Annotated in this window: 365 protein-coding genes and 3 pseudogenes (2 of these 368 cut by a window edge); 183 read left to right on the top strand and 185 right to left on the bottom strand. The window is 67.0% G+C overall.

Annotated elements, in window-relative coordinates; all coding sequences use genetic code 11:
* Together LZC94_07395 and LZC94_07400 are read left to right on the top strand one after the other, a co-directional pair.
* Positions 1-717, top strand: the 3' end of a protein-coding gene (locus tag LZC94_07395; GenBank protein WXB17091.1) for a M14 family metallopeptidase. The gene continues 798 nt to the left of window position 1, outside the view; the window shows 717 of its 1,515 coding nt (coding positions 799-1,515); the start codon falls outside the window, past its left edge; its stop codon occupies positions 715-717.
* Between the two features lie 116 nt (positions 718-833).
* Positions 834-2,336: a hypothetical protein gene (locus LZC94_07400; protein WXB17092.1), complete on the top strand. Its 1,503-nt coding sequence runs from the start codon at positions 834-836 to the stop codon at positions 2,334-2,336.
* Positions 2,337-2,350: 14 nt separating this feature from the next.
* On the opposite strand, the gene LZC94_07405 is transcribed toward LZC94_07400, so the two are convergent.
* Positions 2,351-4,582: a PQQ-like beta-propeller repeat protein gene (locus tag LZC94_07405; GenBank protein ID WXB17093.1), complete on the bottom strand. Its 2,232-nt coding sequence runs from the start codon at positions 4,580-4,582 to the stop codon at positions 2,351-2,353.
* Between the two features lie 243 nt (positions 4,583-4,825).
* Here LZC94_07405 and LZC94_07410 point away from each other — a divergent pair, with 243 nt between their 5' ends.
* The 4 genes from LZC94_07410 (at position 4,826) to LZC94_07425 (ending at position 8,374) form a co-directional block, all read left to right on the top strand.
* Entirely contained in the window at positions 4,826-6,367 is a 1,542-nt protein-coding gene (locus LZC94_07410; protein ID WXB17094.1) for a hypothetical protein, read from the top strand.
* Between the two features lie 113 nt (positions 6,368-6,480).
* A complete protein-coding gene (locus LZC94_07415; protein WXB17095.1) occupies positions 6,481-7,074 on the top strand; it encodes a glutathione S-transferase family protein in 594 nt (197 codons plus the stop codon).
* Positions 7,075-7,278: 204 nt separating this feature from the next.
* The gene (locus LZC94_07420; GenBank protein ID WXB17096.1) at positions 7,279-7,770 is read left to right on the top strand and encodes a helix-turn-helix domain-containing protein; all 492 of its coding nucleotides are present in this window, start codon (positions 7,279-7,281) and stop codon (positions 7,768-7,770) included.
* Positions 7,771-8,026: 256 nt separating this feature from the next.
* Positions 8,027-8,374, top strand: coding sequence for a hypothetical protein (locus LZC94_07425; GenBank protein WXB17097.1), 348 nt, complete (start codon positions 8,027-8,029; stop codon positions 8,372-8,374).
* A gap of 63 nt (positions 8,375-8,437) precedes the next feature.
* Here LZC94_07425 and pnp read toward each other — a convergent pair whose 3' ends face one another.
* A complete protein-coding gene (gene pnp, locus LZC94_07430; GenBank protein WXB17098.1) occupies positions 8,438-10,705 on the bottom strand; it encodes a polyribonucleotide nucleotidyltransferase in 2,268 nt (755 codons plus the stop codon).
* Positions 10,706-11,035: 330 nt separating this feature from the next.
* Positions 11,036-11,305: a 30S ribosomal protein S15 gene (gene rpsO, locus LZC94_07435; GenBank protein ID WXB17099.1), complete on the bottom strand. Its 270-nt coding sequence runs from the start codon at positions 11,303-11,305 to the stop codon at positions 11,036-11,038.
* Positions 11,306-11,563: 258 nt separating this feature from the next.
* Between rpsO and LZC94_07440 the strand changes: the two genes are divergently transcribed.
* Complete coding sequence (locus tag LZC94_07440) at positions 11,564-13,288, top strand: serine/threonine protein kinase (GenBank protein ID WXB17100.1); 1,725 nt, start codon at positions 11,564-11,566, stop codon at positions 13,286-13,288.
* 15 nt (positions 13,289-13,303) lie between these two features.
* Here LZC94_07440 and LZC94_07445 read toward each other — a convergent pair whose 3' ends face one another.
* Positions 13,304-13,960 (bottom strand): HTH domain-containing protein, encoded by a 657-nt coding sequence (locus LZC94_07445; GenBank protein WXB17101.1) that lies wholly within the window; start codon positions 13,958-13,960, stop codon positions 13,304-13,306.
* Positions 13,961-14,044: 84 nt separating this feature from the next.
* On the opposite strand from LZC94_07445, the gene LZC94_07450 reads away from it, so the two are divergent.
* Positions 14,045-14,896, top strand: a complete 852-nt coding sequence (locus LZC94_07450) for an extensin family protein (protein WXB17102.1) — start codon at positions 14,045-14,047, stop codon at positions 14,894-14,896.
* A gap of 76 nt (positions 14,897-14,972) precedes the next feature.
* Positions 14,973-15,743, top strand: coding sequence for a DUF2214 family protein (locus tag LZC94_07455; GenBank protein WXB17103.1), 771 nt, complete (start codon positions 14,973-14,975; stop codon positions 15,741-15,743).
* A 179-nt stretch (positions 15,744-15,922) separates the two neighbouring features.
* On the opposite strand, the gene LZC94_07460 is transcribed toward LZC94_07455, so the two are convergent.
* The 4 genes from LZC94_07460 to LZC94_07475 all read right to left on the bottom strand — a co-directional run bounded on the left by LZC94_07460 (position 15,923) and on the right by LZC94_07475 (position 20,677).
* Positions 15,923-18,259 carry a hypothetical protein gene (locus LZC94_07460; GenBank protein ID WXB17104.1) on the bottom strand — a complete coding sequence of 779 codons (2,337 nt, stop codon included), beginning with the start codon at positions 18,257-18,259 and terminating at the stop codon, positions 15,923-15,925.
* 103 nt (positions 18,260-18,362) lie between these two features.
* Entirely contained in the window at positions 18,363-18,842 is a 480-nt protein-coding gene (locus LZC94_07465; GenBank protein ID WXB17105.1) for a VOC family protein, read from the bottom strand.
* 128 nt (positions 18,843-18,970) lie between these two features.
* Positions 18,971-19,447 carry a hypothetical protein gene (locus tag LZC94_07470; GenBank protein WXB17106.1) on the bottom strand — a complete coding sequence of 159 codons (477 nt, stop codon included), beginning with the start codon at positions 19,445-19,447 and terminating at the stop codon, positions 18,971-18,973.
* A gap of 192 nt (positions 19,448-19,639) precedes the next feature.
* Complete coding sequence (locus tag LZC94_07475) at positions 19,640-20,677, bottom strand: nitrilase family protein (protein ID WXB17107.1); 1,038 nt, start codon at positions 20,675-20,677, stop codon at positions 19,640-19,642.
* 171 nt (positions 20,678-20,848) lie between these two features.
* Here LZC94_07475 and nudC point away from each other — a divergent pair, with 171 nt between their 5' ends.
* Entirely contained in the window at positions 20,849-21,694 is an 846-nt protein-coding gene (gene nudC / locus LZC94_07480) for an NAD(+) diphosphatase (GenBank protein ID WXB17108.1), read from the top strand.
* Positions 21,695-21,781: 87 nt separating this feature from the next.
* Here the strand turns inward: nudC and LZC94_07485 are convergent, their stop codons facing one another.
* Positions 21,782-21,997, bottom strand: coding sequence for a hypothetical protein (locus LZC94_07485; GenBank protein WXB17109.1), 216 nt, complete (start codon positions 21,995-21,997; stop codon positions 21,782-21,784).
* 233 nt (positions 21,998-22,230) lie between these two features.
* Positions 22,231-22,737 carry a hypothetical protein gene (locus LZC94_07490; protein WXB17110.1) on the bottom strand — a complete coding sequence of 169 codons (507 nt, stop codon included), beginning with the start codon at positions 22,735-22,737 and terminating at the stop codon, positions 22,231-22,233.
* Here LZC94_07490 and LZC94_07495 point away from each other — a divergent pair.
* Positions 22,697-24,253 carry a M28 family peptidase gene (locus LZC94_07495; protein WXB17111.1) on the top strand — a complete coding sequence of 519 codons (1,557 nt, stop codon included), beginning with the start codon at positions 22,697-22,699 and terminating at the stop codon, positions 24,251-24,253. The genes LZC94_07490 and LZC94_07495 overlap by 41 nt on opposite strands.
* A gap of 18 nt (positions 24,254-24,271) precedes the next feature.
* Here the strand turns inward: LZC94_07495 and LZC94_07500 are convergent, their stop codons facing one another.
* Positions 24,272-25,564, bottom strand: coding sequence for a citrate synthase family protein (locus LZC94_07500; protein WXB17112.1), 1,293 nt, complete (start codon positions 25,562-25,564; stop codon positions 24,272-24,274).
* A 38-nt stretch (positions 25,565-25,602) separates the two neighbouring features.
* Between LZC94_07500 and LZC94_07505 the strand changes: the two genes are divergently transcribed.
* Entirely contained in the window at positions 25,603-26,736 is a 1,134-nt protein-coding gene (locus LZC94_07505) for a citrate synthase (protein ID WXB17113.1), read from the top strand.
* Positions 26,737-26,787: 51 nt separating this feature from the next.
* On the opposite strand, the gene LZC94_07510 is transcribed toward LZC94_07505, so the two are convergent.
* The 5 genes from LZC94_07510 to LZC94_07530 form a co-directional block, all read right to left on the bottom strand.
* The gene (locus LZC94_07510) at positions 26,788-27,594 is read right to left on the bottom strand and encodes a ricin-type beta-trefoil lectin domain protein (protein WXB17114.1); all 807 of its coding nucleotides are present in this window, start codon (positions 27,592-27,594) and stop codon (positions 26,788-26,790) included.
* Between the two features lie 273 nt (positions 27,595-27,867).
* Positions 27,868-30,648: a carbohydate-binding domain-containing protein gene (locus LZC94_07515; protein ID WXB17115.1), complete on the bottom strand. Its 2,781-nt coding sequence runs from the start codon at positions 30,646-30,648 to the stop codon at positions 27,868-27,870.
* A 242-nt stretch (positions 30,649-30,890) separates the two neighbouring features.
* Positions 30,891-32,459, bottom strand: a complete 1,569-nt coding sequence (locus tag LZC94_07520) for a BMP family ABC transporter substrate-binding protein (protein WXB17116.1) — start codon at positions 32,457-32,459, stop codon at positions 30,891-30,893.
* Positions 32,459-33,457: a PEGA domain-containing protein gene (locus LZC94_07525; GenBank protein WXB17117.1), complete on the bottom strand. Its 999-nt coding sequence runs from the start codon at positions 33,455-33,457 to the stop codon at positions 32,459-32,461. Before LZC94_07525 ends, LZC94_07520 begins: the two co-directional genes overlap by 1 nt.
* A 60-nt stretch (positions 33,458-33,517) precedes the next feature.
* Positions 33,518-35,239, bottom strand: a complete 1,722-nt coding sequence (locus LZC94_07530; protein ID WXB17118.1) for a serine/threonine protein kinase — start codon at positions 35,237-35,239, stop codon at positions 33,518-33,520.
* Between the two features lie 524 nt (positions 35,240-35,763).
* On the opposite strand from LZC94_07530, the gene LZC94_07535 reads away from it, so the two are divergent.
* Genes LZC94_07535 through LZC94_07555 form a run of 5 tightly spaced genes read left to right on the top strand, consistent with a single transcriptional unit; the run spans position 35,764 to position 41,751 of the window.
* A complete protein-coding gene (locus tag LZC94_07535) occupies positions 35,764-37,023 on the top strand; it encodes a BMP family ABC transporter substrate-binding protein (protein ID WXB17119.1) in 1,260 nt (419 codons plus the stop codon).
* 51 nt (positions 37,024-37,074) lie between these two features.
* Positions 37,075-38,580 carry an ATP-binding cassette domain-containing protein gene (locus LZC94_07540; GenBank protein ID WXB17120.1) on the top strand — a complete coding sequence of 502 codons (1,506 nt, stop codon included), beginning with the start codon at positions 37,075-37,077 and terminating at the stop codon, positions 38,578-38,580.
* Positions 38,577-39,629 carry an ABC transporter permease gene (locus LZC94_07545; GenBank protein WXB17121.1) on the top strand — a complete coding sequence of 351 codons (1,053 nt, stop codon included), beginning with the start codon at positions 38,577-38,579 and terminating at the stop codon, positions 39,627-39,629. Before LZC94_07540 ends, LZC94_07545 begins: the two co-directional genes overlap by 4 nt.
* A 6-nt stretch (positions 39,630-39,635) precedes the next feature.
* Positions 39,636-40,514: an ABC transporter permease gene (locus LZC94_07550; protein WXB17122.1), complete on the top strand. Its 879-nt coding sequence runs from the start codon at positions 39,636-39,638 to the stop codon at positions 40,512-40,514.
* Positions 40,515-40,521: 7 nt separating this feature from the next.
* On the top strand, positions 40,522-41,751 hold the full coding sequence (locus LZC94_07555; GenBank protein WXB17123.1) for a hypothetical protein: 1,230 nt from the start codon (positions 40,522-40,524) through the stop codon (positions 41,749-41,751).
* Between the two features lie 61 nt (positions 41,752-41,812).
* On the opposite strand, the gene LZC94_07560 is transcribed toward LZC94_07555, so the two are convergent.
* From LZC94_07560 to LZC94_07615, 12 genes are all read right to left on the bottom strand, one after another.
* Positions 41,813-42,682 (bottom strand): hypothetical protein, encoded by an 870-nt coding sequence (locus LZC94_07560; GenBank protein ID WXB17124.1) that lies wholly within the window; start codon positions 42,680-42,682, stop codon positions 41,813-41,815.
* A 322-nt stretch (positions 42,683-43,004) separates the two neighbouring features.
* On the bottom strand, positions 43,005-44,357 hold the full coding sequence (locus tag LZC94_07565) for an HTTM domain-containing protein (protein WXB17125.1): 1,353 nt from the start codon (positions 44,355-44,357) through the stop codon (positions 43,005-43,007).
* Between the two features lie 81 nt (positions 44,358-44,438).
* On the bottom strand, positions 44,439-46,679 hold the full coding sequence (locus LZC94_07570; protein ID WXB17126.1) for a TonB-dependent receptor: 2,241 nt from the start codon (positions 46,677-46,679) through the stop codon (positions 44,439-44,441).
* Positions 46,669-47,820, bottom strand: coding sequence for an imelysin family protein (locus LZC94_07575; protein WXB17127.1), 1,152 nt, complete (start codon positions 47,818-47,820; stop codon positions 46,669-46,671). The genes LZC94_07570 and LZC94_07575 overlap by 11 nt, the downstream gene beginning before the upstream one ends.
* Before the next feature lie 13 nt (positions 47,821-47,833).
* Positions 47,834-49,258: a c-type cytochrome gene (locus LZC94_07580; protein ID WXB17128.1), complete on the bottom strand. Its 1,425-nt coding sequence runs from the start codon at positions 49,256-49,258 to the stop codon at positions 47,834-47,836.
* 68 nt (positions 49,259-49,326) lie between these two features.
* Positions 49,327-50,526: an iron-regulated protein gene (locus LZC94_07585; protein ID WXB17129.1), complete on the bottom strand. Its 1,200-nt coding sequence runs from the start codon at positions 50,524-50,526 to the stop codon at positions 49,327-49,329.
* A gap of 164 nt (positions 50,527-50,690) precedes the next feature.
* Positions 50,691-51,800: a galactose mutarotase gene (locus tag LZC94_07590; protein WXB17130.1), complete on the bottom strand. Its 1,110-nt coding sequence runs from the start codon at positions 51,798-51,800 to the stop codon at positions 50,691-50,693.
* Between the two features lie 59 nt (positions 51,801-51,859).
* Positions 51,860-52,828 carry an ABC transporter substrate-binding protein gene (locus LZC94_07595; protein WXB17131.1) on the bottom strand — a complete coding sequence of 323 codons (969 nt, stop codon included), beginning with the start codon at positions 52,826-52,828 and terminating at the stop codon, positions 51,860-51,862.
* Positions 52,829-52,837: 9 nt separating this feature from the next.
* Positions 52,838-53,722 carry an S-methyl-5'-thioadenosine phosphorylase gene (locus LZC94_07600; GenBank protein ID WXB17132.1) on the bottom strand — a complete coding sequence of 295 codons (885 nt, stop codon included), beginning with the start codon at positions 53,720-53,722 and terminating at the stop codon, positions 52,838-52,840.
* A gap of 23 nt (positions 53,723-53,745) precedes the next feature.
* On the bottom strand, positions 53,746-54,432 hold the full coding sequence (locus tag LZC94_07605; GenBank protein ID WXB17133.1) for an HAD-IA family hydrolase: 687 nt from the start codon (positions 54,430-54,432) through the stop codon (positions 53,746-53,748).
* 56 nt (positions 54,433-54,488) lie between these two features.
* Entirely contained in the window at positions 54,489-55,682 is a 1,194-nt protein-coding gene (locus LZC94_07610; protein ID WXB17134.1) for an MFS transporter, read from the bottom strand.
* Between the two features lie 6 nt (positions 55,683-55,688).
* Positions 55,689-56,846, bottom strand: a complete 1,158-nt coding sequence (locus LZC94_07615; protein ID WXB17135.1) for a fatty acid desaturase — start codon at positions 56,844-56,846, stop codon at positions 55,689-55,691.
* Positions 56,847-57,771: 925 nt separating this feature from the next.
* Between LZC94_07615 and LZC94_07620 the strand changes: the two genes are divergently transcribed.
* The 19 genes from LZC94_07620 (at position 57,772) to LZC94_07710 (ending at position 75,529) form a co-directional block, all read left to right on the top strand.
* Complete coding sequence (locus LZC94_07620) at positions 57,772-58,806, top strand: Gfo/Idh/MocA family oxidoreductase (protein WXB17136.1); 1,035 nt, start codon at positions 57,772-57,774, stop codon at positions 58,804-58,806.
* Positions 58,799-59,893: an aminotransferase class I/II-fold pyridoxal phosphate-dependent enzyme gene (locus LZC94_07625; GenBank protein WXB17137.1), complete on the top strand. Its 1,095-nt coding sequence runs from the start codon at positions 58,799-58,801 to the stop codon at positions 59,891-59,893. Before LZC94_07620 ends, LZC94_07625 begins: the two co-directional genes overlap by 8 nt.
* 4 nt (positions 59,894-59,897) lie before the next feature.
* Positions 59,898-60,437, top strand: a complete 540-nt coding sequence (locus LZC94_07630; GenBank protein ID WXB17138.1) for an NUDIX domain-containing protein — start codon at positions 59,898-59,900, stop codon at positions 60,435-60,437.
* A 45-nt stretch (positions 60,438-60,482) separates the two neighbouring features.
* Entirely contained in the window at positions 60,483-61,592 is a 1,110-nt protein-coding gene (locus tag LZC94_07635; GenBank protein ID WXB17139.1) for a DegT/DnrJ/EryC1/StrS family aminotransferase, read from the top strand.
* Complete coding sequence (locus tag LZC94_07640; protein WXB17140.1) at positions 61,589-63,010, top strand: FAD-dependent oxidoreductase; 1,422 nt, start codon at positions 61,589-61,591, stop codon at positions 63,008-63,010. Before LZC94_07635 ends, LZC94_07640 begins: the two co-directional genes overlap by 4 nt.
* Positions 63,000-63,686: an HAD family hydrolase gene (locus LZC94_07645; protein ID WXB17141.1), complete on the top strand. Its 687-nt coding sequence runs from the start codon at positions 63,000-63,002 to the stop codon at positions 63,684-63,686. The genes LZC94_07640 and LZC94_07645 overlap by 11 nt, the downstream gene beginning before the upstream one ends.
* The gene (gene nudK / locus LZC94_07650; protein WXB17142.1) at positions 63,683-64,273 is read left to right on the top strand and encodes a GDP-mannose pyrophosphatase NudK; all 591 of its coding nucleotides are present in this window, start codon (positions 63,683-63,685) and stop codon (positions 64,271-64,273) included. Before LZC94_07645 ends, nudK begins: the two co-directional genes overlap by 4 nt.
* A 527-nt stretch (positions 64,274-64,800) precedes the next feature.
* Entirely contained in the window at positions 64,801-65,946 is a 1,146-nt protein-coding gene (locus LZC94_07655) for a sugar ABC transporter substrate-binding protein (protein ID WXB17143.1), read from the top strand.
* A gap of 86 nt (positions 65,947-66,032) precedes the next feature.
* On the top strand, positions 66,033-66,842 hold the full coding sequence (locus LZC94_07660; protein WXB17144.1) for an ATP-binding cassette domain-containing protein: 810 nt from the start codon (positions 66,033-66,035) through the stop codon (positions 66,840-66,842).
* A gap of 5 nt (positions 66,843-66,847) precedes the next feature.
* A complete protein-coding gene (locus LZC94_07665; GenBank protein ID WXB17145.1) occupies positions 66,848-68,098 on the top strand; it encodes a sugar ABC transporter permease in 1,251 nt (416 codons plus the stop codon).
* A 234-nt stretch (positions 68,099-68,332) separates the two neighbouring features.
* A complete protein-coding gene (locus tag LZC94_07670) occupies positions 68,333-69,631 on the top strand; it encodes an ABC transporter substrate-binding protein (protein ID WXB17146.1) in 1,299 nt (432 codons plus the stop codon).
* A 167-nt stretch (positions 69,632-69,798) separates the two neighbouring features.
* Positions 69,799-70,635 (top strand): sugar ABC transporter permease, encoded by an 837-nt coding sequence (locus tag LZC94_07675; protein ID WXB20359.1) that lies wholly within the window; start codon positions 69,799-69,801, stop codon positions 70,633-70,635.
* Entirely contained in the window at positions 70,632-71,438 is an 807-nt protein-coding gene (locus LZC94_07680; GenBank protein ID WXB17147.1) for a carbohydrate ABC transporter permease, read from the top strand. The genes LZC94_07675 and LZC94_07680 overlap by 4 nt, the downstream gene beginning before the upstream one ends.
* A 3-nt stretch (positions 71,439-71,441) precedes the next feature.
* Positions 71,442-72,491, top strand: coding sequence for an ABC transporter ATP-binding protein (locus LZC94_07685; GenBank protein ID WXB17148.1), 1,050 nt, complete (start codon positions 71,442-71,444; stop codon positions 72,489-72,491).
* 254 nt (positions 72,492-72,745) lie between these two features.
* Positions 72,746-72,997 carry a hypothetical protein gene (locus LZC94_07690; protein ID WXB17149.1) on the top strand — a complete coding sequence of 84 codons (252 nt, stop codon included), beginning with the start codon at positions 72,746-72,748 and terminating at the stop codon, positions 72,995-72,997.
* 126 nt (positions 72,998-73,123) lie between these two features.
* Positions 73,124-73,309, top strand: coding sequence for a hypothetical protein (locus tag LZC94_07695; protein ID WXB17150.1), 186 nt, complete (start codon positions 73,124-73,126; stop codon positions 73,307-73,309).
* 205 nt (positions 73,310-73,514) lie between these two features.
* Positions 73,515-74,519: a DUF5996 family protein gene (locus LZC94_07700; protein WXB17151.1), complete on the top strand. Its 1,005-nt coding sequence runs from the start codon at positions 73,515-73,517 to the stop codon at positions 74,517-74,519.
* 23 nt (positions 74,520-74,542) lie between these two features.
* Positions 74,543-74,698 carry a hypothetical protein gene (locus tag LZC94_07705; GenBank protein WXB17152.1) on the top strand — a complete coding sequence of 52 codons (156 nt, stop codon included), beginning with the start codon at positions 74,543-74,545 and terminating at the stop codon, positions 74,696-74,698.
* A gap of 216 nt (positions 74,699-74,914) precedes the next feature.
* The gene (locus tag LZC94_07710) at positions 74,915-75,529 is read left to right on the top strand and encodes a LysE family transporter (GenBank protein ID WXB17153.1); all 615 of its coding nucleotides are present in this window, start codon (positions 74,915-74,917) and stop codon (positions 75,527-75,529) included.
* A gap of 6 nt (positions 75,530-75,535) precedes the next feature.
* On the opposite strand, the gene LZC94_07715 is transcribed toward LZC94_07710, so the two are convergent.
* The 3 genes from LZC94_07715 to LZC94_07725 all read right to left on the bottom strand — a co-directional run bounded on the left by LZC94_07715 (position 75,536) and on the right by LZC94_07725 (position 77,970).
* The gene (locus tag LZC94_07715) at positions 75,536-77,158 is read right to left on the bottom strand and encodes an ATP-binding cassette domain-containing protein (protein ID WXB17154.1); all 1,623 of its coding nucleotides are present in this window, start codon (positions 77,156-77,158) and stop codon (positions 75,536-75,538) included.
* A gap of 57 nt (positions 77,159-77,215) precedes the next feature.
* Positions 77,216-77,482, bottom strand: a complete 267-nt coding sequence (locus tag LZC94_07720; protein ID WXB17155.1) for a hypothetical protein — start codon at positions 77,480-77,482, stop codon at positions 77,216-77,218.
* 95 nt (positions 77,483-77,577) lie between these two features.
* Entirely contained in the window at positions 77,578-77,970 is a 393-nt protein-coding gene (locus tag LZC94_07725; protein WXB17156.1) for an RNA-binding protein, read from the bottom strand.
* A 511-nt stretch (positions 77,971-78,481) separates the two neighbouring features.
* On the opposite strand from LZC94_07725, the gene LZC94_07730 reads away from it, so the two are divergent.
* The 3 genes and pseudogenes from LZC94_07730 (at position 78,482) to LZC94_07740 (ending at position 81,529) form a co-directional block, all read left to right on the top strand.
* Entirely contained in the window at positions 78,482-79,312 is an 831-nt protein-coding gene (locus tag LZC94_07730; protein WXB17157.1) for a metallophosphoesterase, read from the top strand.
* A gap of 111 nt (positions 79,313-79,423) precedes the next feature.
* Positions 79,424-80,944: a helix-turn-helix domain-containing protein gene (locus LZC94_07735; GenBank protein ID WXB17158.1), complete on the top strand. Its 1,521-nt coding sequence runs from the start codon at positions 79,424-79,426 to the stop codon at positions 80,942-80,944.
* Positions 80,945-81,151: 207 nt separating this feature from the next.
* Positions 81,152-81,529: pseudogene (locus LZC94_07740) on the top strand (methylated-DNA--[protein]-cysteine S-methyltransferase).
* A gap of 2 nt (positions 81,530-81,531) precedes the next feature.
* Here the strand turns inward: LZC94_07740 and LZC94_07745 are convergent.
* Entirely contained in the window at positions 81,532-83,556 is a 2,025-nt protein-coding gene (locus LZC94_07745; protein WXB17159.1) for a DUF885 domain-containing protein, read from the bottom strand.
* 255 nt (positions 83,557-83,811) lie between these two features.
* Here LZC94_07745 and LZC94_07750 point away from each other — a divergent pair, with 255 nt between their 5' ends.
* Genes LZC94_07750 through LZC94_07770 form a run of 5 tightly spaced genes read left to right on the top strand, consistent with a single transcriptional unit; the run spans position 83,812 to position 89,090 of the window.
* Positions 83,812-85,005, top strand: coding sequence for a histidine kinase (locus tag LZC94_07750; GenBank protein WXB17160.1), 1,194 nt, complete (start codon positions 83,812-83,814; stop codon positions 85,003-85,005).
* Positions 85,006-85,019: 14 nt separating this feature from the next.
* The gene (locus LZC94_07755) at positions 85,020-85,808 is read left to right on the top strand and encodes a LytTR family DNA-binding domain-containing protein (protein ID WXB17161.1); all 789 of its coding nucleotides are present in this window, start codon (positions 85,020-85,022) and stop codon (positions 85,806-85,808) included.
* Between the two features lie 38 nt (positions 85,809-85,846).
* Positions 85,847-87,118 (top strand): efflux RND transporter periplasmic adaptor subunit, encoded by a 1,272-nt coding sequence (locus LZC94_07760; GenBank protein ID WXB17162.1) that lies wholly within the window; start codon positions 85,847-85,849, stop codon positions 87,116-87,118.
* Positions 87,118-87,864 carry an ABC transporter ATP-binding protein gene (locus tag LZC94_07765; protein WXB17163.1) on the top strand — a complete coding sequence of 249 codons (747 nt, stop codon included), beginning with the start codon at positions 87,118-87,120 and terminating at the stop codon, positions 87,862-87,864. The genes LZC94_07760 and LZC94_07765 overlap by 1 nt, the downstream gene beginning before the upstream one ends.
* Positions 87,861-89,090 carry an ABC transporter permease gene (locus tag LZC94_07770; protein WXB17164.1) on the top strand — a complete coding sequence of 410 codons (1,230 nt, stop codon included), beginning with the start codon at positions 87,861-87,863 and terminating at the stop codon, positions 89,088-89,090. The genes LZC94_07765 and LZC94_07770 overlap by 4 nt, the downstream gene beginning before the upstream one ends.
* A 122-nt stretch (positions 89,091-89,212) precedes the next feature.
* Here the strand turns inward: LZC94_07770 and LZC94_07775 are convergent, their stop codons facing one another.
* From LZC94_07775 to LZC94_07845, 15 genes are all read right to left on the bottom strand, one after another.
* Positions 89,213-92,251: a tetratricopeptide repeat protein gene (locus LZC94_07775; GenBank protein WXB17165.1), complete on the bottom strand. Its 3,039-nt coding sequence runs from the start codon at positions 92,249-92,251 to the stop codon at positions 89,213-89,215.
* Between the two features lie 108 nt (positions 92,252-92,359).
* On the bottom strand, positions 92,360-93,637 hold the full coding sequence (locus tag LZC94_07780) for a hypothetical protein (protein ID WXB17166.1): 1,278 nt from the start codon (positions 93,635-93,637) through the stop codon (positions 92,360-92,362).
* Positions 93,638-93,653: 16 nt separating this feature from the next.
* On the bottom strand, positions 93,654-94,484 hold the full coding sequence (locus LZC94_07785; GenBank protein WXB17167.1) for a hypothetical protein: 831 nt from the start codon (positions 94,482-94,484) through the stop codon (positions 93,654-93,656).
* Complete coding sequence (locus tag LZC94_07790) at positions 94,484-97,039, bottom strand: TonB family protein (protein ID WXB17168.1); 2,556 nt, start codon at positions 97,037-97,039, stop codon at positions 94,484-94,486. The genes LZC94_07785 and LZC94_07790 overlap by 1 nt, the downstream gene beginning before the upstream one ends.
* A 568-nt stretch (positions 97,040-97,607) precedes the next feature.
* Positions 97,608-98,489 carry a hypothetical protein gene (locus LZC94_07795; GenBank protein ID WXB17169.1) on the bottom strand — a complete coding sequence of 294 codons (882 nt, stop codon included), beginning with the start codon at positions 98,487-98,489 and terminating at the stop codon, positions 97,608-97,610.
* Between the two features lie 6 nt (positions 98,490-98,495).
* A complete protein-coding gene (locus LZC94_07800) occupies positions 98,496-100,382 on the bottom strand; it encodes a BatD family protein (GenBank protein WXB17170.1) in 1,887 nt (628 codons plus the stop codon).
* Positions 100,379-101,341, bottom strand: coding sequence for a tetratricopeptide repeat protein (locus LZC94_07805; protein ID WXB17171.1), 963 nt, complete (start codon positions 101,339-101,341; stop codon positions 100,379-100,381). The genes LZC94_07800 and LZC94_07805 overlap by 4 nt, the downstream gene beginning before the upstream one ends.
* Complete coding sequence (locus LZC94_07810; protein WXB17172.1) at positions 101,328-102,482, bottom strand: VWA domain-containing protein; 1,155 nt, start codon at positions 102,480-102,482, stop codon at positions 101,328-101,330. The genes LZC94_07805 and LZC94_07810 overlap by 14 nt, the downstream gene beginning before the upstream one ends.
* Positions 102,479-103,639 carry a VWA domain-containing protein gene (locus tag LZC94_07815; protein ID WXB17173.1) on the bottom strand — a complete coding sequence of 387 codons (1,161 nt, stop codon included), beginning with the start codon at positions 103,637-103,639 and terminating at the stop codon, positions 102,479-102,481. Before LZC94_07815 ends, LZC94_07810 begins: the two co-directional genes overlap by 4 nt.
* Positions 103,636-104,745: a hypothetical protein gene (locus tag LZC94_07820; GenBank protein ID WXB17174.1), complete on the bottom strand. Its 1,110-nt coding sequence runs from the start codon at positions 104,743-104,745 to the stop codon at positions 103,636-103,638. The genes LZC94_07815 and LZC94_07820 overlap by 4 nt, the downstream gene beginning before the upstream one ends.
* Positions 104,742-105,671: a DUF58 domain-containing protein gene (locus LZC94_07825; protein ID WXB17175.1), complete on the bottom strand. Its 930-nt coding sequence runs from the start codon at positions 105,669-105,671 to the stop codon at positions 104,742-104,744. Before LZC94_07825 ends, LZC94_07820 begins: the two co-directional genes overlap by 4 nt.
* Positions 105,672-105,693: 22 nt before the next feature.
* Positions 105,694-106,680, bottom strand: a complete 987-nt coding sequence (locus LZC94_07830; protein ID WXB17176.1) for a MoxR family ATPase — start codon at positions 106,678-106,680, stop codon at positions 105,694-105,696.
* 56 nt (positions 106,681-106,736) lie between these two features.
* Positions 106,737-106,922 carry a hypothetical protein gene (locus tag LZC94_07835; protein ID WXB17177.1) on the bottom strand — a complete coding sequence of 62 codons (186 nt, stop codon included), beginning with the start codon at positions 106,920-106,922 and terminating at the stop codon, positions 106,737-106,739.
* A 71-nt stretch (positions 106,923-106,993) separates the two neighbouring features.
* Positions 106,994-108,208, bottom strand: coding sequence for a YncE family protein (locus LZC94_07840; GenBank protein WXB17178.1), 1,215 nt, complete (start codon positions 108,206-108,208; stop codon positions 106,994-106,996).
* An 88-nt stretch (positions 108,209-108,296) separates the two neighbouring features.
* Positions 108,297-109,337: a zinc-binding dehydrogenase gene (locus LZC94_07845; GenBank protein WXB17179.1), complete on the bottom strand. Its 1,041-nt coding sequence runs from the start codon at positions 109,335-109,337 to the stop codon at positions 108,297-108,299.
* Positions 109,338-109,405: 68 nt separating this feature from the next.
* Between LZC94_07845 and LZC94_07850 the strand changes: the two genes are divergently transcribed.
* The 3 genes from LZC94_07850 to LZC94_07860 all read left to right on the top strand — a co-directional run bounded on the left by LZC94_07850 (position 109,406) and on the right by LZC94_07860 (position 112,631).
* A complete protein-coding gene (locus LZC94_07850; protein WXB17180.1) occupies positions 109,406-110,083 on the top strand; it encodes an energy transducer TonB in 678 nt (225 codons plus the stop codon).
* Positions 110,080-110,802, top strand: coding sequence for an energy transducer TonB (locus LZC94_07855; GenBank protein WXB17181.1), 723 nt, complete (start codon positions 110,080-110,082; stop codon positions 110,800-110,802). Before LZC94_07850 ends, LZC94_07855 begins: the two co-directional genes overlap by 4 nt.
* 401 nt (positions 110,803-111,203) lie before the next feature.
* On the top strand, positions 111,204-112,631 hold the full coding sequence (locus LZC94_07860) for a hypothetical protein (protein WXB17182.1): 1,428 nt from the start codon (positions 111,204-111,206) through the stop codon (positions 112,629-112,631).
* Positions 112,632-112,667: 36 nt separating this feature from the next.
* Here LZC94_07860 and LZC94_07865 read toward each other — a convergent pair whose 3' ends face one another.
* Positions 112,668-115,175: a hypothetical protein gene (locus LZC94_07865; GenBank protein ID WXB17183.1), complete on the bottom strand. Its 2,508-nt coding sequence runs from the start codon at positions 115,173-115,175 to the stop codon at positions 112,668-112,670.
* Between the two features lie 118 nt (positions 115,176-115,293).
* Between LZC94_07865 and LZC94_07870 the strand changes: the two genes are divergently transcribed.
* Together LZC94_07870 and LZC94_07875 are read left to right on the top strand one after the other, a co-directional pair.
* Positions 115,294-116,163, top strand: a complete 870-nt coding sequence (locus tag LZC94_07870; GenBank protein WXB17184.1) for a hypothetical protein — start codon at positions 115,294-115,296, stop codon at positions 116,161-116,163.
* 312 nt (positions 116,164-116,475) lie between these two features.
* The gene (locus tag LZC94_07875; protein WXB17185.1) at positions 116,476-119,076 is read left to right on the top strand and encodes a chitobiase/beta-hexosaminidase C-terminal domain-containing protein; all 2,601 of its coding nucleotides are present in this window, start codon (positions 116,476-116,478) and stop codon (positions 119,074-119,076) included.
* A gap of 87 nt (positions 119,077-119,163) precedes the next feature.
* On the opposite strand, the gene LZC94_07880 is transcribed toward LZC94_07875, so the two are convergent.
* From LZC94_07880 to LZC94_07895, 4 genes are read right to left on the bottom strand one after another with little or no spacing between them, the layout of a single operon-like run.
* The gene (locus LZC94_07880; protein WXB17186.1) at positions 119,164-120,204 is read right to left on the bottom strand and encodes an ABC transporter substrate-binding protein; all 1,041 of its coding nucleotides are present in this window, start codon (positions 120,202-120,204) and stop codon (positions 119,164-119,166) included.
* Positions 120,205-120,237: 33 nt separating this feature from the next.
* Positions 120,238-121,041: an ABC transporter permease gene (locus LZC94_07885; protein ID WXB17187.1), complete on the bottom strand. Its 804-nt coding sequence runs from the start codon at positions 121,039-121,041 to the stop codon at positions 120,238-120,240.
* Complete coding sequence (locus LZC94_07890; protein ID WXB17188.1) at positions 121,028-121,852, bottom strand: ABC transporter ATP-binding protein; 825 nt, start codon at positions 121,850-121,852, stop codon at positions 121,028-121,030. The genes LZC94_07885 and LZC94_07890 overlap by 14 nt, the downstream gene beginning before the upstream one ends.
* Positions 121,849-122,709, bottom strand: coding sequence for an ABC transporter permease (locus LZC94_07895; protein WXB17189.1), 861 nt, complete (start codon positions 122,707-122,709; stop codon positions 121,849-121,851). The genes LZC94_07890 and LZC94_07895 overlap by 4 nt, the downstream gene beginning before the upstream one ends.
* A 231-nt stretch (positions 122,710-122,940) precedes the next feature.
* On the opposite strand from LZC94_07895, the gene LZC94_07900 reads away from it, so the two are divergent.
* The 3 genes from LZC94_07900 (at position 122,941) to LZC94_07910 (ending at position 126,490) form a co-directional block, all read left to right on the top strand.
* The gene (locus tag LZC94_07900; GenBank protein WXB17190.1) at positions 122,941-124,377 is read left to right on the top strand and encodes a BMP family ABC transporter substrate-binding protein; all 1,437 of its coding nucleotides are present in this window, start codon (positions 122,941-122,943) and stop codon (positions 124,375-124,377) included.
* 35 nt (positions 124,378-124,412) lie between these two features.
* Complete coding sequence (locus tag LZC94_07905) at positions 124,413-124,799, top strand: RidA family protein (GenBank protein ID WXB17191.1); 387 nt, start codon at positions 124,413-124,415, stop codon at positions 124,797-124,799.
* A 761-nt stretch (positions 124,800-125,560) separates the two neighbouring features.
* Positions 125,561-126,490: a Gfo/Idh/MocA family oxidoreductase gene (locus LZC94_07910; GenBank protein WXB17192.1), complete on the top strand. Its 930-nt coding sequence runs from the start codon at positions 125,561-125,563 to the stop codon at positions 126,488-126,490.
* A gap of 30 nt (positions 126,491-126,520) precedes the next feature.
* Here LZC94_07910 and LZC94_07915 read toward each other — a convergent pair whose 3' ends face one another.
* Both LZC94_07915 and LZC94_07920 read right to left on the bottom strand, forming a co-directional pair.
* Positions 126,521-130,861 carry a hypothetical protein gene (locus tag LZC94_07915; protein ID WXB17193.1) on the bottom strand — a complete coding sequence of 1,447 codons (4,341 nt, stop codon included), beginning with the start codon at positions 130,859-130,861 and terminating at the stop codon, positions 126,521-126,523.
* A gap of 173 nt (positions 130,862-131,034) precedes the next feature.
* Entirely contained in the window at positions 131,035-131,562 is a 528-nt protein-coding gene (locus tag LZC94_07920) for a histidine phosphatase family protein (GenBank protein WXB17194.1), read from the bottom strand.
* 177 nt (positions 131,563-131,739) lie between these two features.
* Between LZC94_07920 and LZC94_07925 the strand changes: the two genes are divergently transcribed.
* Entirely contained in the window at positions 131,740-132,189 is a 450-nt protein-coding gene (locus LZC94_07925; protein WXB17195.1) for a hypothetical protein, read from the top strand.
* Positions 132,190-132,392: 203 nt separating this feature from the next.
* Here the strand turns inward: LZC94_07925 and LZC94_07930 are convergent, their stop codons facing one another.
* Together LZC94_07930 and LZC94_07935 are read right to left on the bottom strand one after the other, a co-directional pair.
* Positions 132,393-132,959 (bottom strand): hypothetical protein, encoded by a 567-nt coding sequence (locus LZC94_07930; protein ID WXB17196.1) that lies wholly within the window; start codon positions 132,957-132,959, stop codon positions 132,393-132,395.
* A gap of 99 nt (positions 132,960-133,058) precedes the next feature.
* Positions 133,059-133,658, bottom strand: a complete 600-nt coding sequence (locus tag LZC94_07935; protein WXB17197.1) for a hypothetical protein — start codon at positions 133,656-133,658, stop codon at positions 133,059-133,061.
* 456 nt (positions 133,659-134,114) lie between these two features.
* Between LZC94_07935 and LZC94_07940 the strand changes: the two genes are divergently transcribed.
* The 11 genes from LZC94_07940 (at position 134,115) to LZC94_07990 (ending at position 150,536) form a co-directional block, all read left to right on the top strand.
* Positions 134,115-134,357: a hypothetical protein gene (locus LZC94_07940; protein WXB17198.1), complete on the top strand. Its 243-nt coding sequence runs from the start codon at positions 134,115-134,117 to the stop codon at positions 134,355-134,357.
* A gap of 515 nt (positions 134,358-134,872) precedes the next feature.
* Complete coding sequence (locus LZC94_07945) at positions 134,873-135,151, top strand: hypothetical protein (GenBank protein WXB17199.1); 279 nt, start codon at positions 134,873-134,875, stop codon at positions 135,149-135,151.
* Positions 135,152-135,378: 227 nt separating this feature from the next.
* The gene (locus LZC94_07950; protein WXB17200.1) at positions 135,379-135,996 is read left to right on the top strand and encodes a hypothetical protein; all 618 of its coding nucleotides are present in this window, start codon (positions 135,379-135,381) and stop codon (positions 135,994-135,996) included.
* Between the two features lie 1,114 nt (positions 135,997-137,110).
* Entirely contained in the window at positions 137,111-137,872 is a 762-nt protein-coding gene (gene larB / locus LZC94_07955; GenBank protein WXB17201.1) for a nickel pincer cofactor biosynthesis protein LarB, read from the top strand.
* The gene (larC, locus tag LZC94_07960; protein ID WXB17202.1) at positions 137,872-139,647 is read left to right on the top strand and encodes a nickel pincer cofactor biosynthesis protein LarC; all 1,776 of its coding nucleotides are present in this window, start codon (positions 137,872-137,874) and stop codon (positions 139,645-139,647) included. The genes larB and larC overlap by 1 nt, the downstream gene beginning before the upstream one ends.
* A 242-nt stretch (positions 139,648-139,889) precedes the next feature.
* A complete protein-coding gene (locus LZC94_07965; protein ID WXB17203.1) occupies positions 139,890-140,975 on the top strand; it encodes an FHA domain-containing protein in 1,086 nt (361 codons plus the stop codon).
* Between the two features lie 28 nt (positions 140,976-141,003).
* A complete protein-coding gene (locus LZC94_07970; protein ID WXB17204.1) occupies positions 141,004-143,697 on the top strand; it encodes an FHA domain-containing protein in 2,694 nt (897 codons plus the stop codon).
* Positions 143,694-144,965, top strand: coding sequence for a protein phosphatase 2C domain-containing protein (locus LZC94_07975; protein ID WXB17205.1), 1,272 nt, complete (start codon positions 143,694-143,696; stop codon positions 144,963-144,965). Before LZC94_07970 ends, LZC94_07975 begins: the two co-directional genes overlap by 4 nt.
* 175 nt (positions 144,966-145,140) lie before the next feature.
* Positions 145,141-146,463, top strand: coding sequence for a hypothetical protein (locus tag LZC94_07980; GenBank protein ID WXB17206.1), 1,323 nt, complete (start codon positions 145,141-145,143; stop codon positions 146,461-146,463).
* 75 nt (positions 146,464-146,538) lie between these two features.
* Positions 146,539-149,544, top strand: coding sequence for an FHA domain-containing protein (locus LZC94_07985; protein ID WXB17207.1), 3,006 nt, complete (start codon positions 146,539-146,541; stop codon positions 149,542-149,544).
* An 89-nt stretch (positions 149,545-149,633) separates the two neighbouring features.
* Positions 149,634-150,536, top strand: coding sequence for a ferritin-like domain-containing protein (locus LZC94_07990; protein WXB17208.1), 903 nt, complete (start codon positions 149,634-149,636; stop codon positions 150,534-150,536).
* Positions 150,537-150,609: 73 nt separating this feature from the next.
* Here the strand turns inward: LZC94_07990 and LZC94_07995 are convergent, their stop codons facing one another.
* Entirely contained in the window at positions 150,610-151,425 is an 816-nt protein-coding gene (locus tag LZC94_07995) for an OmpA family protein (protein WXB17209.1), read from the bottom strand.
* A gap of 83 nt (positions 151,426-151,508) precedes the next feature.
* Between LZC94_07995 and LZC94_08000 the strand changes: the two genes are divergently transcribed.
* The 5 genes from LZC94_08000 to LZC94_08020 all read left to right on the top strand — a co-directional run bounded on the left by LZC94_08000 (position 151,509) and on the right by LZC94_08020 (position 159,658).
* On the top strand, positions 151,509-151,898 hold the full coding sequence (locus LZC94_08000; GenBank protein WXB17210.1) for a hypothetical protein: 390 nt from the start codon (positions 151,509-151,511) through the stop codon (positions 151,896-151,898).
* Between the two features lie 23 nt (positions 151,899-151,921).
* Positions 151,922-152,899 carry a hypothetical protein gene (locus tag LZC94_08005; protein WXB17211.1) on the top strand — a complete coding sequence of 326 codons (978 nt, stop codon included), beginning with the start codon at positions 151,922-151,924 and terminating at the stop codon, positions 152,897-152,899.
* A gap of 391 nt (positions 152,900-153,290) precedes the next feature.
* Complete coding sequence (locus LZC94_08010) at positions 153,291-157,487, top strand: hypothetical protein (protein WXB17212.1); 4,197 nt, start codon at positions 153,291-153,293, stop codon at positions 157,485-157,487.
* A gap of 889 nt (positions 157,488-158,376) precedes the next feature.
* Positions 158,377-158,877 (top strand): hypothetical protein, encoded by a 501-nt coding sequence (locus LZC94_08015; GenBank protein WXB17213.1) that lies wholly within the window; start codon positions 158,377-158,379, stop codon positions 158,875-158,877.
* A 403-nt stretch (positions 158,878-159,280) separates the two neighbouring features.
* Positions 159,281-159,658, top strand: a complete 378-nt coding sequence (locus tag LZC94_08020; GenBank protein ID WXB17214.1) for a hypothetical protein — start codon at positions 159,281-159,283, stop codon at positions 159,656-159,658.
* Between the two features lie 562 nt (positions 159,659-160,220).
* Here LZC94_08020 and LZC94_08025 read toward each other — a convergent pair.
* Positions 160,221-161,327: a hypothetical protein gene (locus LZC94_08025; GenBank protein WXB17215.1), complete on the bottom strand. Its 1,107-nt coding sequence runs from the start codon at positions 161,325-161,327 to the stop codon at positions 160,221-160,223.
* Positions 161,328-161,369: 42 nt separating this feature from the next.
* Here LZC94_08025 and LZC94_08030 point away from each other — a divergent pair, with 42 nt between their 5' ends.
* Positions 161,370-163,022: a protein kinase gene (locus LZC94_08030; protein ID WXB17216.1), complete on the top strand. Its 1,653-nt coding sequence runs from the start codon at positions 161,370-161,372 to the stop codon at positions 163,020-163,022.
* Positions 163,023-163,066: 44 nt separating this feature from the next.
* On the opposite strand, the gene LZC94_08035 is transcribed toward LZC94_08030, so the two are convergent.
* The 4 genes from LZC94_08035 to LZC94_08050 form a co-directional block, all read right to left on the bottom strand.
* Positions 163,067-163,534 carry an FHA domain-containing protein gene (locus LZC94_08035; protein WXB17217.1) on the bottom strand — a complete coding sequence of 156 codons (468 nt, stop codon included), beginning with the start codon at positions 163,532-163,534 and terminating at the stop codon, positions 163,067-163,069.
* 160 nt (positions 163,535-163,694) lie between these two features.
* Positions 163,695-164,348 (bottom strand): 2-hydroxychromene-2-carboxylate isomerase, encoded by a 654-nt coding sequence (locus tag LZC94_08040; GenBank protein WXB17218.1) that lies wholly within the window; start codon positions 164,346-164,348, stop codon positions 163,695-163,697.
* A gap of 78 nt (positions 164,349-164,426) precedes the next feature.
* Positions 164,427-165,251 (bottom strand): SDR family NAD(P)-dependent oxidoreductase, encoded by an 825-nt coding sequence (locus LZC94_08045; protein ID WXB17219.1) that lies wholly within the window; start codon positions 165,249-165,251, stop codon positions 164,427-164,429.
* Between the two features lie 196 nt (positions 165,252-165,447).
* Positions 165,448-166,431 (bottom strand): rhomboid family intramembrane serine protease, encoded by a 984-nt coding sequence (locus tag LZC94_08050; GenBank protein ID WXB17220.1) that lies wholly within the window; start codon positions 166,429-166,431, stop codon positions 165,448-165,450.
* A gap of 126 nt (positions 166,432-166,557) precedes the next feature.
* On the opposite strand from LZC94_08050, the gene LZC94_08055 reads away from it, so the two are divergent.
* The 3 genes from LZC94_08055 to LZC94_08065 all read left to right on the top strand — a co-directional run bounded on the left by LZC94_08055 (position 166,558) and on the right by LZC94_08065 (position 169,764).
* A complete protein-coding gene (locus LZC94_08055; GenBank protein ID WXB17221.1) occupies positions 166,558-167,091 on the top strand; it encodes a hypothetical protein in 534 nt (177 codons plus the stop codon).
* A gap of 17 nt (positions 167,092-167,108) precedes the next feature.
* Positions 167,109-169,343: a sensor domain-containing diguanylate cyclase gene (locus LZC94_08060; protein WXB17222.1), complete on the top strand. Its 2,235-nt coding sequence runs from the start codon at positions 167,109-167,111 to the stop codon at positions 169,341-169,343.
* A gap of 70 nt (positions 169,344-169,413) precedes the next feature.
* Positions 169,414-169,764, top strand: a complete 351-nt coding sequence (locus LZC94_08065; protein WXB17223.1) for a hypothetical protein — start codon at positions 169,414-169,416, stop codon at positions 169,762-169,764.
* Positions 169,765-169,919: 155 nt separating this feature from the next.
* Here the strand turns inward: LZC94_08065 and LZC94_08070 are convergent, their stop codons facing one another.
* On the bottom strand, positions 169,920-170,735 hold the full coding sequence (locus LZC94_08070) for a hypothetical protein (GenBank protein WXB17224.1): 816 nt from the start codon (positions 170,733-170,735) through the stop codon (positions 169,920-169,922).
* A gap of 464 nt (positions 170,736-171,199) precedes the next feature.
* Between LZC94_08070 and LZC94_08075 the strand changes: the two genes are divergently transcribed.
* Together LZC94_08075 and LZC94_08080 are read left to right on the top strand one after the other, a co-directional pair.
* Positions 171,200-171,886 (top strand): S1 family peptidase, encoded by a 687-nt coding sequence (locus tag LZC94_08075; GenBank protein WXB17225.1) that lies wholly within the window; start codon positions 171,200-171,202, stop codon positions 171,884-171,886.
* A 27-nt stretch (positions 171,887-171,913) separates the two neighbouring features.
* A complete protein-coding gene (locus tag LZC94_08080; GenBank protein WXB17226.1) occupies positions 171,914-173,554 on the top strand; it encodes a thiamine pyrophosphate-binding protein in 1,641 nt (546 codons plus the stop codon).
* 52 nt (positions 173,555-173,606) lie between these two features.
* Here LZC94_08080 and LZC94_08085 read toward each other — a convergent pair whose 3' ends face one another.
* The 5 genes from LZC94_08085 to LZC94_08105 are packed head-to-tail and all read right to left on the bottom strand — an operon-like array spanning position 173,607 to position 177,800.
* On the bottom strand, positions 173,607-174,530 hold the full coding sequence (locus LZC94_08085) for a uracil-DNA glycosylase (GenBank protein ID WXB17227.1): 924 nt from the start codon (positions 174,528-174,530) through the stop codon (positions 173,607-173,609).
* Between the two features lie 26 nt (positions 174,531-174,556).
* Positions 174,557-175,444 (bottom strand): hypothetical protein, encoded by an 888-nt coding sequence (locus tag LZC94_08090; GenBank protein ID WXB17228.1) that lies wholly within the window; start codon positions 175,442-175,444, stop codon positions 174,557-174,559.
* A 13-nt stretch (positions 175,445-175,457) separates the two neighbouring features.
* Positions 175,458-175,901, bottom strand: coding sequence for a biopolymer transporter ExbD (locus LZC94_08095; protein WXB17229.1), 444 nt, complete (start codon positions 175,899-175,901; stop codon positions 175,458-175,460).
* A gap of 2 nt (positions 175,902-175,903) precedes the next feature.
* Positions 175,904-176,734 (bottom strand): MotA/TolQ/ExbB proton channel family protein, encoded by an 831-nt coding sequence (locus tag LZC94_08100; GenBank protein ID WXB17230.1) that lies wholly within the window; start codon positions 176,732-176,734, stop codon positions 175,904-175,906.
* On the bottom strand, positions 176,712-177,800 hold the full coding sequence (locus LZC94_08105; protein WXB17231.1) for a tRNA pseudouridine(13) synthase TruD: 1,089 nt from the start codon (positions 177,798-177,800) through the stop codon (positions 176,712-176,714). Before LZC94_08105 ends, LZC94_08100 begins: the two co-directional genes overlap by 23 nt.
* A gap of 200 nt (positions 177,801-178,000) precedes the next feature.
* Between LZC94_08105 and LZC94_08110 the strand changes: the two genes are divergently transcribed.
* Together LZC94_08110 and LZC94_08115 are read left to right on the top strand one after the other, a co-directional pair.
* The gene (locus LZC94_08110; protein ID WXB17232.1) at positions 178,001-178,576 is read left to right on the top strand and encodes a DUF2846 domain-containing protein; all 576 of its coding nucleotides are present in this window, start codon (positions 178,001-178,003) and stop codon (positions 178,574-178,576) included.
* Between the two features lie 258 nt (positions 178,577-178,834).
* Complete coding sequence (locus LZC94_08115; GenBank protein WXB17233.1) at positions 178,835-182,377, top strand: M36 family metallopeptidase; 3,543 nt, start codon at positions 178,835-178,837, stop codon at positions 182,375-182,377.
* Positions 182,378-182,537: 160 nt separating this feature from the next.
* Here LZC94_08115 and LZC94_08120 read toward each other — a convergent pair whose 3' ends face one another.
* From LZC94_08120 to mxcH, 3 genes are read right to left on the bottom strand one after another with little or no spacing between them, the layout of a single operon-like run.
* Positions 182,538-183,806, bottom strand: coding sequence for a hypothetical protein (locus LZC94_08120; GenBank protein WXB17234.1), 1,269 nt, complete (start codon positions 183,804-183,806; stop codon positions 182,538-182,540).
* The gene (locus LZC94_08125) at positions 183,803-185,356 is read right to left on the bottom strand and encodes a PepSY domain-containing protein (protein WXB17235.1); all 1,554 of its coding nucleotides are present in this window, start codon (positions 185,354-185,356) and stop codon (positions 183,803-183,805) included. Before LZC94_08125 ends, LZC94_08120 begins: the two co-directional genes overlap by 4 nt.
* Positions 185,357-185,361: 5 nt before the next feature.
* Positions 185,362-187,482 carry a TonB-dependent siderophore myxochelin receptor MxcH gene (gene mxcH, locus LZC94_08130; protein ID WXB17236.1) on the bottom strand — a complete coding sequence of 707 codons (2,121 nt, stop codon included), beginning with the start codon at positions 187,480-187,482 and terminating at the stop codon, positions 185,362-185,364.
* Between the two features lie 419 nt (positions 187,483-187,901).
* On the opposite strand from mxcH, the gene LZC94_08135 reads away from it, so the two are divergent.
* Both LZC94_08135 and LZC94_08140 read left to right on the top strand, forming a co-directional pair.
* The gene (locus tag LZC94_08135) at positions 187,902-189,371 is read left to right on the top strand and encodes a sigma 54-interacting transcriptional regulator (protein WXB17237.1); all 1,470 of its coding nucleotides are present in this window, start codon (positions 187,902-187,904) and stop codon (positions 189,369-189,371) included.
* 207 nt (positions 189,372-189,578) lie between these two features.
* Positions 189,579-190,571 carry a hypothetical protein gene (locus LZC94_08140; protein WXB17238.1) on the top strand — a complete coding sequence of 331 codons (993 nt, stop codon included), beginning with the start codon at positions 189,579-189,581 and terminating at the stop codon, positions 190,569-190,571.
* Between the two features lie 101 nt (positions 190,572-190,672).
* Here LZC94_08140 and LZC94_08145 read toward each other — a convergent pair whose 3' ends face one another.
* On the bottom strand, positions 190,673-191,185 hold the full coding sequence (locus LZC94_08145) for a hotdog fold thioesterase (protein ID WXB17239.1): 513 nt from the start codon (positions 191,183-191,185) through the stop codon (positions 190,673-190,675).
* 281 nt (positions 191,186-191,466) lie between these two features.
* On the opposite strand from LZC94_08145, the gene LZC94_08150 reads away from it, so the two are divergent.
* Entirely contained in the window at positions 191,467-194,859 is a 3,393-nt protein-coding gene (locus LZC94_08150) for a protein kinase (protein WXB17240.1), read from the top strand.
* Positions 194,860-195,044: 185 nt separating this feature from the next.
* On the top strand, positions 195,045-198,092 hold the full coding sequence (locus LZC94_08155) for a protein kinase (protein ID WXB17241.1): 3,048 nt from the start codon (positions 195,045-195,047) through the stop codon (positions 198,090-198,092).
* Here the strand turns inward: LZC94_08155 and LZC94_08160 are convergent.
* From LZC94_08160 to LZC94_08185, 6 genes are all read right to left on the bottom strand, one after another.
* On the bottom strand, positions 197,998-199,413 hold the full coding sequence (locus LZC94_08160; protein ID WXB17242.1) for a sigma-54-dependent Fis family transcriptional regulator: 1,416 nt from the start codon (positions 199,411-199,413) through the stop codon (positions 197,998-198,000). The two genes, LZC94_08155 and LZC94_08160, sit on opposite strands and share 95 nt — an antisense overlap.
* 20 nt (positions 199,414-199,433) lie before the next feature.
* Positions 199,434-200,096 carry a formylglycine-generating enzyme family protein gene (locus LZC94_08165; GenBank protein ID WXB17243.1) on the bottom strand — a complete coding sequence of 221 codons (663 nt, stop codon included), beginning with the start codon at positions 200,094-200,096 and terminating at the stop codon, positions 199,434-199,436.
* A gap of 187 nt (positions 200,097-200,283) precedes the next feature.
* Positions 200,284-201,279, bottom strand: coding sequence for a hypothetical protein (locus LZC94_08170; protein WXB17244.1), 996 nt, complete (start codon positions 201,277-201,279; stop codon positions 200,284-200,286).
* Entirely contained in the window at positions 201,269-202,738 is a 1,470-nt protein-coding gene (locus tag LZC94_08175) for a serine/threonine protein kinase (GenBank protein WXB17245.1), read from the bottom strand. The genes LZC94_08170 and LZC94_08175 overlap by 11 nt, the downstream gene beginning before the upstream one ends.
* Before the next feature lie 25 nt (positions 202,739-202,763).
* A complete protein-coding gene (locus LZC94_08180; GenBank protein ID WXB17246.1) occupies positions 202,764-204,455 on the bottom strand; it encodes an HAD-IG family 5'-nucleotidase in 1,692 nt (563 codons plus the stop codon).
* Between the two features lie 25 nt (positions 204,456-204,480).
* A complete protein-coding gene (locus tag LZC94_08185; GenBank protein ID WXB17247.1) occupies positions 204,481-205,809 on the bottom strand; it encodes a radical SAM protein in 1,329 nt (442 codons plus the stop codon).
* Positions 205,810-206,028: 219 nt separating this feature from the next.
* Between LZC94_08185 and LZC94_08190 the strand changes: the two genes are divergently transcribed.
* From LZC94_08190 to LZC94_08220, 7 genes are all read left to right on the top strand, one after another.
* The gene (locus LZC94_08190) at positions 206,029-206,754 is read left to right on the top strand and encodes a glutamine amidotransferase (GenBank protein ID WXB17248.1); all 726 of its coding nucleotides are present in this window, start codon (positions 206,029-206,031) and stop codon (positions 206,752-206,754) included.
* Positions 206,755-207,301: 547 nt separating this feature from the next.
* Complete coding sequence (locus tag LZC94_08195) at positions 207,302-208,441, top strand: hypothetical protein (protein ID WXB17249.1); 1,140 nt, start codon at positions 207,302-207,304, stop codon at positions 208,439-208,441.
* The gene (locus LZC94_08200) at positions 208,441-209,625 is read left to right on the top strand and encodes a hypothetical protein (protein ID WXB17250.1); all 1,185 of its coding nucleotides are present in this window, start codon (positions 208,441-208,443) and stop codon (positions 209,623-209,625) included. Before LZC94_08195 ends, LZC94_08200 begins: the two co-directional genes overlap by 1 nt.
* 136 nt (positions 209,626-209,761) lie before the next feature.
* Positions 209,762-211,480, top strand: coding sequence for a protein kinase (locus LZC94_08205; GenBank protein ID WXB17251.1), 1,719 nt, complete (start codon positions 209,762-209,764; stop codon positions 211,478-211,480).
* Positions 211,481-211,572: 92 nt separating this feature from the next.
* A complete protein-coding gene (locus LZC94_08210) occupies positions 211,573-212,436 on the top strand; it encodes a hypothetical protein (protein WXB17252.1) in 864 nt (287 codons plus the stop codon).
* Positions 212,437-212,471: 35 nt separating this feature from the next.
* Positions 212,472-212,942 carry an OsmC family protein gene (locus LZC94_08215; protein WXB17253.1) on the top strand — a complete coding sequence of 157 codons (471 nt, stop codon included), beginning with the start codon at positions 212,472-212,474 and terminating at the stop codon, positions 212,940-212,942.
* Between the two features lie 321 nt (positions 212,943-213,263).
* Complete coding sequence (locus tag LZC94_08220; protein ID WXB17254.1) at positions 213,264-213,857, top strand: hypothetical protein; 594 nt, start codon at positions 213,264-213,266, stop codon at positions 213,855-213,857.
* A gap of 46 nt (positions 213,858-213,903) precedes the next feature.
* Here LZC94_08220 and LZC94_08225 read toward each other — a convergent pair whose 3' ends face one another.
* From LZC94_08225 to LZC94_08275, 11 genes are all read right to left on the bottom strand, one after another.
* Positions 213,904-214,239, bottom strand: a complete 336-nt coding sequence (locus tag LZC94_08225) for a hypothetical protein (protein ID WXB17255.1) — start codon at positions 214,237-214,239, stop codon at positions 213,904-213,906.
* Positions 214,236-214,604 carry a hypothetical protein gene (locus LZC94_08230; GenBank protein ID WXB17256.1) on the bottom strand — a complete coding sequence of 123 codons (369 nt, stop codon included), beginning with the start codon at positions 214,602-214,604 and terminating at the stop codon, positions 214,236-214,238. The genes LZC94_08225 and LZC94_08230 overlap by 4 nt, the downstream gene beginning before the upstream one ends.
* A 230-nt stretch (positions 214,605-214,834) precedes the next feature.
* Complete coding sequence (locus tag LZC94_08235; GenBank protein WXB17257.1) at positions 214,835-217,021, bottom strand: hypothetical protein; 2,187 nt, start codon at positions 217,019-217,021, stop codon at positions 214,835-214,837.
* Positions 217,022-217,063: 42 nt separating this feature from the next.
* Positions 217,064-218,236: a hypothetical protein gene (locus tag LZC94_08240; protein WXB17258.1), complete on the bottom strand. Its 1,173-nt coding sequence runs from the start codon at positions 218,234-218,236 to the stop codon at positions 217,064-217,066.
* Positions 218,237-218,259: 23 nt separating this feature from the next.
* Positions 218,260-219,429 carry a FecR family protein gene (locus LZC94_08245; GenBank protein ID WXB17259.1) on the bottom strand — a complete coding sequence of 390 codons (1,170 nt, stop codon included), beginning with the start codon at positions 219,427-219,429 and terminating at the stop codon, positions 218,260-218,262.
* Positions 219,426-220,067, bottom strand: a complete 642-nt coding sequence (locus LZC94_08250) for a sigma-70 family RNA polymerase sigma factor (GenBank protein WXB17260.1) — start codon at positions 220,065-220,067, stop codon at positions 219,426-219,428. The genes LZC94_08245 and LZC94_08250 overlap by 4 nt, the downstream gene beginning before the upstream one ends.
* A gap of 1,496 nt (positions 220,068-221,563) precedes the next feature.
* Positions 221,564-223,801 (bottom strand): S8 family serine peptidase, encoded by a 2,238-nt coding sequence (locus tag LZC94_08255; protein WXB17261.1) that lies wholly within the window; start codon positions 223,799-223,801, stop codon positions 221,564-221,566.
* Between the two features lie 98 nt (positions 223,802-223,899).
* Entirely contained in the window at positions 223,900-227,496 is a 3,597-nt protein-coding gene (locus LZC94_08260; GenBank protein WXB17262.1) for an efflux RND transporter permease subunit, read from the bottom strand.
* Positions 227,497-227,511: 15 nt separating this feature from the next.
* Complete coding sequence (locus tag LZC94_08265) at positions 227,512-228,693, bottom strand: efflux RND transporter periplasmic adaptor subunit (GenBank protein WXB17263.1); 1,182 nt, start codon at positions 228,691-228,693, stop codon at positions 227,512-227,514.
* 119 nt (positions 228,694-228,812) lie between these two features.
* On the bottom strand, positions 228,813-229,430 hold the full coding sequence (locus LZC94_08270) for a TetR/AcrR family transcriptional regulator (GenBank protein WXB17264.1): 618 nt from the start codon (positions 229,428-229,430) through the stop codon (positions 228,813-228,815).
* 18 nt (positions 229,431-229,448) lie between these two features.
* Complete coding sequence (locus tag LZC94_08275) at positions 229,449-230,666, bottom strand: HupE/UreJ family protein (protein ID WXB17265.1); 1,218 nt, start codon at positions 230,664-230,666, stop codon at positions 229,449-229,451.
* Between the two features lie 102 nt (positions 230,667-230,768).
* On the opposite strand from LZC94_08275, the gene LZC94_08280 reads away from it, so the two are divergent.
* The 4 genes from LZC94_08280 (at position 230,769) to LZC94_08295 (ending at position 234,941) form a co-directional block, all read left to right on the top strand.
* Positions 230,769-233,513, top strand: coding sequence for a fibronectin type III domain-containing protein (locus tag LZC94_08280; GenBank protein WXB17266.1), 2,745 nt, complete (start codon positions 230,769-230,771; stop codon positions 233,511-233,513).
* 122 nt (positions 233,514-233,635) lie between these two features.
* Positions 233,636-234,238, top strand: coding sequence for a hypothetical protein (locus LZC94_08285; GenBank protein ID WXB17267.1), 603 nt, complete (start codon positions 233,636-233,638; stop codon positions 234,236-234,238).
* Positions 234,239-234,276: 38 nt separating this feature from the next.
* Positions 234,277-234,489: a hypothetical protein gene (locus tag LZC94_08290; GenBank protein ID WXB17268.1), complete on the top strand. Its 213-nt coding sequence runs from the start codon at positions 234,277-234,279 to the stop codon at positions 234,487-234,489.
* Complete coding sequence (locus tag LZC94_08295) at positions 234,480-234,941, top strand: PIN domain-containing protein (GenBank protein ID WXB17269.1); 462 nt, start codon at positions 234,480-234,482, stop codon at positions 234,939-234,941. Before LZC94_08290 ends, LZC94_08295 begins: the two co-directional genes overlap by 10 nt.
* Before the next feature lie 8 nt (positions 234,942-234,949).
* Here LZC94_08295 and LZC94_08300 read toward each other — a convergent pair whose 3' ends face one another.
* Positions 234,950-235,594 carry a hypothetical protein gene (locus LZC94_08300; GenBank protein ID WXB17270.1) on the bottom strand — a complete coding sequence of 215 codons (645 nt, stop codon included), beginning with the start codon at positions 235,592-235,594 and terminating at the stop codon, positions 234,950-234,952.
* A gap of 552 nt (positions 235,595-236,146) precedes the next feature.
* Here LZC94_08300 and LZC94_08305 point away from each other — a divergent pair.
* Together LZC94_08305 and LZC94_08310 are read left to right on the top strand one after the other, a co-directional pair.
* The gene (locus tag LZC94_08305; GenBank protein WXB17271.1) at positions 236,147-239,842 is read left to right on the top strand and encodes an acyl-CoA dehydratase activase-related protein; all 3,696 of its coding nucleotides are present in this window, start codon (positions 236,147-236,149) and stop codon (positions 239,840-239,842) included.
* A gap of 6 nt (positions 239,843-239,848) precedes the next feature.
* Complete coding sequence (locus tag LZC94_08310) at positions 239,849-241,705, top strand: 2-hydroxyglutaryl-CoA dehydratase (GenBank protein ID WXB17272.1); 1,857 nt, start codon at positions 239,849-239,851, stop codon at positions 241,703-241,705.
* A gap of 375 nt (positions 241,706-242,080) precedes the next feature.
* Here LZC94_08310 and LZC94_08315 read toward each other — a convergent pair whose 3' ends face one another.
* A complete protein-coding gene (locus LZC94_08315) occupies positions 242,081-243,277 on the bottom strand; it encodes an acyl-CoA/acyl-ACP dehydrogenase (protein WXB17273.1) in 1,197 nt (398 codons plus the stop codon).
* Between the two features lie 34 nt (positions 243,278-243,311).
* Between LZC94_08315 and LZC94_08320 the strand changes: the two genes are divergently transcribed.
* Both LZC94_08320 and LZC94_08325 read left to right on the top strand, forming a co-directional pair.
* Positions 243,312-244,664: an HD domain-containing protein gene (locus LZC94_08320; GenBank protein ID WXB17274.1), complete on the top strand. Its 1,353-nt coding sequence runs from the start codon at positions 243,312-243,314 to the stop codon at positions 244,662-244,664.
* A gap of 86 nt (positions 244,665-244,750) precedes the next feature.
* Positions 244,751-246,145, top strand: coding sequence for an alginate export family protein (locus tag LZC94_08325; GenBank protein WXB17275.1), 1,395 nt, complete (start codon positions 244,751-244,753; stop codon positions 246,143-246,145).
* A 55-nt stretch (positions 246,146-246,200) separates the two neighbouring features.
* Here the strand turns inward: LZC94_08325 and LZC94_08330 are convergent, their stop codons facing one another.
* Positions 246,201-246,812 (bottom strand): DUF882 domain-containing protein, encoded by a 612-nt coding sequence (locus LZC94_08330; GenBank protein ID WXB17276.1) that lies wholly within the window; start codon positions 246,810-246,812, stop codon positions 246,201-246,203.
* 87 nt (positions 246,813-246,899) lie between these two features.
* Between LZC94_08330 and LZC94_08335 the strand changes: the two genes are divergently transcribed.
* Entirely contained in the window at positions 246,900-247,745 is an 846-nt protein-coding gene (locus tag LZC94_08335) for a lysophospholipase (protein WXB17277.1), read from the top strand.
* Positions 247,746-247,800: 55 nt separating this feature from the next.
* On the opposite strand, the gene LZC94_08340 is transcribed toward LZC94_08335, so the two are convergent.
* The 10 genes from LZC94_08340 to LZC94_08385 all read right to left on the bottom strand — a co-directional run bounded on the left by LZC94_08340 (position 247,801) and on the right by LZC94_08385 (position 262,573).
* Positions 247,801-248,496: a hypothetical protein gene (locus LZC94_08340; GenBank protein WXB17278.1), complete on the bottom strand. Its 696-nt coding sequence runs from the start codon at positions 248,494-248,496 to the stop codon at positions 247,801-247,803.
* Between the two features lie 87 nt (positions 248,497-248,583).
* Complete coding sequence (locus tag LZC94_08345; protein ID WXB17279.1) at positions 248,584-249,612, bottom strand: phosphatase PAP2 family protein; 1,029 nt, start codon at positions 249,610-249,612, stop codon at positions 248,584-248,586.
* Between the two features lie 538 nt (positions 249,613-250,150).
* Positions 250,151-250,468 (bottom strand): (2Fe-2S)-binding protein, encoded by a 318-nt coding sequence (locus tag LZC94_08350; protein WXB17280.1) that lies wholly within the window; start codon positions 250,466-250,468, stop codon positions 250,151-250,153.
* A gap of 17 nt (positions 250,469-250,485) precedes the next feature.
* On the bottom strand, positions 250,486-251,727 hold the full coding sequence (locus LZC94_08355; GenBank protein ID WXB17281.1) for a site-specific DNA-methyltransferase: 1,242 nt from the start codon (positions 251,725-251,727) through the stop codon (positions 250,486-250,488).
* Positions 251,681-252,439 (bottom strand): hypothetical protein, encoded by a 759-nt coding sequence (locus tag LZC94_08360; protein WXB17282.1) that lies wholly within the window; start codon positions 252,437-252,439, stop codon positions 251,681-251,683. The genes LZC94_08355 and LZC94_08360 overlap by 47 nt, the downstream gene beginning before the upstream one ends.
* A 72-nt stretch (positions 252,440-252,511) precedes the next feature.
* Positions 252,512-253,240, bottom strand: coding sequence for an outer membrane lipoprotein carrier protein LolA (locus LZC94_08365; GenBank protein ID WXB17283.1), 729 nt, complete (start codon positions 253,238-253,240; stop codon positions 252,512-252,514).
* A 52-nt stretch (positions 253,241-253,292) separates the two neighbouring features.
* Positions 253,293-253,976: a crossover junction endodeoxyribonuclease RuvC gene (gene ruvC / locus LZC94_08370; protein ID WXB17284.1), complete on the bottom strand. Its 684-nt coding sequence runs from the start codon at positions 253,974-253,976 to the stop codon at positions 253,293-253,295.
* A gap of 20 nt (positions 253,977-253,996) precedes the next feature.
* Positions 253,997-254,749, bottom strand: coding sequence for a YebC/PmpR family DNA-binding transcriptional regulator (locus tag LZC94_08375; GenBank protein WXB17285.1), 753 nt, complete (start codon positions 254,747-254,749; stop codon positions 253,997-253,999).
* Positions 254,750-254,789: 40 nt separating this feature from the next.
* On the bottom strand, positions 254,790-258,647 hold the full coding sequence (locus LZC94_08380) for a hypothetical protein (GenBank protein WXB17286.1): 3,858 nt from the start codon (positions 258,645-258,647) through the stop codon (positions 254,790-254,792).
* Positions 258,644-262,573, bottom strand: coding sequence for a hypothetical protein (locus LZC94_08385; GenBank protein WXB17287.1), 3,930 nt, complete (start codon positions 262,571-262,573; stop codon positions 258,644-258,646). The genes LZC94_08380 and LZC94_08385 overlap by 4 nt, the downstream gene beginning before the upstream one ends.
* A 269-nt stretch (positions 262,574-262,842) precedes the next feature.
* On the opposite strand from LZC94_08385, the gene icd reads away from it, so the two are divergent.
* The 5 genes from icd (at position 262,843) to LZC94_08410 (ending at position 268,208) form a co-directional block, all read left to right on the top strand.
* Positions 262,843-264,096, top strand: coding sequence for an NADP-dependent isocitrate dehydrogenase (gene icd / locus LZC94_08390; protein ID WXB17288.1), 1,254 nt, complete (start codon positions 262,843-262,845; stop codon positions 264,094-264,096).
* A gap of 67 nt (positions 264,097-264,163) precedes the next feature.
* A complete protein-coding gene (gene mdh / locus LZC94_08395; GenBank protein WXB17289.1) occupies positions 264,164-265,105 on the top strand; it encodes a malate dehydrogenase in 942 nt (313 codons plus the stop codon).
* A gap of 106 nt (positions 265,106-265,211) precedes the next feature.
* Positions 265,212-266,447 (top strand): ADP-forming succinate--CoA ligase subunit beta, encoded by a 1,236-nt coding sequence (gene sucC / locus LZC94_08400; protein WXB17290.1) that lies wholly within the window; start codon positions 265,212-265,214, stop codon positions 266,445-266,447.
* A gap of 43 nt (positions 266,448-266,490) precedes the next feature.
* Complete coding sequence (sucD, locus tag LZC94_08405) at positions 266,491-267,417, top strand: succinate--CoA ligase subunit alpha (protein ID WXB17291.1); 927 nt, start codon at positions 266,491-266,493, stop codon at positions 267,415-267,417.
* A gap of 167 nt (positions 267,418-267,584) precedes the next feature.
* Positions 267,585-268,208 (top strand): hypothetical protein, encoded by a 624-nt coding sequence (locus LZC94_08410; protein WXB17292.1) that lies wholly within the window; start codon positions 267,585-267,587, stop codon positions 268,206-268,208.
* A gap of 16 nt (positions 268,209-268,224) precedes the next feature.
* On the opposite strand, the gene LZC94_08415 is transcribed toward LZC94_08410, so the two are convergent.
* Positions 268,225-269,145: a diguanylate cyclase gene (locus tag LZC94_08415; GenBank protein ID WXB17293.1), complete on the bottom strand. Its 921-nt coding sequence runs from the start codon at positions 269,143-269,145 to the stop codon at positions 268,225-268,227.
* Positions 269,146-269,222: 77 nt separating this feature from the next.
* Positions 269,223-270,776 carry an NAD(P)/FAD-dependent oxidoreductase gene (locus tag LZC94_08420; protein WXB17294.1) on the bottom strand — a complete coding sequence of 518 codons (1,554 nt, stop codon included), beginning with the start codon at positions 270,774-270,776 and terminating at the stop codon, positions 269,223-269,225.
* A gap of 75 nt (positions 270,777-270,851) precedes the next feature.
* On the opposite strand from LZC94_08420, the gene ndk reads away from it, so the two are divergent.
* The 9 genes from ndk (at position 270,852) to LZC94_08465 (ending at position 279,753) form a co-directional block, all read left to right on the top strand.
* Entirely contained in the window at positions 270,852-271,280 is a 429-nt protein-coding gene (gene ndk / locus LZC94_08425; GenBank protein ID WXB17295.1) for a nucleoside-diphosphate kinase, read from the top strand.
* Between the two features lie 59 nt (positions 271,281-271,339).
* A complete protein-coding gene (locus LZC94_08430; protein WXB17296.1) occupies positions 271,340-272,170 on the top strand; it encodes a 2,3,4,5-tetrahydropyridine-2,6-dicarboxylate N-succinyltransferase in 831 nt (276 codons plus the stop codon).
* Positions 272,148-273,284 (top strand): succinyl-diaminopimelate desuccinylase, encoded by a 1,137-nt coding sequence (gene dapE / locus LZC94_08435; GenBank protein ID WXB17297.1) that lies wholly within the window; start codon positions 272,148-272,150, stop codon positions 273,282-273,284. The genes LZC94_08430 and dapE overlap by 23 nt, the downstream gene beginning before the upstream one ends.
* 144 nt (positions 273,285-273,428) lie before the next feature.
* Entirely contained in the window at positions 273,429-273,980 is a 552-nt protein-coding gene (locus tag LZC94_08440; protein WXB17298.1) for a TlpA family protein disulfide reductase, read from the top strand.
* A 90-nt stretch (positions 273,981-274,070) separates the two neighbouring features.
* Positions 274,071-274,961 (top strand): HEAT repeat domain-containing protein, encoded by an 891-nt coding sequence (locus tag LZC94_08445; GenBank protein ID WXB17299.1) that lies wholly within the window; start codon positions 274,071-274,073, stop codon positions 274,959-274,961.
* Positions 274,962-275,010: 49 nt separating this feature from the next.
* Entirely contained in the window at positions 275,011-276,129 is a 1,119-nt protein-coding gene (locus LZC94_08450; GenBank protein WXB17300.1) for a glycosyltransferase family 4 protein, read from the top strand.
* Between the two features lie 72 nt (positions 276,130-276,201).
* The gene (alaS, locus tag LZC94_08455) at positions 276,202-278,919 is read left to right on the top strand and encodes an alanine--tRNA ligase (protein WXB17301.1); all 2,718 of its coding nucleotides are present in this window, start codon (positions 276,202-276,204) and stop codon (positions 278,917-278,919) included.
* Positions 278,920-279,055: 136 nt separating this feature from the next.
* The gene (locus tag LZC94_08460) at positions 279,056-279,511 is read left to right on the top strand and encodes a hypothetical protein (GenBank protein ID WXB17302.1); all 456 of its coding nucleotides are present in this window, start codon (positions 279,056-279,058) and stop codon (positions 279,509-279,511) included.
* Positions 279,512-279,522: 11 nt separating this feature from the next.
* Positions 279,523-279,753, top strand: a complete 231-nt coding sequence (locus tag LZC94_08465) for a hypothetical protein (protein WXB17303.1) — start codon at positions 279,523-279,525, stop codon at positions 279,751-279,753.
* Positions 279,754-279,782: 29 nt separating this feature from the next.
* Here the strand turns inward: LZC94_08465 and LZC94_08470 are convergent, their stop codons facing one another.
* Positions 279,783-280,061, bottom strand: coding sequence for a hypothetical protein (locus LZC94_08470; protein ID WXB17304.1), 279 nt, complete (start codon positions 280,059-280,061; stop codon positions 279,783-279,785).
* Between the two features lie 274 nt (positions 280,062-280,335).
* Here LZC94_08470 and LZC94_08475 point away from each other — a divergent pair, with 274 nt between their 5' ends.
* From LZC94_08475 to purF, 3 genes are all read left to right on the top strand, one after another.
* Complete coding sequence (locus tag LZC94_08475) at positions 280,336-282,054, top strand: protein kinase (GenBank protein WXB17305.1); 1,719 nt, start codon at positions 280,336-280,338, stop codon at positions 282,052-282,054.
* Positions 282,054-282,704 (top strand): hypothetical protein, encoded by a 651-nt coding sequence (locus LZC94_08480; protein ID WXB17306.1) that lies wholly within the window; start codon positions 282,054-282,056, stop codon positions 282,702-282,704. The genes LZC94_08475 and LZC94_08480 overlap by 1 nt, the downstream gene beginning before the upstream one ends.
* Before the next feature lie 133 nt (positions 282,705-282,837).
* Positions 282,838-284,322, top strand: a complete 1,485-nt coding sequence (gene purF, locus LZC94_08485) for an amidophosphoribosyltransferase (GenBank protein ID WXB20360.1) — start codon at positions 282,838-282,840, stop codon at positions 284,320-284,322.
* 20 nt (positions 284,323-284,342) lie between these two features.
* Here purF and LZC94_08490 read toward each other — a convergent pair whose 3' ends face one another.
* From LZC94_08490 to LZC94_08505, 4 genes are all read right to left on the bottom strand, one after another.
* The gene (locus LZC94_08490; protein WXB17307.1) at positions 284,343-285,200 is read right to left on the bottom strand and encodes an NAD(P)-dependent oxidoreductase; all 858 of its coding nucleotides are present in this window, start codon (positions 285,198-285,200) and stop codon (positions 284,343-284,345) included.
* Between the two features lie 18 nt (positions 285,201-285,218).
* Positions 285,219-286,736: a hypothetical protein gene (locus tag LZC94_08495; protein ID WXB17308.1), complete on the bottom strand. Its 1,518-nt coding sequence runs from the start codon at positions 286,734-286,736 to the stop codon at positions 285,219-285,221.
* A gap of 280 nt (positions 286,737-287,016) precedes the next feature.
* On the bottom strand, positions 287,017-287,658 hold the full coding sequence (locus tag LZC94_08500; GenBank protein WXB17309.1) for a hypothetical protein: 642 nt from the start codon (positions 287,656-287,658) through the stop codon (positions 287,017-287,019).
* A gap of 31 nt (positions 287,659-287,689) precedes the next feature.
* Positions 287,690-288,589, bottom strand: coding sequence for a hypothetical protein (locus LZC94_08505; GenBank protein WXB17310.1), 900 nt, complete (start codon positions 288,587-288,589; stop codon positions 287,690-287,692).
* 131 nt (positions 288,590-288,720) lie between these two features.
* Here LZC94_08505 and LZC94_08510 point away from each other — a divergent pair, with 131 nt between their 5' ends.
* The gene (locus LZC94_08510) at positions 288,721-288,951 is read left to right on the top strand and encodes a hypothetical protein (protein ID WXB17311.1); all 231 of its coding nucleotides are present in this window, start codon (positions 288,721-288,723) and stop codon (positions 288,949-288,951) included.
* Positions 288,952-289,082: 131 nt separating this feature from the next.
* Entirely contained in the window at positions 289,083-290,003 is a 921-nt protein-coding gene (locus tag LZC94_08515; protein WXB17312.1) for a hydroxymethylglutaryl-CoA lyase, read from the top strand.
* A 304-nt stretch (positions 290,004-290,307) separates the two neighbouring features.
* On the opposite strand, the gene LZC94_08520 is transcribed toward LZC94_08515, so the two are convergent.
* Positions 290,308-290,487, bottom strand: a complete 180-nt coding sequence (locus LZC94_08520; GenBank protein ID WXB17313.1) for a hypothetical protein — start codon at positions 290,485-290,487, stop codon at positions 290,308-290,310.
* Between the two features lie 88 nt (positions 290,488-290,575).
* On the opposite strand from LZC94_08520, the gene LZC94_08525 reads away from it, so the two are divergent.
* Together LZC94_08525 and LZC94_08530 are read left to right on the top strand one after the other, a co-directional pair.
* A complete protein-coding gene (locus LZC94_08525) occupies positions 290,576-291,019 on the top strand; it encodes a DUF192 domain-containing protein (GenBank protein ID WXB17314.1) in 444 nt (147 codons plus the stop codon).
* A 70-nt stretch (positions 291,020-291,089) separates the two neighbouring features.
* Complete coding sequence (locus LZC94_08530; GenBank protein WXB17315.1) at positions 291,090-291,926, top strand: peptidylprolyl isomerase; 837 nt, start codon at positions 291,090-291,092, stop codon at positions 291,924-291,926.
* Between the two features lie 73 nt (positions 291,927-291,999).
* On the opposite strand, the gene LZC94_08535 is transcribed toward LZC94_08530, so the two are convergent.
* Positions 292,000-292,578 (bottom strand): YbhB/YbcL family Raf kinase inhibitor-like protein, encoded by a 579-nt coding sequence (locus LZC94_08535; protein ID WXB17316.1) that lies wholly within the window; start codon positions 292,576-292,578, stop codon positions 292,000-292,002.
* 167 nt (positions 292,579-292,745) lie between these two features.
* On the opposite strand from LZC94_08535, the gene LZC94_08540 reads away from it, so the two are divergent.
* Together LZC94_08540 and LZC94_08545 are read left to right on the top strand one after the other, a co-directional pair.
* A complete protein-coding gene (locus tag LZC94_08540) occupies positions 292,746-293,660 on the top strand; it encodes a matrixin family metalloprotease (GenBank protein ID WXB17317.1) in 915 nt (304 codons plus the stop codon).
* Positions 293,661-293,802: 142 nt separating this feature from the next.
* On the top strand, positions 293,803-294,732 hold the full coding sequence (locus LZC94_08545) for an NmrA family NAD(P)-binding protein (protein WXB17318.1): 930 nt from the start codon (positions 293,803-293,805) through the stop codon (positions 294,730-294,732).
* Between the two features lie 15 nt (positions 294,733-294,747).
* Here the strand turns inward: LZC94_08545 and LZC94_08550 are convergent, their stop codons facing one another.
* Complete coding sequence (locus tag LZC94_08550) at positions 294,748-296,214, bottom strand: hypothetical protein (protein ID WXB17319.1); 1,467 nt, start codon at positions 296,212-296,214, stop codon at positions 294,748-294,750.
* A gap of 260 nt (positions 296,215-296,474) precedes the next feature.
* Between LZC94_08550 and LZC94_08555 the strand changes: the two genes are divergently transcribed.
* The 3 genes from LZC94_08555 to LZC94_08565 all read left to right on the top strand — a co-directional run bounded on the left by LZC94_08555 (position 296,475) and on the right by LZC94_08565 (position 299,802).
* Positions 296,475-296,660 carry a hypothetical protein gene (locus LZC94_08555; protein ID WXB17320.1) on the top strand — a complete coding sequence of 62 codons (186 nt, stop codon included), beginning with the start codon at positions 296,475-296,477 and terminating at the stop codon, positions 296,658-296,660.
* 188 nt (positions 296,661-296,848) lie between these two features.
* Positions 296,849-299,197 carry a Flp pilus assembly complex ATPase component TadA gene (gene tadA, locus LZC94_08560; GenBank protein ID WXB17321.1) on the top strand — a complete coding sequence of 783 codons (2,349 nt, stop codon included), beginning with the start codon at positions 296,849-296,851 and terminating at the stop codon, positions 299,195-299,197.
* Between the two features lie 35 nt (positions 299,198-299,232).
* Entirely contained in the window at positions 299,233-299,802 is a 570-nt protein-coding gene (locus tag LZC94_08565; protein ID WXB17322.1) for a hypothetical protein, read from the top strand.
* A gap of 5 nt (positions 299,803-299,807) precedes the next feature.
* On the opposite strand, the gene LZC94_08570 is transcribed toward LZC94_08565, so the two are convergent.
* The 3 genes from LZC94_08570 to LZC94_08580 form a co-directional block, all read right to left on the bottom strand.
* Entirely contained in the window at positions 299,808-300,488 is a 681-nt protein-coding gene (locus LZC94_08570) for an alkylmercury lyase family protein (GenBank protein WXB17323.1), read from the bottom strand.
* Positions 300,489-300,678: 190 nt separating this feature from the next.
* Positions 300,679-302,616 (bottom strand): ATP-binding cassette domain-containing protein, encoded by a 1,938-nt coding sequence (locus LZC94_08575; protein ID WXB17324.1) that lies wholly within the window; start codon positions 302,614-302,616, stop codon positions 300,679-300,681.
* A gap of 22 nt (positions 302,617-302,638) precedes the next feature.
* Positions 302,639-304,846: a lipase maturation factor family protein gene (locus LZC94_08580; protein ID WXB17325.1), complete on the bottom strand. Its 2,208-nt coding sequence runs from the start codon at positions 304,844-304,846 to the stop codon at positions 302,639-302,641.
* 44 nt (positions 304,847-304,890) lie between these two features.
* Between LZC94_08580 and LZC94_08585 the strand changes: the two genes are divergently transcribed.
* The 3 genes from LZC94_08585 (at position 304,891) to LZC94_08595 (ending at position 308,406) form a co-directional block, all read left to right on the top strand.
* Positions 304,891-306,861 carry a hypothetical protein gene (locus LZC94_08585; GenBank protein WXB17326.1) on the top strand — a complete coding sequence of 657 codons (1,971 nt, stop codon included), beginning with the start codon at positions 304,891-304,893 and terminating at the stop codon, positions 306,859-306,861.
* Positions 306,858-307,880 (top strand): M28 family peptidase, encoded by a 1,023-nt coding sequence (locus LZC94_08590; protein WXB17327.1) that lies wholly within the window; start codon positions 306,858-306,860, stop codon positions 307,878-307,880. Before LZC94_08585 ends, LZC94_08590 begins: the two co-directional genes overlap by 4 nt.
* A gap of 187 nt (positions 307,881-308,067) precedes the next feature.
* Positions 308,068-308,406 (top strand): Uma2 family endonuclease, encoded by a 339-nt coding sequence (locus tag LZC94_08595; GenBank protein ID WXB20361.1) that lies wholly within the window; start codon positions 308,068-308,070, stop codon positions 308,404-308,406.
* Between the two features lie 149 nt (positions 308,407-308,555).
* Here LZC94_08595 and LZC94_08600 read toward each other — a convergent pair whose 3' ends face one another.
* From LZC94_08600 to LZC94_08660, 13 genes are all read right to left on the bottom strand, one after another.
* Positions 308,556-309,401: a DUF4388 domain-containing protein gene (locus LZC94_08600; protein ID WXB17328.1), complete on the bottom strand. Its 846-nt coding sequence runs from the start codon at positions 309,399-309,401 to the stop codon at positions 308,556-308,558.
* Between the two features lie 641 nt (positions 309,402-310,042).
* Positions 310,043-310,567 carry a peptide deformylase gene (gene def, locus LZC94_08605; GenBank protein WXB17329.1) on the bottom strand — a complete coding sequence of 175 codons (525 nt, stop codon included), beginning with the start codon at positions 310,565-310,567 and terminating at the stop codon, positions 310,043-310,045.
* Between the two features lie 131 nt (positions 310,568-310,698).
* Entirely contained in the window at positions 310,699-311,856 is a 1,158-nt protein-coding gene (gene ribD, locus LZC94_08610; protein ID WXB17330.1) for a bifunctional diaminohydroxyphosphoribosylaminopyrimidine deaminase/5-amino-6-(5-phosphoribosylamino)uracil reductase RibD, read from the bottom strand.
* The gene (gene nrdR / locus LZC94_08615) at positions 311,856-312,326 is read right to left on the bottom strand and encodes a transcriptional regulator NrdR (protein WXB17331.1); all 471 of its coding nucleotides are present in this window, start codon (positions 312,324-312,326) and stop codon (positions 311,856-311,858) included. Before nrdR ends, ribD begins: the two co-directional genes overlap by 1 nt.
* Entirely contained in the window at positions 312,323-312,763 is a 441-nt protein-coding gene (rpiB, locus tag LZC94_08620; GenBank protein WXB17332.1) for a ribose 5-phosphate isomerase B, read from the bottom strand. Before rpiB ends, nrdR begins: the two co-directional genes overlap by 4 nt.
* An 18-nt stretch (positions 312,764-312,781) precedes the next feature.
* Positions 312,782-314,026: a beta-ketoacyl-ACP synthase II gene (gene fabF, locus LZC94_08625; GenBank protein ID WXB17333.1), complete on the bottom strand. Its 1,245-nt coding sequence runs from the start codon at positions 314,024-314,026 to the stop codon at positions 312,782-312,784.
* A gap of 384 nt (positions 314,027-314,410) precedes the next feature.
* Positions 314,411-314,653 carry an acyl carrier protein gene (gene acpP / locus LZC94_08630; protein WXB17334.1) on the bottom strand — a complete coding sequence of 81 codons (243 nt, stop codon included), beginning with the start codon at positions 314,651-314,653 and terminating at the stop codon, positions 314,411-314,413.
* A gap of 110 nt (positions 314,654-314,763) precedes the next feature.
* Entirely contained in the window at positions 314,764-315,510 is a 747-nt protein-coding gene (gene fabG, locus LZC94_08635) for a 3-oxoacyl-ACP reductase FabG (GenBank protein WXB17335.1), read from the bottom strand.
* A gap of 123 nt (positions 315,511-315,633) precedes the next feature.
* Positions 315,634-316,554, bottom strand: a complete 921-nt coding sequence (gene fabD, locus LZC94_08640) for an ACP S-malonyltransferase (GenBank protein WXB17336.1) — start codon at positions 316,552-316,554, stop codon at positions 315,634-315,636.
* Between the two features lie 103 nt (positions 316,555-316,657).
* Positions 316,658-316,849: a 50S ribosomal protein L32 gene (gene rpmF, locus LZC94_08645; GenBank protein ID WXB17337.1), complete on the bottom strand. Its 192-nt coding sequence runs from the start codon at positions 316,847-316,849 to the stop codon at positions 316,658-316,660.
* Between the two features lie 5 nt (positions 316,850-316,854).
* Positions 316,855-317,376 carry a DUF177 domain-containing protein gene (locus LZC94_08650; GenBank protein WXB17338.1) on the bottom strand — a complete coding sequence of 174 codons (522 nt, stop codon included), beginning with the start codon at positions 317,374-317,376 and terminating at the stop codon, positions 316,855-316,857.
* Positions 317,377-317,510: 134 nt separating this feature from the next.
* A complete protein-coding gene (locus LZC94_08655) occupies positions 317,511-318,503 on the bottom strand; it encodes a hypothetical protein (protein ID WXB17339.1) in 993 nt (330 codons plus the stop codon).
* Complete coding sequence (locus LZC94_08660; GenBank protein ID WXB17340.1) at positions 318,494-320,044, bottom strand: serine/threonine protein kinase; 1,551 nt, start codon at positions 320,042-320,044, stop codon at positions 318,494-318,496. The genes LZC94_08655 and LZC94_08660 overlap by 10 nt, the downstream gene beginning before the upstream one ends.
* A 338-nt stretch (positions 320,045-320,382) precedes the next feature.
* Between LZC94_08660 and LZC94_08665 the strand changes: the two genes are divergently transcribed.
* A complete protein-coding gene (locus LZC94_08665) occupies positions 320,383-320,913 on the top strand; it encodes a MarR family transcriptional regulator (GenBank protein WXB17341.1) in 531 nt (176 codons plus the stop codon).
* Positions 320,910-321,839 carry a 3-keto-5-aminohexanoate cleavage protein gene (locus LZC94_08670; GenBank protein WXB17342.1) on the top strand — a complete coding sequence of 310 codons (930 nt, stop codon included), beginning with the start codon at positions 320,910-320,912 and terminating at the stop codon, positions 321,837-321,839. The genes LZC94_08665 and LZC94_08670 overlap by 4 nt, the downstream gene beginning before the upstream one ends.
* Before the next feature lie 24 nt (positions 321,840-321,863).
* Here LZC94_08670 and LZC94_08675 read toward each other — a convergent pair whose 3' ends face one another.
* The 3 genes from LZC94_08675 to LZC94_08685 form a co-directional block, all read right to left on the bottom strand.
* Positions 321,864-323,483, bottom strand: a complete 1,620-nt coding sequence (locus LZC94_08675; GenBank protein WXB17343.1) for a beta-ketoacyl synthase — start codon at positions 323,481-323,483, stop codon at positions 321,864-321,866.
* Between the two features lie 227 nt (positions 323,484-323,710).
* Entirely contained in the window at positions 323,711-325,381 is a 1,671-nt protein-coding gene (locus LZC94_08680; GenBank protein ID WXB17344.1) for a hypothetical protein, read from the bottom strand.
* Entirely contained in the window at positions 325,378-326,751 is a 1,374-nt protein-coding gene (locus tag LZC94_08685) for a hypothetical protein (protein WXB17345.1), read from the bottom strand. The genes LZC94_08680 and LZC94_08685 overlap by 4 nt, the downstream gene beginning before the upstream one ends.
* Positions 326,752-326,999: 248 nt before the next feature.
* Between LZC94_08685 and LZC94_08690 the strand changes: the two genes are divergently transcribed.
* The gene (locus tag LZC94_08690; protein ID WXB17346.1) at positions 327,000-327,737 is read left to right on the top strand and encodes an enoyl-CoA hydratase-related protein; all 738 of its coding nucleotides are present in this window, start codon (positions 327,000-327,002) and stop codon (positions 327,735-327,737) included.
* A gap of 32 nt (positions 327,738-327,769) precedes the next feature.
* Here the strand turns inward: LZC94_08690 and LZC94_08695 are convergent, their stop codons facing one another.
* The 3 genes from LZC94_08695 to LZC94_08705 all read right to left on the bottom strand — a co-directional run bounded on the left by LZC94_08695 (position 327,770) and on the right by LZC94_08705 (position 332,353).
* The gene (locus LZC94_08695) at positions 327,770-329,152 is read right to left on the bottom strand and encodes a hypothetical protein (GenBank protein WXB17347.1); all 1,383 of its coding nucleotides are present in this window, start codon (positions 329,150-329,152) and stop codon (positions 327,770-327,772) included.
* Positions 329,153-329,342: 190 nt separating this feature from the next.
* Entirely contained in the window at positions 329,343-330,626 is a 1,284-nt protein-coding gene (locus LZC94_08700) for a hypothetical protein (GenBank protein WXB17348.1), read from the bottom strand.
* Entirely contained in the window at positions 330,626-332,353 is a 1,728-nt protein-coding gene (locus tag LZC94_08705; protein ID WXB17349.1) for an HTH domain-containing protein, read from the bottom strand. The genes LZC94_08700 and LZC94_08705 overlap by 1 nt, the downstream gene beginning before the upstream one ends.
* A 375-nt stretch (positions 332,354-332,728) precedes the next feature.
* Between LZC94_08705 and LZC94_08710 the strand changes: the two genes are divergently transcribed.
* The 4 genes from LZC94_08710 to LZC94_08725 all read left to right on the top strand — a co-directional run bounded on the left by LZC94_08710 (position 332,729) and on the right by LZC94_08725 (position 340,093).
* Positions 332,729-333,433 (top strand): CPBP family intramembrane metalloprotease, encoded by a 705-nt coding sequence (locus LZC94_08710; protein WXB17350.1) that lies wholly within the window; start codon positions 332,729-332,731, stop codon positions 333,431-333,433.
* Positions 333,415-336,300: a bifunctional [glutamate--ammonia ligase]-adenylyl-L-tyrosine phosphorylase/[glutamate--ammonia-ligase] adenylyltransferase gene (gene glnE, locus LZC94_08715; GenBank protein WXB17351.1), complete on the top strand. Its 2,886-nt coding sequence runs from the start codon at positions 333,415-333,417 to the stop codon at positions 336,298-336,300. Before LZC94_08710 ends, glnE begins: the two co-directional genes overlap by 19 nt.
* 224 nt (positions 336,301-336,524) lie before the next feature.
* Complete coding sequence (locus LZC94_08720) at positions 336,525-338,348, top strand: hypothetical protein (protein ID WXB17352.1); 1,824 nt, start codon at positions 336,525-336,527, stop codon at positions 338,346-338,348.
* Positions 338,345-340,093, top strand: a complete 1,749-nt coding sequence (locus LZC94_08725) for a prolipoprotein diacylglyceryl transferase (GenBank protein WXB17353.1) — start codon at positions 338,345-338,347, stop codon at positions 340,091-340,093. Before LZC94_08720 ends, LZC94_08725 begins: the two co-directional genes overlap by 4 nt.
* On the opposite strand, the gene LZC94_08730 is transcribed toward LZC94_08725, so the two are convergent.
* Positions 340,090-340,356, bottom strand: a complete 267-nt coding sequence (locus tag LZC94_08730; GenBank protein WXB20362.1) for a CD225/dispanin family protein — start codon at positions 340,354-340,356, stop codon at positions 340,090-340,092. The genes LZC94_08725 and LZC94_08730 overlap by 4 nt on opposite strands.
* 753 nt (positions 340,357-341,109) lie before the next feature.
* On the opposite strand from LZC94_08730, the gene LZC94_08735 reads away from it, so the two are divergent.
* Together LZC94_08735 and LZC94_08740 are read left to right on the top strand one after the other, a co-directional pair.
* Positions 341,110-342,948 (top strand): serine/threonine protein kinase, encoded by a 1,839-nt coding sequence (locus LZC94_08735; protein WXB17354.1) that lies wholly within the window; start codon positions 341,110-341,112, stop codon positions 342,946-342,948.
* A 318-nt stretch (positions 342,949-343,266) separates the two neighbouring features.
* A complete protein-coding gene (locus LZC94_08740; GenBank protein WXB17355.1) occupies positions 343,267-343,755 on the top strand; it encodes a hypothetical protein in 489 nt (162 codons plus the stop codon).
* A gap of 63 nt (positions 343,756-343,818) precedes the next feature.
* Here the strand turns inward: LZC94_08740 and LZC94_08745 are convergent, their stop codons facing one another.
* On the bottom strand, positions 343,819-344,406 hold the full coding sequence (locus tag LZC94_08745; GenBank protein ID WXB17356.1) for a CPBP family intramembrane metalloprotease: 588 nt from the start codon (positions 344,404-344,406) through the stop codon (positions 343,819-343,821).
* Between the two features lie 53 nt (positions 344,407-344,459).
* On the opposite strand from LZC94_08745, the gene LZC94_08750 reads away from it, so the two are divergent.
* The 4 genes from LZC94_08750 (at position 344,460) to lipB (ending at position 350,261) form a co-directional block, all read left to right on the top strand.
* Positions 344,460-345,962 carry a response regulator gene (locus LZC94_08750; GenBank protein ID WXB17357.1) on the top strand — a complete coding sequence of 501 codons (1,503 nt, stop codon included), beginning with the start codon at positions 344,460-344,462 and terminating at the stop codon, positions 345,960-345,962.
* A 95-nt stretch (positions 345,963-346,057) separates the two neighbouring features.
* Positions 346,058-347,509, top strand: a complete 1,452-nt coding sequence (gene guaB, locus LZC94_08755; protein WXB17358.1) for an IMP dehydrogenase — start codon at positions 346,058-346,060, stop codon at positions 347,507-347,509.
* Positions 347,510-347,651: 142 nt separating this feature from the next.
* Positions 347,652-349,391: an ABC transporter ATP-binding protein/permease gene (locus LZC94_08760; protein WXB17359.1), complete on the top strand. Its 1,740-nt coding sequence runs from the start codon at positions 347,652-347,654 to the stop codon at positions 349,389-349,391.
* A 51-nt stretch (positions 349,392-349,442) separates the two neighbouring features.
* Positions 349,443-350,261 (top strand): lipoyl(octanoyl) transferase LipB, encoded by an 819-nt coding sequence (gene lipB, locus LZC94_08765; GenBank protein ID WXB17360.1) that lies wholly within the window; start codon positions 349,443-349,445, stop codon positions 350,259-350,261.
* Here lipB and LZC94_08770 read toward each other — a convergent pair.
* Positions 350,200-351,345 carry a DUF2062 domain-containing protein gene (locus LZC94_08770; protein ID WXB17361.1) on the bottom strand — a complete coding sequence of 382 codons (1,146 nt, stop codon included), beginning with the start codon at positions 351,343-351,345 and terminating at the stop codon, positions 350,200-350,202. The two genes, lipB and LZC94_08770, sit on opposite strands and share 62 nt — an antisense overlap.
* Positions 351,342-352,094: a tetratricopeptide repeat protein gene (locus LZC94_08775; GenBank protein ID WXB17362.1), complete on the bottom strand. Its 753-nt coding sequence runs from the start codon at positions 352,092-352,094 to the stop codon at positions 351,342-351,344. Before LZC94_08775 ends, LZC94_08770 begins: the two co-directional genes overlap by 4 nt.
* Before the next feature lie 113 nt (positions 352,095-352,207).
* Here LZC94_08775 and LZC94_08780 point away from each other — a divergent pair, with 113 nt between their 5' ends.
* The 3 genes from LZC94_08780 (at position 352,208) to LZC94_08790 (ending at position 356,204) form a co-directional block, all read left to right on the top strand.
* Positions 352,208-354,073 (top strand): peptidoglycan DD-metalloendopeptidase family protein, encoded by a 1,866-nt coding sequence (locus tag LZC94_08780; protein WXB17363.1) that lies wholly within the window; start codon positions 352,208-352,210, stop codon positions 354,071-354,073.
* 134 nt (positions 354,074-354,207) lie between these two features.
* Complete coding sequence (locus tag LZC94_08785; protein WXB17364.1) at positions 354,208-354,603, top strand: hypothetical protein; 396 nt, start codon at positions 354,208-354,210, stop codon at positions 354,601-354,603.
* 128 nt (positions 354,604-354,731) lie between these two features.
* The gene (locus LZC94_08790; protein WXB17365.1) at positions 354,732-356,204 is read left to right on the top strand and encodes an MlaD family protein; all 1,473 of its coding nucleotides are present in this window, start codon (positions 354,732-354,734) and stop codon (positions 356,202-356,204) included.
* A 21-nt stretch (positions 356,205-356,225) separates the two neighbouring features.
* Here the strand turns inward: LZC94_08790 and LZC94_08795 are convergent, their stop codons facing one another.
* Positions 356,226-358,676, bottom strand: a complete 2,451-nt coding sequence (locus LZC94_08795; protein ID WXB17366.1) for a protein kinase — start codon at positions 358,674-358,676, stop codon at positions 356,226-356,228.
* A gap of 497 nt (positions 358,677-359,173) precedes the next feature.
* On the opposite strand from LZC94_08795, the gene LZC94_08800 reads away from it, so the two are divergent.
* Positions 359,174-360,472 carry a hypothetical protein gene (locus tag LZC94_08800; GenBank protein ID WXB17367.1) on the top strand — a complete coding sequence of 433 codons (1,299 nt, stop codon included), beginning with the start codon at positions 359,174-359,176 and terminating at the stop codon, positions 360,470-360,472.
* A gap of 108 nt (positions 360,473-360,580) precedes the next feature.
* Here LZC94_08800 and LZC94_08805 read toward each other — a convergent pair whose 3' ends face one another.
* From LZC94_08805 to LZC94_08815, 3 genes are all read right to left on the bottom strand, one after another.
* Positions 360,581-360,871, bottom strand: a complete 291-nt coding sequence (locus tag LZC94_08805) for a hypothetical protein (protein ID WXB17368.1) — start codon at positions 360,869-360,871, stop codon at positions 360,581-360,583.
* 65 nt (positions 360,872-360,936) lie between these two features.
* Positions 360,937-361,683 carry an NAD-dependent deacylase gene (locus tag LZC94_08810; GenBank protein WXB17369.1) on the bottom strand — a complete coding sequence of 249 codons (747 nt, stop codon included), beginning with the start codon at positions 361,681-361,683 and terminating at the stop codon, positions 360,937-360,939.
* Between the two features lie 13 nt (positions 361,684-361,696).
* On the bottom strand, positions 361,697-363,142 hold the full coding sequence (locus LZC94_08815; GenBank protein ID WXB17370.1) for an MATE family efflux transporter: 1,446 nt from the start codon (positions 363,140-363,142) through the stop codon (positions 361,697-361,699).
* Between the two features lie 164 nt (positions 363,143-363,306).
* Between LZC94_08815 and LZC94_08820 the strand changes: the two genes are divergently transcribed.
* The 5 genes from LZC94_08820 to hemG are packed head-to-tail and all read left to right on the top strand — an operon-like array spanning position 363,307 to position 369,972.
* Positions 363,307-364,401: a DUF362 domain-containing protein gene (locus tag LZC94_08820; GenBank protein ID WXB17371.1), complete on the top strand. Its 1,095-nt coding sequence runs from the start codon at positions 363,307-363,309 to the stop codon at positions 364,399-364,401.
* Between the two features lie 4 nt (positions 364,402-364,405).
* Positions 364,406-366,415 carry a 4Fe-4S binding protein gene (locus tag LZC94_08825; GenBank protein ID WXB17372.1) on the top strand — a complete coding sequence of 670 codons (2,010 nt, stop codon included), beginning with the start codon at positions 364,406-364,408 and terminating at the stop codon, positions 366,413-366,415.
* A 49-nt stretch (positions 366,416-366,464) separates the two neighbouring features.
* A complete protein-coding gene (gene hemE, locus LZC94_08830; protein WXB17373.1) occupies positions 366,465-367,499 on the top strand; it encodes a uroporphyrinogen decarboxylase in 1,035 nt (344 codons plus the stop codon).
* Complete coding sequence (gene hemH / locus LZC94_08835) at positions 367,496-368,509, top strand: ferrochelatase (GenBank protein WXB17374.1); 1,014 nt, start codon at positions 367,496-367,498, stop codon at positions 368,507-368,509. Before hemE ends, hemH begins: the two co-directional genes overlap by 4 nt.
* The gene (gene hemG, locus LZC94_08840) at positions 368,506-369,972 is read left to right on the top strand and encodes a protoporphyrinogen oxidase (GenBank protein WXB17375.1); all 1,467 of its coding nucleotides are present in this window, start codon (positions 368,506-368,508) and stop codon (positions 369,970-369,972) included. Before hemH ends, hemG begins: the two co-directional genes overlap by 4 nt.
* A 47-nt stretch (positions 369,973-370,019) precedes the next feature.
* Here hemG and LZC94_08845 read toward each other — a convergent pair whose 3' ends face one another.
* The 4 genes from LZC94_08845 to frr all read right to left on the bottom strand — a co-directional run bounded on the left by LZC94_08845 (position 370,020) and on the right by frr (position 373,406).
* The gene (locus LZC94_08845) at positions 370,020-370,820 is read right to left on the bottom strand and encodes a Uma2 family endonuclease (protein ID WXB17376.1); all 801 of its coding nucleotides are present in this window, start codon (positions 370,818-370,820) and stop codon (positions 370,020-370,022) included.
* A gap of 111 nt (positions 370,821-370,931) precedes the next feature.
* Complete coding sequence (locus tag LZC94_08850; protein ID WXB17377.1) at positions 370,932-371,636, bottom strand: DedA family protein; 705 nt, start codon at positions 371,634-371,636, stop codon at positions 370,932-370,934.
* Positions 371,637-371,708: 72 nt separating this feature from the next.
* Complete coding sequence (locus LZC94_08855; GenBank protein WXB17378.1) at positions 371,709-372,713, bottom strand: Stp1/IreP family PP2C-type Ser/Thr phosphatase; 1,005 nt, start codon at positions 372,711-372,713, stop codon at positions 371,709-371,711.
* Positions 372,714-372,848: 135 nt separating this feature from the next.
* Positions 372,849-373,406: a ribosome recycling factor gene (frr, locus tag LZC94_08860; GenBank protein ID WXB17379.1), complete on the bottom strand. Its 558-nt coding sequence runs from the start codon at positions 373,404-373,406 to the stop codon at positions 372,849-372,851.
* A 134-nt stretch (positions 373,407-373,540) separates the two neighbouring features.
* Between frr and LZC94_08865 the strand changes: the two genes are divergently transcribed.
* The 4 genes from LZC94_08865 to LZC94_08880 all read left to right on the top strand — a co-directional run bounded on the left by LZC94_08865 (position 373,541) and on the right by LZC94_08880 (position 378,483).
* Positions 373,541-375,391 carry a hypothetical protein gene (locus LZC94_08865; protein WXB17380.1) on the top strand — a complete coding sequence of 617 codons (1,851 nt, stop codon included), beginning with the start codon at positions 373,541-373,543 and terminating at the stop codon, positions 375,389-375,391.
* Between the two features lie 27 nt (positions 375,392-375,418).
* The gene (locus LZC94_08870; protein WXB17381.1) at positions 375,419-376,540 is read left to right on the top strand and encodes an SDR family oxidoreductase; all 1,122 of its coding nucleotides are present in this window, start codon (positions 375,419-375,421) and stop codon (positions 376,538-376,540) included.
* On the top strand, positions 376,537-376,851 hold the full coding sequence (locus LZC94_08875; protein ID WXB17382.1) for a DUF4911 domain-containing protein: 315 nt from the start codon (positions 376,537-376,539) through the stop codon (positions 376,849-376,851). The genes LZC94_08870 and LZC94_08875 overlap by 4 nt, the downstream gene beginning before the upstream one ends.
* Before the next feature lie 81 nt (positions 376,852-376,932).
* Complete coding sequence (locus LZC94_08880) at positions 376,933-378,483, top strand: aldehyde dehydrogenase family protein (protein WXB17383.1); 1,551 nt, start codon at positions 376,933-376,935, stop codon at positions 378,481-378,483.
* Positions 378,484-378,616: 133 nt separating this feature from the next.
* On the opposite strand, the gene LZC94_08885 is transcribed toward LZC94_08880, so the two are convergent.
* Positions 378,617-380,794, bottom strand: coding sequence for a pseudouridine synthase (locus LZC94_08885; protein ID WXB17384.1), 2,178 nt, complete (start codon positions 380,792-380,794; stop codon positions 378,617-378,619).
* Positions 380,795-381,150: 356 nt separating this feature from the next.
* Between LZC94_08885 and LZC94_08890 the strand changes: the two genes are divergently transcribed.
* The 4 genes from LZC94_08890 to LZC94_08905 all read left to right on the top strand — a co-directional run bounded on the left by LZC94_08890 (position 381,151) and on the right by LZC94_08905 (position 386,337).
* Complete coding sequence (locus LZC94_08890) at positions 381,151-381,756, top strand: RNA polymerase sigma factor (protein WXB17385.1); 606 nt, start codon at positions 381,151-381,153, stop codon at positions 381,754-381,756.
* A complete protein-coding gene (locus tag LZC94_08895; GenBank protein ID WXB17386.1) occupies positions 381,753-382,424 on the top strand; it encodes a DUF1109 domain-containing protein in 672 nt (223 codons plus the stop codon). Before LZC94_08890 ends, LZC94_08895 begins: the two co-directional genes overlap by 4 nt.
* Positions 382,425-382,739: 315 nt before the next feature.
* Entirely contained in the window at positions 382,740-384,275 is a 1,536-nt protein-coding gene (locus tag LZC94_08900; GenBank protein ID WXB17387.1) for a M4 family metallopeptidase, read from the top strand.
* 220 nt (positions 384,276-384,495) lie between these two features.
* A complete protein-coding gene (locus LZC94_08905) occupies positions 384,496-386,337 on the top strand; it encodes a radical SAM protein (GenBank protein ID WXB17388.1) in 1,842 nt (613 codons plus the stop codon).
* 13 nt (positions 386,338-386,350) lie between these two features.
* Here the strand turns inward: LZC94_08905 and LZC94_08910 are convergent, their stop codons facing one another.
* Positions 386,351-387,835, bottom strand: a complete 1,485-nt coding sequence (locus LZC94_08910) for a Do family serine endopeptidase (protein WXB17389.1) — start codon at positions 387,833-387,835, stop codon at positions 386,351-386,353.
* Between the two features lie 236 nt (positions 387,836-388,071).
* On the opposite strand from LZC94_08910, the gene LZC94_08915 reads away from it, so the two are divergent.
* From LZC94_08915 to LZC94_08950, 8 genes and pseudogenes are all read left to right on the top strand, one after another.
* A complete protein-coding gene (locus LZC94_08915; protein ID WXB17390.1) occupies positions 388,072-388,881 on the top strand; it encodes a hypothetical protein in 810 nt (269 codons plus the stop codon).
* A gap of 120 nt (positions 388,882-389,001) precedes the next feature.
* Positions 389,002-390,129 carry a 50S ribosomal protein L11 methyltransferase gene (locus LZC94_08920; protein ID WXB17391.1) on the top strand — a complete coding sequence of 376 codons (1,128 nt, stop codon included), beginning with the start codon at positions 389,002-389,004 and terminating at the stop codon, positions 390,127-390,129.
* 512 nt (positions 390,130-390,641) lie between these two features.
* Positions 390,642-392,096, top strand: coding sequence for an asparagine synthase C-terminal domain-containing protein (locus tag LZC94_08925; GenBank protein WXB17392.1), 1,455 nt, complete (start codon positions 390,642-390,644; stop codon positions 392,094-392,096).
* 16 nt (positions 392,097-392,112) lie between these two features.
* A complete protein-coding gene (locus LZC94_08930; protein WXB17393.1) occupies positions 392,113-392,958 on the top strand; it encodes a hypothetical protein in 846 nt (281 codons plus the stop codon).
* Entirely contained in the window at positions 392,958-393,248 is a 291-nt protein-coding gene (locus LZC94_08935) for a PqqD family protein (protein WXB17394.1), read from the top strand. The genes LZC94_08930 and LZC94_08935 overlap by 1 nt, the downstream gene beginning before the upstream one ends.
* Positions 393,249-393,635: 387 nt before the next feature.
* Positions 393,636-394,547, top strand: a complete 912-nt coding sequence (locus LZC94_08940; protein ID WXB17395.1) for a hypothetical protein — start codon at positions 393,636-393,638, stop codon at positions 394,545-394,547.
* Between the two features lie 14 nt (positions 394,548-394,561).
* Positions 394,562-396,166: an ATP-binding cassette domain-containing protein gene (locus LZC94_08945; protein ID WXB17396.1), complete on the top strand. Its 1,605-nt coding sequence runs from the start codon at positions 394,562-394,564 to the stop codon at positions 396,164-396,166.
* Between the two features lie 251 nt (positions 396,167-396,417).
* A pseudogene (locus LZC94_08950) lies at positions 396,418-396,543 on the top strand (energy transducer TonB).
* 1,236 nt (positions 396,544-397,779) lie between these two features.
* Here LZC94_08950 and LZC94_08955 read toward each other — a convergent pair.
* The 16 genes from LZC94_08955 to LZC94_09030 all read right to left on the bottom strand — a co-directional run bounded on the left by LZC94_08955 (position 397,780) and on the right by LZC94_09030 (position 416,608).
* Positions 397,780-398,367: a hypothetical protein gene (locus LZC94_08955; GenBank protein WXB17397.1), complete on the bottom strand. Its 588-nt coding sequence runs from the start codon at positions 398,365-398,367 to the stop codon at positions 397,780-397,782.
* Positions 398,368-398,402: 35 nt separating this feature from the next.
* A complete protein-coding gene (locus tag LZC94_08960; GenBank protein ID WXB17398.1) occupies positions 398,403-400,049 on the bottom strand; it encodes a hypothetical protein in 1,647 nt (548 codons plus the stop codon).
* Positions 400,050-400,059: 10 nt separating this feature from the next.
* A complete protein-coding gene (gene secG, locus LZC94_08965; protein WXB17399.1) occupies positions 400,060-400,479 on the bottom strand; it encodes a preprotein translocase subunit SecG in 420 nt (139 codons plus the stop codon).
* A gap of 46 nt (positions 400,480-400,525) precedes the next feature.
* On the bottom strand, positions 400,526-401,305 hold the full coding sequence (gene tpiA, locus LZC94_08970; protein WXB17400.1) for a triose-phosphate isomerase: 780 nt from the start codon (positions 401,303-401,305) through the stop codon (positions 400,526-400,528).
* Positions 401,302-402,525 (bottom strand): phosphoglycerate kinase, encoded by a 1,224-nt coding sequence (locus tag LZC94_08975; protein WXB17401.1) that lies wholly within the window; start codon positions 402,523-402,525, stop codon positions 401,302-401,304. Before LZC94_08975 ends, tpiA begins: the two co-directional genes overlap by 4 nt.
* Positions 402,526-402,537: 12 nt before the next feature.
* Positions 402,538-403,554 carry a type I glyceraldehyde-3-phosphate dehydrogenase gene (gap, locus tag LZC94_08980; GenBank protein WXB17402.1) on the bottom strand — a complete coding sequence of 339 codons (1,017 nt, stop codon included), beginning with the start codon at positions 403,552-403,554 and terminating at the stop codon, positions 402,538-402,540.
* A 241-nt stretch (positions 403,555-403,795) separates the two neighbouring features.
* Positions 403,796-405,739 carry an ATP-dependent zinc metalloprotease FtsH gene (gene ftsH / locus LZC94_08985; protein WXB17403.1) on the bottom strand — a complete coding sequence of 648 codons (1,944 nt, stop codon included), beginning with the start codon at positions 405,737-405,739 and terminating at the stop codon, positions 403,796-403,798.
* A 103-nt stretch (positions 405,740-405,842) separates the two neighbouring features.
* Entirely contained in the window at positions 405,843-406,763 is a 921-nt protein-coding gene (tilS, locus tag LZC94_08990; GenBank protein WXB17404.1) for a tRNA lysidine(34) synthetase TilS, read from the bottom strand.
* Complete coding sequence (locus LZC94_08995; GenBank protein WXB17405.1) at positions 406,760-406,978, bottom strand: hypothetical protein; 219 nt, start codon at positions 406,976-406,978, stop codon at positions 406,760-406,762. The genes tilS and LZC94_08995 overlap by 4 nt, the downstream gene beginning before the upstream one ends.
* Positions 406,975-408,315: a methyltransferase gene (locus LZC94_09000; protein ID WXB17406.1), complete on the bottom strand. Its 1,341-nt coding sequence runs from the start codon at positions 408,313-408,315 to the stop codon at positions 406,975-406,977. The genes LZC94_08995 and LZC94_09000 overlap by 4 nt, the downstream gene beginning before the upstream one ends.
* A gap of 54 nt (positions 408,316-408,369) precedes the next feature.
* The gene (locus LZC94_09005; GenBank protein WXB17407.1) at positions 408,370-410,058 is read right to left on the bottom strand and encodes a hypothetical protein; all 1,689 of its coding nucleotides are present in this window, start codon (positions 410,056-410,058) and stop codon (positions 408,370-408,372) included.
* Positions 410,055-412,505, bottom strand: a complete 2,451-nt coding sequence (locus LZC94_09010) for a protein kinase (protein WXB17408.1) — start codon at positions 412,503-412,505, stop codon at positions 410,055-410,057. The genes LZC94_09005 and LZC94_09010 overlap by 4 nt, the downstream gene beginning before the upstream one ends.
* Positions 412,506-412,520: 15 nt before the next feature.
* A complete protein-coding gene (locus tag LZC94_09015) occupies positions 412,521-413,537 on the bottom strand; it encodes a hypothetical protein (protein WXB17409.1) in 1,017 nt (338 codons plus the stop codon).
* Positions 413,538-413,782: 245 nt separating this feature from the next.
* On the bottom strand, positions 413,783-414,640 hold the full coding sequence (locus LZC94_09020; protein ID WXB17410.1) for a hypothetical protein: 858 nt from the start codon (positions 414,638-414,640) through the stop codon (positions 413,783-413,785).
* A 136-nt stretch (positions 414,641-414,776) separates the two neighbouring features.
* Positions 414,777-415,919 (bottom strand): tRNA 2-thiouridine(34) synthase MnmA, encoded by a 1,143-nt coding sequence (mnmA, locus tag LZC94_09025; GenBank protein WXB17411.1) that lies wholly within the window; start codon positions 415,917-415,919, stop codon positions 414,777-414,779.
* A gap of 35 nt (positions 415,920-415,954) precedes the next feature.
* Positions 415,955-416,608: a sigma-70 family RNA polymerase sigma factor gene (locus LZC94_09030; GenBank protein WXB17412.1), complete on the bottom strand. Its 654-nt coding sequence runs from the start codon at positions 416,606-416,608 to the stop codon at positions 415,955-415,957.
* A gap of 314 nt (positions 416,609-416,922) precedes the next feature.
* Here LZC94_09030 and LZC94_09035 point away from each other — a divergent pair, with 314 nt between their 5' ends.
* The 5 genes from LZC94_09035 to LZC94_09055 all read left to right on the top strand — a co-directional run bounded on the left by LZC94_09035 (position 416,923) and on the right by LZC94_09055 (position 420,011).
* A complete protein-coding gene (locus LZC94_09035) occupies positions 416,923-417,501 on the top strand; it encodes a hypothetical protein (protein WXB17413.1) in 579 nt (192 codons plus the stop codon).
* 90 nt (positions 417,502-417,591) lie between these two features.
* Positions 417,592-418,305 carry a hypothetical protein gene (locus tag LZC94_09040; protein WXB17414.1) on the top strand — a complete coding sequence of 238 codons (714 nt, stop codon included), beginning with the start codon at positions 417,592-417,594 and terminating at the stop codon, positions 418,303-418,305.
* On the top strand, positions 418,305-418,841 hold the full coding sequence (locus LZC94_09045) for a TlpA family protein disulfide reductase (protein ID WXB17415.1): 537 nt from the start codon (positions 418,305-418,307) through the stop codon (positions 418,839-418,841). The genes LZC94_09040 and LZC94_09045 overlap by 1 nt, the downstream gene beginning before the upstream one ends.
* A 91-nt stretch (positions 418,842-418,932) precedes the next feature.
* On the top strand, positions 418,933-419,388 hold the full coding sequence (locus tag LZC94_09050) for an Lrp/AsnC family transcriptional regulator (GenBank protein ID WXB17416.1): 456 nt from the start codon (positions 418,933-418,935) through the stop codon (positions 419,386-419,388).
* Between the two features lie 5 nt (positions 419,389-419,393).
* Positions 419,394-420,011: a LysE family translocator gene (locus tag LZC94_09055; GenBank protein WXB17417.1), complete on the top strand. Its 618-nt coding sequence runs from the start codon at positions 419,394-419,396 to the stop codon at positions 420,009-420,011.
* Between the two features lie 6 nt (positions 420,012-420,017).
* Here LZC94_09055 and LZC94_09060 read toward each other — a convergent pair whose 3' ends face one another.
* Complete coding sequence (locus LZC94_09060; protein WXB17418.1) at positions 420,018-421,556, bottom strand: acyl-CoA synthetase; 1,539 nt, start codon at positions 421,554-421,556, stop codon at positions 420,018-420,020.
* A gap of 737 nt (positions 421,557-422,293) precedes the next feature.
* Between LZC94_09060 and LZC94_09065 the strand changes: the two genes are divergently transcribed.
* Complete coding sequence (locus tag LZC94_09065; protein ID WXB17419.1) at positions 422,294-423,433, top strand: saccharopine dehydrogenase NADP-binding domain-containing protein; 1,140 nt, start codon at positions 422,294-422,296, stop codon at positions 423,431-423,433.
* Positions 423,434-423,469: 36 nt separating this feature from the next.
* On the opposite strand, the gene LZC94_09070 is transcribed toward LZC94_09065, so the two are convergent.
* Entirely contained in the window at positions 423,470-424,021 is a 552-nt protein-coding gene (locus tag LZC94_09070; GenBank protein WXB20363.1) for an XRE family transcriptional regulator, read from the bottom strand.
* Positions 424,022-424,111: 90 nt separating this feature from the next.
* Between LZC94_09070 and LZC94_09075 the strand changes: the two genes are divergently transcribed.
* The 3 genes from LZC94_09075 to LZC94_09085 are packed head-to-tail and all read left to right on the top strand — an operon-like array spanning position 424,112 to position 426,202.
* Entirely contained in the window at positions 424,112-424,903 is a 792-nt protein-coding gene (locus LZC94_09075; protein ID WXB17420.1) for an SDR family oxidoreductase, read from the top strand.
* A complete protein-coding gene (locus LZC94_09080; protein ID WXB20364.1) occupies positions 424,903-425,967 on the top strand; it encodes an S-adenosylmethionine:tRNA ribosyltransferase-isomerase in 1,065 nt (354 codons plus the stop codon). The genes LZC94_09075 and LZC94_09080 overlap by 1 nt, the downstream gene beginning before the upstream one ends.
* 52 nt (positions 425,968-426,019) lie before the next feature.
* The gene (locus LZC94_09085) at positions 426,020-426,202 is read left to right on the top strand and encodes a hypothetical protein (GenBank protein WXB17421.1); all 183 of its coding nucleotides are present in this window, start codon (positions 426,020-426,022) and stop codon (positions 426,200-426,202) included.
* Positions 426,203-426,258: 56 nt separating this feature from the next.
* On the opposite strand, the gene LZC94_09090 is transcribed toward LZC94_09085, so the two are convergent.
* From LZC94_09090 to LZC94_09100, 3 genes are read right to left on the bottom strand one after another with little or no spacing between them, the layout of a single operon-like run.
* Positions 426,259-427,320 carry a hypothetical protein gene (locus LZC94_09090; protein ID WXB17422.1) on the bottom strand — a complete coding sequence of 354 codons (1,062 nt, stop codon included), beginning with the start codon at positions 427,318-427,320 and terminating at the stop codon, positions 426,259-426,261.
* Entirely contained in the window at positions 427,317-428,291 is a 975-nt protein-coding gene (locus tag LZC94_09095) for an alpha/beta hydrolase (GenBank protein WXB17423.1), read from the bottom strand. The genes LZC94_09090 and LZC94_09095 overlap by 4 nt, the downstream gene beginning before the upstream one ends.
* A gap of 30 nt (positions 428,292-428,321) precedes the next feature.
* Positions 428,322-428,567, bottom strand: a complete 246-nt coding sequence (locus LZC94_09100) for a TIGR04563 family protein (protein ID WXB17424.1) — start codon at positions 428,565-428,567, stop codon at positions 428,322-428,324.
* 288 nt (positions 428,568-428,855) lie between these two features.
* Here LZC94_09100 and LZC94_09105 point away from each other — a divergent pair, with 288 nt between their 5' ends.
* Positions 428,856-430,226, top strand: a complete 1,371-nt coding sequence (locus LZC94_09105; protein ID WXB17425.1) for a S41 family peptidase — start codon at positions 428,856-428,858, stop codon at positions 430,224-430,226.
* A gap of 121 nt (positions 430,227-430,347) precedes the next feature.
* Here LZC94_09105 and LZC94_09110 read toward each other — a convergent pair whose 3' ends face one another.
* Positions 430,348-431,667 carry a hypothetical protein gene (locus tag LZC94_09110; protein ID WXB17426.1) on the bottom strand — a complete coding sequence of 440 codons (1,320 nt, stop codon included), beginning with the start codon at positions 431,665-431,667 and terminating at the stop codon, positions 430,348-430,350.
* An 88-nt stretch (positions 431,668-431,755) separates the two neighbouring features.
* On the opposite strand from LZC94_09110, the gene LZC94_09115 reads away from it, so the two are divergent.
* The gene (locus LZC94_09115) at positions 431,756-433,057 is read left to right on the top strand and encodes a hypothetical protein (GenBank protein WXB17427.1); all 1,302 of its coding nucleotides are present in this window, start codon (positions 431,756-431,758) and stop codon (positions 433,055-433,057) included.
* 110 nt (positions 433,058-433,167) lie between these two features.
* On the top strand, positions 433,168-434,091 hold the full coding sequence (locus LZC94_09120) for a hypothetical protein (protein WXB17428.1): 924 nt from the start codon (positions 433,168-433,170) through the stop codon (positions 434,089-434,091).
* 445 nt (positions 434,092-434,536) lie between these two features.
* Here LZC94_09120 and greB read toward each other — a convergent pair whose 3' ends face one another.
* Both greB and LZC94_09130 read right to left on the bottom strand, forming a co-directional pair.
* Complete coding sequence (gene greB / locus LZC94_09125) at positions 434,537-435,004, bottom strand: transcription elongation factor GreB (protein WXB17429.1); 468 nt, start codon at positions 435,002-435,004, stop codon at positions 434,537-434,539.
* 25 nt (positions 435,005-435,029) lie between these two features.
* The gene (locus LZC94_09130) at positions 435,030-437,495 is read right to left on the bottom strand and encodes a hypothetical protein (GenBank protein WXB17430.1); all 2,466 of its coding nucleotides are present in this window, start codon (positions 437,493-437,495) and stop codon (positions 435,030-435,032) included.
* A gap of 78 nt (positions 437,496-437,573) precedes the next feature.
* On the opposite strand from LZC94_09130, the gene LZC94_09135 reads away from it, so the two are divergent.
* Positions 437,574-438,161 carry a group 1 truncated hemoglobin gene (locus LZC94_09135; GenBank protein ID WXB17431.1) on the top strand — a complete coding sequence of 196 codons (588 nt, stop codon included), beginning with the start codon at positions 437,574-437,576 and terminating at the stop codon, positions 438,159-438,161.
* Between the two features lie 84 nt (positions 438,162-438,245).
* Positions 438,246-438,911 carry an O-methyltransferase gene (locus LZC94_09140; GenBank protein WXB17432.1) on the top strand — a complete coding sequence of 222 codons (666 nt, stop codon included), beginning with the start codon at positions 438,246-438,248 and terminating at the stop codon, positions 438,909-438,911.
* A 43-nt stretch (positions 438,912-438,954) separates the two neighbouring features.
* Here LZC94_09140 and LZC94_09145 read toward each other — a convergent pair whose 3' ends face one another.
* Entirely contained in the window at positions 438,955-439,839 is an 885-nt protein-coding gene (locus LZC94_09145; GenBank protein ID WXB17433.1) for a LysR family transcriptional regulator, read from the bottom strand.
* Positions 439,840-439,910: 71 nt separating this feature from the next.
* Here LZC94_09145 and LZC94_09150 point away from each other — a divergent pair, with 71 nt between their 5' ends.
* Positions 439,911-440,804 carry a cyclase family protein gene (locus LZC94_09150; protein ID WXB17434.1) on the top strand — a complete coding sequence of 298 codons (894 nt, stop codon included), beginning with the start codon at positions 439,911-439,913 and terminating at the stop codon, positions 440,802-440,804.
* Entirely contained in the window at positions 440,801-441,106 is a 306-nt protein-coding gene (locus LZC94_09155) for a hypothetical protein (protein WXB17435.1), read from the top strand. The genes LZC94_09150 and LZC94_09155 overlap by 4 nt, the downstream gene beginning before the upstream one ends.
* On the opposite strand, the gene LZC94_09160 is transcribed toward LZC94_09155, so the two are convergent.
* Positions 441,027-442,073, bottom strand: a complete 1,047-nt coding sequence (locus LZC94_09160; protein ID WXB17436.1) for an AraC family transcriptional regulator — start codon at positions 442,071-442,073, stop codon at positions 441,027-441,029. The two genes, LZC94_09155 and LZC94_09160, sit on opposite strands and share 80 nt — an antisense overlap.
* Before the next feature lie 235 nt (positions 442,074-442,308).
* Between LZC94_09160 and LZC94_09165 the strand changes: the two genes are divergently transcribed.
* The 3 genes from LZC94_09165 (at position 442,309) to LZC94_09175 (ending at position 446,462) form a co-directional block, all read left to right on the top strand.
* Complete coding sequence (locus LZC94_09165) at positions 442,309-443,997, top strand: carboxylesterase family protein (protein ID WXB17437.1); 1,689 nt, start codon at positions 442,309-442,311, stop codon at positions 443,995-443,997.
* 121 nt (positions 443,998-444,118) lie between these two features.
* On the top strand, positions 444,119-446,095 hold the full coding sequence (locus LZC94_09170; GenBank protein WXB17438.1) for a long-chain fatty acid--CoA ligase: 1,977 nt from the start codon (positions 444,119-444,121) through the stop codon (positions 446,093-446,095).
* A gap of 13 nt (positions 446,096-446,108) precedes the next feature.
* Positions 446,109-446,462, top strand: a complete 354-nt coding sequence (locus LZC94_09175; GenBank protein ID WXB17439.1) for a hypothetical protein — start codon at positions 446,109-446,111, stop codon at positions 446,460-446,462.
* Positions 446,463-446,663: 201 nt separating this feature from the next.
* Here the strand turns inward: LZC94_09175 and LZC94_09180 are convergent, their stop codons facing one another.
* From LZC94_09180 to LZC94_09230, 11 genes and pseudogenes are all read right to left on the bottom strand, one after another.
* Positions 446,664-448,445 (bottom strand): GYF domain-containing protein, encoded by a 1,782-nt coding sequence (locus LZC94_09180; GenBank protein WXB17440.1) that lies wholly within the window; start codon positions 448,443-448,445, stop codon positions 446,664-446,666.
* Positions 448,446-448,662: 217 nt separating this feature from the next.
* Positions 448,663-450,432, bottom strand: a complete 1,770-nt coding sequence (locus LZC94_09185; GenBank protein ID WXB17441.1) for a response regulator — start codon at positions 450,430-450,432, stop codon at positions 448,663-448,665.
* 74 nt (positions 450,433-450,506) lie between these two features.
* Positions 450,507-451,607 (bottom strand): tRNA guanosine(34) transglycosylase Tgt, encoded by a 1,101-nt coding sequence (gene tgt / locus LZC94_09190; protein ID WXB17442.1) that lies wholly within the window; start codon positions 451,605-451,607, stop codon positions 450,507-450,509.
* Positions 451,608-451,636: 29 nt separating this feature from the next.
* Positions 451,637-452,749 carry a tRNA preQ1(34) S-adenosylmethionine ribosyltransferase-isomerase QueA gene (gene queA, locus LZC94_09195; protein WXB17443.1) on the bottom strand — a complete coding sequence of 371 codons (1,113 nt, stop codon included), beginning with the start codon at positions 452,747-452,749 and terminating at the stop codon, positions 451,637-451,639.
* A gap of 40 nt (positions 452,750-452,789) precedes the next feature.
* Positions 452,790-453,194: a response regulator gene (locus tag LZC94_09200; GenBank protein WXB17444.1), complete on the bottom strand. Its 405-nt coding sequence runs from the start codon at positions 453,192-453,194 to the stop codon at positions 452,790-452,792.
* Positions 453,195-453,483: 289 nt separating this feature from the next.
* A complete protein-coding gene (locus LZC94_09205) occupies positions 453,484-454,845 on the bottom strand; it encodes a sigma-54 dependent transcriptional regulator (GenBank protein WXB17445.1) in 1,362 nt (453 codons plus the stop codon).
* Positions 454,846-455,054: 209 nt separating this feature from the next.
* Entirely contained in the window at positions 455,055-457,034 is a 1,980-nt protein-coding gene (locus tag LZC94_09210; protein WXB17446.1) for a TIGR04551 family protein, read from the bottom strand.
* A 125-nt stretch (positions 457,035-457,159) separates the two neighbouring features.
* Entirely contained in the window at positions 457,160-457,723 is a 564-nt protein-coding gene (locus tag LZC94_09215) for a MerR family transcriptional regulator (GenBank protein WXB17447.1), read from the bottom strand.
* 288 nt (positions 457,724-458,011) lie between these two features.
* Positions 458,012-458,296, bottom strand: a pseudogene (locus tag LZC94_09220) (integration host factor subunit alpha).
* A gap of 148 nt (positions 458,297-458,444) precedes the next feature.
* Positions 458,445-460,019, bottom strand: a complete 1,575-nt coding sequence (locus tag LZC94_09225; protein WXB17448.1) for a glycosyltransferase — start codon at positions 460,017-460,019, stop codon at positions 458,445-458,447.
* Between the two features lie 98 nt (positions 460,020-460,117).
* Positions 460,118-461,373 carry the 3' portion of a hypothetical protein gene (locus LZC94_09230; GenBank protein WXB17449.1) on the bottom strand. The gene runs 106 nt beyond the window's last position, so 1,256 of the gene's 1,362 nt are visible here — the last part of the coding sequence; its start codon lies off the right edge, out of view — the gene reads right to left on this strand; it ends in the stop codon at positions 460,118-460,120.

A 461,373-nucleotide genomic window follows, 5' to 3' on the forward strand; every position in this document is an offset into this window, starting at 1 on the left:
GAGGGGTGGATGACGTATCCGCACCATCCGCGCTTTGGAGGCAATTACCGCGGGCTGACCAATCGCCTCGATCTGCTGCTCGAGTGCTATTCGTACCTTACGTTCGAGGAGCGGGTGCGCACGACCTACGCGTGGCTGATCGAGACGCTTCGCGCCGCCGCGGGCAAGGCCGATGCGATTCGCGATTTGATTGAGGCGAGCCGGATGCCCCCGGCCCGCGTCGCCGTGGGCTACGGTCTCGAGGCCATGCCCGAGCCCGTGAAGGTTCTCACACGCCGGCCGCGCACGCGCGAGGGCGAGCCGCACGAGGTGGACATTCCGTTCCTGGCCCGCTTCGTCGGCACCAACGTGGTCGACCGTCCCCGCGCTTATGTGCTGCCCGCGCACCTCGGTCCGTTCTTGCGCGGCCATGGATTGCGGGTGGAGGAAGCGCCGGCCCAGGCGCTCGTGGAGATCCCGCGCTTCGAGGGGTTCTCCGCCAAGAGCGCGCGCGCCATCCTCGAGGCGTCCACCGTTGGCCAGTGCGACGTGTCGTGGACGCGCGAGGCACGTTCAATCCCGCCCGGCTCCTTGCTGCTGCCGACCGAGCAGCCCTTGGGCGCGGTGGCCGTGTATTTGAGCGAGCCCGAAAGCGACGATGGTGTGGTGACGAATGGCTTGCTCCCGGTGCCGAAGGTGGGCGAGGAGTTCGCCGTTTTGCGCGTCGTGGACGGGTAAACGAGGCGACTCGGGTGCACGAAGGTGTGCACCTTCGAGGCACCCGGCGAAATGCGGGTAGCGCAGGGAGGGCGGAAGCGGCAATGTCCGTGGGGCGTTCGTTCGCGACGGTCCCCATGAGACGGCAAAGCGCTTTCGGCTTTTTTCTGGTGTCGCTTTTTGCGTGTAGGGCGCATGAGCACCCGCCGGCCGCGCACGATCGCGTTGCGGCCGCACCGGTGGCGCGCCCGGCGGCCGCCGTTGGCGGCGCCGTCGAAGCACCTGCGCCGCGAAGGACGGCCGGTGCCGTGGGGCCGGTCGGCCTCCGCGATTTGGGGCTCCCATCGCCCGCTGCGCTCGCGGAGAACGATGCCGCGGTGAAACGTCTCGCGCGGGGCGACGTCGGGCCGGCCGTCGCGGGGCTCGAGAAGGCGCTCCAGTCTGCACCGGGGTTCGTCCTCGCGCGTTACAACCTGGCGTGTGCGCGCGCCCGAGCGGGCGACATGGAGGGCGCGGAGCGCGAGCTCACCCAAGTATTCGAGGCGGATTTCATTGGCTTGCGCGCGCAAGCGTCGCGCGACCCCGATCTGGTGGATTTTCGGGCCAGCGATCCGGGCAAACGCCTCTTTGCAAAGGTTTTCGAGCTCGAAGCGCGGTATCGCGCATCGCTCTCGAGTGAGCGCGGGCTGCGCGCGATGCTATGGCAGGCGCGGACGGAGCGCGCGACCGATCCCGAAAATCTTCGCGTGGGCGTTTGGGATTCGTCCACGTCGCGCTTCGTGGCCGTGAGCGAGCGCGAACGGGGGCCCTTGTCTGCATACGTGGCCAGCGATTTGCCGTTTGCCATTCTCACGACCGGCTCGAGACCGACGATGTTGGCTGGTGACCTCGCCGATCACTTCTACCTCCACCAAGTTTTGCTCTGGCCGTACACCACGGACGGCGCCCCGCTCGCGCGCATTCCCGTGGACAAGGGTGGTTTCTCCGGACAGGTGCACATCGTAGAGGACGCGGTCACTGTGCTTCTGAGCTCGGGGATCGGCTACGAAAAGGGCGAGCCCCTCGGACGACTCACCGGAGCGCGTATTTCCTTTTCACCGGAGCGGGGCGCCGGCAAGTTGGAATTCGCCACCTCGGCGTTCAAAGCGCCCAAAGTCGATCACGGCAAGGCGGGGGGAACGCTCGGGATGCCCTTCCACAACGGTTCCGAGACTTGGTCTTCGAGCGCGGGCTATTCGTGGAAGTGGCTCGAGCTGAAGCTCCCGGATGGTCGCGTCGTGAAGGTGCCAAAGAATATCGCCTTCGGCGGCGATCGACCGCCCTCCATCGTGGCCTCGCCCCGCGGTGACCGCGTCGCGCTCGTTTGGGACACGCACGTGTGCGAATGCGGGACCTTCGTCGGCTCCCATCGTATCGTGCTGGTGGACACCGCCACGATGAGCGCGACCACGATCGCCGCCGGCACCGGCGTGGGCGCCGTGCGCTTCGATCCGGGTGGGACCCTGTTCGTGCAGCGGGATCGCCAGACCTTCGAGGTCGCGGACCCACGGGCAGCCTCCACATGGAGAGCGCTCCCGCCCGGGGTTCTCCTCGTTCCGCCGGTCGCTCCCGAGGCGGACATCGCGTGTTGCGGTTTCTGACCTTACGAACCGCGTCAGCCTTTGACCAATGTCAGGCGGGGTCCGACGGCGAAGGAGGCGAGGTGGCCGCTCTCCTCGGCGACGTACACGTTGCATTGCTCGTCGACCCGCAGAAGATCGGGGATGGCATCGCAGGGGCCGATGGTGGCGATTTCGGTGCCATCGTGTGGACGGAAGACGTGCACGTCGGTGTGAGGAACGAAGAGGGCGCCGGAGCGCAAGACGGGCTCGAGGCGGCGGGGGACATCGGCGTCGATCATGCGACCGAGCACGTGGCGGTAGCGCAAGGCGCCGGTTTCGGCTTCGACGGCGACCAGCTCACCGGTGGGGCAATTGCCGATGAAGAGCCCGTCGACGGAGAGCCACGAGGTGCCCACGGGGGCGACGGAGCCTTCGCTCTTCCACAGCTCACGCCCCGTTTCGCGGCAGAAGGCGACCAGGCGCAGGCCATGGCGCATGCGCACGGCGCAGGCGACGACCCGGCCGGCGATGAGCGGTCCGCCTTCGACGGTGGCGGCCGACGGCGCGATGGGGCACTGAAAGCGCACCTGCCCGGAGTACGGATCGATGCCCAGGAGCTCGGCGGCGGAGTTGGCGCCGCCGGCGACGGCCATGAGCACGTCGTGATCGAGGGTGGGGCTGGCCCGGAAGCGCAGGCGGTTGCGCACCCGCCATACGACGGCCCCCGACTGCACGTCGACCGCCGTGAGGGCGCTGTCGCCGCTCGCCACATAGAGCAGGCGCCCGGCGCGCCGCATGCGAAGCGCTCCGCCGCGGCCCCAGGCGAAGCGCCATCGGGGCTCGCCGTTGGTGAGATCGATGGCGGACAGATGGCGCTCGCCCTCGGTGACGATGAGCAGGCGCGGGAGGCCCGCCAAGCTGACCACGGCGCCCGCCGGCGGCGCGCCGAGGCGCGGGCCGATTTGGGTGCGCATCGTGATCTCGCCGTTGCCGAAATCGTGCACACAGATTTCGCCGTCGCCGGAGATGCGGGCCAGGCCGCCGGGGGTGACCACGTTGGTCGCGCGCGTGGTAGGCACGCGCCACATGACCTGCCCGGTGGTGCGCTCGAGGCAATACGTCTCGGCGGCGGCGCCGACGATCAGGCGATCGCCGCAGAGGAAGGTCGCGCGCAGATCGATGCCGGGGACGAGGGCGCGCCATCGCTCGGTGTAGCGCAGCCGGGTGGGCGCGGCGCTGGGGCCGGTGACCGAGGGGGTGTGCGCGGGGCGCGACGCGGCCACGAAGGCGCGGTAGGGCTCGGGGGTGGGGTTGGTCTTGGCGTCGTCGCGGCAGACATCGCGCAGGGCGTCGGCGGTCTCGCGCAGCTGGCGGCGGAAGGCGCTGAGCCGCAGATTGGTGCATTGTGCACGATCGCGGCGCAGGACGGCGCGCGCGAGGGCGCGGCCAAAGGCGAGCGAGGCCTCGACCAAATCCGAGACGGAGAGGGCGGGGAAGGTGAAGTTCTGCTCCAGGTGGGCGCGCGCGGCGGAGCCCAAGGTGAGGGCGGCATCGCCGTCGGCCGAGAGGCGGATGGCGATGAGGACGCCGCCCGCTTCGGCGCGCACGTACTGGGGCTGGCCGTGCTCCCACGCTTGCAGCGCGCGGGTCGACATGGCGAGCAAGCGCTCGGCGAAGAGGAAGGGGTGGCCCTCCCCGAGATCGACGGCGCGCCCGCGCACCTCGGCGCGGATGCGTCCGCGGAAGAGCAGCGCGTGGAGATCGGCGCGCTCCACCGGGGCGGCGTGATCGTCCAAGTCGGCGAATTTTCGCAAGACGAACTCGGTGCCGAGGGCCACGGGGAAGTCCCGCTCCACCTCGACGCTCACGGGCTCCAGGGCCGACAAGGGCTCGTCCTCGAGGGCGAGATCGGCCTCGCTCACGGTCTCGAGCGCGGCCTCGGCGGCGCGGAGCTCGACGGCCACCGCGGCGGGGGCGGAGCCGCGCTCGATGGCCTTCTTCACGGCGTCGTGCACGCGCGCGTGGATCTCCGCGAAGCTGGCGCGTTCGTCGTAGGCGACCACGAAGGGATCGGTGCCCGTGCGGTAGACGCTGAGGGCGGCGATCTTGCCCATGCGCTCGACGCAGAGCTCCCACGGATCGTCGTAGAAGCGAACCAGGATCTTTCCGCGGCGTTGGCGGGCGAGCCGGGCGAGCGAGAGGCCGAGATCGCGCAGCACGGCTGGCGCCTGCCGGTCGGCCACGCGGGCGGTGACGTTGACGCCGCCGATGAAAATGTCGAGCACTTCCCGGGCACCCCGCCGCGGGACGCGGCGCGGAGAAGGAGAAGCCGAATCGGGATCGAAGGGGGGCGCGAATTCGTCGCTTGCGACGAGAATCTCGAACGAGCGCATCATGTTTTGCGTGGGGGCAGGGGAGAGCCTGCCTGGAGACGCATGGTAAAAAGCTCGCGCCCATCGGCGTAGTTTTCAGCACACTATGGAAGAGATTGGACAAGACTTTCGGGCACTGCTACCGGCGGCGATCCCGTGACACGCGCGCTCCGATGGCGTGACTCGAAATGGGCCATCGCAGGCCTGCTCAGCGCGCTGCTTCCTTGCCTTTTCATGTGGGGCTTCACCGTCGATGACGCCCTGATTTCCGTGCGTTACGCGCGGCATCTCGCGGCTGGGCTGGGCTACCGCTTCAATGACGGAGGCGCCGTCACCGATGGCGTCACGCCGTTGCCGTGGGCGTTCGTGTTGGCACCTCTGGCGGGGGCTCCCGCGTCGGCGCTCGACGTGTTGATGCGTGCAAAGTGCATGGGGTTGGTGGCTTGGTCGGCGGTCGCCGTGGCGTTTGGGGTGGCGGTAGGGCGTGCGCCGGGGATGGGGGCGTCGGGGATGGGCGCGCCGGGGATGGGTGCGCCGGGGGTCGGCCTCGCGCATGAGCCCGGGGTGGGGTCGCGATGGGCGAGGCCGGCGAAATGGGCGAAGGTGGCCGCGCTGGTCACGAACGCCGTGTCGCTGCCGGTGGCTGCGCATGCCGTGAGCGGGATGGAAACGGGCCTGGCGATGGCCTTGGCCGCCGGGGGCGCACTGGCGGTGGGCGCGCGCTCATATACGTGCGCCGTGCTCGCGGGGTGCGCGGCCGCGCTGCGGCCCGAGATGGCTCCATGGGCGGCGGTGTTGGCGTTTGGTGCCGGGTGGGGTTCGATGGCGCGGCGGCGCTCCATGGGTCGTGCGGTGCTTCACGCTGCGATCGCGCTGGTGCCGTTCGCATCGTGCGCGGCGGTGCGCGTGGCCGTATTTGGACGCCCTGCGCCGCTGGCGGTGCTCGCGAAGCCGAGCGACGTGACCTACGGTGCGCTGTACGCTGCGGTGGCGTTGATGGTGGCGGCGAGCCCCGTCTTGGTGCTCTCGCCAAGGGCGCTCGCGCGCGCTCCGCGGGCGGCGCGCGTGGTGGTGGCGGCGGCCATGGTGCACGTGGTGGCGATCGTCGCGGTCGGAGGCGATTGGATGCCGTATGCGCGACTCTTCGCCCCCGTGGCGCCGTCCTTGGCGTGGGCGTACGTCCTTGCGTTGCCGCACGCGCACCGGATCGCAACGGCGCTGCGCGCGGGCGTGGCCATCGCGGCGGGCGCCGTCAACTTCGTGCACGCGGCGCCGCTCGGGCGTGCGGTGATGGACGACCGGCGGGCGCTCGTGGAGCGCGCGCGCCCGTACCTGGACGGCGTTGGCTCGGTGGCCGCCGTCGACATCGGATGGATCTCCGCGGCGACCGAGGGCCGCATCGTGGACTTGGCGGGGGTGACGGATCCGGACATCGCCGTGCTGCCCGGCGGGCATACGTCGAAACGGGTCGACCCTGCGCTCCTGCTCTCGAAAAATCCCGATGCGCTGCTCTTCTATATCCGCGGCGCCGCCCCGGACCTCTCGGCATGGCCGAACGCACCGTACGGCTACCTGGTCGAAGCGCGGCTGGCCCATGCGGAGCTCCTCGGCGCCCACTTCGCGCCGCGCGCCTTTCTCCCGCTGGGCCATCGCGGCGCGGGCTATTTCCTCCTCACTCGCCGGCGAAAAAACGAGTGAACGCCGGGTCCGCACTATCCTGACAATATGCTGTCATTGCGCCCGCCTATCGTGTTGGGTGTCGCAAGGGCCAAGACTTCCCAACCCGAGACCCAAGTCAAGCGAGAACGATCATGACCATCGAGTACTATTACGCCCCGTACAGCAGCGCCTCCCGCGTCACGTGGGCCATCGAGGAGCTCGCGGTGCCGTGCACCAAGATCCGCAAGGATCTCAAGGCCGGCGAGACCCACACCGCCGACTACCTGACGCTCAACCCCAACGGCAAAGTCCCGCTGCTCGTGGTCGACGGCCGCCCATTGTTCGAGTCGCTGGCCATCCTGATCTACCTGGGCGAACGCTTCGGCGTCGACAAGAAGCTCTGGCCCGCGCCGAGCGATCCCACCCGCGAAGCGGCGCTCTCGTGGCTCGTCTGGGGAACCGTGGAGCTCGGGTCCGCCATCGCCCGCTTCGTCTACGCCATCTCCCCCGAGGACAAAAAAGCCGCCAACGACCGCGTCAACGCGAGCTTGCAAATCCTCGAGGCCCACCTCGCGAGCCGCCCCTACCAACTCGGCGAAAGCTTCTCCCTCGTGGACCTCGCCAACTCCGCCGCGCTCGCGTGGGGCCGCATGGTCGGAATCGATCTGACCTCCTTCCCCAACGTCGCCACCTGGGTCGACCGCTGTCACGATCGCCCTGCGTTGCGCGCCTCCATGGCGCTCTAGGCCAATCTCCGAAGCCTCGAAGCTCCGCAGCGAACGACGCTGCCGCGATGCCCAACCGAAACGGAACCCATCGCGGCGGCGGTCCGAGCACGAGCTCGGCACGGCGAGCTCCTGGAGTTACATAATCTTCAATATTTACCGTTATATAGAGCCGGTGCCCGTTGGTTGCGTTTGGGTCGAATTGTAGCTACAGTTACGAAAGCCATGGCAACCGTATTTGAGCCGCCCGCCGGAAAACGGATCCATGGGGTGAGCCCTATTTCTGCGCCTCCCGAACAGCACGCCATGTTCGTCGAGCTGCTGAAGCAGCTGCGCCTCATCCAAGCGAAGCCCCATCGGAAGCCCTGTTTGCTGCTGGGGCCAAAGGGGGAGCACATCGAGCTACCCGAGGCGGTTTTCTACGCGCTGGAGCGGGTCGTCGATGTTCTGGCGCGCGGTGATGCCATTACGGTCGTGCCGGTTGGAAAAGAGCTCACAACCCAGCACGCCGCCAACTTGCTCAACGTCTCGCGCCAGTACCTCGTGCGTCTGCTCGAGGAGGGAAAGATCCCGTACACGAAGACGGGCAAACATCGTCGCCTTCGGATCGAAGATGTCTTGGCCTACAAACGGCAGAGAGCCAAGGAACGCCGCGCGAAGCTCAAGGAGCTTACGGCGCTCACCGAAGAGTTAGGCGGCTATCCCGAGTTGGAATAGCATTCTTGCTCGATGCTCCCAGCACCTTTCCGCGTCGTTCTCGACGCCAATGTGCTGTTTCCATCGACCCTTCGCGACACGCTATTACGCGCGGCCGAAGTTGGTGTGTACCAACTTTATTGGTCCGAGACGATCCTCGACGAGATGCGCCGCAACCTCGTGCGCAAGAGCGTGATGAGTGAGATGAAGGCTCGCCGCCTCGTCGCGACCATGCGCGTTCTTCCCCGAGGCTCTCGTCACGGGTCACGAGGTGCTCGTGGACTCCATGCCGAACGATCCGAAGGATCGCCATGTCGTGGCTGCCGCGGTGATGAGCGGAGCGCAGGTGATCGTAACCGCCAACCTCAAAGACTTCCGGCCTCCACTCCCGGGGGGCATCGAGGCTCAGTCGCCGGATGAATTCCTATGCAACGTCTTCGATTTCGATCCGGCGACGACGATCGAAAGGTTGGAGCAGCAGGCCGAGGACCTGACCAATGTCCCCCTCCCGAAGTTGCTCGACGCGCTCGCGAAGCTCGTGCCGGACTTCGTCGCCGCGGTGAGAGAGGCCTTGCCGGAGTACGCCGCGGGCGAGCCGTCCGCGCCCTCGACAAAAGCAACGTAGCGTGTCGCCAGGACCTCGGCAGACACGCTACGTACGGCTTCCGCTCGGAATTTTGCGTTTATGTCAACGGCGGCCGCCGCGATCGCCGCCGGAGCGGGGGCCATCGCGACGCGGTCCGCGGTCGCCGCCGCCGCCACCACCGCCGCTGCGGCGCGGGGGCGCTCCGCCGCTTTCGCGGGCGGCGAGCATCCGCTCCTTGGCGCGCTCGCCCTCTTCGCCCTCGGGGAGCGGAAGGAGCTCGCGGCGCGAGAGGCGGATTTTCCCGTCGCGGTCGATGGAGAGGACTTTGACCTCGACCACGTCGCCTTCTTTCATCACGTCGGTGACGCGCTCGACCCGCGTGTGCGCCATTTCGGAGATGTGGAGGAGACCGTCGGTGCCGGGGAGGAGCTCCACGAAGGCGCCGAAGTCGGTCACGCGCTGAACGGCGCCCTTGTAGACGGCCCCCACTTCGGGTTCGGCGGTGAGGCCCTTGATGATGTCGAGCGCCTTCTTCACGGCGTCGGAGTCGCTGGAGGCGACGTTGACGGTGCCGTCGTCTTCCACGTCGATGGCGACGCCGGTTTGGTCGATGATGCCCTTGATGGTCTTGCCGCCGGGGCCGATGATCAATCGGATCTGGTCCGGCTTGACCTTCACCGTGGTGATGCGCGGCGCATACTTCGAGAGCTCGCCGCGCGGCACGTTGAGCGACTCGAGCATCTTGCCCAGGATGAATAGACGCCCGGCGCGCGCTTGCTCCAGCGCCTTGCTCATGATCTGGCGCGACAGGCCCGCGATCTTGATGTCCATCTGGATGGCCGTGATGCCGCGCGAGGTGCCGCACACCTTGAAGTCCATGTCCCCGAGGTGGTCCTCGTCGCCGAGGATGTCGCTCAGGATGGCCGTGCGCTGATTGGGGCCCGGGGTGGGATCGGCGATGAGGCCCATCGCGATGCCCGCCACCGGCGCCTTGATGGGGACGCCCGCGTCCATGAGCGAGAGCGTGCCGCCGCAGACCGCGGCCATCGACGACGAGCCGTTCGACTCGAGCGTCTCGGAGACCACGCGGATGGTGTACGGGAACTTCTCCTGCTCCGGGATCATGCGGGAGAGCGCGCGCTCCGCCAGCGCGCCGTGACCGACCTCGCGACGGCCGGGGCCGCGCAGGGGCTTGGTCTCGCCGGTGGAGAAGGGCGGGAAGTTGTAGTGGAGCATGAAGCGCTTCCACCGCTCGCCCGTGAGCGCGTCGATCTTCTGCTCGTCGGCGCTGGTGCCGAGCGTGCTCGTGACCATCGCCTGCGTCTCGCCGCGCTGAAAGAGCGCCGAGCCGTGCACCCGCGGCAAAAGCCCCACCTCGGTCGAGATGGGACGGATCACGTCCATCGCGCGCCCGTCGATGCGCTTGTTCTGGCTGAGGACGTACTCGCGCACGACGTGGTACTTGCGCTCCTCGAACTCTTCCTTGATGAGCTTCTCGTTGGCCGCGTACACCTCGGCCCCGAGCTCCGCGAGGAGCGCCTCGCCAAGCTTCGTCTTGATGGCCTTGTACGAGTCGTAGCGGACCTTCTTCTCCTTGATGAGCGCCGCCTCGATGATGCCTGTGTCGGAGAGGGCCTTGACCCGCGCGGCGATCTTCTCGTCGAGCTTCACCGCCTCGAAGGGGCGCTTCTCCTTGCCCACCGCGGCGCGCATGCGCTCGATGAGCTCCAGGATGGGCTGCGCGGCCTGATGCGCGAACCACAGAGCGTCGATGACGTCCGTCTCGTTGGCCTCGGCGGCGCCGCCTTCGACCATGACGATGGCGTCCTTCGAGCACGCGACCACCATGTCGATGTCGGACTGCGCTTGCTGCTCGAAGGTCGGGAACACGATGAACTCACCGTTCACGCGCGCCACGCGGATGCCGGCCAGGGGACCGCCCCAGGGGATGTCCGAGATGTGCAGCGCGGCGCTGGCGCCGGTGAGCGCCAAGACGTCGGTGGGGTTGATCTTGTCCGAGCTGAGGACGGTGGCGATGATCTGCGTGTCCTTCTTGAAGCCCTCCGGGAAAAGCGGGCGGCAAGGACGGTCGATCAGGCGGCTCGTGAGGATCTCCTCGTCACGCTGCCGGCCCTCGCGCTTGAAGAAGCCGCCCGGGATCTTGCCGGCCGCAAACGTCTTCTCCACGTACTCGCAGGTGAGGGGGAAAAAATCCAACCCGGGACGCTCGTCGCCCGACACGGCGGTGACGAGAACGACGCTCTCGCCGTAGGTCAGAAGGACCGAGCCGTGCGCCTGCTTGGCGAGACGGCCGGTCTCGATGGTGAGTGGACGGCCGTTGACGATGACCGATTCACGAACAAAGGACATGATGGTGATGCGCTCCTTAGCGCGTGGCCGCTTCGTGCGGCCGAAACGCCGAGCTTCCTCACCTCGGATGTCCGCCGTGGGCGGCGGACTCCCTGTGACCAGGAGACGCCTTCGTTCCTCGGTCGCTGCGCTCGAAGCACCAGCGGCTGTGTTTCAGCCGGGTGGCGCTTCGCGGGCAGGGATCGAAGAGCAAGGCGAGATGAGGCAAAGGCAGACTCGGTCAAACGATTTAAATACTACAAACCCCACCTTGGATGGCGGGAGACGAATCATACGCCGCCTCCCGCCTTTCCGGGGCCGCCTTTTGCTTCTACCGCTTAAAGGGTGGCGCTACTTGCGGAGGTTGAGCGCGCTGACCGTCTTGCGGTAGCGCTCGAGGCTCGACTTTTTCAGGTAGTTCAGCAAGCGACGGCGCTTGGAGACCATCCGAAGAAGACCGCGGCGCGAGTGGTGATCCTTCACGTGCGTCTTGAAGTGCTCGGTCAGATAACCGATGCGCTCGGTCAGGAGGGCGATCTGCACCTCCGGCGAGCCGGTGTCCGTCTCGTGGGTGCGGAATTTATCGATGAGCTCGGACTTTTTTTCCGTATGAAGCGGCATTGAAACGATACCTCGTACAAGATCGTTCGCACTGGATTGTGCGACCGGCCGATGGTCCAGCCTTGAATTTGCCGCCTCGCAGCGCGCGAGGACGTCAAAAGGCCAGCCAAGGCGGCGGGCAGTATAGGCAGAAGTAGTCTGCCGTCAACGACTGGTCCCTGGGTCGAAGCACGGTGCCGTATGCGGGTGACCTCCTACCCGAGCCGCGCTCGAAAGGTCGAGACTTCGGCGTTTCGAGCCGTGTTACGATGCTGGCACATGTCGACTTCGGGCCCCCGCGCTGTGACCAAGGCCGTCATTGCGGTTCCGCCCGCCCCCAGCGAGATGACCAATCCAGCGGAGCAGGCGGAAGCTTTCGTGCAGCTCGTTGCAGCGGGCGGCCCCAAGCGATGCCCCGCGTGCGGCACCCACTATCCGGTCGACTTCCTCGTCTGCCCCCGGGACGGAGCGTCCCTTCAGTCCGACGGCCCGGCCGACGTCGACGCCCTGCTCGGCATGGTGCTCGGCGACACGTACAAGATCCACCGCATGGTCGGCGAAGGCGGCATGGCGCGCGTCTACGAGGCGCGGCACCTGCGGCTGCCCGAGCGTCGCATCGCGGTGAAGATCCTGCACCCCGAGTTTGCGCGCGACACCGAGGTGGTCCAGCGCTTTCAGCGCGAGGCCGAGAGCTCCAGCGCCATCAACCACCCCAATGTGATTGACGTCTTCGACGTCTCCCGGAGCGCGGACGGCCGCCCGTATCTGGTGGGCGAGTTCCTCGAGGGGGAAGAGCTCGGGGAGCACCTCAAGAAGGTGGGCCGGCTGGACGTGGCCACCGCCGTGGCCATCACGCGCCAGATCTGCCGCGCCCTCAACGCGGCCCATGGCCGGGGCATCGTCCACCGCGACATGAAGCCCGAGAACGTCTTCGTCGTCTCGCGCGATGGGATGCCGCACATCAAGGTGCTCGACTTCGGGATCAGCAAGGTGGGGCATCGCAACACGCACCTCACCCGCACCGGCATGATCATGGGCACGCCCTCGTTCATGGCCCCCGAGCAGGCCCGCGGCGAAAAGGTCGACTCGCGCGCCGACATCTACGCGGTCGGGGCCCTGCTCTACACCTTGGTCACGGGGCATCGCCCGTTCGACAACGAGGATCCCACCGCCACCCTGTCGCAAGTCCTCACCGAGGAGCCGATCCGCCCGCGCCAGATCGAGCCCAGCATCCCGCCCGCGCTCGAGCTGGTGGTGCAGCGCGCGATGCAAAAGGATCCGCGCGAGCGCTACCAAACGATGATCGAGCTCGATGTGGCGCTCGCGCCCTTCGACGTGGGCGCGCCGTTCTCCTCGCCGGAGATGCAGACCATCCTGCGCAAGGGCGAGGGCACGGTCATCGCCACCGGCAAGTCGCACGATCCCTCCGCGCGCACCATGCGGGCGGCCATCGGCTCGCTCCCGGGCAGCCCGGCGGCCGGCACCGGATCGCTGCCCGCCATCTCCAGCGAGGCCCTCGAGGCGATGGAGGCGACCTCCAACGCGGCCCGGTACGCGCGGCCCACCATCGTGAGCATGAGCAGCGCGCTCGTGGTGTGGTTCGTCTTCGGCGTCTCCGGCGCCATCTCGGGCACCATTCGCTATTTCCGCCCGGGCGATATCACCAGCACCGAGTCGGTGCTCCTCATCGTGGGCACCGCGCTCCTCGCCATCACCCCGACGGCGCTCTTTGCGCTGCACGTGCGGCGATCGGTGTGGCCCAACAGCGTGCGCGCCGTGGAGCTGGCGTCGGACTTGCGGCGTACGGCGGCCGCGGCGCTGGTGTTCTATGGGCTCGGCAGCTTGCTGGTGCGTGTATTGTACACGGTGTTCTTGCGCAGCAGCAGCGAGCTCGGGAACGGCGTGTGGGACGCGGGGTTCTTCATTTTGAGCTTCCTCGGGGCGCTGATCGCGGGCGGGGTGGGGCCGGTCGCGCGCTTCTTCCGGCGCAAGGCGAACGGGTAAGCGCCTGCGCGGGTCTTAGTCGTTGGCGGGGCCGGGCTGGATGCGCAGGACCTCGGCGTGCTCGATGCGGTCGAGCCGGAAGTGGCGGCGCTCGCCCGCGTGGAGATCGGTGGCGTCGATGCGGGTCTCGTGGCGGTCCATGATGACGGACTCGATGCGGACGTCGCGCGTGGTCTCGATGAAATTGCCGTCGACATAGGTCATACGGATGGGTTGCTGCTCGAACCAGGCGCGCTCGATGGCGGCGCGCACCGCTTTTTTGCTCGGCAGCCCCGGCACGCCTTGAAAGGTGAGCTCCTTCAGCCGCGTGAGCAGCTCGCGCTGGGCCGACGTGGAGAGCGCGGCCCGCACCTTGTCCAGCCCCGAGTCGAGGGTGTCGGTGAACGGGAGCAGGCGCATCTCGATGGCAAAGCGCCCCAGCGCCACGATGAGCGCCGCCTCGCGGGCCGTGAAGTTGACCGGGGGGAGGCTGTAGCTCCGGTCGAGCGCATAGCCGCCCCCGCGCCCGCGCTCGGCCGAGAGCGGCATCGAGGCATCGCGCAAGGTGTCGAGGTCCCGGTAAATCGTGCGCACCGTGACATTGAAGCGCTCGGCGAGGGCCTCCGCCGTGACGCCCGTGCGGCGGCCGCGCAGGTACTCGGCCAGGGCAAAGAGGCGCTCGGTGCGTCGCATGGGGCGGACAACTGACATAAGGGTGACACGAGCCGGCTTCAAGCGGACGACAAAACTTTCCGGCGAGCCCTGCGTCCAAAGGGAATGTGGAAGATCCTCGCGGTCAGCGCCGCGTTGCTGCCGCTCGTCTTCGGCGCCGTCGCGGTCAGCGCTCCCGTCGTGGTCCGCGCCCCCGCGGCGGTCGGAGCTCCCGCCGCAGCTCCCGTGACCTCTCTTGCATCTGCCGCGTCCGCCGTGTCCCCCGTAGCTCCGGCGCCCCTGGCATCCGTCGCGTCTCCGGCGACCCCCGCGTCTCCGGCGCCGGCGGCACCGATGGCATTTGCGAACGACGATCCTGCGGACGACGGCATCGTCGGTCCGCCCGCGCCGCGTGACGATTGCGAGGCGCTGCTCAAGGCGGAGGGCGTTCGCTATTCGACCGCGCGGATCGCGGTGCAGCGGCACAAGGCCATCGTATGCGGCGCCGAGCAGGTGGTCGTCTACCGCCGCGGTCGGGCGGGCATCGCGTACGATCCGCCGGCCCTCGTCACGTGCTCGATGGCCCTGGCGCTCGCGCGCTTCGACGCGATGGCGCAAGAAGAGGCGGTGCGCGCGTTCGGCAAGCGCATCACGCGCATCCACCACCTCGGCACGTACTCCTGCCGCGAGATGAAGGCGTACCCCGGCTGGGTGAGCGAGCACTCGTACGCCAACGCCATCGATCTGGAGACATTTGCGCTGGAGAACGGAAAGAGCATTTCCGTGCTCCGCCACTTCGATCAAGGGGCCGCGCCGGCAAAAGCCGAGGGCCGCTTTCTCCGAGCCATCTCGAACCGCGCATACGACGAGAGCGTCTTCTCCAACGTGTTGACACCGTTCTTCGACGCGCTCCATCGAAACCACTTCCACGTCGATTTGGCGCGCTACCGCAACGACGGCACGCGCCCGGCGGGATAGGTCGCAGCCGCCGCTCCGAGGCGCTACGAAGGGATAGGTGTTGGGTCCACCGGGGCGTTCGGCGTAGATAGGGACGATGTCGAGTATCCTCGCCGCACTTCATCTCCTCGCGTTCGGTATCGGCCTTGGCGCCGTCTGGGTGCGCGGGCGCCAAATGCGCACGCCCCTCGACGAGCGACGTTTGCACGCCCTCTTTGCCGCCGACTCCGCCTGGGGAATTGCGGCGGCCATTTGGCTCGGCACGGGACTGTGGCGTTTGCTCGGCGGCATCGAGAAGCCCACCAGCTGGTACCTGCACAACCCCGTCTTTCACACCAAAATGGGGCTCTTCATCCTGGTGCTGCTCCTGGAGCTCTGGCCCATGGTGACCCTCATCAAGTGGCGTCTTCGCGTCAAAAAGAACGAGCCCATCGACCCATCCCCGCTCGCCGCCCTGCGCGTCATCAACACCGTGGAGATGGTCATCGTCCTCGTCATGGTGTTCGTCGCCACCGCCCTGGCGCGCGGCCAGGGGCAGCGCGTCGACGCCGCGGCCAGCGTCGCCTGCCAGGTGAAAACGTCGTTCGAGGGCGCGTGCCTCCAATGCCACTCGGCCGCCACGCGCCAAGCCTCCCTCGATCTCCAATCCGATCCGCACCTCGCGCTCGTCGGCGTTCCAAGCTCCCAGTGGCCCTCGGAGACCCGCGTCAAAGCCGGCGACCCCGAAGGCTCCCTCCTCTACGCAAAGCTAACCGGCCGCCAAGGAACCCACGGAACACCGATGCCCCAAACCGGCAAAGCCTCACCCGAAATGGTCGCGCTCGTGGAGCGATGGATCCGCGACGGCGCTTCCCGCTGCGAGCATTGAACCGCCAGGACGCCAAGAGCGCCAACTCCGCCGTGAATCCTTGGGTCTTCCTCTCTGGGACCCAAGCTCTCCAAATTGTGAATCACTAAGCCCTCTCTGGAGCCAAGCTCTCCAATCAGCTATCGAATTCTCGACTCTCTCTCCTAGCGCACGTGGCGCCCTGGCGGTTGATCCTCCCGCTAAAACGTCGTTCCTACGTTGCCGATGGAGATGCTGGGCCCAAAAATGATCGCCCGCGGATTGGCACCTTCGTCGCCGGTGCTGGTGATGCGCTGCTCGACCCACGCATGCAAATTGATCGACGCTTGCGTGGGCGACGCCGCGTTGGCGATGGGGATGGCGAGCCCCAACCCGAGCACGGCGCCCACCTCGGTGAGGCTCTTGCCGCTGGGCCCCGTGCTGCCGGTGAGGCCAAAGGCCATGATGCCGCCCTCCAAGCCCAAAAGGCCCTCTTTGCCGTCGCTGTCGAGCCACGTGAATCGGGAAATGATTCCAAAGTTGAGCGACATGACGCCGCTGTGATCGGAGTCGGAGAAGCGATAAAGGCCCGTTGGAATGGCGGTGGTCGCGTAGAGACGGACGCGCCCTTTGCCGAGGATGATCGACCATTGAACCGAGGGCGCGCCCAGGATCTCGAGCGCGCCCAGATAATGCGTTTCATCGGGGACGTGGGAGATGCGCACGCTGATTCGGTCGTAGGGCGCCGCCACCCCCTTGATCCAGGCGATGCGCGGCTGGTTTCCCGCGCGCAAAATCACCGTTTGCGACACCTTGGCCTCGGGGCGAACGGAGCCGTCGAGCTTTCGAACATCGATATCGACTTGGAGCTTCTGGGTGCCGTATTCGGCCGAGAGGCGCTCGCGGTGAAAGACCACGCGGCAGCTGTCGCTCGAGTCGTAGCTCAGATGCTCGATGACCCCGGGCCTCGCCAGAAACGGACGCCCGTCCTCGTAGCAGACGAGCTCCACCAGCGGCTGATTGGTGTGCACCGAGGTCCCGATGGGCGCCGGCAGCGCCGCTTCTTTCACCATGCGCTGCAGCGGATCGGTGAGCACCGCCAAGTCGACCCGGTCGAGCGGCGCCGGCAAGGTCGGGTTGCGGTAGCCAAAACGCAGCGCCACGTACCCCGCCGCGTTGATCTCGCCTTGCACGGTGGAGACGCCGCCCTCGTTGCCGGCCGTGTAGACGTCCTGCACCGGCAAGAGCGCCAGCGCGGCGTCGTTGAGGCTCGGGTGGTGCACCTGGGCGGAGCGGTTGTTGGGGATGAAATCGATGGGCGGATACCCGGGGATCACGAGCACCGAGCGCACCAGCGGCGAGGGCTTGGTGTCGGTGCGGGCGATGGCCACCACCGAGCCCTCTCCGTCGCCGCGCGCGGCCGTGATGGAGAGCTGCGGCGCGTCCACGTTGCCGATGGCCAGCACCGCGTAGCTGGCCTCGTTGATGGTCTCCGTTTGCACCACGTCGGTCCGGCGCGAGCCCACCGCAAAGTGCAGCTGCGCAATGTCGTGCGAGCATTGCCCCTCGAGCCGCACGATGACCCGCGCGCCCTCGATGCCGCGCAGCGCGGGCCCGGAGACCACCGTCATGGGGCAGCGCAGGATCGACAGCTTCACCACCGGCTGCGGATCTTGCGTTCCTTTTTTCGTATAGGTGACGTGGGGCGCCAGACGGAACTTGATGTCGAGCGTGGTCACCGACGCCGGCGGCGCTTGCACCGCCAGGCGGCTCGCCTCCACGCTGCAGCGCAGGTTTCCGCACTCCACCGCGCTGATGATCTCCGGGTGAAGCAGCGGGACGATGCCGGTGCCCGATGAGACGTCGACCGCCGCATCGACGGGGACGATTTGTGTGACCTGAACGCGGCTGGGGGCGATGGTGAAGAGCGCCGGATCGGCGCGCTTGCCCTCGAGATCGAAGAGGACCGCGTCGGGGCTCACGTCGGCCCCCGCCGGGCGCCAGCGAAGGGCGCCCGCGCCGGGATCGGCCGAGACCGTCTTTGGCACGCGCCAGGTGCAGATCTCCGCGCCGCCCTCCACCTGCGGCTCGCGGCATGTGTCGAACACGGGTTGCTCCGGCGCGGCCGGGAAGGTGACCACCGTGCCCTTCAAGTCGCGCCCGCGCCCCTCGAGCCTCCCTTCGTCGATCGATAAGCTGAAGCTTGCGCGATCCAACCGCGGCCAGCGGCCCGTGGTCACCAGCTTCACGGCGTCGGTCGAGCGGGCGCACGCTTCCATGCTGCTGGCGACTTTGAGCTCCACCACCTGGCCGACCGAGGACGCGGAGGCCGGCGGACGAACCGCGCGCCCCATCGACTCGACGATCCACCCGCCGGGCATGGCCCCGCACGCGATCCGCTGCGATCCCAGCGCGATCGCCCTTCCGCCATACGGCGCTTGCAACGTCTCGGCGTGCGCCTCGCGCTCGAAACCGACGAGCACGACGAGCGCGATCAACCCGAACGCGAGGGTGGCGACGATGGTTACGGCGATGGAAGCGAATCGACCAAGGCGCACCCAACGACGATTAGTCGCGGATCGCGTGCAAACGCAAACCGTCTCTTACCTTCTGGCCGCGAGAGGCGGCCTCGTCCCTGCGCTCCTCAGCCCGCGCGCATCGCTATTTCACGGGGTCGACGGAGGCACCGATGGCGATGAGCTTCGCCGTGTTGCCCTCCACGAAGCGGCGTTTTTCTGCGCGCTGCGTGATCTCGTGAAGGATGCCGTCCTCGCTCACGGTGGTGAACACCTGTTTGAGCCCGTCGGCCTCGACGATAGAGCCCACGCTCTCCCCGCCGCCCTGCACCACGTTTTGGAGCGATTGCTCCAATAAATCCACGCGGTGCGCGAGGTGGTGCACGCCGGGGCCTCGCGTCTCCACCCATTGCGTGATGGGGTGCGATGGACCGTCGCCCTCGCAGAGCACCAAGTGAAAGCGATCGCCGTGCTCCATCATGACGGAGAGATGGGCGGTGCCTTCGTTGCACGGGAGGCGCATCTCCTGCACCCGCGTGTGCCCGAGCAGCTCGCTCACGGTCTTCTCGGCTGCTTGGCGGTCGGCCACATGGATGGCCAAGTGATCGAGGGGGTTCAAGATCATGGGTTCACCGCTGTGCGCATATCGTCGAGGAGGGGAGCTTCGATCGCGACGATGAGCATCGTCTCACTGGCGGTGTCCGTTCGTAAACATTTCATCGCATTCCAATGCTCGGGAGCGAGAGATAGAATTTAGCCGTAGTGCGCGTCGCAGCCGAGCGAGCGCAGCAAAGGCATGAGCCAGTGCTCCGTGCCCGGCTTTTCCACCAAATCGACGATGACGCCCAGCTCGGAGAGCGGCGCAGAGACGCGGCGCAGCGAGCTTTGGTCGGCGAGCGTGACCAACCCGTCGCGACCGAGGTTGCGCCCGCGGAGCCACGCCAGGTCACGGTCATATTCGGCCGTGAGGTAGACGAGTCGATGCAAACCGACACCGCGCTCCGCCACGATGCGCGCCGCGATGCTCTCTTTACCCTGACCGGAAAATATCACTACCCACGGCGGTTCGTCCGAGCCGGCCATGATGATGCACTCGGAGGTGGCGCTCTCCGTGCGTATGAAATGCTCGGCGATCCGCCGCATGGATAGGCGTTCTTCGTAATCGCGGGCGGTCGCGACCGCGTCCTCTACGTAGACGCCGAGGAGAACGAGCGTCTTGTTCGCACTCACGCCCGGACCGTATCACATATGTTGTTGCAACGAATGCTCACTTCGAGTGAGAAGTTGCAAAACTTACGATTCGTGCGCGTACACGCAACTCCTCGTGTCGCCCCGACGACACGTTCCATCCCTTTTTGAAGGTGGAAGCGGTCGTTTTGACATCGGCTTGGCTTTCCTGAAGGGCCCTCCTGATTGGGCTCCCTATCGGTTGCTTTCGCGGTCGTTCTTGCTCTCGTTCCCATTCTTGCTCTCGTCCTCGAGCCCCGCATCGACCGAGGGCTCGTCCATCCACGCCACGCGGTGGCGTCCAACGTGGGGTTGCCCGAGGATGGTGCCAAAGAGCTCGGGGCGGCGGGCGTTTCGGTAACGGTAGCCGCCGGCCTTTTCCAGCTTGTCGTGGGTGCACGTGGCCACCGCGATGTCATCGCCCAAGGTGCGACACTCCGCGAGCACATCGCCGAAGGGGTCGACGATCATGGAGCAGCCGTTCTTCAACTGATCGTCGTCCATGCCAATGGCGTTCGAGAAGACGGCGTAAATGCCATTGTCGTACGCGCGCGCGGGCAGCCACTTCATGAGCCACCCGCGGCCCTTCATCCCGTCGAACTCGAGCCGCAACGACGTGGGATCGGCCTCGCGGTTCGTCCACAGCGCCGGATCGACGAAGCCGGCCCCGGGGCGGGTGGACGGCGTGCACATGGTGACGTGCGGCATGAAGATGATCTCGGCCCCCAACAAAGCCGTCGCGCGCACGTTCTCGATGACGTTGTTGTCGTAGCAAATCAAAATTCCACACTTCCAGCCGAATAGGTCGAATACGACGTACTCGGTCCCTGGCAGGAGATCGGGGTGGATGAAGGGGTGGAGCTTTCGGAACTTGGCAATGAGACCGCGCTCGGGCTCGATGCAGACGTGCGCCTTGTGGAGGCGGCCGTCCCGATCCTTTTCGAAGAAGCCCGCGAGCAACGCGATATCGTGCGCGCGGGCGATGGCCGTGAGCTTTCGAACGCTGGGACCTTCGCTGTCGACGATCTCCGCCAGGTCCAGCATCTGCGCCCTCGAGAGGTGGCGCGCGAAGGTGTAGCCGCTCACCGAGCACTCGTGAAACGCGACCACGTCGGCCCCCGCTTGCTTGGCCCGCGCCGCGAGGCGGTCGATGGTGGCCAGGTTGTAGGCTTTGTCACCGCTTCGGTTCTCGAACTGGGCGGTCGCGATTTTCAGAGGGCGCGGGGTCGTCATGATGCGGAGCCAACGATTCCTAGGACGCAAGGTGCATTTGGGCCAGCGTTTATGGCCTTCATTTAAAGGTCTCCGAAGGCCCATCGAAAGGTCGGAGGCACATCGTGGATGGGGTCGATTCGATGCGCCGCTCTTGCCCGAAAGGGGCAGAGGTCCCACCATCGGCGCCGAATGAGCAACGTTCGCCCCACTCGCCCCGCCGATGTTTCGCAGCGCACGTGGCTGCTCGTGCACCCCAAGGGGATCGTGGTGCGGCGCGAAGGGGACGCCGTCGCATTTCCCACGGATGAAGACGTGGCCCAGCTCGCCATCGATGTGAGCGGCGCCCACCATTTGGGGCGGCTCGAGGGCAGCGAGGTCGACGCCTTTGCGGTCGCCTGCAACGCGGACGTCGAGCTGCCCGCGCCCTTGGTCGTCTCCAACCTTCGCGAGCTCTTCATTCCCCTGGGCGACGCGCAATTCTGGCTGGCCGGGCGCGCCGCGCAAGTGGTCGATTGGGCATCTACGCACCGCTTCTGCGGCCGCTGCGCCACGGCGACGGAGCGGGTCGAGAACGAGCGCTGCTTGCGCTGCCCCGCTTGCGGTCTTCTGTCGTATCCGCGTATCTCGCCCGCCATCATCGTGCTGGTCCGGCGCGACGACCGCGTGCTGCTCGCCCGCAACGCGCGCTCCACCTACGGCTTTTACAGCGTGCTCGCCGGCTTCTCGGAGATCGGCGAGTCGCTCGAGGAGACCATCGTTCGCGAGGTGCGCGAAGAAGTGGGCGTCGAGGTGACGAACGCGCGTTATTTCGGCAGCCAGCCATGGCCGTTTCCCCACTCGCTCATGATTGGGTTCACGGCCGACTGGAGGTCGGGCGAAATTCGCGTGGACGGCGAGGAGATCGCGCACGCCGACTGGTTCCCTGCCGATGCGCTCCCGCCGATCCCCCCGCGCCTGAGCATCGCGCGCAGCTTGATCGACGCATGGGTCGCCGATATCCATGCCACGCGGGCCGCCGCCGAGGTCGGTAAGTAAGCGCTGAGTTTCGAGCGGGCCGCTGGGGGTCGATCCCAGGATGGTAAGTGAGCGCTGAGTGTCGCTTGGGAGGCGAACGCGATTCGCCTACGGATACCGCCGGCGCACGAGCCTCGGCCGGCGCGTTTCAATCCAGTGAACGACCAAGGCCGCGGCAGCGCAAGCGACCGAAATGACGAGCAAAGGCAGCGAGAGGGGCGCAGTGCTGACGATGCTCCCCGCGATGCCGCAGACCACGCTGGTGGCGAGCAACATGACGGTCCATCGCGCTCTGCCGCCGCGATGACCGATCGGCATATTCATGTAACGCGATCGTAACCGCTCCGAATTGGGTGCACTGCTTTGCATCGTGGCTCCTGGCCCCCCAGGATTTTCAACTGCAGATCCGACTCACTCTCCAGTGATCATCTGCGACGTACGCCCCGAAGAAGTCGTACCTTCCCGATATTTTGCCCGTGTCCTCGGAAGCTTGGAAACTCGGAAGAAACGAAGGAACGCAGAGACGCGAAACTCGGGCGCACCGTGAGTGGCCCTCTCTAGGGGCGACTGTCGACCAAGGAAAGAGTCTTTTCGACGGGCGAAGAGCCCATCGACCCAGGGGGTTCTTCCTCATCATGCGCGTCGATGCAAGCGCGAAGCGCGATCGGGGAATTTCGCCACGGTATACCGTTGTTCGGGGTGAAAATGGCTACGAGTAACGGCTCTGCTTCGTTGACGCCCTCGCTTGCCACCACTACGTCTGTTTCGACCATGCGTTCATCGCGTTTAACTCGTTCACCGCGCTCTCGGTCGATCATCGTCCGCCGCTTCTCAACGTTGCGTACTTTAACCGATTCTCTCGGCTTATCTTCCCGTTCGGCGATGGTGGTGGCATGCGCGGGCGTGATGTCCGCGGCATGTGCCGGCGCATCGGCGACCTCGGCGGGGCATCCCGCGAGCCACGATGCGGCGGTCGCGGTCGCGGTCGCCCCCGCCTCCGAATTTTCCACCGAGGAACGGCGGGTGGCGGGGTTGATCACGCCCGACGCGATCGCCGCACCCACGCGCTATCTCTCGGACGACAAGCTGGAAGGGCGGTTGCCGGGCTCGCGCGGGAGCAAGCTCGCGCTCGAGTACCTGGCCGGCGAATTCCAACGGATCGGACTGAAGCCGGGGGGCGATGGCGGCACCTATTTCCAGCGGGTTCCGCTGGTGGGGCTCGCGGCGCAAATCAAGGGCGGCCCGAGCTTTTCGAGCGGATCGCACGGCTCCGTCTCCGTTTCGGTGCCAAACGATTTGGTGGTGATGTCGGGCGTGCAGGATCCCCACGTGAGCCTCGCCAAGGCGGAGTTGGTCTTCGTCGGCTACGGCATCGTGGCGCCCGAGTACCAATGGGACGACTACAAGGACGTCGACGTCCGCGGGAAAGTGGTGGTCGTGATGAACAACGATCCCTCGAGCGATCCTGCGCTCTTCGAGGGAAAGCGGCGGCTCTGGTACGGGCGGTGGGATTACAAATACGTGCAGGCTGCAAAGAAAGGCGCGGCGGGCGCCATCATCATTCACACCACCGAGTCGGCCGGTTATCCGTGGCAGGTGGTGGTGACGTCGAACTCCTCCGATAAGTTCGAGCTCCCCGCCCGCGGCGAGCCGCGGCTGAAAGCAAAAATGTGGGCCACCGAGGAGGCGACCCGCCGCGTGGTCGCGCTCGGGGGCGAGAACCTCGATACCTTGCGCCAATCGGCCGAGCGCCGGGATTTCAAGCCGCGCGCGCTCGGCGTGGCGCTCGATTTGGCGTTCGCGAACAAGCGATTCGATCTCGAGAGCGCCAACGTGTTGGGCGTGCTCCCGGGCTCCGATCCCGAGCTTTCGCGCGAGGCCGTCGTGCTCACCGCGCACCACGATCACTTGGGGGTCGGCGTGCCGCGAAATGGTGATTCGATTTACAACGGCGCGGTGGACAATGCGTCCGGCAACGGCGGCCTCTTGGCCATCGCCGCCGCGGCGGCGCGCGCCGAGCCCCGGCCGCGCAGGTCCATGGTCTTCGCGGCGGTGACGGCGGAGGAGCAGGGGCTGCTCGGCTCCCAGTGGTATTGCGAGCACCCCACCTTCGCGCCCGGGCGCATCGCCGCCAACCTCAATATGGATTCGCTCAACGTATTCGGCCCCACCCACGACGTGGGCTTCGTGGGCCTCGGCAAATCGTCGCTCGACGACGTGGTCTCGGCCGTGGTGCGCGCCCAAGGCCGCAGCCTGCACGGCGACGCCTCCCCCGAGCGCGGCGCCTTTTACCGCTCCGACCAATTCAGCTTCGCAAAAATCGGCGTTCCCTCCGTCTATGTGGGCGGCGGGCCAAACTACGTGGGCCGCCCGGAGGGCTGGGGCGAGCAGCAGCTCGATGCGTTCCGCAAAACGCACTACCACCAGCCGTCGGACGAGTTCAATCCAAATTGGGATTTGCGCGGCGCCGTGCAGGATATGCAATTGCTCTTGGTGGTCGGGATGCGGGTGGCGAACGCACCGGAGCTCCCGGCTTGGAAAAAGGGCGACGAATTCTCGACCATCGCCCGCCCGCGCTGATCGAAATCGGCGATGGGGTCACCCCGCGCCGCGCTCCACGTAGCGGGCGCGGGGCCGGATGAGGGCGCCCGATTCGCACTGTTCGAGGGCGTGGGCGACCCACCCGGCCGCGCGGCCGAGGGCAAAGAGGGTGGCGGCGGTGCCGCGGGGGGCGCCGAGGGCGCACGCGACCGCCACCAGGCCGAGGTCCAAGTTGGGATGTTGATCGAGCTTTTGTTCGGCGGCTTGGACGAGGGCCGCGAGGGTGCGAAGGTTTGGATCGTCCGGCGCGAGGGCGGCGGCGCGCGCGAGGAGCTCGCGGCCGCGCGGATCGCCGCCTCGGTAGAAGCGATGGCCGAAGCCGGGGAGCGCTTCGTTGCGGCGGGCGTAGGCGTCGACGATGCGGCGCGCGCGTCGCGGGGACGCGGCGTCCCGGACGAGGGCCTCGATGTCGTCGCTCACCGTGCCATGGCGCGGGCCGGAGAACGCGCCGGCGGCGGCCGAGAGGACGGCGTGCAAGTCGGCGCCCGAGGAGGCGACGACCCGGGCGGTGAACGAGGAGACGTTGAGCTCGTGATCGGCGCTGAGGATCAAGGTCGCATCGATCAGGCGCACGCGGTCCGGGTGGGGCGGGCGCTTCAAGAGGATGCAAATGCGCTCGGCCAAGGTCGACGCGCGTGACGAAGCTTCTGCCCAGCGGCGCGGCCGGAGGATCCATGGCAAGGCGGCGAGCAGGGGGCGCGCTGACGTTCGGATCGATTCGGGGGTGGGCGTGCGCCGGTGCGAGGACGCGGTGGGTGCGGGGGCGAGGGGCGCGGTGATGGCCCAGGTGGCGAGGAGCAACGGGAGGCGCATGTACGGCCGCTGCGCCAGGCGCGCGGTGCGCATGTCGTCTTCGGGGATGGCGGCGGGGGTCCAATGGGGGACGAGGTCGGGGAGCACGCCGGTCCAGAGCAGCTCGGCGACTTGCTCGAAGCGCGCGCCGCGGACGACGAGATCGAGCGCCAGGTGTCCCCGGTAGCGGGGGCCATCGGCCGTGATCTCCGTGATGCTCGAGTCGAGCACCGGCTCGCCCCAGCGGAGCGCGCCCGCGGCGACGGCGCCGTGTCCCGAGCGGGCATCGTGGCGCGCCTTGAGGCGCAGCACGTCCTCGCGGAGGTACCTTCGGCCGCGTCCTTTTCCCGCAGCGGGAAAGCTTCGAACGAGGCCGCGGCTCACGTACGCATAGAGCGTCTCCCGGCGGATGCCGAGCCATGCGCACGCCTCGCGCGAGGAGATGAACGAGGCGCCCGATTCGGTCGTATGGATTGTCGAATCAACATTGATCAACATGATGCTCCGCCCCAAAGATTTTCGTGAAGGGAGCGAACATGGCAAGCGAAACGAGGCCCTTGGGGCTGGACGGCGTCGTGGCGGTCGAAACGGCATTGAGCGAGGTCGACGGCGCCCTCGGGCGGCTGAACATCGCAGGACGGGATTTGGAGGGCTGGGCGCCCAACGCCTCGTTCGAGGAGGCGTGTGCCCTCTTGTGGAGCGCGGCCGACCCGCCGTTGCGCAGCGCGGCCGACGCGCCGTTGCGCAGCGCCGGCGTAATCCGAAGATCGCTCGGCGAGCATCGCGTAAAGGCATTTGCGCGCCTCTCGGAGCTGGGAAATGCGCTCTTGCTCCCGAGCGGCATGGACGCGCTGCGCGCCGCCATGGGGCATTTGCACCTCGCGGAAATGTCGGACGGAAGCGCCGCCGATGCGAGCGCCCATGTCACCGCGGCCATGTCGGTGTTCGCGGCGGCATGGGGCCGAACCCGCCTGGGGAAAACACCGATCGCCCCCGATCCCGCGGCGGGTCATGTGGAGGACCATTTGCGCATGCTCGAGGGCCAGCCCGCCTCCGCCGCCCAGGTGCGCGCGCTCTCCACGTATCTCCTCACCGTGTCCGACCATGGGATGAACGCATCGACCTTTGCCGCGCGCGTCGTCGCCTCCACGCAGTCCGACATGGTCTCGTCCATCGTCGCCGCCATCGGTGCGCTCAAAGGGCCGCTGCACGGCGGCGCACCGGGCCCCGTCCTCGATATGCTCGACGCGATCGGCGACGCTGCCCGCGCGGAGAGCTTCATCGCCTCGGAGCTCGCGGCCGGGCGCCGCATCATGGGCATGGGCCACCGCATTTATCGGGTGCGCGATCCCCGCGCGGCGGTCCTCGAACGCGCGACCCTGGCGCTGGTCGATTCGGGGCTGCGCACCGAGCGCCTCGCGCTGGCCCGCGCCGTCGAGCGGATCGCCACCGGCGCCCTCGCGGCCAAATACCCCGATCGCAAGCTGGAGACGAACGTCGAATTTTATACGGCCATCCTATTGGACGCCATCGGCCTACCGCGCGAAGCGTTCTCGCCGACATTTGCCGTTGGGAGGGTCATCGGGTGGAGCGCCCATGTGATGGAACAGCGCGCGAAGGGGCGGCTGATCCGCCCCGAATCGCGCTACATCGGCGCGCCCGCGTCCTAGCCGCGCGCCCGCGTCCTAGCCGCGCGCCCGCGTCCTAGCCGCGCACCGCCATCAAGGAAGAACCCAGCGCTGGCTCGGGGCCGCGCTGCACGTATGGATCACGAGCCTGGTGCGCTCCGAGGAGCCGCCGCCGCGGGTATCGACGCAGAGCCCCGATGCGATATTGACGATGGCGCCCGTGGTATCGACCCGCCAGCGCTGGGCGTCCGTATCGTTGCAGTCGTAGAGCTGAATGGGCTGCCCCGGCGTAAAGCTCCCATTCGTCACGTCGAAGCATTTGCCCAGCGCGCGCAGCGACCCGTCGTCGGCGACGATCCATCGCTGCGCGCCCGTTCCATTGCACGCATAGAGCTGCACGGCGGTGCCGTTGGCCGTCTGCGCGCCGTCCACGTCGATGCATTGCTCCGCGATGCCTCGAATGGCCCCGGCGCGCGGGCCTGCCGCGGTCACGAACGCCGTACCCGAAAGTCGGATATCCCGCGACGACGCTCCGACCTTGATCGAATGAGCGCCGCCCGGCACGATCCACGATTGCGAGGACGTATCCCAGGTCGAGAAGGTCCGCCGCTCGAGAATGACGGAGACGCGCTTCTTCTGGTCCGGCGCCAAGGTGACCTTCTCGAACCCCGCGAGCTGCCTCGGCGGCTCCCCGGCGGCGCTCGGAAATCCGACATAGATCTGCGGCACCTCCTCGCCCGTGCGGCTGCCGGTGTTCGTCACGTCGAAGGCGACCGTGACGGTGCTGCCGCCGATGGGCCCGCTCAGGACCAAGCTCGAATAGGCAAAGGTCGTATACGAAAATGCCGAGCCGCGGCACCCCCGCCACGTACCCGACGGCGTGCTCCCCCGAGGGCGCATCGATGCCCTGCAAAAGGGTCGCCTTTTCCTCCAACGTCATTTGCGCGAGCAACTGCTCGACGGGATCGTCCGCCTCCGCGCGGCCTTCGCTCATCGCAGCGGAAGCGGACGTCGTCACCGTTTCAGTCTCTGCGCCATCACCCCGTTCGCCGCCGCACGCACCTGCTACGAGCACGATGGTGGCTGCTGCACCGACGGATGTTCCCCATTTCGTCCGGATCGTCGTCGCTGTCGTCGTGGTTTCGAGCATCCCCCCCTATGGCCACGATGCGATCAATTCACCTTGGCCGTACGGCCGACGTGCCCGTTCAGCGCCTTCGCCCGAACCAGCACGGTCCCCGACACCCCGGTCGGCCCCGTGTAGGGCACGAAGGTGGCGCCGTTGTTCGTGGAATATTCGATGTTGAAACCGGGATAGCGCACATTGGCCAAGAGCTGGCCATTGACGACTTTCGCGCCCGGGAGCGGAATGCGGTAATTGATCCCGGTGCTCCGCGGAAGCTCGCGCCGCACATCCACGGGACGATAGAAGTCCAAGCGCGGAAGCGCCGCCTGGCCCAAGGTGTTCACGAACTGCTTCCACGCCGCGGGCAGATCGGCAGCCGTCGGCGTGTGGGTGTTCCACGCGCGCTCGGCCACGCCGAGGATCTTGGGGAACGCGAAGTACTCGACCAGCTCGGGGCTCTTGACGTTCTCGGCAAAGAGCAACCCGTGCATGCCGAGCACATTGGCGCGACCGGCCGCGGTCAAGCGGACCTTGTTGTCCCATTCGCTGGGGGCGATGGGATGTCCCATTCGGTTGTGGGTGGCGATGGCGAAGACGTCGAACGGGAGGTAATTGAACGTCTTGCTGTCGTCGACGAAGTTTGCCCAGTAGTACCCCGGCTCATCGGGATCTTTGTTGTACGCCAGGTCCATATACAAATTGGTGGCGTGCGACAGAATCACGGATCGGCCTTCGTTGGCATACTTGTAGGCGTCGTCCTCGCGACCCCACTGCCAGACGTTGCTCCAGGGCATCGGGACGAAGCCTTCGAGCTGCAGCCCGTTGTGGATGATGTCGTCCCATCCCGTCATGCGCGCGCCGGTGGCCGTGATGATCGGGTGAAACTTCTTGAAGAAGTGGTCCTTGAGCTGCTCGTCGCCCAAGTCCTTCGTCTCCGGGTTGGCCTTGCATAGCGGCGAGCCCTGCCACCAAACGTTGTTGCTGAGCGAGGGCAGCTCGTCGCCGCCGCCGTGGATCAAGGTGAGCTTCGCGCCGGGGACCGCGTCGTAGCGCGCCTTGATCTCGCGCACCACCTTGGCGAGGAAGGCGTACGAGGAGCTCAAACAAGGATTCACGAAGTTGTCGGTGTATCCCTGGACGCTGGTGTGCTTCGACGTATCGTTCGGATCGGCCAAACGGTATTGCGACGCCTTCACCGGATCGGTGGCCGCGTACTTCGCATACCGGTGCTCCATGGACCGGACGGCGGCGCGCGCATGGCCCGGCACATCGATCTCCGGGATGACATCGATGTGGCGCTCGGTCGCGTAGGCCAGGATCTCCTCGAACTCCTTGGTCGTGTAGAAGCCGGAGCCTTTGCCCACGTAGTTGAGGGTGGCCTGCTCAAAGCCCTGGTAGGTGGGCTCCTTGCCGCCGTTGGCCTCGGTCTCGTTGCGCGCCTTGCCCTGGATGTTGTCGCCGCCACCCAGATCGTTCGCCGAGGCAAAGCCCTGGTGAAGCTGCTGTTTCTCGTCCGGATCGTAGCCGCGACGCGCGCCAAAGGTCGTCAGCTCGGGGATGCCCGGGATTTCGAGGCGCCAGCCCTCGTCTTCCGTCAGGCGGAAATGGAACTTGTTGATCTTGTGGAAGGCCAGCACGTCGAGCAACTTCTTGACGGTCTGCTTGGACTGGAAGTGGCGCCCGACATCGAGCATCATGCCGCGATACGAAAAGAGCGGCGTGTCGGAGATGTCGATCTCCGGGAGCTGCACCGACGTCTTCTTCCCGCCGGGGCGGGTCGCGGCCTGGTAAGCGTCGACGGGGACGAGCTGGCGAAGCGTCTGGATGCCGTAAAAGACGCCCGCGGAGTCCGCGCCGCGGATCTCGATGCCCTTCTCGGGATCGATGCTCAAGGAGTACCCCTCCGCCCCGAAGCTGCCCTGCGGATCGAGCACCAGCCGGATCTCCGAGCCACACCGGCTGCGCTCGTGCGTCTCCACCGAGCCCGCGAGAACGTCGCCCAGGGCAGACTTCAAGTAGTTGGCCTCTTTGGCGAGGCCGCGCTGGTAGTCGATCCCGATTTTCCCGCCGAGCCGGTATTGCCCGGACCCGGTGGTCACCGATTTCGGCCTCGGGATCAAGCTGCTGGCCGGATCGAGATCGACCCGATCGAGCGGCGCGTTCTCCTCGTAGCGCAGGGCGGGCGTCTGCGTGGGGACGACGTCGCCCGGGAAGCGCTTGGTCTGCTTGGGATCCGAGGCATCCCACACGGTGGACGCTTTGAGCGCCCAGGCCTGGGTGCTCGGCGGAAAGACGATGTGAAAGCCCCCCGGCGCGTCGGTCTTCACGATCGCCCAGTTCTCCGCGAGAAACGGGATGACGCGCTTTCCACCGGGCGGGATGGGGACGAAGTTGGCGAGCGGCTCGAGCACGAAGTACTCGCCGCTCCGGGCCGCGCCGCCCTTTTGGACTTTGAGCCCCTGGGCGGCCAAATTCTGTTTGTAGGTGGCGTTGCCTTCGCCATCGTTCAAAATACGACGGACGAAGCTGAAATAGATTTGCCAGCCGCTGGCATCGAGGCGAATTCCGCTCCGGTTCTCGATGGTCAGCTCACCGCGGAAGAACGAACCGTCATCCGCCGCCGTATTGTCCACCGGCCGGAACGTAATGGCGATATCGGGCCCGCTCGCGCGTGTCTGCAGGCTCGATTCGCGCGATTCGCCCGATTCGCTGGCGCCGAGATCGCCGGGCTCCGTCTCCGGTTGCGAGACCACCCCAGCGTCCCCCTGGCACCCTGCAATCCACGCGGAAGCTACGATGGTCGAAATACCTAGCAGGGACCTTGTCATCGTTTACCTCACTTTAGAGTTTAATGCGGTACGGTATCAGCCTGACGACTGGTCATCAAATTGGAAATGAGGTTGATGATTAAATCGCATGATCGATTGGATCATCCCTGATCGATTCGATCGTGCTCAAGTGTTTATGTTCTCTGCACACCATCCGGAAACGCATGGCGTGAGACGCACGAAAGGCGGAGGGGCGCTCGCGCGCCACGCTCCGCCTCTCGGAGGGTCTACGGGGACCTTAACTATTTATTCAGCGTGCAGTCGGCCACCGCGGACGCGGGGACTTCGGGCGGGCCCTCGAGATCGTTGATGAACGACGGATCGGTCTGGATACGCTGCGCGTCGGGGACGCGGGCCTGGACCAGGCTGTAGCCAGGATCGCCGGCGCCCTTGGTGGGATCTTTTCGTTCATACACGCCCTGCGGGAACCAGCACATGGACTTGTACTCGTCCTCGCTCATCTGCTCGCCGGCGTCGAAGGACTGCTTGTCCTTGGAGTCGACCACGCCGTCCACGTTGGAGTCGCGCTGGCCGTTGGTGGGGTAGGGGCCGTTGAACACGAACTGCCAGCCGCGGGTCGAGATTTCGTTCACGTATTTACGCACCACGCTATCGTCGATGCCCTGCGCCGTGGGATTGAGGTTGAAGCCCGGGACGCTCTGCGCCGGATCGTTGGTCATCGGGTCGTTCCGGTTCACGGGTTGCCAGGTCCCCCGGTGGATCTCCGAGAACATCGAGACGTACATGGGCGTCCAGTTCCAGAACGGGCTCCCCAGGCACGTCTGCAGCGGCGCGCCGTTGGGCAGGCCGTTGGCGTCCAGCTCTTTGTAGGCGTTTCGATTGTCGTTGCTGACCGAATAGACCCTGGGCTGCCCGTTGGCGTCCTTGAGCCTGCCGCTCTTGTACAAGGTCTCGATCAGGCGCACGCTCCTCTGGTTGTCGGCGCCGTGCGCGATGACCTCTGCGCCGTCGTCGATGAGCCGATAGGTGAGGAGCTCCTCGCGGTAGACGCTGTCGCCGCCCGACTTGTTGAGCGCCAGCGGTCCATTGTAATTGTACGTCCTGGTCGGTTTCCAATCGGACCAGAATCCAATCCACGCCACTTCGAGCGTGATCTGCGGCTTCACCGAGCGCGCCCCGAGGAGGAATGCGCTGATGTGGCGGACGACCTCGGGGGTGATGAACGAGCCGATGTACCCGATCTTGTTCTGGGCGCGCTGCGCCGCCACGACCCCCGCGACCCACCACGCTTGCTCCTCGTGCGCGGCGTAGGCGGCCACGTTCGGCTTTTGGGCTTGATAGCCCTGGCAGTTGAGGAACTTGACCTTCTCGTGCTTCTTGGCCAGCTCGAGCATCTTGGCGCGTTGGCTGTACGAATTGAGCAGGATGACGTCGGCCTTCTCTTCGTTTACGGCTTTCTCGACGGCATTGGTGATATCCAAGTCCGATATGACCGACTCTTGGAACTTGTAATTGATGTACGGGAGCCTCTCCTTGGCCGCCGTCACGCCTTCTTGATGGGTCAAGGTCCAGCCCTCGCCGCCGGAGACGACGCCGACCCAGAGGGCCGAGACGTTGAGCGGCTTTTGGCATTTGCCGGCAAAGCACTTGGTCGACGCCGGGCAATCGCCGTTGCCGTCGCAGGACGCCACGCAAACACCGTCGTCGCAGCTCCCCACGTGGCATTCGCTGCTGGTGTTGCACTGGACCCCGAGGCCCTTCCCTTTGACGTCTTTCTCGACGATGACGGAGCAACCGAAGGTGAGGACCGACAGTCCCATGAACCACGAAAGCAAAGGTCTACGCAGCATCAGAAGCTACCTCCAACGGATACGCGGCCCGGAGCAATTCCAAATTCGAGCCGCTGCCAAGCGCTCTTTTTCGCCTCGTCTTTCTTCTCGGCCGCCTCGGCCTTCGGATCGCGGATGAAGGTCAAGATCAGGGTGGTGCCGAGGGTGACGACGGCCGCGCCGAGGAAGACGTCCGTCAGGAGCGAGAGCGTCTTCACCTTCGACTGCTGATCCTTCGTGGGGTCGTCGGGGCTCTCGCCGACGAACTTCTGATCCTTCAAATCGCTCGACGCCTTGAGCGCCAGGATCCCGGTGGTGGCCCCGATCACCGCCAGGCCGCCGGCCGCCACCACACCCACCGTGGACAAGGTCGTCCACTTCGACGGGCCGCCGTCCGAGGTGACCGTCACCACGTTGCTCACCAAGTCGAGCTCCACCCGCGTCGATTCGGTGCCCGCCACCTCGACCACGCGCGTGAGCGGGGCGCGCCCCTCCTTGGCGGCCGTGATCTTGCGCCGGCCCGCGCCCACCGGGATCGGACCATCGAGGGGCGTCTTGCCGATGTAGGTCTCGTCGACCGTGATGTCGACGCCCGCCACGTTGGTGACGATCTCGATGCGGCCGATGCGCGTCTGGAGCTTGGCGATGTCGCGTTCGACCTCCGCGCGCCGATCGTTCGACACGTTGGAGCCGCCCTCTTTCAGGTACTTCTCGAAGTTGCGGAGCGCGCAGGCGTACTCGGTGAGCTGAAAGCACACCTGGCCCAGGTTGTAGAGGATCTTGTACGTGGGCTGCAGCTCGTAGGCGCGCCGGAACTCGATGAGCGCGTTGGGGAAGTCCTGCTCTTCGTAGAGCTCGAGCCCGCGCTTGAAGCGCATTTGCGCTTCGTCGGCGCCCCCGTTCCCCTGCGCGAGCGCGCCGCTCGAGATCGACAGGACCGCGGCGCAGAGCAGCGCGGCGATGGAGCGGAGAAGAGTTGTTCGTTGGGAAGGCAGGAAACGAATAAAGGATCGCGTCATGGGCAACGTCTCCGTCGTGCCAGTCGGGTAATCTATTTTCATACTTCGCTAGTCGCTATTTCATTTGGCCCAGGGATCATTGGAATCGATCGGGCGAGCCTGTTTCTTGTTCGCTTTGGGATCCGCCTCCGGCTTCGCCGCGGAGGGCGCGCTGGAGTTCGCGGCCGGCGGCTGCGGGGGCGGCGGCGCCGGTGCGACCGCGGCCACCGCCGGCTCCTTCGCGGCGCGCGAGGGCCCGCGCGACGGGCGGGTGTACGTCGTCGGGGCCTGGGGCTCTTTCTCGAGCCGGAGCACGATGTCGCTGTCCGCGTGCATCATCACCGTCGTGGACTTCGAGAGGTAGCCTTTGGCCTCTGCACGCACCACGTGCGTGGACGTCGTATCCTTCGGCCCTCGTTGAATGGAGGGATTGCCCGTGAGCGGCGTGTCGTCCCAATAGAGCTTTGCGTCGCTCGGCTCCGCGCGCAGCACCGCGACCACTGACGTGCTGGGCGTGTTCGATCCGGTCATGCTGGTGCCGGTCGACCGTGTGGTGTCGTTCGTGTTCGGTGAAGACGCTTGCGCCGAGGGATCGGGCCCGCTCTCGCTCTTGAGCGACTTTCCGACGACGACGGCCCCGCCGAGCAGCGCGAGCGCGCCCACGATCGCCAGCACCGTGATCGCACCAGAGCGCTTGGGCGGGGCCGCGATGGAGATGGCGGCGTTGCTGGGGATCGTTCGGCCCGTGAGGGAGCCGGTCAGGGAGCCCGGGAGCGAGCCCGCGGTGAGCGAATCGATCGAGCGCGCGCCCGAAGGCGTGGTCGAGCCGCTGGGCACGCCCGACGACGCCAAGTTGGCCAGCGACCGCGGGAGCTCCATTTGATCGAGCGCCCGGTACTCGCCCGTGGGGAGCGAGGCCACCTTGGCGAGCTGGCTCTCGATGATGCGCTGCCGCTCCTCGCGCAGCTGCGCGAAGACGGTCGTCATGTACGTGGCGAGATCGCGCGACGTGTACTTCTCCGGAAGCTTCCCCAAGAACGCTTCGACGTCGGCTTGGAGCTCGAGGCAGTTGGCGTAGCGATCCTTCGGATCGTGCGCCATCGCTTTGCGGACGATGGCGTCGAGCTCGTCGGGCACGCTGGCGTGGATGCTCTTGGGGCTGGGGACCTCGTCGCCGACCACGGCGCTGATCACCTCCACGTCGGTCCGGCCCTTCCACATGCCTTCACCGACGGCGGCGTCCCAAAGGATCGCACCGAGGGCGAAGATGTCGGCGCGCCGATCGATCTTGTTGCCCATCAACTGTTCGGGAGGCATGTAGCGAATCCTCCCTTTGAACGTGCCGATCTGCGTCTCGTGCAGCGACGTGACGGCTTTGGCGATCCCGAAGTCGAGCACCTTCACGCCGCCATCGAAGGTGATGAAAATATTCGGTGGCGACACATCGCGGTGGACGAGCTCGAGGGCCTTGCCGTCGTAGTCCTTCGCCTCGTGCGCGTAGTGCAGGCCGGTCAGCACCTCGCTAATGAGGCGAAGGTGCATGCCGAGCGGGAGTGGATTTCCCGTTTTTCGTCCCCGTGCGAGCACCTTGTGGAGCGGTTGCCCGTCCAGATACTCCATGACCGTGATGTCGCGACCCTCTTCGTGAATGACCTCGTAGGTTTGCACGACGTTCGCGTGATTGAGCCGCGCCGCGAGGCGGGCCTCCTCATGAAACATCGACAGCAAATTCGGATCCGACGCGACCGTGTCGCGCGGGACCTTGAGCACCACGAGCTTGTTGAAGCCGTGAGGCCCCCGCATCACTGCGAGATAAACATGCGCCATTCCCCCCGTGCCGAGTTCCGCAACAAGGCGATACTTCCCGACCATGACAGGGAGCGACGGACCAACTTCTGACGTTTCGTTGCGTTCGGCACCCATCCACCAGCATGATCGTCGGATTCCAACGCAAATGCCATGCAGAAAGATGCAGCACTGCAACGCCGACCGTTAGTTCATCTCACATCGCATGAAAGATGGTCGTTGCATATCGCACCTGGCTGCATCGAGCTCAGGTAGGAAATGGCGCAACTTCGGCTCACAATGGCCGCTGACTCGTCACGCTTGCACAGGGCAGCTGGCGCGCGCGCAAACGTTTGACGGGCCCGATGCTTCCGGGGCACCATCGGCCGAGGAAAGTCGGGGGACCGCGCATGGCGCACATCCACGCGGGTTCTGGCGCGTCTCGCGCCTCGAAAATCCTGGTCGCACTGAAAACTTGCAGGGCTAATCGAACGAGAGGGCTTATGAAACTGGACAAGTGGGGTGTTTACGGGTGCATGGCTTTGGCGTCGCTCGCGCCCTTCGCCAGCGCGTTGGTCGGTTGCAAGGGAAACTCCGAAACGCAAGGAAAAGCGACTCCCGCAGCGTCGAGCGCCAGCTCCGCGGCCAATGCGGCCAATGCGGCCAATCCGGCCAATGCGGCCAATTCTCCTTACGTGGTGGGTATGGTGCTCGTGGGGCCCTGGAACGACCACGGCTGGAATCAGTCGCATTTCGAGGGAATCAAGGCCGCGATCGACAAAATCCCCAATGTCAAGTTCGAATTCGTGGACAAGGTCAATCCGGCCGACCGGCCCAATGTCAAGGGTTCTCAGGTCGCCGACGACTTGATTGCCCGGGGCGCCAAGTTCATTGTTTTCAATTCCGATGACTACAAGGACGACGCCCTGGACATCGCCAAGAAGTACCCGGACGTGACCGTCGTCCACATCTCCGGCGACTACGCCTGGAAAGATGGAAAGAACTACAAGAATCAAAAAAATCTCGGCAATATCATGGGCGATATCGAGTCGGCCCAGGGCATCGGAGGCTGCGCGGCCGCCCTCGGCACGGAGACGGGCAAAATCGGCTACCTCGGCCCGCTGGTGAACGACGAGACCCGGCGGCTGGTGTCCTCGGCCTACCTGGGCGCCAAATACTGCTGGGAGAAATACCGAAAGAAGCCCGTCAAGGATTTGACGTTCAAGGTCACCTGGATCGGTTTCTGGTTCAATATCCCCGGTGTCACACTCGATCCGACAAAGGTCTCGGACGACTACTACAATGGCGGATACGACGTGGTCATGACGGGTCTGGACACGCCCGAGGCCGCTGTTCAGGCCAAAAAGGCGGTCGAGGCGGGCAAGAGGGTCCGTTACCTCCATTACGACTTCAAGAAGGGGTGCGACGTAGCGCCCGACGCCTGCCTGGGCGTCGTTTATTATAACTGGACTCCGTCCTACCTGGACGCAATTCAGAAGGCGAAAGAAGGAAAGTTCGTCGGCGACTTCGTCCGCCCGGCGCCCGATTACGCCAACATGAACGGCGAGAGCTCGTCCATCGGCTTCGAGTTCGGCAAGGCGCTCGGCGACAAGAAGGCGCAGCTCGAGGAGCTGATCAAGGGCCTGGGAGACAAGAGCGTCAACTTCTTTACCGGGCCCCAGAAGTTCCAGGACGGCAGCGACTTCCTCCAGCCGGGCGAGGTGGCGACGGTGCAGAAGATTTGGTACATGCCGCAGCTCCTGCAGGGAATTACGGGCACCAGCGGGACGACCAAGAAATAGTCGTTACCTCTACTGCCGTCCGGACCTCCTGCAGTAGTGTTCCGTCCCCGAATGCGTGTCGAGCTTCGCCAGATCTCCAAACGCTTCGGGGCCGTGCAGGCGAACGATGGCATCTCGCTCACCCTCCAGCCGGGCTCGATCCACGGCCTTTTGGGCGAGAACGGGGCGGGCAAGAGCACCTTGGCCGGCATCCTGAGCGGGCTCGTTCGCCGGGATACGGGCACCATCGAGCTCGATGGCCGCCCCGCCATCCTCGACACGCCGGCCCGGGCCCTCGCCGCCGGCATCGGCATGCTCCACCAGGAGCCCCACGATTTCCCCGAGCTCACGGTCCTCGAGAACTTCGTGGCCGCGCGCCCGGGGCCTTTTCTTTTTGCCGGTAAGCGAAAACGGGAGTCGCGCGACAAGCTCCTGGAGCTGATGCGCAGCTTTGGCTTTTCGCTCGACCCCGACGAGCGCGCAGGCCGGCTCACCATGGGGGAGCGGCAGCAATTGGAGCTCCTGGGGCTCTTATCCCTGGGCGTACGCACCTTGATTTTGGACGAGCCGACCACCGGTATCTCCAGCCAACAAAAGGAGTCGCTCTTCACCGCGCTCCAGCAGCTCGCCGCGGACGGCTGCTCGGTGCTGCTGGTGTCGCACAAGCTGCCGGACGTCCAGGCACTGTGCCACCGGGTGAGCATTTTGCGGCGGGGCAAGCTGGTGGGGGAGGCGGAGCTGCCCATCACCTCGGAGCGCTTGGTCGAAATGATGTTCGGCTCCGCGGCCGCCGCCCGACCGCGCAAGCCCGCCACCGCGGTCTCCGAGGCCGAGGCGGTTCGCCTCGAGCGCCCCCAGGCCGTCCGCGGGCGCCTGCGGCTCCAGATGAAACGGTTCGTCGCCCGCAAGGGCGAAATCGTAGGCCTTTGTGGTCTGGAGGGCAGCGGGCAGTCGCTCCTGCTCGAGCTCTGCGCGGGGCTCTTGCCCATGCGCGAAGGGCGGCTTCGGGTCGGCGACGTCGATCTGACGGGCCGCCCGTACCGCGCCTTTCTTCGCGCGGGGGTCGCGTACGTCCCGGCGGATCGGGTGCGCGAGGGGCTCATCGGCGGATTTTCCATCGAGGAGCACGTGGCCTTGCGTTCGCCCGCGCGCGGGTTTTTTCTTCGCACCAAGGAGATGACCCGCGCCGCCGAAAAAGCCATCGAGACCTTTCGCATCCGCGGCACCCCGCAGTCCCGCGCGGAGCAGCTCTCGGGCGGCAACCAACAGCGCACGCAGCTGGCGCTCCTGCCGCCGGAGCTCTCGCTTCTGCTGATGGAGCACCCCACGCGCGGCCTCGACATCGAGTCGACCCAGTGGGTGTGGCAGCAGCTGATCGCGCGCTGCCAGAGCGGCACCGCCATCGTGTTCGCGTCCTCCGATCTGGACGAGGTCATGACGTACAGCGATCGGATCATCGCCTTCAGCGGAGGGCACGCGTCGCGGCCCATCGCGGCCTCGGAGCTGACCTTGGATCGCCTCGGGCGCATGATCGGCGGCCAGCTCGGCGACGACGAGGACGAGGCGGCCCGATCGTGAAGCCCGCGCTGGTGAAGCCCGCGTTCGTGAAACCCGCCCTGCTCCGCGCGGCCGCCCTGGTGGTTTCGCTGGTGTTCGTGGGCGCGGTGTGCCTCTTGATGGGCGCTTCGCCCGCCGCCGTGGCCGTCGCGTTCTGGGACGGTGCGTTCGGCACGGTGGATCAAGCCGCGCGCGTCCTCGGCACCCTCTCGCCGCTGCTCCTTTGTGCGAGCGGGTTGCTCTTTACGTTTCGCGCGGGCCTCTACAATTTGGGCGTGGAAGGGCAGCTGGTGGTGGGGGCCATCGCGGCCACGGGCGCGGCGAGCGCCACCGAGAGCGTCCTTCCCGCGTGGGCGGTCATCGCGGTGGCGCTCGTGGCGGGCATGCTCGCGGGCGCTTCGTGGGGCGTGCTCACTGGGGTGCTGCACGTGTTCGGTCGGGTCAGCGAGATCTTCGCGGGCCTGGGGATGAACTTCATGGCGCAAGGCGCCGCGCTTTATCTCATTTTCGGCCCGTGGAAGCGTGAAGGGGTGGCCTCGATGGCCGGCACCGAGCCGATGGATCGCTCGCTCTGGATGTCCACCTTCGGCACCACCGATGCAAGTCCAACCGCGTTGCTTTTGGCCATCGCCGCCGCCGTGTTCACCGCGGTGCTCATCCAGCGGACGCACTTTGGCCTGAAGGTGCGCGCGGTGGGGCAGAACCTGCGCTCGGCGCACGTGCTGGGCGTCCCGGCCGTGCAGCAGCTGCTCATCGTGTTCGCGGCGTGCGGCGTCTTTTCGGGGCTCGCCGGCGCCCTTCAAGTCATGGCCGTCTTTCACCGCCTGATCCCCAACGTCTCGAGCAACTTGGGCTACTTGGCGCTCTTGGTGGTCATGCTGGCCAGCTTCGACATGCGCCTGGTGGTCCCCATCGCGGTGCTCTTCAGTGTGCTCAATGTGGGGAGCCTTCGCCTGCCGCTCGCGCTCGGCCTCGAGTCCTCGCTCTCGGGCGTCCTGCAAGGGGCGCTGGCCCTCGTCTTCTTGCTTTTGCCGCGCGGCGATTCGGGCGCCCGCCGGGAAGGTACCTGAGCACCGATGGACGTCGTTCCCATCTTCGCCACCGCCATCGCGACCTCGACGCCCATGGTCTTTGCCGCCATCGGCGAGACGTTCTCCGAGCGCGCGGGGGTGATCAACCTCTCGGCGGAGGGGACGATCATGCTCTCGGCCATGACCGGCTTCGCCTTGGCCGAGAGCACCGGGAGCCTCCTCTGCGGCTTCGCCGGCGCGGCCATCACGGGGATGCTCGTCGCGCTGATCGTCGCCTTCGGCAGCATCACCTTGCAGAAGTCGCAGATTGCCATCGGCTTCGTCCTGGCGCTTTTGTGCGCGGACCTCTCGTCGGTGCTGGGCAATCCGTTCGTGCGCATCCCGGGGCCCACCGTTCCGGAGATGTCGATCCCGGTGCTGCGCGACATTCCCATCTTGGGCCCGCTCCTCTTTCGAAGCGATGCGCTGGTGTACGCGAGCTACCTGCTCATCCTCGGCGCCACCGCGTACTTTTATGGGACGCGCGCCGGGCTCCTCCTGCGCGCCACCGGCGAAAAGCCCACGTCCGCGTATGTGCGCGGAGCGCATGTGATCCGGCTTCGCTATGCGTATACCCTCTTCGGGGGCGCCTTGATGGGCATTGCGGGCGCGGCCTTTTCGCTCGACTTCAAGGCGGGCTGGAGCCATCGCCACACGGCCGGCTACGGCTGGATCGCGCTGGCCATCGTGATCTTCGGCGGCCTGCACCCGACCAAGGTGGCGCTCGGCGCCTATGTCTTCGGCGTTCTGCAGTCGGTGGCCACATTGGCGCAAAGCTCGATTCCGGACGTTCCAACTCAAGTGTTCGGCGTGGCGCCCTTTGCGCTCATGATTGGTGTTTTGGTGATCTCGTCCCGCCGGCGCGGCGGCACCCAGATGGTATGACGTCATCGTGGGGAAGACGATGGCGCCCATTTCGCGAGTAAGCCTCTTCGTGGCGCTCGTCGCCGCAGGCACGCTGCTTCCTCTGGCGTGCAGCGACTTCAAGAACGCCGCGACATCGAGCGGCCCGGACGGATCCCAAGGCGCCGCGGACGTGGGGAGCGGAGCGGATGTCCCCGGTTCAATCGGAGATCCCGACGCGAACGCCGACGTCCCCGGCATCCCGGTGTGCACGGAGGCGCGGTGCTCACGGCTCGACCTGGTGCGCGAGCTCCACTACCCCGAGGGCCTCGGCGTCGACGGAGCCTACGTGTATTGGATTGAAACGGGCAACGGCTACGACGAATACGGCGAGCTCGCGCGGATCCCGAAGACCACCCCATGCCTGTCGGCCGACGCCGGATGCCGCGGGGTGCTCGATCCGCACGTCGGCGGATTTCTCGTGAACAACACGAGCATGAAGCTCGGCGCAAACGACATTTGCTACACGGAGACCAGCGCCCCGTCGCAGCACACGCTGTACTGCATGGCCCTTGGAACCACGGAGAGGAAGGTCATCTTCAACGGGCCGGGCGCCGCGAGGGGCATGTCCTTTGGCACCCCGGGGTCCGGCGCCGATGGCATTTACTGGGCCGGTTTCGGCACCCGGGCGTCCGCGTCCAATGGTTCCATCTTGGCGGCATCACCCCGCGAGCCCATGGACGCTTCGGTGCGCACCGTCGTACCGGGCCGACCCGGGCCCGAGGGCGTCGCCATCGACAAGAACGACGTCTTTTGGAGCGAGCTCGGGCCGGTCGACGGAGGAGGCGCCATTTACAAGGCCCGCGGCGATGGCGGCGCGCTCGTGCAGCTCGCCCCCGGGCAGCCCGATCCTCGGACGATCGTCGTCCATGGCGGGTTCCTTTACTGGATCAACACCGGCGATGGCTCGATTCGAAGGACCACGTGCGATGGCACCTGGCCCATCGAGCTGCTGGCGAGCGGGCAGACCCACCCCATCGCGCTGGCCGTCGATGCGAGCGGCATCTATTGGCTCGACGCCGGAAAGAGCCCCGAGTTTCTCGAGGGCGCGCTCCTGCACCGCCCTCTCGGGGGTGGCCCCATCGCGCGCATGATGACGCGCATCGTCGGAGCTGCAGCCCTCGCGCTCGACGAGGGCTTCGTGTACGTGGCCACCCATGGATCGCGCGCGGAGAACTACATCGACGGAAAAATCATACGTTTTCCCAAGACGTATTGAATCAAACTCCGCGCCTGACCGCCTCGCCGCCTGACCAGCCGCGGGCGAGCTCCGAAATGGGTCAAAAACGCCAGACGACCAAGGTCTGCGGGTGCGCCTCGTTCACGTCTTTGAAGCCGTATTTGTGGAGCCAGTACTGAAATTCCGTTCCGACATAGAGCTTGTCGGGCGCATTGAAGAAATTTCCGATGTCGAACCGGAGTTGGGGCTGCGCGAGGACTTGGACCTCGCATTGGCCGTGCGCACCAATGATGTCCACGAACCCTTGGAACGAGAACCGCGCAGGGCCGAGCGCAAACGGAAGATCCCAAGCGGGGGTGATCTGGAACGTGGTCTGGGTGCACCCCTGCGCGTACTGGGAGCCGCCCAATCGGCCTTGATCGATATAGAGAAGGGTATCGACGTGGAAGAAGGCGAAACCGGGCAACTTCCAATCGGTCGTTATACCGGGAAGATAGATGAGCGGCCCGGAGCTATTCGTCTTGGCGCCCACGTTGACGCCCATGGTGAGGTTGATGTCCTGAAAAATGGCGGCTTCCAGCGAAGTGCCGAAGACTTTGCTGGCGGTGAGCGACGCGTAGGCCTCGCCATAAACCTCGTTCGCATGTCCATCCGCGCCATGCGACTTGAGGAAGTCGAAAAAGAAGAAATTCCGCCCCAGCGCCCACTCCCCGTAGTGCTGAAAGGTGAAAACCTCCTTCTGAATCTCGTGGTCGGGGTTGAACGGCTCCCGGTAGAAGAAACCGTGCAGATACTCGGCCTCCGTAAACTGGAAATAACTGGGGGCCGCCGATTTGGGCGCTGCGGGCTCGGGGGCAGGCGCAGGTGCAGCCGCCGGCGCCGGCGCGGGCGCTGCGGGCTCGCTCGGGGCCGGATTGTCCGCGGCGGGCGCGGCCGGTGGCGGCGAATTGGCTGGCTCGCTTTGAGCCAAATTGGATCGCGAGGCGTCTTTGGCGTCTTGGCCGGCTTGACCAACTTGGGAATTCGACGTTGCCGGGGGAGTATTTTGCGCTTGAGCCGCACCCGAAGCTGTAACGACGAGTGATATCGTGTATGCAACGATGGACGGGCGCATCAAGGAGGCTAGGTTCATACGTGTCCTCGTGATCCGGTGAAGGAGCGATGGTTTTTCTCCATTACCCGATATGCCGGTCATTCGGACACGAGAATCGGTCGAGTCCGCGCTTGGCCAAGAGCCAAGAAGGATGGATAAACGGCGGCCCAGGGGAATTTCCGAGCTCGTCACCCCGTATTTACATTTCGGGTGGCGTATCTCGGAACGGAAGGATCCAAGCCTTCGGCCCGAGGCCGTCCTCCTCCCGCACGAGATCGGCGCGCGGGTCGATGAGCGGCTGCGGGCGGCGCGCGTTCAGGGCGACGGTCGCCTCCACGTGCGCTTCGATGGCGGGGTGTCCTTTGCGCGCGAAGTCCTCGGCCACGATGTGGGCGAACTCCAGGATCATGTCCGGCTGCGTCGACATCATCTTCGTTTGGTAACGCGTCAAATGGTCGAGCGGCGAAACCGTCCAGCGCTTCCCGGTCGAGGGCTCCACGACCGTGAGCTCGACGGCGCCGTTCTTCTCCATGAGCATCACGTTCCACGCAAAGCGAAATCCCTGTTCGGTCCACAGCACATTGCCCGGATAGATCATGTGCCGGAGTGGCGCGAGAATGTGCCATCCGATGTACAGGGCTCCGAGCACGCGCCCCCACTTCGGCATACTCGGTGGGGACCAAGGGACCTCGGAGGCGGGGCGCAAAAGTCGCGCGCGCTCCATCCACCGGCGCGGCCAGCTCGGGTCGAAAAAGACCAACGCGGCGCCCATCATGATCCATGGGAACATCCCCAGCTGAAAGAGGCGCGCGGTGATCAGATGGAATGCCACCGCCGCGGCATAGGCAAAGGGGCGGCTCCTTCGCCAGAGAAGGAAGGGGACCACGGTGAGATCGAACAGCGCACCCGCCCAGCTGAACCCCACGGCGAACTCTTTGTACGGAAACCACCGACCGATCACGGGAAAGTCGGTGTTGGCCCCCAGCCAAATGGTGAGCGGCTGGCCGTAAATCAGCCAATCCTTCTTCAACTTGGCAATCCCGCCGAAGACGTAAACGAGGCCGACTTGAAAGCGCACCAGCCCGAGCGCCCACCCCGGCGCCCGATCCCACGCCTCCTCCGGCCTGCGCCACACGCGAAACGAGGCCGCGCGGTCGAGGGGGAGAAAAATCATCAGCAGCGCGAGGCAGCTGACGAGATAATAATGATTGAGGTAATTCGTCTTGTCGATGAAGTGCGCGTAGGTGAAGAGGGCACAAAAGACGACGGCGCTGGCCCGGTAGGCGATGCCGAGCGCGATGCCCAGCGCGGCCAGCCCCATGAGTGCATAGTGCACGTGCATGAACGGGTAGGGCCACGGCCGCACCCACGCGAAGCCGTAATAGTGAAAGAAGTGCTTTGGAACGTAGTAATATTCGGCGATCCAGCCGTGCCAGAAGAACCGCCCGACGGCGAAGGCCATCGACAGCCCGAACACGATCCGAAATGCGGCCAGCGACGCGATATCGATCGCGGTCGTCGAGCGTGAACGGGGTGCCGGCGCGGGAGACACGGGAAGGAGCCCTCCACCCCTAGCGCCCCTGGCGCCCCGGCGGTCGACCCCGGACCCTGCGCGTCGCCGGGCCGGTGCGCCTCAAGGCCCCGACCATTTCAATGTCACGAACACCTGCCGGAAGCCGGAGGTGAAAATGCCATTGGGCAAGCGGCCCGAGAGGTAAACGTCGTCGAAGGCGTTCTTGACCGTCAGAATGGCCGAGAGGCCCGTCTTGGCGTGCCGGTAGCGCGCGCCCAGATCGACCACGTTGTACGAGGGGATTTCGCCGGCGCGGCCCGAGATGTCGGCCTCCACGGTGTTCGTCTCGTCGGCGAACTGGGAGCCCACGTGCGTGAAGGTCGCCTGCGCGCCCAAGCCGCTTCGCGCATGGTCCACGTCCAAGGTGGCGGTCACCAGGTGCCTCGGCGCGTAGGGGACGAAGTTGCCATCGTAGCGACCGCCGACGAAGGTCGAGCGCGATAACGTGTATTGTGCAGCCAAATCGACGTCCACCGGCAGCCGCAGCCCGCGCCCGAGCTGCATGAGGGCCGTGAGCTCCGCGCCGAGGTGGCGCGTGCGTCCGCCGTTTTTGAACTCGGCGGCGCTCCCGCTCAAGGTGTTGTTCGAAATGAGCTGATTGTCGAAGCTGGTGAGGAACCCCGAGACCTCGAGCCTCGCCCACGGGTGCGGGCGGACGCGCGCGCCGAGCTCCCAATTGGTGCTCCGCTCGGCCGACAGCCCCACGTCCTGCCCCGTGGGGGTGATCGATTGGCTGATGCGCGGCGGCGAATACCCACTATGGAGCCCGCCGAAGACGTTGAAGTGCGGTTTGCCGACGATCATGCCGATGCCGGGCATCAGCCCGGTGGCCGTGGAGCTCCCCTCGAGCGACACGTCGCGGACGGCGCCCTCTTCGTACGTCCGTTTGGAGTAGCGCCGGCTGATCGCGTGTTCCACCCGAAACCCGGGGGTGACCAGCACGTCGTCGCGAAAGGCGATGCGGTCCTCGGCGTACGCCGAGAAGCCCAGGATGTTCGTGGTGTCGTCGGTGAGCAAATCGCCGGTGTCCGCGTTGGGGGACGAGGCCGCGAAGCCGCGCCGCCGCGCGGAGTCGAACATCGCGCGCCCGCCGACGATGAATTTGTGCGCGATGGGGCCGGTGAAGAGGCGGTGTTCCAGCTTTGGCTCGACCCCCACGACATTGTAATTGCGATCGCGGATCTGCGACGTCGTACGAAAATACAGCCCCGCGCCGGGGATCCCTTGCGGCCCCAGGATCCGCTCGTAGGTGGTGCCGGAGACATTGCCGCGGTCGAAGTCCTGCTGCCGCAGGCCCATGTTCATGGTGTACGCGAACACGTGGGTGTCGAGCTTGGTGCGATCGCCGAAGCGCTGCTCGTGGCGGAGCGACGCTTCGTAGCGGCGGATGCCGAATCGATCGTGGGGCGCCACCGTGTCTTGGCGCGGATCGTTTTGGTACATCGGCTCGGTGAGGCCGACATAGGTGGTGTGCGAGAGCTCGTCGTAGGCCACGAGCTTGAGGGTCGCTTCGCCGTTCGGGCCGGTGGCGAAGACGACCTTTCCCATGACGTCGGTCACCTCGAACGGCATGTTGCGAAAGCCGTCGCCCTGCTTGCGAAAGGCTTGCACCACATAGCGCACGTCGCCGCCGGCCGCGGTGTTGCCGTAGCGGGCGAGCGCCTTGGCGAAGCCTCGCTCGCCCCACGTCCCTTCGACATTCCACTCTTCGCGGGTGGGGGGCGTCCAGGTGTGGAACTGCACCACGCCGCCCACCGTTTGCGGGCCGTAGAGCAGCACCTCGTGCCCTTTGATGACGTCGATGTTCTGAATGCGCTCGACGGGCGTAGAGTAATAGAGTTCCGGCTCGCCGTACGGGCTCACCACCACCGGCACGCCGTCTTCCTCGACGAGCACCAGCCGCCCGCGGGTGGGGCTCAATCCGCGCACCCCCAAGTTGAGGCGCAGGCCCATCGGATCTTCCTGCCGGACCACCAGCCCCGGCACCCGCCGCAACATCTCACCGGCGCTCTGGGGCTGCGCGCGCCGCAGCTCGGTCTCCGAGACGCGCGATCCGGATCCCGACGCGCGCTCCAAGTTGTCCGCCGCGTTGCCGTGCACCCGCACCTCGTCCACGGCGTGCGCCGCCGGTGCGACTTGCGCCGTCTGCGCGCTCGACGCCGTTTGCGCAGGCTGCGCCGTTTGCGCGCTCGCCGCCGTTTGCGCAGCCGGATCCGCGGCTTGCGCGCCTACGGAGCTCGACCAAGCCATGCTCGCCGCCACGCCGATTCCGGCGAGGGCGCTGCGTCTGTCAATCGCCATCGTTGTCGTTGAACTTCAACGTGGTCCCGAGCACGCTCGCCACCTCGGTGGCGAAGGTGTTCTTCATCGCGCGCACCGATTCATATGCCGCGTCGACGGGGGCCGGCTTTTCGCTCAAGGCGGTGCGGAACGGGGGAGGGATGGCCGCGACCTTGGCGCGCGCATCGCTCAAGGCGGCGAGCACGCGGTCGTCGAGGCTCGCGTTCTTGCCCCGCACCAGATCGCCGATGCCCTTTGGCTCGGCGCCGCCGGGCGCCCCATCGTAAACGGCTTGCACGCCCTCGAGGGTCGCCAGCATATCGGCCAGCGAGTTGTCGCTGCGCGGGGCCTCTTCTTGGCCCGGCTGCACCACGCCGCCGTTTCGCTTCCCGAAGGGCCGCGCGATCTTGTTGCCGGCCACCACGTCGCCCGCGTACGTCGCCGAGTTCACCAGCTGGTCGACCGCCGATTTTCCGGAGGGGAAGGTCTGGCTCCCGCTCCCCGCGTTCGTGAGCTGCGCGGCGAAGTTCTCACCCGCCGGATCCCACGACCGAAGGAGCTCCGCCGTCTTCGCCTTCAGGTTCGCGGCCGCGATGGCCACGTAAAGGCGGCGCCTCTCGGCTGCACCGGTGCCCGTGAGCTTCGCGAGGACGGCCGCATCGCCGCCGCCCGGGTTGTCGAAGAGCAGGTGCTCGAGCGCCATGAACCCTTTGAGGTTCGCCCCCAGCTTCTCGAACGAGTCGGCCGTGATGGGCTCGGATCCCGCGAGCAACTGGTCCAGCTTCTCCCCGTTGGCCGGCCATGCATCGATGACGTCGGCGATGCCCTTGCTGTCCACGGGGCCAAAGCGGAACGCGTCCGCCTTTCGCCAGGTCTTTCGCGCCGCCCGCCACGCCGCCTGCGCGCGCGCCAGCGAATCGGCGCTTGGAGCGCTCCGCAGCGCCTCGGCCGCATCGCGCAAGGTGCCGGCCTCGGTGTCGAGCGTACGGTACGTGGGCAGGATCACGTCGTTCGTCAGGGCCTGGAGCACCGGCTTGGCGTCCACCGACGATGCACCCGAGCTCGAGCTGCTGCATCCGGCAATCCAGGAGGTGGTGCCGAAGGCGCCGGCGAGCGACAAGCCGAGGATCAAGGCGAGGGTCGGAGAAAACCGTCTTTTCATGACAAGATGCTCTTTACAGCGATTCGAGGAACTTGATGAGGGCTTCTCGCTCGTCTTTCGACATGGCACGAAATGCCTCGCGCGAGGCGCTGGCTTCCCCGCCGTGCCAAAGAATGGCCTCGGCAAAGCCCCGGGCGCGCCCATCGTGCAGCAGGAACTGGTGCTTGCTCACCGTCTTCATCAGACCGACGCCCCAGAGGGGAGGGGTGCGCCACTCGGTGCCGGTGGCCTCGAAGTCGGGCCGGCCATCGGCGAGATCGGGCCCCATATCGTGCAAGAGCAGATCGGTGAAGGGGCGAATGGTCTGATGGGAGAGGGCCGGATAGCCCTCCAGGTTCCCCGTTTGAAGCTTGGGCACATGGCACGAGGTGCACTTGGCCGCCGCAAACGCCTCCTCCCCACGAAGGACCGCCGGATCCGTCCAGCTTCGCCGCGCCGGAACGGCGACGGTCATGCCGTAGCGGGTGACGGCCGTGAGCTTGGCGTCGGTGAGCTCGGGCTGGTTGGGCGTGCCGCCCGAGGGCGCCGCCCGGCAAGCCGTTTGCGAAGGCGGACAATTTTCCGTTCGGAACAGCGACGTGGTGATGCCGATATCGCCTTGGAACGCGCCCGCCGATTGCTGCTCCACCGTGGGCTGGTTCGCCTTCCAACCAAAGCGCCCCAGGGTGGCTTTCCCCGCCCGCAGGTTCCAGACCCGGTTGGGCCGGCCCGAGATTCCATCGCCGTCGCGATCCTGTTCGTCGGCGAGCCCGAGGAGCGTCTCCTCGGAGATGGCCTCCAAGAGCCCGAGCCCGATCATCGGCGGCGCCACGCGCGGTGACATCATGGTGCCCGGCGCGAGCGGGCCAAAGGCGAGATCCGTGAGCTCGTACGTGGGGCGGCGCAAGCTGTACGCTTCGCCATCGACATACGTCCCCGGTGCTTCGTCGTAGCGAACGCGCGACGTGCCCTCGCCCGGCACCCCCAGGATGCCGCGGTGATTGAACTGCCCGCCGTAGTTCGGCTCCTCGAGCGGCGCGCCCTGAGCGTCCTTGCCCGGTACGCTCAGGCGGATCAAAAGGCCGACGAACTCCTCCTTGCCGGCCGGAGGTTTTCCGCGGCCGTCCTTGAAGTGGCACGAGGAGCAGGAGATGGCGTTGAAGGTCGGCCCCAGCCCGTCGTTGCCCGAGGTGGAGGCGGGGGCGGTCACCCAATTGCGTCCGAAAAAGTGGTCGCCTTCCGCGAACACCTCGCGCCCCTCGCTATCCAAATTGCGCGCCGCGAACGTGTACGCATTGGGCGTATCGTCGAAGATGGTCGTCCCGCCGCCGAGGAGCTCGACCCCGGCCTCCACCCCCGGCGGCTGCGGACCGGACGAGTCGGACGAACCACACGCCCACCCCGCCGCCACGGCCGAGAGGACGCCAAGACCTACGAATGCGCGCACCAACTCGGCCATCGACCTACTCACTCTACCGTCGTTCGTCCCACCCGGGGAGGCTCAAAACCGCGAGCTCCCAAAGAGCATTACTCCAAGTTAATCTTGAGCCCGAGCGCCTCGGCCACCTTGACCACCGACGCCGTGAGATCCTTCAGCGCATCGACGGCGGCCTTGATCTTGGGGCGCTGGTCGTCGTTCAGGATCGCCTGGTCGAAGGGGGCTGGAATGGCCGCCACCGCGGCCTTGGCGGCGGCGAGCTTTTGCTTCACCTCCGCATCGAGGGCGGGGTTCTTCGCCTTGACGAGATCCTCGATCCCGGGCCCATCGAAGTGGCCAACCTGCGGGAACTTCGTGTCGTAACGGCCAAGGTACGCATTTTCGAGCGACAGCATATTTGCGACCAAGTCCTGGTTGGTCGTGTCGCTGAAGCAGGAGTGCTCCTCCTCTTGATCCTTGTTGTTGTAGGCCGTGTTCATGCGCTCGTTGGCAAGCTCGGCCCCGCCCAAGCTGCCAATCCCCTTGATGATCTTGGTGAGCGACTCATCGGCCGGTGCGGCCACGAACTTGGAGCCGTAGCTGTCGGGCTTCGACAGGTCCCACTGCGCGGCGACCGACTCGATGTCCTCGACCAAGAGCTCGGTCACCGCCGACAGGTACGCGCGGCGCCGGTCTTGATTCTTGTGCGTGCCTTCCGCGCCCGTGACGTAATCGGTATAGGGGCGCGCGCCCGGGCCGGTGGTGCTCAGGTCTTGCCCCCAGAGCAAAAATTCGATGGCGTGCCACCCGGTGGAGACGCTCGTCTCTTCTGCGCCGGGTTGGTTCTTCTCGGCGAGGAACGCCTTGGTGATCGGCGCCGTATCGTTGACGATTCCGTTCTCGAGGATCGTGTCCTTGTCGCCTTCTTTGCCCACGACATAGTCGATGTACGCTTCGTCCAGCGGCCAGCTGTTGATGCGCCCTTCGAGGCCGCCCTCGCCGTCGATCGGCCCACCGTAAAACCGATACACCTCGGTCTGCCCGTAGCTCAGACGCGCTCGGGTCCACGACACGCGCGCCGCGACGAGCGTGGATTGCGAGGGCGTCGCCACGAAGTCGGCGACCGCCTTCTTCAACACGCGCGCCTCCGCGAGCGACTCCGCATAGTTCGCCGCCACGAGCTGCGCGTAAGCCTTGGTGACCTCTTTCGCGTCGACCCCCGGCGGCGGATTCGATCCCTTGTCGTCATCACTGCACGCGAGGAGCGACGCTGCCACCGCGAAGCCAATCGACCAAAGACGCTTCTTCATGAGCGCGTTGTAACGCAAGTGATAATCACTCTCAAGAGGCCGCTGGACAAACTCATCCGTTTCGACGAGCTTTCGCCCGCCGAGAGAACCTCTCCCTTCCTCCTCCTCCCGTATTTCCCGCATTGCGGGGGATCGAGGGCGGCTCCGATGCGAACGAGCTGGGGTCAGCTCGTACGGAATTGGTAGATGGTTCGACTTTCGAGCGGCGCGCCCGGTCGCAGGACGCACGAGGGGAAGTTCGGGCGGTTCGGTGTATCGGGAAACTTCTGCGTCTCCAGGCAGACGCCATCGGATTGTCGGTACGTCGATCCGCTGTGGCCCACGTGGGCGCCGGTGAGAACGTTGCCGGTGTGAAGTTGCACCCCCGGTTCGGTCGTGTAGGTGTCCATGACGATGCCGGTCTTCGGGCTGCGAAGGCGGGCCGCATGCACCGGTTGTTCGGCCGCAGCACCGGACGGCTTGTTCAACACATAGTTGTGATCGTAGCCTTTTCCGCGCACGAGCTGCTCGTGGCCCTGCCGGATGCGTGCGCCGATGGGCGTTGCGATTCGGAAATCGAAGGGGGTGCCCGTTACGTCGTGGATCTCGCCCGTGGGGAGCAAGTCGTGGCCGACGGGCGTAAACGAATCGGCGAAGATGACGAGCTCGTGATCGAAAATATTGCCCGAGCCTTCGCCCGACAGGTTGAAGTACGCGTGGTTGGTGAGATTGAGCACGGTGGGCTCGTCGGTGGTGGCGAAATAATCGATGCAAAGCTCGCTCGCGGGGGTCACCGTGTACATGACGCGGACGGTGACCGTTCCGGGGAAGCCCTCTTCTCCCTTCGGGCTTCGGTGCTCGAGCACCACGCGCGATCCCTCGGGGCCATGACCGAGCTCCACCTCGCGCCACGTCCATCGGTCGAAGCCTCGGTTGCCGCCGTGGATCGTGTTTTTTCCCTCGTTGACCGTCAGATGGTATTCGCGTCCGTCGAGCTCGAAGCGCGCGCCGCCAATTCGATTCCCATAACGGCCCATGATGGCGCCCAAGCGGGGGTGCGGCGCGAGGTAATCCGCCAACTTCGGAAAGCCCAGGACCACGCTGCGCGGGACACCCTCGCCGTCGGGCACCACGACTTGGTTGATGCTCGCGCCATAGCCCATGATCGCGACCGCCATGCCGGCCGCGTTCGATAAATGGTACCGATACACCGTTTCGCCGTCCCGGCCCGTGCCGAACGATTCGCGCGCCGGCGGTTGGATCGCGCTGCCTTGCCCCTGGCTCTCTCGTGTCATCGATATCTCCTGGTTCGTCGGTTCACACGGTTCACGCGGTTCACCGGTTCGTCGTCACGTCATCGACGGGACGCAATCTCGTGGGTCCACCGCTCGACGAATGCTTTTCGCCCTTCGCAGGCCGCCTTCACGTCGATGGGCCGGGCAACGATGCCCGAAGTGTCCTTCTCGCCGTCTCGAACCAAAATGATCTTCCGATAGCGACGGTAAATGGGTATTGCCGCGCTCGACGTCATCCACTCCAAGACCCGCCGCCCCGCCGCCTTCTCCTTCGAGCCGCGCATCGATGCGAAGACTTCGGGCTCGAATCCCGCCCCGTCCGTGGGGATGACCAGCGACATCGGGTCACCTCGATCCATGGACTTCACCACGGCGATCGCCACCGAGAGGGCCACGGACGACGTGCCCTTCGCCACCGTCTCCACGGGAAGCCAGGCCGACGGTGGGTAGTGCGACACCTGTCGATCGAGCGCCCGCAAGAACGCCCAACCGGCCTCCGATCCCATCCCTTGGAGGATGGCGGTCGCCACCAGGTAACCTGCCCCGGACACCCGCGGATCGGGCATCACGATTTCCCCGCGCAGCTCCTCGCGCAAGAGAGCGGACCAGGTGTTTGGCGCCGCGCCCGCGCCGAGCTGCGAAAGGCGGGGGCCGTTGACTCCGAAGGCGGTGACGAACCCCGTGGGGGAAAACCATCGCCCCTCCGGGTCGCGGCACCCCGCGGGCAAGGCATCGCTCTCGGCGATGGCGCCCGGCTCGAGCAGCTCCAAGATCTTCGGCTCGAGCATGGCCGTGGCGGCCCAGCCCAAAACGATGTCGTTCTTGGGGTCGCCCGCTTCTTCGAGGAGACGAAGGTTCAAGGTGGCGGTGGCCATGCGCTCGATTTCGACTCGGATGCCGGGCAGATCGCGCGCCATTCCGGCCAGATAATCGGCTAGCTCGTACTCCTCGAATGCGCTGTAGGCGCGCACCGTCGCCTCGCTCCCGTCGCCGGTCACGAGGCCCTTCAGGTGTTTGCTCTCCGCCATGGTGTTCGCCTAGCCCTTTCGTGCGTCGAAGAACCGGCTGCATACGGCGTCGAGCTTACGAACCAAGCTCGGATCGTACGCTTCGGGGGCGGTCATGACGGCGCCCTCCAAAGCCGTGTGGCAGCCGCGCTCGCAGAGCGTCCGGTGCTCGCCGAGCCGCGGCACCACGTCGCGGATCAAGCTCCGGGCGCGGGTGACGTTCTCCGTCATCACCTCCGCGACCCGTTGCGCCGTCACCGCCTCGTGGCCCACGTGCCAACAATCGTAGTCGGTCACCATGGCGATGGTGACGAAGCACATTTCGGCTTCGCGCGCGAGCTTCGCTTCCGGCATGGCCGTCATACCGATGATGGAGGCACCCCAGGATCGATACAGCTCCGACTCCGCCCGGGTCGAGAATTGCGGACCCTCCATCACGACGTACGTTCCGCCGCGATGGTTCGGGATGGAGAGCTTGCGCGCCGACTCCGTGACGAGATCGCCCAGCCGGCCACAGACCGGATCCGCCATGGAGACGTGCGCCGTAAAGCCCGGGCCGAAGAACGTCTTCGTTCGAGCGAACGTGCGATCGATGTACTGGTCAATCACGGTGAACGTCCCCGGTGGGAGCTCTTCGCGAAGGCTGCCCACCGCCGTAAAGGACAGGATCTGCGTGCAACCCGCGCGCTTCAGCACGTCGATGTTCGCGCGAACGTTCAAATCCGTGGGGGGAACGCGGTGACCTCGACCATGGCGCGGAAGGAACGCAACCTCTTGCCCGCCGAGACGGCCGCAGAGCAGCGCGTCCGACGGGGCGCCGAACGGAGAATCGATCTGCTCCCAATGCGCATCGGTGAGCTCGTCCATCTGGTAAAGACCGCTTCCACCGATGATTCCAACCCGCGCTGCCGTCATTGTGCCGTCCTCTCCGTGGTTCTTCACGGTGTAAGTTTTCCGTTGGTCGGATTCGCCTCGTCCATGTGCCGACGAAGCTCCGACCAAAGCGCCGTATCCCGAAAATCCTCGATCGTGTGCGACGCGCCCGCCTTGCGCAGCGCCTCCTCGGACAACGAGGAGCGCACGCCAACCGTATAAATCCCCGCTCCGGACGCCGAGCGCACCCCCGACAGCGAGTCCTCGAACGCGATGGCCGCATGCGCTTTGCCTGCGAGCCTCTCGAGGCCCGTGAGGTACGGCATCGGATGAGGCTTGCCGTGCGTGAGCTCCTCACCGAATACGATCGTCTCGAAGCGCTCGCCGAGTCGGAGCGCGCCGAGCATCAACATGGCATTCTCGCGCGGGGCGTTGGTGACCACGCCGCAACGCAACTTTCGATCCTTGGCCCAATCGAGCAGATCGAGCAGACCCACCTTGGGCTCCAAGTCGCGCACCAGATTGCGGAACAAGCTCTCTTTGCGCTCGGCCAGCGCCGTGTACACGGTTTGCTCCGGAAACAGCATGGAAAAGATCTCGAGGTGACCGAACCCCATGATGCGCGTCTTGTAAAACTCGAAATCGATGGCCGGCTTGTCGTATTCCTTCAACAAGGTCGAAAAGGCTTCGAAGTGAAGAGGGTCCGTATCGACCAACGTACCATCGAGGTCGAAGAGCAACGTGAGCGGCATGAAATCTCCCGATTCGTGAGGACGGCTGAGGGCCTTGTTCGAAGTCGTTCGAAGACCTATTTGCGACGCGTGGTGGCGAGGAGCACGGCCATCAAAAGAGGAAATGCCGTGAGCGCGCCGACGGCATTCACGAGCCCGATTCGTTCGCTCAAGAGACCGAGCGCCATCGGGGCGGTGAGCAACGCGACCCCCACCGCCTGCGCGCAGCCCGCGCTCACGGAAGCGGCTTGGTCCGGTGCGGCGCGCAGGGCGACCCCTAGGATCAGAGGATAGAAATTCCCAAGGCAGAAGCCGGCGACCACCAACGCGATCGCCGCCGCCGCCATCGCGGGAACGGCCCAAAGCAGAAGCACGGCCCCGCCGCCGGCGGCAATGGAAATAGCGAGCAAGGGCGCGCTCGAAAGGTGCCGCAAAAGACGGCTATTGAAGGTTCGCCCGACGATCGTGCCGCCGAAAAAGAGGCTCATCATGGTTACCGCCGATGCGGGCGCCATGGACAGCTGCTGCTCGAGGAACTGCGCACCCCAGAACGCCGTGCCCCATTCGGTCGAAATACCGAGAAGGACCAGCGCCCAGCACACGTAGACGGTGGCCGGCAGCGGGCCGCCCTGCGCTCGAGCCTCCGCGACCTCGTGTCCACCGCCCCGCCCGACCGCGCCACGAAAGCCGAGCGCGAGGATCGCCAAACCAACGAGCGGCACCACCAGCGCCCAGCGCCAGTCGAGTCCCACTTGGGGCGTCCGGCCGATGATGAGCGGACACAGAAAGACGCCGACCGCGGCCACGATGTAGGCTTCCGTCACCGCAACATCGCGGCGCTCGCCATGGTGCACGGCCAAGTCAGCCTGAATGGTCGTTTGCGCCACGCCCCCGGTGAGGCCTACGAGAAAGGCGTTCGCGAGCGTGGTGACGACATTCGCGCCGGCTGCGAAGAGCAGCACCGCGACGGCCACGGATGCGATGCTCGCCCATGCGAGCACCAAACGATCCACCCGATGCAACAACCAGCGGCTCGGAAACCCCGAAAGAAAGATGCCCACGGCGTAAACGCTGAAATGCCAGCTTACGGCTTTGGTGTTCAGCGCCAGCTCGTCGCGCAGGAACGGCATGACCGACGGAAGAACACCTTGCGAGAACCCGAAGAGCGCGAGCAGCAGGTACATCAACCATGTACGCGCATCGCGAACGAAGGCCGTCGGCATGCCCTCCGCGACGGAGCCGGCCAGCGGTTGTGTTTGCATCTGACTCATGGACACCTACCCGGTAAACGATCTGGAAGGTTTCGGCTGCCGTGCATATTGTGCGCTCCACGGTGCGCGATCCCAATCGCGCGCACCCGTGAGCCGCTCACGAAGCTCGGAGAGGGCAGCAGGCATTCCTTCGCGCCCGAACAGGAAGCCCTCGCTACGGTAGCGCGCGTAGAGTTCATCTCGTTCTTTAAGAGCACGATCGATGGCGGGAAGATAGTTCCAACGAACGAAGGGATAGAGCGAGTGGGCCAGGTGGTACTGATCCGAAAGGGGATACACCAGCTGACGGATCACCCAGCCACCAACGCCCGGAAAATCGATGGGCCGGCAGTTCGTGCACTCCATCGTTCGGCGGTCCGCACCCGGATCGGACGCAACGAACCAGCGATGTTCACTCAACAACGAAAGCCACGTGTAGAGCGGATACGAGACGAACAACGGAACGACGTAGCCGAGAACGAGCCCCTTCCAGCCCGCCAGCGCGATGAACCCTCCAACGAAGCCGGCCACCGTCGCGATCCTGAGAAAGAGTGTCCCGATATTCCGATTGTAGAGCGTGCTGTGTTGCGCCATCGTTCGCAATCCCACCCAGAATCCGAGCGGGGTCAGCGGATACAATAAATTGAAGTAGAACCGTCCTTCCGAGATGTTGGGGACCATACCACCGGCGATTATCCGCATCAGATTGGGGTCCTTGATTGGCTGATTCGGATTCTTGTGGTGCTCCTTCACGTGCGTGACGAACCGGGCGTGCATGTCCCGTTTGAATGTCGGAAACTGAAAGAAGATGTCCGACAAAAACCATTGCCAATCGCGGGAGCGACAAAGAGCGCCATGGACGGCATTGTGCCCAATTTCCTGCAGTGCTCGAAACCGACCACCGACGAACACGACGAGAAGCACATAGCCAATCACGTGATCCCAGGCCGTCGCCAAGAGCGTGGCGCTGTAGATGTCAAACCAACACCAGGCGAACGGCAACACACAGAAGTAGCCGTCGAAGCGCCCATAATACGAAATGCGCTCGGAGGACTTCTCGTCGTCCGTGAGGCGGAGAAATCGCAAAATCCTCCCTTCGTTCTTGACGTAGTGGAGGTCGAATACCAATCGAAGCGCAACCGCTACGGCGGCCATCAACGCGCCCAAGAGTGCACTGCGGCCCATCGTTTCTTCTCCCGTTCTTTGTCGTGGCCGGCGTCGAAGCTTTACGTGACGATGTGGCCCCGAGCGAAGGACGCGTGCTCGCAGTCCTCTCCGCAGTTTGCATCATCACGCTGCCTGAGACCTATAAAAGCAACGATCGCCCGCGTCCAGGGTATTCAACGTGGCCGGCTTCTATTCCGCGGGGCGGTTAAAAAATTTAGGCGCAAGTTGTCGATTTCATGGATGTCTAAATTTGGACATCATCGAACTTCGATGACCGCGGACGCTCTCGACCGTCGACTACTTGATTGGATGGATGTTGATTTGATGTCGACTCGATGTCGACTCGCCAGGCAAACCAGACAAGGACAAGTCGGCCAAGTCCCACGAAGCAAGCAGGCCAGACAAAAAGCCAGACAAAAGCGAGACAAAAGATGGACGTTGGTTCGGTGTTGATGTCCAAATTTGGCCAGTCGTCCTTTTAAAAGGTGTCCAGGGTCGGCTAATCTCAAATTAAGTTGCGTAACTTTCTTCGGGGAATAACTTCTCGGCGAAAACCGATGTAGTCCGTAGGGGTGTAGGTCGGTGCACGCGCGTGACGAATCTGTTTTGTTCTTGTACGCGCACCAAGAACATTTCTTCCATTGACCGTTTGTACCTCATTTTGAGGTTCAGCTAAACATCGTCGCTTGACTTCAAACATACGAAGACCATAGATAAGCTGCTGCTTGCGACTTTCCAAGTCGTTAATCGATTGGTTCCGGCAAGGCGGGCTTTTCGACACGCTCATCCCAAGAAAGCTCGAGCTCGAGAAATTCGGGCCCGAGCAGGGAATGCATGTTCGGGAGAGTCCGTTCGACGTGGGAACCCCGACACGGAAATCCAGGCTGCCGCGGCCTGTCCTGTATTCGAGGTCAAGCTTCCTCCCAAATAAAAAGGGCAACTCATGACGATACTTCGAGTAGGTTTCATCGGAGCCGGCGAGCAGGGAATCAACAATCTCTTGCCGGCCATGTTGCAGGTGTCTGGGGCACGGGTGGCCGCCATTTGTGACCAAGATGCGTCACGTGGAGAGATCGCCGCAGCGCGCGCGGGCGGGGTTCCGTATTACGAAGATCCCAAGAAGATGATCGAGTCCGGCAAGTTGGACGCGGTGGTGATGGCCGCGCCGCCGAACGTTCATCGGGACATCGGGCACTTCGCCATCGAGCACGGCCTTCACACGTTCGTCGAGAAGCCGCCGTGCATGACCACGCGTGAGCTCCTCGATCTCATCGCTGCGTCACGTAAGCACGGTGTTACGACCGGGGTCGGTCTCAACTACCGATTTGCCTCGGCCGTGCAACGTTTTCATGAAGTCTCGAAAAATCCGTTGTTCGGCGAGCTGGTGCACCTCGGCATCATGCACGCCGCGAACAAGCCCCGCGCACCCATGTGGGGAACGAACACGACGCGGGCCTTCATGCTCGCGCAAGCCATTCACTCCGTCGACTTGGCCATCTCCTTCGGCGGCGAGCTCGATAAAGTCGACGTTTCGGTTCGCGAGAAGGGTAAGAGCTCGATCATCCAGATCGATCTGTCCTTCGAGAGCGGCGCCACGGGCTCGCTCCTCACGGGCAGCGCGTTCCCGGTTTTCGCGTACGAAATGCTGGCGGTAGGGAGCGGCGGTCATATGATGCGCCTCGAGAATTTCTGGGATCTCACGCTCTTGAGCGAGGGCCGCCAGGGGCCGCTCATCGGCGACGGCAAACGCTGGCGCGAGGCTTGGCATCCGAGCCCGCTCGAATCGGGCTACGCGCGCAGCGGCTACTTTGGCGAGCTGCAGGCGTTCACGGACGCCATTCAGCAGAAAAAGCGCTTCGTGGCGGACTACGAGGCCATGCTACCCACGTACAAAGTCATCGACGCGGTGGTGGATGCGGCTAGCTCCACGCACACGACGAGCCGCGCAGCAGCCTCGCCGGAGGTGGCCCATGTCTGAGAAAGTGGTGCCCATTTCCGACAAGTTCCATTACATCGGACCGACCGACGGCGATGCGCTGGTCCAGGCGCTTTCGAAGGCGCTCTCGGGCTCGAGCGACACGGTCGTCGAATACGAGAAGGCGCTGGCCGGCTACTTCGAGAGCCGCCATGCGATTGGGATCTCGTCGGGTGGCGCCGCCCTCAGCGTCGCCCTCTACGCAGCCGGTGTTCGACCGGGCGACGAGGTCGTTCTCACTCCGACTTCGCCGTTGTGCACCGTTTATCCGGTGCTCGCACACCAAGCCGTCCCCGTCTTCGTCGATACCCGTCCGGACAACTTCGGGATCGATCTGGCGGATTTGGAGCGGGCGGTCACCTCGCGCACGAAGGCCATCATCGACATCCCCATGTGGGGATATCCGACCCCGGCCATCGAGCTTCGAAATGCCGCCAAAGCACGTGGCATTCCCTTGATTTTCGACTTGGCCCACTCGCACGGGACCAAGCTGGATGGCAAGCATCTTTCGGCCTACGCGGACCTCTCGTGCTTCAGCACGCACGACCGAAAGATCCTCGCCACCGGGGAAGGTGGCTTCATCCTCACCGACGACGATCGCTTGGCCGAGGTCGTCCAAAGCTACCGCCAATTCGGAAACCTCAATGGGAAGGACCTGGGGCTCAACTACAAGTTGGGTGCGCTCCAAGCCGCCATCGGCAAGAGCCGCCTCGGGCTCCTCGATGGCCACCTGCAGAGTCGTCGCAACAACGCCGAGCGCATCGCCGCGGACATTCGAAATCCGCGGGTCAAGGAGTTCACGGTTCTACCCGGCAGCCGTCCCAGCTACTATTTCATGCTCTTGAGCTTGGGTTTCAAAGACAACCGCGCATTCATCGACCACTTGGACGCGCACGGCATTCCTTCGGATATCAAGCGGTACGGTTGCAAGACCCTCTACAAGTCGCCGCTGCTGAAGCCGTGGACGCGAAATTGCCCGAACGCCGAGGCGTTGTTGGATTCGATCACGACCATTCCGGTTCATCCGAACATCAAGGCGGAGCAGGTCAACCGCATCGTCTCCGCGATCAATTCATACGAAGGTGTTTGACCCGATGGGAGCCGATACGCGCGATGGCGCTGCAAGCACTGGAAGACTGATTCGACAATGGACCGCATCGGCGCTGGTGTTGCGCGAAGATCGTCGCGTTCTGCTCCTGTATCATCGCAAGCTCGGTGTGTGGCTTTATCCGGGGGGGCACATCGAGCCTTGGGAGACGCCCGACGAGGCGGTGGTGCGGGAGGTCGAGGAGGAGACGGGCCTCTTGGTGCGCCACCTGGGCGCGCAGGATCTTTCGCTCGGAGATGCGGCCGCGCAAGTCTCGGTCCTGAGAACGCCGTATGCCGTCCTTTGCGAGCGAATCCATGCCAAGGACGATCCGCATGACCATCTCGATCTGATATACCTTTGCACCCCCGAGACGGGCGAGATGGGTGAGCGCGGCCGGAGCCTGGCCCTCGCCGAGGCGCCGGAGGCTCGGTTCTTCGCGTGGGACGAGTTGGCCGAGCTGAAAATGTTCCCCAACTTTCGCTCCCTCCTGCGGCGGTTGTACGCCGACGAAGAAGCGTGGCGTCTCGTTCGGCTCGCACCATGAGCGTGGCACGACGGACAGCAGGGAAAACGCCGAAATGAGGCCTAAATGAGCTTGGTATTTCGATCCATACCGGACACGTACCGCTATTCCTCCACGGCGCGGGAAGCGGAGCTCTTGACCGGGATCCTCGGCAAGCCGCTCTCCGGAAATAGTGAGCCCGTCGAGGCCTACGAGAGCGAGCTGGCTCGCTACTTCGGGGCGAAGCACGCCGTGGCGGTGTCGTCTGGATCGGCCGCCGTCATGGCGGGGGCGGCGGCGCTCGATCTCCGTCCAGGGGACGAGGTCGTGCTGACCCCGACCTGCCCGTTGTGCACCGTGTATCCGCTGCAATCCATGGGGCTCGTGCCCGTCTTCGCGGACACGCAGCCCACCAACTTTTCGATCGATCTCGACGATCTGGCGCGGGTGGTCGGTCCGAAGACCCGCGCCATCATCGACATTCCCATGTGGGGATATCCGGTTCCGGTGAAGGCCCTGCGCGCGGCGGCCGACGCGTACGGCCTGCCGCTCTTGCTCGATCTGGCGCATGGCCACGGCGTGACGGTCGACGGCAAGCCGCTATGGACCTATGGCGACGTGGCGACCTTCAGCACGCACGACAGCAAAATTTTGTCGACCGGCGAAGGGGGCTTCGTCCTCACCGATCGGGCCGACTGCGCCGAGCGCGCGCGCGGCTTTACCCGCTTTGGCAACCTCGATGGTGTCCACCTCGGGATCAACCTCAAGCTCAGCGGGCTGCAGGCCGAGCTGGGCCGGCATCGGCTGTCGATGTTCGACGCTTCCCTCGAGAAACGCCTGGCGAACGCGAGGCGCGTGCTCGATGGGATCGCGCACCCCGTGGTGTCCGAGCTTTCCGTGGTGCCGGGCGGCAAGCCGAATTACTTTACCCTGCTGCTCCAGCTTCCATCGACGGAGACGAGCGAGCGTTTCATCTCCCATCTGGCCCAGTGGGGCATACCGTCGGACATCGCGAAGTACGGCTGCCGGCCTTTGTACGAGTTTCCGTTGCTCCGGAGCTTCGCGCGCGATTGCTCGAACGCGAAGCGCCTTCTCGGTACGATCACCACCATCCCCATCCACCCCAGCCTCTCGGAAGACGATCTGGATCACATCGTCCGTGTGATCAACGTCTTTGGAACGGGTTCGTCGCGATGACAGCCGAAGGACGAGACCATGCCGTCGTGATCGGGGCCAGCATCGCGGGATGCCTGGCCGCGCGCGTTTTGGCCGATCGCTTCGCCAAGGTGACCATTCTGGAACGTCACCCCATCCCGCAAGGCACCGACAGCCGAAAGGGCGTGCCGCAGGAGAACCACGTTCATCTGCTCTTGCGGCGCGGGAAGCTGCTCCTCGACGATTTGTTCCCCGGCTTTCTGAGGGAGCTCGAGGAGCGCGGCGCGGTCGTCGCCGACCTGTCGCGCGACGTCAAGTTCCTCCACTATGAAATGTGGAAACGTCGCTTTGCGACGGGGATCGAGGCTCACTATTGCAGCCGCGCGCTGATCGACGATGTCATTCGCGGGCGGCTGCGGCGCATGCCGACCGTCGAAATGGTGGACGAAGCCTTGGTGCAGGAGCCGCTCGCAGACGATACGAAGCGGCGCATCCAAGGCGTTCGGTACGTTCGAAAAGGCGAAACGCGGGTGCTCCCGGCCGCCTTGGTGGTCGACGCCAGCGGGCGAGGCTCCAAGGCTGGCGCTTGGCTTCAGGAGCTCGGCTACCCGCTGGTCGAACGAGCGGCGGTGGAGACGGACCTGGGGTACACCACGCGCCTCTACCAACGGCGTCCCGAGTACGCGGATCAGTGGAAGGTCCTCTTGATCCTTCCGCGCCCGCCGGGCTCTCGGCGGATGGGCGTCATCAGCCCCATCGAGGGCGACCGCTGGATGGTGACCACCGGCGGATGGTTCGGAGAGTACCCTGCCCCCAACGAGGGGGCCTACCTCGAGTTCTTGCGCAGCTTGTCCGTGCCGGACATCTACCATGTCATCAAGGACGCCAAGCCGCTCTCGGACATTTTCACGTATCGCATGAAGGGCGGGCTCCGGCGGCACTACGAGCGCATGGATCGGTTCCCCGAAGGCTTTCTGGTGATGGGCGACGCGCTTTGCTGCTTCAATCCGCTGTATAGTCAGGGTATGAGTGTCTGCGCGATGGAAGCCGAAGCCCTGCGCCGGGTCATCGCGCCTTTGCCGGATGGCGAGAGCGTCGCTCGCTCGGTGCGCTCGGCGCAGCGGGCGATCGCCGAAGCGGTCGAGCCGTCCTGGGGCATGGCGCGCAGCGAGGATTTGCGATTCCCGGAGACCGAGGGCGAACGCTCGTCGCTCTTGTGGCTGCAGCACTGGTACGGGGCGCAGCTGGTCCGCGCGTCCGCCCGCGATCGCCGGGTCGTGACCACCTTGTTGAAGGTCGTCAACCTCATGGAGGAGGGATCGCAGCTGCAGCGTCCCGAGATCGTTCTGCGCGTCCTTCGCGCGTGGATGCGCAACCTGATCACCAAGCCATTCAACGTCCTCTCTGGTTCTGGCTCTGGCTCTGGCTTCTCTGGCTCTGGAGCATCCGATGTCGTCTAGCGCTGCTGGTTCCCGTTTCGCGCACGTTATCTTCGATTGGAATGGCACCCTCCTCGACGATTTTCCTCTGGCGCTTCGCTCGGTCAATCACGTGCTCGCGAAGCACAGCCGAAGCCCCATCGATGCGGACCGCTACCGCGAGTTTTTCGGCTTCCCCATCCGAGGCTTCTACGAGCGAATCGGCTTCAACTTCAACGTCTCCTCGATCGCGTTCGAGGACGTGATGCGCGACTACCTCGGCGTCTTCGATCCCGCCCTGCGCGATTGCCCGCTGCACGATGGCGTCCTCGACTTGCTCGACCACCTCGACGCATGCGCCATCCCCGCATCCATCCTGACCGCGTCGCATCAAGATACCCTCGACGCCACCTTGCATCACTTCGGCCTCGCGCATCGCTTCGTGCACCGCATTGGGTTGCCCGATTCGAACGCGCACTCCAAGTTGGAGCTCGCGCGCGATCTGCAGCGCCGGTTGGAGGAGCGCGAGGGCATCACGTGCGAGCGCATCCTTTACGTGGGCGATACCACCCACGATGGCGAGATCGCGCGTGCGATGGGGTGGGGGTGCGTGGCGATCCCCCGAGGCCACCAGCCTCGTTCGACGCTGCTCGCGGACGGGCTCCAGTTGGTCGAAAGGCTCCACGAGCTCCAGCTGTTGGTGGGAGGAACGCGATGAGCACCGGCAACCCGCGCGTCCGCATCCAGAAGGTCGAGGTTCTCTCGAACGACTGGTACGTCCTCAAGAAAACGACGTTCGATTACCTGCGCGCCGATGGTACGTGGCAAACGCAGAGCCGCGAAACGTACGACCGCGGCAATGGCTCGGTCATCCTCCTCTACAACCGCGACAAGAAGACCGTGGTGCTGACGCGCCAGTTTCGCTTTCCAGCGTTCGTCAACGGATTGGCCGACGGGATGCTGATCGAGGCATGCGCGGGGCTGCTCGACAACGACGATCCGGAGACGTGCATCCGGCGCGAGGCCGAAGAAGAAACCGGCTATCGGGTCACCAACGTCCGGAAGATCTTCGAAGTCTACATGAGCCCAGGCTCCGTCACGGAGAAGCTCTATTTCTTCGTCGCCGAGTACTCCGCCGGCGACAAGGTCTCGGACGGCGGAGGCGAAGCGAACCATGGCGAGGACATCGAGGTCCTCGAGCTGCCGCTGGAGAAAGCGCTTCACATGATCGAGACGGGCGCGATCGCCGACGGCAAGACGATCATGCTGTTGCAGTACGCAAAATTGCACCGCCTCGTCGATTGAAGCGAGCGTCCGACCTAACGTTTGGGCCTGGCAAGGCTAGGCAAGACAAAGCGAGACAAGCGAGACGAAAAAGGCGAGGCGAAGCAAGCGCGCACGGACGGCCAACGCGAGCTCAAGCGGCGAGTGACACCATGCGCATGCTTCTCGATGGACGTGCCCCCGGCGCGGATCGATGGACCGCGGCAACTTCGTTTTGCCGCCCGTCGGTTTGGAGCGCGGATCGGGCACGAATCACCCTTGATGCGCGTCCTTTTGCAAGCGCGCGAGGAACGCAAGGAAGATGAGAGAGCACCGCAAGGCGGGCATTGGCGATCCTTTTGACGGGTGACACGTCGCGTCATTAAAACGGTGTCAAGTATCGATTAATGATGATGATGAACCAAATTCGTCAGCTCGAAGGGTTGGATTGCACATCGGCTGATGGACACGGAGCCTTGGTCGTTTATCGTACCGTGGCATTTTGGTGAACCTCGCGCGTGATAACCGTCCGCTGACGGACATACCCCGCGATCACCAAGGAGGGTTCCGTGAAAACGATCGTAAGCCGCACATCTCTCGCCCGCCTCGTCGGCTCTGCTTTGGTGATCGCCCCCGCGCTCCTTGCTTGCAACAAGGATCAAGGGAGCTCCGCGTCGACGAACTCGTCTGCTGCAGCTACGGCCCCGGCGCCCGCCAAGCCGGAAGCCGATACCATCAAAATTGGCCTCCTTTTGCCCGAGACGAAGACGGCACGGTACGAGGCGGCCGATCGCCCGTTCTTCGTGGCCCGCCTCAAGGAGATCTGTCCAAAGTGTGAAGTTCTCTATCAGAACGCCGACCAGAAGACCGACAAGCAGCAGGCGCAGGCCGAGTCGTTGTTGATCAACGGCATCAAGGTGCTGGTCATCGATCCCGTCGACGCCAAGGCCGTCGCGGGTGTGATCGCCAAGGCAAAGGCGCAGAACGTCGCCGTCCTCGCCTACGAGCGCCTCGCACAAGGTCCCGCCGATTACCACGTTTCGTTCGACAACGAGCAAGTGGGCCGGCTGCAGGCTCAGGCGCTGCTCGATGCGCTGAAAAAGGGTGGCGATCCCAAGCGCGGCAAGATCGTGATGATCAACGGCTCGCCGACCGATCCGAACGCGGGATCGTACAAGAAGGGCGCGCACGCCGTGCTCGATGGCCAGGTGAACATCGGTATGGAGTACGACACCCCCGATTGGAGCCCGGACAAGGCGCAAGACGAGATGCAGCAGGCCATCACGGCCATCGGCAAGAAGAACATCATTGGCGTGTATTGCGCCAACGACGGTACCGCCAGCGGCGCCATCGCGGCCATGAAGGGCGCGGGCTTCGCCGACCTTCCGCCGGTCACCGGACAAGATGCCGAGCTCGCGGCCGTTCAACGCATCGTGGCCGGGCAGCAGTACATGACCGTGTACAAGGCAATCAAGAAGGAGGCGATCGTGGCGGCCGACATGGCCTACGCGATGGCGCAAGGAAAGCCGTATACGGAGCAGAAGACCGTGATGATCAACAACGGCACCAAGGACATCCCGTCGGTGCTGCTCGCGGCCGACGTGGTGACCAAGGAGAACGTCAAGGACACCGTCATCAAGGACGGCTTCCATGCGGCGCCGAAGGTCTGCGAGGGCACCTTCGCGGCCGCGTGCAAGACCGCGGGGATCCTGTAGCCCACGGCGCGCAGAGCGTCCGGGCGAATTCGTTCTCGATTGTGTGCGTGTAACTGGTGATTTCAGATGCTGGAATGGGTGTTCAAGTGACGAACGTTCTCGAGCTTCGCGGGATATCCAAACGCTTCGGCGCAGTGCAAGCGCTCACGGACGTGAACCTCGACGTCGCCGCCGGTGAGGTGGTGGCGCTCGTGGGGGACAATGGGGCGGGCAAGTCCACGCTCATCAAGGTGATCAGCGGCGTCATCACCCCGGACGCCGGCACGATCACTTGGGAGGGGAAGGTCACGAACATCACGCGGCCGCACGATGCGCAGGCCCTGGGCATCGCGACCGTGTTCCAGGATCTGGCGCTCTGCGACAACCTCGACGTGGTCGGCAATCTGTTCCTCGGGCGCGAGCTCGGCACGGGCGGGGTGCTCGACGAGATCGAAATGGAGAAGCGTTCGCGCGAGCTCCTGCACACGCTCTCCGTGAAGATCCCCAGCGTGCGCATCGCCATCGCGTCGCTCTCGGGGGGACAGCGGCAATCGGTGGCCATCGCGCGGGCTTTGCTCGGGCAGACCAAGGTGGTCCTGCTCGACGAGCCCACGGCGGCCCTCGGCGTGGAGCAGACCGCGCAGGTGCTCGACTTGATCGAGCGGCTCCGCGAGCAAGGGCTCGGCGTGATCCTCATCAGCCACAATCTGGCGGACGTTCGCGCGGTCGCCGATCGCGTGGTGGTCCTGCGCCTCGGCAAAAATGGCGGCACGTTCCGGATCGACGAGGTGACGCACGAGCAGATCGTCGCCGCCATCACCGGTGCACAGGACAACGTTGTCGCACGAAGAAAAGCACGCACCGAGGGGCGTCCGCAGGAGCGTGCGGGTGGCACGGTCGGGGAGGCGAAGGTATGAGTTCGATGGTGGAAGGCAAAGGCAACAAGCTCGAAGGCGCGGCAGCCGTCGACCCCCGCTTGCTCGTGCGCGAGAGCGGGATCCGTGGATACCTCGAAGACTTTCGCCGCCGGCTTCGCGGGGGCGATCTCGGCGCCCTGCCGGTGGCGATCGGCCTGGTGGTCATCTGGGTGACGTTCTACAGCCTGAACGAGAACTTCCTCGCGCCGCAGAACCTCTCCAACTTGTCGCTGCAAATCGCCGCCACGGGGACCATCTCGGTGGGCATCGTGCTCGTCCTGCTCCTGGGCGAGATCGATCTGTCCGTGGGCTCGGTGAGCGGCCTGACCAGCGCCATTTTGGCGGTGCTCAACGTGAACCAAGGCATGTCCGCGACCGCCTCCATTTTGGCGGCGCTCGCGGCCGGCGCCGTGGTGGGGGCCGTTCACGGCTTCTTCTTCTCCCGCGTGGGCGTCCCGTCCTTCGTCGTGACCTTGGCGGGCCTCATCGGCTGGCAGGGGCTCCAGCTCTATGTGCTGGGCAAAGAGGGGACGATCAACCTCCCGTACGAAGGCGGGGTCGCCAGCCTGACGCACACTTTCTTTCCCCCGGTCGTGGGCTACGCCATCGGCGCCGCCATCGTGGCCGCGTATGCGCTGCTCGACGTCAGCGCGTCCCGGCGCCGCGCCAAAGCGGGGCTCCCCACCCGGCCTCTGTCCGATACGGCCATTCGCGCCGGGTTGGTGGCGGTGGCGATCTTCGCCTCCGTGTATGTGCTCAATCAGGCGGAGGGGTTGCCGCTGGCGCTCCTCATCTTCGTCGGCTTCGTCGCCATCTTCGACTGGATCCTGCGCCGCACCCGCTACGGGCGCATGATCTTCGCCGTGGGCGGCAACGCGGAGGCCGCGCGGCGCGCCGGCATCGATGTGCGGCTCGTGCGCCTCTCGGTCTACGTTCTCTCCTCGACCATGGGCGCGGCGGGCGGCGTCCTCGCGGCCTCGCGTCTGTTCGCGGTCAATCAGAGCTCGGGCGGCAACAACGAGCTACTCAACGCGATCGCCGCCGCCGTCATTGGCGGAACGAGCCTCTTCGGAGGCCGCGGCAACACCTATTCGGCGCTCCTCGGCATGTTGGTGATCGGATCGATTTCCAACGGTATGTATCTTTTGCAGCTCGACTCGTCTGTGCAATTCATGATCACAGGTGGCGTGCTTTTGGCGGCGGTGGTGATCGATTCGCTCTCCCGCCGCGGGCGCCAATCCAGTGGCCGCGCATAAATACGAGATCGAGCCCGGTGACTACGCATTAGTCCAGGTCCGATGACGCGTTAGGTCAATCGAACTTAATTCGAACCTCCGCCATTTGTTGTCCTCGCCACCGACTGAACTGCAGTACGGTGGCGAGTAGATGACAGAACGATGGCGTCGGCACACCGGCCTAACGGCCGACGTGGATCCCCTTCGGGAGATTCGCCACTTGCGGTGGCCGACTTTTGACGCAGGGGTCCTGATATGAGCCAAAGCGTGATCCGGCTTCTCACGCTCGCGCTTCTAGTATGCATATCGGTGTCGTGTCGCAGCGGCAGCAGCGCGAGCGGGCAAAACACTCCAGAGCCGGCGAAACCGCCGGGAAAAATAAGGGTGGTCTTCAAGTACCAGCCGCTGGGATCGGAGCCCGAGCCCCTCCGCGATCTGCTCGCGGACTTCGAGCGCGCCAATCCCGATATCGAGGTCATGACGGAGGTGCTCCCCAACGCATCCGACGTCGTGCACCAATACTTCCTCACGTCGCTCGAAGGAAAGAGCCGTGAGTTCGACGTCTTCATCGCCGACGTCGTGTGGATACCCGAGTTTGCGCGCGCGGGGTGGATCTCGGACATCTCCGACGCGCTCCCGCCCGAAGTGATCAAACGCGATTTCCTCCCCGGCGCCGCCGAAGCGGTCATCGTGCAAGGAAAGACCTATGGCGCCCCGTGGTACGTGGACGCGGGATTGCTCTACTACCGGACCGATCTCGTTCCGCGCGCCCCCAAGACGTACGAAGAGCTGATCGAGTTCGCAAAGGCCGCGCGCGCCAAGGATCCCTCGCTCTACGGCTACGTGTGGCAAGGGCGCCAGTACGAAGGGCTCGTCTGCAATGCCTACGAGGCGCTCTGGGGCCACGGCGGCAAGACCATGGATAACACCCGCGTTCTGGTCGACACGAAGGAGGGGCGCGCCGCCATGTCGTACATGCGTCGGCTCTTCACCGAGGGCATTTCGCCGCCTTCGGTCACCTCCGCCGGCGAGGAGGATGCGCGCCATGTCTTTCAGCAGGGCCGCGCCGTCTTCATGCGCAATTGGCCGTACTGTTGGGGCGAGGCGCAGAAAGATGGCTCACCCATCAAGGGGAAGGTTGGAATCACCACCTTGCCCACGGTGGACGGCTCTCCTGGACACGGCGCCTTGGGCGGCTGGCAGCTCGCGCTCAATGCCAATACGCCGAGCTGGCGGCGCGAGGCGGCGCTGAAGCTCATGACGTATTTGACCTCGCTCCAATCCGGGGTGAAGCTGGCCATCGCCTACGGCCGCAACCCCTCGCGCAAGGCCGCGTACCAAGACGCGGATTTGCGCAAGTCGGCGCCGTTCGTCGCGGATCTGCTGCCGGTGCTGGAGAACGCCAAACCGCGGCCGGTGACCCCCTACTACGGCATGCTCTCCGACGTGCTGCAGAGCGAGTTCTCCGCCGTCGTCTCGGGCATCCGCACGCCGGAGGCATCGCTCGATCGCGCGCAAAAGCTCCTCGACCACGTCACGCAAGGTGGATCATGACAGCCGAACAAGCGGGTCGAAGCAAGGAAGGCGCAGCGCTCGAGCCGCACCTGGGGCAGCCGAAGCTGACCCCCGAGCACTCGGGTCTCCGGCGCAGCGGTGACGAGCCCGGCGCCGGGAAGAAGCGGAAGAGCACGGGGGCCTCCGATCGGCGGCAGGCCACGTTGATGGTGGCGCCGGCGGTGGTGATCCTGCTGGTCGTCGCGTTCTATCCGATCGTGGCCACCATGTGGCTCAGTCTCCACCGCATGATCCTCGTCTTTCACGAGGAGCAGTTCATCGGTTTGGGCAACTACGCCTTTTTGCTCTCCGATCCACGCTTTTGGTCCGCGCTGCGCAACACTGCGTATTTCGCGGCCGTGGCCGTCGCCATCGAGCTCGTTCTGGGGCTCGGCTTTGCCCTGCTGCTCAACGCCGCGTTCCCCGGGCGCTCGCTCTTGCGCGCATCCATCCTGATCCCGTGGGCCATCCCCACCGTCGTCTCGGCGAAGCTCTGGGCGTGGCTCTTCAATCCCGAATACGGATTGCTCACCCGGATGCTCCCCGGCCAGGACGTCAATTGGCTCGGCATGCCGGGGTATGCGATGCACGCGGCCATTTTGGTCGACGTGTGGAAGACCACGCCGTTCGTCGCGCTGCTGCTGCTCGCGGGCCTGCAGACCATTCCGCAGGACATCTACAAGGCCGCGCAGGTCGACGGCGCCGGCACCCTCCGGCAGTTCTTCTCGATCACCCTGCCGCTGCTGCGCAACACCATCGTGGTCACCTTGATCTTCCGCACCCTCGACGCCTCGCGCGTGTTCGACGCGGTGTACGTTCTGACCGAGGGTGGCCCGGCCAACACCACGGAGACCCTCTCCATTTACGCGTACAAGACGCTGATGCGCGTGGGTGACTTCGGTTATGGCTCGACCTTGTCGGTGGTCACGTTCCTCTGCGTGATGGGCATCAGCCTCGGCTACTTGAAAGTGCTCGGCGTGGAGCGAGGAAAGGGGCGCGCATGAAACGCATCTCGCTTTGGTTCGGCCTGGTCGCCGCCGTCACCTTTTGCGCCGGTCCCTTCGTGTGGCAGATGATCACGTCGCTCCGGCCCGAGAGCGATCTGCTCAACCTCGGTCTGCCGAGCACCCTCACCCTCGAGAGCTACGTAGGGGCCTTTCACGGGCGGCCGTTCGGTCATGTCATCGTCAACAGCGTCATCGTGGCGGTGGTGACCACGCTCTTTTGCTTGGCGGTGGGCGCCTCGGCCGCGTTCGCGCTGGCGAAGCTCGATTTCCGCGGCCGCAAGGCGCTGCTCTTCGGGTCGCTCGCCGTATCCATGTTTCCGCCCATCGCCACCGTGAGCCCGCTCTACCTCATCATCCGCTCGGTGGGTCTGCTCGATCATCTGACGGGGCTCATCATCCCGGACACCACCTTTGCGTTGCCGCTCACGCTCTGGATCCTCACCGGCTTCTTCGAGGACATCCCGGACGAGCTCTATCGGGCCGCGCGCGTCGATGGCTGTACACCGTTCCAAGCGTTCTGGAAGGTGCTCTTGCCGCTGGCCGCGCCGGGCCTGGCCACCACGGCCATCCTCGTATTCATCTTTTCGTGGAACGAGTTCCTCTACGCGCTCACCTTCATCTCCACCCCGGAGAAACGAACCATCCCGGTGGCGATCAGCCTCTTTACGGGGGAGCACAAGGAGCCCTGGGGCGAGATCGCGGCCGCCTCCGTGATCGCGACCTTACCGCTGCTCATCGTCACCATGTTCTTTCAACGCAAGATTGTCGCTGGTCTCACCGCTGGCGCGGTAAAGGGGTAATCCGTGGCATCCGTAACCTTGGAAAATCTCAAGAAGACCTATCCCGGCGGCGTGGAGGTCGTGAAGGGCATCGACGTCGACATCGCCGATGGAGAGTTCGTGACCTTGGTCGGGCCCTCGGGCTGTGGAAAGTCCACCACGATGAACCTCATCGCCGGCTTGGAGGAGCCCACCTCGGGCACCATCCGCATCGATGGCCAAGTGGTGAACGACTGGTCGCCGAAGGACCGCGACGTGGCCATGGTCTTTCAGAGCTACGCGCTCTACCCGCACATGGACGTGCGGAAGAACATGGCGTTCCCGTTGGAGGTGGCCAAGCTGCCCGCCAAGGAGATCGAGTCGCGCGTGCGCGAGACGGCCGAGCGCCTCGGCATCGAGGCTCTGCTGAATCGAAAGCCGAAGGAGCTCTCGGGCGGCCAGCGTCAGCGCGTGGCGCTCGGGCGCGCGCTGGTGCGGCGCCCCAAGCTGTGCTTGTTCGACGAGCCGCTCAGCAACCTCGATGCAGCGCTCCGCAATCAAATGCGCGCCGAGTTGAAGAAGCTGCACGAGGATCTGAAGGCCACATTCATCTACGTGACACACGATCAGGCCGAGGCGATGACCCTCTCCGATCGCGTGGTGGTCCTGCACAAAGGCGTGGTGCAGCAGCTGGCCCCGCCCAAGGAAATCTACGCCAAGCCGGCCAATGTGTTCGTGGCCAACTTCCTGGGCTCGCCCAAGATCAACATGGTGAAGGCGCGCACCTTGGGCTGTGAGGAGGCCGTGCGCAAGCTCTCGGGCGGGCGCGACGTGCTGGTGGGCATTCGGCCCGAGGACATCACCGTGGGCGCGGGCGAGCCTCCGGTGGGTGCGCCGATGGGTCGCGTGTACGTCGTCGAACCCATGGGTGCCGAGACGTGGGTCATGGTCGAAATCCAAGGCGAACGTGTGACGGCCCGCGGGGGCGCGGCCTACGCCGGGCACTCCGGCGACACCGCCTGGCTCCAATTCGACGCGAGCCGCCTGACGTTGTTCGATGCGAAGACCGAAAAACGGATCGAGCACGCGATCTAAGTAAACGACCAGATACCTGCACCTACAGCTCTTGGTGTGCGGGCATTGGCACGAGTTGTTCGATCGACGTCGCGCGATGGGCGCTGCCTATCGTGCAGTGCGTCGGAATCGTGATCGTGAATTTTGCCCGTGTGACATTCCATGATACCGACGATGCGAAACGAGAGCGCTCGCGCGTGCATCGGTTAGACGTTTCACGCGTTTTGATCTGACGTTGTAACGAATCCGCGACTCGCGACTCGTCCAGGAGCGGCATGCAACTCGGCAGGCAAACCGGAACGCTGTTCGAAGCCGTGGTCTCCGCCAGCGGATTGGCTCCGCTGATCGCGCCCGAGGTCATTCGCCGCGCGTGCACCCGTGCCGGGGTGTCCACCACCATTCCCACCACCGACGATCTGGTGCGGGCTCTGCCTGCCATTCGCCAAGCTCTGGGTGTGTACATGTCTCCAGAAGAGGTCCAGCGGCACATGCGTGCCATTGAAAAAATTGCGGGGCTCAAGCACTAAATTCCCGAGCGCGGCGGCGTCGCGTCGGAATCCATCGCGGGGGACGGTTGCGGACGGCAGCAGATCTGCACACATTCCGTTTGGGCGCGTCTCTTCACCCTCCGCGCCCGATCGACGAGGTGGTCCATGCTCGGCATTGCTATCTCCGCGACCGTCGTTGCGCTCGTGTCCCTTGGAGTGGGTCTCAGCTCGGCCGGTCTAACCTCCCAAATGGCGATCATCGTGGCGCTCGCAATCGGCGCCATGGCCGTCGCATCGTTCATTGCGACCTGGCAGCAGGCGCAAGAACGGGCGCATCGGCTGAACAAGTAGATTCGTTCAATCGATACCGGATACGGCAGAGACGCCAGCGCGCGTCGATTTCGGCGCGATCGATGCGCGTCGACCTCGACGTAACCCATGCGCGCCGACCTCGACGCGATCGATGCGCGCCGACCTCGACGCGACCCACGAGACCGACGAGACCGACGAGACACGAGGCTCGCGATCACCAAAGCCACCCGGCGAGAGGTGCCCTATGGCTGCCATGAACCCTTACTTCGAGCGGCAAAGGCCGTTTACCCCCATCGGTCGCCGGGCGCTGCCGCGAGGTGGCGCTGCATGGCCTGCGCTTCCCCTCGAGCGCTGGCGCGACACGTATCGAACCCTGCATCTGTACGCGCAAATCGTGGGGAAGATCCGATTGGCGCTCACGCCCAAAACGAATCAATGGTGGAACGTCCCGTTCTACCTCGGGCCGCGCGGGTTTCGAACGTCGCCCATGACGTATCCGTCGGGCAGTGTTGCGGGCTGCCGCACCTTCGAAATTGCGTTCGACTTCGTGAGGCACGAGCTCGAGGTCTCCGACAGCGACGGGCGCGTGCGAACCTTGGCGTTCGTGCCCGCGCTGTCGGTCGCCGAGTTCCACCGCGAGCTGCATCGCATTCTGGCCGGCCTCGGGATCGAAGTGCGTATTCGCCCGAGGCCGTGCGAGCTCCCGGTGCGCACGCCGTTTGCCCACGACACGAGCCACCGCACGTACGTCGCTTCGGACGCCGAGGCGTTCTTTCACGTGCTGCGCCGGGTCTATCCCGTGTTCGAGACCTTCCGCGCGGGCTTCCGTGGAAAGTGCAGCCCGGTACATTTCTTTTGGGGTCAATTCGATCTGGCGGTCACCCGTTACAACGGCTGGCGCATGCCCACCCCGCCGGGTTCCGAGGCCCTGCGCGATCGGCACGACGAGGAGCACATCTCGCTCGGCTTCTGGCCCGGCGACGCCTGGAGCGATCTGCGCGACGAGCGCAGCACCTTGGGCGCGATGTTCTATTCGTCGACCGTCCCCGAGCCCGCGGGCATCGCCAAGCACGCGGTGGAGCCAGAGGGCGCCTACTACCTCGAGGAGCGAAAGCAGTTCGTTCTCCCCTACGAGCACGTGCGGAGCGCGCCCGATCCGGCGCAGGCCATCCTGAGCTTCGCCCAGTCGACGTACGAGGCGGGGGCCGCGCTCGCGGGCTGGAATCCGGAGGCGCTGGCGTATCCGTAGAAAGGGCTCGACGTCGTATGCGCATGAAGGCGTACACCACCGTGTCGAAAGAACGATGGCTCATTCCCGTCGCCGGCCCTTCGCGCTCCGGCACCCACGACGATCCGGCCAAGCTGGCCGCCAACGCCAAGGCCAATGCCATGTACGGTCGCGCGCTATTTCGCTTCGCAAAGAGGTAATTCCAACACCCTCGTGGATGAGCGGACGACGTTGTTTTGCGAACAACGAGTCCATGGGGATGCCGTCGCGCGCTCTTCGAGCTTTGATTTCGTCTGGACCACGCGCTGCCCACGCTACATTCGACGAGTCATGCACATCGAGAATGAGCGCCGCACCTACGCCGCCTTCGACGGGGACGTCCTCTGCCGCGCCTGGCAGGCGGATCGGGCTTCGACGTGAGCGCGATCCTCGAAGGATTCGCCCTCGGCCTTGCGTACGCGGCGCCGATTGGGGCTCAGAACGTGTACGTCATTCAGTCGGCCGCCGGCGCACCGCTGCGGCTGTCTCTGCGTACGGCGCTGGTGGTGACGGTGATGGACATCTCGCTCGCCTTGGCCTGCCTCTACGGAGTGGGGGCGGTCTTGGGGCTCCTGCCATGGCTCCGCGTCGCCATGACCATCGTGGGGGCGCTCTTCCTGCTCGTCACCGGGATCAACCTCGCGCGTCGGCGCGGGGAGAGCGTCGACGTCGAGGGCGCGATGGGTTCGTATGCCTGGAGCCGGATCGTGGTGACGGCCTTCGTGCTCACCTGGCTCAATCCGCAGGCCCTCCTCGACGGCACCTTGCTCCTCGGCGGCTTTCGCGCGCAGCTCGGCGACGCGGATGTACCGTTCTTCGTCCTCGGTATGGCATCCGCATCGACGGTGTGGTTCCACACCGTGACCCTGCTGGTGGGGACCTTCCGGGCGCGGTTCAGCGTCCGGATCATGACGTGGATCAATCGATGTTGCGGCGTCGCGCTATGTGCGCTGGGCATTAGCCTCGCCCGCAGCGTCGTGCGGGGATGGTAGCGCGCGTCACTCCCGCATCCCCGGCGCCTCGCGCCCCGTTTGCTCCACGTATTCGGTGTAGCCGCCGCCGTATTTGTGGATGCCCTCCGGGGTCAGCTCGAGCACGCGGTTCGAGATGGCCCGCAGCACGTGGCGATCGTGCGACACGAAGAGCATCGTGCCTTGGTACTCGGAGAGCGCTTCGATGAGCATCTCCTTGGTGCCGAGATCGAGGTGGTTCGTCGGCTCGTCCAGAACCAAGAAGTTCGGCGGATCGTAGAGCATTTGCGCCAGCACCAGGCGCGCCTTTTCGCCGCCGGAGAGGATGCGGCACGGCTTCTCCACGTCGTCGCCGGAGAAGCCGAACACGCCGGCCAAGGTGCGCAAGGAGCCGATGGAGGCGTGGGGGAAGCGGCTGACCAAGGACTCCCAGACGGTGTCGGTGGCGTTCAAGAGCTCCATGGCGTGCTGGGCGAAGTAGCCCATCTTGACGCTGGGCGGGATGTTCACCCGGCCCTCGTCGGCGGTGGTTGCCCCGGCAACGAGCTTGAGCAAGGTGGATTTGCCCGCGCCGTTGGCGCCCATCACGCACCATCGCTCCCCGCGGCGAACCAGGAGATCGAGGCCGTTGTAGATGGTCTTGCTGCCGTACGACTTTTTGATGCCCTCGAGGTTGGCCACGTCGTCGCCGGAGCGGGTGGTGGCCGCGAAGTTGAAGGTCAGCTTCTTTCGCTTCCGCGGCGGCTCGATCTTCTCGATCTTCTCCAGCTTCTTCACGCGCGACTGCACCTGCGCGGCGTGGCTCGCGCGCGCCTTGAAGCGGGCGATGAAGGCCTCTTCCTTGGCGAGCATCGCCTTTTGGCGCTCGAACTGGCTCTCCGCTTGGGCGTCGAGGACCGCGCGCTGCTTGACGTAAAACTCGTAGTCGCCGGAGAACATGGTGAGCTCGCCGCCGTCGATCTCGGCGATCTTCGTGACGATGCGGTTCATGAACTCGCGATCGTGCGACGTGAGCATCAGCGCGCCGTCGTAGTTCTTCAAGAACTGCTCGAGCCAGAGGATCGACTCGATGTCGAGGTGGTTGGTCGGCTCGTCGAGCAGCATGGCGTCGGGGCGCATCAAGAGGATGCGCGCGAGCGCGACCCGCATCTTCCAGCCGCCCGAGAGGGTGCCCACGTCGGCGTCCATCACCTCTTGGGCGAAGCCGAGGCCCGCCAGGATCTCGCGGGCGCGCGCGTCGAGGGCGTAGCCGCCCAGCTCTTCGAAGCGGGCTTGCACCTCGCCGAATTCTTCGATGAGGCGCTCCATATCGTCGGCGTGCGCGGGATCGCCCAGTTTGTGCTCGAGATCGCGCAGCTTGGAGGCGACCTCCGAGATGGGGCCGGCGCCGTCGAGGGTGGCCCCGACCACCGTGGTGCCCTTCATCTCGCCGACGTCTTGGCCGAAGTGGCCAATCGTGATGTTCCGCTCGACGGCCACCTGGCCCGAGTCCGGATCTTCCTGCTTCAGGATCAGCCGGAAAATCGTGGATTTTCCGCATCCATTGGGGCCGATGAGGCCGACTTTGTCGCCGCGGAAGAGGGCGAAGGAGGCGTCGACGAACAGAATTTGTCCGGCGTATTGTTTCGAAATGGAATCGAGGCGGATCACGCGCCTCTCTCTAGCCTAAGCACGAGAAAGGAGCACGCGCCGCCTCGAATAGGACGCTCACAAATCGCGCGCGGCGATGTCGGAATCGGGATCGGGCTCCGCCTGGGAGGACCATTCATCGCGCGCGCACGCGTACGTGGCCCGCGCGACCTGCTCGAACTCCGCCTGGCTTAGCCCCTCGAGCGAGTGGCGCCGCAGCTCCGCGGAGATGTGTGCACGCGCCCGTGCACGCGCTTCGGTGAGGGTTCCGGGCCAACCTCCGACCACACGGCGACCGTCGGCGCGCAAGGTTTCGCGCCAGGTTCGCACCCACTGCTTCCCCACGGCTGCCGTGCCTTCCTCGATGACACGACGGCGAGCGTCGGTCCCGACGTCCTGGGGTTCGGATCCTTCTTGAGCCTGCTGCCGTTGAAGCGCGCTCACCAGCGGTTGCGCCGGTCGGAGCCACCGCCGTTGCGCCCACCGCGGTCGCCACGATCACCGCCACGGCCACCACCACCACCGCCGTAGCCGCCACCGCCACCACCACCACCATAACCGCCGCCCCCGCCACCACTGCGGGCCGGACGCTCCTCTGCCTCGTTCACGCGAAGCGCGCGGCCTTCGACGTTGCGGCCGTTGACAGCCTTGATGGCCTTGTCGGCCTCGGCAGCCGAACCCATGGTGACGAAACCAAACCCTCGTGACTGCCCTGTCACTCGATCCGTAACGATGTGAACATCCGTCACCTCACCGATCTCGGCGAAAATCGCCCGCACAGAGTCGGCGGTCGAGTGAAACGACAGATTCCCAACGTAGAGACGATTCCCCATGATCCTTCTTCTCGCTTACGGCTCGTGTACCAGGGGCGCCCTAAAGAAAGAGGCGCATTCGAAGTGACCTACCATCCAATTGAGCCGCAGAGTCGGAAGGAGAGGGCGCGGCGGGTCTCGCCACCTCCGATCGTCTGACGTCACGAATCCCTCGAGAAAAATGCGAAGAGAGCGTGGTGCCGGGCGTCGTGAGTTACGGAGAGGTTACCTGAAAGCCCAGACGATGCAAGCTTGCACAATCTTTGCGTGCGCTACAGTTATCTTTTCTTGGGGTTGTGTGTCCAAATGGGCGACCAGGCCACTTCGAGTCCACCTGGCGTGAATGGCGCCGAGGTCGAACCGAAAGAGCGGGTTGGGCCGCGTGCGTAATCTGTAACCTGCACGTTTCCCAAAAGGGCCGATGATGGCGCGAAGACGTTTCGCGCGCGCCGCGGCGGGGACACTTGGCACCGCCAAATTCTCCGGCAACGAGCGCCCAGGAGGTGCTCGCCGAAGGAAGCTGGAGGCAGCCATGTCGGTGAAGACGACCCGCATTGCTCATTTGTCGGACTTGCACTTGCTCGAACCGAACCCGGACGGGAGCCGGAGCTACGGATTCGACGTGCGCTTCGTGAGCCTCGGACGAAAACTCGACGCGCGCGAGCGCATGCGCAAGGTGACGCGTGCCCTCGAAGCGGCGCAGCGCGCGGGGGTCGACCATGTCGTGGTCTCCGGCGATCTGACGGAGACGGGCACCGCGCGGCAGTTCGAAGCCGTGGCCGAAGTGTTCCACGACTCGCGCATCCCGCCGTCGCAGGTGACGATGGTGCCCGGCAACCACGATGCGTACACGGCCCCCCGCGCTTGGCGGGAGGCGCTCGACGGTCCGCTCCGCGCATACGCCGAAACGTCGGCCCACGGGCCGGGGGCTGTGGTCGAGCGCCCGGGGTTTTGCATTCTGCCCATCGACGTGGCCTGTCATCAGCCGGTGACTCGCTCGTCGGGCGAGCTCTCGATGCTCGAGGCCGACGCGCTCGAGCGGCGGCTCCGCGATCCCGCGTTCTCGCGCAAGGCGGTGGTGGTGGTGCAGCATCATCCGCCGAACCCGCACCGGGTGCCGGCGTGGCAGTGGATCGATGGGCTGCGCGGCTGGGCGCGCATGATGAAGCTGCTCGAGCAGAACCCCGAGGTGCAGGTGCTCCACGGGCATTTGCACTACGCCGTGAACCGGATGGTGGTGAACGGTCGGGACCGCATTTTTGGTGCGCCGGCGGTCGTTTCGGACAAGGATGATGCGGTTCGTGTGCGCCTGTACGAGGTGCGCGATGGGGTGCTGGAGAGCGCGGGGTTGATCGCGGCTTAGGCTCTTCGGCCGTGCCGGGTGCGAGGGGCGCGCAGCCGCCATTTTCGGCAATTCGTGATGAGGTCCGAAAATGGCCAGACTTGGTGGTGCGGTGGCGCTACGTAGAGGGGCGTGGATGCGGAGACATTTTATCGGGCGCTGAGCGCGCGGGACGCGCGGTTCGACGGTTCGTTCTTCGTCGGCGTGACGACGACGGGGATTTATTGCCGGCCCATCTGCCCGGCGAGGACGCCGGCGCGTGAGCGGTGCGTCTTTTTTCAGCGGGCCACCGAGGCCGAGCGCGACGGGTTTCGCGCGTGCTTTCGCTGCAGGCCCGAGCTCGCGCCGGGCGGCGCGCACGTGGACGCGCTGCCGTCGCTGGTGAAGGCGGCGCTCGCGCGCATCGATCGGGGTTACCTCAACGAGCACTCGGTGGACGAGCTGGCGTCGGAGCTGGGGGTGACCACCCGGCATTTGCGGCGCGCCACCGAGGCGGAGCTCGGTGTCTCGCCGGTGGAGCTCGCGCAGTCGCGGCGCCTCTCGCTCGCCAAGCAGCTCCTTCAAGATACGCAGCTGTCGCTCACCGACATCGCTTTTGCGAGCGGGTTCTCCAGCGTGCGCCGCTACAACGCGCTCTTCTCCGCGCGGTTCGGGCGACCGCCTTCGGCCATCCGGCGCGGGCATGGAGCGCCTTCCAGCGCGCGCGCATCGGCCCGCGCTGCGCGCCAGCAAGGCGGTGGGGACGGTGCGAACGGCGGCGGCGAGGGGAGCGAGGGCGCGACCATCCCGCTCCGGCTCGATTATCGGCCGCCGTTCGATTGGGCCACCTTGCTGAAATTTCTCGGCGATCGCGCGATCCCAGGGGTCGAATCGGTGACCGACGGCGTCTACCGCCGCACCGTGCGCATCGGCGAGAGCTCCGGCGTCGTCTCGGTCGAGCACGATCCGCATCGCGGTGCGCTCTGGGCGCACGCTTCGGTGTCGCTCTCGGGGGTGCTCATGCCGCTCCGCGCGCGGCTGCGCGATCTCTTCGATCTGGACGCGCACCCGCGCGCCATCGTGGAGCACTTGGGGAGCGATCCCTTGCTCGGCCCCTTGGTCGCGGCGCGGCCGGGGCTTCGCGTGCCGGGGGCCTTCGACCGGTTCGAGACGGGCGTGCGCGCGATCGCCGGGCAGATGGTCTCCGTTCGCGCGGCCACCACCTTGGCCGGTCGCATCGCGCGCGCCTTCGGCGATCCGCTGGGCGAGCGCGAGGGCGAAGGCGACCGCCTCTTTCCCACGGCGGGCGTTCTGGCCGCTGCCTCCATCGACCAAGTGGCCTCCCTGGGCTTTCCCCGGGCGCGCGCGCTGGCGCTCATCGGCCTGGCGCGCGCGGTGGCCGACGGCGCGCTGGTGCTCGACGACGACGCGGGCACCTACGAGTCGAAGATCGAGGCGTTCAAAGCGCTGCCCGGCTTTGGCGAGTGGACGGCGCAATACATGGCGATGCGCGTCCTCGGGTGGCCCGACGCGTTCCCCGCCTCGGATCTGGGCGTGCGCAAGGCGCTGGGCATGGCGCCGGCCAGCGCGGTGCTGACCATGGCCGAACCCTGGCGCCCGTGGCGGGCGTACGCGGCCATGCATTTGTGGACGTCGCTGGCGCAAGGCGGCTGAGAGCGAGAACGAACCATGGGCACGCGATACCATCGAGATTTGAAGGCGCCGTTCGGCACCATCCGCATCGTCGCCGAGAGCGGGGCCATCGTGGCCCTCCACTTCGAGGACAACTGGCACCTTTGTAAATCGGAGCCTCTCGGCAAATCGGAGCGCACCGGCAAATCGGAGTCCACGGGAGCGCAGGGGCTCATCGACCGCGCCATCGTGCAGCTCGAGGAGTACTTCGTGGGGGCGCGCCAGGAGTTCGATATCCCCGTTCGCCCCAGCGGCACCGATTTCCAACGCGCCGTTTACCGCGCCTTGCTCGATATCCGATTTGGCGAGACGCGCTCGTACTCCGATGTGGCGCGCGCGGTGGGCCGGCCCGACGCGGTTCGCGCGGTGGGCGCGGCCAACGGGCAAAACCCCATTTCCATCATCGTCCCGTGCCACCGCGTCATCGGCAAAAATGGGAGCCTGACCGGCTACGGCGGCGGCATCGAGACCAAGCGGTGGTTGCTCGATCTCGAAAAGCCGCAGCTGTTCCCAATGGCAGGCCGGGCCGCGTCTTCCGTGACACGACCCGCCATGACGCGGGGCTGACGTCAGCGCGCCTGCCGCACCTCGCGGAGGAGCTCCTCGCGGAAGAACGTGGACGGCACGAACCCCTGGCGCATGAACGCCGCGTGGAAGCGGTGGAGATCGGCGGGGGTCTTCACCCCGGCCTCCTGGCGCATGGCCAGGATGATGTCCTTGCCCACGCGGTACGTGATGGCTTGCGTCGGATCGCGCGCGTAGCGGAGCGCGCCGTGCTCGGCGCGCGTGCAGCTCGAACGCTTGTCGGCGTTGGTCCGGGCCTTGGCGTCGCGGCAGGAGCCCGGGAGGAAGTCGGGCACGCTCGAGAGCAGATCGACCACCGCATCGAACGACAGGCGGCCGATGTGCATGCCCGTATCGACCCTCACGCGCAGATCGCGGTAGTAGCCCGCGCGCAGCGCGTAGAGGTGCTCCTCCGGCGTGAACAGGCCGTGGGGCGAGTCGGCCGTGGGCTCCGCGACCAGGTACTCGGAGTAGAGCCCCCAGCCCTCGGCCGCCAGCGAATCGAGCCACATCGAGGATGAGTCTTCGACCGCGCCCGGCGTGAGCCAGCGCACCAGGCCGACTTCGGCTTTGTTGGCCGCCACCGATTTGAAGTGCCAATCGTGGCCGGGAAAGGCTTCGTGCGCGCACAAATCGGCCAGCTGGTGCACGTTGGGGCCCTTGGAGCCCGGCTCGATGGGCGACACGTAGAAGCGCCCGGTCCCCGTCTTCTTGAACGGCGGCGCCGGATAGTACGCGGCCCCCGTGATGGTGCCTCGAAGGGGCTCGGGGGTCTCCATGATATCGATGCGGTAATCGGCGGGGACGTCGAAGAGCCCATTCTTCCGCGCGCCGTCGATCATCCGGAAGCACGTCTCGCGGTAGCCTTTGAGCATGGCCTCGTTCGAGGTGATCGTCTCCTTGGAGAGGTGATCGAAGACCGTGCGCACGGCGGTGTCGTCGTCTTTGGGGAGCGCGAGGCCGCGGCGGCCCCCGATTTCGCGCGCGAGCTTGACGATCTTCTCGCGGGTGGCGAGGAGGATGGGCCACGACTCGTCGAAGAGGCGCGCCGCGTTGGTGTTCAGGCGCAGGTTGTTCTTGAGCGCCCAATCGTACTCGACCGCGCCCATGGCGAACTTGTCCCCCGCGAAGCGCGCCTTGATCCCCTTTGCGCCCTTCTTCGGATCGTCGAAGAACGTGGCGGCGAGGTACCGATGAAAGTCGCGGTAGGCGGCGGCGGCGGCCCGCGATCCTTCGCGCACCTCGGCGAGGAGCTGGTCGCGCTCTTGGCCTTGGCCGGCGATCTGGGTGCTCGCGAGGGCCGGCAGCTGGCGCTCGAAATACTCCGCGTTGGCCTCCGAGGACGCCAAGCCGTTGACCGCGAGGACCCGCGCATCCGCGGTGCGCCCGGAGGCCACGCCGAGATCGAGGTTGGCCTGCGCCGTCTTGAAATAGGGCCCGACGCTGCGAAGGCGCGCGATCAAGCGGCGCCACTCGTCGGGGGTGCCGGTGCTCTTCGGGCCGGTCGACGTCATGCCCTGGAGGTAAAAATCCACGGCGCGAAAGGGCTCGTCCACGTACGTGTCGATCGACTGCTCTTGGTAGCGGCGCACCTGGTGCTGGTGCACGAGGAACCGAACCTGCGCGAGCGCCACGTCGCGATCGATCTGCAGGGCCGGCGATTGGAGCTGGGAGCTCGCCTCGAGCTCCTTCTCCATCGACGCGAGCCACTGGTCCTCCTCTTGGAGCGCGCGCGCCCCGTGATCGCGCAGCCGCCCGTCCGCCTCGGCGAGCGAGGGATCGAGCCCGGCGCCGCCGAGGTAGGTGTTCACCGTGGGATTGCGGCGCAAGAACTCCACGACATAGCGGCGCTCGAGGGCGCGGAACGACTCGTCGGGGCTGCTGGCCCCGGCGGCTGCGGAGCCGGGCTTCGCCGGGGTTGCGGCGACGGCGGGCTCCGCCGATTTGGCACCCTCGGTCGCGGGTGGCGACGCAGCGCAGTGCGCCAGGGTTGCAAGAAGGGGGACGAGGAAGGGAACGGCAGCTTTCACGTTGCTCCCTTAGGGGCGCAATGGTTCGGCTTCAATGCCGGACTCGGGGGCCATCTTCGAAATCCAATCCACGAGCGCGCCGTCGCGGCGATCCCGCCGACCGTGCGCGGCGTGCAGGGCGTGCGGGACATGCAGGGCATGCGGGGCGTGCGCGGCGTGCAGGGATGCGCTCGAGATCGCTCCGATCCGACGAAAGGGGGCCCGGTGCGGACCGGCCGTGGGGACATGGCGCGTGGCCATGGGTACGATCGGAACATGGCAGCAGAGAGCAATCTGGGGATGGTGCCCCAGACGACCCAGGCTACCCAAGCGAGCCGCCGGGCGGAGCTCGTGGCCGCCGAGGGCGCGGGTGCCATGGAGCCTCCGGCGGAGCGCACCTCCCGCCGCAACCGGGTGCTCTTTGGCAGCGCGGTGGTCTTGGCGGCGGTGCTCCTGCAAGCCGGCACGCAGTTCTTCGTCATCCAGGATCGCGCCCGCGCCCTCATCCAATTCATTCACCTGGCCATCGAGGTGCCGATCCTCATGGTGGCCCTCTCGAAGACGCACGCCTGGGCGCTGCGCCGCCAAGCGTCGCCCGTTCGCGCGCTGATCGCGGGCTCGCTGGTGGCGGCGGCCATCGGGATGGTGTGCACGACCATCCTCTGGTTCGTGACGGAGCAATTGGGGCTCCGTCCCCATACATTCAAATTTTACAAAGTCGTGCTGTTTGGATTCTCCTTCTCGCAGCTCTATTTCGGTCTCTGGGCGCTCGCCTTCGTCTACCCCTTCGCGGCGGAGGACGCGCGAATCCGCGCCCTGGAGGCGGAGAAGCTCCGCAGCATGGCCGATCTCTCGCGCCTGCGCGCGCACCTGGAGCCGCATTTTCTGCTCAATACGTTGAACGCGATCGCCGGCTTGGTGACCGAAGATCCGCGCGAGGCGCGGCGCCTCATCGCCTGCCTGGGCGATCTCTTGCGCGACGCGCTCCGCGACGAGCACGAGCTTCAAACGCTCGACGAGGAGGTCGCGTGGTTGAAGCGCTATGCCGCCATTTTGGAGGCGCGGCACCGGGGCGAGCTCGTTTTCCAATGGCAAATCGAGTCCGGGCTTTCGAATGTCCTGCTGCCGCGGCTCTTGCTCCAGCCGCTGGTGGAGAACGCCGTCAAACACGGCGCGCTCCGCCGCAAGGGCGGCAAGGGCCAGGTGACCGTGCGCGCCCTCGAGGACGAGGCGGCGCGGGTGATCTTCACCATCGAGGACAACGGCCCGGGGCTCTCGGATCGCCAGCGCGATGGGACCTTCGGGCTCCAATCGGTGCAGAAGCGCCTGAGGCTCCGGTATCCGGGGGCCGAGCTTCGGTTGACCTCTTCGTCCGCGGGGACCGTGTCCACCGTTGAAATTCCGCGCGATGCGCTGGCCTTGGCGCCCGCGCAAACGGCGCGCAAGGCGAGCAAAGCAGGTGCATCGTGAGGGGGGAGGAGTCCGTGCGGCTTCGTGCGTTGGTGGTGGAGGACGAGTGGCCCGCGCGCAACTATTTGGTCGAGCTCCTTCACGGCTCGGGGGTGGCGGAGGTGGTGGGCGCGGTCGGCGACATCGAATCGGCGCGTGAGGCGCTGCGGGTGGCGACGCCGAACTTCGGGCTCGACGTGGTCTTCGTCGACGTGCAGTTCGCGAACGACGGCGACGAAGCGGGGCTCGATTTGATCCGCTCGATGAACCCCGGCCCGCGCTCGCCGGCGGTGGTGCTGGCCACGGCGTTCGAGCAGCACGCGCTGGAGGCGTTCGATCTGGGCGTGGTCGATTACCTCCTCAAGCCGTTCACCGAGGAGCGCGTCCTGCAGTGCCTCTTGCGGGTGCGCGACCGGCGGACGTCGCTCGCCCCGCCCAGCGGTTTGTCCCCCGAGGGCCCCTCGCGCATCGTGGCCCGGCGCAAGAACCGCCTGGTCTTCCTCGACGCGCACGAGATTTGGGCCTTCGAGGCGGCCGATCGCCTCACGTTCGTGCACACCGTGCACGGCACCTTCGACATCGATTTATCGCTCTCGGCCATCGAGGCGTCGTTCGGTCACGCGTTCGCGCGGGTGCACCGCAATTGGCTGGTGAACGCGTCCTCCGTCAAAGAGCTCGAGCGCGACGGCAACGAGACGCACTTGTTCGTCGGGCTGGGACTGCGCGACGAGGGGAATGGAGTGCGCGTGCCGGTCGCGCGCGATCGCGCGCAGGCCATACGCGAAATGTTGCTGACGAATACGGCGGGCATCCGCCGCGTATAGCCCTCCGCCCCGCGCGGATGGGCGGCGAATGGAACGAGATGAAACAGCTCAAAAAGATCGTCTATGGGGTGGTGGTGCTCCTTTTGGTGAGCAGCGCGGCCATCGCCGGATGGCGCTACCGCGCGTCGCACCAAGAGCCGCCCATCGTGTACAAAACGGCCAAGGCCGAGAAGCGCCACATCGTGGGGAAGGTGACGGCCAGCGGCACGTTGGCGGCCACGGTGACCGTGCAGGTGGGCACCCAGGTGTCGGGCCGCATCAAAGAGCTCTTCGCCGATTTCAATTCACCGGTGAAAAGAGGCCAGCTGGTCGCCAAGATCGATCCGCTCCTGTTCGAGGCGGCGGTGGAGCAGGCGAATGCCAATTATCTCTCGGCCCAAGCCGATTTGAACCGGTCGAAGGCCAGCGCCCTCGACGCCGAGCGCCAGCTGGCCCGCACCAAGGCGCTGCGCGACTCGGAGCTGGCGTCGCAGAAGGATCTGGAGACGGCGGAGACGACGGCGGCGGTGGCGCGCGCGTCGGTGGGGGTGTCGGAGGCGGGGCTCGCCCAGGCGCGCGCGCAGCTGAATCAGGCCAAGGTGAACCTGTCGTACACGAACATCGTCTCGCCCATCGATGGAACGGTGATCTCGCGCAATGTCGACGTGGGGCAGACGGTGGCCGCGTCGCTGCAAGCCCCGGTGATCTTCACCATCGCCGAGGATCTCCGGAAGATGAAGGTCGACACCAATGTGGCCGAGAGCGACGTGGGCGGCCTCTCGCCGAACATGGATGTGTACTTCACGGTCGACGCCTATCCGGGCCAGCGGTTCAAGGGGAAGATCGGCCAAATCCGCAACGCCGCCCAAACGGTGCAGAACGTGGTCACGTACGACGCGGTGATCGAGGTGGACAACACCGATCTGAAGCTGCGCCCCGGGATGACGGCCAATACGACCATCGTCTATGCCCAGCGCCACGATGCGCTCGCCGTCTCCAACGCGGCCCTTCGGTTTCGCCCGCCCGCTCCGCCGGGCGCACCCGCCGAGACGACCGCGTCCGGCCCCCGCGGCCCGCGCGGGCGAGGCGCCAAATCGGAGGGCGCGCAAGGGCAGGGCGCGCAAGGGGAGAAGACGGTGTGGGTGCTGCGAAATGGAAACGCCACGTCGTTGCAAGTGCAAGTCGGTTTGAGCGACGGTTCGTACACGGAGGTGACGGGCGGCGAGCTCGCGTCGGGCGACGAGGCCATCGTGGACGCCACGCTCACGGAGAAGGCCGCGGCCAGCCCGCCGGCCGCGAGCGGCCTTCCGCGCGGGGGGCGCCTGTTCTGATGACCGCCGCGCCGAGCCGAGACCAGGCGGACGAAGGGCTCATCGAGCTGACGAACGTGAGCAAGGTGTACCAAACGGGCGGCGACGTGGAGGTGCGCGCGCTCGACGGCGTATCGCTGAGCATCGCGCCCGGCGAGTTCGTGGCGGTGATGGGGTCGTCCGGATCGGGGAAGTCGACCTTGATGAACATCCTGGGGTGCCTGGATCGCCCCACCGCGGGCACGTACCGGCTGGCGGCGCGCGAGGTGTCGAAGATGAGCAAGGTGGAGCTGGCCGAGGTTCGGAGCCATGTGCTCGGCTTCGTCTTTCAGAACTTCAACTTGCTGGCGCGCACCAGCGCGCTCGAGAACGTGGAGCTGCCGCTCCTCTACCAGCGCGTTCGCTCGGCCGATCGCCATCGCCGGGCCAAGCGGGCGCTCGAGCGGGTGGGGCTCGGCGCGCGGCTCGACCATCACCCCAATCAGCTCTCGGGCGGGCAGCAGCAGCGGGTGGCCATCGCGCGCGCGTTGGTGGCGGAGCCCAAGGTGATTTTGGCCGACGAGCCCACCGGGAACTTGGATTCGCGGACCAGCGTGGAGGTGATGGCGCTCTTTCAGGAGCTCGGGCGCTCGGGGATCACGATCGCGCTGGTCACGCACGAGCCGGACATCGCGGAGTACGCGTCGCGCGTGGTGGTGGTGCGCGATGGCCATATCCTCTCCGATACGCGGCAGGCGCCGAAGATGGCGGTGGGAGGCGAAGGGTGACCCTCTTTCAGACCTTGCGGGTGGCGCTGCGCGCCATCTGGCGCAATCGCATGCGGAGCTTCTTGACCACGCTCGGCATCATCATCGGCGTGGGCGCGGTCATCGCGATGATGGCCATCGGCGCCGGCGCCAAATCGCAGATCGAGCGCGCCTTCGCCGCCATGGGCACGAACCTCCTCATCGTCATGCCGGGAACGTCGGTGACGGGAGGCTCGCGCGGTGGGTTCGGGTCGATGCCGACCCTCACCTGGGACGATCTGGAGGCGATCCGGACGGAGGCACCCAGCGTGAAGCGCGCGGCCGCGGCCTTGCGGTCGACCCAATCCTTGGTGGGCGGCGAGCAAAACTGGACGACCAGCGTGACGGGGACGAGCCCCGAGTACTTCGACATCCGAAACTGGCCGATGGCGAGCGGAGTCGGCATCACGGCCAGCGACGTCGATGGCGGAACGAAGGTCGTCGTCTTGGGGCAGACGGTGGCGGAGAAGCTGTACGGCCCGAACGCCGATCCGGTGGGGCAGACGCTGCGCGTGGGCAATACGCCCTTCACCGTGGTGGGGGTGGCGGCTCGAAAAGGGCAATCGGCGAGCGGCCAGGACTACGACGACGCGGCGTTCATTCCGTATTCGACGTTCGCGCGCAAGATCCAAGGTGGTCTCGGCAAGTACCTCCAAGGGACCATCTTCATCGAGGCCATCTCCGGCCCCGCGACCAGCCGCGCGCAGACCGAGGTGACGGCGCTCCTCCGCGATCGGCACCACCTGGGCGAGGGGAGCGACGACGACTTTTCCATCCGCAACTTGGCCGAGATCGCCGGCGCGCAGCAGCAGGGGACCGATACGATGACCACGCTGCTCGCGAGCGTGGCGGCCGTCTCCTTGCTGGTCGGGGGGATCGGCATCATGAACATCATGCTGGTGAGCGTGACCGAGCGGACCCGCGAAATTGGCGTGCGCATGGCGCTCGGCGCCAAGCCGGGGGACATTTTGCTCCAGTTCCTGGTGGAGGCGCTCTCCTTGGCGATGGCCGGAGGCATCCTCGGCGTGGGCATCGGGGTCGGTGCGGCCACGTGGCTCGGCGCCAAGTTTGGTTGGCCGATGCTCGTGGAGCCGGAAGTGATCCTGTTGTCGGCGGCCTTCAGCGCGGCGGTGGGGATCGTGTTTGGCTCGTACCCGGCGCGAAGGGCGTCGCAGCTCGATCCGATCGATGCGCTTCGCTACGAGTGATTGGCGGCCGTCTTGGAGCGCTCGGGCGGCGCCTCGGGCGTAGCCGGCGGCGCGCCTCGGAAGCTCGGGCGGCGCCTTGCGCGTCGCCGGCGGCGCCTCGGAAGCTCGGGCGGCGCCTTACGCTACTTGCGCCAGACTTGCGGCGGCCGCATTCCGAGCGGCGCGCCTGCGGCGGTCGTATCGGGATCCACGACTCCGAGATCGTAGAGGGCCTTGATGTACGCGTACCCGCGCCGGGCGTCCTTCATGGTGCCCAGCGCCAATGCGGCGGCGATGCGGCTCGGGAGCGGCGCGAGCTCCGGCGGCGGATCGAGCGAGGCGGTTCGGCCGCGCGCATCGTCGAGCTTGTTCGCGGAGGCCACGGCGTAGGCGCTGAGCCAGGTGGCCATCGGGCCGAGGATCTGCCCCTGCTTGGCGAGCAGCGGACCCACCTCGCTCGCCTTGCCGCGCGCGACCAAGACGAGCACGCGCTCGAAGAGGCCGCGCGCCGTGGTGGTGCCCCCGGCGAGGGCCGTGCGGCTCGCCTCGTCGGCCTCGTCGAGGCGGCCGTCGTAGCGCGCGAGGCGCGAGAGCCGCACGGCGCGGGCGTGCACCGGGGGCTTCTCGGCGGTCTTCCACGGGGCGGAAATTTTCTTGGCCGTCTCGAGGTCGCCGTGGTCGAGTGCGAGATCCATCGCCACCAGATCGGACCAAGGCGTGTCGGCTCCGGCCAGCTCCAGGAGCTTCTTGTCGTTCAGGCGCGCGCGCCCGGCCAGGGCCTCCTGCGCGGTGACCATCGGCAGCAGCGAGGCGGATTTGCGGGCCGCCTCCGGCAACGCCAGGAGCGCGCGATCCAAGCCGTCGGTGTCGAGCTTCTCGTAAGCGGCGGCCGCGTGAACGAGCGCCACCTCGGGCGAGGGCTCCAAGCCTTCGGTCGCCTTCTGCGCCTCGTCCAGCCGATCGCCGAGCAGCGCCACGCGCGCGGCGAGCACGCGCGCGGGCGGGTAGAAGGCCGAGAACGAGACGGCGACCAGCGCGGCTTTGCGCGCGAGCTGTTCGTCGCCCAAGGAGATGGCCATATTTCCGAGCCACACGGCCACGCCGGGCGAGTCCACCGCCTTGAGCCCGTTTTCGATCTCGGTCTTCGCCTCCACCGGCGCCCGCGCATCGAGCGCACCGAGCGCCTTGATGGCGCGCGGCACGACCTGCAAGGGTAGGGGCAAGTCCGCCCCGTTCGCGAGGACGGCCATGGCCTCGTTCACCTCCGGCGGCGGCTTCTCGCTGCGCGCAGGATCGCGCGCCCACGTGAGGGCCACGAGCGCCGCGCCCTCCGCGCGATCCGGGTACTTTGCACGGAACTCCTTGGCCAGCGCGGCGGCCTTCGCCGCGTCGCCCGAGAGCGCCAGGAGGCGCACCAGCGCGACGTGCGCCGCCACGAGCTCCGGATCGAGCCGGGTGGCGGCCATGTACCGCTCGACCGCGTGCTCGCTGCCGGCCCGCTCGAGGGTGGCGCCGGCGAAAAGCTGGTAATATGCATCTTTCTCCGCCGGACCATCGAAGCGCGGCAGGAGCGCGGCGGCGCCGCTCGTGTCCCCTTGGAAGAGCGACGAGGCGAGGTGGGCGAACGCGTACGAGGACTCCGGGAGCTTCACCTCGCGGGCGCGCTGGATCGCGTCCTCGAAGGCGATTTCGCTCCCGCCCTTGAGCAAGCCGACCAGCGCGCGTTCCTGCAACCACGCGAGCGCGGCCCGCGGCGAGCGCGACTCGAGATCGAAGACCTGCCCGAACGTCTTCTCGACCTCCGGAAAGGCCGACGTCTTTCCCGCGTGCAGCTGCGACTCGATCTGCGCGAGCATCCGCTCGGCCGTGTCGTGCGCCAGCATGCGCTTCGCGCGAACCTGGTGGAAGGTCCCGTAAACGCCCCCTCCGAACGCGAGCATCATGAACACCAAAAAGAGCGCGCTCTTCCAGCGCAGCCGCCGTTTCGGCTTGTCCCATTGCAGCGGCGTATGCGCCGCCGCTTCCGGCTCGAACACACCGACGAGGGCCAGCGCGTCGAGCAGCTCGGCCGCCGTTGGAGGCGTGGCGGACGGATTCGCCGGCGCCGCGACCCGATAGGCTCCAGGTGCAGCAGGCTCCGGCGCCGTATGGGGAGCGGGCGCGGAGAGGCCGTGCCCATTGAAGAGCGAGAGCTCGACGTCGATGGGGATCTCGGCGCTGGCGTTGGGGTGCGGTATGCCGCGCGCATCCACGAACATGGGCGCGGGCACGCTGGAGTCCGGGCTGGGGAGGCGCGGAAGGCGCGCGAGATCCATCGCCACCCCGCGCGGCGAGGCCGGCGCTGCGGGGGCAACGGGGCCGAGCCCCATGGGCGTGGGGTTGTCCCAGGTTTGCGCGGCGCTCACGTCGCGCGGTGAAAAGCCGCGCGAGGGCGGCGCCACCGAGGTGGCCTCGTTCGCGTCGCCGAACCCCGAGATGAGCGGGAGCTCCGGTAGCCGCGCGGCGCCGGCGTGCGCGGGGGCGGCGTGCGCTGGGGCGGCGTGCGCGGCGCCGGCGTGTGCGGGGGCGCGGGTTGGCGCGTAGGTGGGGACGACGTTGCGTACGGGTTGTGCTGGTACCAACCCGATCGGGCCGAACTCGCCGCGGGGGCGGGTGGGATCCTCGCGCAGACCGCTGTCGGTCTCGTTGAACGAGTCGTACTCGGAGTAGGCCTCTTGGGCCGCTGCGGGCGCCGTGCGCTCCACCTCCGCGGCGACCGCGCGCGTCCCGGCGTTGGCGTGCATCGGTTTGAAGACGCGCGAACGCTCGAGCCACAGGCGGGTCTCGGAGTCGTTGATGCCAAAGGCGACCGCGCGCTCGAACACCTTTTCCGCCCGCTCGGCGTCGCCCCGCCGAAGCAGGACCTCTCCGAGCACGCGGTAGATGACACCTTCGCGCGGCGCCAGCTTTCCCGCGCGCACGAGGAGGCTCTGGGCCTCCGCCAAGCGCAAGGTCCGCATGTACATGCGCGCCGCGGACACCAAACAGGGCACGCTCGCCGCGAGCTTGTCGCGCGTGTATGTCCCGACTTCTAGAATGAGATCCGCGTGCTCGGCCCGAACGGCATCGCACAGGGCGATCGTCGTGGGTTCATCCGGGTTGCGCCTCCACTGACGCGCGAGCTCGTCCACGTGACTCGGCATACGACCGCCAAAGTATCACAGGACGAGGCCGTTCCGGCCCCGCTGGAATGGTCGTTTGGGGCCGTGCAGACGAAAAGATCTGCCAACAGCGGATGGCTTCGCCATTTCTTACTTCGCGGGCGAGGGGTGCTGGCGATCGACGAAGCAAAGGCCCTGTGAGTTCAGGTGCCCCTGGGTCGCCTGCGTGTAGCGGATGTAATCGTAGTAGTCGCGCAGCGCCTTCGAGGCATCGCTGGCCGCCGGATCGACGGGGACCGAGAGAGGATCGAGGAACATCTGGCCCTTGCCCGGCGGCGCGTAGTTGGTGCCCGCGCAGTTTCGCCAGGGGAGCGGCTTGCCCGCCTTGTCGGTCAACGCCTGGAAATTCACCTTCCGCAGATCCTCGATGTGCGCCTCGGGGGTGCCCGTCACCCCCGCGAACTGCGCGGCGATCGGGTCGAAGTGAAGCCGCGAGTCCTCGGCGAAGCTCTCCCAGAAGGGGTGATCCATGTGCAACGTCACCTGCGCTTGCACGGAGCCGCTGGCCTTCACTTGCACGCCGCGCGGGTGCTCCTCGCCGCCGATGCCTTCGCCTTGGAGATCGGTGCCGTTCTGGCAATTCACGTAGTTGGTGGGCGTGCTGAACCCGAGCTTGAAGCGAATGGTCTTTGGCCAGTTGGAATAGTCGTAGGTGCCGCCGCCTGCGGTGGTGGTGCTCGTGCAGTTCGCGCCCTTGAACGTGGCGGTCCCGATGTAGAGGATGCTGTAGCCGTTTTGGGCCATGTAGTCGTAATCCGCCAATTGGGATTCATCGAGGTTCACGTTGTAGACCGTCGCGCGGGTGGAGGGCGCGGCCACGGTGCTGAACCCAAAGGCGTAGGTGGCGCTCGGATCGAAGGACGAGCCGTCGTCTTTCTTGGTGATGGATACGACGGAGACGGCCCGCTCGGGCTCGCCCGCCTTTCCAATCAGGTCGCCGTTCTTGTGAAGGTCGACCACCCACGGCCCGTCGACGTGCGCGATGCGGCCGCCGTGTTGCGATTGATCCTGCGGCGATTGATTGGGATTGTCCCAGAGGGTGACGTGATCGAACACCGCCAGGTAGCTATCGAGCTTCAGCTCCCAGCCATCGACCATGTACGTGTCGTTGGCGAAGTCGTTGGGCGGAAATGCAAATCCGCTTTGCGCGTATTGCTCGCCGGACGCGCCGAAGAGGATGCCGCGCGCGCCCGGGTCTTGCGGCGCCGAAAAGGCTTTGAAGCCGCCCACGCTGATCCCGCCGCCGCCGTCCGTCCCGGGCCCCGGTTTGGGGGTGGGGTTCGGGTTCACGCCATCGTCCGAGCACGCAAAGAGGGCGCACGTCGCCCCCATCATCATTCCCGCGAGAACGATTCGTAACTTCATCATCTGTTCAATCCTTCCGTTATTCGAATGTAATCGCGTACGCGCTCGCACCCGAGGGCAGCACTCCCGTGCGTATCCCGGTGAACAAGCCGCGCCCCGCCGCTTCTCCGGCGGTTCCCGAGCTGTCCGAATCTGGAATCACCCAACCCGAAGGATCCCTCGGATCGGGGTCGAGCTTGGAAAAGTCGACATTGTTGAACCAACCCCGCGGGTCGATTCGCAAATACAAAGCGCCGCCCTCGAAGATGCGGACATTCACGGGGACACCCGAGACGATCCGCTGGCGGCAAATGGGGTTGAGGCCCGGCAAAGCCGTGTTCGATACGGGCTTCAGCCGATTGGCGCCGATGGTGACGGTGGCCCGAAAGGGATACGCGTTCCCGCCGCGGCTGGCGGTGCCCGCCAGGGTCACGATGATGGGGCTATCCGAGACGCTGTTGATGTCTCGGCCCGAGAGCCACAGCTCGGCGCTGCGGGCGACATCGGCGGTGCCGTTTCCATCCACGGAGAAGCGCTGCGGCGTGTCCGTGAGGAGGTTGACGTCGACCGCGCCGTTTGCCTGGGCCACGTATTGGCCGGGGTTGACGCAGCTGGTGCTCTGCGAGCCCGTGCTCGGCGGCGCCGTGTTCACGTACAGCGCACCGAGGTGCATGGTGGCGACATTGAGCCGCACGTCGAAGCCGCTGGAGACGCGGAAGCTCTGGGTCGGGTCGACGTCTTTGGGCCCGGACGCATAGGCGGGGAACGACACGAGCCCTCCGCCGGTGGTCCCGATGCATGCCCCGGTGGTCGCCGCCGCCGCCACCAGCAGCGCAAAAGCCATGGCGTTTCCGAGCGGGGCGCTTCGCATCAGGGGCCTCCAAAGGTCGCCGAGAGCGAGAGAAAGACTTGGCGCGGCGCCCCCGCGCTGAAATGGCGGCCGGGCACGAGCGAGGGCTGCGTCCCCTCGTTGATGGGCGCAAAATTGGACGTGTAGTTGTATTCGCCGAGCCGGTAGCGGGAGCCGAACAGGTTGGTGGCGGCCAGGCTGACCTCGAAGTCGCGCCATTGAAGGGCGACGGAGGCGTCGGAGACGAAGATGGCATCGCTCCGCACGTCGTACGGGAGCGGGCGGGGCCCTACATAGCTAAGCCCGTATCCGAGCACGCCTTTGATGGGCTTGTCGCCCAGCTTCCAAGGGAGCTCGTGAAACAGCGCGGTGTCGGAGCGCACCACCAGATCCGGCACATAGGGGACGAGCAGGTGGGTATCGTCGAAGGTGGCACGCACGGCGGTTACCGTCGCAGCTTGGTCGAAGAAGGGGCCGGTGACGCGCACCGAGCCTGCCCAGCCGGTGCGGGTGGCGCCGTTGGAGAGCGTATTGCGACCCTCGGTTTGATTGAAGATCAGGTCGCGGTCAACGTGCGTTCGAAAGAAAACGGATCGCGCCGAGAGCGAGACGTTCTCGAAGGAGCGCGCGTACGTGACCCCCGCCTCGTACGCTTGGATGCTGACGAACGGGGTGGAAAAGTCCTGCGACACATACGCGGGATCGACGGACCGCACGCCCTTGCCGTAGCTGGCCGTGAATTGAAAATTCTGAATGGGCCCGACCAGCAGGGTGCCCTTGGGCATGAGGGCGCCGCTGCCGGTGGACGACCGCTGAAAGGGCTCGCGGTGGGCGCTGTTCGCCTGTTGGTCGAGGCACGATTTGTCGCCCGGCGGATTGGAGCGCGAGGGGTTGTCCACCGTGTTTTGAACTGCACAATTGTTCAAAACATTGAATGAGAACATGTCGGCGCGAATGCCGCCCCGCAGCCCGAGCCACTTGAGGATGCGGATGTTGGCGTCCGCGTAGACACCGATGTCGCCCAAGGTGGCCTCGATGTCGTCGTTGACTTTGTACGGCGCGTCGTTGGCGGCTTGGATGCGGTTCTGCGTGGAGTGGGTGCGATCGCCGCGCGCGTAATAGCCAATCTCGATCTCCTGCGGCAGCCCCAGCTCCTTGGCGTGGAAGCGCGCCGAGCCGCGCGCGCCGAACGTGAGGCCGCTGAAGCTCAGGTCGATGAGATCGCCGCGCTGGCCGTGGAGCTGTTGAATCGGCAGCTGCACGTCGAGCAGGAAGCCCGTGAAGTTGTCGCGCAGCCGCATGCCGCGGTCGATGAGGAAGACCTGCTGGGCAAAGTCCGTTTTGCCGGCCTTGGTCTCGTAGGCCAGGGCGAGCGAATAGCGGCTGGAGGTGTTTCCGTTTTGATTGGGATCTTCGGTGTCGAAGAACCCCTTTTTGCCGCTGTCGTACGACTCCTGGCGAAGCACGCCCGCGCTATTGTAAACCGTGTGATAAGCCTGCGCCGTGACCCGAAAGAGGCCGCGCTCGCCCACCCGCGTCTCGTATTGGCCAATGGCCGAGCCGCGCTTCGCTTGCCGGTTCTGGCCGAAGCCGTCGGTGGTGTAATACTCGGCGCCGCCGAAGGTGTGCGAGCCCATCTCGGACGGGCCCCAGGTGAGCAAGAGCCTATGGGTGTCGTACGAGCCGACCGTGTATTTGCCGGTCAAGCCTCTTCGCGCGAGGCCGAGCGTGAAATCGGCGCTGCCGGCCACGGCGAAATTGCCTTGCTGCGGCGCGAAGGGGCCCTCGATGACGCGCAGCGATTCGACGAGCTCGGGGATGATGAAATGGCTGTCGGCCAGGCCGTTGCCGTGGAGGTTCCCCGCGTCGTTGATGGGGACTCCATCGACGGTGAACTCGAGATCCTGGCCTTCGCGCGCGTCGAAGCCGCGCAAGAAGACTTGCTCGGCGTGGCCTTCGCCGCCCTCGTTGGTGAGGAGGATGCCGGGGGCGAGCTTGAGGAGATCCGCGGCGTTTTTGCGCGGGACCACCGCCAGGGCGCCCACATCGATGTGGTAGTCGGAGGCGCCGTGCTCGGCGGTGCGGGCGCGGCCGGCGACCGTGACCTCGTCGGTGTGCGCGGCTTCTTCGTCGGCTTGCGCGGGCTTGGCGGCGCCGGGTGCGGGCGGCGGGGTGGTGATTTGGGTCGGGAGCTCGTTGGGCTTTTGCGTTTCGACCACCTCGGGCGGGGGCGCCGGCGGGGCGAAGTGAAACGGGACGCGGATGCGGCTCGCGACGGGTTTGCCGTTGCGCATGGCGGGGACGAAGGTCCACTGGCGCACGGCGACGGTGGCGGCCTCGTCGAGATCGGGGCCATCGGACGCCAAAACGTCGACCTTCGAGACGTGGCCGTCCACGTCCACCGTGACCGCCAGGGTTACGTCACCGTGCTTCCGCTCCTTCAGCGCCGACGCCGGGTAGACGGCATCCACGTGCGTGACGACGGTGGGGGGCGTCGTTTGCGCGGCGGGGGCGGCGGGGGCGCCGGGTGTTGCGGGGGCGGCGGGTGCTGTGGGGGCCGCAGGTTGCGCGAGCACCGTGAGCGGAGCGAGCAGCGCCGCGCTCCCGGACGCGAGGGCAGCCCAGGACCGTCCCTTTGCCCTCAGGGTTGCGAAGCGGAGAGCGGTGTGAAGAAGCGCGGAATGGCACATCGAAAGTAAAACGAAGTACGACTTGGGACCGCGTTGTAGCGCAAGTGGGCTTCAGGGCCAAAGGATTCTTTCGAGGGTGGGCGAAGGGTGTACGGGCGCGCGGACCCGCGTCCAACGCGCGCAGGCGCGGCGACGCAGCGCGTTTTCGAGGCTGCGCGCTGCGTGCATTTTCGTGATACCGGTGGCCTTGCGGCGAATTGCGGGGGTGCGGCGCGTCTGCCGTGCGGCGAATCGCGGGGTGCGGCGCGTCTGCCGTGCGGCGAATCGCGGGGTGCGGCGCGTCGGCCGTGCGGCGAATCGCGGGGGGCGGCGCGTCTGCCGTGCGGCGAATCGCGGGGTGCGGCGCGTCGGCCGTGCGGCGAATCGCGGGGTGCGGCGCGTCGGTCGTGCGGCGAATCGCGGGGTGCGGCGTGTCTGCCGTGCGGTTCGTTGCGTCGTGCGTGAATCGGTGGGGCTATTCGCGGCGGGCGAGGGGACGGACGGCGGGGGTCGGGATCCACGCGTGGAGGGTGCCCCACTGAATCTCGGTCGACCCCGAGCTCGAGCTCAAGGTGCGCACGCGCGCGCCCTCGGGGAGCGGATTGGCGTTGGGGAGCGCGATGCCGCGGGCGTCGAGGGGGCGCGCGTTGGGGTTGACCACCACCGCCTCGCGCAAGGTGAGACGGTCGTCGCGCGCGGACCAGGCGAGCAGCGCGAACGCGACGCAGAGCGGTGCCGACACGGCAAACGCCGTGGAGCCGCTGATTTTGACGCGGCGACGTTTGGCTTGGGCGCGAACGAAGAGGGCGATGCCCGCGATGAGCGACATCACGCCGGCGGCGCCGGCCCACACGTCCTCCGACGTGAGGTGGACGATGGTCTCCAGCACGGAGGGGTTGGGCTCGACCTCCGCGCGCGTGCCGCTGTGGGCGCGCCGGCGCGCCACCTCGGTGCGGATGGAGCCGAGCGCGAAGGTCGCGTCCCGCTCCAAGGTTTTGTTGTGCGTGAGCGCGCGCGCCTCCTCGAAGCCGTGCGCCGCGCGGCCCAGATCGCCCGGCTGCTCGGCGCCCATGCGCACCCGTTCGGCGTAGGCGAGGCCCCGGTCGAAGCTGACGTTTTCGTCCACGACGCCGCGATCGGCGAGCGACTCGAACAGCGCGATCGCATCGCCCGCGCGCCCGCCGACCAGCGCGTCGACGGCGATCGCGAAATCGGCGGCCGCGCTGCCTTCGGCCGTCGGCGTCGGCGTCGCGGGCGCTTGGGCCCCGGCCGGTGCTTGGGCCGGCGCGGTGCCGGTGAGCGCGAGGAGCAAAGCAGTGGAGACCAGGCAGGTCCGGAGGGCCCGGATGGTGCGCATGGTTCGCTACCCTTTCCTCAGATCCGACATGCAGTCCTTGGCGCGCCTCCAGCGCTCGCGCGAAACGGCGATTTCGCCTTCGCTCGGCGCGAACCGGGCCGACTCGCACTCGGCGAGCAAATCCTCGATCGCGCGCGCCAGGGGCTCCGCCACTTTGTGCTCCACCAGCGCCGCCGCGATCTGACGCGTGGCGATGGCTCGCACGTTGAGCTGCGCGTGCACGATGGTCGCTTGCTCCAGCGCCCGCGCGATGGCCGCATCGGCCGCGCGCGGATCGCCGCCGGCGCACGCCGTGTCGGCCTCCTGAACCCGTTGCTTGAGCAACGTATCGGGCGAGGCGCTGCGCGTCCGCACGCGATCGCGCAAGCGCCGCGCGGCCGCGCGCGAGCTGGCGAAGAGCACGAACGAGAGCGACGGGGCGGCCAGCGCGAACCAGAACGCGCGCGTGTCGGTGAGGTGCGCGTGCGACGCGACCGGCGGGCCAAGGGATCGCCGCAGCTCGGGGAGGTTCGGCAGCGGCGCGGAGGGACCTCCCGCGTTGCCGGCGGCGGCGCCGCCGGGCTTGACGGTGATGGAGCCGAGGGCCGCGCGCGCCACGTCGTAGGCGCGCGCATCGGGATCGTAGAATGGAATGGCGATCTCGCCGAGGTCGATGGGCCCTTCGCGCGTGAGGCGCACCACGTAGTTGAAGGTTCGCTTGCCCCCGTAGCGATCGTTCTTCTCCGCGCCCATCTTCTCTTTGATCTCGGGCTGCAGCCACTCGACCCCCTGGCGCGCGGGCGGCACGATGGACGACGGCAGGTTCCCCGTCCCCGAGAGCTCCAGCGATACGCTGGCGATCCCGCCGTGCGCCACCTCGCGCGGGTCGACGGTCGCGGACAGCTCGAAGCGGCCCACGTCGCCGATGGAATAGCCGGGCGGGCGGCCCGCGATGGGGGGCTCGGTCACGTGCACGGTGAGGGTCTCGCTCTCGCGCTTGTCGCTGGTCGCGCCCGAGGGGCCCACCACCGCCAAGGTCATGGGACCGATCTTGAGCTCGCCCGTTTTGATGGGAAAGAGCGCCATCTTGCGCAGGAGCCGCACCGCCCAAATGCCGTTACCGATGCGCGTGTGCCCGATGATCTTCGGGTTCTGCGTCTCCTCCAGGAGCTGCCTGCGAACGAACTCGCTCGCGCTGGCGTCGTGCACGTCGTTGAAGTCGGGCTCGCGCGCGAGGCCCACGTCGATGTACTCGTAGATCGACAGGGTGACTTGCTCCCCGATGACGGCGTTGGTCTTGTCCACGCCCGCGTGCAGAAAGACGCCGCGCGCGCGCGGGGCCGGCAGCGCATAACGCGGATCGGTCGGAACGTCGAGCAGGCCGCGCGAGGATGGCTGGTCCTCGTCCGGATCGCCGAAGGGATTTCCAAAGAGGCCGCGGAGGCCGCCGAACGGATCGGGCAAGTTGCCGAAGGGATCGCGGGGCTGGCGGCGCGGTGGGGCTTGGCCCGCGGCCACGATGCGGATGGGGACCGTGTTGGCCGCATAGGTGGTGCCGCCGATGGAAAGGGTCGGCTTCAAGACGGCGGCGCCCACCTTGGTCGCGCTGAGCCGGAAGGTGACGTTGACCCCTTGTTTCTGAACGAGCACGCCGTTTCGAAGGTTCATTTCGCTGAAGGTGCCGACGGTCGGGCGCCCGAGCTTGGCGACGTGCGGATCGGGCGCGATCTCGACCCCCGAGATTTGCCCGGTGACCGTCGCCTTCAAATGCAGCTCGAACTCGTCGCCCACGCCCACGACGTCGGAGTCGACGGACGCCCGCATCTCCGGCGCGCCTGCCGCGCGGGCCCGCACGACGAAGAGGAGCACGGCGAGAAAGGTGTAGAATACACCAAATGTGCGGGCGAGCTTCATTTGTCCGCCATCCCCCGGACGGGCCGCCGAACCTTCTTCGCGAACTCCTGCTGAACGGTGGGCGCCTTCTCGAGCTGGTCGAGGATCTTCTCGTCCTGATCCGAGTTGCTCGGGGGCGGCGGTGGCGGGGGGCCCGCGTCGGGCTGCGGCGGTGGCGGGCTCGGTGAAGCGTCTTTGCCGCCGTCGTCGCCGCTCCCGCTGTCGCGGTTGTCGTTCTTGTTGCCGGCGTCGCCGCCGCCGTCTTTGCCGCTATCGCCGCCGCCATCCGGAGGGGCCGAGTCGCCCCCCGAGTCGGAGGAGCCATCGTTGCCCGCGTCGTTGCCGGCGTCCTTTTTGTCCTCGATGCGGCGGAGGGCGATGGCGCGGTTCCATGCCGCGTCGCGGCCCACCGGATCGCCCGCGTCGACCTGGCCGGGGGCGATGGTGATCGCTTGGTTGTAGGCGGTGACCGCCTCTTGGTAGCGCCCGGCCAAGAAGAGCAGGTTGCCCTCGAGGTAGTGCGCGCGCGCGCGAAGATCGAGCGGCGAAGACTCGTCCTCGGCGATGGTGCGCACCACGCGCAGCGCGCAGTCGATCTGCGCCGAGCGCGCGGGGGAGGGCTCGCCGCCGTCGAGCTCCTCGTCGCCGAAGCGGCCGCCGAACGACTCTCCGATGGCAAACAGGGAGAGCCCGAGGTCGAACGAGCCGTTGGGCCGCTGCTTCAAGAACGGCGGGGTGCCGATGTTCCCCGACTCGCACTCGCCGGTGGAGAGGTACTCCTGGAGCGTTCGGGCCGCGGCCGCCGCGTCGCCCGCGTCGAGCGCGGAGATGGCCTCGCGGACCGCGGGCGCCTCGCGCTCGAAGGGGCGCGTGGGATCCCACGAGCACGCCACCGCCAAGCACGCGCCCATGGCCGAAAGGAGGATCGCCCGATGCGCCCGCACGCTCCGATGCGCCCGCACGTTCTTATGCGCCCGCACGTCCCGCCTCCTCTCCGGCCGCCGCCGCTTTGCGCGCGCCTCGCGGCTTTCTTCGCCGGCCGCCGCTCGGCAGGGCGGGACCGGCCGCCGCCGGCAACAGCGGCTTCTGGCGCGGCGCCTCGGGGATGAGCGCCTCCGCGATCAAGAGGAGCAGCGCGATGGAGAGCGGCCACGCGTACTGCTCCTCGCCCACGATTTGGATCTTCTCCGAGAGCTCCTCTTTCATCATGCGGGCCAGGCCGGCGGCGATTTTGTCGATGCCCGTCTCGCCGCGATCGGAGCGCACGATGTTGCCGTTGGTCTCCTTGGCGATGCCGGCCAGCTGCGCTTCGCCCTCGGCGGAGAGCTCGGTGGTCAGCGGCTTGCCCGCGTCGTCGCGGCGGATGCCGGTGGTCTTGCCGTCGGGGCCCACCTCCGGGATCACCTCGGGCGCGCGCCCGCCGATTTGCACCACGTCGATGCGGGTGCCCTCTTGCGCGGCGGCGCGCGCGACCGCCAGCGGATCGCCCTCCAGATCTTCGCCGTCGGTGATGAGCACGATGACCCGCACGTGGTCCTTGGACTTCGGATCGCGCGCGAACGTCTCGCGCGCCTTTTGGAGCGCGCGCGCGATGGCCGTGCCGCCGATGGGCATGTCGTTCGGCTCCAGCTGCCGGAAGAACTGCGCGATGGCCGCGCCGTCGCTGGTGAGGGGAAAATTCATGGGCTCGCCCGCGAAGGCCACCGCGCCGAAGCGCGCGCCTTTGAGCTTTCGTATCAGCTCGCTCACCTCGGCCTTGGCGCGCGCGATGCGGCTCGGCAGGATGTCGCGCGCGTACATGCTCTTCGAGTAGTCGAGCACGACCACCACGTCGAGGTTGGTGGCCGGGAGCACCCGCTGCCCCGCCGATTGCGGTCGCGAGAGCGCTCCGAAGGCCAGCAAGAGCCCGAGCACGAGCAGCACGCCTTTGGCGGCGCGCCGGCCGGCGGCGTCGAAGGTGGCGAGCTTGGCCACCAGGCTCGGATCGCCGAAGCGCTTCTCGGCCCGCACCCGCGCCAGCGACGCGAGGAGCAGCGAGGCCGCGAAGGCCACGACGAACAGCACGCACCCGATGGCGATGAGGAGCCCCGGGAAATGGAGCAGGTCGTAGGCGAATTTCACGGGAACCTCCGCACGACGAGCAGACGCACCAGCGCTTCGAGCGCGATGAGCCCCACCGCCGGGAAGAGGAGGAACGGAAAGAGGTCCTCCATGGTGGCCGAGAGCGACTCGAACCGGGTCTTCTCCAGGCGATCGAGGATGGCGTGCATGCTGCGCTCCAGCGCCACCTTGTCGTTCGCCACGAAGGACTCGCCGCCCGTGTCGCCCGCGATCTTCTTGAGCAGCTCGGGGTTCACCGGGAAGTGCGCGCGGACGTAGTGCGGCTGGCCGAACAGGTCGGTGCCCTCCTGCACCTCGACCTCGTCGCCGTTGCCGATCTGCACCGTGTAAATCTTGACCCCTTGCGTCTGCGCCAGGTGGGCCGCGTACTCGGGGGCGATGGCGCCCGCGTTGGAGTCGCCGTCGGTGAGCAGGATGATGGCCTTGGAGCGCGCGTTGCTCTGGCGCAGCCGCGCCACCCCGGTCCCCACCGCGTCGCCGATGGCGGTGCCGTTGCCGCTGATGATCTCGAGCTCCATCTTCTGCACCAAGGTGGTGAGGAGCGGATAGTCGAGGGTGGGCGGCGAGAGCACGTAGGCCGAGGGCCCGAAGACGACCACGCCGATGCGGTCGGTCTTGCGCTTGCCGATGAAGTCCATGATGACTTCCTTGGCCACGTCGAGGCGGGTCTGGCGGCGGCTCCGATCGGTGGGGCGCCCGCCCTGACCTTGCGGCCCTTGCGCGAGCGGCTGGTCCATGACCGCCTTCATCGAGCCCGAGAGATCCAGCACGATGACGATGTCGATCCCCAGCTCCTCGGCGCTCTCGCCGCGGAGCACGTTCTGCGGCCGCGCCAGCGCGAGGACGCCGAGCACCAGCGCGGCGCCGCGGAGGATGCCGGGCCAATCGCGCAGGCGGGTGCGCACGCCGCGCGGGCCCAGCGCCAAGGGCGCGATGGTGGGGATGGTGAGCCGCGGCATGCGTTGATCGGCGCCGAGGGTCATGCGCCACACCACGACGGGCACCACGAGGAGCCCGAGGAGCCACCACTTGGAGGTCCACTGCGCGCTCCGCCACGCTTCACCGCGCGCGAGGGCGGGGTAGACCAAGCCGATGGCGATGGCCGAAAGCACGCCGGCGAGCACGAGGACGGTGCGCGCCACGCGGTTGGTGCTCATGGTGCCTCCGTGCGGGGTGCGTTACCCGGTGGCGGCAGCGCGTGGGGCGTGGTGGCGCGCACGATGCGCTCGCCCGCGTCGAGGGCGCGCGCGCACTCGGCCGGCGTCGGCACCACGTTGGCGAACTTGACCAGGTCGCACTCGCGCAAAAACTCGGCGATGTCGGAGTACGAAACGCCTTGCAGCGGGGTGTTCGAGAGCTTGCCGAGCGTCTCGTCGGTGGTCGACTCCAGGCCGTCGAAGCCGTAGCGCGATCCCAAATACGATCGGATCACGTCGTTGACCCGGTCGAAGTACTCGCCGAAGCGACCCACCTCGAGCAATCCGGCGTGCCGCACCTCATCGAGCTTCTCGATGGCGACCTCCCAGGCGGGGCGCGGTGGCGGCGGCGGCGGAACGGGCTTGGGCCGGTTGATGTACCGCCAAATCAGGTACGCGAGGAGCGCGCCGGCCACGATGCCGATGGCGGCGTACGAGAGCCCGCGCTTGAGCGCCGTCCACTCCTCCCGCTGCACGCGCGGGGGCGGGTTGGGGGCAGGTTTGGCCTCGGGGGTCGACGCGATGGGATCGTCGACCACGATGGTGTGCGGCGCCGTGCACACCGTGGCGATCTCCCCGCTGGCGCGCGACACGGCGATGGGGAGCGGCGGCAAGGTCAAGGTGTGGCGGCCGGGCTCCTGGGGCAGCATGATCAAGGGGAGCTCCAAGGTGGTCTTCGCGCGATCGGGCGCGGCCGGATCGGTCGTCGCCGCCGAGAGCACCGCCGCCGCCCCGCCATCTTGATTCGGCAGGGTGAACCCGGCGCCCTTGAGGATCTTCGCGCTCTCGCTGGTGCTCTGCAGCTCGAGCCCGCGCGCCAGCACCGTCTCGCCCTTTCCATGCTCCACGGTGACCGCCAACGTCGCGGCGTAGCCGCTCAACCCCCGCGCCGGAAATGTCTCGGTGAGCACGGGCTTCTTGCCGCCGCCCGGCAACGTCTCGGTGCACCCGCCAATCTGCGCAGGCGCAAACGCATCCGGCGCACCCGCGTCATCGTCGGCGCGGGCGTCGGTCGCGTGCAGCGCGACGAGCAACGCCAAAAGCGGAACCGCGCATCGGCCCATCATCGCGTCCGCATCCTCCGTGCGCGGCGCGCGAACAAGTCGCGCAGCGGTTTGACGAACGAGCCGCCGGTTCGGATCTCCACCGTGTCGACCCCCAGCTTCAGGAACGCCTGATTGCGCGCCAGGGCCAGCTTTTTCATCGAATCGGCGTAGGACGCGCGCACGTGCGGATCGGAGGTGTCGACGAGCACGGCCTCGCCGCTCTCCAGATCTTCGAACGTGGCCAAGCCCACGTCGGGGAGCTCCATGTCGCGCGGATCCACCAGCACCACCGGGATCACGTCGTGCTTGCGCGCGGCCACCGCCAGCGCACGCTCGTAGCCTTGCGCGAAGAAGTCGCTCACCACGAAGGCGATGCTCCGCCTGCGCGCCACGCCCACCAGCGCCTCCAGCGCCGTCTTCAGATCCGTCTGCGCGCCCAGCGGGGGCGGCGCGTCGGGCGCGCGCGGGGCCACGTGGGCCGAGCGCGGCTCGAAGCCGAGGATCTCGCGCACCACGCGCATCACGTGCTTTTCGCCTTTTTTCGGGGGCACGATGCGCTCGATTTGGCTGGTCGAGAGGATCATGCCCACGCGGTCGTTGTTGCGGATGGCGCTGAAGGCCAGGAGCGCCGCGACCTCGGAGGCCACGCGCGTCTTGGGCGCTCGCTGCGTTCCGAAGCGCTCGCTCGGCGAGAGATCGACCACCAGCATCACGGTCATCTCGCGCTCTTCGACGAACACCTTGACGAAGGCGTCGTTCATGCGCGCCGACACGTTCCAGTCGATGGAGCGCACGTCGTCGCCCATTTGGTACGGGCGCACCTCGCGGAAGGCGAGGCCCTGGCCTTTGAAGCTCGAGGTGTACGTACCCGACAGGTTCTCGTTGGCCAGCCGCGCCGTGTGAATCTCGATGGTCCGCAGCGCGGCGAGGAGCTCTTTGGGGATCATGGCAAGCGTACCTCCCCGGCGATCAGGGGACTTCCACCACCTCGAACACCCGGCGCACGATCTGCTCGGCCGTCACCTCTTCGGCGTCGGCCTCGTAGGTGAGCACCAGGCGGTGCCGCAGCACGTCGGGCCCCACCGCCTTGACGTCCTCCGGCGTGACATAGCCGCGGTGGCGCAAGAACGCGTGCGCCCGCGCCGCCAAGTTCAGCGCGATGGACGCGCGGGGCGACGCGCCGAACTCGATGAGCGGCGCCAGATCCTTGAGCCCGTGGCGCGCGGGCTCGCGGGTCGCGAACACCACCTCCACGATGTAGTCCTTCACCTTCTCGTCGACATACACCTGGCCGATGATCTGCTTGGCGTTCATCAAGTCGGTCGGCAAAATGATGGCCTCCGCCTTGACCGGCTCCAGCGCCGTCATGCGATCCATGATCTTTCGCTCGTCCTCGCGCGAAGGGTAGCCGACCTTGATCATCAGCATGAAGCGGTCGACCTGCGCCTCGGGCAGCGGGTACGTTCCCTCTTGCTCGATGGGGTTCTGCGTGGCCATGACGATGAACGGCTGCGGGAGCGGGTACGTCTTGTCGCCGATGGTCACCTGCCGCTCTTGCATGGCCTCGAGCAGGGCGCTCTGCACCTTGGCGGGCGCGCGGTTGATCTCGTCGGCCAGCACCAGGTTGGCGAAGACGGGGCCGAGCTTCTGCGTGAAGTCGCCCTTTTGCTGGTTGTAGATGACGGTGCCGATCACGTCGGCCGGGAGCAGGTCCGGCGTGAACTGAATGCGGGCAAACTTGGCGGAGATGGCGTCGCACAGCGTGCGAACGGTGAGCGTCTTGGCGAGCCCCGGTACACCCTCCAAAAGCACGTGCCCCCCGGTGAGGAGGCCGATGAGGATGCGCTCGATCATGTAGGACTGGCCGACGATGACCTTTCCGACCTCCGACGTGAGGCGATCGACAAATGCGCTTTCTTTGGCAACGAGCTCGTTTAGCGCGCGTACATCGTGCATGGCGCTAGTGACTACCACAAATTCGTGGGCGCCCAACGCCGACTAGCCCGTCCCCGCTAGTAGCCCCGCGACAGCCGCACCACCCCTTTGATCGCATACCAGAGCCCGATCGGGATGGCGCCCCACCAGACCACGACCACATTGCCAATCTGAATGCCGCCGTGCTCCGTGTAGAGCGCAACGGCGACGCAACCTGCGAGCAACGCAAGTCCAAAGAGAAACATTCCGAGGCCCGGACGCATGGCCTGCAGTTTAACCAAAATCCGCGCTCGAGCGCTCGGTCACCCCCGCGGGGTTCCGCTCTTTTTCCGCATCACCTGCCCCCGTCGCCCCCCGGGAGGCCGGGGCCATTTTTGTCTTTCGGTCGGAAGAGCACCCAGTTGGGATTTCCACCCACATTGAGGCGGAGTCGCACGATTCTTCCGGCCACGTTGATGACGGACACCGTGTTGGCGATGGAATTCGCCACGTAGGCGGTCTTCTTGTCGTCCGAGAACGCGATGCCGTAGGCACCCGCGCCGGTGGGGATCTCCCACGTCTTCACCCCGGTCGCGGAAAAGAGCACGACCCGGCCGCCCTTTGGATCGGTCACCCAGATGGTGTTGTCCGCCCCGTACCCCACCGCGCCGGCCACGAAGCCCAGCTTGAAGGTGCGCCGCACTTCGAGGGTGCGCGTGTCGATGGCCGTAATGGTGGTGTCGCCGGCGTTTTCGACATAGGCCAGATCGTCGGGCCCCTGCCAGGCACCGATGGGCCCGTTTCCAACCGCGATGGTGCCATTCTTGGGCACGATCTTGGTCGCCGTATCGATGGCGGTCACCGAGTTGGAGGCGGTGTTGGCCACGAAGGCATACCGCTCGTTCTGGGCGATCGAAATGCGCCCGGGCTGATCGCCCACCTTGATGCTGGCCTTGTTCACCAGGGTGGTGGTGAGCATGACGAGCACGTTGCCCGGGGTGGTGGACTCGGCGGCCCAGACCTCGTCTTCATTTGCGCCGAAGACGGCGCTCTGGACCGCGCCATCCGTAAAGCGCCCTTTGATGGTGGTGCCGGTGGCGGCGTTCAAGACGAGCACGGCGCCGATGCCATGGCCCTGGCCCTCCGCGTGCTCGCCCTCGTGCAGCGCATCCACGCCATCGTTTCTCACCTCGGGGGCTGGGGCGCTCGCTGCTGTCAAGGTGGCCCCGGCTTCGTTCCCCGCGTCCCCCGCGTCGGCGGCGCCGTCGGTCCCCCCATCGGTGCCTCCGTCGCCCGATGGAGAACCCACGGCGCCGGCGGTGACCAGCAGCTTCGAGCGGTCGTTGCTGAGGGACAGGTAGTGCGGGAACGTGGTGTTCTTCAGGAAAATTTTGGAGGGATTGACGAAATCCTTCTCGGCGTCGATGACCGTGATCGCGTTGCCCGTCCCATTGACGACGTACACGGCGTCGTAGGTGATGGGCTGGGGCAGCCCCAGGGTTATCGGGAGGTTGGCCGCGTTGCGCTCTTTGGACTTGTCCGAGCACCCGGCTGCACCGGCCGTTGCCACGACCACCACCGCCGTCAAACCGCACCAGCATCCTAGCCGACCTAGCCGAGCCCTTCGCATCGCCTACTTCATACGCTGACGGGCCCGCTCAATCCACCTCCAAGACGACTTTGCCGAACGCCTTTCGCTCCTCGAGCACGCGGTGGGCCTCGGCCGCGCTCCACAGGGGCAGCACCCGGTCGACCACCGGGCGCAGCTTCCCCTGCGAAAAGAGCGGGATCATGCGGTGCAGATCCCCTTTGGAGCCCATCGTCGAGCCCAGCACCCGAACCTGCCGGAAGAAAATATGGCGCAAATCGATGGTGGGCGCGAAGCCGGCGGTGGCCCCGCAGGTCACCACGCATCCCCCCCAGCGCGTGGCCAGAATGCTCTTGACGAACACATCGCCACCCACGTGCTCGATGACCGCATCCACGCCCTTCTTGCTGCCGGTGAGCTTCTTCACCTCCGCCACGAAGTCCGCGGTCGTGTAGTTGATGCCCTCGTCGAGCCCGAGCTCCTTCGCGCGCGCGAGCTTCTCGTCGCTCCCCGCGGTCCCAATCACGCGGGCGCCATGGAGCTTGGCGATCTGAATCGCCGCCGTCGACACCCCGCTGCCGACAGCCTGCACGAGCACCGTGTCCCCCGGTTTGACCTGGGCGCGCGCGACGACCATCTGCCACGCCGTGAGGTAGACCAGCGGAAGGGCGGCCGCCTGCGTAAAGGGAAGCTCGCCGGGGTAGGGCAAAATGTTCGCATCGGGCACCACGATGTGCCGCGCGTACCCGCCCTGCGTGGTTTCACCGAACATGCGATACTGCGGGCAAAGGTTGTCCTCGCCCGACAGGCAGCGCGCGCAAACCCCACACGAAACCGCCGGCGCGAGGAGCACCTTCTGCCCCACCGTGCAACCCCGCGCACCGGGTCCCAGCGCCTCGATTTCGCCCGCAATATCCGCGCCGAGTCGGTGCGGGAAGTCGTACTTGACGTGGGGCAAACCGCGCCGCATCCAGATGTCGACATGGTTGAGCGCGACGGCGCGGATGCGCACGAGCACCTCGCGAGGGCCAGGCTCGGGGATCTCGATGGTCTCGCGGGTCAGCACCTCGGGGCCACCGGTTTGGCGGATGACCATGGCTTCGGTTTTCATGGCGGCGAGACTACCGCATCGGCACCTTCGCGGTACGCTTGCGGTGGGGCGATGACATGGCGCGCGCGATGAACGTGGGAAGGGCGCTCCTCGGGGGTGCAGTCGTTTTCGGGGTGGTGGGCGTGGGCCTTTGCCTCGTGCAATGCAGTCCGAACGCCGAGCTCGTCGAACCTGCTGCGCCTCGCGGTGCCGATTCGATGCGTTCCATGGACGCGGAGCCCGATGTGTCGATGCCGTCGGACGGCGGTTTCGCCGTGCAGGATGCGGGGGGCGCAACATTGCCATTGGCGCGCGAGGGCTCGGCGGCGGCGCCGTCTGCGCGCGAGGGCTCGGCGGCGGCGCCGTTGGCGCGTGAAGACTCGGGAACGGCGCCGTCGGCCCGCGCGCCTAGGTGCGGCGAACCTGGGCAGCCCGTGTGTGCGAAGCGCAAGTTGCTCGCGGGGTGGACGCCTCCCCGATTTTTATCCGGCGAGCAGCACCTCGAGGCCACACCCGAGGCGAAGCGCGCAGGCGTCGAAGGTTTGATCCTCGCCAAGTGCATGATCACAGAGGAGGGTGCGGTCACGAATTGTGCAATCATCAGGGGCCTGCCCTACATGGACGAAGCCACGATTGTGCATCTCCAAGCTCGCCGCTTCACGCCTGCCACGGCTCAGGGACTGCCGGTCTCCGTGTACTACACGTTTACATTGCGCATTAATGGGAATGGGCTGCCTTCTGCCGACGGAGGCTCGGGCCCACCATGATCCATCGCCCGACGTCCGATCGCGCCATCGCCGGGTGGCGTCGAAACATCGTGGAGGCGCTCCTCGCAGGCGCATTTGTTTTTGGCATGGTGGGCATGGCCATGTTCGTGTCGTGCTACCGCCTCGGCACCGCGCCCATTCGGCCGAGCCCTTACGACGATCCGAACCTGGTGGTGATGTTCGGGCCAAAGACCGCATCGACGGCGCCGCTCGATCCCTTGTTCACGAAGCCCCTCGACGAGGTCCCGCGGATCCTGCCGCCCTATCGCTATTGTGGAGGCTCGCGCCAACCTGCTTGTTGCGGCGCTCCGGGCGAGCCCGCGTGCAAGCCCACGGCTTCCCCCGTGTGCGGCGATCCCGGACAGCCACCGTGCCGTACGCCGCCAAGGGGCTGGCATAGCAGCCCCGGGATGAACCGCCCGCAGCTTTTGTCCGGCGACGAACACCTCGAGGCCACGGCCGCGGCAAAGCGCGAAGGCGCTGCGGGGTTGATCCTCGCAAAGTGCACCATCACCGATGCCGGGGATGTCACGAACTGCCGAATCCTCAAGGGGCTGCCTCATATGGACGAAGCAACCGTCGCCAATCTCGAGGTGCGCCGGTACACCCCCGTTGTCTTTCGGGGAAAGCCCGTCCCCGTGGATTATACGTTTACGTTCCGCATCGAGGCCGATCCATCGGCGATCGCGGGGCCGCGGCAGCCGGGACCCATGATGTGAACGATTGGCGATCGCGGGGCGGCAGCACGGACCCGTGATGTGAGCTATCTGCGATCGCGAGCCGCGGCAGCCGGGACCCGTGACGTGAGCTATCTGCGATCGCGGGGCGGCAGCCGAGACCCGTGGTGTGAACCATTGGCAATCGCGATGCTGCGGCAGCCGGGCATGATGTGAACGATTGGCGATCGCGGGGCGGCCGCCGGGATTCATGATGTGAACCCTGCGGCACCGCGGGCCGCCGCGCGGAAACCCATGGAGTGAACGATCGACGATCGCGGGCGGCAGCGGCGCGGGTCACGGTGGGGACCCTTCGTTATCTCGAAAATTGCAGAAGCTTTGAATCCTTCGCCGGGTGCGAACTAGAGTGCTTCCTTCGCATCGCATACGGGTATCGTGCAACCATGCCCGAATCCTTTTTTCGCTCTCGAAGTGAATGGACCTGGTGCGCGCGAAGCGCAGGTTGGTTTGGCCTCGTTGCCCTTACGACATTTTTGGCGTGCAGCACGTCCGACTCGGCGGGCCCCGGATCGAAGGAGCCTCCTTCGAACGACGGTGGCGCGCCCTCCGGCGATGGCGGCACCCGGCCCGGGGATCTCTTCGATGGCGGCGCCCCCGAGATGAAAGCGAGCGTCTCGCAGTTTGGTATTACCTGGACCTTCGACCGCCCGCACCTCGTAGGCCAGTTCGTGAACGGCGATTTTTGGGTCGTCGGCCCCGTCACTCTTCGCACCGTGTCTCCTGCGCCGAGTGCGGGACGAAATGGTTCGGTGGTCGACCCCGCCATCCGCAAAGGCCAGGGCTACGATGACCGCGGCCTCGATTACGATCCCGCGCCGCGCGCCACGTTCCCATTGACGCTCTCACCGGTGTCGTCGTTGGTGTCGAGCATCAGCCATGGCAACGGGCAATGCCCCTTGGGCAGCGGCGGTCAAGGGTATTTGACGTACAATGGTGTTTGCCAGGGTGGCCCGGTAAAGACGCAGGCGGTCCTCACCGTGGTGGCGGCACCGCCCCCGGCGGGCGCGTTTCGACCTCCTTATGCGGGCAGCGCCTTCAAGCCTTTTTACTCGGCCGCCAACATCGATTGGGCCCGGCTCCCCAAGCTCCCGAAGCCCGCGTCGGCCCCCACCGATGTCGAGGCCTTGCGCCATGTCGAGCGCCCGTGGATCGATCATATGCTCACGTGGACCCTCCAGCACGCGTGCGCGACGGAGAATATGTTCTGCTATGGCCGTGAAATCGGAGATGTCGTCTCCGATGTGGCCCAATACGTCCTCCTCGACACACCCGTGCAAAAGACCTTGGCCGTGCGCCTCGCTCAATTGGGCATCGACAATTATGGAATCGTGAAAAATGGAGACAGCTGGGGCGGCGACGGTGGGCATATGAACGGCCGCAAATTTCCCATCGTCTTTGCCGGCACGCTCCTGAACGACGCGGGGATGAAGCGCCCGGGTGTGCTCTCCGGCGAGGACGTCCAAACGTACCGCGGCACCGATGGAAAGGCGCATTGGGGTGCGCCGTGCACAGCGTGTTATCTGGCCAATGGATGCGCCTACAGCGGGAGCTGCACCAACGGCTCCAAGGATTGCCGCGATCCCGCGGGCAAGATCGACGGGTGCATCGATTATCGAAATTGTTGTACGTCGCTCGTGTGGCCAGGGCAAGCGCTGGCCGCGCTCGCCTTGCACGCCAAAGCGGATTGGAACCACGATCCGTTCTTCGATTACGTCGATCGCTGGATGTCCGGCGACGTGGTGGGCGGCGGAGATACGAGCTCGGCGTTCGTCAAGGACATGTGGACGAAATACCGCAACAACCTCCCGTAAATCCGCCGCGCCGAGCCGGCCTGGTCGATCCTGGAGCTACCAGGCTGCCTCCAAAACGCCGCCCGCCCCCACTCGGAAGGGCACCCAGCCGAGCGCCACCCGCTCGACGGCGATATCCGCTTTGCGGGGCGTGATGCGAACCTCGCCGAGCTTGCGCGCTGCGACGTCGATCTCCTGTTGGATGCGCTGAAAGGCGGCATTCGCCTCGGCCTGCAGGACGGCGCGTTTTTCGCGAAGCGCGCCGAGCGCGTCCTCGGCGCGGGCGACATCGCCTTTTTCCTTCGTGGTGCGCTGCGCTTGCCGCGCGACGGCGGTGGCGCGGTTCACATTGGCCCCCGTGAAGACGCCCGCGCCGAAGACGGCGCCCAGCAAGCTGCTGCCGAAGGTCACCGCCGTGCTCGCCGTCTGACCGCGAACGTCGGCCTGCTCCTTTTGCAGCTTCGCCTCCGCGGTGCGGATCTTCTCGTCGAGCGCCGCGAACTTGGGCGCGTATTTCTTGTCGAGATCCGCCAGCCGCGCGTCGCGCTCTTCGCGGATGCCGTGCACGAGCCTGGCCTGGAACTCGGCCTCGGGCTCCCCCGGGCGCGAGAGCACGGAGGCCTCGGCGCACTCGTAGAGCACCAGCGGGCGCGTTTGGTAGGCGTGCGCGGCCAACGCCTTTTGCCACGCTTTGAGCTTGGTCGCCGATACGGCAGGCGGCAGCTCGAAGCGCGCATCGGCCGAGGGCTCGCGGCGGACGGCGGACGCGAAGGCCGGAGCCATCGGGGTGGCGTTGGCCCAATCCGCCTCCGCACCGCCCGCCCCGAACGGCGCGATCAAGGCGGCGTGCTCCCAGTGGTCGACCCCCTTCTTCGCCTGCACGTAATGGAGCTTGAGGGTCGCAAACACGCCGGGCCGGTACACGAGGCCCGGACCCTCCACGCGGGGAGGGAAGAACACTTCGTCGACATCGCCCGGCACGGCGGGACGCGCGCTTCCCTCCGCAGACCCGGGCTTGCCCTCCGCGGCCTTGCCCTTACCCACCGCGCCCGCGGCCGGTCCCCCCGCTGCCAAAGCACTCGACGCCAAAGCGCTCGACGCCGACCCGCCCGCCGCCGAAACGCCACCGCGCGCCGCCGAGAGCGACGCAATTTGCTCACGGGTGAGCGGCCCCCGCAAATACGACAGCGTATGGCGCGACTGAAAGAGGACCGGACCGCCCGCGTGCACGTCGTTGCAAAGAAAGACGCGCCCTCCGAGCCCCGAGAGCCATCGATCCACGGTGGCGCGATCGAACCCATGCCCGGCCGCCGCCTGCGCCCCCTCGAGCCCATCGAGCACGCGCAGCTTGTCGCGCTCCGCCTGCAGCCGCCCGAGGAACCATGTACCGCAGTTGGCGAGCCCCTTGTAATCGAGGTCGACGGGGTTCTGCGTGGCGAGCACGATGCCCAAGCCAAAGGCGCGCGCCTGCTTCAACAAGGTGAGCATCGGCCGCTTCGAGGGCGGCGACGACACCGGCGGGAAGTAGCCGAAGATCTCATCCATGAGCAGCAGCGCGCGCAAGCTCGACGTCCCCGACTGCCGCCGCATCCAGCCGATCACCGCGTCGAGCAGGCGGGTCACGAAGAACATCCGCTGCGCATCCGACAGGTGCGCGAGGGACAACACCGCAATGCGCGGCTTGCCCTCCGGGGTGCGAAGCAGCCGCGCCACGTCGAGCGACTCCCCGCGCGCCCAAGCCGCCGCCGACGGCGACGCCAACAGCGTATTGACCGCGAGCGCCAGCGCCGCCCGCTCTTTGGCGGGAAAGAACGTCTCCAGATCGAGCGCCCCGATGCGGTCGAAGCCCGGCTTTTGAATGCTCTGAACCAGCGCCGCCAGATCGAGCGAGCGCCCCTCGCTCCACGCCGACGCAAAGAGCTGCGCCACCAGCACGTGCTCGCGCGAGCGCGGCTCGGCCTCCACCCCCGCCAGCGCCAAGAGCCCCGAGGCTGCGCCCTCCACCATGCCGCCGAAGGCCTCCGCATCTTCCAGCACCGCGGCGCTCGGCGCCTCGAACGATCCCAGGAGCGACAGCGGCACGCCCGCCGTGCTGGCCGGCGTGTACACGGTCACCTCGCACGCATCGCGAAAGCGCTGGATGCGCGCGCCATCCTGCCCGGACGCGGCCAACCCCTCCCGCCAGAACGCCGCGACATCGGCGGCCACCGCGTCCGTCGTCTTCCCCTTTTGCGCCGCCTCGTCGGGGTCGATGAAGGGGTGGAACTCCTCGGCCCGGAGCCCCGGAAACGTGAGGAGCAGGTTGGCGAGATCCCCCTTGGGATCGACCACGATGGCCGGGATGGAGTCGATGGCCGCCTCTTCGAGCAGCCCGATCAAGAGCCCCGTCTTGCCGCTGCCCGTCATCCCCACGCAGAGCGCATGGGTGAGCAGGTGCTTCGACTCATAGAGGAAGAGCGACTCCTTGGGCGTTCGCGCCTCCAGATCGTAGCCGCGGCCAAGATAGAAGACGCCAAGCTTCTCGAACTCCTCGGGACGGGGGACGGGTAGGGATGCCTGAACCATGACGCGGCATGGTAGCGACTACGTTGTCCAAACGGCACATGCATCCGGTCCTGTTTGCGAGGCTGGCGGCAAACGGACCGGAGGGAGATTTCGGGCGACCTCATCGTAGGACATCGCCATGCTGACACTGCAAAATCTCAAACTGACGCGACGTGGTTCGTTTGCCTCCCTCGTGGCGCTTGGGTTCATGTTGGGCGCCGCGTCCTGTTCGTCGAACGACGACAACGCGGGCGGCGGTCCTCCGGCGGGTGGCGACGGCGCAGCCTGTTACCCCAATGGGACGTGCATGGCGGGCCTGCGATGCGTGAACGCCAAGTGCATGGTCGACAACTTGACGCAAAGCGATGGCGGCGGCGTGGGGCCCGGCCAAACGCAGCCCGGCGGTCCGAGGTTCTTGGCATTCGCGAGCAACGTCAAGACGATTGGCACCGGCGAATCGGTGACCCTCACGGCGGTTCTCACCGATCCCGATGGGGTGGACGATGTCATCGGTGGCACCCTCAAGGAGGGCGATGCCACCTATGGCGCGTTCGTGACCAGCGGGCAAGAGGGCGCTTACCAAATGGCGATTTCATGGGCCGACATCAACAAGGTCAAGCCCATCGCGTTCGCGATGCGAACGGACGGCACGCGCACCCTCACGGCCGAGTTCTATGACACGGCCGGCCACGTCGCGAAGGCGGATTTCACGTTGGCCCTGACGTGCAAGGGGCTGGCGGCCTGCAATGGCTCCTGCACCGATACGGATTCCACGGAAGGAAACTGCGTCGCCCTCGAAAACTGCATGAAGACGTCTGCGGCGTCTCCGACGACGTGCAATGCCATCTGCGCGGCCAAAGGCAAAAAGTGCTATCCGGGGAGCGTCGGCAGTTACTACAGCACCTGCCCCTCGAGCCCGGCCTATTCCGTCGACTGCACGATCGCCCTGCCCGGGGGCACCGGCGGCTCCAACCCGTTCAAGACCGTATCGTGCATGTGCTCCCAGTGAGCGGTCGTCATTCCCAACGATGTCCCGCTGGGAATTGCGACGTCACGATCGGGCACCGATAGCCCAATACCGTCCGCCGTCCGGGCGCTTGTCTTTTTTTAAATTCGACACAACTCGATACGAGAACGGTCGACGCCAAAAAATCTTACTTGGATCGATCTTGACGATGGAAATCGGAGCAGCATCCCAAGTAGGAGAAGTCACCTTCTTCTGCGTTCGGGGAAGAAGGAAACGTTCGTTCCAGTAAGAGGGGATCGCCCCTGCGCGGGTGCGCGGGGTCTTCAGCTTGTATTTCAGGGGAAAGGCAAATAAATGACTTGGCATCGATCGATTCGAAGAACGCGCGCGCTGACGGGGGGCCTCCTCGCCGCCGCCACCTTGGTTGCGTTGGGGTCGGCCGCGGGCATCGCCGGATGCAGCGACGACGTGACCAGGGTCGCCCCGCAGAACGACGGCGGGAATCCCCCGAAGCCGGACGCGGGGAAAGATCCGCCGAAGGACGCGGGGACCGACGCCAACGTGCCGGACGGCGATGCGGGTCAGACCGAAACGGTCGCGACGCCGACATTTACGCCGGCGGCGGGGACGTACGACAAGGCGCAAAACGTCACGATCAAGACGACGACCGCGGGCGCGACCATCCGATATACGTTGAACGGCGACACGCCTACGGCGACGTCGACCGAATACAGCTCGGCCATCAGCATCGCGAGCACGAAGACCCTCAAGGCCGTCGCCTTCAAGGCTGGCTTCAAAGACTCCGCGGTCGCAACGGCCGAATACAAGATTGAAATCCCGGTCGACGACGTCAAGCCCGCCGAGTTCTCGCCCAACGCGGGGACGTTCCCGAATGCGGTCACCGTCACGCTCTCGAGCCAGACCCCGGGCGCGACCATCTGTTATGCCGAAATCGAGCAGCCGACGTGCGATGTCACGGGCACAGCGCCCGTGTGCACGACGGGAACGGCCGCTCCCGCCGACGGCAAGATTCAGGTCACCGCGCCGGCCAAAGCGGTTCACGCCGTGGCGTGCAAGAAGGGGATGAACACGGCCACGACGTCCACCGCGGCCTATCACTTCAAGGCCGCCGCGGCCCAATTCGATCCCGCATCGGGAACCGCGAACCCGTCGAAGCCCGTAACGGCCACCAGCATCACCGAGGGCGCCGTCGTCCACTACACGACGGGCAGCGACGCGCCGACGTGCGCGAGCCCGGTGCTGACGGGTGAGACCATCACCGCCGACACCGTCATCCAGGCGATCGTGTGCAAGGACGGCTACACGGCCAGCGACGTGGTGACGGCGAAGTACTACGTGAGCCCCGCGGCGCCGGCCGTCGCACCGGCGGAGGGCACGTACCACCTCGATACGGACGTGACGATCACGGCGCCCACGGGCACGTTCGCGTGCGTCACCCACGGCGCCGAGCCTGCGGATCCGGCCTGCGGCGCGGAGGCATGCGCCACGGGCGAGAGCGTTCCGAGCGTCAAAGTCACCAAGTCGAAGACCATCGTCAAGGCGATCACCTGCAAGGCCGGCAGCCCCGCCGCGTCGACGCAGGTGAAGGCCACGTACACCCTCACGCCCGGGAAGCCGGCCTTCGATCCGCCGAGCGGCGAGATCCCCAGCGGCGGGCGCGAAGTCACCATCACCTCCGCCGGCGCCACCCAAATTCGCTACACGACCAACGGCGAGGCCCCGACGTGCACCACGGGAATGGAGCTCCCGGCCAGCGGAAAGGTGACCCTCAACGCCTCGGCGACCTTGAAGGCCGTCGGCTGCAGAGCCGATTACGATGCGAGCGAGCTGCAAGAGGGCGTCTACACGAAGCTCGATGACGTCGCCGCCGTCACCATCGACCCCGTATCGGGCGACGTTTCGAACACCGTCTCGGCCACCCTCGCGACCACGACCGCGGGCGCCTTCATCTGCTCCACGATCGGCAGCGCGGTGCCGGCTTGCGACGCGGCGGCCGGCACGTGCACCACGGGCCAGCTCGTCGCGGGCCCGGTCGACGTGAAGGCCCCGGACACGACGATTCATGCCATCGCGTGCAAGCAGGGCATGAACGCATCCTCCGTCAATACGGCCACCTATACGTTCAAGGTCGCCGCCCCCACGTTCGACCCCCCCTCGGGAACGGAGAACGCCCCGGCCGTGAAGGTCGCCAGCGCGACGGCCGATTCGCTCGTCCACTACACGCTCGACGGCAGCGAGCCGTCCTGCGGCAGCACGACCACCCTCCCGGGCGGCACGTTCCCCAACGCGTTCACCGAGGACACGACCGTCAAGGTGATCGTCTGCAAAGAGCACTACGCCGCGACCGCCGTCGTCACCGCGACGTACCTCGTTACCCCGGCCGCGCCGGCCATCGCCCCGGCCGGCGGCACCTACCACGACACGCAGACGGCGAAGCTCACGGCCGCCGCCGGCGCCACCGTTTGCTTCACCAAGGGCGAAGGCGCCGAGCCCGCCGATCCGGTGTGCAGCGCGGAGTGCGCGGCCAGCCCCGTCGACGTGGCGGTCACCAAGACGAACACGACGATCAAGGCCATCGCCTGCAAGGAAGGCCACACCACGTCGTCCACGGTGGCCAAGGCCACGTACGTGCTCACGCCCGGTGATCTGGTGTTCGATCCGCCGAGCGGGACGAAGATCCCCGTGGAGGGCACGCGCCAAGTGGCGATCACCTCCTCCGGCGCCGAGCACATTTACTACAGGAAGGAAGGCCCGGCCCCGAAGTGCGGCGAAGGAACCGAGCTCCCCGCCGGCGAAAAGGTGACCGTCGGTCCCGACACGGTCCTCAAGGTCATCGCCTGCAAGGCCGACTACACGGGCAGCGAGGGTTCCGCCTCGTACCCCAAGGACCTCCCGGACGCGCCGGCCGCCCGTTCGCGTCGGGCGCAGAAGTAAATCGCGTCTCTCACGCACCCCTCTCTCCACTCCCTTCCGCCCTCGGCTGGGTGGATCGGAGTGGAGTCGTTTTGTACGGCGCCGCCGCTACTTCTTCTTCGACGCCTCCCAAACCGCCGTCGTAAACGCCGCATTTTCCGCCGGCTTCTTGAGCACCTTGAACTTCAGCGCGATGTCCGCCGTGCGCCGGAACGCCGCCTTATCCATCAACCCCGGCTCGGCGGTGGGCGACGGCGGTCCCCAAACCAGCTTATTGACCTCCGACATCATCCAAGCCTGGTGCTCCTTGCCCAAGGTCGGACTTTGCTTGACCACGATGTCGACGCACTCGCCCGCGTTGTCGCGGCACGCCGCCCACCCCCGCAAGGATGCGCGCAAGAAGCGCGCGGCCACGTCCTTGTGTTTGTCGTCTTTGAGCCAGTCCTCGCGGGCGAAGATGCCGTCTTCGAGCATCGCGGTGCCCTCCTGGTTGAAGTCGATGATCACCAGATCGTCGGCCTTCACGCCGGGGGAGTCCAGCACCTGTTTGTACTCGTTGTAGGTCATGGCGGATGCGGCATCGACCTGCTTCGTCAGCAGCAAGTTCATATCGAACGGTTGCTGCACCAAGGTGACGTCCTTGTTGCGGTCGACGCCGTGCTTGTCCAAGGTGGCCAGCAGCTCGAACTCATTTCCGCCAAACCACACCGCCACCTTGCGGCCGCGCAGATCGGCGGCGCTCTTGATGCCCGATGTCTTGAACGCCACCTGGCGCATGCCGCTGTGCTGAAACACCTGCGCGATATTGATCAGCGGTGTGCCCTGTTCGCGCGCGGACAAGAGACTTGGGAGCCAGTCGATTCCAAACTCGGCGCCGCCCCCCGCGACCACCTGCTCCGGTACGATATCGGGACCGCCCGGCAGGATGGTCACGTCCAGCTTTTCATCGGTGTAAAAGCCTTTGGCCTTGGCCGCGTAGTAACCCGCAAATTGAGCCTGGGTCATCCACTTCAGCTGCAGGCGAACCTTGCCCGACTCCTCTCCGCCTTGGGACGATGGCCCTTTGCAGCCAAAGGATCCCAACGAGGAGCCGAGAGCCGGCAGAGCGATGGTGAACAGTGCACCCAGCAACATGGACCGTCGATTCATGGCGCCTCCCTCACGGATTTTCGTGATTCGATGTCAGCTTCGCCGAAACGTGACATGCCAGGGCACGACGCATCGCTCGACCAAGGCGACGGCCAAGTAAAACGCAATCCCCAGCAAACATGCCATCAAGATGGCCGCCCACGCTTCCCGCGTGTGAAAAAGGCTGGCTTGGCTCTTGATGTAAACGCCCAACGAGGCCGCCCGACCGCCGAAATACTCGCCGACCACCGCGCCAATCATCGACGAGGTGGTGCACACCTTGAACGCGGTGAACATATACGGAAGGCTCGCCGGCAAACGTAGCTTGATGAAGATTTGCGTGTCGCTCGCGGCATAACTCCGCATCAGCTCTACGGCCGAAGGCGGCGGGCTCAAAAGTCCACGCAGGGTGGAGATGAACGTTGGAAAGAACGTCATCAATCCCACGATGGCAATTTTCGATGCTCGATCCACGCCGAACCACACGATGGCCAGCGGCGCCAGGGCGATGATGGGCACCGAGCTGGTGGCCACCGCATACGGAAGTACGATTTCGGACGCGTCCGGCCAGCGGCTGGCGGCGGCGGCTGCCAGGACACCCAATCCGCATCCCAGCGCAAATCCCATCAGCGCCTCCTGAAATGTAAACAGCGCGGCCTGAAGGAGCAGCTCGTGGTGTTCCTTCAAGGTGGTCACGATGACATGCGGGGCGGGCAGCAGATAAAATTGAATGTGCAGCGCCCACACCACCATCTCCCATGCGGCGATGGCGAGCACGAACACACCGATAGCGGGGAGGTGCTCGCGTGTCCAGCGCCCGCGCGTTCCCCGAGCTTCGCGCGATTCATGAGGCGCCATGGGCGGTCTCCCTCCTCGAATGGGCTGAAGCGCCATCGTCCTCGCGCAAGGCCTGCCGCACGGTCGCTACGAGCTCGAGAAAGCGCGGCGCCCATCGCATCTCCGCGGTGCGAGGGCGGGGAAGATCGATATCGACGATCCGCTCGATGCGTCCCGGGCGCGGGGACATCACCACCACGCGGCTGCTGAGGAACACCGCCTCGTGAATGCTGTGGGTGACGAACAGCACCGTCGATTTTCGTGGTGCGGCCTGTTTCTGCCAAAGATTCAAAAGTTCGTTGTTGAGCCTCTCGCGGGTGAGCTCGTCCAAAGCTCCAAAAGGCTCATCCATCATCAAAATAGGCGGTTGGAAGACGAGCGCTCGGGCGATGGCCACCCGCTGTTGCATACCGCCCGAGAGCTGCCACGGATGGTGATTCTCGAACCTCGACAGGCCGACCAATCGGAGCATGGCCGACGCGCGATCGCGGGCTTCGTCCGCCCGCACGCCCATGACCTCCAGCGGGAGCAGCACATTTCGAAGCACCGTGCGCCACTCGTAGAGGACGGGGGATTGAAAGACCATTCCAAACTCCCGATCCAGCCTGGCCTGGTGGGGTGATTTGCCATGGATGCGAATCGCGCCATGGGTCGGTGTGGCCAAATCGGCTATGAGCCGTAGCAAGGTGGATTTCCCGCAGCCCGATGGTCCAATGAGGGAGACGAACTCCCCCGGTGCGATATGCAAATGCGCATCGACCAGGGCGCGGACCTGCTCCTGGCCGCTGCCGTACGACTTGCTGACGCCTTCGACCTCGATCGCGTGGGTCATGGGGTTGCTCCGCGCTCGGATTGCGGTTTCCAGGTGACGATGAGGCGCTCCAGAACGGCGACGAGCGCATAAAAGCCAATGCCCATGAGGGCGGATACCAAAATGGCGGCCCACAAAGCGGCGGGGCGCCAGTTGTAATATTGCGCGGCGTTGATGAGCACCACGCCCATGCCGAATTGGCTGCCAACGGGCAGCTCGCCCACCACCGCGCCCACGACGCTCGCGGTGGCCGAGATGCGCAAGGCGGTGAACAAATAGGGTAACGACGCGGGCAGCCGCAATTTAAAGAAGATTTGCGTGGGGGTGGCCGCATACGATTCGAGCAGGGCCACCGCGTCCCGCTCCACGGAGCGAAGGCCGCGCAGCACATGAATGGTCACGGGGAAGAAGGTGAGGTAGGTCGCGATCACCGCTTTGCTCACCCAGGTCGTTCCCAGCCAGACCACGATCATGGGCGCAATCGCCAGGATGGGCACGGTCTGCGAGGCGATGACGTAGGGCAAAAGACCGCGTTCCATCAAGGTGGAGCGGGAGAATCCGACCGCCAAGAGAAAGCCCAGTAGGCCGCCGAATACGAAGCCCACGGCCGCCTCGCCCGCGGTCACGAAGGCATTTTCGAGCAAGGTCGTGAGCATCCATTGCCCATCGCCGCTCTCGCGCACGAGCTCCGCGAAAATCTGATGAATGTGCGGGAGCTTGTAAATGGGGAGATCGAACAGCGCTTTCGCGCCCTCCCACAAGACCGCTATCGCGCCCACCACCACCGTGGAAACGAGCACGCGCCGGGCTCCCCGCCGGGTCGGTGTGCCTTCCAATTGGATGTGAGGCACGTCCGTCGCGTTACCGATGTTGCTCATATGGATGTCAACTTATCGCGTGGATCGGTATTTGGGGATGGGTATTCGTGCGCGCATCGCAAAGTCACGATGTTCGTGACACTCGTGACGCTTGCAACGCTTGCGATACCCGATGACATCGAGGCGATATCGTTGGATGGATGCGCACCGGGAGATGACATTTTATGTGTTCCGTGAAAAGATTATCGGACTTGGTACATTAAATTTGGCCCGAGGCAGGGGGATATGGCGATGCGGTCATCTTGGCACCCCGTGAGGGTGATCCTGATTTTCATCCTGGGCACCGTGTTGTTCAGCTCCGAAGGGTGCTCGTTCGTCGTCGAGAAGGACGTAAAAGGGAAGGGCATCGCCGCGTCGTGCACGACGAACAGCGATTGCCATGCGGGCGTCTGCGTGGGTGAGCTCTGCACCTCGAAGTGTGGAAACGACGCCGACTGCCCGACGGGAACGAAATGCCAACGCGACGGCTTTTGTGCGCAGCCGCTTCGCGCGGGTTTCCTCTACATCGGTGTGCTCGCCGACCAAGGTTGGAGTTACATGCACGACCAAGGGCGTCGCGCGGCCGAGGAAGCGCTGCCGTGGCTGACGACCGAATTTGCTCCCAATGTGATCACCGACGCGGACGTCACCCGACACGCGACGGCGATGATCGAGAAAGGAGCCAATGTCATCATACAATCGTCACAGGGCGGTACGGCGCCGATGGCTGCACTGGCGGAGAAATACAAGAAAGATGGCGTGACGTTTCTTCAGCTTTACAATCGCACCGTCACGAACCCCAATTTGGGCTCGTACTGGGTGAAGATTCAGCAATCGTGGTACCTCGCCGGCTACATCGCCGCAAAAAAGGCGAAGAAGCACCGCATCGCATGGATTGGCGGTTACGTGTCGCCGCAGGGGATCGTGCGGGCCAACGGCTTCGTTCGCGGCGCGCGAAGGGCCGATCCGAACGTCCAGGTGGAGGTGCGATGGGTGGGCTTTTGGTTCGATCCTGGAAATCCGGTCAGCGGCAAATACCGAGAGACGTTGCTGGCGGAGCAGGTCATCGAAGCCGGGGCCGAAGTGGTCATGTCGAATACGGACAACGAGCGCGTCTACGACGCAGTCGAAGCAGCCCGAGTGGCCGGAAAGGAGGTTTGGTCCATCGAGACCAACAACCCCGCCTCGTGCGCGAAATATCCGCGATCGTGCCTCGGTGTCGCGTGGCTCAACTGGGCGCCCATTTACATTCAGCAGCTGAGCGCCATTCACAAGCACAAGTGGAAACCCGAGTACATTCATCGAGGGATCTCGGTCGATCCGAGTCAGAGCCCCGTCGGTTTTCAGCTCTCGACGGAGCCCGGGATGAACGACACCGATACGCGCCTCGAGCTCGAGAACCTGCAGGCGGCGATCGCCAACGACAACGATCTTCCTCTGCGCGGTCCCTACGCGACCACGGGGAATCGGAGCGCTGTGGCGGATGGCGAGGTGATCTCGGACGACGAGCTGCTCAAAATGTGTTGGTTCCCCGAGGGCATGGTGGAAAAGGTGAACCCCGACGATCCGAAGTCGGGCGACCGGCCCGCGCTGGTGCCGCACGGCGAGCGAACGTTCTTGAAGCGGGAAAATATGACCAAGGGGAACGAGAGCCTCGCCGATCCGCCGGATTGCGCGAAGAACCAATAGGAAGCAAGCCTCGGCTGGGCTAAAAAAGCCTTACCATGAGGACCATCGCGCACAGCCCCACCGTCGGAGTTTACCCTGCAACCTCGGACTACGTGCACGCCATGGAGGTTCGAGAGCCCCAGCGCTTGCTGTTCATCTCCGGCACGATGGGGCTCGACGAAAAGGGCGTCGCAGGCCAAACATTGGAGGAGCAGCTGGAGCTGATCTGGTCGAACCTCCGCACCATCCTCGCCAGCGCCGGGATGACCGTCGACAACATCGTGCGGCTCACGAGCTATTTGCGCGATCCGGCCTACGCCGACGCCAACGCCGCCGCACGCGTTCGTGCCCTCGGTGCTCGGCGTGTGCCGACCACCGCCATCGTCGTGCAAACGTTGGTGCCGGAGTGGCTCGTCGAGCTCGAGGTGATTGCGGCGGCATGACGTTTTCGCGCTGCGCGCGAGCTTGGTGACCGGCGTTCGTGCTGGGTGCGGGGTCGGCGAGGACGTTGTGCTGCGTGTGAGTTCGGCGAGAACGTTGCGCTGCGTGCGAGCTCGGCGGCGGACGTTGTGGTGTGCGCGAGGCTGGGTGACCGATGTTCGTGTTGGGCGTGAGCCTGGTGATCGACGGTTCGTGCTGCGCGGGGCTCGGCGCCGGACGTTGTGCTGCGTGTGAGTTCGGCGGCGGACGTTGCGCTGCGTGCGAGCTCGGCGGCGGACGTTGTGGTGTGCGCGAGCCTGGGTGACCGATGTTCGTGCTGGGCGTGAGCCTGGTGACCGATGTTCGTGCTGGGCGTGAGCCTGGTGATCGACGGTTCGTGCTGGTGCGAGCCTGGTGACTGACGTTTCGTGGGCGCGTGCGAGCTGGTGACCGACGTTTCGTGCTGCGCGCGGGGATGGCGACGGACGTTGCGCTGGGTGCGGGGTCGGCGGCGGACGTTGTACTGGGCGCGAGGCTGGTGACCGATGTTCGTGCTGGGCGTGAGCCTGGTGACCGACGTTTCGTGCTGCGTGCGAGCTCGGCGGCGGACGTTGTGGTGTGCGCGAGGCTGGTGACCGACGTTTCGTGGTGCGTGCGAGGCTGGTGACCGACGTTTCGTGGTGCGTGCGAGGCTGGTGACCGACGCTTTGCGGTGCTGCCGCGGTCGGGGAGCGTGGGCGGTAATGCACGAAGGGGGATCGGGGAATGCGGGTATAAGCAGGGCATGGCGAAGCCCCTCGATCCGTCTGTTTCTGCGCTCCCGGTTGCCATGATCGGCCTCGGCGACATTGCTCAAAAGGCGTATTTACCCGTGCTCACGGCGGAGCCCGGTCTCGACTTGCGGTTCATGACCCGCGATCGCGAAAAGCTCGATCGGCTCGGGGATATGTACCGCATCCCGCGGCGCTACACCGATTTGGATGCGCTGCTCGCCGATGGCATCCGCGCCGCGTTCGTGCACGCGCCGACGGAGCAGCATGTGCCCATCACGGAGCAGCTTTTGCGCGCGGGGGTCGACGTGTATGTCGATAAGCCGCTGGCGTACGAGCTCGAAGGAGCGCGCCGGATTGTCGAGCTGGCGGAGGTTATGGGGCGCTCGCTCATGGTCGGTTTCAACCGACGCTATGCGCCCGTGTACGTGGCCGCGCGGGAGCGTCCGCGCGATCTGGTGATCCTGCAGAAGAACCGGACGGGGCTCCCCGAGGCGACGCGCAGCGCTGTGTTCGACGATTTCGTCCATGTGGTGGATACGTTGCGCTTCCTGGTGCCGGGCGAGGTGGAGCACCTCGATGTGCGCGGGCGCGTGCAGGACGGCAAAATGGAGCACGTGGTGCTGACCCTCGCGGGCCAAGGCTTCACGGCATTGGGGATCATGAACCGGTCCAGTGGCTCCTCCGAAGAGGTGCTCGAGATTGCAGGCGCCAATACGAAGCGGCAGATCATCAATGTCTCCGATGTGATCGAGCACCGCGGGCAACCCGCGTTGCAGCGGCGCGGCGATTGGGTGCCGGTGGCGCGGCAGCGCGGGCTCGAGGCTATCTGTCGGAGGTTTCTGTCGGCCGTGCGCGCCGGCGAGGTGCTCTCGGCGCGCGACGCGCTGCGGACGCACGAGCTGTGTGAGGCGATCGTGCAAAAGCTCGAGGCGCGCCTTTGAGCTGAGCGCTGAGCGCGGTGCGATGTTCCGCTAGAGCGCCGCTTGCTTCGCGTTCGCCTCGAGCGCGGCCGTCTTCGTGGTGACGCGGAACGATGTTCCGTCCCATGTGAGCACGATCAGGCGGAAGGGGACCTTGCGGGCGAGGATCTCGCTCTTGTAGCGGATCGCGTGCGGCGCGCGCTCCCAGCTTCCAGGGGCGCCGAGCACGGCGAAGAGGCCGACGGCGCCTGCGTCGGTGGCCTCGCCGGCGAGCGTCTCCTTTTTCTCGTCGGCGGCGCCGAGCACCAGCTGCGCGTCCAGATCCTCCCAGGTGACCAGGGTCAAGGTGCCGGGGCCGGCGTTGAAGAGCGACAGCTCTTTCAGCTTGCGCGACACGGCCTCGGGGGTCACGCCGGCCGCGGGATCGGGCTTGTCGAGCAAGCTGCCGAGGCGCGCGGCCGATAGCAGGCGCGCAAACATGCGCGGATCGTTCGGACCGGGGGTTCCTTCGCCGCTCTGCACCTCGCGCTCGATGCGGAGCGCCTCGTCGATGCGGCCCGAGCCCGCGGCGGCGTTGGCGAGGCGCAGCCAGGTCAGGGGGTTCTTCGGATCGAGATCGGCCAAGGTTTTGTACTGCCGGTATGCGGCCGGGTACCAGCCCTGGCGAAGGAAAATGTCGCCCAGGACCCTGCGCGAGAGCGGGTTCTGACCGTCGAACTCCACGATCTCCGAGTACGTCCGCAGCGCCTCGTCGCGCTCGCCGGACTCGGCGAGGACGTCGCCCAGCTGCTGCGCGAGGGTCGGGGTGAGAAAGCCGCGATCGCGCAGGTGACGGCCGTGCGCGAGCGCTTCCCTCTGCTGCCCCGAGCGGGCGAGCAGCTTCACCAGCCGAACGTCGCCCGCGGGATCGCCGGGCGCCACCAGCATGGCCGCCTTCAAGCGCGCGATCTGCTTGTCGGTGCTCCCTAGATCCATGAGCTCGCGATCCACCTTGGGCCAGTCGATCCCGCCGTAGAGCGCGCGCGATACCGCGGCCGCGATGCGCACGTCGACCGTGCGCCGCAAAATGTTCTTCGCCAGGAAGCGCTGATCGTCGGGGTAGCCGGCGAAGTGCGCGAGGAGGATCTCGGCGCCCTGCTCGGTGTCGATGCGCTGCTGCAGGATGTCGAGCAGCGCGGCCTCGTCGCGCCAGTCGGGCAGCTCGCACGCGGCGATGGCTTGGTTGAAGAGGTACGGCAATGCCTCGGCGCGACCCGCCTTCTTGGCGCGCTTTTGCCAGACGACCATGCGCTCGGCGAGCGGGCGGGCGGCCACGTCGCTGCAGCGGCCGAGCGTGCGGGCGAACTTGTGCTGGGGCGGCGCCGCTTTGGGGGCCGCGAACCCGGCGAAACTAGGGGCCGAACTGTTCCGCCGTGCGTTGCGGGGGTCGGTCGCCCCTGCCGCGATGCTTTCCGGCGGCATCGGGCTCCCCCGCATAGGCCGGGTGTGAGCGCCCGCCGCCGGGCCGCTGCCTTCCGCTCCCCCTCTCGCTTTCTGCAGCGCATCGCTGAGATCGGCCGGGCCCCTCTCGTTCGAGGCCTTATCGTTCAGCGCGCCCGAAGCACTCGGTGCGGGCGCCTGCGCTGCCAAGGCGACCCCTGGTGCCTGCTCGACGACCGCCTCATTGGCCACCGCGCCCGTCGAATTCCCCCCAGACGGCGGCGCGGCCCTCAACGCCGTCTCCGTCGACGACTGCCGCGCAGCCGGGGGTTCGAGGTTGTTGTTGCACCCCATCATGCTCCGTGTGGCCAGGATGCCCGCGCCGCGCAACATCTCCTCTTCCCCGAGCTCGCCGCGCGCGCCGACGTCGGAGGTGCCGAGCGCCGAGAGGCGCACGCCCCGCACGCGCGAGCGCCTGCGCACGATACCCTGGTGCGCGTAGGCGCTCTCGCTCTCGAGCGCGAGGGAGCTCGTATACGGTGTGACGAGCCCGTACTCGATGCCAATCTGCAGCACCTGCGCGCGGTTGTCGTCTTGCGCGGACGCCGAGCCAATCAGACGCCGCGCGTACTCCGACGCCCACAAGCGCGGGACCAGCGACGCGGTGACCGAGCCGGTATCGACCCGCAGCGGATACGTCTCGGCGAAGTCTTTGCCCGACACACGGCCGTGCACCGTCACCGTATCGGGTAGCGGATGGTGCGTGCGCGCCAGGAGGACGAGCTCCTCGCCACGCGCGAGCTTGCCCGTCGCCGAGTACAGAGGCTGATCGAGCCCTGCGCCGAGGTCCAGGGTCACGTCGGTGATGGTGGCCGTCTTGATGGCGCTCGCCAGCCGGAGCGCATGATCCGTCGTTTGCCCGGGCTCGTCGATGCGCACGTACTGGCCGCCTCCGGCGCGCGCGAGCTGCACCAGCAGCTCGTGTTGCGTTTCGGGGCCGGTGCCAATGGCGAAGAAGCGCGCGCGCGAGCCGGTGAGCGAGCGCCGCAAGCGCTCGAGCAGGGCCTCCGCTCCGGTCTCCCCCGAGGTGGGGGTGCCGTCGCCCACATAGACGAGGGCCGCCTGCTCCTTGCCGTGCAGCCGGGCGAGCGCAGGCTCGAACATGGCGCCGAGATCGGTGGCGCCGCCGATGGCGTGATCGGAGAGCTTCTCGAGCGCCTTGGTGATGTCGCCCTCGGTGGCCGGCGCGAGGCCGTCCTTCGGATAGACCACCGAGGGCGTGACATCCAGCGCCACCAGCGCAAAGTGATCGTGCTCCGAGAGCGCCCGGAGCGCCGCTTCGGCGGCCGCGATGCGAAGCTGGCGGGCCGTATCGTCGCCGCCCGCGGACGTGTCGACCACGAACACCGCGTCCACGTTAGCCGGCGGCTCCTTGGTGAAATCCTGCCCCGGAACATAGCGGAGCATCACGTAGTCGGCTTGATCGGACTCCGCGGAGAACCGCCACGCCGACACCGGCGAACGCTTCGTTTTGTTGGTGAGCTCCAGCTGAAAATCCGCGCGCGGCGTGTAGCCGCTGCGGCGCATGCCGATCACGCTGCCGCCCTCCTCGACCCGCGCGTCGAGCGACGAGGCCACCTCGACCTCGCTCGCGGCGCGGCCGATGTCGACCGACAGCGCAAACTCGTCGAAGCGCACCGGATCGTCGGAGCGGAGCGGGTACACGTACCGGGTCTTGCCCTCGATGGAGGGGAGCATCTCGACATAGCGCAGAACGATGCGCCGCGTACCGCTCGCCGGGATGGGGTAGATGCGGGCGCGGTACGTGCGGCCGTCGACCCACTCGAGCAGCGCGGGATCGACCTTCCGGACCAACGCGGCCTCGTAACGCGCGGCCGCCTCGCTGCGCTCGATGACCTCACCCTCCACGAGCTGCCCATCGTTCTCGAGCGCAAAGCCGCTGACGGTGGCGGTGGTGGGGATGGTGAACCAGTACCACCCCTCGATGGGCGTGCCGCTGGGGTTCGAGAAGGTTTGGTCGACCTCCGTCTCCGCGATTCCATCGCGGATGACCGCGCGGACCACCTGCTTGGCGATGCCGAGCTTGCGCGCCGCCGCACCTGGGGGCGCCATGTGATCGACGCCATACACCCGACCCGTGCCGCTGGCGATGAAGCGCGAGGCGCGCTGATCGCCCATGCCGCCCGTCCAATCCTGCCAAAACGCCATGGGCGCGACGTCGGCCTTGCCCTCACCACGAACGATCCCTTGCTCGCCCGCGTTGATCTCGACCCGTCCGCCGGGCGACGTGACCACGGCGAGACCGCGCGCGACATACACGGTGACGTCTTTGGCGTCGCGCTTGATGCTCACCCCCGCGTCGGTGGCCGAAATCGAGATCGCGCCGACCTTCACCTCGAGCGCGTCCCCTTCGACCCTGGGCGCGTCGAGCCAGATCTCGCCGGAGTCCACGGACGCGCCGCGCTCCAGGAGCTTCAAGGTCGTTTCGCCTCGAAGAAAAATGGCGGCGCCTTCCCCCGTGCGAACGAGGGCCCGCGCCCCCTTGGCCGTCTTCACCGTGGCATCGGCCGCGAGCGGCGTGCCGGAGATGGCCTTGCCTTCGCCGCCCGCATGAACCACGCTGACATCACCCGCCGCCAAATCGAGCCGCGCGCCCAAACGTTGGGCCTTTTTGGGGGCGCCCACCCGAAAGATCAGCACCGCGAGCATCGCCAACACGGCGAGCACCGCAAAGGCGCCCGCGAGCAGGGCGTGAAGCGACACCGAGGGTCGCGGCGCGGCCGGGGGCTCCGGGGCGCTCCGATATGGCGTTTCGGGCGGCGCAGGAGAAGCATGAGGAGCAGGAGAAGCAGGAGAAGGCGGTGCCCAAGCCGGAGGCACATCCGGAGGAGGGGGAGGTGACGCGGGCAGGGATGGAAACGGCACCTCGGGCGGCGCGCTGGGATCGGACATGGGCTCCTCCGACGTAAGACGGGCGTGGCCAAGGAACCTTTGCAATGGCCGATTGAAAGATACGCTGATGAGAAATGAAAGTTCTCGACCGTCCTGCAAATTCGTCGTCGGAGCGTGTCGTCACTTAGGCCACGTCGTCACTTAGGCACGTCGCCACGTGGGTCAAGTGTCACTTAGGCCACCAAGAGCAACGACTTGGCCAGCTCCCCTGGCCGAAGGCACCACGCGGGATGCCGATCGCGAATGGCCGAGATCTGCGCGTGCAGAAGGGGCGGAAAGGTGGGGCGGCCAATGAGGAACGCACCCAGCTCGGACAGCTGGGGCTCGTCGGCGACGACCACGATCGAGGCACGCCCGGTGCTCAGCGTGCCCGCCGCGCCCGCGGTGCTCGATGCGCCTCGCGCCAAAAGAAGTGGTGCGGCGACGGCCGGCGGGACGCTCGATCCGAGCGCGGGCAAGACCTCGATGATGCCCACATAGTCGACCCGATCGGCGAAGAGCTCCGCCGTCTGCACGGCGGCCGGGTAGGGGCTGGTGATGATCCGGTCGAAAGTGGGCTCCTCGAGGTTCCGTAGCTTGCTTCCGAGCGCGCGGATCCGTTGCCGGCCCTCCATCGAGAGAAACCGGTGCGCATCCGGGACCTCGGGCGCGGAGAGGGCGTCGTTTTCGGTGAGCGAGGTGCGAAGAAGAAGGATATCCACGGCCGTGAGTCTATCCGAGACCGCGCGATCCCGAGGTGGCAGGGATCGCGCGAAGCGCACATTCCCGAGGCGCGCGTCCGGCCCTAGGGGATGGTACCGAGCCCGCCATTGAATTTTCGGCTCACCGCTTGAACGTTTCTTCGTTTCGGTCCACTCATCGAACGAACGGAGGTTGTCATGGAGTCGTCGTGGTCCCAGGACGTGCAGCAGATCGAGACCATCGTGAAGGCCGTGTATGCGTGCATTTCGGCCCCCGCGGGGGTGCCTCGCGATTGGGCCCGTTTTCGCTACCTGCATCACCCGCGCGCCCTGAGCCTCCGCACGGTGGTCGACGCCGAGGGCCATGTGGAGGCTCAAATTTTCAGCGTGGAGGAGTACATCGCCAATGTCGAGGTGCTCCTCACCAACATGGACTTCCACGAAATCGAAGTGGCGCGCCGCGTCGAGCGCTTCGGCGAGATCGCCCACGTGTGGAGCGTCTACGAGGCGCGGGCCACGCCCGAGTCACCCACCTTGATCAAGCGTGGCGCAAACAGCATCCAGCTCTCGTACGACGGCACGCGGTGGTGGGTGGTGAGCACCACGTGGGTCGACGAGCGACCCGGGCTCGTGTTCGATCTTTTTTGACGCCTCGCTGCGCGACATCGATTCGCTGCGCGGCAAGGCGATGCGATTCGTTGCGCGGTAGCGATTTGCTCCTGGGGAAGGCGATTCGCTGGCGGGAAGGCGATGCGATTCGCTGCGCGGCGGCGATGCGATTCGCTGGGCGGTAGCCGTTCGTTGCGCGGCAGCGATGCGATTCGCTGGGCGGCAAGCGAGCGGCTGGGGCGCTAGGCGAGGAGCTCGGGGCCGAGGGTGTTCGAGTCGTTGGATTTGACGGCGTGCGAGAGTGCCAAGGTGAGCACCAGCATGGCGCGGTAGACGAGGTGCACGTCATCGACGTCGACATTGCGCTCGGCTGGCTCGGCGTCGCCCTCGAGTGCGGCCTCGAGGTGCTCGTGGACGAAGTCGACGATGGCGGGCTGCTGCTGCTCGATGATGTCTTCGAGCTCGATGGGATCGCTGTCGCGGCCCGCGCGCAGCTCCTCTTCGAGGCTGAAGGCCGCTTCGCTCGCGCGCAGCGCATCTTCCGAGACCTCCATCAGCCGTTTGCCGAAGGTGCGCTCGAAGGCGAGCCAGATGGTGACGCTCAAAAAGCACCCGAGGGCAATGGCGGCTTGGTCGAGCGGCCGATCGAGCACGTCGGTCACCCTTCGGGCGAGCGCGGGCTGCGTTTGCTCGAAGCGCGTAAAGAGCGCCTCGAGGTCGATGGGATCGGGCGCGCGCGTGCGAAGAGAGGGCGTGGCATCGTGCGCGAGCTCACGCTCGATGCGCTCGAGTACCGTGCCGTGAATCACGGCAAAACCTGGTACCGGTCGGATGGCTGCACCCCGTACCCACACATTCACACGTTAACACTCGACCACGCTCTGGCAAAACCGGAAGAAATACCGTCGTCAGCTTTTTCTTCTCGCTCCCCGTTTGGACGAAGGTGGGCCGGCGTGCGCATGGCGCGTAAAGGTCGAGCGGCGCCTGCGGCTCATGCTTCGCATTTGAAGGCCGCACCATACAATCCCCGCCAGGCCGAGAAAATCCATCAAAAGCACGCCCCGACCGAGCAGGCTGCTCGTGATGGGCTCGGTACCAAAGTCACCATGAAAGTGGGCAAAGGTCGCGCTGGTCGCGAGTCGCTTCTGCCAAACCATGGCCAGCGCAAGCGCCACCGCCAGCGGAATGGCCCCTATGATCGCCACCGGCCCGAGCCTCTCGATGCGCGCCCACCGCGCAGCCGCCAAAAACCCCAGCGGAACGCTCGCCCCACTGACGAGCACCAACGTCAAGTCCACCGCCGACGCCAAGCTGCGAACGCTGATCCAATAAAGGTACGCCCAGTCCCCATGAAACGCGATGAAGTAACCCGCAATGGGCGCATAAACGAACAGCGCAAACAGCGAAACCACCGCAAACCCATGCGAAGCGACGGCCCCCGCGTCGTTGCGCGCGAGCTCACCGCGCGCGAGCCACGCAAAAAAAGCTCCGAGAGCGACTCCTATCAACGGCGCAAAGAGGATCGGCACGGCAGCGGCCGCGCATGATGCGCGTTTGCGTCCGGAAAATCCACCCCGGACCGGTGGTGAGGAGCGCGGACGAATCCGCTCAACACGTCCACCGGGTCGGGCGTCTCGTTGGATGAAGAGCTTCGACACGTCCTTATGCGCACGATGCCACGCCGCCCTCGAACGAGCCGCAACCGTCGCAGCTCAAGTGCCAGACCCGCGCGACGGCTCTTCGGGGTCGATGCGCCGCTGCGGGTGCACGCCGAGCAGGAGCTGCCTTCGTCGCCGAAGTCACCCTCGCGCCCGCGACCGTGCGCGTGCTGACCGCCCCGATCGGCGAATCTTCCGTGCGGAGCCGCCCCGCGAATGGTCCACCGGCGCCGAGCTCACGCTCGGCCCTCTCGACCCCCTCGCCACCGCGGCATCGCACCGCCTCGCCGTTGGTTCGCGCGGTCCGTGAATTGGGGAACCGTGCGCCGCAACGATGCCGATAGGGGCGCCGTCGCCGGCTATCCCACGAGCGCGGCGTATGGCGGCGGCGCTCCCATCGGAGGGCGCTCCGCGCTGTCGCGGCACGTTCATGCGGACGCGGGTCTACGCGCGCTCGCCATGTTCGCAAAGACGGATCGAGGCACCGAAGCCCGCATCCTCGGCGTCGCATGGCTCGCGTTGGACACCGCGTTCGAGTTGGGACCGTAGCGCTCGATTTCTCTCGAGCGGGGGGCGACTCCTCGGATACGAGCCGTGTCACGCGTGTGCGCAGCCGCGGGGCAGAGTGGCCGGAGCTGAGTCCGCACCACGTACAAAGAAGGATAGCGCAACGTCGATGGATTTAGAGCGACTCCTCGGATACGAGCCGTGTCACGCGTGTGCGCAGCCGCGGGGCAGAGTGGCCGGAGCTGAGTTCGCACCACGTACAAAGAAGGATAGCGCAACGTCGATGGATTTAGAGCGAAATGCGCGAAAACTCGGATATCGGCAAAAGGCACGTGCGATGCACTGGGCAACATTGGAGATGAAATTTCATGTATTTCGCCAAGTCGAGCCTCGCTGCAATGGCATGCAGCGTCGCCATGCTCGGAATCGCGGGCCTCGCTCACGCGGGTTCCGACTGGAAACCGCCGCCATCGCACGCGACTTCCTTGTCCATCGGATCGAACGATGACGCACCGTCGAACCGCTTCGCCGAGCGCGAGCTACGGAGCGCCGAGCGCATGACCGCACTGACGGAAGCACTCCGCGCTCTGGACGGACGAACGAAGACCATGCGCGCCCTCGTCGAAAGCACCAAACCGCGGTACCGCGAAAATTCATTGCGCATCGTGAGCGCGGTCGAGCATCAAAGAAAATCGTTGCTTATCCGACTCGAAATGCTTCAGGCAGCGAGCGCAGACGAGCGATCGGCGGACGAGGCGCTCCGAGAAATGGAGGCGACCTATGGCAAGGCCGACAAAAAGCTGGCCCTGCTGGAGGGCTGGTACCGTCCACAGTAAAGCGACTTCGCGGCTTTCCTTCTCGCTGCGAGTCACCGCCGAGAGCCCGTGCGGGTGGTCGGCATTGCACTTCGAGGATCGATCGTCGAGCGCGCTCGCCCGAATACGAACCTCGAACAGGCCCTCACCGGCGAAGATGCGCACCAATCCCCCGTCGCGGCGGTGCCAGATGAGCCGGATCCAGCCTCGGGGAAGCCCTTCTCGCCGCGAGTCACCGCCGAGAGCCCGTGCGGGTGGTCGGCATTGCACTTCGAGGATCGATCGTCGAGCGCGCCCGCCCGAATACGAACCTCGAACAGGCCCTCACCGGCGAAGATGCGCACCCATCCCCCGTCGCGGCGGTGCCAGATGAGCCGGATCCAGCCTCGAGGAAGCGCGAAGATGGATCCATGATCGTCGAGCGGCCGGGCATATTGGGAGCGCGCGCGCCGGGATCGACTGCGCCCCGCGAGGTTGGTGCCCGCCCCATTTACGCCGTCGAGCTTTGCCCCGCGAAAGTCGGCATCGGTGAAGTCGCGAGTGCGCCGTGCCGGCATGGCTACGACGTGACGTTCGCGCGAGCTGACGGAACCCTCTGCCGTCTTCGTCAAAGCCGCTTCGACGACTCGCGGGATGCCGAAATGATTGCGCTCACGACGGTCGATTCGGGTCTGCAATTCGACGCGATCCAAGGCTCATCGTCAGCGGATACGGTGACCGCCCCGTCGCATCGTACGCGTTGTTCGAGATCTCCGATCCTGCGCGCGCCCGCGCTTGGATCGGGCGCACGCTGCCGAGCATTCAGTTCAGCAGGTACCGAAGCACGCCGCGGTATCTGTTCGATTCGTGAATTGTTGGAATATTAAATCGAACTTCGATTCTTGTACGTAACTTAGGCAGAAAGCTTTCCGCGCTTCAGAGGACACGCCGCCTCGACGTCGACCAAAATTCGGTGAGTCTCCGGACATCTCGGGGCAAGGGCGCCAGAGTCTTGTCGTCGAGCATCTTCTCGTGAACGTGTGGTGCCCGCTTCGGCAAAGTCCGTGAGTCCCGGACATCTCGGGGGCGAGGGCACCAGACTGTCTTGTCGTCGAGCATCTTCTCGTGAACGTGTGGTACCCGCTTCCGCAAAGCCCGTGAGCCTCCGGACACCTCGGGGCGAGGGCGCCCGAGTCTTGTCGTCGAGCATCTTCTCGTGAACGTGTGGTGCCCGCTTCGGCAAAGTCCGTGAGTCTCCGGACATCTCGGGGCAAGGGCGCCCGAGTCTTGTCGTCGAGCATCTTCTCGTGAACGTGTGGTGCCCGCTTCGGCAAAGTCCGTGAGTCTCCGGACATCTGGGGGCAAGGGCGCCAGAGTCTCGTCGTCGAGCATCTTCTCGTGAAGGTGAGGTGCCCGCTTCCGCTTTACAGGTTCCGCATCTTTCGCGTCCCCGCCGCGGTTTCGTCGTGCACAGGCGCCGTTGTGGTCACTTTGCACGGTTTCCGGCGTGTCTCGGCGCGCGCTGACGGAGTCGTTACGGAGCACGTCCGACGAAGACCGTCGTGACAGCCGAGCGTGTCCCGATGACGTAGCCTCCGTCCAGGCGCCGGGAGAAGCTCGTCGATGGCGCTGGCCGGGTGGTCCTGCACGTCTGCCATGACGGATGCAGGACATCGACTCGTGGATCGGAGCATCGGCCGAATAGGTCCGGCGATGACATGGACCAGGTGGGACGGGGCTGGCGCTTTGCGACGGAGCGCCCGAACGAGCATGTCGACCTCGCGCCCATCTCATCCACTTGCTCGTCGAGCCCAATATGCCGGCCTCGAAGGCGCCCGCGTAACGCGACGGCACGTTCCATTTTCGTGAAAACGAGCTTTTTGGCCGCATCTTCGCCGCATCCCGGCGACCTTCGGGTGACCGATTCTCTGGGGAGAGGTGCCGAAAGCTCAGTTGGGTCTCGCATCGCGCCAAGTGGTGCTATGAGCAACACGGTACGCGATGAATCCCGCCAAGATCCGTGAGCTTCTCGAACAGGTCCAAAGTGGCAGCACCACGGTGGAGGATGCGCTCGGTACGCTCAAGGATCTGCCCTTTGCGGATTTGGGGTACGCGGTGGTCGACCATCATCGGGCGCTTCGGCTGGGGGTGCCGGAGGTCATCCTGGGGGAGGCGAAGACGGCCGCGCAGATCGTGGGCATCGCGGGGGAGCTCGTGCGCACGGGGCAGAATGTGCTCGTTACGCGGCTCGATGCGGCGAAGGCCGAGGAGGTGTGCGCCGCCGTTCCGGCGTTTCGGTACCATGCGATGGCGCGGGTGGCCACCTTCGAGCAGACGCCGATTCCCCAGCTCGGGACGAGGGCGGTGGCGGTGGTGAGCGCGGGGACCAGCGACTTGCCGGTGGCCGAGGAGTGCGGGGAGACCTTGCGCATGCTCGGCGCCAAGGTGGAGCGGATTTACGATGTGGGGGTCGCCGGCATCCACCGCCTCTTGCATCGGCGGCAGGTGCTCGATGCCATGGGCGTGATCATCGTGGTCGCCGGCATGGAAGGGGCGCTGGCGAGCGTGGTCGGAGGGCTCGTCGAGTCCCCCGTCATCGCGGTGCCGACCTCGGTTGGATATGGAGCGGCCCTCGGGGGAATCGCCGCGTTGCTCGGCATGCTGACGAGCTGCGCTTCGGGAATCACAGTGGTGAACATCGACAACGGGTTCGGCGCAGCCTTTGCCGCTGCTCGAATCCTGCGCGCAGGAGCGCGAACCTGATGGCACACGACGGACACGATCACGACAGCCGACCCCCGCACCGAACCGAGCACCACCACGGCCACGTGCACGCGCACCATCACGGCCACGACGCCCACGGCCATCCGCCGCACCCGCACGACGCCCACGCGCACCCGCACCGCCACGACGATCACGCCCACGCGCCGCACGCGCACTCGCACGCCCATCACGGCCACGCGCCGCACGCGCACGACGATCACGCGCACGCGCACGACGATCACACCCACGCGCCGCACGCGCACGACGATCACGCGCACGCGCCGCACGCGCACGCGCACGACGATCACGGCCACGCGCCGCACGCGCACGACGCCCACGCGCCGCACGCGCACGACGATCACGGCCACGCGCCGCACGCGCACGACGCCCACGCCCACGCGCCGCACGCGCACGCGCACGACGATCACGCCCACGCGCCGCACGCGCACGACGATCACACCCACGCGCACCCGCACCGCCACGACGATCACGGCCACGCGCCGCACGCGCACGACGATCACTCCCACCCGCACCCCCCCGACCACGACCACCCCCCCCGCTCCCGCCGGGCAGCCCCGAGGCCCGAGCTCCCGCGCGGCGCGGGCCATGGAAAAATCCTCTTCCTCGACGCGCCCAGCGGCCTCGCCGGCGACATGATCATCGCCGCCCTCATCGACCTGGGGGTGCCCGAGGTCGTCGTCGCCAATGCCGTGGCGAAGCTGCCTATCTCGGGGTTCGACTTGCACTTTGGAACGCGCGTGCGAAGCGGCATCGTCGCCACGTCGTTCGACGTGCACCTGGAGGCGGCGCAGCCCGAGCGCACGTATGCGGCTATTCGTGGCATCTTGAGCGAGTCGGGGCTCGAAAAGTCCGTGCTCGCCATGGCGCAGGCCACCTTCGAACGGCTCGCGCACGCCGAGGCCAAGGTCCACAAGAGCGTGCTCGACGAGGTGCACTTTCACGAGGTCGGCGCCATCGATGCCATCGTCGATGTCGTAGGAAGTGCTGCGGCGCTCGAGTACCTCGGCGCCGAGGTGATCGTGTCGCCGCTGCCGATGGGACGTGGTTTCGTACCGGCGCGGCATGGGATCTTGCCGCTGCCGGCGCCCGCCACCGTCGAGTGCTTGCGCGGCTTGGTGACGGTGGACGGAGGGATCGACTTCGAGTTCGTGACGCCCACGGGGGCCGCCATCGTTGGCGCGCATGCACGGGGATCGTCGCGGTGGCCTTCGATGGTGCCCGAGGCGGTGGGGTGGGGCGCGGGCACGGCGCAGCTGGCGGATCGGCCCAATGTGCTGCGCGCCGTGTTGGGGAAAGCGACCGAACCGACCAGCTTGTCTCATACGGTGCTCGAGACCAATGTCGACGATGCGACCGGAGAGCTCGTGGCCAGCGCCATCGAGAGCCTGCTCGCCGCCGGCGCGCTCGACGTATGGGCCACCGCCATCACCATGAAGAAGGGCCGCCCGGCGCTGACCCTCAGCGCCTTGGTCGAGACGCCGAAGGCGGAGATCGTGGGCGCGTTGATGCTCCGTGAGACCACCAGCCTCGGGGTGCGGCGCTACGATGTGTCGCGGCTCGAGAGGCCGCGGCGACAGGTCCAGGTGGAGACACCCTTCGGCATCATTCCCGTGAAGGTCGCGGAGGGACCGTACGGGCCGCCTCAAGTCAAACCGGAGTTCGACGCGTGCGCGGCCGCCGCGAGGGAGCATCGTGTTCCCGTGCGCGAAGTGATCCGCGCGGCGCTGCTCGCGGCCGGCACCTCGCTCCCGTGAGCCCGCCCCCGCGAGGCGACGGTCTCCGGGCTTCCGCGAGCCCGCCCCCGCAAGCGACGGCCTCGGGGCATTCGTGAGCCGGCCGCCCCGAGCGGCGACCTCGGGGCAGGAGCGAGTCGGACGACGCAAGCGGCAGCCGCCAGGCTTGCGCTGGGGCGGAAAGCTCGTCTGCCGTCGCTTTTTTTCCGTTATGCTGCCCGCGTGCGCGAAGGACTCCGCGCGCGGAAAGCCACGGTTCGACGATGAGCGCCTGCCCGAAGTGCGGCTCGCCCACCCAGCCCAGCGACAAGTTTTGCAACTCGTGTGGCTTCGCCCTCGCGGGCGCGGCGCCTTCGCCGTCACCCTTTGGTGTACCCCCGCCCGCACCATTTGGCGCGCCAGGTGCACCGCAGGCCCCCTCGGGCAGCGGAAGCGCATACGGTCCCCCGCCAGGTGCACCCCCGCCGCCTCCGCCGCCTCCTCCACCTATGGGCTACGGCGCCCCCGGCGCGCCCGCAGGACCCGCGCGGTGCGCGCAAGGGCATGAGATCCCCGCTGGGCAAAGTTATTGCCGGGAGGGACATCCGCTTGCGCTGGACGCGATGAGCTTCGGCAGCGACGCCTACGGGAACCCCTCGGGTCAAGGTGGTTACGGCGCCCAGCCCCCACTCCCGCCGTCACCCTTCGGCGGACCTTCCCCGTACGGCGTGCCGCAGCCTCCGCCCGCGTATGGCGCGCCCCCCGCGTCGCCGTTCGTGGGGCAGCCGCCGGGGTTTGGCATGCCGCCGCCCCCGCCGCCCGGACCGCCCGCGCAACAAGGCTACGGCTATCCTCCGCCCGGCGGACAGCCCTTTGGCGATGTGCCGCCGCCCCCGCCGCCCGGCCAGGCTTTTGGCGGCGCACCGGGTGGCTATCCGCCCCCGCCGCCCCCGCCGGGTTACGGTCCGCCGCAGCATGGTGCCCCGTTCGGCGCGCCGCCGCCGCCCAACCGGGGGGCGTACGCCACGGGCTTGCCGGCGAACGCGCTGCGCGGATTCCTCGTCTCGTTTCAGTCGAATGCGCAGGGGGACTTTTGGCCGCTCCACGGCGGGCGTCTGCTGCTCGGACGCGCGAACGCCGCCGAGGGGCTCGACATCCCCTTGGCCGATGCCACCATTTCGTCGCGCCACGCGTCGCTGACCATCGACGTTGCCTCCGGATCCATCGTGGTCGAGGACAACGGGTCGACCAACGGCACGTACGTCAACGACGAGCACATCGGCCAAAACGGCCGTCGCGAGCTTCGCGATGGCGATCGACTCCGCCTCGGTGGGTACACGACCATCGTCAAGATCCTCGGCCCCATCTGACTTCGTCCTCGAAACCACGCGAGCTCTCATGTTCCGATCGATCCGCTCCCTCGTTGCAGCGCTGGCAGCTTCCAAGGCCGGAGCAGCCGGCCCCCGCCAGGCTTTGGCCATCGTCACCGCGGTGTTGGCGGTCGTGTGGCTGTGGCCGCTCGCGGCCTTCGCCGCACCCGAGGCTCATATCCTTCGCATCGACCCGCGCGCGGGCATGCAGAACGGCTCGCCGCTGCTCACCACGGTGGTCGAGACCATTCAGGCCAACTCCACCTCCGACCTGATGCTCCCCTGCGCGCAGCTTCGCGGCAACGCGGCGCTCGATTGCGTGAGCGAGCAAATGGAGAAGCCGAACGCCATCTGGACCGCGTTCCAGTTCCCCAAGGATCAAGCGCGCTTGCTGGTGAAGGTCGCCGGCGCTGACACGTTGGCCACCCTCGACGGCAATGTCCAGCGCTGGGGCGACTCCAAGGAGAAAGGCGTGGGCACCGCGTGGCTCCTGGCGGTCGACGCCTCGGCCGGCATGGGCTCGCGCTACCAAGAGGCGAAGGCCATCGCGCATCAGTTCATCCAGACGATGGGCCCGAACGATCTGATGGCGCTCCAGATCTTCGACGATCGCGGGGTCATCCAGAACTCCAAGTGGAAGACGTTCAAGCAGCGCAACGATCTGGTGGGCGTGCTCAACGCGCAAGCGGGGACGGCGGCCTCGCATGGCTCGTCGAAGCCGCTGTTCAACATCCTCAAGGGCATCACCACCGACGCCTTCGGCAGCCTGGGAAATATGCAGGGACCGCAGGAGATCCCGCTCCACCAGGCCATGGTCGTGCTCTCCAACGGCGCGGGTCGCGAGGACACGGGCAGCGCCTCGCAGAGCGCGACCCTCTTCAGCCAATTCGTGACCAAGGGGCGCTTTCCCGAGGACAACACCGCGGCCCCCAAGACCCCGCTCCCCGTCATCTCCATCTGGCTGCCCACGGCGAGTGGTCTGGTCAACGATGCGCTCCGCAACAACGACCAACAGTTCATGCGCGAGCTCTCGAACCCGCAGATCGGCGGCTTCTTCGACATCGTGCGCGAGGGGCAGGGTGACGCGAAGGGCAAGACCATCATCAACCTGGTCCGGCAGCGCTTCAACTCGATGTACCTCGTGCGCTGGCGCGTCTCCTGTTTGAACCCCACCGTCGAGCAGACCTTCGACCTCGAGTTCCAGGGCGGCAAGACCCCCATCAAGGGCGATGCGTCGTTCAAGGACGTGCCCATCGGCGCGGATCCGTCGCAGTGGCCGCTCGACATCGATCTGGGGCACACCAAGGCCGAGGCCGACGCCAACCCCGTGTACCCGGGCGGCACCTTGAAGGTGTACGGGAACTTCTGCTGGGGCGGCGAGTCGAAGCGCGCGGAGTCGTACTTCATTCCGGCGGGGACCAAGCCCGATCCCAGCTTCAGCAGCACCGATCTGGCGGCCCTGCAGCGCGCGCAGAAGAACTTGATCAGCCAGAACCTGCGCGGCGCGGCCAAGGACGCGAACGACTCCTTCGTGGTGTTCGACGTGCCCGAGGAGGAGAAGATGCTCGACGGCACCGGCGACAACCAAGTCGTGCGCGTGCTGATTTACGACAACGTGGCCCGGCGCGCGAGCGGTCACGACGAGCAGACCATCCTCACGTTGAAGGCGACCAAGAAGCCCTTCAACCTGCTGCTCATCCTCGGCATCGCCGGCGGGGTCATCGTCATTTTGCTGCTGGTGATCGTCCTGCTCCGCGGCGGCGGCGGCAAAGGCGCCAAAAAGTCGCGCGGTACCACGCCGCCGGCGCCGGTGGTCGCGGGCGGCTATGGTGGGCCTCCGCCGCAAGGAGGCGGCTACGGCGCGCCCCCGGGAGGCGGCTATGGCGGACCGCCGCCCGGAGGCGGTTACGGTGGTCCACCCCCGCAAGGAGGTGGCTACGGCGGTCCACCGCCCCAAGGAGGCGGCTATACGCCGCCGCAAGGGCCGCAAGGCGGAGGAGGTTACGGCGCGTCCGCGCAGCCGCCGTACGCCGCGGCCCCGGCATATGCGCCGCCGCCGCAGCCGCAACAAGGCTTTGGCCCGGCCCCGGCATATGCGCCGCCGCCGCAGCCGCAACAAGGATTTGCACCGCCGGCCGGCGCGCCGCAAGCCGCGGGCGGGGTGGTGCAAGTTCGTTGTCCAGCGTGCCAGTCGATGACGATGGCCACGCCGGGGCAGCCGTCGGTGTGCTTCTCATGTGGCCAGCCGCTTCCGGCCGATCTCGCGGGAGGAGGTGGGGGCGGTAACGCCCCGGCGTTTCCATTGACGGGAGCCCTGTCCGCGCAGCCGCTCGCCCCGCCGCCGAGCCCTTATGGCAGCGGCGCGCTGTCCGGACCCCTCGGCGCCGGCGGACCGGCCGCCTTCAGCGCCGGCGGACCGTCGACCGCCGCGGTTCTTTCGGGGACCGCCGGTCAATACACGATCCGCGCGGGCACGGAGATCCGCGTGGGGCGCGATCCCGCGCAGTGCCCCGTTACTCTGTCGGAGCCGCGCGTGAGCGGCGTGCACTCGACCCTCAAGCTGGAGGGCTCGCAGCTCTGGGTGCGTGACGAGACCTCGAACAACGGCACCTACGTGGCGGGCTCGCGCATCGCGCCCGGGACGTGGGTGCCGGTGCCGGCCGGCTCGCAGCTTCGCTTTGGCCCCGTGGAGTTCACCGTTCGCTTGAACGAGGGAGCGTGACGATTCCTTGGCCAGGCCCCGACGAGCGAAAGCTCCCCGTCATCGAGTTCGCCGAGCGAACGCACCCGGGGCGTGATCCCAGCAAGCAAATCAACGAAGACGCCTGCGGCTACCGCGAGACCACGCTCGGGCACCTCGCGGTGGTGTGCGATGGCATGGGGGGGCACGAGGGCGGTCGCGAGGCCTCGCAGCTCGCGCTGAAGACCATCTTCGAGGTCTTCGAGCGGCGCCCGGCCGGACCGCCCTCACCCGGCGAGCCTTCGCGCGTGCTGCGCGAGGCCATCGAGGAGGCCAACCGCCAGGTGTACGCCATCCCCACCGGCGATGTCTCGGGCTCGGCTCGCCCCGGTGCCACGGTGGTGGCCGTGCTTCACCACGGCGGCGGGACCGAGATCGCGCACGCGGGCGATAGCCGCTGCTACTTGATTCATGGCGCCGACATCGTCCAGCTCACCAAGGATCACTCCATGGTGCAGCAGATGGTCGACGCGCAGCTCCTCACGCCGGAGCAGGCGGCCAATCACCCCGACGCCAACCGCATCTCGCGCGCGCTCGGCATGAAGCCGGAGGTGGAGGTGGAGCTGCGCCCGCAGCCCGTGCCCCACGTGGTGGGCGACGTGTTCGTCCTCTGCTCCGATGGCCTGAGCGATCTGGTGGAGCCGGCCGAAATTCTGCGCATCGCCGCGAGCCCCGCCGCCCAAGCCGCGGGCCAGCTGGTCGATCTCGCGAACGCACGCGGAGGGCACGACAACATCTCCGTGCAGGTGCTGCGCGCCCGCGAGAGCGCCCTCGCGACCCCGCAAGTCCTTGCGCCGACCCTGGTGCAGACGGCGCCGCCGCCCCCGCTCGGGCCCACGAACACCGTGGTCATTCCGTCCGTGCCGGCGGCCCCCGCCGTGCCGTCGTCGACCGGGCCCATGGCGGCGCGCATCTCGCGTCCCGTGGCCCCCACGACCACCGACGAAGATCACGCCGAAGGCGAGGGCGGGGCACGCCCGAAGCGCTCGCCCATCGTGATCCTCGGCGTTCTGCTGGGCCTCGCGGGGATTGCCGTCGCCGGCATCGCCATCTACATCGCGCTCGATTTCGGCTCCAAAAAGCGCCACCCCGTCTACATCGACGGCCCCGACGCCGGCGCCCCCTCGCATCCCGCGGCCGAACATGCGCCACCGGCGATCGTCAACGAACCACCCTCCGACGCGGAGCCCGCGCCCCCGATTCCCTCGCTGATTCACCCCACGCGCCCCCGCTTGAAGCGCGATCACTGATCGCGCCGGCACGCCCATCCGAACGAGCCCGAGCGGAACGATTCGTTCCATCCGCCGGAACCATTTCTTCCGCGCGGAACCCATCGTTCCGCACCGGCCCGCGGTTTCCCCCGCACCGCAAATGCGGTAACCGCCCCATCCGCGATGGTGCGCCCTTTGCGTTGAGCCCGCTAATATGGGGGCAAAATTCGCTTCGGGATCCTGGCGCGGCCGGCTTCGCGTCACGGCGGTGCTCTTGCTGGTGGCGGGCGCGTGGAGCGGCTGCTCCGACGGCGGCGAAGACCCTTCGGAGACGCAGTCCGAGCTCGCCATGTTGGACGCATCGCCCATGGACGTGTTCGCGCCCGACGCGCGCACCGCGGACGTATCCATCCCGGACGCGCCCATCGTCGACGCGCACACCGCGGACGCGCGCATCGTCGACGCATCCGTTCCCGACCTCCCCGACGGAGACACCTCGGACGCCTCCACGTGTGAAGACGAGTCATCCAGCTGCGGCCTGGAGCTCGGCACCTGCACCCTCGAAGAGTGCCCCTGCGAAGCGTCCGAGTCGGACGTCGAAACGGATCTCGCTCCGGGCGCCGCCGACGCTGCATCCGCCGACGCCGCATCCACCGACGCGGCGTCGACCGACGCGGGGCCTCCCCACACGTGCCTGCCGAAGCGCAAACCGCTCGACGGACCGTTCAAGTGTCCCGCCAAGGATATGCCCTACAACCACGGACCCAAAGGATGGTGCCCCTCCTGCCAGGGCGACCAGAGCAAGAACCCGCTCCACTTCGACTGCGACGATTACGCGATGGTCTGCGCCAACTGGGGCATCCGCAACGGCTACAACGTCTGCCAGATGACCTTCGAGGGCACGACCATCGACCCGAAGCAAAAGCAGTGTGAGAACGGCCGCTGCCGCAAATTCTTTGGCGGCGAAGGCGGCTGGGCCCATGTCATCAACATCGCCGAGTTCACGGGCGCCAACTGCAAGAACGTGGAAGGGGACGCGAGCGCCGGCTGCTTCTGCATGGTCGAGCCGCAGAACAACTCCCAGGAGTGCTGCTGGCCCACCACCGGGACCACCATCGACGCCGATCCCCCCAAGGCGTGCTGGGACAAACTCTGCGCGGGGTGGAAGTCGAAGGACTGCAAGAAGCGCAAAATCTGGTGCACCGACGAGCACTCCCCCAACCCCGGCGAGCTGCCTTTCTACGTGCACGAGGACGCCTGCAAGCTCCTCTCGGACAAGTGCAAGTACTCCTGGAAGAAAGTGCAAGGCTGCAAGGCGTGCCAAGGTGGCGGAGGCGGAAGCGGGGGCGTCGACGCCGGCGGCTCGTGCGTCGGCCTCAACTCCCCGTGCACCTCCAACGACCAATGCTCCTCCGGCACCTGCCTCGATGGCCGCTGCAACACGAAATGCACGGCGAACAGCGACTGCCAGCCCCCTGCCAGTGGTAAGTGCGACAAGGTGTACTACCCGGGGCCCTACAAGATGTGCAGCTTCTGACGACCCTCCTGCGCCGGAGCACGCGCTTCCCCGAAAGCTTCCACGAAATGAAGCGTCGGCATACAGTGCACCGGCATGATTCCCGGGCTCGGAAAAGAAGCGATCACCGTAGGCAGCGCACCCGATAGCGACATCGTGCTCGCGGGACCGGGGGTCGTTCCCCAGCATGCGCGCATCGTTCGGCAGAATGGCCAGCTCTTCTTCGTCGACCTCGGGGCCGCTGCGAGCTTCGCCAACGGCGCACCCGTCCCGCCGCAGCAGCCGATCCCCTACGACTTTCGCGTTCAGTTCGCCGTGGGCCAGGTGCCCGTTCCGCTCGCGCACCCGGCCATCGTGCTCATGCTGCTCTCGCCCGGCAGCGCCCAGCCGCCCCGAGGCCATGTCGTCATCGGCCGCGATCCGGCCCGCGCCTCGTTGGTGGTGGCCCACGCCTCGGTGAGCTCGCACCACGCCACCGTCATGCTCGACCGCATGATGGTCGTCGACCATGGCTCGACCAGCGGCACCTACCTGCAAGGGCGCCCCATCCCGCAGAATCAGCCCGTACCGCTCGATCCGAACGGCATCGTCGCCTTTGGCGCCGTTCCCATCTCGGTCTCGCTGCTCGCGCAGTACGCGCAAGACTCCGCCCACCCGGGCCAGCACCTCGGCGCGCAGCAAGCGCCGCCGCCGCAAGGGGCACCGCCGCCGCAAGGAGCACCTCCGGCGCACAACAACGGCGACGGCGGAAGCGGCGCACCGCGCAAGCACCGCACCGTCATCGGAGAGCTCTCCCTGGCGGAGCTTCAGACCAATGTCATCAGCATCGGCCGAACGCCGGAGAACAAAATCGTGGTGGCGCACGCCCAGGTGTCGTCGCGCCACGCGCAGATCGTCAAACAAGGCGAGCAGCTCTTCCTCGAAGATTTGCGGTCGGCCAACGGCACCTTCGTGCGCGGCCAGCGCCTCACGCCCGGCCAGCGTGTCCCGGTGCAGAGCGGGGAGAAGGTCTTCATCGGACCGATGCCGCTGCTCATTCATATCGCGGGGCAGCAGGTCAATGTCGTCGTCGAGGACCAGCAAGCCTCCTGGGCCGGCAAGCCCCTCTACGAGATCGAAGCGTGGGATCTCTTCCTCGAGGTGCCCGATCGCGACAACAAGGCCGCGATGAAGACCCTGCTCGACCATGTCTCCTTCAAGGCCTTGCCGGGCGACATGATCGCGCTGATGGGCCCCTCGGGCGCGGGCAAGACCACCCTGCTCCTCACCCTCAACGGCTACATGCCGCCGACCAGCGGCCAAGTGCGCATCAACGGCGAGGACCTCTATACGATTTACGACGCCCTGCGCGGATCCATCGGATACGTGCCGCAGGACGATATCGTGCACCCGGAGCTCACGGTCTTCGAGGCCATCAAATACTCCGCCCGCTTCCGGCTCCCCAATGACTATTCCGAGGACGAGATCGATCGCCGGGTCGACGAGACCTTGCGCGATCTGGGCCTCGAGGGCGTGAAGAACCTCCAGATCGGAAAACCGGAGAAGAAGGTGCTCTCCGGCGGACAGCGAAAGCGCGTGAACATCGCGCTGGAGCTGGTCACCGATCCGGTCATTCTGTTCCTCGACGAGCCCACCAGCGGCCTGGCGGCCGACGACACCACGGCGCTCATCAACCTGCTCTCCGACCTCACGCGCAAGACCGGCAAGACGATCATCATGACGATCCACCAGCCGGCCAAAGACGAATTCGAGAAATTCAATCTTTGTTTCATCATGGGCTACGGCGGTATCCCCACCTACTTCGGCCCCACCGGCGACGCGTCGTACCGCTTCTTCGGCTCCATCCTCGAGCGCCAGCCGAACATCGGCACCAAGAGCACCCCGCGCCGCATCGACAACCCGCGCGACATGTTCGATATGCTCAATGTGCGCGAGCGCGCGGTGCACGAGGACATGAAGCGCCGCGATCCCAACGTGCCGCGCAACCCCGCGCGGCTCGAGGCCGCGCGCGCCTGGCGGGGGGAGTTCTTCCAGAACTCGAACCCCATTTACCAGCGCATGTACTCGGGCCACCGCGCCGTGGGGACCGAGGCCGCCGCCCGGGGCACCCCGCACCGCGCGGGGGTGGCGCTGTTTCATCAGCTCCAATTGCTCATGTCGCGCTATTGGAAGGTCAAGGTACGCGATAGGGCAGGCGCGGCCATCATGTTCCTGCAGGCGCCCATCATCGGCATCATGCTGGCGGGCGTCTTCGCGGGGCAAAAGGCGGCCATTCCATTTTGGTGTTTGGGCGCCATTCAAGATTTGGCCAATCGCAAATCGGACGCCGCCTCCAACACGGTCGACTTCTTGAAGAACATGAAGCCGACCGACGACCACACGGCCGCCATGTTCTTCTTGGTCGTGAGCTGCGTGTGGTTCGGCACCAGCAACTCCGCGCGCGAGATCGTCACCGAGCGGGCGATCTACCTGCGCGAGCGCATGGTGAATCTCAATTTGTTCAACTACGTGATGAGCAAATACATCATCTTGAGCTTCGTCTGTTTTCTGCAGTGCGCGATGCTCCTGGCCATCGTCTTTCCCGTGCTCGGGTTCGAGGGCGGCTTTACCGCCTTCATCATGGAGCTCCTGGTGCTCTTCGCGGTCTCCATGAACGCGACCGCGCTGGGCCTCTTGGTCTCGACCTTGGTCACATCGGCCGAGGCCGCGATGGCGCTCACCCCCATCGCCCTCATTCCGCAGGTCGTGCTCGGCGGGCTGATGGTGCCCATGACCACGAACCCCATGCTCAAGCCGCTCATGTACATCATGCCGGCGCGGTGGGGCTTTCAGGGGACCATCGCCGAAGAGCGCGCCGCCCTGGCCAACGCGCCGGCGTGGGTGGTCGATCTCGGCAAGCCCACCTTGAACAGCGCGCCCGACTTCGTCCACGCGGGGCAATTTCACTGCGCCATCGCCCAAATCGAGAGCGACACCATCGCGGGCGCTTGGGGTTTCGTGGAGTGGGCGATGCCGTGGGTGCCCTTCGTGGTGCTCTACGGGATGACGATTTTCATGCTGGGCATGCTCTTCATCCTGTTGAAGCGCCGCGATCCGGTTTAGCTGATTTCCGCACACGCGCCTTGGCCGATCCCGGCCGTTCGAGCCCGAAGGAGCAGGACGCCGGGACGGTCTTGCGCTAGAAAAATGACGTGGACGATCTCACGCCCGGCTACGACTTCGGCCAAGACCGATTCGATCTCGCGAACGACGAGGACCGCGAGATCGTGAGGTTCGTCCTCTCGCAAGCGCTCTACGGCGAGGCCACCGGGGTCTTTTGCGGAAAGTCGCTCTATGCCGCAGGCACGCTCGAGGCCGCCAAATTCTATGTGCGGCAGGCGAAGCAAGAGCTCGCGCATTTGCAGCTCTTCGCCGATATTTTTCGCCTCCTCGGGCTGCAGCCGACCCCTGCGCACTGGGTCATTCGCCTCCTGGCCGCGCACAACAACTACTACCCCTTGAAGGTGTTCATGGAGCACGCCATCGGCGAAGGCATGGTGCTCGACATCTTCAAGGATCTGCTCCTCCAAACGCTCCCCGACGAGGATTCGCGCATCCCGCTCATCAAGAAGAAGCTGCGGGTGGTCTGCAAAGAGGAAATCGAGCACGTCTCCTGGGGCGAGAAGGAAACGCGGCGCCTTCTGGGCGAGCGGCCTTGGCTCAAGACTCCGTATTACGGTCTGTTCGAGCTGCAAATGGCGGTGCTCCCCTTGGTGGTGCGCGCCTTCGAAAAGCGCGCCGCGAACCACCGCGTGCTCCGCCACCTGGGCCGATTTCTCGACTACGTGCGCGATCGTGTGCGGCGCCAAGGTCAGGAGCTGGGGTTCGTGCCCCATGTGCGCCCCGGTTTCCTCTATCGCATCTGGGCGATGTTGTTTGGCATCGCCTTGTTCCTACGCAGCCAATTTGCGCGCAGCCGCTCCACCCTCGACAAAACGTACCTCGACGAGCTGGGCTTTGGCGCGCGAGGCGGCGGATCGTCGGCCGCCGCCCTCATGGGACCGGGGGGCGGCGGGGTCGGTGCAGGCGAAGGCGAGCAACACTCCGCTGAGTAGGACGAATATTACCTACGAGTAGAAGAAGAAAAGAAGAGGAGGAGGAGCGACCGCGCGGAGCGGGACACTCCGATCAGCGATGTCCCGTTGCAGCTTGCGCCGCCGCGTCCGGTGCGCCGGCGTCTTCTTGACCTGGCAGCATCGGCATCTCGGCGATGTTCGGAAGGAGCACGATCTCGATGCGCCGGTTCTCCTGGCGCCCTGCCTCGGTGTGGTTCTCACGCACGGGCTCGTACTCCCCGTAGCCGGCGGCGACGAGGCGCGCGGGGCTCATTCCCGCCTTCACCAGCTGCTGCGTGACATTGAGCGCACGGGTCGTCGACAGCGCGAAGTTGTTCTTGAAGGGCGAGGGCGGCCCGATCGGCACGTTGTCTGTATGACCCGCGACCATGAACCGTCGATCCGGGAATTGCCGAAGCACGTGGGCCACGTCGTTGATGGCTTCTTGCCCGTCCTTCGACAGATCGGCGCTGCCGGACGGAAAGAGAATGCCGGCCGGCAGCTTGACAATCATGCGTCCATGGCGAACGGTCACGGCCAGTTTGCCGCTGTCGATCATTTTTCGAAACTTCTCGGTGATGGACTTGAACGCCGTCAGCCGCTTCTCGGCCTCGGCGTGCTCGGCGCGCAGCTCCTCGAGCTCCGAGCGGGACGCTTCGAGGTTCGACTGCGTCTCGGCCGCGGCGCGTTCGGTACCTTCGCGCGAGGTCCGCTCTTGATCCCGCCCCTTGGTTGCCTCGTCGAGCCGCTGCTCGAGATTCGCGGAACGCGTGCGCTCAGAGGTCAAATCCTGGTCGTAGCGCTGTTTTCGCAGCAGGCCGTAGCCACCCAGTCCGACGACGATGACCAGGAGCGCGGCGATGGCGATGGTGCTGAGAGACTTGAGCATGACGCGAAGTCTTGCACGAGCGGGGCCTCACCGTGGCATGGCGATTGTTCGCGATTCCTTGTCATACCAAGTAGACTGCGACCGTGGACCAACAGCAGGGCGAGAAAATCGAACCGATGCTCGAAGGGCAACCCCCTGCGGCGACGGATGCTGGCTTGTCTGTCTCGTCGGTCTTGTCTGTCTCGTTCGGGGCGGAAAATTACACGGTGCCATCGTTCGCGCGCGCTTTTCCACGCGATGAGGCGCTCGACACCTTGGTCCGAGCTTTCGTTTCAGGTAACTACAACCTTGTTCGCGTCCAAGCGCCCGAGCTTGCCTTGCACGCAACGGACCCTGCCGTGAGGGATGCGGCGCGAATGCTCCACCACCGGATCAAAGCCGATCCGCTGTTGAAAATAATTCTGGTCGCAGCCGTCATGTTGCTTGCCGTCATGGCGGCATGGTGGATAACCCACGATGGCGGAGTTAGCTAGTCGGCAAAGGCTTTGGTAGACTCGTGAGCATCGAGATGAACAAGAGGGAAGAGGACGAGCAACAAATCGACACCGTCCCTCCACCGCCGGGAGAGGAAGACGCGTACAGTGCGGAGACGCGCATCGGCAAAATCCCCTCGGACTTGCTTCAGGCCATGAAGCGCGCGCACGCGAGCGAGGCCACCTCGTCGCGCGTGCCCGAGGAGAGTGGAAAGGTCGACCGGCCGCCCATGTCCGCGGTGGCCGCCGCCGTTTCCGCCGCACTGAAAACGCCCCCATCGCACCTCGGGTCGCTCCAAGATCGCCCGACGGTGCCGCGCGTCACCCCGACCATCCCTCCGCCCGCGGAGCTCCTGCCGTCACCTTCGGTCGTACCCCTCAACGAGCCTCCGCGCGCGAGCGACTTCCCCATGGCGGACGGCGTCGAACGGGACAGCGAGGACGCCGACTACGTCCGCACCATGTTGATGTTCCAAGGGAGCCCGCTCCCCGGCACGACCGCCTCCGGCCTACCCGTTCCGACGTCGGCACCTTTCTACCTGCCGAAGGTCGATGTGAATCTAACACCGGAACTGGCCGCGCTCGCATCGCCAGGTTCGGCCTCTTCGTCAAGTTCGAGTCCTTCAAGCTCTTCAAGTTCATCATCTGGCTCGTCGGGATCGTCGCCAGCGCTGACCCCGGCCGTTTCGGTCGCGCCGGTCCTTGCAGCTGCACCGATTTCGTCGGTCGCGTCGGGCTATGATTCTGCGGGCTATGATTCCGCGGGGCACGATTCCGCGGGAGCGTCTTCGTCGAGTCGGACCAGCGCGTCGGGTTCGACGGGTCATCCCGTCCCGCCGCCCGAGGTGTTGGAGATGGTCGACCAGGCCAAGGTCGACGAAGGTCGCATGTCGTTCGCGCCCTTCATGACCCAAGAGTCGCGGCGGCTGAATATCCTTCTTGGTGTTGGGATCGGGTTTTTTCTGATTTTGATGATCATCGTGCTCGCCTCGGCAAAGTGAGCGCGCTTTATATGTAGAGTGCACGTAATGTGCGGGAAGGCGCCTCTCGGGCGCCTTTCGCGTTTTGTGCACGTCGCACCGAGGTGTGTGCGCGACGTACCGTGTCTGCGCACGCCCCGCAACCTACTCCGCAGACCGAATAGTCGTTCGAGTATCGCGTGAACACTTCGGGATTGTCGGTCGTAATCCAATAACGGGACAATGCAGCTCATCGCGATGCGTTAGGGCTACGCGACGCGTCAATCGTCGAAATCGCGTCATTTTGAGTGCATAAGATTCGTGTGCGCAAGAATCGACCGCCGGGTATCGAATCGAGGCTCCATTCCAGTTTGCCGAAGGTACATTCGAACAACAAGCAGGGTTACGCCGGCCCATCTTGGGGAGTTGTTCCATGCGTACGATCTCCACGAACTTTGGTATGCGACACTGGTTTTCCGGTGTCATCCCGCTGATCATCCTGGGTGCGACGGGGGCTGCCTGCACGGATTTCAATACGAGCCGCACGGCGCCTCCGCGCGGCACGGTGGGGGAGGACCTTTATGGAATCCTTTGCGATCGTGTGGCTGCGCAAGCCCTTCGCGAGGATCTGAATGGCTCCTCCTTCTCCGCCATCTGCCATAAGCCGGAGGGCGGCCAATATGCGAACGAGGTGGACTCCAACCGCCTGCCGCCCCTCAGCGCCGATTTGAAGGACGTGAACGGACAACCCGTTCCCCTCGAGACGCAACAAAACATGCGCGATCACGCCTTGTCGCGCATCAAGGCGCTGGTCCGCCGCCGCGACCAATTGATTGCCGCCTTCGACGCGACCTTCCCCGATATCCGCATTCCCGTCGTCGACGAGCGAAACGGCGATCCGGCGCAGACCTGTAAGGTCGTCGACGACACCACGGCCGGGGAGCGCGGCCGCTTGACCCAACAGCTGAGCGACATGCTCGGCAAGCTCCAAGCCCTCTACAACGACGGCACCATCCCCCGCACCACGCAAGCCGTAGCCCGCTTGATGGACGACATCCGAGCGACCGAGGCTCAAACCACGCGCGAGGGCCTGGCGCGCTTCGAAGCCCGTCGCGGATACAAGCCGGAGGTGGTGGAGCAGGGCTCGATGCGCCCCATCGTCGGTTATCCCAAGCTGCGCGACCTCTCGAACGCAGCGCTCCGTCTTCTGTCGGCCGACTCGGATCCGTATGCGGAGAACGCACCGATCGACGCCAGCGGCCGTCGAATCCCGGTCGCCGGCCCTGCGCACCCCCAATTCGCGAAATTGCTGGAGGTGGCGCACGAGGAGCTCCGCACATTCAAGCCCGATCCCTGGTCGCCCGCGCCCACGGGGGTCTCGGGCGACCTCGCGCAAAGGCCGCTCCTCACGCGCGATCGCACCACCTTGGAGGTCGTCGACTACCTGATGAAGATGCAGGACCCCGCCTACGCCCAAGGCGACGCGCCGCTGTATCTCTCGATGCGCGATTCGCGCGGCTACGCGGCGGTGCCGCTGGTGGGGGGCGCCGTCCCAGCTCCATTCACCGATCCCTTGAAGATCGGCCTGCCCGCGCTCGACAACGTCGGACAGTTCATCACCTCCGACGGAAAACCCGCCCCATCGCCCTTCCCCGCGCCGGGCGGAGGAGCGGCCGCAGCCCGCGATGCCTTTGGCCGCGCCCTGGTCAAGCCGGGCGGCGAGCCGCTCTACAGTGTGATCGATACGTCGCAGACTTTTGCCAATGCGTTGCTCAAGAACCTTCCGCCGCTCATCGATCCCGATCCGGCGAAGAAGCACGAAACGCTGTTCGACCTGATCGCGGGTCTCGAGGTGCTGGCCGGCACGCGCGACGGCGGCTACAAATCCAAACGCGAATACGCCCCCGATCCGAAGCGGGTGGATGATTGGAAATTGACGCACCCGCCCGAGGAGCCTCCCCCCGCGGACCTGGGCACGAAAAAGGTCGTGGTGGACTACGATGCCTACCAGCGCAATGGCGCGCCGCTGCTCGATTTGATTTGGGCGGCGGGCGCGGTGTTGGGCGATCCCATGGGGGACGACGTCCTGGCGCTGGTGCAGAAGCTCTTGAAGGAGAAGCTCGGCACCGTCGCGCGGCTGACGGGGACGGGGCTCGAGCTAAAGGGCATCGCGGACAAACATCCGGAGGCGAAGATCCCGGTCAAGTCGGCGCTGTGGGACGAGGTCCTCGATATTCTGACGGAGATCGCCAAAGAGCCAACGGGGTTGCTCGAGGAGATGCTGACCGCGTTGACCGATGAAAGGGTCGCGCAGCTCGGGCCCGTATTCGGCGGTCAGATGAAGTTCAAAGATCGCATTTCATACGATCGAAAGAACATCAGCGGACTGCCGGCGAACGGCAATCCACCGTGGCTCCTGCCCTACAATCAAACGACGAAAACGAACGAGGAGCCAAAGACGCCGGTCGACCGCTCGCTGCCGGACAGCGCGGGCAATCGCCCCGAGGAGGACAACCGGAGCATCTTCCAGCGGTTCGCGCAGCTGGTGGCCCACTCGCACGGGGTCACGGTTTGCAACTCCGACGATGCCGTCGTTCACGCGCGCGGCGTGCCCCTTTTGGGCGAGATCGATATGCCCGTGAACATCCCGATCGTCCACCCCAACGGGAAGCCCCTCAAAGAGTGCAGCTTTCAAAAGGTGGATGACGCGGCCACCTTCTTCCTCGACTCCATCGTCCACAAAGCGCAGCTCTATCTCCGATACGACGAGGCGCGCGACGGCATCGACATCATCGGGCTCAAGCTCCTGCCGGCGACGGTCGACCTCTTCGAACAGTCGAGCGCGATGCGTGGATTCTGGCAAAGCAGCGACGCCACCCAACCCAACAGCGATCTATTGATTCAGCCGAAGGGATCGGGCAGCCGGACCTTCATCCCCACACCGCGGTGGCTCGCGCGATTGCTGTTCTTCGATCACAAGACCGACACCGAGAACGCCATCACCGGGAACTTCATCAAGGATCTTTTCGGGCGCATGGACAAGGGGAAGCGGCAAATTCCGCACACCGGCTCGTCCGTCTGCAAGGAGCGCTCGATCCCCGATCCGTGCAAGGGGCAAGCGGGGCGGGACAACGGCTGTACGGCGGAGTCGGGCGCGCCGGACGTGATCCACAATTTGCGCGATTGCGAGCCGGGTCAATGGCTCGACGAGACCGACGACTACACCCTCTTCATCACTGAAAACTTCGGCTTCTTCGATCGCATCAAGCCGCTGCTCCTTCCGCTCACCAAGCGCAACCGCGAGGACCTCTTCATTCGATTGATGGAGGCCTTCAACCGCCATTGGCAGAGCGACAAGGTGCAGGCGAAGGAGTGCCCGAGCCCGTTCTTCTGCACGCGCGACGGAGCGTCTTCGTACGAGCCGCTCCTGAGCGAGCAGTTCATGACGGATCTCCTGCCCACCCTCCGTGACACCTTGCTCGTCCTGAAGAACGAGGTGAAGATCGATCGCTGTACGGCCGTGACCAACGGCAAGTGCACGGCCACGAAGGCGGGGGTCGACGGCCTCACCATCCTCGCCGACGGCACCCGCGCCCTTTTGAACCCCGACATCGCCAAGGCCCGCAAGGTCACCAACCGCGACGGCAGCGTGGAGGGCCTGCGCAACGACGGCACCAAGAACCCGCAGGTCACCCCGATGTACCTGGTGCTGCAGGCGCTGAACAAGTTCGACGCGGCCTTCGTCGACTGGAAAGCGAAGCACCCCGACGACGACCGCCTCGTCTTGTGGCGGCGCGCGCGCTCGCAGCTGGTCGATCAGTTCCTCACCGTGAACGGCAAGGGCACGAGCGCTACATTCGCCAACCCGGTCACCCCGCCGCTGCTCCCGCAGCTGGTGAAGCTCCTGCGCGAGCAGCTCCTCGCCCACTGCGCCGACACCTTCGTGACCGGCAACAACGCCACCTGCAAGTGGGCCCGCGAAGAGCTCGCGACCAAGCTGGGCGACGTCACCTCCGGCCCGCTGTTCTCGTCCGCGCTCGACGTCGTCGAAGCCATCCGCAAAGACTCGTCCGCCCGAAGCGAAATCGCGAAGCTTTTGCTCTACACCACCGATCCCAAGTCGGTCAACGAAGCCCGCAAGACCATGCTCACCACCTTGGTCGACTTCCCGCAGCTCCTCGCCGACGACAGCCTCACCCCGCTCATCCACACCCTGGCCGAAGGCGCCGCCGCATCCCTGGTCGACACCCAAGGCAACGTCGTTCGCACCGGCGTCGTCGACGCGGTCACCGCGCTCCTCGCCCGCCTGAGCGGTCGCGCCTACACCGCCGACGGCGTCGAGCACTGCGGCCGCGAGCTCGACCCGAACCAAGTGCTCACCATCGCCCTGCAAAACATCGTCAAGCCGATGCCCGCCACCGGCGGCACCACACCCCAATCGCCGCTCGAAATCATCATCGACACCATCGCCGACGTCAACCGCGTGAACCCCGACGATGCGTCCAAGCTGCAAGCCCCCGACTACGGCACCATGACCCAGAACGTGAGCGAGTTCTTGTCCGATAAGGAGCGAGGGCTCGAGCAATTCTACGAGATTGTTCGCCAGGGGACGCGGGGGCAGGGGAACTGACGGCTCGAACAGGTTCGTAAACGACGAAAACCGAAGCCGGCGCCATCCCCGATCCGGGTGGCGCCGGTTCGTTTTTAGGTATCTGTTCACCAGACCCCGTCGCAGAAAGAGCTGCGGAGCGGTCCGAAGCGAGGGCGCTCGAAATCGGCTTTGATTGCCGAGCGCAAAAGGCGTTTGCCCGCACGCGTCGGAACGATGGGCGACTCCGGAGCGGGCTTGCCCAACCGGCGGCGCGTGGACTCGAGCCGCCGTCGGAACGTGTCACGATAGCTCACGAGTCGCGGGACCGCGAGCGTGCCGGCGCGCCAATCGACCTGTATCCGCTGGCTCGAGCTTGGCGTGCTTCGGCACACGCCCTGCGCGACGAAGCGCGACGCGCCGATGACGCAGCGACGGCCGGACTTGGTGCACCGTTGTCGAGCACGGAGGAGAGGATCGGCATCGAGGAAGGTGACGCCGAACGAAATGGTCGACGCGTGCTTCGTCCACCTGCTTTGCCGAGCGACGGGTCCGGCGCAGCCACCCATCGAAGCTCGAAAGGCGCACCTGGGCCGGGGTGCTGTTGTACGTTTTGGAAATGTCGCGCCACGTCGCCGTGTGCCGAACCGACGAGGTAACAGCCATCACCGATTGGGACCGGACCGCAATGTGCGACGTCATTTGACGTCACGAAAGATTCGATTCCAATCGTGACCTGGCGATTGGCATTCGAGGTACGTCCATTGTCCTGTTTTGAGCTCGTCCAGGCCTTTGGCGAGGCGGCCCCTCCTCGTTCATCACGGCCAAACGCGTGCCAGCGACATCGTGACCACGAGCTCGCGGTCGCGTTCGCGCCACATGTGAATTTAAAATAAACAAAATTTCACAAAATCACTGGACGTTCCTATGAATGGATATACACATCATAATGGCTTGGGGCTGTCACGAGACGAGGCCGACGTGCAATCGGTCCTTCGTCGAGGACATCCATTCTCGAGAGGAGAGCAGTATGATCTTATTCGAAAAAGTGTCCGCATTGCGCGGGGTCATCGCGCTGGGATTCGTGCAGGCGATTTTCATCTCTGCATGTGCACACGACGTCGACGATGCGCCGGATTTGAAAGGTCTCAACGCCGAGACCACGGACGATGGCGCGATTCAGAGCGTCAGCAAACCAGAAGGAACCAATCGAGCGGCGCTCAACGCCGAGGGGACCGCGCCCAATTCGTCCGATCAGGTGTTGATCGGCTGCGTGCATATTCGTTGGTGCAATGCCCCAGGGCCAGACGAAGTCGTGTGCGATACCGACGATCGTCCGTGCACGCGGCAACAGCGTCTCGATGAATGTATCGCGGACGCCAACTACGGGTGTGGCAATTGGACGTATATGAGATTCGATCCGCCCATTTGAGCTTCGTCCATCCGCCACGCAATCCAGGCTCTCGCAAAGTGACCATTCTGAAGTAAACGTCACCTGCGGAGGCCACCACCGGCACACGAGGCCACGCTTTCCGTGCGGGGAGCCGACAACCGCGGCATTGTGCGGCCGCCAATGCCGCGGTGTGCCATTCGCTACCGCGCACGAGTACGCTCCGTACGACCCGCGTTGCCGACGAGGAGCCGCTGTTGGCGCAGACTCGGAGCGTGGATATTCGCTTAATTGGGGCCGCAGCACCCTGAGCCTCTCGCGCGAAACCGGCGCTTCACAAAGTGCTCTGTCTAGGTGGCTCGGCGCGGCAAGAGGCGCGAAAATCCTCCGCATGGGCCCGGTGGACGCCTATTTTCCCCTCGCGTAGAATGGCGCCTGGACCCCCATGCCCAGACTCGAAATCGACTTTGCCGATATCCGCGAATACGACGAGCAGGAACGCGCCCTGCTCGAAACGAGCGACGAGCGATTCGATCGGCTCGCTTTTGCGCAGCGGGCGCTCGATCTGGTGAATCCGTTGCGGACGCGCATCGCCATTTGCGTGGAGCCCGCCAGGGGAGCGCGAGCGGGGCGGCTCGAACGGGTGCGGGTGGAGAGCGGTCGCGCGTGGGGGCGGGGGCCGGGCGCGCGGTGGGCGGTGCTCTCCATTCCGGCCCAGGCTTCTCGGCGAGCCATTGCAACGGCCGTATCGGAGCTGTCCGGTGAGCCTGCACCTTACGCGCTCGCCATTTTGCACGAGCTCGCAGCGTCGTCCGTGGCTTGAGCGTCGTTTCGGCGGAGGACGTTCCCACGATCGCACCGGGTCGAGGGAGGGCATCGTCGAATGCTGCACGGAGCGCGATCCGCCTTTTCGGCCGGTACGTCGGTGCAAAACGGCGCAGGTGACGGATATGGTGAACCGTGAAAAACATGGGTGAAAAGATTCACCTTCGCGCTGCACGCGAGATGTCACGGCTATGTCGTGCGAAAATCGTTGAACGCGACCCCGGGGCATGCGAAAAGGGCGCGAGCGCCCGACACCCAAGAGGATTTCTGGCGAGACCTATCTGTGAAAGATAGGAGTATCGTGGAGTGCGGCCGAGGGGGCTTTTATATGTCTTGTGCATTTTGGTGTACGTGAGAAATAGCGGACCTCTCGGTTTCAGATAGTCGTTATCGCGTCTTTCTTCTTCGACGTTGACGAACGTTGATTAACTTCCTTAGTCGTTCTTTCGACATCTCCGCTTTTGGAGCGGGATCGTGGGGATCCTAGGGAACGAGGCCGCGCGAACGAGAGAAGGCGGAACGAGGAAGTGTACGTACCTACTGCTGCGATGGCGAAGCCTTTAGGCGCGGAGCTCCTCGGTATGGCGGGTGGTGCGGGGCTCGGGTTTGGTGATTTGCCCGCTCACCAGCTCACCGTGGACCAGGGTGGGGGTGAGGCCGGGGGCGAGCAGGCTGGGGGTCACCTCGCTCGAGGGGAACATTTGCACGAAGGCCGGGGCGCGCTTGACCCGATCGACGAGGGTGCGCTCGAGGATCATCGACGTGTATTGATCGCCTGCGCACTCGGGGGTGTTCGAGTTGAGGATGACGTCGAGATCGTGTTTGCGGCAGGTGTTTGCCAGGCCCTTGATTTTGCTCTCGATAGGCGACCAGTTGTCGGCCGAGGTGCCGTTTTCGCTGATGCCCCATACGCCGTTTTCGGTGTTGAGGAAGAGCGTTTGATTGCCCGAGGTGTGGCCCGGTGTTCGAAGGAGCATGACGCCGTCGCCCAGCAGGAGATCGTCTTCGACGAAGGCGACGCGGTCGTCGCGGATGCCGTCTTTGCCCTCGCGGACGAAGAATGCAATCTGCAAAGGATGCAGATCGTCCCAATCGTCCCATTCCCGCTTGGGCGCGAGCAGGACGGCGTTGGGGTAGAGGGGGGCGCGGAGCTTGTCGCGGGTGCCGAGTAGGCCGCGGAGATCTTGCGTGTGGAAGTGATCGAAGGCGATGTAGTCGATGTCTTCGGGGATGAGGCCGAATGTCTTCAAGGTCTCGGGCACGGGGTCGAAGCGCTTCGATAAGAGCGGTTCGATGCGGTGGAATTGTTCCAGCAGGCGGGCGAAGTAGGGCGCGCGGCGTGCGGCGACGACGTCGGTGGGGTTGAACAGGAGATTTTTGACCGACCCCTTCTGCATGAACTGCACGAGCACGCAGCGGTGGGTGAGCGTGACGTACGGGACCGGGGAAAATGCCGCCGAATAGAAGGCGTACTTGGTCGGGTAGGGGAGCGTCGTTTGGGGGATGGTGCGCACGGACAGGACGCGCGGGCCCGCCGCGAATCGATCACGGACGCGCTCGGCTGCCGTGCGTACGGCGCGATGGCGGCGGCCTTGGAGCGGTTCCTTCCACGGCAGATCCAAGTCGTGGATGAGCGTCACGTCTTTGAGGAGAGAGGAGGTGATCATGGGTGGCTCCGTGTATTAGTATCGCGCGCAATGGTCGGGGCGATGGTCACGCGAGGAGCGATCCTCGGCCGGAAGTATACGCTCGAGGAGACGGTGGGCGAGGGCCCCACCGGGCTCATTTTTGCGGCTGAGGAGCGTTTTCGTCCGCGGCGCGTGGCCATCAAGGTGGTGCGCTTGCCGCCCTCGATCAAACGTCGTTCGTTCGTGCGCGACGCGGATGCGCTGCAGTCGGTGCGCTCCGAAAACGTCATCTACGTGCAGGACGCGGGCACCCTCGACGAGGCGGCCGAGACCGATACGGACCGCGACACGCTCTACGTGGTCATGGAGCTGCTCGAAGGTCGAACCTTGGCGGAGCTCATCGCCGAATCGGGGCCTCTCCCCCTGGCCGAGGCGATGGCCTATGTCCTTCAAGCGTGCAAAGGGCTCGACGAGCTGCACGCCGCGCGCATCGTTCACCGGCACGTCAAGCCGTCGAATCTTTTCCTCACGCGAGGGGCCGACGGGCAGCCGCTCATCAAGCTCTTGGACGTCGGGCTCTCGAGCATCGAGCTCGCGGTCTCCGCCGGCGACGATCCCGCGCTCGATGCGCGCCTCCTCGACGCGCTCAACTTCGCGCCGCCGGAGCGATTGGCGAGCCCGCCCTCCGCCGGCGCGCCCGCCACCGCCGATGCACGGACCGATGTGTGGTCGCTGGCGGTCACGCTCTATGTGCTCGTCACAGGCAAGCACCCGTTCCCGGGGGCGAGCGCCGCGGAGGTGCGCGATGCCATCGCGCATGCGCCGCACGCGAAGCTTTCGAGCCTCGTTCCCGATGCGCCGGAGGAGCTCGACCTCGTGTTCGATCGCGCGCTCGCCAAAAACGTCGCGTTTCGAACGGCGTCGATGGCCGACTTCGCGAGGGAGCTCGAGGCGTGTCGTTCGTCCGCGGGCGCCGCTGCGCCATCCGCGAGCGCCGCTGCGCCATCTGCGAGCGCCGCTGCGTTGTCCGCGAGCGCCGCTGCGCCGTCTGCGAGCGCCGCTGCGTTGTCCGCGAGCGCCGCGCCGTCTGCGAGCGCCGCTGCGCCGTCTGCGAGCGCCGAGCCGTCTGCGAGCGCCGAGGCGGCGGTGTCCGAAAGCGCCGATGCGCGCGCAATTGGCGCGTCGAGCGCGCCAATTGCGGGGAACGCGATCACGCAGGTGGACGCGCCGCCCGTGCCCGTGGCGCCGATCGTTGCCCTTGCATCGAACGATGCGCCTTCGGGCGACGTTATGGCGCCGGAGCAAACGTCTGCGGACTTGGAATTGGAAAAGCGTTCGCCGGAGCAAGCGCCCGCCGAAGCCGAATTGGAACGCAGCGCCGCAGCGAAAAGCGTCGCGCCGCCGCGCAGCGCGCCAACGCCAAAGCCGACACCCGCACAACCCGATTCGGAAAAGGTTGCACCCCGGGCTCCCACATTGGCGGGCCGCCCGCAACTATGGCTCGCCCTCGTCGCGGCCGTGATTCTCCTCCTCGCGGCCTTCGCCTGGTTCCGTTCGACGCCGCGCTCCCAAACCAACACCGAGCGCACCGAACCGCAATCCCCATCGCCGGTTCCGCCCCCCATTGCCCCGTCGCCATCGCCATCGCCATCGACATCACGGGAGCACGAAGACGCCGCCACGTCGTCCGCCGTTCCCGCCGTCGCAACACCGCACCGCCCCCGAAGACACTAAACGAGCGAGCCGCTGGCGCGCGCGGTTCTTCTTCCGTTACGCCATCACGGATGCTCTTTGCGAACCGTCACCGTCGGATCGTTCGGAGATTCGGTGCTGGCCGGTTTTTCGACGGAGGGCGATGTGAAGAGCTCCGCCTCTTGCAAGGTGAGGAGCGTTCCGCCGATTTCGACGACGTCGCCAAAGGTGACGGGGGAGCGTGTGCCCGGTGGAACGGCCTCGCCCTGCACCCATGTGCCGTTGGTGCTCCCGAGATCTTCGATGCAGAAGCCACCGCGGATGGCGTGCAGCTTTGCGTGAACGCGTGAGACGGAACGATGAGCGATGTACAAATCACACGTGGGGTCGCGGCCGATGGTGACGGCCCCCTCGGTGGGCGCCGCCGCGTGAGCTTCGCCGCCCTCCCAAAGAACGACCAGACGGGGGCACTTTGGTATCAGCCCTCGCGATACCGCGTCGTGCAGGGCTTGGTCGTCCCTGCTTGCGTGCTTTTTCCCGCTTCCTCGCACCACGTCGAGGTCCATAGCATAGCCCATCTCCGGTGGGCATAGCCCCAGCGGCTTATGCTTTTCCGACGAGCCGTCCCGCAATCGTGAAACCACCGTTCTCACCCGACTCACCCGAGGCATATGCGTTGCAGTTCTGACCGCGATGGCACGACGATTGGGCACTTTATGCTCGTTGTGCGGTTGACCCAAGCGTGCGCCAGCGTTCGCAAAATTCAGCGGAGACGGGATTGGTGCCGCCTAGAAACGTGTCCAGGTGAGGAAGGGAATCGCACCCCCAGAACATTTCTCCGTCCACCAGCATGGTTGGAACACCAAAGACGCCAAGCTCAATCGCCTCATCGGTTTGGGTTCGCAGGCGCGCCTTCGTTTCGTCGCTGGAGGCTTCCGCGATCACCGCCGGATCGAGCCCCACGGTGGCGCCGATTTCCTCGATGACCTGGGGATCTTCCACGTTGCGACCGAGCCTCCACACCGCGGAGAAGATCGCGTCGACGAGGGCGATGCGCGGGGTCGGGTGCGGGATCGGGATCGACGCCGTGCGCAGAGCGCGCAGCGGGTTGAAGGGGTGCGCGGGCGGAAGATCGATGGGCACGCCGAAGCGATGGGCGATCCGCTGAATGTCCTTCACCACGTAGTCGCGGCGCGCGGGCACTTCGGCGGGGCCGCGCGTTCCGTGTGCGCGCAAGAGTCCCGCGAAGAGGACGGGCACCGGATCGATCGAGCGACCGTGGCGCTCGGCGATGGCGGGGAGTTGGGTCCACGCCAGATAGGCATATGGAGAAACCACATCGAACAGAAAACGGATGGGCGCTGCCATGGGGACCGGAATATCAGAGTTCGCCGCCCGTGCGCGAGCGCGCCAAACGCCAAATCGGCATTGCTGCGCCGTAAGCGTTTACATCCAACTCGATTTGGCTGTGCCGCCCCCGTGGGGCGCTCCGCGTGGCGTCGTACGCTGCGCTGTGAGGGTGGCGCAGAGATCCCACGCGCGCTCCTGATCTTCGAGATCCAGGGTGCGCATGGTGGTGTGCGCGCGCTTGGTGGGATCTTCGAAGTACGAGCCGGTGACGTGGGCCGGGTCATCCGAGGACGCGAGGAAGACGGAGGTCTTCGAGGCGGCGTGCCAGGTCAGATCGGAGTCGGCTGCGTTGACCATCACCCCGCGCGGCTCGAGCTTTCGCGCGAGCGCAAATGTCCAGAGGACGCGGAGCATCTTGGAGCGCGCCGAGACCTCGTGCCCGTCGTAGTGGCGCTTGGCGTGGATGTCGTCGAACGGATCGCGCATGATGGTGCCGAACGCGCCCGATGTGACATTGATGATGCGCGAGGGCGCGCTCTGTTCGAGGAGCGGGAGGAGCGCCAAGGTGAGCGCGTGCGGGCCGAGGAGGTTCATCGCCAAGGTGGCCTCGTGGCCGTCCTCCGTTTCCCACCTTTGCCCGTACGAAACTTCGACGTGGTTGATCAGCACATCGAGCCTGGGAAAGCGTTTGGCCACCGTCTCGGCCAGCTCGCGATGGTGGGCGAGGGTCACCCCCTCGCAGCACACGAAGTGGACGCGATCATGCCGCGCAAAGCTCCGGAGCTCCACCGCTGCCCGATCGCCGCGCCGCCCATCGCGGCCGGTGATGATGACCCGCGCGCCGAGCGATGCGAGCTCGCGTGCCGTGAGCAAACCGATGCCGGACGTTGCGCCGGTGATGAGAACGGTCTTTTCGGTCATGCGCGCTCCCGGCTGCTTTGCCCCAGTGCAAAAGCAGCTCCAGAACACACCATATTCCCCAACTGTTTACGAGGAGCCAGCGGATCGTTAAGAAGTGTGACTGAGCGCGCCTCGCGGCAACGACCGTCCGGCCAAGTGCGCCAAGTCCAAGGGATCCCGTGGCGCGGAAGGAATGGCTCGTTTATCGGGAGACGCCTTATCGGGAGGCGCCGCCCGAGTCGGGTGGTGGAGGTGTATGAGGGTCGCTCCCGCAGAGGGCGCGCACCCGCTGCACGGTCTGGAGCACGTCCTCCGCGCGAGGGGCCAGGCGGCGAGCGGCCCGGGCGGCGCCCCACGCTTCCTGGCAGTTGCCGAAAAGCACGGCGCGCATCGCGTATTTTTGCCTCTGGGGTACGGGCATGGTCGCAAACGGCCGGGTGAGGTCGTAGTAGAGGACGAGCACCCCGGCCAGGGCGACGCAGGCCAGGGCCGCGGCGGTCGACACATTGCGGTGCATGGGCGATTCGGCTCCGCGCCGCCAGAGAAGCGCGATCAGCCCGCCGGCCACGGCGCCGCCCATGTGGGCTGCGTTGTCGAATCCCCCTTGTTTTCCCAGGGCCAAGGTGACGGTGAGCCAGAGGGCCATGACCAGGGTCAAGGGGCTGCGCCACCCGCCCTCGGTTCGAAACCCGACCACCAAGGTTGCACCGATGAGCCCGCAAACGACCCCCGACGCGCCCGCGCCAACGTTTTGTCCTTCCAGGTGCCAGCCGTACCAGATGGCGCTCACCATGTTGCTGACCACACCGGCGCCCAGGTAGAGCACGCTCGTTCGTCCGGTGCCCACCTCGCGCTCGAGGGCGGAGCCGACCACCCGCAGGGCAAACAGGTTGAAGAGGATGTGCAGGGCCCCGAAGTGCACGAAGCACGAGGACAGCAAGGTGTCGATGCGGCCTTCGTAGAGGGTGGCGGTCGCGTAGTTGGCCCCGAACTGCATGGCCACGTCCTCGGGGATCGCGAAGAGCACGTTGGCGAGCTCCGCCCATGCGAACCCGAGGTTGGACCAGGTGACCCCCATCTCCCCGAGAAACACGAGCGCGATGACGACCGTCAAAAACAGCGTAAACGGCGCGCCGCTGTAGGCGCGCGTGGCTTCGGCGGGTGCCGCGAGGTCGGCGTTGTCCTCCTGGGCGTTTGACACCCGCCGATTCTAATGCCCATCGTACGGATCGGCCGATACCAAACTTTTCGGATGATGCTCGTGTTCGTCCTTTCGACCCCCGCGCGCCCCGCTCGAGGCTGCGAACTTTCAATGTGAGGTTGTGCCGTGGAGACTCGGGAGCACCTCGAATTCTATCGGGTGGATCAGTCGGGGCCGACCAAGCGCATTTTGATCCCGGCCATCGCGCTCCTCACCGTCGGCCCGCCCATGGTGATTTTCTCGGCTGCCGCGAAAAAGTTCCCCAGCAGTGGGACCGTCGGGGCCTTCGGGGCCGCGCTGATGATCGCGGGCCTGGTCACCGGGTTTCTGGGCATCGCGCTGCTCATGCTCGACGACCGTTACGTCGCGGTCGTTGCCGGGGGCATCCTGGTGCACCTCGACAAGGAGGAGACGTTCTTTCCCTGGGAAGCGCTGCAGGGCATCCGCTGCGAGGGCGCGATCCTCCTCTTGATCCTGCGCGAGGCGGAGCCTGCGGCTTCGGCGGCCGCCGGGGCTCCCGTCGGGGCCGCGGCCTCGGGGCAAAGCGTGCGGGAGCTGCGGCTCCCCTTCTCCAAGGCGCGGGTGCCGCAAATTGCCGCGCGCCTCGAGGAGTGGCGGAGGCGCGACGCCTGGAACTTGGCCCCGCTGCCGCCGTCCTGATATCGGACCCGTACTTCATGGATCCGCTCGTCCGAGGGTCGCTGCTCGTCCGGCGTATCATCCGACGCGGACATGGTCTCGCGCTCGGATGTGCGCTGGGGGCCTATGTGATCGCGGGCGGGGCGACCGGGCCTCTGGACGTAGGCAGCATCGCGGCGGCCGCGCTCTTCTTCGCGCTGCTGGTACCGCGGCTGCGCGCGCGCTGGTCGCACGATCGAACGCGTTCGCCGCGCTCGCCGGATCGGGTGAGCGAGGTACCGATTCTCCTGGACGTGGAGCTGGGGGTGCTCCTCACCATCGGCCTATCCGCTGCGCTCCTGCGCTTCGAGGGGACGCTCGACGGGGTGTTCTCCCCGGTCATGTATGTGCTCGTAGCGCTGGTCGCCGCGCTGGCGCGGCCGGTGGCGGCGGTGCTGGTGCTGGGCTCCGTGATCGGCTTCGAGGCGCTCATCCGGCAGTACCTTCTGCTGGAGCCGAACTTCGACAAGCTGATGCCGCACGCGGTGTTCGCGGTGACCTTCGCCATCCTGAACCTCGCCTTTCTGCGGGTCGAGGTGGCGCGCACCCGCGCGGCGGCGCGCGCTCGGGTGGAGGCCGAGCTCCGGCGACTCAAGGACGACGCGCGCAGCTACCGGCTGCTCGGCGCAGGCGAGGGGAGCGCAGACGCCCACGCCGAGCAGAGCGCGGAGCGGCTGGCGCGATCGAGCGTCGAAGAGATCCATCAATCCGTGCATTATGCACTCGAATTGCTGCGCCGCACCTTGGGGCTGCACACGGCGGTGCTGCTCTGGCTCAACGACGCGGAGACGCACTTCAAGATCAGCGAGCTGTCGACCGAGTCCGACGACATCCACGACGCGCCCATCGCCGTCGGCGACGGTGTGCTCGGCGCCGTGGTCGCAAAACGCGAGCGGGTCACCTTATCGGGGCTCAAGCCCTCGTACAAAGTGCCTTATTACGCGGGGGCCTGTCCGGTGAGCGTGCTGGCCGCCATCCCGGTGCTCGAGGGCCTCGAGGCGTTGCGCGGCATTTTGGTCATCGACCGCACGGAGAACCGTCCGTTCTCCACCCAAGAAGAGGAGCTGGCGGCGCAAGCGGCGCGGTATTGCTTGCGGGCCATCCAGAACGAGCGCGTGTTCGTGCAACTCGAGCGCGCCAAGGTGGAGCAGGGAAAGCTCTATCGCGCCGCGCAAGCGCTGGGCGCCGCCACCAGCGAGAAGGACGTGCTCGAAGCCGGCGTGCGGGCCGCGCGCGAGATCGCCAGCTTCGATCTGGCCGCGGTGACCATCTTCGACGAGACCACGCGCACGCACGAGGTGTGCGCCGCCAAGAGCGCGAATGGCCAAATCGACGATTTGGTCGGGGTGCGCTTTGCCCACAATACGGGGCTGGTCTCCATGGTGGTGCAAAACCGCTTTCCGCTCCCGTACAAAGGCCAATACGATCCGACGCACCAAACCGTGCTCACGCGGCGGCACCCGTGGCCCAAGCTCCCGTCGCTGTTGGTGCTGCCGCTTCTGCAGCACGAAAAGCCGCTGGGCACCTTGATCCTCGGCGCCCGCCGCCGCAACGCTTTTGGCGAGTCGGTGCGGCCGACTTTGGAGGTGCTGGCCAGCCACCTGGCGGTGAGCCTCTCCAACGCGCGCATGGTTCACAAGCTCGAAATGATGGCGACGACCGATGGGCTCACGGGGCTCCTCAACAAGCGCGCCATGCTCGAAGCGGCGACGCAGAAGGTCGCGGCGGCGGCGCGCTTCGGTCGGAAGCTCTCGGTGCTGGTGACCGACATCGACTTCTTCAAGAAGGTGAACGACACCTACGGCCACGATGTGGGCGATGTGGTGATCAAAGGCCTGGGCGACATCCTGCAGCGCCAGCGCCGCGCCACCGACTTGGTCGCCCGTTTCGGCGGCGAAGAGTTCGTGGTGCTCTGCGAGGAGACGAACGAAGAGGGGGCGATGCTCCTCGCCGAGCGCATCCGGCAGGAGCTGGGCAAAACCGTATTCCACACGCCCAACGGCAAGCTCCAGGTCACGTGCTCCATCGGCATCGCCACCTTCTCCCCCGGCCATGTGCGCGGCGTCGCGTCCTCGGCGAGCGCTAGCAACAAAGGCGCCGACTCGAACAAGTCCGAGGGCTGGGACGCCCTCTTCAAAGCCGCCGACGAAGCCCTCTACGTCTCCAAGCGCACCGGCCGAAACCGCTGCACCGCGGCGGCCCCCACCCGCACCACGAAGACGCGCGCGAGCTGAGCGCGGCGGGTGCGAAGAACGCGCGGACCTGACGCGCGTGCGCTCGACAGCCCCCGGGGAAATGCGCATCATGAAGCGCATGCCGAACGAGCAGAAGAAACCTGATCCGATCGAGGACATCCGCGCCGGGCTGGGGCTGCTGTTTCGGGCGGCCAAAACGGCGGTGGACGAGTTTCCGACGGAGAAGATCGAAGAGGTCGTGAAGGAAGGGGCGCGGGAGGTGACCCGCGCGCTCGAAACGGTGAGCGACGTGATCGACGAGAAGGTGCTCGGCAAAAAGCCGAAGCATCCTCCGCCCCCGTCGCCGTCCTCCGCACAGGCCTCGGCCGCACCGGATGCAGCGCCGCCTGCGCCCACGGCCACCGCGAATCCGCCTGTCGATCCGCCGAAGGATCCCGCCGAACGCAAAGACGACGGCTGAAACTCCGACTCCTCGACGATCGGCGCCACCGCCAGGGCGCGAGGGTCGCACGAGAGAGCTCACACCAACCGCGGGAACCGAGCGGAGCTCACATCCAACCCTCGCGATCCGAGCGTCCTTGCGGTTGAATTCTCGTACCGCGTACCGCGACAGACCTACTCGCGCGCAGGCGGGATGGTGCTGCGGTTGCTTACGTAGCGGACACCGCCGTGGTCGCTCGTGAGAAATTCGGATTCGGTGCGGATGATGCGCACGAGGCGTTGGTCGCGGTCGCGCGGGCCGATGGGGGTTACGAGAACGCCCCCGATGGGGAGCGCGTGAAGCCAAGCGTCCGGGACCGGATCGACGGCAAAGGTGGCGACGACCTTGGTGAAGGAACCCCAAACGGGGGCCGACTCGGTCGCATCCAAATGAAAGACTTGGACATTGGATCGCTCGAGCAAGAGCCGCGTGGCGCGGCTCGCGAGGCGCTCGTCGATCTCGAAGGTGCGCACGGAGCCTTCGTCGCCCACGATGTCGGAGGCGAGGGCCGCGCCGTAGCCGGAGCCCGTGCCGAGCTCGATGAGCGCGTCGCCTTCGCGCAGATCGAGCACCCGGAACGAGAGCAGGTACGCGTGCGGCGCGCTGATGGTCGAGAGGCCTTCGTCGTCGAGCGGAAGAGGGACGTCCTCGTAGGATCGCGGCAGATCCTGCAGCCGCACGAAGCGCTCGCGCGGAGCCTCCAGCAGCGCCTGGAGCTGGCGCGCTTCGAACGGACCCAAATCGCCCTCGATTTTGGCCACGAGCCGTGAGCGCTCACGGTGCGCGGCCTCCTTGAATCGCGGATCGGACGCGAGCCGCCTGACGATCTCTTCCTCGTCATCCCTCGCGTCGCCCTCCCGCAAATTCTCGCGCGGATTATCCCGCGAATGAGCCGCGGCGCGCGTTACCGCCGCGCGCGCGATCGATGCGAAGTCGGAGTGGAAAAACATGAGGGCGCGGATCTCGGTTTCGCTCGAACGAAACCCTGCCCGAGTCGCGAGCGAGGGCCTGCTCCCGCGCGATGCGGGAGCCCGAACGATACCAGAGACCGCGCGATCCAAGCGAGCAACCGGCCGCCATCATCCGACATCCAGCGACGCCGTTGAAGCTTTCGAGCGATGGGTGCGCATTTTACGGCGCATGTCGGTGTCGCACGGCATCGCGTGCGCGCGCGCAAAGATTCGTCGTTTCCTAACTTCGACCGCAAGCGCCCTCGAACGCCGTCATCCAAGATGAGAGAGGCATTAAGCGTATGACTCACGGTGGCGTAGTGTCAGCCATCCTCGCAGGATCGTTGGCGTTAATAGGCAGCGGTTGTGTGCGGGGACCGGATATCCGACTTCAGCGGACAATCGATCACGCCAGCGCGGGTGTATTGGCGGTTGCCACATCGCACGATGGGAACCCGACCAGTGTGACCTTGTGCAGCGGCGCGCTGGTTGCTCCCAACCTGGTGTTGACCGCGCGCCATTGCGTGGCGAAGGCCATCACCACCATGCCGTCGTGCGACGCCGATGGACGATCGCACAACGGTGCGCACATCGGCGAGGACGCCGACCCTTCCGCCATCGTGGTCTACGTGGGCGATCGGGTGCAAGTCGACCGCGACGTTCCGCGCGCCCGCGCCGTGCGCACGCTCCACCCCACGGGGCACGTGCTCTGCGACGCCGACGTGGCCTACGTGATCCTGGATCGCCCCATCACCGGCGTAACCATTCTGCCCTTGCGGCTCCACGATTCCGTACAGTCGGGCGATGAAGTGGTCCCTGTCGGTTTCGGCGGGGGCGCCGCCAATGTCATCGGCCAGCGCCGCCCGCGCGAGCGAAGCACCGTGCTCGCCGTGGGGCCCGCTGCCAACCAAGACACCGGCGCCGTGCTCGGGCCGCGCGAGTTCGAGGTCGACGCGGCCACCTGCCGCGGTGACTCCGGCGGGCCGGCCATCGACGTCCACACCGGCGAGATCGTCGGCGTGGTCTCGCGCGGCGGCAGCTGTTCCGCGCACGGCAACCACGTGTACACGCGGGTCGATGCGTATGCGCGGCTCGCACGCGTCGCCTTCGGCGCCGCGGAGCGCGAAGCGGCGGACGTGGCGCAGCGATGACCCACGGCGCGTGATACCTTTCGAGGTATGACGCGTATCGTCTCCGCGATCGCACGCGCGCTGTCGATGCATTCGGATCGTGCCTTCGGGGTCGTGGGCAGCGGCAACTTCCACCTCGTCAACGCGCTGCGCGCGGCGGGTATGGATTTCGTGGCCGCGCGGCACGAGGGCGGCGCGGCCACCATGGCCGATGCCTATGCGCGCATCGGGCGGCGCGGCGGGGTGCTCACCGTGCACCAAGGGCCTGGCCTCACCAACGCGCTGACCGGGATCGCGGAGGCGGCCAAGAGCCGCACGCCGCTCTTGGTGTTGGTGCCGGAGGTCTCCTCGCCGCGCTCGAACTTCCACCTCGATCTGCCGGCGCTGGCCAAGGGCATCGGCGCCGGGTTCGTGCGCGCCCGCGGCGCCGCCGACATCCCCGCGCCGCGCGAGCTCTCCGCGCAGGGAACGGTGATGGTCGCGCTCCCCGTCGACGTCCTCGCCGCGGACTCCGGCGAGGCGAACGAGCGTGAAACTCCCTCGGTGGTGGTCTCGGAGCCGGGCGGGGAAGAGCGCTTCCCGCTCTCCGACGCCGAGCCGCTGCTCGAGCGAATCGCTTCGGCGCGGCGTCCGGTGTTCATCGCGGGGCATGGCGCGGTGATGTCGGGCGCGGGGCCGGCGCTCGCCGAGCTCGCGGAGCGGTGCGGCGCGCTGCTCGCCGTATCGGCGCGCGCCAAGGGGCTCTTCGTGGGCAACCCATGGTACCTCGATGTGTCGGGCGGCTTTGCGTCGCCGCTGGCCGCGGAGCTGATTCGAGGCGCCGATCTGGTGGTGGCCTGGGGCGCGTCGCTCACCATGTGGACCACGCGCCACGGCCGCATCTTCGACCCCGACGCCACGGTGGCGCAGGTGGCGCTGCACCCCGGCGATCTGGGGAGCCACACCCGCGTGGACTGCGGCGTGGTGGGCGACGCGCGCAAGGTCGCCGAGTGCATCGGCGCGGCGCTCGTGCAGCGCGGGTTCACGAGCAAAGGCTACCGATCCGACGCGCTGCGCGAGCGCATCGCGAGCGCCGTCCGATGGCGCGACGTGCCCTACGAGGACGACTCCGACGGCGAGCGGCTCGATCCGCGCACCTTGACGATCGCGCTCGACGACATGCTGCCGGAGGCGCGCACGGTGGCCGTCGACTCGGGCAACTTCGTGGGCTACCCCGCCATGTACCTGCGGGTGCCCGATGAGCGGGCCTTTTGCTTTACGCAGGCGTTTCAATCCATCGGCCTGGGCCTGCCGACGGCCATCGGCGCGGCGCTGGCGCGGCCGGATCGTCTGACGGTGGCCGCGGTGGGCGACGGCGGTTTCCTCATGAGCATCGCCGAGCTGGAGACGGTCACGCGGCTCGGGCTGCCCATGCTCATCGTCGTCTACGACGACGCGGCCTACGGCGCGGAGGTCCATCATTTCGCGCCCGGGGGCCACCCGCTCGACACCGTGCAGTTCCCCGATCGCGATCTGGCCGCCATGGCGCGCGGCTTCGGCTGCGAGGCGCTCACGGTGCGCACGCGCGCCGATCTCGAGCCGCTGCTCTCGTGGCTGGCGAGCCCGCGCGAGAGCGCACTCTTGATCGACGCCAAGGTCACGTCGAAGCGCGGCGCGTGGTGGCTCGAGGAGGCCTTCGTCGGGCACTGAGCGCCGCTCGGTGTTCCCGGGGCCTCGTCTCTCGTCCTCGGCGAGGCGGCGGCTACTTCTTCTTCGGCAGCTCGAGCCCCAGCTCTTTCATCACCAGCTGCAAATCGTCCCACGCCTCGCGCTTGGCTTGCTGCAACGTGGCGCTGGGGCGGAGCAAATACGACGGGTGGTACGTGGGCATCACCAAGGTGGCGCCGCGATAGAGCTTCCACTGCCCGCGGATCTTGGTGATCCCCATGGTCGTCTGCAGGAGCGAGGCGACCGCCGTGTTCCCGAGCGCCACGATCACGCGCGGCCGCACGATGGCGAGCTGCTCGTGCAAGTACGGGATGCAGGTGCTCGACTCTTCGGGGGTGGGGCGTCGATTGCCGGGCGGGCGGCACTTGATGATGTTGCAGACATAGACGTCGTTGTCCGGCGAGAGCCCCATCGCCGCGATCATCTTGTCGAGCAGCTGCCCCGCGCGGCCGACGAACGGGAGCCCTTGCGCATCTTCATCGGCCCCCGGCGCTTCGCCCACGAAGCAAAGCTTCGACTGCGGGTTGCCGCGCGAAAATACCGTGTTCGTGCGCGTCGCCGCGAGCCCGCACTTGGTGCAACCCGCCACCTCGTGCCGCATCTGCTCGAGGCGCGCGAGCCCTTGCGGCCCGTTTCCATGGGTCGCAGCTTGCGGCGTCTCGTGAACAACGGGGAGAACCACCGGCGCCGCGCCCCGTGACTCCGAAGCTACGGGCCTAGGCTCGGACGCCGCAACGCGCGGTTGCTGCGTTTCGTACGAAGCCGGCGCTCGCGCGGCCGGCTCCTTCGGAGGCTCGGCATACGCCGGCGCCCGCGCTGCGGCTTCGGACGCGGCGGGGGCGGGCACCCGGGCGCCGCGTGGGATGCCGCTCGCGCCCGACTCTTGCTGCCACTCGAGATACGCCCGCAGCGAGGCCGCGATCTGGGCAAGCTCGGCGCGGGGATCGTCCGGCGTCATGCCGAACACCTATAGCATCTGTAGCGTCATCTCTCGAAGTGGATGCGGAACGGCTTCGTCTTGCCCGGGATGGCATTTCCGTTGACATCCAGCTCGGTGGCGAACGGCTTCTGCATCGCGCACTGCCGCGCCACCCGCGCAAAGCCATGCCCCGGATCTTTGACGATGGTCACCCCTTGCGCCCGGCCGTTCACCCCGACCTGGACCTCGATGGTCACCCATGTCTCGTTGATGTCCTCCGAGTCGGCCTCGGGGGGGAAGGGGCAGTCGTTCCAGTTGGTGTCGCCCAAGAGCCCCGCGGCCCGCGCCTTGCTCGGCCCGGGCGGTGCGGTAGCGGCTCCCGTTCCACCCGGGGTGCCGGTCGCACGCGCAGCGGCGTTGTAGACGGGCTTGGTCGAGGTGCCGCCGGATTGCGTGGTGCCACCCGCGTAGCTCGTACCGGGCCCGGTGACGAAGGTGTTCGTCAGATCGACGGGCTCGTTCGGATCGGGTGCCTTGTCGATGATCGCACCCGCCGCGGCGGCCGCGGGGGGCGGCGCCACGGCTTCTTTGGGCGCCTTCGGGGGAGGCGGCGCCTTCACCGGCTCCGGCTCGGGCTCCGGCGGCGGAGGAGGCTCGGGCTCCTTCGGCTTGGTCACCTCGATCTCGTACGTCTCGGTGAGCTGCTGCTGCACGTACGCTTGCACCGTGCGCGTGAAGCGCGCCAGCTCCAGCGACGTGAGCGCCGCGCGGGCAGCTGCGGCGCCGTGCACCGCCGACGCGACGAGCAACGCCACGGCAATGGTCGCCCCGGCCCGGTTTCCCAGCTCGAACACGCGCCCCAGGGGCTCGCGCTCCATCAGCGCGGAAGCGCGGGCAATACCGGGTGCGCCAGGGTGAATGCCGTTGGTTTGCGCGTGCGAGGCGTCGATCATCCGATCACTTGGCTCACTTGGGTTTTGGAACGGGAACCACGGGGGGCGCAGGCGTGACGCCGAATGCAATTTTGGAGACGTGCGCCTGCTTCAGCAAGTCCAGCACGTGGATCACGCGCCCGTGCGGCACGGCGCTGTCGGCCTTGATGACCGCGCGCAGCTGGGGATCCTTGGTGTGGGCCTCGTTGGCCAGGGTCAGGATGGCGTCGTCGTTCGGCACCGGGCGCTGATCGACCTGGGTCTCTCCGCCCGCGCCCAGCGCGATGGATAGAACGGTCTGCACCTCGCTGGTGCCGGTCGCGGCGCTCGGGAGGTCGAGCGGGATCGACTCGGACTTCACGATGAGCTTTGCCGTCACCATGAAGATGATCAGGAGAACGAGCGTGATGTCGACCAGCGGCGTGACGTTGATGCCTGTGATCGCGTCATCCGCGTCGTCGGCTGCACCTCCGGCCATGGTCAGTTCGCCCCTTCATCGTCTTCGCGCGGGTTTTGCGGGTTCTGCGAGACGCGGCGCGTGGGCGCGGGCGAGCTCGACCCGGCTCCCGCGGCTGCGGGCCGCAAGAGACCCTTCTCCGTCGACTTCAAGTACGCGAGGAGCACGTGCCCGAGCGCGTCCGTGTTCGACAGGGTCGTCTTCACGATGCGCTGGAACATGTTGAACGCCGCGACCGCCGGGATGGCGACGACCAGACCGACCGCCGTGGCCACCAGCGCTTCGGCGATGTTGCTCATGACCGCAGCCGACGCGATCTGCGCGCCTGCGTTCGCCGCCGAAGCCGCGGCCGCGGCCGCGTTTGCCGCCGCCGCCGCACCGGCCTGCGCGACCGGCTTGGCGTTCGCCTTTCCGAGCTCTTCGAACGCGCCGACGATACCGATGACGGTGCCCAGCAGCCCGATGAAGGGCGCGTTGTTGCCCAGGGTGCCGAGGTACGCCAAGCGCTTCTCCAGCTTCGTCTTCTGCAGGGCGCTCGCCCCGGCCATCGCCTCCGCCGCGGCATCGGCGCCGTAGCTTGCCTCGACCACGCCAGCCAACACGACCGCCGCCTCCGCGCTCGGCGACGCCTCGAGGCGCTTGCGCGCTCCCTCGAGATCGCCCGCGCGCAGCAGCTTGCCGAGCTCCCGCATCAAGGTGCCGACGTCGTCACGGAGCGAGAAGTAAAGCCAGGCTCGCTCGAGCATGATCGCCAGCGAGACGACGCTCAGAATCAACATCAACCAGAGGACCCACGCGGCCCCCGCCCCCACCATTGCATTTTTGACCCGCTCAATGATCTCGTTGTTGCCCATCGGGTTCGATCGCTCCGTCCTCGCAGGTATAAGCCTCGCCGTTGGTGGAGAGGTGATCCGTGCCTTTGCCGGCCTCTGCATCGAGAGAGATTGCGGCAGAAATCACGGTGGTGGCATAGGCGCCTTTCGGTAGCACAAAGTAAACCCGGATGCTGGAACCTTCTTCCCTCTCTTCTCTTTCGATCCGAAGGTCGGACACCCACAGGCGCAGGGGCCTGCGGGTCCCCTCGCCGAGTGGCACCAGCTTGGTGAGGTCGATGTCGTCACCCAGGAACTCGCGCACCACTTCTCGCTCCAGGTCGCGCGGGGTCCCCTCGGGCTCACGCATTTTGGCCCCGGGAAGTGGCCCGGTGGCCGATATTTCCCCCCGCTCGGCGCGCGCGCGATCCTCCTGAACATCGGTGCAGAGAAAGAGGCCACCGGAGTCGTGCCGTTTGGCCAAGTCGCCTTCCAGGCAGGTGTTCCAGGTTCCATCGCCCACGCGCCGCCGGAGCACCTCGTTGTAAACGGCGGATTGAAGGGCGGAGAACAGCAGGCGTTTCAAGCGCGGATCGCGCGGCGCCGGGGCTTTGCCGGTGAGCCACGCTCGGGTTCGCTCGGCATTGTCGCCCTCGCGGCCAAATCGTTGTGCGCCGAAGGCGTTGGGCACCCCTTCGCGGCCGATGCGCTCGAAGGCGCAGATGGCGCCGTCCACGTCGGCCACGTCGCGGATGCGGATGGCAAATCGGTTGGCCCGCAGATGGCCCGTGCGGAGCTTGTTCGTATGGCGCTTCGTATCGAGCACGTTGATACGCTCGTGCACCAGCGCCATCGCCTTGGTGTCGCGATCGGGCGCGAACGGCACCGAGACCGTCTGCGTGGTGATGGCCATGCGATCCTTCATCCCGGCCACCCCGACGTCCCGTGCGCGAACGCCGACCGTTCGCGCGATGACATCGACGGCGGCGTCGGTGGTCATCTCCCGCTTGGTGAAGCGAATGTAGAGGTGCTCTCCGGTTCCGCAGGGTTCGTAGAGCGGAATCTCATCGACGACGAAATCTTCTGGAAGGACTTTTATGCGTGCCATGGGTGCGTCGGGTGTGGGTGCCGCCAAGTAACCGGTTCGTTCAAAGAAAATGATGGCCACGGTCGGCCATCCCTACAGGCAGAGCCGGTGCGTCGCAAATCATGCGCCAGGCATGGCCTCGTTCCTGCCTCGAAGATCAATCCGAGGACACCGGACGAAAATTTTTCCTGCGCCAGTCGGTCGCGGTGAGCGTCTTCGAAATGATGAACGTAGCGCGGAGTCGGTCGGCACGATCCATTGCGTCTTGGGGTGGCTTTGCGGTTCTCGTCTTTTACGTGGCCGGCTGCACCAGCTGGAAGCTCTCCGAGCCGGAGACGGCCACCGTGCACCCGTTTTTGCCGCAGCCCGCGCACCTCGCCAAGGTGTGCGTGATCCGAACGTCCGTTCTCGAAAAGGGCGTGACCTTCGTTTCACGCGACAACGGCGTGCTCGTGGGGGCCACGCGCGGGGCCAGCTATTTTTGCTATTACGCCGAGCCCGGCGATCACGATCTCGCCATCGAGGCGGAGGTCGAGTCGAGCGCCAAGCTCCGCGCGCGCCCGGGCGAGTCGTACTACTTGAAAGAGGAGGTCGCCGTTCTGCGCGGGAAGGTGCAGGGCCGCGGGGTTTGGGTCGACGAGGCCGTCGCGCGCAACATGGTCGACGATTCGAGCTATGTGCTCCTCGTCGGGGCACCGGGCCGCGAGCGCGTCCCCGGCGACTTACCGTTCGCGCCGGCCAAGCGGCAGCTGGAGCAGCTGGAGCAGCTAGGTGGATCGTCCGCGAACGATGGATGACGCGATCCAGCGCGCCGCCCATGAACGCGATGCGGGCGAGCGGGATGCGAGTGCGAATGACAACTTGCAGAACCGAAGCCCGTCCGTGCGAGGGCGGGGGCCAATGAGTGCGATTGGTCACACGAAATTATCTTTTTAAGTTCGGGTCACGGACGTTTTTGGAGTTCGTTTCTTTTCTCACTTTCGCAAGTGAGAAATCTCTTCTCGCATGCCCTGAAACGCGGGAAATTGCAGCCCCAACCATAGAAGGGGGCAGCGATGAGAAAAGGTGTTTCTCGCCTTGGTTTGCTTGCGGCCACCGGCGCGTTGCTGGTGGGTCTTCCGATGTGCGCCCGGGACAGCGGCGCACCGCCCGGCTCCAATCCCGGTGATCGATCCGGGGAGGAGACGGCGCCCGACGATACCGACGTGCGCGCAGCGCTCGCGTCGACACCTCTTGGCCAAGTCGTATCGCGCGATGAGCGCGGCGCGGCGCGATTCATCGTCGGCGCGGTGGAGGACTCGCCGGCGACCCTCAACGCGAGCTCCGAAACCGCGGCGCGCGTTCATCTCTCGCGGCACGCGGAGCTGCTCGGGGTGAGCGAGTCGGCCATCCGCACGATGACCCAAATCGATACGCAAAAGCTCGAGGGCGGGGCGAGCGTGGTGCGCTTCGAGCAGCGCGTCAATGGCATCGAGATCTTCCGCGCGCGCGCCAGCGTGGTCCTCGATCCGTCGAAGAACCTGGTCTCCATCGGCGCGAACCTGCACCCGCGCGCCGCGGCCACCCACGCGGCCAAGGCCATGCCCTTCCGCAAGACCGCCGAATCGGTGGTGGCGGACGTGTATGCGGGGCACTTCGGCTACGCCCTGCCCGAAAAATCCGTGAACGACACGGGCGCGCGCGGCGGCGATTTCCGCGGCTACGATCTGGCCACCCCCCAGGGCGCGCCCGCGGTGCTCGACGCAGCGGCCAAGAAGGTCTTCTTCCCCCAGGGCGACGGCTTGGTGGCCGCCTATTACGTGGAGATGGCGGCGCGCGCCTCGGGCTCCAACGAGAACGAATCGTACTCGTACGTCATCGCCGCCGACGACGGGCGGGTACTGTACGAGGCTTCGCTCACCGCGAGCGACAGCTTCAAGTACCGCGTCTGGGCCGATCCCTCGGGCGTCCCGGCCGACGGCCCCTACGTCGACTACTCGCCGCACCCCACGGGCTTCCCCAACGGCGTGCTGCCGGGCTACGCGCAGCCGATCCTGATTTCGCAGGAGGGCTTCAACAAGAACCCGAATGGCCAGGCCGATCCCTGGCTCCCGCCGAACGCCACCACCACCTTCGGCAACAACGTGCGCGCGTACGGCGACCGCAACGACAACCACGCGGGCAGCGGCGACGGCTTCGATCCGGGCGATGTGGTGCCCGATGTGACCGCGCCCAAGACGTTCGACCGGATCTACGACGTAAACAAGGAGCCCAACGCGAGCCCGGACCAGATCAAGGCGGCCGCGACGCAGCTCTTTTACGTGAACAACTGGCTGCACGACTACTTCTACGACTCGGGCTTCAACGAGGCCGCCGGCGTCGCGCAGCTCTCGAACTTCGGCCGCGGCGGCGCCGAAGGCGATCCGCTCCGCGCGGAGGCGCAGGACGGCGCCGACTCCGGGTTCTCCAACAACGCCAACATGAGCACCCCCAGCGACGGCATCTCGCCGCGCATGCAGATGTTCGTGTGGTCCGGCGTGCCCAACCGCTCCTTCCAGACCACGCCGGCCGGCGCGTACACCGATCCCTTCGGCGCGGCCGCCTTCGGCCCGCAGCAGTTCGAGATCACCGGCGACTTGGTCGTCTCCTCGCCGGCGGACGCCTGCGCCGTGCCCACCAACGTGGCGGGCAAGATCGCCGTGATCGATCGCGGCACCTGCCCCTTCACCGACAAGGGCAAGAACGCGCAGGCCGCGGGGGCCATCGGCATCGTGCTGGTCAACAACGCCGCCGGCCACTCGGCGCCCAACCCGGGCTTGCCGGATGCGTCGATCACCATCCCGCTCATCGGTCTCAGCCTCGAGGACGGGGCCATCGTCAAGAGCGCGCTCGCGCGAGGGCCGGTCTCCGCCCGGTTGAAGCGCGGCGCCGAGACCTTGCACGATGGGACCATCGACAACACGGTGATCGCCCACGAGTGGGGTCACTACATCCATCATCGCCTGGTCTCGTGTGGCTCGGCCTCGTGCAGCGGCATGAGCGAGGGCTGGGGCGACTTCGTGAGCTTGTTCATGGTCGTTCGCGAGAGCGATCTCGATAACGAGCTCTTTGGCGCCGCCTTCCCCATGGCGCAGTACGCGGCGGCGGGCATCACCAACAGCGCGGCCTACTTCGGTATCCGCCGCGCGCCGTACTCGGCGAACCGGGCGAAGAACCCCTTCACGTTCCGCCACATCCGTCGCAGCTCGCCGCTGCCCACCGGCGCGCCGCTCTCGCCGGCCTCCCCCGACAACGCCGAGGTGCACAACGTCGGCGAGATCTGGACGCAGACGCTGTTCGAAGGGTACGTCAACGTCTTGCACGCGGGGCAAGTCGCCGGGCGCAGCTTCGATCAGAGCAAGCGGCGGATGGCCGACTACATCGTCGCGGGCATGAAGGCCGCGCCGCCGGAGCCGACCTTCACCGAGCAGCGCGACGCGATCCTCTCCACCGTGTGGGCCATGGGGCAGAAGGACGACTTCTTCGCGCTGGCGCGCGGCTTCGCCAAGCGCGGCCTCGGCTCGGGGGCCATCGCGCCGCCCACCAGCTCCACGAGCTTCGACGAGGCGGTGGAGAACTTCGACATGCGCGGCAAGCTGACCATCGTCGACGCCAAGCTCGATGACTCCATCTCGTCCTGCGACGACGACGGCGTCCTCGACGCGGGCGAGACCGGCAAGCTCACCGTGCGCGTGCGCAACCTCGGGTGGCAGAACCTCCGCTCGTCCAAGCTGAATGTCAGCACCACCGATCCGAGCGTGACCTTCACCAACAATGGCCAGGCGACCATCCGATCCATCGATCCCTACGGCATCGCCACCGTGACGGTGACCGTGGCGGCCGATCAAATCCCGCTGTCGCGCGCGGAGCTGCCGATCACCATCGAGCTGCGCAACGACGAGGCCGTTCCTGCCGTCACCAGCACGGTGGTGAACACGCTCTTCAACTACGACGACGTGCCCAACTCGTCGCCCATCGACAACGTGGAGAGCGCGCGTCCGGCCTGGACCATCGATCACGGTAGCCCGCGTCCGGCCAACGTGTGGCTGCGCCAGGGCGATGCTTCGAACCACGTATGGCACGCGCACGATCTGGGCGTCACCAGCGACGAGCGCCTGGTCTCCCCGAACTTGGTCGTCGGAAATGGCGACTTCAAGATCACCTTCAAGCACCGTTACCAGTTCGAGACGACCCCGGGCGCCCCCGCCACTTACTGGGACGGCGGCGTGCTCGAGATCACGACCGACAACGGCGCCACCTGGAACGACATCGCGACCTACAAAGATCCGGGCTACCCGCAGACCCTCATCGCAGGCGGCGAGAACCCGCTCCAAGGCCGCAAGGCGTGGGCCGGCGACTCGCCCGGCTACCCCGCCTACACCACCGTTTCGGTGAACCTCGGCAAGCAGCTGCAAGGCAAGACCATCAAGGTCCGCTTCCGCGCCGGCGCCGACGAATCCGGCGGCCACACGGGCTGGGACATCGACAACTTGATCTTCAGCGGCCTGACGAACCTGCCCTTCCCGTCCATCGTCGACGATCGCACCACCTGCGAAGCGGAGCTGGCCAAGGCGAAGTAACGAGCGCCTCCCAGCCCCCACGCCGTTCACTCACCCCGTACACGTTCCCGAGAAGAGAACGGGAACGTGTACGGGAGCAAGCGAGTGAACGGCATCGCCTCCGGCGCCCCCAGCCCCAATGCCGTTTACGGGGAGACGTCGTCTGGGGGCGAAGCGCAGCTCACCGAAGCCGATACAGATCCCTCAAAAACCCATCCATCTGAAACCGCAACGACGCCGTATTCGTCTTTGGATCGAACTCGCAGAACGACGACGTCGCGCCGTCCGCCGATTCGGCTGCATAGTACTTGCCATCGAGCACGGCGCCGCCGAACGCGATCATGGAGAACCCAATCTCCGGCACCTCCGCGGCCTTCACGGTGTCACCGAGCTCGAACCGCCAATACTTGAACGCCTTTTGCTTCCAGATGGCGGATCCTTTCAAATCCGCCCCGCGCGCCATCTGATCGGGGTAATGAACCTTGGCGTAGCCGACCCCGTTGCCCACGTGGAAGAATTGGCTGGCAGCATTTCGCCCCCCGGTGAGCGACGGGATTTCGACCATGTAGTTCGGATCGAAGCTCGTCTCCCCCGGCTTGACGCGCAGGATGCACGTCTTGGGGACGGGCTGCTGCGTGAGCATGGCCTCGACCTGCGCCAAGTAGCTGCGCCCGTCGGCGAGCACATAGATGGTCCCGTCGTCCAAGATGGCCGGCTGCCCGGCGGCGGCGCAGCGCTCGTCGTGCATCACGCGGACGACGCTGTTTTGGCTCGCGTCGAGCACGAGCATGTTGGCGTCGCGCCCGATCTTGTACAAATTCGTATTCTTGTAATCGACATAGCGGAGCGGCACGTACACCTTGTCGCCTTTGACGGTGGCGACCCAGAGCTCCGCGTCGAAGCCCTCTTTCTTCACCTGCGAGAGATCGATCTCACCGGTGATCTCCATGGTGGTCGGGTTCCAGACGATGACTTTGTACTGCGCCTCCGCGAACAGGTACGCCTTGGTGGCGCTGATGAACGCGTTCCCGAAGGGGATCGACTTCAGCCCGTATCGGCCGAAGTTGACATTCGGCTGGCTCGATTTCACCAGCTTGCCCTCGCTGTTGGGCTCGAACTTGCCAATCTCCGGCTTCTCGGCATAACCGACATAGGTGAACCCGCCGTACGCCATATGCCGCGAGTTTCCGGAGATCTCCGTGGCGGGTCCGGTGGAGACGTACTGGTCGAGCGACGTGACGGACTGGATGTAGAGCGTTCGCGCGCTGGGACCTTGAATCACCGTCCCGATCGAATAGAGCCCGTTCGGATCGCGGGGGCCGGCATCGCCTCCTGCGCCCGCGGGGCGGACCGCGCAGAGGGCCGCTTGCGGCGTGGGTTTGTCGTCCGAAGAGCTGCACGCGGTGAGCGCAGCCACCAAGCCGAACGAAAGCAGGCGAGTCGTATTCATCGTTTTGCTCCAACGAAAAAGGTGCGAGAGGTGCGAAGGGATGGCGATACCGCGCGGGCCGCGCCCAAGAGCGCCGCGCCCAGCACGAACAGCGAGAGATCGATCGCCGCCACCGCCCCCACGCGATGGCGACCGACATTGAAGAGGTGCACGTCCGTGGTGAGCGCATTCAGCACGGGCACGAGCGCAAACAGCGCGCCCGAGGCCGCGAGCAGCGCCGTCCACGACACCTTGGCGTCGCGCACGACCAGGCACCCGACCAAGGCGAGCGCCCACGCGCCAAAGAAGGCCACCGACTCCCACGTCAGGCGGGAAGCGACCGTCATGGGGATGCATCGATTGGCCCAAAAGAGCACCGCGGTGGCGAGACCGATGCCCGCGCCCGCGCCCGCGGTGAGCCGCGCCAAGAGGCGGTCGCTGGCGCGCTTCTCCCGGCCCTCGCGGCGCAAGAGCCAAATGCAATTGCCGCTCAGGATGGTGACGCAGGCGGCGAGCGCGCAAAGCGCGTAGAAGATCTTGACGGCCCACCCGCCGAAGCGCGCAAAGTGCAGACTCCGAAACACCTGCTCGATGCTCTGCGCCGCCCCCATGCTGCCCGCGGTCTCCACGTTCACCACCGCACCGTCGCGCAAACGAAGGCGCACCGTGCTCGTCCCCAGCGGTGCCGCCAAGAGCTTCCCTTGGACGGCCACCGTGCCGTCGGCATCCCCGTAGTTGGCGATCCGCAGCACCGCGGGCGAGAGCCCCGGGAGCCGCTCCGTCGCGCGCGCCACCAGCTCCTCCAGGGGCAACGCCTTTGCAGCTTGGCCGCGCGGCGGGGGCCCGCTCAAATCCCCGTACAGCGCGCTCTGGGCCGCCTTGGCATCGCCATGAAAGAGCGGCCCCGCGAACGAGCGCAGCAAGAGCGGCCCAAAGCAAATCATCGCCCCCGTGAACGCCGCCATGGCTTGAAATGGAAAGCCATATACGGCCAACGTTTTGTGCGCATCGGCCCAGGCGGTGCTCGCGCGCCCGCGCGGGCGGAACCGATGGAGCTGGCGCGCGATATTTCGATAATGGATCAAGAGGCCGGTCACCAGCCCCAGCACCATGGCCGTGCCGAACACGCCCGCGACATAGATGCCCGAGGGAAACCAGCGGTCGTGGTAGAGGAAGTGAACATTAAAGAGGATGCTCGCCAGCCGCGAACGCTCGGGGACGATCTCCCCGGTGCGCGGGTGCACGTGCACCATTTCGCGGACGCCGCCCGAGGCGGGCACATACCGAATGTCGACGGTGCTGCGATCGTCGCCCGGAAGATGAACGTCGATGCGCTTGCGCGCGACCCAGCTCGCATCGAGCACCGGTGAGACGATCTGCGAGAGCGGCGCGACCTCTCCGTGCGGCACGCGGAGCGCGGGATCTTGCCAGACCCCGAGCTCCTCGTAGAACACGCAAAAGGCGCCGGTAAAACAAATGACGTGCAGCACCAGCCCCGCGGCGATGCCGACCCACGCGTGCACGTCCCAGATGGCCAGGAACGCGTGCTTGGTCAGCTTCGGGAGCCTCATCGCGCTCACCACGCGTCCCAGTCGCGCTCGAACGTGCCCTTGAAGAAGAACGCGCGCCCCGGCCTCTGAACGCCGAAGTTGTCGTAGGCGCGCGCGTCCGTCAGGTTCTGGGCTTCGAGGGTGGCGCTGAGGGTGGCCGGGCTTCGAAGCAGGTACGTGAGGGCGACGGAGTGAAGGAGCTGCGAGGCGAGATGGTCCTTGCTCGCCTTTTCGCCTTGGCCCTCCCAGGAGCGGTAAAAGTCGTGGAGGTAGCGCGTGGTCCACGCGAGCGAGACCTCGTCCCTGCGGGTCACCACGTCGGGGACCCGCGCCCGCGCGCTCAGGCTCCCAAAGAGCCACGGGAGGTTGGGGATGCGGTCGCCCTCCATTTTGAAGAAGGCGCCCTCGTTGGAGGTGTTTCGGAAATCTTGAAGGGTCAAGCTCCCGTCGAGGGAGAAATAGTCGCCGGGCGATCGATAGCCCACCAGCCCTTCGCCCCCCGCCGAGCGCGCGCTGTAGACGTTCTGGTAGTCGTAGCTGGTGTTGTTGATGATGGTCGTAATGAGGTGGTCCGCGTAGCGCAAGAACCCGTTGACCTCGGCGGTCAGGGCGCCCGCGCGGGTGGGGCCCGTCTCGATCAGGAACCCGACATTGACGTTGTCGCTCGTCTCGGGGACGAGCGCGATGTTCCCTTCGACCAAGGTGCCATCGCCGAACAACTCGGTGGGGCTCGGCAAGCGGGTGGCGTGCTCGTACGAGGCCTTCCCATAGAGCCAAGGCAGAAAACGGAAGCGCAACGCGTCGCCGCCGCCAAAGCTCGAGTCGGTGCGATCGGTGGAACGAAATTGCGTATCGGTCACCAGCTCGTCGGCCTGCGAGCTCATGTAGTAGTGTTTGACGAAGGCGATGTTCTGGAGGCGCCGATCGAAGAGGTGAACGTCCGCCTCCAGGCCGTTGGTCCACGTCAGGAGCTTGCGCCCTCCGGAGAGCGGGTCGGCCTTTCCCGGCTCCAGCGGGAGCTTTTGCTCGCCCGCGCGCGATACCCATGTGGGGGCCATTTGGGCGCGAAGGACGAGGTCGGGGGAGACGACCCAATCGAGGCCGAGGCGCTCGAAGACGGCGTGCTCGCGGAGGACTTGATCCGTCTTGAACCCACCGGTCTCGCCTTGCCGGCTTCCGGTGGGGACGGTGCGGCGGCCGAACCAGTCGTAGTTCCACTCCGCGCGGTCGACGAACGCGATGCTTCGATGGTCGTAGCCGGTGATGGTCGAGACCGAGAGCTTCGTGGATCCCACGGGCACGAAGGGCGATTGGTAGCGCGCGGTGGCGCCGAGCGAGTCCACGCCAGCGCGCACCTCGCCGTAAGGGTTCGCCATGATCAAATTGTTTTGAATGTCTTTGTCGAACGCCGTTCCATACACGCGAAGGGAGAGCCGGCGGGCCCACCCGCGGTCGAGCACACCGGCCTCGAGCCCCGCGCCGTACGCGCGGTATGCGTCGTGAAATCGATGAACCGTGGCCCGCTCGGTGCGGCTGCCCGCGCCGGGGACGTCCACGTCGACGGAGTAGTCGTTCTTGGCGCGGTCGTAGAAGGCGTTGGCGCGCGCGAAGAAGCCCGTCTGGGGATCGAAGTAGTGGCCGGCGACGGTGGCGCGGTAGGTGCCAAATGAGCCAACTTGATACGAGGCGCTGGTGCGCGTGCCCCGCTTTGGCTCGGTGACCAGGTTGATGGCGCCGCCGAGCGCGTCGGCGCCAAAGCGGATGGGAACGACGCCGCGGTACACCTCGACCCGCTCGACGAAGTCGATGGGGACGTTGGCGACGCCGAAGGTCATGCCGGTGTAGGCGAGGGGAACGCCGTCCACGAAGAAGCGCACCTGCTCGTCCTGAAATCCGTTCAGCGAAACGCGCGCGGTGGACCCGAGCCCGCCTTCGCGGCGGACGATGATCCCGGGGCTTCGGGCCAAAACTTCGCCCATATCGGCGCTCGCTCGATGGGCGTGCGCGCGCTTCATGTCGATGACGCTCACCGCCTCCGCGCTCCGCGAAAGGCGCGATCCCGACGCTTCGCCGCGGACGGAGACCTCCGGGAGCTTCGCGTCTTGGGGTGGGGCGGGTTTGGCGCTATCGGCCGGGCCGGGGGGCAATGCGGGAGGTGTGGGCTCCGTGGCACGCGCGGGAGGCGCCGGCTCTTCGGCGCGTGCGGGTGGCGTCAGGGTGAGCGCGATGGCTACGAACGGAACGAGACGGCGCGACGTTCGCCGCGTCGAACGCGTGGAACGAGGTGGACGGCACACGTCAAAAGGTCCGGGGACGCGACGATCCCATGGCAAGGGCGAGCATAATGAATGTGACTTTCACTATCGCTGCCAGTTACCCGTGACCGGAACCAGGCGTCAACGAGAAACGGTGACTGCTTTTGCGGAGTCCAATCCGGCTCCAACGTTCCGTCGTTTCCGCGCGCGCGTGGAGTTACATGGTCTCGAAGCCTCGCGCCAGTGGGCTTTGGCCGATCGCATCCACGTTCGGGCGCGCTCCCGCTCTATGGTAATTTGGTCCCCATCGAATGGGGCAGCGGACCAAAGATCCCTCGAGCGAGGGGCCGACGGACTTGGTGGAGGCGCCGCCCCACGTCGATGGCTTTCGCTTGCTGGTGCTCTTGCCGGCCGCAGGCGGCGCGGGTTCCGGCGCGGGCGCAGGCACGAACGAAGGAGCCGGCGGCGCCTTCGAGGTGGCCTTGCCCGAAACGGGCACCTTGCTCGTCGGCCGCGGTGAGGAGTGCGCGGTTCAAATCGCCGATGCGTCCGTATCGCGAAGGCACGCCGAGCTCACCTGCGCCGCCGGCTCGTTTCGGATCCGCGATTGCGAGAGCCGGAACGGTATTTTCGTGCGCGGCCGCCGCCTCGATCCCGCCGCGTCGGTGGAGATAGGTCCCGGCGAGGCCATCGAGCTCGGGCGGATCACCGTGCTCCTTCAGCGCCGCTCGGCGCAGGCGTCGCAGCGCTCGCCCAAGGTGACGCTCCCGCCGGATGACGCGGGCCCCCAAAGCGCCGTCCTCGGCGGGGCGTACGTGGTGTGCGATCCGGCCATGGTGCGCCTTCACGAGCTGGTGAAGCGCATCGCCGTACGCGACATCAACGTGCTGCTCCTCGGGGAGACCGGCGTCGGCAAAGAGATCGTCGCCGAGGCCGTTCATCGCGCCTCCCGCCGGGCGGACGGACCTTTGGTGCGGGTCAATTGCGCGCAGTACAATCCGCAGCTCCTCGAGAGCGAGCTCTTTGGGCACGAGCAAGGTGCCTTTACGGGGGCCACCAAGTCCAAGCCCGGCGTGTTCGAGGCCGCGCAAGGAGGGACGCTCTTCCTCGACGAGATCGGCGAGCTGCCATTGAGCGCCCAGGTCAAGCTCCTGCGGGTCATCGAGGAGAGGCGCATCCGCCGGGTGGGGGGCACCGAGAGCCGCGAGCTCGATATCCGCTTGGTGACCGCCACCCACCGCGATTTGAAGGCCGAAAGCCAGAGCGCACAGTTCCGCCGCGATCTGTATTTTCGTTTGAGCGGCGTGACCATTCCCATTCCACCTTTGCGCGAGCGAATCACCGAAATCGTGCCCTTGGCCAAGCTCTTTGCCAGCCGCTTTTCGGCCCCCGATCCCGCGCCGGAGCTCTCGGACGAGGCCCGCGATGCGCTCGTGCGCCACCCGTGGCCCGGCAATGTGCGCGAGCTCCGCAATGTGGTGGAGCAAGCGGTGGCCTTGTCCGACGGCATCATCCACCTCGAGCACCTCCGGCTCGAGGCCCCGGGCGATCCCATGCCCCTGTCCGCGCCGCTGCCCGTTCACGCGCCCGGCGTGGCCGGGGCCGGGACCCCGCTCCGCGGGCAGATGCAGTCCCTCGAGCGGCAGCGGATCGTCGATGCGCTCGAGCGCGCCCATGGCAATCAATCGCGTGCGGCCGAGTCGCTCGGGATGCCGCGGCGAACGTTGGTGGACAAGCTGCGAAGGTACAATATTCCGCGTCCGCGCAGCGGCGGGGATTGAGCAGGACTTGCTCGAACGAGGCGATGGATTGAGCGAGGATTGCTCGCCACTCGCACGTCGAAGCGGTTTTTTGCGATGTTTCGATGTCCGCGATGGGCGGCGCTCGTCTTGCACCGCTGCCGCACCATGAACGCTATCGATGACACGCGATATTCCGCCCCCTCGCGACGCGGGGGAGGCGCGTGCGCACTCTTGGTCCTCTTTTCCATGGCCGTTGGCTGCGCCAGCGAAGCCCCTGCGCCCTCCGACGGACCCGAATCCAATCCGCTCACCGCCGAGGGTCGCGCCGCCGATCCGGCCCGCAAACCCCTCGTGCTCGGAATGTACAACAACACCTCCCTCGCGCCCGCCGCCGAAGGCCCGACGGCGAGCAATTACCGGCAAGTCGCCAATCGCCATTTCGTGGGCGAGAAGATGAAGGTCCACCGGGTGTTCAATAGCTACGACCGCTTTCCCGAGTGTTACGCGGGTTGCTCGTCCAAGAGCGCGGGGGCCGAGGATCCCGCGAACGGCAATGTCTCGTTCTTGAGCGTAAAGCCCTCGAACGACGACGTCCAAGGCGTGATCGCCGGCACCTACGACGGCGCCATTCGAAGGCTCGCGGCCAGCATGCCCGATGGCTCTTATTTGACGATGTACCACGAGCCGGAGGACGATATGGACGGCGCGACCTTCGTCCGCATGTTCCGCCGCTTCTACTCGGTGGCCAAGCAGGCGAACCCCCGCGTGTGGATTGGCTATGTGGCCATGGATTACCAATGGCGGGACGGCGCCCCCAAGACCAAGAACCCCGACGACTGGTGGATCGGCGACGCCTACACGGACTTTCTCGGCATCGACGCCTATATCCGCGATTGGAAGCCCAAGGTGGCCCTCTCGGAGCAGGCCGACTTCCAGCGCTGGTACCGGTGGGCCCTGCCCAAGGGAAAGCCCATCGTCATTGCCGAGTACAGCATCGTGCTCTCCTCGCAAATACCGGATTCACTGCGCGCCAGCTTGATCCGAAAAAGCCTCGATTACGTGTGGTCGCAGCCGCAGATCCGCATGGTGCTCTGGTGGAACCAAGTCGGTAATTCGGAGGGAGCCTTTCAGCTCAGCCCGACCCCCTCGGCGCCCGCGGGCTCGCCGCGCGCGCTCGAGGCGTGGAATGAAAAGGTCACGCAGTATGGCTCCACCCACACCAGCATGTTCGACTGGTGATCGAACCGAGCGCGCTCGGCCGGCGAGCCTCGCCAGAGAGGGCCGCGCGCGCTCGGCCGACCGAGCCTCGCCGCGTTGGCGCGCGCGGCGCCGTATGCCACTTACAGGCTGACGTCGGGGATCCGCTCGCTCAGGACACACGTGAATCGCGCGGTGCAGATTCGGTTGCCGTCGTGGTCCGAAACCACGATTTCGTAGCTGGCCGTGTTGCGGCCCGTGTGCAGCGGTTTGCAGACGCCCGTGACCCACCCGTCGACGGCCGCGCGGTGGTGCGTGCAGGAGAGCTCCAGCCCGAGCACCACCCGATTCGGCGCGGCATACAAGGTGGCGGCGATGGTGCCGAGCGTCTCCGCGAGCACCGCGTTGGCGCCGCCATGAAGGAGCCCGTGCGGCTGCCGATTCCCGTTGACGGGCATCTTGGCGACGATCCGATTGGGATCCCATTCGACGATCTTCACCCCAATCTTTTCCATGAGCTGCTCATCGGCGTACTCCGGGGCCGCGCCCGCACGGTCCGCAAAATCGTGAAGCGTACGAATCGGTTGGTCGAGTGTGTAGCTTGGCGTCATACGCGGAACCCGCATCAAATCCGGTGCCAGATGATGATTCATCATCGAGGAGCATCCTCTTGCGCGTGGGTGTCCTGATCGCATGTGTGCAGAGGCCTGATGGCATGTGTGCGGGAGGCCTGATCGCATGTGTGCAGGTGCGCTAACGGGGTTTTGCGTATGGTCATAAACGGCCGATGTTGTATCTGCGACACCCAAAAAGCGCGGTACACTTGGTACAGCGGGCCGGTACGGCGGTTGGTACGGTACGATCGGCGCCTGAAGCACGAATCGGACTGGAATTGCGGCCTAGTGCTGTCATGGTCCAACGTGCACGGTCTTGGGTCATGAGCAGGCGCGACGAACAACAGCGACATCGCCCCCACGGGGGTCCCGAGCTGCTCGAATCTCCGGCCCTACCCAGCGGGCCCGCCGCGCACACGGACACCGAACGCGTGCAGCCCGAACGCGCCCAGCTTCGCTCGCAGGTTCGCGCGGCCGAGCGCATTTTTCGCGGTGAGAGCACCTTCTCGGCCGACGATTTGGTGGCCTTTCGATACCGGATCATCCGCCTGATCGCCAAAGGGGGAATGGGCGAGGTCTACGAGGCCGAAGATCTCGAGCTGGGCGAGCGCATCGCCCTCAAGATGGTGCGCCGCGAGCGGGCCGAGAAGCTGCACGTGTTCGAGCAGTTGAAACGGGAAATTTACGTGGCCCGCAAGGTGACGCACCCCAACGTGTGCCGCATCTTCGACGTGGGCTTTCACCTGGTGGCGCGCGGGTGGGACGGGCGCGAGAAGCGAACGCCGTTCTTCACCATGGAGCTTTTGCAAGGCGAGACCTTGGCCGCCCGCTTGAAGCGCACGGGGCCGCTCGATCCCGCGGAGGCGATCCCGTACATCCACCAGATGATCGGCGCGCTCGGCGCCGCCCATGCCGCGGGGATCGTGCACCGCGATTTCAAGAGCGCGAACGTGTTCCTCGAGAGCTACCCGGCGCCCGTGGGAACGAGCGCGGGGCAGGGGATCCGCTCGCGCGTGGTGGTGACCGATTTCGGGCTGGCCAAGCTCACCGTGCGAAGCAACAGCCCCGAGTTTCTGCGAAGTGGAACGGGCCGCCTGCAGGGCACACCCGCGTACATGGCGCCGGAGCAGATCGAAGGAGGCCCCGTCTCGCCCGCCACCGACATCTATGCGCTGGGCGTGGTGATGTACGAGATGCTCACGGGCAAGCGCCCGTTCCCGGGCGACGCCTCGCTGGGCGCCGCGATCTTGCGCATCGGTCAAACCCCGCCCCGTCCGCGCTCCCTCCGTCCGGAGCTCGATCGCGCCTTGGAGGCGGCCGTCTTGCGCTGTCTCTCGCGCGATCCGGCGGGCCGGTTCGCGAGCGTGCAGGAGCTCGCGCTCGCCTTGCCGGGGCGCGAGCGCGATCGACGCAGGTGGCGGCAGCTCGCGGGGCCCGTGCTCGCCGGCACGACCATCGCGCTCTTGGCCGTGAATGGATTTCTCGGACAGGACGTGCTGCGCCTGCACGCGCCGTCCGAGGTGAAAGAGCAGGCCCCGAGCCCGAGCGACGTGCCGCGGCGGCGATCGATCGCCATCCTCGGCTTCACCAACTTGTCGAAGCGGCCGGAGTCGAACTGGGTCGCGACGGCGCTCTCCGAGGTGCTGGCCACGGAGCTCGCCGCGGGGGCGGCCGGCGAGAGCCTGCGCGTGAGCCCGCCTGGCGCCGTGGCGCGCATGAAGACGGATCTGGCGCTGGACGGCCCCGAGACGGCGGGCATCGATGCGCTCGGTCGCGTTCGCAAGTACCTGGGGTGCGATCTGGTGGTCACCGGCTCGTACGTGGCGGCCACCGAGAACGGGGCGAGCTGGCGCGTTCAAGCGCGCGTGCAGGTGGCGAGCACCGGGCAGGTGGTGGCCTCGGCGACGGAGAGCGGTCGCGCCGATCAAATGTCGGAGCTGTTCGCCGGCGTCGGGCGCCAGCTGCGCGCGCACCTCGGGGTGGACCCCGTGGCCATGGCCGACGAGGGGCGCGTGCGGCGCTCGCTCCCGCGCAAGCCGGAGGCCGCGCGCCGCTACGCCGAAGGGCTCTCCGAGCTGCGCAACCTGAACGCGGTGGTCGCGCGCGAGCGGTTCGAGCAGGCGATCGCCCTCGAGCCCGATCATGCGCTCTCGCACGCGCAGCTGGCCGAGGCCTTTCGGCAGCTGGGATATGGAAGGCGCGCGATGGAGGAGGCGAAGAAGGCGTACGAGCTCTCCGACCACCTCCCGCGCGAGGAGACGTTGCTGGTCGAGGGGCGCTACCGCGACGCGGCGTTCGAGTGGGACAAATCGGTGGAGGTTTACCGCACCCTGTTCGAGTTCTTCCCGAACAATGTCGAATACGGGCTGGCGCTGGCGCGCGCGCAGCAAAACTCCGGCAGGCCCGAAGATGCGTTTGCCACCATTGCCAAGTTGCGCGAGCTGGCCAATCCAAATGGCGCCGATCTGGGCATCGACGAAGCGGAGGCCGCGATGGCCACCAGCGTCTCCGATTTTCCGCGCGCGGAGGCCGCCATGGCGCGGGCGGCCATGGTGGCGGAGATGCGGGGCGCCTGGTACAGCGCCGCCGGGAACAAGCAAACCCTGGCCGACATCTTCGCCGCCCAGGGCAAGAGCGAGCGCGCCCGCGAGGCCCGTCGCGACGCCATCGCCCTCTACGAGCGCGCCGGCGATCGCGTGAGCCGCGCCGACGCCGTGTTCGCGTCCGCCCGCGAGCGCGAGGACGACGGCGACTTCGACGCGGCGCTCCGCATCTACCGCGAGGTGAGGGACGAGCAGCGCGGCTCGGGCGATACGCGCACCCAGGCGCTGGCCGCCTTCTTCGAGTTTCGCGTCCTCTGGAAGCAAGGCCGGCTCCGCGAGGCGCGCCGCGCGGCCGAGCAGTACGTCTCCATCGCGCGCGATACGGGGGCGCCCGATCTGGCCCAGCGGCTCGTGTACGTGGCCGACGCTCTGGTCAAATCGGGCGATCTCGACGGCGCGTCCGCGCAGGTGGAGATGGCGCTCGAGGCCGCGCGCGCGGTGCACAATCAGGAGGTGGCCGCGCTCGTCCTCGACATTCGCGCGGACATCCTGCGCGAGCGCGGCGATCCGGCGGCCGCGATGCAGGTGCGAAAAAGCGCGCTGGAGCTCGCGCGCCGGGTGGGCAGCCGCCGCGCCATCCGCTGGCTCGAGTTTACGACGGCGGCGCTCGTCTTCGATATGGGCACCCCGGAGGCCGCCGAGCGCGCAGCCTCGGAGCAGATCGCGAGCGCCATGCGCACGAACAGCAGCTTGCTGCTCGCCCGCGCGCAGTACCTGAGGGCCAACGCGCTGTTCGAGCTCGGGGATCGGGAGCGCGCCAAGGAGGCGGTCGACCGCGCCAAGGACGTGACCGCCGGCGACCAGCGCATGGATCTGACCTTGAGAGCGCGCATCCTCGACGCGCGTTTGCGCACCGCCCTATCACCCTGCGACGCGCGCGCCGCGATCGAGCGGCTGGAGGCGATCGCCGCCCAGGCCCAGAGCTTGGGGTACTTCACGATGGAGCTCGAGGCGCGGCTGGCGGCCGGGGAGATCGAATTGCAGTTCGGCGGTACGGCGGAAGCGCGCGCGCGGCTGCTGGCGCTCGAACGCGACGCGCATGCCAAGGGCTATGCGTTCCTGGCGCGGCGCGCGGCCAACGCTCGAAAGAAAGGCCGGATCGAGGGGATGTGAGGGCGGTCCCCACGGGACGGGATCCGGGTGGTCGGTGCCGGCGGTTGGCGCGATCGGTCGCATCGTTGGCGCGGGTTGTCGGGGAAGTACACCGGCCGCGGTTATCTTCTTCATGACTGCAATGGCGCCATCCTGGTAGCATTCGCGTCGCGTGGCTCTTTCCGAGGGTCGTGGGATTGACTGACATGAGGGAGTGCATCGAGCACGACGAATGTCCGTTGGATGCGACCGCCGATGTGTCGCGCGCCGATTCCGCCTCGTCGTTCGATTCGAGCGGTCCGAAGCCTTCGGGCAGCTCGAGCAACTCGTCCAATTCGAGCAACTCGACGTTTTCGACCGACGAGCTCATCGCGTTCCGATATCGCATTATCCGGCTCATCGCCAAAGGCGGAATGGGGGAGGTCTACGAGGCCGAAGATCTGGAGCTGCGCGAGAGCATCGCCCTCAAGGTGGTACGCCGCGAGCGCGCGGAGGACGGGCGCGCGTTCGAGCACCTGAAGCGGGAAATCTTCCTTGCGCGCAAGGTGACCCACCCCAACGTCTGCCGCATCTTCGACGTGGGGTTCCACGTGAAGCGGCGCGCCCGTCGCTTTCGTGGGCTGGCCCCGGCGCGGATCCCCTTCATCACCATGGAGCTGCTCGAGGGCGAGACCCTGGCCGAACGACTGCGGCGCACGGGGCCGATGGAGCCCGACGAAGCGCTCCCCTACATCCGCCAGATGATCGACGCGCTCAGCGCGGCGCACGCGGTGGGGATCGTGCACCGCGATTTCAAGAGCGCCAACGTGTTCCTCGAGGAGGGGCCCGCGCGGCTCGACGATCCGAGCGTGTGCCGCGCGCGCGCCGGTGTGCGCGCGGTGGTGACCGACTTCGGCCTGGCCAAGCGCGCCCCCGATCCGGACAGCGCCTTTCAGCCGACGGGCACCGATCGCCTGATGGGCACCCCGGGCTACATGGCCCCGGAGCAAATCCAGGGGCACCCCATCTCGCCGGCCACGGACATCTACGCGCTGGGCGTGGTGATGTACGAAATGCTGGCCGGCGCGCGCCCCTTCGCCAAGGATGCCTCGCTCGGCGCCGCCCTGGCGCGCATCGAGCGGCCGCCGCCCCGCCTCCGCGACGTGCGGCCGCTCCTCGACCCGTATATCGAAGGGATCGTGGCGCGCTGCATGGCGCGCGCGCCCTCGGATCGCTTCCCGAGCGCGCTGGCGCTGCACGCGGCCCTCTTCGGCCACCGGCGCGAGACGCTCGGCGGCCGCGCGCCGGGCCCGCGGCAAAGGCGGGTGCTCGCGTTCTCGGCCGTGGCCTTGGTGGCCGGGAGCACGGTGTTCGCGCACCATCTCACGAGCGCGCCCTCTCCGCTTCTTTCGGCCGCCCGGGTGGCGGCCGCATCGAAGTCGAACGCGGCCGACGTCCGCGCCGCGCTTTTGCCGCGCACGGCCAAGGTGGATCCGCCCGAGACCCTGGGGGAGCCTGCGATCCCCGCGAAGCGGCGCGGATCCACGTGGCTCGTGACGGCGCTCACGGAGCTGCGCGCGCGCTTGGGGCTCGAGTCGTCCTCCAGCCGCGACGAAGCGCGCGCGCTCCCGCTCGAAGAGGGAAAAAAGGCCTACGAGCTCTCCAAGGAGCTGCCGCTCTCGCGCGAGGAGAGGCTCCTCTCCGAAGGGTTGTACCGCGAAGTGTTGGGCGAGTGGGATCGGGCGACCGAGGTGTACCGCACCTTGTTCGAGTTCTTTCCCAGCCGGGTCGAGTACGGCCTCGCGCTGGCGCGCGCGCAGATGAACGCGGGCGAACGCGACGAGGTGTTCGCCACCATGGCCAAGCTGCGCGAGGCGCCGAACCTCTCCGGCGCCAACTTGGACATGGACGAGGTGGAGGCGGAGCTCGCGCTCGACGCGGGCGACTATCCCAGGGCGGAGATGATGGCCTCCCGAGCGGCCTCGCTCGCCGAGGCACGCGGGGCATGGCAGCGCGCCGCCGAGGACAGGCGCACCGAGTGGAGGGCGCTGCTCGAGCAAGGCAAGAGCGAGCCCGCGCGCGATCGATGGCGCGATGCCATCGTGCTCTTCGAACGCGCCGGCGACCGAGCCAGCCGCGCCGCTGCGCGATGTCTGATGGCCAAGGATCGGCTCGACCAGGGCGACTTCGACACGGCGGTGCGCCTCATCGAGGAGACGGAGCGCGATTACCACGAGCTCGGCGACAAGCGCTCCGAGGCGCAAACGGCCATGTACCGCGCCCAGGCGCGCTGGCGCGAAGGGCGCTTTCGCGACGCCGCCGTCCTGCTCGAGCACTGGACGGATCTCGTGCGCGCCATGGGCGGCCCCGGCCACCGGGAGACGCGCGAGATGCGCCAGGCCCGCGAGCGAGGCTCCATCGCCATGGCCGGCGCGCTGATTCGCTCCGGCGATCGGGCCGGCGCCCACGCGCGGCTCTCGGCCGTGATGGACGCGGGTCGCACCTTGGATCCGGACCTGGCCGCCGAGGCCATGGGCGAGCGCGCCGCCTTGCTCCGCGCCCAAGGCGATGGCGAGGGCGCGGCGCGATGGGTGAACACCGCGCTGGACTCCGTCCGAAGGGCGGCGGCTCCCGCTGCGTCGTGGGCCTCCTCGGCCGCGTCCGCGTCGGCCTCCTCGGTGCTCTTTGGTTTGCGCCTGCGGGCGGCCGAGCTCTTGCTCGACCAGGGCCAGGCGGCCGAGGCCGAGCGCGCGGTATCGGATCTGCTCGCCGCGTCTCCGCATCTGCCGGAGGGAGGCTCCGCGCGCGCCCATGTCCTGCGGGCGCGCGCGCTGGTGGACTCGGGCGACACCGTGCGCGCCCGCGCGGCGCTGGAGCGCTCGTACGACGTCCCGGGCGCCCATGTCGAGGCCGATACCGTGCTCGCCCAGCGGATCGTGTCCGCGCGCTTGCTCGCGGCCGAAACGCCGCGCGCGGTGGATCGCGCGCTCCAGGCGCTCGATGGCGTCACGGCGACGGCGCGCGGCCTGAGCTTCGTGACGATGGAGCTCGACGCGCGCCTCGTCGCCGGGGAGCTCGCGCTGGCCGCGGGGCGCACGGCCGATGGCGCCGCGCGGCTCCGCGAGCTCGCGCGCGACGCCCGCGGCCTGGGCTACGAGCTGTGGGCCAAGCGCGCCGCCGCTAGCGCCGGAATTTCTCGGGCTGGATCCCGTAGCGCTCCAGCAAGCGGTGCACTTGCGCGCGGGACGTCGCGAGGGCCTCGGCCACGCGGCTGATGTTCCCTTTGTGCTCGCCCAAGAGCGTGATGAGCTCCTCGCGCTTCTCGTCCTTGGCGGGATCGAAGGGCGCGGAAGGTGACGCGTTGAGCTCCTTCGAGACCACCAGCTCCGCGCGAAGCGCCTCCGGCAGGTGCTCCGGCTCGATGCGCTCGTGCGCCAGCGCGGCGGCGGTGGTCACGCAGCGTTCGAGCTCGCGAATGTTGTGCGGCCATCGATACGTGAAGAATGCACGCACCACGTCGGGGCTCAGCTTCATGCGCGAGCCCTCGGGGAGCGAGCGGCGCAGGAGCGACGGCAGCACCAGCCCGATGTCCTCGCGGCGCGCCCGCAGCGGCGGAACGCGCAAGTGGAAGCCGGCGAGCCGGGCGTAAAGGTCCTCGCGAAAGGCGCCTCTCTCCGCCAGCTCGGCCAAGTTGCCGTGGGTGGCCGAGACCAAGCGAAAGTCGACGGCCACCGGGCGGGTCGAGCCCACCGGCACCACCTCGCGCTCCTGGAGCACGCGCAAGAACGCCGTCTGCGAGGCCAGCGGCAGCTCCGCGATCTCGTCCAAAAAAAGCGTGCCCCCGTGCGCGCTCCGCACATGGCCCGCGCGATCCTCGGTGGCCCCCGAGAACGCGCCCTTGCGGTGACCGAACAACTCCGCCTCGAGGAGCGTCCGCGGCAGCGCGCCGCAGTTGACGGCGACGAGCGGCCCCGCGCGGCCCGACAAATGATGGTAGCCGCGCGCGATCAGCTCCTTGCCGGTGCCGGTCTCGCCCTCGAGCAGCACCGGCACGGGCGTGCGCGCCACCTTGGCCAGCTTGCCGAGCTCGCGCTCGAACGATGGCAGCAACGTGGAGAGACCCTCGGGCGGCGCGATGGCGGGGGCGCTCGGCAGCTCGCCCGGGTGCGCCTCGTCCTCGGTCTGCGCGATCTCCTCGCGGTAAAAGAAGAACGTGTGTCCGATCTCGAACAAATCGCCGTCGTTCAGCCATGCGCGGCGCGCGGCCGCACCATTGACGAGCACGCCGTTCTTGGAGTTTTCGTCTTCGAGCACCCAGCGCTCGCCGGCGCGGAGCATCCGCGCGTGCTCGCGGGAGACCTGCCCATCCGGGACGCGCACCGCCAAGGTGCGCCGGCCCTCGGTGAGCTCGCGATCCGCGGCAAAGGCAACGCCGCGGCCGATCAGCACCTCATCCAAATCATCGAGCCGAAAACGGTAGGCTCCATCGAACGGCCGATCGCATTGAACGGCCAGCACCAGGTAAAACCCCTTGGGAGGAATGCCGAGCGCGATGGCTTCGGGACGTCGCGACAGGGTCTCATCGTACGAAGACATTCGTCTTCCATCCTAAATCATTAAGGCGAACAACACCGGATTCCTACGCCCTCCGCCGATGCAGTTCGTTTGCGTCGTCCGTTCTTGTTGCATGCGAGCGCGGCAGGCTCGGGCGACTTGAACCACCCGCCGCGCGTCAAACAATCCGAATCAACAGCAGAGCTTTCGCATGAGTCTTCCCACTCGAGAACATTGCCGGTCATGTCGTAGAGCGACGCAAAGGGCGAGGCGGGCGGGTGGCAGCGCGTGGACTGGGCCACATTGACCACGCTGGCATCCGCCCTGCCGGTGCCATCGCCGTTGCATGCCTTCTCGTCGAAGCCCGCGCCGTAGGTGTATGCATAACGTCCGTTCGACGAACACGCGAAGTACCACTGATCGGTAGGTTGGGCAAAGTTGGAATAAGGCGAGGAACCACCGCCCACCGCCCCGCAAAGTCGCTTATTTGCCCATCGGCAAAATGCGTACGCATCGCACCAATCGACCCCTCGAACGGGATCGTTGGGATCGCCGTCGGCGGGCTTGGGGTAGCCGGATGCGACCTGAAAGTCGGTATTCCAGCTGCAAACATCGGCCGGCTGCTCGGCCATCCGCGGGTTCGCGGTCACGGCTTGCAGAAAAGGGACGTATTGCGCGTTGGTGACCTCTGTGGTGTCAATGCAAAAATCGCCTACGCGCGCCATGATCGGGCCCCGCCCCGCAGGGCATGCGCCGGCGTCATGGTTCGGGGGTGCGCCGTCTGCGCTCGCGTCGCTGCACGTTAGGCAATCGACCATTGTGACATCGTCCAGGCCAATCAGCTTGGAGCAGGCTGCGCTCGCGAGGAGCGCGACGCATGCGATGCACGGGACCCACGCGGTGAATCGTCGTTTAGAAGGAGCCAAAAACACCGGCATGATCGTGGGCAACGAAGGGACGCACCGCGGCGGTCGCACGCGGGCTCGGGGCGCGGCCCTTTTCGATGAAGTAGAAGATACCCGAGACGAGCGCGAGGGCGCCGCCGGTGATGAAGGTGGCCGTGGAGATGGTGGCGAAGGTTCGTGAGCTATCGAGCGCGTCTTTCGCGGCCGGAAGGCATCGATCGCCCTCGCAGTGCGAGGAGGCCTCCGACTTGCGGGCGATGGCGAGGCCGCCCGTGATGCCCCCGGCCACCATGTATGCCCCCGCGCCAATGAACCCCACCCAAACGAGCGAGCTCACCCGGTGGGGCGGCGCGGGGTCGTTGTGCGGTTGCGCTGGGGGTGGAGCCAAGCTCCCGGGCGCGCGCGCGTCGATGGCGATGGGGACATCCTTCGTCTCGTTCTCGGCGACGCTGACGCGCAGCTCCACGCGGCGTCCATCGCGTTGCGCCGTGACCACGTGCTCGCCGGGATCGACTTTGGTGGCGACGCCGATGAGCGCGGGGGAGAGCTCCGTGCCGTCGATGGCAACGGTGTAACCGGCGCCGCGCGGCAAGATGCGCAAGGAGGCGAGCCGGGGGGCGAGCGACTCGGTGAGCTCTCGCGCATCGTCGCGCGCGGCGCGGTAAACGGGGGGATCATCGGGCGATTCTTTCATGCGCGCCACCCGCCAGAGGACATCGCGCGCTTCGACGATCTTTCCAAGGGCAACCAAGGTGCGGCCGACCTCGAGGCCGGTGGTGGGCACGTTCATGATGGCATGCGCGCGACGAAATGCGTCGAGCGCGCCCGTGGTATCGCCCTTGGCTTGCAAGGCGTAGCCGTCGTGCATCAGCTGGCGAGCCGTCTCCCGTTCCATAGGGGACTGCGCCAGGGCAGGGGTGGTCGCGAGGAGCGAAGCAACGAGACCGAGACGGCATGCAAGCGCGCGCGCCGCGCGGGTTCCACCACGTTGCCTAAAAGCCAAGGTCCCGCTCCCGCTCCTTGTCGTTCTTCGTGGCGCTCTTCTTCTCGGAGCTCGCCGTGTTCGCGTGGTTCGCCGTGTTCGAGTGGCTCGCCGTGTTCGCGTGGCTCGCCGTGTTCGCGTGGTTCGCCGTGTTCGCGTGGTTCGCCGTGTTCGCGTGGTTCGCCGTGGTCGGCTTTTTCGTCGGGATGGGCTTTTTGTCCGCGCCATCTTCGTGCGCCAAGACGCCGGCAGGCGAAGCCTCCGGCGGCGATCCGTGCGCCGCGGTATCGGATGAAACCACCGTCTGCGGTTCGCTCGCGCGCAGGGCCGCCGCGGACGAAACCGCCACGGACGAAACCGCCGTTCGCGGCGGCCGAAGGATCATCGCCGCCGCCGCGCCCCCCGCGAGCAAGGTCGCGGCAAGCGCCGCCGCCATGTGCCTTCCTCGAAGCGAGCCGCGATCCGCGCGCCGCTCTGCATCGGAGTCCGAGGGCGCCAACGCCTCCGCCAGCCGGTCGCGCCGCTCGCCAGCGAGCTCTGGGAGCTCCGACGCCAAAAACGCCGCCACATCGGCCTCGCTCGCGATCTCCGAGGCGCCATCTCGCCCGAGGACCGCCTCGATGGCCCGCTGCATCTCCTCGGCGGTGGCAAACCGGTCCTCCGGATAGGGCGCCAGCGATCGGCATAGAATCTCGTCGATGCCCGCATCGCCCTCGAACGATGGCGGCGCCGTGGCCGACAGGATCTTGGCGAGGATCGCCTCCGAATCGTGGCCCGTAAACGGCAGCTCCCCGACGAGCAGCTCGTAGAGACAGACCCCCGCACCCCAGATGTCGCATCGCCGATCGAGCGGGGTGCGGCGGTGAATCTGCTCGGGCGCCAGGTAGTTCGTCTTTCCACGAATGAACCCCAAGGTCGTCGTCTCGGGGCTCGTTCGATCGCGTGCGGTGGCGATCCCGAAGTCGATCAGCTTCACCGCCCCGCTCGACGTCACGAGCACGTTGTTCGGCGATACGTCGCGGTGCACCACGTGGAGATCCTCGCCGTGCTCGTCGGTGAGCTCGTGCGCCGCGTGCAGGCCCTTGCACATATCGGCCACGATGCGGAGGGCGATGGGCGCCGGAAGCGGCTCGCCCGTGGCGCGTTGGTAGGCCCGGCGCACCCGCCCCAGCGCATCGCCGTCGATCCACTCCATCACCAGAAAGAGCGTGCCGTCCTCCTCGCCCAGGTCCAGGGTCGCCGCCACGTTGGAGTGGAAGATCCGCTGCGCGATGCGCGCCTCGTCCAGAAACCACCGCTCGAACAGGGCATCGTCCGCCAGCGACGCCTTGATCGTCTTCAGCGCGACCAGCTTCCCGGTGCCCCGCGATCCGTGCGCGCGCGCCAGCCACACCGACGCCATGCCTCCTTCGCCGACGGGCGCCAAGAGCTCGTAGCGCCCGAGCCGCCTTCCACGCCGGAGAACGCGAGAGCGCGCCAAACGCGACGGCGTAGGCGGCATGGCATTACGCGCCCTGCTCGTGCGCCATCACGTCGCGCGCGCCGCGGTAGTGCTGTTGCGGCGAGTAGGCCAAGAGGTTCGACACGCGCGAGGTGTACACGCACGCGTACTCTTCGACCTGCGCCCCGAAGCTGGACTCTTCGCTCGCCTCCTTCAGCAGCGAGCCCCAGAAGGGATGAAAGCGCGAGTCGATCCTTCGCTCGAGCGCCAAGAGCTCCGCCTCCACCGTCCGGAGCCGCCCGCGCACCCGCTCCACCGAGCGCTTCACCCTCCCGCGCTCCGCCTCCAGCTCGGCCACCCGCGCGCCGTTGGTCTTGGCGTCGCCGTTCTTGCCCTCGCCGTGCTCGATGGCGCGCGCCAGCTCTTTGTAGCGCGCCTGGTAGAAGCGCAGATCGTCCTCTAGGTGCTCGCGCGCGTCCTCCAGGTTCATGGATTGATCGAAGTCGTCGGCGCACGCTTGGTGCGCGGCCACCTCGGTCTCGAGCTCCTGGATGATCATCGCCGTGCGCCACACGCTCTCCTTCTTGGAGCGGAGGATGTCGCCGTAGATGTGATCGCCCACGTACAGCACTTGATCGCCGCTCACCCCCAGCGCGCGCTCGAAGTCGTGCAGGTTGCCGCCCTCGTAGACCTTGCCGCGCTCGAGCGGAAAGGTGGCGGGGCGCACGTGGCCCTCGCCGTCGGAGAAGACGCGCTCGAGCAACGGCCGCCGCTCCTGGAAGAACGCCGGCTTGGTGGCGGCCACCACCACGATATCGAAATAGTTCCTCCACGAGGGATACTCGAGCATCGCGCCGCCGAGCAGGTACGTCATCATCTTCTCGGTGTACGACCAGCGCGAGTTGGTCAGCAAAAAGAGCTTCTTGCCGGCGCTCCGCAGCTTGTGCAGGGTGAGCGCCAGATCGGGATCGCGCCGCACGAAGCGCGGGAGATCGCTCACCACCGCGTCGAGGATCGTTCCATCGCGGTGCGCCTCGTCGATGCACTCGCGGATATCGGTGAACAGCTTGGCGTAGTCCACCGCCTGCCCGCGCTTCTCCAGCGCATCGACCAGGGCCGCGTAGAGCGACACCTCGCTCAGCGCATAGAGCGTATCGATCCAGTGGTAGCGCGGGGTGGCCGGGCGGAGCTTCTTGGCGTGGTAGAGGGCCCGCAGCTCGTCCTTCGTGAGCTGGCGGAAGCCGTGGTAGCCCTTCGACACGTGCTTGTAGCGGTCCATCTTGAGGATGTGCCCGAAGCGCTTGTCGATCAAAAGACCGCGCACCGCGAAGTCGACCTCCTGCGGCGCGTCCACGATGAAGTGCGGGTAGCCGCGGCGGACCAGCTTGTCGACGGTGGCGTCGATCGAGAGCCGATCCATCTGCGGCTGATCGTAGATCGCCAGGGTGTAGTCCATATCGAACCCCACCCAGGTGATGCCGCTCATGCGCAGATCGCGGTTGGCGAAGACGCGCCGCGTGCGGGCGATGCCGGGGGACGAGGGGCGCGCGAGAAAATCGTCCAGCGGGAGCACGAGCTGCTCCGCCAAGTTTTCGGGGGTGCTCGTTCGCGCCGTGCGCGCCAAGCTGCTGCCCGCGGGGTCCGATTTGTCTGCGGGAGGTACCCCGCTCGCGGCGGCCGACTTGGTTGCCGAAGGCGCGCCGCCCGCGGCGCCCGAGATAACAGGGATGCTTGTGGAAAGACGCGCTTCAGTCACGCTGTTTTTCTCTCACGGTCCCGTCTCAAGAGATGGTGCCCCACGCCGAAGGATTCTTCTTCAAAAAATGCCACGTTTTCAGGTTTGCGACGAGGTACGCCGCGTGTTCCCGGCGGTTTCTGCGCGGCAGGGCCAGCATGCGCTTGGCGATGGCCGGCAGTCCGTAGAAGTGTTTGTAGGTGCGGTCGAAACCGCTTCGCAGGGTGGCCGCGTCCATCCCCGTGGGCTGGACCAGCAGCGAGCCATAGTCGTAGCGCCCCCAGTCCTCGTTCAGGATGCGTCCTGCCTGGCGCATCTCTTCATGATACGCCGTGCCGGGGTAAGGCGCCGGCGTGAAGAATTTCACGAGCGAGACTTTCTGATCGACCAGGAATTTCAGGGTTTCGTCGAATACACCCGCCCGCTGTCCATCCATTCCGAACATCATCAGAGCGATGACCTGGATGCCGTGCTCCCGCAGGGCGGCCAGATCCTCCGCATAACGCGGCGCGCGGTTGAAGCGCTTTTTGAGCGAGTCGAGCACCGGCTCTTCGTTCGATTCGAGCCCGATGGAGAGCGCCACGCAGCCCGAGCGCGCCGCCAGATCGAGCAGCTCGCGGTCGCGCGCGATCTCGATGGTGCACTGGCTGGTCCACTTGATCTTCTCCGGGATGAGCCGCGCAAAGAGCTCCTTGGCGGCGTCGACGTCGGCGATGGGGTTGTCGTCGAGAAAGAGCAGGTTCCGCCCGCCCAGCGCCTTGATGTGCCGCACGTTGTCGATGACCGCATCGATGTTTCGCGTGCGGTAGCTGCGCTTGTAGAACGCTTGCACAGCGCAGTAGTTGCAAGGGTGCGGGCAGCCTCGGCTGAAGACCAGCGGCCAGTGGAAGTACAGGCGGTAAAAGGGGCTGGTCTTCCACTTGTCCCAGCGAATGAGCTGGAGATCGCGGTAGTCGATGTTCTGGTAAATGTCGGGGTGCGGGGCCTCGGCGATGGTGCGGTCGTCGTGCTTGGGGCGCGCGAGCGTCTTGCCCATGCGCACGAACTCCCCCGCGCGGTAGACCCCTGCGCTCCTGCCGGCCGCCAGATCCGCGAGCGCGCGCGCGAACACGGTCTCCGCTTCACCCACCACGATGGCATCGGCGTGGGCCAAGGAGCGCTCGTGCGGCGCCAGCGAAACCCAGGGGCCGCCGAGCACGACTTTTTTGCCGCGCGCTCGAAACGCGTCCGCCAAGTCGTAGGCGCGGGCAATCTGGGGCCCCATGGCCCCGATAGCGACCACATCCGCAGGATGGTCCAGGTCGACGTCGGCCATCAGCTCATCGACGATGTCGACCTTCCAATCCCGCGGCGCGAGGGCCTTGAGCGTGGGCATGGTGAGACCGCTCGTCCAGTAACGCGTGGTCTTGACCAGCCTCCCGTCAGCCAAATAGTGCGAAGGTGAAACCAAATAAAGGTGTGGCATAAAACGGGCGATCTCAGGAAAGCTTGAACGAGACGAGCGAGACAGAGTCAAATCGGCGGAGCGGCACCGAAGAGACCCGCATATTTGCACTGGACCGCAAAGGTAGTCAGACTCTAAACGACTTCCACCGTGTCCAGCGCGAGAATCATCGTCCTTCGAACCGGCGACGCCATTCCATCCGTCGCCGAAAAATGCGGTCAGTTCTTCGACTACATCACCAGGACCGTAGGTGATACGTGGTCTTACGGGTGGGAGTTGGTCGACGTTCGCCTGCCCGATGTGGATCTGCCGGACCCCAGAAGCGCCACCGGTTTCATCATCACCGGCTCGCCCAGCAGCGTCACCGAGCGCGCTCCGTGGATGCTTCGCACGGAAGAATACGTGCGCCGCATCGCGGCCGCCGAGGTTCCGCTGCTCGGCATTTGCTTCGGACATCAGCTCATAGGGCAAGCGCTGGGCGGCGAGGTGGCAAAGAACCCGCGCGGCCGCGAGATTGGGACCGTTCGCCTCGAGGTGAGCGAGGGCGATCCAATCCTCGAAGGCCAGCCGCGCGTGTTCGACGTTCAAGCGACGCACTCCGATTCGGTGGTGCGCTTGCCGCCCGGCGCGCGTGTGCTTGCATCGACCGAGCTGGAGCCGAACACCATTTTTTCGGTCGGTCCATATGTGCGCGGGGTTCAGCATCACCCCGAAATGGACGACGTCGTGATCCGTGGATACGTGGAAGCGCGCTACGCGATCATCGAGAGCGAAGGCCTCGACGCAGGTGCCATCTTGCGCAACGTACGGCCTACACCCGAGAACGGTCGCACGCTCCGAAACTTCGTTCGGAACTTCTGCGTCGCGCGCGTATAGCGGGTGCGCGCGGCCGAGCGGGAGAGAACGAAGGCGTGCGGTCGGTTGCGTCGCGCGCGTGGAGCGGGCGTGCGGGGGCGAGCGGGAGAGAACGAAGGCGTGCGGTCGGTTGCGTCGCGCGCGTGAGAGCGGGCGTGCGGGGGCGAGCGGGAGAGAACGAAGGCGTGCGGTCGGTTGCGTCGTGCGCGTGCGGGGGCGAGTGGGAGAGAACGAAGGCGTGCGGTCGGTCTGCGTCGCGCGCGTGGAGCGGGCGTGCGGGGGCGAGCGGGAGAGAACGAAGGCGTGCGGTCGGTTGCGTCGCGGGCGTGCGGGGGCGAGTGGGAGAGAATGAAGGCGTGCGGTCGGTTGCGTCGTGCGCGTGGAGCGGGGGCGTGTGCGGTCGGGCGCCGCGAGGTGACGTATAAGGAATGATCGCGCCGCTTCTGGCGCTGTTTGACGGACACGTTTTGGGGCTCGTTTGGACGAGTGGGATGCTATGGTCCCGCGCATGTTTACGTCGGCTGTGGGTCAGCGGACGTCACGACGCGCCACGGTTACACGTAGCATCGTGGCGGGTTGCTCCCTGGTGCTCTCGATTTTGGCGGCCTGTTCGCTCTCCGTTTCCCCGGGTGAGTACGCGCAAGGCGATAGCGATGCTTCGTCCCGCGTTCCACCCCCGTCCGTGCCGCCGGGCGGCGCGCGGGTTCTGCTTCTCGGCGGGCAACGCGATCCGTACTTTGCCGAGGAGAGCGGCTCGTACCTCTTCGTTCGGGAGACGGTGCAAGGCCTGGTGCAGGCGGACGGGACGATCAATGGCTTCTACGCCGACCGCGCCCCGCCGCTCTCCGTGAACCGCTATGCGCAGCTGCTGCTCCAGGACGGCAAGATCATGACGTCTGGCAACAGCCCGGTCGAAGGGTTGAAGGTCGCCTTTGCGCCCATCGACCCCTCGAGCGGCGCGCTCACCGCGGATTGGTCGGTGCTCAAGCCCGATGGATCGGTCCCCGAGTCCTCGTCGAACCTGCTCGTGCGCCCCTCGCTGCTCGTATCCATGGGCGGAACGGAGTCGGTCGCCCTGGAGGACGGCGGCAAGACGCCGGTGTGGACCGGCAAGGTCTTCACCACGCCCGTCGACATGAACGGCCGCACCATCGGCCGCCCGGCGGTGCGCGACGGCATCACCTTGTCGAAGGCGCGCGGGCAGTCGCAGTTGTTCGTTCACAAAGATTTTCTCCTGGCCGTCGGCGGACGCGACGACACCGGCTACCTGGGCGATGTCGACGTCTTCCGCATCGGCGAAGGCGGCACCTTGGGCCCCTCGAAGGCGGCCAGCGCCCTGCCCATCGCCCCCCGCGTTCCCGAGGTCGCGATCGGCTCGGGCAGGATCTTCGTTCTGGGCGGCGTGCTCGACGATCACCCCACCGAGAAAGTGCACTTCGCCACCTTCGGCGACGACGGCACCATCGGCCCGTGGACCGAGGGACCGGCGCTGCCCAGGAAGCTCGCGCTCGGGGCCGGGCTCTTCTACAAGGACAAGATTTATTACTTCGGCGGCATCCAGGAGACCTCCGGGGAAGGCGGCGCGCGCCTTCAGACCGTCGACACCATCTTTGCGCTGGACGTCCCTGCGGGCGGGCCCTCGGGCACATGGCGTGAGGTCGGCAAGCTTCCAAGCCCGCGCGGCGGACTCGCGGCGGTGATTTTCTGATGGCGCACACGAAAGCTCTCCGGTTCAAGCTCCCCCTCGGTCTGTCGGCGCTGGCCAGCGCGATCGGGCTCGCGGCGTTCACCGCCCACTGCTCGCTCACCGCCTCGCCGGGCGACTACACGAGCGGCCTTCGCGCGCCCCCCGAGGTGCCGGCGGGCCAAGCTCGCCGCGTGGTGGTCATCGCGGGCGAGCGCGACAGGCTCGATCCGGGCGAGCTCACGACCATCGCCACCTCGGACGTTTGGGTGGCAAACCTCGACGGCTACGGCTCCATCACCGGTTGGACGGCCGCGCCTTCGGCCCCCTTCACCGGGTACGCGCGTCAGGCGGTGGTTCAGGGCGGCAACGTGTACGTGATCGCCAAGCCGCAGGTGGTGGGCGAGATCGACAACAAGCCCCGGCTGCAGCAGCGCGGCGTCGCGTGGATCGCCGCCACGGATCAAGGCCTGGGGCCCGCGTGGACGGGCACGGCGGTCGACATCCCCACGTACCGCGATCAAGGCCTCGTGCTCTTGCCGGGCGGGCTGCTCACCCTCGGCGGAACGAACCTCTTCGTCGCCGATGCATCGTTCGTCAGCTCGTATTACCCCGACGTGGGGTTCATGCCCTTCGACGAGTCCGCGAAGACCTTCGGCAAACGCGCCACGGTGCAGAAGCTCCCGAAGGGGCGCTCCGGCATCGTACCCGTCGTGTACAAAAAGTTCCTCTACGCCGTGGGCGGCGTGTCCGACGACGCGCTCTCGGGCAGCCCCTCCGTGGAGGTCGCGACCATCGGCAATGGCCTCGAGCCCTTCGCGGCCACCACGGCCATGCAGGATCCGGCCACGCAAAAGCCGCGCAACGTCAAAGACTTCACGGCATGCGCAGGCGAGGGGACGCTCTACGTCATCGGCGGTGAGAGCATCGGCACGTCGGATGCGGTCATGACGGCGCGCATCGATGAGAACAACGGCCAGCTCTCCAATTGGCAAGGCACCGCAACCCTGCCGGGCGGGCGCGCGGACGCGGGTTGCTTCATCGCCCGGGGACGTCTCTATGTCCTGGGTGGACGTGGGAAAACGGGCCGTCTTGCCGAGGTTCTCTCCGCGAAGATTTTGCCGGATGGAACGCTCGAGCCCTGGGATTCCAAGCCCCACGAGCCGCTTCCTGCACCCCGTTCCCAGATTGCAGTAGCAACGTACTAGGGCGCACCCGACCACGGTGTGCGTGAGGGTCCGCGTCGAGGTGCGCTCGCACGCGCCGGCAGGTGCAGCGGCGTGGCGGGTCAAGCATTGCTGAGATACCTTCGACGCGGATGGAATTCTGCTAATTTGGTCGACAGTGCAAAATCCCGTCCCGCAGCGTGGGCCCCAGCGGCTGGGCCGCTACACCGTTTTCGCGGAGATCGCCAGCGGCGGGATGGCGTCCGTGCATCTCGGGCGCCTGATTGGATCGGCGGGGTTTGCACGCACGGTGGCCATCAAGCGGCTCCATCCGCACCTCGCACGCAATCCCGACTTCGTGGCGATGTTCCTCGACGAGGCGCGCCTCGTTTCACGCATCCGTCACCCCAACGTGGTGCACACGTTGGACGTCGTCTCGGACGAGAACGAGCTGCTCATCGTCATGGAGTACATCCAAGGCGAGTCGCTCGCGCGCATCATCCGCTCCGCGAGCACGCAGGGGATGCGCCTTCCGCCGACCATCGCGTCGGCCATCATGGTGGGCGTGCTCGATGGGCTGCACGCGGCGCACGAAGCGACCAGCGAGCGCGGTCAGCCGCTCGGCATCGTGCACCGCGACGTCTCGCCGCAGAACGTCATCGTGGGACGCGACGGCGTGGCGCGGGTGCTCGACTTCGGCGTGGCCAAGGCGGCAGGCCGCGTTCACGAGACCAAAGACGGCTCGGTCAAAGGTAAATTCGCCTACATGGCGCCGGAGCAGCTCGGGCGCGCCGACGTCGATCGCCGCACCGACATCTTCGCCGCGTCCATCGTGCTCTGGGAGACGCTCGTCGGCGCGCGCCTCTTCGACGGCGACAACCTGGCCGAGATCGTGAGCGCCGTCGTCAACCGCGACGTGCCCCCGCCCAGCGCGCGCGCCCCCGAGGTCCCGCGCGAGCTCGACGCCGTGGTGCTCAAGGGCCTCGATCGCGACGCCGATCGCCGCTTCGCCACCGCGCACGATATGGCGGTGGCGCTCGAGCGCGTGTGCCGTCCGGCATCGGCGCGCGAGGTCGGTGAGTGGGTCGAGTTCTTCGCAGGCCCGGCGCTGCGCGCCAGCCGCGCGCTGGTCGAGCGCATCGAGAGCGAGACGTCGCAGCCCTCGGACTTCGAGGCCATCGCGCCGACCGAGGTCGCGAGCGAGGTCACCGCGAGCCCGCGCCCGCGCCACGACTCGAGCACCGGCAGTGGATCGCGCGACCCTTCGAGCGCGTCCGGCGCCGCCCCGCCGATGGGCCCGATGCGCGATCGGGAGGCGTCGTTCAACTCGGAGAGCCATTCGCGCTCGATCGCGGCGAGCAGCTTCACCACGTCGTCGGGCGGCGGCACGCGGCCGCGGGCGGCGGCGTTCTTCCAGCCGTTCCAGGAGTCCATCGTTCCCTGGTGGAAGGCGCTCGGCGTGCTGACGCTCCTGACCATCGTCACCCTCGGCGTCATCTACGTGATGGTCACCTTCTTCAAATCGCCGAAAGCTCACACGGGCCCCGATCCCGCGTCCCCCGCGTCGAGCAGCGCCGCGACGGCGCCGCCCAAGATGGACCAAGCGCAGCCCGCGCCATCGTCCACCGAAGCGCCCGCGGCATCGGCCGCTACGCCGCCCAGCAACGAGACGCCCGCGCCCACCGACTCATCGGCTGCCGCGCCCGCGAACAGCGCGGGCGCGGGCAACGCGGGCGGCGGCGCCGGCAACACCAGCAACACGGGATCGCGCCCGCGGCATCGCGCGTCGCATGGTGGCGCGCCGACGGGACCCACGCCCATCGATTGCGAGAACCCGTTCATCATCGATGAATCGGGCATCAAGCGCCCCAAGCCGCAGTGCTTCGGGAACAAGTAGCGCCGACGACACATGCGTCAATTGGCGCCACAAAACGCACACAGTTGTAGTGGCTCTATGCGTGTGGCGCGACTAACATCCGCGCCGTCGCAATGCTTTCATCGTTCACGTTCCCCCGTCTCCATGTCCTCACCTTGGGCGCTGCCGCGCTCGTGTCCTGGCCTGCTGCGTCCTTCGCAGCCGACACCAACGCGTGCGTCAGCAGCTACGAACAAAGCCAGAGCCTTCGCCGCGCCGGCAAGCTTCGCGAGGCGCGTCAGCGCGCCCTCGAGTGCGCGCGCGACGTGTGCCCTGCGGTGCTCTCGCGCGATTGCCAGCGCTGGGTGACCGAGCTCGATACGAGCATCCCCACCGTGATCTTCGACGTGCGCGGCCTCACCGGCGAGGAGCTCACGCAGGTCACCGTCTTCATCGACGAGAAGAAGCTGCTCGATCGCCTCGACGGCAAGGCCATCGAGGTGGAGCCGGGCACCCACAAATTCCGCTTCGAGCCCAAGGAGCCGAAGGGCGCCACGCGCGAGGTGTCGGCCACCATCCGCGAAGGCGAGAAGTACCGAAAGATTTCGGCCAGCTTCGAGGACAAGGCGGCGGTCCAGGCCAGCATCTCGCGCCCCATCCCCACCGCCGTTTGGGTCTTTGGCGGCGTGGGGGTCGCGGGGCTCGCGGCCGGCACCTTCTTCGGTCTGCGCGGCCTTTCGCAGAAGAACGATCTCGACTCGTGCAAGCCGAACTGCAACCCGAGCGACGTCGACTCCATGTCGCGCAGCTACGCCATCGCAGACATCGCGCTCGGCGTGGGCGTCGTCTCCGGCGTGGCCGCGCTCTATCTGTTCCTCACGCGACCCACCCTGACCGCCCCGCGCGATGCGGGCGCGACCACCGCCCTCGGCGGCTCGTCGTTCTCGGTGGCGCCGACGCAAGGCGGAGCGCGCGCCAGCTGGGGCCTGCGCTTTTAGGGCGGCTCGCCCGGGGCTGCGCTACGATCGCGGCCATGGCCCACGAACATCTTTTTGCCTGCAAGCTCGTTTGGACCGGCGCCGCGCACGGGTCCACCAAGGACTACGCGAGCTACTCGCGCGAATACTCCGTCGAGATGGAGGGCAAGCCGCTGCTTCGAGGAACGGCTGCCCCCGTCTTCCGCGGCGATCCTTCGCTGCACAACCCCGAGGACCTTTTGGTCGCCTCCTTGGCGGGCTGTCACTGCCTCTCGTACCTCGCCCTTGCGGTGCGCTCCGGCATCGAGGTGCTCGCGTACGAAGATGCGGCGCGCGGACGCATGGCCATGCACGAGGGCAAGCTGCGCTTCGTCGAGGTCGTGCTCGCCCCCAAAGTGACCATCGCCAAAGGCTCCGATCCGGACAAGGCGCGCGCCCTGCACGAAAAGGCGCACTCCGAGTGCTTCATCGCCAACTCCGTCAATTTCCCGGTGAAGAACGAGCCGGAAATCATCGTGGCCGACTAGCTCGCCGTCGTTCGCGTCATCGGGCGTTCGGGTTATCGGGCGTTCGGGTTATCGGGCGTTCGGGTTATCGGACGTTCGGGTTATCGGACGTTCGGGTTATCGGACGTTCGGGTTATCGGGACGCTGTCCCGCGTGTCCGGTCGTGAATGGTCCAATGCATGGGCCGGCCGTAACTGGGCATTGGGTCGGTGTTGTATTCACAACGTGGTTGGGCCGAAGAGCATGTCTGCGGTGGAAAACCGCCTTGTCAGCACGACCTCGATGTTCGTATAGAAAGTGAAGCGTGGCGTTACCGGGGGGATCGGCTGCTCCTTCCTTCGAATGGACCCTGTGGAACCTGGACTCGAAGTCAATGGGTACGACGCCGTTGCCAACGTCATCTCGGCGTTTCGGCTGATTCCGGAAATTGCGTTTCGGATCTTTTGCAAGCATGGCCTGGGCCGCATGGATCGCGATGGCAAATTCGTCCCCGATCCGCGCCCGTGGTGGCCGATGGAAAACTACCTCGCTGCTCTCTTCGACATCAGCGAGGCCGTGGGGCCCTCGAAGACCTTGGCCATCGGAAAACGCATCCCCGAAAACGCCGCCCTCCCGGCGAACATGCACGGGATTCACAGCCTCTTCGAGGCCATCGATGTCGCGTACCACCTCAATCATCGCAAAAACGGCAAGCTGATGTTCGATGTAGCCACCGGTCGCATGACCGAGGGCATTGGCCACTACATCTACGAGCCGCACCCCGACGAAAACCGCATCACCATCGTCTGCGAAAACCCATATCCCTGCGACGTCGACCGCGGCATCCTTTTGGGATTCGCATTACGCTTCGAGCCGCACGCCTTCGTCGAGCACGTGCGCCCCGCATCGTGCCGGAAAAAGGGTGCGGCGAAGTGTGTTTACAGCATTACCTGGTAGCCGTCGTCTCCATGACCACGAGAGGTGGCCATGGGTTCCCAAACGGCTAAAAGGGGCGCCCGGTGGCGGTCACCTCGATGTCGCCTCGGTTGATCGCGGGAAGCAAGGTGTGAAGGATTCGTTCGCACTGCGGTCGCGACATCTGCGGGAGCAGCCGCCGCAATTCGCGCGCGTCCTTCTCGGTCCATCGGCGGGCGGCCAACCCCGCGTTCACGAGCCGCTCGGCTGCGCCGTATGCCGCGTCGCCGTCCGAAACGGGGGTGGGGGGCGGTGCAATCGGTGACGCGCTCCGTGGGGCTCCAGCGAAGCTGAGCGAGGCCGCGAAGGAGAGCGCGGCGAGCGCGGCGACGGCGGCGCTCGCGAGGACGGCGCGCGTCTTCAAGGCGTCTTCGGCGCGGTGGCCGACTCGACGAGTACCGAGAGGTACGTGCACTCGCCGGCCTCGTTCCAATAGAACACGATGGTGCTTTCCGACTGGATCGTGGCAGCTGCCTGCACCAGCGCGGGGCGCGAGCTAAAACAGGTCACCGATTTTTGGGCGGCGTTTTGCCCCCAGCAGAACATCGATATGTTATCGAAGGTCGCCGTAATCCCGCATTCGATGCGCGCCACGGTATCGGCCGTATTGCGCACCCCGCTCACCATCCCCGACGCATAGTGACCCTCCGAATCGATGTAAAAATCGGAATTATTGAATCGCGCACCGGCGTGGGCCGCCGGGGTCAGAGTGAGGCCGAGCATGGCCATGGCCGAGACATGAAATACGGTCTTCTTCATAGGTCGAGGTGCTCCAAAGCTCGCCCATACCGCCTCTGCGGCGAAGTAGGGACGACCGGTTGAAATGCCCACCTGCCCCCTGCGGGGAAGGTGGACGATGGGGGTTGAAAACGAACGACTCTTTTGGAATTGAACGGTGATTTTCGGCCTCTCGGATGCGCGCGCGAGGTCGCGGGCGAACGTCTCGAAGATCCTGAAATTCAGGGCACGGCGAAGACCATCGTGCCGCCGCGGCCCACGGCCCAGATGCGACCATCGGGCCCCGTGGCCATGGCCGTGATCATGCGCCCGATGGCCGGGTCGACCTTGGTCGTCAGCGCGTGACCATCCCAGCGCATGAACGCCGAGCGCTCCTGGAGCGTCTCGCCGGCCGACGGGCGCATGCCGCGAAACCCTCCGAACCAAACGTCCCCGCCGTTTCGAACGGCCATGGCCCGAATGCCGATCCCCGTCGACTCCACATTGGGAACGGTGACGGCGCGCCATCGTCCGTCGACGAAGTGGTAGGGAATGGAACCCCAGGAACCGCCTGGCGCCAGCGCCCAAGCTTCCTCGGCGCTCACGGGAACGAGCGCCTCGATGCTCCGATCGGGCGGAAACCCCTCGCTTCGATCCAGCATCGAGGCGCCGTTCCATCGCGTTATGCGGTTGACTCCACCGACCTTGTCCCGTGAGCTCGCGAACCAAACGTTGTTCGATGCGCTCCCGCCCATGGCCCGATGGACCCCGTCGAACGTCTCCGCGACCGTCCAGGTCTTGCCGTCGAAGTGCACGATGACCGCCGCCGCCGTCTGCAGCGCGCGCGTCGTGGACACGGTCGCCCAAATGTCGTCGGGCGCGGCGCCCCAGATGGATCCGACCGTGCCTTCGGTCACACTGCTCGGAAGGGCGATCTCGGACCACGAGGCGCCGTCGAAATGGGAGAGCACCGGAGCGACCTTGCTGCCCCCGCGATCGCCGCCGATCCACACGTTGCGCCGGTCGAAGGCGAAGAGGGTGCTCGGCACGAGCGAGATGGGCGTGGCGAAGGCGCCCGAGCCATCGAGGCGAACGACTTCGTTTTGGGTGCCGCCACGGTAGCTGAAAGACCAAACGACGCCGTCGCGTCCGACCGACACGCCCGATAAGTCCGAATGGGGTGCGCGGGCGCCCGAGTTGGGCGATCGCCAAGACGTGGGCCCCAGGCCCTCGGGCAGATATACGTGACGGAATCCAATGGATCCGCCCGGGCCTCCGACCCATAAATCCCAAAGCGGTGAGCCGCTCGAGGTCGACAGGGTGTCTTGGGCCTTTGCAGCCGCCAGAACGCCGAATGGCGCGACATCCTGCTCGTTCGCGCCGTAGCGGCGATTGCCGAATCCCAGCGAGCACGTGCCTCCCTCGGCAAAGAAGAGCGCGCCCCGATCGTCGTGAACGACGCGCTTTCCGCGCCCGGGGCGAGATGTGTTTGCGGGTTTGCACGCACTGCGAACTTCCCCGTCGAGGTCCCAGCCGCCGCCGTTCCCATTCCCAGAACGCCCGTAGCTCGCGATGTTCGTATTGACCGCCAAGGTGCCTGTCTCCAGCCCCAGGTGCACGGTATCCGCGCCATCGACCCAGAGGGCCGCCGTGTGGACCGCATCGTCGACCCTCACCAAGGGTACGAAGGTGGCGGCACCTCCATCGGTCTTTCCGTCCCATACCGAGGCGTAGCCGTATCGATCGGCCGCATAAACGGCCCCCGCGCGATTGCCCGTGACGGTGACGACGGGGCTGGGGAGTGAGCTGGAGCGGGTGAAGAGCCTCCGTGCCGACGAGCCATCGAGCGCCTCGACGGTTCGCGAGGTTCCTTTCCATAGCTTGCGATCGGGCGCCATCCAGAGCGCCGTCGTAGGCTCGTCGGGATCGGGATGAACGCGCCACGTCGATCCATCCCAATGGATGACCCCTCCGGGGCCGAGCTTGCCGTGGCTTCGCTCGATGGTATCCAAATCTTTTCCGAGGTAGCTGCCGTAACCAACCCAGATGTTCGAATCGTCGGTGCCGACGATGGAGGTGGCCACGATGTCGGCGGACGGCTCGTACACCGTTTCCCAACTGGAAATCACGCCGGAGCGGGTGGTCGCGCGAACGATGGTCCCCGTTTCATCCACCGCCCATAGCGATTGGCTTCGATCGGCGGCGTAGAGCCCCACGATGTCCTGCCCCGTAGGGTACGGGCTCGCCCAGCACCATTTGCCCTGCGCGCACGCCGGCGCAAATTCGATGGCGATGGAACCTGGAGCTCGCCCGTCGGTGCCGGCATCGGAGGGACCGCCGACGATGGGATCGGCCGATAGTCCGCTGCACGCGGCGGCCAGGAGCAGCGGCGACAGCAGCGGTGACGCGAGCACGAGCGAGGAGCGCATGCTACGTAGATGGCCGGAGGTCATCCCGATGGCTCACGCAATTCAAAGCGGTGTGCGCTCGGCCGCGCGGATCGTGAGCCCAAGCTGCAAACCGATCATCGGACTTGCCCATGCGCCAACGGTGTCGTTCGCAAAGCGCACATCCACCTTGGGAACCGAAGCGCCGACGATCCCCGCGCCATGGATCACGAGCGCATCGCCCAAGGTGTGCCCGAGGTCGATGGTGGCGAGCGGCATCGCGCCCCAAACATTCGACGAACGCCCTTCATAAGGCGCCCGCGTCTCTCCATCGGTGCGCACCCATTGCAGCGCGACCCCGGCGCCAACGCCCATACGAAAGCCGGGCCCGCGTTCGTCGAGGAGGGCCACTCGCACGGTACCTCCGAGAAAATAAGGCGACACGCGCGCCGATCCCACCTCCGTTCGAATCGAGGAAGACGCGATCGGGAAGCCCGCAAAGCCGCCGATCGCGACGCGCGGATGCGCGTACACGCGAAATCCAATGTTGGCGCCCAACGAAGACGAGAACCCCGCTCCCGGATGCATCCACGTCACCTCCGCAAACGCATCGAACCGGGCGGCCGCGCCGGAGCGAGCCCCTCGCGCCTTGGCTCCGGGAGGCTCGGCCTGGGACGCAGGGGCGGGGTTCGAAGACGCTCGTCTGCCGTCGGCGCCGTCTTGTCGCGCGGCGGTGCTCGATGTGCCGGCGCTCGGCGAATCGACGTTGCCCAGCGGGCTGACGTTGCCGGGCGCATCGACGTTGCCCGGCGGGCTGACGTTGCTCGGCGCATCGACGCTGCGAGCCGCGTCAGCGCCGCGTGCGGCGTCGCCGTTGCGAGGCGAATCGCCCGCGCCCGCGTAGGTGCGCGCGACCTCGGCAACGCGAATGGCGCCAGTTGCGGGCGCATCATGAAGCGCCACCCGCGAAAGCAGACGCGCCTCGCGCGCATCGTCCACTGCCCAAATGGCAACGCCGGCGCCTCCCCCTTCGACCACGAGCACGAGCCCATTCACCCCCTCGGCGGGGTGCGCAGGGTCGAAGTGCTCGCCGCGCACCACCCCGAACCCTCGCGCCCCGAGCTCCAGCCGCACGCGCTCACTCAATGGGTCGCCGCGCGGTGCGATCAGCAGCACACGCGGCGCACGAAGCGCCTCCGGCGGAGCCGCTTCGGCGCGCAGCGCGACGAACGGCGCGCACGCCAGCAGCAGGTACATCGAAATCCGAATCGCGCTTCTCATCATTGCGCGAGCACGGAGCGCGCCATATCGGCGCGCGGGCCATCGGGGAATCGTTCCAGATAGCCCGCGGCCGTATCATGCGCATCGAGCGCCGCGCGTTGCTCGCACTCGAGCTGCCGACCCAACGCTTCGCGCGCCAGAGAGCCGTCGGGACGCTCGGCCAAGTACGCTTGAAACCAGCGCCGCGCAACGAGCACGTCACCCTGCACGTCGAAGGCCACTTGGCCACGATGAAAGGCGGCCATCGCGGCCGCGTCCGTGCCGGCGAAGCGCGCGCGAACGGCATCGTACGCGGCGATGGCCTCGTCCGCGCGCCCCGACAACCGCGCGCGATCCCCCTGCGCGAGGGCCTCGTCCGCGCTCGCATACCATGGCTCACCCGCGTCGCGTCCCGCATGGACGGGCGCAGATGGCGCGCTGGAACGGGGCGCCGCCATGGCCGGTACATCCGCCGTCGTGCCATCGCTCGATGCCGCCGATGGCACCTCCTTGGCCACCGTCGCGGTCGCGGATGAAAGGGCGCTCGGGTGCGAACAGAAGAGGGTCAACGACTCGTTGGCCACCGCCTGCCGCGGCGCGGGCAGGCAAGCGCCGCTTACGACGACGACGCCTTCGTGCATGGTCAAGTCAAACGCCTCGGCCACGGGATCCCAGCTCACATCGAACTTGGTGCCTTTGACGCGCACATCGAACGGTCCGACGGTCACGAGCCAGTCGCCGCCGGGCCGAGGGACGACCGCCGCCCGCAACGTCCCCCGCTCCAGCGCAATCTCCGCCCCCGAGGGACCGATCGCGCGCACCCTGGCGCGCGTCTCGGGCGCGAGCGCCATCGTCGTTCCGTCTGAAAAAACGAGCGGAACGGGCTTCGTACCCTCGGCCACCACCCACGCCCCCACGGCGCCGCGCACGGCCGCGGGGCCGACGGCAAAGTCCAACGCCCGTCGGTCCCGCCGAAACCACACCGCGAAAATCGCCGCCGCCACCGCGGCCGCCGCCACCAGGCCGATCCAACGCCCGCGCCGCGTCCGCGCCCTTTGCCATCGCTGCCGTCGAATGCGCGCGGCCATTTCGGCGGCCGGGGGCAACCTTTGCGCTTCGAGCTCCTGCTCTTGCGCCTTGCGCAGGTTGCTCACGAGCTCCCTGGGGATTCGTGTCACGCGCAAGCTCATGACGGCCCCCCGCGCGTCCAACCGCGCAAAGCTTCATGCCGGCTCGCCCGGGCGAAGAAGATCTCCGCCGCATCATGGATGCGCCGTTTCGCGGTGGCGACCGAAATACCGCACGCCTTGGCGACCTCCGCCAACGGAAGATCTTCGAAGTAGCGCAGCACGAACGCGGCGCGCGCATCCGGGGTGAGCGAGTCGAGAATTTCGTACGCCGCCTGCAGCGCATCGTGAATCTCGGCCTGCCGATCGGGTGTCGGATCGACCGCACACGCATCGGGGAGATCGGCCGGCGCCCAGAACGACAGCCATCCCCGTCGGGAGCGCGCACGAATGGCCTCACGCGCCACATTGACCGCAAATTGCGTCAGCCAAGCTCGTGTGCCCTCCGCGTCCTCCAGAGCGTCGATGCGCTCGAACGCGCGAAGAAACACCTCTTGGCACAAATCATCGAGACCATCGCGCCGGCCCGAAATCCGAAAGAGCACCCGCGCCACATGCGGGAGATATTGCGCGATGAACTCCACCTCGGCGGCAGCTTCGCCTGCGCGCACGCGCGCGACCAAGCCCTCGGCGCGCTCCGCCGCTTCAATCGCGTCGGGGCCCGAATCGTCATGCACGATGCGCAGTGCAGCTCGCAACATCCAGTGACGGATCTATGGCCTGGTCCGTCACCAACGGCTCACGAATCGTACGATCCGTGCGGAGGTGAATCCTACATGGGAATAACTGTTTCCCTGGGATGGGCGCGTGCCGTCACGCATCAACGTCGTGCACGCCGTGGCGCGATCATCCAACCGCCAGGGCGCCAGGGTCGCAAACGTTGGAACGCCTTCTTTTTTTATGGGGGTTGGCCCGACCGGGCACGGAGCATTCAGAATTTGTGTGCGCCAGGGACGCGATCATCCAACCGCCAGGGCGCCAGGGTCGCAAACGTTGGAACGCCTTCTATTTTTATGGGGGTTGGCCCGACTGGGCACGGAGCATTCAGAATTTGTGTGCGCCGTGGCGCGATCATCCAACCGCCAGGGCGCCAGGGTCGCAAACGTTGGAACGCCTTCTTTTTTATGGGGTTGGCCCGACTGGGCACGGAGCATTCAGAATTTGTGTGCGCCGGGGACGCGATCATCCAACCGCCAGGGCGCCAGGGTCGCAAACGTTGGAACGCCTTCTTTTTTTATGGGGGGGTGAACCGACCGGGCACGGAGCATTCAGAATTTGTGTGCGCCAGGGACGCGATCATCCAACCGCCAGGGCGCCAGGGTCGCAAACGTTGGAACGCCTTCTTTTTTTATGGGGGTTGAACCGACCGGGCACGGAGCATTCAGAATTTGTGTGCGCCAGGGACGCGATCATCCAACCGCCAGGGCGCCAGGGTCGCAAACGTTGGAACGCCTTCTTTTTTTATGGGAGTTGGCCCGACTGGGCACGGAGCATTCAGAATTTGTGTGCGCCAGGTCGCGATGAATCGACCGCCGGGGCGCAAACGTTGGAGCGCCTTCTTTTTTACGGGGGTTGACTCGACCGGGCACGGAGCATTCAGAATTTGTGTGCGCCAGGTCGCGATGAATCGACCGCCTGGGCGCAAACGTTGGAGCGCCTTCTATTTTTATGGGGGTTGACTCGACCGGGCACGGAGCATTCAAAAAAAATAAACCCGTTTCCGTGTTGGCGGCCCTAGCGCCCTGGCGGTTAATCCATCGTTTCCCTGCTGATGCTCCGGCGGTTGGACCCCCCGTTGTCCGTGTTGGCGGCCCTAGCGCCCTGGCGGTAAAACCCCGTTCCGTGTTAGGGCCTGGCGGTTATCCCTCGTTTCCGAGCTGGTGCCCTGACGGTAGAACCCCCGTTCCGTGTTTGCGCCGCCGGCGGCCAACCGCCATTTCCGTATTGGCGCCCTGGCGGTAGAAACCCCCCCTGTGTCCCTGTTTGCGCCCCTAGCGCCCTGGCGGTTATCCCTCGTTTCCGAGCTGGTGCCCTGACGGTAGAACCCCCGTTCCGTGTTTGCGCCGCCGGCGGTCAACCGCCATTTCCGTATTGGCGCCCTGGCAGTTGAACCCGCGTTCCGTGTTAGGGCCTGGTGGTTGAACCCCGGTTCCGTATTGGCACCCCCGGCGGTTCAACCCCCGAGCATCATCGCTTCTTACTCGGCGTTGCCGCCGCGGTGGCTTACGACCAGTGCATAGTCCACGTCGACCTCCGGTGTTTCGAGGTGGTTGTCGGCGACGACTTCGTCGGCGATGACCTCGACCGTCCAGGTGCCTGCCGCGGGGGACGGAATCCAAACGTTCTCCACGGTGTCCAACGTGTTGTGCGTGCCGCCTGCCGTGGACGTATTTCCGGCGCGGAGGCCGTTGTTGCCCCAATAGATGGTGCCGTTGGGGGCCGTGACCTTGAGGTCCAAATTGTTTACGCGGTGGATCTTCGCGGGCACCGCGGCCTCTTTGTCGGAGTAGACGAGGGTCGCGCGGAAGTCGGTGGCGCCGGCCGGCACCGTCTTCGTGTACGACTTGGTTTGTAGGTTCTTCAGCACGTCTGTCTCGTTGACCACGAGCACGTTGCCGCGCCGTTCGTATAGGTTCCTTACGTCGGGGAAGCCCCAGCCCTGGTGCGTGCGCGTGAGATCCGAGGTCTCGCCCGTGAACGGGTAGGGGGCGGCCGAGTGGATCAAGAGCGCCTTGGTGGTCGAGAAATGCGGGCGGTTCTTGAAGCGGAAGGATGCCAGATCCTCGTTGGTGCCCTTCGGGATGATCGGGTTGCCGAACACGCCATTGGTCCAGAGCTCGAGGGCGAGCCCCACATAGCCGGCCACCATCGGCGTCGCCCCCGATGTGCCGCCGAAGCTCGCGTAGCCTCCATTGACGGCCGCGGTGGTCGTCTGGTCGTAGTAGGCGCACAAATCGGGCTTGGTGCTTCCGTCGGCCGCCGGACCCGTGCTCCCGCCGCCGTTCCATTTATCGTCTTTGGGATCGACGGTGCCTTGGTGGTAGACCGCCCCCACCGAGATGATGTTCTTGGCCCACGCCTGAGGCCGCGAGTCCTGATTGCCCGCGTTGCTCTGGCTCTGCGTGAGGGGAATATCGTTTTGGAAGATCAGCGAATCCATCTCCGCGGAGATGGCCCCGTAGACCCGGGTGCGCGCGTTGCCCCACGAGGCCGTCTGGAACACGATCTTGTGATCGGCAATCAGCTTTTTCACCAAGGTCGCCCGGGCGCCTGGATGATCGATGATGTTCGGGCTGTAGTTGGTGAAGTAACCCTGACCATTCGGCAGAATGCCGCGCGCCACCGGATTGCCCGCGCCCGACCCAAACACGATGCCGAACGTCTGGTGCCCGTGCGAGTCGGCCGCCGTATCTTGGACACCGACCGGCTTGACCCGATGATCGTTGGCCGCGAAATCGGGGTGGTTCGGGTTGATACCCTCCATGATGTGTCCGCGAATACCCACCCCTGTATAGTTGGGAATGTTTGGAATGGTCGGGGGGAGTGCGGCCAGGTAATTCGCGCCGCCTTGAACGCGCGCATTTTCGAAGTCGTATTCGATCGGTGTGCTCGGTTCGACCCAGAGCACCTGGTCGAGCTGCGTGAGCGCGTCCACCTGGCGTCGATCGAGCTCCACCTCGATCAAAAGACTATCCGTGGCGCTCATGGCGATTTTGCCGCCGAGTGCGCGAATGTGGTCTTCGAGCAGGGGACGATCCTCCTTGGGATCGACCAGCACGACGTTCAATTTGACCGGCCCCAGGGCCAGGCCGCGCGTCGCGTCCAAGGTCTCCTCCACCTTGTCGTGCGCGACCATGGGGGTGACGGCGCGAACGAACGGAAGGGCCGAGATGCGCTCGATGGCGGCGTAGTTGGCGCGGACGAGCTGCGCGTTGCCATGCAAATAGTGGTGAACCTGCCCGCCGGCCGCGACGATGGCGCGCCGGTACTCTTCGAGCGGCTGCGAAATGTATTGAACGACGTGGAGATGGGACGTCGCGCTCGGGAGCTCCTTCGATTGCACCTCGCGAAGCGGATCGATGCGGCGGGCGCGCAGTGGTACTTGGTACGATGTCGTCTTTGCCTCGTGCCACACGCTGCCATCGTGAATGGCGTAGTAGGGAGTCGTCTCCCCGTTCGAAAGCGCTTCGTTCCACGTAAGTACTTGGGATTTCTCCGTCCCATCGACTTTGACGAGTGCCGCATTCGATACTTTGGCATGCGTGGTCCGCACGATGTCGGTACCTACACGCATGGTGGACTGCCCTGCATTTTCTTCGACTTTCACGTCGGTCGAACCGGCCTGTCCCGCCTCGCTCGGTCCAGATTGGCTGGAGCACGCCGCCGTGAGAAGGCCCAATCCGTAAAGCCAAGGATACCGCTTGAGATATGCCATCGACATTCCTCCTTCGTGAGGTAAAACGGCCTCGTGGGCGCGGCGCGCGTGCCCGTTAATCGCGCCTCTGTCGATAGCTTTAATGGTCGCTCGTGCTTTTAATCGTGCTTGCCTTCCCACTTCACGATCTTCAAATCCAGTACGAAGATCGAATACAGAACAGGTACGATGAGGAGCGTCACGAAGGTGGCAATGGTCAGCCCCCCGATTTGCGCGTAGCAAAGTGGCTCCCAGAGCGGGCCGCCCTCCACCGCCAGAGGAAAGAGCGCAAAGACCGTGGCCGCCACGGTGATGAGCACCGGCCTCACGCGCAAAATACCCGCGTCGATCAGCGCATCGCGCAGCGAATCGCCCTCCAGGTGCCGCTCCTCGATGAAGTCGAAGAGCACGATCACGTGGCTCACGATCACGCCGATCAAGCTGATGATGCCGAGAAAGGCCATGAACCCAAATGGCGCACCCATCAGGGTCAAGGACACCAAGGCGCCTGCCACGCCATAGGGGATGGCCGCAAAAAGGACCATCGGCTTGGTGGCGCTCTTGAATTGGATCACCAGCGCCAAAAAGATGCAGGCGATGGATATCGCGAGCACGACCACCAGGTTCTTGAACCCTTTGACCTGCTCCTCCTCTTCTCCCGCGATTTCCATGGTGAAGCCCGGAGGGAGCTCCTCGCCGAGCTTGCCGAGCGCCCCGCGCACCTCGGTCATGACCTCGGAGGGGAGCGTTCCCCGCTCGGGAAATGCGGAGATGGTGATGGTTCGAAAGTGATTCCGCCGCTTGATCTTTTCGGTCACCATACCGTAGGTCACATTGGATACACTGCGCAGTGGGATGCGCTGGTTGCCGATGCTCCCTTGTACGTACAGATTCTCGACATCGGAGAGCGCCGCCCGTTCGGCAGCCCGAAGTCGGAGCACGATGGGGATGAGGTGATCGCGCTCACGCAAATTGCCAATGCGAAGACCGTCGAGCGCCCCAGCCGATGATCGGGCCACATCGAGGTTGGTCACACCTGCCAGGTTGGCGCGATCGGCGTTGACCTCCAACTTCACCTGAAAGCTCTCCTCGCCCCAATCGTCGCGCACCCGCTCGGTCCGGGACGCCGCGCGGAAGATGCCTTTGGCCTTCTCGGCGAAGGTGCGCAATGTCCCCATGTCCTCGCCGGAAATGCGAATGGCCACCGGTATGCCGACCGGTTTTCCATTTTCGAGCTCGCGAACGTCGACCCGCGCGCCCGGCACGTCGCGCGAGAGCGCCCGCTGCAGCGGCCCCACGATTTCGGCCGTGGTGTGCTTGTCGTAGACCTCCAGGACGACCTGCGCGTAGTTCACCTGCTGCTGCTCGGGCACCACGGAGAACCAGAACCGCGGTCCGCCGCCGCCCACGAAGGTGGTCATCGATTTGAGGACCTTCTGCGGCTTTCCATCCTCGCCGGCGTGGGTCTTTTCGAAGTCGTCGAGGGTGGTGCGCACCACCTCGTCCACCTTGCGCACCGTCTCGTTGGTGGCCGCGATGGGCGCGTCCTCGGGCAGCCATACATCGATGTAGGACAAATACGAAAGATCGTGGGGGAAGAACGCGTTCTTGAGGTGCTTGGCATAGGCGAACGCGATCACCAGCACGATCACCGAGCCGCCCAATACCCACCAGCGCCGGTCGATGGCGCTGCCCACCACCCGCTCGTAGAAGCGGCCGAAGCCGCGCTGCCGCCGCTCCTGCATCGTGGGCTCGAGCTCCTTCGGCGGCCGGAGCAAGTAATACGCGAGCACCGGGGTGAAGGTGTACGAGACGATGAGCGACGCGATGAGCGAGGTGGTGAGCACCACCGGCAGGGTGAAAATGAAGTTCCCCACGTCGCCCGGCAGGCTGAGAAAGGGCAGATAGGCCACGATGTTGGTGATGGTCGCGAAGATGATGGCCATGGCCAGCTTGGTCGGCCCCAGCCAGGTGGCGATGGTGCGGGGATGGCCGGCGCCCAGGTTTTGTTTGATGGAGTCGCACGCCACCACCGGATTGTCGACCAAGAGCCCCAGCGCGATGATCAGGGACGCGATGCTGATCTGCTGCACGTCGATCCGGAGCAAGTGCATGATCCCGAACGTCAAGGTGAGGGTGATGGGGATGCACAAGGCCAGCATGAACGCCGAGCGCCACTCGAAGAAGCCAATCAGCGCCACGATCACCACCAGGCCGACCGCCTCGAAGAGGCTGCGCATGAACAAATCGACGTTCTCCACCACCTGCCGCGGCTGATCGCTCGTCCGCGCGATGATCAAATCCTCGGGCAAGGAGCGGCCGACGTCGGCGAGCGCCTGGTCGACCTGATCGCCGAAGTCGCCAATCTGGGAGCCGGAGCGCATGAACACGGCCATGGTGACCGCGCGCGTGCGCTCCCATTGCCCGTCCTTTCCGCGCCGCGTGAATCGATTCAAATACGAGGGCGGGCTCTCGTAGCCGCGGCTCACGTCGACGACGTCGCGCAGGTACACGGGCTGTCCGCCGGTGGAGGTGCTGATGAGCAGGTTCTTCAGATCGCCTTCGCCCCGGAGCTCGCCCGAGGCGTCGATGCCCACCGACTTGCCGCCGATGTCCAGGACGCCGCCGGGCGTGGTGATGTTGCGCGCCGCCAGCGCGTTGCTCAGCTGCTCGGCGTTGATGCCGTAGCTGGCCAGCTTCTCCTGCGAAAAGTCGAGGAAGACCCGCTCGGGCAGCACGCCGCTGCGGGTGACTTTGGAGACGATGGGGACCCCCAAGAGCCGCTTTTGGAGGCTGTCCGTGAAGTCGTCGAGCTCCCGGTACGAGTATTTGGCCTCGGCCACGTCGCGCAGGCGCGCCTCCGTTTCGGCCGGATCGAAGACGATGGCTGCGCGCCATACATCAGGGTGTATCTCCGATGTGCGCATCCGCTCCTGCAAGAAGGCGAGCGACAGATTGCGAATCACCTCTTCTTTGGCGTCGGTCCGCGCGTCGAGCCCGATGAAGCCGGCGCCGTCGAAGAAGCGAACGTCGTGGGCCACGTCGTCGTGCGCGCGCGCATAGTCCCCCATGGCTTGCACGGTGCGCCGCAGCTCCTTCGGATCGAGGGTGGCCGGGAAGGCGTAAATGAGGCTCGCGCGCTTGGCCTGCATCTCGGGCGGCGCGCCGGCCCGCGTCTCGCGCACGGCGCGCTCGATGGGGCGGGCGCGCAGCTGGATTTCGATGTCGCTCACGCGCGGGCTCGAGACGGTGAGCATCAAGTTGGTGGTGTCGCCGAAGTCGCGCAGGAACTGAATGGGCGACGCCCCTTGCGGGAGGCGCCCGTTCAGAGGCGCCAGCCGCAGCGCCAGATCGTCGAACTCTTTGCTGACGTCGGCGACACCCTCGACCAAGGTGATGGTGAGCACCGCCACCCCCTGGCGCGTGCTGGTCTCGATCTTTTCGATCTTCTGGTTCTCGGCGATGGTGTCTTCCAGCTTGCGGACGATCAAATCTTCGATCTTCTCCGCGGTGGCGCCGGGCCAGGCCACGATGGCGGCGGCCACCCGCACCTGCACCTCGGGATCTTTGCGCTTGGGCATCGCCATGTAGCTGAAGACGCCCCAGAGGATGGTGCCCACCAGGAGCACCCAGGCGACCGAGCGCGTCTCGACGAAATAGCGGGCGATGTTCTTGGTGGTGGCGATGCGTTCTTCGTCGCTCTTTCCGTGTGCCATGCCTTTGCCCTCGGATCAGGGAAGAATGCGGATGCGGCTGCCATCGACGAGCAAGGTCGCGCCCATGGAGACGACCTGCTCGCCGCGTTTGAGGCCCGAGGTGACCTGCACGCCATTGCCCAGCACATCGCCCAGCCCCACGTCGCGCACCTTGGCCACGTCGTGATCGCCGTCTTTGGCCACCACGTAAACGGCGAAGCCGCGCGGATCGGCGGGCGAGCGCACGATGGCGGTGAGCGGCAAGCTCAGCGCGGTCTCGGCGATCGCGCCGTCCGGCACCTTGAGCGAGGCGACCATGCCGACGCGCAGCGCGTCCTTTGGATTGGGGATGGTGATCTCGACCTCGAACACCCGGCTCTTCGGATCGGCGGAGGGGGCGATCCGGGTGATGGTCCCTTCGAAGTCGGCTTGGGTGGCGTCGACGTGGATCCCGAGGTTGGACCCGATCTTCAGCTTTTCAATCAAGGTGTCGGGCGCGCCGAAGACGAACTTCACCTTCTTGGTGTCCGCCAGCACGAACCCCACGGTGCCCGGCGCCACGAAGGTGCCGGCTTCGACGCCGCGCTTCAGGATCACGCCATCGATGGGCGCGCGCAGGGTGGTGTCGCCCAGCACCAGCTGCGCATTGCCGACCTGCGCTTGTGCCCCTTGCACCATGGCCTTGGCGGTCGCCAGCTTGGCCGTCATGGCGTCGAGCTCCGCCGGCGCGATGGCGTTGCTCGCCACCAGCTTTTGCACGCGGTCGAAGTCGAGCTGCGCTTGTTTTTGATTCGCCTGCGCTTGCGCCAATTGCGCGTTGGTCTGGGCGAGCTGCTGCTGGTAATCGCTCTCGCGCACGGAGGCGAGCACCGTTCCGGCGCGCACGAAGTCGCCCTCTTGCACCTTGCGCAGCTTTCCATCGCTGTCCTTCACCTGCAAAAGGTCGCGAATGTAGCCGCCCACCTTGAACGCCAGATCGACGCGCGTCGCCGGCTCGATGCTCCCCGAATAGCGCGCGCCGCGCACCTCGGCGGCCACGTCTACCGATCGCACCTTCACGGGGATGATCCCTTTTGCGCCGTCCGCGCCCTCCTCCTTGCGGTGGCACGCGGCGCACGCGAGGCCGATCAGGCAGACGGCGCAAAGGATACGAAGGACGCGACCGGCGAAGACCCAACGAGACGACGCGACGATGCGCGCGAGCGCAAGAGGACGCATGGAGACCCCCCTTCATCCATGGACGACGACGAACGAGAAATATCAGCCGGCCGCGCGATACGGCAACACGGCAAACCAGCAAATGCGAGTAGTCGGAGTTGCCGGAGCCGTTCGATGCACTAGCGGCGCTTGGCGGTGCGCGTTTTGGTCGGCTCGACCCGAAGGTAGCCGCGTCGGAGAAAGGTAAAGATCTCCTCGACGATGGTCTCCTCCGGATGATCCCAGCCGCGCAGGATCACCTGGTAGAGCAGCTCCTTCACGACGCCGAGTGTCATGATCGCGTACATGGCGGCATCGCCGATTTCGACGATGCCCAGCTCTTGTCCATCGCGCAGGCTTTGCTCGAGCAGCTTGCCCACCTCGTCGTAGAACGAGTGGAGCCGCCGGTCGAACGCGGGATCGACGCCGAGGGCGTCGGCCAGCAGGATCTTGGTGGTGGCGCGGTCCTCGAGCAAAATCGAGACGATGCGGCGGATGTTCTCGGAGACTTGGTCGGCGACGCTCCGCGCCTGATCGTTCAGGTCGACCCGCACGATGTTCATCGCGAGCTTGGCGATGAACCGGTCGACGATCTCCTCGAAGATGGCGCGCTTGTCCGCGAAGTAGAGGTAGAAGGTGCCGCGCGCGACCCCGGCGGCGGTGACGATGTCCTCGACCTTGGCGGCGTGGTATCCGCGCTTGGCGAAGACGTCGCGCGCATGAACGAGTAGTTTTTGCCGGCGTTCGGACTTTTCCAAAGGGGGACGGAGACTAGCTTATCCGAATGAAAAGATTCGGACATCTGCGCATCGCTCGGTCAGCCAGACCAGCGCAAGCGCGGCCACGACTCCACTTGTGCTCAGGACGATGCGGCGCTTGGCCTCGAGCGGTCTCGAGAACCACTTAATGAACCACCCGAGCGCAAAAAAGAGCGGTAGCACGACCATGAGCTGGCCGATCTCCACGCCGAGGTTGAAGGCCACCAAGGTCTTGACGAGCCCGTGGGAGCGCAAACCAAGCTCACGAAGCTGGTTGCTGAAGCCGAAGCCGTGCACGAGCCCGAAGCCAAATGTCATGGCCGGGCGCCACCGCAGCGACGGCGCGACGGGGGTGATGCCCGCCGACGACCCGGGCGGCGCGATCCGCGCGGTCCCACGGCGCGCGAGGACGGCATTTTCGAGCGCGACGAACAAGATGGTGACGCAAATGGTGGCCTCGATCAGGCGCGCCGGCGGCGACACGAGGTCCAGCGCGCCCAGCGCCAAGGTGATGCTATGCGCCAGTGTGAACGAGGTGATCACCAGCCCCAGCTCGCGAAGGCCCGTCACCACCAGCACGAGCGAAATGACGAACGCCAGGTGGTCGTAGCCGGTGAGGATATGCTCGATACCTTGCGCGACGAGGCTCCCAAATCCGGAAGGGGCGGGCCTATCGCTCTCCGGGTGCCCATCGCCCTCGGAGCGCCCATCGCTCGACGGACGTCGAGCGAGCGCGATTTCCGCGGTGGTGGGACGAAACACGTGACCGGTGGTCGTTTGGTCCACGTGAAATGTGCCGAGAAACGTGTGCCCGCCCGCGTCCTCCTGGAATGCCTCATTGACGACGCGCAATCGATTCCACGCCGCGGGGCATGTGCGCGATCGCGCCAGGTGAAGGCGTTCGCCTTCGACCGCATAGGCGGTCATTGATTGTAGGATGCATGTGCCTCGATCCGTTTCGATACGCAGTTTGGGTTCGAGGTAGGTGAGCAGCGCACGTCGTCCGGCCTCGGCCTCGGTGCTCTCGAGCAGCCCATTGCCATTTTGATCGAGGTGCAGAAGGGTGGCCAAGGTCGCGCCGTCGAGCAGGAGATCTTCGACCAGGGCGTCGCCTTGGGTTTGCAACGTCAGGCTGCTGATCGACCAGGCGTGCGCTCCCGCCGTGCGCGGGGCGAGGATGATGAATGCGACGATGATGCCGATGATCGCGGCACATGTTTGGAACAACCGACGCATAGGTCGGGGCGATCGCCGACGCATAGGTTGGCGCGAACGCTAATGATAAAATGTGTCTACGTCGCCACCGAGACGTGACAGTCGCGTGCGAAGGCTCCGCCCATGAATCGACGCGTGTTGGGCGGGGTGGCCGCGGGCATCCTTCTTCTGCATTTCCATTGTTCCGACACGTCGGTTCCCGGTGCTTCGCCGGGACCGAGCAATCCTACCGGTGATTCGGACGCTGGTATTCCCACCGGCGAACAAGGCCGCGATCCCGTTCCCGGATCCCGCTCCGACGGCGGCGGTCCGCCGGACGCGGGGCCCGCGGTGGAGTTGCCTCCCGTGTACGACGGGCCTTGTGTGGCGAATACGCCGGCGGCGAATGCCCGCGCCGCGACGGACTCCGCGGATGCGGGATCGGGGGTGACGGGTGGCGGCATCATACCGGTCGAGGACGAGCCGGGGCCGCGGCCCTATTTGCAAACTCCGACCGACCACTCGATGTGGGTTTCCTGGTGGACGAACACGGGGACCGAATCGAAAGTGGAATTCGGAACCGGCGAAGCGTCCTTGAATCGCACGGCCTCCGGCACCACCACCGAGCTCGCGAGCGACGCATCGTACCACTTGGTCAAGCTCGATGGGCTCACCGCCGACACCCGTTACTGGTACCGCGTGACCACGGGGACCAGCGTTTCGCGCGTATACCGCTTTCGCACCTTGCCGGCGCCGGGCACCAAGCCGGATCATTTTCGATTCCTCATCATCGGCGATCATCAAATCATCGATCAACCGCGCCACACCAAGATGGTGGCGGCGGCCCGCGACGAGGTGGTCGAGAAATTCGGCGGCTACATCGAAGACGCCATTCGCTTGAACGTCAACGTAGGCGACCAAGTCGACGTGGGGAACGTCGATCATTGGCGCAACCTCCACTTCAAGCAATCGGCGCTGCTCACGCCTTATATTCCGACCACGACCATCGTGGGTAATCACGAGACGTATTACGATACGGATCTCGCGCTCTACAAGCAGCTCTTCGCCTACGAGGGCTTGGACTACGCGGGCATCGCGCCCCGCGCCGAGGACAGCGAGAAATACTATGCGCTGCGCGCGGCCAACCTGCTCTTCATCATGACCGACACCGAGCACACCACGGGGACGGCGGGCACGGAGCAGGCGAGCTATGTCGAGCGTCTGGTGACCAAGGCGTCGGGCGACGCGGCGGTCGATTGGATCATCACCCTCGGCCACCGCCCGTATCAGGCGGAGCAATACGTCGGAGACATCTCGACCTGGATCCGAAATACGGTGGCGCCCATCCTCACGCGCACCCCCAAGTCGATCGCGGTGGTGGGCGCGCACCATCACCTCTACGCGCGCGGCCAGCTCCGCAACGATCCGCTCTACAACCTGATTTCGGGCGGCACGGCGTGGGATCAATATTGGGGGCAATCGAACGAGACCGACTTCGACGACGTTCAAAAGACCATCGACTTTTGGCCCTATCAAATCGTCGATGCGGATCGAACCAAGGACGACGTCTCCGCCGAGACATACGCCATGGGGAGCCCCAAGCTCGGTTACTTCCCCAATACGCTCATCGACTGCTTCCATCGCCGCAAGAACCAATCCGCGCCCAAGAAGCCGGCCCTGAAGGAGGCGCCGAAGCAGCCGATCACGCTCCCGTTCACGTTCCACAGCACGGCTTACGCGAGCGCGCCGAACGAGCCGTACAACAGCACGCAGTTCCAAGTTGCGCCGTCGAGCGCATTCGCGACCCTCGAGATCGATCTGTACCGCGATTACGAAGATCTCTTCGGAACGACGGGCCCGAACGGGACCCCGAAATATTGGTGGGCCGACAAGAACAAAGGCGTCGACATCTTCGCGCTGCCGCTGGGGCAGGGGAGGCTCCCCAATGGCGCGCACGTCGTTCGCGTCCGGCATCGCGATCGAAACCTGGAGTGGTCGGCCTGGTCGGATCCCGTGGCGTTCACGGTGACGGGCAGCACCTCGGGCGCCCCCACGGTGAGCATGCAAAAGAGCCGTTACCCCAAAGGCTCGCCGGTGGATGTCCAATGGGCCAATGGCCCGGCGAACGCCAAGGACTGGGTCGGCATTTACGTCGAGGGGCAAACGCCGGGCGGGCCTGGCGCGACGGCGTGGACGTACACGCCCGCGGCGTCGGGGAGCACGACCTTCAACCTGACGAACAGCGACCTTTACTGGGTCAACCTGTTCGAGAACGACGGCTACAAGGAGCTCGCGAAGCGCGTCCCGTTCTATTATGGCGATATTCCGGTCTTGCAGACTGACCGCGCGAAATACGATGTCGGGCAAACGGTGACGGTCAAGCTCACGAATGGTCCGGCGCTGGCCAGAGATTGGGTCGGCATTTACAAAGCGGGGCAGACGCCGGGGGCCGAATCGTCGACCGCGTGGCTCTCCGCGACGGGGGCCACCGGGAGCTTCGACTTTGCGAGCTTGAAGAAGGGCTTCTACTTCGCGGGCTACTTCCTCAAGAACGAATATTTCGAGCCGGGGAGCCGTGTGGCCTTCCAGGTGGGCGATCAAATCGCCGCGCTGTCCGTGTCGAGCGCGTCGTTTCCCGCGAGCTCGCCGGTGACGTTCCACTTTTCGGACGGCCCCGCGACGGCCAAGGACTACGTCGGTATCTTCCGCGAGGGCGCGACCCCGGGGGTCGACAAGCTGGTGTCGTACCTTTATGTGGACGGCAAGGCCGCGGGCTCCGTCACCTTTGCCGCCGGCGCGCTGGCGGCCGGGAAGTACTTTGCGGCGCTCTACACGAACGACAGCTACACGGAGGTGTCGAACCGGGTCGTCTTTGCGGTGACTCCATGAGCGGCGCCGGCTCGGATCGTTCGCTTCGTCCCTGGGGTTCCCGATTAACGATCGTAGCCTGCAGCGTACTCGCTGCACTCACGTGGACCCATTCGGCCGCGGCGCACGGGGCCGACGTGGTCATGATGGAAGCGCGCCTCGATGGAGACGACGTGGAGGCCATCGCCTACCTCGGCCAGAAGCCCACGATGCGCATGCTGGTCGGCCGCGACGATCGACCGGTCAACCTCGAAACGATCGCCGGACACGAGGAGGCCATCCTCGCGCACCTCCGGTCCACCATGGGCTTCCGCACGGAAGTGGGCACCTGCGAGGCGGGCGCCGTTCTGCGTCTGGACAAAGACCCCGACGGTGAAGCGGTGCGCGTGGTGCGCCGCTACCATTGCCGCGGCGCGAGCAAATCGGGCATCGAAGCCACCTTCCGCCCGTTCCTCGCCGACCAGCCCTTCAAGATCTTCCTGCTCGGCATCTTCTTCGCGAACGGAAAGACGCAAGCCCACACCTTTACGGGAAGCCCCATCTGGCTCCACCCCGAAACCTTCGGCGAGCCCGCCCGCGCCGATCGGCTCGCCCTTTTTCCCGCGCTCTTCCCCCCACTCGAAAGGCCGTCCGCCCCGCAAATCCTCCGCGGCGGCCTCACCGCCCTCTTCGCCACCGCCGGCCTCGTCGTCCTCGCGCTCATCGGCCTCGGCGCCCGCCGCATCCACCGTCAACCGAGCGGATAGGGTCGACGGCGCCCCGGGGTCGGAGCATGCTTTGCACCATGGCGATGACAATCGACCACATCTTGGCCGAAGCGCTGGCACTTCCCGAAGGCGACCGCGCCAAGCTCGTCTCCAAGCTGCTCGCAAGCCTGCCTGCCAGCCCTTCCGCCGCTCCGCCGCGCCGGCTTTCGGACTTGGCCGGCCGCGGGGCGGGCATCTGGGGCGACGATTCCACAGCCACGCTCGACCAACAGCGTGACGAATGGCGCTAGCCGCACCGCTGGCGAGCGCACGCCTCATCGCGCTCGATACTTCGACGTTCATCTACCTCATCGAAAAGCATCCGGCGTTCTTCGGCACCGTCGAACCCATTTTTACGGAGGTGGATGCCGGTACCGTGAAAGCTGTCACGTCCGTCCTCACGTTGCTCGAGGTGCTCGTCAAACCGATCGAGACGGGGGCTACGGCGCTCGCGGATGACTTCCGCGCCACCGTGACGGTGTCGGCCAATCTTCGGGTCGTCGACGTCGACCGCGCGATCGCGGAACGCGCGGCCGAGATCCGAGCTGGGTATGGATTCCGAACGCCCGATGCCATTCACCTGGCGACCGCACAGATGGCAGGAGCGGACGCCTTCATTACGAATGACGAGAGGTTACGACGCTTTCCCGAAGTCGCCGTCGTGACCTTGGGGATGCTGCTCGGATCTTCGTCGGGTATGTGAGCTCGCCGCTAGCTCGCGAGCGACTCCAAAATGTCGTTCGCGTCCAGCTCCTCCACCTCGTCATCGACGTCGATGCACACAGTCTGCGGAACGCCCCCCGCCAATTCGCGCCCGCCCTCGAAGGTGAAGACGCCGCTTTGCGGGTGCCGGCACTCTTTTTCGAACGACACGGCGTGGCAGTGATCGCAGACGGTGAGCTTGCGGCGGTAGTCTTGGGGCCGCATCAAGTAGTCGGCGGCGAAGAGCGACAGCACGCGGTCGGCCAGGCGGAGCGCGGTGTGGTTCATCGCGATGTACAGAACGCGCCCGCTGCCCAGCTTCAAGGTGGCCACCGAGCCGGAGCGGACGGCGGCTTCGGCGAAGCTTGGGTCGCCCGTGAGGACGTGATCGAGCGTGTCCAGCACTTCCTCGCGGACCTTGTCCACGAGATCGACCACCGTTTCTTTGGCGACGGTGCCCGGATTTCGCGGGCCGACGCCGCCGCCGTTGCCGCGTAGGGTCGCGAATTGGTACGAGCCCACGAGCCAATCGGCGAGATCGCGCTTGCTCCAGCGCCGTGTCTCGAGGAAGGACACGCCGGCTTCACGGCATGCGCCCGCAACCTCCGCCGGGTCCAGCGAAATACGGTCGAGTTGAGACGGTAGCCGTTGCATGGTCACCTTATAAGCAAGGCACGTGCTACTCGAATTGTCCCTGCGCGCATTCGCAGGAGACCCCGTGAGCCAATGCCCGAGCATACCAAGTTTGCTCGCCCGTGTACCCCCTTGCGAAGTCCTCCGCACAACTTTCCTGGGCAAGTCTTAACGTGAGCTGAGGCCTTTGGGGGCCTCCACCCGGGGTCCCTCGGTCGCATCCCCTGGTCTGCACCACCGTCACCGCCCCCAGACAGCAGGCGTGATGACGCGAAACCTCAAGGAGTCCCGAGCGACTTCTCCATGAGAAGCCCAAGCTCACCACCCCGCACCGGGGCCGCGCGCGCCATGGTCCCGCAGCCAATTCCGCCGCGTTCGGGACACCTCGCGGCGGTGGCGCCCGCTGACACGCGTGTCAGTTGAAGCCGAAGCATCTGACTTTGGACTTTGCTTGCGAGGAGAAAGCGGGTACCACCTTGGAACTGACACGCGTGTCCAGAAGAACACCGATCGCACTTCACGACGAGACGGGAGAAGGCAATGGCGGGAGCAGGTAGGCAGCTTGTCATTGGTATGGACGTGGGGTCGACGACGGTAAAAGCGGTCGTGGTCGATCCCGCGACGAAGCAGATCCTCTGGAGCGACTACCAGCGTCACCACACGAAGCAGCCGGAGTACGTGCTGGCGATGCTCGAGACGATCCTGGCGGCCTTCCCAGAGAAGGAGACCGGCGGCGCACCTTGGAAGATGTTCCTCACCGGTTCGGGTGCGGGCCCTCTTTGCGCGCCAACCGGTGGGAAATTCGTCCAGGAGGTGAACGCGGTTTCGCTCTCCGTGGAGCACCTCCATCCCGACTGCGGCTCGGTCATCGAGCTGGGTGGTCAGGATGCAAAAATCATCATGTTCAAGTCGGGCGGGAAGGACGAGGGCGAGAAGACCGCCACCGCCTCCATGAACGACAAGTGCGCCTCCGGCACCGGCGCCACCATCGATAAGTGCTTCCTCAAGGTGAACGCACCCCCCGAGCTGGTCACCTCCCTGCGCTTCGACGACTCGAAGCTGCACCACGTGGCCGCCAAATGTGGCGTGTTCGCCGAGACCGACATCGTCAATCTGATCAAGAACGGCATCCCCGCCACCGAGGTCCTCTGCTCCTTGGCCGACGCCATCGTCTTGCAGAACCTCAGCGTGCTCACGCGCGGCGGCACCCTCAAGCACAAGGTGTGTCTGCTCGGAGGACCCAACACCTACCTGCCGTTCCTGCAGGATTGCTGGCGCTTGCGCATCCCCCAAACCTGGGAGGAGCGCGGCTACGACTACCCCAAGGACATCCCGATCGAAGAGCTCATCTTCGTTCCGCAGAACTCGCAGTACTACGCGGCCCTCGGCGCGGTGCTCTATGGTCTGCACGAAGACGCGGCCGTGGGCGTGCTCGATGCCACGCTCCAGGGCCTGCGCGATTACATGACCACCGGCCGCAAAGCGCGCCTGGGTGAGTCGGCGGGCCCGCCGCTCTCCAAGAACGAGGACGAGCTCTCGCAGTTCCGGCAGGTCTACTCGATCGCCAAGTTCCAGCCCATGAAGCTCGAGCCGGGCAGCGAGGTGAAGGCGGTCATCGGGCTCGACGGAGGGAGCACCTCCAGCAAGGCCGTATTGGTCGATTACGATACGGGAAATATCATCTGCAAAGGGTATCAGCTCTCCAAGGGCAACCCCATCGTCGATACCAAAGATCTCCTGCAGCAGCTCCGCGACTACGTGGAAAAAGACCAGGGCGCGAAGCTCACGGTCATGGGCTTCGGCGCCACCGGATATGCGGCCGACGTGCTCCAGGAGTGCGTCAATTCCGACGTGAACGTGGTCGAGACGGTGGCGCACATGATGAGCGCCGTCCACTTCTTCGGCGACGTGGACGTGATCTGCGACATCGGCGGGCAGGACATCAAAGTTCTATTCATGAAGAACGGCGATATCGCCAATTTCCGATTGTCGAATAGCTGCTCGGCCGGCAATGGCATGTTGCTCCAGGCCACCAGCGACTCGTTCGGCGTGCCGGTCACCCAATACGCCGACGTGGCCTTCAAGGCGGAGCTCGCGCCCAAGTTCTCGTACGGCTGCGCGGTGTTCCTCGACACCGACCGCGTGAACTTCCAGAAGGAGGGCTTCTCCAAGGAGGAGATGCTCGCCGGCCTCGCCCAGGTGCTCCCCAAGAACGTGTGGCAGTACGTGGTGCAGATCCCGCGCCTCGCCGCGCTGGGGCGGCGGTTCGTTCTGCAGGGCGGCACGCAGTACAACTTGGCGGCCGTCAAGGCGCAGGTCGACTACATCAAGGAGCGCGTGCCCGACGCGGAGGTGTTCGTGCACCCCCACACGGGCGAGGCGGGCGCCATCGGCGCGGCCATGGAGACCCTGCGCGTGGTGAAGCGCAAAGGGAGCTCGACCTTCATCGGCGTCGAGGCCACCTTGTCGCTCGAGTACACCACCAAGAACGACGAGGAGACCGTCTGCCATTTCTGCGAGAACGAGTGCAAGCGCACCTTCATCGACACGCGCCGCCCCGACGGCACGACCAGCCGCTACATCGCCGGCTTCTCGTGCGAGAAGGGCACCGTCGAGTCCAAGGAGGCGATGCTCGAGCTGGTGGCGGAGCGCAAGAAGATCGCGCAGCAGTTCCCCAACATGGTCGACTACGAGTCGAAGCGCGCCTTCATGCACTTCTACAAAGGCGTGCCCATGCCGGAGGACAAATCGCCGGTCCGCACCGTGGACGTGCGCAAGGGCTTCTTCGGCACCCGCCGGGTGGAGGTCATTCGCCCGTTCAACCGCGCGAGCGCCGAGGTGTGGGAGAAGCGCCGCAGCGTGCGCATCGGCGTCCCGCGCGTGCTCAACGTGTACTCCACCGCGCCGTGGATCCGCGCGTACTTCGAGGCGATCGGCATCCAGCGCCAGAACATCGTCTTCAGCGACGCGACCACCGAGGAGATGTGGGTCGAGGGCGGGAAATACGGCTCGATCGACCCGTGCTACCCGTCGAAGGTGGCGCAGGCGCACATTCACCACCTCTTGTTCCATCAGCACATGCCGGAGAAGAAGAAGCCGCTCAAGTACATCTTCTTCCCCATCCTGACCCACGTGCAGTCGTTCGTGGCCGACACCATGGACAACGCGTGCTGCCCCATCGTGGCCGGCGCGCCCGACGTCATGAAGGCGGCGTTCACCAAGGAGATCGACTTCTTCGCGCAGCGCGGGATCGAGTACCTCGATCCGGCGCTCTCCTTCGCCGAGCCCACCCTCATGGCGCGCCGCATGCTCGAGACCTGGGGGCCGCGCCTCGGGGTGACCGAGGACGAGAACGATCACGCGTGCCGCGAGGCGTGGAAGGCGCTCACCCAGTTCGAGGCCGACGTGGAGGAGAAGGGCCGCGCCATCCTGGAGACGGTGGAGCACGAGGACCGGGTCGCCATCTTGATGATCGGCCGCCCGTACCACTCGGATCCGGGGCTCAATCACGGCATCCCGGAGGAGTTCCAGGTGCTCGGCTACCCGATCCTCTCGATCCGGTCGATCCCCAAGAGCCGCGAGTACCTCGATCGCTACTACAAAGAGGAGCTCGACAAGGGGACCATCAAGTCGCCCCTCGAGCTCAATCACGTGTGGCCCGAGAACTACTCGGCCAACAGCGCGCAGAAGGTCTGGGCGGCGAGCTTCGCGGCGCACCACCCGAACGTGGTCGTGCTCGATCTCTCGTCCTTCAAGTGCGGCCACGACGCGCCCACGTACGGCCTCATCGACTCCATCATCGAGACGAGCAAGACGCCCTACGCCGCGCTGCATGACATCGACGCCAACAAGCCGGGCGGCTCCATCAAGATCCGCGTGAAGACGTACGCGCACGCGCTGAGGCTGCACGAAGAACGCTTGCAGGATGCATCGAGCCGGCGCGCCGAGCTGATGCACGAGCTCGACAAGAAGAAGCTCATGTTGCTCGAGCTCCGCAGCGAGCAGCTCGCGGCGCGCCAGCGCCACACCGGCGATCCGGCGCTCCTGGCCGAGATCGAGGCGCTGCGGGCCAAGGTCCGCGCGTACGAAGCTCCGGTCACCGAGGCGCCGCCCGAGGTGGCCAAGGGGGTCGTGCAGCTCGGACGAAAGACTGCAAACGGGGTGGTGCGCATCCCGAACGCCGCCAATTCCAACGCGAAGACCCGCGCTGCAGCACCTCGGGTGGACGTGGAAGCCGAATCTTTTCTGATGGCCCAAGAAGGGGAGTGACGAATCATGACGACGAACTACGAAGTGCGAGCGAAAGCCAAGCTCCCGGTCATCGACGTCGAAGCGGAGCTCCGCCGTTTCGAGGAAGAAGAGCGCAAGCGCCTGGGGCTCGATCAAGAGACGAACCAGTGGCTCGAGCAGATGGCCGGGCTGACCTTCACCAAGTCCGAGCGATCGAACATCACCTTGCTCATCGGCGGACTGACGTTGGCGCACGACTTCCTCATCGAGGGCGGCCTCAAGGGCGTCGGCTACAACGTGCAGATGCTCGACGCGCCGAACAACGCGGCGCTGCAGTTCGGCAAGGAGTTCGGCAACCGCGGTCAGTGCAACCCCACGTACTTCACGGTGGGTAACCTGATTCAGTACCTGTCGATCTTGCGCGACAAGCACGGCATGTCGTCCGAAGAAATCGTCAAGAAGTTCGTCTTTTTGACGGCCGGCGCCTGCGGCCCTTGCCGCTTCGGCATGTACGTGACCGAGTACCGCAAGGCGCTGCGCGACGCCGGGTTCGATGGCTTCCGCGTCATGCTGTTCCAGCAGACGGGCGGCCTCAAGCAGGCGACCGGCGAAGAGAGCGGCCTGGAGATGAACCCCACGTTCTTCTGGGCGATCATCAAGGGCATCGTCACCGGCGACGTGCTCAACGCCATCGGCTACCGCCTGCGCCCCTACGAGCGCAACCCGGGCGACACCGACCGCGCCCTCGAGCAGGCGAAGAAGGTCTGCTACGCGGCGATGGAGAAGAAGACGAACATCCTGGCCGCGCTCTGGAAGTGCAAGCCGCTGTTCGAGGCGGTGGCCATCGACCGCACATTGCCCAAGCCGAAGGTGAGCATCATCGGCGAGTTCTGGGCGATGACCACCGAAGGCGACGGCAACTACCAGCTGCAGCGCTTCCTCGAGTCCGAGGGCGCGGAGGCCGACATCCAGCTGGTCACGGCGTGGATCCTCTACACGATCTGGGAGGCGCGCCGCGACACCCTGGTGCGCAAGGATCTCAAGGCGCAGGACACGGCCAAGTTCGGGCTCGGCGGCCTCGGTACCTTCGGCGCGATGAAGAAGGTGCTCGCGGTGACGGCGGCCGACAAGCTGGTGCGCGTGCTCTTCCACACGTTCGCCTATACGGGCGGCCTATACGGCTACCACCTGCCGGACATGGACGCGATCGCCGAGATCAGCCACGAGTACTACAACAACGATCTGCGCGGCGGCGAAGGCCACATGGAGGTCGGTAAGCTGATCATGAACGTCGTTCACGCGAAGGCGCACATGACCTTGAGCGTGAAGCCCTTCGGCTGCATGCCCAGCGCGGGCGTCTCCGACGGCGTGCAGTCGGCCATCACCGAGAAGTACCCCGGGACGATCTTCTGCCCGGTGGAGACCAGCGGCGACGGCCGGGTGAACTTCTATTCACGCGTGCAGATGTACCTCTTCAAGGCCAAGCAAGCGGCCCTGAGCGAGTACGAGCGCGTGCTCGAGGAGCACGGGGTGACCCGCGAGCAGGTGCAAGCGTTCCTGGACGCGAACCCGCGCTTTGCGAGCCCGCTGCACAAGGCCCCGCACCGCCACGCCGGCAACGCCGCCGACCTGGTGGCGGAGGTCGCGCCGCACATCACGCAATCGCGCTGGGAGCGCCTGCGCAATCGCCTTACGGCCACCGTGCAGAAGAGCCAGGAAATCGCTCAAAAGTCACCGCACATGGTGATCAAGCTGGTGAAGGCCGCCGCGGAGAACGCACCGGCCGTCACCGAGCGCGTGAAGCAGGATCTGGTCGCCTTTGCCGAGGAGCAAAAGGCCAGCCGTCGCGCGCGCTCGGCCAAGAAGAACTCCGGTCCGGTGGAAGCTCACGCGACGAATTAACCCTCCCGCGGCAAATCCACGACGGCGCCGGACGCCCTCGCAAGAGGTACCGGCGCCGTTCGTCTTTTTACGCTTCGACGGCAAAAGGGGCCGGCGCGTCGGTCGACCTTTTGCGATTCGAGTTAAACCGCCAGGGCGCCCGATGCACCAAAAGGGGTAACCGCCAGGGCGCCAGGTGCGCCAAAAGGGGTTAACCGCCAGGGCGCCAGGTGCGCCAAAAGATTAAACCGCAGGGGCGCCAGGTGCGCCAAAAGGGGCGAGGGAGGTTGGGTTTTGGAGAGAAGCGGGGGATGGGTCAGAAAGATCTCACCCCAAACCCCAATTCCCCTGGAGCCCCTGGCGCCCTGGCGGTTGAAAATCTCGTTCGCTGCGCCCTCAGCCTTCCTCCAAGAGCTCACGCGCGATGCGCAAAATTTGAATCTCGTCGGTGCCGCCGCCAATCTGAAAGAGCTTGGCATCACGCGCCATCATTTCGACGACGCTGCCGGTCATGTAGCCGGAGCCGCCGAAGATTTGCACCGCCTCGAGCGCACACTCGGTGGCCGCACGCGCCGCGTACAGCTTCGATGCGCTGGCCTCGCGCGCGGGCAAATGCACGCCCGTTCGCTCGGCCTCGATTTGCCGCATCCAGAGCGAGTGCATGATCATGCGCGCCGTATAGATCTTGGCGAGCTTCTCCTGCACGAGCTGGAACTCCGCGATCGACTTGCCCCATTGCTCGCGTGACTTGGCGAAGCGGACCGACTCTTCGAGGCATCGATCGACCATCCCGAAGAGCATCGGGATCATGCTGGAGCGCTCTTGCTGCAGCGAGCTGCGCGCCGCTTGGCGGGCGTCGCTCGCGTTGTCGCCGCCGATGACCCGCTCGCTCGGAACGAAGACGTCGTCGAGGAAGACCTCGCCGGTGGGCGACGCGTGCATGCCCATCTTCTTCATGGCCGGGCCGGTGGTGAGGCCCTCGTCCGAGCGCTCCACGATGAAGGAGCGGACCACGTCCTCGGTGCGCGCGTAGATGACGAAGCAGTCGGCGAAGGGGGCGTTGGTGATGAACGTTTTGCTCCCCGACAGGCGGTAGCCGCCCTCGACTTTGTGCGCGCGTGTCTTCATCGAACCGAACGCGTCGCTCCCGGCGCCCGGTTCGGTAAGGCCCCAGGCGCCGATCTTCTCCAAGGTGAACGCGGGCAGGGCCCAGCGCTGCTTTTGCTCGGGGGTGCCGCGCGCAAGCACGGCGCCGCCGAAGAGGCCGAGCGATGCGCCGAACGCGAGCGCAAATCCGGGACAGACGCGGGCCAGCTCCGATACGAGGATGGACATGAGGGCGCTATCGGGCATGCGGGATTTGCGGCCGCCCGGCTCGGCTTTTCTATCTGCGGCCCCGCCCTCGGCAGCCCCGCTGCCGACCAGCGAGCGCGCCATGTCGGCGAGCCCGAACGCCTTCGCCATATCGCGCATGACGGGGTAAATGCTCTCCGTACCCGCCTCCATCCCGAGCACCTTGGGCTCGATCATTTGCGCGCAGTAGCTGCGAATTGCGCTTTGGATCGTTCGTTCTTCTTCGGAAAAGTCGAGCATCGCCACGTCCACCTTTTTGGTAAAGAAGTATCCTATGTCGATGTTGGATCGCATCCCCAAGGAAGTCGAAGGGCTTGCGCGGCGCCTCGAGGAGCGCGGTAAGCGCGCGTGGATCGTCGGCGGCTGTGTGCGCGATCTCCTGCTCGGTCGCGAAGTGTCCGATTGGGATTTGTGCACCGATGCGCTCCCAGCAGAGCTGATGAAGATTTTTCCGCGAGCCATCCCCACCGGCATCGCCCACGGGACAGTCACCGTGATGGTCTCGGGCAAGGGCTACGAGATAACCACCTTGCGCGGCGAGACCACGTACTCCGATGGTCGCCGTCCCGATGCCGTCCACTTTACGGACGATATCGTCGCCGATCTGGCGCGCCGCGATTTTACCATCAACGCCATCGCCCTCGATCCCAAGAGCGGTGTGCTCATCGACCCTTTCGACGGCCAGCGCGATCTCGCCGCGCGCACCTTGCGCGCGGTGGGCGATCCGCGCGAGCGCTTCTCCGAGGACGGGCTGCGCGTGCTGCGCGCCGCGCGCTTCGTGGCGACCTTGGAGGTGGAGCTCGAGCCCCAGACGCGCGCGGCCATCGCCCCCACCCTCGATACGTACCGCAAGGTGAGCATGGAGCGGGTGCGCGACGAGTGGCTCAAGGCGATGAAGGCGAAGAGGCCGTCGCGCGCCTTCGACGTGATGCGCGAGACCGGCATCCTCGGGATCACCTGCCCGGAGCTCCTCGAGGGCTACGGCATGGAGCAAAATCGCTGGCACGCCTACGACGTGTGGCGCCATGGCATGGAGTGCATGGACGCGTGCACCGGCGATCCGGTGCTGCGCGTGGCCGCGCTCCTCCACGACGTGGGCAAGCCGCGCAGCCGCGCGTTCAGCGAGAAGACGCAGGACTACACGTTCTACGATCACGAGCGCATCGGCGCAGAAATTGCGGATCCCATCGCGGCGCGGCTCAAGTTCTCGAACGACGAGCGCGCGCGCATCGTGGACCTCGTGAAGCACCACTTGTTTCACTACACGGACGAGTGGAGCGATGCCGCCGTTCGCCGCTGGATCCGGCGGGTGGGGCCGAACCGGGTGGAGGACTTGTACCTCCTCAACGAGGCCGACGTCCGGGGCAAGGGAAGGGACTTCACCGCCGATTTGCAAGCGCTCGAGGCGCTCAAGGCGCACGTGAAGAAGGTGCGGGAGGCGGGGGATGCGCTGAGTGTGCGCGAGCTCAAGATCAACGGGCACGATCTCATGCGCGACGCGGGGGTGCCTGCGGGGCCCGCGATCGGGCGCGTCCTGAACCAGCTGCTCGAAGAGGTGCTGGCCGACCCTTCGCTCAACGAACGCGAGCGCCTCCTTTCGCGTGCACGCGAACTCGCCTCGAGCTGAGCATTCGTCTACACTGCCGGCCGTCCTTCGTTTAGCCCATCTTTTCGGCCTCCCCGTGCTTCCGGCGCGGGGAGGGGCGACGGTCCATGAATCGAAAACGAATCGCGATCTGCACGCTGGGGGCTGCGCTCTCGTTCGAGGGGCTCGCATGGGCCCAAGCGGCGCCGCCGGCGCCCGAGACGTTCGCCATCGGCGATTGGACCTTTGCCCCCAGCCTGCAGCTTCGCACGCGCGGCGAGTACCGCCACGAGCCGGTCGACATGGGCGGGCGAAACGCCAACGGAACGGTGTCGCGCGTGGAGGACGCGGGCATCGTCTTCGAGCGCTCGCGCCTGGGCCTCGCCGCCGATCGCGGGGCGCTGCACGCGCAGGTGACGCTTCAGGACTCGCACGCCTGGGGGGCGAGCCAATATGGCTTCTTTGCGCCGTTCGAGGCCTACGCCGAGGCGCGCACGGGGAGCTCGCGCGCGGCGTTTCTTCGGGTGGGGCGGCAGGCGGTCGAATGGGGCGATGGGCGGCTGCTCGGTGTCTCCGATTGGCACCCGGTGGCGCGCTCGCTCGACGCCGTGCGCGGACACGTGGCATCGGGCACCTTCGACGTCGACGCGCTGGCCGCGATGCTCGATCAGCCGCAGCCCGCGAGCCCCTCGTTCGGGCAAACCGGCTTCCCCGGCAACGCCACCGGCACGCAGCTCTACGGGCTGCAAATCGCCTGGGCGCTCGATCCGCTCTTTCGGGTGGAGCTCTCGGGGCTCGCCCGCGTCGCGCGCACCATCGCGCAAGGGTCGCGCTTTTATCTGGCGCGCATGCACGGCGAGACGTACACGGGCGATCTTCGCGTCTCCGGCGAAGGGCGCGGGTTCAAATACGCCATCGAGGGCGCGTACCAGCTGGGCACCGCGCGCACCTTGGGGGTCGATCGCAGCGCGTATGCCGTCGCGGCCTACGTGGGGCGCACCTTCGACACCATCGCGCTCACGCCCACCTTGCGCGTCGGCGGTTCGTACGCGTCGGGCGACGATGGACGTGGAAACTACAAGCAATTCGATCCCATTCTGCCCGACATCCACGTGCACCACGGCGGGATGGATATCTTCTCCTGGTCCAACACGGCCGATGTCTCCGCGCGGCTCGCGTTGGTGCCGTGGACCGATGGCGTGCTCGGGTTCGAGTACCGCTATGCGCGTCTGGCCGAGGCCTCGGGCGAGTGGCTCAATGCGACCTTGACCAGCATCGGAAGCAGCGCCGTCGGCGGCGCGACGGAGCTCGGGCACGAGGCGGATGTCTTCGTCTCCTGGCTGCCGTGGCCGTCGCTCGAGCTGCGCGGCGGCTACTCGGCGTTTTTCCTGGGCGATGGGGCGCGCGCCATCGGAGCGGCCCAGGCGCGCGGCGCATCGGGCGGGGTCGCGCCCGACATCGTGTACACGCCGGAGGACATGGCCCACTTCGCCTACCTGCAGGCGAACCTCACGATTCCGTAGGTCGGCTCCGTCGCGGGCTTCGTTGCGTCTGCGCGCCCACGTCGCGTCCGCGCGCTCACTTGCTGACCCAGCGGCGGTTGGGCCCCACGTCGGCGTGGACGAACCAGTCCTTTTGCGTGGGGTAGATGCCCACGCCGCCCTCCCAGCCTGCGGCTCGGATCTGGCGTTCCACGAAGGAGGGCGCGAGCGGACGCACGGCGCCGTCGGGGACGATGCGAAAATCGCAGGCGTGCCCCAGCGAGTGCTGGCTGTGCGAGGCCACGTGGTGCCCTTTTTTTCGCAGCATCTCGTTCAACTTGGGGCTGCGAAAGCCGCTGACGAGCTCGATGCGTGCGCCGGGGTAGCGCGCGACCAAGGTCCGTAGAAGCTCGAGCAGCCGCGGATCGAGGGGCGTGCTGGAGCCGGTGACCCGGTCGGCCAGCAGCCGCGAGAAGCGCTCGATCGAGGGCGAGCGCGCGTCGAACGCGACCCGCTCGCCCGTGTGGACCTGGACGAAGGTGGCGAGCAAGGGCGAATCGTCGGGCGGGGAGCGGCCGTCGGCGAGGTACTCGGCCCCTTTTTTCTTCGTGAGGCCCAGCGCATGGTGCACCGACGCATCCGCCTCGAGCGGCGCCGTGACCGCGCTCGAAACGATGCCTGCGAGAAACCCCAGCCAAAGCCCCTTCACGATTGCTTCTTCAGTCTACGATGAATCCGCCCTTGACGAGGAGCCCCCTCATCGGGCGACGATTTGCAGGGAAAGGGAGACGCCACCATGACCATCGCGCGCGACGAAGGGCCAATCACGCATCGGAGGCCTGCTGGGCCCGATCTCTACTTCGTCTCCGCGATGCCCAAAAAAGCTCGCGCGGTGGTGGGCATCCTCCCCGGCTATGCCGACCACGCCGCCCGTTACACCCATGTGATGGATGCCTGGGCCGAGCGCGGCATCGGCAGCGTCGCGCTCGACATGCGCGGTCACGGGCGCGCGCACGGGACCCGCGGCCACTGCGTGCGCTTCGACGAGTTTCTCGACGACGCGGGCGAGGTGGCGCGTCTTTTGGGCGAGCGCGCCAAAGGCGTTCCGGCGTTCCTGATGGGCCATAGCTTCGGCGGCCTGGTCGCGACCCATAGCGTGCTGGAGTCGGCGCGATCGTGGCGGGGGCTCTTGCTCACGGGGCCCTATTTCGGTCTCGCGCTTCAGGTCCCGCGCGCCAAGCTGGCGCTGGGTCGTATCGCATCGCGCATCGTGCCGAAGCTGGGGCTCCCCACGGGCATCGCCGGAAAAGATCTGACCCACGATCCGGTGCGCGCCCGCGGCTACGAGGAAGATCCGCTGGTCTTTCCGCTCGCCCGCGCCCGGTGGTTTCGCGAGACCGTCAAAGCGCAAGAGCGCCTCTTTCAGCGCACCTCGGAGATCGCGCTGCCGCTGTACATCGCCTTCGGCGGCGCCGATCCGGTCGCCAAGCTCGAAGCCGGCAAGCAGTGGTTCGACGCCGTTCGCTCGCCCGATAAGACGTGGGATCCGCGCGAGGGGCTGCTGCACGAGGTGCTCAATGAGCTCTCGTGGCGCGACATCGCCGATACGATGGCGACTTGGATGCTCGATCGGGCGAAGTAAAGGCGCGGGCGCGAGATGCGGGCGCGCTGCGGCGCGAATGGGGGCCGGCGATGTGCTAGCGCAGGCACACGCCGATGGTCTTGCCCTTCGTGCTGACCGGCGCGCAAACGCCCGCCTCGCACTCCGGGTTGGTGCCGCACACGATGGCGCCTGCGTCGCGGACGGCCACGCCGCACGCGGGCTCGGCGCTGCAATACGTTCGCCGGATGCCGGAGATGAAGCCGTTGAGAGGGCACGTTGCGCTCGTCACGGGGACGCCGTCGAGGCAGCACGTGGGCCTGCTCGGATCGGTGCAGTCCGACGACTCGTCGCACTCGAAGTCGGCGCCGCCCGCGTCGACGGGCGCCTCGCAGGCAACGCCGGCGGGGTTGCACGTCGAATCGAGCCGCGCGTTGGTGGGGTACACGCAGCAGTGCTCGCCAAGCGCGCAGCTCCGCCGGCCTCCATCCGCCATGAAGGTGCAGTAGGTGCCCGCCGCGGGCGAGGGGCGCAAGACGAGCGGCGCGCCGCAATCGACGGGGGCGTCGAGGCCCGCGTCGTCCTCCGAGCCGGCGTCGTCGCCGCCCCCATCACCGAAGCGCGCATCGGCGCGCGAGGCGTCGTGTCTGGTGGGGAAGCCCGTTCCACCCTCGGAGCACGCCGCGAGCTCGATGCCCGCCGCCGCCAACGCGACCGCCCCGCCCGCGAACCAACGCCACCGCCCCGCCCTCATCCGGACATAGCACCCGGCCTCGCGGCCCGAGTCAATCACGCGGCATCGCCGTCAGCAGCAGGCGCGCGGCCTGCGGCAGGCGTCGCGGTCAGCGGGCGGCGTCGCGGCCTGCGGGAGGCGTCGCGGTCAGCGGGCGGAACGCCCCTCGAGCCAGCGCGGTAGCCGAACTTGGAGCGGCGTAAACACGGGGTCGACCCCCAGGCGCTTGCGGCGCTCCGCTTCCCACCTCGGGACCTTGGCCGCCACGATGTTCGCGAAGGTCGCCAAGGTGATGCCGGCGAAAATATCGATCAGGTAGTGCCAGCGCAGGAACATGGTCGCGATGATGATCTGCCCTGCGAAGAAGCCGACGACCGGCCACGAGTACTTGAACGGCAGATGCTTGCGGTGCCGGTACGAGAAGATCGCCAGGAACGTTGGCGCGGCCGTGTGGAGGCTCGGGAAGATATCTTTTTGGGCGCCGCCAGCTTCCACGGCTTCGCGGACCAGACCCCAGAAGAGACCGCCGGAGAGCTGATTCTTGAACTGCCCCGCCAGGTGCGCGTACGGCCCATAGCCAGGCACCACCATGTAGAGCGTGTGGGCCGTGCAGAACACCACGCACACCCCCAAGCCGAACTGCGTGAGCAGCTTCTCGTTCCGCACCGCCAAGAGGAACGGAATGACGTGCGCGATCAGGATCGCAAAGTAACTGAAGTAGAAGAACGCGAACCACTCGGTGGTGGCGGGGGTCACGTACTTGTCCCAGGCGAGGGAAGGCTCGAAGCCGAAGACCTTCAAATCGAAGGCGAGGATGTTCGCGTCGAGCGAGTACGGGCTGGCAGCCGGCAAAATGTCGCGCAGCTGAAAGTACGTGAGGAACACCGCGCCGAACATCGTAAAGCGGTACACCACCGAGCTGGCGAGGCTGCCGCGCGGGAGCAACCCTCCGCGCGTGAGGGCGAGGCCCAACCCTACGAGCCCCACGTCGACCAGCACATGCTCGATGCACCGCACGCGACCGGGCCCATGGCCGAAAAACAACGCCAGCAGGATCACCGTGAAGTAGCTCATGACGAGCCAGTCCTGCGCCGCCAGACTCCACCAGAAGCGCGAGGCAAACGTCAGACGCGTGCCGTCCGAAAGCTCGGAGGCATCGGCGTGCGACGGGCTCATCGATTTATCGAGGTACTGCGGGGTCATAGCGAGTCGGTTGGGCTCCGCGGACGGCACACCCCGGCTTTACCGGAGCACCGTCGAATCGGGAAGGTGTCGTCGAGGTGACGATGCGGATGCAGGTTTCTGACCATGGTCCGTCGGCACGCCGCACACAACCGTGGAACGTACTTTGCCCGATCCTTACGTGAATTATGGCCGGTGTCCGTGAGGCTTCAACGGCTGCTGTAGGCCGAAGTGCCGCGAATTTATCTTCGCAGTGCGAATGATGGGTAACAGACCGCGCCCTGCAGGCAGGTCACATGGTCGTTGGCGACCGCTCAGACGCAAGGGAACGTCGTTCATCGGTGACCGCTCAGACGCAAGGGCGAACGTCATTCGTCGGTGCCGGCTCGACGCAAGGGCGAACGTCACTCGTCGGTGCCGGCTCGAACGCCGTCATTCGTCGGTGCCGGCTCGGACGCAAGAGCGAACGTCATTCGTCGGTGCCGGCTCGGACGCCGTCATTCGTCGTCGGCTCGGACGCCGAGTCGAAACGTCATTCGTTGTCGGCGACGGCGCGGACGCGGAGGAGACCGGCTCCGCTTCGCATCTGTGCTTGGCAAGCGAGGCGCTGGGCAGGCGGAGCCACCGCGAACACGTCGAGCACGTCGAGCTCTTCGTCCTCGGCATCGAGGAGAAGCTCGTGCCCCTCGAGCACGTGAATGCGGCACGTTCCGCAGTTGGCGCTACGGCACGAGAAGGGGACGGGGGCGTCGATCAAATCGCACAAATCGGCGAGGGCGCCGCCGTTCGGAGCTTCGGTGCGAACGGGGGCGCTGCTGTTGTCGGGGGACTCGAAAATGACGGTAGGCATGGCAGGAGGGCGGAAGCTTACGCTTTTTGCAGCATGAGCGCATGTTCGCCGCGCGGACGCTCCGAAAATGCCCGCGCCGTCGGCCCATGAAAATGCGGCCTTCGCTGGGTGGCGCGCGCGAGCGGCACCAGTTTCGTGTGCTCGGCGGCGCGCGCGACCAAGTCGTCCGCGCGCAGCGCGTGTGCGCCCACCGCGGAGTCCGCGATGAGCATCACCAGCGGCGCGCGCGCCTTGAGCACCCTCCCCGCCGCGCGAAGGAACGTGACCAGCTCGCCGATCCACGCTTGCTCGGCCGCCTCCGGGCGCATCTTCGCGTAGCGCCTGCGCGCCCCGAGCTCGCCCTGCTCGAGGCTGCGCGCATCGAGCCCGAGCCACCGCAGACGCACCGCATGGTGCGCCAGGTAATCGTATGTGGCGGCGTAGGGCGGTGAGGTGATGATGGCATCGATGCTCGCGCCCTCCACCGTGGTGAGCTTGGTCGCGTCGTCGATTGCGATGTGCGCGCGCAAAAGGCGGCCCCGCGGGAGGCGTTCGCCGTAGTCGCCGAGGCGGGCCACCAGCTCCTCCGTCTTGCGGAAAAAGAGCTTCGACGTGTAGCCGGCGGCGATCCGGCGCGGGGCGGCGTCCTCCGAGGTGTCGCTCTTCTTGAGGCTCACCTTGACGAACAGGGACGAGAGCACGAGGTATAGCGCGTCTTTCACGGTGGCGTCCGAGACGGCCTCGATCCCGCTGCGCAGGCTGTCCAGCTCGAGCAGCACGTGCGGCGGAAACATCGCCACGTCCTGATCCGAGAGCCTGCGCGTGGCCCCCGCGCGCGCGAGCCGCCGCTCGTCGGCTCGGGCCCTGACGTTCTTGGCCGCTTCGAGGATCCGCTCCGCGTCGCCCGCGCCGAGCGGCGTGATCTTGCGCCGGGCGAGCTTCACGGCCAGCGGGTTCAAATCGGTGCCGGCCGCCTCGCGCCCCAGAAGCCGCGCCTCGACGAGCACCGTCCCCGATCCGCAGAAGGGATCGAGCACCCGCCCGCCAGGCGGAACGAGCTTCTGCACCAGGCGCGAGGCCGTGATCGGGTGCATCCGCGCCGGGTACGCGTGAAAGCCGTGCACGTGCAGGCGCGAAGGATCGTCGGTGCCCTCGAGCTTGCCCTCGTGGCTCGGCACGTCGAGCGCGGCGGCGAGCAGCGCAGAGGCTTCGCGATCGCCGCCCGTCTCGATGTTACCGCCGACGTGCGTCAGTGCCCGGCGGATGCGCGGCATCGGCATCGGCTTCCTCGCTTTCTAGAATGGCGCGTTCCATGGCTTCTTCCTGGGGATCACCTTCGATGCGCGTCCCGGAGACCTCCTCGGCGGCCGGAGGCTGCGATGTCATGTCCCCCGACGTGTACACGAGCTCGGCGTCCTTCACCACGATGCGCGCGCGGTTGTCGACGGCGAGAAACGACATCATCCGCTCGACGTCCTCCACGCTGGTGTGCATGGCGCGCGCGATCTGCTCCCCCGTCACCTCGCCTTGGTCGGTGCCGGCGCGCGCCCGCAGGAGCCCCTCGGCCACCGTCTCCCAAGCCTCGAAGACGGCCTCCTTGGCCTCGGTGTCGCGGCGCTTGGCGCTGCGCACATAGGTGATGCCGAAGACCAGCGCCACCACCGCCGCCAGCACCATGAACAAGGCCACCGCCCCCGCCACCGTGGCCAGCGCGGCGCCGAGGGCCGCGAGCATGGTCCCCGTGAGCGAGAGCCCGATGCCGAAGGCGCGGTGCGCGAACGCCATTTTCTTGGCGTGTCCGGCGCGAAGCAGCTGCTCGCGTTCACGCTCGGAGTGGGCGGCCGCGTCCTCCACCGGTACGCGCGGCCCGCCGCACACGGCGCAGACCCAACGCAGCACCACGTCCGACTCCATCCGCGCCTGCGCCCCGCAATGGGGGCAGGGGACGTGCTTCATGATTTCTGCCGTCGCCTGGGCGCCTACGTCGACCATCGGCGCCAACGTAGCAGGATGTCGCGCCGAAGGTCCGCCGCTCGCGCCGACGGGCCGCGCATTGCGACCGGATCAAGGATGCACAATCGTGGTGCCGTGAGGCGGGACGAACTTGAACTGCTCGGCGGTGACGGGCTCGTTCACCCGCGGATTTTCGAAATCGAACTTGTTTCGATTCCCTTGGCCATCGAGCACCATGACCCGGCGAACTTGGGACGTGGCCGCGTCGACATAGAAAAATACCTTGGTGTACGCGGCCTGCGGCTGCTTCGGGACGCCGATCAGGACGTACCCTCCGGGGAACGCCATTTTCTCGCCGCCGGCGATCTCGAAGTTGAAATGATCGGTCAGCTTGCCCTGGCCCGTCAAAAACGAGAGCGCGGCGGAGTACTGCGCCTTGTCCACCGGCTGCTCGTACATCTGCTTGTTGGCCCCCTCGTAGACGCGGAGGATGCTGCCGTCGGAGACGATCCGCTGGTCCTTCGGCTCGTCGTACACCCAGTCCATCTTGCCGGGCTTCGCAAAGGTGACCTTGCCGCGCGAGCTCTTACGCTGGTTGTACGCCTTGACGAAGTACTCCTGGTTGAAGTTCGCCTTGAACGACGTGGTCTTCTCGTAGAAGCCCTGCACCTTGCCCACCGCTTGGTCCACCGACGGAACGGCGGCCGCGGGCGGCGTGGGCTGCGCGGCGGCGGCCACGGGCTGGGCCGGCTGGCCCGCGGGTTGCGCGTGGCTCACGGCGGTGAAGCCGGAAAGAGCTGCGAGGATCGTGGCGAGCGCGAGGTGGTGAAGGTGACGCATTCGAGGACGAGCTCCGATTTCAGCGGTTGGACGGCGCAACATGGTAGTCGATTCACCTGCGCAAGGTGAGGCCCGCGGCGGCAGCGGTCGCCAGCGGCGTGTTCTGCAGGTGCGTGACGGCCAGGGCCAGCGCATCGGCTGCGTCGCTCGGCGGCGCCTCCGGGAGCGATAAAATGGCTCGGATCATCTGGGCGACTTGCACCTTGTCGGCCGCGCCGCGCCCGGTGACCGTCCGCTTGACGCGCGCAGGCGCATACTCCGCGATGTCGAGCCCTGCGCGCGCGCACACGAGCAGCGCCACCCCGCGCGCATGACCGAGCTTGGCGGCGGCCTGCGCGTCCTTGTGAAAGAAGAGCGACTCGACGCTCGCCTGGCCCACGGCTTGGTTCTGCACGATGCGATCGAGCTCGCGCTCGATCGTCACCAGCCGCTCCGCCAGCGGCACGTCGTCGCCTGCCGCGATCACCCCGTGCGCCACGTGCACGAGCCGCGAGCCTTTGCGCGAAACGATGCCCCAGCCCATCCGGCGCGTGCCGGGATCGATACCGAGCACCGTCTGCGCATGGCGCGCCACGATGGCGGTGGGCTGGCGCTCTCGAATTTCATCGGCGCCCGCGGCGGGTGACCTCGGTGCTGCCAGCCGCGACGCGGCCGCCGTGGCCCTCGGCATCGCTGTGCCGGCCGAGGTGCGCGATCGCGCCGTGGCTGCGGGGACGGCGGGATCGCGCTTGGTCATGGAACGAGGAAGGCCGCCGCTCACGCGTTGGCGATGCGCGCCATCTCCTCGTCGGAGACGTCGAAATCGGCGTAGACGTTCTGCACGTCGTCGTGGTCGTCGAGCGCCTCGGCGAGGTTGATCGCCACCTCGGCGTCGCGGCCCTCGATGGGCTTCTTCGTCTTGGGCACGTACGCGATCGACGAGCCTTTGACGGTGATCTTCGCCTTTTCGAGCGTCTCGAGGATGCCGTGCAGACCGTCGGGGGCCGTGGTCACCTGCCACTCTTCGCCTTGGTCCGCGTAGTCTTCGGCGCCGGCGCCGATGGCGACGTCCATCAGCTGGTCCTCGTTGGCGTCCGGCTTGGCGATTTGAATCACGCCCTTGCGATCGAACGCCCAGCCCGCGGTGCCTCCGCCCCCGAGAACGCCGTTGTTCTTCTCGAAGATTTTGCGGATTTCGGCCACCGTTCGGTTGCGGTTGTCCGTCATGCCCTCGACGAGGAACAAGGTGCCGCCGGGGCCCGTTCCCTCGTAGAGCACCTCTTCGTAGGCCGCGCCCTCGATCTCACCCGTGCCGCGCTTGACCGCGCGGTTGATGGTGTCGTTGGGCATCGACTGACCTTTTGCGTCGGCGATGGCTTTTCGCAGGCGGGGATTGCCCCCGGGATCACCGCCGCCCATTCGGGCCGCGACGGTGAGCTCCTTAATGAGCTTCGTGAAAAGCTTGCCACGCTTGGCGTCGAGTGCGCCCTTCTTGTGCTTGATGGTGGCCCACTTGGAATGGCCGCTCATGATGTCCTCTTTCTTTGCACCACCCTACAAGACCAGGGCGCTAAGGCGCAATCCGCGTGCTCGTGAGAAACGCGTCGTCCGTGCGGTGGGCATTGTTCACGAACGCGGCGTATTGGCTTTTGGAAATGGTCGAGGTCGCGATGGAAAGGACGAAATCGTCGTCCAGAACCTGATCGGCAACTTCCACGCGACGCTGCGCGTCGAGGGGGCCCGTCTTTAGCGCAAATGGGGCCGGTTTGGACACCACTTTGGCTCCTTTCGGCAGCTCGATGCGGACGTGCGCGTGGTACTGAATCGCCCGGTTGATGGCCAGTGCGTCCTCCCGCGCGCCCACGCTGGCATAAGCCGAACCGAGCGTGGTGACGAACGCGCGCGGAAAAACCACGTGAATCGGCGCGATGCCCGGCAGCACCCATGTGCGCGGGCGGCTGCCTTCGAGCTGCGCATAGCCGCCCACGGTGATGTCCGCGCGGAGCGCGACCTGCCAGCTGCCCTCCGTCGACGCCAGCGCGACCTCTTCGACATTGGCAAACGGCACCCACGCCAGCACCACGTTGCGCAAGGCGCGCTGCCGCTCGACGCCGACCACGCGCACCAGCGCCTCCGCGAGATCTTGCGCGGCGCGCCCGCGAAGGGTGGCTTGGAAGGTCCCTTTGGCGTTGCCTTTGTCGTCGAGCGCCAGCCGGAGATCGACCTCGTCGCGCTCTCCGTCGCCCGAGGTGACCTCGGCCGCGATGGGCGCGATCTTCCCGTCCTCGTCGAGGAGCATGCGGCCGCGCAGCTCGGGGGAGATGCGGCCGGCGGGCAGGGGAGGGCCGGGGACGTCGGCGTCGATCCAGATGGACTCGAAGCCTCCTTTTCCATCGGGCACGCGCGCGACGGCCAGCGGGTGCGTGAAGCGCCCGAACTCCGGGGGGAAGTTGGGATCGGTGCTGTACGGCTCCTCCTCGGCGATGGCCACGCGCGCCGTAACGCCGAGCTCGCGCAGGGCGCGCACGATGAGCCATGTGCGGCTCCCTTCGTGCTCGGTGAGGATGGTGCGCGCGGTGTTCGATTGCGCGCCTTGCGTGCCGCCGATGCCGAGATCACTGAGCACGCCTTGCGACGCCTCGCGCACCGTGGTCCCCGCGGCGGAGACCACCGCCTCCACCAGCGCGCGCGACGGGGGCTTTCCCTTGGACGCCTCGCGCGCCCACGCGGCCACCTCCGGATCGTGCTCGTCGAACGAGGCGAGCGTTTCGCGCAGCGCGCGGGCGACCTCGCCCCACGAGGTGGTCGAGAGGCTGATGCCCACGCTCCGATCCATCTTCGGCGTGCCGTCCTCCAGGCGCCGCACGCTGCGGTCTTTCATCGTCCAGCGCAGGACCTTGGTGTCCTTGGGGGCCTTCTCGTCGCCCGGGTTCTTTTTGCCTTCGGCGCTCTCTTTCGGCTTCCCCAGGAGCGGATGGCTCCAAAGGGCCACCTTGAGCGCCTTGGGCAGGCGGATCTCGATGGAGGCGTTGGCCACCGCGGTGCGGTCGGGGAGCAAGTCCGGCGTGTCGATGCCGATGTCGCCCGTCTCGCCCGGCAGCGCCCAGCCTTCGTAGATGGCCTCCACCGCGTCGCCCTGCTCGAGCTGCGCCAGATCGGCGTGGCTTTGTGCGGCGTTGGGGGTGCGGTCGGGCTCGAGGATGCGGCCGTCCTTCTTGAAGATGCGCCGGCGCAAGATGCGGCCCGCGATTTTGCCTTGGATGGCCGCGGCGGTGGCTTGGGCGTTCGACTCCACGTCGGTGGTGCCGCTCACCCGGCGAACGTCGAGCATGCGGTAGTGCACCAGGCCGCCGGCGTCGACGTCGTAGCGCTCGTCGTGCGCGAGGATCACGGTGGCCGCGTTGGCCATGATGGGCTGCGCGCGATCGGCGGCCGTGACCCGCTCCGCCACGCCGGCAAAGGGCGCGAAGGGATCCTCGCCGGCCGCGAGCAGGAGCGCCGCGACGCCGTAGGGAGCGTCGCGGGCCTCGGGCGCCGCCGCGAGCAGCTCGCGCACCAAGGTGCGATCGAGCGCCAAGGTGGGGATCGGCCACGAGCCGGTGCGGAAGGAGCCCTCGAGGGCCTTGGTGCTCGCCAGCGCGGTGAGCGTGCGCTCGCCCGGGAGCATGGCGCGGTAGGCGGCGACGGCGGCGCCGCGGTCCCCGGCGATGAGCGCATCATGCAAGGAAAGGCCGAGGTACAGATCCGAGCCGCCCAGCACCCGGCGCAGGCGCTCGAGCTCCAGGGCGGCCTTGGGCGAATCGCCCACGGCGTGCGCCGCGTTGTAGCAGGCGAGGCTCCGGCGATCGTTCGGCGCCGTGTCGGAGCAGTCGAAGCGCACGCGATCGACGGGCCCTCGCTCCACGGCGATGCGCCGCGCCTCGTGCAGCAGCGACGTCCCCTCGAGGGGGCGCGAGGCGCGCGCGAGGGCTTCGCGGGCGCGATCGAAGAGGGCGTCGCGCGCGCTCTGGGCGGCGTCGAAGGCGTCGGCGATGGCCGCGCCGGACGCGTTCAGCTTGGCGCGGTGCGCGTCGAGATCGCGCAGCGTCTCCATGCGCGCCTCGCCCTCGCCGCGCCGGACGCCTGCGAGCACGGCGTGCGCGAGCACCGCTTCCCATGCGCCGGGCCACGCTTCGAGCACGCGCTCGTAGGCGGCGCGCGCCCGCTCGGCGCGGTGGATCGGCGGAAGATCGAGGGCCGTCTCCACCGCGCGGCCGTACACCAGGAGCACCTCCGGGGCGCTCTTGGGCGCCCGCGCATCGGCGCTCAGCACCCGCTCCGCGGTGCGGCCATCGCCCGCGCCCAGCGCGCCCAGGGCCAAGGCGACCTTCTCATCGGCCGTCGTGGCCTTGGGGTACACCATGGCTTGCGCCTCGGTGGCCTTCGCCGAGCCCCGCTCGCCCGCGCGCGGCGCATGGGTGGCGAGCGGCGCGCCCGCCGAGTCCCAGGCGCCGATTTCAATCGACTCGTTGTCCTGCGTGGTCCCCACGCGGGCCACCACGCGCACGGTTCCGCGCTCCACCTTGACCTTGGCCATGCGAAGCACGCCCGCATCGCCCAGCTCGTACGGCCGCTCGATCACCAGCTTGCCGCCGACCCGCAAGGTCGCCGCCCCCGACGCGCGCAGCGCCACGCCGATGTATCCGGCGCTGGGGACCTTGAGATCGACCACCACGTCCCGCACGCCGCGGTCGTTGCCCGGCGCCGAGAGGTCGATGCCGCAACCCCGCCCGCGCACGGCGATGGGCACGGGCGGGCGCGCGAAGGGACCCACGGGCTCGTACTGCGCGGCCAGCAGCGCGTCGAACGCCTCGAGGGGATCGTTCTCCTTTACGCCCGTGACCGACGCCCACGCCAGGGGCCCGACGACGGTCGCCTCGCGCACGCACCCGGAGCGGGCGCGCCAGCGCTCGGCCGACTCCCAATCGCCGCGGTGCTCCGCCAGCTCCTGCAGCGCCTCGGCGATGCGCGCTTTGGCGAAGGGGCCCTCGAGCTTCTCGTAGAGGCGCGGCAGCCGTTCGGCCACCGGCTCCTTGCCCTCGCCGGACCTCCACAGCGCGGCGTCCTTGGTGCGGTACACCAGCGCCGCGTCCTCGGACACGTCGCTCAGCCCGGAGACGGAGCGTCCGACGAGCGCGTCCAGCGACGCTTGCAGCACCACCAGGTGCCACGGATCGTCCGGCGCCGGCAGCGACTCGAGCACGTCCAGCTGCATCTGCTTGGCGCGGCTCGGATCGCCCTGCGCCTCCTCGCGCGTGGCCGCGATCAACTTGCCGACCGCGCCACCGGGGCGCGCGGGCGCGTGGACCAAAGGCTTCTCGCCCGCGCACGCCGCGGCCGTGACCACCACGGCGAGCGCGAAGGTGGTGCGAAGTAGCGAGGCGCTCACTTGGCCACCGCCTTCGCGTCGGACGCCGCGGGTGCCGGCGCGCTGCCCGCACGCCGGCTGGGCTCGGCGAGGCGCAGGCTCTTGTGCATCAGCGCGTCGGTCTGCTGCAGGAACGTGCGCCAGGCCGCGTACTGGTCCACCGGGATCTGGCTCTTGTCGAAGATCACCTGGCGCCGCACGATCACGGCGCGCGGATCGCGCGGATCCTTGCTCATCTCGAGCGAGGCGCTCCCGAAGTCGCCGCCGCTCACTTTGCCGCCGGGCGGCAGCTCACCCCAGGAGAACCCCGGCGGGGCGACGATGCGAATGGTGCGCCGCTGCCGGCTGGGCGCCAGGCTTGCCGGGAGCGCGACGGGGAGGGTGCGCTTGACCAGCGGCGCCAGGCTCGAGGAGAGGGTCATGCTGGGCGCGAGCGGCAGCACCAGCTCGTTCGGCTCGTGCCGCGCAAGGCCGTCCGAGTGCGCGCTGTACTTGACCCACGCTTGCCCATTCGCGAGCTCGCCGTCGAACTCCACTTTGTTGTCGACCTGCACGGTGGGGAACCACCCTCCGACCAAGTTGTTTTCCACGTACTGCGTGCGCGCGTCGGCCTGCGTCAGGTAGGTGCGCAGCCAGAACGCCCCGTCGCCGATGTGCTTCTCTTCGCCCACCAGATCGCCCGAGCCGTCGGGGTGCAAGGTGATGTTCCACGTGACGTCGGCGCCGTGATCGTCGGGCGAGCTCGCGGGCAGCTCCACGATCTCCGCCGGCCCGCTGTCCATGCGCAGCGCCACCGCGCGCGCATCCATGGCGGGGATGGGCCCCAGGCGCGACTGCGGGCTGGTGGCGTCGAGGTACCTTCCGCCGCCGGGCCCGGGAAGAAACGCGATGCCGTGATCGAACATGGGCACGGCGGCGTTCTTGGCGCGCACCACCGAGGGCTGGCCGGTCTGGCGCGTCTGCACCATCACCTCTTGCGCCTCGATGCCCACGGATTTGAGCAAGGTGATGAGCAGGATGGCCTTGTCGTCGCAGTCGCCCTCGCGGCGGGCGAGCAGCTGCTGCGGGCGGTTCGGCAGCCACCACTCGCCGCTCACGTAGTTCACGTAGCGGATGTCGTCGGCCACGAAGTCGAACAGCGCCTTCAGCTTGGCCTCGCGCGAGGTCTTTCCTTTGGTCAGCTCCGCGGCGATGCGCCGCACCTCGTCGTCGGGCTCCGTGAAGCCGCGCACGGCCTCGCGGTACCACGTCCGAAAGGCGTCCCAATCCTTGAACGACGAGCCGACCACCAAGGGGACGATCTCGCTCAACGCCGGGGCGAGCGGCTCCTCCGGCACCACGATGGGCTTGTCCCAGACGAGGCGCGTGATGTGCCGTCCGTTCTCGTCGCGCTCCTCGCGGCGGCCGGCCCACGAGCGATCGCGCTGGCCGCGGAGCCACGCGGGCTGCACCACGTCGAGGTAGATGGGGTGCTCTTTGGTCGTGTCGACGACCACCTCGTTGTACGCCAGCGGGTGCGTCGAGGGCGCGCCGGAGTAGTCGAGAAAATAAAACGGCGCATCGCCGCGGCCGCCCACGGGCTGGCTCGTCCACGTGCGGATCGCCACCTCGACGACGTCGCCCGGCCCGAGCTCCGGCCAGCGAATGCGCGGGCGCGTGCCCTCGTTGTGCTCCTCCACCGGGAACGCGGTGCCGCCGTCCTTGCGGTGCACGCGCGCGCGCAGGATCTCCGTGAGATCGCCCTCGGCCGGGAGATCTTCGAACAGCTCGTCCTGCGTGCGCGGGGCGATGACCACCTCGCGGCCGTACTGAATGAGCTGCGAGATGCGCTTGTCGGCGCGGGTCACCACGGCGCGCAGCCAATACAGCTGGCGATCGGCCACGTCGGGCGCCGTCCCCGACTTGGGCACGCCTTGCCTGCGCGCCAGGATCGTCTGCGAGGGCACCAGGTAACGCTCGTCGCTCGCGGCGCCTTTCTCGTCTCGCTCGCCCTTGCTCCCGAGCGCCAGCTGCGCGCGGTACCGCGCCTCTCCCGGCGCGAGCGCCCGCGCGCGCTCGAGGGCTTTGGCGACCGCCGCGCTGCGTAGGTCGGGCCGATCGGCCTTCATGGTCGCGAGCTCGTCGGCGAGGCCGCCCCACGCGTCCGCGCGATTGGGCGTCCACTCCACCAGCTGCGCAAAGAGCTTGCGCGCGGCGTCGTGCTCGCCCATGCGCGAGACGGTGCGCGCGATGCTCACGCCGTCGTCCGGATCGTCGAGGCCGCGCGCGAAGGTGGCTTGCGCAGCGGCGACGCCGGCGGCGTTTCCGCGCAAGCTCTCGGCGTGCAGGTACGCTTGTCCGACATAGCCGCGCTTGGCCAAGAGCGCCGCGGTGCGGGCGGCGCGCGCGGCATCGGGGCCGCTGGTGAGCCCCAGGAGCTTGACCAAGAGCGCCGTGGGGACCCTGTCCGGATCGCGATCGGCCGCCTTTTTCATCTCGACCATGGCCGCGATCCGCAAGGTCTCGGAGCCCAGCGCGTCGTAGGTCTCGGCCCGCAAAAGCACCGACTCGGGGTCCGCCGTATCGATGAGCTTCGCCCCGCGCAAGGAGGCCATCGCCCAATCGGCCATGCGCGTCCGCAGGTGCTCGGCGACCCTCCGTCGCTCCACGAAGGCGCGGGTCTCCTCGTCCTTGCTCGCCTCCGCGCGCTCCAGGGCGCGCTGCAACCACCCGCTTCGATTCGATCCCGAGGGCGCGATCCACGCGGCCAGCGCCAGCCGATCGGCGTCGAGCTTGGGCGAGCGCGTGATCGCATCGAGCAGGCCCGGTGCGCGCGGGCTCTTCGCGTCGTCCGCGCCGCCGAGGGTGCGCGCGACCGTGGCGTCGAGCATCGCGTCGATGTCGGCGAGATTGCTCCCCGCCACCCCAACTTTTCCTCGGAGGGGGAGGGAGCTCAACGTTCGCGTCAGCGGCGTATCGACTTTGCTCCTGGAAGCGGGAGCCGCCTTGCCCGCAGCACCCGCAGCTGCTGCCGGCGCCGCTGTTTCAGGCACATCCCGCAAATCCCCGCTCGCCTCGAGCACGAGCGGCGCGCCCGACTCCCGCGTCACGCGCAGCCGTACCCGCCCCTCGTCCTCCAGCGCCCCCGTGCACACCTTGGCGGCCACGAGGTGCGCGCCCGCCGCCGGCTGCACCCGCGCCGCCACCCGATCGAACACGGCCGCGCCATGCACGTCTTCGCTGCGTGCGACCTCGACGCCGTCGAACATCAACCGCACTTGCCCGGTCGCGGCCACCCGCACCACCATCGGCTCCGCCTTGGCGACGCGTACCTTGGAGGCCACCCAGGTGCAGCTCTCCTTGCGCGGGTGCACGAACAGATCGAGCGGCACCCCCGCCGCCGTCGCATACGACGCAGGAACGGTGCGCCAGCGCACCTCGAACGCGCCCCACGAATATTCCTGCTTCGACTCCCCGAACGAACGGCGCGGCCCCTCGGGCCCATCGTGCGCATCGAGCCCCCCGCCCGTATCGCGGAAGGGACCCAGGATGGAAAGGTCCGTCAAAATCCCCAGCGCGCGATCGGCCCGGATGCCCGCCTCGGTGCCCTCGTCGGCCGCGAGCCTTCGCGCCAGCACCGAAGCCTCGCCCCGCAGCTCCTCGGAGAGCGGGCTTGGTGTCCCGGGCGTCCCGAGGCCGGCGAGCAAGCCGCGCACATGCCCGTAGCTGGCGCGCTCCGACAGCTTCAACAAGAGCGCCATGGCGGCGACCGCTTCGCGCTCCACGGCAGGCCCTTTGGCCGCGAGGACCCGCGCTACGGCTTGGCTTGCCATCGGATCGGGGGTCGCGGCCGTCCAGCGCGTGCTTGCGGCCGCGGGCGCGGGCGGGACGATGCTCGTCGCGGTATTTTCGACGGGGCCGGGTGCCGGCGCGGAGTCGGGGGCCGGGAAGGCTGCCGCGGCGGACAAAAGCGTTCCCAGGAAAAACGCCAACGGCGTGAAAACGTGTCCGGATCTCGATCGCGAAAAAAGCATCTTCCCTCGGATTGACTTTGCACCCTAATCCATCGTCGGTCCTAGAAGGGCCCTTGAGCGGACGATATCCGCATGCTACGCGCTCGGCCCATCCCGAGCTCACGATCCATCCATCCAAATCCTTCGAGGGAACGTCCATGTCGTCTGATTCTGCCTCCTCCCACTCGATCGGCGCACCCCCCTCTCACGGTGAACCCATCACCATGGGGGCTGATCACAAGCTCATCGTCCCCAACAACCCGATTATTCCGTTCATCGAAGGCGACGGAACCGGCCGCGATATCTGGCGCGCCTCGGTGCGCGTGTTGGATGCTGCCGTCGAGAAGGCTTACGACAAAAAGCGCAAAATCGCGTGGTACGAGGTTTATGCCGGTGAGAAGGCCTTCACCAAGTTCAACACCTGGCTCCCCGCGGGCACGGTCGAGGCGTTCCGCCAGTACCTGGTCGGCATCAAGGGGCCGCTGACCACCCCCATCGGCGGAGGCATCCGCTCGCTCAACGTCGAGCTCCGCCAGCTCTTGGACCTGTACGTGTGCCTGCGTCCGGTGCGCTGGTTCAAGGGGGTCCCCAGCCCGGTCAAGCAGCCCGGATCGGTCGACATGGTGATCTTCCGCGAGAACACCGAGGACATCTACGCGGGCATCGAGTTCGAGGCCGAGAGCGAGCAGGCGAAGAAGGTCCTCGCCTTCCTCGAGAAGGAGTTCCCCGCGAGCTACAAGAAAGTGCGCTTCCCGGGCACCGCCGGCGTGGGCTTCAAGCCCGTGAGCCGCGAGGGCTCCGAGCGCCTCGCGCGCGCGGCCATCGAGTATGCCATCACGAACGGCCGAAAGAGCGTCACCTTCGTGCACAAGGGCAACATCATGAAGTTCACCGAGGGGGCCTTCATGAAGTGGGGCTATGCCCTCGCCGATCGCGAGTTCGGCGACAAAGTCTACACCTGGGCCACCTGGGAGAAGACCAAGGAAGCCAAGGGCGAGGACGCGGCCAACGCCGAGCAGAAGGCGGCGCTCGCGGCCGGCAAGGTCCTGGTCAAGGACGCCATCGCCGACATCACCCTTCAGCAGGTCCTCACCCGCCCCAAGGAGTTCGACGTCATCGCCACGTTGAACCTCAACGGCGACTACCTCTCCGACGCGCTGGCCGCGCAGGTCGGCGGCATCGGCATCGCGCCCGGCGGCAACATCAACTACGTGAGCGGCCACGCCATCTTCGAGGCCACCCACGGCACCGCCCCCAAGTACGCCGATCTCGACAAGGTGAACCCCGGCAGCGTCATCCTCTCCGGTGAAATGATGCTCCGCCACCTGGGCTGGACGGAGGCCGCCGATCTCGTCCTCAAGGGCATGGACGGCGCCATCGGCAGCCGCCGCGTGACCTACGATTTCGCCCGCCTCACGGAGGGCGCCACCGAAATCGCGTGCAGCGCCTTCGGCGACAACATCATCGAGCACATGTGACCCCCGCGCGCAAACGCGAGCGACACCAAAAGTAGAACGAGAAGCTAGAAGAAGACAGGAGAACGCAATGCCTACTCGCAAGAAAATCGGATTGATTGGCGCGGGAAACATCGGTGGTGAGCTCGCGCGCCTGGTGGCCAACAAGGAGCTCGGCGACGTCGTCCTGTTCGACATCGCGTCGAAGGAAAACTTCGCCAAGGGCAAGGCGCTCGACCTCGAGCAAAACGGCTCGGTGCTCGGCTACGACGCGAGCATCCGCGGCACCTCGAACTGGGACGATCTGCAGGGCGCCGACGTCCTGATCATCACGGCCGGCGTCCCGCGCAAGCCGGGCCAGAGCCGCGACGATCTGGTGGCCACCAACCTCCCGATCATCCGCGACGTGGCGAGCAACGCCAAGCGTGTCTGTCCGGATGCCTTCGTCATCGTCATCTCGAACCCGCTCGACGCGATGGTCTACGAGTACAAGCGCGTGGTCGGCGCCCCCAAGGAGAAGGTCGTGGGCATGGCCGGCGTCCTCGACTCCGCGCGCATGCAGCTGTTCTTGGCGCGTGAAGCGGGGGTCAGCGTCAAAGACGTGCGCACCACCGTGCTCGGCGGCCACGGCGACGACATGGTCCCCGTCCTCGGCTACTGCACCATCAACGGCATCCCCGTTGGCCAGGTGATCGCCAAGGAGAAGCTCGACGCCATCGTGGAGCGCACCCGCAAGGGCGGCGGCGAGATCGTCGGCCTCATGGGCACCAGCGCGTACTACGCGCCCGCCACGTCGGCCGTCGCCATGGCCGAGGCGTACCTCCTCGATCAGAAGCGCCTCTTGCCGTCGGCCGTCTACCTCGACGGCGAGTACGGGTACAAGGACATCTTCATGGGCGTCCCCGTCGTCATCGGCGGCAAGGGCGTGGAGAAGATCGTCCAGATCGACCTGACCGACGACGAGAAGACGATGCTCGCCAAGAGCGCCAAGAGCGTTCAGAGCGTGATCGACGTCGTCAAGAAGAGCGCGTAGCCCCGCTCTCTCCCGTCCGCGTACACGTGACACTCCGTCGGGTTGGAGTGTTGCGTGTACGGTAAGATTCGAGAACAACGTTTACGTCGGCGCCGGAGCCTCTTTCATGAAAATTCACGAGTACCAGGGGAAGCAGATTTTCCAAAAGTACGGGGTCCCCATCCCCAAGGGATATCCCGCGTTCACGGTGGAGGAGGCCGAGTCGGCGGCCAAGCGGCTCGCGGCCGAGACGGGATCGGGCGTCGTGGTGGTGAAGGCGCAGATCCACGCCGGAGGGCGAGGAAAGGGCGGCGGCGTGAAGGTCGCCAAGGGCGGCGCCGCCGAGGCGCGGCAGCTCGCCGAGAAGATCCTGGGCATGCAGCTCGTTACGCACCAGACGGGCCCCGAGGGCCAGAAGGTCCGGAGGCTCTACATCGAGCAGGGCCTCGACATCGACCGCGAGCTCTATCTGGGCGCGGTCATCGACCGCGATCGCCGGCGCATCGTCTTCATGGCGTCGACCGAGGGCGGCGTGGAGATCGAGAAGGTGGCCGCCGAGACGCCGGAGAAGATCCTCACGGTGCACGTGGACCCCACGGTGGGCCTGCAAGCCTTCCAAGCGCGCCAGCTGGCGTTCGGCCTGGGCCTCCTGAAGCACAAAAAAGACACGGTGAGCCAGTTCGTGAAGCTCATCTCGTCGCTCTACGAGGTGTTCGTCGAAGAGGACTGCACCCTGCTCGAGATCAACCCGCTGGTCGTCCTCAAGAACGGCGACATCGTGGCGCTCGACGCCAAGATCAACTTCGACGACAGCGCCGACTACCGCCACACGCCGGCGGCCGCGCAAGCCACCGGCCGCGCGAACTGGGACGAGCTGCGCGATCCCACGGAAGAAGATCCGGTGGAGCTCGAGGCCAAGCAGGCCGGTTTGAACTACGTGTCGCTCGACGGCAACGTCGGCTGCCTGGTGAACGGCGCGGGGCTGGCGATGGCCACCATGGACATCATCAAGCACTACGGCGAGAAGAGCGGCGTAGCCCCCGCGAACTTCCTCGACGTGGGCGGTGGCGCCACGCAGGAGCAGGTGACCAAGGCCTTCAAGATGATCCTCTCCAGCCCCAAGGTGAAGGCGATCTTCGTCAACATCTTCGGCGGCATCATGAAGTGCGACGTGATCGCGGCGGGCGTCGTGGCGGCGGCCAAGGATCTGGGGCTCAAGGTGCCCCTGGTGGTTCGCCTCGAGGGCACCAACGTCGAGCTCGGACGCAAGATCCTGAACGAGAGCGGCCTCGCCATCTCGGCGGCGAGCAACATGGCCGACGGCGCGCAGCAGATCGTCCGCGCCATCTCGGGTCAACGCTAAACACGCGGTTTCTTGGACAAGGCAAAGTAGGAGAATCTCGAAGATGAGCATCCTGGTCGGAAAAGAAACGCGCGTGCTCGTGCAGGGCATCACCGGTGGAGCGGGCTCGTTCCACGCGAAGCAGATGATCGAGTACGGCACCAACGTGGTCGCCGGATGTACCCCCACCCGCGGCGGCGAGAAGTTCGAAGCCAAGGACGCCTCCGGCAAGGCCGTGCAGGTCCCCGTATTCGACACCGTCAAAGAGGCCGTCACCGCCACCGGCGCCGACACGAGCTGCATCTTCGTGCCGCCCCCCGGCGCGGCCGACGCCATCGTCGAGGCGTTCGATGCAGGCTGCAAGCTGGTCGTCTGCATCACCGAAGGCATCCCCGCCATCGACATGATCAAGGTGCGCCGCTACCTCGAGGCGCTCCAAGCCGAGCGCGCGGCGGCCAACACGGCGGTGCCGCGCCTCATCGGCCCCAACTGCCCCGGCATCATCACGCCGGGCGCTTGCAAGATCGGCATCATGCCGGGCCACATCCACAAGGCCGGAAACATCGGCGTCGTCTCGCGCTCCGGCACCCTCACCTACGAGGCGGTGGGCCAGCTCACCGCGCTGGGCATCGGTCAATCGACGTGCATCGGCATCGGCGGCGATCCGGTGGCGGGCATGGACTTCGTCGACGCCCTCACCCTGTTCGAGGCCGATCCCGACACCCACGGCGTCATCCTCATCGGCGAAATCGGCGGCGGCGCCGAGGAGCGCGCGGCGGAGTTCATCAAGCAAAAGATGACCAAGCCGGTGGCCGGCTTCATCGCAGGCACCACGGCCCCTCCGGGCAAGCGCATGGGCCACGCGGGCGCCATCATCGCCGGCGGCAAAGGCACCGCCGCCGAGAAGATCCGCGCCCTGGAAGCTGCAGGCGCCAAGGTCGCGCCGACCCCCAGCGACATGGGCGTCACGTTGCAGTCGATGCTGAAGTAAGCCGAGCCCCCGAAAGCCATCGCAGCCGATCGCGCACGCGTCCTCGACGCGCGCCGGTCGGCTTTCGATTTTTGTCGCGCGCGATTCTCTGACAAATCGCCCCGCCTCGTTCCAAGAGGTACGGGCGGACGGCGGGCGCCGTTCGCACGAAAAAAGGAGCTCGCACGATGCGTTCCGTGGCCGGAAACCGTGCGGCGCAGGGCCTTTGCGTCCTCGCGACCGCCGTCGTCCTCTTGATGGCTGGGGCCCCCGGGTGCGGGGAAGAGAGCGGCGTCGGGGATCCCTGCCGGCCGGAGGTGGAGCTCGACCCCACGTCCAACGGCTTCTTGCTCGAGAGCGTCTTCACGGAGACCAAGAGCTACCAGTGCCGCACGCGCGTCTGCCTCGTGAACCATTTCCAGGGCCGGGTCAGCTGCCCCTACGGCCAAAACCGCGACGGCACGGGCCCGGGCGGTGGCTCCCCGTGCGTCCTCCCCGGCACGAGCGACGGCAAAGTCGTCGGCGGCTCCATCCCCGACATGGCGGCCGAGGTCAAACCCCAATGCGCCAGCCGCTCGCCCGACCAAGCCGTCTACTGCTCCTGCCGCTGCGCCAACAACGAAGGCCGCACCGACGACGGCGCCAACTACTGCACCTGCCCCGACGGCTTCTCCTGCGAACGAGTCGGCCCGAACTTCATCTCCAACGGCCCCAGAGAGCTCTCCGGCGCCTACTGCATCAAGTCCGGCACCCGCTTCGACGGCCAAGCGTGCACCGTCGCGTGCGATCCCAAGACGCACCCTTGCCCGTGATCGCGCGCCCGAAGGCCTAAACCCCCACCACCCGATTGCGCCCCGCCTGTTTCGCAGCATACAGCCGCTGGTCGGCCATGTTGAACAAGGTCAATTTATCGGCGCGCTGCGCGCAGCAGCGAAGCGACGCGACGCCGGCGCTCACGGTGACGTGGAGCAGGTGCTCCTCGAAGGGGATCATCGTGCTCGCGATGGAGTTGCGGAGGCGCTCGGCCACGAGCATCGCGTTGTGCACGGAGATGCCGCGCGCGACCACCACGAACTCTTCGCCGCCGTAGCGGGCGAGCAGGTCTTCCTGGCGGAGGCCGTGGGCCATCACTTGGGCGGTGGTGCGCAGTACGGCGTCGCCGGCGGAGTGTCCGTAGGTGTCGTTGATGCGCTTGAAGTGGTCCACGTCCAGCACGATGACCGACAGCTCGGTGGCGTGGCGGGCGGCGAAGGCGACCTCCACGTCCAGGCGGTCTTCGAAGTGCTTGCGGTTGTAGACGCGGGTGAGGCCGTCGTAGAGGGCGGCCTCGTACATGCGCTTCAGGGCGGCTTCCTCGTCCTCGTCGACGATGTTGAAGCGCAAAAGACAGTGCGGCCCCAGGCGGATGCGGTCGCCGTCTTTGAGGGTGACCGCCGAGTCCACGCGCACGTCGTTGACGTAGCTCCCGTTGGTCGAGCGGTTGTCGCCGAAGACGTACTCGCCGGCGACCATCACGATGCGCGCGTGGCTCCCGGAGACGCTCGCATCGTCGAAGCGCAACGTGCAGTCGTCGCCGCGGCCCATGGTGACGATTTCGTTGGGTGCGATGGCATGGACGCGCGCCGTTTGCGTTCCGGCCGCCGTGGTCAGAACCGCCTTGGAGCGGGTGCGCCGGAGGGACTCGGGCGCTTGGACGATCAATGTTGGAGAGCGCGACGACGTCCCATCGCGGTCACTCGGACCCGCCATGGGACAAGGATCGTTTCACTCTGGCGTTCTGTAAAGGCCTGTCTCGACCGAATGGCAAGTTTGGCGCCCGAGATCGCCTAGCCGCGATCGGCCAAAATCCGCATGGCCGCGTTGTGCCCGGATGCGCCAATCACCGAGCCGGCGGGGTGGCATCCCGCACTGCAGGAATAGAGCCCGGCGATGGGGGTCGCATAGGGGAGCCGGTCCGAGAACCCATACGAGTTGTCGATATGGTGGATGTGGCCGTACGTGATCCCGAAGTGCTCCTCGATCTTCTTCGGGTGCAGCGGGAACGTATCCACCACCAAATCCGAGGTCCCCGGGGCAAACCGGTCGCAAATGGACAAAAGGTGCGCGACATAGCGCTGCTCCTCGGCCTCCCAGGTGGTCCCCCGAAGCTCGCGCGGTACCCACTGCACGAAAAGGGCCGAGTTGTGGTGCCCTTGGGAGTCTTGCAAGGACGGATCGACGGTGGTGTGGATGTACCACTCGATGGTGGGAAACTCGATGAGCTTTCCCTCCTGAACCTCCTGGAAACCCCGGCGGATCGCCTCGATCACCCCGCCCCCATCGGAATGCGGCAAAAGGTGGATGGTCGCGCCATATTGGCCCCGGTCCTCCGGCAGACAGGTGAACGTGGGGAGCCCGCGCAGCGCCAGGTTCACCTTGAAGGTGGTCCCCGTCTTTTGGGCGTAGCCGTCGAGCCGCGCGTTGTAGTCGGCCGGGAGCGCCTCCCGTCCGATCAGATCGCGCATGCGGAACGGATCCGCGTTGCACACCACCACCTCGGCGCGAAGCTCGGTTCCGTCGCGCAGCACCACGCCCTTGGCCGTGCCGCCCTCCACGATCAATTGGGCAACCCCCGAGTTGACGTCGATGCGCGCGCCGTGTTTTCGCGCGGCATCGGCCAAGCGCGACGTAACGGTGCCCATGCCGCCGCGCACGATCATCCAGGTGCCGTCCGCCCCCGGAAGGCGGCACATGTTGTGGATGAGGAAGTTCATCCCCGTGCCGGGCGTATCCCAGGAGCCGGTCAGCCCCGAGAAGCCATCGGTGACCGCGTACATGGCCTGCACCAGCTCACTCTGGAACCCGAAGCGCCCCAGGTAATCGCGCACCGGCTTTCGGCATAAATCGATGAACGCCGTGCGCAGCTCCGGCCGCACATACCGCTCGGCGCTCTCCTCGATGGACACCGGCTCCTCGAGAAACGACGGGGCGATGTCGTCGCGGAGGGCGCCGAGCTCGCGCTGCATGGCCTCGTGCGCATTCCAATCGGCCTCCGAGAAGAACGCGCAGAATTGCTGCTTCGTCTCCGCCAGGTCGGAGCCGAAAAGCAGATAGCGCTTGTCCAACGTGGGTAGAAAGTAATGCGGATCGCGGCGGATGACCGGGATGTCGACCCCGAGCTTGCGAATCAACTCCGGCGGCATCAGCCCGAGCAGGTAAGCGCCCGTCGACATACCGAGCTTTGGCGCTTTCTTGAATGGATACTCGGTGCGTGCGGCGCCCCCGACCACCCCTTTATCCTCCACTACCCGCACGCGGAGCCCTCTCTGCGCAAGAAGAAGCGCAGCCACCAGCCCGTTGTGCCCGGCACCCACCACGATTGCGTCATACCGTTCGGACATGCCGGAATAGTACCGCTCTCTGCCTCCGGCGCCGAAGACATTGCACTTCGCAGGGCCATCTCGTAAAAGGCGCCCATGCCCGTCGAAAGAACCCTTTCCATCATCAAGCCCGACGCCGTCGAAAAGAACAATATCGGCAAAATCCTCGCTCACCTCGAAGAGGCGGGTTTCAAGATCGTCGCCCTGCGCCGCACCCACCTGTCGCGCGCCGAGGCCGAGGGTTTTTACGCCGTCCACAAGGCGCGCCCCTTCTTCGGCGAGCTGGTCGAGTTCATGACCCGCTCCCCCGTGGTCATCTCGGTCCTCGAGCGTGAAGACGCCGTGGACACGTACCGCAAGGTCATGGGCGCCACCGATCCGGCCAAGGCCGACGCCGGCACGCTCCGCAAGCTCTTTGGCTCCAGCGTGGGCGAGAACGCGGTCCACGGCTCCGACAGCCGCGAGAACGCCAAGATCGAGATCGCCTACTACTTCCCGGCGTCCGAAGTCGCGCCGTCCGTCTGACGCAAACCGTCTCTCGTACAGCTCTCGTTCAGCTGCCGGCCCTATAGAGAGAGGACACCATGACCACCCCCGAAACCACTTGGCGTCCTCTCATCGAAGCCGCCTTCGCCGACCGCAAGCTCCTCGAAGATCCCGCCACCGTCAAAGCCGTGCGCGAGGCGCTCGATGCGCTCGACCGCGGTGAAATCCGCGCCGCTTCCCCGCAGGAAGACGGTACGTGGGTCACCAACGGCTGGGTGAAGCAGGCCATTTTGCTCTTCTTCGGGCTGGCGAAGATGGAGACCCACAACGTCGGTCCGTTCGAGTTCTACGACCGCGTTCCGCTGAAGAAGAACCACCAGGCGGCGGGCGTGCGCGTGGTGCCGCCGGGGGTCGTTCGCTACGGCGCCTTCCTCGAGCCGGGGTGCGTGGTGATGCCGGGCTATGTCAACATCGGCGCGCGGGTCGGCGAGCGATCCATGGTGGACACCTGGGCCACCGTCGGCACCTGCGCGCAGATTGGAAAAGACGTGCACCTCTCGGGCGGCGTGGGCATCGGCGGCGTGCTGGAGCCGCCGACGGCGCGCCCGGTCATCGTGGAGGATGGCGCCTTCATCGGCTCGCGCGTGGTCATCGTGGAAGGCGTGCACGTCGGCCGCGAAGCCGTGATTGGCTCCGGCGTGGTCCTGACGGCGTCGACCACCATCATCGATGTCACGGGCGAGACGCCCGTCGAGCGAAAAGGGAGCGTCCCCGCCCGCAGCGTGGTCATCCCTGGAACCCGGACGAAGCGTTTTCCGGCCGGGGAGTTCGGAGTACCTTGTGCGCTGATCATCGGGCAGCGAAACCCGTCGACGGATCGGAAGGTGAGCCTGAACGATGCGCTCCGTGATTTTAACGTCTCCGTTTGACGTCTTCTCCGGCTCCCTCGACGAAACGCTCCTCTGGCTCTGCGCCATCCCTTCGCCCATCGGCGAGGAAGACGCCATCTGCGACGCCGTTCAAGCGCGCCTGCAGAAACAAGAGCTGGCCGCGCCGATTCGCCGTTACGGCAACTCCATCGTCGTCCCGCTGACCCGCTTCCCGCCGGCGGAGGGCACCTACCGCCCCCACATCGCGCTGGTGGGCCACCTGGACACGGTGCGCACGGAAAATGGCCCCGCGCGCATCGAGGGCGACCGCCTCTATGGTGCCGGCGCCGCCGACATGAAGAGCGGCCTGGCCGTGATGATCGCGCTGGCCGAGACGAGCCGCGCGCTCCTCCCGTGCAATGTCACCCTCGTCTTCTATGCGCGCGAAGAGGGCCCCTTCGCCGACAACGAGCTCGGCCCGGTGCTCGAGCAAGATCCGGAGCTCTCGAGCGTGGATCTGGCCGTGTGCCTCGAGCCCTCGGACAACCGGCTGCAGCTCGGTTGCAACGGCTCCCTGCACGCCACCGTGACCTTCGAGGGCCGCACGGCGCACAGCTCGCGCCCCTGGCAAGGCGACAACGCCATCGTCAAGGCCTCCCCGCTCCTCACGTCCTTGGCGCGCCTCGCCCCGGTCGATCACGTGCTCGACGGCCACACGTACCGCGAGGTGATCACGGTCACGCAAGCGCGCGACGGCGGCCGCGGCCGCAACGTCGTCCCCGATTCGTTCGCGCTGAATTTGAATTACCGCTTCACGCCGGACATCCCGCTGGCCGACGCGGAGGCGCGCCTTCGCTCGATCATCACCGGCCCCGCCCACGAGCATGGCTGGGAAGTGGACGGCGAGCCGCGCATCGAGATCACGGATCGAAGCCCGGCGGCGCCGCCCAATGGGAACCACCCGCTCATTGCCAAGTTGATCGAGGCGGGGGTCGACGCGGTGGAGCCCAAGCAGGCGTGGACCGATGTGGCCCGGTTTGCCGTGCGCGGCATCCCAGCCGTCAATTTCGGTCCGGGCGAAAATGCTCAGGCACATCAAAAGAACGAATCGACATCCCTGGCGCTCATCAACGACGGCTTCCAGATCGTAAAGCGTTGGTTGTTCTCGCTTTAATGCGATTTGAAAGCGGGTATGCCGGACGGCTTTAATCTCTCCCGAATACCCACCTGGATCGTTTGAAACACCCCCTGGATCACGATCCTGGTGCGTTTTTTACCGGATTTTGGGTGGTGTACCTGCGTGGTAAACCTTGAACCCATGAAGACATCGTTCTGCGGTCTGGTGTTTGCGGCCGTTTTTGCCTCCGCGCTCGGCGCGTGCGGCGGCGGATCGGCCGAGGGAGGCGATCCGAAGGTCGGTGGAGCCGAGGGAGGTGCGCATCCTCTCGTCGGAAGCCCGGCCCCCGAATTTGGATTTGCCTCGGTGAATGGGCAGGGGAAGGTCTCCGCCAAGGAGTTGCAGGGTAAGGTCGTCCTCGTCGACTTCTGGGCGACGTGGTGCGAGCCCTGCAAAAAGTCGTTTCCCAAGCTCCAAGGGCTCAACGTGAAGTACAAGGCGAGCGGCGTGGAGATCGTCGGCATTTCCGAGGATGACGAGAAGGGCACCGACCTCGCCGGATTCGGGAATACATACGGCGCCAAATTCCCACTCGGGTGGGATGATGGGAAGAAAATTGCCGAAAAGTGGCAGCCGAAGAGCATGCCCTCCTCCTTCATCGTCGATCGAAAAGGCGTCGTGCGCTTCGTCCATCTCGGCTATCATGACGGCGAAGAGGACGAGATTGAGAAGGAAATCAAGAGCCTTCTGTAGTCTTCTCGAGCCCTCCGATTCTCGATAAAGCGTGTTCTCGAAGGTCACCGCGTGCGGCGGCCTCGTTGCCAGGAGGATGAGCGCGCGCGAATGATCCGAGGGCTTTCTTCCGTTCCATCGCTTCCATCGTCTTCACGCATGGCCCGCTGGGTGACCGCGGCCATGGTGTGTCTTTTTTTGCTCGGCGTGAACGCGCGCGTTTCGCCGGCCCAAGACCTGCAATCGGCGCGGCGCGAGATCACGAAGGCCGACGACTTTCGTGTGCGACTCGGCGCCGCGCTCCTCATTGGTCGCACCAAGCCCCCCGATGGACGCGCCTTGCTCGAAAAGGCGCTCTCGGATCCGCACCCCGCGGTGCGCGCCGCCGCCGCCGCCGCGCTGGGCTCGTACAACGATACGGGCGCCATTCCCGCGCTGGAGCAGCACCTCGCGACCGAGGGCACGCCCAGCGTGCGCACCCAGATCGAGAGCTCGCTGAACGTCTTGCGCGTGGCCGCATCGGGCAAAGGTGGCGGCTCCAAAGGCACCAAGTACATCGTGCAGCTCGGCTCGATGCGCACGGCGTCGGGGGTCGGTGGCGCGCGCGGTGATCAGCTCGGCCAGGTGCTTCGGGCGGCGGCGCGGGAGCGTGCGGCCAGCGTACCCGGCGCATTCGTCGCGCCCGATCCGCAGACCGCGGCGCGGCGCGGGCTGGAGCAGCATCTGCCGGTGCTGGTCATCGACGGCACCCTGGTTCGCATGTCGCAGCAGTCGCAGAACAACGGCACGGTGGGGTTCTCCGCCCAGGTCGACTTCAGCGTCCGCAAGGTGCCCGAGCACTCGCTTCGCGCGTCGCTCACCGGCAACGCCATGAGCATCGGCACCGCGCGCTCCTTGGGGAGCGAGCGCAACATCGCGGCGCTGCAGGATCAAGCCGTGGACGGCGCGGTGGAGAGCGCGATGCGCAACGCCGATCGCGGCTTCACGCAGGCGCTGCAGTAGGCGTCGCCCGTTATTGGAGTTCGCGCCCTAGCCCAAGTATGAGGTGGGCATGCGCAAGGTGCTCTTCGTGTCGAAGCCCATCGTGCCCCCGTGGCACGATGGATCGAAAAACCTGGTTCGCGACATCGCCTCGCACCTCACGCGCGCGCGGCCCACGGTGATGACCACCGAGGGCGCGCCGCCGCTCGGCCCGCGGGTGGGCCTCGATCCGATCTACCGCGAAGCGGGCGGCTTCTCGCCCGGGGTGCTCACCAACGCGCGCGTGATGCGCCGCCTGATGACCGATCGCGCGCACGACATTTGGCACTTCGTCTTCGCGCCCAATGTCGCCTCGTCCTCGGCGGCGCGCTTCTCCATCACGTCCCGGCGCGCGCTGGGTTGGAACGGGCAGGTGGTGCAGACCATCGCCAGCGCCCCCAAGCGCTTCGAGCTGGCCCCCGCGCTGCTCTTCGGCGACGTGGTGGTCACCCTCACCGAGTGGACCCGCGCGCGCCTGCTCGCCGAGGGCGTGGACGGCAAAAAGCTGCGGGTCATCCCCCCGTGCAGCGCACCTCCGCGCGCCGTCTCGGACGAGGAGCGCACGCGCTTGCGCGAGGAGCTCGATCTCGGCACGGGCCCCATCCTCGTCTACCCCGGCGACTACGAGGTCTCCCGCGGCGCGGAGACGGTGGCGTATGCCGTCTCCACCATCGCGCGGGCGGTGCCCGAAGCCCGCGTCGTCTTTGCCTGCCGCCCGAAGACCCCGCGCGCGGCGGCCGCCCGCGCCCAGATCGAGCGCATTTTGGAGGAGGAGCGCATGATCCACCGCACGCGGCACGTGGGCCAGATGGCGGACATCGCGCCGCTCATCGCCAGCGCCTCGGCGGTCCTCTTCCCGGTCGACGACTTGTACGGCAAGGTCGATCTGCCCATCGTGCTCCTGGAAGCGCTGGCGCTCGGCGTTCCCCTGGTCCTGGCCCGCGGCGGCCCGCTCGAGGCGCTCTCCGCCGCCGACTTCGTCGACCCGGGCGATGGCCCCGCGCTGGCACGGGCGGCGCTGCAAATCCTCCGCGGCGGCGCCTCGGCCGAAGGGCGCGCCGAACGAGGCCGCGCGCTCTACGCCTCCCAGTTTGCGCCCGAGGTGGTGGCCGCGCGCTACGACGAGCTCTACGAACGCCTCCGCCCGTAGCCGTAGCCCGTCGTACGTCGAGGTCGCAAGACGAGCGAGCCACCGCGGAATCGTGCTAAATGCCCGCGTACCATGAGCAGCTCCGGCAGCGACAAAATCGTGCACCCGGCGTCGGAAGTCCGGCGCACGTTTCTCGAGTTCTTCGGCAAAAGAGGGCACGAAATCTGTGCGAGCGGGCCTCTGATCCCCGCGGGCGACCCCACGTTGATGTTCACCAACGCCGGGATGGTCCCCTTCAAGGACGTTTTTACGGGCAAAGACACCCGCCCGTACAAGCGCGCGACCTCGAGCCAGAAGTGCATCCGCATCTCGGGCAAGCACAACGACCTCGAGAACGTGGGGGTGACCGCCCGGCACCACACCTTCTTCGAGATGCTCGGTAACTTCAGCTTCGGCGACTACTTCAAGGAAGAAGCCATCGCCTACGCCTGGGATCTGCTCACCAACGTCTACGGCCTCCCGAAGGACCGCCTGGTCGTGAGCGTCTTCGGCGGCGAAGAGGGCATCGCGGCCGACGACGAAGCGCGCGCCATCTGGCGCAAGGTCACGGGCTTCTCCGACGAGCGCATCTTCGGCTTGGGGATGAAGGACAATTTCTGGCAGATGGGCGACGTCGGCCCCTGCGGCCCGTGCTCCGAGATCCATTACTACCTGGGCGACGAGCCCGATCTCGGGCGCTTCAACGAGGAGCCCAACGAGCAAGGCCACGGCTGGATGGAGATCTGGAACCTGGTCTTCATGCAGTTCGAGCGCCGCATCGAGGACGGCAGCCCCATCCTGGAGAAGCTCCCCGCACCCTGCGTCGACACCGGCATGGGCCTCGAGCGCATCAGCAGCGTCCTGCAGGGCAAGTTCTCCAACTACGACAGCGACTTGATGCGCGCGCTCGTGGAGAAGGCCGCGCAGATCTCCGGCAAGGTTTACCGCGCCACCCAGGCCGACGACGACATCTCGATGCGGGTCATCGCCGATCACGCGCGCACCGCCGCGTTCCTGATCGCCGAGGGCGTCTCGCCCAACCGCGCCGGGCGTGAGTACGTGCTCCGCCGGGTCATGCGGCGCGCGATCCGCCATGGTCACCGCCTGGGCATCGAGCGCCCCTTCCTGCACGAGGTCGCGCTCGAGGTCGCGCGGCTGATGGGCGAGCAGTACCCCGAGCTCCGGCAGCGCAAGGAGCTCATCGCCGACGTCACCGAGCAGGAGGAGATCCGCTTCCGCGAGACCCTCGATCGCGGCCTTCGCATCCTCGACGAGGAGATCGCGGGGCTGCGCGGCGCCGGGAAGAACGAGCTCGCCGGCACCACCGCCTTCAAGCTGTACGACACGTTCGGCTTTCCGCTGGATCTCACCGAGGTCATCGCCTCGGAGCGCGGCATCGCGGTCGACAACGCCGGCTACGAGCGCGCGCTCGCCGAGCAGCGCGCCCGCAGCGAGGGCTCGAAGGTCGGCGACGTGGCGGTGGAGTCGGTGTGGCGCGAGGCCATCGGCGCCGTGGGCGGCGCGGTGCGGTTCACGGGCTACGAGAGCGAAGAAGGGGAGGGGAAGATCGTCGCCATCGTCAAAGGGAACGCCCTGGTCCCTTCGGCGACGGCGGGCGAGAGCGTCGCCATCGTCACCGACGTCACCCCGTTCTACGGCGAGGCGGGCGGCCAAGTGGGCGATCGCGGGATGATCCGCGGCGCGGGCAACGGGACGGCCGGGGCCATCGAGTTCGAGGTCGAGGACACGCAGAAGCCCATCGAGGGCCTCATCGTGCACCACGGCAAGGTGTCGCTCGGCGAGATCCGGGTGGGCCAAGCCGTGGAGCTCGAGGTGTCGCACGAGCGCCGCACGGCCACGCGGCGCAATCACTCGGCCACGCACTTGCTCCACTGGGCGCTCCGCCAAGTCGTGGGCGAGCAGGCGTCGCAGAAGGGATCGCTCGTCGGCCCCGATCGCCTTCGCTTCGACTTTTCGCACAGCCGCGCGCTGACCCCCGAGGAGATCGTCCGCATCGAAGACTTGGTCAACGCCAAGATCCTCACCGACGCGCCGGTGGAGACGGAGGTCCTCTCGATCGATCAGGCGCGCGCCAAGGGCGCGATCGCCATCTTCGAGGAGAAGTACGGCGACGTCGTCCGCGTGCTCACCATGACCCGCGACTCCGTCGAGCTTTGCGGCGGCACCCATGCGCACGCCCTCGGCGAGATCGGCCTGTTCAAGATCCTCAGCGAAGGAGGCGTCGCCGCCGGCGTGCGCCGCATCGAGGCGGCCACCGGCTTGAACGCGCTCCTCTATGTGCGCCAGATCGAGAAGACCTTGCGCACCGTGGCACAGTTCGTCCGTGGCGGAACGCACGAGGTGGCCGAGAAGGTCGAGCGGATCACCCAGCACGAGCGCCAGCTCGAGAAGGAAATCTCCGATCTCAAGCGCAAGATCGCGACCGGGGCCACCGGCGGGGGCCTGGAAGAGCTCACCCGGGGCGCGCGCGACATCCCGGGCGGCAAGGTCCTCGCGGTCAAAGTCGACACCGACGACCCCGCGACCTTGCGCGAAATGGCCGAAAAACTTCGCGACAAGCTGGGCGACGCCATCGTCTTGGTGGGCGCTGTCAAAGGCCCCAAGGCGTCGCTGGTCCTCACCGTCTCCAAGCCGCTGCTCGGTCGCTACAAGGCCGGGGAGCTGATCCGACCGGTGGCACAGATCATCGGCGGCTCGGGCGGCGGCCGGCCCGATATGGCACAGGCCGGCGGTACATCCCCCGAGAAGATCGACGAAGCCCTCGCCAGCCTCTACACCTCCGTCGCATAAGGTCGCGTAAGGATGGCACGCCTTTGCTTCGTGCGGGCGCGCACGAAGCGAAGGTTTGCGTCGGGTGGGCGACGCGCGGGTAGGTTGCTCACGCACGAATTTCCGGCGCGTCGTAGTAGTGCTACATAAATCCGTCGTGGTCAGCTCTGATGCCGAGGTTCCCGCCATCCTGCTGCACATCGCGCGTGGCAGTGAAGACGTGTGGATTTCGACCCTGCGGCAGGCCATCGTGCACGGCCGGCGCAAGTTCAACCTGCCGATGCCCGCCTACGCTGACGAAGAGCTTCGGCAGTTGGCGCGCGGCTATGTTGCGCTGGTGGAGGAAGCCACGGCCGGCCAGGGCCGCATCCGATGGGATGCGTACATCGAGAGCATCATCGAGGGCATGGCCAAGGGCGGCATCACCTACCCGTACCTGGCGCATGTGGCGGCGGGCTTCCAGGCCGGTGCCATCTGTTCGTGGGTGGCGGGGGTTCCGGAGGAGAAGCGTCCCGAGGCCATTCAATGGCTCATGGCCTTCTTCGCCGATTACGTCGGCGACGTCATCGACGCGGGCATCCGCTTGGAAGCGCGGTCGCGCGCGGACGAGTAAAGGCGGTGCGCATGGCTTCCCCGACGCTTTATGAACGAGTGCTCGCGGCAAGTGGCCTCTCGCGCATCTTCGTCGATGGCGTTCTGCGAAGGGCCTGCTCGCGCGCCAATGTCAATGTCGACACCATGTCGCCCGAGGGGCTGCGCAAGGCGCTCCCGTTCATCGAGGAGAGCCTGCGCATCTATCTTGCTCCTTCGGAGGTCGATCGGCGCGTCGGCGCCATCCGCAAGCTCGCCGAGTGACCGCGCCGCGCGGCGTGAATCGCCTGGCCTTAACGAGCCAACGCTTGGCGCCGTTGATCGATGCGTTGGCGGAGCACCGGGGGGACATAGAGCGCCTCGATGTCGAATCGCGCGAGCGCCGCGGCGAGCACGCCAATCTTGTCGAGCACGGGGGCGCCGGCGTCGATCATCACGATGGGACGGCCATGGACCCAGCAGAGCCCCCCCTTTCCCTCGATGACCCGCGGCTCGAAAGGCTCGTGGCGCACCCGGATTCCGATGCGGCGGGCCAGTTTCTCGAGCTCCAGCAGCACCTCGTTTGGGGTCACGGCTCCATTCTAGCTCCAGGGCAAGCTCTACTCAAAAATAGCTGCCACTTCGCTAAGTTGCACGGCCGGTCGTAAATTGCGACCGGTCGTTCTATTTTCAAGTTCGTCGAAAGTTTCAGCGGTGTATGCAAACTGCATGCGGACGCAACGGTCATGGACGGGCTACGCGGGTGGCTCGCCGTGTTCGCAAGGGAAAAAAGAGCCGTGCACGAGGTGCGCGAGGCAATTTCCAAGGTTGCGTCGGACGGCCGGATCGACGACCCTCTAGACCACCGTGTCCGACGCGTCGCGGAATCTTGCCCCCTTGGTGATGGGGACGGTCATCAACGACCGCTACGAAATTCGCCAGAGCCTCGGAAAAGGGGGAATGGGCGAAGTGTTTCTGGCGTACGACCGCGCCACCCAGCAGCCGGTCGCACTCAAAATCGTGCGCGAGGAGTCGCGCATGCCGGGCGATGACGAGGCCCTTCGTCAAGAGCTCCTGCATGCCCGCTCGGTCAGCCATCCCAATGTCTGCCGCGTGCACGATCTTTCGCCTTCCGGCTACGGGCCGATCCTGGTGATGGAGCACATCACCGGGCAGACCCTGCACACGCATATCCGTCGGAAGAAGGCGCAGGGCGGCTACACCTCCGACGAGTTTCGCCGCCTGGCGCACGACATCGCGTCGGGGGTCGCCGCCATCCACGCGCAAGGCCTGGTGCACGGCGACTTGAAGCCGGGCAATGTCATGGTCACCTCCGATCCGGACGGCGGGTTGGGCAAGGCCATGGTCCTCGACTTCGGCTTCGCCAAAGAGCGCGCCCGCGTGATCGGGCGAAGGCCGGGCGCGCCCCCCGACGGCGGAACGCCGAACTACATGGCGCCCGAGCGCATTCGCTCCGGGGGAGCCTCGGCCGAGGACGACGTGTACGCGCTCGGCCTCACCCTCTGGGAAATGTGGACGTGCCGCGTGCCCGAGCCCGGCTACAAGCCGCGCGCCAAGCCGATGCGCGCGCAGATCATGTTCGACGTGCCGGCCGGTCTCTCCATCGACGAGATCAAGCAGGTCTTCCGCTGCCTCTCCGACGATCCGACGCAGCGCCTGCCCGCGCGCCACATGCGCTTCTTCAACCCGGTCACCCTCACCACGAACCCCATTCAGGTTCCGCGTGAGCGCCTCGATCCCGGCCCGCCGCCCGGCCGCAGCGCCACGGCGCAGTTCTCCGGCGGCCAGCAAGCGCTGCTCGCCACCTACGCCACCAACGCCTCGGAGTTCGTGGGGGATCTCTTCAGCCTGGAGAAGCCCACCGTCACCATCGGCCGCCGCTCGGACAACGACATGGTCGTGCCCGAGGCTACGGTGAGCGGCCAGCACGCGCAGCTCCGCTGGCAGAACGGCACCTGGGTGGTCGAGGATCTGGGCTCGACCAACGGCACCTACGTCGATCACACCTACGAGCGCCGCAAGCAGGTGAACCTGATGCACGGCGGCGACGTGCAGCTCGGCGAGCTTCGCTTCAAGCTCGTGAGCTTCGCGCCCGGGAGCGTCGGTCACAAGCGCGCCCGCGCCTACCTCGCCAAGCGCGACGGCCTCACGGGGCTGCTCTCGCGCGACCAGCTGCTCAAGGCGCTCGACGAAGAAGCGCAGTTCGCCGAGTGGGTCGATGCCCCGCTCACCATCGCGCGCTACGAGCTGCGCGGCCCCAACCGCCTCGTCTCCGATCGCCCGACCATCCTCGAGATGCTCGCCTTCCGCCGTGCGGCCACGCGCGTGGTGGAGCTGACGGACATGCTCCTCCTCTCGCTCATCGCCGTGACCGCAGGTCGAACGGGCCCCTTGCGGTTCGTGGTCGCCATGACGGGCCCCGGGCCGCAGGAAGCGCGCAACCTCGTCGAGCAAGTCGTTCAGCAGGTGCAGGTCATGCTGCCGGATGGTCTCGATCTCGTCGCGTCCATCGCGCGCTACGAGGCCGGGGTCAATGTGCGTACGCTCGTCGATCCGCAGTCGTAATGCCGCACCCGTTGCTCCCTCCCGACGATCCCAAGCGTCGCCCGCCCACCGATATTGCGGCCCTGGCCGCGAGCGTCGACCGCGTGGGCAAGATTCAGCTGATCATCGTGGGGCTGCTCACGCTCGCGCTCGTCGCCATTCCGCTCTACTTGTGGAGGCGCCCCCGCGCGGGCGAAGACTCCTCCGAGCCGCTCGTGCGACCGGTCGCTGCGGTGTCGGCCACCTCGGCGGACACGGCGGCGCCGCCGTCCAGCGCCGCACCCGATGCGGGCACCAGCGGGCTCTCACTCTCGGAGATGAGCGTCCTGAGCTGCCACGATCGCGGCACCAAAAAGACGGCCCCGTCCGAATGCGATCGCTTGCCGGCGATTGAGTCCGCCTTTGCCGCCGCGATCGTCAAACGCGCCGAGTGCGTTCCGCAGAGCGCGGGCGGCGGCACCATTCAATACGTGGCCGACGTGGGGTTCGCCCGAACCCGCAATAAAATCGCCATCTTGACCCCGCGCGACGGCCGCACCTTGAAGAGCGCCAAGCTGGCGAGCACCTGCGCCGCGGCCGTCAAAAAGGAGCTCGCGTCCACGTCGCTCGACGTCCCTCACGGGCACGAGCGCTACAAGCTCGCGGTGACCGCGAGCTACGCCGGCCGTTAGTCCGCACGCGAAATTCCGCGGCGGCGCTCGATGTCGTCTCGAGTTCAAGTTGCCCTTGCCGTTCGGCCACATTGCGTCCAAGTTAGGCGCGCCCGTGGTCACCTCCATCGAAGATCTTTCCCGCGCTTCCCACATCGACCTCGACGACGATCACTTCCACGACGAGTGCGGAGTGTTCGGGATCTACGGCCATCCGGAGGCTGCCAACCTCGCGTACCTCGGGCTGCACGCGCTGCAGCACCGCGGGCAAGAGTCGGCCGGCATCGTCACCAGCGATGGCGAGCAGCTCTTCGTTCACCGCGCGATGGGCCTGGTGCAGGACGCCTTCGACCAGTCGCAGCTCGAGAAGCTCCCCGGGCGCTTTGCCATCGGCCACGTTCGCTACTCCACCGCCGGCGGCTCGGCCCTCAAGAACGCGCAGCCCTTCGCGGTCGACTTCGCGCTGGGCTCCCTGGCCATCTGCCACAACGGCAACCTCACCAACGCCGACGAGCTCCGCGCCGAGCTCGAGGCCAGCGGATCCATCTTTCAGTCCACCAGCGACAGCGAGGTCTTGATTCACCTGGTCGCGCGCTCGCGGCAGAACAGCTTGGAAGATCGCATCTCGGACGCGCTCGGCCGGGTCAAGGGCGCCTACTCGCTCCTCTTCATGACGGAGGACATGCTGATGGCCGTGCGCGATCCCCACGGCGTGCGCCCGCTCTGCCTGGGCATCCTCCCGGGGTCGCAGCACCAGGGCCGAAACGACGCGTACATCGTGGCGAGCGAGCCCACGGCCTTCGATCTCATCGGCGCCGAGTTCGTGCGCGATCTCGAGCCGGGCGAGATGCTCATCATCGACGGCAACGGCATGCGGTCGCTCCGCCTCGGCGAGCGCGCCGCGCCGCACATGTGCATCTTCGAATACGTGTACTTTGCACGTCCCGACTCGTACATCCAAGGCCGCTCCGTCTACGAGGTGCGCAAGGCGCTGGGCGAGCGGCTGGCGCGCGAGCATCCCGTCGAGGCAGACGTGGTCATCCCCGTGCCCGACTCGGGCGTGCCCTCGGCCATCGGCTACGCCTCGGCGCTCAAGATCCCCTTCGAGATGGGGCTCATTCGTTCGCACTACGTGGGCCGCACCTTCATCGAGCCGCAGCAGTCGATCCGCCACTTCGGCGTGCGCCTCAAGTTGAACCCCGTGAGCACCATCCTGCGCGGCAAGCGGGTCATCGTGCTCGACGACTCCATCGTCCGCGGCACCACCTCGCGCAAGATCGTCAAGATGATCCGCGACGCCGGCGCGCGCGAGGTCCACATGCGCATCTCGAGCCCGCCCACGCAGTGGCCCTGTTACTACGGCATCGACACCCCCACGCGCCGCGAGCTCATCGCCTCGAGCCACACCGTCGACGAGATCGCCCGCTACATCACGGCCGACTCCCTGGCGTACCTGTCGCTCGACGGCATGATCAAAGCCGTGCGCGGCGCCCAAGCGCTCCCCTCGTCGGCCCCCCCGTCGAGCTCCCGCGACGTCACCACGCAGGGCTACTGCCACGCGTGCTTCTCGGGCGAGTACCCCATCGCCTTCCAGCCGCCGGCCAACGGCAAACGCCAGATGCGGCTCGTCGGCGTGTAGCGGCGGGTCTGCGGCCGCGCCTATTTGCGGACGGCGTCCACCGCCACCACGCCCACGTCGCTGGAGCCGTAGCCGCGCTCGACGAGCTCGTCGAAGCGCGCGGCCAGCGCGGGCAGCACGGTGAGCGGCGCGTCGGTGCTGGCGGCCGTCTCGAGCATGAGGCGGAGATCTTTGCGGGCCATGGTGAGCTCGAAGCTGGGCGAGAAGTCGCCCAGCGCCATTCGTTTGCCGCGGATGTCGATGGTGGACGCGGGTTTGAACTGCGTGAACAACGTGAGCGCGTCCGTGCCCGACACGTCGAGGGAGCGCGCCAGGGTGAGGATGTCGGCGACGCCGCCCGTGATCGTCAGGATCATGGCGTTGCCAAAGAGCTTGAACGACGCCGCCAGATCCGGGCGCTCGCCGAGCCACCACAGGTTGCCGGTCATGGGGCGGAGCGAATGCTCGAGCGCCTCGAAGCGGCCCCGCGGGCCCGATGCGAGCATGATGCCCGTCGACTCGCGGCAAGCTTGCGGCGACATGAACACCGGCGCGTGCAGAAACGCGACGCCCCGCGCGGTGAGCGACGCATAGCGCGCGGCCGTCCCCGCCGGCGACGTCGTGGTGTGATCGATCAGCGGCGTCTGCACGTCGAGGGCGCCGTCGATCGACGCAAGGACGCTGTCGACGGCGGCATCATCGCTCACCGCGATGTGCACGCGCCCTGCGCCGCGCACGGCCTCGGCGGCCGTTGCGCTGACCTCGACCCCGAGCGGCTCCAGCGCCCGCGCCTTGTCCGCCGTTCGGTTCCAAACGCGAACCCGTTCACCACGTTTGCGCAGCCCCTCGATCATGCCTGCGCCGATGAGCCCCGTTCCCAAAAATGCGACATGTGCCATGCTTCCGCATCGTAGTGGCTACGGCGGTTCGATGCGCGAGAAACCCTCGGGCGGCGGCGCGCAGATGCCGTCGCGTCGGAGCAAGACGAAGCCGCGGCTCTCGGGGCCCGGCCGGTAGCCCGTGCGCCTTGGCGTCTCGCGCCGCGCGATGAGGTAGTTCGCCGAGGCCAGGTTCCGCTCGGTGTACTCGAACAGGAGCGGCGCATCTTTGTGAAAGTACGCATAGCCGCCGGTCGACGACCACGGGATGTCCTGGATGACCACGCCGCACACGTCGTCGGCCTCGCCCGCCGCCCAGAGGAGCCGGTTGATCCCCTCCGCCGCATGCCAAGGCCGATCGCGTCCCGAGGCCAGACCTGCCGCGAGCCCATCGCCGTGTCCGAGATCGGCGAAGGTCATCCGCGCCATGCGCTCCGCGAAGCCGGCGCACACCAGGCCCACCACGATCCCCGCCACGACCCGCTCGGCCCGCCCGGCGCGCGCCCCGAACCGCTCCGCGAGCTGCGGGCGCAAGGCGTCGATGGCCTTCACCAAGCCCGCGCCGGAGAGGGCGAGCACCAACGGAAGAACGGGGGTCAAATACCGGTACTCCTTGTGCGGCACCAGGGAGTGCACCAACAGGTAAAGCCCCACCAACGCGACCAGCCGCCACGCGTGCTCGGCGATGAAGACGAGCCCGAGCACCACCACCATCATGGCCGGCCCGGTCGAAAACCAACCGTAGCGAAGGTAGTAGTCGAAGCCCGCGGTGCCCCACGCCGCCGCGCCATTTCCAAGCTGAAAGCGCAGGTACGCGAAGAACGAGTGAAACGGGCTCCCCCAAATGACGGCATCGAGGAGCCCGCCCGCGACGCCGACCACGATCGCGCCGCCCGCGAAGCTCACCGCGTCGCGCCGCCGTCTCTCCGACAGAAGGATCGCCAAGAGCCCCACCGCCAGGAGCCCGTTCTGGTAGCGCAGATAAATGGCCAGCGATGCGAGCGCGCCCGACAGCGCAAGGCGCACCCGTCCTCCCGCACGATGCGCATCGCGCCGAAAGGCGAGCGCGGTGGCGATGGCGATCACCGGCCCGCTCGCGCTCTCCGAGAAGCACTTGGTCGCAAAGAACACCAGCGCCGGGTGGAGCGCCACCAAGATGCCCGCCAGCGCGGCCCCGCGCAGCCCGGCCATGGCGTGGGCGATGCGCAGGACCGCCTCCACCCCGGCGACCGCCAAGGCGGCCATGAGCAGCTTGGCGACGAGGATCAGCGCGCGCGCATCGTGGACGCCGACCGCATCCAGCGCCTTCCACAAGAGCCCGATCGTCCCGGGGTACACCCACGATCGCGCTCCCTCCACGAACTCCCAAGGTACGATGCCGTAGCCGAACGCAAAGCGATGCGCCTGCTCCAGGCTCTGGTAAAATTCATCCGGCCAGAAGAGCCCCTGGTCGGAAACGGCCGCCCAAACGCGCGGCGCCCCGGCCAGTGCGAGGATGGGCAGCCGGACAGCCCAAGGGATCGGCCTGCGCAAAGGGGGCTGGTCGGCAACGGCCACTCGGACATTTTACGCCAACTGGCACGCGCCGTCTGCGTCGCGCGCCGGCTGCGCCGTGCTCGCGATGCGGCATTTGCCTCGCGTGGAGGGTCACACGTTGAGCAAGGTCTCCAAGTAATCGGCCATGGCCGAGTAGGAGCGGAATTCGTAGTGCACGCGATGCGGCATTCGCGCCGCGTGGAGGGTCACACTTTGAGCAAGGTTTCCAAGTAATCGGCCATGGCCGAGTAGGAGCGGAATTCGTAGTGCACGCGATGCGGCATTCGCCTCGCGTGGAGGGTCACACTTTGAGCAAGGTTTCCAAGTAATCGGCCATGGCCGAGTAGGAGCGGAATTCGTAGTCGGCGCCGCCGGAGACGTGGTGGGGGCGCTGGACGAAGACGGCGGTCAAGCCCAGGCTTCGCGCGACGTCGAGATCGTAGTCGGCGTAGGCCGAGACGTGCCACCATCCCTTGTCGAAGCGCAGACCGCGCCGCCGCGCGACATAGTGCCAGAACTCGGGGGAGGGCTTGTACGCGCGCACGTCCTCCGCGCAGAACCAATCCGACAGGGCGAACCCGAGCTGCGCCTCGACCTGCGCGCGGTGCGCCCGATCGCTGTTGGTCATGGCCACGCACGGGGCGATGCGCATCAACCGCGTGAGGGCCTCGCTCGCGTCGGTGAAGAGGGGCGCGCGGCCGACGTTGTCGCCGATGCTGCGCGCGGTCGAGGCGTCGAGACCCACGACCTCCACCAGGCTCTGGGTGACGATGTCGGTGTACGTTTGGAAGGGCCCCGCCTGCAGGCGCGCTTGGGCGGCGGTGATCCGATTGAACGCGTCGTCGGTGAGCGCGTGGCCATGCGCGGCGAGCGCCTCCTGCATCCCGCGCTTCCAGTCGAGGGTGGTGCCGAAGATGTCGAAGGTGAAGAGGATCGGATTCATGAGCGATTCTCTAACTCGGTATACCGCGGAATCATTCCCGGGAGGAGAGCCCGAGCTCGTCGTACATGCGCACGCTGCGTAGCCGGCCGCTGTCACCGCGCTCGAAGATCACGAGCCCCTCCTTGGGCGCGCTCTCCCCGCCGCGCAGCTTCTCGGTGGTGTATTCGACGGCGCAGCACCTGCCGTTGTCGGCCGCGGCAATCACCAGCGGCACCCAGTCGTTCGCACCGCGCTCGCTCTGAAGCGTCGCCACGTAAAAGGCGTGGAGCGCTCCACCTTCGAGCGGATGCACCCGGCCGGCGCCATCGCGAAGATGTCCTTCCCGCTCGAAGCCGGCCACCAGAGCCTCCGCGTCGCCCAGGCGAAGCGCGGCCAAGTGCTCCGCGATGTCGGCCGCGAGCACATAGCCGTCCTCCCCATCGTGCGCCTCGCGCGGGCTCCTCGGCGCCTGCCACCCCCCGAGCGGAAGCATCGCGTGGTACGCACGCAAATCGGCCTTTCGGCCCTTGCGGCGATGCATCACGCACGCGACGGGCAGCGCGATGGAAAGACGGGCTCCCGTTTGGTCGATTTCAGCCGCACCTGCGCCGCCCGCGCCGCCTGCCCGTGCCGGATTCGAAGGAGGAACCCGGAGCGACAGCACGCCCTCGGTCACATCGCGGTCGACGCCCACGATCTCCTGCTGGTGCACGTACGACGCGCGCGCACCGGCGAGCCATTGCCCGAGCTTCGTCAGGTGCTCCTCGATGGCCGCCAGCCCCGCCGCGGCGCCGAGGCGCGGGTGGTACGTGGTGGCGCGGTCGCCCAGGCGGCTCGCGAGTGCCCGCTCCGAACCTCCGAGGAGCGCAGGGAAGTAAACCGTCGCGAGCCTTCCCCGTAGGCTAATGGGGGCCTGCTCGCTGGCCGGCGCACGGTCCTCCTCGTCGGTCATGAACGGAGAATAGTCGTTTCCGCGCGGGAGCGGCCATGGGCGGGTGGCCCATAACTGACATAACGCTGACAGTCAGTCGGTCGGATATACCTGACATAAGGCTGACAGCGCGGGCCCCCAAGATGATGCGCATGAAGACGACGACGGCCCGGCAAAACGAGACGCGCGCATGGTTTCAGGCTTCGGTTGCGCCCAAGAGCTCCTTTGCCCTGGGGGCTCTCGCCGAGACCGAGACGGACCGCCCATCGACCGGCGCACGGGTCGAGGTGGCTCAAGACGACCTCGACGATTTGTCGATGCACGTCGTGCGCGGCCAGCGGCAGCCGTACGAGATGCCGGGGCTCGGCTGGCGTTACGGCTGACGGCGCTCCTGGCGGCCGGGGGCTGGCGGCGGGCGCTTGCGGATGAACGCGGCTGCCCGCGCAGAACGCCGCAACGCGTCTTCGGATCGCGTCTTGACGAGTCACCGGATGCGCGTGAACTTTGGACCCAAATGATCGACCTTTCTCGTCTGCCCGAGCGCGTTTCCATTTACGAAGTGTCCCCCAGGGACGGGCTTCAAAACGAGAAGGTCACCGTCTCGACCCCGGACAAAATCCGGCTCATCGACGCGCTCGCGTCGGCCGGTCTCAAGCGCATCGAGATCACCAGCTTCGTCTCGCCCAAGTGGATCCCCCAGCTGGCCGACGCCGACGAGCTCGCGGATCACTTGAAGCCGCCGCCGGGGGTCACCTTCTCGGCGCTCTGCCCGAACCCGAAGGGCCTGGCGCGCGCACGGGCCGCGGGCCTCGACGAGATTGCCGTCTTCGTCAGCGCCAGCGAGACGCACAACAAGAAGAACATCAACAAGACCGTCGAGGAGACCTTGGTCGAGCTCGAGGAGACGGTTCCGCCTGCGCGCGCGGCCGGCATGCGGGTGCGCGGCTATGTCTCCACGGTTTGGGGCTGCCCCTACGAGGGCGATATCGAGGTGGAGCGCGCCCACGCCATTGCGATGCGCTTGATCGAGCTCGGCTGCTACCAAGTCTCCCTGGGCGACACCATCGGCTGCGGAACGCCGCGTCAGACGGCGCGCATCCTGGAGCGCATGCTCAAGGACATCCCTACCTCCAAGCTCGCCATGCACATGCACGACACGCGCGGCACCGCGCTGGCGAACATTTTGGTCGGCTTGAACATGCAGATCCGCGACTTCGATGCGTCGGTGGGCGGTCTTGGAGGTTGCCCGTACGCTCCCGGTGCCGCGGGCAACATGGCCACGGAAGACCTCGTGTACATGCTCCACGGCATGGGCATCGAGACCGGAATCGATCTCGAGAAGCTCGTCTGGGCGGGCAAAGCTGCCGCGAGCATCGTGGGGCGACCACTCCCGGGCAAAGTGCATCAATCAGGAGTGCGAAGCCTGCGCGCCTAATGTGCGCAGCGCTCGATCGGCTGCGCTTGGCGCAGCAGCTTCGTTGGTCTTCTTTCCAACTTTGCATTCCGTGCTCAGCTCGGCCTTCGACTTTCCGGAAGCTCGAAGACGGGTTGGGAGCTGCTTGCGCTCGCGCATGCAGACGGGGCGTCGTGCAGATTGGGAATGCGAGCTTTCAAATATGAACGATTCGGACGGCTGTGCCTCGTGAAATTGCCGAGGAATCTGGCGTTGGTCCTTTGGCATGGACATCGCTAAGACAGATTGCGGCATCGCGTAGGTTGGCTCTCCCCCCCCGGGCCCCCTATGTGGTGCCGTTTTCTTTTTGTGCTCTGAAGCTCGCAAAGCAGCGCTGAAGCTCGAGTACTGTCGCGCGCACGATGAAACGGTTTTTCGTTTTTGCGCCCGTTCTCGGGAGCGTGCTTTTGCTGATTTCCGCCGGGTGCACGCGAACGCCGCCCGAGCCGGCGTCGACGACGGCCACGTCGTCTTCCTCGTCGTCGTCGGGCGGCGCGAAGCCCGCCTCGCCCGCGACCAACGACGAACCTGCGCGCTGCATTTCCGCCACACCTGTGATCCCTCCGCCCCCGGCAAAAGCCGCCGATCCCGGCCGTTGTCCCAAGGATCCCAATCCGCATGTGCTGCCCTTGGTCGACGTGACCATCGAGACCGGTACAGGTCCGGTTGCACTCAAGGCGGAGCTCGCGAAGAGCAACCCGGAGACCGAGCGCGGGCTCATGTACCGCACCCAGATGCCGGAGGAGCAGGGGATGCTCTTCGACCTCGGCAACCCGCACCGCGAGCATAGCTTTTGGATGCGCAATACATGCATTCCGCTGGATATGCTTTTCATCGACACCGACGGGCTGATCGTGGGCATCCTGGAGAACGTCCCGACCCTGAACGATCAGGAGCGCACGGTGGGCTGCCCTTCGAGCTGGGTGCTCGAGATGAACGCGGGCTGGTCGCGCCGGCACGGGGTGCGAGCCGGGCAGAAGATGAAGCTTCCGCACTGAGGCGGGTTGCGGCTATGACTTCCGTCTCGCTCGAACCTGAACTTCGTTGAAACTCGAACTCGGTGATCCGATGAACCACCCGTCCCGCCGCATTTCCGTCGCGCTGCACAATCTGGTTTTGCCGGTTTTGCCGGTTTTGCCAGCTTTGCTCGCGCTGCTCGCCGTTACCGTGACGGCGTGTGAAAAGACGCCGCCCGAGCCCGAGAAGAGGGAGCCCGCCGCCCCGCCGCCGGCCGCCAGCAGCGCCGAGCTCCACGCGTCCACGCCGCCCGCCGCCCCCAAGGGCGATCCGCTCGAGGGCAAGTTCACCCTGGCCGACGCCACCAAGGACATCACCGGAACGGGCGCGCTCATCGCCACCATCGACACCAGCGAGGGCGCGCTTCGCTGCAAGCTGCTCGAGGACAAAGCGCCGGTCACCGTCGCCAACTTCGTCGGGCTCGCCCAAGGAACGCGCCCGTGGAAGGACTCGAGCGGGCAGTGGGTCAGCAAGCCCGCCTACGACGGCACCACGTTCCATCGCGTCATCAAGGGCTTCATGATCCAGGGCGGCGATCCCAAGGGCAACGGCACCGGCGAGCCGGGCTATGTCATCCCCGACGAGAAATGGGCGGGCGGCAAGCACGATCGCGCCGGTCTCCTCTGCATGGCCAACCGCGGCCCCAACACCAACGGCGCCCAGTTCTTCATCACCGACGAAGCCGCCTCCCACCTGGACGTGAGCTACACGATCTTCGGCGAGTGCTCCCCGGTCGACACCGTTCACAAGATCGCCAGCGTCAAGGTGCGCGGCGAGACGCCGGAGACTCCCGTTCGCATCACCAGCGTCAAGGTCGCCCGCGAAAAGCCGGGGGCGGGTGCGAAGGGCGACAAGGCCGACAAAGGCGACGCCGGCGCGAAGCACTGACGCGTTAGGTACGAGGGGCGCGCCACGTACGAGGCGCGCCAAGCACGGAGCGGTTCGCGCGCAGCGGCCGCGGTCAGTGGGAGAAACGGCCCGTGAGCGTGCCCTGTCCGAGCAGGTGCCCGTTCATCGCGCGGTCGATGTCCGCGCGTGAAGATCCTTCGCGCGCGGAGAGCTGCGTGTCGAGCGCGTACACGGTGAAGCGGTAGTGGTGCTCTTCGCCCTTGGGCGGGCAGGGGCCATTGTAGCGGATGGCGTCGAAATCATTTCGGCCGAGGCGCACGCCGTTCTTGGCGGGATCGACGCCTTCTGCGAGGGCGCGGAGCTCGGGTGGCAGGTTGAACGCCACGTAGTGCGTGAAGGTGCCGCCGGCCGCGTCGGGATCGTCGACGATGAGGACCAGCGAGCGCGTGCTGGGCGGCGGCGCGCTCCAGATCACGCCAGGGAAGGCGTCTTTGCCGTCGCAGCCATGGTCCACGGGGATGGGCGAGCCTTCGGTGAAGGCGCGGCTGGTGACGGTGATGCTGGCGACCGTGATCCCGGGCGGCGGGGTCGGGGTGGCGGAGCTTCCGACGGATTTGCAGCTGGCCGCGCTCAAGGTGAAGGCGAGGACGAGGGCGAGCGAGGTTGGAAAAAATCGTCTCGAGTCCATCATGTCGGGGAGTGTGGCTCGATCCCTTGGCGCACGACCATCTTGAAAAAAAATAAGAGCAGCGAGCAAAAAGTACGTCATACGATCCGCGGCCAATGCGCTTCGTTTTCTTTCTTATCGCCTTCGGGATGCTGAGCACGGCACCTCGAGCGCACGCCTTCTGTCGCACCATGACGGGGCGCGAGCCCGAGGATCCGGCGGGCGCCCCCAACCGGTGCAAGAACTGGAACGCGCAAGAGCAGGGCGCGTGCTGCCCGTACGGCAAGCCGCTCTACTGGAAGAACGCGTGCGTCGGTTTCAGCCTCCAAAAAGACGCCAGCCGGCAGGTCTCGCTCAACGACGCCGAGCAAGCGATCATCACCGCCTTCAACCGATGGACCGGCACCGCCTGTCCGACCAACGGCACCGGGCCTTCGCGCGTGAGCATCGACGTGCGCTACCTCGGCCCCGTCAACTGCGGGACGGTGCAGTACAACGACGGGCCGAACCAAAACGTCATCGTGTTCCGCGACGGCGAGTGGACGCACATGGACTCGAACAACACGCTCGGCCTCACCAGCGTGAACTACAACCCGAGCACCGGTGAAATCTACGACGCGGACATGGAGCTGAACACCGCGCAACAGATCCTGACCGTCCACGATCCCGTGCCCCCCACCGGCTACGATCTCGCCAGCATCGTGACCCACGAGGCCGGCCACTTCCTGGGGCTCGCGCACACGCTCGATGACCGCGCCACGATGTATGCACAATACAAACCGGGCTCCACCCATATGCGCAACCTCACGCCCGACGACGTGTCGGGCATCTGCTCCGCGTACCTGCCGAGCGGCCAGCGCGGCGACAGCGATCCGCCCATGCAGGCCGCGGCGTGCGATCCCACGCCGCGCGGTGGGTACACCTTGGACTGCGGCACCGAGAAGAAATCGGGTTGCTCCGTCTCGCCGCTCGATCCGAGCCCGCGCGGCCGAACGGGCGAGGGGCGCTCGAACGACGAGCGCACCTCGGGCGCGGGGGTCCTGGCGGCGGTGGCCGTGCTGGGCGCCGTGTTCCTGCGCCGGCAGCTGCGCGCGGGCGCGGGTTGAGCGCCGGACGAATGGGTATGCTTTCCGGACGAAGAATCAAGGGAACTCCTCGGCCTCGTCTCCAAAAAGAGTGAACCCCGACGGCGAAAGCGCCGAGGGGTTCCGAACGAACGAGAGACGAGAGAACGAGAGGAGACGCCCCATGAGTGTCACGGACAGGCCCACCGCGCTGGTGCTCGGCGCAACGGGCGGCATCGGCAGCGCGCTGATTCGAGAGCTGCACGCGGACGGAGGCCCCGACCGGGTGAAGGTGCGCGCCACGTTTCGAAGGCCCGAGGCCGGCGAGTCGTTGAAGAAGCTCGGCGTGGAGACGGCCTTGCTCGATCTCGACGGCGTCGAGCGCGTGCCCATCGCGCACCATGAGCCTCTGCGCGCGGCCCTTGCCGGGGTCGATCGGCTCTTTCTGCTGACCGGCTACAGCGTCGACATGCTCGTGCAGAGCAAGGCGGTGATCGATGCGGCCAAGGTGCTGGGCGTCAAGCACATCGTCCACCTGGGCGCGTGGGCCAAGGACGACACCACCATCGTGCACCTCGGCTGGCATCAGTTCGTCGAGCGCTACATCGCGGGCCTGGGCTTCGATTTTACGCACCTGCGGCCGAATGTGTTCATGCAGAACATCCTCAAGTTCTCGCTCGGGGACGACGGCATCATCCGGCAGTTCATCGGCGACGCCGCCGTGAGCTGGGTCGACACCGACGACGTGGCCCTGGCCGCGGCCTCCGTGCTGCGCGAGCCCGAGAAGCACCGGGGCAAGACGTACCCGCTGGCCGTCGAGGCGCTCTCCGTGGCGGGCGTCGCCGCCGTGCTGACCGACGTGATCGGCAAACCCTTTCGCTACGAGCCAACGTCGCCCGACGTGTGGCGCGACGGCGCCATCCAAGGCGGCCTCGAGCCCCTCTACGCCCGGTGCGTCCACAACGTCTTCACCCGCACCGCCGAGGGCACCCTCACCGATGCGGCCGACGTCTTCGACGACTTCGAGACCCTCACCGGCCGAAAGCCCACCCTCTGGCGCGACCACGCGGCGAAGCACCGCGACGCCTTTCTCGCACGCTTTGCGAAGCCTTGAGGCGCCGTCCGAGCATCAATCCGGCTGATACACCACCGACTGCGTCCCCTCGGCAAAGTAATACTGCGCCGCGGGGCCCCCGCGGTCGAAGGTGATGGCCCCGAACAGGTTCCACCCGATGCCCCAGATGGCCGCCGCGCGGAACCAGAACCCCGCCGGGCGCTCGGTGAGCGCGAGCAGCACGAACAGCAGGATCGCGTAGTCGTTGGAGAAGCGGTACCCGAACTGCAGCCAGCCGCTGTTCTGGTACATGGCGTTCATGAGCGCGCAGGCGGCCGCCGTGATGGCGAGCGATCCGTAGAGCCACGTCATTTTCTTGGGCCGGAAGAGCCAGAAATAAAGCGGGGTGGTGAACCAGAGCGCCAGCCCGTGCAGGTTGATCTGAAAGGGCGGTGCTCCGTGGGCGCGCGCGCCGGCGGGCGGCAGCCAAGGGAGGCTCGTGAGCATGATGCCCAGGTTCTTGGCCAGGTAGTGGTAGCCGAAGAGCCCCCACTTATCGATGCGCGGACGCCATCGGATGCCCAGGTACTCGTGCCCCGCGAAGGGGCTCCAGGTGTGAAAGCGGGTCGCGTTCATCCACGCCAGGATGGCGAAGGCGACCAGGATGGGGCTCGCAAAGACGATGACCCGCCGCGCGAAGGCGGGGACGTCGAGGCGCCGCAGGGTCTCGCGGGCGCGCTCGAGGAACGTCCCCTCGGCCGGCAGCCCGCCCTTGTCCGTGCAGGCAACGCGCAGCGCCTCCAGGCCGAAGAAGATGCTCGTGAGGAGCAGGGTGGGGCGCGTGGCCCAGCCGCACGCGCAGAGCAGGCCCGCGAGGAAGGGGCGCTCGGCGTCGATGGCCACCAGCATGTACGCGGCCGCCAAGCCCACGCCCACCACATGCGCCGCGAACCAGACCGTGCCCTGCACGGCGCTGAAGAAGTAGACGGTGCCGAACGCAAAGATCAGCGCGAGGCCCGCGTTGAACGACTCGTCCCACGTCGTGCGCCGGCGATCGCGCAGCTTCTCGAGCACCAGGAAGAGCAGGGCAGGGCCGAGGCCCGCGAGCCAGATGACGAACTGCCCGTCCTGAAACGCCTCGGGCGAGCCGGCGATGGCCACCAACGGCAGCATGAGCACGGCCGGAAAGGGGGGGAACGAGACATAGGTCTTCCCCTCGAACTCGGCAAAATCGTTCCCTTGCGCGTAGGAGGGTGCGCCGCCGGGCAGGTCCTGCCGCCCATGAAGCCATGCATTGGCCACGTGCGCGTAGTGGTTGAACGGCGTGTGCTCGGCGATGCGCTGCTTTCCGGCCACCGCGGCGAAGGTCACGACGCAAAGCGCGTAAATGCCGGCCGCGAGGATCCAGCGCCGCGAACGGGTCCCCGCGGCGAGCCATCGCGCCCATCGAGGGCCGCGCTCGGACGGTTCGGACGGCGCCTCGCGTGTGCTCTCCGTCTCTGCCCGCGGGCCCTCCGTGTCGGTTTGCGTCGGCTCCGTCATGGAGCTGGACCTACTACACCACCCGTTGCGCGCGCGATCCTTTGGAGGGCGCCAGCGCAAGCTTGGACGTGCATGGACCCCGCGGGCATGCGTATTGGGGTTCGCATGTGGTGGAGCTGGGCCGTGCAGCTACCTTCGCAATCCTTGGCGAGGATGCACGACAATCTGCGCGCTTTGCGCGCGGGTTTCTGCGCACCGAGTCAATGGCACGTTCCTTGTAGAAGGAATCGGCAGCGGTTAGCCCATAGCCCAGGACAGGAATGGCACTCCCCTTCGACGAAACCCACGGCGCGCGCGACTCGCGAGCCATCGCGATTCTGGCCAAGACAATCTACCGCGAGCTCCGTTCCAGCGGGTACGTCGAGCGCGATGTGATTGCGCTCGCCGGTGAGCTGGTCGGTATGGTCGCGAGCGACGTAAAAAAAGCTCCTCCTCAGAAGCCCTGAGACACGGTTAAAGAGAGGCCGCCCGCGAGGGCCGGGCCCCGCGCCCGCCCGGGTTGTCGCTGTCGATTTCGGCTGGAGAATTGACACGCTGGCGACACGACCCGACAATGCGGCCTTGAAGCATACGAAGCAGGCCCAAACCTCACGAGCTTACGGAGCCCGCACTCGGTGTCTTCTTTCGAGGGACAATGTTCTCGATCGTGATCAGCGAAAAGGGAGGCTCCGAACGGAAGGAGTCCTTCGACAAGAATGAGATCAACGTGGGGCGCGTGCAGGGCAACGACCTCATGCTCCCGAAAGGGAACGTCTCCAAGCATCATGCGCGGCTGCTTTACCGCGATGGGCGGTTCATCGTTACGGATCTGAAGAGCACCAACGGAACGTACGTCAACGGCCGCAAAATCGCGCAGGCGACCATCGTCCGCGAAGGGGACAAGATTTACATCGGCGACTTCGTTCTTCGGCTGATCACGTCCGAAGAAGCTGCGCTGGTCGCCGCCGCCAACGATGGCGCGGGGCCGCCGCCGGGCGCCGTGAACAACCTGGGGGGTGGCCGTCCGCAAGGCATGCCGCCCCTGCCGGCCGAGACGAGCCTGCCGCCGTTTGGCGCACCGCCGCCCGGCCTCGACGCAGGGTCGCCCAACGATATCGGCGCGCCGCCGCCGCCCGGTCTGCCGCCGTCTCCTGCCGCGGCGCCGCCCGGTCTTCCGCCGCCGCACCTCGGCGCGCCGCCGCCTCCCGGTCTGCCCGGCTTGGCGCCCTCGCCGTTCGATGCGATGCCGCGCGAGAACGAGCTCGGTGGACCTCCTCCTCCGCCTCCGGGCTTGCCGCCGCAAGGCCCAGGGCTGTCCGCCCTCGCCGGGCCCACGCCCCACGCGGGCGCGGTTCCGCCTGCGAGCCCGTTCGGCCTTGGTTCGGGCCCTGCACCGGGCGGCAATCTCCCAGGTCTCGCGCCCCCTGCACCCGCGGCCCCGGGCTCGGGTGGAGGCGGCGCGGTCGCGGCGCAATCCGGCGGCGTCAGCACCAGCACCTCCGGGATGGCACGATTCCCCGCGCCGGCGCGTCTGCCCAACACGCTCGCCTCCGGCGCCTCGCCCGTGCCGGCCCAAGCTCGCGGCTCGGCGCCGGGCACCGCGCCCATTCCGTCCACGTCGGGGCCTTCGCTCGCGCGCACACCCGTCGGCGGCGGGCCGGCCATCGCGCCGCCGGGGCAACAGGTTCCGCTGCCGCGTCCTTCGGGGCCGGGGAGCGGAGCGCCCTCGCGCCTTCCGCCGCGGGAGACGCCGGCGCAAGCGGCCAAGCGCCTCGCGCTGGTCACCCTCATCGATCGCATCGCCGACGCCACGGATCTGAGCCCGCTCGATGCATCCATCTTCGTCGACGATCAAGTCGGCCAGGCGCTCGATCGCACGGCGCGCGAACAAGCGGCGGCCATGCAAGGCGACGGCGAGATCCCCGATGGGCTCAACGCCGAGACGTTGGTGGCCGACGCCATGGCGGAGCTCACGGGCTTCGGTCCCATCGGCGCCCTCATCGACGACGACGAGGTGAGCGAGATCCACTGCCTGCGCTACGATCACGTGCTGGCCGTGCGCGCGGGGGCCTTCGTGGCCTCCGATGCACCGCTCACCAGCGATGAAGCGCTCCGCCGCATCATCTGGCGCCTCGTTCAAAAGTCGGACGAGCCGCCGCGCCATGGCGAGAGCATCATCGAGCGAAGGCTGTCGCGCAGCGCGAGCATGTTGGCCCTGGTGCCCCCGGCATCTTCGGGGCACGCGCTGGTGGTGCGAAAGCGCCGCCGGCTCGAGCTGACCCTCGACGACTTCGTGCGCCTCGGCGGCCTGTCGCGCGCCATGGCGACCTTCCTCGAGAATTGCTTGCAGGCCCACGCCAATGTGCTGGTCTGCGGAGCGAACAGCCTGGCCGCCGCCTCGTTCTTGGCGGCGCTCACCTCCGCGAGCCCCGCGGGGGAGCGCATTTGCGTGCTGCAGGAGGTCGACGAGGTGTTCGTCCCCACCGCGCACGTCGTATCCATCGCGCTCCCCGACGTCCACGGGCGCGGTGAAGAAGCCGTGCGCGCGGCCGCGCGGATGCGTCCCGATCGCATCGTGGTGACCAACTTGGCCGGCGGCGTCGCCACCAGCACGGTGGAGGCCATCGCCGAAGGTGCCGAAGGCGTGCTCGCCGCGACCGTCGCGCCCTCGCTTCGCCAAGGGCTCTCGCGGCTGGCTGCGCAAGTGATCCTCTCGCGCCCCGGGACGAGCCTCGAGGCCGCGCGCGAGCTGGTGAGCGAGACCTTCGACATCGCCATCGAGGTCGCGCCCATGGCCGATGGTCGCTACCGCCTGGTGCGCCTGTCGGAGCTCTCGGGCGCCGACGCCAAGGGCATCACCGTGCGCGATCTCTTCGCGCCTGCCGAGGGCGGAGACGGCTCCTTTGCCGCCACCGGCGTGGTTCCGCGGGTGGTGGGCGAGTTTGCCCATCGCGGCGTCAAGGTCGATCCCAATCTCTTCAAGCGCGCCGCGTCACGCGGTTAGCCATCCAATTCGAATAAGGTAAGGGGGGAGCGTTCATGCAGGCGACGCGCGTGGCGGTGGTTCTTCTCGGCGGCATCGTCTTCGCGACGGGCGCTGTCTTCGTGGCCTGCGGCGGAGACGATTCGTCGCCCACCTCGCCGGGCAACGATGGCGGGACCGACACGACCACCCGCCCGGACACCGGCGGCAGCCCGAACGACGCAGGCGGCCCCCGCGACGCGCGCGCCTCCGATCCGCAAAGGGTGGCGTGCGGCAGCCAAACCTGCGACACCGATCAGCAGATCTGCTGTCGCCGGCTCGATGGGGGCGACTCGTGCATCGGTGAGACCGGCCCCGAGTGCGATGGCATCGAGGTGGCTTGCGACGAGCGCGCCGACTGCACCGATCCGGCGAACCCGATCTGCTGCGGCGCGGTGACCCTGAGCGGCGACTTCAGCGTGGAGTGCCAAGCCACCTGCGGGTCGGCCGCCAGCCGTCAGATTTGCAAGTCGGACGTCGAGTGCGGCGATGGGGGCAGCTGCATCACGCAGAGGTGCCGCGGCGTCGACATCTCCACGTGCGGCGGTATCCCGCAGGCGCTCTGCAACGACGAGACGGACAACTAAGTCGCTCAGTACACGCCGTCGGACACCGGCAGACGAAAGAACGGGCCGGTGAGGCCGACGCGCTCGAAGATGGCCTGCGCCTCTTGGAGGGTCCACTTGCGCCAGTCGCGATCGAGGTGATGGCCGTACCACGCGCGCGCCAGATCGAGCGCTTGCGCGACGGGCACCACCGCGCCTTGGGCGATTCGGTGGCGCTCGCACCAGCGTTCCACGTCTGCGGCGGAGCGGAAGGGGAGCACCGTCGAGCAAAAGTGAACGACATTCGCCCAGGCGTCGCGCAGCGGCACCGCGAAGTGCACGCCGAGCGACGATGAATCCTCCGCCACGGCGCCGTCGTGGAGCTGGATCTGCACGGGCTCGTGCTCGCCGCCGATCCGCGCATGAATGGTCGCGTTGGGGGCCGCGAGCACGGCGACGCCCAGCGCGCACCACATGCACGGGGCCCACCAGCCGCGCTCGCCCTCCGCGACCCACACCGCCGTGGGCGAGGCCGAGAAAGGATGCGCGATCCACACGTCGAGCGAGCCCGGATGCAGCACGAGGCCATGGCCATCGTGCAGCCGGCGAAGGGTCGCCGCCACTTGCTCCGAGGTCGCGCCAAGGTCCGCTGCAATCTCCCACGCGGTCGACGGGTACCCGCGCCGGACGAACGAATCGATCACGTGATGATGAACGCGGTCTTCCACGGGGAGAGCTTAGGTGCAGCTCGCGGCCGCTTCAAGGTGGTGCGCTCTCGCTCCAATTGGCGACGTCGTCGCGGAGCGACGCGTGCGCGCCGCACCACGTCAACGATCCCGGTCGGCGTGAGCGCCGAGAGCGCGCGGCGTGCACCGTCAACCATCCGCGCCGGGAGCTCGTGGCGCGCTCCGTCCATGATCACGGATCGGCCCCGAGCGCCGAGAGCTCGCTCTCCGCCTGCTCCCACTCCACGAGCAAGGTTTCGAGCTTCCCATCGAGCTCCACGTTCTCGCGCTCCAAGCGATCCACCTCGTCCTTCGCGGTGCGCTCGAAAAATCCCGGCTCCGCGTACAGCGCGAGGATGACCTTCTTGCGCTCCTCGGCCGCCGCGATGGCCGCGAGCAGACGGTCGCGCCGGTTGGTGAGCGCGTTGCGCTGGCTCCTTCGCCGGCGCTGCTCTTCCCATGCGAGCGCGTTGGTGCTCGCGCCGCCATCGCGGGGCTCCTCGGCGGCGGCGGCCTTGGTCTTGCGAACGACGGCGTCGGCGTCCAAGTGATCGTCGCCCAGGGCGGCCAGGTATTCGTCGTAGGTGCCTGGAAAGTCGCGGAGCCCCTCGGCGGTGACCTCCACGATGCGCGTGGCCACCCGCGAGACGAAGTGGCGATCGTGCGACACGAACAGCACCGTCCCATCGAACGCGGCGAGCCCCTCCACCAGCGCGGCGATGGCCTCGAGATCGAGGTGGTTCGTCGGCTCGTCGAGCACCAGCACATTGGGCTTTTCGGTGATGACCCGCGCGAACACCAAGCGGGCCGCCTCGCCCCCCGAGAGCATCCCGATGCGCTTGTCGACGTCCTCGCCCGAGAAGAGCATCCGCCCGAGCTGCCCGCGAACATAGCTGGTGGCCTCCGACGGGCACGTGTTCCACAGGTAATCGAGCGCGCTCACCTGGGGATCGGGGAGCATCTCGTGATGATCCTGCGGAAAGTAACCGACCTTCGCCTCGTGCCCGAGCTTCACGCTCCCGCCGTCGGCGTCCAGCCGCGCCATCACGATCTTGAGCAAGGTGGACTTCCCGAGCCCGTTCGCGCCGATGATGCCCACCTTCTCGCCGCGCCGCACCGTGAGCGAGACATCGCGCAGCACCTGCTTCGTCCCGTACGCCTTCGAGATCTGGCTCACCGAGAGCACATCGCGGCCGCTGGGGCGCTCGGGCTCGAAGCGAAAAAAGGGCGTGCGGCGCGAGCTCGCCTTGAGCTCTTCGACCTCGATCTTTTCGATTTGCTTCAAGCGACTCTGCGCTTGCCGCGCCTTGGTGGCCTTGTAGCGGAATCGCTCGACGAAGGCGCGCTTGTGGGCGATCTCCTTCTCCGCCTGGGCGATCTCCGCTTCTTTTCGCTCGCGCGTCTGCTCCTTCTCCGCCACGAACGCCGCGTAGTTGCCGACGTAGGGCGTGATGGTCTCGTAGTCGACGTCGAGGATGTGGGTGGCCACGTTGTCGAGGAAACGTTGGTCGTGCGAAATGACCAGCGCCACCCCGCGGTAGGCCGCGAGGAACTTCTCGAGCCAGCGGATCGAGAGGATGTCGAGGTGGTTCGTCGGCTCGTCGAGGAGAAGCACGTCGGGCCCGCCGACCAGCACTTGCGCGAGCAGCACGCGCAGCTTGAAGCCGCCGGACAAGGTGGAGAGCGGCCTTCGATGCGCCGCCATGGGAATGCCGAGGCCCTCCAGGATGGCGGTGGCCCGCGCCTCCAAGGTGTAGCCATCCGCGTGGGCGAGCGCCTCCTCCAAGTCGGCCAGGCGCGCGGGATCGCCCTCGCCGTGATCGATGATGCGCGCGCGCTCCTGGAGCATCGTCCAGACGGACGCGTCGCCCATCATGGCCAGATCCAGGATGATCTGCGCGTCGTCCAGGAAGTGATCCTGCCGGAGCACGCCCACGCGCGAGCGCGCCGGCATGGTGGCGCTGCCGTCGGTGGCCGGCTCGTCGCCCGCGAGGACCTTGAGGAAGGTGGTCTTCCCCGAGCCGTTGGCGCCGACCAGCCCATAACGCGATCCGGCGTTGAGCTTGAGCGTGACCTCTTCGAAGAGGGTGCGCCCCCCGTACGATTTGCCCAGTCGTGACGTGATGATCATGTGTGGCGGCCGGCAGCCTAAATCATGGCAGGCCTTCCTGCATCAAGCTGTCCCGCTCGAGCACGGAACAATAGTCGCCCACGGGCTCGCGCACCCAATACGCGCCGGTGGCAGCGCGCTCGGCCGTGGTCGTAAACCGGTACGATTCGAGGCGGCTGCGCACGAACCGCGGCGGGTTGCCCTCGAAGGGATCGCGCTCCAAAAGATCGAGGACGGCGGGGGAGCCCTGGAGCAGCCGCACGGCAAAGGCGATGTAGGCGATCTCGTTGCTGCAATCCTCCGACAGCGCGAAGAACCACATCTGCCAATCGAGCCGCGGCATGTGCAGCGGCGCAAAGCGCGGTGCCCGATTTGGATCGCCCGGCTTGTACTTGAAGGCGTACGTGCGCCACGCCACACCATCGTGGCTTCCCTCGACGACGATCTCGTTCCGGCTCGTGGTCATCACCGCGAAGAGCCCATACGTGTGCACCAGCGAAAGCGGCGCGACCGCCCGCGCCACCGCGCGAAACAGCGCCGGCTCCTCGCCCCACCCGCGCACCGCGTACCAGGTGCGCTCCGCGCTGAAAACGAGGAGCGCCGTGGCCGCGATGGCCGCGAATGACAGGCGCCTTCGCGCGGGGGCGCGTACCGCGGCGGGCAACAGGCTGGATTCCCGCACCGGCGCGAGCTTCTGCGCGAGGCGGGGGGCGAAACGGGAGAGCACGGCGAGCAGCTGTGCGTCGTCGAGGAGCAGCACCGCGAGCGCCGTGGCGAGCAGGTTGAAGAAGCCGTAGTTGCCGGTGGCGGCGATGAGCGCTTGCAGGAGCACGAATCCGATGAACGCAAGCCATCGACCGCGCCGCGGAATGAAGATGAGCAGCGGGAGATAAAGCTCGATGAGGAACACCCCGCGCGCCGAGAGCGTGTGGACCCAGGGCGGCAGCTTGTCCACGTACCAGCTGGTCCACGTGGGGAGCGGCTGCGTCCAATAATGGAACTGCAGGGCCGTGAGATCGCGCCAGCTGGGATCGTGGCTGAGGCGCTTGACCGCGCCGGAGAGGAACATCAGCTTGAAGACGAGGAAGCGCAAAAGCCAGAGCGCCATACGTCCTGGGGGGCGTGCGGCATCGAGCGAGGGGCGAATGCGCCGCCACGGTGCCAGAAGGAGCGCGGCCGCGCAGGTCTCGAGGAGGAGCGCGTCCCATTGGTACGAGAGGAAGGGCCCCGAGACGTGGGCGAGCAAAAGGTAGAGGAGCCACGCGACCAGCAACGCCCAGCCCGTGGCCACATCGAGGGCGACCAACGCCGACGCCGCCGCCCCCGTCCAGGCAATGCCGACGAGCGTGCCGTCGCGCATCCCGTTGCCAAGGTGGGGCCATGGGAGCTCGGTCGCGGGCACGATGCCTTGCGCGCCGATGAGACCTGGAATTTGCACGGCCAGCGAGGCAAAGGCCGCGAAGGCGCAGACACCGAGGAGGCGAAGGAAGATCCACCGCGTGAGGACGAGGGTGGCGGGGCGCACATCGCGCCCGATGAACAACGTCGTGAGCCACGAGGCGGCAGCGCGATGCGCGGCGACCCACGCGTAAACGGCTTCGCTGGCGCGTGCAAAGCCCGGTGATCCGGCATAAAGCATGGCCATCCAGCGGGAGCCTGGGGCGTGCGCCAGGGCGCGAAAAATGGCGTGTGCACCGCGGTAAACCGTTCCATCCACGTCCACCAAGTGCACGGCGGAGCGAAACGCATCTTCGTCGATGTGGGGGAGCGGGTCGGTGCCGGCGGAGCGAGATGCGTCTTCGTCGATGTGGGTGAGCGGGTCGGTGCCGGCGGAGCGAGACGCGTCTTCGGCGATGTGGGTGAGCGGGTCGGTGCCGGCGGAGCGAGACGCGTCTTCGTCGATATGGGCGAGCGGGTCGGGCCCGGCGGAGCGAGATGCGTCTTCGTCGATGTGGGGGCGCGGATCGGTGCCGGCAGGGCGAGATGCGTCTTCGGCGGTGTCGGAGAGGTGTTCGGACGTGCGCGGTGGCGCCTCGGTCTGATGGCTGTCGTATGGCTCCTTCGACGGCTCGTCGCGACCGGTGCTCGACCGAGCCACCTCTTGGTACGGCAGATAGTCCACGGCCGTGCCCGTTCGGAGGCGGAAGCGCGCGATCCATCGTTTGCAGAAGCCGCAATCGCCGTCGTAGACGACGAGCGGTCGCGCGCGCTCCTCGTGCAGCTCCGGGTGCACCTGTCGACTGTCCTTCATTTCCACCAGGCTCGCAAGGTGCGGATCGTGTATTGCCTCGCTTCATGACGCTCTCGCCGCGTGCCGCCGCCTTCACCAGCATCGCGCTGGCGCTGGTCTACGGCGTCATCCTGGCCGTGCTCAAATGGGTTCCGCGCTACGACTGCATGGTCGCGATGCTCATGCTGGCGGCCGTGTTTCGGCTGCTCGACGGAAACCCCCGCCGTGCGCTGGCCCTTCATGCCATCACGCAGATTTTGCTCGTCTCGTTTCTCGTGCACCTCTGGACGTTGGGCTACGAGGGACGAAACGCGATCGTGGGCGGCATTTTGCCGGTGAGCGATTCCAATGGGTACTACGATGACGCGCTCCGGCTCGTGTTCGGCGAGCGCTTTTTGGAGCACTCGTCGAAGCGCCCTCTGTTTGCCACCGTGCTCGCAGGGTTTTTGCGGCTCTCGGGGAGCAGCCTTCGCGTCGCCCTTCTTCTATTTGCCCTCGCCAGCGCGTGGGCGGTGGCGCGCGCATCGCTCGAGGTGTGGAGGACCCATGGGGCGAAGAGCGCCTTCGTCGTCTATGCGATTCTCTTCTTCTTCGAGCGACGCTGGACGGGGTTCATTCAAACCGAGCAGCTCGGGCTTCCGCTCGGCGTCATCGGCTTCGTGCTCTTCTGGCGCGCCCATGCACGCGATGCGCGCGGCACGCCTGGGCGCGAGCGCGAGTGGCTCGTTTATGCCGGGCTCTCGGCCATTTCCTTGGCGCTGATGGCGCGGGCCGGCGCCTTTTTCGTGCTCCCCGCGCTCCTCTGGTGGGCGGCGCGTCCATTCTCTGGCAAGGAGCGGCTTCGCGTGCTCGCGATGGGGTCGGCCGCCGCGCTGGCACCGTATGCCGTGCACTCCGCGGTGCTGCACTTCGTTGGAAATGGCGTAACGTTCTCCGACTATCCGGCCATCTTTTACGGGCTCGTTCACGGGGAAGACTACACGTACCTGTTTCAGACGCACCCCACGCTCGCAGAGCTCCCCGTTTCGGATCGGGTGGCCGCCACGTGGAAGATCGTCTTCGACGAGGCGCGCGCGGAGCCCCTGCAGGTGCTCGCGGGGTTCGTCAAGTCGGGTGCGGGGCTCTTCACGTCGCCCTACGGCATGTTCAGCTATGTGTGGACCAACCCCGACGACCTCGCCCTCGAAGACGCCGCCGCCGTGCGCGCGGCCATGGCGAGCGATGGCCTCCTCGGGCCGCTGCTCCTCTGGCGGCGCACCTTTGGGATCTACAGCTTGCTGAACGCCGGCGCGATGGGGCTCCTCGGCGGCGCGTTCGTTCTCGGCGCGCTCTACGCGCTCTATGTCGTGTTCGTGCGGGCGCGCCGCGATCCGGAGCTCTCGCTCCTTCGTCACGCCATGGCGGGCGTGCTCCTCTCGGCGCCGTTTACGCCGCCCTGGATCACGTCGGGGCAGCAGGTGCAAACGGCGACCCTCGCCTTCGTCGCGGCGCTCCCGGCCGTGATCCTCGGGTCGCGCCGCACATGGCCGGACGGCGCGTCGCCTCGCACCTCGGCGGACGCACAGCGCGGTGCCGCGCCCAACGACGCACGGCGGTCGCGCGATCCGCTGATCTACGTGCCCGCGGTGTTCGTCGGAGTCGTCGCGTCGATCGTGGCATGGATGCGCCTTTGGCCGGAGCGCCTCCCCGTGTGCGCGGCGCCGGGCGAGCACCTGGTGCTGCCGTTCGAAGGAACCGCCGTGGAGGTCGAGCCCGAGCGCAGCTTGCGCTTTCGCGGCAAGGCTATCTCCGATCTTCGTTTTTCGCTCGGCTACTTGGGAAAGCACAACCCCGAGATCGCCGACTCCGTCTCGCCGTACGTGCAGGCGGGCACCGTCTATGTCTCCGTGTTCGACGCCTGCGACGCGCGCGCCAAAATCGTGATCGACGATGCCCACCGCGTCGAGCTCGCGCCCTCCTGGCGCAAGCTCGAGGCAACGCCGTTGGCCTCACCGAGGGTCCTTCATGCTGCGAGCACATCGGAACGAGCGCCATGAGCCGTAAGCTCAAAATACGGCTCTTCGTCTATTCGACCCTGGCGTGCGCCCTCCTCGGCGCCATCGCATGGTGCACGGTCATGCCGGGTCGAAGCTTTCGCGGAGCGTTGCCGCCCCCGAGCGAAGGGCAGGCGCGCCTGGCGGCCGATCTCGAGCGCGACGTCGCCTTTCTGGCCGGCACCATCGGCGCGCGAAATACCGGTAGGCCCGGCACCTTGGACCAGAGCGCGGCCTACCTCGAGTCGCAGCTCGCCTCCGCGGGGTACGTTCCCAAGCGCTTCTCCTTCGACTCGGGCGGCACCTTGGTGCGGAACATCGAGGTCGCACGCGACGGAGAAGCCGAGAGGGGCGAGCCAGGCCGCTCTCCGCAAATCGTGGTCGTGGGCGCCCACTACGACAGCGCATCGGGCGCTCCCGGGGCCGACGACAACGCCAGCGGCGTCGCCGTTTTGCTGGCGCTCGCGCGCATGTTTCACGACGAGACGGGCGCGCGCACCGTGCGCTTCGTGGCCTTCGCGAACGAGGAGCCCCCGCACTTTTGGGCCCCGACCATGGGCAGCTTGGTCTACGCCAAGGCGTGCAAGGCGCGCGGGGAGCCCATCGTGGCGATGCTCAGCCTCGAGTCGCTCGGGTACTACCGCGACGATCCGGGCTCGCAGAAGTACCCTCCCGTGGTCCGCTGGTTCTACCCCGACACCGGCGATTTCGTCGGCTTCGTGGGCAACCTCGCATCGCGCGCGCTGGTTCGCGAGGCCATCGGCACCTTTCGCGCTTCGGCATCGTTCCCCTCCGAGGGCGCGGCGCTTCCTTCCTTCGTGCCCGGCGTTGGCTGGAGCGACCAATGGGCGTTCTGGCAATCGGAGTTCCCCGGCATCATGGTCACCGACACCGCGCCGTTTCGAAACCCGAACTACCACACGCCAAACGATCGATCCGAGACGCTCGACTACGGCCGGCTCGCCCGCGTGACGGAGGGGCTGGCCGCCGTCGTGAGGGAGCTCGTGTCGCATTCGGAGTAAGGCGCGGGTGCGGTCGGGCCGCGAAGCGTGGGAGCTGCCTGCCGGATTGTTTCGAAGGGTGGGACGTAGCTTGTTGAGCTAAGCTAGGCGCAACATGGAGCCCGCGCGCAAGGTCCCAACCCTCGCCGATCTCGATGCGCTGCCGTCGGACGTGAAGGGCGAAATCATCGAAGGCGTCCTCTACACGATGACGCGACCTCGCCCGCGTCATCAAGACACGAGCTTCTCGATCGGAAGCGATCTGCGCAGTCCCTTCGATCGTGGTCGCGACGGACCGGGGGGATGGCGAATTCTCATCGAGCCCGGTATCGAGCTTCCCAATACGCCGGAGGTAGCGCCCAACATTGCCGGATGGCGAAGGGAAAGACTGCCGAGCCTCCCGGAAGACTCGGCGATTCAAGTCGTCCCCGACTGGGTCTGCGAAATTCTCTCGCCCACGACGCGGCGCCACGATTTGCTCATCAAGAAGCCCCGCGCATCGGCGTCCCTTACCACTGGCTGGTCGATCTCGACGCGCGCACGATAACGGCGTATCGCCTCGCGTCGGGAGCATGGCTCGAGCTCGGCATTTGGGGCGATGAGACGGAGGTGCGCATCGAGCCGTTCGACGCGATCGCGCTCAATGTCGCCTCCTGGTGGCCGTAGAGCCGCAGGCTGTACGTCCGCGCCCGCCCCTCAAAACCGCGGTTTGCTCCCCGGAATCGACGGCCGCGAGCTCGGCGAGAGATCGATCTCGATCTCGTCCGGCCCCAGCACGGTAGCCTCGTCGCCCAGGCGCATGGCGTCGAGGAGCATGGCGCCGATGGAGCCGCGGATGGCCACGGACTGGGTCGCGCTCTCCGTGCGCTCGGCGGGGCTGAACCAGAAGCGACCGCGCTTCCAGTGAAGGACCTCGCGCAGCACGTCGGTGGGGGAGCGCTCGGCGCCGTCCAAGGAGCTCCCGACGAAGCCGCTGTCGGCGATGGAAAGGGTCGCGCGGCGGCCGCCCACGGTGACGACGGTGATGGTGCCGGTGCGGCGCTCCATTTCGAGGATCATCAGCACGGTGGCCAGCGACATTTGCGCGAGGTCACCGCGGAAGGCGGCGCCCACGGAGGAGTCGGCCAAGGCATCGACGAACGAGTCGCGCGGACGGCGGAGCCGGCGCGCCATGTCGATCAAGGCGGAGAGCTGCGCGGCCAACTCGTCGTCCGTAAAGGGCTCGCACAGGGAGGCGTCGGCGCCCACGTGCAGCCCCTGAAGCAACGAGTCGCGCTCCTCGCGCGAGGTGAGGAACAGAAACGGCGTTTGCGCGACCTCGCTCGGCTCCGTGCGAATCCGGCGCGCGACCCAGAATCCGTCGATGTCCTCCAGGGTCACATGGCACGCGATGCAGTCGGGCAGCCACGCGCACGCGCGCTCGAAACCGCTCCGAGCGCTCTGGCGAACTTCGACCTCATGACCATGACGCCGCAGGCTTACGGCGTGTCGTTCCGCCGTAGATGCATCGCCATGGATGAGGAGGATTCTCCCCACGTCCACGCCGCCACACTACCACAAGTGGATCCAACACCCCGACTTAACGGTATTTTCTAGCTGCACCAGGCCCTCGGGAAGCACGCGCCCACCACCACGTGCGTTCCCGGCCCTGCCACGTCACACGGTTTGCGCCGCGCAACGCGTCGAGATGCTGCCGCACGGCTTCGTACGCTCACACCGGCTCTTACGCTCGCCGCGTCGACCGCTCACCGACCTCACGCACCGTACGCCTCGAAGCGCTGCCGCGAGCTTCGTGCGCCCGCCCTCGAAGCGCTGCCGCAAGCTTCGTGCGCCCGCCTGACGCAAGCGCACGCCGCGACGCCACGTCACACGGTTTGCGCCGCGCAACGCGTCGAGATGCTGCCGCACGGCTTCGTACGCTCACACCGGCTCTTACGCTCGCCGCGTCGACCGCTCACCGACCTCACGCACCGTACGCCTCGAAGCGCTCCCGCAAGCTTGGTGCGCCCGCCCGACGCAAGCGCCCGCCGCGACTCAAACGCTCTGATATGCGCTCGAAGCGCTACCGCGAGCTTCATGCGCCCGCCCGACGCAAGCGCACCCCGCGACTCAAACGCTCTGGAACGCCTCGAAGCGCTGCCGCAAGCTTCGTGCACCCGCCCGACGCTAGCGCACCCCGCGACTCAAACGCTCTGCGTAGCTTCGGCGCGCTTCTGCATCTTGCGGTGGAGCAGGCGTTTCTTGAGCGGCCCGAGATGGTCGATCATCAACTTGCCCAACAGGTGGTCATACTCGTGCTGAATCGCCACCGCGAGCAGCTCCTCGGCCTCGATTTCGAACGGCTTGCCGTTTCGATCGAGGGCGCGCGCGCGGACATACGCGGCGCGCTCGATTTCCTCGGTGACCCCGGGGAAGCTGAGACACCCCTCCGTCCACACGATCTCGTCGCGGCGCTCCAAAATCTCCGGATTGATGAAGACGCGCAGATCGCTCGGCTCGTCCTCGGCTGCGATGTCGACGATGAAGATCTGCAGCGGCACGCCAATTTGGGTGGCGGCCAGGCCTACACCGGGTGCGGCGTACATCGTCTCTGCCATATCGTCGAGGAGCGTTTGGATCTCCTTATCGGCGATGCGGGAAGGGTCTACTTTCTCGCCAGGGTTGCGAAGGCGCTTGTCCGGGTAGTGCAAGATCGTGCGAATGGCCATGACCGAATCTCTTTAATAGTGCGCAAACCACCCCCTAGCCAGGTTTTCCGAATCAACATCCGGGCCAGCCGCCCAACCCGACTGTGCGCCAGGCATCCGAAGCTGGCTACGCCCAGCCGGTAAACCAGCCCCTACGGATAGACCAGCGGACCGAACACATGCGCGTCTTTGCCGCAGAGCTCCCAGGTGGGCTCGGCAATGTGCGGCGCATCGGCCGGGGTGGCCGGGCCCGCCCAGTCGACGGCGCCCGGACGCCCGCGCGGCCCGAGGAGGCTCGGCGCCAGAAACGCATGAAGCTCGTCGGCCAAGCGCGACGCGAGAAAGCTCCCCGCGAGCTCGGCGCCGCCCTCGACCATCAAGGTGACGATGCCGCGCGCGGCGAGCAAACGAAGGGCGCCCGCCACGTCGATGCGGCCCTCCGCGGAGCTCGGGGCCCGCAAAATCTCCACGCCGCGGGTGGTCAGCGTCTCTTCGGCCGCGCCGGATGCGTCGGCGTTGCAGATGACCCACGTGGGGACCTCGATGGCGGTCTCCACCAGCCGGCTCGCCGGCGGAAGGCGAAGCTTCGTATCGAACACGATGCGCACCGGGCTCTCACCGACCGCGTCGCGCACGGTGAGCCGCGGATCGTCGGCCAGCGCGGTGCCGATGCCGATGGCCACCGCGTCGTGCTGCGAGCGCAGCGCGTGCACCCGGGCGCGCGCGTCGGGGCCCGTGACCCACTTGGACGCGCCCGAGCGGGTGGCGATGCGGCCGTCGAGCGAGAGCGCCAGCTTCAACGAGACGTGCGGGAGCCCTTGTGTGACGTATTTGGACCACGGTGCGATCAGGCGCAGGGCCTCGGCTTCGCAAACGCCGGTGGTGACCTCCACACCGGCGGCCCGCAAACGATCGATGCCCCCGCCCGTGACGCTGGGGTTGGGATCGGCGCAGCCGATGACCACGCGCTTCACCTTGGAGGCGAGGATCGCGTCGGTGCACGGAGGTGTTTTGCCGAAGTGGTTGCACGGCTCCAACGTGATGTAGAGCGTGGCGCCTTCCGCGCTTTCGCCGGCCGCGGCCAGCGCGGCGCCCTCCGCGTGCACGTCGCCCGCGCGCGCATGAAAGCCGGTGGAGACCACGGCGCCGTCTTTGACGACCACGGCCCCGACGTGCGGGTTGGGGGAGGGGTGTCCCTTGCTGCCCTCTTCGAGCGCGCGACGCATCCACTTCTCGTCGTCGCGCTCGGCGGGGTCGCGCTCACTCGAACGCGGCGAAGGCGCCGTTCCGTTCTCCGGCGGCTCTTTCATTACGGCTCCTCGATCTGGCGTAATTTGGCGATTTTCTCGAGCTCGGCGCGGAATTCATCGAGGTCGCGAAACGAGCGGTAAACGCTGGCAAAACGAACGTAGGCAATGTCGTCGAGCGTGCGCAGGTGCTTCATGACGCGCTCCCCGACTTGCTGCGCGGGGATCTCTTTTTCGCCGGTGTCGATGAGCTCGCGCTCGATCTGATCGACGATGGCCTCGATGCGCGCCAGCGCGACATTGCGCTTCTCGCACGCCTTGCGCATCCCGCCGAGAATTTTCTGCCGATCGAAGTTCTCGCGCCGCCCGTCCTTCTTCACCACCAACGGGACGATTTCTTCCACCCGCTCGTAGGTCGTGAAGCGCCGGGCGCAGCTCTCGCACTCACGGCGGCGACGGGTAACGTCTCCGGCGGCAGACAGGCGCGAGTCGGTGACCTTGCTCTCGAGGTGCGCGCAGAACGGGCACTTCATTCGGACTCGATCTTGTTGACCCTGCGCACGTGGCGTTTGTCCCCGCCGAAGGGGGTGGTCAGCCACGTCTTGACGATTTCCCACGCCAGACCGAAGCCGACGACGCGCCCGCCGAGGCAAAGCACGTTCGAGTCGTTGTGCGCGCGGCTGTAGCGCGCGGTGAACACGTCCGAACAATTCACGGCGCGGATGCCGCGGTGGCGGTTGGCGGTCATGGCCATGCCGACCCCGGTGCCGCACACCAAAATGCCGCGATCGTAGCTGCCGGCCAGCATGCCGAGCACCGCCTGGCGCGCGTAATCCGGATAATCCGTCGACTCGGTGGTGTGCGTCCCGATGTCGAAGACGGTGTAGCCCCCCTCGCGCAACCCCTCGACGAGCTCTTTCTTCAGTTCGAGGCCGCCGTGATCCGAGGCCAAAACGATCCGCTCGCTCATGGTGTTCGCTACTTTCGGCTACCCCTCGAAGCGTGAGAACAGCAAGGAGCAATTCGTACCGCCGAAGCCGAACGAATTGTTCAACGCGTGCCGGATCCGCCGCTCGCGCGCGACGTTGGGCACATAATCGAGCGCGCACTCGGGATCGGGCTCGTCCAGGTTGATGGTCGGGGCCACGCGGCCCTCGGCCACCGTGAGGGCCACGATGGCGCTCTCCACCGCGCCCGCTGCGCCCAGGAGGTGACCGATCATCGACTTGGTGGAGCTGACCCAGAGCTTCTTGTCGGCCGCGTGCGCGCCGAAGACGCCCACGATGCCCTTCGACTCTTCGGCGTCGCCCGCCGGGGTCGAGGTCCCGTGCGCGTTGATGTAGTCGATGTGGTCGGGCGAGACGTTCGCGTCCTTCAGCGCCATGCGCATCGCGCGCTGCGCGCCCTCGGCGTTGGGGGCCGGGTGCGTGATGTGGTGCCCGTCGCTCGACGCGCCGTAGCCCGTGATCTCCGCGTAGATGCGGGCGCCGCGCTTCTTGGCGCGGGAGAGCGACTCGAGGATCAGAATGCCGCCTCCTTCGCCGCACACGAACCCATCCCGGCCCTTGTCGAAGGGGCGGCTGGCGCGCTTGGGCTCATCGTTGCGCTTGGAGAGCGCCATCATGGCCTCGAAGCCGCCGATGCCGACCGGGGTGATGGTCGCCTCCGAGCCGCCTGCCACCATGATCTGCGCCCGCCCGCGGCGGATCCACTCGACGGCCTCGCCGATGGCGTGCGCGCCGCTGGAGCATGCGCTGGTGGTGCAGTAGCTGGGGCCGCGCAGGCCGTGGGTGATGGAGACTTGTCCGGCCGCGAGGTTGGCGATGATGCCGGGGATGGAGTAGGGGCTGACCCGGCTGGGGCCCTTTTCCATCAAGGTTTGCTTCGTCTTTTCCAGCGTTTCCAGGCCGCCGAGGCCCACGCCGATAAAACAACCCGCCTCGTCGCGCTCCTCGTCGGTCAGCTCGAGCTGCGCGTCGGCGAAGGCCAAGTTGGCCGCCCCGAGGGCGAACTCGGTGAAGCGGTCCATCTCCTTGAGCTTCTTTTTCGGGACGAAGCGCGTCCCGTCCCATCCCTTGACCTCGCCCGCGATCCGCACGCGAAATGCAGCGGGATCGAACAGCGAGATCCGATCGATGCCGCTTTCGCCTGCGAGCAGGGCGCGCCAGGATTCCTGGGTTCCGATGCCGAGGGGTGTAACGAGGCCGATGCCGGTAATGACGACGCGTTCCATAGACGTTCCGAAGAGTAGGCGTTTACGGCAAAGTCTTTAGTACGGCCAGACGGCCTTGTCACGGCACCCACCGCACGGCAGATCCGTGGCGAAGTCGGGGCTCCTCATACCGTACTCCTCGGCGCTGAGTCTCCGTAAGGACCCGCGGCGCGGTAGGCCAAAGTGCCGCGTCCGCCGCAGCACCCTGCGCACGTTCGAGCACGCGACAAAACCAAAAATCGAGCTCGACCTGGTTTGCAGGCATGCGCCTCGCCGAGAAAAGGCGAGGCGACCTAGACGGTTGCCGACAAAATCACCCGGAAAGCTCGACTCTGGCTTGGCAGATGCGGCGCAAAAGAAGGGGTAGGTGCCGAGGCCGATGGGCCGGCAAGCTACCCGCGAAAACTACTTCTTCGCGTGCCGCTCGATGTAGTCGATCGCGTCCTGGACGGTGCGGATTTTTTCCGTGTCCTCGTCCGGAATGTCGATCTCGAAAGCTTCTTCGAACGCCAGCACCAGCTCGACCAGGCCGAGCGAGTCGGCGCCGAGGTCGTCGATGAACGTCGATTCGGGCTTGATGTCTTTCTCTTCGACATCGAGCTGCTCTCTGATGATGCGTTTGACCTCGGTGGGGATGTCCTGAGCCATGCGTGCCTCGTATCAGAAAAAGGGTGCGTCGTGGGGAAAGCTTCTACGAAGATCGCGCGAATCGGTCCGCGCGTCACCAGCGAGTCGCGTTCATCGCGCCAATCGCGCTGTCATACGTACATACCGCCATTGACCCGGAGGACTTGGCCGGTGACGTAACCTGCTTCGTCGCTCGCCAGGTAGACGGCGGCGGCGGCAATTTCCTCGGCTTTTCCAGTGCGCGCCAGCGGAACGAGCTTGTGGATCTGTTCGCGCTGCGCGTCGGTCATCCCGGCGGTCATGTCGGTGTCGATAAAGCCCGGGGAGATGACGTTCACCGTCACGTTTCGGGACGCGTACTCCCGCGCGATCGAGCGGGCCGCGCCGATGAGGGCCGCCTTGCTGGCCGCGTAGGCGGTCTGCCCGACGTTGCCCATCTCGCCGACGACGCTCGAGAGGAACACGATACGGCCCGATTTCGTGCGCATCATGCTCTTGGTGGCCGCGCGCGCGCACGTCAACGCACCGCGTACATTGATGTTGAAAAGCTTGTCGAGATCCTCGTTTTTGAGGCGCAGAAGCAGCCCGTCGATGGCGACGCCGGCGCTTGCAACCAGGATGTCGATCCGACCATGGCGCTTGATGATGGCTTCGATCTGCGCTTCGGTGGCCTCTGTATCGGCCACGTCGAACCGCGCGATTTCGGCTTTACCACCGGAGGCAACGATGGCCGATTCGACCTCGCGCGCGGCGCCTTCGCCGTTGACGTAGTTGATGATGACCGTCGCGCCTTGACGCGCGAGTGCTTCGGCGCAGGCCCGTCCGATGCCGCGCGAGCCGCCAGTGACGAGAGCAATTTTGGAATCGAGGCGAAACATCTTGTTGGGCGCTTTCTCTCACGCCTTTCGGCACTTGTCACTAGGGCCGGGGCGCTTCCGGTCTGCCGCTCGAGGCGGCCGGAATCCCATGGCCCCGCGGTCTGCCGCTCGAGGCGCCCGAATTCAGGAGGTTCCGGCGGCCGAAAGAAATGCCGGGACTTCGTCGAACGACTTGGGATCGCAGACGCTCAACACCTTGAGATCTTTGACCACGCGGCGACTCAACCCTGCCAGGACCTTGCCTGGCCCGATCTCCAGGGCATGCGTGATCCCCTGCTCGTGCATGAAACGAATGGTCTCCTCCCAGCGCACCGCGCCGTCGACCTGACGCACGAGGAGCTCTTTGACGCGCCCTTCGTCCCGATTCGGCCGGGCATCGACGTTCGCGACCACGGGGAAGGCGAGGGGGGCGATGGTGACCTGCGCGAGCTGCTTTTCCAGCGCCCGGGCGGCCGGTGCCATCAACGGGGAGTGAAAAGGTGCGCTCACGTTGAGCACTTTGGCCTTTCCTCCGCGGGTGCCCGCGACCGCCACGGCACGCGCCACCGCCTTGGCATGTCCAGCGATGACGATCTGCCCGGGGGAGTTGAAGTTGGCCGGGCGAACCACCTCCCCGGAGGTGGCCTGTTCCTCTTCTTCGACCTGCTGGCAGACCGCGGTCACGGCGTCGGCATCGAGCCCCATGACGGCGGCCATGGCGCCGACCCCGGGGGGCACCGCTTCCTGCATCGCCAAGCCGCGCGCGCGCACCAAGCGCACACCGTCTTCCACGCTCAGCGCGCCTGCGGAGAGGAGCGCGGAGTATTCACCCAGCGAGTGCCCGGCGCCGAGGCCGGGGAGCGGAAGATCGGGAAAGCGCTCGCGCAAGGCGGCGAGCACCGCGGCGCTCGTGGCCAAAATGGCGGGTTGCGCGTTCGCGGTGAGGGTGAGCGACTCCTCGGGCCCGTTCATCACGAGCTCTTGGAGGGGTTCGCCGAGGGCGCGATCGACCCGGGCCCAGACGTCGCGTGCGGCGGCCGAGGCAAGGAGGGTCTCCTTGGCCATGCCAACCGACTGCGACCCTTGACCAGGGAACAGCCACGCCGTTCTGCCCGCTTCTTTGGAGATCGACGCCGGGCTCAGCATCTATTTGGTGCGCCTTTCGCGCTCAGTCCGGCTTTTTCGCGACGGCGGTTACCTGGCGACCATTGTAGAACCCACACGCCGAGCAGGCGCGGTGGGGGACGCTCGGCTCCCCGCAATTCGGGCAGGCAATGAGCTGGATGGCCGTCACTTTGTCGTGATTGGCGCGGCGCATGTTGCGCTTGGAACGGCTGGTTCGTCGTTTGGGGACGGCCACGGCGGCTACTCCTTCTTGAGATTCTTGAAACGCAGCAAAGGCAAAAGGCGCGGGTCGAGCGATTCTTGGGGAACCTCCGAGCTCGCGCCGGAAATGCTACCGGCGCTCATACCCGGGCAATCCTCCGAACACAAGGGGATCATCGGGATTTGCAAAACGAGCTCATCCCGAACGACCTCGTCCAGGACGACATTTTCTCCGTCGAAGGGCACGACATCGGCTTCTTCGGCGGAAAATTCATATTCCTCCGCGTCCGGCGCTTTGGAGCGGGCGGCGGGGACCATGAGAAAGCTCAGCTTCTCGTCGATGGGGATGCGCGCCGGCTCGAGGCAGCGCGCGCAGGGCGCGACCAGCTCGAACTGCAAGCGCCCCAGCACCACCACGTCGGTGCCGCTTCGCGAGAGGCGCACGTCGAGCTTTCCGTCTTCGCCCACGGGGCCGGCCTCGTTCCCCTCGAGCACGCCGCGGACCCAGCTGACGCGCACGGGGAAGTGGTACTCCTTGCCCGCCGTGTCGAGCTCGGACACGGGGACTCGGAATTCGGGCGAACGGGTAAGGGGTTCTGCCATGGCGAAGGGCGCGCGAATCTTCCACGCGAAGCGCCCTCGCGCAAGCACTGGGTTACGTTTTTCGTGTTTTGGTTTGCGATTATTTCGGCGGTCTAGAACCGCGTCTCGTAGCCCGCGAGCCAGCCGCCGCCGCGGGTGGGGGTGACCACGGTGTGCCCAAGGGCGTGCTGGATGAGATGCGGGCGGCCCTGCGACGTCGTGACGCGGGGCGCCTCGTCGGAGCGGTGCGTGAGAAAGAGGTATGTCGCCACCCCAAGGGCCGCGACGCCGACCCCCAGGGAGATATCGGCCACCAGGAACTTCGTCTTCACGGCGTCGGCGTCGGACTTGTTGCAGTTCGGCTCGCACGTGTCCTTCAAGTCGTTGTAGTCGCTGCGGCCCTTGATGCCGAAAAACGCAAAGCTGCCCAGCGCGAGCAGGCCGGCGCCGCCCACGACGTACGCCGCCACGGGGGCGCTGCGGGTGGTTTTGGGCGGCGGGGCAGGCTCCGGGACGGGGGACGGGAGCATCGCTTCCGTGCGGGGATTCACGTTTGGAAAGGGCACCTGGAGCACCCGCCCTTTTTGCCGCTCGGAGATGACGACCTTCTCGTCGACGACGAAGGGGCCTTCGCCGCCGCGGCTGTATTCGAAGCGCATGTCGTGCGGGCCGGGATCGATGGGCACCTGGGTGCCGGTGAGCTTGTCGAGGAAGGGCTGGCCATCGACCGAGACGCGGACGTCGACCAGATCGATGTCGTGGCCGTCCCTGGCGGTGATCACCACCGTGGGCAGCCGCTCCTCGACGTCGGCGAGCCATGCGCTGCACTCTTTGGTGACCACGCCGGGGCAGGTGGAGCTCGCGCAGCCGACGAAGCGGGTGCGCGCGTCGAGCAGCTTGCCGCCGTCGCGCAAGGATTGCCCTTCGTCGGCGTCGGCGATGCACTTGTCCTTGATGATCTGCGCTTCGCTCTTGGAGGGCGCGGGCTTGGGGGCCGCGGGTTGCGGCTTCGAGGGCGCGGGCTTGGGTGCGGCGTGCAGCGCGCTCGACCAGCCGAGGACCAGCAGCGCGCCAGAGACGCGCCAATGCATGTAGGTTACAGGCATTCGGGCTTGAACTTCTTTCTTCCGCTGGAGTCGACGGAATAAGGGGGATCGCAGTTCTTGCGGGGTGCGGGCGCGGCGGTGGGGCGCGGTGGCGGCGGCGGTTTCGTGCTGGCCGTGGGCGCGGTGGCGGTCGAACTCGATGACGCTTCGGGCCTGGTCGTCGCGGAAGGAACCGGCTCGATCGTGCGAACCGGCGGTTCGCGCGTGGTCGGGGGCGCCGTTGCCGTGGGGGCCGGGGGCGGCTTCGTCCCACCGCGCCCGGGGCCCGTGAAGGCGGCGATGAGCGATCCCAGGAGCACGCAGGCGATGACGAGCAGCGCCATGAGCGCGGGCTTTGCGAAGCGCCTCGAGGCGCCGGTCTTTGGGCTTGCGAACGAGGGCGGAGAGAGCGGAGCGCTTTGCGATGGCCCCGAGCCGTCGAGGCCGAGCATCCGGTGATCGGGCGAAGCGCTCGCCGGGCCGCCGAGGGAGGACGCGCTGACCGCGCCGGTCGTCCGAGGCGCTTTGCGCATCGACGAAATCTCGTGGAGCAGCTGCTCGGAGCTCGGCGCGTCGGTCTGCAGCTCGATGGCGGCCACCGTGCGGTACCGGGCGGCCAGGGGTGCTCCGGCGACGCTCTCCATCCAGTCGGCCACCTCGGCGGAGCTCGCGGTGCGGGAGACCGCGCGCTCCAACGCCACGGCCATCTCCCGCGCGGTCGCGAAGCGCTTGTCCGGCTGCCGTGAGAGGCCGCGCATCACCACCTGGTCGAGCGCGAGGGAGATGTCGGGTGCAAAGCGGCTCGGTGGCTCGACCGCCATGCTCAGGAGCTGCGCGAGGATCATCGCTTCGTTCTCGCCGCTGAAGAGCCGCTTTCCGGTCAGCGCCTCCCAGAGGCAGACCGAGGCCGCATACACGTCGATGACGCGCGTGACGGTGCCGTCGGGCGAGAGCTGCTCCGGGGCCATGTAGGGGAGCTTCCCTTTGATCTGGCCTTGCTGCGTGGTGTGGATCCGCCCGGCGGCCTTGGCGACGCCGAAGTCGAGGACGCGCGCGACCCCGTCGGAGCCCACCAGGATGTTCTGCGGCGACACGTCGCGGTGCACGATGGAGAGCGGCGCCCCGCGCTCGTTGCGCGCCTCGTGGGCGGCGTGCAGACCCTGCAAGGAGCCCGATAGAATGCTGGCCGCGATGGGCGGTGGGATCAGCCGGCCCGCCCGCACCTCTTGGCGAATGAGCCGCGCGAGCGACTCGCCGTGGACATACTCCATGACCACGAAAAGCTCGCCGTCCGTGGCCACCACGTCGAGGGTCGGCACCACGTTGGGGTGACGGATGCGCGCCGCCAGCCTCGCCTCGTCGAGGAACATGGAGACGAACTCCGGATCGCGCGCAAACTGCGCGTGCAGCCGCTTGATGGCCACCGTGCGCGAGAACCCAATGGCGCCGTGAAGGCGGCCAAAATGAACGGTGGCCATCCCCCCGACGGCGATTTCACCGTGCAACGCATAACGGCCGAGCAGTCGTACGGGATTTTCGGGCACCACCGCGCCGCCCATCATCGATGACGTAGCCTAGCGCAGCTAACTCGGCCACGGCGTTCCAAACGATGGCCTTCGGTCTACACTCGTCTCGTTCGGCGTCTCGTTCAGGCGTCTCGTCCGGCGCATCGTAGGGGCGCCTCGTCCGGCGCGTTATTCGCGTTTTGTTCGCGGCTCATTCGGCTCTCGTTCGCGCCCTGGTGACGATCGGGTTCGCGTTGCGTTGCCCCCCTAGAGCTTCTTTGCAAATGTGCGCTTGAAAAGCGCTTGACGTCCCGTGAAGTATGGGGTCCCGCTCGATTGACGGACCACCCTTTCGCGTCTAAACCTTTCGTATACGAAATGTTTCGTTGCCCGCCATGAAACGATCCCCGCAAGCCGCCACTGCCTCGACCGCCTCCACCCCCGACTCGCGCCACGAGATCGACGAGCTGCTCAAGATGCTCATCTATCTCTATACGGAGAACCGCCGGGTCACCAAGGCGCTGGCCGCGCGCGCGAGCCTCACGGGCCCGCAGCTGACGGTGGTCAAGATGCTCGAGCACATGGGCGATCTCTCCCTCTCGGAGCTGTCCGACGCCATCCGGGCGCAGAACAGCACGGTCACGGGCATCATCGACCGCATGGAGCGCGAGGGCATCGTCGAGCGCGTGCGCTCCACCGACGATCGCCGCGTGGTGCGGATTCACCTGACCGAAAAGGGCTCCAAGCTGGCTCGGGAGATCCCCATCGAGCCCATCGGCATTTTCCATAGCGCCATGGAGACCTTGAACCCCCAAGAGATCCGCGACGCGGTCCGGTTCGCGGCCAAGGTCACCGCTCGGTTTCGGGCCATCATCAAGCGCGATTTCCCCAACTTGGGGGAGGAAGGGAAGGAAGAGGAGCCATGAGCACCCGCGCAGAGAGTCGGGCCCCGCACGCAGCGCACCCCCCGGACGCGGGCCGCCGCCCGGAACGCGATCCCGATCTCTGCGTCATCACGTGCGCCGTGACCGGTGTTCTGGCCAACCGCAACCAGTGTCCCGCCATCCCTTACACCCCGGTGGAGATCGCCGAGGAGTGCAAGCGCGCGTACGATGCCGGCGCCTCCGTGGTGCACATCCATGCGCGGAGCGACGATGGCTCCCCCACCTTCAGCCCCGCGACCTTCGCGCGCATCAAAGACGAAGTTCGAACGCGCTGCCCGATCCTCCTCAATTTTTCGACGGGCACCATCTTCGACGACGTCACCGAACAATGCGCATACATCCGGGAGAGCCGGCCCGAGATTGCCGCATTGAACATGGGGACGATGAATTATTCGAAGTATTCGGAGAAGCGGAAAGAGTTCGCGTTCGACATGGTCTTTCCGAATACGTATGAAAAGATCATCAAGCTCCTCTCGGCCATGAACGAGAGCGGCGTCAAACCGGAGCTCGAGTGCTTCGATACCGGGCATACGCAGGGTATTTGGCCGCTCCTCGATATGGGTGTTCTGCGCCCGCCGCTCCAATTTTCATTTATCGTCAATGTGCTGGGGGGCATCCCGCCACTGGTGGAGAGCCTGCAGCTTCAAACGAAGATCATGCCGCCCGGGAGCGAGTGGGAGGTCATCGGTATCAGCCGCTGTCAATGGAAGATGCTCGCCACTGCCCTGGTCCTCGGCGGCAATGTCCGCGCGGGCCTGGAGGACAATTTGTATCTCCCCAATGGCGCGATGGCCCGCTCCAACGGTGAGCTCGTCGAGGTCGCCGCCCGCATGGTCCGCGACGTCGGCCGCAAGGTCGCCACCGTGGACGAGGCGCGCACCATTTTGGGCCTCGCGGGACGCGCCTAGCGACGCCGACCCGCGCCATTGCCGCTACGTTGCGCTGTGGCGGGCGCCGCGGAGGACGATGCAGGCGGTGATGCCGCCGATGCCGAGCATCAGCTTTACGCCGATTTCGCCCTCCAACGGTGTTTCGGCCATCACGATGGAGGACTTGCGCTGCACGCGCGGATGCAAATCGGGGCCGGTGACCCCCGTGGGGTAGGCGGTGCCGCGCGAGAGGCTGAGCGCGAGCTCGGTCAGCTCCCAGCCGCCCGAGTTGGCCATGCCATGTCCGAGCTGCCCTTTGCGCGCGGTGATGCGCGTGCGGTCGGTGACGTATTCGTCGATGAGCGCGAGCTCGTTCAAGTCACCGGGGGTGCCGGTGGCGTGGAGGTCGATGACGGCGACGTCGAGCGGCTCGATGCCCGCCTCGGCGTAGGCGCGGGAGATGGCGCGCTTGGGGCCCGACTGCGACGGGGTGATGATGTGCTCCGCGTCGGAGGAGAGAGCGATGGACTCCACATAGCCACCGATGGGGCGCAGCTCGCGGGCCTCGCAGTAGTCGGCGTCGCCGATGATCCAGACGCAAGCTCCCCCCGACACGTGCGTGCCGCGCAACGACGTAAAGGGGAGGTTGACGTCGGGGATGCCCGGCATGACCCGCGCTTGGTGAAACGCGGCCACCAGCGCCGGATCGGGGCGCGGATCGGTGGTGCCCACGATGGCCATTTTGGCCTCGCCGCGCAGGATGGCGTCGCGGCCGCACTTGAGCGCCACGCCGAAGGTCGAGCAGGCTCCGACGGGGGCCCACGCAGCGCCGTGCACATCGAGCAGCATGGTGATCTGCGCCGCCGGCCCGTTTTGGATATTCCAAATCAGGTTGGGGCTCACCGCGGTCCACGGGGGCGGCGGGCAGCCAAACTCGTCGACCAGCGCCCGATGCGCGCGCAGGCGCTTGCGCATCGCGCTCATGTGCGCCTTCTCTTGGTTCTCGTCGTCGGCGTCCAGCCGCTCGATGGCGGCGAAGCGCTCCAAAAAGGCGCGGAGCGGCTGCGAATAGCGCGACCAGTACGCATCCCATGCCGTGAGCGCCGAGAGGCGCGCCTCGCTGTCGACGGGCAAGGTGGTGGGATCGACGGGGGGCGGCGGCCCGTCGGGGTGCTTGCCGTCGGTTTCGAATTGGCGACGCGCTGCGCAGTGCTCGGCCTGCGCCCAAAAGTGATTCCACTCGCGCGTTGCGCGCTCGAGCGAGGCGGCGGCCCGGTAGCTCTCGGGCAACTCGCCCACGCCCGAGCCGACATAGACATGGCAGCCTTCATCGGCCTCGCGCACCAGCGCTTCCAGGTTGGGATCGCAGCGGAGCGCTTGGATCGTCGCCCCCACGGCGAACTGGACGTTGTCCGCCATCTTGGCCTGCATGCGGGTGACATAAGCATCGCCATGACGCTCCGCGATCCACCCGGCGTAGTCGTCGAACGAAAAATCGGGGTCCCCGACGGCGAAGAGCCCATATCCGAGCTCGGGTTTGGCGCTCGGCCCCAGCGCGGTGGCCCCGCGCTGCAGAAGTGCCTCGAGGGCGGCCACATTGCGTCCCCCAGGGGCGACGACTCCGATTCCATAGACGCCAATGCGCCGTCGAGAGGGACGATCCGATGAGTGAGGCGATGCCATCCGAGAGCTCTCCTAGTACGTACCGCGCGAAAGACGAGCGGTCAGGAAGCTAGCGGTTTGGATCTTCTTGTACAAGTACGCCCATGCGGGGAGCGCGCGTGCGGTGCGCGCGATGCGTGGGGACGCGCGCGGGCCGGCGCCGGTCACGCGAGTGCAGGGCACGAGCCGAGCACCGTCCGCTCGGTGGCACATGGCCTTTTCAGGTTACGCTTGGGCCGCACGAAGGCTTATTTTCGCGGGTCCGTGGTGTCGTAATGACCAACGACGTCGGCCACCAGCTGCCCGAGTCGGTCTCCCGCGTTGATCGCCCACGAGTAGTCGGTGGGGAAGTTGTTACGCACGTGCGTACGGCCGCGGGCGGGGAACTGGGTCTCGTCGCGAAGGATGTCTTGGGGCCGCAGGTTCCGGCCGCCGTGCTGATGGCAGCCTACGCAGTTGGTCCCCGCGTTGCCCGCCCCGCGCTCGATGTACGGGTTGGAGCACCACGAGGGCCTGCCGCGCGAGGGGTCGGTCGCGCGCGCGGTCCGCTCGGACACGGCCGCGAGCGCTTCTGCGAGGGTGGGGAGGTCCTCTCCAAATCCGCCCTTGGGGTCGGGATCCGCTTCGTCGAAGCCCACCACCGTGCACATCTTGTAGTTCCGCCAGACCGTGCCCAGCGCCTCGATGGAGCTCGGGCGGTCCGCCCCGAAGTCCTCGTCCGGCGCTCCGGACCACCAGAGCGTGGTCCAGAGCCAGTGATCGAGCTCCTTGCTCATGATGTGCAGGCCCGCGAGCCGGTACACATGGCCCGTCTCGGGGAGCTTGATCGTATGAATGCTCTCGGGGCCCGGGCTCGCCTCCCCATCGGCCTTCTCCCAAGATACGGCGCCATCGGGCGCGAGCCGCCTTCGAAGCCCCGCCGCCGACGTATCGTACGTGCGGAGCTTTCGACCGAAGTCCGCGCGCTGCCAATCCGCCTTGATCACCACGGCGTCGATGGGAAATGTGCCCGCCACGCAGGTCGCCCACTCCGGATTGCGCTTGTCGTAGTCGAGTAAAACGGCGCCCTCGAAGCCGTCGGGCCCCGCCGAGACGGTGGCCGTGAGCTCCGGATGGGCGTGGTAGCGAAGGACGGCGGCGCCGTCGTGTGTCTCCAGGGCGCCGCGCGATGCTTCGCCCTCGTGCGGGAGAATCGCAAAGGGGCCGAGGGTTCGCTGCTCGCGCGCCCCCAGGTGAAGGCGTTCGCGCACCAGCGGGCGCGCTTCGGTTTCGGGCCCCACCGCGTTCGGCGCCGGGACGCCTTTGGCGATGCACCCGAGCAGCTGCGGGTAGCTGCGGAGCAGATGGCGCACGCTCTCCGAGCCGTAGCCCACACGGTCGATGCCGCCCACCCCGTCCACGTCTTCGGCCGTCTCCAGCGCGGCGAGGTAGGCGCGCCAGCGCGGCTCCGGCCAATTTCCGGATTCGTCCGCCGCGCGCAGGTTCCACGCGAACGCCTCGTCGATTTTGCGGTGCGAAAACACCTCGCGGCGCTTTCGTCCTTCCGCGCCCAATTTTTCGTAGAGGCGCCCGAAGAGCCGGTACACGTCGTCGCGCCCGTACCACGTGTGAAAGGCTGGGATGCGATGCGGCGCCCCAGCGTCCAAGGGGAGGCTCTCGGCCAGCGCGACGGGCGCGAGCACCTTCTCCACCGTCCGCCATCCCACGGCGCGCCGCATCCGCTGGGAGCGCAGAAGCTCGCCCTCGCGGCCGCGGAGCATCCCGTCGGCCTCGTACTTCGCGGCCAGCCCGAGGATCTTGCGATCCACGGGCCGCACCGCGTCCTCGCGCGCATCCGGGGGACCATCGCCCGCGACTTCGCCGCGGGTGATGCGGCACGCAGAGACGAGCATGGCCAGCGCGATGAGGGAGCACTTCATTCGGGCATCAAGGCTGCGTCGCTCGCCACCAAGTACTCGGTGGCCGTGGGCGATGGCTCTCCCCGCCGCGGCGCCGTTCGGACGATGAAGTGCATCCATCCATCGGCGCGGAAATGCGGATAGAGCGCATATTGGCCCGGCTGCATGGCGGTGATCCGCCGAAGCTTGCCCGAGACGAGATCCATCAAATACACGTTCGACGCTCCTTTGGCGCGGTACGGCGCGAACTTGGGATCGCTCCGGCCCGTGAACCCGAGATCGCGCGCGTCCTCGTCGTTGTCGTCCACGTAGTGGTGAATCACCGCCCAGCGCTCGTCGTACGAGAACGTGGCCTTGGCTCCCTTGGCGCAGTAGCGGGCGATCTCCGGGGTCGAGAGCTCGTATCCGGTGCCGGTGCGTTTGGCGACCAGCTTTCGCAGCGCATACCCGAGGGAGCGATGGTCGGGCCCTTCGATGCGCGTCATGACCAGGCCCGCCCCCGGCGAAAGGATGGCGTCGCCCTCGTAGGGGAGGGACCGATCGATGCTCGCGCCGGGCTCGAAGGCGCTGCCGTTGTGGATCATGGGCGTGAACCGAACCGGATCGCTGCCGAATCGTGCGTCGGGATCGCGGCGGATGTCGTAGCCGCCTTGATCGTTTTGAAAGCGCCCGCCCGCGACCCAGTAATCGCCGCCGCCGAGCGCCGCGCCCACGCTCTGGTAGAGGCCCAGATCGCCGGCGTTGATGCACTCCGGCTCATCGAATTTAATGGATTGGGGCGATGTGCCGAGCAGGCTCTGATTGCAAAACAGCACATCGCTCCCCGAGATGAACGTAAATCCGGAGTTGTCGGGGGTGAATCCGGAGTCGTAGCTGGCATTGGCCGGGATCTGCCGGCCGTCGCCGCGTAGGTCGAAGATGCTGGCGGACATGTTGAATACTGCGTCCGCGTTCCTGCGCCCGTGCGCGACGAAGCGGCCATCGGGCGAGGAGCGCGTCCAAAAGCTGGACGGATACGCATACTCCCGCAAAATCCGGAGCGCCGCGCCGGGCAGATGCTCCCACCCTTGCCCATAAGGCTTTTCGGAGGCGCGCGGATAGGCCGTCAAGCATGCACGGCCGCTCGCCCCCGCCGGACAGCCGTGCATGAGCAAACCTTTTTCCTTATTGACGGCCGCCCAACCCTTGGTGGCCATTTCCCGCACATGCGCGGCCACCTCGGGTGAAATGAAGGGCTCGCACGCGCCCGACCGTGGGGCCGCTGCGGTCTCGAGGGAGGAAGCGCGGGATGCGGGCTCTTCGCCGCCATCCATGGTGCTGCTGCAGCCCAAGCCATAGAACGTGCCGACGACCAAAAGCCCGCAAGGGGCCAATCGACCTAGCGAATTCATATGCGTTCGTCTCCTTGCTCAAGAGACGCTCGCCGCGTCGGGCGCGCGCACGAAATCATGAAAATTCCATGACGCTGCGTTTGCCATCGCGCCCGACGCCGTCCGCTCGGTGAAAGCCGTGTCCCGGCTCGACGGCGAGCTCTCCGTGCACGTATCGTGCGAAAACGAAGCTACGAAACGGGGCTGCGGGATTGCGAGGTGGTGTCATGGCCGAGTACACGAAAATTCGGATTCGAAATGAAGGCGCGGTGACGACGATTCGTCTGGCGTATCCCGAACGTCGCAATGCCATTGGGCCGCAGATGGTCAACGAGCTTCTTTACGCGTTGGAAGAAGCTCATGCGGATCCGAACATTCACGTCATCGTCCTTGCGGGCGAGGGAAAGGCCTTTTGCGCAGGAGGTGATTTTGCGCAAATGACCAGCGGGACGGACGATGTGCAACTTGCGCCAAAAGGCGACTATGCGGATTTGTTGCTTGCCATGGCCCGCACGCAAAAGCCCATTGTCGCCAAGGTGCACGGCCCCGCCATGGGCGGCGGGCTTGGGTTGGTGGCGGCTAGCACGTTGGTGGTGGCATCCAGCGATGCCGAGCTCGGAACACCGGAAATTTTGGTGGGGCTCTTCCCCATGATGATCATGGCGGTGCTCGCGCGCCTGGTGCCGCGCCGGCGGCTTTTGGAGATGATGCTCCTCGGCGAGAAGCTGAGCGCGGAGGAGGCAAAGGCCATCGGGCTGGTGAACCATGTGGTCCCGCCCGATGCGCTCGATGGCGCCATCGAGACCCTCTGCCACAAGCTGGCGGCCAAGAGCCCCATCGCGCTTCGCCTGGGGTTGCGCGCGTTCTCGGCGCAGGACGAGCAGCCGCTCGAGGAGGCGCTCCCCATGTTGCGGGAGCGCTTGGCGGAGATCCTCTCCACCGACGATGCGCGCGAAGGGTTGATGGCCTTTTTGGAGAAGCGCGCGCCGAAGTTTACGGGCCGCTGAGCGATTCGGCGTTTGCGCCGGCGTGCGGTGAGCTACTCGGCGCGCGGGGGCGGCCGGTCGCTGACCCGGAGCAAAAGCGTCTTTACGGCTTGGTACAAGTGCGGATAGGGCTCGAGGGACGCGACGCAGGCGGTCAAGCGCGCCGCGCTCGAGGTGTGCGGATCCGGACCGATCGGGGCGACGGCGCCATCGGTGGGGAGCATCGCCTCGAGCCAGGCGCGCAGCACGCTGGGGAGCTCGGGGGCGCTGCAGACGCTGAGCGCGCGGGCGGCCACCGGGGGATCGGAGGCGATGGCAAAGTGGGTGACGAGCCGGATGACGTCGCGCGGGCGGCCGCTGCGCGCCAGGATTTCGGCGAACATGACATTGGCGACCGGGTGATGGGTCGCCCGCAACATCTCGGCGCCGATGGCGTCGAGCGCGGGCTCCCCGCCGCGGCCCACCAAGTTGCGCAGGCGCGCGAGCGACGTTTGTCCGGCCTCGATCGACTCGGCGATGCTCTCGGCCAGGCTCGGCTGCGACCAATCGAGCGGGATGTTGGAGGGCCGGTCCGAAGGCGGGCTGCTCGGCACCGGCGGATCGACCTCGGGATCGATGACCGGCACGGCCAGAACGAGCGCCCCGCGGTGTTGAAGGAGGCTCGAAAGATCCGCGAGGAACGTGTCGAGCCGCACGCGCGAGCGCGGAGAGTCGGGTCCGGAAGGGGAGCGCTCGGCCCGGGCGATGGCGCCCGCGAGCTCGCGCGGATCGCGGGCAACCAAGGGGTCGAGCGAGGTGCGATCGAGCCGGACCATGCGCGCGTGCTCGGGGCCCGCGTGAAAATCGACGGGAAAGAGGCACTGCTCGGCGGCCTTCCACTGGATGCCCAGCTCCGTGGCGGCCACCTGCGAGGCGGCGTCCAGCATGCGGTCGTGCGACCAGGGGCCCGCCGAGGCCACGGTGGCCAGGCGGATGCACGCCTCCAGCATGGGCACGCGCACATCGCCTCCGGTGGCCAGACGCCCATCGTAGAAGGCGCAGGCCCGCACCAGGTGCTCGCGGGGGCCTCGAATCTTCCGGCCGAAGGTCTCGGCGAGGGAGGCATCGTCGCTCTCGTTCGAGAAAAATCCGAAGAGGAGCGCGGCCACCGTGGTGTTCTCGGCCTCGATGGGGCCCTCGTCGAGCGCCTGCCGCGCGTGGCGGGCGATGGCGCGCTGAAGCCGCTCCAAGTCCTCGCCGCCCGAGATGGTGCGCGCGAGCCACGCGTCCCACGCGGCCTGATCGGACTCGTCGCGTGCGAGTTGGACGCGGGAGAGGAGCCTCGCGGCGGGGACGCCCTCGAAGAGCGCGCGGGCCAGGGAGACATCGGCGACGAGGAGCTCGACGTGGTGCTCCTCGGAGAGCGCGACCCCGAAATCGAACGTGACCTTGTGCATCAAGGATTCCGCCGCGTCATGGGCGCCCGCTCAGGACAGACTAGCCCCCCCATTTCTAAGCAAGGGTCGCGCCGTGATACTTTCGGACGCGAAGGCGACGACATCCCACTGGTAACGGCTCGGTCCATCGAGAACCCTCAAACACTTGGGAAGCTTTGGGGTAGGGGGGTATCCCGTTGGATGCCGCGGGTCACTCGATGATCGGCGGCGGGCGCAAAATACCCTGCTTGCCTACTCGGATGCGCACGAGCGCCGGTGTGCCCATCACTTCGCCCTCGAAGGGCGGCGATCCCGCGACCGCCGCTGGGCTCCCCACGATGTGCCTCGTATCGAGCCTCGGGCGGACCTCGTAAAGTCCAGGGATGTCGAACGAATGATCCGGGCACGAGCTGCCCGCCAGCACACTCAAACTCGCGCGTCCGCGCGGCGCCAAGGTGGTGAATAGCTCGCGGATGGCCGCTGCACCCCCGGCCGAGCAGGCAAACTCGCCGCCCGGCCCCGTGACATCGAAGGCCACCGATTGCGGCCGAAAATAGATAGCAGCGCGTCGCGGGCCGATGTTGGTCAGGGTCACGCGCAGGTTCATATCGGAGGCCCGGGCTCCGTCGGTTCGCGCGGGAAGCGCGATGGAGAGACCCGGCTCCGAGGTATCATTTTCCGCCGTGCTCGCCCCGCTGACCGGAGCGGTCGTTCGAGTTGCCACGGCGTCTTTGGTGGTGTTGTCGGTGCTCGACGTACCTGCGACGGCGTCGCCCGATAGCTCGATGGCCGTGCCACCTATGATCTCGTTGACAGGTGCGAGGGTGGGGCGCGCTGTAGGGTCGGTATCCGGAATGGGCGCGACCACGAAGGGCGGTGTGGGCGCCTTGGGCTTCGATGCGGCGCGCTTGGGGCGGGTGAGGGACGCAAACCCGTAGTGGGGAATGATCCGGGCCCCGCGCACCAGCCCTGCGCTCTCCTTCGCCCCGAAGCAGTACATGCGCGGATCGAACGACTCGCTGTACGCCTTGCCCGGGTTGAGCACCAGGTTGCGCGCCGAATCCGTCGAGGGCCGCATGTCCGCCGGGAGCACGCAGCGCACCTCGCGTGCCTTTGCGGGCTTCTTCGCCGCGGCGCCTTCGCCGGCCGGCACCATGATTTCGAGCGACAAAAGATACGGATCCGCGACGATGCGCACGGGCACGTCGCCCGTGTTCTCGAGGCGCATCGTCCAGCGCTTGGACGAAACCGTGGAAACGGTGAGCGCCACCTTGGGCGGCGGAAGCGCGGCCGCGGCGTCTTTGACGCTGGCCGCGCCGGTCGCATTTTTCTGTGCGGCCGCCGCCGGCGACGATGGCGCGAAGACCGAAAAAAACGACGCAAACCACGCAAACCGCGCAAACCAAAAAGGCGAAAGAACCGCCAGGCCGCCCGCGGAACGCCGTTTCGGCGTTCCGTCCGTGCTGCCTTGGGGGCGGTTCTTTTCGTCGGTCATTAGCCGCGCAAGGTTTCGAACAGCTCGAGATCCGGGATGGTGATGGAGAAGCGCGTCCGGATGACGCCCACGTCACCCTCCTCGAGGAGCTTGCAGAACGCAAGCCCGTCGTACAGCGCGACCGGCGGGGCGTTGGGCGCGCCTGCTTCTTCGCGTGCGCCCGAGAGCACCTGCCCGGTGGTGATGAGCCAACCGGCGGCGGCCGGCCCGTAGTGGTGCAGCGCCCCGCGCAGATCGCTCACCCGCTCGCGACCGAGCTCGCGCCCGTCCTTGCGGATCACGATGGCGGTGCGGATCTCGTCGCTGCCGGTGCGGTGGATCGCGCTGAAGTGCGCTTCGCCGCCCGGCGAGCCCGCGCGGCGCACGGGGCGCAGCTGCGACATGCCGGCGCGCTCGAGCGCCAAGAGCGCGAGCTCGTTGAAGGCGTGGCCGGGGAGCTCCTGAACGCGGCGGAGCAGCACGCGGCGGGTGGCCTCGCGGTAGCGGTCGATCGCGATGTTCACCTCTTGCTCGAGGCGGATCAGATCGGAGCCGAGCACCCAGTCCGTGGGGGCCACGCGCGAGCCTGCGGCAAAGCGAAAGCGCGGACGCTGGCCCAGCGCCGTGCGGCGCAGGTTGTCGGCGCGGAGCGAGGCGCTGACTTGGATGACCGCCAGCGACGGATCGCCCGAGAGCCGCCCGCGGCGCATGAACGCATCGACGATGGCGCGCACGGGAACGGGGCCCGCGTTGCGATCGAACGAGGCCATCACGGTGAGCGCGGCGTCGGCGAGATCGCGGCCGAAGAGCTCTTCGCCCTCGCCGAGGGGGACCTCGATGCCGCTCGGCGCGCCGCCGGCCATGATCTGGTGCCGATCGCGCACTTGCGGGCGCGGCGCGGGGGCCAGCGGATCGCGGGGCGCGTCGGTGCCGGCTTCGCCCTCGCTCGCGGTGCCCGCGCCGGCCGCATTGACGGCTGCGGCGAGCGCCGGATCGAAGCGCGGGGTGGTGCCCGGCCCGGGATCGAAGCGCGACGAGCTGGGGCCCGCGTGCCCGGCCCCCGCGGCGCCTGCGCCCTCGAGGCGCGGCGAGGAGAGTCCATCGCTGCTGATGTCCGTTGCACCACTGCCCCCACGACCGCGGCGGCGGCGGCGACGGCGACGGCGGCCGCCCTCGGTGAGGGGCTCACCGACTTGAGCGGGCGGTCCACCTGCCACACCGGACACGCCTGCCAACCCTGCCAAACCTGATTGGTTCTGCGGGGCGAAAATCGGCTGATCGTCGTCGTCCTCGTCGTCGAAAAGCTCGGCCCCCTGGGCTGCGAGATCGGCGCGAAGCGCATCTTCACCCGAGACGATGGGACGGTCGTCTTCGTCCTGCTCTTCCTCGAGCGCCGGAGGCGTGGGCGGAGGGACGGATTCACGCGTGGTTGCAGCCTCGACCTCGAGCGCGTTGATCTCGTCGCCCGAGTCGGTCTCTTCGACTTCGGGGGCGGGCTCGCTCTTCTTCTTCTTGCTCTTGCCATCCCACTCGCGGAGGGCAAAAACGCCGGGCTTGACGCGAACGATGGGGTTCGTTTTGTCCTCTTTCTTCAACAGCGCCGCGAGCCGGGCACCCATGGTGACCTCGGGGCTCTTACCAACGTGCGACAAGAGGTTTTTCTCGATCGCGAGCTCGGTGATTTCCTTGTAATGAAGCGGTTTGCCGGCGAGTCGCAGGACCTCTGCAGCGGCTTCAGTGAACGTCATTGTCGTGTTTTCCGTTTGTCTGGTGTCGATGCCTCGTGGCATCCCGGCTCACGCCTGTCTCGGAGGGCCCCCCGTGCCGACCTCCAGGTGAATCTCTTGCCGAGAATCATCCCAGGTTTCGTTCTGTCGGGCTCTCCACCACGCTCCGTTCCCCGGTAGCGGTGGCCTGCGCAGCCCGTGACCTCACAAAGCTACGCCTGAGTGGCTATAACTCGACGAAAGCACGCCGTCAAATCCGGAAATTCTCTCTTTGCAACCTTTCTGTGCACGAAACGTCGCATACTGCGGGCCGCCCCTGCTCCGCGGCGACGAGCGCGCTCGCTCCCGCTCCAACCCCTCCAACCCTTCCATACTCGAGACGTTTCCTTTCGACTCATGCCTCGCGTTTCGGTCCCTTCGCATCTGCTCCTGGTCCTGGTGGTGCTCGGCGTTGCCATCCCGGCCTTTTTCGGTTGGCAAATTCAGCACGCCGGCACCTTCACGTTCTGGTTGCTCGTCGTCGTCCCCACGCTGATTTTGGCCCTGCTCGGCGCGATTCGCGCACAGCGTCACGGCGAGCTGCGCGATTGGATCAAGCCGCGCTGGGGGGATGCGACCGTAGGGGTCCTTAGCGGCGTCGTGCTGGTAGCGGCAGCGTACGCGTTTACGCGCATGGTTTCGCCCACCGGGGGCGCGCGCGAGGCGTGGCTGGCGCGCATTTACATGCAAATCGGCGGTTTGGCCGATTTGAGGCCCCACACCACATGGCTCGCGGCTGGGATCATCGTCGCGTCGATGGCCGAGGAGCTCGTCTGGCGCGGGCTGGTGACGACCGTGATCGCCGAACAGTGGGGCTCGCGCCGCGCGTGGGTCGTCTCCGCCGTGCTGTACGCGGTGGCCCATCTGCCCGCCGCGTGGTCGCTGGCCGATCCCTCGGCGGGGCCCAATTTGCTGCTACCGGCGGGGGCTTTGGGCGCGGGACTCGTGTGGGGCGCGCTGGTACGGTTGAAGGGGGGAAGTCTGGTGTCCGCGATCATTGCACATGCATTCTTCGACTGGTGCGTGGTGGTGATGTTCCGCTTGTGGGGGAACGGCCTCTGATCGTCGGTCCCCGCCGCGACCCGGTCGATCTGGCGCACTGGCTGGAGGCGGCCTATCCCGCGCTCGCGCCCGCGATCCAAAGCCGGCCCGAGGACGTGGCCTACATCGCCAGCTCCGGCCGCGGCGCCCGCGACGCGCGCACCTACCGAAAGCTCCTCCTCCCCTCGCTCGATCTGCGCGATCCGGCGGGCGTGCGCCGCAAATTGCGGAGGTTCGCGGCGCGCGAGCGGCTCCGCATCGCCGCGCGCGAGCTCGAGACCACCGCCGCCGACGTCGACGTAACGGCCAAAGAGCTCGCCGATCTGGCCGACGTTTGCGTGGAGGTGGCGCTGAACGAGGCCCTGCTCTGGGCCGATCTCCGCTACGGCATCCCCACGAAGACCGACGGCTCGCGCAACGGCTTCTGCGTGATCGGTATGGGGAAGCTCGGGGGCCGCGAGCTCAACGCCGGCAGCGACATCGATTTGCTTCTCTTCTACGACACCGACGAGGGCGCCGTGGTCAAGGACGGCGTGGTGCAAGAGGTGTCGCTGCACGAGTATTTCACGCGCGTGGCGCAGAGGCTCACGTCGACCCTCGACGAGCCCACCGAGGACGGCTTGGTGTGGCGCGTGGACCTGAGGCTGCGCCCGGAGGGCTCGCGCGGTCCGCTGGTGAACGCGCTGGCCGCCGCCGAGCGCTATTACGAGTCGTGGGGGCGGACGTGGGAGCGGGCCGCGTTGGTGCGGGCGCGCCCCTCGGCCGGCGATCTGGCGGTGGGCGAGCAGGTGCTCGGCGCCCTCGCGCCCTTCGTCTGGCGCCGCGAGGTGAACCCGCAGGTGGCCGATGAAATGGCGGCCATGCTCCTGCGCGCCCGCGCGGAGATCGGGGAGGCGGAGCCGCGGCGCGATTTGAAGCTCGGCCCCGGCGGCATCCGCGAGGCGGAGTTCTTCGTGCAGTCGCTGCAGCTCGTGTGGGGCGGGCGCGAGCCCACCGTGCGCAGCACCAACACGCTCGATGCGCTGCGGCGGCTGCGGGCGCGCGGGTTCGTGACCGAGCGGGAGGCGCGCGAGGTCGGCGATGGCTACCTGGCGCTCCGCCGCTTGGAGCATCGCGTGCAGTTTGCGACCGGTCTGCAGACCCACGCCGTCCCCGAGGACCCGGTGCTCTTGGGGCGCATCGCGCGCTCGCTCGGCTTTCGCGGCGCGCTGCAGCTCGAAAAGGACCTGGACCGGGTGCGCAAGCGCATCGGCGCGCGCATGGCCTCGCTCACGCGCCACGGCTTGGTGGAGAAGGGCGAGCCTTCGCACTCGCTGGAGCGGCTCCTCTCGGCCCTCGACGCGCGGGACGAGCCGCGCCTCTTGGCGAGCCTGGAGGAGCGCTTCGATCCCATCCGCGCGCCCGATCTGGCGCGCCACCTGCTCACCCTCGCCAAGAGGCCCGACGGCCCGCTCGGCGCCCGCTCGCGCGACCAATACCCGGAGCTGGCCGCGACCTTGATCGACGCGCTGGCCGACGCCGCCGATCCCGAGCAAGCGGCGCGCTTGATGGCCACCTTCTTCGCCCGCATGGTCACCCCCAGCCTCTACGTGCGCGCCATGGCCGAAGACCAACTGGGCACGCGCCGGCTGGCGGGGCTCTTCGGGGCCAGCGCATTTCTGGGCGAGGCGGCCGCGCTCCACCCCGATCTGGTCGACCGCCTCCTCTTTCGCGCCATGGCCGGCCCCATCGACGCGGCGCGCACGGTGGACGTGGAGCTCGAGCAGCTGGGCGATCTGGACGCCATACCGGATCCGGTGGCCCGCCTGGACAGCTTCGTGGGGGCCCTCCGGCGCGCCAAGCGCGGGGTGACCATGGAGGTCGGCGTGGCCGATCTGGCGGGGGAGCTCGATACGCGCAAGTGCACCCTCACCTTGAGCATCTTCGCGGACTTCGTTCTGCAGCACACGACCCGCTTCGCGCTCGCCAGCGGGAACGGTGGCGCGCGCGCCGAGGGGCAGCCGGCCCCGAAGATCGCGGTCATCGCCATGGGCAAGCTGGGGGGGCGCGAGATCGGGTACGGATCGGACCTCGATTTGATCTTCGTCTACGATCCGGCGGGCCAGGACGAGGACGAGGCGCAGGAGCAATCGATCCGCGCCGCGCAGCGGGTGCTGCGGATTTTGAGCATGCCGCACGTGGATGGCCCGGGCTACGAGCTCGATACGCGCCTGCGGCCGTCGGGCAACCACGGGCTCTTGGTGGTGTCCATCGAGGCGTTTGCGCGCTACCAGGAGACGCAGGCGGCCGCGTGGGAGCGGCAGGCGCTCATCAAGGCGCGCGCGTGCGCGGGCGACGAGGCGCTCGGCGCGCGGGTGATGGCCATCGCGGCGGAGGCGGCCTACGAGCGGGGCGCGGCGCCGGCGGCCGAGGTGCATCGCCTTCGCATGCGCATGGAGCGCGAGCTGGCGGGCGAGCGGCGAGGGGGGGCGAGGGCCCGCTACGATATGAAGCTCGGCTACGGCGGCTTGGTCGACGTGGAGTTTGCCGTGCAGTACCTGCAAATGGTGCACGGGCGCGATCGGCGGGTGCGCACGCAGGATACCGAGGCGGCGCTGGGGGCGCTCGAAGCGTGTGGGTACATGGATTCGACGGTGGCGGCGTCCTTGCGCGAGGGGTATCGGTTGCTCCGGCAACTGGAGCAGCGCGCGCGGGTGCACCATGGGAGCACCAATCCCTTCATCGAGGAGGGCGCGCCGGGGTTGACCTTGCTCGCGCGCCGCATGGGGATGCGCGATGGGCGGCCGCGTGGATCGGCCGCGGAGGCGCTGCTCGCGCGCTACGTTCATGTCACGCACGAGGTGCGGGCGGCGTATCTGACGGTGTTGGGGATCGCCAGCGAAGGGTGAACCTGCGCGGGCCTCTGCGAGGTTCACGCGGTCGCCGTAAACGAATGGCGCCAGATCGCGTGCAAACGCGTAAGGTGGCGCGCGGCGCGTGGGGGCTTACGCAGTCGAGTTTGCTTGTTTTTAGCGGAAATAACCGGGCAAACTAGCTAGCCCAAGCATTGGTATGTGCCTCGCAGTGTCGCGCGATTCGAGGGGAATCGAAGGCGGGGGAGGGTGGAGGGAACATGCGCGGAACGTGGCTCTGGGCGGTCGTGTCGACCGGCGGGATCATCTCGGCTTGCGCGGCGGACGCGCCACCGTATCAAGATTTGAAACTACGCGACGCGCTGGGGGCCGATCCCACGGTGCTCGCCGGCCTACCGAGCGATGCGCGCGAAATGCTCTTGCATCGCATGCTGGCGACCCGCGATTTGCAGACCGAGCGCGAGGCGCTCCCCAACGAAAAGGGTCGATCGCCGGCCGCCGAGGTGAACGCCATCGACCATGCGCGGGCGGAGCGGGACGAGGATTCGCTGCTGGTCTGGAAAGCGCGCGCGGAGGGCGGGAGCATCATCGCCGAGCCGCAGCCCGATCCGCGCGCGGTCGACGGCAAAGATGGCGGCGACGGCTCGCGGCTCGAGCCCTTGCCCGAGCTCCCCGCGCTCGAGGGCACGCCGCCCGACGCGACCTCGAATGCGGAGTCGCGCGCGCTGGCTGGCGAAGGCGGACGGACGGTTCGGGAGCTGATGAAGATCACCGGCGCCAAGCGGGTGAGCCGGGTGGTGGGGTGGCCCGCGGCGGTGGCGGCCATCGACGATACGGTCTATGTCAACGCGGGTTGGCTGGTCCTTTTGGCCGACAACGAGCCGGACGCCGGCGCCGCGCCGGGCATCTCGTTCGCGGTGAAGCCGGCCGCGCTGCGCGGCAACCCGTATCGCCTTTACGCGACCTTGGCGGAGTGCCGCAACGACGTGACCTCGCGGTGCCAAAGTTGCCTGAGCAGCGGTTCGTGCGACGAAGACGCCACCTTGGAGGACTTCGCCGACGGGCGGCAAGAGTGCGCGTACCTCCTCGAGCCGCGCGCGCCGTCCGACGGCGGGCCAGACGCCGCCGCGCCCGTATCTCGAATCGACGAGCTTTGCGCGATGTCGCTGCTCAGCGTCTCCACGGTCGCCGAGTGCGTGCGCGACGAGCGGTGCGCCGTGCCGACCGGCTCCCGCAAGTCCACGAGCCTCCCGGCCGCCGATGCGTTCTTGCGCGACGATCGATGCGTGCGGGCGCTCAACCTATGCCTCTCCGGCTCGGACGAGGGCAGCGACGCAGGCCCGCGGCCCTTCACGCTCATCGACGTCAAAGTCTCCGGGTGCTCCGATCCCTTCGCCGCGTGCTCCTCCTCGTGCAAAGGCTGCGATAACGCATGCAGCTCCGGGAAATGCTCCGGCGGCAGCGGGCCCTCGTGCAAATCGTGCAGCTCGTGCGCGACCTGCTCGGGGTGCGGCTCGTCGACCCGCGGGGGCGATTCGTCCGGCTACGGCAGCGGGGGCTCCGGCAATCCGGCGCCGGTGCCCACCGGATCGTCCGGGGGCGGTGGCAGCGGCGGCGGTGGCAGCGGCGGCGGTGGCAGCGGCGGCGGATCGTCGGACTCGTCCGGCGGGTGCGGCAAGTCGAAGTCGGGGGGCTCGTCGTCGGATTCGAAGTCGTGCAAATCCGCGTCGTGCAACGCGTGCTCGTCCAGCGGCAGCTCGTCCAGTGGCTCGAGCTCGAGCAACTGCGGCTCGTGCAAGAGCAGCGGCGGCAGCGGTAGCGGCAACTGCCGTTGCGAGACGGCGGGCGTCGGGGGTACAGGAGGCGCAGGCGGCGGGGCTCCGCCGATGTTGGCGGGCGGATCCGGACCCTCGTCACCGAGCGCCTACCCGACCTCGGCGACCACGATGCCGGCACCGTCCTCGCCTTTGGCCCCGGCGTCGACCTTCTTTTGGCTCGGTCTTCCGCTGGCGTACCTCGCGAAGCACGCGCGTGCGCGCAAGGACGCTCCGAAGCGCTCGTTCCAAGGTGGGGTGGGCACATGAGGCCGATCCTGGTGATGTGGCTCGCCGCCCACGGTGTTCCCGGTTGGCTCGCGCCCGACTACGCGACCATGTGCGGCGTGGCGACCCTCTTGGGCGCCATCGTCGCGCTGCGGCTCGCGGCACGCGACGGGGCGTCGATCCCCACCCAAGCGAGGGCCCTCGCCCTGGCGTATCTGGCCGCGCTGCTCGGCGGCTACGTCTTCGAGTGGGTGCGCGCGATCCCCGGCGCCCTCGCCGCGGGCTCCTGGGATCCGATCCTCACGAGCGGCCGCGCCGCCTACGGCGGTCTGCTCGCCGGCATCGCCGTCCCTGCGATCTATCTTCGCGTGCGCAGCGGGGCAGGGGAGCCCTCGCCGTGGATGCCCGCGCGCGCCTTCCTCGATCGCGCCACCCCCGGTATGGGCTTCGCGTTTGCGCTGGTGCGCATCGGATGCTTCCTCGAGGGGTGCGACTACGGCCGGCCCACCTCGAGCCTCCTCGGCGTTCGCTTCCCGGCCGGGAGCATCGCGGCCGACGAGCACGCGCTGCGCGGGTGGATCCCCCTGGGCGTACCGAGCCTGCCCGTCCATGCAACGGAGCTCTATGAATCCTTGGTGGGCGTGGCCGCGTCCCTTTACGCGTGGCGCTGGCTCCGCCGCGTGAACCCCGAGCACCCCGAACGAAGCACCCGCGATGGCGGCGCCTTCCTCGCCTGGATGGCCATCTACGCCTCGGGGCGGTTCCTCCTCGAGCTTCTACGCGGCGACGAGGACCGCGGCGTCTATCTGGGCTGGAGCTCGGCGCAAATCGTATCGATCGCGCTTCTCGCCGCCACCTTCGCCCTTTCGCGCCGTTGGAAGCTCGCGACCTTCGGACCTCGCGCCCTCCACCGCGATCGCACGGGTCGCGTCATGGGCGCCGGGCGCACCGCGCTCCTCGCCTTTTTCCTAGCCTCCGCCGCGATGCCGCGCCCCGCGCACGCCCAAGGCGCCGACGCCATCGTCCTTCGAACGGGCGAGCGCGTCCCCGGAACGATCACCGAGGTCTCCCCTGGCGATCACGTGAGCATCCGCCTCGCGAGCGGCCAAGTCTCCACCATCCCGTGGATGGTCATCACCCGCCTCGAGCGCAACGGCCGCGCCGAAACCCTCTCCGCGCCCCCGCCTCCCAGCGCACCCCCAAGTCCCGCATCCCCCAGCCCCCCAAGCGCCAACCCGCCAAGCGCCAACCCGCCAAGCGCCAACGCCCCCAGCCCCGCCTCCTCCAGCCCCGTACCCGCACCCAAAGCCCCGCAACGCAGCGTCCAACACGCCCGCCACATCACCCTCCAAATCTCCGTCGCCCCCGCCCTGACCCTCGCGCGCCCCGACGTCCCCTCCGGCGCAACCTCCGAGCTCGACGTCCTCTACCGCCTCCGCCTGGGCGACCAAGCCCGGCTCGACGTGGGCCTCGAAGGCCGCCTCTACGGCAACGACGTTGCATGGCACTACGGCCTGGGCGTCCCGTTTCAGTTCGCCTTGGAGGCCGGACGCCACTTCGAGGTGCGCGGCATCTTCGTCCCCACGCACACCTGGCTGGTGTGGGACACGAAGGCCTTCGCCAATGTCAACGTGTGGGCGCTGCGCATGGGGGCCGAGGTCGCGTGGGCGGTGAGCTCCCACGTGACGTTCGGCCTTTCTCCCATCGGGTTCAATGTGATCAGCGCCGAGAGCGTCGGCGTCATCACCACATACGAGCCGCGCCTCTCGTTCGGCCTCGTCTTCTAATTGCCCATGACGGCGCCGACGCCGCCGAGGACGAACCAAGCCACGTTCGCGAGGATGCCGACGGCAAACGCCACCACGGCCAGGGTGAGCGACAGCTTTGCCTTGGCCCGCGCCGTCTCGATGTCGCCCGTCTTCAGCGCGTTCCCGGCTTGGACGGCGATCACGATGCCTGGAATGGCCACGAGGCAAAAGCAGAACAGCGCCACGATGTTGAGGATGAGCGGCAACGTCGTGTTGACGTCTCCACCTTGCCCCGGAACCATCGGCCCGCCGGGCGGCGGAAAGCCCCCACCGGGCGGACCAAATCCCTGCGGCGCCCCGCCGGGCGTTCCATAGCCCTGCGGAGGTCCGCCGTAACCCCCGCCAGGGGGCCCACCACCGTAGCCGCCGGGCGGCCCGCCGCCAAAGCCGCCAGGACCTCCACCGCCGGGCGGTCCACCACCAAAGCCGCCGCCGCCAGGAGGCGCGCCGCCGGGCGGGCCATAGCCGCCAGGGGGCCCACCGTAGCCCCCGCCTCCAGGCGGTCCGCCGTAGCCCCCGCCGCCGGGGGGCTGCCCTCCACCGGGCGGAGGAGGATAACCGCCGCCGCCACCGCCGGGCGGAGGAGGAGGAAAGCCGCCCCCACCACCCGGAGGCGGACCGCCGGGCGGAAATCCGCCGCCACCACCACCAGGCGGATACCCGCCTCCGCCTGGGGGACCGTAGCCGCCGGCCGCGTGCCGTGTGGAGTTTGCGCTCATCGGTTCGTAAACCATCATGGATTCTTTTCTCCTCGCGATACCGAGTCTTTCGAGGTCCACTCCACGGTATCCCACCCCAGGCGGCGTGCTGGTACGTCCCGCTTGCCCTAGCTCGTCCCTAGCCCGTCAACTCCTCGGTTCGGCGGAGCATCGCACACATCGCCGAGTCTTGTCATCGCGCTTCGAGGCGCGGGCCGGGCAAAGCAAGACCCGCGCAATGGTCAAGCGAGACCAAGAAAGACCGGGACCGATCCAGGACTGATGTAGAAAGAATGCATGCGGATTTGCCCGCGGTGCTCGGAGCTCTTTCAGGATGACGCAGGATTTTGCCCCCTCGACGGCAGCCCGCTGACCAAAAGCAACGATCCCCTCCTGGGTCGCACCATCGCGGGACGCTTTCGGCTCATCAAGCGCCTTGGCGCCGGCGGCATGTCGAGCGTCTACCTCGCGCGCCATGTGATGATCGAGCGCCTCAACGCCATCAAGATCCTGCGGCAGGAGCTCTCGCTCAACCCCAGCCACCGCGAACGGTTCTTGCGTGAAGCGCGCGCCGTCAATCGGATCAATCACCACAACATCGTGGAGATTACCGACTTCGGCGACTCCGACAATCTGGCCTACCTCGTCATGGAGTACATCGAGGGCGAGTCGCTCATCACCCATATGCGCGTGGGCCGCTTTCCCTGGCGGCGTGCGGCGCACATCGCGGCCCAGGTGGCCTCGGCCCTTGGACGCGCGCACCAGATGGGGATCATCCACCGCGATCTCAAGCCGGAGAACATCATGCTGGTGACCCGGCCCGACGCCCCCGACACGGTGAAGCTCACCGACTTCGGCATCGCCAAGATCCTCGACGCGCCCGCGCTCACCTTTCACGAGCAAATGTTCGGGACGCCCGGCTACATCGCCCCGGAGTACCTCGAAGGGCTCGCCCCCGACGGCCGCGCCGATCTCTATGCGCTCGGCGTGGTGATGTACGAAATGCTCGCGGGCACCTTGCCCTACGATGCGCGCGGTCAATCGGAGCTGCTCTTTTCACCCCTGAAATCGAACCCCGTGCCGCTGCGTGAGCGCGGGGTCGACATCCCGCCGGACATCGAGCTGCTCGTTCACGCGCTCCTCGCCAAGCGCCGCGACGATCGCCCCGCCGATGCGTTCTCCGTGCACGACGCCCTGCTCGCCGCCATCCGCCGCCCCATCGCCTCGATCACCGAGGACGAAGAGACGGTCACCGCCCACCTCGACGCCGCCGCCATGGACGCCGCCATCCGCGACAGCGAGGTGACCCCGCTGGCCATCGACGCCGCCATCGCCAGCATGGCCGCCCGCGACGACGCGCTCCCCGACGAGCCGCTCCCCGGCGCCGCAGCCATCGCCGAGCCCCCGCCGAGCCTCCGCACACCGCCCGCCCACGACCCCCGCAGCACGCACGCTACGCACACGTCCGATGCGCCCGACGCGCCCGACGCGAAAGCCCTCACCGCGCCCTGGGTCGAGGCCGTCGAGGAGCTCGAGCGCGCCATCGAACGCACGCGAACCGCGCACGATGGCCCCGCCGATCGCGCCGAACGCGAAGAGCGCGCGCGGCGGGCGGCCGAGGAAGTGGACGGCATCCGCGACCTGATCGCGTCCGTCGAACGCGCCAGCGTCCGCGCCGCCGATTACCAGCGCCGGGTCGATCGCCTGGCCGCCAAGGGACGCGAGTTTCGCTCCGAGATCGGCCGCGCCATCGATGATCTGTCGCAGCAGCGGGCCCGCGAAAGGATGCATCTTGCATCGATTCGGGCGCGCCGCCAGGAGCTCGAGGAGCTGCTTTTGCGGCACGCGCAAAAGGAACAAACGGACGACGAGCCCCCGCCCGAGGCCACCTGGGAAGAGGAGCCCCTGCGCGCGGCGGATGAGCGCTCTGTCGCCATCGATGCCGATTTGACCTCACGGCTCGAGCTTCGCAAGCGTCAGCTCGAGGAACAGAACGAACAGCTCGACCTGGAATTTTCCGAGGCAACCGGTTTGCTGGAAGGGGCCATTTCTGCGGTGCGTCGGCTCACGCGTGAGCTGGTGCAGGCCCTCGACGATGCGGCTGCGCTGGTGACGTTCGACCGCGAGAAAAGATGACTCTTTTCGCTATTATGTGCCTCGGGGGAGCGGCACAAGAAGGACTCTCCCTGCATCCTATGTAGTGAAGCAAGCGACGGCGCTGGCCGTCTTCTTTACAGCTCATCGTGTGGGGCACCTTTGCGCGCATTCGCGTGATGGGAGCGTCTGCGACGAGTGTCGCCTGGGCTTCGCATTTTCAATGGGGTGGGACTTCCGCTGTGGGGAGTGGAGGGACCGAAGGCTGTTGGGGGGACGCGCATCGCCCGTAAGCGGCGGCGCGCTGTCGAAGGCTGCCTGTTGCCTCGTTTCGTCGGGGCGCGGGCCGAGAGACGTGCCATGGGTAAGTTCGAATCGAAGAAAACATCGCGGTCGCTGATGGCGGTCGCGACGATCGCGCTGCTCGCCACGGCGAGCTGCCGCGCGGGGGGATGGGTGGCCAGCATCGTCGGCGACGTCGTGGGAAGTAAAGGCGACGCCGCATGCGACCGCCGCTACGTTAGCGACGTGAACGAAGAGCCTTCGGGCTTTTGCCAGGAGGTGATCGACACGGTGGCCGTCTCCCAGATCCAGGACGACTGCAACGACAAGCACCACTCGCGCGCAATGGAAGGGCGCTGCCCGCGCGAAGGGATCATCGGCGGGTGCAAGCTGTCGATCACCAACGACGATGGCTCCGAAGTCTACGATTGGTACTACGACGTTCGCGATCTCGAGAGCTCGACCGGCGCCACGTTCAAGAGCCGGGTCGCCACACAAGACGACGTGCGCGCCCAGTGCGCCGATGCACGACGCTACGAAGAGGGCGCCGAGTTCGTCTTGCCGTGACGCCATCCTTGCCGGGGTGCCGGGCGCCGGGATCGAGCGCCGGTCGATCTCGTGCTCGGCGCCTCACACCTCGTGATCGCGCAGGAACCGCAGGTTCACGGCGTTGATGGCGACGTGAGCCGCGATGGGGCCGGCCAGGTTTCCGGTCAGCCCGAAGACGGAGCCGAGGAGAAAGCCCATGAGGGTCGCCCACAGCGCCCACACCCATCGTGCGCCACCGCGCACCTGATGCAGAGCACCGAACGCCACCGACGAGAGCACGAGCCCCCAAAGCCCGCCAAGGCCTTGGAGCAGGGCGCCGCGAAAGAGCATCTCTTCCGCAATGCCCCCGGCGAGGGCGATGGCCACGAGCGCATGGCTGCGCGTCCCTCGAACCACGGGGCGGAGCTCGCCGTGAAGCTCGCGCGCCCAGGAAAAACGCCCCACCAGGAAGCGGGTGGCCACGATGGTCGCGCCCGCGAGGCAGGCGCCCATGGCGAGGCTCGCCCAGATACCGGTCTCGGGGCCGATGGGCAGCCAAGGGGGCATGGTCACCGGGCTCTGACCCAGCGCGAGCGATGCCCCGGCGCCCAAAAGGCCGAGGACGAGATAAACGAGCCCGAGGAGGTATTTTTCCGTCGCGTCGCCGGCGCCGTCAAAAAGAACCCGCATGCTCAATGCGCTCCCCCCGATGCTGCGTGATCCAAGGTAGAATCGTACGCTCGATGGGTCAGCCTTTGCACGATGAGCGTCCGCGTGTGCTCATTGTCGACGACGAAAAATTCATTCGCGACATCCTGGCAGATTTCCTCGGCATGGAAGGGTACGTGGTGCGCACGGCCGAGGATGGGGCGGCCGCGCTCACGGAGCTCACGGCCGCGCCCTACGATATGGTCATCAGCGATTTGAAGATGCCCCGCATGGGCGGCATCGAGTTGCTCGATGCGATCGCGACCACCGCGCCCAATGCGCTCACCGTCATCATGACCGGCTTCGGCACGGTGGAGACGGCCATCGATGCCATGAAGCGCGGCGCCTACGACTACATCTTGAAGCCCTTCAAGGTGGAGGAGGTGATCCACGTCGTTCAGCGCGGTCTGGAGAAGCAGCGCCTGTCGGCCGAGAACCTGCGCCTGCGCGAGGCCCTCAGCCTCTACAAAGTGAGCGAGGCCATCGCCGCGAGCCTGTCGCTCGACGAGGTGCTCTCCACGGTGAGCGAAACCGCCCTGCACGAGATCCGGGGCGATCTGGTCTCGACCTGGCTCGAAGATGGGGAGGGCGGCTACTTCGAGCGCCAGCGCCTCACGCAAGCCGGTGCGCTGGCGGCAGCGTCCCTCGAGGCCGACCTCGGACAGCTCTCCCCCAAGGCGTTCATCGATCACTTCGCCAATGATTCTACCCTGCTCGAGCAGGGGACCCGTGGAAGCGTTTTCTTTGCGAGCGCGTCCGAGCTCCCGCTGAAGTCGCTGCTCGCGGTGCCCCTTCGCATGAAGACCCGGCTGCTCGGTTGGATCGCGGTGGCCAGCTTTACGCGCACCCGCAAGTTCGACGAGGGCCAGCGAAAGCTCCTCTCCATCGTGGCCTCCCGCGCGGCGGCGGCCATCGAGAACGCCCGCCTCTACGAGGATCTTCGGGCCACCTTTCAGCAGACCATCGAGGGGCTCGCCCGCGCCATCGACAAGATGGATCGCTACACGTCCGGCCACTCGGAACGGGTGGCCCTCTACGCCGTGTACCTCGCGACCCGACTGGGGCTCGCGCCCGACGTGATCGAGATCGTGCGCCAGAGCGCGCTCATGCACGATATCGGGAAAATCGGCTGCGTCATGAATTTGAACAAGCCGGGCAAGCTCACGCAAGACGAGTACGAGATCTTCAAACGGCACCCCGGCTACGGGCGTGACATTCTCGATCCGATCAAGTTCCTGCACCCGCTCATCCCCGGGGTGCACCTTCACCACGAACGCTGGGACGGTCGAGGCTATCCGCTACGCCTCAAGGGAAACGACGTGCCGCTCATCGCCCGCATCATCGCGGTGGCCGACACCTACGACGCCATGACCAGCGATCGCGCCTACCGCCGCGCGCTTCCGCACGAGGTCGCCGTCAACGAGATCGAGCTCTGCTCCGGCACGCAGTTCGACCCGGAGGTCGCGGCCGTTTTCTGCCAGCACCTCGACGATTACCGCGAGGAGCGCCGCGGCGCGGGCGAAAAAGTCCCCGAGTAGCCCACGTAAAGCCGGCGAAATACCGGATGGACGGGGAAATGAAGGTGGCGCGCCGTTGACGAATCGGTTTGGCGGCGTCAAAACTCGCCACCAACATGCTGGACGATACCCTGCGCGAAGCGCTGACGTTCGACGACGTTCTCTTGCTCCCCGCCTACAGCGAGATTCTGCCGAAGGACGCCGATGTGCGCACGCGTCTGACGAAGAAGATCGAGCTGAATATCCCGCTGCTCAGCGCGGCGATGGACTCGGTCACCGAAGCGCGCACGGCCATCGCCATGGCGCGTCAAGGTGGCATCGGTATCCTTCACAAGAACCTGGGGGTGGAGCAGCAGGCCGCCGAGGTCGAACGGGTCAAGCGCGCCGAGAGCGGCATGGTGAGCAAGCCGGTCACCGTTCGCCCTTCGCAGTCGCTCCGCGAGGTCCTCGCCATCATGCGCGAGCACGACATCTCCGGCGTGCCGGTGACCGAGGGTGACCACCCGGTGGGCATCCTCACCGCGCGCGACATCCGCTTCGAGCGCAACCTCGATCAACCGGTGTCCGCGCTCATGACGAAGGAGCTGGTCACGGTGCCGCCGGGCACCTCCCTCGACCACGCCAAACAGCTCCTGCACCAGCACCGCATCGAGAAGCTCCTGGTGGTCGACGGCGGCCGCTTGGCCGGGCTCATCACCATCAAGGACATTCTGCAGGCCGACAAAAACCCGCTCGCCATCAAGGACGCGCGCGGCCGCCTGCGCGTCGGCGCCGCCATCGGACCGGGCACCGACCGCAAAGAGCGCGCGGCCGCGTTGGTCGCGGCCGGGGTCGACGTGCTGGTCATCGACACCGCGCACGGCCACTCCAAGGGCGTGATCGACGCCGTGTCCATCACCAAGTCCGAGCACCCCAACGTTCAGGTCATCGCCGGCAACGTCGCCACCGCCGAGGCCACCGAGGCGCTCATCGGCGCGGGGGTCGACGCGGTGAAGGTCGGCATCGGGCCGGGCAGCATCTGCACCACCCGCGTCGTCGCCGGCATCGGCGTGCCGCAGGTGACCGCGGTGTCCGACTGCGCGCGGGTGGCCGATCGCTACGACGTCCCCATCATCTCCGACGGCGGCGTGAAGTTCTCGGGCGACGTCACCAAGGCCATCGCCGCCGGCGCCAGCTCCGTCATGATCGGATCGCTCTTCGCGGGCACCGACGAGTCGCCCGGCGATCTCGTGCTCCTGCAAGGCCGCAGCTACAAGGTGTACCGCGGGATGGGCTCCCTCGGCGCCATGCGCAAAGGCTCGCGCGACCGCTACGGCCAGGCCGGCACCTCCGACGAAAAGCTGGTGCCCGAGGGCATCGAAGGCCGGGTGCCGCACCGCGGATCCCTGGCGTCGATCCTGTACCAGCTGGTGGGCGGTCTCCGCAGCGGCATGGGCTACACCGGCTGCCGCACCATCAGCGAGCTGCGCAAGAACACCCGCTTCGTGCGCATCACGTCGCAAGGGCTCCGCGAGAGCCACGTCCACGACGTGATCGTCACCGAGGAGGCGCCGAATTACCGGAGCTAGTTCGCCAAACGCACCGCCCGCGCCGTCCTGGTTCGCAAATATAAGGACGGCGCTGCGGGGGAGCTTCGAACATACGCCGCCCACCCTGGCGCTGGTCTTTCGCTCGTCGCCGGCGGGGACCCTCGCCATCGGCGCGCTCACCTTGGCCAGCGCCGTGTTGCCGTTGGGCATCGCGTACGTGGGCAAGCGCATCGTCGACGCGGTGGTGGCCCGCGACTCGGGCGGAGCATGGCGCTGGGTCGCCGCGGAGCTTTTGCTGGTGGCGGCGCTCACGGGGGCCACGCAGGCGCTGTCGCTCGTGCGGCGCATCGTCGGGGCGCGCCTGGGGCTTGATATCAATGTGGCCATTCTGGAGAAGGCCACGGCGCTCGAGCTCCGCTATTTCGAAGATTCGGAGTTTTACGATCGACTGAACAAAGCGCGCCGCGAGGCGTCCTCGCGCCCGCTCTCCGTGATCGCGCGGAGCTTTCAAATTTTGCAAAGCATCGTATCGCTCCTCGGATATGCCGCTTTGCTTTTACGCTTCAGCGGCTGGGCCGTCGCCGCGCTCCTTCTGGCGGCCATCCCCGCGACGGTGGCCGAAATGCGCTTTTCGTCGCAGGCCTTTCGACTGCGCAATTGGCGATCGCCCGAGTCGCGAAAGCTGCTTTATCTCGAGCACGTGCTCTCCAACGACGAGCACGCAAAAGAGGTGAAGCTATTCGGTTTGGGCGAGCATCTCCTGGCGCGCTACCGCGATATCGGCGAGCTCTTTTACCGCGAGGACTCCGCCCTGGCCGTCCGCGCGGCCAAGTGGGCCTACGCCCTCTCGCTCCTGGCCACCCTGACCTTCTACGGCTGCTACGCCACCATGGCCCTCTCGGCCGCCCGCGGCGCGCTCTCCCTGGGCGATCTCACCTTGGGGATGGTGGCCTTTCGCCAGGGGCAACAGGCCTTTCAGTCGCTGCTCGGCGCCTTCGGCGGCATGGTGGAGGACAACCTCTACATGTCGAACTTGTTCGGGTACCTCGCGGTCACCCCGCCCAGCGCGCAGGCGCGCGCCGCCGAGCCGGCCCTCGCGGACGCGCCCGCGCCCGCGGCCCTCGCGAACGCGGCGAACGCGGCCCTCGCGCCTGCCCTGAAATCGCCGCCCGGCATCCGCTTCGAGGACGTCGGGTTTCGCTACCCGGGCCGCGACGAATGGGCCCTTCGCCACATCGACGTGTTCATTCCCCAGGGCGAGAGCTTGGCCATCGTGGGCCAAAACGGCGCGGGCAAGACCACGTTCATCAAATTGCTCACCCGCCTTTACGAGCCCACCGAGGGCCGCATTTGGCTCGATGGAAGGGATCTCCGCGACTGGGACGAGGCGTTGCTCCGCCGGCGCATCGGCGTGGTGTTCCAGGATTTCGCGCAATATCAATTCACGGCGCGCGAGAACGTGGGCCTCGGCAGCGTGGACGATCTCGGGGACACGGCGCAGATCGGCCGCGCCATCTCCAAAGGCGGCGCCGAGGAGGTGGTGTCGGCTTTGAAAGAGGGCCTGGAGACGCCGCTCGGCCGATGGTTCCGCGACGGGGTCGAGCTCTCGGGCGGGCAGTGGCAGAAGATCGCGCTGTCCCGCGCCTTCATGCGCGAGGGCGCCGACATCCTCGTACTCGACGAGCCCACCGCCGCGCTCGATGCCGTGGCCGAGCACGCCGTGTTCGAGCGCTTTCGCGAGCTCACCCGCGACAAGACGAGCATCCTCATTTCGCACCGTTTTCCCACGGTTCGCATGGCCGATCGCATCCTGGTGATCGAGCACGGGCGCGTGGTGGAGCAGGGGACCCACGCCTCCTTGGTCGAGCAAAACGGACGCTACGCGCACCTGTTCGCGCTGCAGGCCCAGGGCTACCTCTAGAGCGCCGAACCGATGGGCGCTCGAAACGCGCTATAACGCTCTTCAACTCCGATGCCGACGCCGACGCAAGACCCTCCCCGCTCGCGAACCATCACCGCTCACTGGCTGGGACGGATCCCCTACGGCGAGGCGCACGCGCTGCAGCAAGAGCTCCTCGCGGCCCGCATCGCAGGTGCCATCGGCGACACCTTGCTCTTGCTCGAGCACCCGCCCGTCATCACCATGGGCCGCGGCGCCAAGATGCACAATGTCTTGGTCGACCCCGCCGCCCGCGCGCAGCTCGGCATCGACTTTCACGAGACCGGCCGCGGCGGCGATGTCACCTTTCACGGCCCCGGGCAGCTCGTCGCATACCCCATCCTCGACTTGAAGCCCGATCGCTGCGACGTCCGCCGCTACGTGTACGATCTCGCGCGCGTGATGATCGGCCTCGCCGCCGAGTTCGATCTGGCCGCCGGCCGCCTCGATGGCAAATACTTGGGCGTGTGGGTCGATTTGAACCGCCCCGACGTGTGGGCGGACGATCCCTTCGCGCGGCGCGCCACCATCGGAAAGATCGGCGCCATCGGGGTTCGCCTCTCGCGCTGGGTCACCATGCACGGCTTCGCCTTCAACGCCTCCACCGACATGCGTTACTTCGGCTTCATCGTCCCGTGCGCCATCGACGAGTATGGCGCCACCTCGCTGGCCGCGCTGGGCAAGGTGGCCCCGCCGGTGGAGGAGCTCGCCCGCCGCGTGCTTCCGCACTTCGGCCAGGTGTTCGACGCCGCGGTGACCCTCGCGCCGCGCGAGCAGCTCTACGAAAAGCTCAGCGCCTTCTCGCCACCACCAGCACATTCGCGAACGGAGTCCCCTGCCAGCACGGGGTGACCTCGGTGCGAAAGCCGTGCGCCTCGAGCGCGCGCGTGATGGCGGAGATCGGGCGGATGTGAAGGCGCGCCCCGCGGTTGATGCCGAGGCCCGTGGTGATCGTCTCCTGCAGCCGCGTGACGCGGCTGCGCCAGCCGCGCTCCGGATCGAGATCGCGCACCACGATGCACGATCGCGAAAGGCGCGCGATCCGGTCCAACATGGCGTCCTGCTCGTGCTCCGTAAAGTAGTGCAGGACGTCGATCAAGAGCGCCGTGTCGCACGGGGTGCGCGGCTCCTCGCGGATGTCGCCCACCGTGAAGGTCACCGGCAGCCCCTCGCCCGCGCGGGCGGCCTCTTGGACTTTTTTCGAGTCCCAATCGACGCCCGCAACGCTCCGTGCACCCCTGGACTCGAGGAGCGCAATGCCCAGCTGCCCGCGCCCGCAGCCCACGTCCGCTACATCGCCGAGGCCCGCGTCGCCGCCGCCGTCGCCGTCGCGCCCTTCGCCCTGGCCCAGCGCGAGCACCGCCCGAACGACGGGATCGCGGCGCATCTTGGACTGCACATAGCCGCGCGTAAACTTGCGCCCGCGCGCGTAGCGCTCGGCCACGCGCAGGGCCACGGCTTCGAACGCATCGGCGCGATCGTCGTCCTTGGTCCAGCCCCGCGAAGCGCGCACCATGACGTACGTGATCCCCCCGCCCAGCGCGGCCATCATCGGTGAAAAGAGGAGCGTGCCCACGGCGATCTCCTTCAAGAACGGCGTGACGCCGTGCGCGAGCATCGCCTCGCGCGACAAGAGCGGCAGAAACTCGCCGGTGAGGACGCGCGCGCCGATTTCAATCTCCGCGATCGTCAAGAAGGGCGCGATGAAGGGCAGCGAAATATTGGCCGCCACGTACGCGATGGGCACATCGAGCCGCAGCGGCATGCAGATGGCGAAGACCAGAACGAGGTGCGTTCCCCAGAGCGGCGTCACGCCGATGGCGAGCCCGATCGCCACGCTGGCCGCGGCGCGCGCCGGCGTGAGCTCCCCGCCTCGAAGCCGCCTCCACGCTGTGTGAAACGACGTCCTCCACGACCCCGCGGGCGCGTCGATCATTCTTTGTTCGAGGGCGGCGCCGCGCGCATTCGCAGCGAATCTTGCGAGCGCGTTTGCTGGAGCATCCGCAGGTACATCTTGGCTTGCGTGTTCTCCGGATCGATGGAGAGCGCCCTTTGCCAAGCCTCCTCCGCGTCGTTGGGCAACCCGAGCGCGAGGAGCGTGACGCCGAGCTGCACCCGCGCAGGCACGTACTCGGGGCGCGCGGCCACCGCCGCCTCGTATTGCACGCGCGCGGCGGCGAGATCGTCCTCGTGGCGAAGCAGGTTGCCGAGTCGTGTGCGCAAATCAGCGAAGGTGGGGCAGAGGGTCACACCTTTTTCGAGCTCGCCGATCGCCTCGCGGGTGAGCCCCAGATCGGCGTAGGCCTGCGCGAGATCGGCGTGCATGTTGGCGAGCTTGCCGCGCGCGAAGGGATCGAGCGTCTGCACGGCGCCCGTGGGGTTCCCCTTGATCCGTTTGTAAACTTCGCGCGCCGCTTCGTACTTTCCACGATCGTTGTAGGTGACCGCGAGGTTGAGCGCCGCCTCCGTGTACGCGGGATTGATCGCGAGCGCGCGCTCGAAGTGCCGCTCTGCTTGAATAAAATTACCGCGAGAATGCGCGATCACACCGAGCATATCGTGCACGTCGGCGAAGCGATCTTCGGCGTCCAGAACTTGGCGCAAGAGCAGTTCGGCTTTGTCGAATTCGCGATTCGCGTAATGTTCCCGCCCGAGAAGCAGGATCTGCTTGAGCCGATCATCCATGTGCACCACCCCCAAGCTTACACCGCTTTCAGGGCCAAGGACCTCCGAACACGGGGACTTGGGAATGAAATCCAGACTTGCGAATCGTCTCTACCGAGGCTAAGGCGCGCTAAGTGGAGGAAGCTCAAAAGCCCAAGGAGGACGAAGCACCCGTTGCTCCTGAAGCGCCCGTTGCTCCTGAAGCGTCCGACGTGGAGAACGCGAACGGTTCGAACGGCGCGGGCGACACCCACGGCTCATCATCGGCGACCCATGACGATGGCAACGGTCGCGGCGAGCCGGGCGATGCGAGCGAAGAGCTCGAGGCCTCCGACCCCGAGCACGCGCCGCACGACGATGCTCCGCCGTCGCAGCACGACGCGTCTTCGCGCGAGGCGCACGACGGCCGTGATGACGAGCCTCCGCAGGAGACGTACGACGATCGGGCGAACGGCGTGCCGCGCGAGGGACCACTCTCGCTCTTGCGCAGCCAGCGCGCGCCACGAGAGCCCGAAGGGGCCAGCGCCGGCGCATCGCGCCCGCCTTGGTGGCGAAGGATCCCCATCGACAAGCCGACCCTCGCGGCCATGGTCGCGCTGGTGGCCGCGGCGTCGTACTTCCTCTTCGTCGCGCCGTTTCGCGCGCACGCGCCCGACGCCAGCTTGAGCACCGTCGCCCCGCGCGGATCGGCGAGCGCGCTTCCTCCGCTGCCCGAGTCCACGGTGAGCTCGCCCACGTCGCAGCGCCCGCTCGCGCCGCGCGAGCCGCAGTGGCGGATCGCCCGGCTCGCGCAGGACAAATCGATCGAGGTGGTGGAGGCGGCCGTCGGCAAGCGCCCCCTGGTGGTGGCCCTCGGCGCATCGGGCGTCGGCCGCAACGATGCGCAGCGCATCTTCAACGCGTTCCGCGCGGTTCGGAATTTCAATCGCGCGCAGCCCGCGCACACCTACGTGGTGGCGCGCAAAAAGGGCAGGGGCGGGCACATCGTGGCGTTCGAGTACATCGAGTCGCCCTCGCAGGTGTGGCAAGCGCGCGAGAACGAGCTCGGGGTGCTCGAGGGCAAGAAGCTCGAGCTCGCGGTCGAAGATCATCGGGTCACCGCCGGGTTCCCGGTCGAGGGCGATCTGCGCGATTCGGTGAAGAAAGCCGGCTTCGATCCGGTGCTGCTCGAGTCGCTCGACGACGCGCTCGACGGCCACGCGGAGCTCGCGGAGGTCCGCCCGGGCGCGCGCCTGCGGGTCATCGCCACCGAGGAGCGCATCGACGGCGTGTTCACGCGCTACACGGACATCAACGCGGTCGAATATTATCCCTCGAACGCGCCCAACTCGCCCATCCGCGTCTACCACTACATGGGCGACCGCCGCGCGCGCGGCTACTACGACGCCTCCGGCAAGCGCCCTTACCGCGGCGGCTGGCGTGCGCCGCTACCGGGGGCGCGCATCTCCTCGCGCTTCAACCCGAGGCGCAAGCACCCGGTGCTGCACGTCATCATCCCGCACAACGGGGTCGACTTTGCCGCGCCCTCGGGAACCCCCGTCTACGCCAGCGCCGACGGCATCATCAAGCACGCGGGCGACGGTGGTCCTTGCGGCAACATGGTGCAAGTCGAGCACAAAAATGGGCTCATCACCGCATACTGTCACCTCTCGCGCTTCGCGGCCGGCTTGCACGTCGGCGAGAGCGTGGAGGCGCGCCAGCTCGTGGGCTATGTGGGTCAAACCGGCCGCGCCACCGGGCCACACCTTCACTTTGCCGTCAAGCGCAAGGGGAGCTTCATCGATCCCCTCTCGCTCAAGCTCGATGGCGTCCGCGTGCTCCCGTCCTTTGCGCGCGCCGAATTCGACGAAGATCGCAAGCGCCTCGACGCCGAGCTCGACGGCATCGCGCTCCCCAACAGCGGCAGCAGCGGCAGCGAGCCGGCCGCCGGACCCGATGCGGGCGCGCCCAAGCCCGAGGAGACCGAAGAGATCCTCGACGATCTGGAACAGGCTCACTAGCTCGTCTCCCGTACACGTGCCCGTTCCCGACTCTTCGGCGAAAGCAACCCTCGGGCACGGGAACGGGAGCGACCGTAGGCGCGCTCACTCCCCCCGCGCTGGCGCATCCCGCGGCATGGCCTACCTTTAAGGGCATGTCCGGTACCGATCTCCACCGTCCTCCGATCAAGTGCCGCGAGCAGGCGCGGTCGCTGATCCACAAGTACGCGCTCTTTGGTACCGCGTGGGCGGTGCTGCCGGTCCCCATCGCGACCAGCACCGGACTTTGTGCCCTCGAAGCGCACATGATCTACTGGATCGGGCGCGTCTACGGGGAGGAGCTCTCCCGGCCCGACATCCTGATGCTGGGCACGGGCCTGGAGCTCGCGAGCGTGGGGCTCAAGGCCGTGGCCACCGAGGGGGCGAACCTCATTCCGGTCATCGGGTGGGGGGTCAAAGGCGTGATCGCGGGCACCACCATCGAGGGGCTCGGGGAGCTGGTGATCCGGCACTTCGAACAGAAGTACCCCGGCAAGCTCTATTTCGGTTAGCTCGGTTAGCTCGGTTAGCTCGGTTAGCTCGGTTAGCTCGGTTAGCTCGGTTAGCTCGGTCGTTTGCGCGCGTTTGGCTGCGCCGTCTACTCCACTTCCCGTTGGAAGGCTGGTAGCCTGCGCGCTCGATGGCGAAACTCACGCAAGCGGCGAAGGTCGGAGCGTTCGTCGTCTTGGCTGGTACCGCGTCCTTCTTGGTCTATCGCACTGTCAGCAAGGACGTCGCAGGCGGCGGAAACTACATCGTCTTTGCCAAGCTCAAGGACGCGACCGGGCTCGCGAACCACTCCCGCGTGGCCATCGCCGGCATCCCCATCGGGACCATCCACCGCATCAAGCTGGAAGATGGCATGGCGCGTATCGACGTTCGCGTCAACGGCGATGTCGTCCTCCATGACAACGCCACCATCGGCAAGAAGAACGCGTCCCTCCTGGGCGAGAGCGTCATCGTGCTCACCCCGGGCACCGAGGACCACCCGCGGTTGAAGGACGGCGACGAGATCAAGATCATCGTCGAGCAGGCGTCGACGGACCAGATCATGAACGACGTCGCCGACATCGCCAAGCAGGTCAAGCGGGTCGCCGAGCAGCTCGCGAACTCGGTCGGCACCGAGCAGGGAGGGCAGAACATCCGCCTGATCCTCCAGAACCTCGCCGAGGCCACCGACGCGTTGAACCAGACCGTGCGCGAGAACCGCACCGTCATCCGCGAGACCTTGCAGCACGTGGGCGCCATCGCCGCCAACGGCGAGCCGCAGGTGGCCAGGATCCTGGAGAACGTTCGGGTCATCACGGAGGACGTCAAGCAGATCACCGCGCAGACCGGCCAGGGCAGCACCGGCAGCGAGCTTCGCGAGACCATCACGCACCTCAACGAGTCGAGCAAACGGCTCGAGAGCGCGCTCGGGCACATCGACAGCGTGGCCGGTCGCGCCGATCGCGGCGAGGGGACCTTGGGGCGCCTCTCCAAGGACGAGACCCTCATCAACGAGGTGCAGGGCGTGGCCGAAGGTGTCAACGACTATGTCGGCGGCATCTCGCGTCTGCAGACGGTGGTGGGGCTTCGCGCCGACTACAACTTCCTCGCCAACACCATCAAAAACTACGTGCAGCTGCGGCTCCAGCCGCGCGAGGACAAATACTACCTCATCGAGTTGATCAACGATCCGCGCGGCCGCACCACCATCACGCAGACCGACGTCGACACCACCAACCCGCGCGATCCGGCCCACTACCGCACGGTCACCACCACCACCACCGACGCCTTCCGCTTCTCGCTCCAGTTCGCGCGCAAGCTCGGTCCGTTCACCGGCCGCTTCGGCATCAAAGAGTCGACGGGCGGCATCGGCCTCGACGTGCACCTTCTGCAAGACCGCTTCGAGCTGTCGCAAGATCTCTTCGGCTTCGGCGAGGAGATCCAGCCGCGCTACCGCGTGTACGTCGGCTACGAGTTCATCCACCGCCTCTGGCTGCTCGGCGGCATCGACCACATGTTCCTGCCGCAGCGCCGCGACTACTTCATCGGCCTGCAGCTCCGCTTCACCGACGACGATCTCAAGACGATCCTCCCCTTCGCCGGCAGCGCCACCCCGAGCCGGTAGCGTTGCGCCGAGCCGGCCGCGCTACACCTTCCAACCCACGAACCCCGCGGCCAGCAGGATCTCCACCGCGCGCAGCACGTCGCCGGAGCCGAGCACGCCGCCGCACGTCTTTTGCAAGAGATCGCGCACGGTGACCCCCTCGGGGGCCGCGCACAACGTCAGCACGCCGCCGACGAGGGGCGGCCACTTGACGCCTTTGGCCAGGGCGCGGCGCGTGGGCTCGGTGCGCGTGAGCACGTCGTCGAAGCGGCTCTCGTAGCGCTCGAGCGGGGAGTCGTCGGGCCAGGAGGCCTCCAGGCCGGCGATCATCAGATCGGGCAGCTCCACGTCGAGCGGGAACTCCACATGGGGAGGCGTTTGGCCGCGGTAGAAGGAGACGGTCCCGTACTGCCAGCGGAAGATGTCGGCCACGCGGTCGCGGCCTTGCTCGCGGATGGCGCGGAAGATCTCCACCGGGCCCACGAGCCCCAGCGCGATCAACGTATCGCCCATGCGGCCGCCATAGCGGGGGAGGACATTGAGCGCCACCTCGAGCTGCTCGCGCCGCAGCGCACCGCGCCGGACCAGGTACTCGCCAAACAGCTCGCTCGCGTTGGTCGACGAGACATGGAGCAGCTTGCCGTTCTTGAAGTACAGCTCCTTGCGGCTGCTGGCCGCCTTGCCAAAGCTGGCGCCGTCGGCAAACAGCACGCCCGTGTCCTGCGTCTCCAGGATGCGCAAGAGCACGTCGAGCATGTTCGTCGAGTGCAGATCGTCGTGGAAGTCGGGCGCGCCCGGCCCGCGCATGCGGTTCGTGGTGGTGGTCGTCTTGGCGGGGAGGAAGCGCACCAGATCGTCGACGTCCTCGATGTGCTGCAGCCCGCGCCCCATGTACGAGACTTGATCGCGCGCCCCCAGCTCGCCGGTGGCGATGGCCTCCACCAGCCGCGCAAAGGCCCATGGCCCATGACGCTCGCCGTTCACCGTGATGACCAACGATGGAAGCGGCGCATACTGCGCGGTCGTGGCCTCGTTGGCGTTGTGCGCGTCGCCCGTGCGATCCGCGTGGCCCACGGGATCGGCGTGGCTCACCCGGCCGGCGTGGTCCGCGGGATCGGCGTGCCCCGCGAGGCTCGCGTGGAGCGCGTGCTCGTCGAGGTCGTCGCCCGCGCCGGTCTTGAGCTGGCTCTCGCTCACCCGCCCGCTGCTCGGCGCCTCGGCCAGGCTCACCGGCCCCTCGCCGAGGCTCGCCAGCACATCGCTGATCTGCGACGAGTCGATCTTCGGTTCGCCGTCGGCGTCGGGCTCGGACGCGCGCGCCTCGGGGATCACGCGCGGGTGCGCGCCGGCGTCGTCGCTGTTGAACGGCGTGGGCAGCGGCGGCGGTGTGCGCTTGCGCGTAGCGGGCAGGGGAGGCGGGGTGCCGATGGTCCTCGACGAGCGCGGCCCTCCACCGTCCGAGCTGGCGGCGAGCTCGCTGCCGGTCTGCGCGCGGGTGACATACGTGCCGAGCTGCTTGGCGGTGACGTCGGGGGTCGGGTCGAGATCCTTGATGGAGCTCGCGAACTGCGCGGCCGATTGAAAGCGCGCCTTGGGATCGCGGCTGAGGGCGCAGATCAAGCTGTCGAACAGCACCTTCGGCAGCCGCTCCTTCGCTTCACGCAAGGGATCGATGCGGCAGTCGCGGATAGCCAAGAGGATCGCGAGCTGCCCGCCGCCCGGAAAGAGCGGCTTTCCAATGACCATCTCCGTGAGCACCGTGGCCACGCTGAACAGATCGGCGCGGTAGTCGAAGGGCTCGCCCGCCACCTGCTCGGGGGCCAAGTACGCGATCTTTCCCTTCAACATGGCGCTGGCCGCGTTGCGCATGGTGGCGCGTTGCGTGGAGCGCGCGATGCCGAAGTCGCCCAGCTTCACCCTCCCGTCTTTGGACAAATAGAGGTTCGACGGGGTCACGTCGCGGTGGATGATGCCGAGCGGTGTCCCTTGGTCGTCGGTTGCAGAGTGCACGCTCTCCAGGGCCGCCAGCACCTTGCTGATGATGTGCACGGCCACATGGTTGGGCAGCGCGCGCCCCTCGTTGCGAAAGCGACGGAGCAGGCGGTAGGCGTCGACCCCATCGACGTACTCCATGGCCAGGTACGGCTCGCCGGTGTCGCTCAGGCCGGAGCCATAGACTTGGACCACATTTTCGTGGTGAACCGCCGTGTGGAGCGCCGCCTCGCGCTCGAACATGGTGCGGCCCTCCGGATCGATCAAAAAATGCGGTAGGAGTCGCTTGATGATCAGGCGCGGGGCTTCGGTGGCGGCGACGTGGACGACTCCGGCGTCTTTGGTGCCGGCCTCGTCCTCCGGCGGGAGGGGCCGCGCCAGATACACTTCCGCCGTTCCACCCACGGCAATGCGAGCCTCCAGGAGGTATCGGCCAAATTTGATCGGGCCTCCTCGAATGGGCTGGGGCACCCCTCGTTTGGGCACACTCTCGCCTTGCACGATGGATAGACTACCTTTCGCCCTCACGTTCACAAATGAAACCTATTTTCTCTTCCCTTCTTGCTGCTAGGGGCCGCACGGCGCGCGGCGTGCCGCGTCCGACTTCCACTGCGGAGGCGCGTGGCGTGCCGCGCCCGACTTTCCCAAACGTCCTCGCTTCCACGTTCGTCCGGTCGCTCCTTCGGGGGCTGCTGCCTATGATGGCCGTCTCCTTCGGAGGGGTTGCCGCCTGCGAAGGCTGTCGTGGGACGACGAGCGGAACGGCCATGTCACCCCACGACGAGCCGGCGTCACCCACGCTTCGTATCTATATCGTGTCCGATCTCGCCGGCGCACTCGAACCGTGTGGGTGCGTGAAAGATCAGCTCGGAGGGATGGATCACTTTGCAGCATGGGTCACCTCGGAAAAATCGAAGGCTCCAGCAAATGTCTTGGTGTCGGCTGGTCCGCTATTTTTTCTTGATCCAATTCTGAAAGACGACAAACGCGCACAAGATGTGGCCAAGGCCTCCACCATCGCCTCTTGCCTGGCCGATCTCGGGCTCGCGGGCTTTACGCCGGGCAAAAATGACTTCGTGGCGGGCCTCCCCGAGCTCGAGCGATTTCGCACGGAGAGCAAAGGCTCGCTCCTGATGGCCAACGTGGCCGGCCAAGGCGTGCTGCCCGCGTGGCGCGGTCCTCAGATGCGCGAGATCAACGGGGTGAAGCTCGGCTTGATCGGCGTGACGTCCCCCGATCGCGCGGAGGGCGGCGCGCCCGCGGGGCTGGACGTGGCCTCGCCCATCGACGCGGTGAAGGCCGATGTGGCCACCTTGCGGGCGCAAGGCGCTCGCGTCCTCGTGGTCCTCGCGGCCGTGGGTCGCGGCGAGGCCAAGCGCATCGCCGATGCCGTGCCCGATCTGACGGCCATCGTCGTCGGCTCCCCCGGCGGCTCGGGCGACGCCAACTCGGAGACCCCGCCGCCCGAGCGCATTGGAAATGTGCTCATCGCCGAGACGGGCAACCACCTCACCACCGCGGCGGCGCTCGACCTCTACGTGCGCGATGGCTCCTACGCGTTCGCCGACGGCACCGGGCTCGATCTGGCGCGCAAGCGCGCCGACGTCATGCGCCGCATCGACGAGATGCGCGGCAAGATCGCGCAATGGGAGGGCGATCCCAAGGTGTCGAAGGCCGACATCGAGGCCCGCCGCGCCGATCTCGCCGTGCTCGAGAAGGAGCGCGCGGAGCTCGACAAGGCGCCCACGCCCGCCAAGGGGAGCTTCTTCCGCTACCGCGTCCAAGAGATGCGCGACTCGCTCGGCAAGGACAACGCCGTCAGCGCGCGTTTGCTTGCATATTACAAACAAGTGAACGAGGCGAACAAGAAGGCGTTCGCCGACAAGAAGCCCAAAGCCGCGGCCAAAGGGGAGGCCTCCTACGCGGGCGTGGAGACGTGCACCACCTGCCACGACGACGCGCGCAAGGTCTGGGACAAGACGGCACACGCGCACGCGTACGCCACGCTCTCGAACCAGTTCAAGGAGTACAACCTCGACTGCGTCAGCTGCCACGTCACCGGCTACGACATGCCCAGCGGCAGCACCGTCACCCACGTGGAGAACCTCAAAGACGTGCAGTGCGAGGTGTGCCACGGACCCGGCTCCAAGCACGCAGCGGCCCCCTCCAAGGTGAAGGTGCCCATCCCGCGTCCGAAGCCCGAGAGCTGCCTATCGTGCCATCACCCGCCGCACGTTCACGAGTTCGACGCCGTCCGCAAAATGGAAGACATCCTCGGACCCGGTCACGGCCGATAGCGAGCGAATGCTCTCTTGTTCGGAGCTCGTCGAGAGCTCGTCGGGAGAGCGCGCGCGCAGTCGCGGAGCCCGCGAGGCTCGCCGTCGCGAAGCCCGGGCAGGCCCGCGTCAGCTCGCGCCGTGGCCGAGCTTCTTCGTGCCGTCTTGGAAGAGGATCTCGACCCGATTCGCTTCGACGAAGGTGACGACTCCCTTGCCGAACTTGGGGTGGGTCACCAGCTGCCCTTTGTCGAACCGGGACGTGAGCGCATACGGGGTGAACGCATCGTCGGGCTTGTTGCCAGTGAGCTCCTCCCAGCTCTTTTCCGGTGCCTTGGGCTTGGCGAAGTAATCGCCGTCTTCGGACTGTGAGTCTTGGCTCTTGCCGCTCGAGCGCGGCTTGGATCGCTTCATGGACATGGGGCCCATGTCCAATGGCTCAGGCACGTGCATTTTTCAAGAGGGGACGGCTTTTTTGGAGGTGATTACACGGAGAAGAGAACCGGAACCACCTCACCAGCTCTGCCCAACCGGCACTCATCGAAGTGTGCCGCGTTGTCCGGCCGCTCGGGCCCCACGTAAATTTTTCGGGCGCGACCGTGGGAGCGCACCTCCTCGACGAACCCAGCCGCCGGATAGACGGCCCCGGAGCTTCCGATGGTGATGAACCAGTCGCATCGGGCGAGCTCGCGGGCGATGCGATCCATGTCGAAGGGCATCTCGCCGAACCAGCAGATGTGCGGACGCAGCCGCGCGTCGCACTCTCCGCAGCGCGGGATCTCCTCCTTGGTCATGTACACGCCGTGGTCCTCGCGCGGCGACGTGGAGCAGTACGCGTTCTCGCAGCGGGTCTTGAACAGCTCTCCGTGCATGTGCAAAACGCGCCGCGAGCCCGCGCGCTCGTGCAGCGGATCGACGTTTTGCGTGCAGAGAAAGAGCCGGTTTTCGAGCCGCTGTTCGAGCTCCGCCAAGGCCACGTGCGCGGCGTTGGGGAGCACCGTCTCCGCTTGCGCGCGCCGCTCGGAGTAGAAGCGCCACACGACGCCGGCGTCGGCGTGCCATCCCCCGGGCGAGGCCACGTCCTCGATGCGATGGCGCTCCCAGAGCCCGTCCTTGTCTCGGAAGGTCGAGATGCCGCTCTCGGCGCTGATGCCCGCGCCGGTCAGCACGAACACGCGCTCATGGGGTCCAATCGTCAGCGGCGGGAGCTTGTCGTACGTCACAACGACCATCGCGGGGAGCGTATCATGCAATCCGCGCCGCGACGGCGCGGCGCCACTTGCCGCGGCCGTAGACGACGGCGTAGACGAGGGCGCTGACCACGTTGGTCGCGCCCACGCAGCGGAACAGCGTCTCGAGCGAGGCATCGAAGACGGCCACGGCGAGGATGGAGAGCGGGGTTTGCAGCCCCAAGATGACGGCCACGTCGATCCACATGGAGGTGCGGGTCGCGCCGGCGCCCGCCATGGCGTTGCCGAGCACGATGCCGACCCCCAGGCCGATGTAGGTGGGCGTGACGATGCTCAAATAGTGCATGGCGACGGCGACGGGCGCGGGGTCGTCGTCGAAGAAGCGCAGGATGGTCTCCCCGTGCAGCAGCAGAAGCGCGATGAGCCCGACATTGGTGATGCCGTCGTAGATGGCGGTGAGCCAGCCGCTGTAGCTGGCGCGCGCCTCCTGCGAGGCGCCCATGTTTTGCCCCACGAACGTCTGCGCGGCGCTGCCCCAGCCCATGGCGATGAACAGCGCCATGGTGTCCACGCGGAAGACCAGGCCGAGCCCCGTGGTCGCCACCTGATCGTCTTCGCTGGTGAAGAACCGAGCGACCAGGGAGTTCACGAGCAGCATGGCCGCGATGCGGATCACCATCTGCGCGCTGGACGGCCAGGCCACCCCGAGGATGCGGGCGATCTCTTCCCGATCGAGACCGCGCGCGCCGCGCTTGGGGATGACCACCTCGAAGCGCCGCGCCAAGATGATGACGTTCGGCACCAGCACCAGCCCGCGCGCGATGATCGTGGCCCACGCGGCGCCGATCATGCCCATGCGCGGGATGTGGAGGGCTTTGGCCAGCGGCGCCGCCCATGCGAAGGCGGCCGGGGAGGGACCCTCGCCGAAGATCATCAGAATGGCGAGGACGACGTTGAGGACGTTGCCCGCCAGCATCAGCGACACGGGGGTCTTGGCCGAGCCGAGCGCCCGCTGGATGCTCGCCAGCTGCAGCAGCAGAAAAATCGTAAAGCTGCCGCCCACCACCACGCGCAGGTAACGCGTCGCGAAGATGGCCACGCCGCCTTTGGCGCCGATGATGTCGCGGACGATGGTCCCCGCGAACGCGATGCCCAGAAACCCAAAGAGCACGCCCAGCGCGGTCACGATGAGGATCGACTGCCACGCCGCCTTCTGAACGCCCTGCGTATCGCCCGAGCCCACCCGGTTCGAAATGATGGAGCTCGTGGCGGTGGAGACCCCGTAGCTCAAAATGGTGCCGAGGGCGGCGACCTGATCGCAGATGCCGAGGGCGCCGATGGCGGAGCCCACCTCCTCGCGCGGTAGCTGCGCCACCATGTAGGCGTCGACCAAATTGAAGGTCGTTTGCAGCGCCATGCCCAGCGCCAGCGGAATGCCAAAGCGCGCGACCTCCTTGGCGAGGGGGCCTTCGAGGATTCGACGCGTGGCCCGGTCGACCATGAGCGGCCCGAGCCTAACCGGCCCATGCGCTGCACGACAAGTTCATGCGTCGCGGCGCCCTGGCGCGCCGCCGTCGAGCACGCCCCGGTGCGGTATCGTGCGGGCGCCGCACGCGATCGCGCCACAAGTTGCCGCGACCGTAAAAAAGGCGCTAAGAGAAAGGCGTGAAACCGAAGTCGGAAGTCAAGCCCGCCCCCGAGCGCGCAAAGGACGCCGGCCCCCGAGCCGGAGCGCCCGATCCGCGTGCTTCGGCCGGAGGACAGCCGTCCCGCCGCGAAATGCTCGTGCGCGCGGGCGCGGCCCTCGGGGTGCTTGCGGGCTCGGCCGCCATCGGGCGCGCGGTGTGGGACAAGGGAGGCTTCGGCGTCGGCAGCGCGGAGGGCGCCCGTCAGGTCCGCGACTTCCGCATCGCGTCGCTCCGCAAGGAGACGCAGTTTGCCGAGCTGGCGATCGCCCGCTCACCGCTGGCCAAGACGGCGGGCGAGCCGCCGCTCACCCCTGCGCAGCTGGTTCGAAATGCGCTCGATGCGCTGGGCGGCATGGGGCGCTTCATCAGCCGGGGCGACATCGTGGTGGTGAAGCCGAACATCGGCTGGGATCGCATGCCCGTGCACGCGGCCAACACCAACCCCGACGTGGTCGCGGCGGTGGTGCAGCAAGCTTACGACGCCGGGGCCAAGCGGGTGGTGGTGGCCGACGGATCGTGCAACGATCCGAATCGGTGCTTTCAGCGCTCGGGCATCTGGCGCAAGGCGTACGCGGTGGGCGGTGAGATCGTGCTGCCGGCCGAGCATCGCTTCCGCACCATGCGCCTCAAAGGCGACGTGCTCGACGAGTGGCCCATCTTCACCACCCTGGTCGACGCCGACAAGGTGATCAACGTGCCGGTGGCCAAGCACCACAACCTCGCCAAGTTCACGGCCGCCATGAAGAACTGGTACGGCGTTCTGGGCGGGCGCCGCAACCGATTGCACCAGAACATCGACACCTCGATCGCCGATCTGGCCACCTTCATGCGCCCCTCGCTCACCATCGTCGACGCCATCCGCGTCCTCGTTCGCAACGGCCCGCAAGGCGGAAACATCGACGACACGCGCGAGATGCACACCGTCATCGCCTCCGTCGACCAAGTCGCCGCCGACGCCTTTGCGTGCACCCTCATCGGCCAACACCGCGACAACCTTCCGTACCTCAAGATGGCCCACGAGCGCGGCATCGGCACGATGTACTGGGAGAACCTCCGCGTAAAGGAGGTGTGACCCCATGGCCGCATCCCCGTCCCCCGCGCACCCTCACGCGCACGCCGGCGTCGCCCTCGACGTCACCGCCGCCTCCGCGACCAAGCCGGCGCACATCCACCACGACATGGCGGACTTCCCGGAGCCCATCCCCTGGAAGACCGGCCAAGCCGGCACCGTCGCCCCCATCGACCGCGACACCACCTGGATCGTGGGGGGCGCCAAGACGCAACCCGTCGCTCCGGCCCCCATCGCGCAAGCTGCCGCCGTCGCGACCCCCGCCATCCCGGCCCCCGCCGCCAAGAAGAAGCCGAAAAAGAAGCTCCCCGGCTCCGGCATCCCCGCGCGTCTGAGCATTCGCAGCTTGGTCTGGGTCCGCCGCGCGTCGCAGGTGCTCTTCTTCGCGCTCTTCATGTATTTCCTCTTCCAGACGGCCTTCCGCGGCACCTTCGCCGCGCAGGCGGACACGCCGGTTCGTCTGCCGCTCCCCGTCGAAGCGTTCCTGCTCGCCGATCCCTTCGTCACGGCGATGACCGTGCTCTCCACGCACACGGTCTACCGCGGGCTGCTCTGGAGCTTCGGTCTCCTTGCGCTCACCTTGGTGTTCGGCCGCGTCTTCTGCGGCTGGATCTGCCCCTTCGGCACCCTCCATCACTTCTTCGGTTGGCTGCTCCCCTCGCGCCGCGGACGAGGCGCCGTTCGCGTCGAGGCGAACAAAACGCACGGCTACCAGCGCGCCAAGTACTACCTGCTCTACGCGTTCCTCGTGGCCGGCGTCTTTGGGAGCGCCATCGGCGGCCTCTTCGACCCGATTTGCATCGCGGTTCGATCCATCGGCCTCGGCGTCATCCCCGCCGCGCAGTACATCGGCGCGCGCACCTTGGGCGGCGCCTCGCTCCTTCATGCGCGCCCCGTGCAGAGCGCCGCCGACCATACGCAGGACTTCCTCGCGCAGGCCGTGTGGCAATCGCACCAGTTCTATTTCCACCAGACGTGGCTCATCGTCTTTCTCCTGGTCGCGGTCCTCTTCGCCAACCGCTTCATCCCGCGTTTCTGGTGCCGCGTCCTCTGCCCGCTCGGCGCCTTCCTCGGGGTCTTCGCCCGCTTCGCCCTGTTCGGCATGGAGAAAGACCATGCAAAGTGCACGGATTGCAACCTGTGCCTGGTGAACTGCCAAGGGGCCGATAGCCCGCAAGGCGGCGTGAAGTGGCGCCAGGACGAGTGCCATATGTGCCTCAATTGCGAGACGGCGTGCCCCGAGGACGTCATCAAGTTCCGCTTCCTCCCCAACCGGAGGAGCGCCGTCACCAAGCCCGACACCGAGCGCCGCACCGCCCTCGCCGCCGCCGGAGCGGGCGCGCTCTTTCTGCCGGCCTCCCGCATCGCCGACGCGCTCGACGTCAATTACCACTCCAAGGTCATTCGCCCGCCGGGCGCGGTGGAGGAGCGCGCCTTCCTCGAGCGCTGCATCCGCTGCGCCGAGTGCATGAAGGTGTGCCCCAACAACGCGCTCCACCCGGCCTTCCTCGAGTCGGGGCTCGAAGGCGTCTGGACGCCCATCTTGATCGCGCGCATCGGCTATTGCGAGCACTCGTGCGTGCTCTGCGGCCAAGTCTGCCCGACGGGCGCGATCCAAAAGATCACCGAGAAGGAAAAGCTCGGCATCGGCGTCGCGCCCGTGAAGATCGGCACGGCCTTCTACGACCACGGCCGCTGCTTGCCGTGGAGCATGCAGACGCCGTGCATCGTATGCGAAGAATTCTGCCCTACCTCGCCAAAGGCCATCTGGGTCGAGGAGGTGGAGGCACCCGTTCGCGACTCCAAGCCAGGTCCCAATGGCGAGCAGCCGGCCATGAAGACGGTAAAACTGCAGCGCCCCCATGTCGACCCCGCCCTTTGCATCGGGTGCGGCGCGTGCGAGAAGGTCTGCCCCGTGCAGGATCAGCCCGCGGTTTACGTGACCAGCGTCGGCGAATCGCGCAGCAAGACCAATGTCATCCTGCTCGAGAACACGAACTACAATCAGAAGAGTTGATGGCGCGAGCCGCTAACGTTTCGGTCGAACGTCGGCTAAAGTCGCACCCGTGAAGAAAAACGACCGATTCCTCCGCGCATGCCGGCGCGAGCCGACCGACGTTACCCCCGTGTGGTTCATGCGCCAAGCCGGGCGCTACATGCCCGAGTACCGCGCCCTGCGGGAAAAGCACACGTTGCTCGAGCTCTGCAAGAACGCGGAGCTGGCCTGCGAGGTGACCTTGCAGCCTCTGCGGCTCGGCGTCGACGCGGCGATTCTCTTCGCGGACATCCTTCTCCCGCTCGAGCCCATGGGCGCCGCCTTCGAGTTCGCCAAGGGCGAGGGCCCGGTCATCCACGAGCCCATCGCGAGCATGGCCCAAATCGAGAAGCTGCGCGTCATCGAGCCGCGCGAAGGGCTCGGCTATGTGCTCGAGTCGATCCGCACCATCCAGCGCGAGCTCGCGGGCAAGGTGCCCCTCATCGGCTTCGCCGGCGCGCCCTTCACCCTGGCGAGCTACCTGATCGAAGGCGGCGGCACCAAGCAGTTCGCCAAGACGAAAAAGATGATGTACGGCGCCCCCGACGCCTGGCACGCCCTCATGGGCAAGCTCGCCGAGGTGGTCCGCCGCTACCTGCGCGCGCAGGTCGAAGCCGGCGCCGACGCCGTGCAGCTGTTCGACTCGTGGGTGGGCCAGCTCTCGCCCGACGACTACCGCGAGTACGTGCAGCCCCACGTCCGCCATATCCTCCAAGACGTCATGACCGCCGGCGTCCCCGTCATCCACTTCGGAACGGGCACGCACACCTTGCTCCCCGCCATGCGCGACGCCGGCGGCCACGTGCTCGGCCTCGACTGGCGCACCCCGCTCGCCGAAGGATGGAGCATCGTGGGCCACGATCGCGCCGTGCAGGGCAACCTCGACCCCACCGTCCTCTTTGCGCCGCGCGAGGTGGCCGAAGCCCACGCCGCCCGCGTCCTCGCCGAGGCCGCAGGCCGGCCGGGCCACATCTTCAACTTGGGCCACGGCATCCTGCCCGAGACGCCCGTGGAGACGGTGCAAGCCGTCATCGACTTCGTGCACGAGAAGAGCGCACGCTCATGAGCGGGGTGGGGGACCCGCGCGATCCGCGGGACGAGCGCGACCAACGCGATCCGCGGGACGAGCGCGACTCGCGCGGCAAGCGAACCGCCGCGATTCTTTTTTCGCACGGTACCGTCGAACGCCTCGACGAGCTGCCGGCCTTCGTGACCAACATCCGCCGCGGCCATGCGCCGCCCCCCGAGGTCGTGGAGGAGCTGGTCCGGCGCTACACGGCCATCGGAGGTCGCTCCCCGCTGGGCGACATCACGCGCGAGCTGGCGAAGAAGGTCGAGGCTGCCGTTGGCCTCCCCACGCGCATGGCCATGCGCATGTGGCACCCGTACCCGGAAGAAGTGCTCGCCGAGCTGGTCGAAGACGGCATCGAGCGCGTTCTGGTCGTCCCCCTGGCGCAGCACTCCACCCCCGCGTACGCGCAAGCCATGCAGCGCGCCGCCGAAAAGCTCCAAAAGCCCCTCGAAATCCGCTGCGCCTCCAACTGGGGCACCTCCCCGAGCCTCACCGCCGCCTTCGCAGCATCCATCGGCGAAGCCTTGGCGCAGCTCCCCGAGCCCACCCGCGCCGCGACCGTCCTCGTCATGACGGCCCACAGCGTCCCCACCTCCGTGCTCCGCGCGGGCGATCCCTACGAGCGCGACGTCCGCGCCAGCGCCGAGGCCATTGCCGCGACCCTCGCGTCGAGCGCACCAAACGCCGCGGGCGCGCCCGCATCGAGCGGCCAAGCCATCCCGCACCTCGTCGCCTTTCAAAGCCAAGGCATGGGCGGAGGCGAGTGGCTCGGTCCCGATCTTCCCTCCACCCTCGATGCCATCGCAGCCCGCGGCCACCGCCACGTCCTCTTTGCGCCCATTGGCTTTTTGAGCGACCACGTCGAGGTCCTCTACGATCTCGACATCGAGGCCGCCGAGTGGGCACGCACCCGCGGCCTCACCACCAGCCGCGCCGCCTCCCTCAACGCGTCTCCCGCCTTCGTCGAGACCCTCGCCGCCATCATCACGGAGCTTGGCCGATGACCGAGCGCGCGCGCCACATCGCGATCATCGGTGGCGGCATCACCGGCCTCGCCTGCGCCCGCGCCGTCTCCAAGCTCGCCGCCGCGCAATCCCTCGCGCAGCCGCAAAGCGCGCCCGTCCGCGTCAGCCTCTTCGAACGCTCCGCGCGGGTCGGCGGAAACATCGTCACCGAAAACCGCAGCGGCTTCGTCCTCGACGGCGGCCCCGACTCCTGGCTCTCGACCAAGCCCGACGCCGAAAAGCTCGCGCGCGCCCTCCGTCTCGGCCCCGAGCTGATCGCCACCGTCGAGACCCACCGCGGCGCCTATGTTGCCTGGGGCAAGGACCTGCATCGCATCCCCGAGGGCCTCGTCCTCGGCGTGCCCACCGCCGTGGGCCCCATGATCACCACCGGCCTCTTCGACTGGGACGCCAAGCTGCGCATGGCCCTCGAGCCGCTGGTCCCCCGCCGCGTCTACCACGGCGACGAAGACGAATCGGTCGCCTCGTTCATGTCGCGCCGCCTCGGCGCCGAAATGGTCGACCGGCTCGCGGCCCCGCTCCTCGGCGGCATCTTCGCGGGCGACGCCGAGGCCATCTCCGTCCGCGCCGCGTTTCCCCAGTTCGTCGCCGCCGAGCGCGATCACGGCTCCCTCATCATGGCCATGCGCGCCCAACGCCGCGCGCGCGCCGAGAGCACCGAATCCCCCGACGACGCCAAGCCCAACAAAGGCGGCTTCCTCTCCCTCCGCGGGGGCCTCGGCTCCCTCATCCAAGCCATCGTCGACGATCTCCACGAGGTGGTCGTTCGCACCAGCTGCCCCATCCAGCGCATCGCCCGTCTCGACCCCGACGATCCGCGCGGCCGCTACGCCCTCGAGACCTCCCGCGGCCCCGAAATCGCCGACGACATCGTCTTTGCAGGGCCCACCCACGCGGCCGCCGACATCGTCCGCCACCTGGACGCCCCTCTGGCCGAAGCCTTCGACCGCGCCATGGACTATGCCTCCACGGCCACCGTCTTCCTCGCCTTCAAGCGCGCCCAAGTCGCCCACGATCTCGACGCCACCGGCTTCATCGTCCCGCGCACCCTCGGCCGCAAAATCCTCGCCGCTACCTGGGTCTCCAGCAAGTGGGACCACCGCGCCCCCGGCGGCCACGTCCTCATGCGCGCCTTCCTCGGCGGCGCCGGCCGCGACGAGATCCTCGCCACGGACGACGACGCCCTCGCCGACCTCGCCCTCCGCGAGCTCCGCATCTTCACCCCCATCGAAGGCCGCCCCCTCTTCACCCGCACCTTCCGCTTCCACCGCGCGAGCCCCCAGCCCTACCTCGGCCACCTCCCCCGCATCCGCGCCCTCACCGAAAAGCTCTCCCACCACCCCGGCCTCTACATCGCCGGCAGCGGCATCGACGGCGTCGGCATCCCCGACTGCATCCGCCAAGCCGAAACCATCGCCCGCCAACTCATGGCGTCCACCTAACCTTCGATTCGGCCCCCCAGCTCAGGCCCCAAGCCGCCCCTTTTCGCCTAACGTTGGCGCTTGAAGCGTTCGAGCTCCGCGCGAAGCTGCTGGAGCTCCTCTTCGGCGTGCTCGGCGCGTCGCGCTTCTTCCTCGGCGCGTCGCTCGGCCTCTTCGCGTTTCGCGATCGCCTCCGTGAGAAGGTGCTCGGCGCGCGCCGCGAGCTCCGCCGACTCGGGGAGGGGAGCGGTCCCCGAAAAAAATCGCACCCGCTCGGCCTCGAGCGATAAGTCCAACCCCAGCACCCGTGACGGCCACCGCCCGACCTGCGGAAGGATCGGTTGATACGTCGTTGCACCGGCCTCGGGCAGTGCATAGCCCACCAAGTGCACACGCTTGCGATCGTAGATGAAGTACTCCGAGATCCCCAATCGCGCGTAGCGCGCCACGTTGTACTCGTAGTCTTTCTTCTCGCTCCCCTCCGCGACGACTTCCATCACGAGATCGAGCCCTTTGCCTTCTGCGGCAACGACCCACTTTTGCCGGTCGTGGTGGTCGACGTCGGTGACCGCGAGGAGATCGGGCGAGAATCGACGCTCGTCCGGGTAGTAAACCGCAAGCTCCGCCGAGACGTAGATTCTACGGCCTATCCTGCGGAAGTAGCCATCGAGCGAATCGACGGCGCGTTCCTTGGCCTTGCGATGGAAATCGCCTTCCGGGGGCATGAGCTCCCACGGAACTTCGGCAGGCAACTCGTCGACCACGCGTTTGCGTTCCGCGGGGCTCAGGAGCTCCCAGATCTCCATCTTCGGCGCGCGTGGATCGGCAGGATTCACGCGGTATCGACGCGGCTGGCCCATGATGCTCATTGTAGCACCGTCCTTTCACGGCCACCCGTGTCCCCCTTGGACGAGCCATGTTACACGTCCTCGCGACTTCGAGAACGGCAATTCGCTGTGAACGCGAGATGGCTCGCGCGATTACGGCGCTTCGTCCGCCGCCGCAGCCTCGCGGTATCCGCGCAACGCCTTGAGCCGCGAACGAACGAACCAGACGCCGGCGATGACAATCACCGCGCCAATCACCGCGTCGAACTTGTGCATGAAGTGCTTGAGCGGCGAGCTCTCATCGAGCAAGGACAACCCGAGCCGCTGCCCCACGTATCCGAGCGCGTAGCACCACGGGAGCGAGCCCACGAACGTGTAGATGTGAAACTTCGTCCAGTTCATACGCGCCACCCCCGCGGGGAACGCGATGAATGTCCGCACCACCGGCAAGAGGCGCGCGACGAACACGATGATGTCCCCGCGCCGCTCGAACCAGCGATCCGCGATGGCCAGCTCGTGCTTGCTCAAAAGAACGTACTTCCCATAACGCTCGATGGCCCGCCGGCCACCCGTGGCGCCCACGCGGTACGCGAGCTCGCTGCCCAGGTTGCACCCGAGCGCCCCCGCGATGGCCGCAAAAAGAAGGTTGAACTGGGGGAGCTGAATCTTGAACTGCTCCGAGAGCGCGTCACGCACGCTCGGCTCGGTCATCGCCCCGGCGTATGGCATGATGAGCTCGCTCGGGAGCGGAATGCACGCGCTCTCGATGCCCATCAACAGCGCAATACCGATGTAGCTGAGCGTCCCCATGACGTAGACGCAGAAGCCGCCAAGAACGAGGAAGATGGCTTTGACCATGAATGATGGCGGTCTAACGTGGCGCGACCAACGGGTCAAGCGCGTGGGACACTCAACAGGAGCTCACACGCGCTATTTTTTCGGCTTCGCGCCCCCGCCCGCCGGCTCGCTTCCGCTCGATCCGACGCCAGCAGGTTCACCTTTGCTCGGGCTTGGTTTGCCCGCGGCAGGAACTGCGGCCGGCGAGGAAGCCTCGACCAGCCCCGGGTGGGTCGGCTCGTCGGCGAAGGCGCCCGGCGGATCGTCGTCGTCGCCGTCTTCTGGCGGGACGGGGGTCTTCTCGGTCTCCGAGCTGACGGAGTCCTCGTCGTCGCGCTCTTCGATCTTGATGAGCACCGCGGTGATGTTGTCCTCGCCCCCGTGCTCGTTGGCTTTCTCGATCAGCTTTCGGCACGCCTCGGAGATGTTGGCCGAGTGGGAGACGATTTTTTTGATCTCGTCGTCGACGATCATCCCGGACAGACCGTCCGAGCAGAGGATGTAGACGTCGCCGTCCTTGGGATCGTCGTGCTGCAGGTCGACCACCACTTGGTCCTGCATGCCCAGCGCGCGCGTGATGACGTTCTTCGGGAGCTCGCTGCGCTGCTCCTCGGTGAGGTCGGGCATCGCGAGCAGGTAGTCGTTGATGAGCGAGTGGTCCCGCGTGAGGAGGCGGATTTGGCCTTCGCGAATGCGGTAACAGCGCGAGTCGCCCACGTGGCCGATGTACATCCGCCTCTTGCTCGGGCTGAACATGGCCCCTACCACGGTGGTGCCCATGCCGTGGTATTCGCGGGAGCGCGTGCTTCGCTCAAAGATTTGGCGGTTGGCGACGCGGATGCCCGTGAGGAGGCGGTTTTCCTCCTCGGACAGGTTCGTGTCGAAGTGAAAGGGCCAGGTGACGTCTTCGTTGGCGGTCGACTTGAAAAACTCGCTGATCGTTTCGGTGGCCAGGCGCGAAGCCACGTCCCCCGCACGATGCCCACCCATGCCGTCGGCCACGACGAATAGGTCGTACTCTTTGAGTACGATGAAGGAGTCTTCGTTGTGCTCGCGCTGAAGCCCTACATCGCTCAGCCCGGCTGCTAAGGCCCGCATCAACCGAGTCGCTCCTGTGGAATAGAGCCCAAGAGTTTCATCGGCCCGGGAGTGTGTCAAGGTGGGCAAGCGCCGAGGCCCCAGAGTAGGAGGAGGACGTGGAGTCCATTTAATTCTGGTTTCTCACGAAGGCCGTCAAATTTCGAGAATATCTTTCTCTTTTGTCGCCACAAGGGCATCCACCTGCTTGACGCCGTCGGAGACGGTCTCCTCGGCCTTCTTTTTCGCCCGATCGACGTCATCTGAGCTTGCGCCCCCCTCGTTCTCGATCTCGTTCAGCATGTCGAGCGCGTCGTGACGCGCCTTGCGGATGGTGACCTTGCACTCTTCGCCGTACTTTTTCGCGATCTTCACGAACTCTTTGCGGCGCTCTTCGGTGAGCGGCGGGAGCGGGATGCGAATGAGGTCTCCGTCGACCTGCGGGTTGAGCCCCAAATCGCTCTCCCGTAGAGCTTTGTCGACGGCCTTGAGCTGCGTCTTGTCCCACGGCTTGACCGTGATCAGACGAGGCTCCGGCACGTTGATGTTGGCCATCTTGCTTAGCGACGTCGGCGTTCCGTAATAATCGACGCGGATGCTCTCGAGCAGGTTCGGGTTCGCGCGCCCCGCACGTAATTTCGCCAGATCGCGTCGAAGCGCGTCGTGCGCCCGGCCGATGGCTCCGAATAGCTCTTTGTGTATGTCCTCCAGCATCGCGCGGTCCTTTTCGCGGGCCCACGCAGCTGCGGGGCCAAATCAGGTGAGAAGAGGCACCTTAGCGCCATTCGACCCGGGACTTCCAGCCCGGATTGTTGGCTTTGCCATGGACGAGGTAAGACACTCGGGTGGTGAACCCTCGTTTTGGCTGGCGATTTTCCTTTTGTCTGGCTTGCCTCGTCTCCCTGTTCATGGCCCTCGCCGGCGGCCTGGGGTGCAAGAAATCGGATGCCACGCCCGATGCCGGGCAGGTAGCGGAGCCGCCGGTCCCCGCGCCCGAAGGGCTTTTGGCCGAGGCGGTGGTGGTCGACCCCAACGGCTCATGGGGTAAAGTTCAGCGCGGTACGGGTGGGGCGCTCTCGCTCATGCCCATGACCTTGGGCGGTCTGGTCACCTCGCTCGCCTCCCTCGACCCTGCGCTCGGGCCGGAAATCGATGGGACCGGGCCCGCGTTCGGCGCTTTGGCCGCGGGGCCCTCGGGGATGGAGAGCATCGGGTACGCGATCGCGGTGCACCTCCTCGACGAGCGCCGCACGCGCGGCACCCTGTTCGAAGGGCCCAACGCGCGCTACGCAGGCCGCGATGCCGCGGGTCTGACCTTGCTCGTCCCCAAGGCCGGGGCGCCCTTGCCGGTGGCCATCGCCCTGGCGCGCGGCGGGTTTCTGGTCCTGGCGCGCAACGAAGCCGATCTCGCCCGGCTCGGGCCTTACGTTGCGCGGACCTTGCCCGCGCGGCCGCTCCCCACGGGCTCCATCGTGATCGACGTGCCGCGCTCCGCCTTCACCGGACCGCTCGCGCCGTACCTCGCGTCACTCTGGTCGTCGTTTCGCGCGGAGATGGAGCAGAAGGACGCGCGCATGCGCGAGGCGCACGGCGGCAAGGCGCCCGACTTCGGCGATCCGCGCGCCATCGTGGAGATGAGCGACGCCTTCGTGAAAAGCAAGATGGGGATCTTGGGCGACCTTTCGCGCGCCCGCATCGTCATCGACGCCATCGACGAGGGGATCCGCGTGGTGGCCACCCTCGTTCCCGTCGCGGGCGATGGGCCGGCGGCGCGCGCGGTGCGTGCGATGCGCGTGGGCGACGCCGCCCCGCTGCTGGACGTGCCCAAGGCCTCGTCCATGGCGCTGCTCCTCCGAAGCGACGCGGAGGAGCGCAAGGAGACGGCGCACGATGCCGCGCAGGCCGTGATCAAGGCGCTGGGCGAGCGCATCGATGCAGACGGTCGCGAAAAGCTCGAGCGCGCGCTGGGCGATTGGGCGAAGGGGAGGGGCGATGACGTCTCCGGCGCTTGGCTCGGGGGCGAGCGCGGTGGATTGCTCGTGCGCGCGCCGGTGGCCGACGCGGAGAGCGCGGCGCGCGGGCTTCGCGGCTTGGTGGGCCTCGGCGAAAAGACCGCGTTCAAAGGCCCGCTGGAGACGTTCCTTCACGTGCAGAAGACGACGTCGTCGCAAGTCGACGTGCCTGGGCTCGGCAAGGTCGACCTGGTGCTGCTGACCCGCGGCGAGGCCAAGGACGCGAAAAGCGTGAAAGACGCGAAGGACGCGAAGGACGCAAAAGACCCGAAGGCGCTTTCGGCGCGTGTTCCGCCAGGCGGCGCGGGGCGGGGGGCATTGGCCGGGCCCGCGCAAGCTGGCGTGGCGTGGGCCATTGGCTCGAGCGCTCCCGATGCCGCGGCGCCGGCGCCGATTCAGGTGGCGCTGGCGGAGGATCCCATCGCGCTCCTCCGCGACGTGACCGAGAACCCGGGCAAGGCGGGGCAGGACGCCGACGTCGCGGCGGCCGTCAAGCGGCTCGGGTCCAAGGTGACCTTGGCGTTGGTGATGCGGCGCACGGCCATCGAGCCCGCGCGGTCGGGTGGTGGGCTTGCGCTCGTGGTGGGGTGGGGGCGCGAAGCGAATGACGGGAGCGACGCTCGCGCTTATCTCGAAGCGAGCCATGCCTTGGTGCGCGAAGGGATTCGACGCTTGGGTGGCTTTTGACGAGTGAACGAGTACCCTCGTTCGCGCATGTCTCGCCCGGGGTTCGATGAAGTGGTGCTGCTCACGGGGTATCCCTCCTTCAGCGCGCGCAAAATATGTGAAGAGATCCTGCTGTCGCCGAAGACCTTGGTGCACGCGGTGGTTCGCTCGAAGTCGACGGCCGACGCCATGGCGGCGCTCGACACCTTGCCGCTCGATCAGCGAAGGCGGGTCAACCTGCTCGAGGGCGACGCCGCCGCGATGGACCTCGGCCTCTCGGGCAAGGAGCTCGGCACCATCGTCAAGGAGGTGGACCGCATCCACCACGCCGCCGAGGTCTCGTACCTCGGGGTGGACACCTCGATGGCCGAGCAGATCAACGTGGTCGGCGCGCGCGAGATCCTGGAGATCGCCGAGGCGTGCTCGGACTTGAAGTGCCTCGTCTTCCACTCGACGGCCGCCGTCTCCGGCGATCGCGCTGGCTTCGTCAAGGAGGACGAGCTCGACAAGCAACAAGGCTTCCGCAACGTGGTCGAGCAGACGAAGGCGCGCGCCGAGCGCATGATGCGGGCCGCGATGCCGCGCGTGCCCATCGCGGTGGTGCGGCCATCCATCGTGGTGGGCGACTCGCAGACCGGGGAGGTCGATCGCTTCGACGGACCGTACATCCTCATTTTGCTCATGGTCACCTCCCCGCCGGACTTCGCGCTGCCCTTGCCGGGGCGCGGCGATTCGCCGCTTCATCTGGTCCCCATCGACTACGTGGCCAAGGCCGCGCGCGCCATCGGGCTCGATCCGCGCAGCCCCGGGCGCACCTTCCACATCGTCGACCCGCACCCCCTGACCGCGCGCCACATCTTCGAGCTGGTGGCCCGCGCGGGCGGACGTCGATTGCCGCGCGGCTTCATCCCCGCCAACTTGACGAAGGCGCTCCTGCGCACCCCGGGGCTCGACCGCTTCGCCAAGAGCCCGCGCGCCTTCCTCGATGCGCTGGCCACGCCGGTGGTCTACGGCACCGCGAACACCGACGAGGTTCTGGCGGGGACGGGGATCCAGTGCCCGCCGTTCGAGAGCTATGTCGAGCGCTTGGTGGAGTTCGTGCAAGTGCGGCTTCGTGAGAAGCGCGAGAAGAAGCTCGCCGATCGCGAGCTCGAGGATCCGCTGGGATGAGCGGCCGCGAACCGAAGGACCATCTGCGCGCGCCGGGCGTGACGAGCACGCCGAGCGTGAAGAGCGTGCCGCCCGCCATCGGGCCGGGGATGATCACCCGGCAAGTCCGTGTGCGCACGCGCGACGTCGTCTTCCTCAAGGGGATCGTGGAGGCGCTCGAGGGCGTCGCCCAAGTGTTCGCCGAGCGCGGCGGCGATCTGACCATCGCCGCGCCGGCCGGCCGTGAGCGCGAGCTCGACGGAATCATCGACGATCTTTGCCGGGAGCTCGGCGCCATGCGCGTCGATCCGCCCGCGCCCTCGTCCACCTAGTACACTCGCCGTACGCGCGGACGCACGTACGCGCGGCACCCGCAGCAGCGCACTCGGTCATCCTCGTCACCACGGTGAAATATGCCCTCGCTCATCACGTCGTACATCAACGGAAAGTCCGTCGCCGGCACCGCCGGTAAGCTCACCTCCACCAACCCCGCGCAGATCGCAGACGTCGTCGCCGAGGTGTCGCTGGCGAACGAAGCCGAGTTCGCGCAGGCGTTCGCCGCCGCCAAGAGCGCGCAAAAAGCGTGGGCCCAGACCCCCGCGCCGCGCCGCGGCCGCGTGATCGCCGCCGTTGGAAAGCTGGTGGAGGCGAACAAAGAGGCGCTGGCTGCCTTGGTCACGCGCGAGGTCGGAAAGCCCTACGCCGAGTCCTTGGGCGAGGTGCAAGAGATCATCGACACGTGCGACTTCTTCCTCGGCGAGGGGCGAAGGCTCTACGGGCACACGGTGCCCTCCGAGATGCCCGACAAGCAGCTCTTCACGTTCCGCGTTCCGGTGGGCGTGGCCGCGATCATCACCGCGGGCAATTTCCCGGTGGCGGTGCCCGCGTGGTACCTGGTGCCCGCGCTCCTCTGCGGCAACGCGGTGGTGTGGAAACCGGCGGAGTACGCGTCGGCGTTGGGCGATGCGCTCACCCGCCTCTTCGTCGCCGGCGGCGTGCCCGCGGGGGTGCTCAACACGGTCCACGCCGACGGCGCCACCACGTACCGGGCCCTGGAGGCCGCGCTCGAGCAAGCGCAGCTCCAGAAGATCGGCTTCACCGGCTCGACGGAGGTCGGTCGCCGCATCGGCGAGCTCGCCGGGCGGCACCTGCAAACGCCGTGTCTGGAGCTGGGCGGAAAGAACCCGCTGGTGGTGATGCCCGACGCCGATCTGGATCTCGCGGCCGAGGGCGCGCTCTTCTCCGGCTTCGGCACCGCCGGCCAGCGCTGCACGTCGCTCGGCGTGGCGCTGGTGCACGACAGCGTCTACGACGCGTTCCTCTCCCGCTTCGTGTCGCGCGTCGCCTCGGCGGTCATCGGCGATCCGACGAACCGCGCGGTGCTCTACGGTCCGCTGCTCTCATCGCGGTTCCTCGAGTCGTTCGAGCAGTGGATGGCGCACATTGGGCCGCACCACCAGGTGCACGGCTCCACCGGCCGCGGGCGCATCACCGCCAAGAACCCGCGCACCGGCTTCGTCGGCGATCCGGAGGCCGGCTACTACGCGCACCCCTCCATCGTCACCGGCGTGCGCGCGGACGACGCGCTCTACCGCAACGAGACGTTCGGCCCCCTCGTGTCGGTGATGCGCTTCTCGTCCTTCGACGAGGCCATCGAGCTCGCGAACGGCCACGGCTACGGGTTGTCCTCCGCGATCTACACGCGCAACCCCGTTCACGCGTTCCAGTTCCGCGAGCGCGTATCGGCGGGCATGGTCAGCATCAACAACTCCACCTCCGGCGCCGAGGCGCACCTCCCCTTCGGCGGCAACGGCAAATCCGGCAATGGCTCGCGCCAATCGGGCGTGTGGGTGCTCGACCAATTCACGCGCTGGCAATCGACCAACTGGGATTACGCCGGCAAGCTGCAAAAGGCGCAAATGGATATCGAGGAGCCCACGGTCGACGCGGGGTTCCGTCTCTAGGCGAAGGGTCGAGAGATAAACCGCCAGGGCGCAAGGGCCGCCAGCAGAAGAAGGAAGGGAGAGATGGACGAGCATCCATGTTCACTCTCCCTTGGCGCTCCGGCGCCCTGGCGGTTTCCAATTTTTGGCTGCGCTAGAACCCGCCGTTGCGATCGTCGTCGTCCGGAAGATCCGGCGGATCGATCACGGCGGGCAATGTGCCCGTGTCGTTCGGGAGCACCACGATGGGGAGCGCAGGGAGCTGCGCCGTGTCGCCCGCCAGGACGGCGTCGGTGACGGCGGGGAGCGCGCCCGTGTCGGTGACGCCGTGGATGTCGAGCGGCGCGCCGTGCTCGTGGTGCGCGTCGGGTGGCGGCGGAAGGCTCGATGCGGTGCCCAGCGCGTTCTTGTGATCCAGAAAGCGCAAGGTTCCGGGGCCGCCGGCGCGCTCCAGCACGGCGCGCAGATCGCCGGGGAGGGGCGCTTCGATGATCAGGCGCAGCCGCGTGGCCGGGTGATCGCACTCGAGCCGCACGCAGTGCATGAAGGTTCGATCGAGGCCGTTTCGCTCCTCGAAGAAGCGGTTCGTCGGCGCATGGCCGTAGCGATCGTCGCCGAGCACCGCGTGCCCGATGGCCGCCAGGTGCCGCCGGATCTGGTGCGTGCGCCCCTGCTCCGGGATGACCCGAAGCACGCTGTGCCCGCTGGCCACCGCCAGGCGCCGGTAGCGCGTGCGCGCCGGGTGCGAGACGCCGTCCTCGCGCAGATCGCGGGTGATGGCGCCCTTGGAGGGCGTGATTCCGCGCACCCCGACCACATAGATTTTGCGGGCCGTCGGGCTCGCAAAGGCGGCGGACCAGCGCGCCACCAGCTCGGGCCTTCGCACGAACAGAACGAGCCCGCTGGTGCCCACGTCGAGGCGGTGCACCGGCACGGCCTCCTCCGCGCCCGGGATCTTTCGCACGCGCACCACCAGCGACCCGCGGTACTCGCCTTGCGGCGTGGTCGGCTCGTACGGGCCCTTGTCGACGACCAGCACCTCTTCGTCTTCATAGACGACCCGCGCGCGCGGGACCGCGCTGCGACGCAGGATGGCGACCGTCTCCACCTCGTCGGTGAGCGGGATCATGTCGAGCGGGCGCAGGTGCGTGGTGGTGAAACCAAGGCGCGTAAAGTGGTCGAGATCGCGCGCCAGGGTATCGGGATCGCACGAGACGTACGCGATGCTCTCCACGTCCAGCCGCGAGAGCAGCTCGCGCGCCACCGGGCTCATACCCCGCCGCGGCGGATTCACCACCGCCGCGGTAAAGCGCGCGCCGCGCTGACCGAGCGTGCGCAAGGTGCCCGCCACGTCGCCGCACTCGGCCTCGAGCGGCAGCTGCTGCATCTCGGCAGCCGCTTTGGCCTGCGCCACCGCGGGCGCAAAGGACTCGACCAAGCGCACCTCGGCCCCTGCGGCCGCGAGGCTCAGCGCAATGGCGCCGGAGCCGCCATAGAGATCCAGAATGCGCGGGCGCGGCCCGCCCGGCGGGCCAGGGGGCTTCCCACCGAGGAGCGCGGCGGCCAGCATGCGGTGCACGCGGGCGGCTTGCTCGCGGTGCGCCTGCACGAACGAGCCGAAGGTGGCCAGGTGCGTGGAGTCGCCCACGCGATCGGGGGCCGATGTGGCGCCCCGCAAAACCACCGTTTCGTTGCCCAGGATTTGCGGCGCCTCGCCCTCGTGAAAATTGGCGGCCACGCCTGCGAGGAGCGGTTCCTCCGACACCAGCTCCGCCGCCGCCGCACGCAGGTGCGCGAGATCCGCTACCCGGGAGCGCTGCAGCACGAGCGTCAAAAGCACCCGCGACGGCCCCTCCAATGTTTCGCGCACCTCGCGCAGGTCCACGGCGCGCAGCGCGCCCGTGCCGATGACATCGAAGGGCGCGAGCGGCCCGCGCCGCGCTTCATCGCGGCCGACGATGCGCCGCAGCAACGCGGCCACCCGGGCCAGCGAAGGTGAGAGCACTTGGCAATTCGGAATGTCGACGATCTGGTGTCCGCCCCCTTTGGCATACAGCCCGATCTTGCCCCCCGGCGCGACAATGAGCTTTGCCCGCGTGCGGTACTCGGTGATGGAGTCGGCAAAGATGACCGGCTCCGTATAGAGCAGCTCGAGCGCCGAATACCGTGCAACCGACTGCACCACGCGCCCGCGCTTCAGCGAAAGCTGCTCGCCGTACGAGAGCCCGATGATGGGACAGCCGCCGCAAGGCTCGGCGTGTTCGCACAGCACGCGCAATCGTGCGTGCGTACTCGGCGCGGGGAGGGGTGCGGACTCTAAACGCGACGCCATGGTGAATCCCTAACGATAGCATAAGCAGAAAACGCTTCTCCACCTGAAACCATCCGGTCCGTCCAAGTGGGATGTCGGGACCACTCCACGACGAAGGGGGAGAAGGGAAGAGGATCGGTATCCGTATAAGGCGTGCGGCAACGAATGGAGACCTCCGCGCCGACAGAGCTCATGGAGACCGACCGGAGAAATGGCAGGCAGCGGAAACCGCTGCGGGCACGGCCGCGGCCGAATATGGGCAGCGTGCACGGAAATGGGACGGATGCAACGGCTGCGGGCGCCGTGAAGGGGATTTCCACTCCTACGAAACCAACGTCGGCGCCTTCCGTAGTGGTGGGTATGATAGAAGGGCGACGGTGCAGGACGAGCGGCGACCGCAGGAGGCTGGGCTCGACCTTGCGATGGACCGCTACGCGCAAGGCGATGACGCGGCCTTCGCGCAGGTCTACGACGAGCTTGCGCCTCGGCTTTACGGCTACCTGCTGCGGCAGACGCGCTCGCGCGAGCGGGCCGAAGATTTGGTGCAGCAGACGTTTTTGCGGATTCATCGGGCGCGAGGTCATTTCATGGCGGGGTCCGCAGTGACGCCTTGGGCCTTTGCCATTGCGCGACGGTTGCTCATCGATAGTGTGCGCCGAGGTCGTCGGGAGGTTCTCGGGTTCGAGGAGGACGAGGACGTTGGCGCCGAGACCGCCGGCACCGAGGTCGATCCCGAAGCTTGGGCCCGCGCCAACGAGGCTGCACGGACCCTCGGCCGCGAGCTGGCGCGGCTGCCCGAAAACCAACGGGTCGCATTCGAGCTGGTCAAGCAAGAGGGGCTCTCCCTTCGCGAGGCGGCCGCCGTGCTCGGCACCACCGTCGCCGCCGTCAAACTTCGCGCACACCGCGCGTACACCGCGCTCCGAGTCTCGCTGGGGGGCAGCGTGCTCGACGAGCAACCCGAAGGAAAAGAGACGCCATGATCTCCACGCGTCCCTCCCAAAAGCCCTCGTCGGATCTGCGCGCGCGCGTCCTGGCCGTCGCGCGGCAGACGCCCTCACCCAGCCGCGCCCGGGTCACCTGGGCGACGCGCTGGCTCGTGCTCGCCGCGGTGGTCTCCTCGCTCGCCGTCTTCTTCGCCTTGGGCGGATTTCAGCTGGGTAATCGGCCGGTGCCCTACGTGTACGCGACCACCGCGGGATGGGCCGTTCTCGCGCTGGTCGGCTTCCGCATCGCGTTCGTGCGGTCGCGCCGATCGATGCTGGGCCCCGCGCGGCAGTCGCTCGTGGCGCTCGCGGCCGGCATGCCGGTGGCGCTCCTCCTCTTTTCGCTCGTCTGTTGCAGCATCTGGCCCGAGGTGCAGCTCCTGGACGCACCGTTGTGGGGTTACCTCGCGTGCTTTGGATCGACGTCCATCATGGGCACTCTGCCGCTGGTGGCGCTGGCGATCGCGCGCCGCGGATCCGATCCCGTACATCCGCGCGCAACCGGCGCCGCCCTGGGTGCCGCCATGGGCGTATGGGGAGGCACGTTGATCGACCTGCATTGCCGGTGCGCGACGTTGCCCCACATCGCCTTCTCGCACGTCCTCCCCATGGTCGTCCTCGCGATCGTGGGAGCCGTCGTCGCGCCGCGCGTTTTGGGGTTTTGACCGCGAAAACGTCATGCGTTGAACGCAATCGACGAATGGCACGTGGCGACGATCGATTCGATTGTCGTCGAATTGACCATTTGTTGATGAATGCCAATCGAATAAATGATACTGAAATAGTCGTAGCTCAGCGGAGCGAACGAACAATCGATCGAACGGCTCGCGCCCACGGCCCATCGATCATTTGCGTATTTTCGCGCTGAGCGTGCTTGCGACTCCTCTTCATGATTGGGGGCCCGATCTTCCATTGGAGATCGTCTCGGACGTCGCCTTACCCATCGCACCAAGACCCTCACCACTCGGGAGGCCACACTCATGAAGATCACGGTACGATCCCACCGGCGGGCGACGTTCGCGCTGCTCCCGATCCTCGCATGCGCACCCTTGGCTTGCTCGGGAGGCTCCGATGCCGCGGGCCAGGATCCCGCTCGGCCTCCCGCGGTCGGAGACCCTGTCGAAGTCGTGGCGCGCGATGGGATTTCCCTGGCGCCCACGTATATCAAAGGAAATTTGGGCACCGCCCGCGCCGCGGCGGCGGTCGAATCGGTGGCCTCGCTCCTCGGCGCCCGCACATCGCGCTTCGAGCTCGCGAGCTCCGTTCGCGACGGCGCCGTTCATGATCGCTATACGCAATTCAGGAATGCACGGATCGTTTTGGGTGGCGAATTGGTGGTGCATAGCCGGAATGGTGTCATCTACGCGGCCAACGGCGACGGGCTCGGCGATCTCCCGGCGCCGGCCGAGGCCGCGATCGCCATATCGGCCCCCGCCGCCATATCGGCCGCCGTTTCCATCTATGCCCCCGAGCAGTACGCGGCCGCCGGCGCGAAGACGGAGCTCGCGTACCGCCGCGCCGCGAATGGCAAGGAGCTGCTCCTCGTTCATACGATCACGGTGACCGGCGCCCAAACGGACGGCACCCCCATCGTGGATACCGTGCTCGTCGACGCGGTGAGCGGCTCCATCGTCGATCGCATTCCGACCATTCATACGGCGCGCAATCGGGAGCTCCACGATTTGAAGAACAAAACATCGCTGCCGGGGGCGACGGTGCGGATCGAGGGGCAGGAGCCTACGTCGGATTCGGTGGTCAATACCAATTACGACCGATTGGGCACCACCTACGACGCCTACAAAGAGCTCTTTGGCCGCGACTCGCTCGACGACGCCGGCGGCAAGTTGATTAGCTCGGTCCACTACAGCACCAATTACAACAACGCCTATTGGAACGGGCGGCAGATGGTGTACGGCGACGGCGACGGTCGCACCTTCTCGAACCTGGCCAACTCGCTCGACGTGACCGCCCACGAGCTGACCCACGGTGTGACCTCGAAGACCTCGAACCTCACCTACTCGGGCGAATCCGGCGGCCTGAACGAGGCCATGTCCGACATCTTCGGCAATGTGGTCGAGTATTACGGCGCCGGAAAGGTCGTCAGCGACGATACGTGGAAGGTGGGCGAGGACGTGTACACGCCCTCCACCGCTGGCGATGCCCTTCGCTATTTGAACGATCCGGCCAAGGACAAACGGTCGCTCGACTACTATCCCGATTACTCCTCGGGGGTCGATGTGCACTACAGCTCGGGGATCGCCAACCTCGCCTTCTACCTTTTGTCCCAGGGCGGCACCCACCCGCGCGGCAAGACCGACGTCAAGGTGACGGGCATCGGCATCGAGAAGGCGGCCCAGGTCTTCTACCGCGCCAACACCACGATTTTCACCTCGTCCACCTCGTTCGCCAACGCCAAGACCTGGACGGAGCAGGCCGCCAAGGAGCTCGGCTACACGGACGACGAGGTCACCTCCGTGCGCAACGCCTGGCTGGCCGTTGGCGTCGGCACCGAGTAGACGCTGGGCCGAGCAGGCGTCGCACCGGGCAAGCGCGCGCGGAACGAACGCTGCGCCGAGCGCGTGCGCGCGGAACGAACGCTGCGCCGAGCGCGTGCGCGCGGAACGAACATCGCGCCGAGCGCGTGCGCGCGGAACGAACGCTGCGCCGAGCAAACGGCGGGCGCCGCGCTGAGCTGTCCAGCACGCCCCCGCATCCGCTAGTATGAGCCGCTGGCGGATGCGCATTGCCCTTCTTTATCCACCTCCCTGGAAGATTGCAGCGCGCGAGGAAACGCGCGACCACGGTCGCGACGGACCCCCGCCGGGGCATCGGCCGCAGGATCTCGACGCGGATTTTTACCAGACGCCCTACGGCCTTTTCACGTTGGGGGCCGAGGCCTTGCGCGCCGGGCATCGGGTCAAGGTGCTCAACCTCTCCGCCTATGCGTGGACCGCGGTCGAAGCGATCCTCCAGGGCCTGGACGCGGACGTCTTCGGCATGTCGTGCTGGACGGCCAACCGACGCGGCGTGGCGCTGGCGGCGCGCGCCATCCGCACCTACCACCCCAAGGCGCACATCGTGGTGGGCGGACCGCACGCCACGCCGTTTGCGAAGGAAATGTTGGAGCACTACCCCGAGATCGACACGGTGTCGCTCGGCGAGAGCGACGCCACGTTCCTGGAGCTGATCGGGCGGCTCGAGCTCGGTCAGCCCACCGCGGGCATCGCCGGGACGATGTACCGCGCCGGCGGCGTGGTGCAGAAGGGGCCCGAGCGTCGCGCGATCCACGATCTCGACACCTTGGCCTCGCCCCACGACTATTTCGATACGCACATCGTGATGACCTCGCGTGGCTGCCCCTGGGCGTGCACCTTCTGCGGCGCGGAGACCACGTGGGGCCGCGGCTTTCGCGGTCACTCGGTCCGCTACACGCTCGACGCCATCGAGCGCCTGCTCGCGCGGCTGCCCGTGAAGATGGTGCAGATCAAAGACGACACCTTCACGACCAACAAGAAGCGCGTGCTGGAGCTTTGCCACGGCATCCGCGAGCGGGGCCTCCAATTTTTCTGGAGCTGCGACACCCGCGTGGATCTGCTGACCGAGCCGCTCTTGCGCGAGATGCGCTTGGCCGGCTGCCAGCGTTTGAGCCTGGGGGTGGAGTCGGGCTCGCAGACCATTTTGGATGCCATCGACAAGAAGATCACGCCCGACGAGATCCTCGAATCGACCGAGATGGCCAAGCGGGTCGGCATCAAGGTTCGCTACTACATGATGCTCGGCAACCGCGGTGAGACCGAGCAGACCTTCCGCGAGACCCTCGACTTCCTCGATCGCGCCAAGCCCCACGAGTACATCTTCTCGTGCTTGTCGATCTACCCGGGCACGCGCGACTTCCACGACGCCGAGGAGGCCGGCTTCGTCGATCGCGAGGTCTTCTTCACCGAGACCTTCCAGGAGCTCAAGACCCCGTTCGACGCCTCCGAAGAGGACACGCAGCGGATGAACGCGTGGTTCTTCGCCAACAGCGGTCTACGGGTGGTGCATCGCGACAACGTGGCCGACTACCGCGCCATTTTGGAGCGCCTCGGCGACTACCACGCGGCGCACATGGATCTGGGCGCGGCGCTCTACCACGCGGGGGATCTGGATGGCGCCGAGCACCATGTCCGCCGCGCCCTCGAGCTGGGGTATCCGTTGCCGGGGCTCGTCTACAACCACCTCGCGTGCATCGCCAAGGCGCGCGGCGATCTCGATGGCATGATGAACCACTTCAGCCACGCCGCGAAGGTCGATCCGCAGCACTACGTCCTCATCCAAAACGTGAACGCGGCGCGCGCGTGGTTCAAGCAAGGCGGCCCGGGCCGGAATCTCCCGCTGTCGCTCTCGGTGCGCCATGATTTTCAGCTGCTCGAGCGCACCGTGCAGCCCACCTTGCCCGGCCCTCTGCCGGAGGATTGGAAGACGTGGAGCGCGGTGCCCGCACGAGCCCAGCCGAGCGCGACGTACTTGAGGACCCCCGATGTGGAAGGGAGCCAACACGTGCTCAAGACGCGCACCCGGCTGAAGGTCGTCGTTTAGTCGCGGTCCTCGCTTATTTCCGCTCCACCGCCACGAACTGCGTGGCGCCCTCGCGCCGCACCTTGAGGAGCACCGTGCCCTTGGGCGCCGACTGCAGCGCCTTGATCGCCTCCGTGGTGTTGCCCACGGGCTGGCGATTCACCTCCACGATCACGTCGCCCGGCATGAGCAGCTCGTCGGCCGCGCCCCCCGGTTGAACGCGCTGCACCTGCGCGCCGCCGCCGCGCGAGTCTCCGAGCACCAGCCCATAGCCTCCGGGGCCGCTCGGCGCGCTGGACGGGGCGGCCTCGGTGGCCACCGCCTCGTCCTTCAATTGATCGAGCGTGACGTCCACCGTTTGGGTGCTCTTGTTGCGCAGCACCTTGAGCGACACCTTCGAGCCCGGCGCATGCCGCGCGACCACCCGCGGGAGCTCGTGCGCATCGTCCACCGTTTCTTTGCCGACCTCGAGGATCACATCGCCGGAGCGCAAGCCCGCGCGCTCCGCAGGTCCGCCCGGCTCCACGTCACCCACCAGCGCGCCCGTGGGCCGCTCGAGCCCCAGCGCCTTGGCCAAGGTCGGGTCCATGCTCTGGATGCCCACGCCCAAACGCCCGCGCGCCACATGCCCGGTGCGGAGGAGCTGCGGCAGCACTTCCTTCAATGCATCGATGGGGATCGCAAAGCCGATGCCCCGGCCTTGCGGGTTGATGGCGGTGTTGATGCCGATCACTTGCCCCCGCAAATCGAACAGCGGTCCGCCGCTGTTGCCGGGGTTGATCGACGCGTCGGTTTGAATGAAGTCATCGTAGGGCCCCGCACCAATCGACCGCCCTTTGGCGCTCACGATGCCCATGGTCACCGTGTGCCCGAGCCCGAACGGATTGCCGATCGCCACCACGTACTCGCCCACGCGAAGCTTTTCGCTCGACCCGAGCGCGGCGACGGGGAGCTCGTTCACGTTCTTGATCCCTTGCAGCTCGAGCACGGCCAAGTCGAGCCGCGTATCGCGTCCGACCACCTTGGCATCGAGCTCGCGATCGTCGGCGAGGCGGACCCGGACCCGGTTCGCGTCCTCCACCACGTGCGCATTGGTGGCGACGTGCCCGCTGCCATCGATGATGAACCCCGTTCCGAGCGCGCGCTGGCGGGTGACGCCTTCTCCGCCGCCCCCGCGCGGCCCGGGGCTGCCGCGCTGCGGCATTGCGCCGCCAAAGGGATCGAAAAAGTCGAACGGGAAGGGGCTCCGGCGCGTCTTTACATCGTGCATGGCCACGATGTTCACGACCGAGGGGTTCACCTTGGCCACCAAGGTGGCGACATCGGGTGCGCCTGCAAGCACCGGCGGGCTGGCAAACGGCGCCGGGCTCTGCGTTGCCGAGCCCTGCTGCGCGGAAGATGCGGAAGATGATGAAGGCGGAGGCGCCGCGGCGTGGGCAGGCTGGCAACCAAGGCTCAGCGAAAGGAGCAGCGGCAAAAACGGTACAGCGCTGGAAACAACACGAGTGGCTTGCAACATGGTGGGTTCTCGATCGAAAGTGATCAGCACTCCTTGGTCCCCGAAACAAGGAGGATGGGCGGTTCCTTCCCTGCGTACTCGGCACACGTACGCCTGCGGATAACGTGTGCAGGTCCAGTGGCGACGCGGGCTTCCCTAGGGTAAAATGTAGGTCGCGCTGGACCTCGCTGGCGCGGGGCTTTGGGTGCTCTTCACGCGAAACACACGGGATCTCGTCGTCCCGTCGAGGTGAAGCGATGTTGACGAAGGATCCGCTGGGTGCGGCCGAGCAAATCGTCATGCTGGAGGAGCTGGCCTCGTCCGTTCGTCACGATCTGCGCAACCGGTTGGGAAATATCCGCAACGCCGCGTTCTGGCTCCGCCGCCGCTTCGAAGGCGTGCGCGAGTCCGAGGACCCCCGCGTCGCCACCTTCTTTTCCCTCATCGACGAAGAGGTCTTCGCCGCCGACGGCCTCCTCGAGCGCCTCCACGAACGTTTTCCTCCGGACCACGCCCTCGCCGACATCGATCCTCTGGTCGCCGTCGATCAAGCCGTAAAGTTCGTGCGCCTCGGTGACCTCGGCGGCCTGGGTGGCCTCGGCGGCGACGCCAACGGAGGCGAAAGCAACGGCGCGAGCCACCCGAACATCGAGGTCGTGGCCGAACACGATCCGCTCGCCCGCACCCGCTCCGACGCCCTGGTGATGGCCCTCTGCGCGGGAGGCGAAGCCCCCACCAACGGCTCCACCGTCGAATCGGCCCCCGGCGAAATCGCCGTCGTCGTCCGCGCCCTCATCGAGCTTCGCGCCAAAGAGATGGAACAAATGGACTGCGGCGGCCGCATCACCGTCCGCACCCACCGCGAAGCAAACCGCCTCACCATCTCCGTCCCTGCACCATCCGAGCGTCAGGGGGTCTGGATTGATATTGCGCGCCGCACGGCGCTCAAGTGCGGCGGCTCCTTTGCGTGGAGCGAGCACCACGGCGAGCCATGCGCTGCGCTGACGTTCCCGCTGGGGGCGCGGCGATCGCTGCTGATTGGCTTGCCGCGGCCGGCGGGGGAGTAGGGGGTAGCCCGCCGTAGGCAATAGAGGAGGAGACGGCGGAGCGGAAGTGGTCGGCCAAGGGCCGGAAAGCTCAGCGGATCTTGGCTTGACGGAATCCGGGAAGACGGAAAGATTGCGCGCATGTACACGGTGCGGGACTTCGGCGACATGATCGCGGACCGGGTGCGGACGGAGAGCTACGAGGCTGCGCTTCGCCGCACCGTAAAGCCGGGGAGCGTCGTGGTCGACGTGGGGGCAGGGACGGGGATCTTCTCGCTCCTGGCGTGCCGCTTCGGCGCGCGGAAGGTGTATGCGATCGAACCGAACCCGGCGCTCGATGTCGCGCGGGCGCTCGTCCGCGACAACGGCTTTCAGGACCGGGTGGAGTTCATCCCGAAGCTATCGACCGAGGTCGCGCTGCCGGAACAGGCGGATGTGATCGTGGCGGATCTGCGGGGGGTGATGCCGACCTTTTCAGGCAGTCTTGCTGCGCTCATCGATGCACGCTCCCGGTGGTTGCGGCCCGGGGGCGCGTTGATTCCGAAGCGGGACGTGTTTCGCGTGAGCGTCGCGGAGGCTCCCTCGTTGTACGACTCGATCGTGGCACCGTGGGAGAGGAGCCACTTTGGCTTCGACGCTTCGGCAGCACGTACCGAGGCCACGTCGGATTGGAGCTCCGATCGACGCTACCCCATCGAGCCCGAGCACCTCCTCGCGCCCGCACGGACGTGGGCGACGCTCGACTACGAGAACGACACGCGCACCGATGTCGATGGAACAGTCTCCTTGCCGATCGAGCGCAGTGGCGTTGGGCATGGGCTCGTCGTCTGGTTCGACGCGATCCTGACCGACGAGGATCGCTTCTCCTCCCAGCCCGGCACGAAGTGCATCTACTCGCGCGTGCTGTTTCCTTGGCCCTCGCCGGTCGCACTCGAGGCGGGAATGACTGTCGAGGCGCGGCTCCAAGCGATCCCCGCGGCGGACGACTATGTTCACTCGTGGACCACCCGGTTCACTTCGCGCACGGAATTTCGCCAGACGAACTTCTTTTCACGTTCGAAAGGGAGCGAATTGCTGGCAGGAGAAGAACACCGACCGACAAAGCTCGGTCCGCGTGGTCTCGCGGCCCAGAGGACGTTGGAGCTTCTGGGATCCGGCGCGTCGATCGGCGAGATCGCGACCATTCTGATCGCGGCGTTCCCAAATTTCTACGGTTCGCGGGATGCCGCGCTCGTCGAGGTTCGGGCCCTTGCTGGAAAATACGCATGAGTCGGGGGTCCCGCCTCGCGCGGAGACTGCGGCGAAAACCCCCAATATCGTTGCGCAGCGCGCCGCCGCATGCTTTGCTCCGCCCCGGCTTACTGGCAGCCGGCGTGGTGGTCTTCGCGAGCGTGAATTTTCCCTAGTGCGCTCGCATCCGAACTGCACACGCCGAGACTGAGGGAACGAATGGCTACCGAAGAACGAGCTTGGAGTGGATCAGCAGATGGTGAGATGGCGGACCAAGCCACTGGTGCATCTGTTGCATCTAAGGATGGCTTTACGTCGCGTCGTGTGTACGTGAGACCCCAGCTTCGCTACTTGGGCTCGGTGCGCCAGCTTACGCTGGGCGGAACCGGACGTCGGTCGGACGGACCCGCCATGGCGAAGCGGGTCTAAGCCCGGCTCCCTACGTTTCACAGGCGCGGAAAAGCTCGCGCTTGAGGTGATGGTTGTACCCGACCGCTCTTGCGCCGTCGAAGCTGGCAGAGACCGGCGTTCTCAGATACCCGCATGACGTCGTGCTCACGCGGCGCGCTCTGGCTGGGCCTATTTTTTATGCCGTCGAGGATGGAAGCGTCGTTGTCAGCTCGAAGCTAGCTCCGCTGGTTGCCGCTCTGCGCCGCCGTCCCATCATCTCGTCGCGGTATCTCGCATGGCTCCTGGCCACGGAGGCGCCGGAAGATCTGGCCTCCACGACCTACGAAGGCGTCTACCGCGTCCCCACGCATCACGTGGTTCATGTGTGGCCCGATGGCCGGCGTCAAAGTGCGCTCTGCACGCACGCCGTTTCGCCAGCCGATGGGATCACGGCGACCGAAGCCGCTCGAGAGATTCGCGCGCGCGTGATGCGCGTGGTCTCTCGCCACCTGTCGGGCAGGCGGCGGGTGGCGATCCTCGCGGGAGGCGGCGTCGACTCGAGCGCGGTCCTCGCGTCCGCCGTGGCCTTCGCGCGCGGCGCGCGAGGTCCCGAGATCGAAGCCATCGCGCTCCACTTTCGCGGCCCTGGGGATGATCGACCCTACATGCGGGAGCTTTGCCGCGCGCTCGGCATCGTACCGACCCAGGTTTCACCTTCCGCCGGTGGCTCGCTCGTACGACGCATGATGGTCCTCGATGGCGAGCCCGCGACCTCGCCGAACACCGCCTGCGAGGGCGCGGTGCTCCTCACCGCCCTTCAGCACGGGGCCGAGATCGCGATCGGCGGCGTCGGTGGCGACGACCTTTTCATGGGGAAGCCGGAGAGCCTCGCCACGTGGGCGACCGAGGGCGCGCCCCACCGCGCGATTCGAGCCGCCATTCGGTTGCGCGTCGACTGGCGAGATCCCGGCCTCGCGCAAGCGTGGCACTTCGTCGTGCGACCGCTCCTCGTCCGTCACGTACCGCACGCCGTTCGCAAGCTCCGGCGTCGTCTCCGGAGCAGGAGCAACTTTCCCTGGGCGCGCGGCGAGTTTCGATTCTGTGTGGACCGCGATCGCGATCCGCTGCTTACCCCGCCCGACTCCGCGTCCGCACGCTACACGCGCTTCGTCACGTTTCCGTATCTCATGGGAATCGTCGACGCGCGCGCGCAGGCTGCGGCGGATCTCGGGATCGAGCGGGTCGACCCTCTTCTGGACGACGAGCTCGTGGAGTTCGTGGCGAGCCTTCCGCCGCACCTTCTTCTGCATGGGGGGCGAACGCGTGGCCTCTTTCGCGAGGCGATGGAGGGGCTCGTTCCGGATGCGGTGCGCTTGCGGGTCGACAAGGCGTACTTCGAGCCTGCCATGGCAGCCACAGTCGACGCTGGCGGTGGCTTTCGCGCTTTGGATGACCTCGCCATGGTACGAAATTTGGAGCGACTCGGGTTCGTCGATGCAAAGGCCTTCCGCCGCGCGTTCGACGCGCTCGCGCGCGATCCCGAGGGGCGCGGCGAAGATTGGATCAACGTGTGGCCGACTCTGTCGGTGGAGGCGTTCCTTGCGGGCCAACCGTGATGCTAGCCTTCCGTCGATGACGGCGCCCTCCAACGTGCACTGGACCGGCGAGTTTCGCGAGGAGGGCGAGCTCTATTTTCGCGTCGGCCGCGATGGCGCTCGGTTCGTCGCGGAATGGTTGGGCGTCTGCACCCTGCACGCGGACGCGGATGGCACGGGGAGCGAGCTCGTTCCTGCGCCCGGCGCCGATCCCATGCTCGTCGACAAGGTGCATCGCGGTCTCGCCCGAGCGCTGGTGCGGCACCTGGAAGGAAAATTGACGCTGCACGCGTCCGCGTCTTCGTTCGGCGAGGTCGCGATCGCGTGCACGGGGGCGAGCCAGGCCGGCAAGTCGACCCTCGCGGCGAAGTTGGTCGCGGGCCACGGAGGAGAGCTCGTGGCCGACGACACGCTCGCCGTCGACCTCCGCGATGGCGCCGTCATCGTGCACCCGACGGAGCGATTGAGTTGGCTTCTACCGGACGCTTGCCGCGCGTTGGGCTCGATTCGGGAGGACGGTCTCGATGAACGGGGCTCCTCGGACGAGGATGACGGCGGATTGAAGTATCCCGTCGAACCCAAGAGAATCGCCGTGGGAGAGACGCGGCTCGCGGCGTTGGTGGTCCTCGTCTTCGACGATGCTCTCTCGGTACCGCGGCTGACCCGTCTGCGCGGGCTCGATGCCGTGAAACAACTGGTGGCGAGCGTCGTGCGCTTCGTCCTCGACGAGCCGGAGCGAAATCGGCGCGAGATGGAGCAGCTCGCCCGGCTGTCCGAAGCGGTTCCTATCTACGAGCTCGCGAGGCCGCGCGCGCTCGAGAAACTCGACGCAACGGCCGACGTTTTGCGCGAGCTCGCGCGTCATCGAGCTGGAGGTGCATAGTGGGGATCGACGCAGACGGCCGCGTTCTCATCGCTCAGAACGTGCATGTGCGCGAGTTCGACGGCGAGCTGGTGATCCTGGATCTCGCGAAGGGGGATTACTTCGGGATCAACGAGATTGGCGCGCGCCTTTGGCGCGGCTTGGAGATGGGGAAGTCTTGCGCGGAGCTCGCGCGGGATCTCGCCACCGAGTACGACGCCGACCCGGGTCTCCTTCTTGCCGATCTGGTGGCGCTCACCGATGACTTCATCGCCAAGGGATTGGTCGTGCCTCGCGCCAGCACCGGATGAGGAGACGGTTCGGGAAGCAAAGCCGACTCAACCGCTCGTGGATGAACGTGCGATGGCCATGCGCGTCGTATCGATTGCGTCATGGTCAAGTGCGAAGATCGCTTCGCCGTGAATGCCGATACCTAGGTAGGAGTCGAGCTCCTATTGACGTATTGGAGAGACGAGGTGGGCATTGCGAAGGTCGCTGCAATGAACGCCGTTGCCGTTCGGAGCAACGACAAGGCTGGCAATGATGAGCCGCGCGCGAATGAGGTCAACCTTTCGCTCGCGCGGGATGAGCGGTGACGACCATGGGGGTTCGCACGCGTCGTGTTTTCTTCCCGCGCTGCATGCTAATGTTGATCGTACCGAGGAGACGTCTTCATGAAGAACTTAGGTAGCCTAAAGTTGGTCATTTTCGCCGTGCTTGCGGGTGCTAGCGCCGGCGCGGGGCTCATGGTCGGTTGCGGCAGCGACGACTCCGTGGTCCATCCGCCTTTCGACGGCAGCATCGACGGCAACAAGCCCGATACCGGGCCCGTGGCAGACGCAGGGCCCGACGCGCGACGGGACTCAGGCATCCGTTACGATGCGGGGCCTCCGGTGTTCGAGTCGTACAGCCGGCAGATTACGAGCTTGTGGTGCCAGAAGCTTCAGGGTTGCTGCGCGCTTCCTCAAGGCTTCGATCTGAAACGGTGCGAAGACGTTTTCAACAACTCCGCCAACGTCGAGGGACCTGCACTCAATCGACCGCTCGCAAAATATTTGTATGACGGTGGAAATCCCAATATCGCGTTCAGCGCAACGAAGGCGCGGGAGTGCTTCGACGCCATCAACGATATTGGGTGTGGAGCTCAAAGTGCAGAGAGCTTCAAACGCATGTATGACATCTGCCTCGGTGCTGCCGAAGGCAAACTTGGCGCCAATGAATCGGGATGTGCAGGCTCGCCGGAGTGCAAACGGCCGAATCATTGCGAGAAGGTGGGAGACGCTTCCACGGGGGTGTGCTTAGGCCCGCGTGCGGAGGACGCTGGGTGCTCGCCCGCTGCCGACGACTACTACGAGCCGCAAGCCGAGTGCGGATACCTGATCACGGGTGATCCTCGATTCTGCGCCAACCTCGACACCTCCGCCGGAGCGGAAGTCGATGGGGGGCGGAACGTTTGCACCAAGCAAAGGCCGAACGGTGCCGACTGCAACGCAGCCGCAGAATGCGTGTCGGGTCTCTGCGGCAGCTCGTTGAAGTGCGTCGCGGCAGACAACATCGGCACGGAAGACGTCTGCAAATTCTACATTCCTGACGCAGGCGACGGCGGCTGATTGACGCGTCGCCGGTGAAGACCGTCGACACCCTTCGAAGGGCGCTCGCTTCGATCGATCGAGTCGGCGCCCGATGGGCCTTCGGTTATACGCTTCTTCATTTGACCGAGCGCGTTGTCCTGGTGGGCATCGCGCTTTGGTTTTTGCGTGGAAGTCGTATCCAAACGGCGCTCTTGGCGGGGGCGCTGGGGGCGCTGGTGTTGGTGCGGGCGGCGGTGCGCGCAGCGTTGATGCGCCACGTCGAGGCCGATCTCCATGGCCGGGTCGTCGACAAGCTCCTGGAAGGTAACCTGCTGTCGGCGAGTGCCGTGCGGGATGATGATCCCGAGGCATCACTCCTCGACGGCATCGTGAGCGGCTCGCGGTTGCTGGGTGAGATCGTTCCCGAGCTGGCGGCGGATCTGCTCGCGACCATCGGTATCTCCGTGATTCTCTTGTTCGTCGAGCCGGCACGGCTTCTGTACGTCGGCGGTCTGGCCATGGTCTTCGCGGGTGGGGGAGTCCTCGCCGCCCATCGCATCGCACGGCGTGAGGAGGAGCGCTCTTGGTCCGCGTATCGTCCCGTGATCGACGGGCTCGTGGCGGCAATTGGAGCGCGTCTCGAGATCGTGGCCAACGGTGTATCGGATTCGTTTCGCGAGGAACGGCACGCCGAGGTCGAGCGCTGGAAGCGAACGACGTTTCGCTCGTTCGCGCTGGTGTCTTTGGCGTCGCGGTTGCCCATTGGGGTGGCGGTCGTGGTGGTGGGGACCGTCGTCCTGTTCGAGCGTTCGTTGCACGACGAGCTATCTGCGACGATCTTTGCTCACGCCGCGCTGTTTGGTGCTTCCCTTCCGGCGATCGCCAGCCTCGGGCGCAATTTGTTGGAGGTGACGCGTCAAGGTGTGCACTTCGCGACGCTCGCCTCGCTGCTTGAAGCGCCCTCGCTTCCATCTGGAACCGGGCAATACGCGGTAACGCTTCCCGCGAGCATTGCATGGCAGAACGTGTCGGTTCGTTATGCCGGATCGCCGCGGAACGCTGTCGCGGATATCTCGATGACCTGGGAGCCGGGGACCGTGTTGATTCTCCGCGGGCCGAACGGTTCGGGAAAGTCGACGCTGCTGCGTAGCTTGCTCGCGGTCATGTTGCCCGCGGAGGGGAGCCTTCGATGCGCGGATCGCCGTTTGGATGAAACGGATCTGCACGAGTGGCGGAGGTCGATCGCTTACTTGGCGCAGCGGCCGTTTCTTCCGTCACGAGGAAATGTGCGAGAGGCCTTTGCCATCGTGGCCCCGGAGGCGGACGAGGAGACCGTCGAGCGTGCGTTGCAGCGCGTGGGGCTCCTCGATGTGCTGCGAGGTCGTATGCCCGACACTCCACTCGCCGCAGACGTCGGCGCGCTCTCGGTTGGCGAGCGGCAGCGGCTCGCCTTGGCGCGCGTGCTCGCGAACGAGAAGCCGCTCGTTCTGCTCGACGAGCCCGATGCGAACCTGGATCGCGCGGGCGTCGAGCTTCTCGCGGATATCGTTCGGGAGCTCGTACGCGACGGAAGTATGGTCGCCATTGCGGCGCACACGGACGAGATTGTCGCGCTGGGCGACCACGTCGTGACGCTCGAGCGTGGTCGCATCGTTTGATGCACGAGTTGCGCTACGGCAGCTCGAAAAGAGCCGAGATGACTCCGCTCTTACCAGGGGTCCCTGGGGTGCCGCGGGTCAATTCATCTGTCACTCCGGGGACGGGAGCTCCGCCGGGTCCACCCATTCCGCCGCTGACGCCGACAGCTGCGATGGTGATGCCATCGTAACTGGCGGCTGTTCGCGCGGGCCGACCGTCGATGGTCAGAGCGCTGCTGGTGAACAGAATGCCGACAGACAAACCACCGGCACCACCGGCACCGCCACCGCCCGAGCCTCCGGCTCCTCCGCGCCCGCCCGGGCATGCGTGCTCGTCGCTCCCGATGCCGCCTGCGCCGCCCGTTTGTCCCATCTGTCCTCCTCCTCCGGTTCCACCGATTCCTGCCGTGTCGGCCGAGAACCTACTGTCGCGGATCGTCACGTGCGCGCCGAATGCGATGAGCGCGAGGCTCGAACCGCCGCTCAAACCGCCGGAACCCCCAACCCCGCCACAACCTCCCGCGCCGCCGCTGGCGCCCCACCAAAAGCCGACAGCTGTACCGAGATTGGAGCCGCCTGCGCCACCCCCGCCTTGCGCCACGCCTCCCTTTCCTCCGGCACCGCCGGGGTCCGCGTGCCAGCCGTTCGCGTCCAGCACTCCATATCGCGTTGCGGGTTGGCCCGGTGCACCGCCCGAACCATTGGACCCCGTATGTGCGGCCGGATTGCAGCGGTCTACTCCGTAGTCTGCGCCGCCTGCGCCGTCGGTGCTGGTATCGGGGTGTGGAGTCGGCATGACGGGAGATCCTGCTTGCCCTCGCCCTTCGGACGCGCCACCTCCGCCGATGCTCTCTGGGCAAAGATCGTTTGCTTGATAAATCGGTTGGGGAAATCGCCGAAACTGCGCGCCCTTGCCATTTGGCGCGACGGCCGGATTGAATGTTCCGCCTTCCGCAGGACCCGATTCACCATCTCGACCGGCTCCAGCCGTGAACGACGTGCGCGTCAGGCTCACGGTGCTGTTCGCGATGAAGCCCGCGATGCTCGACGCGCCCTTTCCCGAAGCGCTCGGGGCTTCGAAATCCAAATCGGCCACCGCGACGTCTTTTGCGTTTGCGATGTGAAGCGCGATGCTGCCGGGGGCACTGCGGATCGTTGCGCGCTTGCCGATGTAGGCCCACGTTCCACAATCCAACCCACCGAAGTAGCTGAGGGCGCGCGGATGGGTGATGGATCCCTCGTAGACCCCTTCGCAGAAGTAAATGCGGGAGGTGGCGGACTCCACTCGTTGAAGAGCGGCTGCGATACTTCGGACGGGCTTCGCTTTCGTTCCTGGATTTGCATCGTCTCCCGTGGGCGAAACGAAAATTCCCACGCGGTCGACGACGCACTCCGGATAACCCTTTGGCTCCGATGGTCCGTAGCAAGGTGCGGGGATCACGAGCGGACCGGGCCCGCCATCGGTGGTAGGCTTGCTCTCCGAGCCCCCGCCGCAATGTGCGGACGCGATCACCATTCCGATCGCGAGCGCTCCCGCGGAGCCAAGTCTGCATCGTGCTGCCGTCCTCGTTTGCACGTGCTTCGCGTCTCGCATGCTTGTTCCTTCGGCCCATCATCGCTGCACGTTGCGTCGATCAAAAGTAGAGTCTGGCCTTGCAGGGACCATGGACGGCTCGGGTGTTCCCGGACCCGATTGGCGCGGTGCGAGCGAAGTTGCGATGGATGTTGATACGTCCTTCACCGACGCAAGCCCCCGCTGGTGCCTGCAACGCCGCGGCGGCCGTGCCGTCTTTTCCGACATTGCCCGCTTTGCCGCGGGTCGATTCGGATGCGCTGGGGGCAGGAGCGCCGCCGTTGCCGCCGTCTCCGCCGTCTCCGCCGTCTCCGCCGTCTCCGCCGTCTCCGCCGTCTCCGCCGTCTCCGCCGGATTTTGCTGTCGTTCCCGGGTTGGTGTCATCCCCCACGGGCCATACGAAAATGCTGATGCCGTCGACCGCGCACTCCGGATGATCCTTCGGCTCCAACGGGGCCATGACAGGCGCGTGGATCGTGATGGGATCCGGGCCATCGTTGCTTCCTTTGCCGGCTTTGTTCTCCGAGCCGCCACCGCCGTGTGCGGACGCGATGACGATCCCCGTGGGGACCACCCCTGCGGTGATCCCGGCCGATTCCAAGGTGCGCCGCGCCGTCGTGGCATTTCGCTGGCGTTGCGCGTTTTGCATGTTTTCGGCTACGTGCGGCCGCAAGTTGCGTCTCGTTACGGTGCTGCGTGTTGCTCCACCTTCGGGCACGCCGTGGTGACGGGGGCGCGTGACGCTGGGCGGATCTCCACCGACTCGGGTGCGCCGTAAGCCGCAATCCATGCGAAGTGCTCGTACGCGCACGGGGTCACCACCAGACGCGCGGCGCCGGCCTTGCGGAGCGCATAGCCTTGCTCCAGTTGCGCGCTTCGTGATTCTTCGACGCCGCGCTGCGCCGAAAACAGGTTCCACATGTCCGAGCGCGCGGCGCTCCACGCGAGGCCCGCGCCTGCAACCGCGGCCGTCGCCGCTGCCGCGCGCCAGGATGCTCGCCGTGTCATCCGCATCACCAGCTCGTGCGCGCCGTCGACGCCGAACGGGGCCAAGATCCACCAGATCGACACGAGCGCACGCGCGGCGTGGTGCGTCGGTGCGCCCTCTTGCGTCTCGCCGTAGACGAGGAACGCCAGGACGGACAGCGACGTCACCAGCGGCAGCGTCCAGCGCGCACGCACCGTCGGTGCGACCGCGAACGCCGCGAACCCTGCGAGCGATACGAGCAGGATCTCCGGCGCCTCGAGCAGCGCGCGCGGGTACACGGCGAGCTTCTCGCCCAGTGGCGCGCCGGCCGCGCCGATGGCATGCCGATACGCCGTGACGCGTGCGACGAAGTGGGTCGCGCTCCCGTGTGCGTGAAGGTTCCACGCCATCCACGCCACGCATCCGGCCACCGGCAGCAGCGCGAACGCCACGTTCTTCGCCTGCGTGCGCACCGCCCATTCACCTGGCACGAGCCGCCCCGTCGCCCGCGCCGCGCGCACGACCGCCACGATCCGCGCGAGCGCCACCACGCCACACGCGGGCCACACTTCGTACCGCGACAACGACGCGCACACGAGCACGGCACTGACCGCCACCCAGCATCGTCGCCCCGCCGCCCCCGCGCCACACGCCTGCGCGCCTATCGCCGTTGCAGCAACGAACGCCCCCGTAAACCCCTCCGGCACGGTGGTCGCGCCCAACCACGCATTCCACGGCGACGCCATCGCCAGCGCGATACCGGCCATCGCCGCAATCCGCCCGACCCCCGCGGCACGCAACGCCCTATGCGCGAGCACTGCACCGACGCCGCTCATGCCCAGCGCCACTGCCCGCGCCACATCGAGCGAGCGCCCGAACGCCATCATCGCGCCCCCCGTGACCCAGAACGGGAAGGGAAGCCAACTCGTCCCACTCGGATCGAGCCGCGGCGCATGCGCGAATTGCTCGGCGATCACCGTGCGCGCAAAGTCATCATCGGAAATATGACTCAGTCCACGCGCGACGAGCCAAACCCCGAACCCCACCTTCAACGCAAAAACAACGACCGCATCGACACCGCCGCCACGCAGCCACCCACCACGCGCCCGCAGCGCCTCATCCCCGGCGCCGCCCTCGTCCGTCACCGCCGCCTCGACGGCACCCTCCGGCGCCCGCAGCGCCTCATCCCCGGCGCGGCCCTCGTCCGTCACCGCCGCCTCGATGGCACCCTCCGGCGCCCGCAGCGCCTCATCCCGGGCGCCGCCCTCATCCCTCACCCCCGACGCCCCGACGGTGCCCTCACCCCGCCACTCACCCCGCGCGTCGCCGCCACCGCCATCCGGGCGCTCATGCCCGCCACGCACAAGATCGCGACTACTTCCCGCCCGACGACGATGCAGGAGCCGGCGCTTCCGGCGCTTTGTCCGTCGCGCCGGGGTTGTCGCCCGCGGGTGGCGCGTCCTTCGGCTTGTTCTCCTTCGGACGCGCCGTGCCCTTCTCGGCGCGCTTCTTCTCTTCCGCCTGCACCTTCGCGCGGATCGAGCGGTCGCCCGAGGACGACAGGTATGCCAGCGAAACGCTGGTAATCATGAAGATCGCTGCGCAGATGGATGTTGCGCGGGTCAAAATATTACCCGCCCCACGACCGCCGAAGACTTGGGCAGCGGCGCCGCCGCCGAACGCCGCCCCCATTCCGCCTCCGCGCCCCTGTTGGAGCAGCACGACGAACATGAGCACCAGGCACACGAACACGTGCACAATTTGGAGAAGTGTCTCGATAATCGACGATTGCATAGTGGTTCCGGTTACTTAGCGGCTTGGGGTCGACGACGGGTGTCGCTTACCGTGCGAGGGTTTCGGCCGCCTCCGCGATAGCACCGAATGAGGTGGCGTCCAAGCTCGCGCCGCCGATCAGCGCGCCGTCGACATTGGGTTCGGCCAGGAGCGCCTTGGCGTTGTCCGGTTTGACCGAGCCGCCGTAGAGAATACGGGTTCGCTTGGCTAGCTCAGCCGATTTTTCGGTGAGCCATTTGCGAATGGCGGCGTGGACCTCTTCCGCCTCGGCCGGGCCCGCGTTCTTGCCGGTTCCAATCGCCCAAACCGGCTCGTAGGCGATGGCGACCGCCTTGTCCGTGCCGGCGCCCGCAAGAATGATGTCGAGGAAGGCGCGGACCTGACGGCCCACCACCGCCAACGTTTCGCCAGCCTCCCGCTCCGCCAAGGTCTCGCCGACGCAGACGATGGGGAGCAGCCCGAATTGAAGCGCCGCCGCGGTCTTCTCCGCGACGGAGGCGTCGGTTTCGCCGAAGAGCTGGCGCCGCTCGCTGTGGCCGATGATCGCCCACGTGCAGCCGCTCTCCACGAGCATCGGCCCGCTCACCTCACCGGTGAAGGCGCCTTTGTCCTTGGAGTGGATGTTCTGCGCCGCCAGGGCCACCCGTTTGCCCTCGCACTCGTGCGAGCACGCGGCCAGCACGGTGTACGGAGGGGCAATCACCAGATCCACGTGCGGGACCCGCTGCGCGATTTGCGTGCAGTCGATCGCGAGCGCAAGGCCGGTGCCCCCGCCGTGGAACATCTTCCAGTTGCCTGCGATGAGGGGGCGAAGTCCCGGTCTCACTCGGGCCTCCGCAGCACCTCGATGCCAGGGAGCTTCTTGCCTTCGATGAGCTCCAGCGAGGCGCCGCCGCCGGTGGAGATGTGGCCCATCTTTTTGGCGACGGCATCCCCCGCGGCGTAGACGGCGGCCGCGCTGTCGCCGCCGCCCACCACGGTGAAGGCCGAGGATTCGGCCAGCGCACGGGCGACGCCGAAGGTGCCGGCCGCGAAGGGCTCCTTCTCGAAGAGCCCCATGGGGCCGTTCCAGAAGACCGTCTTGGCCTTGACGAAGCGTTGGGTGAAGTCGCGCAGGGAGCTCGGGCCGATGTCGAGCGCCATGGTTCCTTCGGGAACGGCGCCGGCGTTGACCACTTGGCCGGAGCTGGCCCCCAAGGAGCCCGCGACGACCACGTCCGTGGGGAGCACCACGTCGACCTTGAGCTCGCGCGCCTTCTCGAGGATGGTGCGCGCGAGCGGCAGCTTGTCGGTCTCGATCTTCGAGGCTTGCAGGTTGAGGCCCTTGGCCGCGAGGAACGTGTTGGCCATGGCGCCCCCGATGAGCAGCGCGTCGACCTTTTGCAGCAGCGCTTCGAGCACGGCGATTTTGTCGGAGACCTTGGCGCCGCCGAGCACGGCGACGTAAGGCTTGTCCGGGGCGGTCACCAGCTTGCCGAGCGCCAGGATTTCCTTCTCGAGGAGGAAGCCGCAGCCGCGGTCGCGGAACGTCTTGGCCATGCCGTGGACGCTCGCGTGGGCGCGGTGGACGGCGCCGAATGCGTCGTCCACGTACACCTCGGCGTGCTCGGCCAGCTCGCGGGCGAAGGCTTCGTCGTTCTTCTCTTCTTCGGCGTGGAAGCGCAGGTTCTCGAGGAGACAGACTTGCCCGGCCCGAAGATCGTAGACGACCTTCTTGGCCGCGTCGCCCACACAGTCCTCGGGCATCATCACCTCGGTGCCCAAGAGCCCCGCCAAGTGCGAGCCACAGGGCTCGAGCGAGAGCTTCTTCAGCTCGGCGTCGGTCATCTTGCCGGGCTTGGGGCGGCCGAGGTGGCTCGCCAGGATGACCCGCGCCCCGCGCTCGAGCGCGTGCTTGATGGTGGGCAGCGCTTCGCGGATGCGCGAGTCGTCGGTGATGGCGCCGTTTTCATCGAGCGGGACGTTGAAGTCCACGCGGATGAAGACGCGCTTGTTCTCGATTTCCAGATCGCGGATGGGCCGGATCCCTTCGAGGTAACCTTCCATGGCGACCCCGGCTCAGAGCGACTTGGCGACGAGCTGCGAGAGCTCGATCATGCGGTTGGAGAAGCCCCACTCGTTGTCGTACCAGCTGAAGACCTTGGCGAAGCGCTCGCCCATGACCTGCGTGATGGTCGCGTCGAAGATCGAGGAGTGCGGATCGCCGATGAAGTCGCTGGAGACGAGCGGCTCCTCGGTGTAGCCGAGGATCCCCTTGAAGGGGCCTTCGGCGGCTGCCTTCATCGCCGCGTGGATGGCGTCCTTGGTGATGGGCTTCTCGGTCTCCACCGCGAGGTCCACCAAGCTCACGTCCACCGTGGGGACGCGGATCGCCTGGCCGTCGAACTTGCCCTTGAGGGCCGGGATGACCTCGGACAGCGCCTTGGCCGCGCCCGTCGAGGACGGGATCATGTTGACGGCCGCCGCGCGCGCGCGACGCAGATCGCCCTTGCGGTGCGGGATGTCCAGGACCGGCTGATCGTTGGTGTACGAGTGGATCGTGGTCATCAAGCCGTGCTTGATGCCGAACTGATCCAAGAGGACCTTGGCCACCGGCGCGAGGCAGTTGGTGGTGCACGAGCCGCACGAGATGATGTGGTGCTCGGCCGGCTTGTACTGCGCCTGGTTCACGCCCAGCACGATGGTGACGTCGTGGTTCTTGGCGGGGGCGCTGATGATGACCTTCTTGGCGCCTGCATCGATGTGGGCCTGGGCCTTCTCTTTGTCGGTGAAGAGCCCGGTCGACTCGATCACGATGTCGACCCCCAGGGCCTTCCACGGGAGCTTCGCCGGATCCTTCTCGGCGAGGATCTTCACGTGCTGGCCGCCGATGTCGAACGCTCCCTCGACCGCCTTGGCGCGATGCTCGGCACGGCCGTGAATGGAGTCGTAGTTGTAGAGGTGGGCCAAGGTCTTTGCGTCGGCCAAGTCATTGACCGCCACTACCTCGAGGTCCTTCACCTGGCGCTCGTTGAGCGCCCGCACGATGCACCGCCCAATGCGACCGAAGCCGTTGATGCCGATCTTTACCGTCATGGAAAAGCTCCCTTGTCCTCGACCACGCTCCGATTTAGCCGGAGATTACCGTCCTAAAACACCGAACAGGTCGACCCCCGTCGGCCCGCGGATTCCTTCGCATGACTGCTCGGAAATCCTCGGAATCCTTGGTCCGTCAACCTGTTTTGGTGCTCTGGGGCCCGCAACGTAGTCTCATGCTGCGGGCCGAGCAAGGGTCGCTGTAACGTTACGCGTCGGACACGCCTGTCACGACGGCGTATCAACCCGACGTTGCGGGTTTCGGCGGGCCGCCGAAAATGCTAGCGACCTTGCGCTTCTCTTTGGCGGCCTTTTCCTTCTCCGCGTAGGTGGGGATGATCACCCGGTCGCGCTTGGGGAGCTCGCGGCCATCGAACACGGCCGAGATCTCTTCGGAGTCGAGCGTCTCGCGCTCGATGAGGGCGTTGGCCAAGGACTCGAGCTTCTCTTTGTGCAGCGCGAGCAGCTCGTACACCTTCTTGTATTGATCGCCCACGATGCGGCGCACCTCTTGGTCGATCTCCACCGCGGTCTGCTCGGAGTAGTCCTGCTGGCGCGAGCCGTAGTCGCGGCCCAAGAAGACTTGCTCTTCCTTCTTGCCGTAGGCCAGCGGGCCGAGTTTTTCGCTCATGCCCCACTCGCACACCATCTTGCGGGCGATGTCCGTCGCCTTCTCGATGTCGTTGCCCGCGCCGGTGGTGAGCCGCCCGAAGATGATCTCCTCGGCGATGCGGCCGCCCAAGGCCACCGCGATGCTGGACTCCGCCTGCTCCTTGCTCAGGTTGTGGCGATCGTCCTTCGGCAGGTACCAGGTGACGCCCAGGGCCGGGCCGCGCGGGATGATGGTGACCTTGTGCACCGGATCGTGGTGGCTGATGAGCACCGAGATGAGCGTGTGCCCCGCCTCGTGGATGGCGGTGTTGCGCTTCTCCTCGTCGCTGATGACCATCGAGCGACGCTCGGTCCCCATGTAGACCTTGTCCTTGGCCATCTCGAAGTCGGTCATCGAGACGGCGTCCTTGTCCTGACGGGCGGCGAGCAGCGCGGCCTCGTTGACGAGGTTCTCCAAGTCGGCGCCCGAGAAGCCCGGGGTGCCGCGCGCGATGGTCTCGAGGTCGACGTCGGGTGCGAGCGGGGTCTTCTTGGCGTGGACGCGGAGGATGGCTTCGCGGCCGCGCACGTCGGGACGGGTGACCGTGATGCGGCGGTCGAAACGACCGGGGCGCAGGATGGCCGGGTCGAGGACGTCGGGGCGGTTGGTGGCCGCGATGATGATGACGCCCTCGTTGGACTCGAAGCCGTCCATCTCGACCAGGAGCTGGTTCAGGGTCTGCTCACGCTCGTCGTGACCACCACCGAGGCCCGCGCCGCGATGACGGCCGACGGCGTCGATCTCGTCGATGAAGATGATGCAGGGCGCGTGCTTCTTGCCCTGCTCGAACAGATCGCGCACGCGGCTGGCGCCCACGCCCACGAACATCTCCACGAAGTCGGAGCCCGAGATGCTGAAGAAGGGCACGCCCGCCTCGCCGGCGATGGCGCGTGCGAGGAGCGTCTTGCCCGTGCCGGGGGGCCCGATCATGAGCACGCCCTTGGGGATGCGGCCGCCCAGGCGCTGGAACTTCTTCGGGTCCTTGAGGAAGGCGATGATCTCTTCGACCTCGTCCTTGGCCTCGTCGACGCCCGCGACGTCCGCGAACGTGACCTTGTTCTGCGAGTCGCTCAGCATGCGCGCCTTGGCCTTGCCGAAGCTCATGGCCTTGCCGCCGCCCGCCTGGAGCTGGCGCATGAAGAGGAAGAACATCACGCCGATGAAGAGCATCGGCAAAAGCGTGATGAGGGTGCTCGACCAGAAGGGCGAGGCGTCCTCGCGCTCGAACGAAATCTTCGGCGCGGGGGCTTCCTTCGAATCCGGCTTGAGGGTCGAGAGCAGGGCTTCGTCCGCGAGGGGGCCGACCGTCTCCTTCTGCACGGTGGCCTTGGTCGCGTCGCCCGTGTGAACGCGGAAGATGTACTCGCGCTCTTTGATCTTGATGTCGTCGACGTGGCCGGCGTGTACCTCGTTGAGGAACTCGCTGAACGCGACGGGCTGCCTTCTGTCTTCGGGGCTGAGAAACTTCCAGATCGCCAAAAACATGATGATCAGCAGCACCCACAGCAGCAGCGTTTTATGCGATTGCTTCACGTTTTTACCTCGAAGGCCGGCCAGAAAAAGAGTCCATTAACGAGTACCATCGAACCAACGACGCATCCACGGGGAACGCGGGATAGCAGAAAACACCGGGACATCAGTCTTCGGGAACGGGGTGCCTTGGTCGCCGTGCGGAAGGGGTTTCCCGCACGGATGCCTCAGCGGTCTCGGACCAAACGTGCGTCCGATCCGCCATGGCGACAAGGCCTCCAGGCAGTTGGATGCGTGTGGCGCGCGATTGGGTCCTGCGGAGTTCGTTGAGCGCAATCTGCGTCGCACGCGGCAGGGGATAGGCGTGTCCACGCTCCGCTGCAGCTTCGCCAAGAGGAGCGAGCTCGTCTGCTAAGTCGCAGAGATATTGGACGATTTTTGGGTTGAGGTCCCGCAGGACCGGCATGAGCTCACGGCGCACCCGCGCCCGCGCGAAGCGTGGGTTGGCGTTGGATGGGTCATCGGCATAGGGGATGTCGTGACGCGTTATGTGTGCGTCAATGGTTGTGCGATCGGCGCGGATCAGCGGGCGAATGCGCCCTTCGGCCTTGGGGGGCAACACCGCCAGACCGGCCGGACGAGATCCTTGGAGCAAGCGCAAAAGAAACGTTTCGGCGCGATCCTCGGCATGGTGAGCCGTGGCAATCACGGAGGCTCCAAAAGCAGAGGCGGCATTTTCCAACGCGTGGTAGCGCGCTTCGCGGGCGCGCGCCTGCAAGTTGCCGCCGGGATCCAGCCGAACGGAGGCCCGCTCGAATGGAATGTTCAAGGAGAGCGCGAAGGTTCGCGCGGTGTCGAGCTCGCGCCCGGCCTCGGGCCTTAGACCATGGTCGACGCCAAAGGCGAGCAGGCGGTAGCGCGCCCGGGGCTCGCGCGCAAGAAGGCTCATCACGTGCAGGAGCGCCATGGAGTCACGGCCCCCGCTGATCGCCAGGACCACGGCGTCGCCCGGTGCGAGGAGCTCCTCGTGCGCGATGGTGCGGCGCGCGAGGGTGAGCAAGGTCGGCGGGTGCGACGGGCCGCTCATCGGAGCTCGAACTCCTTGCAGAAGGTGATTTCCGCCTCCGGAGCGATGGGGGTCGCTCCTTCGCCCGCGCCGGTGAGGGCGCTGCGGCGCGGGGCAGGGGGGTAGCCGTGGGCGCATTGGTGCGAATCTAGGAAGTGAACGCAGTCTTCGCAGGCGAAGCGGAAGGCGAATCGCTGCGCTTCTTCGAGCAAGCGGGGCTCGACGCGGGTCTTCACGAGCGATGCCGCTCCAAAAGGACCACCGTTTCGAGGTGGCTCGTCTGCGGAAAGAGCTCGAACGCCTCGATGGCGCGGGGCCGGTAGACGGGCGCGAGGATCGCGAGATCGCGGCCGAGGGTGGCAAGGTCGCACGAGACGTAGAGGACGAAGCGGGCGGGCTGCGCGCGCAAGCGTTCGGCCACGGCGCGCGCGCCCGTTCGCGGCGGATCGAGCACCAGGAGCTGAAGCGACTTGGGCAGGGCGTAGCTCGAGGCATCCGCGAGAACGACCTTGGCCGCGAGCGAACGCGCGCTCAGGTTCTCTTGCGCCGCGCGGCAGGCGTCGGCGTTGGACTCCACGGCCACGGTTTGTGCGTGGGGGATGCGCGCGAGGAGCACCGTGAAGTTGCCCGCGCCGGCGTAGAGCTCGACGACATTGGTGCGATCGGTGGCCGCCGCCATCGCCTCCGATGCGAGCTCGGCGACGCGCTGGGCGAGCTTATGGTTGCCCTCCTCCGATGCTTGGGCAAAACCGCCCACGGCGAGCCGGAGGGGCGAGCCGTCGGGGCCGCGCATCCACGGGGTGGGATCGCCGATGATGGCGGGGCGGGTGGCCTCGCCGCATACGATGCTGGCGCCCGCCAGGCCCGCGGGCGAGAGGGCGCGCTCGAACCGCGCGTACACCTCCGGGGGCAGCACGGAGCTCCAGCGCACGGCCAGCACGTGGGGGCGCTCGCTCGCCGCGGGATGGCCCAGGGCGAGTTCGACCTCGCCGGTGCCGTGGGCGCGCTCGAACAGCGCGCCGAGGCCGAGGCGCGCGCGCTCGAGGCTCGGGTGGAGCACGCGGCAGGCGTCGACCTCCACCGGATCGTGGCTCGAGGGCGCGTGCATGCCGACGATGGCGCGTCCTCCGGAGGCGCGCACGTGAACGCGGGCCCGGGTGCGGTAGCCCAGCTCGCGGGTGACGGCGGGCACGGCGCGAACGTCGGTCTCGCGCCAGGCTTCGGGGAGGGCCGCGCGAAGTTGCTCCAGGTGGATGCGGGTCTGCGCGTTGGTTGTAAGATGCATCCAATTGCAGCCGCCGCAGCGCTGGGCGTGCGGGCACGCGGGATCCACGCGATCGGCGCCGGGGCTGAGCACGCGCTCGAGCTGGCCATGTGCGGGGCGCGAACGAAAGTCGACCTTGGCCTCGATGCGGTCGCCTTGGGCGGCGCCGCGGACGAAGACGGCGCGCCGTTCACCGGCGCGTTCGACGATGGCCACGCCATCGCCACCGGGCGCGACCTCGACGATGGCGAGCTCCATGGCCGGATCGAGGGAGCGCGCGCTTCGCATTTTCTTTCGCGGTGTCTGCACGGCCCTTCCTTAGCGCATGTTCTGCCCGGCGCCGCTCCTTTGGGCGATCCCGAGCTACCGGCAGGCCAGAACGGCGTATCCGCCGGTGGGATCGTGATCGGTGAGGGTGCGGGCGGTGGCCCAGACGACGGCCACGCGGGTGTCGGTGGCGGTGATGGCGAGGCGGCCGTCGCGCACCTGCTTGAGCGAGGGGACCCGCGGGTTTCGTGCGAGCTGCGCTTCGCGGAGGAAGGTCGGCTGGTCGGTCGTCATTTTATCGTAGGCGACGATGGTGATGGCGTCGGGCTGCTCCACGGCAAAGAAGGCGTGGGCCTTCTGATAGGCCACATCGGCGAAGAGGACCTTGCCGGCCGCCTCGGTGTTGAAGCTCTCCTCGACCTTCGGCGCGGGGGTGCCGAGCTCGAAGACGCGGAAGAGGAGCGATTGCCCGACCGCGGAGCCGTCGCTGGCCACGACCACGCGCGTTCCTTGTGCCGCCAACGAGCCCCAGGCCCCCAGCATTTCCACGGGGGCGGGGAGGCTCGACGGGTTGGTGCCGGCGGCGGCCATCTGCAGGCGAAGGATGGGGAGCTTTCCGCCGTCGGGCGGCGGGTTGGCGCCTGCGTCGCCCGAGGGCGCACCGCTGCTCGAGGCGACGAGCCAGGCGGAGAGCTTGTCGCTGGTGGCGACCCAGGCTTCACCGTGGGGGGCGCTCCCGCCGAAGGGGATGGGCGCGGCGGTGAAGCGCGCATCGGCCGCGGCGGTCACGATGGCTTGCCCGTTTTTGAGCGCCGCCACATAGAAGCCGTTCGCGCGCTCGCTGACGGCCACCGCGTGCGCGGGCGAGAGCGCGAGCTTGGCGCCGTTGAAGCTGGCGCTCGTGTCCTCGGCCGATTTGGTCACCGTTCCGGAGCTGTCGAGGTTGAAGAGATCGAAGCCCGATTTTTCGTTGCACGTCGCGCGCGCGACCACCGCGAGCCCCTGGCCCGCTTGGCCGCCTTGCCCGGGGGCGTAGGCGAGACCGACCGCGTCGGCTTCCTCGGAGGTGGCGCAGCGGCCGGGGAGATCTTTCGTGGTGATCCGGCCCATGCCGCCGCCGGGATCGAGCGGGATGAACGTGAGGCGCGAGAGCCCTTGGATGGCGTCGTATTCGCGGTAGGCGATCAGGAAGCCGCGCTCGGTGGGGACGATGGCGGGCTGGCTGACGATGGTGCCCGAGAGTCCCAGCGGGTTGCCGAGCGGGCCGGCGCCGAGGAGCTCGAGCGAGCACCCTGCGCCCACGCTGGGTTGGCCGTTGTCGTTCGAGGGGGCGCACTGCGCGTTGGTGCACACGGTGCCTTCGCCGCACCCGGGGGAGGGCGGGTTTTTCACGTTCAAGGCGATGGTGACGTCGTGGCTATCGCCCACGTCGACCGAGGTGCAGCCTGCCGCGAGGACGCTGCAGTTCTCGCCCTTGGCGACGGCCGCGAACGCGTACGAGCCGCGCGCCAGATCGCCGATGGCCGGGCGGGTGGGGCTGTCCCTGCGGAAGGCGGCGCGCGCGGTGGCGCCGGCGATGGGGATGCCGGCCGCGAGCTGTTCGTCCGTCGGACATGCCGCGTTGGCAAAGACGCCGATCTCGTACCACGCCGTTTGATCGCGGATGCCGGCGGGCGCGCGAAGGGTGAACGAGACCTCCGGCTTGCGGTCGCACGCCGCCCCTCCGACCACGGCGATCGCGCATGCGGCGACGAGAAAGACGCAAGGTCCGCGGAAGGCGCTCACGGTGTCATGGTCACTTGCTGGATATTGAGCTCGTCCGCCGCGACCGTCGTCCTTTGCGTCTTGGTGACGGGGGGGTTCGACGTCTTCAAGGTGAGCCGATGTTCGCCGACCGAGACGCTTTGCCGGTAGATGGGCGAGGCGCCGAGGGGCTTGCCGTTGTCGAACACTTCGTCGCACGGACTGGGCTTGCAGATCACCGTCAGGAGGCCCGTTTTCTCGGCGCGCCGCTCCACGGGACCGCTGTTTACGCGCGTGGGACCGTCGCTCTTCGCCAGGTCCGAACGGGTCGTCTCCGACTTGGGCTTGCCGCCCGGCGAGGTGGGCGTCGCCGCCGGCGACGTGGCAATCGGCGCGGGGGCCGCGCTCGCCGAAGCCGCCGCCGCCGATCCGCCGGCGCCCTTGCCCGTCGGATCGGCCGAGGGAGCCGGCGGCGCGGGCGCCGCGGGTTTGTCGTCCAGCGCGGGCGCGACAGGCTCCGTCGCCTTGGTCGTCGGGGCGATGGCGGCCGTGAACGCATCGCGCGCATTGCCGAACGGGCCTTGCGCGCCGGCGCTCGGCGGCGGAAGCGCCGTGGACTTTTCCGTCCCCGCGCCTGCCGCATTGGCCGCGCTTTTGTCCCCCACCAAGGTTCCGGAGAGGAGCACATAGATGGCGCCCACGAACAGGAGCGCCAGCAGCCCCGAGCCGAGCGCCACCACCCACATGGGGATGCCTTGCTTCGCCGAGCGTGCGGTCCGCGTTCGGTTGTCATGGTCCGGCGGAGCGACCGGCGGCGGCTGGGGAGGAGCGCCCATGGATGCCGGCCAACGCGGATCCGGCGCGGCCGCGGGGGCGAGCCCGAGCTCGGGCATGAAGGGGTTCGGCTGCGCGGGCACCGTGGGCTGATGGGCGAAGTCGCCCGGGAAGGGGCTCTGCTGCGGAAGGGCGAACGGTGAGGCCGCCGCCGGCGCTTGATCGGCGAAGGAGACGCGGGCATCGGGGACGTGAAAGGGATCCACCGGGCGCCCCGCGGCAGGGAGCGGCACCTGCCCCGGCTGCGTGGTGACCGCCGCGTTCTCTCCGGAGCGCGAGCCCTTGGCGACGAGGGTGTCGTCGTCGTCCAGCTCCTCGCCGCCTTGGTAGCCGAAGTCGGGGAGCGAGCCTTGCAAGGTTGGCCCATCGTCGTACGGGCGAACGCTGGTGGCCGGCGTTTCGAGGGACGGTGTCTCCGCGGTTCGGAGCATGCCTTGCTCGCGGCGCGCGGGCACACCCGCCGCCGGCCTCGGCGCCGGGAGCCGCGCGGGTCCGGGGCTCGAGACCTTGGCGTCGGGTTGGAAGGCCGGGTGCAGACCGTGATCGAAGCTGGAGACGCCGCCCTCGGGCAGGCGAAGGCTCTCGACATTGATGGTCTGCGTCACCTCCGCCGCCCAGCGCAGGTGCGCTTCGCGCTTCTGGATCCGCTCGGCGAAGATGGATTGAACGTAGGACGCCACCTCGTCGCTGGCGATGAAGAGCCCGCGCCGCATGAGCAGCGACTGCAGCGCGCGGGAGAGCTCGCGGGCGGTCTTGAAGCGCTCGTTGCGGTTGCGCGCGAGCACCTTCATCACGATCTTCTCGAGATCGATCGGGTAGCCGCGCACCAAGGTGCTCGGACGCGGGACGTTGCACTCTTGCACCTTGGCGAGGGTGTCCAGGTCGTTGTCCATGCGGAAGAGGCGCTGCCCGGTAGTGAGCTCCCAGAGCACCACGCCCAGCGCGAACAGATCGGTGCGCCGGTCGATCGGCTCGCCGTGCACCTGCTCCGGCGACATGTACGCGAGCTTGCCCTTCAAGGTGCCCGCGCGCGTGTTCGAGATGCGCGAGGCGAACTTGGCGATGCCGAAGTCCACGACCTTGGTGGTGCCGTCGTAGGTGACGAACAGGTTGTGCGGCGTCACGTCGCGGTGGACGAGCTGCAGCTTCTCGCCGTTCTTGCCCACCAGCTCGTGGGCGGCGTGCAGCCCTTCGGCGGCGTCGGCGATGACCCGGCACGCGATCTCGGGCGGCATGGGGGTGCCCAGCTCCTCGGTGCGGCGCATCAACTCGCGCAGCGGCTCGCCGTGCAGGTACTCCATGGCGATCCAGTAGCAGTCCTCGTGCTTGCCCAGCTCGAAGACGGTCGCCACGTTGGAGTGCGAGATGCGCGCGACGATGCGGGCCTCGTCGAGGAACATCTGGACGAACGACTCGTCCTCCAAGAGGTGCGCGTGGATCTTCTTGATGGCGACCCACTTCTGGAAGCCGCCGAGACCATCCATGCGCGCCAGGTGCACGCTGGCCATCCCGCCGATGCCAATTTCGTCGACCACCCGATAGCGGCCGAGAAAATACGTCCCCGCCCTCGGATCCGACGCAGCGCCGCTCCCACCGCCGCCCGAGGAGGCGCTGTTACCTGTGGAATCGGGACGGTGGACGCGATCGTTCGGCAACGTCTGGGATCTCCTTCACGGTGAGGCTTGAGCTTGCAGGCTTTGAACTTGGACGGGCGTGACGGTGACTTGGTCCGAGGGACGCAGCAGGAAATACGCGCCCGCGCCCGCCCCCGCGAGCACCGCGCCGCCGAGGATGTACGGCCAAGGCGTGGACCAGAAGCCCTTCGAGCTCGCCCCGCGGTCCTTGTCCGCCTTGTCGGCAGCCGGCGGGGGCGCGGAGAAGCGCGCGTCGATCACCCCCGCGCGGGGCATCTTGGCGACGGGGGCCGGGGGCGGCGGGACGGCCTCGGGGGCCAGCGGGATCGGTCCCTTTTGCGCGACCTCGCCCGGGGCGGCGCCGGTGACGTGCACTTGGATTTCGCTCGCCACTAGCTCGTTGCCGTGATCATCGAGCCCGCTGGCGCGCACGAACAAATGGGCGCCCTCGGTGGCCATCTTCTCGGGGACGTCGAAGCTCACATGCCCGCCCGCCGCTTGGTCGATCGTGTATCCGTTGGTCAGCCCGTCGCTCACGTGGAGCGCCGCGCGCAGGAGCACGAGCGCGCTCGGGCCCGCGGTGCGCGCAGGGTGCGAGACCAGCGATACCTCGACGCGAAAGGGACGTCCCGGCGGGATCTCGGAGGGGGCCTCGGCGCGGATGGACGGGGCTGGAAAGCGCTGTCTTCGTGCCGCCTCGGCGACGCGGGCGGCCTTCTTTCCCGCCTCCGACGGCACGCGGAACGAGGGATCGAGCGAGGCGGCGATGCGAAATGCGGCGGCCGCGTGCTGCGGCTTGTTCAACACGGCCCGGGCGGAGCCCAAGTAGATGTACGCCTTCAGAAAGTCTTTGCGTCCAAGGCCGCCCTTTTCGATGGCCTCTCGGAGCTGCGCTTCGGCGACGTCGAAGTCGCCGCGTCCCCATGCGGCTTGCCCTTGGTCGAAGGCCGCCGCGCCGCGGGCCGGCGGCCGAGCATCGCCGGGCGGATCGACGCTCTTGGGCGCCGCACCGGTCGCGGTGGGCGATTGCGCATGGACGGCGCCATTCCCCATCAGGCAAACGGCAAGGACCGCTCCCGCGCAACGCGCACAGAACGTCTGAAAATCTCGCACGATTGAAATCTCTACGGGAAGGTTATCGAGCCTGCCCCAACCACGCAAGCGACGCTACGTCGCGCATGGCGTGATACGGCGGAGCTCTACCCATGGCGCGGCTTGCCGCACCTCGCTGCGCTGGACCTGCAGGATGCCGGACCTACGCCGCGCCGGACGCAAACCGCTGCGCGCAGACGGCGGAGCTACGGGAAGGGTTGCCCAGGCTTTCCGCGCTCGAAGTAGAACTTGAAGCGGCCCTGCAAGTGCGCGCGACAGCGCGGCGGAGGACCCAAGCCGCCCGGGCAAATCTCGCGTGGATCGACCAGGTACACATCGAAGTTGCCCTCGCTCAAGCGCTCGGCCGCCTTCGTCTCGTGGGGCACGGCGTTGAAGAGATGGTTGAACGTGATGGTGCTGTAGCCGAGGCTCGGGGGTGTGGACGCACCGCCGTCCACTGAAGCGCCGCCGTCCACTGCGCCACCGCCGTCGGTGCCTCCATCGCCGCCTGGGGGCGGCGGGGGTGGTGCGGATCCTTGGCACGCGGGCACCGGGAAGTCCTCGCCCCCCGGCAGCGCATTGCAGGTGCCATCGGGGTTGAGCGATGCGACGGCCACGGCGTTCAGCGCGATGTTCTGCGTGCGGCACGTTCGCTGAAGGTACATGGTCATGTGCACGGTGGCCGGATCGGGATCGGGGATGACCGGGACGCCCGGCGGGGTGACCCCCACGGGGAGGCCGACCTTCAGCGGCTGCCCCAGCTTTCCGGGCTTGCCGCGATCCCCGCGGATGTCGTGCACGTCGTCGACGAGGATCATGACGCCGTCGCTGAACGTCTCGAAGTCGCCGCCCTTTTGAATGCGCAGCTGCAGGCTGTCGCGGTACGGAACGCCGGCGTAGAAGTCGGGCGCGAGATCGAAGTTGCCCGACCAACAATTGGCGACGTTGACCGTTCCTCGGATGGAGCCTTCCCCTTCACCGATGGATGCGCACGCGGGCGCGAGCACCACACCGAGCAGCGCGGTCGAGACGGCGACGGGAACGAGTCCTCGAAAGAGCCTCATGCGGATATCCTAGGGTAAGCGAGTCGTGTCGTTCGTTCTAGATCGGACCTCGCCAAGAGGCCACAACGTCCGAGCCGCCGATGACGATGACGCCGATGCTGCCGAAGACCGCCGAGGTAGCCGCTGGCGCCGCGGGTCAAGCCGGATCCGAGAGCGCCTGAAGCTCGGGGCCCGCATCGCGCAGCTTCGTGGCGACGCGCAGCCGTCCGCCGCCGAGGACGCGGTCGCCGTCGTAAAACACCGCGATTTGCCCGGGGGTGAGGGCGAGAACCGGCTCGCGAAAGGTGAGACGGGCCGAGCCGGGCTCGGGGGCAGACGTGATGCTCGCGTCGGCGCCGGGGTGGCGGTAACGAATGCGCACGCGCGCGGTGAGCGGCAGGGCGACGCCGGGGGCGAGGACCACGTCATCGAGGTACGCGCCGGTGGCGGCGAGGGCGCGCTCGTCGCCCAAGTGCACGGTGTTGGTGGCCGCGTCGATTTGCGTGACCCAGATGGGGCGGCCCAGCGCGACGCCGAGGCCTTTGCGCTGGCCTACGGTGAAGCGGTGCACGCCCCCGTGCTCTCCGACGGTGCGCCCGGCGTCGTCGACGATGGGCCCGGGCCTCACGCGGTGCGCGCTGCGCTCCTCGACGAAGCGCGTGTACGCGTGCTCGCCGCCGCCCACGAAGCACAGCTCCTGGCTCTCGCCTTTGCTGGCGCCCGGGAGCGCGCGCGCCAGCGCTTCGGCGCGCACCTCGGCCTTGGTGCTCTCGCCCAGCGGAAAGACCAGGCGTTCGAGCTTGGCGCGAGGCGTGGCGTAGAGGAAGTAGCTCTGGTCCTTCTTCTCGTCGCGCCCCGTGAGCAAGTACGGCGTGCCGTCCGCGTCGCGCCCGACGCGGGCGTAGTGGCCGGTGGCGACGGCGTGCGCGCCCAGGCGATCGGCGATGGCAAAGAGCTCGGCGAGCTTCACCTCGCGGTTGCACGTGGTGCACGGGCTGGGTGTCTCGCCGGTGACGTATGCATCGACGAAGGGCGCCACCACCTGCTCGGCGAAGAGCGCGCGCCGGTCGAAGGTGTAGTGCGGGAACCCGAGCGCGTCGGCCGTGCGCCGCGCATCGTATTGATCTTCGGGGGCGCAGCAGCGGCCGTGGCCGCCTTTGGCGTCGGGATCGTCGGGGTAGTCCCATAGGTGCAAGGTGACGCCGACCACCTCGTGCCCCGCATCGTGCAGCCGCGCGGCGGCCACGGCGGAGTCCACCCCGCCGCTCATGGCCACGACGATTCGCTGGCGCTCCTTCATGGCGCGCGTTGTAGCACCGAAGGTCGCGCGCGCCCTTACTCTTTGATGCCCGTGCGCCGCAGCTCGCGCGCGATCGCCTCGATGGCGCGCGCATGGAGGCGGCTCGCCCACGACTTGGAGAGCCCGATCTCGGCGGCCGCTTGCTCGAAGGTCACGCCGTCGAAGTAGTGGCGCTCGAGCAGGGTGCGCTCGTTCTCGGGGCGCTTGTCGATGGCCGCGCGGACGCGGTTCATGAGCTCGGCGTGCGCAAAGGCCTCCTCGGGCGACTCCGTGTCCGGGTGGATGATCTCATCGAGGCCCTGCGTTTGCGGCGCCAGGAACGCCGCGGCCATGGCCATCGCCATGCTGGCCAGGGCGTCGTCCAACTTTTCATCGGCGGCCTCCGCGCCCTTGGGTGGGTTGGCCGCCAGCTCCTCGGCCACCACCTCTTGAATGCGGTCGCCGGCCTCCAAGGCGCGGAGCTTTCGGTAGACCCGGCGGGGGAGCGAGCCATGGGCGCGGGCCCCGTCGATCATGGATCCGCGGATGCGCAGGCTCGCCCAGCGCAAGAAGGGGATGCCGCGCTCGCGGTCGAAGCTGCGGGCGGCGTCCAGCAGACCTTCGCGACCAATCGCCTCGAGATCTTCGAAGCCGAGGCTCGCGCCCAGGTGTTGGTGCATCTGACGCGCCAGGCTCACAACCAGCGACATGCCTTCGAGGACCCGGGCATGAACCTCCGGGGAATCGGCTGCGGCCTTAACGGGCGGCGTTGGAGCTGAGGAGAAAGGCGGAGATGGCATACGACGAGACCATCAGCGGGAGCGGCAAGTGCTGTCAAGAATGATACGGCAACCCTTGCTCTTCGCCCGCCATCGAGGCCGTGGAGGGTGTAGTTTAGCTAGGAACCGCGGGGGCGACGTACTAACCTCTGCCAGCTCTTCGATGTGCTGCGCACACGAAAGTGAGACCTGCTTTGCCTCCGACTGACCCACAAGAGCCCGCTCTCGGCGCTTGGCGGGTGTGGTTGCAGGCGCTCGCGAGCGATGCCGAGGCCGCGTGGGCCGCCGCGCTCACCTACGGCGATCTTCCGCGCGACATTCGGGAGACCTGGCTCGATGCCCTCGATGCCGACGTTCCCACCCTGGGCGTACCGCCCGTGGCGATTTACGCGCCACTCCTTGGCGTGGAGGGGGACGAGGAGCTTCGCCTTCGCATCGTGCGCGCGATGGGGCCGCTGGAGGGGGATTGCCCCTGGCGGGCATGGTTGGGCGAGACCTCGGCCGCGGCGCCGGACGACCGCAGCGCGTGCACCATCGTGCTGGTGCGCTCGCTCTACCTGCACTTCGTGGAGCTCTTGATCTGCCGGGTCGGCTCGGGCGACGAGCTCCACTCGGTGACCCACGAGCCGCTCTCCGACGGCCGCTCCTTCACCGACGGCGCCGAAATCGACGGCGCGCCCTACGGAGGAGGGACCTTGCGCCACGTTCCCCTGGACGACGCGGTCGAAGTCCTCGCGCACGCCATCGTGGCCCACCGCCGCCAGGGACACCCCGTGCCCGACGTGATGACCAAGTTCGTCGACTTGTTCACGTTCCGCGGATAGGGCCGGAAATAGGACGATCCGGCGCGGAACTCTTTCGATGCGAAAGCGCCTTCTTTGCTAGCCTTGCGCGCACAAGGCAGAAGGTGATCGGTGGACGAGCGGGACGCGAGCGCGGGCGAGAAAGAAGCGGCGGGGCTGTCGAACCGGTGCGGCACGTGCGCGCGGTTCGTGAGGGTGACCGAGTCGATCGACGCCAACGGTGAGGTGCACCGCACGGGCGATTGCTTGCTCGGCGTGTGGCCCTCGCCGCTGCGCGAGACGAACACGTGCTCGCAGTACGTGATGCGCGGCACGTTCGCCGCCTTCGCCAAGAGCGCGCGGCGCCCCGAGCGGACGCGCACGGAGCGCAGGGCGCGCACGGAGACGCGCGGCCCTGCGTCCGCCGAGGTGGATGGAGACGAGGACATCGCGGCAGCGGTGGAGATTCCGGAGGAGTTGCTCGATATGGATGCGGACGAATTTCGGCGGGTGCTTCGGTACGTGATTCGCGACGAGCTCGGGGTGAGCGAGGTCAAGCTGGGCGGTCGCTGGACCGGCGGCGAGGTGATCCTCAAGCCGGGCAAGGAGGGGACGGCGGAGAAGCGCGTCCCCATCGAATCGCTCTTCCACAAGATCGTGATGATCCGGGACCGGCTGCGCGTGCTCGAGCAAAAGATCAACGGCCACCCGCAGCTCTCCGACGAGGACAAGGTGCAGATGCAGCAGTACGTGACCCAGTGCTACGGCTCGCTCACCACCTTCAACGTGCTCTTCGCCGAGAAGGAAGACGGCTTCACCGGGCAAAAAGGCTCGAAAGAGGACTGATGCGGGCGCCTCGCGTGGCAGTCGCGGTGCTGGCTTTTCTGTTGGGCGGTTGCGCGCTCGGGTGCGGCAGCGAGAAGGCCTCCACGCCCGTCGGCGTCTCCCAGGTCCCGGTCGCCCCCGACAAGCCGCCGCCGATCTTCCAGTACGCCTCGCTCGACGGGCGCCCGGTGAGCTCCGCCGCCATGCGCGGGCGTCTGGCGGTGATCGCCTTCATCACCACCTGGGATCTCGCGAGCCAGGCGCAGGTCGACTTCCTGGTCGCCATGGCCAAGAACGACGGCGATCGCGTGGCCTACGCGCTGGTCACCTTGCAAGAGCGGCGGGACCGCGAGCTCATCGAGATGTATCGGAGCAAGCTGGGGGTGACCTTCCCCGTGGCCCTCGCGGACGCCGAGACCATCGCCGGCGGCGGCCCCTTCGGCGACGTGCACTCGGTGCCCACCGTGGTCGTGCTCGGTCGCGACGGCCGCATCCTCTGGCGCAACGTCGGCCTGGCCCGAAGCGATGAAATCCGTCGCGAAATGCGCGGTCGCTGATTTTTCGTAAGCCGTTGGGTTGATTTTCGATGGAAACATCGAACAATGCGCCATTGTGCTTTCGAATCGTAAGGCGGATCGCCTCGATGCAGTGGATATCAAGATTCTGCGCCTGTTGGCTGCGAACGGCCGTATGAGCTGGGCCGATATTGGCGCGGAGCTCGGGCTCTCGGGTCCGGCGGCGGCCGAGCGGGTCAAAAAGCTGGAGCAGCTGGGGCTCGTCCGCGGCTATGCGGCCCTCCTCGACCCGGGCGAGCTGGGGCTCGGGGTGACGGCCTACATCGCGGTGCGGCTCGATCGCCCGGCGCACCGCGCGGCGTTCTTGAAGCGCATCAAGCGGGAAGAAGCCGTGGTCGAGTGCCATCACATGGCGGGCGACGACGACTATTGGCTCAAGGTGCGCGTGCCCGATCTGCGCGCGCTCGAGATCCTGGTGAGCGACACGCTCAAGTCGATCGAAGGGGTGCTCGGCACCCGCACCTCCATCGTCATGTCCACGGTGAAGGAGAGCGCGACCCCGCCGCTCGATCATCTGGAGCAAGGCTAGGCGCGATGGTCCCCGTCTTCGTGAAGGCCCTTCTTCTGGGCTTCTCCGTGGCTGCGCCCGTGGGCCCCATCGGCGTTTTGTGCATCCGCCGCACCTTGACCGACGGGCGCCGCGTGGGCTTCTTCTGCGGTCTCGGCGCTGCCACCGCCGATGCCCTGTACGGCTTGGTGGCCGGTCTCGGCGTGGCCGCCATCTCCTCGTCGTTCTCCGCGCAACAGCGCATCTTCCGCGTCGTGGGCGCTTGCTACTTGGCGTACCTCGCTTACTGCACCGTGCGCGCCGAGGTGCCGCGCGAGGGCGCCAACGCGGCTAAGGTGGCTGGCGGCGGCGCGCTTTCGGCGTGGCTCTCCACCTTCGGCCTCACCGTGACGAACCCCATGACCATCGCGGCGTTCGCGGCCATGTTCTCGTCCTTCGGCATCGTGGCCGGCGCGAGCGTGTGGGATGGCACCTTGGCGTTGGTCGCGGGGGTGTTTCTGGGATCGGCGGCGTGGTGGTTCACCCTCAGCGGTGGGGTCAGCTTGGTGCGGCAGCGGCTTTCGCGGGCGCACCTGGTTTGGGTGAACCGCGCCTCGGGCGTGTGCCTCTTTGGATTTGCGCTGGCGGCGGTGCTTTCGCCGTAGCCAGCCTTAGCTCGCCTCGTGGGCCGGCAGCCACTCGGCGATCAGCCACCTCGTGAGCTCCGGCTTCTGCACCTTGCCCATGGCGTTGCGGGGCAGCTCGCCCAGGAGCGCGATCTGCTTCGGCACTTTGTACGGAGCGAGGCTTTGCTTGGCGAAGGCGCGGAGGGGCTCGGAGGCGCACTCGCCCTCGCGGCCTTCGTGGGGCACCACACAGGCGATGACCCGGTCGCCCCAGTTTTCGTCGGGCACGCCCACCACGGCCACCTCGCGGATGGCGGGGTGCTCGCGCAGCGCCTCTTCGATCTCGAGGGCGCTCAGTTTGTAGCCGCCGCTCTTGAGGATATCCACGCTGGTGCGGCCCAGGATCTTGAAGTAGCCGTCGCCGTCGCGGGTGACGGTGTCGCCCGTGCGAAACCAGGGGCCTTGGCCGTCGTCCGTGATCACGAACGCGTCGCGCGTCGCATCGGGGCGCTGGTAGTAGCCGGCGAAGACGCTGGGGCCCGCGATCCAGAGCTCGCCGCTCGCGGCCTCTGCGCCTTGGTCGTCGACGATGCGCGTTCGCACGGTGGGGAGCGGGAGGCCCACGTGACCCGGCTTGCGAACGCCGTGCACGGGGTTGGTCATGCCGACGCCGATTTCGGTCATCCCAAAGCGCTCCACGGGGATGATGCCGGCGATGCTCTGCCAGCGTTCGGCGAGGGTGACGGGCAGGGCGGCGCTGCCGCTGGTGGCCAGGCGAAGGGCGCGGGCCGCCTGCTGCCAACCGGCTCGAACCTCGGGCTCGGCTTTGTCGAAGGCCGCCAGAAGGCGCGTGTACATGGTCGGCACGGCCATGAGCACGGTGGCGCGCGGCAGCTCGTTCCAGATGCGCTGCGCGTCGAAGGTGGGGAGCATGCGAATGGTGGCGCCGGCGCCGAGCGCGGTCAGCAGCGCGATGGCCAAGCCGTGCATGTGATGCAGAGGCAGCGCGTGGAGCAAGGTGTCGCCCTCGCCAAAGCCCCAGGCCTCGGCCACCACCCGCTGTTGGGTGGCGAGGTTCTCGTGCGTGAGCACGGCGCCTTTGGGCTTGCCGGTGGTGCCGCTGGTGTAGAGCTGAAGGGCCGCCGCGTCGGGCGCGAGGGCCGGGAGCACCGCGTCGTCCGCCGGCTCGGAGAAGCGCGGATCGTCGGTGCCCAGCACGCGCCGGCCGCGTGCGACCTCCTCGAGGCGCGGGGCCAGATCGGGGGAGACGAGGACCGTCTTCACCCCGGCATCGTCGCAAAAGTAGAGCATTTCGCGCGAAGGGTGCAGCGGCGAGAGCACGGTAACCACGCCGCCGGCCATCAGCACGCCGAAGAACGCGGCGACGAAATGTCCACCGGGCGAGACGAACACGGCGACGCGTTCGCCGCCCAGGCTCGATGCGGCCGCCGGGCCATTTGCTCCGCGCGGGGCCTCGGCGAGCAATGTTTTCGCGATGGCGCGTGCGCGTGCATGAAGCGCGGAATAAGTCCAGGTGCCTTCGTCGTCCTCGATTGCGATTCGTAGGTCGTTGCGCAGTTCCATCGCTTGGCGTCGTAGCATGCGGGCCCGAATCTTGCGCCGTTGACGGGTCGATTTGAATTCCTATTATGCGGTGTTGTTCCCTCTGCCCGGTTCGATCTTGTCGGCATTCGTGACTCCTACAGGCGTGAATTCGGGGGATTAGCGGTCGCTCTGTGAGCACGCCGGGCCGCGCGTCAAAACGCGGATAACTCGGAAGCCTGATGCGCGACCATTGGTTTCCCACCTAGCCGTCAGGGCTAGGGGTCATGCAAGCCGGCGCCGGCCATGGCGGTACGGAACGCTTTTGAAATCCACGAGCGACGAGCTCGTGGATTTCGCTTTTTTGTGCCTCGATCGCGAGGCTGGTGCCGAGCTTCGGCGCGGTGCGGAGGGCTCCGCGCGGTGCGGAGGGCTCGGCGTGCGTGGAGGGGCTCGGGGTGCGCGGAGAGCTCGGCGCGGTGCGGAGGGCTCGGCGTGCGTGGAGGGGGCTCGGCGGGTAGCCGATGAACCTGCGGATGACGTCGCCCCATCCCAAACTCCGTCCCAAAAACGGAACGCGCCGACAGGCCCTCCGCGCGCAAGCTCGACCTGCCGCTGGTGGCCGCCCACGACGCCCACGACGCGTGCTCGGCCGCGCCGTGCTCGAGCATGTTCGTGCAGCCGATGAACTCGCCGGCTGAGACGCTCGGTGCAGGACGTGCGCGATTCGTTCGCGCCTCCGCGGGGCGCGTGCAGGAAAGCCGGCTCGACGTGGTGCGGTGAAGGGGATTAGAGTCGGCATGCTCATGGGGCGCGCACGCGCGGATGTTTTGGTCTTTGGGGCCACGGGATTCACTGGGAGGCTCGTCTGCGAGGCCCTTCGTGCGCGCGGGATTGCATTTGCCGTCGCCGGACGGAATCGGTCCAAGCTCGATGCGCTGTCGCGGGCGCTCGGGGGGGTCGAAACGGCGGTGGTCGATCTCAAGGACGCCGAGACCATCGTTCGGGCGCTCGGCGATCGGCGCGTGGTCTGCGCTTGTGCCGGCCCGTTCATCGAGGTGGGGGAGCCCATTCTGGCGAGCTGCGCGCGCATGGGGATCCACTATGCCGACACCACCGGCGAGCAAAGCTTCGTGGCGCTGGCGGTGCTTCGTTACCGTGCCACCGCAGAGGCGAGTGGAGCCTGCATCGCGCCCTCGATGGCCTACGAGATCGCGCCCGCGGATTGGGCGGCGCACGTGGCGGCCGAGCGGGTCGGCGGTGCGCCCGAGCGGCTCGACATCGTCTACATGCCCGGCGAGGGCGGGAGCCTGGTGGACACGACCACGCGGGGAACCAAGCTCAGTGTGATGTCCATCTTCGCGGGGGAGAGCCGGCAGTTCGTCGATGGCGCGCTCCGCCGGGAGGCACCGGCCACCGTCGTACAAACCTTCGACACCCTCGACGGCCGGCGGGTGACCGCGCTCTCCATCCCGAGCCCGGAGACCATCGTCGTTCCCGGCCACACGGGCGCCCGCACCGTCCGCACCTTCATGACCATGGGCCGGGGCCCCGCGCGCCTGCTCCAAAAGACGCGCTCCTTTGCGCCGGCCGCCGTTCGCCTCGCGCGCCCGCTGCTCGCGCGCGCCATCGGTCGCTCCAGCGAGGGCCCCGAGGGCGAAGCGCGCGCCATGCCGTTCCATCTGCTCGCCGAAGCGCACCGCGCCGGCCGCACGGCGCGCGTCTTCGTGTCGGGCCGCGATCCGTACGGGCTCACGGCCGAAATTCAGGCGCTCTATGTCGCGCGCGCGCTCGCCGGCGCCCTGGAGGTGCGCGGCATCGTGGCCCCGAGCCAAGCCATCGCGCCGCGCGATGCGATGGAGGCGCTTCGCCCGAGCGGCCTCGAGCTCGCCATCTTCGACAACGGCTCGCCGATCTAGCCGCGTCGCCTCGGGCCGCCTCGCCGGTTCCGGTGCCTAGCCGCGCGCGAGCGCCACCACCGAGTACGCCACCGCGGGTCGCTCGCCCGGGTTCGCGTAGGAGTGCCGCTGATCGCCGCGGAAGGCGACCAGATCGCCGGGCTCGAGCTGCCAGCGCTCGCCGGCGGCGACCAGCACGATGCTGCCGCTCTCGCACGTGAGGTACTCGCGCGTGCCGGGCGTGTGCGGCACGCCGCTCATCTGGCTCCGGGGCGGCAGCTCGAAGCGGTCGATTTCCATCCCCGGGATGGCGTCCGGAAGCAATTTGCGCACGGTCACGTCGCCGCGCTGGCGGGTGCGGAGCTCGTCGCGCGGGTAGAAGGCGCACGCGGCGCGCGGGGTGGAGATGAGCTCCTCCAAGGTGACTTGAAAGGCCTCGGCCACCGCGTGCATCACGGACAAGGTCGGGTTGGCGGTGCCGGATTCGACGTTCGCCCAGGTGGCCCTCGGTACATTGGCCATCTTGGCCATCTGCTGCTGCGTCAAGCCCCGCGCCTCGCGCAGCTGACGGATGTTCTTGCCCAGTCGGGTAGCCAGCTCCTCGGTCATGACGACACGATGGATCGCCGCCAATAGATTGGCAAGCTTGCCATCGGAGTGGCAGGCGAGGCGCACCATCGGGTCCAGGAGGACGCGATCATGGACTGGAATGGACGAGGCGTAGTGATCACGGGTGCGAGCCGGGGCCTTGGCGAACGGCTCGCACGTTGGTTTGCAAAGCGGGGCGCGCAGGTCGCCTTGGTGGCGCGCGGACGCGAGGAGCTCGAGCGGGTGACGGCATCCATCGTGGCCGAGGGCGGTCGCGCGCACGCCATCGCCGCCGATGTGGGCGACAAGGAGGCCATTTACGGCATCGCCGGCGCGGCGGCGGAGCTCGTGGGGCCCATCGACGTGGTGGTGCACGCCGCGAGCAGCCTGGGGCCTCTGCCGATGCCGCTCCTGCTCGACACCGCGTGTGAGGATCTTTTGGCGGTGCTCGAGACGAATTTGCTGGGGCCGTTCCGGCTCACCAAGGCGCTGGCGGGGCCCATGGTGCTGCGCGGCCGCGGGGTGGTGGTGTTCGTGAGCTCCGACGCGGCGGTGAACGGGTACCCGCGCTGGGGGGCCTACGGCGTGTCCAAGGCCGCGCAAGATCACCTCGGGCGCATTTGGGCCGCGGAGCTCGAAGGCACGGGGGTTCAGTTTCTGAGCATCGACCCCGGCGACATGAACACAAAGATGCACCGCGACGCGATCCCCGACGCCGATCCGGCGACCCTCCTGGATCCCGCGGTGGTGGCCGCCCGCATCGGCACCATCCTCGCGCATCGCCATCGCATTCCCAGCGGCACCCGCTTGGAGGCCCGCACCGCGGCCGCCGACGACGAGCACGCGAACGAGAACAAGGACGCGAACGCGAAGAAGAACGAGAACGAAAGGAGCTCCGTATGATGCACGCTGCAACGTGGCCACGGGAGCACCCGCTCGAGGAGCGACTGCTCCACATCGATCCAAAGGCGGGCACGATCCGCGACGCCAAGGTGGGCGATCTGCCGGCGATGATCCGGCCCGGCGATCTCGTGATCGTCAACGACGCGGCGACCCTGCCGGGATCCCTCTTCGGCCGCACAGCCTCCGGCGATCCCATCGAGCTTCGTCTGCTGGCGCGGCAAGGCGCTCCATCCCGATGGAAGGCGGTGCTCTTCGGCGCGGGCGACTGGCGGACGAAGACGGAGGACCGCCCCGCGCCCCCACGGCTCGAGGCGGGCGACACGCTGATCCTCGGTCGCTCCGACCTCCGCCTCGAAGGATGGCGCGATCCGCGCTCCGACCCGCACGTCGAAGCCCGCATCGAAGCGATCGACCCCGCATCGCCTCGTCTGGTCACCTTGCGGACGGACGCGACGTTGCACGATCTGTATCGCATCGGAAGGCCGGTTCAATACGCGTACCTGGAGCGCGATCTGGCGCTCTGGGACGTGCAGACCGCCTATGCCGCGCGCCCTTGGGCGGCGGAGATGCCCTCGGCGGGTCGTCCGCTCACCTGGGGTCTCTTGCTCGAGCTACGCCGGCGCGGCGCCAAGCTCGCATCGCTCACCCACGCCGCGGGGCTCTCGTCCACCGGCGATCCCGAGCTCGATGCGCGCCTTCCGCTGGCGGAGCGCTACGACATCCCGGCCGAGACGGCGGCGGCGATCCAAGCAGCGCGGCGCTCGGGGCAAAGGATCGTCGCCATCGGCACCACGGTGGTGCGCGCGCTCGAAGGTGCCGCCAGCGCCCACGACGGGCGCGTGCCGCCGGGCGAGGGCGAGACGAACCTGCGCATCGGGCCAGGGTTCGAGCCGCGGATCGTCGATGGGCTCCTCACGGGGGTGCACGATCCGGCGGCGAGCCACTTTGCGCTGCTCGCCGCCTTTGCGCCCCGGGAGTTGCTCGCCCGCGCCTACGAGCACGCCGAGCGGGGAGGGTACCTCGGTCACGAATTCGGTGATTCCTCGCTCATTCTGCCGGCCTGAGCGCGCTACCCCCTTGCATCCGAGCCGAAAGTGAGCTTCCTTCTCGCGCGATATGGCGACCACGAAAGCATCCACGTCCGAGCGTACCCTGGCAGATCTGCGAAAAGACGACCTGATCGAGGGCGAAGACGACGTCAGTGGTCCGAAGCTGGCCGTCATCGGCGCCATCGCCCTCGCGGTGGCCCTGGTGTTCCTCTACTCGATCAGCCCGTACAGCGGCATCGTCCTTCCCTGAGCGGGAAGGCTGGTTCCTGAGCTTCTTTAGCTCCTGAAGCTCCCGAGCGGCCCTCGCTACGGGAAGAACAGAACGGCGGGCTCGCCGTGGGCCGCGATTTTCTTGTCGATGGCGGCAAGAACGGCCGTGCGGCGAGCAAACACGCCTTGGAGGACCGCGGGGCTCAGCAAAGGCTCGCCGGGTGACTCGTCGCCGATGGCGCGCGCGAGCGCACCGGCATCCAGCTTGCGCAGGGCTTCGACGAAGCTCTTCGAAAAGCGCTCGGTGCGCTGGAGGAGGGCCGTTTGCCGCGCGAGAGGACCCGGCGGGACGGGGTCGAAGAAGGCGCCGTCGTTGTCGATGAAGAGCAGGTGCCCGCCCGGGCCATTGGCCCCCATGTTGCCGCCGCTGAATCGGTCCCAGTTGCCGGTGATGAGATCGAAGGCGATCACCGTGGAGATGTCGCCCGCAATGACTCGATCTTTCTCTGGAATGTCGGCCCCGGAGAAGAGCCAGCGCTCCCACTCGGCGCGGGTCTTTTCGCTCTCGATGGGGAAAAATTCCAGCTTTGGAATCCACGGAATGAGCGCGCCACGCACGCTCCCATCGGGCTCGCCGAGGAGCTCGGCCTCCAGCAAGGCGGAGTCTTTGCCCTGGGCGGCCTTGTTCAAATCCTCGCGGGCGATGCGGATCGGGAACGCGATGGGAACGTTGTAGTGGAGCCCCAGCTCTTGGGCGAGGCGGTAAGCCGCGACCTCGCCGCGGTAGCGCGTCTTTCCGCGCTTGGAACGAGGCTTCCACGCAGCCCGCTGGCCGTTCGAAAAATCGACCTTGAACACCACCGACGTGTGGCCAATCGACTTGATGGCCTTGGGGGTAGCCCCCGCAAAGGTACCTTCGTTCGGGTTCGCACCCGCCCGCATCTCCTCACCGTTGCGCGCCGCGACCCCCGCATCCTGCGCTTCTCCCGCCGCCGGTGGCGCGTTCGGCGCATGGGCAGCACCGCTTTGCGCCGCCGGTGCACCTTCGGTCGCCGATTCGGACTTGCGCGCATCCTTGCCGCACGCCGCCAGGAGCAGCATGAGCGCCACCAGGCTCGGGCGACATCCCCCACCGCGGGGCACGCGCACGCCCGTCATGTCCCGGGCTCGCGCTTCGCTGCCGGAAGGACGCGCGTCTCCAGAAACTCGCGGATCTTGGCGTCGACCATGTCGTGTTGTTCGAGGGCGGCCACGTGGGTGCCGTTCTTGACGACCATCAGCTCTGCGCCGGGGATCCCCTTTGCCATCGACTCGGCCAAGAAAGGTGGGGTGAAGGTATCGCGCTCGCCCGTGATGATCAGCGTGGGCACATCGATTTGCCCCAGGTAATCGCCCGCGGTGTGCTCCCCGGCGGCGCGAAGCATCCGCAGAAAGAGCGGGAAGTCGACGTGGGGCACGTGTTGCATGTACGGCATGATGTCTTCGCGCTGAACTTGGGTGAGATCGATCTCGCCGATGCGGGCCGCGACATTGAACGCCAGCTCGGGCGGGATCCGCGACCACAAGGCACGCACCACATCGGGGCGGTTGAGGGCGAGATCGAGGAGCTTCGGCAGCAGCATGTCCAGCAGAGGCAGCCCCTTGAAGGTGCTCGTCAGCTTGCCGAACGTTCCGCAGATGAGGATCAGTCCGCGAACGTTATCGGGGTGACGGCGATAGCCTTCGAGGGCCACTTGGCAGCCCATGGAGTGGCCCACGAGCACCGCGGGCGGATCGCCAACTTTGCGGCGCACGGCCATCAGATCGTCGGCGTGCGCCGCGATGTCGATCCGTTCTGGATCGTGCGGCGCTCCGCTTCGTCCGTGACCACGGTAGTGCCAGTGGGTCAGCGAAACGAGGTCAGCGAGATCGTTCCATAAGTACTTCCACACGAACCCGTCGCAGAGGATGCCATCGCAAAGGAAAACGCGAACCTCGTCCTCGGCTGCAGGCGGGAGGGCCTCTCCTTGGACGGTGTCCGAACGCGGGGCACGCGTTCTCGAGCGAACAAAAAGCTTCGTCTCGTCGTCGGCTACGGCGAACGATTGCTCTTCTTCGGCGGCCCCCACCGGTGCAGCCTCCGGGTTCACGGGAAGCGAATTACACTCGACCAGGATAGCTTACTCGTCGGTGTCGTCGTCGTCGCCCCCTTCGACGTCATTGACGCTAGGGAGCTTTTTGATTTCAAGACGCGAGATCTTCCACGCCCGCTGTACGACCCAGGAGAGTGAGCGGTCGAGGCGGGCGGCCTCTTCCTTAATCTCCTGGAGCATCGACTCTGGGAAGTAGAGGCTTTGCTTCCTTTTGTCGGTCTTGGATTCTACATTCCGAACGCTACCGGTCGGGTCTTTGTCACCAATGCCCAAGGTCGACCTCCATTTTCCGTCCAACTACCACCCCAGAGTACCAGCTATTTTTTGCGCCTGACTACGATAAACAGCGAGGACCAAAAGGTTTGCTAGCATCGATAGGTGAGGACGGACGAAGCAAGCCTGGGTGATCCCGTGAAATACAGCTCGAAATCGTCGGAGGATGAGCTTCCTAAGTCTGCCGAGATGCAGCAAGAACGACATCGGGCAGCCTTTTTAGAGGCCTTTTCGAGCAACGGCAACGGGCGCAGCAGACGACGAGCAAAGCTCTTCCGTGGCGCGTTGTTGGGCTTACTCGCTTTCGCCGGCGGGCTAGTCGGCACGGTTATCGCGTCGCCTCACGCAGCGGCCACCCCGCAGGGGGAGAACCCGTACGCGGCCACCCTGCAACTCGGGCGGGTGCTCGTGCAAGTCGAGAACAATTATGTCGATCCCGTAGAACGCACGCGCCTCGTCAACGGCGCGATTGCGGGGATGGTGCAGCAGCTCGATCCGCACTCGACGTACTTGCCGCCCCAGGAGTTCGCCGCGTTTCAAGACGATACCGAAGGAAAATTCGGCGGCATCGGCATCGAGGTCGATCTGCGCGGCGATGGCATCACGGTGCTGGCGCCCATCGAGGGGACCCCGGCCGAGCGCGCCGGCATCCGCAGCGGCGATCGCATCGTGGGCATCGACGGCGAACAGGTCGTGTCGTCATCCCTGGACACGATGATCAAGCGCATGCGCGGCAAGCCGGGCACCCACATCAAGCTCACGGTGCATCGCGAAGGGCACCGCGAGAACATCCCGTTCGATCTGGTGCGCGAGGTCATTCACGTGCCGAGCGTGGCATCGCGGCTGCTCGACGGAAATATCGCGTACGTGCGGATCAAACAGTTCCAGGACCGCACCCACGAGGAGCTGCTCCGCGCCGCGGGGCAACTGCGGGCGCAATTGCAGCAGCGGACGACCAACGGCGCCGCGGCCTCGGCAAAGGGCGTCCCGGCAAACAATGTGAACGGCGTGCTCCTGGACATGCGAAGCAACCCCGGTGGCTTGGTGGACGAGGCTGCGGCGGTGGCGGATGAATTTTTGAGCAGCGGTGGGATCTACACCACGCGCCACCGCGGGCAGACGGTCGACGATGTGCGCGCGCGGGGCGGTGGTGCGTTCAGCGATGTGCCCGTTGTCATTTTGGTGAACGAGTGGAGTGCCAGTGCGTCGGAGCTGGTGGCCGGGGCGCTGCAAGACAACCGCCGCGCGCTGGTGGTGGGCTCGAACACCTTTGGCAAGGGCAGCGTGCAATCCATCCTGGAGCTACCTGGCGGCGCCGGGCTGCGGCTGACCATCGCGCGGTATTACACGCCGAGCGGACACTCGATTCAGGCCGATGGAATTCACCCCGACGTGGTGCTCACCGCGGCCAAGCCGGCCGATCCCGGCGCGTTCAAGCCCTTGCACGAGCGCGATCTCGAGGGCCACTTGGCGGGCGAAGCGCGAAAAGGTCCTTCCGCGCCGGTGGGCGCGGTGCGCATGGCCCCCGCAGGAGCAACGCTCGACCCGACGGAGAGCCGCGAGGTGCCGGCCGATCCCACGAAGAGCAAGGACTTTGCCCTGCGCACGGGCTACGAGCTCTTGCGGGAGAAGGTGGGCAAGGGACCGCTGGTGCGGTGAGAGGCCCTTGTCGCGGCGACGGGAGCTCGTCGCGGTGAGAGGCTGGTCGCCGTGAGAGGCTGGGCGCCGTGAGTCTCGTCGCGGTGAGATGACGCCGTAGGGCGTCTCCCCAGTAGGGCGCTTACTCCCCGAACGCGATTCCGTCCGGGTACACGCCGACCGCCCATCGCCGCACCACGGCGAGGGTCTCGGGATCGAGCTGCAGCACGCTGCCCTTGTTCACATGGTCGCCCTCGCACACGAGGTACACGCGGCCATCGTTGGCGCGCCGGATGGCGTGGGGCGCTTGGCATGTCTCGCGGGGGAAGGTCACCCGCTTCTCGACGGCGCTGCGGGCGATGTCGATGCGCGCAACTCCATCGGGGCTCTGCAGGGGCGCGAGGATGACGTTGCCGCCCGTGTAGTCCGACATGAACACGCGGGCGCCGAGGGACAAGGTGCGCTCGGGGAGGAAGCGCCTGCGCTCGCGATCGAAGATGCGAACGTCGGTCCCTTCGAGGTTGGCCACGATGATCTCGCGCTCGTCGGGGGAGAGCAGCGCCGAGTAGGGACCGTAGCGCGGTGCGCCCAGCACGCCTTGCGTGGGGCCGAGCGGGTAGCGCGAGGTCGGTAGACCGGGGGCCGTGAGATCCACCAGCGCCAGCTCGTCGGATCCGTAGCACGCGACGATGGCGGTGCGGTCGTCGCGCGTGGTCACCACGCCATGCGGCGCGACGCAGATGGCGCGCGATCCGATGCGCTCCAGGGTGCGCGTATCCCAAATTTGCAAGGTGGCATAAAGGCTGGCCGGGGGCCCACCTGCGGCGGCGGCGGTCATCGCGCGCTTCATGTCGAAGTGGGTGACGAGGGCGCGGGCGCGATCGTGCGTGAGAACGATGTCGCCGGGGTTGTCGTCGACGTCCTGCGCCGTGTACGGGCCCCAATTGCCCAGCGCAAAGCGCGCGATCTGCCCCGCGGTGCTGGCGCGCCCGTGGGCGGCGTGCGGATCGTTCTTGGAGGCCGCCGCCTCGGCACCTGGTACGGGCGCATGGGCGAGCGCAACGAACAAGGCGCCCGACGTGGGATCGACGGCGAGGTGGTGCGGCGCCGGGTGCGTGCCCCATGCGCGGCCGCGCGCGGGATCGGCTGCGATAGGGACATCGGTGACGGTGGGGCCATCGCGATCGATGACGCTGATGGAGTCCGAGCCATTGTTGGTGATGTAGGCCGCGCGCGCGGGCGGCGTGCTCACCTCGACGCGGGGTGCGTCGACCTTCTGGTTGGAGCGCGAGCCCGACGAGCCCGACGCATTCGACGAGCCGGACGAGCCTTGCGATTCACGCGGGGTGCGCGAGCAACCCATCGTCTGTGCGAGCGCGAGGGTCATGGACGCGCAAGCTGTGTATGTGCAAAACGTGTAAAAGATGTCGGTGCGCAGCTTGTCGCGTTTATCGCATTTCATGCGTGTCATGCGTTCTAGACGGAATATGCGTTTCGAAGGTCGGGCGCGTTTCGTGGGGTTCGTGCGAGCTCTTCCTCCGCGTGCGACGATGCGGCTCGTCGTCATCCTGGCCTTACTTTACCCGGAGCGCGACGCGCGCCCAAATGGTCGCTTTCCCGAGGCGCAGGTGCTGCTCACCGTTCCCGGCGAGAACCCTGCGAAGACGCTCTACCTGCGGACCACGTTCGGTGTGTTGATGTCGCAAGACGCCGGTACGAGCTGGCGTCTCGTGTGCGAGGCGGCGCTCGGCTTCTCCGGCACATGGGATCCACCGCTCGCCGTTGCGCGCAATGGAAGCCTCTTCGTCGGTCTGTCCGATGGTTTGCGCACGATGCGGGACGGCTGCGCGGGGACCGACGTGGCCGCGCTGCATGGCGAGGTCATCGCCGATCTGACGACCGATGCGCGCGGCGAGCTCGTTGCCGGCATCACGGCCACGCCCAATCGACCAACGCGCATCTTCTGGATCGATCCGCGAACGATGGCCGTGCAAGCGCACCCCGCGGGCGCCGAGGGGTTCAAGCTGGAGACCCTGGAGGTGGCGCCCTCGCGGCCCACCCGGGTGTACGCCACCGGCGTTCCGACCGGTGGGGGACCGCGCGCTCACTTCTTTCGCGGTGAGCGCGGTCAGAAGCTCGTCGAAGTTCGTGCCGCGTGGCCCTTCGATGCGCTCCTCTACATCGCGGCCATCGACCCGCACCGGCCCGAGCGTGTGCTCGTTCGTGCGCTGTACGCCGAGGGGAGCGATGTGCTCCTGACGAACGACGGCGGCGCGACGTGGAAGAGCGTGCTGCACGTCCCCAGCTCGATGTTCGGCTTCGCCAAGAGCGAGGATGGCACCCGCTATTTTGCGGGCTCGGGCGATCCGCAGGACGGCGTGTACCGCTCGCGCGACAGCGGCGAGCACTGGGAGCCGATCGCCCACGTTCGCGTCTACTGCCTGCACTGGCACCAGCCGGATCTGTTCGCGTGCTCCACGCCTTACGGGAAGAGCGCGGCCTTTGCGGCGGCCGTCTCGCACGACGAAGGCGCGACCTTTGCGCGGCTCACGGGCTTCGACGACATCGCCGGACCGGTCGCGTGCGAAGGGAACGTGTGCGCGGAGCCATGGACGGCGATTCGCCCGACATTGGTGCCCCAAACGACGGAAGCTCCCGATGCCGGCGCAGCGGCCGAATCGCCATCGACGGCGTCGACTGCAGGCGATGCTTCGCTCCATGCGCCCGACGCGTCGTCTACGGGCGAGGGCTCGCGTGGACTTCGTGCTCTGGCCGCAGTGGCCGTCATCGTTGGTGCGTTGGTCGCGGGCTTCGCCGTTCGACGCGGGCGGCGGAGCGTGGATCGCCGTTAACCGGTGCAAAGGCGATCGGGTGCCCCAGTCGTGCGTGTGGAAGCGGATGAATTGCCGCCAAGGTCGAATGGATCATCAATTGCAAACCGCCCAGCACCATGCGGAAATCCATGATGACATTCGCCTTCGGCGTGGCTGCCGTATCGATGCTCGCCTGCGCGGGATATTCCGGGTCCGAGTTGGATAAAGACAATAGGGACAAGGGAGATATCTCCGGCGACGACGATTCTTCGTCGGGCAGCGGAAACAACGGTGGCAGTGGCAAGAACGGGGGGAACAACGGAGCAAATCCCGGGTCGGGCAACGGCACGGGCGGTGGTGGTGGCAATGGCACCGGCGGCGGTGGCGGCAACGGAGGAGGGGGCGGAGGCGGCACCGGTGGAGGGGGCGGAGGCGGAGGAGGCGGCGCCGCCAAGGGCTTCGACGTGGCGCTCGATAAAACGAGCAGCGACACGGAGCTTCTGCAGAAGTCGAGCTACACGGTGACCCTCACCGGCAAAGAGGGCTTTGCGGGCAACGCCACCTTGAGCGCCACGGGGCTCCCGGCGGGCGCCAAAGCGACCTTCACGCCTTCGTCGATCGCCATTGGGGCCGGCCCCGTCACGGTGAAGCTCGATATCGACGGCGCCAATACGACCGGCGCGTCGATGGTGAAGGTCATCGCCGCATCGGGTACCGTCACCCCCGAGGCGACCCTCGCGCTCAACGTGAAGCCGCGGCTGACGATCAACATCCCCAACAACGCGCCGTCGGCCCCCAACGTCTTTGGGTCGCGCGAGATCGTGGTGCATCACCCGACCATCGGCGCGGGCGCGAACGCCCTGGTGGTGACCTTCGTCAACAAGGACACCTCCAAGGACCACATCATTCACTCGAGCAACACCCGCAATGGCTTCGCCCATGGCGATGTCGGCCGGCCGATCGGGCTCAATGAAACGACGGTCCGCAACGTGAGCGGCACCGGCGATTACCCGGTCTACCTCCACGATGACAACAAAACCGACCCGAGCACCACCATCCGCATTCAGCCGTAACGAACCGGCGGCGCCGCCGCGAAGTCGTAACGATCCGGCGCCGCCGCGAAGCCGTAACGAACCGGCGCCGCCGCGAAGCCGTAACGAATCGGCGCCGCCGCGAAGCCGTAACGAATCGGCGCCGCCGCGAAGCCGTAACGAATCGGCGCCGCCGCGGAGCCGTAACGATCGGCGCCGCCGCGAAGCCGTAACGATCGGCGCCGCCGCGAAGCCGTAACGAATCGGCGCCGCCGCGAAGCCGTAACGAACCGGCGCCGCCGCCGCGAAGCCGTAACGAATCGGCGCCGCCGCGAAGCCGTAACGAATCGGCGCCGCCGCGAAGCCGTAACGAACCGGCGGTGTCCGCGAAGCCGTAACGAATCGGCGCCGCCGCGAAGCCGTAACGAATCGGCGTCGCCGCGCGAACCCGCCGTGAATCGGCGTCGTGAACCGGTGGCGCCGCGATTCAGTAACGAATCGATACGATGGTCAGCTCGATCTCGCCATTGGGCCTTCGCAGCATGACCACATCCCCCGCTTCTTTTTTGAGCAACGCACGCCCGATGGGCGAGCGCCAACTCACGTCCCCGCGATTCAGATCGATCTCGTCCTCGCCCACGATGCGGTAGGTCGAGCGAACCCCCTCTTCGTCCTCCACCTCGACCGTCGCACCGAAGAAGATTCGGTCGGTGCTGGCCGGGGTGGTGACGATTTGGACGGCCTCCAGCCGCTTGGTTAAAAAGCGCATGCGGCGATCGATCTCGCGCAGGCGCTTTTTCCCATAGATGTACTCGGCGTTTTCGCTTCGATCGCCTTGCGCGGCCGCGTCGGATACCTCTTGGACGACCTTGGGGCGCTCCTGCGATCGCAAATGCGCGAGCTCGTCTTGCAGGCGCTTGGCGCCCTGTTTCGTAATGTAGTTCGGCTCGGACATGAAGGCGGGCCGACAGGGCGGCGCGTTAAGGAGTTCGTTCGCGGTGGGCGCGGTTCTTGACCTCGAGGTAGTAGCTTACGAGATCGCGCTCGCGATGTCCCTGGGATAGAAAGCGCAGCACCCGGCCGAAGGGCCATACGCGCGTCTTGGGCGGAACGACCATGGCCCAGTAGCCAATTTCCGTGGGGGCGATGTCCACCCAGAGCGCTTCCAGGTTTCGCGCCAGGATCTCGCTCAAGAAGGCGCCATGGCGGCGCACGAAGCGGTTCTCTTCGCGGGTGCGGATGACCCCGTCGGGGAAGCGATCGCGCAGCACCATCTGCATCTGCTCGATGCCCTCCACCGTGGTGCGAAGGTTGGTTTGGTACTTTTCGCGGTACTCGCGGCCGAGACGGCGCGCCATGTGTGTAAAGAGGATGCGCGTCTCCAGCGAGGTGCGCGGCAGCTCGTCCTCGATGGGCGCGATCTGGCCGTGAAGGCCGGGCGGAAGGCTCAACGTCTCCGCCAGCTCGGCCGGTACCGGCTTGAGCGGCGGTAGGCGAAGGGTGGACGGAATGCGAACGAGCCCCGGCGGATCGCTTTGAAACGCGGGCCGCGATGCGCCGCGCATGGCCTGGGCCGGGTTCGTCGAGGGCAAACCCGTGGGGCCGCTCGGCGTGGGCCGCGATGGAATGACCGGCGGCGCCGGTGGGCTCGCCGGGAGCAGCTTTCGCTGGGTGACGAGCGCCAGCGGCGTGGAGGCTGACGGTTCGAGCTTGAGCGTTCGATCCGGATCGAGCTTCGGCGGCTGCGGAATGGGCGGGGGCCGGCTCGACACCGGTTTTCCGGTGGGCGAGGTGTCCTCCGCCACATTCATCTTTTCGGTCGGCGGACCGCTGCTGGCCGGGCCCGTCTTCTCCGTGGCCGGGCCCGATTTGTCGGACCCCGGTTCTTGGCTGCTCGCGAGGACCCGGCCCGCCTTTTTGCTCGACGGCGGTGCGGGCGCCTGGGAGAGGCGCGCCTCGATGGTGATCACCTTGGCGACCGGGACCATCGGCACCGTTTCGAGGTACGGCTTGCCGTTGAGCGCGCCGCCGGCCGCACCTGTGGAAGCCCATGCGCGCGTGCGCCGCGAGCGGAGCTCGTGCGACGGCGGCTCGCTGCAGACCGAAGGAACGGTGATGGGCGGGGGAGGCGGGCGCGAGAGCGAGGAGGGCCTTGGCACCGCGTGCCGCTTGCGGTGCAGCGCCAGCGCAAAGCGCGCCGAGGGGCGATCCGTGGACGCCACCTTGATGTTGCGCTGCGACGGTTTCACATGGGCCTCGCCTTTGGTTCCGTTGGACGGCGAGGCCTGTGGAATCTTCATGGAGGAGCGCTTGGCATCGTCCCACCCCATGTCGAGCGGCGAGAGGAGCGAGTCCCCGCGCTCGCGATGGTGCGGAGCATGGCTGCTCCGGGCCGATGCGGGCGGCGCACCGTTCAAGACCAGGATGTCATCGGCCCGATCGCGCGTGGTGCGCGACGACTGGGTGCTGAGCAAGACCGCGCGCGCAAAAGGCACCGCGCGATCGGGCTCGCCGGCGGCCAGCCAGGCCTGCGCCGCGAGCAGCGAGAGCTCGGGAAACGCTTGGGTCGCGCACAGCGACTCCACCCGCTCGGCGATGATGCGCGGCGGCTCGGAGCCGAGGAGCAAGGAGGCGCGCGATCGCAAGTACACGGTGACGGGCCGCTTGCCGCGGCTCTTCTCCAAGGTCTCGATGCGCTCGATGGCGTTCGACAAATCGCCGTTTCCAAGCCCTAGCTCGATGTCCCAAGCTTCGGGTTCGGAGAGCGGTCCTGCGGTGGGGGGCGATGACACGTTCAACGACTGTTGGATGCGCGAGAGCCGTTCCTGCGAAAGTCCTTTTTCGATCAACAGCTCCAAAAGATCTTCCGTTCGGCGCGGGGTCGGCTCCGCTTTCGCAGGCGCTTCCAGCTCCCGCATGGCTTTCACGACATCGACCACACGTCCTACATCGCCGCCTCGATTCGCTCCTGCCGTCGAATCTTCCAGTCCGGAAAGATGTACCGGTGTGTTCTCGGGTACGCCGCTCAAGTGACCTGCCAAGGCGAAGGCTTGCAAGGTGGTTGCCGCGCCCTGTCCCAGCCCCAGGCACTCCACCAGCGCGCGCAAATCGAGCAGCAGACCCTCGTAGCCGGGTGGCTCGTCGCCGCCGGCATGGTGGATATAGCCGTCGAAAAGCTCCGCGGGCCCCAGCTCGGGGAGCATCTGCCGCACCACATCGCCCCGCGCAAAGGGGTAGGCGATCGCGCGCACGGCCAGGGTGGCATCTTCGAGGACCTGCGGGGTGATACCCAGCGCGTTCAGTCGCGCGCGAGCATCGCCTGCGGTCGTGAAATATCCACCGTCACGGATTTCCCAGGGTACGAAGAGCGCGTGTTCGGCCTCCGGTGCACCTCCCTCTGCACGGAGCACCACGCGATCGCCAATTTGGAGTGTGCATACGGACATCGTTGCCGGAACCGTATAGTAGGCGAGAATTGTGGATCTTTGTAGGAGAGGGCGCCTATAACCTCGAAGGCACCCCTCATGAGACTAAGCTCCCTTTTTGGTCCAAACGTTACGACAAAACGGGCGATTCAGGCCGCGCTGATCTCGACGGCCATGCTCGGGTCGTTCGCGGCTTTCGGCGCAGGTTGCGGTAGCAAAAAGCCGCCCACTCCGCCGGAGCCCGCTCTCATCGAGACGGCCGATGCCGGGCCGCCCCCCGAGCCGGAAGATGCCGGTCCTCCCGCCCCCAAGTCGCTCTACGAGCGGCTCAACGGACGCGAGGGTATCGACAAACTGGTCGATGCTCTCGTGCAGAATGCGAGCGCCGACGGCAAGCTGAAAAAGTCGTTTGCGAAGTTGAAGGGCGAGAAGCTGGAGAACTTCAAGAAGAACCTCGCCGAGCACATCTGCGAAATCGCCGGCGGCCCTTGCAAATACACGGGCGGCGACGTGAAATCGCCCCACGACTCGGTGAACATCAACGACGCGCAGTGGGATGCGTTCGTCCAAGACTTCAACGCCGCCGTGGACGAGGCCAAGATCGACGAGAAGGACAAGAACGAGCTGATCGCCCTCTTCGCCGAGCTTCGCGGGGACGTGGTCGCGTCCAAAAAGTCGAAGAAGTAACCTTCGACCCCGCTCGCGCAGCAAAGCCCAAGACCGTCGAGCCGCCGCACGTCGCTGCGCCCATCGCTTTTCGAGACCTTTGCCATGAAAGCTGCGAGCGACGCCATCCTCCGCCCCGAGCAAGCGGCCTACCTCGAAGCGCTGGAGCCGCCGCGCGACGCGCTCCTGGCCAAAATGGAGGCGCGCGCGGCCGAGCGAGGCTACCCCGTGAGCGATCCCGAGGTGGCCTCGTTCCTGGCGGTCACCGCGCGGGGGGCGCGGCCCCGTTTCATCGTGGAGCTGGGCACGAACATCGGCTACGGGGCCATCGTTCTGGCGCGCGCGGCCGGTCCCGACGCGCGCGTGCTGACCTTCGAGCTCTCGCACGATCTCTGCGAGGAGGCCCGCGGCTTCATCGCCGAGGCGGGGCTCGAGGCGCGGATCACCGTGCGCCAGGGGGCCGCGCTGCACGAGCTCGAGAAGGTCGAGCAGCCCATCGACCTGGCGTACATCGATTGCGTGAAGGAAGAGTACCCGCGCTACTTGGAGCTGCTCGTGCCGCGTCTCTCGCCGCACGGCATCATCGTGGCCGATAACACGCTCTGGTATGGGCACGTGGCCCGCTCGGTGGTGCCCGAGGCCCAACGCGAACGCACCGAGGCGCTGCGCGCGTTCAACCTGGCGCTCGTGCAGCACCCGCTCCTGCGCGCGGTGGTGCTGCCGCTGGGCGATGGCGTGGCCTACGCCGTGAAGATGCCGGCGGTGTCGTAGGCCACGGCAACGTGTACGTGGACGGGGAGAGCGCGGAGCTCCCTCAAGGTTTGCGGCTCAAGGCGCTGGCGACGGCGTCGACGGCGGGCTCGGTGCCGCGCTTGGAGGTGCGCTGCAGGAGAAAGAGCTTGCGCGCGCCGAAGTCCGGGATGGGGCAGGGCTCGACGCCGCGCGCATCGCCCAGCCCGAGCTCGGGGATGATCGCCACGCCCTCGCCCGCGGCCACCAGCGCGAAGATCGCGGGGAACTCCTTGATGACATGGGCGATGTCGGGCTCGAACTTGCCGCGCTTGGCCAGCCGTTGGAGCGCATAGTCGCACGCGGTGTTCTCCGGCGCGGCCACCCAGCGCAGCCCCGCCAGCGACTTGGGGGTCTGCAAGGTGCGCGCGATGCTCGAAGGCGCCACCACGAAATAGGGATCGCGCCGGAACAGGCGAACGGCGATGCCGCTGGCGATCGGCTCGGGCTCGTCGTCGTCGCGCTCTTCGACCACCAAGTCGACCTCCCCGGTGCGCAGGGCGCGCTCGACCCCGATGCCGTGAAGCTCGATGACCATCGGGATCACGCCCGGCTGCTCGGCGCGCAAAATGGGGAGCGCCTCGATCACCAGCCAGCGGATGGCGCTTTGAAAGGCCGCGATGCGCACCACCCCCGAGACCCGCCCCGTCGCCTGCGCCACCGCGCGCCCGGCCGCCACCAGCTCCGCCTCGATGCGCTCGGCGTGCGCGGCCAGGGCGAGGCCCACGGCGGTGGGGGAGAGGCGCCGGCGCGTTCGATCGAAGAGCTCCACCCCCAGCTCCTCCTCGAGGCCGGTGATCTGTTGCGACACCGCCTGGGGCGTAAGGTGCAGCGCGCGCGATGCGCCGACCACGCCCTCGCAGCGAACGACCGTCAGGAGAACCCGCAATCTTCGGGGATCCACGTCCATGTAAGGAATGCTTACATGAGGCGTAAAATAATCTACCTTTTATTGAGCGTCCGTTTCGCCAGAATCGCAGCATGACCGAGCATCGTGCAGCGTTCGACTTTCGAATCACCTTCACCAACGGGGGCGATCTGGCGGGGACGGGCTTCCGCATCGACATACCCCGGCCCGACGTCACCCCCGAGGAGGTTGGCCAGCTTCTGGTGAAGAGCCTCGGTCTGCTCATGGCCGGCGACGTCGAGCTGCGGAACCTCTCCATCTTTCCGGAGGCCCACAAAGGCTCGCGCACGGTGGACGCTCCCGCGGTCCGGCGCCGCTTGGTCGAGTTGAGCCACCCCATCGCCCACGGCATGATCACGTACCCGGGCCTGCCGGCGCCGGAGATCTCCGATCACCTCACGCGCGACGCGTGCGAGACCTCGTACGGGCCCGGCGTGCGCTTTCAAATCGGCCGCATCTCCATGGTGGCCAACACCGGAACGTACGTGGACAGCCCCTTCCACCGCTTCGACGACGGCGCCGATCTCGCGCGCCTCCCGCTGGAGCGGCTCGCCGATCTCGAGGGCGTGGTCGTTCGCCTCGCGGGCTCGCGCCGCCGCGGCATCGAGGCGAGCGAACTCGCACCCTACGACGTGGCCGGGCGCGCGGTGCTCTTGCACACGGGCTGGGATCGTCACTGGGGCACCGATGCCTACGGCGTGGACGCGCCCTTCCTCACCAAGGGCGCCACGGAGTGGCTGATCGCAGAGGGCGCGGCGCTGGTGGGCATCGACTCGGTCAACATCGACGACATGGGCGATCGCTCCCGCCCCGCGCACACGGGGCTCTTGCGCGCCGGCATCCCCATCGTCGAGCACCTGCGCGGCCTCGATGCGCTGCCGCCGAGCGGCTTTCGTTTTCACGCGGCGCCGCCGCGCGTGGAGCGGTTCGGCACCTTCCCCGTGCGGGCGTACGCGGTCATACCATGAGCACCACCATCGCCGTGATCGGCTGGCTGAGCGCCGCCATCCTCCTCAGCGCCTATGCGTTGGTCTCCATGCGCAAGCTGGAGAGCGATGGGGCGACGTACCAGGTCCTGAACATCGTGGGCAGCGTGGGGCTCGCGACCAACTCCGCGGCCATGGGCGCGTGGCCCTCGGTGGTGACGAACCTCATTTGGATCGCCATCGGCCTGGTGGCCTTCGCCCGGATCATCCCGTCGCTTTTACGGGGATGGCACCTCCGAGGCCTCGCCGGTATTCGGCGGGGGTCTGACCGGTCCAGCGCTTGAACACCTTGAAGAAGGTGGTGGCGTCGCGGTAGCCGAGGCGGAAGGCGATCTCGGTCATCGTGAGCGTGCGATCGCTCAAGTACGCGCAGGCCGACTCGCGCCGCGCCGACTCCAGGAGATCTTTGTATCTTACACCCTCTTCCGAGAGGCGCCGGCGCAGGGTGCTGGGGGTGGTGGACAGGCGGCGCGCGATGCGGGTCATGGCCGGCGCGCCGCTTCGAAGCTCCTCGCACACGGCGCGCCGCACCTCATCGCAGGTGCTGGCGCGGCCGAGCTCCGACAGCATGCTCTCGGCTTGCTGGCCGATCAAATTGGCCAGGGTGGGATCGGCGCTGCGCGGGCGAAGCGCGAGCACCTCGGGCTGCATCAAGATGCCGTACTCGGGGGCGGAGAAGCGAAGGGGCGAGGAGAAGGCCTGCTCGTACGGGCTGCGATCGCGCGGCGAAGGGCAGCGGAGCCACAGCTCCCGCGACGGCAGCGCGGCGCCGAACAAGAAGCGGCTCGCGCGCGCGATGATCCCGATGACGTACTCGCTCATGATGCCGAGCAGCGGCTCGGGCCAATCCATGGTGAGCCGCCACAGGGAAAAGGCGCCGCAGGGATCCAGCCGGAAGTTGAACGAGTCGTCGATGAGCCGCGCGTAGCGGTTGGTGACCAGGATGGCATCGCCGACGGTCGCGCTGGAGCGCGCCGCATATTCGATCACCGCAAAGGTCTCGGGGCGAACGTAAGCTGCAAAGGCGAGACCCAGCGCCGGTCGATCGCAGGTGCCGCGAATCGAAAGATAGATGTTCGCCGCGCGCGAATGCGGCACACGAAGCGTAGGGTTGCGCAGCGCATCTTCGGTGTACCCGCCGTGCGCCAAAAGGGCATTCGGGTCTTTTCCGTGCGCCCGCAAGAAATCGATGACCGGCCACAACGCAGGGGCCGCGATCGTCGGTTCTCGCTCGACTTTTCCGACGGTCATCTCTGAAATCTTAGCGCCGCAAACGCATTGCCAACGCGAGAATCGCATTTCAACGCACTGCGTCGTTCGACGAGCGCGCACGGGTGACTACGTGCTCGCCATTGCCATGGCGCTCAAAAGATTGGCGATTCCACCCACGCCCGGAGTCTGCAATCGCCCGCCGAGTCGCATTCGGTAACTTCCTTCTTGGGTTTTAGGTCCTCGTTGGGAGCGACGCGGGACGACGGAGGGATCCATGATGCGATTTTTCATCCTGACAAGCTTGGCTGCAGCGCTCATTGGCTGTTCGGGCGACGGGACGACCGCCGACGGTGCCATTCGGAGCGAGCTCGATCCAAGCGACCCCGGCGCCAGGCCGGAGGCATCGAACGCCCAAGGCACAACCAATCCGGTGGTCATGACCAACCGGGGGGCAGTTCGCGGCAAAATCGATCGAGGGGTGCCGACCTTCCTGGGCATTCCCTTTGCGAAACCCCCCGTGGGCTCGCGGCGCTTCAAGGCACCGGAGCCGCTCGACGCGAACTGGGAGGGCGTTCGCGACGCGACCGAGGGGGCCAGCGCGTGCCTCCAGCTTCTGCCGCAAAAGGGCACCTTCGGTAGTGAGGATTGCCTCTACCTCAACGTGTTTACGCCGCCGAATGCGACGGCCGGGGCCAAGAAGCGCGTGATGTATTGGCTCTTTGGCGGCGGCTTCACCATCGGCGCCGGCGATCAGGACCTCGTCTTCGATGGAACGGGGAACCTCTACCACGGCGCGACCTTCGCGAAGGAGCAAGACGTGGTGGTGGTGACCATGAACTACCGGGTCGGAGAGCTCGGATTCACGGCCCACCCGGCGCTCTCGGCCGAAGATCCGCACGGCTCCTCGGGCAATTACGGGACGCTCGATCAGATCGCAGGCTTGCAGTGGGTGCGCGACAACATCGCCAACTTCGGCGGCGATCCGAACCAAGTGACCATCTTCGGCGAGTCGGCTGGCGCGGTGAGCGTGGGGCATCTTTTGGTCTCGCCGCTGGCGGCGGGCTTGTTCCACGCCGCCATCATGGAGAGCGGCGGCATCGGCGTGGCGCCGCGGGCGCGAAGGTACGCGCAAGGCCAGGACGTGGTGACGCGCGAAGGGTGCGCGGGCGCCAAAGACGTCCCCGCGTGCCTGCGCCATGTGCCGGGCTTCCACTTTCTCAACCCGCTCGGCAATGGCTTGGCCATCACCGAGCTTTTCCTGAAGGGGGTGCGCGAGGGGCGCATGTGGCAGCTCTGGTACGGGCCCAATGTCGACGACTACGCCTTCACCAGCGACGATCCGTACAAGATCATGCGCGAAGGGAAGCACAACAAGGTGCCGCTCATCGTGGGCAACAACTCCGATGAGGCGGCGCTCGTCCCGCTGCTCGGAGCGGATCTCGTCTCGTACGAGGCCGCCCTCGATTTGGTGGCGGGGCCGTTTGCGGCGGACGCGAAGAAGATGTATCCCTACTTCAATCCATTCCCGAATGGCCGCCGCGCCATCATCGATGCTGGAACGGACATCATCTTCGGATGCGACGAGCGCCGGGTGGCGCGCAATGCCATCAAAGGAGGGAGCTCCGCCGTTTACCGTTACGTTTGGACACACGGTTATCGCGCGCCGCACGTCCTTTCACTCCTCGATGGCGCCTTTCACGCCGCCGAGTTCCCCATCGTGTGGAACACCACCGACGCGTTCCTCTATTCGCAAACCTCGGCCGAGCGCCTGCTGGGGACGCGCGCGCGCTCGTACTGGACGAACCTGATCACCGGCAATCCCAATACCGCTAGCGCGCCCGCGTGGCCGAAATACGATCTCGAGACCGAAAAGACGATGATCCTCGATACCACCGTCACCACCCGGAGCAAACACCGCGACAGCTTCTGCAATTACTGGGATCAGGCGCTCAATCAAGAATAGCACGTTCGATCGTTCACCGGCCTTCGGGCCACGTTGAGCTTTTTGCCCATTCCGCTGTCCATCCCGATCCCGGGGCTTTACGAGGCTGGGGTCGGGGGCGGGAGGGGGAGGGATTTCGAGAATGTTCGAGAAGACGGATACGAAGTTGCTCGAGCGTGAATCGGTCGCCAGAAGGCCGGCGATCGCCATCACCCCGCATTGTAAGACGTTGCCCGAGTTGTTCCTCACGCGCGTGGCCAAGACGCCCGACAACGTGGCGTGGAAGCGCAAGTCGGGTGGAAACTGGATTGGCTCCACCTGGGCCGAGTTCTACGAGGCGGCGGCCTCGTTTGCGACGTGGCTGCTCGACGCAAAGCTGAACATCGGCGACAAGATCACCATCGTCGGGAGCACGCGGCCCGAGTGGTGCGTGGCCGACATGGGCGGGCTCTTGGCGGGCGCGGTAACGGTCGGCGCCTACCCAACCTTGGCGCCCGAGCAGCTCGCCTACATTTTGGAGCACTCCGACAGCCGCTTCATCATCGTCGAAGATGCGGAGCAGCTGGAGAAGGTGCTGGGCGCGCTGCCCCGCCTGCCCAAGGTCGAGGCGGTGCTGGTGTGGGAGACGCGCGGCCTGGAGCGGGTGATGGCGGAGGAGCCGCGGGTGCGTCCCTTTTCCGACTGCATCCTGTCGCGGGTCGACCGCGCGCGCATCGAGACGCGCGTGTCGCAAATCGACGAGAAGAACACGGCCATCATCGTCTACACCAGCGGGACCACGGGGCCGCCCAAGGGGGCGATGCTCTCCAACCGCAACATCGTGGCCCTGCTCACGGGGCTCAGCATGATCCCGCTGGCGGAGGGCGACATCTGTCTGAGCTTCCTCCCGATGGCGCACGCCGCTGAGCGCATCGTGGGGCACTACGTGCGCATCAACTACGGGACGGCCACCGCGTACGCGACCAGCACCTCGGCGGTGATCAACGAGCTGCGCGAGCTCCGGCCCTCGCTGTTCGGCAGCGTGCCGCGCATCTTCGAGAAGGCGTACGCGCGCATTCAAAACGAGGTGGCCAAGGCGCCGCCGCTCAAGCAGGGGATCTTTCGCTGGGCGGAGCGGGTGGCGGAGAGCACGGTGGCGCATTGGCAGGAGGGCAAGCCGATCCCGCGAACCTTGCGCCTTCAGTACCAGCTGGCCGATCGCCTGGTGTACCGCAAGCTGCGCGACATCTTCGGCGGGCGGGCGCGCTTCTTTTTGACGGGTGCGGCGCCCATCCCCAAGAAGATCCTGGAGTTCTTTTGGGGCATCGGCTTTCCCATCTACGAGGTGTACGGCATGACGGAGGCGACGGCCGTCACCCATATGAATCGGCCGGGCGGGGTTCGGCTTGGCTCGGTGGGGCGGGTCGTCGACTTCGTGGAGGAGAAGCTGGCGCCCGACGGCGAGATCCTGGTCCGCGGCGATGTGGTCTTTCAGGGGTACTACAAGGCGCCCGAGGCCACGGCCGAGATCATCGACAAGGATGGGTGGCTGCACACCGGGGACATCGGCAAGTACGACCGCGATGGGTACCTCTACATCATCGACCGCAAGAAGCACCTGATCATCACGGCCGGTGGCAAGAACCTCACGCCGAGCAACATCGAAAACGAGATCAAGTGCGAGGACTCGATCATCAGCCAGGTGCATGCGCACGGCGATCGGCGGGCGTACGTCACCGCGCTGGTGTCGATCAGCCCCATCGAGGGGATCGAGTGGGCGGTGCAAAAGGGCCTGGTGGAGCGCCCCGACATCTCCGAGCGGATGAAGAAGGCGCTCCTCGACAACCCGCTGTCGCAGCCCGAGGGGTTGGATGCGCTCATGAAGCGGCTCACCATGGAGGCCGACGTTCGACGGCGCATCGCCGAGGCCGTGCGCCGCGGCAATCAAAAGCTGTCGCGCGTGGAGCAGGTGAAACGGGTCTACATCCTGGACCGGGAGTTTTCGCTGGACCGGGATGAGATTACGCCGACGTTGAAGATCAAGCGGAAGAACGTGGAGAAAACGTTCGGTAGCGTGTTCGATCGGCTCTACGAGGATCCCTCCTTTGGCATCTCCGTCTCGGAGGCCGCGGAGAGGTGATACGGTGGGAGCCGTGGGCTCCAGCTCGTTTAGCTCGTTCATTCACGTCGAGGTCGAAGAGCACGATGCGCTTCCCAACGGGTGCAGCATGCGCTTCCACGCCACCGGCGAGCCTGTCGCCGTGCATCGCGTCCGTTACGAAGCCGAAGACGGACGCGATGGCATGTGGCGCGTGCACGCCCAAGGTGCGGATGGATCGGCGACGCGCGCGATGGCGGTGTCCGTGGATGATTCGGGCGCCGGATCGTGCACGTTGATCTATGCAGGCGAGCGCGGCGAGCACGGTCTGCGGCTCACGCCCGAAGACGGCGGCGAGCCCATCGCGGAGCCGTACCTGCTCGTGTCGCCCGACGCCGTGATCGCGTGACGGCGCGCTCGCGTCATGCTCGGTCACCAGCCCGTACACGTTCCCGTGACGCTCCGGCCGAGCGGCCGTCGTGGGCCTCTTCGAGACCCCCGCACCCGTTCCCGAGAGAAATCGGGAAGGGGATGGGAACGAGCACGGGAGCGCGAGCGCCGTACGTGAACGCTTTGGCGCTCCCGTGATCGAAGAGGTGTCGCGGCGCCGTTACTGGCGCACGAACTTGAACGGAATGTTGACGGTGGACGGACCGCCCGTGGCCGGGAACTGCCAGCTTCGCACGGACGTCTCGATGCACTTGGCGATGGCCGGCTCGTTGCCGTCGGAGCTGGCGCTGGTCACCTGACCCTGACCGTTGATGGTCATGTGCACGGTGACGCTCACCACCGATTGCTGGGCCTGTCCGCGCTCCCAGCAGTTGCGGCGCACGCCCGCCGAGTGCTGGTTCATCACGGCGCGGATCTGTTCCTCCGAGAGCGAAGCTCCGCCGCCCGGCTGGTTCGTGGGGCCGCTCGTGGTGCTCGGACCGGTGCTGCTGCCTCGGATGAGATCGCCGAGGTCCGCCACTTTTCCGCCGGTCGACGCGGGGGGCGGCTTCGGCGGGGTCGTCGTGGGCTTGGGGGATGACGGGGCCGGCTTGTTATCGGCCACCGCGCTGGGCGGCGTCGTCGTCTCCGGCAGCTCGATGTCGGCGGAGGCCGACGGCGGCGGGGCAGGGGGTGTCGAGGCGGCCGGCGGCGGGGTGGCCGCTTGCGCCGTGGGCTGCGCCGCGGGCGTCTGTTGGGGCTGCCGGAAGATCACGATGGCCGCCGTGATGCCAAAGGCCGCCGCCAGCGCCACCATGGCGATCGGAATCCAGGGAGGCCCCTTCTTTTGCGCCGGCTCCTCGGTGGCCAACATGGGCGGACCGAGGGACACGGAGGAGCGATCGCCGGATGCCGCGGCCGTGGTGGTGAAGCTCGGCGCCGTGCTGCTGGTGCTGCCCGCGGCGAACGGCGAGATGACGCTGCCCGACGCCGGTGAGATCTGCACGCTCAGCGGCGCGCGCGCCATACCCGGGCCGGGGGTTCCCGGTCGAAATGGATCGCTGAAGCTCGCGTCGGCCGGCGAATCGGCCGTGACGATGGGGAGCGCAAAGGGATCGACGCCACCGTCCACGGCCTCGGGCGGAACGGGCGACGTTCGCAAGGTCTGCTGCGGGAGCGCGTTGGCCGAGAACTCCGTCGCCTCCGGATCTTCCAGCTTTTCGGCGGCCGCGTTGCGCGGCGCGAACGGCAAGACGTTGCTCCGCCCCGTCACCGGGCGGCTCACGCCCGTGCCCGAGCCCGTGACCGGGCGCGGCGCGTAGCCTTTGGGCGGCGGCGGTGTGCTTTGCCGCACGTCGCCGGTGACCGCGAGCGGAGGGCGCCCGCTCTGCGCGGCCTCGCGCACCAAGGCGAGCAGCTCGGAGTACGCCTTGACCGGCCGCCACTCCTCCATGCCCTCTTGCCAGACCAGCGAGTCTTCCGTCACCGCCCCGAGGGAGGCCTTGCGCCGCAGCTCCGCGATGCGAACCGGGCCCACGGGCACCCCGTTGATGGCCACGTACCACTCGCGCAAGCCTGTGATGTCGCGCAGCGCGGGATCATCCTTGGCGATGCTCTTTTGAAAGGCGCCCGCCAGCGCGCCCGATCCGAGCGACGCTTCGGATGGTGTCGGCGGCGGCGTGATGACCGCGCGCGGCACGGCCGGCTTCTTGGCCGCGGCCAGCCCGGTGAGGGCGCCGCCCTTGGAGTTGCTCCCATCGATGGGCCGCGGCGCCGTGCCCGGACGGCTCGATGCCGGGCGCGGCGTTGCCTGCGTCGGGTGAGCACCGGAATGCGCCGCCAGCTGCGCGGCCATCCGCGCGGAGTCCGCGCGCACCGTGGGCGCCGGATCGGCGGCCGCGGCCGGGTGGGCACCGCTTCCGGCAGCTGGGGCGAGGTGCCCCGCTTGCGACGGGCCCTCCATCCGCGACTCCTTCGGCATACTGCGCGAAACACTCGTCTCAGTGACTTCAGCCCGCACTTCAATCATATGGCCGCACTTGCGGCATTTCATTCGCACAGTTTTTCCGGCGACCTTGTCGTCGGAAATTTGGTACTTGGCCTTGCACTGCTCGCAGAGAAACTTCACGAAAGGTCCGTGGAGGTTACCGATACTGGTTTTTGGTGGCGAGAACGTTTCGTCACAGTAAGTTCATCAGTCGTTCCTTCACTTGGGCTCGCGTCTCGGTGTCGGGAGCGACTTGGATGCACCGTTCCCACACCTCGACGGCCTTGTGTCGGAAGCCTGCCTTCTCGTAGAGCACCGCGAGGTTCTTCAGCGCTGCAAAGTTCTTCGGATGCAGCTCGATAGCGCGCTCGAGCTCGTGGATCCCTTCGTAGATAGCCCCTTTTTTCCCGTAAAGCAGCGCCAAGTGGAAGTGTAGCCGATACGCGAGCGGATCGATCTCGATACCGCGGCGAAGTGACGCGATGGCGTCGTCGATGTGCCCTGCGCGGTACGCTGCGACGCCTTGCTCGAGCATTTTTTCAGCGTCGGCGCTCATGGCCTCCACGCCCCGCTCGGGGTGCACCGAGCGCCGTGTGTCGCGTTCGGTGAGGGCGCGCGACACGGCATCCACCACCTCGTGGATGCGGAATGGCTTCTCGATGTAGGCGGCGATGCCGTAGTTGTCCTTCAGGTCCTGCGCAATCCGCCAGCCGCGGTAGACCGCGCTGACCATCACGATGGGGATCGCGCCGTATTTTTCGCTCCCGCGGATGCGCCGCGCGATGTCGAACCCGTGGAGCTCGGGGAGCATGGCGTCGAGCACGATGAGGTCGGGTACCTGTTCTTTGACGGTGCGCAGCGCCATGAAGCCTCGATCGGCTTCGATGACCCGATACCCCCGCTCCTGCAGCACCCTGCGAAGCATGAATCGAATCTCTTCCTCGTCGTCCACGACCAGGATGGTTTTTGCCGCAGGCCCGCCGCTCGAGGCGCCCGGCTTCGCGTTCGGATGGGGCGCTCCGCCCGAGGCGTCCGAGTGGTTCGTCGCCGGCCGCGCCAGGGTCGAGGGCGCAGCTTCGTCGTCGCCCATCGGTGGAAGCTCGATGTGCGCGGGTGGGGGCTCGTCCACACGAGAGGCATCGGGGCTCATGAGCCCGAACTCCATGGTCGACAACTGCGCATTCGATGAAACCCGCTGCATGGCGTCATCCACCACCACCGGCGGCGCTTCGTCTGCGGCCACCACATCCGGTTCGGTGGTCGGGGCCAGCCTCTCCGGGGGCGCGGGCGGCTCGAACGCGCGCGGCGAGGTTTGACGTGCCCTCGCCGGCAGAGGTGGAGCCGGTGGAGCGCCACCCGAACCCGCGCCCGCACTTACCTGAGGAGACGACGGAAGAGGTGGCGGCGGTGCGGGAATGGGCGGAACGGGCACCGCGGGCGCGATGCCCAGGCGCACCAAGGTTTCGCGCGGCACGCGTGGGCCCAGGTAGTACGATTCACCCGCGACCCGGGCCCCGTAGGCGGCCGCGATCGTCCGCCGCAACGGGTAGGCCAGGGCGACGTAGGCGTACACTTTTTTTCCGGTGACGAACTCGAGCTCGTCGATGCCGCGCTTGTCGGCCGGATTGGCGGTCGCCACGAAGAGGCGCTCGCCGCGCACGAGCACCGGCAAAATGAGCTGCGATTCCGCGAGCTCCCGCGGGATGATCGTCACGTGCTCCAGCAGGATGGCCAGCTGGCGAAGCTCGATGCCCGGCACCCCGAACTGCTCGGAGAGGGCGCGCAGCGCGTCTTCTTCACGCACGATTCCGCGCTCGACGAGGAACGATGCCAGCGGCATTCCGCTCCCACCACCGCTGCCCGACTGCCGTTGATCGCGCAGGGCCTGGGAAAGAACCTCGGGCGAGATGAGTTTGCGGGCGAGAAGGATGCTTCCAAGCGGCTTCTTCTCCTCGTTCGCCATCGGAGGAGAATCGTACACCATGGCGGCCCGCCGCCGCGACCCGCTTACCCGCTTGCTCGCTTCCGATGCGCCGCCTACAGCTCCATAGCCTCGAGGGAGCGCCGCTTGAACGAAGCGTAGGTCCCCTCCGAAATCGCCGCGCGCGCTCCGGCCACGAGCTCGCCGTAGTAGTGGAGGTTGTGCAAGGTGAGGAGCCGAAGCGCCAGGATCTCCCCCGACAGGTACAGGTGCCGCAAGTACGCGCGGCTAAAGCCACCGCGGCAAGCTGCGCACCCACATTGGGGGTCGATCGGTCCGGGATCGCGCGCGTGGCGTGCGTTCTTGATGATGAGACGACCGAAGCGCGTGAGCGCCTGCCCGTTGCGCGCGTTTCGCGTGGGCAGGACGCAGTCGAACATGTCCACGCCGTGCTCGATGCCCACGAGCAGATCGCGCGGGGTCCCCACGCCCATGAGATAGCGCGGCCTCTCCGGATCGAGGCAAAATGCGACCTCCGCGAGCGTCTCGTGCATGCGCTCGATGGGCTCGCCGACGGAGAAGCCCCCCAGCGCCAGCCCGTCGAAGCCGCCACCCACGTCGAGCGCCGCGAGCTCCTCGGCGTGCGCCTTTCGCAGATCGGGAAAGCATGCACCCTGCACGATTCCGAAGAGCGCTTGCGCCTCGGGCCTGGGCGATGCGAGCGCGCGCTTGGCCCACCGGGTGGTTCGCGCCACCGCCTCTTCGACGGTGGCGCGCGGTGACTCACCGGGCGGGCACACATCGAGCTGCATCTGAATATCGGCCCCGATGAGGCCCTGCACGCGCACCGCCTCCTCGGGCGTGAGGTGCCCCTTTCGTCCGTCCAAGTGCGAGCGAAAGGTGAAGCCCTCCTCCGTCAGCTTGGTGAGGCTCGAGAGCGAGAACGCTTGAAAGCCCCCCGAGTCGGTGAGCATGGCGTGCGGCCAGCGCGAAAATCCGTGCAGCCCTCCCAGCTCCGAAATCGTCTCCGGGCCCGGCCGCATCCACAGGTGGTACGTGTTGCCGAGCACGACGCGGGCCCCCGTCGATGCCACCTCCTCGGGCGCCAAGGTCTTGACGCTCCCCTGCGTCCCCACGGGCATGAACGTCGGCAAATCCACGTCGCCGTGCGGGGTCGAGAGCACGCTCCGCCGCGCGTGCCCGTCGTAGGCGAGCACGCGAAACCCTAACCCACGCGCGTGCGGCTTCACGAGGGGTCCTGCGCGAGCGACAACATCATCGCGTCCCCGTACGAAAAGAACCGATACCCCTCGCGAACCGCATACCGATACGCCTCGAGCACCCGTTCATATCCGCCGAACGCGCACACGAGCGCAAGCAAGGTCGAACGCGGCAGGTGAAAATTCGTCACCAGCTGGTCCACGATCCGAAACCGGTACCCCGGCTGAATGAGCAGCCGCGTCTCCCCCCGCGTGGCGAGCACCCGCCCCCGCTCCGCGTGAAAATCCGGATCGACCGCGCTCTCCAGCGCCCGCACCACCGTGGTCCCCACCGCCACCACCGGCGCGCCCCGATCGCGCGCCTTCGCGATGGCCGCCGCCGTCGTGCGCGAGATCTCGAACGTCTCGGAGTGCATCGGGTGCGCGTCGAGATCGTCCACCATCACCGGCTGGAACGTCCCGAGCCCCACGTGCAAGGTCACGCTGGCCAGCTCGCACCCGCGCACCGAGAGCCTCCCCAGCAGCGCCCGCGACAGATGGAGCCCCGCGGTGGGCGCGGCGAGCGCCCCCGGGACGCGCGCGAACACGGTTTGATACCGCTCTTGATCGAGCGCCTCGTCCTCGCGCTTGATGTACGGAGGGAGCGGCACGTGCCCCGCGGCCGCGAGCTCGTGCTCCGTCGACTCCTTCGTCAGGCTGCTGAGCCCCACCTCGAGCAAGCCATCTTCGCCGCGCCCGAAGAGGTGGATGCGCACGTTTCCTGCGATGACGTCGCTGCCGAATCGAAAGGGCTTCGATGCTTTGCCCATCGCGTGCCACACGTCGACCTCGCGCGTCCCGCCGCCGGGGGTGGGGATGGCCCGCTTCTCCGCGAAGCGCACGAGAAAGATCTCCACCTTGCCGCCGGTGTCGGCCTTCTGCCCGAGCAGCCGGGCCGGGATCACCCGCGTATCGTTGACCACCACCAGCGCGCCCTCGGGGATCGCGTCCGCCAGATCGGCCACCGTGCGATCCTGAAACGCCGTATCGGGCGAATCGCGCGGGGGCACGACGAGCAAGCGCGCCTGCTCACGCTCCGGCGTTGGATACTGAGCGATGCGGTCCGGCGGGAGGTCGTAGTCGAAGACGTCGATTCGCAAGGCGCGCGGACACTAATACTGGCCCCGCGCGAGCGGTGCCTTAATTGCCAGAGGCGCGGCGGAATTGGCGCGCGCTCTCCGGGCTCGAAGCGAGCTTGGCGCGTAAGAACTCGGCGAGCTCGTCGAGGCGGTAAGGCTTGGGCACGAAGCCGACGACCCCGCAATCGGCGCGGAGCAGCTGGCGCTCGCTGAGGTGGTACGCGCTGGTCAGCACCACGCGCATCTTCGGGTAGAGGCGGGTGAGGCGCCGCGCCAGCTCGATCCCGTTGATGCCCGGCAGCATCAGATCCACGATCGCGATGTCCGCGGGTGACACCAACAGCGAGGCGAGCGCCGCTTCGGCGTCCAGCGCGGTGGTCACTTCGAATCCCTCGAGCCTCAAGCCGAGGGCCAATGCCCGTCCTTGATTGACCTCGTCATCGACGACAAGAACCTTCGCGCTCAAGGACACCTCTCAACCTCCCACGTTCGAACCCGTTCGAAACCGCGTAGCGCGCGCTACACGATAGGGATCCTCTGCAGGTCGCAGAGGCCCGCCCCCTTGACCTTCCGAACTCGGAAGGCTCGAGGTCCCACGATTTTCAATGCCGCTCGGTCAGCAAGATCGATGCCGTCAAGATTGCCACGGTTCACCGTGAGAAAAGTTACTTGCACCGTGCAAGCGTGAAATCACGTCGCAAAAATGAAACCCCCAACCGAATTTTGGATGGGGACGTCAGCTCGCGCGCACGCTTCTACTTGGTGTCGAACACGATCCCGAGGCGGGTCATCTTTCGCCACAGCGTCGTGGGCGAGATGGCCAGCAGCTCTGCGGCCTTTTCACGGTTGCCGTCGCTCTCGCGCAACGCGCCCTCGATGGCCGTGCGCTCCGCTGTATCGACCACATCGGCCAAAGCTCGACCGCCGTGGTTGGCGCCCGCATTGGACTCATCGCCGTGGGGCGTCTGGATCAAGTCGTCGGCGGTGATGGTTCCGTTTTGCACGAGCGCGACCGCTTGCTCGACCATGTGCTCGAGCTCCCGGATGTTCCCCGGGAAATCGTAGTGCGCCAGGGCCTCGAGCACGCCCTCGTGGAGGCGGGCGCGCACGCCCATCTTCTTGTTGAACTTCTCGAGGAAGTGCATGACCAGCTCGGGGATGTCCTCGCGGCGCTCGCGAAGAGCTGGCAGCTGGAACCGTGCAACATTCAACCGGTAGTAAAGATCCTGACGAAACCGCTTCTCTTGCACCGCCCGAAGCAGATCCTGGTTGGTGGCGGCGATGATGCGGACGTCGACCCGGATAGGCTTGTTCTCGCCGACCCGGCGGACCTCGTTCTCCTGGATCACGCGCAGCAGCTTGGCTTGGAACGAGAGGGGCGTTTCGGCGATCTCGTCGAAGAAGAAGGTGCCGCCGTGCGCCTCCTCGAAGAGGCCTTTGCGGGCGGAGACCGCGCCGGTGAACGAGCCGCGCGCGTGGCCAAAGAGCTCGCTCTCGAGCAAGGTCTCGGTGATGGCCGCGCAGTTCACGGGCACGAACATGCGATCGCAGCGGCGCGAGTTGGCGTGGATCGCCTTGGCGACCAGCTCCTTGCCGGTGCCGCTCTCGCCCGTGATCAAGACGATGGCGTCGGTGGGGGCGATGCGCACGATGCGCCCGAGCAGATCGCGGATGGCGCCCGAGCGCCCCACGATGTTCTCGAAGCGGTAGCGATCCTTGAACTCGCTCGCCAGAAACGCGACCTCGCCGGCCAGCCGGCGGTTCTCCAGCGCCTTGTCGACTTTGACGAGCAGCTCCTGCTCGGTGAACGGCTTTTGAATGTAGTCGAACGCGCCCAGGCGCATGGCCTCCACGGCGCTCTCGATGGTGCCGTACGCGGTCATCACGATGACCTCGGTCATGGGCTGCGCGTCTTTGATGGCGCCGAGCACTTCCATGCCGTCCTTCGTGCCCATCCGCAGATCGGTGAGCACGATGTCGAACGCACCGGTGGCCCCGCGCTCTGCGCCTTCGTCGCCGTCGGCGGCCTCCTCGACTTCGTATCCCGCCCCCTTCAACATCATCGCGAGGGTGGTGCGCATATTGCGCTGATCATCGACGATCAGGATCTTCGGCATGATGACGTGCAGTGTAGACTAGTACGGCGCCCAGAAAATACATGCAGGGGTCCGATCAGGCGCGCGAAAAGTTCGTACCGGACCTTGGTCTTAGGGTCGCGGGCGGCCAGCGCAAGGCGTCGCCCGAAATCGGACGAAAATGAGCCTCGCACCCTAGGTCACCCCGCGCACCCCGAGCCGAGCGCGGTGAGACGCACACCCGTATGGCATCAATAGGCGATGCCGAGGAATAGACGCACCGTGTGTGCGCTCGACGTGCCGAAATCGCCGCCTAAGGTGGCCGGCTCGTTCGGCAGGTGATCCAAGCCGCCCATGGGGAAAAAGACGCCGTACTGGAGCATGGCGAAGAATCCGCCGAGCTTGTCCGGATCGTCGTTCAGGGAGCCGTCCTTGGCTTGGTAGTACAGGCTCAAATCGAGCTCGAGCCCGAGGTCGGCCTTGTGGCCGGGGGCCTGTACGGGCTGGCTCGCCCGGCTCCAGATGGCCGCCACGCTGCCGCCGAATTTCTGGCCGCCCGGGTTGCGGAGGAAGTCGTACTCCACCGAGGGCCGGAAGTAGTACGTGCCCTGCACCCGCGAGAGGATCCGGCGGTGCAAGATGAGGTCGACGTTGTAGGCGGGGTTGAATCGAAAGGTCGAAACCGGCCCGCGGCCGTTGAGCTCGTTCAGGCCATTCCCCGTGGGCTGCAGCGACTGTTGCCACGGATCGCCGCTCGCCCAGCCGAATCCAAACTGCATGCGGAGCTTGTCTTCGACCGCCTTGAACTCGGTCTGGGTGGCCAGACCCCACATGCGGATCTTGGTCGCCTCGACATTGGCGCCGGTGCCCGAGGTGTTCTGGTTGGCCGTGCGGTCGATGCTCCCGTACATGCTCGCGAACTCCGCCTCGAAGCGGAACTTCTTGAAGAGGATCTGAACCCAGAGGTCCGGGATGAGCATCTCGGCGCCGCGGCGCTCCAACCCGTTGTTGGGGTTGACCGCGCCCTGCGCGCCCCGGAAGAACGTCCACGGCGTCTGGGTGACGGGGATGTCGAGGTACTGGTTTCGGTAGAGCGCGTACAAGCCGCCGTTGATGACCACCTGGTTGCGCGAGAGCTGGAGGCGCTGAAGCTCGGGGTTGGTGCGGCGCGCGACGAACAGGGCCCACTCGCCGACGCTGGGCAGGTTCCCCGTGTTGTACGGCTGGCCGCCGTTGACGTCGTAGGCGCTGGCGTTGGTGGGGCCCGTGGACACGAAGTCCCACGCGCCGCCGAAGTACAGATCGAGCGCCTTGAGGCCCGAGGTGAACATGATGCGGTCGACGGTGCTGTGGTAGTCCGCGTCGATGTTGTCGCCGGAGTTCCACAGCATGCCCAAGCCCCAGTGGTGCGGCATGCGGCCGAAACGAAGCTGGCCGACGGGGGTCATGTACTCGCCCCACACCCGCTTCACGTCGACGGAGTTGCGGTAGCTGTTCACGCCCGCCGTGGGCGGTCCTTGGGTGGTGGAGAAGAACCCGAGGGGCGCGTAGGGATTGTTGCCGGCGCCGGACGGACGCATCACATACGCGTCGGGGGTGGAGCCCAGGACCAGATTGTCGAGCATGTCGATCTGCGACATGATCCGCAGGTTGTCCGAGATGTGGAGCTCGGGGTTGATGCGGAACCGCATGTTGGCGGTCGACTGCGTTTTGTCCTGGCAGGGCTCCGGGTTGTTCAAGTCGGAGCCGCAGAGTCGCAGGTCGTGCTGCTGCTGCAGGCCGTTGTAGCTGTTGTCGATCGGCTGCGGCCAAAGGCCCGTCCCCGGGGGATCGTGGCGGCCCAGCGACATATTGTGAAAGAGCTCGCCGCGCGTTCGGAAGTAACCGTGCAGTTCCAGCACCGGGCGGATGCGGCCCCACCAGTCCTCGCTGTACACGTCCTGCGGGCGCGAGCCCACCAAGCCATCTTGCGTGGGGCGCTGCTTGCCCTGATCCGCCAGCTCGCGCTGATCGCTCGCCGGGTCCACGTTCGATCCGGCGCTCGAACCGGGGAAGCTGGACGAGCTCGAGCTCGAGCTCGAGGAGGAGGGAGCGCTGGGGTCGGGTTGGGGAAGGAGGCTCCCGCGCGTGGGCGCGGTGCCCGGTTTTCCAGCTTCGGTGCTCGAGGGAGCCGTGGGAGCGTTCTTATCGTCGCTCTGCGCGTGCGCGCGGGTCGCTGTCGTCGCCGTCAAACCGAGGAGGCTCGAGAGCACGAAAGCAAAAGGCAAAGACCGGGATCGCGGGGAACGCGCGTAACCAAGCATCGTAGGTGGGCCTTGTAACACGCTTGGTTCCACCAGGTGCAGCAGGAAAACGGCTACCACTCTTCGGCTAGGAAGCCTTCGATCTCCGAGCGCAAGTCCACCAGTGCTTGGCGCATCTTATTCCCGGTCAGGTCGATTTCGAATGAGATGGGCGGGGCGGGTGCGACGGGTGCTCCCGATGCGACGGGTGCTGCCGGTGCTCCCGGTGCGGCGGGTGCTGCCGGTGCGACGGGTGCGACGGGCGACACAGTCGAGACGGTGGAGACGCCGGCGTGCTCCAACGATTCCGCCGAGGCGACCGCCAGAGGCTCCTGCCGCGCGGTTGCGAGCTGCTTCTTTGCGCCCGCAATGGTGAAGCCTTCTTTGTAAAGAAGGTCGCGAATGCGCAGCAAGTTCTCGAGATCGCGCCGCGAATAGACGCGCTGACCCTTCGCGCTCTTGGTGGGGCGAATGGTTCGAAACTCGCGCTCCCAGTAGCGGAGCACGTGCGACTCCACGCCGACGATGGCCGCGACCTCGCCAATGCGAAAATAGAGCTTCGATGATTCGATTCCAGCGAGCTCCGCGAGCGGCCGTGGCGCTTCGAGCGATGGCGGCGGGCGGGGGACGAGCGCCACGAGCGGTTACTCGTTGGTGGCGCTCGGGCCTGCGTCCGCGGTGCCCGCTTTACCCGAGGTACCCGAGCTGCTCGCGCTCGCTGGAGGTACAGGCGGCGTAGCGGCCGCGACATCGGCGCCGAGGGTTCCATTAATCGGCGCCGGTGCAGGTGCCGCCGCGGGAACCCGGCTGCTCCCGTCGGACGAACCAGGCGGGGCGGGCGGCGGGATCGACGTGCTGCCATCCGCGCGCGCGCGCGGACTATTGGTGCCGCTGGTGCCGCCGATGGACGCTGCGCCGTCGCGCGGGCTGACGCCGCTCGAGTTCAGCGCCTGCTTCAGGATCTGGCTCGCCTTGAAGGTGAGCACGCGGCGCTCGCTGATCTTGATCGGGTCTCCGGTCTGTGGGTTGCGGCCGGGCCGCTGCCTTTTGTCCCGCAGAACAAAGTTGCCGAAGCCGCTGATCTTGATCTTCTCGCCGCGGCCAAGGGTCTCCTTCATCATCTCGAAGACCAAATCGACGACATCCGCCGACTCTTTCTTGGAGAAGCCGCCTATCGCGTACACCGCCTGGACGATCTCAGCCTTCGTCATGATCGTCTCCACCCCCTGTCAGCACCTACCTCACTCGCCTTCTGGACGGGGCTAGCGTGCCCCAATCCAAAGGATAGTAAACGGCTTTCTTCGATAAGCGCTACCGGAAAACTCGCGCCTGGGGAAAATGGTTCAGCTCGGAACGCCGTTACTCGGGGATGGCTGCGTCCGCTGCGCTGGCAGCGAACTCACGCATGCTATCCGGGGCTTGCGCAAGAGCTGGCGCTTCGGCGGCCGCCTTGCGGCGCGCCATCTGTTCGCTGGCCACCAGGGACGCGACATAGCCGTAGCCGAAGGTGAAGAGCATCGCGAACGGCGTGGCGAACCAGTGGCCCGTCTCGATCGAGGCGACGGTGCTCGCCAGCGAGAACAAGCAGAGCCCCACCTCGACCATGGGCAGATCGGCGCGGGCGCGGTAGCGCGGGCTGCGCGCGGCCGGCGTGCCGACCTCGATGCCCTTCTTGGGGGTGCGCACGAACTCGCCCGCCATCGAGCCGAGCCCCTCGAGCACCGCTTTTGAGAGGTGCGGCGCCAAGCCTGCGCCGAGCGCCAGGAGCGCCGGGAGCTGCTTGAGCGCGTCGATGCGACGGCGACCTTGGGCGGCCTCCGCCATGGCGTAGAAGGCGGCGAGCGAGCCGGTGGTGCCGATGCACAGAGGCAGGTCGATGAGCAGCATGGTCTGCGGGTTGGTGGCCGGCATCAGCACCAACGCGGGCAGCAGCAAGAGGCTCAAAAACACCATGAGCGGGTAGGCGAAGTGCGGCGTGAGGTGGAAGAAGGCCTCGACCCGCTGCGAGAGCGTGAGGTTCGACGTCATCACGCGCTTCATCAATTTGCGCGAGGTCTGCACGGTGCCCTTGGCCCAGCGGAACTGCTGCGCGCGGAAGGCGCTCACGTCCTCCGGGAGCTCGGCGGGGCTCACCACGTTGTCGCGGTAGACGAACCTCCAGCCCGCGAGCTGCGCGCGGTAGGAAAGATCGAGATCTTCGGTGAGCGTGTCGTGCTGCCAGCCGCCGGCGCTGGCGATGGCTTCTTTGCGCCAGATGCCGCCGGTGCCGGAGAAGTTGAACAGCCAGCCCGCGGCCATGCGCGCGCGGTTCTCGACCAGGTGATGGCCGTCGAGCATGAGCGCCTGCACGCGGGTGAGCAGCGAGTAGCCGCGATTGAGGTGGCCCCAGCGCGCCTGCACCATGCCCACCTCGCGATCGAGGAAGTCGGGGACGACCTGCTCGAGGAACTCGGGCTGCGGCAAAAAGTCGGCGTCGAAGATGGCGATCAGCTCGCCCTTGGCCACCTTGAGGCCCGCGTCGAGCGCGCCCGCCTTGTAGCCCGTGCGATCGACGCGATGGATGTACGCGATGTCGAGCGAGGGATCCTTGGCCACCAGATCGGCCACGTGGTCGCGCACCAGGGCGCGCGTTTCATCGGTGGAGTCGTCGAGGACCTGGATCTCGAACAGCTCGCGCGGATAGCGGATGTTCACCACGTGGTCGAGCAGACGCGTGGCGACCGTTGCCTCGTTGTAGAGCGGGAGCTGAATGGTGACGTGCGGCAGTTTGTCGTGTTTGGTCACGTAGTCCGCGAGCGTGGGCGCGTTGTCGCGCATGGCGCGCAGCTTCTTTCGGTGGCGGATGACCGTGAGGACCAAATGCGAACGATGCAGGCCGTACATCGCGAGGCATAGCAAGACGACGAAGTATGCCGCGCAGAGAAACAGGTACATGCCCTGGAGCTAAGCACCCGTCGCCCTACACTTTGTCATCAACTTGTAAATCGTTGCACGTCGTTGTCTTGCTGCGTCATTCGCGGAACGTTTCAGCCTTACGGAAGGCTTGGCGGGGGAGGCATGGCGGCGGCGCTCTTCGCGGCGTCGGCGCGCTTATCGAGGTTGATATCGAAGTACCCGCCGAGGCCGAGCATCCACAGCGCGTGGCTCTCGTTGTCGTTCAATTTGGAGCCGGAGACGCTGGTGCCGGTGCTGCCGAAGGAGCCCACGCCCAAGTCGATGCGCGGCACCAGCCGCAGGACGTTGCCGGCCTTGAAGTGCATGCCGATGCCGACCAGAAACTCCGCGCTGTTGGCGTCGGTGTTGCGCTTGACGCCCGCGGCGGTCTGCTCGACGGAGAAGCTTCGGTAGCCCACGCCGATGTCGCCGAGGAAGGCGAAGCCGTCGGGGTTGGTGATGATGCCGAACTTGCCGCCCGCGAGGAACGAGGAGGCGGAGTTTTTGATGCCGCCCTCGCTCTTGTCGCCGTACTTCGCAGCCTCGAGCACGACGCTGAAGTAGAAGAGGCGCGCGAAGCGGATGCCGGCCTCGCCGCCGAAGGCCACGCCCGTGCTCGCGATGTCGCCCATGGCGACGCTGGTGCCGCTCACGACGTAGTTGCCCGATGCAAAGGCGGCCCCCAGGCGCGGGCCGAGGAAGATGCTCGTGCGCGAGCGCAGATCCACCGCCTTCGCTCGCTCTTCGGTGGTGTAGACGGGGGGCTTGTCGGGGGTGGCGCCCGCGGCCCCGGGCTGCCCGGAGATGGTGACGTAAGGGCTGCTCCCGCCGGCGCCGGCCGGGCCATAAATGACGCCGCCGGTGCTGATCAAGGTCAAGGTGACGGGCTTGCGTTCACGCTCCTTGATCTCGACCGTCTGCTCCGCGCGCGTGTAGCCGGGCGCGCTGGCCGCGATCTTGTGCACGCCCGGGTTGATGGGCCGCGAGACACCGACCAGCGCCGCGTTCAGCGGCTGCTCGTCGATGGTGACCGTGAGGGTCGGCACTTGAGGAGGCGCGACGTCGATCTTCAGCTCGGGGACGCGGGGCTCGACGGTCTTCATCTCCTCGCGCCCTTGCTCGACGGCTTGCACGAACACGGGCGGCGGGTTCGGCGGGAGCGGGTAGCGCTGGAGCGCGCGGTACATCTCCACCGCCTCGACCAAGTGACCGAGGGCCGCGTGGCACTCGGCGATGCGCAGCATGTTCGTGGGCGCGTTCACCACGGCGTTGGCGCGCGTAAAGTGATCGAGGGCGCCTTCGAACTTGCCGTTGTTCTGCAGCTCCACGCCCCGACGAAAGAGATCGCGCGCGG

This window comes from Sorangiineae bacterium MSr11954, from assembly GCA_037157815.1.
Lineage (GTDB): Bacteria > Myxococcota_A > Polyangia > Polyangiales > Polyangiaceae > Pendulispora > Pendulispora albinea.

Coding starts and splice junctions, on each gene's coding strand:
- LZC94_07885 (WXB17187.1), bottom strand. CDS start 121,041: ATGGCGCCTCATGAATCGCGCGAAGCTCGGGGAACGCGCGGGCGCTGG.
- guaB (WXB17358.1), top strand. CDS start 346,058: ATGCTGGACGATACCCTGCGCGAAGCGCTGACGTTCGACGACGTTCTC.
- LZC94_08900 (WXB17387.1), top strand. CDS start 382,740: ATGAAGATCACGGTACGATCCCACCGGCGGGCGACGTTCGCGCTGCTC.
- LZC94_08080 (WXB17226.1), top strand. CDS start 171,914: ATGACGCGTATCGTCTCCGCGATCGCACGCGCGCTGTCGATGCATTCG.
- LZC94_08430 (WXB17296.1), top strand. CDS start 271,340: ATGACCACCCCCGAAACCACTTGGCGTCCTCTCATCGAAGCCGCCTTC.
- LZC94_08255 (WXB17261.1), bottom strand. CDS start 223,801: ATGGCATATCTCAAGCGGTATCCTTGGCTTTACGGATTGGGCCTTCTC.
- LZC94_07590 (WXB17130.1), bottom strand. CDS start 51,800: ATGACACGAGAGAGCCAGGGGCAAGGCAGCGCGATCCAACCGCCGGCG.
- greB (WXB17429.1), bottom strand. CDS start 435,004: ATGTCCGAGCCGAACTACATTACGAAACAGGGCGCCAAGCGCCTGCAA.
- nrdR (WXB17331.1), bottom strand. CDS start 312,326: ATGAAGTGCCCGTTCTGCGCGCACCTCGAGAGCAAGGTCACCGACTCG.
- LZC94_09080 (WXB20364.1), top strand. CDS start 424,903: ATGCACGCTGCAACGTGGCCACGGGAGCACCCGCTCGAGGAGCGACTG.
- LZC94_08885 (WXB17384.1), bottom strand. CDS start 380,794: ATGGCGTCGCGTTTAGAGTCCGCACCCCTCCCCGCGCCGAGTACGCAC.
- LZC94_08710 (WXB17350.1), top strand. CDS start 332,729: ATGCCTCGCGTTTCGGTCCCTTCGCATCTGCTCCTGGTCCTGGTGGTG.
- LZC94_07875 (WXB17185.1), top strand. CDS start 116,476: ATGACTTGGCATCGATCGATTCGAAGAACGCGCGCGCTGACGGGGGGC.
- LZC94_07695 (WXB17150.1), top strand. CDS start 73,124: ATGCTCGGCATTGCTATCTCCGCGACCGTCGTTGCGCTCGTGTCCCTT.
- LZC94_07895 (WXB17189.1), bottom strand. CDS start 122,709: ATGAGCAACATCGGTAACGCGACGGACGTGCCTCACATCCAATTGGAA.
- LZC94_07615 (WXB17135.1), bottom strand. CDS start 56,846: ATGGGCCGCAGTGCACTCTTGGGCGCGTTGATGGCCGCCGTAGCGGTT.
- LZC94_08850 (WXB17377.1), bottom strand. CDS start 371,636: ATGGTCAAAGCCATCTTCCTCGTTCTTGGCGGCTTCTGCGTCTACGTC.
- LZC94_08895 (WXB17386.1), top strand. CDS start 381,753: ATGATCTCCACGCGTCCCTCCCAAAAGCCCTCGTCGGATCTGCGCGCG.
- LZC94_08730 (WXB20362.1), bottom strand. CDS start 340,356: ATGGTTCCGGGGCAAGGTGGAGACGTCAACACGACGTTGCCGCTCATC.
- LZC94_08740 (WXB17355.1), top strand. CDS start 343,267: ATGGGTAAGTTCGAATCGAAGAAAACATCGCGGTCGCTGATGGCGGTC.
- LZC94_08700 (WXB17348.1), bottom strand. CDS start 330,626: ATGACCGACGAAAAGAACCGCCCCCAAGGCAGCACGGACGGAACGCCG.
- LZC94_08490 (WXB17307.1), bottom strand. CDS start 285,200: ATGGCACATGTCGCATTTTTGGGAACGGGGCTCATCGGCGCAGGCATG.
- LZC94_08910 (WXB17389.1), bottom strand. CDS start 387,835: ATGTTGCAAGCCACTCGTGTTGTTTCCAGCGCTGTACCGTTTTTGCCG.
- LZC94_07530 (WXB17118.1), bottom strand. CDS start 35,239: ATGCGGGGGCCTCACGGCTTCAACAAGCTCGTGGTGCTCAAGGTCCCG.
- LZC94_08060 (WXB17222.1), top strand. CDS start 167,109: ATGGATCCGCTCGTCCGAGGGTCGCTGCTCGTCCGGCGTATCATCCGA.
- LZC94_08510 (WXB17311.1), top strand. CDS start 288,721: ATGAAGACGACGACGGCCCGGCAAAACGAGACGCGCGCATGGTTTCAG.
- LZC94_07605 (WXB17133.1), bottom strand. CDS start 54,432: ATGCCGCTCACGTTGCTCTTCGACCTCGATGGTACGTTGGTCGATACG.
- LZC94_07965 (WXB17203.1), top strand. CDS start 139,890: ATGAGCGCCTGCCCGAAGTGCGGCTCGCCCACCCAGCCCAGCGACAAG.
- LZC94_08675 (WXB17343.1), bottom strand. CDS start 323,483: ATGGCATCGCCTCACTCATCGGATCGTCCCTCTCGACGGCGCATTGGC.
- LZC94_07525 (WXB17117.1), bottom strand. CDS start 33,457: ATGACGCGATCCTTTATTCGTTTCCTGCCTTCCCAACGAACAACTCTT.
- LZC94_09030 (WXB17412.1), bottom strand. CDS start 416,608: ATGTCGCTGGTTGTGAGCCTGGCGCGTCAGATGCACCAACACCTGGGC.
- LZC94_08025 (WXB17215.1), bottom strand. CDS start 161,327: ATGATCACCTCCTCTCTCCTCAAAGACGTGACGCTCATCCACGACTTG.
- LZC94_07775 (WXB17165.1), bottom strand. CDS start 92,251: ATGCCGAGTCACGTGGACGAGCTCGCGCGTCAGTGGAGGCGCAACCCG.
- LZC94_07905 (WXB17191.1), top strand. CDS start 124,413: ATGAGGACCATCGCGCACAGCCCCACCGTCGGAGTTTACCCTGCAACC.
- LZC94_08685 (WXB17345.1), bottom strand. CDS start 326,751: ATGAATTCGCTAGGTCGATTGGCCCCTTGCGGGCTTTTGGTCGTCGGC.
- LZC94_08815 (WXB17370.1), bottom strand. CDS start 363,142: ATGGTCGACCGGGCCACGCGTCGAATCCTCGAAGGCCCCCTCGCCAAG.
- LZC94_08680 (WXB17344.1), bottom strand. CDS start 325,381: ATGAAGTGCTCCCTCATCGCGCTGGCCATGCTCGTCTCTGCGTGCCGC.
- LZC94_08575 (WXB17324.1), bottom strand. CDS start 302,616: ATGATCATCACGTCACGACTGGGCAAATCGTACGGGGGGCGCACCCTC.
- LZC94_07700 (WXB17151.1), top strand. CDS start 73,515: ATGGCTGCCATGAACCCTTACTTCGAGCGGCAAAGGCCGTTTACCCCC.
- LZC94_09155 (WXB17435.1), top strand. CDS start 440,801: ATGAGCACCACCATCGCCGTGATCGGCTGGCTGAGCGCCGCCATCCTC.
- LZC94_09020 (WXB17410.1), bottom strand. CDS start 414,640: ATGAGGCTCTTTCGAGGACTCGTTCCCGTCGCCGTCTCGACCGCGCTG.
- LZC94_07510 (WXB17114.1), bottom strand. CDS start 27,594: ATGCGCCCTCGGGGGAGCACGCCGTCGGGTACGTGGCGGGGGTGCCGC.
- LZC94_08100 (WXB17230.1), bottom strand. CDS start 176,734: ATGGGCAACAACGAGATCATTGAGCGGGTCAAAAATGCAATGGTGGGG.
- LZC94_07665 (WXB17145.1), top strand. CDS start 66,848: ATGGTGGAAGGCAAAGGCAACAAGCTCGAAGGCGCGGCAGCCGTCGAC.
- LZC94_08550 (WXB17319.1), bottom strand. CDS start 296,214: ATGACGGAGCCGACGCAAACCGACACGGAGGGCCCGCGGGCAGAGACG.
- mnmA (WXB17411.1), bottom strand. CDS start 415,919: ATGAAGGAGCGCCAGCGAATCGTCGTGGCCATGAGCGGCGGGGTGGAC.
- LZC94_08500 (WXB17309.1), bottom strand. CDS start 287,658: ATGAATCCGATCCTCTTCACCTTCGACATCTTCGGCACCACCCTCGAC.
- LZC94_07880 (WXB17186.1), bottom strand. CDS start 120,204: ATGAATCGACGGTCCATGTTGCTGGGTGCACTGTTCACCATCGCTCTG.
- LZC94_08770 (WXB17361.1), bottom strand. CDS start 351,345: ATGATCGACGCGCCCGCGGGGTCGTGGAGGACGTCGTTTCACACAGCG.
- LZC94_09060 (WXB17418.1), bottom strand. CDS start 421,556: ATGGAACTGCGCAACGACCTACGAATCGCAATCGAGGACGACGAAGGC.
- LZC94_08125 (WXB17235.1), bottom strand. CDS start 185,356: ATGAGGCTCCCGAAGCTGACCAAGCACGCGTTCCTGGCCATCTGGGAC.
- LZC94_08810 (WXB17369.1), bottom strand. CDS start 361,683: ATGGTCGTTGTGACGTACGACAAGCTCCCGCCGCTGACGATTGGACCC.
- LZC94_08785 (WXB17364.1), top strand. CDS start 354,208: ATGTCCGGTACCGATCTCCACCGTCCTCCGATCAAGTGCCGCGAGCAG.
- LZC94_07725 (WXB17156.1), bottom strand. CDS start 77,970: ATGGGGAATCGTCTCTACGTTGGGAATCTGTCGTTTCACTCGACCGCC.
- LZC94_08200 (WXB17250.1), top strand. CDS start 208,441: ATGGCGCACACGAAAGCTCTCCGGTTCAAGCTCCCCCTCGGTCTGTCG.
- LZC94_08750 (WXB17357.1), top strand. CDS start 344,460: ATGGGTCAGCCTTTGCACGATGAGCGTCCGCGTGTGCTCATTGTCGAC.
- LZC94_08930 (WXB17393.1), top strand. CDS start 392,113: ATGACGGCGCCCTCCAACGTGCACTGGACCGGCGAGTTTCGCGAGGAG.
- LZC94_07925 (WXB17195.1), top strand. CDS start 131,740: ATGGAGTCGTCGTGGTCCCAGGACGTGCAGCAGATCGAGACCATCGTG.
- LZC94_08580 (WXB17325.1), bottom strand. CDS start 304,846: ATGAAGGACAGTCGACAGGTGCACCCGGAGCTGCACGAGGAGCGCGCG.
- LZC94_07450 (WXB17102.1), top strand. CDS start 14,045: ATGTGGAAGATCCTCGCGGTCAGCGCCGCGTTGCTGCCGCTCGTCTTC.
- LZC94_07780 (WXB17166.1), bottom strand. CDS start 93,637: ATGATGAAGTTACGAATCGTTCTCGCGGGAATGATGATGGGGGCGACG.
- LZC94_08915 (WXB17390.1), top strand. CDS start 388,072: ATGTTGACGAAGGATCCGCTGGGTGCGGCCGAGCAAATCGTCATGCTG.
- LZC94_08545 (WXB17318.1), top strand. CDS start 293,803: ATGAGTGTCACGGACAGGCCCACCGCGCTGGTGCTCGGCGCAACGGGC.
- LZC94_08070 (WXB17224.1), bottom strand. CDS start 170,735: ATGTTTTTCCACTCCGACTTCGCATCGATCGCGCGCGCGGCGGTAACG.
- LZC94_07730 (WXB17157.1), top strand. CDS start 78,482: ATGTCGGTGAAGACGACCCGCATTGCTCATTTGTCGGACTTGCACTTG.
- fabG (WXB17335.1), bottom strand. CDS start 315,510: ATGTTTCGCCTCGATTCCAAAATTGCTCTCGTCACTGGCGGCTCGCGC.
- fabD (WXB17336.1), bottom strand. CDS start 316,554: ATGGCCAAGGAGACCCTCCTTGCCTCGGCCGCCGCACGCGACGTCTGG.
- LZC94_08410 (WXB17292.1), top strand. CDS start 267,585: ATGCGTTCCGTGGCCGGAAACCGTGCGGCGCAGGGCCTTTGCGTCCTC.
- LZC94_07600 (WXB17132.1), bottom strand. CDS start 53,722: ATGACGGCAGCGCGGGTTGGAATCATCGGTGGAAGCGGTCTTTACCAG.
- LZC94_08020 (WXB17214.1), top strand. CDS start 159,281: ATGCCCAGACTCGAAATCGACTTTGCCGATATCCGCGAATACGACGAG.
- LZC94_08235 (WXB17257.1), bottom strand. CDS start 217,021: ATGCGCTCCTCGCTCGTGCTCGCGTCACCGCTGCTGTCGCCGCTGCTC.
- LZC94_08880 (WXB17383.1), top strand. CDS start 376,933: ATGCCCTCGCTCATCACGTCGTACATCAACGGAAAGTCCGTCGCCGGC.
- LZC94_08465 (WXB17303.1), top strand. CDS start 279,523: ATGGCTTCCCCGACGCTTTATGAACGAGTGCTCGCGGCAAGTGGCCTC.
- LZC94_08145 (WXB17239.1), bottom strand. CDS start 191,185: ATGATGAATCATCATCTGGCACCGGATTTGATGCGGGTTCCGCGTATG.
- LZC94_08355 (WXB17281.1), bottom strand. CDS start 251,727: ATGCCGATGCCGCGCATCCGCCGGGCACTGACGCACGTCGGCGGTAAC.
- LZC94_08275 (WXB17265.1), bottom strand. CDS start 230,666: ATGCGTCGGTTGTTCCAAACATGTGCCGCGATCATCGGCATCATCGTC.
- ribD (WXB17330.1), bottom strand. CDS start 311,856: ATGAAAGAGCCGCCGGAGAACGGAACGGCGCCTTCGCCGCGTTCGAGT.
- acpP (WXB17334.1), bottom strand. CDS start 314,653: ATGGCTCAGGACATCCCCACCGAGGTCAAACGCATCATCAGAGAGCAG.
- LZC94_07645 (WXB17141.1), top strand. CDS start 63,000: ATGTCGTCTAGCGCTGCTGGTTCCCGTTTCGCGCACGTTATCTTCGAT.
- LZC94_08350 (WXB17280.1), bottom strand. CDS start 250,468: ATGCCTACCGTCATTTTCGAGTCCCCCGACAACAGCAGCGCCCCCGTT.
- LZC94_07995 (WXB17209.1), bottom strand. CDS start 151,425: ATGCTCAAGTCTCTCAGCACCATCGCCATCGCCGCGCTCCTGGTCATC.
- LZC94_07595 (WXB17131.1), bottom strand. CDS start 52,828: ATGGCGGAGAGCAAACACCTGAAGGGCCTCGTGACCGGCGACGGGAGC.
- LZC94_08585 (WXB17326.1), top strand. CDS start 304,891: ATGACGCTCTCGCCGCGTGCCGCCGCCTTCACCAGCATCGCGCTGGCG.
- LZC94_07630 (WXB17138.1), top strand. CDS start 59,898: ATGGGAGCCGATACGCGCGATGGCGCTGCAAGCACTGGAAGACTGATT.
- LZC94_09115 (WXB17427.1), top strand. CDS start 431,756: ATGCGGCTCGTCGTCATCCTGGCCTTACTTTACCCGGAGCGCGACGCG.
- LZC94_07915 (WXB17193.1), bottom strand. CDS start 130,861: ATGTCCGATCCCAGCGCGCCGCCCGAGGTGCCGTTTCCATCCCTGCCC.
- LZC94_08290 (WXB17268.1), top strand. CDS start 234,277: ATGGCGATGACAATCGACCACATCTTGGCCGAAGCGCTGGCACTTCCC.
- LZC94_09110 (WXB17426.1), bottom strand. CDS start 431,667: ATGAAATGCGATAAACGCGACAAGCTGCGCACCGACATCTTTTACACG.
- LZC94_07575 (WXB17127.1), bottom strand. CDS start 47,820: ATGAAAAGACGGTTTTCTCCGACCCTCGCCTTGATCCTCGGCTTGTCG.
- LZC94_08185 (WXB17247.1), bottom strand. CDS start 205,809: ATGCCCACGCTCAAGGCCCTCGCGCCGCGGGATTGGAAGGTCGACATC.
- LZC94_08565 (WXB17322.1), top strand. CDS start 299,233: ATGCAGGCGACGCGCGTGGCGGTGGTTCTTCTCGGCGGCATCGTCTTC.
- LZC94_08320 (WXB17274.1), top strand. CDS start 243,312: ATGTCGATGTTGGATCGCATCCCCAAGGAAGTCGAAGGGCTTGCGCGG.
- LZC94_08375 (WXB17285.1), bottom strand. CDS start 254,749: ATGAGCGGCCATTCCAAGTGGGCCACCATCAAGCACAAGAAGGGCGCA.
- LZC94_07890 (WXB17188.1), bottom strand. CDS start 121,852: ATGACCCACGCGATCGAGGTCGAAGGCGTCAGCAAGTCGTACGGCAGC.
- LZC94_08725 (WXB17353.1), top strand. CDS start 338,345: ATGAGGCCGATCCTGGTGATGTGGCTCGCCGCCCACGGTGTTCCCGGT.
- tadA (WXB17321.1), top strand. CDS start 296,849: ATGTTCTCGATCGTGATCAGCGAAAAGGGAGGCTCCGAACGGAAGGAG.
- LZC94_08665 (WXB17341.1), top strand. CDS start 320,383: ATGAAACGATCCCCGCAAGCCGCCACTGCCTCGACCGCCTCCACCCCC.
- LZC94_07830 (WXB17176.1), bottom strand. CDS start 106,680: ATGCACGATGTACGCGCGCTAAACGAGCTCGTTGCCAAAGAAAGCGCA.
- LZC94_08450 (WXB17300.1), top strand. CDS start 275,011: ATGCGCAAGGTGCTCTTCGTGTCGAAGCCCATCGTGCCCCCGTGGCAC.
- LZC94_08535 (WXB17316.1), bottom strand. CDS start 292,578: ATGATGGACTCGAGACGATTTTTTCCAACCTCGCTCGCCCTCGTCCTC.
- LZC94_08310 (WXB17272.1), top strand. CDS start 239,849: ATGACGACGAACTACGAAGTGCGAGCGAAAGCCAAGCTCCCGGTCATC.
- LZC94_07570 (WXB17126.1), bottom strand. CDS start 46,679: ATGGCGATTGACAGACGCAGCGCCCTCGCCGGAATCGGCGTGGCGGCG.
- LZC94_08120 (WXB17234.1), bottom strand. CDS start 183,806: ATGAATACGACTCGCCTGCTTTCGTTCGGCTTGGTGGCTGCGCTCACC.
- LZC94_08045 (WXB17219.1), bottom strand. CDS start 165,251: ATGACCGAAAAGACCGTTCTCATCACCGGCGCAACGTCCGGCATCGGT.
- LZC94_08845 (WXB17376.1), bottom strand. CDS start 370,820: ATGAGCATCATGGGCCAGCCGCGTCGATACCGCGTGAATCCTGCCGAT.
- LZC94_08250 (WXB17260.1), bottom strand. CDS start 220,067: ATGTTGCGAGCTGCACTGCGCATCGTGCATGACGATTCGGGCCCCGAC.
- icd (WXB17288.1), top strand. CDS start 262,843: ATGGGGGCTGATCACAAGCTCATCGTCCCCAACAACCCGATTATTCCG.
- LZC94_07860 (WXB17182.1), top strand. CDS start 111,204: ATGCCCGAATCCTTTTTTCGCTCTCGAAGTGAATGGACCTGGTGCGCG.
- LZC94_07795 (WXB17169.1), bottom strand. CDS start 98,489: ATGCGCACCATCCGGGCCCTCCGGACCTGCCTGGTCTCCACTGCTTTG.
- LZC94_07550 (WXB17122.1), top strand. CDS start 39,636: ATGGACGTCGTTCCCATCTTCGCCACCGCCATCGCGACCTCGACGCCC.
- LZC94_08245 (WXB17259.1), bottom strand. CDS start 219,429: ATGAGCTTGCGCGTGACACGAATCCCCAGGGAGCTCGTGAGCAACCTG.
- LZC94_07540 (WXB17120.1), top strand. CDS start 37,075: ATGCGTGTCGAGCTTCGCCAGATCTCCAAACGCTTCGGGGCCGTGCAG.
- LZC94_08260 (WXB17262.1), bottom strand. CDS start 227,496: ATGGCACACGGAAAGAGCGACGAAGAACGCATCGCCACCACCAAGAAC.
- LZC94_09130 (WXB17430.1), bottom strand. CDS start 437,495: ATGTCCGTATGCACACTCCAAATTGGCGATCGCGTGGTGCTCCGTGCA.
- LZC94_09140 (WXB17432.1), top strand. CDS start 438,246: ATGAAAGCTGCGAGCGACGCCATCCTCCGCCCCGAGCAAGCGGCCTAC.
- LZC94_08085 (WXB17227.1), bottom strand. CDS start 174,530: ATGACGCCGGACGATCCCCGCGCCGAGCTTGCCCAGATCGCGGCCTCG.
- LZC94_07760 (WXB17162.1), top strand. CDS start 85,847: ATGAAACAGCTCAAAAAGATCGTCTATGGGGTGGTGGTGCTCCTTTTG.
- LZC94_08445 (WXB17299.1), top strand. CDS start 274,071: ATGATCCGAGGGCTTTCTTCCGTTCCATCGCTTCCATCGTCTTCACGC.
- LZC94_08775 (WXB17362.1), bottom strand. CDS start 352,094: ATGGATGATCGGCTCAAGCAGATCCTGCTTCTCGGGCGGGAACATTAC.
- LZC94_08540 (WXB17317.1), top strand. CDS start 292,746: ATGACGGGGCGCGAGCCCGAGGATCCGGCGGGCGCCCCCAACCGGTGC.
- LZC94_07750 (WXB17160.1), top strand. CDS start 83,812: ATGGCAGCAGAGAGCAATCTGGGGATGGTGCCCCAGACGACCCAGGCT.
- sucC (WXB17290.1), top strand. CDS start 265,212: ATGAAAATTCACGAGTACCAGGGGAAGCAGATTTTCCAAAAGTACGGG.
- LZC94_08150 (WXB17240.1), top strand. CDS start 191,467: ATGAGCAGGCGCGACGAACAACAGCGACATCGCCCCCACGGGGGTCCC.
- LZC94_09070 (WXB20363.1), bottom strand. CDS start 424,021: ATGACCGAGGAGCTGGCTACCCGACTGGGCAAGAACATCCGTCAGCTG.
- LZC94_08105 (WXB17231.1), bottom strand. CDS start 177,800: ATGGCACGCATAAAAGTCCTTCCAGAAGATTTCGTCGTCGATGAGATT.
- LZC94_09225 (WXB17448.1), bottom strand. CDS start 460,019: ATGTACCTGTTTCTCTGCGCGGCATACTTCGTCGTCTTGCTATGCCTC.
- LZC94_08220 (WXB17254.1), top strand. CDS start 213,264: ATGGACCCTGTGGAACCTGGACTCGAAGTCAATGGGTACGACGCCGTT.
- LZC94_09120 (WXB17428.1), top strand. CDS start 433,168: ATGATGACATTCGCCTTCGGCGTGGCTGCCGTATCGATGCTCGCCTGC.
- hemG (WXB17375.1), top strand. CDS start 368,506: ATGACCGAGCGCGCGCGCCACATCGCGATCATCGGTGGCGGCATCACC.
- LZC94_07980 (WXB17206.1), top strand. CDS start 145,141: ATGGGGGCAAAATTCGCTTCGGGATCCTGGCGCGGCCGGCTTCGCGTC.
- LZC94_09090 (WXB17422.1), bottom strand. CDS start 427,320: ATGACGGGCGTGCGCGTGCCCCGCGGTGGGGGATGTCGCCCGAGCCTG.
- LZC94_08140 (WXB17238.1), top strand. CDS start 189,579: ATGGCCGTTGGCTGCGCCAGCGAAGCCCCTGCGCCCTCCGACGGACCC.
- LZC94_07635 (WXB17139.1), top strand. CDS start 60,483: ATGAGCTTGGTATTTCGATCCATACCGGACACGTACCGCTATTCCTCC.
- LZC94_09045 (WXB17415.1), top strand. CDS start 418,305: ATGCGGGCGCCTCGCGTGGCAGTCGCGGTGCTGGCTTTTCTGTTGGGC.
- LZC94_07835 (WXB17177.1), bottom strand. CDS start 106,922: ATGCGTCCGGGCCTCGGAATGTTTCTCTTTGGACTTGCGTTGCTCGCA.
- LZC94_08515 (WXB17312.1), top strand. CDS start 289,083: ATGATCGACCTTTCTCGTCTGCCCGAGCGCGTTTCCATTTACGAAGTG.
- LZC94_08215 (WXB17253.1), top strand. CDS start 212,472: ATGGCCCACGAACATCTTTTTGCCTGCAAGCTCGTTTGGACCGGCGCC.
- LZC94_07765 (WXB17163.1), top strand. CDS start 87,118: ATGACCGCCGCGCCGAGCCGAGACCAGGCGGACGAAGGGCTCATCGAG.
- LZC94_08870 (WXB17381.1), top strand. CDS start 375,419: ATGTCTCGCCCGGGGTTCGATGAAGTGGTGCTGCTCACGGGGTATCCC.
- LZC94_08595 (WXB20361.1), top strand. CDS start 308,068: ATGACGCGACCTCGCCCGCGTCATCAAGACACGAGCTTCTCGATCGGA.
- LZC94_08705 (WXB17349.1), bottom strand. CDS start 332,353: ATGACGTTCACTGAAGCCGCTGCAGAGGTCCTGCGACTCGCCGGCAAA.
- LZC94_08090 (WXB17228.1), bottom strand. CDS start 175,444: ATGATCGACGCCTCGCACGCGCAAACCAACGGCATTCACCCTGGCGCA.
- sucD (WXB17291.1), top strand. CDS start 266,491: ATGAGCATCCTGGTCGGAAAAGAAACGCGCGTGCTCGTGCAGGGCATC.
- LZC94_07625 (WXB17137.1), top strand. CDS start 58,799: ATGTCTGAGAAAGTGGTGCCCATTTCCGACAAGTTCCATTACATCGGA.
- LZC94_08590 (WXB17327.1), top strand. CDS start 306,858: ATGAGCCGTAAGCTCAAAATACGGCTCTTCGTCTATTCGACCCTGGCG.
- LZC94_07585 (WXB17129.1), bottom strand. CDS start 50,526: ATGAAGAAGCGTCTTTGGTCGATTGGCTTCGCGGTGGCAGCGTCGCTC.
- LZC94_07855 (WXB17181.1), top strand. CDS start 110,080: ATGATCCATCGCCCGACGTCCGATCGCGCCATCGCCGGGTGGCGTCGA.
- LZC94_07505 (WXB17113.1), top strand. CDS start 25,603: ATGGCAAGCGAAACGAGGCCCTTGGGGCTGGACGGCGTCGTGGCGGTC.
- LZC94_08160 (WXB17242.1), bottom strand. CDS start 199,413: ATGTCTTCGTACGATGAGACCCTGTCGCGACGTCCCGAAGCCATCGCG.
- LZC94_09165 (WXB17437.1), top strand. CDS start 442,309: ATGATGCGATTTTTCATCCTGACAAGCTTGGCTGCAGCGCTCATTGGC.
- LZC94_07785 (WXB17167.1), bottom strand. CDS start 94,484: ATGCGAAGCGCCCCGCTCGGAAACGCCATGGCTTTTGCGCTGCTGGTG.
- larC (WXB17202.1), top strand. CDS start 137,872: ATGGCACACGACGGACACGATCACGACAGCCGACCCCCGCACCGAACC.
- LZC94_09015 (WXB17409.1), bottom strand. CDS start 413,537: ATGGGGAATGGCGCCGTCCATGCGCAATCGCCCACCGCGACCGGTGCG.
- LZC94_07520 (WXB17116.1), bottom strand. CDS start 32,459: ATGCTGCGTAGACCTTTGCTTTCGTGGTTCATGGGACTGTCGGTCCTC.
- fabF (WXB17333.1), bottom strand. CDS start 314,026: ATGGAACGCGTCGTCATTACCGGCATCGGCCTCGTTACACCCCTCGGC.
- LZC94_07705 (WXB17152.1), top strand. CDS start 74,543: ATGAAGGCGTACACCACCGTGTCGAAAGAACGATGGCTCATTCCCGTC.
- LZC94_08905 (WXB17388.1), top strand. CDS start 384,496: ATGCGCATTGCCCTTCTTTATCCACCTCCCTGGAAGATTGCAGCGCGC.
- LZC94_07415 (WXB17095.1), top strand. CDS start 6,481: ATGACCATCGAGTACTATTACGCCCCGTACAGCAGCGCCTCCCGCGTC.
- LZC94_08345 (WXB17279.1), bottom strand. CDS start 249,612: ATGAGCCCGTCGCACGCCGATGCCTCCGAGCTTTCGGACGGCACGCGT.
- LZC94_07820 (WXB17174.1), bottom strand. CDS start 104,745: ATGATGGGCCGATGCGCGGTTCCGCTTTTGGCGTTGCTCGTCGCGCTG.
- LZC94_07870 (WXB17184.1), top strand. CDS start 115,294: ATGCTGACACTGCAAAATCTCAAACTGACGCGACGTGGTTCGTTTGCC.
- LZC94_08280 (WXB17266.1), top strand. CDS start 230,769: ATGAATCGACGCGTGTTGGGCGGGGTGGCCGCGGGCATCCTTCTTCTG.
- LZC94_07985 (WXB17207.1), top strand. CDS start 146,539: ATGATTCCCGGGCTCGGAAAAGAAGCGATCACCGTAGGCAGCGCACCC.
- def (WXB17329.1), bottom strand. CDS start 310,567: ATGGCCATTCGCACGATCTTGCACTACCCGGACAAGCGCCTTCGCAAC.
- LZC94_08210 (WXB17252.1), top strand. CDS start 211,573: ATGCTTTCATCGTTCACGTTCCCCCGTCTCCATGTCCTCACCTTGGGC.
- LZC94_07620 (WXB17136.1), top strand. CDS start 57,772: ATGACGATACTTCGAGTAGGTTTCATCGGAGCCGGCGAGCAGGGAATC.
- hemH (WXB17374.1), top strand. CDS start 367,496: ATGAGCGGGGTGGGGGACCCGCGCGATCCGCGGGACGAGCGCGACCAA.
- LZC94_07400 (WXB17092.1), top strand. CDS start 834: ATGAGACGGCAAAGCGCTTTCGGCTTTTTTCTGGTGTCGCTTTTTGCG.
- LZC94_08110 (WXB17232.1), top strand. CDS start 178,001: ATGATGAACGTAGCGCGGAGTCGGTCGGCACGATCCATTGCGTCTTGG.
- LZC94_07825 (WXB17175.1), bottom strand. CDS start 105,671: ATGATCCCCAAAGAGCTCCTCGCCGCGCTGCGGACCATCGAGATTCAC.
- gap (WXB17402.1), bottom strand. CDS start 403,554: ATGACGGTAAAGATCGGCATCAACGGCTTCGGTCGCATTGGGCGGTGC.
- LZC94_08115 (WXB17233.1), top strand. CDS start 178,835: ATGAGAAAAGGTGTTTCTCGCCTTGGTTTGCTTGCGGCCACCGGCGCG.
- LZC94_08300 (WXB17270.1), bottom strand. CDS start 235,594: ATGCAACGGCTACCGTCTCAACTCGACCGTATTTCGCTGGACCCGGCG.
- LZC94_08365 (WXB17283.1), bottom strand. CDS start 253,240: ATGCGTCACCTTCACCACCTCGCGCTCGCCACGATCCTCGCAGCTCTT.
- LZC94_08695 (WXB17347.1), bottom strand. CDS start 329,152: ATGCACAAGGTCACGTTCGATTTCGGGGTCGCGCTCTCCGAGGAGCAC.
- LZC94_08015 (WXB17213.1), top strand. CDS start 158,377: ATGGATATACACATCATAATGGCTTGGGGCTGTCACGAGACGAGGCCG.
- frr (WXB17379.1), bottom strand. CDS start 373,406: ATGCTGGAGGACATACACAAAGAGCTATTCGGAGCCATCGGCCGGGCG.
- LZC94_08360 (WXB17282.1), bottom strand. CDS start 252,439: ATGGTCGACGTAGGCGCCCAGGCGACGGCAGAAATCATGAAGCACGTC.
- alaS (WXB17301.1), top strand. CDS start 276,202: ATGAGCAGCTCCGGCAGCGACAAAATCGTGCACCCGGCGTCGGAAGTC.
- ruvC (WXB17284.1), bottom strand. CDS start 253,976: ATGACCAAGCGCGATCCCGCCGTCCCCGCAGCCACGGCGCGATCGCGC.
- LZC94_07515 (WXB17115.1), bottom strand. CDS start 30,648: ATGACAAGGTCCCTGCTAGGTATTTCGACCATCGTAGCTTCCGCGTGG.
- LZC94_08855 (WXB17378.1), bottom strand. CDS start 372,713: ATGCGGGCCTTAGCAGCCGGGCTGAGCGATGTAGGGCTTCAGCGCGAG.
- LZC94_08295 (WXB17269.1), top strand. CDS start 234,480: ATGGCGCTAGCCGCACCGCTGGCGAGCGCACGCCTCATCGCGCTCGAT.
- LZC94_08315 (WXB17273.1), bottom strand. CDS start 243,277: ATGCTCGACTTTTCCGAAGAAGAACGAACGATCCAAAGCGCAATTCGC.
- LZC94_09205 (WXB17445.1), bottom strand. CDS start 454,845: ATGCCGAAGATCCTGATCGTCGATGATCAGCGCAATATGCGCACCACC.
- LZC94_08505 (WXB17310.1), bottom strand. CDS start 288,589: ATGACCGACGAGGAGGACCGTGCGCCGGCCAGCGAGCAGGCCCCCATT.
- LZC94_08265 (WXB17263.1), bottom strand. CDS start 228,693: ATGCGTCCTCTTGCGCTCGCGCGCATCGTCGCGTCGTCTCGTTGGGTC.
- LZC94_07945 (WXB17199.1), top strand. CDS start 134,873: ATGACCGCACTGACGGAAGCACTCCGCGCTCTGGACGGACGAACGAAG.
- pnp (WXB17098.1), bottom strand. CDS start 10,705: ATGTCCTTTGTTCGTGAATCGGTCATCGTCAACGGCCGTCCACTCACC.
- LZC94_07455 (WXB17103.1), top strand. CDS start 14,973: ATGTCGAGTATCCTCGCCGCACTTCATCTCCTCGCGTTCGGTATCGGC.
- LZC94_08305 (WXB17271.1), top strand. CDS start 236,147: ATGGACGTGGGGTCGACGACGGTAAAAGCGGTCGTGGTCGATCCCGCG.
- rpiB (WXB17332.1), bottom strand. CDS start 312,763: ATGAGCGAGCGGATCGTTTTGGCCTCGGATCACGGCGGCCTCGAACTG.
- LZC94_08135 (WXB17237.1), top strand. CDS start 187,902: ATGGGGCAGCGGACCAAAGATCCCTCGAGCGAGGGGCCGACGGACTTG.
- LZC94_07845 (WXB17179.1), bottom strand. CDS start 109,337: ATGAAAACCGAAGCCATGGTCATCCGCCAAACCGGTGGCCCCGAGGTG.
- LZC94_07610 (WXB17134.1), bottom strand. CDS start 55,682: ATGAGTCAGATGCAAACACAACCGCTGGCCGGCTCCGTCGCGGAGGGC.
- LZC94_09085 (WXB17421.1), top strand. CDS start 426,020: ATGGCGACCACGAAAGCATCCACGTCCGAGCGTACCCTGGCAGATCTG.
- LZC94_07675 (WXB20359.1), top strand. CDS start 69,799: ATGGTGGCGCCGGCGGTGGTGATCCTGCTGGTCGTCGCGTTCTATCCG.
- LZC94_08030 (WXB17216.1), top strand. CDS start 161,370: ATGGTCACGCGAGGAGCGATCCTCGGCCGGAAGTATACGCTCGAGGAG.
- LZC94_08420 (WXB17294.1), bottom strand. CDS start 270,776: ATGTCCGAACGGTATGACGCAATCGTGGTGGGTGCCGGGCACAACGGG.
- LZC94_08825 (WXB17372.1), top strand. CDS start 364,406: ATGGCCGCATCCCCGTCCCCCGCGCACCCTCACGCGCACGCCGGCGTC.
- LZC94_08155 (WXB17241.1), top strand. CDS start 195,045: ATGAGGGAGTGCATCGAGCACGACGAATGTCCGTTGGATGCGACCGCC.
- nudK (WXB17142.1), top strand. CDS start 63,683: ATGAGCACCGGCAACCCGCGCGTCCGCATCCAGAAGGTCGAGGTTCTC.
- LZC94_07690 (WXB17149.1), top strand. CDS start 72,746: ATGCAACTCGGCAGGCAAACCGGAACGCTGTTCGAAGCCGTGGTCTCC.
- lipB (WXB17360.1), top strand. CDS start 349,443: ATGCCGACGCCGACGCAAGACCCTCCCCGCTCGCGAACCATCACCGCT.
- LZC94_09160 (WXB17436.1), bottom strand. CDS start 442,073: ATGACCGTCGGAAAAGTCGAGCGAGAACCGACGATCGCGGCCCCTGCG.
- LZC94_08745 (WXB17356.1), bottom strand. CDS start 344,406: ATGCGGGTTCTTTTTGACGGCGCCGGCGACGCGACGGAAAAATACCTC.
- LZC94_07865 (WXB17183.1), bottom strand. CDS start 115,175: ATGGTTCAGGCATCCCTACCCGTCCCCCGTCCCGAGGAGTTCGAGAAG.
- LZC94_08735 (WXB17354.1), top strand. CDS start 341,110: ATGCGGATTTGCCCGCGGTGCTCGGAGCTCTTTCAGGATGACGCAGGA.
- LZC94_08660 (WXB17340.1), bottom strand. CDS start 320,044: ATGATGGGCGGCGCGGTGGTGCCCGAAAATCCCGTACGACTGCTCGGC.
- LZC94_07910 (WXB17192.1), top strand. CDS start 125,561: ATGGCGAAGCCCCTCGATCCGTCTGTTTCTGCGCTCCCGGTTGCCATG.
- rpsO (WXB17099.1), bottom strand. CDS start 11,305: ATGCCGCTTCATACGGAAAAAAAGTCCGAGCTCATCGATAAATTCCGC.
- LZC94_07445 (WXB17101.1), bottom strand. CDS start 13,960: ATGCGACGCACCGAGCGCCTCTTTGCCCTGGCCGAGTACCTGCGCGGC.
- LZC94_07485 (WXB17109.1), bottom strand. CDS start 21,997: ATGAATATGCCGATCGGTCATCGCGGCGGCAGAGCGCGATGGACCGTC.
- secG (WXB17399.1), bottom strand. CDS start 400,479: ATGCAATCGTCGATTATCGAGACACTTCTCCAAATTGTGCACGTGTTC.
- larB (WXB17201.1), top strand. CDS start 137,111: ATGAATCCCGCCAAGATCCGTGAGCTTCTCGAACAGGTCCAAAGTGGC.
- LZC94_09180 (WXB17440.1), bottom strand. CDS start 448,445: ATGGAGGGCCCGTCGCAAGCGGGGCACCTCGCCCCAGCTGCCGGAAGC.
- LZC94_07440 (WXB17100.1), top strand. CDS start 11,564: ATGTCGACTTCGGGCCCCCGCGCTGTGACCAAGGCCGTCATTGCGGTT.
- LZC94_07580 (WXB17128.1), bottom strand. CDS start 49,258: ATGGCCGAGTTGGTGCGCGCATTCGTAGGTCTTGGCGTCCTCTCGGCC.
- LZC94_09170 (WXB17438.1), top strand. CDS start 444,119: ATGTTCGAGAAGACGGATACGAAGTTGCTCGAGCGTGAATCGGTCGCC.
- LZC94_08530 (WXB17315.1), top strand. CDS start 291,090: ATGAACCACCCGTCCCGCCGCATTTCCGTCGCGCTGCACAATCTGGTT.
- LZC94_09075 (WXB17420.1), top strand. CDS start 424,112: ATGGACTGGAATGGACGAGGCGTAGTGATCACGGGTGCGAGCCGGGGC.
- LZC94_07465 (WXB17105.1), bottom strand. CDS start 18,842: ATGATCTTGAACCCCCTCGATCACTTGGCCATCCATGTGGCCGACCGC.
- nudC (WXB17108.1), top strand. CDS start 20,849: ATGAGCAACGTTCGCCCCACTCGCCCCGCCGATGTTTCGCAGCGCACG.
- LZC94_08335 (WXB17277.1), top strand. CDS start 246,900: ATGACCATCGCGCGCGACGAAGGGCCAATCACGCATCGGAGGCCTGCT.
- LZC94_09055 (WXB17417.1), top strand. CDS start 419,394: ATGGTCCCCGTCTTCGTGAAGGCCCTTCTTCTGGGCTTCTCCGTGGCT.
- LZC94_08095 (WXB17229.1), bottom strand. CDS start 175,901: ATGGCCGGAGGTGCAGCCGACGACGCGGATGACGCGATCACAGGCATC.
- LZC94_08230 (WXB17256.1), bottom strand. CDS start 214,604: ATGGCCATGCTCGGCCTCACTCTGACCCCGGCGGCCCACGCCGGTGCG.
- LZC94_08790 (WXB17365.1), top strand. CDS start 354,732: ATGGCGAAACTCACGCAAGCGGCGAAGGTCGGAGCGTTCGTCGTCTTG.
- LZC94_08415 (WXB17293.1), bottom strand. CDS start 269,145: ATGGCGGGTCCGAGTGACCGCGATGGGACGTCGTCGCGCTCTCCAACA.
- ndk (WXB17295.1), top strand. CDS start 270,852: ATGCCCGTCGAAAGAACCCTTTCCATCATCAAGCCCGACGCCGTCGAA.
- LZC94_07900 (WXB17190.1), top strand. CDS start 122,941: ATGCGGTCATCTTGGCACCCCGTGAGGGTGATCCTGATTTTCATCCTG.
- LZC94_07670 (WXB17146.1), top strand. CDS start 68,333: ATGAGCCAAAGCGTGATCCGGCTTCTCACGCTCGCGCTTCTAGTATGC.
- LZC94_08065 (WXB17223.1), top strand. CDS start 169,414: ATGAAGCGCATGCCGAACGAGCAGAAGAAACCTGATCCGATCGAGGAC.
- LZC94_08325 (WXB17275.1), top strand. CDS start 244,751: ATGAATCGAAAACGAATCGCGATCTGCACGCTGGGGGCTGCGCTCTCG.
- LZC94_07420 (WXB17096.1), top strand. CDS start 7,279: ATGGCAACCGTATTTGAGCCGCCCGCCGGAAAACGGATCCATGGGGTG.
- LZC94_08240 (WXB17258.1), bottom strand. CDS start 218,236: ATGTACCTGCTGCTGGCGTGCGCGCCGTTCGTCGCGCTGCGCGCCGAA.
- LZC94_08285 (WXB17267.1), top strand. CDS start 233,636: ATGATGGAAGCGCGCCTCGATGGAGACGACGTGGAGGCCATCGCCTAC.
- LZC94_07640 (WXB17140.1), top strand. CDS start 61,589: ATGACAGCCGAAGGACGAGACCATGCCGTCGTGATCGGGGCCAGCATC.
- LZC94_08655 (WXB17339.1), bottom strand. CDS start 318,503: ATGCCTGTAACCTACATGCATTGGCGCGTCTCTGGCGCGCTGCTGGTC.
- LZC94_07850 (WXB17180.1), top strand. CDS start 109,406: ATGAACGTGGGAAGGGCGCTCCTCGGGGGTGCAGTCGTTTTCGGGGTG.
- mdh (WXB17289.1), top strand. CDS start 264,164: ATGCCTACTCGCAAGAAAATCGGATTGATTGGCGCGGGAAACATCGGT.
- LZC94_08720 (WXB17352.1), top strand. CDS start 336,525: ATGCGCGGAACGTGGCTCTGGGCGGTCGTGTCGACCGGCGGGATCATC.
- LZC94_08165 (WXB17243.1), bottom strand. CDS start 200,096: ATGGCGCGCGTAGGCGATTTTTGCATTGACACCACAGAGGTCACCAAC.
- LZC94_08875 (WXB17382.1), top strand. CDS start 376,537: ATGAGCGGCCGCGAACCGAAGGACCATCTGCGCGCGCCGGGCGTGACG.
- LZC94_09185 (WXB17441.1), bottom strand. CDS start 450,432: ATGGCGAACGAGGAGAAGAAGCCGCTTGGAAGCATCCTTCTCGCCCGC.
- LZC94_08955 (WXB17397.1), bottom strand. CDS start 398,367: ATGCAAAACGCGCAACGCCAGCGAAATGCCACGACGGCGCGGCGCACC.
- tilS (WXB17404.1), bottom strand. CDS start 406,763: ATGAGCGGCCCGTCGCACCCGCCGACCTTGCTCACCCTCGCGCGCCGC.
- LZC94_07500 (WXB17112.1), bottom strand. CDS start 25,564: ATGTTGATCAATGTTGATTCGACAATCCATACGACCGAATCGGGCGCC.
- LZC94_08975 (WXB17401.1), bottom strand. CDS start 402,525: ATGGAAGGTTACCTCGAAGGGATCCGGCCCATCCGCGATCTGGAAATC.
- LZC94_08440 (WXB17298.1), top strand. CDS start 273,429: ATGAAGACATCGTTCTGCGGTCTGGTGTTTGCGGCCGTTTTTGCCTCC.
- LZC94_09150 (WXB17434.1), top strand. CDS start 439,911: ATGACCGAGCATCGTGCAGCGTTCGACTTTCGAATCACCTTCACCAAC.
- LZC94_08805 (WXB17368.1), bottom strand. CDS start 360,871: ATGTCCATGAAGCGATCCAAGCCGCGCTCGAGCGGCAAGAGCCAAGAC.
- LZC94_09145 (WXB17433.1), bottom strand. CDS start 439,839: ATGGACGTGGATCCCCGAAGATTGCGGGTTCTCCTGACGGTCGTTCGC.
- LZC94_07475 (WXB17107.1), bottom strand. CDS start 20,677: ATGACGACCCCGCGCCCTCTGAAAATCGCGACCGCCCAGTTCGAGAAC.
- LZC94_08040 (WXB17218.1), bottom strand. CDS start 164,348: ATGGCAGCGCCCATCCGTTTTCTGTTCGATGTGGTTTCTCCATATGCC.
- LZC94_07680 (WXB17147.1), top strand. CDS start 70,632: ATGAAACGCATCTCGCTTTGGTTCGGCCTGGTCGCCGCCGTCACCTTT.
- LZC94_08480 (WXB17306.1), top strand. CDS start 282,054: ATGCCGCACCCGTTGCTCCCTCCCGACGATCCCAAGCGTCGCCCGCCC.
- LZC94_09135 (WXB17431.1), top strand. CDS start 437,574: ATGAGACTAAGCTCCCTTTTTGGTCCAAACGTTACGACAAAACGGGCG.
- LZC94_08920 (WXB17391.1), top strand. CDS start 389,002: ATGTACACGGTGCGGGACTTCGGCGACATGATCGCGGACCGGGTGCGG.
- LZC94_07970 (WXB17204.1), top strand. CDS start 141,004: ATGTTCCGATCGATCCGCTCCCTCGTTGCAGCGCTGGCAGCTTCCAAG.
- LZC94_07800 (WXB17170.1), bottom strand. CDS start 100,382: ATGAAGCTCGCCCGCACATTTGGTGTATTCTACACCTTTCTCGCCGTG.
- LZC94_08670 (WXB17342.1), top strand. CDS start 320,910: ATGAGCACCCGCGCAGAGAGTCGGGCCCCGCACGCAGCGCACCCCCCG.
- LZC94_08010 (WXB17212.1), top strand. CDS start 153,291: ATGCGTACGATCTCCACGAACTTTGGTATGCGACACTGGTTTTCCGGT.
- LZC94_07815 (WXB17173.1), bottom strand. CDS start 103,639: ATGAGCACCAACCGCGTGGCGCGCACCGTCCTCGTGCTCGCCGGCGTG.
- LZC94_08555 (WXB17320.1), top strand. CDS start 296,475: ATGGCACTCCCCTTCGACGAAACCCACGGCGCGCGCGACTCGCGAGCC.